Annotated in this window: 400 protein-coding genes, 13 tRNA genes, 1 other RNA gene, 2 pseudogenes and 1 riboswitch (1 of these 417 only partly in view); of the genes and pseudogenes, 233 read left to right on the top strand and 183 right to left on the bottom strand. The window is 57.2% G+C overall.

The genetic code is table 11. The annotated features are described in order from the left end of the window. A protein-coding gene (locus ACS1BR_RS09140; protein ID WP_463561641.1) for a GNAT family N-acetyltransferase crosses the window boundary here: on the top strand, positions 1–231 show its 3' end. 423 nt of this gene lie to the left of the window's left edge; 231 of the gene's 654 nt are visible here — the last part of the coding sequence; the start codon falls outside the window, past its left edge; it ends in the stop codon at positions 229–231. 13 nt (positions 232–244) lie between these two features. Here ACS1BR_RS09140 and ACS1BR_RS09135 read toward each other — a convergent pair whose 3' ends face one another. Then, positions 245–979, bottom strand: coding sequence for an IclR family transcriptional regulator (locus ACS1BR_RS09135; RefSeq protein ID WP_463561640.1), 735 nt, complete (start codon positions 977–979; stop codon positions 245–247). 187 nt (positions 980–1,166) lie between these two features. Between ACS1BR_RS09135 and leuC the strand changes: the two genes are divergently transcribed. From leuC to ACS1BR_RS09105, 6 genes are all read left to right on the top strand, one after another. After that, a complete protein-coding gene (gene leuC / locus ACS1BR_RS09130) occupies positions 1,167–2,594 on the top strand; it encodes a 3-isopropylmalate dehydratase large subunit (RefSeq protein ID WP_463561639.1) in 1,428 nt (475 codons plus the stop codon). Positions 2,595–2,650: 56 nt separating this feature from the next. Further along, a complete protein-coding gene (gene leuD, locus ACS1BR_RS09125) occupies positions 2,651–3,244 on the top strand; it encodes a 3-isopropylmalate dehydratase small subunit (protein WP_463561638.1) in 594 nt (197 codons plus the stop codon). Between the two features lie 127 nt (positions 3,245–3,371). Continuing rightward, the gene (gene murA / locus ACS1BR_RS09120) at positions 3,372–4,694 is read left to right on the top strand and encodes a UDP-N-acetylglucosamine 1-carboxyvinyltransferase (RefSeq protein ID WP_463561637.1); all 1,323 of its coding nucleotides are present in this window, start codon (positions 3,372–3,374) and stop codon (positions 4,692–4,694) included. Next, a complete protein-coding gene (locus ACS1BR_RS09115; RefSeq protein WP_463561636.1) occupies positions 4,695–5,483 on the top strand; it encodes a lysophospholipid acyltransferase family protein in 789 nt (262 codons plus the stop codon). It begins immediately after the preceding gene. Positions 5,484–5,516: 33 nt separating this feature from the next. Further along, positions 5,517–6,578 (top strand): NAD(P)H-dependent glycerol-3-phosphate dehydrogenase, encoded by a 1,062-nt coding sequence (locus ACS1BR_RS09110; RefSeq protein WP_463561635.1) that lies wholly within the window; start codon positions 5,517–5,519, stop codon positions 6,576–6,578. Between the two features lie 56 nt (positions 6,579–6,634). Further along, the gene (locus tag ACS1BR_RS09105) at positions 6,635–7,771 is read left to right on the top strand and encodes a D-alanine--D-alanine ligase family protein (RefSeq protein ID WP_463561634.1); all 1,137 of its coding nucleotides are present in this window, start codon (positions 6,635–6,637) and stop codon (positions 7,769–7,771) included. Between the two features lie 35 nt (positions 7,772–7,806). Here ACS1BR_RS09105 and ACS1BR_RS09100 read toward each other — a convergent pair whose 3' ends face one another. After that, complete coding sequence (locus ACS1BR_RS09100; RefSeq protein WP_463561633.1) at positions 7,807–8,292, bottom strand: DUF3515 family protein; 486 nt, start codon at positions 8,290–8,292, stop codon at positions 7,807–7,809. 178 nt (positions 8,293–8,470) lie between these two features. Between ACS1BR_RS09100 and ACS1BR_RS09095 the strand changes: the two genes are divergently transcribed. The 10 genes from ACS1BR_RS09095 (at position 8,471) to mutM (ending at position 17,771) form a co-directional block, all read left to right on the top strand. Continuing rightward, positions 8,471–9,523 carry a hypothetical protein gene (locus tag ACS1BR_RS09095; protein ID WP_463561632.1) on the top strand — a complete coding sequence of 351 codons (1,053 nt, stop codon included), beginning with the start codon at positions 8,471–8,473 and terminating at the stop codon, positions 9,521–9,523. A gap of 6 nt (positions 9,524–9,529) precedes the next feature. Further along, positions 9,530–10,570 (top strand): thiamine-phosphate kinase, encoded by a 1,041-nt coding sequence (gene thiL / locus ACS1BR_RS09090; RefSeq protein ID WP_463561631.1) that lies wholly within the window; start codon positions 9,530–9,532, stop codon positions 10,568–10,570. A 56-nt stretch (positions 10,571–10,626) separates the two neighbouring features. After that, positions 10,627–11,496, top strand: coding sequence for a DAK2 domain-containing protein (locus ACS1BR_RS09085; protein ID WP_463561630.1), 870 nt, complete (start codon positions 10,627–10,629; stop codon positions 11,494–11,496). A gap of 15 nt (positions 11,497–11,511) precedes the next feature. Next, entirely contained in the window at positions 11,512–14,085 is a 2,574-nt protein-coding gene (locus tag ACS1BR_RS09080) for an ATP-dependent DNA helicase RecG (RefSeq protein ID WP_463561629.1), read from the top strand. Between the two features lie 70 nt (positions 14,086–14,155). Next, entirely contained in the window at positions 14,156–14,746 is a 591-nt protein-coding gene (gene rsmD / locus ACS1BR_RS09075; protein WP_463561628.1) for a 16S rRNA (guanine(966)-N(2))-methyltransferase RsmD, read from the top strand. A 5-nt stretch (positions 14,747–14,751) separates the two neighbouring features. Further along, entirely contained in the window at positions 14,752–15,225 is a 474-nt protein-coding gene (gene coaD / locus ACS1BR_RS09070) for a pantetheine-phosphate adenylyltransferase (protein ID WP_463561627.1), read from the top strand. Positions 15,226–15,410: 185 nt separating this feature from the next. Then, positions 15,411–15,893: a YceD family protein gene (locus ACS1BR_RS09065; protein ID WP_463561626.1), complete on the top strand. Its 483-nt coding sequence runs from the start codon at positions 15,411–15,413 to the stop codon at positions 15,891–15,893. A 32-nt stretch (positions 15,894–15,925) separates the two neighbouring features. After that, positions 15,926–16,129 (top strand): 50S ribosomal protein L32, encoded by a 204-nt coding sequence (gene rpmF / locus ACS1BR_RS09060; RefSeq protein ID WP_463561625.1) that lies wholly within the window; start codon positions 15,926–15,928, stop codon positions 16,127–16,129. A 5-nt stretch (positions 16,130–16,134) separates the two neighbouring features. Next, a complete protein-coding gene (gene rnc, locus ACS1BR_RS09055; RefSeq protein ID WP_463561624.1) occupies positions 16,135–16,815 on the top strand; it encodes a ribonuclease III in 681 nt (226 codons plus the stop codon). Beyond that, positions 16,815–17,771, top strand: a complete 957-nt coding sequence (mutM, locus tag ACS1BR_RS09050) for a bifunctional DNA-formamidopyrimidine glycosylase/DNA-(apurinic or apyrimidinic site) lyase (protein ID WP_463561623.1) — start codon at positions 16,815–16,817, stop codon at positions 17,769–17,771. The genes rnc and mutM overlap by 1 nt, the downstream gene beginning before the upstream one ends. A gap of 7 nt (positions 17,772–17,778) precedes the next feature. On the opposite strand, the gene ACS1BR_RS09045 is transcribed toward mutM, so the two are convergent. Genes ACS1BR_RS09045 through ACS1BR_RS09035 form a run of 3 tightly spaced genes read right to left on the bottom strand, consistent with a single transcriptional unit; the run spans position 17,779 to position 22,606 of the window. Next, positions 17,779–18,849, bottom strand: coding sequence for an NAD-dependent epimerase/dehydratase family protein (locus ACS1BR_RS09045; RefSeq protein WP_463561622.1), 1,071 nt, complete (start codon positions 18,847–18,849; stop codon positions 17,779–17,781). After that, positions 18,846–21,530 carry an alpha/beta fold hydrolase gene (locus ACS1BR_RS09040; protein WP_463561621.1) on the bottom strand — a complete coding sequence of 895 codons (2,685 nt, stop codon included), beginning with the start codon at positions 21,528–21,530 and terminating at the stop codon, positions 18,846–18,848. Before ACS1BR_RS09040 ends, ACS1BR_RS09045 begins: the two co-directional genes overlap by 4 nt. Positions 21,531–21,574: 44 nt before the next feature. Further along, positions 21,575–22,606 carry a 3-oxoacyl-ACP synthase III gene (locus tag ACS1BR_RS09035; protein ID WP_463561620.1) on the bottom strand — a complete coding sequence of 344 codons (1,032 nt, stop codon included), beginning with the start codon at positions 22,604–22,606 and terminating at the stop codon, positions 21,575–21,577. 194 nt (positions 22,607–22,800) lie between these two features. On the opposite strand from ACS1BR_RS09035, the gene smc reads away from it, so the two are divergent. Further along, positions 22,801–26,292 (top strand): chromosome segregation protein SMC, encoded by a 3,492-nt coding sequence (smc, locus tag ACS1BR_RS09030; RefSeq protein ID WP_463561619.1) that lies wholly within the window; start codon positions 22,801–22,803, stop codon positions 26,290–26,292. Between the two features lie 8 nt (positions 26,293–26,300). Here the strand turns inward: smc and ACS1BR_RS09025 are convergent, their stop codons facing one another. After that, the gene (locus ACS1BR_RS09025; protein ID WP_463561618.1) at positions 26,301–27,656 is read right to left on the bottom strand and encodes an MFS transporter; all 1,356 of its coding nucleotides are present in this window, start codon (positions 27,654–27,656) and stop codon (positions 26,301–26,303) included. A 106-nt stretch (positions 27,657–27,762) separates the two neighbouring features. On the opposite strand from ACS1BR_RS09025, the gene ftsY reads away from it, so the two are divergent. After that, on the top strand, positions 27,763–28,878 hold the full coding sequence (gene ftsY / locus ACS1BR_RS09020) for a signal recognition particle-docking protein FtsY (RefSeq protein ID WP_463561617.1): 1,116 nt from the start codon (positions 27,763–27,765) through the stop codon (positions 28,876–28,878). Between the two features lie 106 nt (positions 28,879–28,984). After that, positions 28,985–29,812 carry an exodeoxyribonuclease III gene (locus tag ACS1BR_RS09015; RefSeq protein ID WP_463561616.1) on the top strand — a complete coding sequence of 276 codons (828 nt, stop codon included), beginning with the start codon at positions 28,985–28,987 and terminating at the stop codon, positions 29,810–29,812. A gap of 103 nt (positions 29,813–29,915) precedes the next feature. Here the strand turns inward: ACS1BR_RS09015 and ACS1BR_RS09010 are convergent, their stop codons facing one another. Continuing rightward, the gene (locus ACS1BR_RS09010; RefSeq protein WP_463561615.1) at positions 29,916–31,577 is read right to left on the bottom strand and encodes a glycoside hydrolase family 16 protein; all 1,662 of its coding nucleotides are present in this window, start codon (positions 31,575–31,577) and stop codon (positions 29,916–29,918) included. Between the two features lie 376 nt (positions 31,578–31,953). On the opposite strand from ACS1BR_RS09010, the gene ffh reads away from it, so the two are divergent. From ffh to ACS1BR_RS08930, 16 genes and pseudogenes are all read left to right on the top strand, one after another. Further along, positions 31,954–33,546 (top strand): signal recognition particle protein, encoded by a 1,593-nt coding sequence (ffh, locus tag ACS1BR_RS09005; RefSeq protein ID WP_463561614.1) that lies wholly within the window; start codon positions 31,954–31,956, stop codon positions 33,544–33,546. Beyond that, positions 33,547–34,047 carry an NUDIX domain-containing protein gene (locus ACS1BR_RS09000; protein ID WP_463561613.1) on the top strand — a complete coding sequence of 167 codons (501 nt, stop codon included), beginning with the start codon at positions 33,547–33,549 and terminating at the stop codon, positions 34,045–34,047. It begins immediately after the preceding gene. A gap of 46 nt (positions 34,048–34,093) precedes the next feature. Continuing rightward, a complete protein-coding gene (locus tag ACS1BR_RS08995) occupies positions 34,094–35,935 on the top strand; it encodes a hypothetical protein (RefSeq protein ID WP_463561612.1) in 1,842 nt (613 codons plus the stop codon). 225 nt (positions 35,936–36,160) lie between these two features. Next, positions 36,161–36,568, top strand: a complete 408-nt coding sequence (gene rpsP / locus ACS1BR_RS08990) for a 30S ribosomal protein S16 (protein ID WP_463561611.1) — start codon at positions 36,161–36,163, stop codon at positions 36,566–36,568. A 1-nt stretch (position 36,569) separates the two neighbouring features. After that, the gene (locus tag ACS1BR_RS08985; protein ID WP_463561610.1) at positions 36,570–36,812 is read left to right on the top strand and encodes an RNA-binding protein; all 243 of its coding nucleotides are present in this window, start codon (positions 36,570–36,572) and stop codon (positions 36,810–36,812) included. 99 nt (positions 36,813–36,911) lie between these two features. Beyond that, a complete protein-coding gene (gene rimM / locus ACS1BR_RS08980) occupies positions 36,912–37,493 on the top strand; it encodes a ribosome maturation factor RimM (protein ID WP_463561609.1) in 582 nt (193 codons plus the stop codon). A gap of 3 nt (positions 37,494–37,496) precedes the next feature. Continuing rightward, a complete protein-coding gene (gene trmD, locus ACS1BR_RS08975) occupies positions 37,497–38,291 on the top strand; it encodes a tRNA (guanosine(37)-N1)-methyltransferase TrmD (RefSeq protein ID WP_463561608.1) in 795 nt (264 codons plus the stop codon). 154 nt (positions 38,292–38,445) lie between these two features. Continuing rightward, entirely contained in the window at positions 38,446–38,961 is a 516-nt protein-coding gene (locus tag ACS1BR_RS08970; protein ID WP_463561607.1) for a hypothetical protein, read from the top strand. Between the two features lie 261 nt (positions 38,962–39,222). Next, a complete protein-coding gene (gene rplS / locus ACS1BR_RS08965) occupies positions 39,223–39,576 on the top strand; it encodes a 50S ribosomal protein L19 (protein ID WP_463561606.1) in 354 nt (117 codons plus the stop codon). An 89-nt stretch (positions 39,577–39,665) separates the two neighbouring features. Further along, entirely contained in the window at positions 39,666–40,244 is a 579-nt protein-coding gene (lepB, locus tag ACS1BR_RS08960) for a signal peptidase I (RefSeq protein WP_463561605.1), read from the top strand. A 121-nt stretch (positions 40,245–40,365) separates the two neighbouring features. Continuing rightward, a complete protein-coding gene (gene lepB, locus ACS1BR_RS08955; protein ID WP_463561604.1) occupies positions 40,366–41,166 on the top strand; it encodes a signal peptidase I in 801 nt (266 codons plus the stop codon). A gap of 4 nt (positions 41,167–41,170) precedes the next feature. Continuing rightward, the gene (locus ACS1BR_RS08950; protein WP_463561603.1) at positions 41,171–41,929 is read left to right on the top strand and encodes a ribonuclease HII; all 759 of its coding nucleotides are present in this window, start codon (positions 41,171–41,173) and stop codon (positions 41,927–41,929) included. 177 nt (positions 41,930–42,106) lie between these two features. Beyond that, positions 42,107–42,532: a YraN family protein gene (locus ACS1BR_RS08945; protein WP_463561602.1), complete on the top strand. Its 426-nt coding sequence runs from the start codon at positions 42,107–42,109 to the stop codon at positions 42,530–42,532. Beyond that, positions 42,533–44,078, top strand: a pseudogene (locus ACS1BR_RS08940) (YifB family Mg chelatase-like AAA ATPase). A 14-nt stretch (positions 44,079–44,092) separates the two neighbouring features. Beyond that, on the top strand, positions 44,093–45,382 hold the full coding sequence (locus ACS1BR_RS08935; protein WP_463561601.1) for a DNA-processing protein DprA: 1,290 nt from the start codon (positions 44,093–44,095) through the stop codon (positions 45,380–45,382). Positions 45,383–45,445: 63 nt separating this feature from the next. Continuing rightward, on the top strand, positions 45,446–46,438 hold the full coding sequence (locus tag ACS1BR_RS08930; RefSeq protein ID WP_463561600.1) for a tyrosine recombinase XerC: 993 nt from the start codon (positions 45,446–45,448) through the stop codon (positions 46,436–46,438). 5 nt (positions 46,439–46,443) lie between these two features. Here the strand turns inward: ACS1BR_RS08930 and ACS1BR_RS08925 are convergent, their stop codons facing one another. From ACS1BR_RS08925 to aceE, 5 genes are all read right to left on the bottom strand, one after another. Continuing rightward, positions 46,444–47,715 carry a beta-ketoacyl-[acyl-carrier-protein] synthase family protein gene (locus ACS1BR_RS08925; protein WP_463561599.1) on the bottom strand — a complete coding sequence of 424 codons (1,272 nt, stop codon included), beginning with the start codon at positions 47,713–47,715 and terminating at the stop codon, positions 46,444–46,446. Between the two features lie 90 nt (positions 47,716–47,805). Next, positions 47,806–48,048, bottom strand: coding sequence for an acyl carrier protein (locus tag ACS1BR_RS08920; RefSeq protein ID WP_463561598.1), 243 nt, complete (start codon positions 48,046–48,048; stop codon positions 47,806–47,808). Positions 48,049–48,250: 202 nt separating this feature from the next. Beyond that, the gene (locus ACS1BR_RS08915) at positions 48,251–49,276 is read right to left on the bottom strand and encodes a beta-ketoacyl-ACP synthase III (protein ID WP_463561597.1); all 1,026 of its coding nucleotides are present in this window, start codon (positions 49,274–49,276) and stop codon (positions 48,251–48,253) included. Between the two features lie 38 nt (positions 49,277–49,314). Continuing rightward, positions 49,315–50,232, bottom strand: a complete 918-nt coding sequence (locus ACS1BR_RS08910; RefSeq protein ID WP_463561596.1) for an ACP S-malonyltransferase — start codon at positions 50,230–50,232, stop codon at positions 49,315–49,317. 232 nt (positions 50,233–50,464) lie between these two features. Beyond that, entirely contained in the window at positions 50,465–53,197 is a 2,733-nt protein-coding gene (gene aceE, locus ACS1BR_RS08905) for a pyruvate dehydrogenase (acetyl-transferring), homodimeric type (RefSeq protein WP_463561676.1), read from the bottom strand. Positions 53,198–53,522: 325 nt separating this feature from the next. On the opposite strand from aceE, the gene ACS1BR_RS08900 reads away from it, so the two are divergent. The 3 genes from ACS1BR_RS08900 (at position 53,523) to gndA (ending at position 55,812) form a co-directional block, all read left to right on the top strand. Beyond that, a complete protein-coding gene (locus tag ACS1BR_RS08900; RefSeq protein ID WP_463561595.1) occupies positions 53,523–53,939 on the top strand; it encodes a DUF3052 domain-containing protein in 417 nt (138 codons plus the stop codon). A gap of 178 nt (positions 53,940–54,117) precedes the next feature. Further along, positions 54,118–54,190, top strand: a tRNA-Val gene (locus ACS1BR_RS08895). A gap of 137 nt (positions 54,191–54,327) precedes the next feature. Continuing rightward, entirely contained in the window at positions 54,328–55,812 is a 1,485-nt protein-coding gene (gene gndA / locus ACS1BR_RS08890; RefSeq protein WP_463561594.1) for an NADP-dependent phosphogluconate dehydrogenase, read from the top strand. A gap of 68 nt (positions 55,813–55,880) precedes the next feature. On the opposite strand, the gene epsC is transcribed toward gndA, so the two are convergent. The 3 genes from epsC to msrA form a co-directional block, all read right to left on the bottom strand. Beyond that, entirely contained in the window at positions 55,881–56,465 is a 585-nt protein-coding gene (gene epsC, locus ACS1BR_RS08885) for a serine O-acetyltransferase EpsC (RefSeq protein WP_463561593.1), read from the bottom strand. Between the two features lie 141 nt (positions 56,466–56,606). After that, the gene (gene cysK / locus ACS1BR_RS08880) at positions 56,607–57,539 is read right to left on the bottom strand and encodes a cysteine synthase A (RefSeq protein ID WP_463561592.1); all 933 of its coding nucleotides are present in this window, start codon (positions 57,537–57,539) and stop codon (positions 56,607–56,609) included. Between the two features lie 112 nt (positions 57,540–57,651). After that, the gene (gene msrA, locus ACS1BR_RS08875; protein WP_463561591.1) at positions 57,652–58,176 is read right to left on the bottom strand and encodes a peptide-methionine (S)-S-oxide reductase MsrA; all 525 of its coding nucleotides are present in this window, start codon (positions 58,174–58,176) and stop codon (positions 57,652–57,654) included. Between the two features lie 122 nt (positions 58,177–58,298). On the opposite strand from msrA, the gene ACS1BR_RS08870 reads away from it, so the two are divergent. Then, on the top strand, positions 58,299–59,228 hold the full coding sequence (locus ACS1BR_RS08870; RefSeq protein ID WP_463561590.1) for a Nif3-like dinuclear metal center hexameric protein: 930 nt from the start codon (positions 58,299–58,301) through the stop codon (positions 59,226–59,228). 4 nt (positions 59,229–59,232) lie between these two features. Here the strand turns inward: ACS1BR_RS08870 and ACS1BR_RS08865 are convergent, their stop codons facing one another. Then, entirely contained in the window at positions 59,233–59,763 is a 531-nt protein-coding gene (locus ACS1BR_RS08865; RefSeq protein WP_463561589.1) for a single-stranded DNA-binding protein, read from the bottom strand. Between the two features lie 295 nt (positions 59,764–60,058). On the opposite strand from ACS1BR_RS08865, the gene ACS1BR_RS08860 reads away from it, so the two are divergent. Continuing rightward, positions 60,059–60,583: a DNA-3-methyladenine glycosylase I gene (locus tag ACS1BR_RS08860; protein WP_463561588.1), complete on the top strand. Its 525-nt coding sequence runs from the start codon at positions 60,059–60,061 to the stop codon at positions 60,581–60,583. A 10-nt stretch (positions 60,584–60,593) separates the two neighbouring features. After that, positions 60,594–61,856 carry a glutaminase gene (locus ACS1BR_RS08855; RefSeq protein ID WP_463561587.1) on the top strand — a complete coding sequence of 421 codons (1,263 nt, stop codon included), beginning with the start codon at positions 60,594–60,596 and terminating at the stop codon, positions 61,854–61,856. A 109-nt stretch (positions 61,857–61,965) separates the two neighbouring features. On the opposite strand, the gene ACS1BR_RS08850 is transcribed toward ACS1BR_RS08855, so the two are convergent. Both ACS1BR_RS08850 and mptB read right to left on the bottom strand, forming a co-directional pair. After that, a tRNA-Arg gene (locus tag ACS1BR_RS08850) sits at positions 61,966–62,038 on the bottom strand. A gap of 150 nt (positions 62,039–62,188) precedes the next feature. After that, on the bottom strand, positions 62,189–63,754 hold the full coding sequence (gene mptB, locus ACS1BR_RS08845) for a polyprenol phosphomannose-dependent alpha 1,6 mannosyltransferase MptB (RefSeq protein WP_463561586.1): 1,566 nt from the start codon (positions 63,752–63,754) through the stop codon (positions 62,189–62,191). A gap of 102 nt (positions 63,755–63,856) precedes the next feature. On the opposite strand from mptB, the gene orn reads away from it, so the two are divergent. The 3 genes from orn to def (ACS1BR_RS08830) all read left to right on the top strand — a co-directional run bounded on the left by orn (position 63,857) and on the right by def (ACS1BR_RS08830) (position 65,394). After that, a complete protein-coding gene (orn, locus tag ACS1BR_RS08840; RefSeq protein WP_463561584.1) occupies positions 63,857–64,465 on the top strand; it encodes an oligoribonuclease in 609 nt (202 codons plus the stop codon). Between the two features lie 138 nt (positions 64,466–64,603). Continuing rightward, positions 64,604–64,676 (top strand) — tRNA-His (locus ACS1BR_RS08835). Positions 64,677–64,803: 127 nt separating this feature from the next. After that, positions 64,804–65,394 (top strand): peptide deformylase, encoded by a 591-nt coding sequence (def, locus tag ACS1BR_RS08830; protein WP_463561583.1) that lies wholly within the window; start codon positions 64,804–64,806, stop codon positions 65,392–65,394. On the opposite strand, the gene rnpB is transcribed toward def (ACS1BR_RS08830), so the two are convergent. Beyond that, an RNA gene (rnpB, locus tag ACS1BR_RS08825) (RNase P RNA component class A) lies at positions 65,392–65,745 on the bottom strand. The genes def (ACS1BR_RS08830) and rnpB overlap by 3 nt on opposite strands. Before the next feature lie 42 nt (positions 65,746–65,787). Between rnpB and ACS1BR_RS08820 the strand changes: the two genes are divergently transcribed. The 3 genes from ACS1BR_RS08820 to ACS1BR_RS08810 all read left to right on the top strand — a co-directional run bounded on the left by ACS1BR_RS08820 (position 65,788) and on the right by ACS1BR_RS08810 (position 69,220). Then, positions 65,788–66,555 (top strand): YaaA family protein, encoded by a 768-nt coding sequence (locus ACS1BR_RS08820; protein WP_463561582.1) that lies wholly within the window; start codon positions 65,788–65,790, stop codon positions 66,553–66,555. Positions 66,556–66,644: 89 nt separating this feature from the next. After that, positions 66,645–68,324, top strand: coding sequence for an energy-dependent translational throttle protein EttA (ettA, locus tag ACS1BR_RS08815; protein ID WP_463561581.1), 1,680 nt, complete (start codon positions 66,645–66,647; stop codon positions 68,322–68,324). 164 nt (positions 68,325–68,488) lie between these two features. Continuing rightward, a complete protein-coding gene (locus ACS1BR_RS08810) occupies positions 68,489–69,220 on the top strand; it encodes a transcriptional regulator (protein WP_463561580.1) in 732 nt (243 codons plus the stop codon). Here ACS1BR_RS08810 and pepN (ACS1BR_RS08805) read toward each other — a convergent pair. Continuing rightward, the gene (gene pepN / locus ACS1BR_RS08805) at positions 69,217–71,757 is read right to left on the bottom strand and encodes an aminopeptidase N (RefSeq protein ID WP_463561579.1); all 2,541 of its coding nucleotides are present in this window, start codon (positions 71,755–71,757) and stop codon (positions 69,217–69,219) included. The two genes, ACS1BR_RS08810 and pepN (ACS1BR_RS08805), sit on opposite strands and share 4 nt — an antisense overlap. A gap of 213 nt (positions 71,758–71,970) precedes the next feature. Between pepN (ACS1BR_RS08805) and ACS1BR_RS08800 the strand changes: the two genes are divergently transcribed. The 5 genes from ACS1BR_RS08800 (at position 71,971) to ACS1BR_RS08780 (ending at position 78,320) form a co-directional block, all read left to right on the top strand. Next, positions 71,971–72,471, top strand: a complete 501-nt coding sequence (locus tag ACS1BR_RS08800) for a ribose-5-phosphate isomerase (protein ID WP_463561578.1) — start codon at positions 71,971–71,973, stop codon at positions 72,469–72,471. After that, on the top strand, positions 72,464–73,345 hold the full coding sequence (locus ACS1BR_RS08795; RefSeq protein ID WP_463561577.1) for an Fpg/Nei family DNA glycosylase: 882 nt from the start codon (positions 72,464–72,466) through the stop codon (positions 73,343–73,345). The genes ACS1BR_RS08800 and ACS1BR_RS08795 overlap by 8 nt, the downstream gene beginning before the upstream one ends. A gap of 80 nt (positions 73,346–73,425) precedes the next feature. Further along, positions 73,426–73,499: transfer RNA gene (locus ACS1BR_RS08790), tRNA-Gly, on the top strand. Between the two features lie 375 nt (positions 73,500–73,874). Beyond that, entirely contained in the window at positions 73,875–75,731 is a 1,857-nt protein-coding gene (locus tag ACS1BR_RS08785; protein WP_463561576.1) for a site-specific DNA-methyltransferase, read from the top strand. Between the two features lie 3 nt (positions 75,732–75,734). Continuing rightward, a complete protein-coding gene (locus tag ACS1BR_RS08780) occupies positions 75,735–78,320 on the top strand; it encodes a DEAD/DEAH box helicase (protein WP_463561575.1) in 2,586 nt (861 codons plus the stop codon). A 192-nt stretch (positions 78,321–78,512) separates the two neighbouring features. Here the strand turns inward: ACS1BR_RS08780 and ACS1BR_RS08775 are convergent, their stop codons facing one another. Further along, positions 78,513–79,244 carry an ABC transporter permease gene (locus ACS1BR_RS08775; RefSeq protein ID WP_463561574.1) on the bottom strand — a complete coding sequence of 244 codons (732 nt, stop codon included), beginning with the start codon at positions 79,242–79,244 and terminating at the stop codon, positions 78,513–78,515. Beyond that, on the bottom strand, positions 79,241–80,149 hold the full coding sequence (locus ACS1BR_RS08770) for an ABC transporter ATP-binding protein (protein WP_463561573.1): 909 nt from the start codon (positions 80,147–80,149) through the stop codon (positions 79,241–79,243). Before ACS1BR_RS08770 ends, ACS1BR_RS08775 begins: the two co-directional genes overlap by 4 nt. A 391-nt stretch (positions 80,150–80,540) precedes the next feature. Between ACS1BR_RS08770 and ACS1BR_RS08765 the strand changes: the two genes are divergently transcribed. The 18 genes from ACS1BR_RS08765 to ACS1BR_RS08680 all read left to right on the top strand — a co-directional run bounded on the left by ACS1BR_RS08765 (position 80,541) and on the right by ACS1BR_RS08680 (position 96,115). Then, complete coding sequence (locus ACS1BR_RS08765; protein WP_463561572.1) at positions 80,541–81,107, top strand: DapH/DapD/GlmU-related protein; 567 nt, start codon at positions 80,541–80,543, stop codon at positions 81,105–81,107. Positions 81,108–81,633: 526 nt separating this feature from the next. Then, the gene (locus ACS1BR_RS08760; RefSeq protein WP_463561571.1) at positions 81,634–82,521 is read left to right on the top strand and encodes an ABC transporter ATP-binding protein; all 888 of its coding nucleotides are present in this window, start codon (positions 81,634–81,636) and stop codon (positions 82,519–82,521) included. A gap of 3 nt (positions 82,522–82,524) precedes the next feature. After that, complete coding sequence (locus ACS1BR_RS08755) at positions 82,525–83,259, top strand: ABC transporter permease (protein WP_463561570.1); 735 nt, start codon at positions 82,525–82,527, stop codon at positions 83,257–83,259. Positions 83,260–83,267: 8 nt separating this feature from the next. Further along, a complete protein-coding gene (locus ACS1BR_RS08750; RefSeq protein WP_463561675.1) occupies positions 83,268–84,014 on the top strand; it encodes an ABC transporter permease in 747 nt (248 codons plus the stop codon). Between the two features lie 115 nt (positions 84,015–84,129). Further along, positions 84,130–84,867 (top strand): ABC transporter ATP-binding protein, encoded by a 738-nt coding sequence (locus ACS1BR_RS08745; RefSeq protein WP_463561569.1) that lies wholly within the window; start codon positions 84,130–84,132, stop codon positions 84,865–84,867. Continuing rightward, a complete protein-coding gene (locus tag ACS1BR_RS08740; RefSeq protein WP_463561568.1) occupies positions 84,867–85,649 on the top strand; it encodes a hypothetical protein in 783 nt (260 codons plus the stop codon). Before ACS1BR_RS08745 ends, ACS1BR_RS08740 begins: the two co-directional genes overlap by 1 nt. 197 nt (positions 85,650–85,846) lie before the next feature. Next, positions 85,847–86,326 (top strand): hypothetical protein, encoded by a 480-nt coding sequence (locus tag ACS1BR_RS08735; protein ID WP_463561567.1) that lies wholly within the window; start codon positions 85,847–85,849, stop codon positions 86,324–86,326. Positions 86,327–86,493: 167 nt separating this feature from the next. Beyond that, a tRNA-Pro gene (locus ACS1BR_RS08730) sits at positions 86,494–86,568 on the top strand. 119 nt (positions 86,569–86,687) lie between these two features. Beyond that, positions 86,688–87,992 (top strand): trigger factor, encoded by a 1,305-nt coding sequence (gene tig / locus ACS1BR_RS08725; RefSeq protein WP_463561566.1) that lies wholly within the window; start codon positions 86,688–86,690, stop codon positions 87,990–87,992. Between the two features lie 293 nt (positions 87,993–88,285). After that, positions 88,286–89,290, top strand: coding sequence for a siderophore ABC transporter substrate-binding protein (locus ACS1BR_RS08720; protein WP_463561565.1), 1,005 nt, complete (start codon positions 88,286–88,288; stop codon positions 89,288–89,290). Positions 89,291–89,443: 153 nt separating this feature from the next. Continuing rightward, the gene (locus ACS1BR_RS08715) at positions 89,444–90,373 is read left to right on the top strand and encodes an ABC transporter permease (protein WP_463561564.1); all 930 of its coding nucleotides are present in this window, start codon (positions 89,444–89,446) and stop codon (positions 90,371–90,373) included. Then, the gene (locus ACS1BR_RS08710) at positions 90,360–91,415 is read left to right on the top strand and encodes an iron chelate uptake ABC transporter family permease subunit (RefSeq protein WP_463561563.1); all 1,056 of its coding nucleotides are present in this window, start codon (positions 90,360–90,362) and stop codon (positions 91,413–91,415) included. Before ACS1BR_RS08715 ends, ACS1BR_RS08710 begins: the two co-directional genes overlap by 14 nt. Next, positions 91,412–92,167, top strand: a complete 756-nt coding sequence (locus ACS1BR_RS08705; protein WP_463561562.1) for an iron ABC transporter ATP-binding protein — start codon at positions 91,412–91,414, stop codon at positions 92,165–92,167. The genes ACS1BR_RS08710 and ACS1BR_RS08705 overlap by 4 nt, the downstream gene beginning before the upstream one ends. Before the next feature lie 127 nt (positions 92,168–92,294). Further along, entirely contained in the window at positions 92,295–92,915 is a 621-nt protein-coding gene (locus ACS1BR_RS08700; RefSeq protein WP_463561561.1) for an ATP-dependent Clp protease proteolytic subunit, read from the top strand. A gap of 34 nt (positions 92,916–92,949) precedes the next feature. Continuing rightward, the gene (locus ACS1BR_RS08695) at positions 92,950–93,627 is read left to right on the top strand and encodes an ATP-dependent Clp protease proteolytic subunit (protein WP_463561560.1); all 678 of its coding nucleotides are present in this window, start codon (positions 92,950–92,952) and stop codon (positions 93,625–93,627) included. A gap of 215 nt (positions 93,628–93,842) precedes the next feature. Further along, a complete protein-coding gene (gene clpX, locus ACS1BR_RS08690; protein WP_463561559.1) occupies positions 93,843–95,132 on the top strand; it encodes an ATP-dependent Clp protease ATP-binding subunit ClpX in 1,290 nt (429 codons plus the stop codon). A gap of 46 nt (positions 95,133–95,178) precedes the next feature. Continuing rightward, on the top strand, positions 95,179–95,811 hold the full coding sequence (locus ACS1BR_RS08685) for a mycothiol-dependent nitroreductase Rv2466c family protein (RefSeq protein ID WP_463561558.1): 633 nt from the start codon (positions 95,179–95,181) through the stop codon (positions 95,809–95,811). Further along, the gene (locus ACS1BR_RS08680; protein WP_463561557.1) at positions 95,804–96,115 is read left to right on the top strand and encodes a hypothetical protein; all 312 of its coding nucleotides are present in this window, start codon (positions 95,804–95,806) and stop codon (positions 96,113–96,115) included. The genes ACS1BR_RS08685 and ACS1BR_RS08680 overlap by 8 nt, the downstream gene beginning before the upstream one ends. A gap of 28 nt (positions 96,116–96,143) precedes the next feature. On the opposite strand, the gene ACS1BR_RS08675 is transcribed toward ACS1BR_RS08680, so the two are convergent. Next, the gene (locus ACS1BR_RS08675; RefSeq protein ID WP_463561556.1) at positions 96,144–97,562 is read right to left on the bottom strand and encodes an LssY C-terminal domain-containing protein; all 1,419 of its coding nucleotides are present in this window, start codon (positions 97,560–97,562) and stop codon (positions 96,144–96,146) included. Positions 97,563–97,665: 103 nt separating this feature from the next. After that, the gene (gene valS / locus ACS1BR_RS08670; RefSeq protein ID WP_463561555.1) at positions 97,666–100,290 is read right to left on the bottom strand and encodes a valine--tRNA ligase; all 2,625 of its coding nucleotides are present in this window, start codon (positions 100,288–100,290) and stop codon (positions 97,666–97,668) included. A gap of 73 nt (positions 100,291–100,363) precedes the next feature. Here valS and ACS1BR_RS08665 point away from each other — a divergent pair, with 73 nt between their 5' ends. Then, on the top strand, positions 100,364–101,155 hold the full coding sequence (locus ACS1BR_RS08665) for an SDR family oxidoreductase (protein ID WP_463561554.1): 792 nt from the start codon (positions 100,364–100,366) through the stop codon (positions 101,153–101,155). A gap of 2 nt (positions 101,156–101,157) precedes the next feature. Continuing rightward, entirely contained in the window at positions 101,158–101,853 is a 696-nt protein-coding gene (locus tag ACS1BR_RS08660) for a sirohydrochlorin chelatase (RefSeq protein WP_463561553.1), read from the top strand. On the opposite strand, the gene pdxY is transcribed toward ACS1BR_RS08660, so the two are convergent. The 3 genes from pdxY to nirB are packed head-to-tail and all read right to left on the bottom strand — an operon-like array spanning position 101,850 to position 106,433. Next, complete coding sequence (gene pdxY, locus ACS1BR_RS08655; protein ID WP_463561552.1) at positions 101,850–102,701, bottom strand: pyridoxal kinase PdxY; 852 nt, start codon at positions 102,699–102,701, stop codon at positions 101,850–101,852. The two genes, ACS1BR_RS08660 and pdxY, sit on opposite strands and share 4 nt — an antisense overlap. A 39-nt stretch (positions 102,702–102,740) precedes the next feature. After that, positions 102,741–103,778 (bottom strand): uroporphyrinogen-III C-methyltransferase, encoded by a 1,038-nt coding sequence (cobA, locus tag ACS1BR_RS08650; RefSeq protein WP_463561551.1) that lies wholly within the window; start codon positions 103,776–103,778, stop codon positions 102,741–102,743. A gap of 24 nt (positions 103,779–103,802) precedes the next feature. Then, complete coding sequence (gene nirB, locus ACS1BR_RS08645; RefSeq protein WP_463561550.1) at positions 103,803–106,433, bottom strand: nitrite reductase large subunit NirB; 2,631 nt, start codon at positions 106,431–106,433, stop codon at positions 103,803–103,805. A gap of 148 nt (positions 106,434–106,581) precedes the next feature. Here nirB and nirD point away from each other — a divergent pair, with 148 nt between their 5' ends. From nirD to ndk, 6 genes are all read left to right on the top strand, one after another. Further along, entirely contained in the window at positions 106,582–106,917 is a 336-nt protein-coding gene (gene nirD, locus ACS1BR_RS08640; protein ID WP_463561549.1) for a nitrite reductase small subunit NirD, read from the top strand. Between the two features lie 41 nt (positions 106,918–106,958). After that, the gene (locus ACS1BR_RS08635; RefSeq protein WP_463561548.1) at positions 106,959–107,426 is read left to right on the top strand and encodes a precorrin-2 dehydrogenase/sirohydrochlorin ferrochelatase family protein; all 468 of its coding nucleotides are present in this window, start codon (positions 106,959–106,961) and stop codon (positions 107,424–107,426) included. A gap of 579 nt (positions 107,427–108,005) precedes the next feature. Beyond that, positions 108,006–111,305, top strand: a complete 3,300-nt coding sequence (gene ileS / locus ACS1BR_RS08630) for an isoleucine--tRNA ligase (RefSeq protein ID WP_463561547.1) — start codon at positions 108,006–108,008, stop codon at positions 111,303–111,305. Positions 111,306–111,321: 16 nt separating this feature from the next. Next, entirely contained in the window at positions 111,322–112,725 is a 1,404-nt protein-coding gene (locus ACS1BR_RS08625) for a bifunctional folylpolyglutamate synthase/dihydrofolate synthase (protein WP_463561546.1), read from the top strand. 18 nt (positions 112,726–112,743) lie between these two features. Continuing rightward, positions 112,744–113,172: a DUF4233 domain-containing protein gene (locus ACS1BR_RS08620; protein ID WP_463561545.1), complete on the top strand. Its 429-nt coding sequence runs from the start codon at positions 112,744–112,746 to the stop codon at positions 113,170–113,172. Positions 113,173–113,222: 50 nt separating this feature from the next. Then, a complete protein-coding gene (gene ndk, locus ACS1BR_RS08615; RefSeq protein ID WP_463561544.1) occupies positions 113,223–113,636 on the top strand; it encodes a nucleoside-diphosphate kinase in 414 nt (137 codons plus the stop codon). Between the two features lie 72 nt (positions 113,637–113,708). On the opposite strand, the gene ACS1BR_RS08610 is transcribed toward ndk, so the two are convergent. Then, a complete protein-coding gene (locus ACS1BR_RS08610; protein ID WP_463561543.1) occupies positions 113,709–114,335 on the bottom strand; it encodes a vitamin K epoxide reductase family protein in 627 nt (208 codons plus the stop codon). A 298-nt stretch (positions 114,336–114,633) separates the two neighbouring features. Here ACS1BR_RS08610 and ACS1BR_RS08605 point away from each other — a divergent pair, with 298 nt between their 5' ends. The 18 genes from ACS1BR_RS08605 to ACS1BR_RS08520 all read left to right on the top strand — a co-directional run bounded on the left by ACS1BR_RS08605 (position 114,634) and on the right by ACS1BR_RS08520 (position 133,015). Then, positions 114,634–117,633, top strand: coding sequence for an Rne/Rng family ribonuclease (locus ACS1BR_RS08605; protein WP_463561542.1), 3,000 nt, complete (start codon positions 114,634–114,636; stop codon positions 117,631–117,633). A gap of 268 nt (positions 117,634–117,901) precedes the next feature. Beyond that, positions 117,902–118,213 carry a 50S ribosomal protein L21 gene (gene rplU / locus ACS1BR_RS08600; RefSeq protein ID WP_463561674.1) on the top strand — a complete coding sequence of 104 codons (312 nt, stop codon included), beginning with the start codon at positions 117,902–117,904 and terminating at the stop codon, positions 118,211–118,213. Positions 118,214–118,266: 53 nt separating this feature from the next. After that, positions 118,267–118,524, top strand: a complete 258-nt coding sequence (gene rpmA, locus ACS1BR_RS08595; RefSeq protein ID WP_463561541.1) for a 50S ribosomal protein L27 — start codon at positions 118,267–118,269, stop codon at positions 118,522–118,524. A 164-nt stretch (positions 118,525–118,688) separates the two neighbouring features. Then, the gene (obgE, locus tag ACS1BR_RS08590; protein ID WP_463561540.1) at positions 118,689–120,281 is read left to right on the top strand and encodes a GTPase ObgE; all 1,593 of its coding nucleotides are present in this window, start codon (positions 118,689–118,691) and stop codon (positions 120,279–120,281) included. Between the two features lie 104 nt (positions 120,282–120,385). Then, on the top strand, positions 120,386–120,616 hold the full coding sequence (locus ACS1BR_RS08585) for a hypothetical protein (protein WP_463561539.1): 231 nt from the start codon (positions 120,386–120,388) through the stop codon (positions 120,614–120,616). Between the two features lie 68 nt (positions 120,617–120,684). Beyond that, positions 120,685–121,392, top strand: a complete 708-nt coding sequence (gene nadD, locus ACS1BR_RS08580) for a nicotinate-nucleotide adenylyltransferase (RefSeq protein WP_463561538.1) — start codon at positions 120,685–120,687, stop codon at positions 121,390–121,392. 103 nt (positions 121,393–121,495) lie between these two features. Further along, positions 121,496–122,521 carry a hypothetical protein gene (locus tag ACS1BR_RS08575; protein ID WP_463561537.1) on the top strand — a complete coding sequence of 342 codons (1,026 nt, stop codon included), beginning with the start codon at positions 121,496–121,498 and terminating at the stop codon, positions 122,519–122,521. A gap of 67 nt (positions 122,522–122,588) precedes the next feature. Next, the gene (gene rsfS / locus ACS1BR_RS08570) at positions 122,589–122,987 is read left to right on the top strand and encodes a ribosome silencing factor (protein WP_463561536.1); all 399 of its coding nucleotides are present in this window, start codon (positions 122,589–122,591) and stop codon (positions 122,985–122,987) included. Positions 122,988–123,124: 137 nt separating this feature from the next. After that, positions 123,125–123,197, top strand: a tRNA-Ala gene (locus ACS1BR_RS08565). A gap of 275 nt (positions 123,198–123,472) precedes the next feature. After that, positions 123,473–124,435 carry an L-lactate dehydrogenase gene (locus ACS1BR_RS08560; RefSeq protein ID WP_463561535.1) on the top strand — a complete coding sequence of 321 codons (963 nt, stop codon included), beginning with the start codon at positions 123,473–123,475 and terminating at the stop codon, positions 124,433–124,435. Between the two features lie 154 nt (positions 124,436–124,589). Beyond that, a complete protein-coding gene (locus tag ACS1BR_RS08555; RefSeq protein WP_463561534.1) occupies positions 124,590–125,684 on the top strand; it encodes a 2,3-butanediol dehydrogenase in 1,095 nt (364 codons plus the stop codon). Positions 125,685–125,965: 281 nt separating this feature from the next. Then, the gene (locus tag ACS1BR_RS08550; protein ID WP_463561533.1) at positions 125,966–126,403 is read left to right on the top strand and encodes a hypothetical protein; all 438 of its coding nucleotides are present in this window, start codon (positions 125,966–125,968) and stop codon (positions 126,401–126,403) included. Between the two features lie 98 nt (positions 126,404–126,501). Further along, positions 126,502–127,587 (top strand): App1 family protein, encoded by a 1,086-nt coding sequence (locus ACS1BR_RS08545; protein WP_463561532.1) that lies wholly within the window; start codon positions 126,502–126,504, stop codon positions 127,585–127,587. A 428-nt stretch (positions 127,588–128,015) separates the two neighbouring features. Then, positions 128,016–128,240: a glutaredoxin-like protein NrdH gene (gene nrdH / locus ACS1BR_RS08540; RefSeq protein ID WP_463561531.1), complete on the top strand. Its 225-nt coding sequence runs from the start codon at positions 128,016–128,018 to the stop codon at positions 128,238–128,240. Between the two features lie 108 nt (positions 128,241–128,348). Further along, complete coding sequence (gene nrdI / locus ACS1BR_RS08535; RefSeq protein WP_463561530.1) at positions 128,349–128,810, top strand: class Ib ribonucleoside-diphosphate reductase assembly flavoprotein NrdI; 462 nt, start codon at positions 128,349–128,351, stop codon at positions 128,808–128,810. After that, positions 128,780–130,960: a class 1b ribonucleoside-diphosphate reductase subunit alpha gene (gene nrdE / locus ACS1BR_RS08530; protein WP_463561529.1), complete on the top strand. Its 2,181-nt coding sequence runs from the start codon at positions 128,780–128,782 to the stop codon at positions 130,958–130,960. The genes nrdI and nrdE overlap by 31 nt, the downstream gene beginning before the upstream one ends. 191 nt (positions 130,961–131,151) lie before the next feature. After that, positions 131,152–132,126 (top strand): class 1b ribonucleoside-diphosphate reductase subunit beta, encoded by a 975-nt coding sequence (nrdF, locus tag ACS1BR_RS08525; RefSeq protein ID WP_463561673.1) that lies wholly within the window; start codon positions 131,152–131,154, stop codon positions 132,124–132,126. A gap of 49 nt (positions 132,127–132,175) precedes the next feature. Continuing rightward, entirely contained in the window at positions 132,176–133,015 is an 840-nt protein-coding gene (locus tag ACS1BR_RS08520) for a hypothetical protein (RefSeq protein ID WP_463561528.1), read from the top strand. A gap of 498 nt (positions 133,016–133,513) precedes the next feature. Here ACS1BR_RS08520 and ACS1BR_RS08515 read toward each other — a convergent pair whose 3' ends face one another. Both ACS1BR_RS08515 and ACS1BR_RS08510 read right to left on the bottom strand, forming a co-directional pair. Next, positions 133,514–134,332, bottom strand: coding sequence for a hypothetical protein (locus ACS1BR_RS08515; protein WP_463561527.1), 819 nt, complete (start codon positions 134,330–134,332; stop codon positions 133,514–133,516). Further along, a complete protein-coding gene (locus ACS1BR_RS08510; RefSeq protein ID WP_463561526.1) occupies positions 134,332–134,853 on the bottom strand; it encodes an ImmA/IrrE family metallo-endopeptidase in 522 nt (173 codons plus the stop codon). The genes ACS1BR_RS08515 and ACS1BR_RS08510 overlap by 1 nt, the downstream gene beginning before the upstream one ends. A gap of 732 nt (positions 134,854–135,585) precedes the next feature. Here ACS1BR_RS08510 and ACS1BR_RS08505 point away from each other — a divergent pair. Further along, positions 135,586–136,308, top strand: a complete 723-nt coding sequence (locus ACS1BR_RS08505; RefSeq protein WP_463561525.1) for a lipoyl protein ligase domain-containing protein — start codon at positions 135,586–135,588, stop codon at positions 136,306–136,308. A 17-nt stretch (positions 136,309–136,325) separates the two neighbouring features. Here the strand turns inward: ACS1BR_RS08505 and ACS1BR_RS08500 are convergent, their stop codons facing one another. Continuing rightward, the gene (locus ACS1BR_RS08500; RefSeq protein ID WP_463561672.1) at positions 136,326–136,859 is read right to left on the bottom strand and encodes a GNAT family N-acetyltransferase; all 534 of its coding nucleotides are present in this window, start codon (positions 136,857–136,859) and stop codon (positions 136,326–136,328) included. Between the two features lie 183 nt (positions 136,860–137,042). Between ACS1BR_RS08500 and thrS the strand changes: the two genes are divergently transcribed. The 12 genes from thrS (at position 137,043) to ACS1BR_RS08440 (ending at position 150,903) form a co-directional block, all read left to right on the top strand. Beyond that, positions 137,043–139,049 carry a threonine--tRNA ligase gene (thrS, locus tag ACS1BR_RS08495; protein WP_463561524.1) on the top strand — a complete coding sequence of 669 codons (2,007 nt, stop codon included), beginning with the start codon at positions 137,043–137,045 and terminating at the stop codon, positions 139,047–139,049. Between the two features lie 36 nt (positions 139,050–139,085). Continuing rightward, complete coding sequence (locus tag ACS1BR_RS08490; protein WP_463561523.1) at positions 139,086–139,625, top strand: HIT family protein; 540 nt, start codon at positions 139,086–139,088, stop codon at positions 139,623–139,625. A gap of 40 nt (positions 139,626–139,665) precedes the next feature. Further along, positions 139,666–140,964 (top strand): MurT ligase domain-containing protein, encoded by a 1,299-nt coding sequence (locus ACS1BR_RS08485; RefSeq protein WP_463561671.1) that lies wholly within the window; start codon positions 139,666–139,668, stop codon positions 140,962–140,964. Beyond that, on the top strand, positions 140,961–141,683 hold the full coding sequence (locus ACS1BR_RS08480) for a type 1 glutamine amidotransferase (protein WP_463561522.1): 723 nt from the start codon (positions 140,961–140,963) through the stop codon (positions 141,681–141,683). The genes ACS1BR_RS08485 and ACS1BR_RS08480 overlap by 4 nt, the downstream gene beginning before the upstream one ends. A 113-nt stretch (positions 141,684–141,796) precedes the next feature. Then, positions 141,797–142,555: a YebC/PmpR family DNA-binding transcriptional regulator gene (locus ACS1BR_RS08475; protein WP_463561521.1), complete on the top strand. Its 759-nt coding sequence runs from the start codon at positions 141,797–141,799 to the stop codon at positions 142,553–142,555. Positions 142,556–142,572: 17 nt separating this feature from the next. Further along, complete coding sequence (ruvC, locus tag ACS1BR_RS08470; RefSeq protein ID WP_463561520.1) at positions 142,573–143,265, top strand: crossover junction endodeoxyribonuclease RuvC; 693 nt, start codon at positions 142,573–142,575, stop codon at positions 143,263–143,265. A 27-nt stretch (positions 143,266–143,292) separates the two neighbouring features. Next, positions 143,293–143,919: a Holliday junction branch migration protein RuvA gene (gene ruvA, locus ACS1BR_RS08465; protein ID WP_463561519.1), complete on the top strand. Its 627-nt coding sequence runs from the start codon at positions 143,293–143,295 to the stop codon at positions 143,917–143,919. A gap of 113 nt (positions 143,920–144,032) precedes the next feature. After that, positions 144,033–145,016 (top strand): Holliday junction branch migration DNA helicase RuvB, encoded by a 984-nt coding sequence (ruvB, locus tag ACS1BR_RS08460; RefSeq protein ID WP_463561670.1) that lies wholly within the window; start codon positions 144,033–144,035, stop codon positions 145,014–145,016. A gap of 80 nt (positions 145,017–145,096) precedes the next feature. Continuing rightward, positions 145,097–145,522, top strand: coding sequence for a preprotein translocase subunit YajC (gene yajC, locus ACS1BR_RS08455; protein WP_463561518.1), 426 nt, complete (start codon positions 145,097–145,099; stop codon positions 145,520–145,522). Positions 145,523–145,591: 69 nt separating this feature from the next. Further along, the gene (secD, locus tag ACS1BR_RS08450; RefSeq protein ID WP_463561517.1) at positions 145,592–147,307 is read left to right on the top strand and encodes a protein translocase subunit SecD; all 1,716 of its coding nucleotides are present in this window, start codon (positions 145,592–145,594) and stop codon (positions 147,305–147,307) included. Positions 147,308–147,309: 2 nt separating this feature from the next. Further along, positions 147,310–148,380, top strand: a complete 1,071-nt coding sequence (gene secF, locus ACS1BR_RS08445) for a protein translocase subunit SecF (RefSeq protein WP_463561516.1) — start codon at positions 147,310–147,312, stop codon at positions 148,378–148,380. 171 nt (positions 148,381–148,551) lie between these two features. Beyond that, positions 148,552–150,903 carry a RelA/SpoT family protein gene (locus ACS1BR_RS08440; RefSeq protein ID WP_463561669.1) on the top strand — a complete coding sequence of 784 codons (2,352 nt, stop codon included), beginning with the start codon at positions 148,552–148,554 and terminating at the stop codon, positions 150,901–150,903. 14 nt (positions 150,904–150,917) lie between these two features. Here the strand turns inward: ACS1BR_RS08440 and ACS1BR_RS08435 are convergent, their stop codons facing one another. Together ACS1BR_RS08435 and ACS1BR_RS08430 are read right to left on the bottom strand one after the other, a co-directional pair. Further along, positions 150,918–151,433 (bottom strand): hypothetical protein, encoded by a 516-nt coding sequence (locus ACS1BR_RS08435; protein WP_463561515.1) that lies wholly within the window; start codon positions 151,431–151,433, stop codon positions 150,918–150,920. Between the two features lie 310 nt (positions 151,434–151,743). Beyond that, positions 151,744–153,030 (bottom strand): DUF349 domain-containing protein, encoded by a 1,287-nt coding sequence (locus ACS1BR_RS08430; protein WP_463561514.1) that lies wholly within the window; start codon positions 153,028–153,030, stop codon positions 151,744–151,746. A 337-nt stretch (positions 153,031–153,367) separates the two neighbouring features. On the opposite strand from ACS1BR_RS08430, the gene hisS reads away from it, so the two are divergent. The 29 genes and pseudogenes from hisS (at position 153,368) to ACS1BR_RS08285 (ending at position 185,270) form a co-directional block, all read left to right on the top strand. Further along, positions 153,368–154,720, top strand: coding sequence for a histidine--tRNA ligase (gene hisS / locus ACS1BR_RS08425; protein ID WP_463561513.1), 1,353 nt, complete (start codon positions 153,368–153,370; stop codon positions 154,718–154,720). An 88-nt stretch (positions 154,721–154,808) separates the two neighbouring features. Continuing rightward, entirely contained in the window at positions 154,809–156,578 is a 1,770-nt protein-coding gene (gene aspS / locus ACS1BR_RS08420; protein ID WP_463561512.1) for an aspartate--tRNA ligase, read from the top strand. 11 nt (positions 156,579–156,589) lie between these two features. Beyond that, positions 156,590–157,027 carry a D-aminoacyl-tRNA deacylase gene (dtd, locus tag ACS1BR_RS08415; RefSeq protein WP_463561511.1) on the top strand — a complete coding sequence of 146 codons (438 nt, stop codon included), beginning with the start codon at positions 156,590–156,592 and terminating at the stop codon, positions 157,025–157,027. 29 nt (positions 157,028–157,056) lie between these two features. After that, entirely contained in the window at positions 157,057–158,472 is a 1,416-nt protein-coding gene (locus tag ACS1BR_RS08410; RefSeq protein WP_463561510.1) for a replication-associated recombination protein A, read from the top strand. Positions 158,473–158,779: 307 nt separating this feature from the next. Continuing rightward, positions 158,780–159,412, top strand: coding sequence for a 30S ribosomal protein S4 (gene rpsD, locus ACS1BR_RS08405; RefSeq protein ID WP_463561509.1), 633 nt, complete (start codon positions 158,780–158,782; stop codon positions 159,410–159,412). A 183-nt stretch (positions 159,413–159,595) separates the two neighbouring features. Then, positions 159,596–159,976: a DUF948 domain-containing protein gene (locus ACS1BR_RS08400; protein WP_463561508.1), complete on the top strand. Its 381-nt coding sequence runs from the start codon at positions 159,596–159,598 to the stop codon at positions 159,974–159,976. Further along, positions 159,976–160,425 (top strand): peptide chain release factor 4, encoded by a 450-nt coding sequence (locus tag ACS1BR_RS08395; RefSeq protein WP_463561507.1) that lies wholly within the window; start codon positions 159,976–159,978, stop codon positions 160,423–160,425. The genes ACS1BR_RS08400 and ACS1BR_RS08395 overlap by 1 nt, the downstream gene beginning before the upstream one ends. 74 nt (positions 160,426–160,499) lie before the next feature. Further along, a complete protein-coding gene (gene alaS / locus ACS1BR_RS08390) occupies positions 160,500–163,184 on the top strand; it encodes an alanine--tRNA ligase (RefSeq protein ID WP_463561506.1) in 2,685 nt (894 codons plus the stop codon). A 27-nt stretch (positions 163,185–163,211) separates the two neighbouring features. Then, the gene (gene ruvX / locus ACS1BR_RS08385; protein WP_463561505.1) at positions 163,212–163,730 is read left to right on the top strand and encodes a Holliday junction resolvase RuvX; all 519 of its coding nucleotides are present in this window, start codon (positions 163,212–163,214) and stop codon (positions 163,728–163,730) included. A gap of 62 nt (positions 163,731–163,792) precedes the next feature. Further along, the gene (mltG, locus tag ACS1BR_RS08380; protein WP_463561504.1) at positions 163,793–164,944 is read left to right on the top strand and encodes an endolytic transglycosylase MltG; all 1,152 of its coding nucleotides are present in this window, start codon (positions 163,793–163,795) and stop codon (positions 164,942–164,944) included. Further along, positions 164,945–165,886, top strand: coding sequence for a shikimate dehydrogenase family protein (locus tag ACS1BR_RS08375; protein WP_463561503.1), 942 nt, complete (start codon positions 164,945–164,947; stop codon positions 165,884–165,886). It abuts the gene before it with no gap. Positions 165,887–165,972: 86 nt separating this feature from the next. Beyond that, entirely contained in the window at positions 165,973–167,187 is a 1,215-nt protein-coding gene (gene aroC, locus ACS1BR_RS08370) for a chorismate synthase (protein ID WP_463561502.1), read from the top strand. Between the two features lie 6 nt (positions 167,188–167,193). Next, positions 167,194–167,739: pseudogene (locus tag ACS1BR_RS08365) on the top strand (shikimate kinase); the annotation flags it as partial. A gap of 81 nt (positions 167,740–167,820) precedes the next feature. Then, positions 167,821–168,921 carry a 3-dehydroquinate synthase gene (aroB, locus tag ACS1BR_RS08360; protein WP_463561668.1) on the top strand — a complete coding sequence of 367 codons (1,101 nt, stop codon included), beginning with the start codon at positions 167,821–167,823 and terminating at the stop codon, positions 168,919–168,921. A 126-nt stretch (positions 168,922–169,047) separates the two neighbouring features. After that, complete coding sequence (efp, locus tag ACS1BR_RS08355) at positions 169,048–169,611, top strand: elongation factor P (protein WP_463561501.1); 564 nt, start codon at positions 169,048–169,050, stop codon at positions 169,609–169,611. 11 nt (positions 169,612–169,622) lie between these two features. Beyond that, positions 169,623–170,033, top strand: coding sequence for a transcription antitermination factor NusB (gene nusB, locus ACS1BR_RS08350; protein ID WP_463561500.1), 411 nt, complete (start codon positions 169,623–169,625; stop codon positions 170,031–170,033). A gap of 139 nt (positions 170,034–170,172) precedes the next feature. Beyond that, positions 170,173–170,781 carry a bifunctional pyr operon transcriptional regulator/uracil phosphoribosyltransferase PyrR gene (gene pyrR / locus ACS1BR_RS08345; RefSeq protein ID WP_463561499.1) on the top strand — a complete coding sequence of 203 codons (609 nt, stop codon included), beginning with the start codon at positions 170,173–170,175 and terminating at the stop codon, positions 170,779–170,781. After that, positions 170,765–171,778, top strand: coding sequence for an aspartate carbamoyltransferase catalytic subunit (locus ACS1BR_RS08340; protein ID WP_463561498.1), 1,014 nt, complete (start codon positions 170,765–170,767; stop codon positions 171,776–171,778). The genes pyrR and ACS1BR_RS08340 overlap by 17 nt, the downstream gene beginning before the upstream one ends. Further along, positions 171,775–173,082, top strand: a complete 1,308-nt coding sequence (locus ACS1BR_RS08335; protein WP_463561497.1) for a dihydroorotase — start codon at positions 171,775–171,777, stop codon at positions 173,080–173,082. Before ACS1BR_RS08340 ends, ACS1BR_RS08335 begins: the two co-directional genes overlap by 4 nt. Positions 173,083–173,088: 6 nt before the next feature. Then, on the top strand, positions 173,089–173,646 hold the full coding sequence (locus ACS1BR_RS08330) for a PH-like domain-containing protein (RefSeq protein WP_463561496.1): 558 nt from the start codon (positions 173,089–173,091) through the stop codon (positions 173,644–173,646). Between the two features lie 12 nt (positions 173,647–173,658). Continuing rightward, positions 173,659–174,822 carry a glutamine-hydrolyzing carbamoyl-phosphate synthase small subunit gene (gene carA, locus ACS1BR_RS08325; protein ID WP_463561495.1) on the top strand — a complete coding sequence of 388 codons (1,164 nt, stop codon included), beginning with the start codon at positions 173,659–173,661 and terminating at the stop codon, positions 174,820–174,822. 26 nt (positions 174,823–174,848) lie between these two features. Next, positions 174,849–178,148: a carbamoyl-phosphate synthase large subunit gene (carB, locus tag ACS1BR_RS08320; protein WP_463561494.1), complete on the top strand. Its 3,300-nt coding sequence runs from the start codon at positions 174,849–174,851 to the stop codon at positions 178,146–178,148. After that, positions 178,148–178,984, top strand: coding sequence for an orotidine-5'-phosphate decarboxylase (gene pyrF, locus ACS1BR_RS08315; protein ID WP_463561493.1), 837 nt, complete (start codon positions 178,148–178,150; stop codon positions 178,982–178,984). The genes carB and pyrF overlap by 1 nt, the downstream gene beginning before the upstream one ends. Before the next feature lie 233 nt (positions 178,985–179,217). Further along, positions 179,218–179,532 carry an integration host factor, actinobacterial type gene (gene mihF, locus ACS1BR_RS08310; protein WP_463561492.1) on the top strand — a complete coding sequence of 105 codons (315 nt, stop codon included), beginning with the start codon at positions 179,218–179,220 and terminating at the stop codon, positions 179,530–179,532. 16 nt (positions 179,533–179,548) lie between these two features. After that, positions 179,549–180,118: a guanylate kinase gene (gmk, locus tag ACS1BR_RS08305; protein ID WP_463561491.1), complete on the top strand. Its 570-nt coding sequence runs from the start codon at positions 179,549–179,551 to the stop codon at positions 180,116–180,118. Between the two features lie 173 nt (positions 180,119–180,291). After that, positions 180,292–180,711, top strand: coding sequence for a DNA-directed RNA polymerase subunit omega (gene rpoZ / locus ACS1BR_RS08300; protein ID WP_463561490.1), 420 nt, complete (start codon positions 180,292–180,294; stop codon positions 180,709–180,711). Positions 180,712–180,714: 3 nt separating this feature from the next. Then, positions 180,715–181,962, top strand: coding sequence for a bifunctional phosphopantothenoylcysteine decarboxylase/phosphopantothenate--cysteine ligase CoaBC (coaBC, locus tag ACS1BR_RS08295; RefSeq protein WP_463561489.1), 1,248 nt, complete (start codon positions 180,715–180,717; stop codon positions 181,960–181,962). 39 nt (positions 181,963–182,001) lie between these two features. After that, on the top strand, positions 182,002–183,207 hold the full coding sequence (gene metK, locus ACS1BR_RS08290; RefSeq protein ID WP_463561488.1) for a methionine adenosyltransferase: 1,206 nt from the start codon (positions 182,002–182,004) through the stop codon (positions 183,205–183,207). Between the two features lie 8 nt (positions 183,208–183,215). Beyond that, positions 183,216–185,270 (top strand): primosomal protein N', encoded by a 2,055-nt coding sequence (locus ACS1BR_RS08285; protein WP_463561487.1) that lies wholly within the window; start codon positions 183,216–183,218, stop codon positions 185,268–185,270. Positions 185,271–185,274: 4 nt separating this feature from the next. On the opposite strand, the gene ACS1BR_RS08280 is transcribed toward ACS1BR_RS08285, so the two are convergent. Further along, positions 185,275–186,387 (bottom strand): glycosyltransferase family 4 protein, encoded by a 1,113-nt coding sequence (locus tag ACS1BR_RS08280; protein WP_463561486.1) that lies wholly within the window; start codon positions 186,385–186,387, stop codon positions 185,275–185,277. After that, complete coding sequence (locus ACS1BR_RS08275; RefSeq protein WP_463561485.1) at positions 186,384–187,298, bottom strand: alpha/beta fold hydrolase; 915 nt, start codon at positions 187,296–187,298, stop codon at positions 186,384–186,386. The genes ACS1BR_RS08280 and ACS1BR_RS08275 overlap by 4 nt, the downstream gene beginning before the upstream one ends. Positions 187,299–187,491: 193 nt before the next feature. Here ACS1BR_RS08275 and leuS point away from each other — a divergent pair, with 193 nt between their 5' ends. The 6 genes from leuS to holA all read left to right on the top strand — a co-directional run bounded on the left by leuS (position 187,492) and on the right by holA (position 195,477). Then, positions 187,492–189,987, top strand: a complete 2,496-nt coding sequence (leuS, locus tag ACS1BR_RS08270; RefSeq protein ID WP_463561484.1) for a leucine--tRNA ligase — start codon at positions 187,492–187,494, stop codon at positions 189,985–189,987. 74 nt (positions 189,988–190,061) lie between these two features. Next, positions 190,062–190,946: a DegV family protein gene (locus ACS1BR_RS08265; protein WP_463561483.1), complete on the top strand. Its 885-nt coding sequence runs from the start codon at positions 190,062–190,064 to the stop codon at positions 190,944–190,946. A gap of 130 nt (positions 190,947–191,076) precedes the next feature. Beyond that, the gene (locus tag ACS1BR_RS08260) at positions 191,077–191,922 is read left to right on the top strand and encodes a ComEA family DNA-binding protein (protein WP_463561482.1); all 846 of its coding nucleotides are present in this window, start codon (positions 191,077–191,079) and stop codon (positions 191,920–191,922) included. A gap of 1 nt (position 191,923) precedes the next feature. Beyond that, positions 191,924–193,483 carry a ComEC/Rec2 family competence protein gene (locus tag ACS1BR_RS08255; protein WP_463561481.1) on the top strand — a complete coding sequence of 520 codons (1,560 nt, stop codon included), beginning with the start codon at positions 191,924–191,926 and terminating at the stop codon, positions 193,481–193,483. Then, positions 193,483–194,409, top strand: coding sequence for a ComEC/Rec2 family competence protein (locus ACS1BR_RS08250; RefSeq protein ID WP_463561480.1), 927 nt, complete (start codon positions 193,483–193,485; stop codon positions 194,407–194,409). The genes ACS1BR_RS08255 and ACS1BR_RS08250 overlap by 1 nt, the downstream gene beginning before the upstream one ends. A 45-nt stretch (positions 194,410–194,454) precedes the next feature. Continuing rightward, positions 194,455–195,477, top strand: coding sequence for a DNA polymerase III subunit delta (holA, locus tag ACS1BR_RS08245; RefSeq protein ID WP_463561479.1), 1,023 nt, complete (start codon positions 194,455–194,457; stop codon positions 195,475–195,477). A 95-nt stretch (positions 195,478–195,572) separates the two neighbouring features. On the opposite strand, the gene rpsT is transcribed toward holA, so the two are convergent. Further along, positions 195,573–195,836 (bottom strand): 30S ribosomal protein S20, encoded by a 264-nt coding sequence (rpsT, locus tag ACS1BR_RS08240; RefSeq protein ID WP_463561478.1) that lies wholly within the window; start codon positions 195,834–195,836, stop codon positions 195,573–195,575. A gap of 224 nt (positions 195,837–196,060) precedes the next feature. Further along, positions 196,061–196,624 (bottom strand): type II toxin-antitoxin system PemK/MazF family toxin, encoded by a 564-nt coding sequence (locus tag ACS1BR_RS08235; RefSeq protein ID WP_463561477.1) that lies wholly within the window; start codon positions 196,622–196,624, stop codon positions 196,061–196,063. A gap of 237 nt (positions 196,625–196,861) precedes the next feature. Here ACS1BR_RS08235 and lepA point away from each other — a divergent pair, with 237 nt between their 5' ends. Both lepA and hemW read left to right on the top strand, forming a co-directional pair. After that, positions 196,862–198,718: a translation elongation factor 4 gene (gene lepA, locus ACS1BR_RS08230; RefSeq protein WP_463561476.1), complete on the top strand. Its 1,857-nt coding sequence runs from the start codon at positions 196,862–196,864 to the stop codon at positions 198,716–198,718. Next, entirely contained in the window at positions 198,715–199,965 is a 1,251-nt protein-coding gene (gene hemW / locus ACS1BR_RS08225) for a radical SAM family heme chaperone HemW (protein ID WP_463561475.1), read from the top strand. Before lepA ends, hemW begins: the two co-directional genes overlap by 4 nt. Positions 199,966–199,988: 23 nt before the next feature. On the opposite strand, the gene ACS1BR_RS08220 is transcribed toward hemW, so the two are convergent. Together ACS1BR_RS08220 and ACS1BR_RS08215 are read right to left on the bottom strand one after the other, a co-directional pair. Then, positions 199,989–200,411, bottom strand: a complete 423-nt coding sequence (locus tag ACS1BR_RS08220) for a DUF4870 domain-containing protein (RefSeq protein ID WP_463561474.1) — start codon at positions 200,409–200,411, stop codon at positions 199,989–199,991. A gap of 100 nt (positions 200,412–200,511) precedes the next feature. Then, complete coding sequence (locus tag ACS1BR_RS08215) at positions 200,512–201,405, bottom strand: DUF3097 family protein (protein WP_463561473.1); 894 nt, start codon at positions 201,403–201,405, stop codon at positions 200,512–200,514. A gap of 143 nt (positions 201,406–201,548) precedes the next feature. On the opposite strand from ACS1BR_RS08215, the gene hrcA reads away from it, so the two are divergent. From hrcA to ACS1BR_RS08155, 12 genes are all read left to right on the top strand, one after another. Then, positions 201,549–202,541 carry a heat-inducible transcriptional repressor HrcA gene (hrcA, locus tag ACS1BR_RS08210; protein ID WP_463561472.1) on the top strand — a complete coding sequence of 331 codons (993 nt, stop codon included), beginning with the start codon at positions 201,549–201,551 and terminating at the stop codon, positions 202,539–202,541. A 67-nt stretch (positions 202,542–202,608) separates the two neighbouring features. Next, positions 202,609–203,736, top strand: a complete 1,128-nt coding sequence (gene dnaJ, locus ACS1BR_RS08205) for a molecular chaperone DnaJ (RefSeq protein WP_463561471.1) — start codon at positions 202,609–202,611, stop codon at positions 203,734–203,736. Between the two features lie 21 nt (positions 203,737–203,757). Further along, positions 203,758–204,528, top strand: a complete 771-nt coding sequence (locus ACS1BR_RS08200; RefSeq protein ID WP_463561470.1) for a 16S rRNA (uracil(1498)-N(3))-methyltransferase — start codon at positions 203,758–203,760, stop codon at positions 204,526–204,528. A 164-nt stretch (positions 204,529–204,692) separates the two neighbouring features. Continuing rightward, positions 204,693–205,784, top strand: a complete 1,092-nt coding sequence (locus ACS1BR_RS08195) for a PhoH family protein (RefSeq protein ID WP_463561469.1) — start codon at positions 204,693–204,695, stop codon at positions 205,782–205,784. 62 nt (positions 205,785–205,846) lie between these two features. Then, a complete protein-coding gene (gene ybeY, locus ACS1BR_RS08190) occupies positions 205,847–206,296 on the top strand; it encodes an rRNA maturation RNase YbeY (protein ID WP_463561667.1) in 450 nt (149 codons plus the stop codon). Then, on the top strand, positions 206,296–207,561 hold the full coding sequence (locus ACS1BR_RS08185; RefSeq protein ID WP_463561468.1) for a hemolysin family protein: 1,266 nt from the start codon (positions 206,296–206,298) through the stop codon (positions 207,559–207,561). The genes ybeY and ACS1BR_RS08185 overlap by 1 nt, the downstream gene beginning before the upstream one ends. A gap of 92 nt (positions 207,562–207,653) precedes the next feature. After that, positions 207,654–208,784: a GTPase Era gene (locus ACS1BR_RS08180; protein ID WP_463561467.1), complete on the top strand. Its 1,131-nt coding sequence runs from the start codon at positions 207,654–207,656 to the stop codon at positions 208,782–208,784. A gap of 170 nt (positions 208,785–208,954) precedes the next feature. Next, positions 208,955–210,364, top strand: a complete 1,410-nt coding sequence (locus ACS1BR_RS08175) for an LCP family protein (RefSeq protein ID WP_463561466.1) — start codon at positions 208,955–208,957, stop codon at positions 210,362–210,364. Between the two features lie 196 nt (positions 210,365–210,560). Next, positions 210,561–212,300, top strand: a complete 1,740-nt coding sequence (leuA, locus tag ACS1BR_RS08170) for a 2-isopropylmalate synthase (RefSeq protein WP_463561465.1) — start codon at positions 210,561–210,563, stop codon at positions 212,298–212,300. Between the two features lie 77 nt (positions 212,301–212,377). Then, positions 212,378–213,151: a DNA repair protein RecO gene (recO, locus tag ACS1BR_RS08165; RefSeq protein WP_463561464.1), complete on the top strand. Its 774-nt coding sequence runs from the start codon at positions 212,378–212,380 to the stop codon at positions 213,149–213,151. Beyond that, positions 213,148–213,930: an isoprenyl transferase gene (locus ACS1BR_RS08160; RefSeq protein ID WP_463561463.1), complete on the top strand. Its 783-nt coding sequence runs from the start codon at positions 213,148–213,150 to the stop codon at positions 213,928–213,930. The genes recO and ACS1BR_RS08160 overlap by 4 nt, the downstream gene beginning before the upstream one ends. A 29-nt stretch (positions 213,931–213,959) precedes the next feature. Next, positions 213,960–215,057 (top strand): quinone-dependent dihydroorotate dehydrogenase, encoded by a 1,098-nt coding sequence (locus ACS1BR_RS08155; RefSeq protein WP_463561462.1) that lies wholly within the window; start codon positions 213,960–213,962, stop codon positions 215,055–215,057. A gap of 70 nt (positions 215,058–215,127) precedes the next feature. Here the strand turns inward: ACS1BR_RS08155 and ACS1BR_RS08150 are convergent, their stop codons facing one another. Continuing rightward, positions 215,128–215,736 (bottom strand): DUF3043 domain-containing protein, encoded by a 609-nt coding sequence (locus ACS1BR_RS08150; protein ID WP_463561461.1) that lies wholly within the window; start codon positions 215,734–215,736, stop codon positions 215,128–215,130. A 57-nt stretch (positions 215,737–215,793) separates the two neighbouring features. Between ACS1BR_RS08150 and ACS1BR_RS08145 the strand changes: the two genes are divergently transcribed. The 5 genes from ACS1BR_RS08145 (at position 215,794) to ACS1BR_RS08125 (ending at position 220,930) form a co-directional block, all read left to right on the top strand. Beyond that, the gene (locus ACS1BR_RS08145; RefSeq protein ID WP_463561460.1) at positions 215,794–217,206 is read left to right on the top strand and encodes a M20/M25/M40 family metallo-hydrolase; all 1,413 of its coding nucleotides are present in this window, start codon (positions 215,794–215,796) and stop codon (positions 217,204–217,206) included. Positions 217,207–217,316: 110 nt separating this feature from the next. Then, positions 217,317–217,670 carry a HesB/IscA family protein gene (locus ACS1BR_RS08140; RefSeq protein ID WP_463561459.1) on the top strand — a complete coding sequence of 118 codons (354 nt, stop codon included), beginning with the start codon at positions 217,317–217,319 and terminating at the stop codon, positions 217,668–217,670. Positions 217,671–217,911: 241 nt separating this feature from the next. After that, positions 217,912–218,802, top strand: coding sequence for an aa3-type cytochrome oxidase subunit II (ctaC, locus tag ACS1BR_RS08135; protein ID WP_463561458.1), 891 nt, complete (start codon positions 217,912–217,914; stop codon positions 218,800–218,802). Positions 218,803–218,812: 10 nt separating this feature from the next. After that, on the top strand, positions 218,813–220,513 hold the full coding sequence (gene ctaD, locus ACS1BR_RS08130; protein WP_463561457.1) for an aa3-type cytochrome oxidase subunit I: 1,701 nt from the start codon (positions 218,813–218,815) through the stop codon (positions 220,511–220,513). A gap of 12 nt (positions 220,514–220,525) precedes the next feature. Continuing rightward, entirely contained in the window at positions 220,526–220,930 is a 405-nt protein-coding gene (locus ACS1BR_RS08125) for a cytochrome c oxidase subunit 4 (RefSeq protein WP_463561456.1), read from the top strand. 442 nt (positions 220,931–221,372) lie between these two features. On the opposite strand, the gene qcrB is transcribed toward ACS1BR_RS08125, so the two are convergent. The 4 genes from qcrB to ctaE form a co-directional block, all read right to left on the bottom strand. Beyond that, positions 221,373–223,037 (bottom strand): cytochrome bc1 complex cytochrome b subunit, encoded by a 1,665-nt coding sequence (qcrB, locus tag ACS1BR_RS08120; protein ID WP_463561455.1) that lies wholly within the window; start codon positions 223,035–223,037, stop codon positions 221,373–221,375. 2 nt (positions 223,038–223,039) lie between these two features. After that, positions 223,040–224,131, bottom strand: a complete 1,092-nt coding sequence (qcrA, locus tag ACS1BR_RS08115) for a cytochrome bc1 complex Rieske iron-sulfur subunit (protein ID WP_463561454.1) — start codon at positions 224,129–224,131, stop codon at positions 223,040–223,042. Between the two features lie 44 nt (positions 224,132–224,175). Further along, positions 224,176–224,970, bottom strand: coding sequence for a cytochrome bc1 complex diheme cytochrome c subunit (gene qcrC, locus ACS1BR_RS08110; protein WP_463561453.1), 795 nt, complete (start codon positions 224,968–224,970; stop codon positions 224,176–224,178). Between the two features lie 67 nt (positions 224,971–225,037). Beyond that, positions 225,038–225,676, bottom strand: a complete 639-nt coding sequence (ctaE, locus tag ACS1BR_RS08105) for an aa3-type cytochrome oxidase subunit III (RefSeq protein ID WP_463561452.1) — start codon at positions 225,674–225,676, stop codon at positions 225,038–225,040. A 208-nt stretch (positions 225,677–225,884) separates the two neighbouring features. On the opposite strand from ctaE, the gene trpD reads away from it, so the two are divergent. Beyond that, positions 225,885–226,922: an anthranilate phosphoribosyltransferase gene (trpD, locus tag ACS1BR_RS08100; RefSeq protein ID WP_463561451.1), complete on the top strand. Its 1,038-nt coding sequence runs from the start codon at positions 225,885–225,887 to the stop codon at positions 226,920–226,922. Positions 226,923–226,948: 26 nt separating this feature from the next. Here trpD and ACS1BR_RS08095 read toward each other — a convergent pair whose 3' ends face one another. Continuing rightward, positions 226,949–227,266: a DUF3054 domain-containing protein gene (locus ACS1BR_RS08095; protein WP_463561450.1), complete on the bottom strand. Its 318-nt coding sequence runs from the start codon at positions 227,264–227,266 to the stop codon at positions 226,949–226,951. Between the two features lie 292 nt (positions 227,267–227,558). Between ACS1BR_RS08095 and ACS1BR_RS08090 the strand changes: the two genes are divergently transcribed. The 3 genes from ACS1BR_RS08090 to ACS1BR_RS08080 all read left to right on the top strand — a co-directional run bounded on the left by ACS1BR_RS08090 (position 227,559) and on the right by ACS1BR_RS08080 (position 229,617). After that, positions 227,559–228,011 carry an NfeD family protein gene (locus ACS1BR_RS08090; protein ID WP_463561449.1) on the top strand — a complete coding sequence of 151 codons (453 nt, stop codon included), beginning with the start codon at positions 227,559–227,561 and terminating at the stop codon, positions 228,009–228,011. A gap of 101 nt (positions 228,012–228,112) precedes the next feature. Beyond that, on the top strand, positions 228,113–229,171 hold the full coding sequence (locus ACS1BR_RS08085) for an SPFH domain-containing protein (protein WP_463561666.1): 1,059 nt from the start codon (positions 228,113–228,115) through the stop codon (positions 229,169–229,171). Between the two features lie 107 nt (positions 229,172–229,278). Then, positions 229,279–229,617: an RNA polymerase-binding protein RbpA gene (locus tag ACS1BR_RS08080; protein ID WP_463561448.1), complete on the top strand. Its 339-nt coding sequence runs from the start codon at positions 229,279–229,281 to the stop codon at positions 229,615–229,617. Positions 229,618–229,676: 59 nt separating this feature from the next. On the opposite strand, the gene ACS1BR_RS08075 is transcribed toward ACS1BR_RS08080, so the two are convergent. From ACS1BR_RS08075 to ACS1BR_RS08005, 15 genes are all read right to left on the bottom strand, one after another. Then, on the bottom strand, positions 229,677–230,420 hold the full coding sequence (locus ACS1BR_RS08075) for a polyprenol monophosphomannose synthase (protein WP_463561447.1): 744 nt from the start codon (positions 230,418–230,420) through the stop codon (positions 229,677–229,679). A gap of 108 nt (positions 230,421–230,528) precedes the next feature. Further along, on the bottom strand, positions 230,529–231,587 hold the full coding sequence (locus ACS1BR_RS08070; protein ID WP_463561446.1) for an amidohydrolase family protein: 1,059 nt from the start codon (positions 231,585–231,587) through the stop codon (positions 230,529–230,531). A gap of 1 nt (position 231,588) precedes the next feature. Then, the gene (locus ACS1BR_RS08065; RefSeq protein ID WP_463561445.1) at positions 231,589–234,423 is read right to left on the bottom strand and encodes a DEAD/DEAH box helicase; all 2,835 of its coding nucleotides are present in this window, start codon (positions 234,421–234,423) and stop codon (positions 231,589–231,591) included. 62 nt (positions 234,424–234,485) lie between these two features. Next, positions 234,486–235,358 (bottom strand): twin-arginine translocase subunit TatC, encoded by an 873-nt coding sequence (tatC, locus tag ACS1BR_RS08060; protein ID WP_463561444.1) that lies wholly within the window; start codon positions 235,356–235,358, stop codon positions 234,486–234,488. Positions 235,359–235,444: 86 nt separating this feature from the next. Further along, positions 235,445–235,693, bottom strand: a complete 249-nt coding sequence (gene tatA / locus ACS1BR_RS08055; protein ID WP_463561443.1) for a Sec-independent protein translocase subunit TatA — start codon at positions 235,691–235,693, stop codon at positions 235,445–235,447. Next, complete coding sequence (locus ACS1BR_RS08050) at positions 235,686–236,054, bottom strand: hypothetical protein (protein WP_463561442.1); 369 nt, start codon at positions 236,052–236,054, stop codon at positions 235,686–235,688. Before ACS1BR_RS08050 ends, tatA begins: the two co-directional genes overlap by 8 nt. A 74-nt stretch (positions 236,055–236,128) precedes the next feature. Further along, on the bottom strand, positions 236,129–238,081 hold the full coding sequence (locus ACS1BR_RS08045) for a helix-turn-helix transcriptional regulator (RefSeq protein WP_463561441.1): 1,953 nt from the start codon (positions 238,079–238,081) through the stop codon (positions 236,129–236,131). 51 nt (positions 238,082–238,132) lie between these two features. Beyond that, positions 238,133–238,531, bottom strand: a complete 399-nt coding sequence (locus tag ACS1BR_RS08040) for an FKBP-type peptidyl-prolyl cis-trans isomerase (protein WP_463561440.1) — start codon at positions 238,529–238,531, stop codon at positions 238,133–238,135. A 27-nt stretch (positions 238,532–238,558) separates the two neighbouring features. Further along, the gene (locus ACS1BR_RS08035) at positions 238,559–239,611 is read right to left on the bottom strand and encodes an FKBP-type peptidyl-prolyl cis-trans isomerase (protein ID WP_463561439.1); all 1,053 of its coding nucleotides are present in this window, start codon (positions 239,609–239,611) and stop codon (positions 238,559–238,561) included. An 86-nt stretch (positions 239,612–239,697) separates the two neighbouring features. Continuing rightward, positions 239,698–241,128 (bottom strand): Pup--protein ligase, encoded by a 1,431-nt coding sequence (gene pafA / locus ACS1BR_RS08030; protein ID WP_463561438.1) that lies wholly within the window; start codon positions 241,126–241,128, stop codon positions 239,698–239,700. 23 nt (positions 241,129–241,151) lie between these two features. Continuing rightward, a complete protein-coding gene (locus ACS1BR_RS08025) occupies positions 241,152–241,352 on the bottom strand; it encodes a ubiquitin-like protein Pup (RefSeq protein WP_463561437.1) in 201 nt (66 codons plus the stop codon). A gap of 10 nt (positions 241,353–241,362) precedes the next feature. Beyond that, the gene (gene dop / locus ACS1BR_RS08020; RefSeq protein ID WP_463561436.1) at positions 241,363–242,955 is read right to left on the bottom strand and encodes a depupylase/deamidase Dop; all 1,593 of its coding nucleotides are present in this window, start codon (positions 242,953–242,955) and stop codon (positions 241,363–241,365) included. After that, positions 242,955–244,664 carry a proteasome ATPase gene (gene arc / locus ACS1BR_RS08015; protein WP_463561435.1) on the bottom strand — a complete coding sequence of 570 codons (1,710 nt, stop codon included), beginning with the start codon at positions 244,662–244,664 and terminating at the stop codon, positions 242,955–242,957. The genes dop and arc overlap by 1 nt, the downstream gene beginning before the upstream one ends. Positions 244,665–244,728: 64 nt before the next feature. Then, positions 244,729–245,751 carry a tRNA (adenine-N1)-methyltransferase gene (locus ACS1BR_RS08010; RefSeq protein WP_463561434.1) on the bottom strand — a complete coding sequence of 341 codons (1,023 nt, stop codon included), beginning with the start codon at positions 245,749–245,751 and terminating at the stop codon, positions 244,729–244,731. A gap of 116 nt (positions 245,752–245,867) precedes the next feature. Beyond that, complete coding sequence (locus ACS1BR_RS08005) at positions 245,868–247,010, bottom strand: zinc metalloprotease (protein WP_463561433.1); 1,143 nt, start codon at positions 247,008–247,010, stop codon at positions 245,868–245,870. A 143-nt stretch (positions 247,011–247,153) separates the two neighbouring features. On the opposite strand from ACS1BR_RS08005, the gene ACS1BR_RS08000 reads away from it, so the two are divergent. Then, positions 247,154–248,023: a PAC2 family protein gene (locus ACS1BR_RS08000; RefSeq protein ID WP_463561432.1), complete on the top strand. Its 870-nt coding sequence runs from the start codon at positions 247,154–247,156 to the stop codon at positions 248,021–248,023. 23 nt (positions 248,024–248,046) lie between these two features. On the opposite strand, the gene mshC is transcribed toward ACS1BR_RS08000, so the two are convergent. The 3 genes from mshC to ACS1BR_RS07985 all read right to left on the bottom strand — a co-directional run bounded on the left by mshC (position 248,047) and on the right by ACS1BR_RS07985 (position 250,656). Next, positions 248,047–249,339, bottom strand: a complete 1,293-nt coding sequence (mshC, locus tag ACS1BR_RS07995; protein ID WP_463561431.1) for a cysteine--1-D-myo-inosityl 2-amino-2-deoxy-alpha-D-glucopyranoside ligase — start codon at positions 249,337–249,339, stop codon at positions 248,047–248,049. 81 nt (positions 249,340–249,420) lie between these two features. Further along, positions 249,421–250,257: an undecaprenyl-diphosphate phosphatase gene (locus tag ACS1BR_RS07990; protein WP_463561430.1), complete on the bottom strand. Its 837-nt coding sequence runs from the start codon at positions 250,255–250,257 to the stop codon at positions 249,421–249,423. A gap of 102 nt (positions 250,258–250,359) precedes the next feature. Continuing rightward, complete coding sequence (locus ACS1BR_RS07985; protein ID WP_463561429.1) at positions 250,360–250,656, bottom strand: hypothetical protein; 297 nt, start codon at positions 250,654–250,656, stop codon at positions 250,360–250,362. Between the two features lie 66 nt (positions 250,657–250,722). Between ACS1BR_RS07985 and ACS1BR_RS07980 the strand changes: the two genes are divergently transcribed. After that, on the top strand, positions 250,723–250,956 hold the full coding sequence (locus tag ACS1BR_RS07980) for a DUF5703 family protein (protein ID WP_463561665.1): 234 nt from the start codon (positions 250,723–250,725) through the stop codon (positions 250,954–250,956). Positions 250,957–251,023: 67 nt separating this feature from the next. On the opposite strand, the gene ACS1BR_RS07975 is transcribed toward ACS1BR_RS07980, so the two are convergent. After that, positions 251,024–251,110: transfer RNA gene (locus tag ACS1BR_RS07975), tRNA-Leu, on the bottom strand. 203 nt (positions 251,111–251,313) lie between these two features. On the opposite strand from ACS1BR_RS07975, the gene pepN (ACS1BR_RS07970) reads away from it, so the two are divergent. Then, a complete protein-coding gene (gene pepN / locus ACS1BR_RS07970) occupies positions 251,314–253,950 on the top strand; it encodes an aminopeptidase N (RefSeq protein ID WP_463561428.1) in 2,637 nt (878 codons plus the stop codon). Between the two features lie 132 nt (positions 253,951–254,082). Next, the gene (locus ACS1BR_RS07965) at positions 254,083–255,222 is read left to right on the top strand and encodes a hypothetical protein (protein WP_463561427.1); all 1,140 of its coding nucleotides are present in this window, start codon (positions 254,083–254,085) and stop codon (positions 255,220–255,222) included. Between the two features lie 25 nt (positions 255,223–255,247). Here the strand turns inward: ACS1BR_RS07965 and ACS1BR_RS07960 are convergent, their stop codons facing one another. The 4 genes from ACS1BR_RS07960 to ACS1BR_RS07945 all read right to left on the bottom strand — a co-directional run bounded on the left by ACS1BR_RS07960 (position 255,248) and on the right by ACS1BR_RS07945 (position 258,625). After that, positions 255,248–256,378, bottom strand: coding sequence for an LCP family protein (locus ACS1BR_RS07960; protein WP_463561426.1), 1,131 nt, complete (start codon positions 256,376–256,378; stop codon positions 255,248–255,250). Positions 256,379–256,547: 169 nt separating this feature from the next. Next, entirely contained in the window at positions 256,548–256,805 is a 258-nt protein-coding gene (locus ACS1BR_RS07955) for a type B 50S ribosomal protein L31 (protein WP_463561425.1), read from the bottom strand. Positions 256,806–256,954: 149 nt separating this feature from the next. Then, complete coding sequence (locus ACS1BR_RS07950; RefSeq protein ID WP_463561424.1) at positions 256,955–257,827, bottom strand: TrmH family RNA methyltransferase; 873 nt, start codon at positions 257,825–257,827, stop codon at positions 256,955–256,957. A 12-nt stretch (positions 257,828–257,839) separates the two neighbouring features. After that, on the bottom strand, positions 257,840–258,625 hold the full coding sequence (locus ACS1BR_RS07945; protein ID WP_463561423.1) for an ABC transporter ATP-binding protein: 786 nt from the start codon (positions 258,623–258,625) through the stop codon (positions 257,840–257,842). Positions 258,626–258,724: 99 nt separating this feature from the next. Between ACS1BR_RS07945 and serB the strand changes: the two genes are divergently transcribed. Beyond that, on the top strand, positions 258,725–259,657 hold the full coding sequence (serB, locus tag ACS1BR_RS07940; protein ID WP_463561422.1) for a phosphoserine phosphatase SerB: 933 nt from the start codon (positions 258,725–258,727) through the stop codon (positions 259,655–259,657). Positions 259,658–259,751: 94 nt separating this feature from the next. Here serB and ACS1BR_RS07935 read toward each other — a convergent pair whose 3' ends face one another. Together ACS1BR_RS07935 and ACS1BR_RS07930 are read right to left on the bottom strand one after the other, a co-directional pair. Further along, complete coding sequence (locus ACS1BR_RS07935; RefSeq protein ID WP_463561421.1) at positions 259,752–260,495, bottom strand: SDR family oxidoreductase; 744 nt, start codon at positions 260,493–260,495, stop codon at positions 259,752–259,754. A gap of 53 nt (positions 260,496–260,548) precedes the next feature. Next, positions 260,549–261,265, bottom strand: coding sequence for a beta-ketoacyl-ACP reductase (locus ACS1BR_RS07930; RefSeq protein WP_463561420.1), 717 nt, complete (start codon positions 261,263–261,265; stop codon positions 260,549–260,551). A gap of 144 nt (positions 261,266–261,409) precedes the next feature. On the opposite strand from ACS1BR_RS07930, the gene ACS1BR_RS07925 reads away from it, so the two are divergent. The 4 genes from ACS1BR_RS07925 (at position 261,410) to ACS1BR_RS07910 (ending at position 263,949) form a co-directional block, all read left to right on the top strand. Continuing rightward, the gene (locus ACS1BR_RS07925) at positions 261,410–261,865 is read left to right on the top strand and encodes a DUF3099 domain-containing protein (protein WP_463561419.1); all 456 of its coding nucleotides are present in this window, start codon (positions 261,410–261,412) and stop codon (positions 261,863–261,865) included. Positions 261,866–261,917: 52 nt separating this feature from the next. Beyond that, positions 261,918–262,151, top strand: coding sequence for an acetone carboxylase (locus tag ACS1BR_RS07920; protein ID WP_463561418.1), 234 nt, complete (start codon positions 261,918–261,920; stop codon positions 262,149–262,151). 31 nt (positions 262,152–262,182) lie between these two features. Next, positions 262,183–263,151: an SURF1 family cytochrome oxidase biogenesis protein gene (locus ACS1BR_RS07915; RefSeq protein WP_463561417.1), complete on the top strand. Its 969-nt coding sequence runs from the start codon at positions 262,183–262,185 to the stop codon at positions 263,149–263,151. Positions 263,152–263,244: 93 nt separating this feature from the next. Further along, positions 263,245–263,949, top strand: a complete 705-nt coding sequence (locus ACS1BR_RS07910; protein WP_463561416.1) for a metal-dependent hydrolase — start codon at positions 263,245–263,247, stop codon at positions 263,947–263,949. A gap of 573 nt (positions 263,950–264,522) precedes the next feature. Here the strand turns inward: ACS1BR_RS07910 and ACS1BR_RS07905 are convergent. Beyond that, on the bottom strand, positions 264,523–266,121 hold the full coding sequence (locus tag ACS1BR_RS07905) for an ABC-F family ATP-binding cassette domain-containing protein (RefSeq protein ID WP_463561415.1): 1,599 nt from the start codon (positions 266,119–266,121) through the stop codon (positions 264,523–264,525). 174 nt (positions 266,122–266,295) lie between these two features. Here ACS1BR_RS07905 and ACS1BR_RS07900 point away from each other — a divergent pair, with 174 nt between their 5' ends. The 5 genes from ACS1BR_RS07900 to ACS1BR_RS07880 all read left to right on the top strand — a co-directional run bounded on the left by ACS1BR_RS07900 (position 266,296) and on the right by ACS1BR_RS07880 (position 272,109). After that, positions 266,296–266,880, top strand: a complete 585-nt coding sequence (locus ACS1BR_RS07900; protein WP_463561414.1) for a biotin transporter BioY — start codon at positions 266,296–266,298, stop codon at positions 266,878–266,880. A 3-nt stretch (positions 266,881–266,883) separates the two neighbouring features. After that, on the top strand, positions 266,884–267,681 hold the full coding sequence (locus ACS1BR_RS07895) for an energy-coupling factor ABC transporter ATP-binding protein (protein WP_463561413.1): 798 nt from the start codon (positions 266,884–266,886) through the stop codon (positions 267,679–267,681). Positions 267,682–267,683: 2 nt separating this feature from the next. Further along, a complete protein-coding gene (locus tag ACS1BR_RS07890) occupies positions 267,684–268,304 on the top strand; it encodes a CbiQ family ECF transporter T component (protein ID WP_463561412.1) in 621 nt (206 codons plus the stop codon). A gap of 146 nt (positions 268,305–268,450) precedes the next feature. After that, a complete protein-coding gene (locus tag ACS1BR_RS07885; RefSeq protein ID WP_463561411.1) occupies positions 268,451–270,211 on the top strand; it encodes an ABC transporter ATP-binding protein in 1,761 nt (586 codons plus the stop codon). Then, on the top strand, positions 270,208–272,109 hold the full coding sequence (locus ACS1BR_RS07880; RefSeq protein ID WP_463561410.1) for an ABC transporter ATP-binding protein: 1,902 nt from the start codon (positions 270,208–270,210) through the stop codon (positions 272,107–272,109). Before ACS1BR_RS07885 ends, ACS1BR_RS07880 begins: the two co-directional genes overlap by 4 nt. Before the next feature lie 118 nt (positions 272,110–272,227). On the opposite strand, the gene ACS1BR_RS07875 is transcribed toward ACS1BR_RS07880, so the two are convergent. From ACS1BR_RS07875 to ACS1BR_RS07855, 5 genes are read right to left on the bottom strand one after another with little or no spacing between them, the layout of a single operon-like run. Beyond that, positions 272,228–272,560, bottom strand: coding sequence for a metal-sulfur cluster assembly factor (locus ACS1BR_RS07875; protein WP_463561409.1), 333 nt, complete (start codon positions 272,558–272,560; stop codon positions 272,228–272,230). A 29-nt stretch (positions 272,561–272,589) separates the two neighbouring features. After that, on the bottom strand, positions 272,590–273,345 hold the full coding sequence (gene sufC, locus ACS1BR_RS07870; RefSeq protein WP_463561408.1) for a Fe-S cluster assembly ATPase SufC: 756 nt from the start codon (positions 273,343–273,345) through the stop codon (positions 272,590–272,592). Positions 273,346–273,375: 30 nt separating this feature from the next. Beyond that, entirely contained in the window at positions 273,376–274,620 is a 1,245-nt protein-coding gene (sufD, locus tag ACS1BR_RS07865) for a Fe-S cluster assembly protein SufD (RefSeq protein ID WP_463561407.1), read from the bottom strand. Between the two features lie 2 nt (positions 274,621–274,622). Continuing rightward, positions 274,623–276,080, bottom strand: a complete 1,458-nt coding sequence (sufB, locus tag ACS1BR_RS07860; protein ID WP_463561406.1) for a Fe-S cluster assembly protein SufB — start codon at positions 276,078–276,080, stop codon at positions 274,623–274,625. A gap of 51 nt (positions 276,081–276,131) precedes the next feature. Continuing rightward, complete coding sequence (locus ACS1BR_RS07855) at positions 276,132–276,848, bottom strand: helix-turn-helix transcriptional regulator (protein ID WP_463561405.1); 717 nt, start codon at positions 276,846–276,848, stop codon at positions 276,132–276,134. A gap of 326 nt (positions 276,849–277,174) precedes the next feature. On the opposite strand from ACS1BR_RS07855, the gene ACS1BR_RS07850 reads away from it, so the two are divergent. From ACS1BR_RS07850 to ACS1BR_RS07840, 3 genes are read left to right on the top strand one after another with little or no spacing between them, the layout of a single operon-like run. Continuing rightward, positions 277,175–278,053: an ABC transporter ATP-binding protein gene (locus ACS1BR_RS07850; protein ID WP_463561404.1), complete on the top strand. Its 879-nt coding sequence runs from the start codon at positions 277,175–277,177 to the stop codon at positions 278,051–278,053. Further along, the gene (locus ACS1BR_RS07845) at positions 278,050–278,868 is read left to right on the top strand and encodes an ABC transporter permease (protein WP_463561403.1); all 819 of its coding nucleotides are present in this window, start codon (positions 278,050–278,052) and stop codon (positions 278,866–278,868) included. Before ACS1BR_RS07850 ends, ACS1BR_RS07845 begins: the two co-directional genes overlap by 4 nt. A 31-nt stretch (positions 278,869–278,899) precedes the next feature. Next, positions 278,900–279,991 carry a COX15/CtaA family protein gene (locus tag ACS1BR_RS07840; RefSeq protein ID WP_463561402.1) on the top strand — a complete coding sequence of 364 codons (1,092 nt, stop codon included), beginning with the start codon at positions 278,900–278,902 and terminating at the stop codon, positions 279,989–279,991. Here the strand turns inward: ACS1BR_RS07840 and ACS1BR_RS07835 are convergent. After that, positions 279,971–280,951: a heme o synthase gene (locus tag ACS1BR_RS07835; RefSeq protein ID WP_463561401.1), complete on the bottom strand. Its 981-nt coding sequence runs from the start codon at positions 280,949–280,951 to the stop codon at positions 279,971–279,973. The genes ACS1BR_RS07840 and ACS1BR_RS07835 overlap by 21 nt on opposite strands. 500 nt (positions 280,952–281,451) lie before the next feature. Here ACS1BR_RS07835 and tkt point away from each other — a divergent pair, with 500 nt between their 5' ends. The 5 genes from tkt to pgl all read left to right on the top strand — a co-directional run bounded on the left by tkt (position 281,452) and on the right by pgl (position 288,176). Further along, positions 281,452–283,563: a transketolase gene (gene tkt / locus ACS1BR_RS07830; RefSeq protein ID WP_463561400.1), complete on the top strand. Its 2,112-nt coding sequence runs from the start codon at positions 281,452–281,454 to the stop codon at positions 283,561–283,563. A 95-nt stretch (positions 283,564–283,658) separates the two neighbouring features. Beyond that, positions 283,659–284,762 carry a transaldolase gene (gene tal, locus ACS1BR_RS07825; RefSeq protein WP_463561399.1) on the top strand — a complete coding sequence of 368 codons (1,104 nt, stop codon included), beginning with the start codon at positions 283,659–283,661 and terminating at the stop codon, positions 284,760–284,762. Between the two features lie 159 nt (positions 284,763–284,921). Then, complete coding sequence (zwf, locus tag ACS1BR_RS07820; RefSeq protein WP_463561664.1) at positions 284,922–286,427, top strand: glucose-6-phosphate dehydrogenase; 1,506 nt, start codon at positions 284,922–284,924, stop codon at positions 286,425–286,427. Then, a complete protein-coding gene (locus ACS1BR_RS07815) occupies positions 286,424–287,407 on the top strand; it encodes a glucose-6-phosphate dehydrogenase assembly protein OpcA (protein ID WP_463561398.1) in 984 nt (327 codons plus the stop codon). The genes zwf and ACS1BR_RS07815 overlap by 4 nt, the downstream gene beginning before the upstream one ends. Next, positions 287,400–288,176, top strand: coding sequence for a 6-phosphogluconolactonase (pgl, locus tag ACS1BR_RS07810; RefSeq protein ID WP_463561397.1), 777 nt, complete (start codon positions 287,400–287,402; stop codon positions 288,174–288,176). Before ACS1BR_RS07815 ends, pgl begins: the two co-directional genes overlap by 8 nt. A 74-nt stretch (positions 288,177–288,250) precedes the next feature. Here pgl and secG read toward each other — a convergent pair whose 3' ends face one another. The 10 genes from secG to uvrA all read right to left on the bottom strand — a co-directional run bounded on the left by secG (position 288,251) and on the right by uvrA (position 300,874). Next, positions 288,251–288,478: a preprotein translocase subunit SecG gene (gene secG, locus ACS1BR_RS07805; RefSeq protein ID WP_463561663.1), complete on the bottom strand. Its 228-nt coding sequence runs from the start codon at positions 288,476–288,478 to the stop codon at positions 288,251–288,253. Positions 288,479–288,607: 129 nt separating this feature from the next. Next, complete coding sequence (gene tpiA / locus ACS1BR_RS07800) at positions 288,608–289,384, bottom strand: triose-phosphate isomerase (RefSeq protein WP_463561396.1); 777 nt, start codon at positions 289,382–289,384, stop codon at positions 288,608–288,610. A 128-nt stretch (positions 289,385–289,512) separates the two neighbouring features. Then, a complete protein-coding gene (locus ACS1BR_RS07795; RefSeq protein WP_463561395.1) occupies positions 289,513–290,736 on the bottom strand; it encodes a phosphoglycerate kinase in 1,224 nt (407 codons plus the stop codon). 59 nt (positions 290,737–290,795) lie between these two features. Next, positions 290,796–291,803 (bottom strand): type I glyceraldehyde-3-phosphate dehydrogenase, encoded by a 1,008-nt coding sequence (gap, locus tag ACS1BR_RS07790; protein WP_463561394.1) that lies wholly within the window; start codon positions 291,801–291,803, stop codon positions 290,796–290,798. A 324-nt stretch (positions 291,804–292,127) separates the two neighbouring features. Next, positions 292,128–293,099 carry a DNA-binding protein WhiA gene (gene whiA / locus ACS1BR_RS07785; RefSeq protein ID WP_463561393.1) on the bottom strand — a complete coding sequence of 324 codons (972 nt, stop codon included), beginning with the start codon at positions 293,097–293,099 and terminating at the stop codon, positions 292,128–292,130. 59 nt (positions 293,100–293,158) lie between these two features. Then, positions 293,159–294,127, bottom strand: coding sequence for a gluconeogenesis factor YvcK family protein (locus ACS1BR_RS07780; protein ID WP_463561662.1), 969 nt, complete (start codon positions 294,125–294,127; stop codon positions 293,159–293,161). Position 294,128: 1 nt separating this feature from the next. After that, complete coding sequence (rapZ, locus tag ACS1BR_RS07775) at positions 294,129–295,001, bottom strand: RNase adapter RapZ (protein ID WP_463561661.1); 873 nt, start codon at positions 294,999–295,001, stop codon at positions 294,129–294,131. Between the two features lie 94 nt (positions 295,002–295,095). Beyond that, positions 295,096–297,153 (bottom strand): excinuclease ABC subunit UvrC, encoded by a 2,058-nt coding sequence (gene uvrC, locus ACS1BR_RS07770; RefSeq protein ID WP_463561391.1) that lies wholly within the window; start codon positions 297,151–297,153, stop codon positions 295,096–295,098. Between the two features lie 97 nt (positions 297,154–297,250). Continuing rightward, positions 297,251–297,955: an HAD hydrolase-like protein gene (locus ACS1BR_RS07765; protein ID WP_463561390.1), complete on the bottom strand. Its 705-nt coding sequence runs from the start codon at positions 297,953–297,955 to the stop codon at positions 297,251–297,253. A gap of 36 nt (positions 297,956–297,991) precedes the next feature. Further along, positions 297,992–300,874 (bottom strand): excinuclease ABC subunit UvrA, encoded by a 2,883-nt coding sequence (gene uvrA, locus ACS1BR_RS07760; protein ID WP_463561389.1) that lies wholly within the window; start codon positions 300,872–300,874, stop codon positions 297,992–297,994. Positions 300,875–300,991: 117 nt separating this feature from the next. Between uvrA and ACS1BR_RS07755 the strand changes: the two genes are divergently transcribed. Both ACS1BR_RS07755 and dld read left to right on the top strand, forming a co-directional pair. Further along, positions 300,992–301,678 carry an MBL fold metallo-hydrolase gene (locus ACS1BR_RS07755; protein ID WP_463561388.1) on the top strand — a complete coding sequence of 229 codons (687 nt, stop codon included), beginning with the start codon at positions 300,992–300,994 and terminating at the stop codon, positions 301,676–301,678. A 133-nt stretch (positions 301,679–301,811) separates the two neighbouring features. Beyond that, complete coding sequence (dld, locus tag ACS1BR_RS07750) at positions 301,812–303,527, top strand: D-lactate dehydrogenase (protein ID WP_463561387.1); 1,716 nt, start codon at positions 301,812–301,814, stop codon at positions 303,525–303,527. 81 nt (positions 303,528–303,608) lie between these two features. On the opposite strand, the gene ACS1BR_RS07745 is transcribed toward dld, so the two are convergent. Then, positions 303,609–305,318, bottom strand: coding sequence for a formate--tetrahydrofolate ligase (locus tag ACS1BR_RS07745; protein ID WP_463561386.1), 1,710 nt, complete (start codon positions 305,316–305,318; stop codon positions 303,609–303,611). Positions 305,319–305,447: 129 nt separating this feature from the next. Between ACS1BR_RS07745 and ACS1BR_RS07740 the strand changes: the two genes are divergently transcribed. Beyond that, a complete protein-coding gene (locus tag ACS1BR_RS07740; RefSeq protein ID WP_463561385.1) occupies positions 305,448–308,054 on the top strand; it encodes a DEAD/DEAH box helicase in 2,607 nt (868 codons plus the stop codon). Positions 308,055–308,101: 47 nt separating this feature from the next. Here the strand turns inward: ACS1BR_RS07740 and ACS1BR_RS07735 are convergent, their stop codons facing one another. Both ACS1BR_RS07735 and ACS1BR_RS07730 read right to left on the bottom strand, forming a co-directional pair. Further along, a complete protein-coding gene (locus tag ACS1BR_RS07735) occupies positions 308,102–308,677 on the bottom strand; it encodes a hypothetical protein (protein ID WP_463561384.1) in 576 nt (191 codons plus the stop codon). Position 308,678: 1 nt separating this feature from the next. Next, positions 308,679–309,266 carry a helix-turn-helix domain-containing protein gene (locus ACS1BR_RS07730; RefSeq protein ID WP_463561383.1) on the bottom strand — a complete coding sequence of 196 codons (588 nt, stop codon included), beginning with the start codon at positions 309,264–309,266 and terminating at the stop codon, positions 308,679–308,681. A 204-nt stretch (positions 309,267–309,470) separates the two neighbouring features. Here ACS1BR_RS07730 and ACS1BR_RS07725 point away from each other — a divergent pair, with 204 nt between their 5' ends. Next, entirely contained in the window at positions 309,471–310,868 is a 1,398-nt protein-coding gene (locus ACS1BR_RS07725) for an alpha/beta fold hydrolase (protein WP_463561382.1), read from the top strand. A 29-nt stretch (positions 310,869–310,897) separates the two neighbouring features. Here the strand turns inward: ACS1BR_RS07725 and ACS1BR_RS07720 are convergent, their stop codons facing one another. The 3 genes from ACS1BR_RS07720 to coaE all read right to left on the bottom strand — a co-directional run bounded on the left by ACS1BR_RS07720 (position 310,898) and on the right by coaE (position 315,138). Further along, positions 310,898–312,091: a TerC/Alx family metal homeostasis membrane protein gene (locus ACS1BR_RS07720; protein WP_463561381.1), complete on the bottom strand. Its 1,194-nt coding sequence runs from the start codon at positions 312,089–312,091 to the stop codon at positions 310,898–310,900. A 167-nt stretch (positions 312,092–312,258) separates the two neighbouring features. Then, the gene (uvrB, locus tag ACS1BR_RS07715) at positions 312,259–314,409 is read right to left on the bottom strand and encodes an excinuclease ABC subunit UvrB (RefSeq protein WP_463561660.1); all 2,151 of its coding nucleotides are present in this window, start codon (positions 314,407–314,409) and stop codon (positions 312,259–312,261) included. Between the two features lie 120 nt (positions 314,410–314,529). Continuing rightward, entirely contained in the window at positions 314,530–315,138 is a 609-nt protein-coding gene (coaE, locus tag ACS1BR_RS07710) for a dephospho-CoA kinase (RefSeq protein WP_463561380.1), read from the bottom strand. Positions 315,139–315,271: 133 nt separating this feature from the next. Between coaE and ACS1BR_RS07705 the strand changes: the two genes are divergently transcribed. Next, positions 315,272–315,970, top strand: a complete 699-nt coding sequence (locus tag ACS1BR_RS07705) for an IMPACT family protein (RefSeq protein WP_463561379.1) — start codon at positions 315,272–315,274, stop codon at positions 315,968–315,970. A 226-nt stretch (positions 315,971–316,196) separates the two neighbouring features. Here ACS1BR_RS07705 and rpsA read toward each other — a convergent pair whose 3' ends face one another. From rpsA to polA, 3 genes are all read right to left on the bottom strand, one after another. Then, a complete protein-coding gene (gene rpsA, locus ACS1BR_RS07700) occupies positions 316,197–317,660 on the bottom strand; it encodes a 30S ribosomal protein S1 (protein ID WP_463561378.1) in 1,464 nt (487 codons plus the stop codon). A gap of 336 nt (positions 317,661–317,996) precedes the next feature. Further along, complete coding sequence (locus ACS1BR_RS07695; protein ID WP_463561377.1) at positions 317,997–318,647, bottom strand: GNAT family N-acetyltransferase; 651 nt, start codon at positions 318,645–318,647, stop codon at positions 317,997–317,999. Continuing rightward, on the bottom strand, positions 318,647–321,472 hold the full coding sequence (gene polA, locus ACS1BR_RS07690) for a DNA polymerase I (RefSeq protein WP_463561376.1): 2,826 nt from the start codon (positions 321,470–321,472) through the stop codon (positions 318,647–318,649). The genes ACS1BR_RS07695 and polA overlap by 1 nt, the downstream gene beginning before the upstream one ends. 106 nt (positions 321,473–321,578) lie before the next feature. Here polA and ACS1BR_RS07685 point away from each other — a divergent pair, with 106 nt between their 5' ends. The 3 genes from ACS1BR_RS07685 (at position 321,579) to ACS1BR_RS07675 (ending at position 323,837) form a co-directional block, all read left to right on the top strand. After that, positions 321,579–322,190, top strand: coding sequence for a PaaI family thioesterase (locus ACS1BR_RS07685; RefSeq protein WP_463561375.1), 612 nt, complete (start codon positions 321,579–321,581; stop codon positions 322,188–322,190). A 195-nt stretch (positions 322,191–322,385) separates the two neighbouring features. Continuing rightward, positions 322,386–323,660: a dicarboxylate/amino acid:cation symporter gene (locus tag ACS1BR_RS07680; protein ID WP_463561374.1), complete on the top strand. Its 1,275-nt coding sequence runs from the start codon at positions 322,386–322,388 to the stop codon at positions 323,658–323,660. Between the two features lie 27 nt (positions 323,661–323,687). Beyond that, the gene (locus ACS1BR_RS07675) at positions 323,688–323,837 is read left to right on the top strand and encodes a hypothetical protein (protein ID WP_463561373.1); all 150 of its coding nucleotides are present in this window, start codon (positions 323,688–323,690) and stop codon (positions 323,835–323,837) included. Positions 323,838–323,958: 121 nt separating this feature from the next. Here the strand turns inward: ACS1BR_RS07675 and ACS1BR_RS07670 are convergent, their stop codons facing one another. Beyond that, complete coding sequence (locus ACS1BR_RS07670) at positions 323,959–324,585, bottom strand: ANTAR domain-containing response regulator (protein ID WP_463561372.1); 627 nt, start codon at positions 324,583–324,585, stop codon at positions 323,959–323,961. Between the two features lie 263 nt (positions 324,586–324,848). Between ACS1BR_RS07670 and ACS1BR_RS07665 the strand changes: the two genes are divergently transcribed. Both ACS1BR_RS07665 and ACS1BR_RS07660 read left to right on the top strand, forming a co-directional pair. After that, positions 324,849–324,928, top strand: a tRNA-Leu gene (locus tag ACS1BR_RS07665). Positions 324,929–324,975: 47 nt separating this feature from the next. Beyond that, complete coding sequence (locus ACS1BR_RS07660; protein WP_463561371.1) at positions 324,976–325,122, top strand: hypothetical protein; 147 nt, start codon at positions 324,976–324,978, stop codon at positions 325,120–325,122. A gap of 24 nt (positions 325,123–325,146) precedes the next feature. On the opposite strand, the gene ACS1BR_RS07655 is transcribed toward ACS1BR_RS07660, so the two are convergent. Together ACS1BR_RS07655 and pyk are read right to left on the bottom strand one after the other, a co-directional pair. Next, entirely contained in the window at positions 325,147–326,157 is a 1,011-nt protein-coding gene (locus ACS1BR_RS07655) for an NADP-dependent oxidoreductase (protein WP_463561370.1), read from the bottom strand. Between the two features lie 200 nt (positions 326,158–326,357). Further along, positions 326,358–327,830 (bottom strand): pyruvate kinase, encoded by a 1,473-nt coding sequence (gene pyk, locus ACS1BR_RS07650; RefSeq protein ID WP_463561369.1) that lies wholly within the window; start codon positions 327,828–327,830, stop codon positions 326,358–326,360. A 333-nt stretch (positions 327,831–328,163) separates the two neighbouring features. On the opposite strand from pyk, the gene ACS1BR_RS07645 reads away from it, so the two are divergent. Together ACS1BR_RS07645 and ACS1BR_RS07640 are read left to right on the top strand one after the other, a co-directional pair. Continuing rightward, positions 328,164–328,739 carry a flavodoxin domain-containing protein gene (locus ACS1BR_RS07645; protein ID WP_463561368.1) on the top strand — a complete coding sequence of 192 codons (576 nt, stop codon included), beginning with the start codon at positions 328,164–328,166 and terminating at the stop codon, positions 328,737–328,739. A gap of 9 nt (positions 328,740–328,748) precedes the next feature. Further along, on the top strand, positions 328,749–329,318 hold the full coding sequence (locus tag ACS1BR_RS07640; protein WP_463561367.1) for a flavodoxin domain-containing protein: 570 nt from the start codon (positions 328,749–328,751) through the stop codon (positions 329,316–329,318). 21 nt (positions 329,319–329,339) lie between these two features. Here the strand turns inward: ACS1BR_RS07640 and lgt are convergent, their stop codons facing one another. The 8 genes from lgt to hisI form a co-directional block, all read right to left on the bottom strand. Then, complete coding sequence (gene lgt, locus ACS1BR_RS07635; protein ID WP_463561366.1) at positions 329,340–330,209, bottom strand: prolipoprotein diacylglyceryl transferase; 870 nt, start codon at positions 330,207–330,209, stop codon at positions 329,340–329,342. After that, a complete protein-coding gene (trpA, locus tag ACS1BR_RS07630) occupies positions 330,209–331,072 on the bottom strand; it encodes a tryptophan synthase subunit alpha (protein ID WP_463561365.1) in 864 nt (287 codons plus the stop codon). Before trpA ends, lgt begins: the two co-directional genes overlap by 1 nt. Continuing rightward, positions 331,069–332,406, bottom strand: coding sequence for a tryptophan synthase subunit beta (trpB, locus tag ACS1BR_RS07625; RefSeq protein WP_463561364.1), 1,338 nt, complete (start codon positions 332,404–332,406; stop codon positions 331,069–331,071). Before trpB ends, trpA begins: the two co-directional genes overlap by 4 nt. An 18-nt stretch (positions 332,407–332,424) precedes the next feature. Further along, on the bottom strand, positions 332,425–333,246 hold the full coding sequence (gene trpC, locus ACS1BR_RS07620; RefSeq protein WP_463561363.1) for an indole-3-glycerol phosphate synthase TrpC: 822 nt from the start codon (positions 333,244–333,246) through the stop codon (positions 332,425–332,427). A gap of 93 nt (positions 333,247–333,339) precedes the next feature. Beyond that, positions 333,340–333,591: an HGxxPAAW family protein gene (locus tag ACS1BR_RS07615; protein ID WP_463561362.1), complete on the bottom strand. Its 252-nt coding sequence runs from the start codon at positions 333,589–333,591 to the stop codon at positions 333,340–333,342. A 117-nt stretch (positions 333,592–333,708) separates the two neighbouring features. After that, entirely contained in the window at positions 333,709–334,320 is a 612-nt protein-coding gene (locus ACS1BR_RS07610; RefSeq protein ID WP_463561361.1) for a Trp biosynthesis-associated membrane protein, read from the bottom strand. A 16-nt stretch (positions 334,321–334,336) separates the two neighbouring features. Further along, complete coding sequence (locus ACS1BR_RS07605) at positions 334,337–335,923, bottom strand: anthranilate synthase component I (RefSeq protein ID WP_463561360.1); 1,587 nt, start codon at positions 335,921–335,923, stop codon at positions 334,337–334,339. Between the two features lie 3 nt (positions 335,924–335,926). Then, positions 335,927–336,334 (bottom strand): phosphoribosyl-AMP cyclohydrolase, encoded by a 408-nt coding sequence (hisI, locus tag ACS1BR_RS07600; RefSeq protein WP_463561359.1) that lies wholly within the window; start codon positions 336,332–336,334, stop codon positions 335,927–335,929. Positions 336,335–336,434: 100 nt separating this feature from the next. On the opposite strand from hisI, the gene ACS1BR_RS07595 reads away from it, so the two are divergent. Next, a complete protein-coding gene (locus ACS1BR_RS07595; protein ID WP_463561358.1) occupies positions 336,435–337,079 on the top strand; it encodes a TIGR03085 family metal-binding protein in 645 nt (214 codons plus the stop codon). 109 nt (positions 337,080–337,188) lie between these two features. Continuing rightward, positions 337,189–338,076 (top strand): hypothetical protein, encoded by an 888-nt coding sequence (locus ACS1BR_RS07590; RefSeq protein WP_463561357.1) that lies wholly within the window; start codon positions 337,189–337,191, stop codon positions 338,074–338,076. On the opposite strand, the gene hisF is transcribed toward ACS1BR_RS07590, so the two are convergent. The 17 genes from hisF to ACS1BR_RS07505 form a co-directional block, all read right to left on the bottom strand. Next, the gene (hisF, locus tag ACS1BR_RS07585) at positions 338,048–338,842 is read right to left on the bottom strand and encodes an imidazole glycerol phosphate synthase subunit HisF (RefSeq protein WP_463561356.1); all 795 of its coding nucleotides are present in this window, start codon (positions 338,840–338,842) and stop codon (positions 338,048–338,050) included. The two genes, ACS1BR_RS07590 and hisF, sit on opposite strands and share 29 nt — an antisense overlap. A gap of 33 nt (positions 338,843–338,875) precedes the next feature. Next, a complete protein-coding gene (hisG, locus tag ACS1BR_RS07580) occupies positions 338,876–339,721 on the bottom strand; it encodes an ATP phosphoribosyltransferase (RefSeq protein WP_463561355.1) in 846 nt (281 codons plus the stop codon). A 17-nt stretch (positions 339,722–339,738) separates the two neighbouring features. Then, entirely contained in the window at positions 339,739–340,002 is a 264-nt protein-coding gene (locus ACS1BR_RS07575) for a phosphoribosyl-ATP diphosphatase (protein WP_463561354.1), read from the bottom strand. A gap of 82 nt (positions 340,003–340,084) precedes the next feature. Next, positions 340,085–340,798: a nicotinamide riboside transporter PnuC gene (gene pnuC, locus ACS1BR_RS07570; protein WP_463561353.1), complete on the bottom strand. Its 714-nt coding sequence runs from the start codon at positions 340,796–340,798 to the stop codon at positions 340,085–340,087. 64 nt (positions 340,799–340,862) lie between these two features. Further along, a riboswitch (FMN riboswitch) is annotated at positions 340,863–340,996 on the bottom strand. 101 nt (positions 340,997–341,097) lie between these two features. Further along, on the bottom strand, positions 341,098–341,766 hold the full coding sequence (gene rpe / locus ACS1BR_RS07565) for a ribulose-phosphate 3-epimerase (RefSeq protein ID WP_463561352.1): 669 nt from the start codon (positions 341,764–341,766) through the stop codon (positions 341,098–341,100). Between the two features lie 37 nt (positions 341,767–341,803). After that, on the bottom strand, positions 341,804–343,195 hold the full coding sequence (locus ACS1BR_RS07560; protein ID WP_463561351.1) for an aldehyde dehydrogenase family protein: 1,392 nt from the start codon (positions 343,193–343,195) through the stop codon (positions 341,804–341,806). 86 nt (positions 343,196–343,281) lie between these two features. Next, positions 343,282–344,853, bottom strand: coding sequence for an RsmB/NOP family class I SAM-dependent RNA methyltransferase (locus ACS1BR_RS07555; RefSeq protein WP_463561350.1), 1,572 nt, complete (start codon positions 344,851–344,853; stop codon positions 343,282–343,284). Beyond that, the gene (gene fmt / locus ACS1BR_RS07550; protein WP_463561349.1) at positions 344,850–345,782 is read right to left on the bottom strand and encodes a methionyl-tRNA formyltransferase; all 933 of its coding nucleotides are present in this window, start codon (positions 345,780–345,782) and stop codon (positions 344,850–344,852) included. The genes ACS1BR_RS07555 and fmt overlap by 4 nt, the downstream gene beginning before the upstream one ends. Further along, positions 345,779–346,351: a peptide deformylase gene (gene def, locus ACS1BR_RS07545; RefSeq protein ID WP_463561348.1), complete on the bottom strand. Its 573-nt coding sequence runs from the start codon at positions 346,349–346,351 to the stop codon at positions 345,779–345,781. Before def (ACS1BR_RS07545) ends, fmt begins: the two co-directional genes overlap by 4 nt. A gap of 46 nt (positions 346,352–346,397) precedes the next feature. Next, positions 346,398–347,312, bottom strand: coding sequence for a PD-(D/E)XK nuclease family protein (locus ACS1BR_RS07540; protein WP_463561347.1), 915 nt, complete (start codon positions 347,310–347,312; stop codon positions 346,398–346,400). A 199-nt stretch (positions 347,313–347,511) separates the two neighbouring features. After that, a tRNA-Val gene (locus ACS1BR_RS07535) sits at positions 347,512–347,583 on the bottom strand. Between the two features lie 122 nt (positions 347,584–347,705). Beyond that, positions 347,706–347,778: transfer RNA gene (locus ACS1BR_RS07530), tRNA-Gly, on the bottom strand. Between the two features lie 23 nt (positions 347,779–347,801). Beyond that, positions 347,802–347,873, bottom strand: a tRNA-Val gene (locus ACS1BR_RS07525). Positions 347,874–347,897: 24 nt separating this feature from the next. Further along, a tRNA-Cys gene (locus ACS1BR_RS07520) sits at positions 347,898–347,968 on the bottom strand. A 53-nt stretch (positions 347,969–348,021) separates the two neighbouring features. After that, positions 348,022–348,094, bottom strand: a tRNA-Gly gene (locus ACS1BR_RS07515). A gap of 120 nt (positions 348,095–348,214) precedes the next feature. Beyond that, positions 348,215–349,276 (bottom strand): cell division protein ZapE, encoded by a 1,062-nt coding sequence (gene zapE, locus ACS1BR_RS07510; RefSeq protein WP_463561346.1) that lies wholly within the window; start codon positions 349,274–349,276, stop codon positions 348,215–348,217. A 134-nt stretch (positions 349,277–349,410) separates the two neighbouring features. After that, positions 349,411–350,703: an alpha/beta hydrolase family protein gene (locus tag ACS1BR_RS07505; protein WP_463561345.1), complete on the bottom strand. Its 1,293-nt coding sequence runs from the start codon at positions 350,701–350,703 to the stop codon at positions 349,411–349,413. A gap of 159 nt (positions 350,704–350,862) precedes the next feature. Between ACS1BR_RS07505 and msrB the strand changes: the two genes are divergently transcribed. The 3 genes from msrB to ACS1BR_RS07490 all read left to right on the top strand — a co-directional run bounded on the left by msrB (position 350,863) and on the right by ACS1BR_RS07490 (position 353,152). Further along, the gene (gene msrB, locus ACS1BR_RS07500) at positions 350,863–351,291 is read left to right on the top strand and encodes a peptide-methionine (R)-S-oxide reductase MsrB (RefSeq protein ID WP_463561344.1); all 429 of its coding nucleotides are present in this window, start codon (positions 350,863–350,865) and stop codon (positions 351,289–351,291) included. 110 nt (positions 351,292–351,401) lie between these two features. Continuing rightward, a complete protein-coding gene (locus tag ACS1BR_RS07495) occupies positions 351,402–352,694 on the top strand; it encodes an HRDC domain-containing protein (RefSeq protein WP_463561343.1) in 1,293 nt (430 codons plus the stop codon). Continuing rightward, positions 352,691–353,152, top strand: a complete 462-nt coding sequence (locus ACS1BR_RS07490; protein ID WP_463561342.1) for a Rieske (2Fe-2S) protein — start codon at positions 352,691–352,693, stop codon at positions 353,150–353,152. Before ACS1BR_RS07495 ends, ACS1BR_RS07490 begins: the two co-directional genes overlap by 4 nt. An 8-nt stretch (positions 353,153–353,160) precedes the next feature. On the opposite strand, the gene dxs is transcribed toward ACS1BR_RS07490, so the two are convergent. Both dxs and ACS1BR_RS07480 read right to left on the bottom strand, forming a co-directional pair. Then, the gene (dxs, locus tag ACS1BR_RS07485) at positions 353,161–355,137 is read right to left on the bottom strand and encodes a 1-deoxy-D-xylulose-5-phosphate synthase (RefSeq protein WP_463561341.1); all 1,977 of its coding nucleotides are present in this window, start codon (positions 355,135–355,137) and stop codon (positions 353,161–353,163) included. Between the two features lie 62 nt (positions 355,138–355,199). Then, complete coding sequence (locus ACS1BR_RS07480; protein WP_463561340.1) at positions 355,200–356,168, bottom strand: DNA-methyltransferase; 969 nt, start codon at positions 356,166–356,168, stop codon at positions 355,200–355,202. Positions 356,169–356,250: 82 nt separating this feature from the next. On the opposite strand from ACS1BR_RS07480, the gene ACS1BR_RS07475 reads away from it, so the two are divergent. Beyond that, positions 356,251–356,922 (top strand): mismatch-specific DNA-glycosylase, encoded by a 672-nt coding sequence (locus ACS1BR_RS07475; RefSeq protein ID WP_463561339.1) that lies wholly within the window; start codon positions 356,251–356,253, stop codon positions 356,920–356,922. On the opposite strand, the gene acnA is transcribed toward ACS1BR_RS07475, so the two are convergent. The 3 genes from acnA to ACS1BR_RS07460 all read right to left on the bottom strand — a co-directional run bounded on the left by acnA (position 356,917) and on the right by ACS1BR_RS07460 (position 363,347). Next, positions 356,917–359,655 (bottom strand): aconitate hydratase AcnA, encoded by a 2,739-nt coding sequence (gene acnA / locus ACS1BR_RS07470; RefSeq protein ID WP_463561338.1) that lies wholly within the window; start codon positions 359,653–359,655, stop codon positions 356,917–356,919. The two genes, ACS1BR_RS07475 and acnA, sit on opposite strands and share 6 nt — an antisense overlap. 241 nt (positions 359,656–359,896) lie before the next feature. Next, positions 359,897–361,345, bottom strand: coding sequence for a class I SAM-dependent RNA methyltransferase (locus ACS1BR_RS07465; protein WP_463561337.1), 1,449 nt, complete (start codon positions 361,343–361,345; stop codon positions 359,897–359,899). Continuing rightward, the gene (locus ACS1BR_RS07460; RefSeq protein ID WP_463561336.1) at positions 361,338–363,347 is read right to left on the bottom strand and encodes an APC family permease; all 2,010 of its coding nucleotides are present in this window, start codon (positions 363,345–363,347) and stop codon (positions 361,338–361,340) included. Before ACS1BR_RS07460 ends, ACS1BR_RS07465 begins: the two co-directional genes overlap by 8 nt. A gap of 196 nt (positions 363,348–363,543) precedes the next feature. Between ACS1BR_RS07460 and ACS1BR_RS07455 the strand changes: the two genes are divergently transcribed. Both ACS1BR_RS07455 and ACS1BR_RS07450 read left to right on the top strand, forming a co-directional pair. Continuing rightward, positions 363,544–364,239, top strand: coding sequence for a potassium channel family protein (locus tag ACS1BR_RS07455; protein ID WP_463561335.1), 696 nt, complete (start codon positions 363,544–363,546; stop codon positions 364,237–364,239). A gap of 3 nt (positions 364,240–364,242) precedes the next feature. Next, positions 364,243–364,896, top strand: coding sequence for a potassium channel family protein (locus tag ACS1BR_RS07450; protein ID WP_463561334.1), 654 nt, complete (start codon positions 364,243–364,245; stop codon positions 364,894–364,896). On the opposite strand, the gene ACS1BR_RS07445 is transcribed toward ACS1BR_RS07450, so the two are convergent. From ACS1BR_RS07445 to dut, 4 genes are read right to left on the bottom strand one after another with little or no spacing between them, the layout of a single operon-like run. Beyond that, on the bottom strand, positions 364,889–365,599 hold the full coding sequence (locus ACS1BR_RS07445; protein ID WP_463561333.1) for a DUF3159 domain-containing protein: 711 nt from the start codon (positions 365,597–365,599) through the stop codon (positions 364,889–364,891). The genes ACS1BR_RS07450 and ACS1BR_RS07445 overlap by 8 nt on opposite strands. Before the next feature lie 11 nt (positions 365,600–365,610). Further along, positions 365,611–366,171 carry an asparaginase gene (locus ACS1BR_RS07440; RefSeq protein ID WP_463561332.1) on the bottom strand — a complete coding sequence of 187 codons (561 nt, stop codon included), beginning with the start codon at positions 366,169–366,171 and terminating at the stop codon, positions 365,611–365,613. A gap of 3 nt (positions 366,172–366,174) precedes the next feature. Beyond that, a complete protein-coding gene (locus tag ACS1BR_RS07435) occupies positions 366,175–367,029 on the bottom strand; it encodes a DUF3710 domain-containing protein (RefSeq protein ID WP_463561331.1) in 855 nt (284 codons plus the stop codon). A 38-nt stretch (positions 367,030–367,067) separates the two neighbouring features. Beyond that, entirely contained in the window at positions 367,068–367,502 is a 435-nt protein-coding gene (dut, locus tag ACS1BR_RS07430) for a dUTP diphosphatase (protein WP_463561659.1), read from the bottom strand. Between the two features lie 194 nt (positions 367,503–367,696). Here dut and ACS1BR_RS07425 point away from each other — a divergent pair, with 194 nt between their 5' ends. Continuing rightward, complete coding sequence (locus ACS1BR_RS07425; protein ID WP_463561330.1) at positions 367,697–368,179, top strand: DUF3093 domain-containing protein; 483 nt, start codon at positions 367,697–367,699, stop codon at positions 368,177–368,179. On the opposite strand, the gene ACS1BR_RS07420 is transcribed toward ACS1BR_RS07425, so the two are convergent. Further along, a complete protein-coding gene (locus ACS1BR_RS07420; RefSeq protein WP_463561329.1) occupies positions 368,176–368,475 on the bottom strand; it encodes a DUF4193 domain-containing protein in 300 nt (99 codons plus the stop codon). The two genes, ACS1BR_RS07425 and ACS1BR_RS07420, sit on opposite strands and share 4 nt — an antisense overlap. A 378-nt stretch (positions 368,476–368,853) precedes the next feature. Here ACS1BR_RS07420 and sepH point away from each other — a divergent pair, with 378 nt between their 5' ends. Both sepH and ACS1BR_RS07410 read left to right on the top strand, forming a co-directional pair. Further along, positions 368,854–369,891: a septation protein SepH gene (gene sepH, locus ACS1BR_RS07415; RefSeq protein ID WP_463561328.1), complete on the top strand. Its 1,038-nt coding sequence runs from the start codon at positions 368,854–368,856 to the stop codon at positions 369,889–369,891. A 113-nt stretch (positions 369,892–370,004) separates the two neighbouring features. Continuing rightward, positions 370,005–370,964 carry a hypothetical protein gene (locus ACS1BR_RS07410; RefSeq protein ID WP_463561327.1) on the top strand — a complete coding sequence of 320 codons (960 nt, stop codon included), beginning with the start codon at positions 370,005–370,007 and terminating at the stop codon, positions 370,962–370,964. Here ACS1BR_RS07410 and ACS1BR_RS07405 read toward each other — a convergent pair. From ACS1BR_RS07405 to ACS1BR_RS07395, 3 genes are all read right to left on the bottom strand, one after another. Continuing rightward, entirely contained in the window at positions 370,957–372,186 is a 1,230-nt protein-coding gene (locus tag ACS1BR_RS07405; protein WP_463561326.1) for an alkaline phosphatase family protein, read from the bottom strand. The two genes, ACS1BR_RS07410 and ACS1BR_RS07405, sit on opposite strands and share 8 nt — an antisense overlap. After that, positions 372,183–372,767: a DUF5998 family protein gene (locus ACS1BR_RS07400; RefSeq protein ID WP_463561325.1), complete on the bottom strand. Its 585-nt coding sequence runs from the start codon at positions 372,765–372,767 to the stop codon at positions 372,183–372,185. The genes ACS1BR_RS07405 and ACS1BR_RS07400 overlap by 4 nt, the downstream gene beginning before the upstream one ends. Positions 372,768–372,849: 82 nt before the next feature. After that, positions 372,850–375,618 (bottom strand): GNAT family N-acetyltransferase, encoded by a 2,769-nt coding sequence (locus tag ACS1BR_RS07395; RefSeq protein WP_463561324.1) that lies wholly within the window; start codon positions 375,616–375,618, stop codon positions 372,850–372,852. Positions 375,619–375,809: 191 nt separating this feature from the next. On the opposite strand from ACS1BR_RS07395, the gene ACS1BR_RS07390 reads away from it, so the two are divergent. Then, positions 375,810–378,338, top strand: coding sequence for a DNA gyrase/topoisomerase IV subunit A (locus ACS1BR_RS07390; RefSeq protein WP_463561323.1), 2,529 nt, complete (start codon positions 375,810–375,812; stop codon positions 378,336–378,338). 466 nt (positions 378,339–378,804) lie between these two features. On the opposite strand, the gene ACS1BR_RS07385 is transcribed toward ACS1BR_RS07390, so the two are convergent. The 6 genes from ACS1BR_RS07385 to ACS1BR_RS07360 all read right to left on the bottom strand — a co-directional run bounded on the left by ACS1BR_RS07385 (position 378,805) and on the right by ACS1BR_RS07360 (position 390,078). Continuing rightward, a complete protein-coding gene (locus ACS1BR_RS07385) occupies positions 378,805–379,728 on the bottom strand; it encodes a hypothetical protein (RefSeq protein WP_463561322.1) in 924 nt (307 codons plus the stop codon). Positions 379,729–379,879: 151 nt separating this feature from the next. Continuing rightward, positions 379,880–383,524: a thiol reductant ABC exporter subunit CydC gene (gene cydC / locus ACS1BR_RS07380; RefSeq protein WP_463561321.1), complete on the bottom strand. Its 3,645-nt coding sequence runs from the start codon at positions 383,522–383,524 to the stop codon at positions 379,880–379,882. 202 nt (positions 383,525–383,726) lie between these two features. Beyond that, entirely contained in the window at positions 383,727–384,800 is a 1,074-nt protein-coding gene (gene cydB, locus ACS1BR_RS07375) for a cytochrome d ubiquinol oxidase subunit II (RefSeq protein ID WP_463561320.1), read from the bottom strand. A gap of 21 nt (positions 384,801–384,821) precedes the next feature. Then, positions 384,822–386,390: a cytochrome ubiquinol oxidase subunit I gene (locus ACS1BR_RS07370; RefSeq protein WP_463561319.1), complete on the bottom strand. Its 1,569-nt coding sequence runs from the start codon at positions 386,388–386,390 to the stop codon at positions 384,822–384,824. A 470-nt stretch (positions 386,391–386,860) separates the two neighbouring features. Beyond that, positions 386,861–387,898, bottom strand: coding sequence for a malate dehydrogenase (locus ACS1BR_RS07365; protein WP_463561318.1), 1,038 nt, complete (start codon positions 387,896–387,898; stop codon positions 386,861–386,863). A 74-nt stretch (positions 387,899–387,972) separates the two neighbouring features. Continuing rightward, positions 387,973–390,078 carry a DNA gyrase/topoisomerase IV subunit B gene (locus ACS1BR_RS07360; RefSeq protein ID WP_463561317.1) on the bottom strand — a complete coding sequence of 702 codons (2,106 nt, stop codon included), beginning with the start codon at positions 390,076–390,078 and terminating at the stop codon, positions 387,973–387,975. A gap of 164 nt (positions 390,079–390,242) precedes the next feature. On the opposite strand from ACS1BR_RS07360, the gene ACS1BR_RS07355 reads away from it, so the two are divergent. Next, entirely contained in the window at positions 390,243–390,437 is a 195-nt protein-coding gene (locus tag ACS1BR_RS07355) for a DUF7455 domain-containing protein (RefSeq protein WP_463561316.1), read from the top strand. A 74-nt stretch (positions 390,438–390,511) separates the two neighbouring features. On the opposite strand, the gene ACS1BR_RS07350 is transcribed toward ACS1BR_RS07355, so the two are convergent. The 3 genes from ACS1BR_RS07350 to ACS1BR_RS07340 all read right to left on the bottom strand — a co-directional run bounded on the left by ACS1BR_RS07350 (position 390,512) and on the right by ACS1BR_RS07340 (position 394,670). Further along, the gene (locus ACS1BR_RS07350; protein ID WP_463561315.1) at positions 390,512–391,873 is read right to left on the bottom strand and encodes an RNA polymerase sigma factor; all 1,362 of its coding nucleotides are present in this window, start codon (positions 391,871–391,873) and stop codon (positions 390,512–390,514) included. Positions 391,874–392,126: 253 nt separating this feature from the next. Next, entirely contained in the window at positions 392,127–393,608 is a 1,482-nt protein-coding gene (locus tag ACS1BR_RS07345; RefSeq protein WP_463561314.1) for a hypothetical protein, read from the bottom strand. Between the two features lie 132 nt (positions 393,609–393,740). Further along, a complete protein-coding gene (locus ACS1BR_RS07340; RefSeq protein WP_463561313.1) occupies positions 393,741–394,670 on the bottom strand; it encodes a proteasome assembly chaperone family protein in 930 nt (309 codons plus the stop codon). A 259-nt stretch (positions 394,671–394,929) separates the two neighbouring features. Between ACS1BR_RS07340 and ACS1BR_RS07335 the strand changes: the two genes are divergently transcribed. The 7 genes from ACS1BR_RS07335 (at position 394,930) to ACS1BR_RS07305 (ending at position 403,236) form a co-directional block, all read left to right on the top strand. Further along, positions 394,930–396,453: a leucyl aminopeptidase gene (locus ACS1BR_RS07335; RefSeq protein ID WP_463561312.1), complete on the top strand. Its 1,524-nt coding sequence runs from the start codon at positions 394,930–394,932 to the stop codon at positions 396,451–396,453. Positions 396,454–396,757: 304 nt separating this feature from the next. Continuing rightward, the gene (gene lpdA / locus ACS1BR_RS07330; RefSeq protein WP_463561311.1) at positions 396,758–398,128 is read left to right on the top strand and encodes a dihydrolipoyl dehydrogenase; all 1,371 of its coding nucleotides are present in this window, start codon (positions 396,758–396,760) and stop codon (positions 398,126–398,128) included. Positions 398,129–398,184: 56 nt separating this feature from the next. Beyond that, on the top strand, positions 398,185–399,882 hold the full coding sequence (gene sucB / locus ACS1BR_RS07325; RefSeq protein WP_463561310.1) for a 2-oxoglutarate dehydrogenase, E2 component, dihydrolipoamide succinyltransferase: 1,698 nt from the start codon (positions 398,185–398,187) through the stop codon (positions 399,880–399,882). Positions 399,883–400,026: 144 nt separating this feature from the next. Next, a complete protein-coding gene (locus ACS1BR_RS07320; RefSeq protein WP_463561309.1) occupies positions 400,027–400,416 on the top strand; it encodes a hypothetical protein in 390 nt (129 codons plus the stop codon). Between the two features lie 170 nt (positions 400,417–400,586). Then, positions 400,587–401,261: a lipoyl(octanoyl) transferase LipB gene (lipB, locus tag ACS1BR_RS07315; protein WP_463561308.1), complete on the top strand. Its 675-nt coding sequence runs from the start codon at positions 400,587–400,589 to the stop codon at positions 401,259–401,261. 113 nt (positions 401,262–401,374) lie between these two features. After that, the gene (gene lipA, locus ACS1BR_RS07310; protein ID WP_463561307.1) at positions 401,375–402,382 is read left to right on the top strand and encodes a lipoyl synthase; all 1,008 of its coding nucleotides are present in this window, start codon (positions 401,375–401,377) and stop codon (positions 402,380–402,382) included. A gap of 128 nt (positions 402,383–402,510) precedes the next feature. Then, positions 402,511–403,236, top strand: a complete 726-nt coding sequence (locus tag ACS1BR_RS07305) for a DUF4191 domain-containing protein (protein ID WP_463561306.1) — start codon at positions 402,511–402,513, stop codon at positions 403,234–403,236. A 1-nt stretch (position 403,237) separates the two neighbouring features. Here the strand turns inward: ACS1BR_RS07305 and ACS1BR_RS07300 are convergent, their stop codons facing one another. Further along, positions 403,238–403,687: an RDD family protein gene (locus ACS1BR_RS07300; RefSeq protein WP_463561305.1), complete on the bottom strand. Its 450-nt coding sequence runs from the start codon at positions 403,685–403,687 to the stop codon at positions 403,238–403,240. Positions 403,688–403,884: 197 nt separating this feature from the next. On the opposite strand from ACS1BR_RS07300, the gene glnA (ACS1BR_RS07295) reads away from it, so the two are divergent. Together glnA (ACS1BR_RS07295) and budA are read left to right on the top strand one after the other, a co-directional pair. Beyond that, positions 403,885–405,309: a type I glutamate--ammonia ligase gene (gene glnA, locus ACS1BR_RS07295; protein ID WP_463561658.1), complete on the top strand. Its 1,425-nt coding sequence runs from the start codon at positions 403,885–403,887 to the stop codon at positions 405,307–405,309. Between the two features lie 59 nt (positions 405,310–405,368). After that, positions 405,369–406,130 carry an acetolactate decarboxylase gene (budA, locus tag ACS1BR_RS07290; RefSeq protein WP_463561304.1) on the top strand — a complete coding sequence of 254 codons (762 nt, stop codon included), beginning with the start codon at positions 405,369–405,371 and terminating at the stop codon, positions 406,128–406,130. A gap of 5 nt (positions 406,131–406,135) precedes the next feature. On the opposite strand, the gene ACS1BR_RS07285 is transcribed toward budA, so the two are convergent. After that, a complete protein-coding gene (locus ACS1BR_RS07285) occupies positions 406,136–409,279 on the bottom strand; it encodes a bifunctional [glutamine synthetase] adenylyltransferase/[glutamine synthetase]-adenylyl-L-tyrosine phosphorylase (RefSeq protein ID WP_463561303.1) in 3,144 nt (1,047 codons plus the stop codon). 77 nt (positions 409,280–409,356) lie between these two features. After that, complete coding sequence (glnA, locus tag ACS1BR_RS07280) at positions 409,357–410,697, bottom strand: type I glutamate--ammonia ligase (protein WP_463561302.1); 1,341 nt, start codon at positions 410,695–410,697, stop codon at positions 409,357–409,359. Between the two features lie 198 nt (positions 410,698–410,895). On the opposite strand from glnA (ACS1BR_RS07280), the gene panB reads away from it, so the two are divergent. Beyond that, entirely contained in the window at positions 410,896–411,822 is a 927-nt protein-coding gene (gene panB, locus ACS1BR_RS07275; protein WP_463561301.1) for a 3-methyl-2-oxobutanoate hydroxymethyltransferase, read from the top strand. 60 nt (positions 411,823–411,882) lie between these two features. Here panB and ACS1BR_RS07270 read toward each other — a convergent pair whose 3' ends face one another. After that, positions 411,883–412,086, bottom strand: coding sequence for an SPOR domain-containing protein (locus ACS1BR_RS07270; protein WP_463561300.1), 204 nt, complete (start codon positions 412,084–412,086; stop codon positions 411,883–411,885). Between the two features lie 204 nt (positions 412,087–412,290). On the opposite strand from ACS1BR_RS07270, the gene map reads away from it, so the two are divergent. Both map and ppgK read left to right on the top strand, forming a co-directional pair. Next, complete coding sequence (gene map / locus ACS1BR_RS07265; protein ID WP_463561299.1) at positions 412,291–413,202, top strand: type I methionyl aminopeptidase; 912 nt, start codon at positions 412,291–412,293, stop codon at positions 413,200–413,202. Between the two features lie 10 nt (positions 413,203–413,212). Further along, complete coding sequence (gene ppgK / locus ACS1BR_RS07260) at positions 413,213–414,049, top strand: polyphosphate--glucose phosphotransferase (RefSeq protein ID WP_463561298.1); 837 nt, start codon at positions 413,213–413,215, stop codon at positions 414,047–414,049. 42 nt (positions 414,050–414,091) lie between these two features. On the opposite strand, the gene nrdR is transcribed toward ppgK, so the two are convergent. The 5 genes from nrdR to ACS1BR_RS07235 all read right to left on the bottom strand — a co-directional run bounded on the left by nrdR (position 414,092) and on the right by ACS1BR_RS07235 (position 417,955). Continuing rightward, entirely contained in the window at positions 414,092–414,694 is a 603-nt protein-coding gene (gene nrdR / locus ACS1BR_RS07255; protein ID WP_463561297.1) for a transcriptional regulator NrdR, read from the bottom strand. A gap of 3 nt (positions 414,695–414,697) precedes the next feature. Beyond that, the gene (gene hisD, locus ACS1BR_RS07250) at positions 414,698–416,083 is read right to left on the bottom strand and encodes a histidinol dehydrogenase (protein WP_463561296.1); all 1,386 of its coding nucleotides are present in this window, start codon (positions 416,081–416,083) and stop codon (positions 414,698–414,700) included. A 101-nt stretch (positions 416,084–416,184) separates the two neighbouring features. Further along, on the bottom strand, positions 416,185–416,799 hold the full coding sequence (locus ACS1BR_RS07245) for a GIY-YIG nuclease family protein (protein WP_463561295.1): 615 nt from the start codon (positions 416,797–416,799) through the stop codon (positions 416,185–416,187). A gap of 88 nt (positions 416,800–416,887) precedes the next feature. Next, positions 416,888–417,250: an MmcQ/YjbR family DNA-binding protein gene (locus tag ACS1BR_RS07240; protein WP_463561294.1), complete on the bottom strand. Its 363-nt coding sequence runs from the start codon at positions 417,248–417,250 to the stop codon at positions 416,888–416,890. Between the two features lie 99 nt (positions 417,251–417,349). Continuing rightward, positions 417,350–417,955: an NAD(P)-dependent oxidoreductase gene (locus ACS1BR_RS07235; RefSeq protein ID WP_463561293.1), complete on the bottom strand. Its 606-nt coding sequence runs from the start codon at positions 417,953–417,955 to the stop codon at positions 417,350–417,352. Between the two features lie 114 nt (positions 417,956–418,069). On the opposite strand from ACS1BR_RS07235, the gene ACS1BR_RS07230 reads away from it, so the two are divergent. Then, positions 418,070–418,477: a winged helix-turn-helix transcriptional regulator gene (locus ACS1BR_RS07230; protein ID WP_463561292.1), complete on the top strand. Its 408-nt coding sequence runs from the start codon at positions 418,070–418,072 to the stop codon at positions 418,475–418,477. On the opposite strand, the gene dnaE is transcribed toward ACS1BR_RS07230, so the two are convergent. The 23 genes from dnaE to dinB form a co-directional block, all read right to left on the bottom strand. Continuing rightward, positions 418,474–422,013: a DNA polymerase III subunit alpha gene (dnaE, locus tag ACS1BR_RS07225; RefSeq protein WP_463561291.1), complete on the bottom strand. Its 3,540-nt coding sequence runs from the start codon at positions 422,011–422,013 to the stop codon at positions 418,474–418,476. The two genes, ACS1BR_RS07230 and dnaE, sit on opposite strands and share 4 nt — an antisense overlap. A gap of 56 nt (positions 422,014–422,069) precedes the next feature. Beyond that, entirely contained in the window at positions 422,070–422,972 is a 903-nt protein-coding gene (locus tag ACS1BR_RS07220) for an RluA family pseudouridine synthase (RefSeq protein WP_463561657.1), read from the bottom strand. A gap of 55 nt (positions 422,973–423,027) precedes the next feature. After that, complete coding sequence (lspA, locus tag ACS1BR_RS07215; protein ID WP_463561290.1) at positions 423,028–423,624, bottom strand: signal peptidase II; 597 nt, start codon at positions 423,622–423,624, stop codon at positions 423,028–423,030. 212 nt (positions 423,625–423,836) lie between these two features. Next, positions 423,837–424,511 (bottom strand): DivIVA domain-containing protein, encoded by a 675-nt coding sequence (locus ACS1BR_RS07210; RefSeq protein WP_463561289.1) that lies wholly within the window; start codon positions 424,509–424,511, stop codon positions 423,837–423,839. Between the two features lie 264 nt (positions 424,512–424,775). Continuing rightward, positions 424,776–425,075 carry a YggT family protein gene (locus ACS1BR_RS07205; protein WP_463561288.1) on the bottom strand — a complete coding sequence of 100 codons (300 nt, stop codon included), beginning with the start codon at positions 425,073–425,075 and terminating at the stop codon, positions 424,776–424,778. A gap of 18 nt (positions 425,076–425,093) precedes the next feature. Next, entirely contained in the window at positions 425,094–425,729 is a 636-nt protein-coding gene (locus ACS1BR_RS07200; RefSeq protein ID WP_463561287.1) for a cell division protein SepF, read from the bottom strand. Positions 425,730–425,820: 91 nt separating this feature from the next. Next, positions 425,821–426,609, bottom strand: coding sequence for a YggS family pyridoxal phosphate-dependent enzyme (locus tag ACS1BR_RS07195; protein WP_463561286.1), 789 nt, complete (start codon positions 426,607–426,609; stop codon positions 425,821–425,823). Beyond that, a complete protein-coding gene (locus ACS1BR_RS07190; protein WP_463561285.1) occupies positions 426,606–427,346 on the bottom strand; it encodes a purine nucleoside phosphorylase YfiH/LACC1 family protein in 741 nt (246 codons plus the stop codon). The genes ACS1BR_RS07195 and ACS1BR_RS07190 overlap by 4 nt, the downstream gene beginning before the upstream one ends. A gap of 261 nt (positions 427,347–427,607) precedes the next feature. Further along, entirely contained in the window at positions 427,608–428,792 is a 1,185-nt protein-coding gene (ftsZ, locus tag ACS1BR_RS07185) for a cell division protein FtsZ (RefSeq protein ID WP_463561284.1), read from the bottom strand. A 201-nt stretch (positions 428,793–428,993) separates the two neighbouring features. Then, positions 428,994–429,905: a cell division protein FtsQ/DivIB gene (locus ACS1BR_RS07180; protein WP_463561283.1), complete on the bottom strand. Its 912-nt coding sequence runs from the start codon at positions 429,903–429,905 to the stop codon at positions 428,994–428,996. Between the two features lie 2 nt (positions 429,906–429,907). Then, a complete protein-coding gene (gene murC / locus ACS1BR_RS07175; protein ID WP_463561282.1) occupies positions 429,908–431,383 on the bottom strand; it encodes a UDP-N-acetylmuramate--L-alanine ligase in 1,476 nt (491 codons plus the stop codon). After that, positions 431,380–432,468, bottom strand: a complete 1,089-nt coding sequence (gene murG / locus ACS1BR_RS07170; protein WP_463561281.1) for an undecaprenyldiphospho-muramoylpentapeptide beta-N-acetylglucosaminyltransferase — start codon at positions 432,466–432,468, stop codon at positions 431,380–431,382. The genes murC and murG overlap by 4 nt, the downstream gene beginning before the upstream one ends. Before the next feature lie 80 nt (positions 432,469–432,548). After that, positions 432,549–434,249: an FtsW/RodA/SpoVE family cell cycle protein gene (locus tag ACS1BR_RS07165; protein WP_463561280.1), complete on the bottom strand. Its 1,701-nt coding sequence runs from the start codon at positions 434,247–434,249 to the stop codon at positions 432,549–432,551. Between the two features lie 23 nt (positions 434,250–434,272). Beyond that, positions 434,273–435,805, bottom strand: a complete 1,533-nt coding sequence (gene murD / locus ACS1BR_RS07160; protein ID WP_463561279.1) for a UDP-N-acetylmuramoyl-L-alanine--D-glutamate ligase — start codon at positions 435,803–435,805, stop codon at positions 434,273–434,275. 2 nt (positions 435,806–435,807) lie between these two features. Then, positions 435,808–436,926, bottom strand: coding sequence for a phospho-N-acetylmuramoyl-pentapeptide-transferase (mraY, locus tag ACS1BR_RS07155; RefSeq protein WP_463561278.1), 1,119 nt, complete (start codon positions 436,924–436,926; stop codon positions 435,808–435,810). Continuing rightward, positions 436,923–438,506: a UDP-N-acetylmuramoyl-tripeptide--D-alanyl-D-alanine ligase gene (locus tag ACS1BR_RS07150; RefSeq protein ID WP_463561277.1), complete on the bottom strand. Its 1,584-nt coding sequence runs from the start codon at positions 438,504–438,506 to the stop codon at positions 436,923–436,925. Before ACS1BR_RS07150 ends, mraY begins: the two co-directional genes overlap by 4 nt. A gap of 3 nt (positions 438,507–438,509) precedes the next feature. Continuing rightward, on the bottom strand, positions 438,510–440,195 hold the full coding sequence (locus ACS1BR_RS07145) for a UDP-N-acetylmuramoyl-L-alanyl-D-glutamate--2,6-diaminopimelate ligase (protein ID WP_463561276.1): 1,686 nt from the start codon (positions 440,193–440,195) through the stop codon (positions 438,510–438,512). Between the two features lie 113 nt (positions 440,196–440,308). Continuing rightward, positions 440,309–442,150, bottom strand: a complete 1,842-nt coding sequence (locus tag ACS1BR_RS07140) for a peptidoglycan D,D-transpeptidase FtsI family protein (RefSeq protein WP_463561275.1) — start codon at positions 442,148–442,150, stop codon at positions 440,309–440,311. A 78-nt stretch (positions 442,151–442,228) separates the two neighbouring features. Beyond that, complete coding sequence (gene ftsL / locus ACS1BR_RS07135; RefSeq protein ID WP_463561274.1) at positions 442,229–442,900, bottom strand: cell division protein FtsL; 672 nt, start codon at positions 442,898–442,900, stop codon at positions 442,229–442,231. After that, positions 442,897–443,892, bottom strand: a complete 996-nt coding sequence (gene rsmH, locus ACS1BR_RS07130) for a 16S rRNA (cytosine(1402)-N(4))-methyltransferase RsmH (RefSeq protein ID WP_463561273.1) — start codon at positions 443,890–443,892, stop codon at positions 442,897–442,899. Before rsmH ends, ftsL begins: the two co-directional genes overlap by 4 nt. A gap of 60 nt (positions 443,893–443,952) precedes the next feature. After that, entirely contained in the window at positions 443,953–444,387 is a 435-nt protein-coding gene (mraZ, locus tag ACS1BR_RS07125; protein WP_463561272.1) for a division/cell wall cluster transcriptional repressor MraZ, read from the bottom strand. Between the two features lie 309 nt (positions 444,388–444,696). Further along, positions 444,697–445,074 carry a DUF3040 domain-containing protein gene (locus ACS1BR_RS07120; RefSeq protein WP_463561271.1) on the bottom strand — a complete coding sequence of 126 codons (378 nt, stop codon included), beginning with the start codon at positions 445,072–445,074 and terminating at the stop codon, positions 444,697–444,699. Positions 445,075–445,207: 133 nt separating this feature from the next. After that, complete coding sequence (gene dinB, locus ACS1BR_RS07115) at positions 445,208–446,497, bottom strand: DNA polymerase IV (protein WP_463561270.1); 1,290 nt, start codon at positions 446,495–446,497, stop codon at positions 445,208–445,210. 149 nt (positions 446,498–446,646) lie between these two features. On the opposite strand from dinB, the gene ACS1BR_RS07110 reads away from it, so the two are divergent. Next, the gene (locus ACS1BR_RS07110) at positions 446,647–447,762 is read left to right on the top strand and encodes a polyprenyl synthetase family protein (RefSeq protein ID WP_463561269.1); all 1,116 of its coding nucleotides are present in this window, start codon (positions 446,647–446,649) and stop codon (positions 447,760–447,762) included. Positions 447,763–447,764: 2 nt separating this feature from the next. Here the strand turns inward: ACS1BR_RS07110 and ACS1BR_RS07105 are convergent, their stop codons facing one another. Continuing rightward, positions 447,765–448,142 (bottom strand): Rv2175c family DNA-binding protein, encoded by a 378-nt coding sequence (locus tag ACS1BR_RS07105; RefSeq protein WP_463561268.1) that lies wholly within the window; start codon positions 448,140–448,142, stop codon positions 447,765–447,767. A 98-nt stretch (positions 448,143–448,240) separates the two neighbouring features. Here ACS1BR_RS07105 and ACS1BR_RS07100 point away from each other — a divergent pair, with 98 nt between their 5' ends. Next, positions 448,241–449,683: a serine/threonine protein kinase gene (locus tag ACS1BR_RS07100; RefSeq protein ID WP_463561267.1), complete on the top strand. Its 1,443-nt coding sequence runs from the start codon at positions 448,241–448,243 to the stop codon at positions 449,681–449,683. 67 nt (positions 449,684–449,750) lie between these two features. Here the strand turns inward: ACS1BR_RS07100 and ACS1BR_RS07095 are convergent, their stop codons facing one another. Both ACS1BR_RS07095 and ACS1BR_RS07090 read right to left on the bottom strand, forming a co-directional pair. Then, the gene (locus tag ACS1BR_RS07095) at positions 449,751–451,106 is read right to left on the bottom strand and encodes a class II 3-deoxy-7-phosphoheptulonate synthase (protein WP_463561266.1); all 1,356 of its coding nucleotides are present in this window, start codon (positions 451,104–451,106) and stop codon (positions 449,751–449,753) included. A 130-nt stretch (positions 451,107–451,236) separates the two neighbouring features. Further along, entirely contained in the window at positions 451,237–451,977 is a 741-nt protein-coding gene (locus ACS1BR_RS07090) for a lysophospholipid acyltransferase family protein (protein WP_463561656.1), read from the bottom strand. 182 nt (positions 451,978–452,159) lie between these two features. On the opposite strand from ACS1BR_RS07090, the gene ACS1BR_RS07085 reads away from it, so the two are divergent. Further along, positions 452,160–452,918 carry an alpha/beta hydrolase gene (locus tag ACS1BR_RS07085; protein ID WP_463561265.1) on the top strand — a complete coding sequence of 253 codons (759 nt, stop codon included), beginning with the start codon at positions 452,160–452,162 and terminating at the stop codon, positions 452,916–452,918. Then, positions 452,915–454,936, top strand: coding sequence for an AMP-dependent synthetase/ligase (locus ACS1BR_RS07080; RefSeq protein WP_463561264.1), 2,022 nt, complete (start codon positions 452,915–452,917; stop codon positions 454,934–454,936). The genes ACS1BR_RS07085 and ACS1BR_RS07080 overlap by 4 nt, the downstream gene beginning before the upstream one ends. A 19-nt stretch (positions 454,937–454,955) precedes the next feature. Here the strand turns inward: ACS1BR_RS07080 and ACS1BR_RS07075 are convergent, their stop codons facing one another. Both ACS1BR_RS07075 and ACS1BR_RS07070 read right to left on the bottom strand, forming a co-directional pair. After that, entirely contained in the window at positions 454,956–456,359 is a 1,404-nt protein-coding gene (locus ACS1BR_RS07075) for a mycothione reductase (RefSeq protein ID WP_463561263.1), read from the bottom strand. A 158-nt stretch (positions 456,360–456,517) separates the two neighbouring features. Next, complete coding sequence (locus ACS1BR_RS07070; protein ID WP_463561655.1) at positions 456,518–459,967, bottom strand: pyruvate carboxylase; 3,450 nt, start codon at positions 459,965–459,967, stop codon at positions 456,518–456,520. A gap of 299 nt (positions 459,968–460,266) precedes the next feature. Between ACS1BR_RS07070 and ACS1BR_RS07065 the strand changes: the two genes are divergently transcribed. Further along, the gene (locus ACS1BR_RS07065; protein ID WP_463561262.1) at positions 460,267–461,076 is read left to right on the top strand and encodes a ParA family protein; all 810 of its coding nucleotides are present in this window, start codon (positions 460,267–460,269) and stop codon (positions 461,074–461,076) included. The last annotated feature ends 297 nt before the right edge of the window (positions 461,077–461,373 follow it).

The raw sequence follows: 461,373 nt of genomic DNA, 5'->3' as shown, positions 1-461,373 counted from the left end.
CGCAAACACGGGTTTACACAAAAAGGAGCCCACCTTAACGTCTACGTGCGCGGGGTCATGGGAGAGTACCCGCTCAACCAGCTCTTTTCAGCTACCGACTGGCAGTACGGCCACGTTCGCAGCATCAATTTTGAGGCAGAGCTCTCCCGCCGCGCCGAACTAGAGAAAATCAGTTACCGGCTCCACGAGGTAAGGGTCTATGAGACCCGCCTCATCGACTCCACCGGCTAGACCGCTCGGCGGTCTAGCCACGCAGCGCCTCGGTGAGCTTGGCCCCGGCCCGGCACACCACCTCTGCGTGTAACCTGCCCGGTTGCCTGCCCAAACGCTCAATAGGGCCAGAGATAGAAACCGCCGCAATCACCCTGCCCGAGGAGTCACGAACCGGGGCCGAAACAGAGGCGGTCCCGCGCTCCCGCTCAGCTACCGACTGCGCCCAGCCCCGGCGCCTCACCGCCGCCAGCATGGCAGCGGTAAACCGGGCATTGCGCAGCCCCTCAAGCATCCGAGAATGGTCCTCCCAGGCGGTGAGCACCTGGGCGGCAGAGCCCGCCCGCATAGAAAGCTGCGTGCCCACCGGAATTGTGTCGCGAAGCCCGATCGGGCGTTCAGCCGAGGCAATACAAACCCGCCAGTCACCCTGACGGCGGTAGATCTGAGAAGACTCACCGGTGACGTTGCGCAAACGGTTGAGCACGCCGACCGAGGCGGCAATAAGCCGATCTTCCCCGGCCGCAGACGCCAGCTCTGTGAGACGCGAACCCAAAACAAAACGCCCCTGAGCATCGCGGGCAACAAGACGGTGATGGGTAAGAGCCACAGCTAACCGGTGTACCGTGGGGCGGGAAAGCCCGGTGTACTCAACCATTTGAGAAAGAGAGGCCGGCCCAGCCTCAAGGCAGTCGAGAATCGCGGACGCTTTGTCAAGAACCCCCACGCCAGAGGAGCTTTTCTGAAACTGATGGAGCGACTTACTCACGGGTGCCTCCCGGTGCGTTACGTGGACAACGCCGGCGCAGCCTGCCCGTGGGAATGGCAACCTATCTGTGCCGACACTTGCAGAAAGTATGACATTCTCAATATATGATATGCAAACCCGTTGAATGGAAAGTCAGAAGAAACCCGACCACAATACTAAGAGCATCACAAGAATCCACGGAGGAAAAATGGCAGATAACGGTGTCTCAGCCCCGCGTACCCTGGCAGAAAAAGTCTGGGATGCGCACACGGTCGTATCCGGCGACAGCGGCAAACCCGACCTCCTCTACATTGATCTTCACCTGATCCACGAAGTGACCTCCCCCCAAGCCTTTGAGGGGCTGCGATTGGAAGGAAGACCGCTTCGTCGTCTCGACCTCACCATCGCTACAGAAGACCACAACACCCCCACGGAAAATATTTTCTCAACCATCGCGGATCTCACCTCGCGCACCCAAATCGAAACCCTGCGCAAAAACGCAGCCGAATTCGGTGTGCGCATCCATTCCTTAGGAGACCAAGAACAGGGAATTGTGCACGTGGTCGGCCCCCAGCTGGGTCTCACCATGCCCGGCATGACCGTGGTCTGTGGAGACTCGCACACCTCAACCCATGGCGCATTTGGGGCGCTCGCCTTTGGTATCGGCACATCCGAGGTGGAGCACGTGATGGCCACCCAGACTCTGCCACTGGCACCCTTCAAAACCATGGCGATCAATGTTGAGGGAACCCTCAAACCCGGTGTCACCGCCAAAGACATCATTTTAGCTGTTATCGCGGAGATAGGGACCGGCGGCGGGCAGGGCTACGTGCTCGAGTACCGGGGCTCAGCGATCCGCAGCCTCTCTATGGAGGGGCGCATGACTATCTGTAACATGTCAATTGAGGCCGGGGCCCGGGCCGGCATGGTTGCACCCGATGACACGACCTTTGAATACGTCAGAGGCCGCCCGCACGCCCCAACAGGGAAGCTTTGGGATCAGGCCGTTGACTACTGGAAGACTCTTCCCACCGATGAGGGAGCCCGATTCGACCGGGAGGTGAATATCAACGCCGACGAGCTGGAGCCCTTTGTTACCTGGGGGACCAACCCCGGTCAGGGTATTCCACTGTCCCACCGTGTACCCCACCCCGAAGATTTTGGTGATGACAACGAGAAGGTGGCGGCGGAGAAAGCCCTGGCGTACATGGGACTTGAACCGGGGACACCCATGAAAAAAATTCCCGTCGACGTGGTATTCCTGGGATCCTGCACCAACTCCCGTATTGAAGATTTGCGTGCGGCAGCGAACATTCTCAGGGGGAAAACAATTGCCGATAGCGTGCGCATGATGGTGGTTCCCGGCTCCCAGAAGGTGCGCGCTCAGGCAGAAGAAGAGGGGCTTGACCAGATTTTTCGAGACTTTGGGGCTGACTGGCGGTTTGCCGGATGTTCCATGTGTCTGGGTATGAATCCCGACCAGCTTGCACCGGGGGAGCGCTGCGCCTCGACCTCCAACCGGAACTTTGAGGGTAGGCAGGGTAAAGGCGGGCGCACCCACCTGGTCTCTCCGCTGGTGGCCGCAGCAACCGCGGTACGAGGAACCCTGAGCTCACCGGCTGACCTTGAGAACTAACACCGCCCACCAAAGCAACAACCCGAACACAGCCCACCACGGAAGAAGGCGTTGACATGGAACCGATCATAGAACACACCGGTGTGGGAGTACCCCTGCACGCGTCCAATGTTGATACCGACCAGATTATTCCTGCGGTATACCTCAAACGGGTAACCAAAACAGGATTTGACGATGCCCTGTTCGCTAGCTGGCGCAAAGACAAAGATTTTGTGCTCAACCACCCCGCCTATAGCAAAGGTTCGGTATTGGTTGCCGGCCCCGACTTCGGTACCGGGTCATCGCGCGAGCATGCGGTGTGGGCCCTCAAAGATTACGGTTTTCGCGTGGTCATCTCCTCCCGCTTTGCCGATATTTTCCGCGGAAATGCGGGTAAACAGGGGCTGGTAGCCGCCCGGGTGAACCAGGACGATGTGGAGCTGATCTGGAAGGTGCTCGACAACGTTCCGGGGACCGAGATAACCGTTGACCTCGGTACAAAAACGGTGACGTGCGCCAGCATCACCGTGCCCTTTGATATTGACGACTATGTGCGCTGGCGGCTTATGGAGGGACTCGACGATATCGGCCTCACCCTACAAGAGGAAAATAAAATCGCTGAATTTGAGAAGACCCGGCCCGCCTGGCTACCGCGCACCCGGCAGGTCTAAACCCGGTTCAGCAGTTCCCCCGACTTCGGTGTAAGCTAATTGAGACCCCCGGGGCCATATTCACCTCCCCTCATCCGGTGGGGTGGTGCCTGGCCGGGTTGGACTAACACGAGATGATTGGAAACATATGACTAGCGCGCTGCGAATCGAGGGCGGTAACCCGCTCACCGGTGAAGTAAAAGTACGCGGAGCCAAGAACCTTGTACCCAAGGCTATGGTTGCCGCGCTCTTGGGGTCAACCCCCTCCCTGCTGCGCAATGTTCCCGAAATTAAAGACGTGCAGGTTGTGACCGACCTGGTGGAGCTTCACGGTGTATCGGTGCACAACGACCCGGCAACCGGGGATCTCACCATGGACCCCAGCAACGTATCCCTGGCAAACCACGCCGACATCGATGCCCACGCGGGAGATTCACGGATACCGATCCTCCTCTGCGGGCCGCTACTGCACACTATCGGTGAGGCCTTTATCCCGGACCTGGGCGGCTGCCGGATTGGGGACCGCCCCATTAACTACCATCTGCGGGTACTCGAAGAATTCGGTGCAAAGGTGGAGAAGCTTCCCACCGGAATCTCCATGAAGGCACCTATCGGTGGCCTCAAGGGCGCAAAAATTCATCTGGAATACCCCTCTGTGGGTGCCACCGAACAGGTACTTTTGGCGGCTACCCGGGCAGAAGGGAAAACCGAGCTGACCGGTGCGGCCATCGAACCGGAGATTATCGACCTGATCGCGGTACTGCAAAAAATGGGTGCAATCATCACCGTTGAGACAGACCGCCAAATTATTATCGAGGGTGTTGACGAGCTCAGCGGCTATACTCACCGGGCCCTACCCGACCGCAACGAGGCCGCGTCGTGGGCCTCAGCCGCGCTTGCGACCGGTGGCGATATTTTTGTTGCCGGTGCCGACCAAAAAGATATGAGCACCTACCTGAACGTCTTCCGTAAAATGGGGGGTGGACTGGATATTCAGGACGACGGTATCCGCTTTTTCCACCCCGGCGGGGAGCTCAACCCGCTCTTCGTGGAGACCAACGTGCACCCGGGGTTTATGACGGATTGGCAGCAGCCGCTGGTCGTTGCTATGACTCAGGCAAACGGTGTCTCTGTGGTCCATGAAACCGTCTATGAAAACCGTTTTGGTTTTACCGATGCGCTGGTGCGGATGGGCGCTACCGTGCAGATCCACAAGGACTGCCTGGGACCGACGGTTTGTCGTTTTGGGCATAAGAATTTTAGGCACTCGGCAATTATCTCGGGTAAAACCCAGCTGCGCGGTACCGATATTAACGTTCCAGATTTGCGCGGCGGTTTCTCCCACATTATTGCGGCGCTGACCGCCGAGGACACCTCCAACGTGACCGGGGTTTCGGTAATCTCGCGCGGCTACGAGCATTTTGTGGACAAGCTCAAAGCACTGGGTGCCCAGTTTGAGGCGGTTGACTAAATGGCGGAATCCGGTAAAGCTCAGCGGCCTCTACCCGAACTCAAACCCACCGCCGCGGGGGATGCCATCTACCGTGCCCTGGGTAATGCCGCCCGGCTGGTCTACTGCGGGCTCATGTCGCTGACGATTGAGGGCGAGGAAAAACTGCCCACCGATCGCGGATATATAGTGATCTCAAATCACACCACCGAGGTTGACCCGGTGACCGTCGCCTACCCTGTTTTTATCAGCGGAACCCTGCCCCGTTTTCTGGCTAAAGAATCACTTTTCAGGGCCCCGGTGCTGGGATATGTGCTGCGCAAACTGGCGCATATCCCCGTAGCCCGCGGCTCGGTGGATGCCCGGAAATCCCTGGCTACCGCCCACAATGTGGTAAGCGCCGGCGGGGCCGTTGTGATCTACCCTGAAGGTACCCTCACGAAGGACCCTGACGGCTGGCCCATGCAGGGTCGTACGGGGGCGGCCCGGCTGGCACTGGCAACGGGGGCCCCGGTTTACCCTGTAGCCCACTGGGGCGATCAAGAGTTTTTACCGCCTAAGAGTAAACCCAACTTTTTTCCTCGCAAGAAAGTGAGGGTAAAGGTGGGGGACCCCCTGGATTTCAGCGGCCTCATTGATACCTCCCCCGGTGCCAAACACAGCAGGGCAGAGCTTGCCGCGGTCACCGATTTTATGATGGACTCGGTGACCGGACTTCTCGCCGAGATTCGCGGTGAAGAAGCACCATCCGGACGTTTCAACCCGGCCACCGGTCTTCGCGAGGAAACCGGCACCGATAGAGAACACTAAACACACGCAGCTGGCGGGAGGAAGCTCATATATATGACCGATGCGGTACAGAAAATTGCGGTTTTAGGGGCGGGAAGCTGGGGAACAGCTTTTGCCAAAATCACCGCAGATACAGCCCAGCAAACCGGTAGCGGGGTGCGCACGGTGCTGTGGGGCCGCAACAAACAGGCCATGGCGCAGTGTGCGCGCACCAGAATTAACACAAAATATTTTCCCGACCTTCTTCTGCCCGAGAACCTCGAATTTTCTTGTGACCTCAAGGCCAGCCTCAGCGGGGCAGACGTGGTTGTGCTGGCTATTCCCGCCCAGTCGCTGCGCGCCCAGTTGGAGGCATGTAAAGACTGGATCTCACCGAGGTCGGTGCTGGTCTCCCTGGCCAAGGGCCTGGAGCAGGGCACCGGTATGCGCATGTCGCAAGTGATGGTTGATGTTCTTGGTGGCAGCGATACCAGCCGCCGGGAAGCCGCAGCTCGGCGGGTAACGGTCCTCTCGGGGCCCAACCTTGCCCGAGAGATCGTGGCAGAACAGCCGACCGCATCGGTCATCGCCGCGGCCAGCGAAACAACAGCGCGCCGTATCGCCACAATCTGCGCCTGCTCCTATTTCCGCCCCTATACCGGCGACGACGTGATCGGTGTGGAGATAGGCGGTCTTGTCAAAAATGTGATCGCCCTCTGCGTGGGTATCTGTGAGGGTAGAAACTACGGCGATAACTCCAAGGCGTCGGTGATGACCCGGGGTCTGGCCGAAACCACCCGCCTGGCTCTTGCCCTGGGTGCCAAGCCGGAAACCCTCAGCGGCCTGGCCGGTATGGGGGACCTCATCGCCACCTGTGCTTCGCCGCTGTCGCGCAACCACACCGCCGGCAAACTGTTAGCACGGGGGGTGGACCCGGACCAACTGGCAACCGTGATGACCCAGACCGCAGAATCTGTCAAAACAGCGCCGGTTGTGGCTGAGCTTGCGCGCAAACACGGGGTTGAAATGCCCATCGTTGAGGCGGTGACCGCGGTGCTATCCCATAAGCTTCGGGTTGACGAACTCGCTCCCCAGCTGCTGGGCAGAACCCTCAAAACCGAAAACGACAGATCCTAGAGCAGCCTGTAACCGCCCGCAACAAACCGGCCCACCGCGCACCAGAAAGAGAGCTCATGACCCCTCAGAACACCGTACCGGCACACAAAACAACCGTTGCCCTTCTCACCGGGGGCAGATCCTCCGAACACTCCATCTCCCTCATTACAGCCTGCGGTGTGCTCGGGGCTATCGATACCGACCGCTACGAGGTGGTTCCCATCGGTATTACCACCGATGGCCGCTGGTATCTAACCAGCAGAGAAGAACTGGAAGAACTGACCGCCAGCAGCCCGCTCGCAGTTTTCACCGGAGGCACCCAGCAGGTCTTTCTGCCTCTGGGTGCCGGCGACTCTCGCCTGCGCTATATCAGCGGTGACACTCTGCAGCTGGGGCCGGATATCGACGTGGTTTTCCCCCTCCTCCACGGGCCTTTTGGTGAAGATGGCACGGTGCAGGGTTTACTTGAGATGGCGGATCTCAAGTATGTGGGCTGCGGGGTTGCCTCTTCGGCCCTGGGGATGGATAAACATTTTATGAAGGTGGCCTTTGAAGCCGCAGGGTTGGCTGTGGGTCCTTACACGGTGGTTACTCAACGACGCTGGGAAACGGAACCGCAGGTAGTCAGAGACGATATCGAAAAACTGGGGTTTCCCGTATTCGTCAAGCCCGCGCGGGCAGGCTCCTCCATCGGTATTACCCGCGTAGACTCCCCGGAACAGCTTGAGGCGGCGATCGCCGAGGCGCACAGGTTTGACCCCAAACTGGTGATTGAGGCCGGCATCGAGGGCCGTGAAATTGAGTGCGCGGTGCTTGACTCCGCCAATCAGCTGGCTCCCCGAGCTTCCTACCCCGGTGAAATTGTGGTGCACGGTGACGAAGAGGCGGGGGCTTTCTACGATTTTGAAGCCAAATATATTTCCACAACGGACGCCCACACACGCTGCCCGGCAGATCTGCCCAGCGAGGTAGGAGAGCGTATCCGCCAGCTTGCGGTGGATGCCTTCCTGGCCCTCGACGGCGAGGGCCTATCGCGTGCCGATTTCTTTTATACCCCCGAAGGAAAAATTCTGATCAACGAGGTTAACACCATGCCGGGGTTCACCCCCATCAGCATGTATAAAACCATGTGGGAAAACAGCGGAATAAGCTACTCTGCGCTGATTGATGAACTGATCCAGCTGGCTCTCAAACGGCCGCTGGGACTGCGCTAGGTTCGCACCGACCCAAGGGTGTGAGACCCGGTGTCTCAGGCGATATCCAGACTGCTGCCGACAGCCGAGCACTCCTTGGTCTGCTCAAGTTGCTGTACCGCAGACCCCAGCTCTACTAACAGGGTGGAGCTAGAGATTCTATCTGCCTCAAAAGTCACCTGAAGAGCGGGGGAACGGCCAAAGGTGGTAGCAGTCCAGGTGCCGGTGGCTGTTTGAGCCGACTCCCCGGCCTGCTCGTTGTCTGCGGCGGGCCTAAGAATCCAATCAATACCGTTTACCGACGTGCAGGGGTCGGATACAGGTTCCTGTACCTCCACACCGCACTTGAGAATCGCCACCGCGGGGTCACCCCAGGCGGTAGTAGCCTGGGCGGTAGTTTCACGTTGCCGGTGGGTGTCAAGTTGCTCGGGCATAGCCACCATGGCGTAGGCGCAACCGGGGTCAGTCGCGTTTGGTGCCGGCTGTAGGTTCACCGCTCCGGGGCCGCAGGCGGTCAGCGCGAGAAGACAGAGACCCACCACCGGGGCAGTTCTTGCTGTTCTGCCTCTGCACACCGGCTCCTTGACCGTCGGGGAGAAAAAATTACGCACCCTGCCATTTTAGTCTGCCGGAAGAGGAGAATATCACGGACACTCGGGGCCGCTAGCTGGTAGGCTGAAAAAACATTCTCAGCGGTCCCGAGGTAACCAGGAGCTCAGTGTGGCAAGGCAAATAAAAATAACCGGTGCGCTCGCTTGCGGTTGTCTTTTTGCGATGAGCGCACCGGCTCTGGCCTGGGTGGGCGATGCCTCGGATGGCCCTCTTTCCGCTTTATCCACCGCGGTGGCCTCGGAAACCGAGCAGCCTCACAGTAGTCGGGTGCCTGAATCTGACCCGCAAGCATCATCCGAGTCCGCGGAGTCCTCCGACCGGGAGCGGATGCCCCAGAGCCCGGTACCCAGCCCCGAGCAGAGTCGGGTGGAGTCCCCGGATCCAGCAGAGACCGCCCCACCGGCCGAGACTGACCAGCCCAGCTACACGAACCCGCCCGCGGAACCGGATCAGACGGATGAACCCAGCCAAACACCGCGGACAGCCCAACCGACTGAACCCTCACCTCTACCTGAGCCCAGCCCCTCGGTGAGCTCGGAGACAGACCCGCAGCCTGCCCCCGGTGATAGTAGCGCAACCGTGGAGCCCCCAACACCGCAGGACGGCTCAGGGGACGGCGGCAGCGCTCGAGAAGAACCGATTCCCGTGCCCGACGAAGACCCGTCGCTTCAGGAAAACCCGATGGAGAATCAACCGGATGATAGCCGCCAAGAGCAAAGCGCCCCGGTCCAGGAGAACCGGCAACCGGCTGAGGACGGCGCGGTCAACAGCGCGGACGGGCAGGCAGACCTACCGGCCGAGACACCACCGAGACCCGAAGCCATCTCGGGCTCTTCAGTGAACCGGGAAGCCACCGATAAAAGCACCCCCGAAGAAAAAAGTATAGAAGCTTCAAGCTGGGTCAAAGACTATATCAATAAGGGCGGACACTCCTCTGCCAACGGTGTCTCGGACAGCACCGGCGTTACGGGTATTGGGGCGCAGGGCCAGGGCAGTATCTCATCAGCCGGCAACGGCATTTTAGAGCTGGGAAGGTCGCTGATTTCGGGGCGAAACCCCCTCATGATATTTACTCTTGCGGCAACCGGTGTGATTGGATACGTTGTGCGCCAGTATCGGCGGGATAATACGGTGCAGAAGACCGAGAAAGCCCAGGGGTAGCAGCCGGTGAGAATAGCAGACCTGAGCGAATCCGACATTCTAGCGCGGGTGCTTCCTGTACTAGCAGAGCACAATAAAGAGGTGAACCGGCTCACCACGGAGCCGCGTCTACTGCTGGGTCCCGGTGACGATTGTGCTGTACTTGATCTCACCGAGGGCACAACCGTGATGAGCACCGATACCCTCACCGAGGGGCATGATTTCCGCCGACACTGGGGGAACGGTGAAACCAGCAGCGGATTTGAGGTGGGCTGGAAGGCGGCAGCGCAGAATCTTGCCGACATTGCGGCCATGGGGGCCTCCGCCTGCACGCTTCTGGTAAGCCTGAGCCTGCCACCGCAGCTACCTGTGGACTGGGTGAAAGATTGTGCGCGCGGGATGGTTTCCTGCTGCCAAACCCGGGGAGCGGAGAACTGTAGCATTGCCGGCGGTGATCTGGGACGGGCGGAGCAGATTTCTGTCACCGTTACCGCCGTGGGGGTAACGAGCGGGAGGCCCGTGCTGCGCTCGGGGGCGCAACCGGGCGACTGCCTTGCATACGCGGGTGTTCTCGGACATGCTGCCTGCGGTCTGCAACTGTTGGACAGCGCGGCGGTCACGCCGGAGAATCTGATGCCGTGGGTCCGCGCACAAAAACTACCTCACGGCGCCCTGCACGCCGGGCTAAAAGCCGGGCCACGGGCACACGCCATGATCGATATTTCCGACGGGTTGGTGCGGGATACCCGGCGGATAGCGGAGGCAAGCGGGGTGCAGATTGACCTCGACCTTCAGCGGCTTGAACACTCTAGCCGCCAACTGATACCGGCTGCTCGATACCTGGTTGAGGGAGGTTATGCGGGTACCGCTACAGATGCCGGTGAGCTCGCCCTCGACTGGGTGCTCACCGGTGGGGAGGACCACGCCATGCTGGCGGCGTTCGCACCGGGGGAGGAGCCGGAAGGCTTTGAGGTGATCGGGTACTGTAGCGGCGGTGATACTCCCGCAGTGACACTGAACGGTGCACAGCCGCCCAAGGCGGGCTGGGACCATTTTGGCGCTCGCTAGACTGCGGACCGGTATTCGGTATACAGTGTCGAAAAAGAAGCACCGAGGGGTAATCGATGACTAGTCTTGAGAGCGTTTGGCAACCGTGGATGCTGGCTGCCCACACACTGGTGGAAAGACACCGGGCAGAGCTCGATGCCATGAATCTTTTTCCCGTCCCCGATTCTGATACCGGCTCCAACCTGCTGGTGACGCTGGCTGCAGCAAAGACAGAGACTGACCCTCAGCGGGGGGCCCGCGCCGCTCTCGGTGCTGCGCGGGGTAATTCCGGTATGCTACTCGCCGTGTGGCTCAGGAGCTTTTGCGGTTCACTCGGTTCCTCGGGTACTCTCACCCCCGAGGCACTGCACATGGCGCTGTGGGTAGCGGCGGGGGAGGCGCGTGAGTCTGTGGGAAACCCCGCAGAGGGCACTATTTTGTCGGTGATGGATTCCCTGGCTAAGGCCAAAATTGTCGGTGAGCTAGAAGAACACGTACGTTATCTTGCGCAGACTGCGGCGGGGGCAGCAGCGGAGTCATCCCTGATTCTTGAGGTGGCTCACAAGGCCGGGATTGCGGATGCCGGGGCAGCCGGATTCTTTCTGGTGATAAGAGCCCTGGCCACGACGATCTCCGGCGAGGCTCCGACAGCGGATGCCTATCGAGACCTTTTAAGGCTGCCGGTAGGGTTACCGGAGAGGAACAACCGGGATGAGGCGGGTATTGAACTGGTCTGCACGGTGCACCTTGATGCCGGGGGCATGGCACAGCTGCGCGATGCTTTAGAGAGTGTAGGGGACTCGGTGGTGATCGGGCAGGTAGGGAAGGACTCCTGGTCTATTCACGTGCACGGTGAATCAGAGCAGAAGCTGGTGAAGATTATCGAGAGCTTTGCTCCCGCGCACGGAGTGAGTGTATCGTCGCTGGCAGCTGACAGCGCACTGTGATCCCGGGCGGATAGCATGACCGAAAAGCAGGAAGGTCCGCAGCCGGGGGCCGCGCACAGGGACGAGCAGCCAGTGGGTGAAAGAAAACTTGCTACCTATCTCAATGCCTCGACGGCGCGGGCGCTGAAAACCCATCTGGGGATTGAAACGGTGGGGGATTTTCTCGAATTTTACCCGCGTAAGTATCTCGCGCGGGGTGAACTCACCCCGTTTAGCGAACTGGTGCAGGGGCAGGAGGCCACCCTACTGGCTAAAGTGCTGCGGGTGCGCACCCGCAGCATGCGGGCACGACGGGGCTCGATTACCGAGGTTTTAATCACCGACCGGCTGGACTCTGCCGACCAGCAGCGGGCGCGGGGGCACGGTCAGGGAGGCCGGTCGCAGTCTTATCGAGCTGACTATCGTTATGCCCCGGCAGCTGAGGATCAACCGAATACCGCCCACCCGCGGATAGCGGGTAGCGCTGCCCCCGGCGATCCTGCCGGTAGCGGTTCTTTGCGGGGTCACGACGTCTTTGGACACGGTGCGGGCACTATTTTTGACGGCAGCCTACCCTTGAACGGATCAGCTACCGGGCAGCAGTCGACCATGACACTCTCCTTCTTCAATGCCTGGACAGCAGCCCGTGAGATTCACGAGGGCGACCAGGTCATGTTCTCGGGTAAGGTGGGAGCCTACCGCGGCGAACTGACCCTCACCAACCCGCACTATGCCGTGCTCGCCGAAAACCTTGAACGGTCTGACAACCTCTCGGAACAGGCTATTGCGAGGGCCCGTGCCCGCGCTGGGGCTCCGATTCCCGTGTACAGGGCCAGTGCTAAGCTACCCACCGACCGTATCGCCTCCGCCATGGAAGAGCTACTGCGCAAGGCCCCGCTCCACGACCTTGAGGACCCGGTGCCGGCGGATATCCGTGCCCGGCGGAAAATTCCGGGACTCGCCCAGACCTACCGGGACCTCCACACCCCTGATAGCGAAGAGGCATGGCGGGCTGCCCAGCATTTTTTACGCTACCGCGAGGCATTTGTGTTGCAGGCGGCCCTGGCGAGAATTCGCGCTCACCGGGCGGCCTCTCCGGCTCGAGCCCGCCCACCGGTTGAGGGCGGTTTCGCCCAAAAACTATCCGCTGTATTGCCCTACCGGCTGACGGAGGGCCAGCAGCGGGTGGGGGAACAGATCTCCGGGGACTTAGCGTCCACAACCCCCATGAACCGGCTGCTTCAGGGCGATGTCGGTTCGGGTAAGACCGTGGTGGCCCTGCGCGCTATGCTGCAGGTGGTGGACAACGGGGCTCAGGCCGCCATGCTGGCCCCCACCGAGGTTCTTGCCGAGCAACATTTTCGTTCGGTAACGGATATCCTGGGCGACCTTGCGGCAGAAAGCGGCGGTGCAGAAGTTTTTGCGACCGGTGATGACACCCTGTTTGGGTCAGCCGTCGAACCCGGGGCAAAAAATACGGTGCGGGTGGTTCTGCTGAAAGCGGCTATGCCGGCTCGCGCCAAGAAACGGGTGCTGTTGGAGATCGCCACGGGAGCGGCCGATATTGTGATTGGCACCCACGCCCTGCTGGCAGACACCGTCAGTTTTGCCGACCTGGGTATGGTGGTGGTTGATGAACAGCATCGGTTTGGGGTGGAGCAGCGTGACTCGCTACGCGGACCGGGTGGCATACTGCCGCACCGGTTGGTGATGACCGCAACCCCTATTCCGCGCACGGTTGCCATGACCGTTTTTGGGGACCTTGATATTTCTGTACTGGACCAGCTTCCGCAGGGCAGACAGAAGATTCATACGGTTGTTGTGCCGCTGGCTGAGCACCCCGGCTGGGAGCGGCGCCTGTGGGAGCGGGCCCGGGAAGAAATTGATGCTGGCCACCAGGTTTATGTGGTGGTACCCAAGATCGGCGGTGGGGATGTGCCGGAGTCGGTGGAGGAGGGCACCGAACTGTGGGGTGCTGAACCCGAAGAGCCGGGGGCGCTGAATTCTGTAATCTCGATGATGGATGACCTCACGCACATGCCGGTCTTGGCCGGGGCCAGAATAGCGGCCCTGCACGGGCGGATGGGTACCGAGGAGAAGACCGCCGTGATGCGGCAGTTTGAACAGGGCAGAATTGACCTGCTGGTGTGCACCACCGTGATCGAGGTGGGAGTCAACGTGCCGAATGCCACCCTGATGGTGGTGATGGATGCCGATCGTTTTGGCATATCGGGGCTTCACCAGCTGCGCGGCCGTATCGGACGCGGAAACCTGGCGGCAACCTGTCTGCTGGTCACCGGTCAGGGGGCGGACGGCGTGTCCCGGCAGAGACTCGACGCCGTGGCTGCCACCACCGACGGTTTCGAGCTTTCCCGCGTAGACCTGGTGCAGCGCCGCGAGGGTGATATTTTGGGTGCCGCCCAGTCGGGTAAGAAATCCGCGCTGAAGCTACTGCGGGTGCTCAAGGACGCCCCGCTGATTGAAAAGGCTAGGGACGACGCCCGTCAGCTGGTGGACGGGGATCCCGACCTGGTTCTGCATCCGGTTCTAGCGAACACTATTGATCGGGCGCTGGATGCGGACAGAGAGGCGTTTTTAGGTAGGGGGTAGCGGGTAAGGTTATACGGTGGGCTTCCACCGGAGGGTATTTGCCGGTGCCCGGAGAGGAGACGACAGGTCTATGAGCAGAATTATTGCCGGCGGGGCGGGCGGAATGCGCCTTGCCGGGGTGGCCGGCGATAGGACCCGTCCCACCACCGACCGTGTGAAAGAGGCGCTTTTTTCGCGTCTGGAATCATACGGGGTTCTTGAGGGTGCACGGGTATTGGACCTTTTTGCGGGGTCCGGTGCCCTGGGCTGTGAGGCGCTCAGCCGGGGTGCTGCCCGGGTCGACTTTGTTGAAATCTCCACCGGGGCGCAGAGGGTGATCGAGAAGAATCTGGGGACAGTCCTCACTGCCCTGCGCGGTAGCGGGAATATTACCGGCACCCTTTACCGGGGTGCTGCCCGTGCCTTTCTCGCCGGCTACGACGGTCACGGCTGGGACCTGGTTTTTGTTGATCCGCCCTACACCTGGAACAACGGACAGGTGCAGGGCATACTTGCCCCGCTGACCCGCCATCTGCACGAGGGTTCTGTGCTGGTGGTGGAACGTTCCTCCCGCACCCCGCAGCCCCGGTGGCCCGACGGTCTTGCGGAGTTCGCGCATAAAAAATACGGCGAAACCGTGCTCTACTATGCCGAACCTACCGGCGGTTCACTGTTACCCTAAAAATCATGCAGCTAGTAGTATGCCCCGGATCCTTTGACCCCATCCACAACGGGCACGTCGATATTATTACCCGTGCCGCCAAACTCTACGGGTCGGTGCTGGTGGCGGTAGCCCATAACTCGTCGAAGAAATACAGTTTTTCGCTCAAAGACCGGGTGGCCATGGCAGAAGAAACCTTTGAACTGCTTGACGGCGTGACGGTGGAGCTCATGCCCAACACCCTGGTGGCAGAATACGCCAGGGAAAAAGGCGCCAACATTATTGTGAAAGGGGTGCGTAATTCGCTTGACTGGCAGTATGAGTCGCAGATGGCGGCAATGAACCGGCACCTGACCGGCGTTGAAACAGCCTTCCTCACCAGCGACCCCAAATACTCGCAGCTTTCATCGACACTGGTTCGAGATGTCGCCCGCTATGGCGGTGCCCTCGGGCCCTTTGTGCCGCGACCCGTGCAGCGCAGGCTGGTTCCCTCCGGCTAATGAGGCGTTAAAATCACACCGACCGATCTTGAAGAAAAAATCCTCGGGTGGAATAGTTGAACAGAAGCCAAACCCGCGCATAGAGTTTAGGGTTGGCCATACTGTAGAGGGAGTTCGTTATTTCACGAAAAAATTCATCGCCCCTGACGATCCCGGTGAGGGATATACGTCACCGACCGGGTGCTATGGAGGTCCTCAAGAGAGCGGTGCCGGCGCCACAAGACTTTGGTAACGCTCTCATCGGAGCAGAAGAAGGTTCGGATATTGAGCTTAATCTCCGACTTGAATCCGTTGTAGATGGTATCCTTGTTAGCGGCACCGCAACCGTCGGCGTGAACGGCGAGTGCAGTATGTGTCTTGATCCGGTTGAAGAAACCGTGTCAGCAGATATTCAGGAGCTTTTCGTTTTTGACCCTGTAGGTGAAAGCGCAGAAGAAGACGAAGATGAGCAGTATACCGTTGAAGGCGATTCAATAGACCTTGAACCGGTTCTGCGGAACGCGGTTATTGTGAACCTGCCGTTCCAGCCCCTTTGTAAGGATTCTTGCCAGGGCCTGTGTTCCCAATGCGGAATCCGCCTGGAAGAAGACCCGGGGCACCACCACCAGGTGCTTGACCCGCGTTGGAGTGCCCTAGCGGGCATGTTCGATACGGACAAAGAAACTTAGAAAGTATTCATTTCGAGAGAAGAGAGATAGCTGTGGCTGTTCCCAAGCGGAAAATGTCCCGTGCTAACACCCGTGCGCGCCGTTCCCAGTGGAAGGCGTCTGTACCCCAGTTGGTAAAGACCGTAGAAAACGGTAGAGTAACCTACTCGCTGCCCCACCGGGCAAAGCTGGTGTCCGACTCTGCCGGTAACGCCCTGTTTTACGAGTACAAGGGCCGTAAGGTAGCTGACGCGTAGTTAGCATGAAAAATTCTGAATCATCAGATTTACTGAAACGTCTCGGGGTTGAAATTAACCCCGAGACGTTTCAGCTTGCGCTCACTCACAGCTCCTATTCGTTTGAGCACCCCGGCAGCCCCGATAATGAGCGTTTGGAGTTTTTGGGTGATTCGGTGCTTTCGCTGGCTATTGCTGAGGAGGCATACCGGCGTTTCCCAGACCTGCCCGAGGGCGAGCTGGTCAAGCGTCACCACGTGGTGGTGTCGTCCTGGGCGCTGGCTCGACTGGCCAGGAGTTTGGAGGTTGGCCCCCATATTCGTATGGGGAAGGGCGAGATGAAGACCGGCGGTGCCGATAAGGACAATATTTTGGCCGACACCATGGAAGCGATCTTTGGTGCCTGCTATCTTTCTGCCGGCCGTGAAGAAGCCCGCAAGCTGGTTTTGCGCCTTGTAGCCCCCATGCTTGATGACCGGGAAATACTTGAAGCCGGCCGCGACTGGAAGACCGACCTTCAGGTACTTGTTCAGGGGAGAAAACTCGGTGAGATTAGCTACAGTGTTCACGGTAGCGGCCCCGACCACGAGCGGACCTACCGGGCGGTAGCGACCGTGGGTGAAAAATCTTTCACCTCAGAGACCGCCACCACCAAGAAAGAAGCCGAGCGGATGGCTGCCCGCCGGGCTTTTCTGGACCTCTCCTAATGCCCGAGCTACCGGAAGTCGAGGTGGTGCGCCGTGGGCTCGCTGCGCGGATACTGGGGGCTGATATTGAGTCGGCTCGGGTGCTTGATTCTCGATCGATACGCCGCCATACCGCTGGCACAGAGGATTTTATTGAGCAGATCACCGGGGCCACCGTGATCGACGTTGCGCGGCGGGGAAAATATCTCTGGCTGCTGCTGGGAGACCGCAACGGTGAACCCGCCGACCTGACCGCGGTGATACACCTGGGAATGAGCGGGCAGGTTTTACTGAAAACCGCCGATTTCCCGCCCGAAAAGCACCTCAGAATTGTGATCGACCTGCGGCTTGCCGGCGGCCAAGAAATTCAACTGCGCTTTGTTGACCAGCGAATCTTTGGTGGTATCTATCTTGACAGCCCGGTTCAGGTGCGCGATCAGCGGGGTCTTCTGCTGGCTGCGGCGTCCCGGTCAGAACTGGGTCTGCCGCTTCTACCCCAAACTATCGCCCACATCGGTAGGGATCCCCTCGACCCGCACTTTTCTGCTGAAGATTTCCGCACCCGTATACTCTCCACCGGTTCGGCGATCAAACGGGTCCTCCTCAACCAGTCGGTCATCTCCGGGGTGGGAAACATTTACGCCGATGAAGCCCTGTGGCGGGCCCGGATCCACTACAATAAACCGGCCCGTAAAACTACCGCCTCCCAAACCCGCCAGCTGGTGACAGCCCTCACCGGTGTGCTTGGCGAGGCGCTGGCAGCCGGCGGGACAAGTTTTGACGCACTCTACGTCAACGTCAACGGTGAGTCAGGGTACTTTGATAGGTCACTGAACGTGTACGGACAGGAGGGCAAGCCCTGCCCCCGCTGTCTAGAGCTGGGGAGAAATTCTCTGATTGTCCGCGAGCCGTTTATGAACCGTAGCTCCTACCGATGCCCCCGGTGTCAGCCTGCACCGAGAAAAACCGGACGCTGAGCAACCCCTAGCGTCGGTAGCGTTGACCGTAGTAGTCTGTGAGCCTGCCGTAGCCCTCTTCAATCGACACTGCCGGTTCCCAATCGAGAAGCCTGCGGGTTGTTCGCTGGTCAAACCAGTGGGCGGTTGAAAGCTGTTCGGCAAGAAACCGGCTCATGGGGGGCTGATCATCGCTGCCGCACGCCTGCCACACCTTTTCAATCAGCCCTCCGGCCTGTCGGGCCAGGCCGGCCGGCAGGGTCTTGGCAGGCGGAGAAATCCCCACCGCAGTACACATACCGGCAATAAGCTCACCCACCCGCCGGGGCTGACCGTTGGTGACCACCAGCGGGATACCGTGGATAGTCTCCAGCCGTTGATAGGCAGAAACAATCGCATCGACAGCGTTATCAATATAGGTGGTATCGATAAGGGCCGTCCCCCGGTTGAGGAGGGGGAGCCTACCCCGTGCGCTGCGTTCGAGGACGCGCTCCACCAGCTGCCGATCACCGGGGCCCCACACGATATGCGGGCGGATAACACCCACAAGGAACCGGTGGGTGTCATACCCCAGAGCCAGGTTTTCGGCTATCGCCTTGGACCGGGCGTAGTTGCCGTGAGCCAGATCCGGGGTGGCGGGCCCGGCACCGGCACCCATAAACGACACCCCGGTGTGGGCAACAGAGGGGGAAGAAATAAAAAGGAACCGGGAGATACCGGCCTGTTGAGCCTGATCAAGCAGCAGCCGTGTCCCGTCCACATTGGTTGTCACAAATTCTTGCCAGCTTCCGGTAAACGATACCTTGGCGGCGAGATGGACCACACCGTCGGCATCCGAGAGAGCCCGCTGTAGCGCGGCAGAATCGGTGAGAGACCCGCGAACCTGCCCCGCTCTCTCCCGTACGGATAGGGGCAGAAGCCCTAGCAGCCCTGCATCCGAGCGCTGAAAAACGGTGACATCGTAGCCGGTGCGCAAAAGGTGGAGTGCAACCTCTCGGCCCAGCATACCCGAAGCGCCGGTCACCAGAACACGGTGGCCAAGCCGCGGAGCAAAAACAGACTCATCGAGAGGCCGCAGCGAAAAAATTTTCTGCATCATTTTCTCAGTTTTGCCTTCTTACCGCTAAGAATCTCGTGTGCCCATCGGGCAAGCAGAGGACGATCAATCTTAGAGTTATGACGAATATCGGTAGGCTGCTCACGCACCACCAGCACCGTAGCCACCTCAATACCGGTGTGCTGTTGAACGGCGGCGCGAACCCGCTCGGTCAACTGCGCTGAGGCGGGGCCGTCGGCCCTGGCCAGCGGATCGGTTTCCACCACGGCAACGGGTACCGCCGCGCCGTCGGGTCCCACCGCTACCAGCCCCGCACGGCGTACACCGGCTACCCGCTCAGCGGCCTGCTCAGCTTCAACCGGGGTGATCACACCCTGCGATGTTTTAAGTACATGAGCCAACCTTCCCTCAACCCAGAGACGGCCGGAGGCATCGAAATGCCCCACGTCGCCGGTCCGGTGCCAGCCGGGGTTGGCGGTGGAGATTCGCTCGGTCACCCATAGACCGTCGTAGCGGTCTTTAACGTGGGCTGCGGAAACCACAATCTCACCGGTCACACCGGGTTCCCCCGTGATATCGCGGCTGGGTAGCCCATCGCTATCGAGCGGTGCCACCCGCACGCGGGCACCGGACACCGGCCTACCCACGCAGACCCCTCCGCCGGCACCGAGCATCGCGGGCTCAGCGCGACCGTCCCTGAGGGCATCACAAATCTGGGTGAAAGAAATATCGGTGACCGGTAGCGCCTCGGTCATCCCGTAGGGGGTGTGAATAGACGCGTTGGGCACGGTGGCAGCTACCGCTTCAAGCAGGGGAACCGCCAGGGGGGCACCGGCGGAGAGCACCGTGTCCACCGCGGCAAGGGCAGTCTTCTGCTCCGAGGTGAGACCACCGGCGGTAGCAACGATATTCATCATGGCGGCAGGGGACGCGAAAACCGTGCTTGCCCCAATAGCGGCGGCAGCTGAAGCCAGGGCACCGGCTGTGAGGGTCTTGGGTTTGGTGACATCCATGGTGGGGGTCACCGAGGTGACCCCCAGTGCTGGGCCCAGCAGCGCGAAGGGGGCAAACCCGGCAACAAGACCGGTACCGGCTTGTAACCGGTAGGTATCCCTGATGGTATCGCGCATAGCGGCAAGCTGCCGCTGCGTATAGACCACACCCTTGGCCGGACCCGTGGAGCCCGAGGTGTAGAGCACGGCGGCTTCATCGTCGGGCCGGGGCGTGTAGGCGGTATTTTCACCGATATCGGTGAAATCGGCCATCGAGGCGGATACACCCAGCAGCTTGCGGGTTGTTGGATTGAGAGCCTCCAGGGCGATTGACTGCCCCGGCCAGCCCAGGGCGCGGGCACCGGCTAGGGCGGCGGTGACACCCACAATGTAGTTGGGGCGGGCCCCTTTGAGTGCACGGGTGAGTCCTGCCGTGCCGAGACCGGTATCGGCAACAACAATCACCGCACCGATCGTGAGGCAGGCATAGATGAGCGCGGTGAGCCTCCCACCGGGGGGAACCATCAGGTTGACCCTATCCCCGGGCTTGACCCCGCAGGCTGTGAGGCCGTTAGCCAGCCGGTTGACTTCCCGAGCCAGTTCCGCCCAGGTGCGGGAGGAAGCCACCCTGGTTTCATCACGACTATCCATATCGACTACCGCGGTTGAGCTGTCCTTTGCCCTCCGGGTAAGTTCGGTGGCCAAGGGCACAAAGTCCTTTGTCGAGTCGTCAGCGCGAACCCGCAGGTGTGCCTGTCTGCCGGTTTCCTGCTGTATAAAATGCTCGCGGAGCCAGTCAAAAATCGGGGTTGCGATATCTTCATCTTCGGCGACTAAGTGTGATGCGCCCTCGAACCGGTGCACGTCGGCCTGCGGTAGCCGGTGCTGCAGATCGGCCAGGTAGCGGCGCTGGAATACAGGGTCCTTGGTGCCCCACTGGATAAAGGCCGGAAGCTCAACCTCCCCGAGAGCATCAGCAATTTTTACCATGTCCGCAGAGGAGGAGGCAGCGGGGGAGGCCGGAATATCGGCAACAAAATTCCGAATACCCTGACGCAGACGAGCGCTGGAATAGGGGGCAGTATAGGTGCGGTAGACCTCGGGGGAGAGCCCCCCGTGCTGGGCCAGGTGCAGGGTGACATCGAGGAAAGCCCTGGTTCCCTGTGTTCCCCAGCCGTGTACGGCCGGGTTCAGAGCAAGCCGCAGTGCGGCGGGAATCTTTTCAACGCCGTTGTGGTAGACCGCGGTGTTGGTGAGTAAAATTGCTCGGGCAATCTGCCGGTGCTCCAGCAGCCAGCCCAGCGAAATTAGCCCTCCCCAGTCATGGGCGAGAGTGGCCACCGGCAGCTCGGTGGTATCGAGACCGATAGCGCGGGTGAAATCGCCCAGATCTTTCACGCGGTCGGCAAGCCGGCGGCTCTGCCCGGTACGTTCGGAGTAGCCCATATCAAGCTGGTCGACAGCGATCACCCGCCAGGGGTGATCCGGGCTGATACCGGCTTTCAGCACACTGCGCCACAGGTAAGACCAGGTGGGGTTACCGTGCACGGCAAGAACGGTACCTACCGGTGAAAGCCCAGCTTCTTTGAGCGAGTCGACGTTGTCAAGATAGTGCCAGTGCCGGATGGTACCGGCGTCTACCGGAGCAGACGACACCGCGTCAAGGGTTTTCGACCAGCGCGGGTCAACACCGGGCCAGGTTTCGGGTGAACGAGTCAAAAATGCAGACATGGCCGCTTACTTTCTTGGGAATCGGTGGCGAATACGTGTACCGGCTACCAGGTAATCTCCATGAGCGCGGTATTGAGCCCGGACCCCACACCCATACAAAGAATACGGTCCCCGGCACGATAGCCCGGTGCTTGATGAGCCAGGGTCATGGGGAGGGCAGCCGCGGCAACGTTGCCCCAGAAGGGGAAGGTCATAGGAATCTTTTTCTCGTCGATCCCCACGGCCTCAATGATTGCGTTGGTGTGGGCATTAGAGATCTGGTGAGTGACATAGGAATCCATGTGCTGCCAGTCCCAGCCCTGCTGGTGCGCCTCTTCCCACGCCTCCGCGACGAGCTCAAGCCCGTGCTTGAGCAGGCCGGCGGCATCGGTATTCATCCCCCGGTCTGCTTCACCCCCGATGCAGAGATGGCGGTGCTCGGTACCCGCACGGGAAACCGAGCCGGTGATGACGTGGCCGCTAGGGTGCAGATCGGTGCGACCTATCACCGCAGCCGCTGCCCCCGAACCCAGGGTGAGGGTGGCAAACTGCGCCAACACGTCGTCACGCGTCGTGTCGGGCTGATCGAGAATACGCAGCGCGGTACGGTGCCAGGGAGAGGGGTCTTCCCCGGCAACCACCAGGGCGTAGTCGATAGCTTTTGAGTCGATCATGGTGGCGGCGATCGTCATGGCGTTGACAAAGCCCAGGCAGGCATTGGTCACGTCGAATCCGAGGGTGTGCCGGGGCAGCCCCAGCCTGTCGTGGATATTCACCGCGACGGCCGGCTCAAAGTTGTCACGGGTGACCGAGGCGTTGATCATGAGCCCGATTTTTTCTTTGTCCACCCCCGCGGAAGAGAGCGCTTTTTCGGCGGCGGCCACCGCGCCGTCTTCAAAGGTCAGGGAGTTTCCCCAGCTGCGTCGCTCGGATATACCGGCGAGACGCTCAAGAAGTCCTCTCGGCATCCCCAACCGTTTGTAGGTGTCTGCAAGTTTTTCATCGAAGTATGATGAAGAGACCGTCTCGGGGGGAAGCTCATGCTCAATGGAGAGCAGGGAGACGTTCTTGTGGTGAATATTTGAGTTTGCGGTCAATGAAACACTTGCTTTCAATTACTCGTTATTTAGCAGGCTCGTTAAATTGTAGGTGTGTCCGCTGGGAGTTCGCTACATTTCCTCGCGGGTCATGGTCGCAGAAAAGGTCTGCGATAATGGGGTGGGATGGCCTCGATTCGGAATCATTGTGACCGCTAGCAAGACCCGGCAGGTGCTTGCAGAGAGGAAGGTAAGTGCACCTTAAATCGATAACTCTGCGCGGGTTCAAGTCTTTTGCTTCAACCACCGTATTCGAGTTTTCCCCCGGTATCAACGCTGTGGTTGGGCCAAACGGTTCGGGAAAATCTAACCTGGTTGACGCCCTCAGCTGGGTGATGGGCTTGCAGGGCACCAAATCACTTCGCGGCACAGCCATGAATGATTTCATCTTTGCCGGGGCACACTCCCGCTCAGCCCTGGGCCGGGCCAAAGTCACACTGGTGATCGATAATTCTGACGGGCAGTCCACCCTACCCTACCGTCAGATACACATATCACGCACCGTATTTCGCTCCGGCGGATCGGAGTACGAGCTCAACGGGTCCACCGTACGTTTAGCAGATATTCAGGATTTTTTAGCCGATGCCGGCCTGGGCGAAAACCAGCATACGGTGGTGGGACAGGGGCAGATCGACAGGGTGCTACACGCCACAGCGCACCAGCGCCGTGCCCTCATCGAAGAGGCCGCGGGGATCCTCAAGTATCGGCGGCGTATCGATCAAACCGAACGTAAACTGGAGTCTTTGAAGACCAACCTTGAACGTCTAGAAGATCTGGCTACGGAGCTAAGCGGGCAGCTAGAGCCCCTGGGCACCCAGGCAGAGACAGCTCGCAACGCCCGGGATATCCAGGCGCGGGTGCGCTCGCTGCGAGCAGACCTTTTTGCCCATGACGCGTATCTGCTCGACCGTGAACAGGCTGAACTTCAGGGGGAAGCCGACCTTCTGCGCGCCCGTGAGGTCGAGCTACACAAGCAGCGCGAGAGCGAGCAGCTCCGGGCACGGAACTTGCGGGAAAAGCAGGCGGAGCTGGACACGAAGATCTCACGTTTCCGGGAACGGGCGGAAACGCTGGGGAGGATCCTTGCCCGGCTGGAGGCCACCGTGGCCGTTGCCGCTGAGCGTATGCGCGCCGAGACGGGAGGTATTGCGTCCCGCGGTGAAGAACTTGAGCAAGCCCGTGCCCGGCTGATACGGGAGAAAGAGACAGCTCAGCTGTTCCAGAAGCGCCAGGATGCTGTGGCTAAGAGACTTGAGCGGGCTCGTTCTGCCCGGGAAGAAGACCGCGGTAAGCTTCAGCTGCTTGAACAGGAACACGAGGTGCGCACCCGGGAGCAAACCCATTACCGCCGGCACATTGCCGATCTGACCTCGGAGCTTGCAGCTGCCCGAGTCGGTTATGACCGCGCCCATGACGAGGTGGTTCGCCGTACCGGAGAAATGGTCGAAGCGCGGGACAGGGGTCAGGGGGGTGACCGGAAGAACGAGGAGATAGAGGCAACGCTTGCAAAGATGCAGGGTGAGGTCGACCGGCTGGAAAAAGCTGCCGCCCAGGCGCGGGTTGCCAGAAAAAGGTACGCCCAGGAACTAGCTCACCGGCAGAAAAAACTCGCTGAAACCGGGGTGAGGATTGAGGCCCTTCGCGCGCGTTTGCACACCCTACAGGAGTCATCTGCGGCACAGGAATCTGATACTGATCTTCTGGCAACCGAAAACCTGTATCAGGTACACGAGGCAATCACCGTTACACGGGGCTGGGAACGCGCGGTTTCTATAGCTCTGGAGGATCTTGCCGAGGCATGGGTGACACGGGAGGCTGACAACGGCTCCGGTGGTTTCTCAAGAGTTTTTCCTCCCCGGCAGGATGTCCCGGCTACAGCATTAGATCTGCCCGAGGGGCTATTTTGCGCCCGCCACGCGATTGAGGCAGAACCTGCCCTGGAGGGGGTACTTTCTCTGGCACTGGCCGAGACCGTTCTGGCACCAGCCGGTACCGTGCGCGCGGATTTGGGAAACCTTTTTGACCGCCATCGCGGGCTCCGGGTGATCTGCGCAGACGGTACGGTGTTCACCGGGTACGCAACCCTGCTACCCGCTCCCAAACAGCGCTGCCAGATTGAGGTCTCGGCTCTCATCCAACGGGCCGAGCAGGAGCTTGAGCATCTTGGTGAACATCACGAAGGTCAGCAGCTTGATCAGGACAGTGCCCGGACCCGTTTTGAGACGGCACGAGCACGGGAGAAAACCGTAGCGAAGTCGCTGGGGCGGGCGCGTGAACAGCTCGCCAGGGCCAGAGCAGAGCACGCTCGGCTGAGGACGCTGGGGGAATCAGCAGCCGCCGAGCGCGACCGACTGTCGCGCCGGCTTACGGCAGCCCAGAAAAAGGAGGAGGAAGCGGCTAGGGTGCTGGAGGAATCGACCGGGGCCCTCGACCGCGCGGTGAACGACAAACCGGCCCATGAGAGCACCGGTTTCACGGACCGGCTCGAACAGCAGCGGCAGCGTCTACACCGCGGGCAGCAAGAGTGCGCGGCCCTCGAAGCGCAGCTTGAGGAACTCGGTGCCCAAAACCAAGAATCCGGTGCCAGGGTAGCCGCAGCCAGAGAGGTCTTGAGGAGCATCGAAGAAAAACTGGAGACCGAAAAGGCGGAGCAGAAGAAACTCCGAGACCACAAAAAACGTGCCCGCTCGGTACACCGGCGTGCACTGACCCTGCACCGGAGACTCACCGAGGAACGTAAGGAATACGCCAAAAAAATTCGTGAACTGCAGCGGGCGCACCGGGACATCGAAGAACATATCGCCGCCGCTTCCGACGCACAAAAAAACCTGGCTCACCAGGTAGAGAAAACACGCTTGGCACTGGGCGAAAACAGCCTGGAGCAGACCAAACGCGAAACCAAATACGAAAACCTCGAGAGCAGGGTGACCGAAGTGCTGGGCGAAAACCTCCCCCACATGCTGGAGACCTTTATACGCCGCTACAGCCTCGCCCCCGGCGACCAGCCAGCAGAACTTGCCTTTGATCGCCAGAGCAGGGAAACAGAGCTGATGGACAGCCAGAAAAAACTTGCGGAACTGGGCGAGGTCAACCCGCTTGCCCTTGAAGAATTCAGCGCGCTCGAAGCACGCCACACCTACCTCCACGAACAGATCCAAGACCTCAAAAAATCACGCGCAGACATGCGCGCCCTCATCAAAGAACTCAACAAACACATTCGTCAAGAGTTCAGCGCCGCCTTTGAAGAAACCCGCACCCACTTTGAACGTATCTTTGCCAAGCTCTTCCCGCAGGGAGAGGGAACCCTGATACTCACCGACCCCGGCGACCCCCTGGACTCCGGCATCGACATTCAGGCCCGTCCCGCGGGTAAAAAAATCAGGAGACTCTCTCTCCTCTCAGGCGGCGAACGGGCACTGGCCTCCCTGGCACTGCTCACCGCGATCTTTGCCGCCCGCCCCGCACCCTTCTACGTGCTCGACGAAGCCGAAGCCGCACTAGATGACCGCAACCTGACAAGGGTGCTGGACACCTTCAAAGAACTGGGCGCACAAAGCCAGCTCATCATTATCACCCACAAACCGCGCACCGTAGACATAGCAGACACCCTCTTCTGCGTGGGGATGCAGGCCGGGGTAAGCACCGTTATCAGCCAAGACACCGAGGCTATCCGACAGATGCTCTAGCGACACACCTATTTCCCCGTATACCCTTCCTCCGCAAGCTCCACCGGGAACCCGGGTTTTCGCCCGGGCAACCACCCCAAAGACGACACCAGGAGCAAACAACCCGAGACAGCAAAAGCAGGCCCGTACCCCCAATGGTCAACAATCCAACCGGCAAGAATAGGACCAATAATCTGCCCCAGGTCGGAGGCCATCTGAAAAGTAGCTAACACCTGGCCCCCGGCACGGGAACTACCGATCACATCTGCCACCGCAGCCTGCATCGAGGGGGCGAGAAGACCGGTCCCCACACCGGTCAACCCGCTGAAAACCGAAAACCACACCGGTGAAGCAGAAAAACCCACGGCCACGGTAGAACCCGATGCCACCAGCAGCCCCACAAAAATCAGTAACCGCCGACCGTACCTATCAGAGAGCGCACCAGCAACATTTTGCATTACCGCATTAGACGCCGCATAGGCGGCCATAGCAACACCTGCCAGCACCGTACCTCCGGCCTCCGGATCATAACTCTCACCGGCATGATAGCTAGCTAACAGGGCCACAGCGGCAAGCGGCACCAGCGAAACCCTAATCCCCAGAGCCGCCCAACCCATCGCAAAATTTGTGGTGAGTGCCGACCGATAATTCGAAAATTTCACGGCCTGACCAAACCGCAGCCGAGGCTTATCCCCACCGGTAGCCGAATCCGCACCGGCAACATCCCTCAAAAAGAACAGCACCACGGCAGCAGCCACCACCAGGGCACCTCCGTAAATCACGAAAGGCAACCGCATACCCAAACCGGCCAGCACCGACCCCAAAACCGGCCCCAAAATATTACCCAGCAAAAACGACGTGGCATAGTAACCAGAAATCCTGCCCCGCAAACCCGCAGGGGAGAGCCGCACCAACAGCCCCATCGCCGAAACCGAGAACATAACCGACCCAACACCACCCAGGGCGCGAAAAGCCATGAGCGAAGCATAATCCCACGAAGCTGCCGTCCCAAAAGAACCGAGAGCCACAATGAGCAACCCACACATATAGGTGGTGCGCTCGCCAAACCGGCTTACCGAGGCGCCAGCACCGGGGGCGAAAAGAAGGCGGGTCAGGGCAAACATCGACACCACTGCTGAGGCTGCCATGGCCCCCACATCGTAGCTGGCGGCGTAGCGGGGCAGTACCGGGGCTACAAGCCCGTAACCCAGCGCAATCACAAAGGAGGCAAGAATGAGAACCCACAGTTGGGCGGGCATCTTTGCGCGATGCTGGGTGGGTTCCGGTGATGAGGTGAGATTGCGATACTGCTCTGCCGCTTGCGGAATAGCGGCGGTGACGGGTATAGCCCCGGTGTCCATGTGTCGGGGGGATTTATCGGCCATAGATATTTACTTTACTTGAGAAATAAATTGTTCGCCGAGTGGGTATTTTTGCACTCGGAGTCGCAAGAGGCCGCCGGTATTCTGCTGGCTGTGAGAAGCTAGAGAAGTGAACGATACCCTGACTCTTATTGTGTATATTCTTCTCGGCGTGCTCGTGCTTGCCGGTGTGCTGACGGTTCTGCTGCGGGGGCCTAAAGCCCCGAAGGGAGGATATGATTCCACCCGTGACCCCGATGATTCTGTAGCGGAGGTCGAAGACGGTGCCGACGGTGATAGGGGGGTAACCCTTGACCGTCCCGCCCCCGTAGCCGGAAGGCTTGTGCGCCTACGTGCCCGCCTGTCACGCTCCAATAACCTGCTGGGTAAAGGTCTGCTGGCTCTGCTCTCGCGGGATAAAATTGACCGGGATGTGTGGGACGAGGTTGAAGAGACCCTGCTGATGGCAGATCTTGGCGCGGCTTCTGCACAGCGTCTGGTGGATTCGCTCCAGCAGCGGGTTCGGGTAGAGGGAACCAGCGATCCTGCCGCGGTGAAACAGATGCTTAGCGAAGAGCTGGTTAAGGTGGTGGGCCCCGATACTGATCGCGGCCTTCATCTGGATGGTGAGGATGGAAAACCCGGCGTGGTGCTGGTGGTGGGCGTCAACGGCGTGGGTAAGACCACCACGGTGGGTAAGCTTGCCCGTGTCATGGTTGCCGAAGAAAAGAAGCTCCTTTTGGGTGCGGCTGATACCTTTCGTGCCGCTGCGGCCGATCAGTTGCAAACCTGGGGCAACCGTGTGGGTGTGGAGACCGTGCGCTCTGAGAAAGAGGCCGCAGATCCCGCCTCTGTCGCCTATGAGGCTGTTCGCCGGGGAATAAATCTTGGCGTTGATACCGTGATGATTGATACCGCCGGTCGGCTGCAGAATAAAGCGGGACTCATGGATCAGCTGGGTAAGATTAAACGCGTCGTTGAAAAGGAAGCCCCGGTGACCGAGGTTCTTCTGGTGATCGATGCGACTACCGGGCAAAACGGCATGATTCAGGCAAAAGTCTTTGCCGATGTGGTGAATATTACCGGTATTGTGCTCACCAAGCTCGATGGTTCGGCTAAAGGCGGTATCGTGGTCGCAATTCAGGAAGAACTGGGGGTTCCGGTGAAACTTGTGGGTCTGGGTGAGGGACCCGACGACTTGGCTCCCTTTGACGCCCAAGGTTTTGTGGATGCCCTGCTGGACTAGGGGCAGCCGCTGTTTCTTCTCATCGAGATGAGACAGGCACGTGAGGTTATTGGCCCGCCCGAGCTCTCTCGGGCGGGCCAATAACCTTTTTCGTAGAATGGGGAACATGAAACTTATCTCCTGGAATATTGATTCCCTGAACGCTGCGCTGACCAGCCCCTCGGCGCGTGCCCTGCTATCGCGGGACGTGCTGGCCGACCTTTCACGGCAAGCCCCCGATATTCTGGCGATCCAAGAAACTAAACTCCCGGCTGCGGGGCCCAGCGCAAAGCACCGTCAGGTGCTTGAGGACTATTTTCCGGGTTACAGGCTGGAGTGGACCGTTTCCCAAGAGCCCGCGCGGAAGGGTTATGCGGGAACCATGTTTGTGATCAGTCCGGATCATGACCCGAAGGTGACCTTTCCAAAGATTGGAAGCCCCGGCACCATGGATGCTGAGGGCCGTATTATTACCCTGGAGTTCGATCACTGCTATGTGACCCAGGTGTACACGCCCAACGCCTCTGAGGGGCTCCGCCGTTTGGCGGAAAGGCAGGTCTGGGACAGAAAATACGCGGATTATGTGGCGGATCTTGACCGCTCTAAGCCCGTTCTGGCTACCGGTGATTTCAATGTTGCCCACACCGAGATTGACCTTGCCAACCCGAAAGCTAACACCCGCTCACCGGGGTTTACGGTGGAGGAGAGAGAGGGGTTCACCCATCTTCTTTCCCGGGGGTTTACTGACACTTTCCGTCATCTGCACGGTGACGTGACCGGGGCCTATACCTGGTGGGCGCAGAGGTCTAAGACCTCAAAAATTAACAACACCGGATGGCGTATCGACTACTGGTTGGTTTCTGACAGGGTGGCGGAGAACGTGGAGGCTTCGGAGATGATCAGTTCGGGTCCCAGGCAGGATCACACACCTATTCTTCTGGACATTAGTCTCTAGCGCTGTGTGCGGGCACGCTGTCCCGTGTCCGGGCACATATAAAAGCTGCCGGCGGTCTTGTGGCAAGACCGCCGGCAGCTGGTTATGTCAGCACCTGTGGCGCCTATTTTTTAGTGCCGGGTTTGCGGTGCTTACGGTAGTAGCGTACCGAACTGTGGCGGGGGCCAGAGTGAACCGGCTTGTAGCTGAAGGTCCACATGAGCATGGCGATACCCAGGGCAATGAGTCCCGCTGCCAGGGCGAGTAGCACGGGGGAGGCGCCGGTGTAAGCGAGGGTCTTCTGCCCGTTTGCTACGGGTGAGCTGCTTGCCCGCGACTGAACCGTGGATTCGTCAATGACCTGTACCGAGCTGTCGTTGGTGGTGCCCTCAGCTGAGGTCATAGCCTCGATGTTGCCGGTCAGGGACGCGGAGTCATCGGTGGTATCGGTAGCGGCAGTATCCGGGGATTGCTCCACTGATGGTGAAGAGCCTGTGCTGCTGGTTTCAGTTTCGAGCATAGTCGGTTGTTGAGTGACGGTTTGATCGTCGCTGCTCCCTGTACCCGGGGTTGCGGCGGCGGTGAGAGTCTCTGCCGGTGCGGTGCTACCGATCGAGGAATCTGTTGAAGAATCGCTAGCTTCAGGGGCGGGGCTCTCCTGCGTGCCGGTGGACTCGCTTGCCTGAGCCGTGGGCTCAGCTTGAGCTGTGGGTTCAGCCTGAGCTGTGGGCTCAGCCGGTACCGTTTCAGTAGCCGAAGGTTCGGCGGGTACCGGTTCGGTGGGCTGAGGAACTACCGGACTTTCAACGGATGACGAATCGCTGCTTTCCGTAGCAGTGGGGACGGCATCGGTCGGACTTGTATCGGTGGAACCGGAGTCAGTCGAGTTATCGCTCTGGTCCGGGTTCATATCCCAGTACCGGTAGTAGTCCACCGAAATAGTTTGGCGGTCACCGGTGGCATCGGTGGGCTGGCCCCAGTAGGGACTTCCGGCCTGTGCGGAGAAGATGGTGTACATGGCGGTGCCGTCGGCAAACGACTGCTGGTAGCCGGGGGCTGAGGAATCAACGCTGAGGAAATCAACACCGTCGATGGAGAGGGTGATACCCTGGGGGGTTTTCTCCACCCCGTACACATGCCAGTCGTCGCCCACGGTATTCCATGCGCTCTGCTTTCTCTGGCCGGTGCTGGAGATAAAGTGTACAGAGCTTGAGGACTTGCCGGTGATAGAGAAGTTGGGTTCCTTGGACTGGGAAGCGTTGTTGCTGCCGTAGGATTCAACGATATCGATCTCGCCGCCCTGCTTATCGGTGTTGAGCATCCAGGCCCCGCCCCAGACACCCTGGGCGGTTTCGGCGGTGGTGGGGGTCTTGACCCGCATCTCCCAGTAACCGTATTCCTTAGCGGCGGTGGGCTGCTGCTCAACGCGCGCACTGCCCCAGGTGCGGTGCTTGCCGTCGGATGTGGTGACGTTTGCCTGGTTCCGCACGATAGAGAGATTGAGGGACCCGCCGGAGACATCGACATTCTGACCGAGAATGTACCCTGAGTCGTAGGAGAGCCAGTCTTGGTCAAAAACTTTCCACTGCTGGGTGTCAAGCTGGGAGCCGTTGAACTCGTCGACCACGTCAGCGCAGCCGTATTTTTCGTTGTAGCTGGTTGCGCACTGGGTTGACTGCGAAGCTTCTGTCGATGAATCAACCGCGAACGCTCCGATGGCAGAGGCGGCGCCGGCGCTTATCACGGCGGTGGCAAGAGTAACGGAAGTTATCTTCTTCTTGTTCATAGTTTCCTAGACATATGTTGGTGAGGAAAGTGTGCAAGGAGAGAGCGGTCTTGTGAGGGTGTACCGCGGCCGCTTTCCCGTGTATGGTTTCTAACCTACGCCGAATGAGATGGGTTGTAAGAACTCAAAATGTATATACTTTGGCGAATCCCGTCCTTTAAATCGTTGAAAACTGATGCCTTTTGGGGGACAAGTGTGGGGTTAAGATTTGGGGTTGCCGTGAAAACGGAGGAGATCGCGGGGGACGCCGGAGAGTTTTCTAGTTTCTCAGCGAACAGCCCGGTGGCGGATCGCCGGATACGTTATTCTTAGTGGAGATTTAGAAATTTTCGAGGTTCGCACCTCAACCCCCGATATCGAAAGTGGTTCACGGCCCGTGTTCAATTCGCTCTCTGATCGTCTGACCAACACTTTTAAAAACCTGCGCGGTAAAGGTCGCTTGACCGAATCTGACATTGATTCGACGGTGCGGGAAATACGCCGCGCCCTCCTCGATGCGGACGTTGCCGTGCCCGTGGTTCGTGAGTTTGCGGCTCGGGTGAAGGAGCGGGCTCTGGGGGCCGAGGTCTCTGAGGCTCTAAACCCCGGCCAGCAGATTGTAAAAATTGTCAACGAGGAACTGGTAGAGATCCTCGGTGGTCAAACCCGCCGTATTAATATGGCCAAATCGGGCCCCACCATTATTATGCTGGCGGGTCTGCAGGGGGCCGGTAAAACCACCCTGGCGGGTAAATTGGCCAAGTGGTTAAAGGCCCAGGGTCATACGCCCCTGCTGGTTGCCTCTGACCTACAGCGTCCCAACGCGGTGACCCAGCTGAAGGTGGTGGGCGAGCGCGCCGGGGTGCCTGTTTTTGCGCCGCACCCCGGCGTGACGAGCGAGTTTGATGTTCCCACCGGGGACCCGGTGGAGGTTGCCCGCGAGGGGGTGGCCAGTGCGCGCGCTAAGCTTCACGATGTGGTGATTGTTGATACCGCGGGCAGGCTGGGCGTTGACGCGGAGCTGATGCAGCAGGCTCGAAATATCCGCAACGAGATTGATCCGCATGAGGTACTTTTTGTTATCGACGCGATGATTGGCCAGGATGCTGTTAACACGGCTTTGGCCTTTAACGAGGGTGTCGATTTTACCGGTGTGGTCCTTTCAAAGCTCGATGGTGACGCTCGAGGCGGTGCTGCGCTGTCTGTTGCTTCGGTGACAGGCAAACCCATCATGTTTGCATCGACCGGGGAGAACGTCGATGATTTTGAGCAGTTCCACCCCGACCGCATGGCTAGCCGTATTCTGGATATGGGCGATGTTCTCACCCTGATTGAGCAGGCCGAGGCAAACTGGGACAGGGCTGAAGCCGACCGTATGGCGCAAAAGTTTGCTGATCAGGAAGACTTTACGTTTGAGGATTTTCTTGCGCAGATGCAGCAGATTCGCAAGATGGGCTCGATGAAGAAGCTGCTGATGATGATGCCGGGTGCGGCCCAGATCCGTCAGCAGCTTGATCAGTTTGATGAGAAAGAGATTGACCGGGTTGAGGCGATTGTGCGGTCGATGACCCCGCACGAGCGTGTTGCTCCCAAGATCATTAATGGTTCACGGCGGGCGCGTATTGCCGCGGGTGCGGGTGTAACGGTTTCCGAGGTTAACCAGCTGATGGAGCGGTTCGCGCAGGCTCAGAAGATGATGAAAAAAATGGCGGCGGGTAATATGAGCGGTTTACCCGGCGGTATGCAAATGCCGGGTATGGCCGCGGCGGCCGGTGCGGCTAAGAAGTCGCGTAAAAATAACAAGAAGAACAGTAAAAATAGGAAGGGGCGCTCGGGCAACCCCGCCAAGAGGGAGCAGCAGGCTTTGCAGCAGAAGCAAAAGCAGAAGGCGGCTGCCGGGTCGGCTTTTGGGCAGACTAACCAGGATTTTAAGGCGGATGATCTCAATCTGCCCCGGGGCTTTGAGAAATTTTTGGGCGGAGATAAATAAGTGGCGGATACCTACCTTAATCACGATGAACTGGTCGCCTTCATTGCGACTCTTCCGACCCGCCGTCTGGCAGCAGCAGCGCTCATCCGCGATAGCGGTGGCCGAATCCTGGCCGTTCAACCGAATTATCGGGACGGGTGGTCTTTACCCGGGGGCACCGTTGAGGCGGGGGAGGCACCCAGGGACGGCTGCTTTCGCGAGGTGAGAGAGGAGACCGGCCTTGAGCTGCCCCACGGCCGGGTGCTGGCAATTTTTCACGGCCTACAGATGGGGGTTTGGGGAGATTCCACCTACTATATTTATGACGGTGGAGTGGTTGATCCCCGGACACCGATCGTTCTTCAGGACGAGGAGTTGCTGGATTACGCCTGGGTGGAGCCCCAAGAGTTTTCGCGCTATTTTAGCGAGGGATTTGTCCGTCGTCTGAATGACTGCCTGCTGGCGCTGCGCACCGGAGGGGTCTTTGAGACAAGTTCGAGTGAGAGCCTGCACCGGACATAGGGCCCGGTGTCACACAAGATAATGATCGTGAGGAATTTTGACCAACATGTCTGATCCATCCCCCCGGGGACCTGGGGAAGAGCCTTCAGCTTCAGCCGATCAGCTGACGACGTCGTGGGTACGTGTCAGCCTGGATTATGGGCGTATGGGTTTTGAGACAGAGGGTGCGGAAGACGAGACCGATCAGCGGGGTTCCGATGAGAGAATGCGCGCTGAGATTGAGCGTATTCTCGGTTCCGCGGGGGCATCTGAGGGCGAGAGCCCGACGCAGGAGGGGCCGCAAGCCTCGTTTGAGGGTATTGACCTGTCGGCTCAGGCGCTTGAAGAGATGCTGACCAAGGAGATCATTTCTTTTGAGAGTATCCCGGCTGCCGAGCGCGGCACGGGCAGTGATTCTCCGGCTGAGCGAGAGGATCGGGGTGACATCTCCGGGGAAGAGAATATACCGGTGGGTGGGGTAGAGAGCTCCTCTGAATATGAGCAGAAGGTGAGTGAGGCGACCTCCGACGACGTGGTGAGTGCTCTTCGGGCGGCTAGTATAGATCTTCCCGAGGTCATGGTGTACGAGGCCGATATGAACCACCTTGATATTTTTGTGCTGTGTATGAGTCACCGTGGCCGCCTGCTCACCGCGCGTCCCACCGGTACCGGGGATCTTGAACCCGGAGTCGATTTTTACGATGAGTTTATCTCTGACCTTCTCGATAGGCTACCCGTGCGCGGGGGGCTGTGTGTCGAGGAGGATTCGTATACGGTGAGCGCACCGGTGACCCTTTGGGGGGAGACGGTGCAGCTTGATTCTGATTCCAGGGCTGCAGCACTGGTGGAGCTTGAGGTAGATATGCTACCGGGTATTCTCCGGGAGATGGAGCTTCCGGGGGCGGTGGAGGCTGCACCTTCGGATAATGGCTGGAGTCTTGTGAGCGCAGATCCGGTTTCCCTGCTCATGCTTTTGCGCAGTGCGGGTAGACCTTCCGTGGTGGCTGAGTCAACCGGGGTGAACCACCATCTTTCTTTTATCCTTCCCGGAGGTGCTACCGGTGGAGGTGACGAGCCCGGCAGCTGGGGACAGTGGATGCGCACGGTGGTGGGGGATCCGGTACCCGATGATTCGGGCGATGGTACCGTTATCGACCTGGTGTGGGGGCCGCCCAAGGTGCTTACCCGCCGTGTTGAACAGGATTCTTTAGCTGCCGATGCTCTGTGGGATCTCCCGGGGAACCTACCCGATCCGTTCAACCGGGTGCGTTTAGCTGAACGGGTAGAGAACCTCATCTGGGTGTACGGTCTCGATTCCAGCGAGGCGCGACGACTGCGTAACTATGTTGACGATTCGGTATCGGAGCTGGGTATGGAGTCGGTGCTTCAACTGCTTGAAATCTCCGATGCACTGGCAAAGGTTGTGCTGGAGAGTCTACAGATGGAGAGCCTGGACGGTTACCGGATTTTTGAACCTTCCGTCCCTGAGCCCGGTCAGAAACACGGTGCGGGAGTCTCGCGAAGGGGCATAAAATTCCGATCTGAGCGCCTGCACGGTGGGGTGCGTATTGATTCTGCCGGAAAATTTGTTGCCTCGGGTGCACTCGCATCCCTGGTGGCGGTGCGCCGTATCAGGGGAAAATCTGCGGGGCTGGCCGCTCTAGGATCGGTAACATTTTTTGGGTTAGGTCTGGCTGACGTTGCGGGTCAGCGTTCTGCCGAGGACAGGAAAGAGCTTCGCGGGGAACCACGGCAGGGTGTTCAGACCGGTGAACCTTCGCTCATGGAAGAGCTGCGGTATTCGGCTGAAACAGCAGAAACAGGTGGTACCGTTTTGCCGGCGGTTCGCGGTCGGTTCCAGCGTGCGGTGCATTACCTCAGAAAGCTTGCACAGAAATATCGTGACTAGATGGCTTGCCCGGAAGGGAGAATCATAGCGGAAGACACACCGGCCGAAAGCGGGTGGAATCTGGACTAAACTCCCTCTCTTTGGCATAATCTTTCTGGTACTCGATGCACGCGGCCCCTCTCACCGCGTCGCATAGTGTTCGATCAGAGAGGTAGGGGAAGGCTCGCCCCACGAGCGCTGAACTGACTTCTCGCCCCAATAATAGAAACAGGAGAGTCCACAAAAGTGGCTGTTAAAATTCGTCTGAAGCGTTTCGGTAAGATCCGTGACCCCCGCTACCGTGTTGTGGTGATGGATTCACGCACTAAGCGTGATGGTCGCGCGATCGAGGAGATCGGCATTTACCAGCCGACCGAGAACCCCTCGCTGATCGTGATTGATTCTGAGCGCGCTCAGTACTGGCTTTCTGTTGGTGCGCAACCGACCGACCAGGTCCGTAAACTTCTGAAGTTGACCGGTGATTGGGCAACTTTTAAGGGTGAAAAGGCAGAGAATACCGTTAAGCCGGTTGAGTCAAAGCCCGAGTTTGTTGTTCCCGAGAAGGGCTCGGTTATTCTGCCCGAGGCTATCACGCCCAAGGCAGAAGAAAAGGCTGAAGAGGTAGCAGAAGCTGCTGAGGAAGCGGCTGAGTAAGATGCTAGCTGATGCACTCGAACACCTGGTTCGGGGGATTGTCAATCATCCTGACGATGTGTTGGTTCGGTCTCGAAGTGGCCGACGCGGTGAGACCCTGGAGGTTCGGGTAAACCCTCAGGACCTTGGCCGGGTTATCGGCCGTCAGGGGAGAACCGCCAACAGTATTCGAACGGTGATTGACGCGATTAATGACGGCGACCGTATTCGCGTGGACGTTGTTGATACCGATCGTAAACGCTAGCTCGAACGCGTAGCCGGTGTAAACAGTGAAATGAACCTGAGTGATACCATGTGCTCAGGTTCATTTTTGTGTTGATTGAGAGGATAAAGGGAACTTTTAGTGCAGGTTCTGGTTGCCCGGATTGGTAAGCCCCACGGGATTCGCGGAGAGGTAACGGTTGAGCTGTTTACCGATAGCCCCGAGACGCGGTTTGTGCAGGGGGTAAAGCTTGATATTGAAGATTTTAGTCCCCGGAGTGAGCTGGCTCAGCTTGCGCCCGACGGGCAGCTTACTGTTGTGTCTGCCCGCTGGAATAAGAAGATTCTTGTGGTGGGTTTTGAGGAGGTCTCAGACCGCAATGCCGCTGAGGCCCTGCGGAATACCCGTCTGGTGTTTGAGAGTGAGGAGGCCGGGGACGAGGGCTACTATGAACATGAGCTTGTGGGGCTGAGGGTCTACCTTGCCGGGGAGATGGCCCGGGGAGAGGAGCCGTCGGGTCGGGGTATTGGAAGGGTAACGGGTTTGCGACCTATGCCTGCCCAGGACCTGCTGCTCTTTGAGCTGTCCGACGGAGAAGAAGTCATGATTCCTTTTGTGGATCAGCTGGTGCCCAAGCTCAATATAGAGGAGGGCTATGTACTGGTTAATCCGCCGGAAGGATTGTTCAGTATTGGCCGTGAGACGGGTGGGGGAGAGAACTAGGCTGTGCGGTTGGATATTGTGACGATCTTCCCCGAGTATTTGGCGCCGCTGGAACTTTCCCTCTTGGGCCGGGCCCGGCGGCGCGGAATTATTGATCTTGGTATCCATGATTTGCGCGACTATACCCATGATCGGCACAGGACGGTTGATGACACACCCTACGGTGGGGGTGCGGGGATGGTGATGAAGCCTGAGCCCTGGGCTCTTGCCCTGGAGGAAGTTCTTGAGCGCTCACCCGCGGTATCTGACTCTGAGGTCGGTGAGGAGGGGCGGGCACTACTCATTGTTCCGTCCCCTGCGGGTGAGGTGTTTAGTCAGGAGATGGCCTACGGGCTGTCTGAAGAGCAGCACCTTGTTTTTGCTCCAGCGCGGTATGAGGGGATTGATGAGCGGCTGATTGACTGGGCTGCGGAGTCTTTTCGGGTGTTGCCGGTTTCTCTCGGAGACTATGTGCTCTACGGTGGTGAAGCCGCGGTGATGGTGATGATCGAGGCGATTGTGCGATTGCTACCCGGTGCTGTGGGCAACCCCGACTCCCTTGTCGAGGAGTCTCATACCGGGGGACTTTTGGAGTACCCGGTGTACACGAAGCCGGCGGTATGGCGCGGTCGACAGGTCCCCGATGTTTTGCTATCGGGCAACCATGCCGCGGTAGCCCGCTGGCGCCGGGACAGGCAGATAGAGCGCACTTTTAACAGGCGCTACGATATGATCTCCGCAATACCCGATGAGAGCTGGGACAGCAATGACCGCCGGCTACTGGAGTTTCTGCATGTCAGCGAGACGACGAAGAGATAGATTTCGGACAGCCCGATAAAACAAGGGACACCGTGTCCTCCCATATGTGGACATTTGTACCCCTGAGGGTGTCTGGTACCAAAAAATTATTGAGTCTATTCTAAATACTGTTTCAACACACACTCTATGAAGCGCACTGTTTTGAAAGGCTCCCATGACCACGGAATACATCCCACGACACAGCAAGAAGACCGGGTTCGCCACATCAGCGGAGGAATCTTTGGCGGCCAACGGCCTGGCGCTGGACAGCCCCCCCGAGGTACCTGAAGAGGTGCATCGGGAGGGGGCGACTGAGATGCAGTTCACCGACCGGGATGAAGAAGCGCCCAACCCCGAAATTGTTCTGAAATACAGCAAATGGCCGCTGAAAGATAAGCCGGTTCCCGGAGATGTCGTGCTGATTGATCTCGAACTGCGCAACCCCAACCCCTACGCTATCGATGCTGAACTTCAGCTGGGGGCACAGTTCAACGGGATTTTTAACAACCAAATCTCCGCCACAAAACTGCAACCCTATGCCACTTTTCAAAGTACGGTGCGCGGTAGGATTACCCAGCTTGCTCTCGATATCGGGGTGTTACACCGCGTGGTCAACATCTATGTGCGCCCCTCGGGAAAACACTACTATCAGACCAAAATTTCATATCCGGTAAATATTCGACTGCGTTAGGCCTCACAGCTGTGGACCCCGATACTTTTGTGGCGGTCATCCATAAAAAATGTAATAATTAGTTCTTGTGTCCACTCTGGGTGCGCCCCTGCCGCAGGGGGAAGAGCGACCGTAACAGGGTGACCGTGCAAGCTAAGAACGGGTGAGCACGTAACCGACGTTTATTCGCCGCGGTGTTTTTCGGTGCCCGGTCACCGAATTGCTGTCGACGAACACAAGACGAGAGTATTAGACCTGCGGCTGGTACCTCAGGAGAAGATCATGCAGACTCTTGACTTTATTGACAACAGGTCGCTTCGAGATGACATTCCCAGCTTTGGCCCCGGAGACACCCTCAATGTTCACGTGAACATTGTTGAGGGTAACCGTTCCCGCGTGCAGGTCTTTAAAGGTTTTGTTGTGGGCCGTCAGGGCGGCGGGGTGCGCGAGACTTTTACCGTGCGCAAAGTTTCTTTCGGCGTCGGAGTTGAGAGGACTTTTCCGCTGCACTCACCGATTATTGACAAGATCGAGGTGGTCTCTCGCGGCGATGTCCGGCGCGCAAAACTCTACTATATGCGTGACCGCCACGGTAAGGCTGCTCGTATCCGTGAGAAACGCGATAACAAAGCCTAGGGTTCTTTAGGCTGTCTATGGATGAGACCGAAAGGTCAGTATCAGCAAACAGGCGCCGGCTCCGTTTTCGGGGGTGGCGCCTGTTTGCTGTGGCATTCCTTCTTGCGTGTACCGTGCTACTCATTATTCGCGGTTTCCTTTGTGAGGTGTACGCTATACCCTCGGAGTCGATGCGGCCGCTGCTGGAGCCCGGGGACCGCATTATTGTTGACAGAACAGACCGCGATATTGGGCGCGGTGATGTGGTGGTTTTTGACGGTGAGGGATCGCTGAGCCCCTACCGAGGTGCTTCGCCCTGGCTGAGCAATCCGCTGCAGACCGCCGGCCAGTGGCTGGGAATTGCCGGTAGTGACACCGTATACGTCAAACGGGTAATTGGTCTGGGAGGGGACACCGTTTCCTGCTGCACTAACGGTAAAATCACCGTCAACGGGCAGGAAGTCACCGAAGATTATTTGTATCCCGGTGACTCGGCTTCTGCCAGCGAATTTACGGTCAGTATTCCCGAGGGAAGAATGTGGGTCATGGGGGACCACCGCGCAGCCTCCCGTGATTCGCGTGACCTTCTGGCAGCACCCGGGGGCGGCATGGTCAGGGTTGACAAGGTGATCGGGAAGCCCATTTTTATTGCTTGGCCATTTTCTCGCTGGGGCGAGATAGAACAGTAGGGTGCAGATTTTCTTTGGGCGTGCACAATTGCCCCCTCCACAACCGAGCAGTTAGCCCACCGTTTTCAGCTTGAGCGGTTAAACTGTCTCTTAGCGTGGCATCACATACGGAAAGGTTATTATGGCGGAGGATCAGTCCTATACCGGTGGACCGGTTGAACCCGAGCAGGTTCCCGAGTCAAAAAATCGGTCACGGCGGCGAGGAAAGAAAGGCTCACAGGAACCCACCACCCGCCGTGCCCGCCGCGAGCGCGAGAAAAACAGCTTTCGCGCGCAGGTTAAAGAGCTCTTTTATGTTGTTCTCTACGCGCTGGTGATCGCCTTTTTGCTGAAATCTTTTGTTGTGCGCGGATTCTATATTCCCTCGGGTTCTATGGAGAATACACTCCAGGTCAACGACAGGGTTTTTGTGAATGTTGCCGGTGCAAAGCTGGGTGGAGCTGAGCGGGGGGACATCATCGTTTTTAGAGATACCCAGGGCTGGATAGACACTTCAGCCCAGACGGCGAACCCGATTCGGGACGCGCTGTCTTTTGTGGGCCTTCTTCCCGATGCCTCGAATAACTATCTGGTGAAAAGGGTTATCGGTGTGGGTGGCGATCACGTGGTGTGCTGTTCTGCCGACGGTAAGATCACGGTTAACGGTGAGGAGATCACCGAGGACTATCTTTACCCCGGTTCTCGTCCCTCTGAGATTCAGTTCGATGTGATTGTTCCGGAGAACTCTTATTTTGTCTTGGGTGACCACCGTGATAACTCGGCGGATTCGCGGTACCACATTGAGAACGGTACAGAGTTTATTAGTGATTCCAGTGTGGAGGGCGAGGTGTTTGTGGTTGCCTGGCCGCTGAATCATTTTGGTTTTATTGGGGGGGCCTCCGCGGTCTTTACCCATGTGCCCGGTGCGTCTGAAAACAGCTAGCGGGGTGGGGCCAAAGCGTACGGCAACGCTGGATGTTGAGCGGGATTTCTTTTCGTCGGGTATTCAGTTGGTTGCGGGAATGGACGAGGTGGGCCGCGGGTCCCTTGCCGGACCGGTGGGGGTTGGGGTTGCTTTTGTTCCCGCCGGAAGCACCCTGGCTGTGGACGGTCTTACTGACTCGAAGGCGCTGAGCGAAAAGAAACGCACCGCTATGGTTGCCCTTATTGATCGGTGGTGTGCCACCGCGGTTGGCTACGCTTCTCCGGCAGAGATTGATGCCCTGGGCATGACCTGTGCTCTGCGTCTTGCCGGTCAGCGGGCGCTATGCCGGGCTGTTGCCACCGCGGGGGCTTCCCCCGAGGTGGTGCTGCTCGACGGCAGACACGACTGGCTTTCACCGCCTGTCAGGGACGATGGGTTGGATCTGTATACAGGACTCCTTGCCGAGGCATGGGGAGATAGTACTCCCTGGCGGGGCGCCGTGAAAACTGTCGTTCGCGGCGATTATCGGTGTGCCTCGATTGCGGCGGCATCGGTGGTGGCAAAGGTGGATAGGGACCGGCTGATGGGTGAGCTGGACCACCGGTACTCAGCCTATGGGTGGGCAAAAAATAAGGGTTACGGTTCGGTTTCCCATCGCAGGGCTTTGAGTGAGCTGGGGCCCAGTGTTGAGCATCGGTTGACCTGGAACCTGGGGGTGGATGCTGAGTCGGTGAGGAAAGCGTATGTTCGGCGGGCCGCTGGGGTTGCAGGAGAGGGCTAGGGTTTTTTGGGGTCCTGGGGTCTTTTCGGGGTCCGGAATTATCAGTAGTGTCAGGTTGTTATTACTCTAAAATATGTGCACCGGGGGTCTGTGGATGAGCGGAGTCCGGTGCTTACAGTGTGCTTGGTTATTCACAGATAGCCCCTGCGCTGGTTTTTCGTTCTGTGGTATTGGAATATGTCAGCAAGAGCTGATCACTATTCGAAGGACGATGACACCGTGTACAGTAAACATCTACGGGTAGGACGTTGGGGAGAACATACCGCGGTCTGTGTTCTTGAATCATTGGGGTACACCCTGCTTGAGCGTAACTGGCGTCCTGAAGCCGGTAGTGAGGCATCCGGGTGCGGTGAAATTGATGCGGTGATGGTGGATCCTGACGATAATCTGGTTTTTATTGAGGTCAAAACCCGAACTTCGACAGAGTACGGTCATGCTCTTGAAGCTATTGGTGCTGCTAAGAGTAGAAGGCTGCGGGTACTTGCTTATACCTGGTGTCGTTGCCATCCTAATAACCGGTACCGGACACTTCGTATCGATGCCATCGCAATTACCGGGAACCCAACCTCGTTTGTTTGGGAGCATGTGCAGGCGGTGGTGTAGGTGAGTTTTTCCCGAACCTACTCGGTGGCGCTGGTGGGGGTTGCCGGCCACATTGTTGAGGTTGAGGCTGATATTTCTCAGGGATTGCCGGGGTTTGTGCTCTTGGGGCTTCCCGATGCCGCCCTCAGCGAGGCCAAAGACCGGGTGCGTTCCGCCGCTAAAAATGCGGGTCTACCACTGCCGCAGCGTAAGCTAACTGTCAACCTTACTCCGGCGACCCTACCCAAACGCGGCTCGGGATTTGATCTTGCGCTGGTGGTGGCCGCACTGCAGGCGGATAAACAGCTCCGGGGGAGCGGAAATACTATCTTCTTGGGGGAGCTGGGCCTTGACGGCTCAATACGCTCGATCCCCGGTATTCTCCCCGCGGTACACGCCGCCGTGGAAACTGGATTTCACCGTTTCGTGGTGCCTGAGGGCAATGCTGCAGAAGCAGCTCTTGTCCCCGGGGCGAGTGTGCATGGAGTTGCCTACCTCGCAGATGTTTTGACAGCCCTGGGTGCTGACCCGGAAACGGTGACCTACCCGGCACAGCCCCACACCGTTTCGGGGATTGCCGAGAAACCGCCCACCGAATTTTTCTTTAAAGATATGGCAGATATTGCGGGACAGGCAGAGGGCCGACTGGCCCTGGAAATTGCTGCGGCGGGAGGGCACCACATTCTTTTCAAGGGTCCGCCGGGGTCCGGAAAAACCATGCTAGCCGAACGGCTCAACGGTATTCTTCCTGAGCTGGACGATGCCGCAGCCATGGAGGTTACCGCGGTGCATTCTCTGTGCTCGGCGGGTGTGAAATGTTGCGACCTCATACGAACCCCGCCTTTTGAGGCTCCCCACCACACGGCATCTACCCCGGCTCTTCTGGGTGGAGGTAGCGGAATTCCTCAGCCCGGTAGCATCTCGCGCGCACATCGGGGTGTGCTTTTCCTCGATGAAGCCCCGGAGTTTAAACGCCGTGTACTTGACTCTCTCCGGCAGCCGCTAGAGACGGGGGAGATCAGCATCGATCGATCCGCCGCTTCGGCAGTTTACCCGGCTCGTTTCCAGCTCGTACTCGCAGCTAATCCCTGTCCCTGCGGCAACAATACCGGGCGGGGTCTTGAATGCACCTGCAGTTCACGTGACCGCCGCACCTATTTTGCGAGGCTCTCGGGGCCTCTGCTCGATCGTATTGATATGCGGGTACTTGTCCCCAAGGTGTCTTCGGCTGAGCTTGTTCAAACGAGCCCGGGTGAATCGAGCGGGGTGGTTCGGGCGCGAGTAGAGAAGGCCCGTGCTGCCCAGAAGCAGAGACTTTCCCCCTACGGGATCAGTACCAATGCCGAGGCCGGGGGGCAAAATTTTGCGCGGACAGCTGAGGCTTTCGGCCCGGTTGACCGGGGAGCTTTCTTCCGCTGTCGATCGGGGCAGTTTAACCGCCAGGGGCTATGACCGGGTCCTACGAACAGCCTGGACTCTGGCAGACCTTGACGGTGCGTCCTCTCCCGGGAAGGACCACCTCGATCTCGCGCTCTACTATCGTAATATGACCCATATTTTGGGCTAGTGTCAGGAGTAACAGTGAACAACACGACCGTCGATACTCAAGAAAATAGGAGGGAGCTTGAACAGGTTCGGCTGGCGCGCGCCGAGTTACTTCACCTGAGCGAGCCTGAAGACACCGTGGTGTACGGGGCAGTGGAGGTGCTGGGGGCCCCGGCGGTGGCAAGTATTCTTGGCGGACGCACAAAGCCGCGCTGCTCGGACCTGGTCCGAGCATCGGAGGCCCGCGGTACGGAGCTTGCGCCAGATCTGGCGGAGCAGATGGCCAGGGCACTTGCCGACCGTGCACAACGCTGGCAGCACCGTCGACTGGTACGCCCCGCCGAGCACGAACTCACAGCCGCCAAACATCTTGATGCCTGGCTGTGCATCCCAGAAGACCGTGACTGGCCCCAGCAGCTGGCGGACCTGGGCGCCGCACAGCCCCTGGCCCTCTGGGGCAGGGGAAACCGCAGCCTGCTGGAGCGGCTTACACTGGGGGACTGTATGTCTGTGGTTGGTTCCCGGGACAGTACCGCTTACGGGGTGTCGGCCACAACCCACCTTGCGGGGGACCTTGCTGCCCGCGGAAAAATCATTATTTCCGGTGGGGCGTTTGGGATCGACTCGGTTGCCCACCGCAGTGCCCTGGCAACCTCGACCGCCCAGGTGCCCACCGTGGCATTCATGGCGGCGGGTCCCGACCGCTTCTATCCCAGGAACAATGAACCGCTCCTTCGAGAAATCATGGAAAAAGGGCTCCTGCTCGGGGAGGTAGCACCGGGGTTTTCCCCTACCCGCTGGCGGTTTCTCCAGCGCAATCGCATGATAGCGGCCATCTCTATGCTTACCCTGGTGGTTGAAGCCCGCTGGCGCTCGGGCGCCCTCAATACTGCTCACCACGCGCTGGAACTGGGAAGGGAGCTGAGGGCGGTACCCGGCCAGATTTTTAGCCCCAGCTCCGAGGGCTGCCACCGGCTTATCCGGGATCATCTTGCCGATATTGCCACCGACGCTGAGACACTCATCGACGACTGTCGAACAGAGTTTGAGAGCACCCGCCGTGAGAACAGCTGTTTTATCGAGTCGTCAGAAAAATACAGTGATAAGCCCCACCACCTTACTGAGGCTCAGAAACGACTATGGGATGCGCTACCGCTGAGACAGCACGCAACGGTTGATAAACTCTGCGGAATATCCGGTATAGATTCGCGTACGGTCCTGCTTACTCTCTCACAACTTCAGCAGCTGGGGCTTGCGGAGCAGAAGAGCTCCGCCTGGAGAAAATCAACACAGTATAGGCCTAGGAACGCGGGGGTCAGCGACTAAAATTCAAGGAGAAGAATTTATTTTATAAGGGGAAGACCTAAGGCATATGCGAGGAGTCCGAACATGAGTAGAACAGCACCTCAGCGCGGCCTTGCCCCCACCCTGCCGCTGGGGTCCCGGCCTCCGGGTGATAACGCGGTTTTTGCCGGCACGCTTGAAAACTATTGGCGTTATCTCACCTATGAAAAATTTCGTTCCCCGCAAACTATTCGGGCCTATCAGTCCGATCTCTCCGCTCTTTTCACATACGCGCAGCAGGCCGGTGCCACCCAGCTTGCAGAGGTAGATGTGGCCCTGATTCGTTCGTGGCTGGCCAGCATTCACCAAAGCAGCGCGGCTAAGTCATCGATTGCGCGAAGAATCTCCGCCGTCCGTACTTTCTTTGCGTGGGCTGAAGACGAGGGTCTCATCGATACTAACCCGGCGATTCCGCTCGCTTCTCCCCGGAAGGACCGGTACCTACCGGCGGTGCTCACCCGCCAACAGATAGATTTTCTGATCTCCTCTATTGAGAAAGAACTCAAAGAGGACCCCACCAATATTCATTTGCTACGCGCGGCCGCGGTGGTTGAGCTTCTCTACTCTAGCGGTCTGCGCATATCAGAGCTGTGCAACCTCAACCTGTCGAGTGTCGATAGGGAGAACTACACTGTGCGGGTGGTTGGTAAAGGGGATAAAGAACGGGTGGTGCCCTGCGGAAAACCGGCGATGCGGGCACTCGACCGATGGGTCAACCGGGGCAGGCAGGTCTGGTTTCGAGCTGGGAGAGGGCAGGTTGAAGATGCCCTTTTTATCGGCCCCCGCGGGGGCCGAGCAAATCCTCGACAGATCCGCCAAGAACTCAGCGGGGTACTGGCTCAGGTGCCAGATACCGAGGCGAGCGGGGCCCACATTTTTCGCCATACGGCGGCAACCCATATGGTTGACGGCGGGGCCGATATACGGTCTGTCCAGGAGATGCTGGGGCACAGTTCGCTGGCAACAACTCAGATCTACACCCATGTGTCGGTGGAGAGACTGGCTAGCACCTATGCGAAGGCGCACCCCCGGGCATAGAGGATCTAAGAATCAACGCTACGGAAAGCCACCACAGCATTGTGCCCGCCGAATCCAAAAGAGTTAGAAATGGCTACAATCTCCCCCTCGGGAAGATCACGGGCATCGGTAACAATATCGAGGTCAATCTGGGGATCTTGATTCTCAAGGTTAATGGTGCAGGGCGCCCTGCGCTCATGTACCGCCTTGACCGTCAACACGGCCTCAAGGGCACCTGCCCCGCCCAGAAGGTGGCCTGTCATCGACTTGGTAGCAGAAACAGCAATATTTTCGGTGTGCTCCCCAAAAACCCGGTGTAAAGCAAGGGATTCGGGAATATCGCCCACCGGAGTTGATGTCGCATGGGCATTCACGTGCACCACGGTCTTCGGAGTAATATTGCCGCCCTCTAGAGCCTCCCGAAGCGCCCGGCTAGCCCCCAGCGCGTCCGGGTCGGGAGAAGTAATGTGGAAAGAATCAGCTGACACACCGGTGGAGGCAAGCTCGGCATAGATACGGGCACCGCGTGCACGAGCATGTTCCTCTGACTCCAGCACCAGCGCAGCAGCCCCCTCACCCATCACAAAACCGTCACGATCAACGTCGTAGGGCCGTGAAGCAGCCTGAGGGTCATCATTGCGCGAAGACAGTGCCTGCATTTTGGCAAAAGCAGCCAGAGGTAGCGGGTGAATAGCCGCCTCAGCACCACCGGCCAGCACAACATCGGCTTTTCCCGACCGGATCATGTCTGCCCCAAGCTCCATAGCCTCGGTTGATGATGCACAGGCAGAAACCACGGTTTGAGCAGCTGCACGAGCTCTCAGCGTCATAGAGACAGCAGCGGCACAGCTATTAGGCATCAGCATGGGGACCGTCAACGGTAAAACGCGGCGTGGCCCCCGCTCACGCAGAGTATCCCAGGATTCTAGCAGGGTCCACACACCGCCGATACCGGTGCCAAAAGCAACACCGGTGCGCTCGGGCACGGTTTCCTCGGCCTCTTCGGCATTCTCCGCAGAGAAACCAGCGTCTGCCCAAGCCTCGCGGGCAGCCACGAGCGCCAGTTGGCCGGAAGGATCCTGACGTTTGGCCTCCACCTTGGTCAACCGCCCAGAATCAAGGGGCGCAACCGCTACTCTGCCGGCAATATAGACGGGTAAATCGTATTCTTCAACCCAGGGGTCATCGAGCTTACTAATACCGGAAACACCTTTGAGAGCATTACTCCAGGTGCTCTCGACGTCGCCGCCGATCGGTGTGGTTGCGCCCAGGCCGGTCACTACGACTTTTTGAGACATCTTCACGCTTTCTTCAGTGATAGGAGATCTAAAATAATTATGGGCGCGGCCAACAGATGATGTACCGCGCCCAATACAGGCAGCTAGTCTTTAGCTAGCGTTTTCGATGAAGGACACCGCATCGCCGACAGTCTTCAGGTTCTTCACTTCTTCGTCGGGGATGGTGACATCGAACTTCTCCTCAGCATTGACAACGATGGTCATCATAGAGATGGAGTCGATGTCAAGATCTTCGGTGAAAGACTTCTCAAGCTGAACATCTTCAACTTCTACACCGGTTTCCTCGTTGACAATCTCTGCCAAGCCTGCGAGGATTTCTTCTTTGCTGGCCATTAATGGCTCCTTTACATTTTAGTAGAGCGTATAGCTCGCCGGTAGACGGCCTCCCGCGGGAGACCTGCTTCTTGAGTTTCAACAGTTTTGAAACAAAAGACTTCCGTAAAATAGTATCGTCTTTTCAGCTGGTACCGGGAGCCCGCGACAGTGAAATGAGAAAATAGTGGACGAGTTTTCACGTTACCCTGCGGTAGCTAGATCAGGGGAGGGTGACCACCTGCGCGGCGTAGGCGAGGCCCGCCCCAAAACCAATCTGCAAAGCAAAAGTCCCCGAGAGGTCAGGGTTCTCCGCTAAAAGACGGTGGGCCGCCAGGGGAACAGAGGCTGCCGAGGTGTTACCGGCTTCTACAATGTCGCGTCCCACCTTGACCGTAGAGGGAAGCTTGAGGGTTTTGACCATCTGATCAATAATGCGCTCGTTAGCCTGGTGAGGGATTAATGCTCCCAGCTGGTCTGCGCTGATACCGGCCTGATCGAGGGCCTGCTGAGCAACCTTGGCCATCTCCCACACCGCCCAGCGGAAAACAGAGGGACCGTCCTGCCTGAGCGTGGGCCATACCTTCTCGCCCGGCCGAACGGGGTTGGCGACAAAATCACGGTTACGTATATCGAGAAGTGAATGAGTCATTCCCACGGTGCCCCAGCGGGACCCGTCAGATCCCCAGACAGTGGGTGCAATACCCGGTGTGTCAGAGATACCAACAACGGCAGCGCCCGCACCGTCACCCAGCAAAAACGAGATGGTCCGCTCGGTGTTATCAATAAAATCGCTGAGTTTCTCAACACCGATAACCACCACAGCGCGAGCTGCCCCCGCACGTACCAGGGAATCTGCCTGCGCAATGCCGTAGCAGAAGCCGGCGCAGGCGGCAGAAATATCGTAGGCGGGGCAGGTGGAGCCCAGGGCATCGGCAACGAGAGTAGCCAGGGAGGGCGTAGCGTAGGGGTGTGAGATAGTTGAGACAATCACCGCATCGATCTCATCGGGAGCTAGACCGGCGGTAGCTACCGCCTCCCGAGCTGCCTCTACCGCCATATCGGTGACAGAAATATTTTCGCTAGCCCGCTGACGGGTGGCGATACCGGTGCGCTGTCTAATCCACTCGTCGGAAGAGTTAATGGGCCCGGCAACGTCGTCATTGGTCACCGTCAGGTCGGGGCGTGAGGCCCCGTAGCTGAGTATGCGGGAGTACCGCTGAGGGAGGGATTGCTTAAGCGAGGTCATAGGTTTCCTTTGACTCGAAAATAGGTTACTAGAAAATATTAGGCGCCCAGGGCAGAGTAGGCGGTGTCAAGGTCTCTGGGGGAGTTCAGGGGAATACCCGGAACCCCGCGCATGGCTCGCTTGGCCAGACCCACCAGGGTTCCTGCCGGTGCGAGTTCAAGAAGCGAGGTGACCTCCTGCTGTACCAGTGTTTGCATACAGAGGTCCCAGCGTACCGGGCGGGTCAGCTGGGAGACCAGCGAGTCAATAACCGCCTGCCCATCGGTAAGCTGGCCGCCGTCGCGGTTGGATAAAAGTATTCCCTGCGGGTCCCGGGGCGAGAGGGTCTGCGCAAAATTGGCCAGTGGCTCTACCGCGGGCTGCATCCAAACCGTGTGAAAAGCACCGGCAACCTTCAGCGGGATAACACGGGTTTTTGCCGGCGGATTTTGGGCAAAAGATGCGAGATCATCGAGAGTACCTGCCGCCACGATCTGGCCGGCACCGTTAATATTTGCCGTACTGAGGCCGGCGGATTCGATAGCCGCACGAACCTCATTTTCTACACCGCCCAGCACGGCCGCCATACCGGTTTTTTCAGCGGCAGCTGCCTCAGCCATTCCGCGGGAGCGCACCCGAATAAACCGCATGGCATCCTCCTCGCTGACCACCCCGCTCAGTGCGGCAGCGGTGATCTCACCCACCGAATGTCCGGCAAAAACCACCCGGGAAGAATCATAGGCGGGTGAATTTTTAAGTGCTGAACCGGCGAGTAGACCCGCGGCAACAATCAGGGGCTGAGCAATAGCCGTGTCCCTGATCGTTTCTTCATCGGCTTCTGTCCCATAGTGCACTAAATCGAGATCGGCAGCAGCGGAGAGCCTATCGAGGCGATCGCGAGCCTTTTCATCATCCAACCAGGGAGCGAGAAAACCCGGTTTCTGGGACCCCTGGCCGGGGCAAACTATAGCAATCATAAGAATCCTTACCTCAAACTGTGGAGACTGCTCCACGGGGCACCCCGTGTCCGCTACAGAAAATCCTACCCAGCACAGCAGAATCCACGCGACATTTGCGAGGTTCACCCCGCAGATAGGCACAATACACCCGCACCCGTGAAGAGACGATACACTCCGGGACTATACCGGTGATCATCGGCAACTAAAAAGAGGTGGACCCGAGAGGGGCCCACCTCTTAGACTGAGACCGCTACTCTTCGCCGTTTGGCAGGGTTGCGGGCTTATTTTCATCAATCCGGTAGCGAGCAAAAGCCTCCGCCGGGGCCTTAGCATCTACTTCGCCCCGCCGGGCCAGCATCTGCAGGGCCCGAACAGTAATCGACTCCGCATCGATATTGAAGAAACGTCGGGCACCTGCCCGGGTATCCGAGAAGCCCCAACCGTCGGTACCGAGGGTGGCGAACTCATGGGGCACGTACTGCCGAATACCGTCCATGAGATCCGAGGTGTAGTCAGAGACCGCCACAATGGGCCCCGTTGCTCCCTCAAGCTGTTTGGTCACAAAGGGAGTACGCGGTTTTTCGCCGGTCAAGAAAGCCTCACGCTCTGCGGCAATGCCGTCACGGCGGAGTTTGGTCCAGGAGGTTACCGACCACACGTCGGCGGAAACACCCCAGTCCTCTGCCAGCAGCTGTGCAGCCTTCTCTGCCCAGACCACGCCCACACCCGATGCGAGAAGCTGGACCCTGGGGCCATCAAGCTGGGACTGGTACACGCGGTGAATACCGTTGATAATCCCCTCAACATCTACGTTTTCGGGTTCTGCCGGTTGCACAATGGGCTCGTTGTACACGGTGAGATAGTACATCACATCGTGGTCTTCGTCCTTCTGCCCGTACATCTGCTCCAGACCGCGCTCGACAATGTGAGCAATCTCGTAACCGTAGGCGGGGTCATAGTGGATAACTGCGGGGTTGGTCGATGCCAGGACCGGGGAGTGTCCGTCCATGTGCTGCAGGCCCTCGCCGGTGAGCGTGGTGCGTCCGGCAGTTCCACCCACAATAAAGCCGCGGGTGAGCATGTCGCCGGCAGCCCAGAAGGCATCTCCGGTGCGCTGAAAACCGAACATTGAATAGTAGATATAGACGGGAACCATGGGTAGGCCGTGGGTTTCATAGGAGGTTCCCGCGGCGGTGAAGGCTGCGGTACCACCGGCTTCGTTAATACCAACATGCTGGATCTGGCCCACCGGGGATTCTTTATAGGCAAGCATGAGTTCCCGGTCCACAGCCAGATAATTCTGCCCGTTGGGGTTGTAGATTTTTGCGTTGGGGAAGAAAGAATCCATGCCGAAGGTGCGCGCCTCATCGGGAACAATAGGAACGATCCGTTGGCCAAAATCTTTCTCACGCATGAGATCTTTCATGAGCCGCACAAAGGCCATGGTCGATGCCGCCAGCTGCTTACCCGACCCCTTTTTAGCGCCCCGGTATGCTTTCTCGCCGGGAAGCTCAATCTCGGGCTGGGTATTCTTGCGGGCGGGAGTGAAGCCTCCCAGCTCCCTGCGACGCTCAAGCATGTACTTGATCTCGGGGGCATCAAAGCCGGGGTGGTAGTAGGGCGGGTTGTAAAGGTCCTTCTCCAGCTCTTCATCGGAGATAGGAATACGCAGGTGGTCACGGAAGGTTTTAAGGTCTTCCATGGTCAGCTTCTTCATCTGGTGGGTGGCGTTACGGCCCTCAAAATGGGTGCCCAAACCGTAGCCTTTAATACCCTGGGCAAGAATAACGGTGGGTTGGCCCTTGTGTTCGAGAGCTGCCTTATAGGCGGCATACACCTTGTGGTAGTCGTGTGCCCCGCGTTTGAGAGCCCAAATCTCGTCGTCGGTCATATCGGCCACGAGCTCTTTGGTTTCGGGGGACCTACCAAAGAAGTGCTCCCGGATAAACCCGCCGTCTTCTGCCTTGTAGGTCTGATAGTCGCCGTCGAGGGTTTCGTTCATGATGCGCACGAGCTCGCCCGACTTATCTTTCTGAAGAAGGGAATCCCACTCACGGCCCCAGATAACCTTAATCACGTGCCAGCCGGCACCGCGGAAGAAGGACTCGAGTTCCTGGATAATTTTGCCATTACCGCGCACCGGGCCATCGAGCCGCTGAAGGTTGCAGTTAACCACGAATGTAAGGTTATCCAGCTTGTCGTTTGCCGCAAGCTGGAGGGCACCGCGTGACTCAACCTCGTCAAGCTCACCGTCACCCAGAAACGCCCACACGTGCTGCTCGGAGGTGTCTTTAATATCGCGGTTGTGGAGGTAGCGGTTGAACTGTGCCTGGTAAATGGCGTTGATGGGACCAATTCCCAAAGACACGGTGGGGAACTGCCAGAACTCGGGCATGCAGCGTGGGTGAGGGTAGGAGGGCATACCGTGTTCACCCTTGGTTTTTTCCTGGCGGAAGCCATCAAGGTCTTCCTCGCTCAGGCGGCCTTCAAGGTAGGCCCTGGCATAGTTGCCGGGGGAGGAATGGCCCTGCCAGAAAATCTGGTCCCCGCCACCGGGGTGATCTGTACCGCGGAAGAAATTATTGAGACCGACTTCGTAGAGGGTCGCAATACCCGCATAGGAGGATATATGACCGCCCACACCGATGGTTGACTTTTGTGCACGCTGAACCATCACAGCCGCATTCCAGCGCAGGTAGGCGCGGTAGCGGCGCTCCATCTGCTCGTCGCCTGGATATTCGGGTTCCTGGTCAACGGGGATAGTGTTGACATAGTCGGTGGTGGTCACCATAGGAACTTCAACGCTGCGGCTGCCGGCACGCTGGAGCAGGGATCGCACAATAAACTGTGCCCGCTCGGTGCCCTGGGAGTCCACCAGTTCGTCGAAAGATTCAAGCCACTCGGTTGTTTCCTCAGCATCGGTGTCTTTAAAGCTATGGGTGAGGGCGCTCAAAATATGGTCATTGGTCTCGGAGGGTCCCACTGCCAACCTCTCTTTGTTGATGATTTGAAGATGTTCCGGGCCGCCACTGTGCGATCCCGGAAACCGGCGTTAGGGGCAAGGGTGACCGTAACGCTATCTCTTACTATGGTGTCACAAACCGAGGAATTTGACCTGTCGGGAGAATCATCTGTGAGCGGAATATATTTCGTTTTTTGAATCACAAGCGGAGCCCGACGTCAAGAAACATGGCTCCGTTCGGTCGTGTTCAGTTGCGCTCAGCGGCTTGTGCGTGTTCAGTTGTCTTTAGAGGAGTCGCGTACAGCGGCTTTTCTCCCACGAAAATTTTGAACTCAGGAGGATATCAGTGAGCGAGACCAAGACCGCTGCGGATATAGCGGCAGTCCAATTTGGTTTCAAGGATGGGGATCTCATCCAGGAATTCGGGTATGACGACGATGTCGACTTTGATCTACGGGATGCGCTTGAAGACCTGATAGGTTCCGAGCTGTTCGACGAAGATGACCAGGAAGTGGTCGACGGCGTACTGCTGTGGTGGCGTGAAGACGACGGAGACCTTGTAGACGGTTTGATGGACGTGCTGTCCAGCCTCGACGACGGTGGGGTAATTTGGTTGCTTACCCCTAAATCTGGCCGCGAGGGGTATGTATCACCGCGCGATATTCAGGAGGCTGCCCCCGTGGCGGGATTACATGTCATCACTAGTGAGGGTGCCGGTAAAGACTGGTCCGCAACCCGCCTGGTGATGAAGCAGGTCCGCTAGAGCCGAAAACGTTTCCCCTCAAAGGCCGCGGGAATGTGCGGTTTTTTGAGGGGATTGCGGGGTGTGAGGCGGGCAGGGAGAAAATTTTTTCGAACATCAACTTGCACACTCACAAATACCTGCGTATAGTGTTTACCTGTCGCTGTAAGCCGGTAATGTCCGGTGCGCAGCGTGAGACGGGTCTTTAGCTCAGCTGGTAGAGCGCCACGTTTACACCGTGGATGTCATCGGTTCGATCCCGGTAGGACCCACCGCCACAACAGTATGACCCCCGCATCGGGGGTCATACTGTTTTTTCACACGGTGTAACGGTCAACAGGCGTTCACGCTCTGCAAAATCTGTTGCCGCCTGCGTCCAGCCCGAAAAGCTGGCGCGTACAGTTGAGCTATGGCTGAAAACAAAGTAGAACACAAAGCACATATCGGTGTCACCGGGCTAGCCGTTATGGGCGCTAATCTGGCGCGTAACCTGGCTCGAAACGGCTACACCGTGGCTCTTCATAACCGGTCTGTTGAAAAAACCGATGCCCTCCTTACCGAACACGGCTCTGAGGGTGATTTTATTCGTACCGAGACCCTGCAAGAGCTTGTCGATTCCCTCGAATCCCCCCGCCGTATTTTGATTATGGTCAAGGCCGGGGCGCCCGTGGATGCGGTGATCGACCAGCTGGTTCCTTTACTTGATCACGATGACATTATTATCGACGGCGGTAACTCACATTTTCCCGACACCATCCGCCGGGAGAAGAATCTTTCTGAAAAAGGAATTCACTTTGTGGGTGTTGGCGTCTCCGGCGGCGAAGAGGGTGCACTCTGGGGCCCCTCCATTATGCCCGGTGGCTCCGCTAAATCCTACGAATCGGTGGGCCCCATGCTCGAAACCATCGCGGCTAAAGCACCGCAAGACGGCAAGCCCTGCTGTGCCTGGTTATCGACTGATGGTGCCGGACATTTTGTGAAAATGGTTCACAACGGTATCGAATACGCCGACATGCAGGTGATCGGTGAGGCCTACGATATCTTGCGTTCTGTGGCCGGCATTGAGCCCGCGGAACAGGCAGAGATTTTCCGCCGCTGGAATGAGACCGACCTGTCGTCATACCTCATCGAAATTACCGCCGAGGTGCTTTCTCAGGTTGACCAGAAAACCGGTAAACCGCTCGTAGATGTGATCCGCGATCAGGCCGGCCAGAAGGGTACCGGCGGGTGGACGGTACAGGCTGCCATCGATCTGGCATCGCCGATCACCGGTATTGCGGAATCCGTTTTTGCGCGCGGACTGTCATCGTCTAACCTTGAAGCACGCGAGCTGGCGCAGGAAGAGCTACCGGCCGGGTTGATCGCAAGTACCGGTGTTGGTCGCGGAGACGAAGAGTTCATTGAAGATGTACGTAAAGCACTTTTCGCTTCCAAACTGGTTGCCTACGCCCAGGGTCTCGATATGCTCAAGACCGCTTCCGGCGAATACGGCTGGACCTACAAACTCGATGTCGTAGCTTCGCTCTGGCGGGCAGGCTGCATTATTCGCGCCGAACTTTTGGGCAAAATTATGGAGGCGTACGCGGGCGATACGGTACCGGCGAACATGCTTCTCGCCCCCGGCTTCAAAGAGCTGATGGAAGATCTGCTGCCGTCATGGCGGCGCGTGGTTGCCAAGGCAACGGCCCTGGGTGTCCCGGTCCCCGTGTTCGCGTCATCGTTGAGCTACTATGATGGTCTGCGGCGTAAACGTCTTCCCGCCGCTCTCATTCAGGGCCAGCGCGATTTCTTTGGTGCCCACACCTATCAGCGTATTGACGCAGAGGGTGATTATCATACCCTGTGGAGCGGTGACCGCAGCGAGGTCAATGCCGCCGACGTGCACGTGCACTAGATCTGCACTGGCACCGTGAAACATCGGCTGTGGCGGTGTGGTTAGTCTACACCACCACAGCCGATGTCCTATATCCACATAGCGGGATCAATATAGGCCACAGCATCGACCAGAGGCTCGTGCTTTTCGGGGGTGCGGGGCTTGGACCTGGCAGGAATACCCGTGATAATCGAATCTGCCGGGTGATCATGGACAACAACAGCGTTTCCACCCACCGCAGAATCAGAGCCGATGACCACGGGCCCAAGCACCTTTGCACCGGCCCCGATGGTTACGCGGTCACCGATAGTGGGGTGCCGCTTAGTTTTTTCTAGGGAGCGACCGCCCAGGGTGACCTGGTGGTAGAGCATCACGTCATCGCCAACCTGCGCCGTTTCCCCGATCACAATACCCATACCGTGATCGATAAAAAAACGACGACCGATGTGGGCACCGGGGTGAATCTCCACACCGGTGAGAAAACGTGAGAACTGCGAGAGGGTGCGAGCTAAAAGCTTGGTGGAGTCCTTCTGCCACAGGCGATGTGAGACCCGGTGTATCCAAATGGCGTGCATACCGGAATAGTTCAACAGAATCTCAAGGTCGCTACGGGCGGCGGGATCGTGGGCTCGCACTGTTTCAAGGTCTTCTCGGAGTCGTGTAAAGAAACCCATATTTTTCCTTAGATTGTTAGGTCTGCGCGAGAGAACGTGCGCTTATTTAACTGTACAAAAAGAACCGCTATCCTGTGACCGCCTTCATCGTTGGAAACACACATGGCGTGCAGGTCAACTGTAACCTGCACGCCACCGGGGCTAGCGGATATCTTCGTAGAGAAGGGTTGATATGTAGCGCTCCCCAAAATCGGGGATAACGGCCACAATCAGCTTGTCTTTGTTCTCTGATTTCTTTGCCTCTTCGAGGGCAGCCCACACCGCTGCCCCGGAAGAAATACCACCCAAGATCCCTTCCTGGACTCCCAGAGCACGGGCGGTGCTGACCGCGTTATCGGTGGTTGCGGTAGCCACGGCATCGTAGATGTCGCGGTTGAGGGTATCCGGAATAAAGTTTGCCCCCAGACCCTGAATCTTATGCGGGCCAGCCACGCCTCCGGAAAGGATGGCTGAGTCGTAGGGTTCAACGGCAACCACCTTAATACCGGGCTTGCGTTCTTTGAGGTACTTACCGGCACCCGAGAGGGTGCCACCGGTGCCAACGCCCGCCACAAAAATATCTACTTGACCGTCGGTGTCCTCCCAGATCTCGGGGCCGGTTGTGCCGTAGTGAATCTCGGGGTTGGCTCTGTTTGAAAACTGCGAGGCCAGCACGGCGTTTTCGGTGCTGCTCACAATTTCATGCGCCTTTGCAACAGCACCGCGCATACCTTCGGTACCGGGGGTCAACACGATTTCGGCACCGTACGCGCGCAGAATGACCCGGCGCTCATGGGACATGGTTTCGGGCATAGTGAGAATGACCCGGTAACCGCGGGCAGCACCAACCATAGCCAGAGCAATACCGGTATTACCGGAGGTTCCCTCAACGATAGTGCCGCCGGGTTTGAGGCTGCCCGACTGTTCGGCGGCATCGATTATTGCTTTACCGATACGGTCTTTAACAGAGTTGGCGGGGCTGTAAAACTCCAGCTTGACCGCAACGTTTCCGGGGAGGCCGGAGTCAAGACGGTTGAGACGAACCAGGGGGGTTCCCCCCACTGTCTCGGTGATATCGCTATAGATTTTTGCCACGGTATTTCCTTTCGTGCGCGGGCAAACAGGGGTGGTTTAAACTTTACGAGAAAAAATTTGGGAATGCTCACCGAATGAAACATAAGGTAACATTCTCTTCCCCCAGCGCTGTTTAGTGCGTCAGGTAAGCTGAGTAGTTCTTACGGGCGCGGGAAATTTTAGGGTTAATAATTGCCTGGCAGTAGCCCTGGAAGGGGTTATTGGCGTAGTAGTTCTGATGGTAGTCTTCCGCTTTCCAGAACTTCTCTAGCGGTTCAATAACCGTTACGACGGGCGCACCCCAGAGTTTCTCCGCGCGCGCTGCGGCCTCTTCAAAGAGTTTTTTCTGTTCGTCGTTTTCGTAGTAGAGGGCGGACCGGTACTGGGGGCCAACGTCGGCCCCTTGCCTATCCCAGCTGGTGGGGTCGTGCGAGGTGAAAAAGATATCGAGCACAGTTTCTGCGGGGATGACTTTCTCGTCGAAGGTCACGCGATCGACCTCCACATGCCCGGTTGATCCGGCGCAGACGCTACGGTAGTCCGGGTTTTCGGTGTGCCCACCGGTGTAGCCGCACACGCTTGATTCGACCCCCTTGAAATTGCGAAACACCGCGTCTATACACCAGAAGCAGCCTCCACCCATCACAAAATTTTGCACCTGTTTTCCCTTTCGGTCGTTCGAATTTTTGGTGTGCAGTACCAGCTATAACGCGGCAGTGGGGAAGCGTATTCCATCCCGTGCGGATACTGTACTGAAATTAATCGTGGCACAATGAACCTATGGCAGAAAAGAAAGTACCCTCTCTTAAAGATGTGGTGAGTGTCTTCCACGAAATTTTTCCGCCCGAGCTTGCCGAGGCGTGGGACAGCAGCGGCCTGGTGGTGGGCCGGAAAGAAGCACCGGTGGCACGGGTGGGTTTTGCTGTAGACGCCACGGTGGCTACAGCGCGCGAGGCCGTGGAGAAAGAGGCCGGGCTTCTTATTACCCACCACCCTCTCCTTTTGAGGGGGGCATCTTTCCTTCCCGACACAGACTATAAGGGTGAAATTATCCATACCCTGATTGAGTCTTCCTGCGCTCTTCTCGGTGCACACACCAATGTTGATTCGGCTCCGTACGGCACCAACGAGACCTTTATGAACTTTCTCGGAGTGAGGCAACAGCAGCGTATTCTGGCCGAGGAGAAACTCACCCTCATTGATGGTAGAGAAATAGAAGTGGGGATCGGTAGGGTGGGGGAGCTGCCCCGGCCCGTATCGTTGCGGCAACTGGCTGAGAAAATAGCGACTTTTCTCCCCGCTACCGCGGGAGGATTACAGGTGGCCGGGGATGAGAACGCCGCGGTGCAGCGGGTGGCCCTCTGTACCGGTTCCGGGGATTCTCTTTTTGCTAGGGCCCGTGCTGTCCACGCCGATGTGTATATCACCGCCGACCTGCGGCACCATCCCGCCTCAGAATTCAGAGAACAAACATTTATCGGTGACGGTAGACCCTATCTCATTAACTGCTCACATTTTGCCAGTGAATGGGTATGGATGCGGGGGGCAGCCCGGCTGCTGACCACGGCCCTGGCCCACCGCGGCTTTGCTATAAGCACCTACGTCTCAGAGCTGAACACCGACCCCTGGGACTTTAACGTACCTACCGGAAGCACTGAGGGATCTGCCAGTACACGGTCTTCATTGAACGCCGCAGAGGGTGGCTTGTAGACACCTAAAAGGGATCCGGGGCGGGTTCGGTAGAATTTGCGTGCTCTTCGATCTGCTGAATCTGACCGGTGTCGGCGGTATTTTCTGTTTCGGCAGGAGGCCGGGCGTCTGCACCGGATATAAAGGAGGGGGCATTCTGCCCTTCTGCCTCGTTTTGGGCCGGTGAACTATCGGGTTTAATGGCCCTGCTGAAGGAGGAAACCCCCATGTTGAGATCATGCCCAACCGCTGAGGCATCTATCTCAACGGCGGTCCCCCGTCGTCCGCTATCGGTCTCCCACTGTTTGATATGTAGTCTGCCGGTCACAATGACGGGCTGACCCACAAAAATACTGCGTGCGGTGTGCTGAGCGAGTGCCCTAAAAGTGTTTACCGTGTACCAGTTAGTTGTGCCTTCGCGCCATATCTGCCGGTTGGAGTCATACCACCGCGGTGTTGAGGCTACTCGAAAATTTGATACCGGTATTCCCGAGGGCAGAGTATTGCTGCTGGGAGAAGTGGCCACAAAGCCACGGATGGTTACGATATCGGTCATGACATGCTCCTTGAAAGTGGTGTGATCGGTTGTTTTTAGGATGAGGCAGAAGGCACCGACCGGAAAACCGGGGAACAGAAAACTGTGGATATTACCCGCAGAAAATCGATAAAAAAGACCGGTGTGTACAGCAACTTGGTGTATCCACAGGGTGCGGTATCCACACAGCACGCGCTACTAGCTATTTATCTATAACCGGTCATATCCTGCCTGCATGAACACTTCATCACACGAATATCCGTCGGCAACTCGGATACGCCAGACACCCGGTACCCGGCCGCATCAATACCGCGGAATGGAGAGCCCTGGCTGGGTCCGCGATGCAAACACCAAAGAATACTTTATTCACGAATGGGGAAAAATCCCCCGCACCCAGAGAAACCTGTTTGAGCACCTGTGCCTCATGACCTTTCAGCTGGGGCTGCTCTGGAGTACGGTTCTGGGAAAAAGACAGGCATTTGCAGATTTCTTCTGCGACTACAGCTTAGATGCGGTAGCCGACATAAGCGATCAGGAACTCGAAGCGGCAGCACGTTCACCGGAGCTTATCCGCAATATCTACAAGTTGAAAGCCTGCCGTAATAACGCGCGTGCCCTGATCGATCACGGGGTCGATCTGCCCGACCTTTTTGAGCTAAATTTTCCTCATCCGGTGAGTTATCCAAGCTACACAGAGTTACCGCGGACCCACGAGGCATCGGATGCCGTATGCTCTGTTTTACGCGGATACGGACTCAGATATATTGGGCCGGTAGGGGTCTGCTCAATCGCCCAGGCTTTCGGATTTATTGGGGTTGAGAGAAAAAAATCGGTGCTGTAATCTTTTTCAGATGAAGAGCCCCGTTTCCGAATACCTTAAGCAGATCCTAGATACTACCCGCCCAGAAGACAGCGGTTCGGTGGCAGACTATATACCCGAGCTCGCTAAAGCCGATACCTCGAAGTTCGGTATTGCACTCACCACCGTTGACGGGCGCACCTATTCTGTGGGGGACCGCGACTTTGAGTTCACTCTCCAATCAGTGTCTAAACCTTTCGCCTACGCAGCGGCCCTGGCCGATCGCGGAGTAGATTTGGTCACCTCAAAGATCGGTGTGGAGCCCTCGGGGGAGGCATTCTACGAGCTATCCCTCGAAGAGGGGAGCCACCGCCCCGACAACCCCATGATCAATGTGGGAGCCATTGCGACACACAGTCTTTTGGTCAGTGATACCGCCGGCCAACGGCAGCGGGTCGAGTATGCACTTGATTTTTTCTCCCGTCTTGCCGGTAGGGAACTGGCCATTGATCAGACCGTCTACCAGTCTGAAATGGAGACCGCGCAGCGTAATCTTGCGATGGGGCATATGCTCAAAAGCTTTGGAATGTTCGAGGACGACCCCCACGAAGTGGTCTCGGGCTATATCGCTCAGTGCGCTATTACGGTGAACGTTGAAGACCTCGCGGCGATGGGGGCCACTTTTGCCAACGGTGGTGTGCAACCTATTACCGGTGAGAGAGTTATAGACCGGGCCGTGGCCCGCCAGGTGTTATCGGTCATGGCATCTGCCGGCATGTATGACGCCTCGGGAACCTGGTTCTCTCGCGTCGGTATTCCGGCCAAATCCGGAGTGTCCGGCGGTATTCTGGGTACTCTGCCGGGCCAGCTGGGGATCGGGGTTTTTTCGCCCAGGCTTGACGCCAAAGGAAATAGCGTGCGCAGTGTGAAGGTGTTTGAAAAACTGTCAGCGGATATTGGTTTGCACATGATGAACGCTGACGCCTACAGCTATAACGCGGTGCGGCTGGTTCGTGATATTGGTTCGGAAACGGTGGTTGAGTTACAGGGGCGGATAGATTTCACCAATGCCGAAGAGGTGCTCTACCAGCTAGAAAATATGGATCTTTCCCGGGTTAAAGATCTGGTGTTTGATCTCACCCGCGTCTCTGACTTTAATACTGTGGGCCGGAGGATGCTGACCGAAGGTTTCCGGCGGATTCAACAAGAAGGTGTGCAGGTTTCCCTTCTTGACCCCGATAACGTGTGCATGGTGGAAAGGGATAAAAACGCCGGGGAGATCAACCTGCTTTTAGCTTCTGAGGGCGGTAGGTAAGCACCGTACAGATTGGTGAAGAAACGTTGACCACCGCAGCGCCTGCTGATACCGCTACACTATAGTCTGACGCAAATTCCCCCACCGGTACCGGCGGGGGAATTTTCTGCGCCCCAGGAGGGAGTCGAACCCCCGACCAAGAGATTAGAAGTCTCCTGCTCTATCCACTGAGCTACTGGGGCAAGCATCCACCGGGATACTACGAAATTTTCCGGTGAAATCCTCACACAGTCTACTCCGCCAGCTCGCGCGGGGCAAAATGCGCGGGGCAACCGCACCGGGTTGCCGGCCAACCCGAAGTGTGCAAGAGCACTGACCGATCCATAAAGATTCTAGATAACAATTTGAACCGCGGTGGAACGCCGTCCGCGACGCAGTACCCGCCGGGTTGCCGGGTCCACAAAAACCAGGTAGCTGGCGTACCCCAGCGACACCACCACCGCTATCAGCCGTGCCATATTCGTATCAAAATCCTGAAGGTAGGGGGAAACATCGAGCTGGTCTGAGATCGCGTAAATCATAAAGAAAAGCGTAGTAACAAAATACAGATCTAGCTGCCAGTCTGTGCGGATACCCGATACCGCCAGGAAAGGAATAATCCACAGCAGATACCAGGACTGAATCATGGGGGATAGCAGCACCACACAGGCGAGAGCGTAACCAATCCGGCGAATAAGTTTCTGGTCGCGACCCACAAACATGACCAGCACCGCCCCCAGCATTCCGACGAGCCTGCCCACGGAACCCACAAAATCGCGGATACTGCTCTCCACTCCGCCTCCAAAAATTGAGGCCGCAACAATACCGATTGCCCACGAAATAAAACCCGTGGGAGCATACCAAATATACTGGCCGCCGGTTGTTGATAGAGCACTGATCCAGTCAAATCCAAAGCCGTTTATCAACCCCAGAACACCCAGCTCCGCCGCGGTGACCAGCAGGGTGAGCGCCCAGAAACAAAATTTTCGCGGCCACGAAGCATCGCGGCCGGCCCACAGCAGGCCAATAAATGGCAGGGCCACCAGTGCGATAGGTTTAATAGCGATTGCCGCGGTCATGAGCGTGGTGCCGACTAGCCCACCCTTCCAGTTACGGTGGGCTGCCGCATAGTAGGTGCCGGCAACGGCAAACCCGGTCATGAGCGCATCGTTGTGGCCGGCAGTCACAAACTGGGCGATAAAAAGCGGGTTGGCAACCACCAGCCAGAGGGCGCGGGTACCGTTAATATTGTGGAGCGCTGCCAGCTTGGGAACGTAATAGGCAATCAGCCCCACGCCCACCACGGCGACAGCTCGAAACATATAGATACCGGCGTCAATATTGTTCCCCGCCAGCCAGGCAACACCCTCTTCGATCCAGAGAAAAATGGGGCCGTAGGGTGGCGGCGACTGCGCCCACAGCGGATCCGCACCAAACTGGAAGAAGTTGTTCACCGATGACACCCCCACCTCGTAGGGATTGAGTCCGGCAAGCATAACCCTACCCTGGGCGAAATAGGAGAAAATATCGCGGCTAAAGAGAGGGAAAGCAAAGAGCTGGGGAAGGGTCCAGCAGATAATGGCTAGCCAGGTCCACCGTTTGGCGGTTCCCCGCCACACCACCAGTTTTTGCGAGAGTCTGAGCCATTCGCGGCACATCATCATGCCACCCACCGCAAGCAGAACAATACTGAACACCAGGCCGCCAACGTTGTATCGAAGCTGAATAATGAGATTGACCCGGTTGAGATAGGAGGCATCAGCCAACCAGCCCACGCCAAAAGAACCAAACATCATGCACAGAGAACCAACGGTGCCGAATACGATGGTTCGCAGCGGGCTACCATAGATATACCTGCCGCGCTTTTTACTCTTGTCCCTGTTACCGGGTGGGGAAGCTGCCGCGGATGTTGCGCTCATAAAGCTCCTGAAGCGGGATTGTGCTAAACGTTTTAGATTTTACCCGCGATGTGTCCGGTGCGGTGTAGGTGCTGCCGGTCTATGGCGAGTAGATTTTAACCCGTGTCTATTTCAAATGAACGAATTGTGTGGATTGACTGCGAGATGACGGGCCTGTCCCCGGTGAGCGACGCTCTGATTGAGGTTGCTGTGCTGGTGACCGATGGAGAGCTGAACATACTGGGTGAGGGTGTTGATGTGGTTATTAAGCCCGAGCAGGTGGCGCTTGATCAGATGAATGATTTTGTTACCGCTATGCACAGAGAATCCGGTCTGCTGGGGCAGCTGGACTCCGGTGTCAGCCTGGATGAGGCCCAGCGGCAGGTACTTGACTATGTCCGCCAGCATGTCCCCGAGGCGGGGACGGCACAGCTGGGCGGAAATTCTATCGGTACCGATAAGACTTTTTTGGTGCGCGATATGCCGCAGCTTATCGAATATTTGCACTATCGGGTGATTGACGTGTCCACCATTAAAGAACTTGCCCGCCGCTGGTATCCGCAGGTCTTGGCGGGGGCACCCCCAAAAACGGGTAACCACCGTGCCCTGGGAGATATCCGTGACTCTATCACCGAGCTGCGGTACTATCGTCGGGCAATCTTTGTGCCGGCTCCGGGCCCCGATACTGCCCGGGTACAGGATATTGCCCGGAGTGTGGAGGACAAAAGCTAGACAACGCGAACAACTTTTTCGGTGAGAACTATCACGCGTTGGTGGGTTCGTTTTAACTTTGTATTTGGCTAGAAACTCTTATAGAGTGTTCTCTGTTGCCAAGCGCAGGGAGATTTTCCCACGGTGTAGAAGCACATGGTGGTCGTAGCTCAGTTGGCAGAGCGCCTGGTTGTGGTCCAGGAGGTCGCGGGTTCAACCCCCGTCGATCACCCCGACAAAGGGTCGTTATGGCAGAGCCATAGCGGCCCTTTACTGTACACTTCTCAGCCGGTTCATCGGGTTGATGAGATCGCAGGTCGATCAACCGTGTAGGCAGAGGAAATACGTCAGGAGTTTTCATGGCAATCAGACCGATTGTTATTCACGGTAACCCCGTGCTTCACACCCCGGCGGCACCGGTTACCCGTTTTGATAGCGAACTTGCCAGCCTTATTGCCGATATGGAGGAGACTCTGGATGCCTCCAACGGTGTAGGTTTGGCGGCACCGCAGGTGGGCGTGAGTCTTCGCCTGTTCAACTACGCGTTTGATAATGAGGACGGCGTGCCGGCCCGCGGCGTAATCATTAATCCCGTGCTCACCCTGGGAAAAATTTCGACGGCGGAGCCCGATCGTGAGAGCGAAGAAGAGGGGTGCCTCTCTTTCCCCGGGTACGGTTTTCCGCTTAAGCGCGCCGACTGGGTGACCGTCAACGCTCTCAACGAGAAAGGGGAACCGGTGCGGTTTGAGGCAACCGGTTGGTTTGCCAGGGTGATGCAGCACGAGACGGACCATCTCGACGGTAAGCTCTATGTTAACCGGCTCAACAAAAAATGGTCGGCCCGGGCTAAAAAAGTGGTGAAGGCCGAGGGGTGGAAAGCTGATGGTAATTCTTGGCTACCGGGTACCGACCCCGACCCCTTTGGGCACGGAATGAAAGATGCTGGGTGAACAGGGTGCCCTGTAAGCCGGGTTCTGTGCTCATGCGAGCGGCAATCATCTATCTAGGCACTCCATCACTGGGTGCTCAAGCGGCCTACCCGAACGCATGGGGCGCACTACCCTCGATGGCGCGTTCTGTTTGACCTTGCTCCGAATGGGGTTTACCGAGCTACCCCAATCACTTGAGGTACTGGTGGTCTCTTACACCACCTTTTCACCCTTACCCGGTGGGAATCCGGGCGGTAGTTTTCTGTGGCACTTTCCCGCACGTTGCCGTGGGTAGATGTTATCTACCATTCTGTGCTGTGGAGCCCGGACTTTCCTCGAAAATTTGATTCTCGCGATTGCCCGGGCACCCCGTTCAGTTACCTACTGTACACCAGAAAATTTATGGAGGTTTTTATGCTGATTCTGCTTCCACCGTCGGAGTCTAAACGGGCAGGGGAACTGGGGGCACCGGTTAATTTTGCGGAGCTTTCCTTCCCGGAGCTCACCGAAGCCAGGGAGCGGGTGGGGCAGGTGCTCGCGGAAATTTCTGCCGGGGAGGACGCCCTCGATATTTTGGGGGTGGGGAGGTCTCTTGCCGACGAGGTGCAGCGCAATACCCGTATCTTTGAGCAACCGGCACACCCGGCATGGCAGGTGTACAGCGGCGTACTGTTTGAGGCACTGGATTATGCGAGTTTTGTGCGGGAGGCACGGGCACAAGCTAACACCCATCTGCTGGTTTTTTCGGCCCTGTGGGGTGCGGTTTCTCTGGCCGATAATATTCCGGCCTACCGGCTGTCCATGGGAGTGAGTCTTGGCCGGTGCGGTAATTTAGCCCGCTTTTGGCGCGGTGAGCTTACCGCGCCGTTGGACGCATGGGCGGGCCGCCAGCTGATTCTTGACTGCCGCTCGGCTGCTTATTCCCGTGCCTGGGTGCCGGCTCCGGAGCAAACCTATACGGTGAGGGTAGAAAAAGAAGCCGGCACCGGTGAGCGCAAGGTGGTCTCGCACATGGCCAAACACTATCGCGGTCTGCTAACCCGGTTTATTTTTGAGCGGGGACTTAGCCATATCAACGATAGTGATGAGCTGGTCTCTGAGCTTGCTGACCGGTTTCGGGTGGAAAAATCCGAGGCTGAGGGCAAGAGGGCGGGAACTATTACCCTGGTCGTTTCGTCCTAGGCTGGAGTAGAGGAGCGCCGCGTAAATCACCGAGTGCGCACGGTGAAATCGTCTCAGAGCATTTGACTTTACCGGGTAGCCTAGTGTTTATGGCTGAATTTATATACACCATGACCAAAGCCCGCAAGACCGTGGGCGATAAGGTTATTCTCAACGATGTTTCAATGTCGTTTTTTCCCGGTGCAAAGATCGGTATGGTTGGCCCCAACGGTGCCGGTAAATCCACGATCCTCAAAATTATGGCGGGACTCGACACCCCCTCTAACGGTGAGGCGCGTCTTTCTGAGGGCTACACCGTGGGTATCCTTTTGCAGGAGCCCCCGCTCAACGAAGAAAAGACCGTGCTCGGTAACGTGCAAGAAGGTGTGGGGGAGATCTACCAAAAGATTGTTCGCTATAACGAGATCTCCGAGGAGATGGCGAACCCGGATGCTGATTTTGATGCGCTCATGGAAGAAATGGGGAAACTCCAGGAGGCTATTGATGCCGCTAATGCCTGGGATATTGATTCCCAGCTGGAGCAGGCCATGGAGGCCCTGCGATGCCCGCCCGGGGATTCACCGGTGACCCATCTTTCCGGTGGTGAGCGCCGCCGTGTGGCCCTCTGTAAGCTGCTGCTTGAGAAGCCCGACCTTCTTTTGCTTGATGAGCCCACTAACCATCTGGATGCTGAGTCGGTGCTCTGGCTGGAGCAGCACCTCCAGTCCTACGAGGGCGCGGTAATCGCTATTACCCACGACCGCTATTTTCTTGACCACGTTGCTCAGTGGATTGCCGAGGTTGACCGCGGTAACCTCTACCCCTACGAGGGTAACTACTCTACCTATTTGGACAAGAAGCGTGCCCGCCTTGAGGTGCAGGGTAAAAGGGATGCCAAGCTGGCTAAACGGCTTGAAGATGAGCTGGAATGGGTGCGCTCTAACGCCAAGGGCCGGCAGGCAAAGTCAAAGGCCCGTCTGGCCCGCTACGAGGAGATGGCGGCAGAGGCTGAGAAGACCCGTAAACTTGACTTTGAAGAGATTCAGATTCCGCCGGGGCCTCGCCTGGGTAATGTGGTGATTGAGGCCGAGAATCTGAGCAAGGGTTTTGAGGGTAGATCCCTGATCAACGGTCTGTCTTTCTCGCTACCGCGCAACGGAATTGTGGGTGTGATCGGCCCCAATGGCGTGGGTAAATCGACCCTCTTCAAAACTATTGTTGGTTTGGAGGAGCTTGACGGCGGCACCCTTAAGGTGGGGGAGACCGTGAAAATCTCCTATGTTGACCAGAACCGGGAAAATATTGACGCGGAGAAGTCTCTGTGGGAGGTTGTCTCTGATGGCCTGGATTATATACAGGTGGGGCAGGTCGAGATGCCTTCACGCGCTTATGTGTCGGCTTTTGGTTTTAAGGGTCCTGACCAGCAGAAGAAGGCAGGAGTACTCTCCGGTGGTGAGCGTAACCGGCTGAATCTGGCGCTTACCCTCAAACAGGGTGGTAACCTACTCCTCCTTGACGAGCCCACCAACGATCTCGATGTGGAGACCCTCACCTCGCTGGAGAATGCGCTGCTAGAGTTCCCCGGCTGCGCGGTCGTGGTTTCCCATGACCGCTGGTTCCTGGATAGGGTGGCTACCCATATTCTTGCCTGGGAGGGCACCGATGAGGAACCCGACCGCTGGTACTGGTACGAGGGGAACTTTGAGTCCTACGAGAAGAACAAGGTGGAGCGGCTGGGGCCTGAGGCGGCCAAACCTCACCGTGTTGTTCACCGTAAATTGACTCGCTGACCTTTCCACGACCGGAAAGGAACAAACGGAATGAAGGCTGCGGTGGTAGGCGAGAACTCTTCTGCGCCATCGTAGCCTTCTACCCCCCCCGATCCCGGTGGTTGGATTGTGTAAAAGGTGATGCGGGAGCATGGACCCGGTAGTAGCAAGAAAACGAGATGATTATGCCGGATAGTTTCTCTCAGGAAGACGGCGGTGCGGCAATCGACGCCGTCAGTCGAGCTATCGATCTCGGTGACCGACAGACCGCCCACAACCTGACAACCCTGATCCATAGGATCCGGGCGGTAGAGAAAAAAGCTGCGGTGCGCCTGGTTGCCCGTGAAAACACTCTCGCGGTCTACGTTGCCACCCTGGCTCCTGAATCCCTGCTGGACCCCACCCCCACCATCCTGGGAATGAGGGCGATACACATAGCTCGCCCCCTTCACCTGGATACGGTGGTTGAAAGCTCAGCCCTGCTGGATCGCCTCGCACGTATCGAACGATCCGGTTTCGTTGTGCACCTGCCGCCGGTAACCGTAACAGCGCGCTGGGCGGGTACACTAGCGCCGCGGCAAAACTGGATAGAAAGAGCACCGGTGGCTGCCGCTGACCTCTACCGGGTAGCGGAGGAAGGCATGGCAGCCGTCGATAGGGCTCTACCGCAGAATCCCGGACACGCGGTGGTCAATACGGTGCGTTCCCGTATCTGGTCCTCACCGATGACCGGTGTGCAGCCGGACGGCATCGTTCTCCCCAGCGGTGTGGCCTTTAGTGCCGTTGTGCTGGGCTTCCTTCCCGCAAATTACAGCGGTAGTCTACGGTGCTTCAGCACCGGTGACTGGGTCCGCATCAACGCCCCGGCAGGGTTCATCCTGGTCAAAAATGGGCGGAACCCTGCTTTATCCCTCTAGTCTCGGTCTGCTTCCTGAATTTTGAGGGCCCGCATCAGGTTATCGCGGCACTCGGCAACCTGCCGGTAAAGTGCTGCAGCATCGGAGGGGAGAGCTGCCAAAAACTCCTGGGTGCGCTCCAAAAGCTCCGTCGAATAGTTGTGGGGGAAGAGCCCGGAAATAATATTCTGAGAAATCTCATGGCTACGCTCGCGCCAGATTCTTTCTACCGATTCAAAATAGCGCTCGGTGTAGGGTGAGGTTACGTCGGTGCTGTTGCCGGCAAAGAAACCGCTAATAATACTGCGCTGAATAATGTTGGAGAGCTTATTCTCCACCACAACCTGGTGCCAGGCTTTTTCCTTGGCCTCTCGGGTGGGTATAGATGCCTTGGCGGTAGCCGCGGCCTGGGCACCGATAGAAGTGTTATCGGCTGCAAGGGCCTTATCAATGTCGCCGGCACTGCGGCGGCCACCGGCAGCCAGGGCAGTGAGCAGGCTCCACCGCAGGTCGGTATCGATCTCGAGGCCGTCAAGCACAGGCTCACCGCTGTAGAGAGCCTCAACCCGGTTGAGCTGCTCATCGGTCTCTGCGATTCTGCTCATGCAGCGAACAAACTGTAGCTGGTTATCAGACCCCGGGGCGGCCTCTGCGGTAATCTCCCACATGCGCTCAGCGGCTTCACGTCTTATCCGGGGGGCATCGTCGGGGGCAAGGTAAGAGCGCAAAGCGAGTTCAAAATGTGCAAGCTGAACACGCACGGCGGTTGAGTTGGTCTCTTGCCCAATGTTGTTGAGTACCAGCTCAACAAATTGCCGGGCCGGCAGTTGAGCATCGCGCACGCTATCCCAGATCGAGCCCCAGACCACACCGCGGGCCAGAGAAGAGTCAATATCCCCCAGGTGCGCGATGGCTACCTGCCGTGATTTTTTATCGAGACGGATCTTTGCGTAGGTAAGATCTTCGTCGTTGACCAGGATCAGGTCGGGGCGTGCCTTACCGGCAGCCTCGGGAACCTCGGTTACTTCGCCGTCAACATCGAGTTCAAACCTGTCGGTGCGGCTGAGCTTTCCCTCGGTGAGAGAGTAAAACCCAACCACCAGCCGATGCGGACGCAGAGTTTCAAACCCCTCGGCAAAACTCTGGCGGATCTTCAGCGACGAAATAAGCCCGTCGGCTTCTTCAACCTCGGTGGTTAACGTGTTGACCCCGGCGGTTTCAAGCCAGAGTTTAGACCATGCCTTAACGTCGCGCCCGGAGGCTTCTTTAAGCTCTACCAGCAGGTCGTCAAGCACGGTGTTACCAAAGGAGTGCTTGGCAAAGTAGCGGGTCAGCGCGGCCATAAAATTTTTCTGTCCCACCCAGGCGACCATCTGCCGTAGCACCGAGGCTCCCTTAGCGTAGGTGATACCGTCGAAGTTGACCTGGACGTCATTGAGGTCGCGGATAGGGGCGACAATCGGGTGGGTGGTGGAGAGCTGGTCTTGGCGGTAGGCCCAGGTTTTTTCTGAGGCCGAGAAGGTGGCCCAGGCTTGGGCCGCAAAACGGGTGCTCTCTGCGGCGGCAAGGGTGGACATAAATTCTGCAAAGGATTCGTTGAGCCAGAGGTCGTTCCACCACTTCATGGTCACCAGGTCACCAAACCACATGTGGGCGAGTTCGTGCAGCACGGTGATTGCGCGGCGCTCAATCATTGCCTCGGTGGTTTTCGACCTAAAAATGTAGTCTTCCAGGAAGGTGACAGCGCCGGCGTTCTCCATAGCGCCGGCATTGAACTCGGGTACAAAAAGCTGGTCGTATTTTTCAAAGGGGTAGGGGGTTTGAAACTGTTCCTCATAGAAGGCGAAACCCTGGCGGGTGAGTGTAAAAATATCCTCGGCGTCGAGATAGGGCATGAGGGATTTTCGCGCAAAAACACCCAGGGGGATTGTTCTGCCCTCGGAGTTCACTAGGGAGGATTCCACCTTCTGGTAGGGGCCCGCAATGATAGCGGTAATATATGAGGAAATACGGGCAGTGGGTTTAAAGACCCAGGTACCGGTTTCGCCCTGTCTGCGCACTGTAGTTTCGGGCTGGTTAGAGACCACCAGCCAGTGGGCGGGGGCCGAAACGATAAACTCAAACTCTGCCTTGAGGTCGGGCTGCTCAAATACCGGAAAAACCCGGCGAGAATCGGGTACCTCAAACTGCGAATAGAGGTAAACTTCACCATCGACCGGGTCTACGAAGCGGTGCAGGCCTTCGCCGGTATTGGTGTAGCAGAAGTCTGCTGTGACCTTGAGTATGTTGCGGTCTTTGAGATGGGGCAGTTGGATACGCTGTCCGTCTGCCAGGTCAAGCGGGAGAAGCTGACCGTTGAGTTCAAGGGATAAGACCCTGTCTGTCACAGCATCGATAAAAGTGGACTGGCCCTCTTGGGCCTCAAAAACGATTTCGGCTTCGACCCCGAACACCCGGTCATCGCCGGTCAAATCAAGGTGCACCCGGGAGGAGATAACCCGGGAGACTATCTCGGCGCGCCGTTGCGCCTCGTCGCGGGTAAGATTTAAACCTGGCATGAGCCTTCCTTTCTACCGTGAAAATAACACCGTATAACCCTGAGACTACACAGACACCAACCACCTGGCATAGGATAAAAATGCGGATGGAAGATGCTTACAGGTGATACTTTAGTTGCGCGGACGACGAATAAGAAATAACCGCAGTCTCTGCCCCCTTGTGCGTTTCTCTCACCCGGCGAAAACAACCAGATCTATCGCGAGGAGATTCTTGTGCGAGTGCATATTGCAACCGATCACGCTGGCCTGGAGATGAGCAGGTTTTTCATTGAAAAACTTGGCCAGGAGGGCTACGAGATGATTGACCACGGCCCCGCCGACTACGATCCTCTTGACGACTACCCCAGCTTTTGCATTAATGCGGCACTGGCCGTGAGAGCGGATCGTCAGAGAGGCCTCGATTCTCTGGGGATTGTGCTGGGGGGGTCGGGCAACGGTGAACAGATTGCCGCTAACAAGGTGGAGGGGATTCGTGCCGCCCTGGCCTGGAATCGTGACACTGCCTCGCTCGCCCGCCAGCACAACGATGCCCAGGTGGTTGCTGTGGGCGGGCGCCAGCACTCGCTCGATGAGGCTCTGGACATTATCCGGGTTTTTTTGAAAACCCCTTTCTCGGAGGAAGACAGGCATAGCCGCCGTATCAGCCAGATTCGTGAGTATGAGAGTACCGGGGAGATCGCCGGTCGGCAGATTGACGGTCTAGATCATGCCTGAGGGTCACTCTATACACCGTTTAGCCAGGCAGCTGACCGATGTGTTTGCCGGCGAGAGGGTTGAGGTGTCCAGCCCCCAGGGGAGGTTTCGGGACGGTGCAGCCCTACTTACCGGCAGAGGTGTTGACGAGTCTTTTGCTCACGGAAAGCATCTTTTTGTGGGGTTCGATAACGGTCTTTACCTTAACGTGCATCTGGGCATATACGGTGCTTTCACCTTTGGTGGTGACAGCTATTTCAGGGCCGCCTCCTCTATCGGTGCTCCCCGTAAGATCGGCGAGCAGGAACTTGCCGCGGAGCCTTCGGGCTATAACGGTGTACCCGACCCCAAGCCAACGGTGCGTGCGCGGATAGTGAGTGACCACGGTTGGGCAGATTTGATTGGACCCACTGTCTGCCGGGTTCTTACCGAAGAAGAGGTGGGGGGAGTACGAGCCAAGCTGGGACCGGACCCGCTTAACACCGATGCAGATCCCGAACAGTTTTATACCGCAGCGGCAAAGACGGCTCGCCCCATCGGGGTGGTGCTGATGGACCAAAAAATTATTTCGGGAATTGGCAATATTTTTCGTGCCGAGTCGCTGTTTAGACAGAAGGTTGACCCGCTACGTCGAGCCAAAGACCTGAGTAGAGAGGAACTTGAGTCCCTCTGGGAGGACAACCGTTTACTGCTGCAACGAGGTGTGAGAGTGGGACGGATTATCACCACGGAGCCGGAAGACCGCCCCGGTATTGATGAGAATCAGGCTTGGCCGGATCATGCCAACTATGTTTACCACAGACAGGGAAGCCCGTGCCCACGGTGCAAGACCACCATTGCGATGCGTGAGGTAGCAGGGAGAAAACTTTACTGGTGCCCCGGCTGCCAACACTAGCCCCGGCGAAGGCCGTGGGTCGCAAGATTTGACAGGGAGCCGGTATATTGTGTTTACTGTAAAGGTCCTATTCAGGATACGGGGATGTAGCTTAATGGTAAAGCCTCAGTCTTCCAAACTGATGACGCGGGTTCGATTCCCGTCATCCCCTCCAGCCGAGCCCCGGATATGCTAAATTCGGGGCCTTTTGTTTTCGGGTGTTTGATGTGCGTTTGGGATAATGTTCAATTTTTGAGGTGTAGACGGTACTGCTTCATCTCTCCGACACTCGTAAGATGAATAATGAAGGGAAGGAGGTCTCCTCAGGGCCGCTGTGGCCCGCGGGCTGAGACACCTGATGTGGGACGTGATAACTCCGAGCTGGAGTAGGGGCAAAAAGGAGATTGATGACCAAGCAGCGCCTGGAGCTCACCTGGTTCAACAAGGATATGGCATTGATTCCCACCGAATCCGGTAAGTACGGTTATACGTGGGTGGATCCGTCCGATCCTCGTTACTGCGAAACCCGTACTCTTGTTTACGACGATTATTGGGGGGGGGGCAATCTCCTCGGAGTGACAAGTTTGAGTATTCCGAGCGAGCTGGCCTCGAACCGCAGGAGAATAATCTTCTGATTCTCGGCGAGTCCGGTGACGTACTCGAAGCGCTGACGCGCGTTCCGGATCTGGCTGACAAATATATTGGCAAAGTCAAGCTGATCTATATTGATCCGCCGTTTAATACGGCCCAGGCCTTCGCCTCCTATGAGGACAATCTTGAGCACTCCATCTGGCTCACGATGATGCGCGACCGTCTGCTCCACATGCGCAAACTCCTCAGTGACGACGGCTCCATCTGGGTCCACCTTGACCATGTGGAAAATCACCGGATGCGGGTACTGCTCGACCAAGTCTTTGGCAGCTCTCGATTTCTAGCTGAGGTCGTATGGCAGAAAGCTGATTCAGCGCGTAACGATGCGCAGGGCTTCTCCTCGGACCATGACGTGATCTTAGTATATGCTAAAGGCGGTTTCCCCAGTCTTAACCGCATGCTGCGCACAGCGGCTGACAATGCACGGTTCTGTAATCCAGATCATGACCATCGAGGTATCTGGTTTTCTGCCGATCGCTCTGCTCCAGGAAATTTGTCTGGTTCAAGGCAGGTTCCTGCCGTCTACGGAATTGAGCACCCGATTACTGGTGAAATCCTTTATCCTGCAAAGGGCAGACAGTGGGCTTTCAGAGCCGAACGCATCTTTGCCTCCCTAAGTGAATACGCTGATTACAAGCTCACGGCTCCTGATCTTGATCTTCGAAGCGAACGATCGGGGCTTGAGCTGTCTCAGCTTCGAGAAGATGTCTGCGACCTGAGAATACGCGGTGGGGCGGACACAGACAGTGTTCAGCGGGCGCACGAACGGATTGAACAAGGTGCTTGGCCAGAATTCTTTGTTACCGAGAAGAGCTTCGGTCGTAAAGCATATCCGCCGAACCAGGGGCAGCCACCAAGAACTTGGTGGACAAACGAGCAAGTCGGACATAACCGTTCAGCAAAGAGCGAGCTCAAGGCACTTTTTCCTGGTGAAGTCCCATTTTCAACCCCCAAACCCGAGCGTCTGCTGGAGCGGATCATTCATATTGGTACCAATCCTGGTGACATTGTCCTTGACGTTTTTGCCGGTTCAGGGTCCACGGCCGCCGTCGCACATAAGATGGGGCGCCGCTGGGTGACATGTGAACTGCTTGAGTCTACTTTTAACAGGTTTACTCGGCCTCGCTTGGAAAAAGTCATTAACGACCAGGATCCAGGTGGTATCACGCGCACAAAGAGAGAGCGTGTGCCTGCTGACGATGTAAGACTTCCTGAGGGAGTGAGCCCGGATGATGCTGCGAAGTTCACCTCGGTACTCAACAAATTGATTGCCGATGATTCTGAAGCGAAGAAGGATCCCCGAATTAAAGCTCTGAAGGCGGCGGTGAAGACCAAGCGCACGAAGGAAGTTATTAACTGGCGTGGTGGCGGCGGATTCCAGGTGGCTCACCTATCACCTGCATGCTTTGACGTTGATGAAGAGCTTGGCAAGATGGTGCTTACCGAGGCCGCTACCGGGCAGACCTTGATCGAGTCGGTGGCTGCCAACCTCGGTTTCTATCTGTTGCACCCGAATGATGATGCGGTGTTTGAGGGTCGCAGAGGTCGCACCTTCCTGAAGGTGTACGAGGGCATTGTTGATGAAGCGAATGCTGTTGCATGGCTGGGCGAACTCCAGGGTGGAGAGTCGCTGGTGATCGCCGCTTTCGGCGTGGCCGATGGTGTTAATCGTGCGCTGCGCCGATATGGCAAAGGCTGCCGGGCAATCGTGATCCCGGATGATATTTTCCGCTTTGACTTCGGTGAGGAGGAATAAGTCATGGAAAAGCACCTGAGAATTTTCTTTGACCAATCCGATATTGATTCCATCGCCGCAGACTTTGACCTGCGATCTCCGAATAAGCGCGCACTGCATCAGCTGATTCTGGCACTCACGGATGATGATTTTGATCGCCGAGTACCCCAGGTTATGAACCTAGCTACCGGTGTGGGCAAGACCTACTTAATGGCGGCGTTCATGGAATATTTGCGTTGTCAGGGAGTTTACAACGTAATGATCGTCACTCCATCGCTGACAGTGCAATCCAAGACGGTTCAGAACTTCACTGCGGGCTCCAAGCGCTACATTGGCGGTGCTAGTATACCCCCGGAAGTGGTGACCCCACAGGATTACGGGTCCTGGCGCGTATCTCACTCGAGTCCAGAACTCATCCGTTCAGGCGGTAACAACCCGTCGATGGCGTTCATCTTCAACATCCAGCAACTCATCGCCCCCAAAAGCTTGGAAGGGGAAACGAAGAAAAATACGGATTCGGCAGCCGCAACCCGAATTCGTCGTTTTGTTGAGGACTCCGGCTCCCTGTTTGAGTACTTACAGGATCTCCCTGATTTGGTGGTCATCGCTGACGAATCGCACTTGTATGGGTCGAGCGCGAGAAAGTTCAATGCTACTTTGAAGGAATTGGATCCGGCCGCGATCGTCGGCCTAACCGCCTCCGCTCAGCGCGGTGATCATGTGGTGTTCAAGTACCCGTTGTACGAGGCAATTAGCGACCGGTTTGTGAAGACCCCGGTCCTGGCATTTCGAAAGAAGGGATATGGGTCTGACGAGGCGAGCGAGGAGCAGCAGCTACGTGACGCAGTTTCCTTGTTGAAGATCAAGCAGAAAGCATACGATGACTACATCACCAAACAAGGCTTGAACCCGCTAAATGCGGTGCTGTTCGTGGTATGTGCGGACGTCAACCACGCAACCCAAGTCACCGAACTGTTACGCTCGAGCGAATACTTCTCCTCCCAGACCGCAGTGCTGCAGGTGGATAACGAACACAACGATGTCACCACTCAGCGAATGCTTGACGACCTAGACGCCCCTGATTCGCCTGTGCGCGCAGTGGTGAGCGTGAATAAGCTCAAGGAAGGCTGGGATGTCAAAAACATCGCGGTCGTCGTCACGTTGCGGGCGATGGTCTCCGAGGTGCTCACACAGCAGACCATGGGGCGTGGTCTGCGCCTACCGTTTGGTAAGTACACGGGTGTGTTCCACATCGATCAACTCGACATTATCAGTCACCACTCTTTCGTCGAACTCCTTGAAAACGAAGAGGTACTCCACCAGTTTGGTCTGGATGAGGCTGTCAGCCCCGAGCAGGCAGACGGGTTGCGCCAAGCAATCCAAAAGATCGTTGCCCCGACAGGACCAGCAGGTGTGAACACTGCCGCCGCCTCAGGTCAAAGCTGGGCGAGCACTGCTGGATCTGCTGCGCCTACAGCGACTACCCTGGTTGCTGTATCTACAGTCGGGAATGCCTCCGATTTGGTTATGCCTGTTGCTCAGCCGACAGTGTTGATGACCGCTTACGATACCGATATCGCTCAGGCATACGGGCAAACGCCACTGAACAGTGCGACTCCGATTAAGCGCACCAACAGGCTAGAGCGTGTATCTTTCCAGTTTCCGAGGGTGTTCCTTGAACCAGTGGACGCACCATTTGAGCTCCACAAGATCCCCACCGAATTGATACAGGATGCCGCTCGGCGCGTCACCGATGCCAAGGATGTGCTCCGTCGTCGCGAGGTTAAGATGGCCAAGGTTCGCAGGCTTACCTCTGTTGATGTGGAGTCCGCGGAAGTAGATGCTCTGCCGATTGAACCTGACAAGGTCCGCTCCGAACTTGTCAGGTTCATTATGAACCAGCGCGTTGTCCCAGCGACGGCAGAATCAAAGCGCTCTGCTGAACGTAGCCTGGTGCCGGAGTTCATGCGTGAAACTCGCATCACTAGTTGGACGGTTAAGGCATATGAGGGTGCTGAGCAGGAATTCGGAGAATTGGTGCGTGCTTACTCCAAAGAACTAGCCCGCCAGCGTACGGCGAAGATCGTGCTTCAACCATTGACATTGCCAACAGACGAATCACGTCATCTACCACTGGGAGCACAGGTTCAAGATCGCATCGAGAGCAGTGCCCAGTTCCAACGTGGTGCCTACTACGGAGACTGGCACAAGAGTTTGTTCCAAGTGGAATCCTTCGATTCCTTTAGCGGTGAATATGAGCTTGCGCGTCTCCTAGACACTTCACCGCAGATTTCGTGGTGGCTGCGTTTACACACCATGATGGGGGCATCTATCAAGTACAACCTTCAAGATTCCTACTATCCGGATTTTGTTGCTCGCGACACCGACGGGGTGTACTGGATTATCGAAGGTAAGGATGTACGGGGACGCGGTGACGACACGGTTCAGGCCAAGCGCAAAGCTGCTGAGGAAGTTGTGCGCTACCTTGTTACCCGCGACGAATACGCAGACCAAGCCTGGGGCTACCTCATCGCCTATGAAGACGACGTGGCATCTTCAGGGAGTTGGGCAGATCTGAAAGCCAAAGCTCAACCAGTTACTAGCGGCTAAGAGTCGACCGTGTTTCGATGACCTGACAACTGGCGATATTCTGTGATTCCCGGAGAAGTGTGTTGCACATGCTAAGACTGGGGTACTGAGCAGGATGATCTTCATTTCCTACAAAACCTTCGCGCCGATTAATTTCTCTGGCGCATTCTCCGAGGGCGAAGTTTATGCATGCCGAGATGAAATCACGTTGGTTTATTTGAACTTCATGAAACGCTGGGCAAGCAAGCCAAACAATGTACCCACGCTGATCAGGTAGGCCATGCCCAAGCCGAAATCTTTCCAGGTTCCAAAATTGATGAGCGTCATCGAAATAGCTTCACGCATGTGGTAAATCGGTGTATATGGGGCGATGATCTGTGCCCACTCCGGTAGCATTTCCAGCGGCATCATCGCGCCTCCAACCGTGCCGAGCGGGATGATGATGCAAGTCGCTGCCATGGAGACACCCGCCATTGAGGGGATGAGGACACCTAGAATGACACCGACAAAGAAGAACAGCAAGTACCCAAACACGATAGGAACGACTGCGACGGGCATGGTTGCGGCTGGTGATACGCCGAGAACCAATGCAATCACAAACAGCAACAGCATCTGCGCTAGGAGCAACAGGGAGCCAGCCGATGCCTGCGCGGCAAGCACAGTGTGTGAAGACAACGGGAAATTTCTCAGCACATTGAACATGCCGTTTTCGCGCCAGAGCGTCAGGTGGGTGGCTCCCGCGTAGATTCCCACGAACGCAGCACCAAACGCCATCATGTTTGCGCTGATATTACCTGTGGGGTCCATATCCGGAATCGACTTTTTTAAGGTGATAGCAAAAACGATCAACAGACCGGTGGGAAAAGCGAAAGTAAAAAACAGAGTGGACCAATCGCGTAGATCATACCTCAGCATAGTTTTTGATAGCGACTTATACGATCTCATGCCTCGTAGTCCTTTCCGGTGATTGCTAGGTAAACATCTTCAAGCTTTCCATTCGATACGTGGGCGCCACCGGTGTCGATTCCAAGGTGTTTTAGGTCGATGAAAAGTTTCGCCGTGTCATTAGTTCGGATAGCGATGCCGTCCTTGGTCACTTGCACGTGGTTTTCGCCGAAGCTGGCAGAAATCATGTCTGCCTGGTGAAGTGCATGAGGAAGTAGCACCGTGGAGCCTAGATCAGCGTCTTCAATTAACCTGCGCGGGCTTTCGGTTATGAGAATTTTACCGGTATCCAAGATTGACACCATATCGCAGAGGCGTTCAGCCTCATCGAGGAAGTGTGTGGTGTAGAGCGTGGTCATGCCACGTAAATCAGTGCTTTGGAGCAGCGAAACGAGGCTGCGTCTGGTTTCGGGATCTAGTCCGGCAGTTGGCTCATCTAAGAACAGTACTTTTGGCCGATGGATGATTGCGGTTGCAACGGCTAGACGCTGACGCTCACCACCTGAGAGTGCCTCAACTTTGGTTTTGGCGACGTACCCAAGATTAAGCTCTTCGATGAGCTGCGACACTCTGTTTCGCGGCGCTCCTTGGAGGTCTGCAACAACGGTGAGATGTTCTAAAAGAGTAGTTTTCGGAAAGAACGATGAGCGCTGCGGTTGGATCCCTATCTGATCTAGGAGACCGATATTTCGTGGATAGGGGTTTTGCCCAAGAAGACGGACAGTACCGTGGGTTGGTGCACGAAATCCCTGAATAGTCGTAAAGAGTGTGGTTTTTCCCGCTCCGTTAGGGCCGATAACGCCGTGAAAAGACCCGGGCTCAACCTCCAGGTTGATGTTCTTAAGAATCGTTTTCTCTTTGATCCTAACGGCCATGCCTTTGATATCCACGATTGGGTCTGTCATTCGCAACTTCTTTCAGTATGAAAGTGTGGGATACGCAGTATGATATCGCGTATCCCACGTTTTTCTTTGAGGCGCCCCGGAAACGAATGTCTCTGGCAACTTTCCGGTACCGCTTCGACGGTATTCACAATCAGTTCCACGACCTGAGAGATCAGCTGCGCGGTGGGGTTCGAGGTCACCGCACCGAGTCTTGCTGGCTTAGCCGGTAGGCGTGGCGGATTTTTTCTGGCATGTTATGGGGGATCAAGGAGGTCATCCTCGTTGCCCTGCTGGCTAGCTTGCTGGTAGTACCAAAGCTTGAATGTGATCATGGCAAACGCGCGTTCTTTTTCTCTGAGCTCTGCAGCAAGTACCCGAGCTCGATCTTTGAAAATTTCTAGACGTTTGCCATATGTACCCGGTCCGTCTGGCTCAGGGCACACCGCTTTATCCGGGGGATGAAGCCATGGAATTTATGCGTAAGCGTGCGGATCGAGCCCGTAGAATCTGTCAAGAAATCAATTCTAGCCCCTACGATGAGGTCAGTATTCGTGACCGCCTGGGCGCACTTACCGGTGACATCATTGACCAGAGCGTCACAGTCTTGCCACCGGTCACGATTGATAGCGGGGTCAACCTCCACTGTGGGCGAGACATCTTCGTGAACGCTGGCTGCGCCTTTCAAGACCAAGGCGGAATAAGGATTGGTGATGGCGCGCTTATTGGCCATCACGTCGTTTTTGCCACGCTCAATCACGATGAAGATCCGCGGAAGCGAGGTATTTTACGCCCGGCAGCAATTAATATTGAGCCCAATGTATGGATCGGTTCGAACGCCACAATCCTGGCGGGAGTCACTATTGGTGAGGGCGCTATTGTTGCCGCAGGTGCTGTTGTGAATCGCACTGTAGCTCCCCGGACTGTGGTGGCTGGAGTACCGGCTAAATATATTCGGGAAGTTGTGTCTGAGAACGCATAGCACTCTGCAGAACCACACCGTCACCCGCACCAACAGGTATCTATCCCATGTCCGGGTCTGAAGACGAACCGGATGCGCCCTGACGTCACAACTAAGTGGGCTGGTGAGGGCACCTAGCTGATGTGACCCGAAATACCCCACGGATAGTCAGCAGGTTTTCGCGGGCAATCCGGATCGTTGTGCGGCGTGGAGAGCGTATAGGCTACTTCTGCTTCTACATCACCCGCTGTGGTACGTTTGCATACTTGAGCCTGGACATATATCCATTCTAGTTCTAAAATCCTAGCTAGTAAGCAGCGTCAGCATGTTGTGTAAATGGCCGACCAGGTATGTAATGTGTGCCTATACCAGCTAACGGACACTTCTTCCAAAATTTGTAATGTGTGATACACTGAGCAAGACGGGGATATTCCTCCTGTCTTGGGAAAGGAGACTGAGGGATACACATACAGCCCTTAGCTTCCGTTAGTTGAAAGGAGCTCAATGATGGGCGCTTACGAATGGAAGGGGAAGGCAAAGCAAGCACATGAATATCATAGCTTTAGATAACTTAACAAAGACTTATGGAAAGACAGAAGTCGTAAAAAATTTATCGCTTGAGATACCTCAGGGCTCTGTGTATGGTTTTATTGGACCGAATGGAGCGGGTAAATCAACGACTATGAAAATGATTCTCGGTTTGATAGAGCCCTCATCTGGTTCAGTTAATCTCTTTGGGGAGCGTCTTTCACGGCGAAATAAAGGAAAATTTATCGCGTCCATTGGCGGGATGATCGAGGAACCTTCGGGCTACGGACATCTAACCGCTCTTGAAAATCTCCGAGTAGTTCAATCACTGCTTAAATTTCCTGCTGAGAACATCGAGTGGGCTCTAGATATCGTTGGTCTTCAAGAAGCTAAAAATAAGAGAGTTAAAGCATTCTCTTTAGGAATGAAACAGCGACTCGGAATCGCGCTTGCCATTTGTCGACGGCCTTCGTTACTCATCCTAGACGAGCCAACAAATGGTCTTGACCCATACGGTATAGATGAAATGCGACAGTTAATCGTTAGATTAGCGACTCAAGAATCAGTCACCGTAATGGTATCCTCGCATGTCCTGGCTGAGCTCGAAAAAATTGCCTCACATTTTGCGATCATTAACAAGGGTGATCTCGTTTTCCAAGGGCAGCGCAGTGAATTAATTGCACAACATTCGCCGTCGATATTTTTTCGAACCGAAAATAGCGACCGAGCACTTGAAGTGTTACCACATGCCTCCCGAACATACGGAGGTATTGAAATATCACATGTTCCTGACAGCGAGATTCCCGCAATCTGTCGACAACTATTAGACTCTGGAGTTGTTTTTTATGAAATATCAAGACCCCACCAGAGCCTGGAATCAATATTCATGGAAATGACAAAGAGGTGAATAATGTTCCGGAGTCAATTTCTTTTTGAATGGAATAAAGCGCATGCTCTTAGAATACCATATATTACATTCTCTGGAGCAATCGCAATTTCTATCCTATCTACATTTTCATTGTGGGCTGGAAATGCTTCACAAGAATTCAAAATATTACCTGCTGTTTTAGTTTCATCAGGATTCTTTTCTGCACTGGTCTGGCCAATAATCATTGCTGTTATGGCCTCACGACTCACGGATATTGAATATTCAGATCGCGGCTGGATTTTTCTAGCAACCTCAGGTTGCACTATCAACAGTATAATTTGGATTAAAGGTTTAGTGGGGTGCATCTTACTGGCAGTAAGCTGTCTCGCTCAGTTTTTTCTTACTCTCGGAATATGTATTCTTTTAAATTTACCTGGTTCTATCTATCCGCAGTGGATACTATATTTTATTTTACTGTGGATAATTAATTTAATTTTCTTCCTGTTTTTTGTTGTTGCTGCCAGTGCGGTAGAATCTCAGGTTATTGTCCTGTTGGCTGGGATTACTAGTGCCTTTATCTCAACCTTCTGCTTTTTATCACCGTCCATTCTCTCGTATATTTCACCGTGGGGTTACTATTCACAAATAGTACCATATAAACAAGATGGAGATATGGTTGTTATGAATAACTTAAATAGTTTTGCTATCCTTTGCTTCTGTATCGTAAGTGTAATCTTTCTAGTCTTAGCCTCGCGGCAGATCCGTATCTGGAGGTGAGAAAAATTATGCTATCGAGTGAGTTGCTTAAACTGAAGCGTTCTTATGTGTGGCTAGTCTGTATCCTGGTTCCGGTACTATCGGTAGGTTTAGGTACTCTCAATTTTTCCCGAAATCGAGAAGATCTCAGCAGCGGATGGGAATCTTTGAGCGCGCAAACTGGATTGTTCTATGCCTTAATCTTTTTCAATGTAGGCTCAGCGGTAGTTGTTTCGTCGATCTGGAATGATGACTTGAAAAAGAACAATTGGTTTGCGATACAGAGCTATTATAAAAAACCAGAGATAATCTTTATTATCAAAGCCCTCGTTGGGGTATTGCTCATCCTCATTATGCACCTTATTTTTTCCATTCTTGCGATATCGGTAGGTATCTTGATGGGGATAGAGGATCTTTCCATTAGTGAGGTGGCAAGGAACTTTCTGTCTGTTACTGTAGTTTCCTTCCCACTCTCTGTATTTCAAGGTTTGATCGCGTACTTGACAAGAAGTTTTGCCTGGCCAATAGGTATTTGTCTCTTGCTATGCGTTTCCGGCTTTGCGATAACGAGCAGTGACTCTCTAGGTATATTGAGAGATATATTACCTCAAGCGCTGTCTACGTATGCGATTGCCACATCTTCAGAAGCGTTCCATGTTGGTGGGTCAAGTTTCGGATCCGAGCTTGCAACTTGCATAGTGGCAGCAGCCCTTCAAACAGTGCTTTATATTGGGTTTACGTTTATTCTATTGAGGAGAAGGCAAAAGACAATTTAGAGGCGTTCAATAATGAACGTTTACACATGGAAGGTGGGGGCCTCTGAGTTGTATCGTCGTATGGCTCAGGAACAGTATTTATTGGATACTTCCCCGGTTCTACAGAAGGAGGATCATGCCTGAATCAGGTATTTTTCATCACCATGAAAAGGGTCATATCCGTGTTGAGGGCTTAAGTAAGTCGCATCGCGGTGTCGAAATTTTGCACGAGGTCAATTTTGCGGCAAAACCTGGGCAGGTAACGGCATTTCTAGGGCCGAATGGTGCCGGCAAGAGTTCCACGCTGCGCATTCTTTTAGGCCTGGATCACGCGAATGCGGGGCGCGCCGAATTCGACGGTCTCGCCTACCAGGCTTTAGAGCGGCCGCTCACTCATGCGGGGGCTCTACTGGACGGGCTAGCGGGGGCGAAGAGCCGGAAAGTTGGCACGCAGCTTTCGATTGTTGCTGAAAGTAACGGGATCGCCCGCAGCCGGGTTGGCGAGGTATTGGAAGCTGTCGACATGACTGCTAAGCGTTCTGCCCGTCTGGGCACACTCTCGCTCGGGGAGTCACAACGTGTAGGGCTGGCCCAGGCATTGCTCGGAGACCCGCAGTTTCTGATCCTGGATGAGCCAACGAACGGGCTGGATCCGGCGGGAATACGCTGGTTTCGTCGGTTTTCCGCAGCCCAAGCACGTGCAGGTAAGACGGTGCTGCTGTCCAGTCACATGCTGTCGGAGGTACAAGAAATCGCCGACACAATCGTGGTGATTGCTCAAGGCCGGATTGTGCTGACCGGAACAATGCCGGAGGTTCTACAACACATGGAATCGTTGGAGGATTTGTTCTTCGAACTCACGGAGAGTGCGTAATGATCGCCTTTGTTCGCGCAGGCGTGTTCGATGTCCGCAAGATCGTCTCGAGCCGGTCTTTCTGGGTCGTGGTATTCCTGATTGTGCTGGCCCAGCCCCTGTTTGCACTCTTAGAGGCCAGTCAGATTGCGGATATTGGGGTGAACGCAACGCCCGAAACCCATCCTGACTTGGCAGAGCCGCTGCAGCCGGTAGCATTCATGGGTTTCGATGTCATGGCTTTCGGTGATGCAGTCATTGTTGTGTTCGGGGCACTACTGGGGGCCAGCGAATACCAGAGCCGCGAGCTGCGCACTACATTTCTGGTCACGGGTCGCCGCCCGGTAGCGCTTATTGGCAAGATCGCGGCTACCGTGGGTTTGCTGGTGCTGCTGGCAGCGGTCGGTAACTATTTGACCCTGGTGCTGACTCATATGAGGCTCGGTGAACAAGGCCTGAACCCGTTCACATTAGCCAGCGAAACATGGGGCGTACTTGGGCTTGTCGTGCTCACATGGACTGCGTTCGCGCTGATTTCTTGGGCAATCGCGGTGATCACGAAACGTTGGCTAGTGGCCATGCTGCTCATGGTCCCGCAAGCAGTCGGCCTCGGCGATGCCCTCGCTGCGTCGTGGACTCCGGCTCGTTACCTGCCTGTAGCGTCAGGGCACTGTCTGGCGGATGTTCCTGCAGGCGCTTGCGCGTGGCAGCCCTCGGCAAGCCTAGCTTTGATCATGGCGACCGTGGTCTTGCTGTTGATCGCTGGAGTTTTGTTTGTGCGGCGGGATGTGGGTAACCGATGATCATGGTTATAAGAGCCGAACTGCGAAAATTGCTGACAAATAGTTTAGGGACGGCAGCTGTGGCCGCGCCACTGGTGGCTGTTCCGCTCTTGGCATGGCTGATCAATCGCTCGCCGACAGGCACTGCCGATGCGCACAGCGCTGTCCTGAGAGCGCTGCAGCTAACGCAAATATTCGCCGTGATCGTGGGTGCCAGCGTGAGCGGGCAGGAATACACCGAGTCCGCCCTGAGATCCTCATTGCTGGCAGTGCCCCGACGACCGCTTTTATTCTGGGGTAAAACCGCTGTTGTCATCGCTGCTGTCAGTGTCTCCTACCTTGCGAGCGTAGGCGTTGCACTGCTGGTTGTGAGTCCGAATCTAGCGGCCGACACTGTGATCGCGGCGGGTGCATCTTGGGTGGGTTTGGCGCTCCTTGCGGCATTTCTAGCCACGGCATGCCGTTCGCTAGTGGTGCCGCTGGCAACGCTGGTGCCACTCATCTTAGGGCTGAGCATGGTCATTCACGCCTTCACACCCCTGGCCCGCTTTCTGCCCGACCTGGCTACGATCACCATCTTTATCGGGCACGACCCGCAGCTGCTCTCACCCGAACACGGTGGCATCGTCTTGGCGGCATGGGTGGCAGCGGCTGGGGTCACCGCCTTCACGGTCCTCACGCGCAGCGACGTCCGTTAAAAACACGAATACTTCCTGTTCCTTTCACCCCGCACACACTAACCGTGCCGGTCACCGGTTCCCGCTGGTATCTCTCTAGAGACCCCGGCGCGCCGAAGACCGCCAAAACGCTTGAGAATGGGAATTTTGGGAAATTACCGCTAGACTTTTAGTGCTTGCGGTAAGAGCGGGGTGTGGCGTAGCTTGGCTAACGCGCCTGCTTTGGGAGCAGGAGATCGCAGGTTCGAATCCTGTCACCCCGACATGAGCTAGCGAAACCCGCCGCGAAAACCGGCGGGTTTCACTTTTCATAAGCATCACAAGAAAATACTTCGCGCACCACTGCCGGAGTACCCAACTATGTATCAGGAGATCAACGGACGTGAAGACTGCCGTCGAGAAGCTCAAACCGACCCTCGCAAAGATTGAGGTCGAGGTACCTTTCGCCGAGTTCAAGACTCACCTTGACCGCACCTACAAATCTCTATCACAGCAGATCCAGGTTCCCGGCTTCCGCAAGGGCAAAACCCCGCGCGCCCTCATTGAACAGCGCACCGGCTTCGACTATATCGTTGAAAACGCCCTCAACGAAGGACTCAACGACTACTACCAGCAGGCCCTGGCAGAAAACGATCTCACTCCGCTGGCCCAGCCCGAACTCGATGTCGTCTCCAAACCGGAAGAAGATGCCCGCGAAAACGACATCAAACTGACCATCGAGGTTGTTGTACGCCCCGATATAGAGCTGCCCGACTACTCCGGCATTGAGGTAGAAGTAGATGCCACCGAAGTCACCGAGGACGATGAGCAGAAAGCACTCGACGCACTCCGTTCACGCTTTGGCACCCTCAACACCGTAGACCGCCCAGCCGCAGACGGTGACTTTGTGACCATCAATCTCAAAGCGAGTATCGATGGCGAAGAAGTAGACACAGCCAAAGACCTCTCCTACCAGGTGGGGGCAGGCACTATGCTCGAAGGTCTCGACGAGGCTCTCACCGGCCTGTCCGCCGGCGAAGACGCAACCTTTGAAACCAAGCTTGCCGGTGGCGAGCACTCCGGCGAAGAGGCGACCGTCAACGTTGAGCTCACCGCGGTCAAAGAGCGCGAACTCCCCGAAGCCGACGACGACTTTGCCCAGCTGGCATCAGAATTTGACACCATCGACGAGCTCAAGGAAGACCTGAAAAAGCAGGCCGCCGAATCTAAGATCGCCGAACAGGGAGCCCAGGCCCGTGACCGGCTACTCGAAAAACTGGTGGATATGGTGGAAGTCGATGTCCCCGACAAGGTGATTGAAGAGCAAATAAGTCAGCACTTCAACGCCCCCGGTGCTGAAGAAGGCCACGATACCGACGAACACCGCCAAGAGGTACGCGATAACGCCGTTACCGCCTTCAAAAACGAAATGGTGCTCGACGCCGTTGCCCAGCAAGAAGAAATCGGCGTCGAACAGTCCGAGATTATCAACTACATTGTGAGCATGTCATCACAGTACGGTATGGATCCCAACCAGTTCGCGCAGATGCTTGACGGCTCTGGTCAGGCCGGCCTCATTGTTGGTGAGGTGCGCCGCTCTAAAGCTCTGGCGTCGGTACTGGCCTCAGCAAAGGTGAAAGACACTGACGGCAAAGACGTTGATCTCTCCTCCTTCCTCAAAGACGAGACACCATCCGCTGATCAGTAAAAGGCTCCCATGCTCGCACCGGTGAACACCTTTCACCCGGTGGAGTGGGTCTTACGCGCTACCCTGGGCCCCTCTCTCAGATCGAGAGGGGCCCAGGGTCTATTTAAACGGGCGGGGACTTGAGCCACCCCCCCCGGGACGACGCAAAGAAAAATAAGGATAGAAAAAAGTGCGGTAATTGGGTCCCAGGCTTGTTCTGTATCCTGTGAGCCTAGTAGCATGAGATAGGTCAACCCTTAAGACTGACTAAGGGTAACCATACACATGCTACCCAGAGAAACAGGACCCATTCCGTGAAAACCAACCGTCTATCCTTAATCGCGGTCGCCTCTGTAGTTGCCATCGCTCTGGCGGCCTGCGGCGATGGAGCCGCAAACTCCTCCTCCGAATCTTCCGTCTCAGCCTCCGCCAGCCAGAGCTCGGGAACGGTCACCGTGACCGATAACTTCGGTGAGGTAACCGTAACCGTACCCCCTCAAAAGGTGGCCTCCACCGATAACCGCACCTTCGAGGTTCTCTCCGAATGGGGCGTTAACCTGGTGGCCGCACCCAAAGGGCTGATTCCCAGCACTCTCCAGTCCTACACCAACGATGACTCCATCACCGATATCGGTACCCACCGTGAACCCAACCTGGAGCTGCTAGCCGCAGAAGAACCCGATCTGATCGTCAACGGGCAGCGCTTCACCCAGCACTACGAGACCATCAAAGACCTCAACCCGCAGGCTGCTGTCCTAGAACTTGAACCCCGCGAGGGCGAACCCCTGGATTCCGAGCTAAAACGGCAGGTGACCGTTCTTGGCGAAGTCTTTGGTAAACAGGCAGAGGCCCAAGAGCTGGTCAATAATTTTGATGCCGCCCTCAACCGGGCCAAGGAGGCGTACGACGGCAACTCTACGGTCATGGCCGTGAACGTTTCCGGTGGGGAGATCGGCTATATTGCCCCCACCATCGGCCGTACCTACGGACCCGTCTTTGACATGCTGGGGCTCAAACCCGCTTTGACCGTCTCTGACGCCTCCGACAATCACCAGGGCGATGACATCTCGGTTGAGGCTATCGCCGAAGCCAACCCCGACTGGCTTTTTGTGCTGGACCGTGATGCCGCTGTTCAGGAGTCTTCTGAGGCAACCCCGGCTGCCGACGTGATCAGCGGTAACGCAGCTCTCGCCAATGTAACCGCCATCACCCAAGGCCAGGTGGAATACGCTCCGGCAGACACCTACGTTAACGAATCTATTATCACCTACACCGAGATTCTTAACGATATTGCCGACAAGTTTGAAGCGGCCAAATAGTCTGGATTGCCGGAATCGATCCCTAGAGAGCGAAAAGGACACAGGGGCCCACCCAATCCCGGGATTGCGGTGGGCTCCTGTCAGATGATGAGAGACACAAAGCAAACGCCAGACCACCGTCATAGACGGGGGCAGCTGGTTAACGGGAAGTTTATGCTCGCTCTTGCGGGTGTTATAACCTTACTGGTTATCTCCCTGTCCATAGGGGAGTACAGTATCTTCACCCGCACCGACGGCGCCAATATTTTTGCCATCACCCGGATCCCGCGGACCGCGGCCCTGATACTGGCTGGCGCATCTATGGCCATGGCCGGGCTGGTCATGCAGCTTCTCACCCAGAATAAATTCGTAGAACCCACCACCACCGGTACCACCGAATGGGCGGGACTGGGCCTACTCTTTATGCTCTATTTTTTCCCGGCAGCGACGGTGCTCGAACAGATGGCTGTTGCTGTCCTTTTCGCCTTTATCGGATCCTTGGTCTTTTTCGCCTTCCTGCGAAGGGTCTCTCTTAAATCCTCCCTGATCGTCCCGATCGTGGGAATCATGCTGGGAGCGGTGATCAGCTCCATCTCTACCTTTTTTGCCCTGCACACTAACCTGCTACAAAACCTGGGAGTCTGGTTTGCGGGAAGTTTTACCTCGGTTATCCGTGGCCAGTATGAGGTGCTCTGGCTGGTACTCATCGTGCTCATCGCGGTCTTCTGGTACGCAGACCGGCTCACCCTGGCCGGCCTGGGAGAAGAATTTACCACTAACCTCGGGCTCAACTATAACCGGATCCTCCTCATTGGCACCTCCCTTATTGCCCTAGCCACCGGGGTGGTGACCGTGGTTGTGGGGTCCCTACCCTTTATCGGGCTCATCGTTCCCAACCTGGTGAGCATCTTCCGGGGAGATGACCTGCGCTCCAACCTGCCCTGGGTTGCCCTCACGGGGATTGCCCTGGTGACTGCCTGCGATCTTATCGGGCGAACCATCATCGCCCCCTTTGAAATACCTGTCTCGGTTATTCTGGGTGTTGTGGGAGCGGCTGTCTTTATTTTTCTTATCCTCAGGGGGAGGACCCGTGTCTCAGCCTAGACCTGTCGCACCCGTACCCCGGCGGCGGTCTACCGCAGACGACCGCCATACAGGAGCCTTCACAACCGCCTCATCAGCACGCACATACTGGATAGTTGTACTGGCGGTAGCTGCTTTAGCCGCATTGGCCACCTTCGGTCTTCTCGCCTACAAAAATCCCTTTGACACCGGAACCCCCAAATGGTGGCTGATCGCTGAACGACGCAGTAACGCGGTGATCGCGATGGGGGTGGCCGCCCTGTGCCAGGCTGTTGCCACCGTAGCATTCCAAACTGTAGTCAACAACCGTATTATTACCCCCGGTATTCTGGGGTTTCAGGCTCTTTATACCGCAATCCACACGGCCACTGTTTATTTTGCCGGTGCCTCCGGGCTGATCATGGCAAGAACCCTTGAGACCTTCGTTTTTCAGATTGTCATGATGGTGGCAATGAGCCTGCTACTCTACTCCTGGCTCCTTACCGGTAAACGGGCCAACATGCACGTGATGCTGCTGGTGGGGGTTGTCCTCGGCGGAGGGTTGGGATCGGTGTCAACTTTCATGCAAAGAATGATGACACCCAGTGAATTTGATGTGCTGACCGCCCGCCTTTTCGCCTCCGTGAACAATGCCGACCCGGCCTATTACCCGGTGGCCATCCCAATAGTCCTGACGGGAGCACTGATACTCCATCTCAGAGCCCGCACCCTTAACGTCCTTTCGTTGGGCCCGGCAGCCAGCAACAACCTGGGAGTCAACCACCGGCGCGAATCCCTGTTCGTGCTGGTGGTGGTAGCCGTGCTCATGGCCGTCTCGACAGCCCTGGTGGGGCCCATGACATTCCTCGGATTCCTGGTAGCCACTCTCACCTACCAGTTTGTCGATACCTATGACCACCGCTACCTCTTTCCGCTAGCCAGTCTTCTTGCCTTTGCCGTGCTCACCACCGCCTACTTCATCATGAACCATATTTTTGCCGCCCAGGGGGTTGTGGGAATCATTATCGAACTGGTTGGTGGCCTGCTCTTTCTGGTTATCATCATGCGAAAGGGGACCCTGTGATTGAACTGAACCAGGTTGTTAAAAGCTACTCCGGCGGAACCCACATCGGCCCTATCACCCTCTCCATCCCGGCGGGAGGTATCACAGCCCTGGTGGGCCCCAACGGCGCCGGCAAATCAACCCTGCTGACCATGGTAGGGCGGCTGCTAGCTGCAGAAGCAGGGTCGATTAGCGTGGGGGGCCACGATGTACATAACACGCCATCCAAAGAACTGGCCCGGGTGGTTTCTATCCTGAGACAGGAAAACCACTATGTCACCAAACTGACCGTGCGCCAGCTGGTGGGTTTTGGCCGCTTCCCCTACAGCAGGGGGCGACTCACCACCGCGGACGAAGAAACTATCTCCCGGTACATTGATTTTCTTCATCTGCGCCAGCTCGAGAACCGTTACCTGGACGAGCTGTCTGGTGGCCAGCGCCAGCGCGCGTACGTGGCGATGGTGCTCTGCCAGGAAACCGACTACGTGCTACTGGATGAGCCACTCAACAACCTGGATATAGCCCACTCGGTGCAGATGATGCAGTACCTACACGAGGCAGCCAGCAGCCTGGGCAGAACCATTCTGGTGGTGCTTCACGATATTAACTTTGCTGCCCGCTATGCCGACCATATCTGCGCTATTAAAGACGGTCAGCTGGCTGCCTTTGGCCCGGTGCAAGAGATGATGCGGGAGGACCTGCTCACCGATATCTTCAATACTCCCGTGCAGGTACTCGAGGGTCCACACGGTCCCATCGCCTACTACCATTAGGGTCGAGCGAGTCAATGCCAAGAGCGAAACAGGGGGCGAGGGTAGGAGACAGCCGGTAGGCTAGGAGCGTTAGAGACAGGTGGCGCCCTCATGCAGAGGCCCACCCCAATGAATTAAGGAGCGGAATATGACATTCACCCTTCCAAACTCCCAGCAGGCTCCCACCATGGAAACTTCTGCCGGTGGGCAGGATGACTACGTATATAATCGTCTACTCAAAGAGCGCATTATTTGGTTGGGCTCAGAGGTGCGCGACTCCAACGCAAACCTGATTTGCTCGCAGATGCTGCTCCTTTCTGCTGAGGATCCCGAGGCGGATATTTACCTCTATATCAATTCGCCGGGCGGCTCGGTGACCGCGGGCATGGCCATCTACGACACCATGCAGCTTATCCCTAACGACGTGGTGACCGTGGTGACCGGTATGGCGGCATCGATGGGGCAGTTCCTGCTGACTGCCGGTACCAAAGGCAAGCGGTTTGCAACCCCCAACGCCCGTATTCTCATGCACCAGCCGTCGGGTGGTATCGGTGGTACGGCCTCAGACATTCGTACCCAGGCGGAGCTTATTCTTGATATGAAGAAACGCCTATCCGAGATCACCGCAGAACGCACCGGTCAGACTCTAGAAACCATTCTGAAAGATAATGACCGCGATAACTGGTTTACCGCGGAAGAGGGCCTAGAATACGGCTTCTTTGACCATATCGCCACCACCGCAGGTGTCAGGGTTGCCAACAGCAAATAACGAGCGGAAGCAGATACGAGGAGAAAAATTTTTAATGAACATTAACCCTTCATCAACGGCACCTGCGGGTATGCCCGCTGACCGCTATGTTCTTCCTAGCTTTGAGGAACGCACCCCGTACGGTTACAAGCGCCAGGATCCCTACGCCAAACTTTTTGAAGACCGCATTATTTTCTTGGGTACCCAGGTCGATGATGCCTCGGCGGACGATATTATGGCGCAGCTTCTGGTGCTAGAATCCCAGGATCCGGACCGTGATATTACTCTCTACATCAATTCGCCCGGTGGATCCTTTACCGCTATGACGGCGATCTACGACACCATGCAGTATATTCGTCCCGAAATTCAGACCGTGTGCCTGGGCCAGGCCGCGTCGGCGGCGGCAGTATTGCTGGCAGCGGGCACTCCCGGCAAACGGTTGGCGCTACCCAATGCCCGCGTGCTTATTCACCAGCCAGCGCTTGCCGGCCAGCAGGGTGGGCAGGCCTCCGATATTGAGATCCACGCCAACGAGGTGATGCGTATGCGCGAGTGGACAGCTCAAACCCTGGCTCTGCACTCGGGTAAGACCTATGAGGAAGTGGACAAGGTGATCGAGCGTGATAGGATTTTGACCGCCGAGGCCGCCCAAGAGTTTGGTCTTGTTGACCAGGTGCTTGAGTCTCGCAAGGCAAATAAGCCCAAGATCAATAGGGCGGATAATCACAGCTAGGTTCTGCTCGCCCGTATCAGGTGTGTATAGGTGCCCGTGCAGGTGAGTCTGTGCGGGCACCCGATTTTTACCCCCTGTTACCCGGTGGAGCCGGGTAATGTAACACGGCGTCATATGTGAAGATTTTCGATAGCGGGTGTGTCCGCATGTTGGTTGGCGCCGGTATTGGGAGTAGCCTAGGTGGTGGAGTCTGAGCAAAAGAAAGGATCAACTGCATGGCAAGGACCGGTGAGTCTGCAGATCTTCTGAAGTGTTCTTTCTGCGGTAAGAACCAGAAACAGGTGCGTAAACTTATCGCCGGACCCAATATCTACATCTGTGACGAGTGCATTGAGCTCTGTAACGAGATTCTCGATGAAGAGCTGGCCGAGGTCAAAGATCTGGGCACAAGCGAGGAGCTTCCCACCCCGCACGATATTTTTGATCACCTCCAGAAATACGTGATCGGTCAGGAGGATGCACAGCGCGTGTTATCGGTGGCGGTCTATAACCACTACAAACGGATTCGCGCTATGGAAAACCCGGTGACAGATGCCAATCAGCTTGTGGCGGGTGAAGGCGAAGAGGTGGAGATCGCTAAATCAAATATTCTTCTGGTGGGGCCCACGGGGTCGGGTAAAACCTATTTGGCGCAGACCCTGGCCAAAAAACTCAACGTCCCTTTTGCGGTAGCTGATGCGACGTCGCTGACCGAGGCGGGGTATGTGGGTGAAGACGTAGAAAATATTTTGCTGAAACTTATCCAGGCAGCCGATGGCGATGTCAAGAAGGCCCAGAAGGGTATTATCTATATCGACGAGATTGATAAGATTTCCCGCAAGGCAGATAACCCCTCGATCACTCGAGATGTCTCGGGCGAGGGGGTGCAGCAGGCCCTATTGAAAATCCTGGAAGGAACGGTCGCGGCGGTCCCACCCCAGGGCGGACGTAAACACCCGCAACAGGATTTTATTCATATCGATACCTCACACGTGCTCTTTATTGTTGCCGGAGCATTTGCCGGTCTTGAAGATATCGTGAGTTCTCGCGTGGGTCGCACAGGCATTGGGTTCGGGGCGATGATTGAAGATACGGCCCGGGATCAGGACATGATGCAGCGGGCGATGCCCGAGGACCTGCTTAAATTCGGTCTAATTCCTGAGTTCATAGGTCGTTTACCGGTGCTGGCCACCCTGGGTAAACTGGGGGAGACGGAACTGGCGAGGGTGCTCACCGAGCCTAAAAATGCGCTCGTTAAACAGTACAAGCGCATGTTTTTGCTCGACGGTGTAGAGCTGGTCTTTGACGATAAGGCTGCTCGTGCCGTCGCCCGGTTGGCCCTTGAGCGAGGCACAGGTGCCCGCGGCCTGCGTTCAATCATGGAGGAGCTGCTGCAGCCGGTCATGTTTGATATTCCCTCGCGCAGCGAAATCTCAATGGTTGTTGTTGACGAAGATGTGGTAGTCGGTGATAAAGACCCGGTGCTTGTTCTTGAGTCGTCGGCAAACACCCAGAAACTGGCATAGTAACTGTACAGAACACGTTTCCCCCTGTCACCGTGAAGGAGAACTCATGGCCCGCGATAGAGTTGATTTCTGGTTTGATCCGGTCTGCCCCTGGTGCTGGATAACTTCCCGCTGGATCAAAGATGTTGAGAAGGTGCGCGATATTGAGGTGGTGTGGCACCCCTTCTCGCTCTCAGTTCTCAACGAGGGGCGTGATCTGCCCGCCGACTACCTCCGCCACATGGAATCCGCTTGGGGCCCGGCCCGGGTGATGACGGCGGTTGCGCAAAAGTATTCGTTGGCGGAAGTCGATGCGCTCTACACGGCCCTGGGAGAACAGATTCATCACCGTAAAAACACCGCCGGAGAGCTCTACAGTATGGCAATCACGGCGGCTTTAGAGGAATCCCGTCTGCCGGTAGAGTTAGCTGAGGCCGCTTTATCCACCGACCACGACGATGCCATGCGGGTCTCAACCCGGCAGGGTCTTGAGGCTGCCGGTGGAGACGATATCGGTGTTCCTCTCATGTCTATCAACGGTGTTACTTTCTTTGGCCCGGTGATGAGTCCGGCGCCCACCGGGGAAGAGGCAGGAAAAGTTTTTGATGCCGCGGTCACGCTAGCAGGTCACCCCGGATTTTTTGAACTCAAAAGGCCGCGTACCGTGGGCCCAATTTTCAATACCGGCAAAAATGAATAATATCGAAATAATTGTAAAAACTCACTGGATTAATGGATGGTTTCTGCGCCTGTTGAGTGAACCTTTTGTTTTGGTTGATGGTGTTGAACACAAGGTAGGTTTTTCCATATTGACTCATATCAAAACAGAGCAGAATCGTGTAGAGATTGGTGTGGGAGTTCGATATAAACGATACGGTTCTCTACTGGGATACCAGCCTGAAAAGCTTACCTTCAACACTTCTAAACAAACAGTTCGATGCATTTTTAAAAATGGTCCGTGGAATCATTCTCCATTTCGTATGGTTTCCCGGAAGACCATATAAACCAAGAAATATGGTTACAGCTGGTGCGTTACTGGCCGGTTGTTTTCTTGGTGGTCCGGTAGTGGGTGTAGTTGATGGCCGCGTCCGAGGTGAACTCTAGTAGAGCGAAGACGTGTGAGGCCATGAGAATAAAAACCGCGTAGGGGGCACCGCCGTAGATATTTCCCACCTCAAGGCGGATAGCGGTCGCAAGGAAGGAAATGCTGAGGAGGGCAAGAATCAGCCTACGAGCCCGGTTTCGTCCGCGCATGGCGCCGATAGCCAGCCACACCTGCACCAGAGAGATACACATGAGTCCCAACAGAATAAGCCAGTTAAGGTGAACAAGCAGACCGCGATCCACAAAATCGAGCAGCTCGTAGTCCCGGGCAAAATCCAGTACCTTCTGCGCGTAGTTATCCTGCCCCAGATGCGAGATAGAGATAACGGTTTGTAGTACAGCCACCAGACAGACGAAGAACCCGGCTACCCACAGTGAACGCGGAGCCGTCTCCACCAATTCCCAGGGACGCCGATGATGAGAATACCGCGACTGCGGTGAGTTATCGGGTATAGCCAGCTCTTCTTTAACCACGCCGTGCACATCGAGAATGGGTAGATCCCCGTCGGTAACAATGGCGTCACCGCCGCCGTTCCGCGAGTGATAGCCGGTAGAGAAATCCTTGATAACATCAAGTTCCGCCTCGGGGTTACAAAAACGGACGGTCTCCACCACATAGTCACGCTCCGCATCGGTTTCAGCATCAATTTTATGGGTGACCTGAAAAGTGAAAAGGGAGAGCCCCACCGCGCGGTCAAAGGTAGCGGCGGCCAGCCAGTCAACTTCTCCGCCGCCGGGCAGCTTCCACCCCTCGGGGGTTTTCCAGAACCGTACATGATGGCGTTTCTCGGGTGAACCGTCAACCTCCTGCTGGTAGGCAAAATCTTCGGAGCGGCCAAAAAGATAGAGAGGGGATACCGGGGCGGTAGGGTAGGGGCGCCGCCTGAGCGTATTGACAATAATACGCCAGGAACTGGCCAGGGTAACCGGCTCGGCCCGGTGCCAGCCGGCCTTTTCCATGGCGGTGTGAACATCCACAGATTCGGCCTGTAAAGCAAGGTTAATGGGGTCCCCCAGAAGACCATCTGAGGTTTGTGTGCGGCCAATAAAATAGTTAGGCACATAGAGAGTGGTCATAATCCTGTGAAGCCGCGGCAGCGTGAGATAGGCAAAAAACGCCCACACCACAAGAATCAACAAAAGAGCCCACCACGAGGACGAGGCGGCAACCAGAAGCGCATCGATAGCTAACCAGAGGGAAGCAAGCCCGGCAAAAACAAAATAAAATTTATCCATCAGACTGCTGAAGGCCCGTCTACCGCCCAGCTGCTGTATATAGCCGATGGTTTCGGCCCGTTGACCGGTTTCACCCCGGTACTGCGGGTATCCTGGTTTTTCATGGGGCATAGGAAAACAACCCTCTCTTTCTGGAGCGAGCAGATCACTAAAGAAAACTATGAGCGGGCCGGGTTCTTCGAAAGAAACCGACCCGCTGACAGTGGGCTAGAAATTAGTCAGCGTCGGTGACAAGCTCAACATCGGAGACGGAGAGCTCACCCTCCGTCACGCTTAGATTAAGCTCGCGTACGTTGCCCGCTGCCTTCAAATCTGCTATTCCTGCTCTAATCCGCTGAAGAGAAACATCGGGAGCGCAGATAGTGGCGGAGGCGACCTCGGTGCGCTGTTTAACCTTGGCCTCAGACTTAGACTTGCGCAGACCTCCCAGAGCTAGACCCACCGTGGGTAGAACCTGCGGATCAGCCGCACGGGCAAGCTCCGCATAACCGCCGGTAGTTGGCCAGCTAGCCCGATGCACCGAACCGGTACGCCACCAGCTCCACACCTCGTCGGTAACAAAGGGAAGGAAAGGCGCAAAAAGCCGCAGTAGAGTATCAAGTGTTGTTGCCAGCGCAGTGAGAACCGACTCCTGTTCCTGCCCGCCGCGTGAACCGTAGGCGCGGTCTTTGACCAGCTCCACATAGTCGTCTGTAAATGACCAGAAGAAACTCTCGCACAGTTGCAGGGCGCGGGCGTACTCATATTTTTCGAAGCTTGCACTCGCCTCATCGACCAGGCCGGCTAGCCGAGCCAGCAGCGACCTATCGAGCTCATTGGTCACCGTATCGACCTGGACTGACCGGGTAAGTACCGAGTTGGCGGTTACCCCCAGGTTGAGCACAAATTTAGAGGCGTTGAGAAGCTTAATGGCCAGCCGGCGGCCAATCTTCATCTGTCCCTCGTCGTAGGCGGTATCAGCTCCCAGCCGTGCCGAGGCCGCCCAATACCTCACAGCATCTGAACCGTATGTATCGAGTACATCAGTGGGTACCACCACGTTACCCTTTGATTTCGACATCTTTTTACGGTCGGGGTCAAGGATCCAGCCGGATAGCGCAGTATGCCGCCAGGGCACAGAATCCTCAAGCGAATGGGAGCGAACCACCGAGGAGAACAGCCAGGTACGGATAATGTCGTGACCCTGGGGCCGCAAATCCATGGGGTAGGTGAGCGCGTGTAGACTCTCATCGGTCGCCCAACCGGTGGCAATCTGCGGGGTCAGCGACGAGGTCGCCCAGGTATCAAGCACATCGGGGTCGGCAATAAAACCGCCGGGAACACCGCGCTGATCCTCGCTGTATCCGGTGGGAGGTTCAGCTGCCGGATCCACGGGGAGTAACTCTTCACCGGGCACAATAGGATGATCGTAGTCGGGTTCCCCCCGATCATCGAGCCGGTACCAGAGGGGGAAGGGCACCCCAAAGAAACGCTGACGGGAAATCAGCCAGTCGCCGTTAAGACCCTCCACCCAGTTTTCGTAGCGGGAACGCATAAAGGAGGGGTGCCAGTCAATCTCACGGCCCCGCTCCAGCAGGGTGGTTTGCCGCTGTGGATCCCGGCCGCCGTTGCGAATATACCACTGTCGTGAAGCAACAATCTCGAGGGGCTTATCACCCTTCTCATAGAACTTCACAGGGTGCTTAATCTTGGTGGGTTCACCCTCCATCTCGCCGGCTTCAACCAGCATAGCCACCGTGTTTTTCTGGGCGGTAAACACGGTGGTGCCGGCGATCTTTTCGGCGTAATACGCCCTGCCTCGCTGCGAGGTAATCCAGGCCGGGGTTTCGCGGGTAAAACGGCCATCACGCCCAATCAGCGCGCGGGTTTCAAGCTGTAGCTCACGCCACCAGGTGACATCGGTGGTGTCACCGAAGGTGCACACCATAGCGATTCCGGCCCCCTTATCGGGCTGGGCAAGCGGATGCGCCATAATCTCAACCTCGACACCAAACAGGGGAGAAGTCACTCTGGTGCCAAAAAGGTTCTTGTAGCGCTCATCGTCGGGGTGGGCCACCAGTGCCACGCAGGAGGGCAAAAGTTCGGGGCGGGTGGTCTCGATCCACACCTTTTCCCCGTTATCTCGGTGGAAAGAAATACGGTGATAGGCCCCGTCGCGCTCCCTATCTTCCAGCTCGGCCTGGGCCACGGCGGTGCGGAAAGTAATATCCCACATGGTTGGCGCCTCGGCCATGTAGGCGTTCCCGCTTTCCAAATCGCGCAGGAACCCCAGCTGGGAAATCTTACGGGACTGTGCATCGATGGTGCGGTAGGTGTGGGACCAGTCAACGGACAGGCCCAGGCGGGTAAAGAGCTGCTCAAACACTTTTTCGTCATCGGTGGCCAGATGCTCGCAGAGTTCAATAAAATTACCCCGGGAAATTCGGGGCCAGTCACGCTGATTTTTTGTGGGCTTTTCGGGAGGGACAAAGTTGGGGTCGTAGGGGACAGCGGGATCGCATATCACCCCGTAGTAGTTCTGCACGCGACGCTCGGTGGGCAGGCCGTTATCGTCCCACCCCAGAGGGTAGAAGACGTTCTTGCCCTTCATACGCTGGTAGCGGGCAATCACGTCGGTTTGGGTGTAGGAGAACATGTGCCCCACATGGAGCGAACCCGATGCTGTCGGTGGGGGAGTATCTATAGAATAGACGGCTTCGCGGGTGGTGTCGCGAGTGAAAGCGTAGGTTTTTTCGGCCTCCCAGCGAGCAGAAAATTTTTCTTCTAAACCCTCGAGTCCGGGACGGTTCGGTACATTGATTTCTTTGGGCGTGTCTATGCCCTGCTTATTTTCGGCCATGCCTTCGATTGTCTCATGAAACGCGGTAAAGTACCGGCCACCCGGACTCGGCCCCCTGTGTAGAGTGGTAACCATGACAGAACCTGTACCCGCTGATCCCTTTGGCCCCCGGGCCGCTGCCGGAAAAATCGCCGTTGTGACCGGAGCCTCGTCCGGTATCGGTCGCGCCACTGTTGAGCAGCTCACCGCCACCGGTTGGCGGGTGTTCGCTGTAGCCCGCCGAGCCGAGCGCCTGGAGAACCTGGCGGCGGCCACCGGTGCAGTAGCCCTACCGCTGGATATTACCGACCAGAAGGCTGTGCAGGCCTCTGCCCGCACCGTGCTCGACCAGGCCGACGGTCAACTTCACGCCCTGGTCAATATTGCCGGCGGTGCCCACGGGGCTGATTCGGTGCTCGAGGGCCGGGTGGAGGACTGGCGGTGGATGTACACCACCAACGTGCTGGGCACTCTCAATATGATTCAGGTTTTCCTCCCCGCACTGCGCGCAAGCGGTGAAGGCACGGTACTTAACCTTACGTCTACCGCGGCCGAGGCTGGTTACGAGGGCGGCGCCGGCTATAACGCTGCCAAATTTGGTGAGCGGGGGATGACCGAGGCGCTGCGTCTTGAGGAGGCCGAGCACAATGTTCGGGTGATCGAGGTGTGTCCGGGCATGGTATACACCGAAGAATTCTCGCGGGTACGTTTGGGAAGCGAAGAGGCGGCCCAAAAAGTCTATGCCGGGGTCGAGAAACCGCTGACCGCCCGAGATGTCGCCCAAACCGTAACCTTTGCACTCAATGTGCCGCACCACGTCAACCTTGACCGCATCACCCTGCGTCCTGTGGCACAGGCCGCACAGTATAAAGTTATTCGAAAGTAGCTATGATTCATCTGATTGCTTGTGCCCACGGCACCCACAGCGCTGACTCTCGTACCGTCATCGACACCGTCCGTTACCGTATGCAGCAGCTTCTGGAGGTCCGCGAACCCGGTGGTTACCGCGTACACGAAGCCTATGTTGATGTTCAGGATCCGCGCGTTGGTGATGTGATGGCAGAGTGTGCTGGGGAGCGGGCCGTGATCGTTCCGCTTCTACTCTCTACGGGATACCACACCCAGGTCGACCTGTACCGAGCGGCAAAAATATCGCGGACGGAGATGGCCCCGGTGGCGGATGCCCTGGGCCCCTCACCGGTGCTCGCTAGACTGCTGCGTAGCCGCCTTGAGGAGGCTGGCTGGCGGGACGGTCAACCGGTGGTGCTAGCCGGGGCAGGATCCTCGCGCGCCGACGGGCAGGCCGCGGTCGCCAGCCAGACCCGGTTGCTGTCTGATGAGTTGGGCCAGCCCGTTGACTACGGTTTTATTGCCGACATCGAGCCAAGGATTGAGCATAAGGCTGCCCCCGGTGTTTTTGTGGCCAACTACCTTATGGGTCCCGGTTTCTTTCATAGCCGCCTCAGCGAGTCTGTGTCTGCGGCCGGAGGGGTGCTCGCGCAGCCTCTGGGGGTTGCCGGGGACTCTCACGCAGCGGATGTGTTGGCCCGGTGCGCTTTGGATTCGATGATGAGGGCTATCTAGGCGATCCTTTCCGCGGCAAACCGCTCAACCGGGTTAACGTAGGCCTGCTGAGACTCAACCAATTGTAGTTCCCTCTGCCCCGACTGCAGCGTATTTTTCAGCAGCTCGTATACGCTGGCGGTGGTGAGCTCCAGTGCCTCGTGCAGGGGTCTGGCTGCGGCGATGTGGGAGGCGAAGAGCGCCTGGGTGACATCGCCGGAACCGTTTGCTTTCAGCGGCAGCCGGGGAGTGGTAACGAGCCAGGCTTGACCGCCCGAGACAGCCAACATTTGAATGGTTCCCTCCGGGGTGGTGGGGGTCAAAACACTGGTGACCAGTACCGTTGCGGGTCCGATCTGTTGGGCGGCCTCAACCGAGCTGAGCACATCATCGAGAGTGACCGGAGAGGTATCAGTCACAAAGCCCAACTCAAACTGGTTGGGCGTAATAATGTCGGCATGCTGGACAACGCGGTCACGAATCAGCTCTTGCACCTCTGCCGAAACGAAACAACCGGAGGTGGCATTACCCAGTACGGGGTCGCAGGAGTAGAGCACTGTCGGGTTCTTGGTGCGGGTTTTTGCGACAGCCTCCAGAATAGCGTCGCCGATAGAGGCCCCACCCTGGTAGCCCGAAATGACCAGCGCGGTGTCATCGAGCCCGCCGCGTTCGTCAATACCGGTGACAATGTCGCGGATATCGCTGCCGGGGATGAGGGGGCCGCGCCAGGAGCCGTAGCCGGTATGGTTAGAGAACAGCACGGTGTTGATGGGCATCACCTCGTGGCCCATCCGCTGGAGAGGAAACACCGCTGCCGAGTTGCCGACGTGGCCGTAGGAGACCGCTGACTGGATAGACATAATACGCATGTCTCCATTGTGGCACAGGAGAGCTGAAGCCCACAGACCCTAGTGGGTTTTGAATGCCTCGGACATGAGCTCTTCGCGGCGGCCGCCCACCGCGGCAACAACCTCACCGATCGTGGTCACTGCCGGCGGTTGAACGTCCGCCAGATCCGTGAGGCAGGAGCCCAGCGAAGAAAAAATTTCCCTTTGGTTCTGCCTGAAACCGTTTTCTACCGTGACCAGGGGCATCGTGGCGGGAACACCGCGAGCGCGCAGACCGGCCACCGTATGGGATAGGGTTTTGACACCCATCAGGATGGATACCGTTCCGCCGTCGTGTAAAAGCCCGGCGAGCTGGTCCAGCTCAGAGTCAGCCAGCGGTAGATGCCCGGAAACCACCGTAAACATATGCGAGACACCGCGGAGGGTGAGCGGAACCCCGGCCATGGCCGGCAGCGCGATTGAGGAGGTCACCCCGGAAAAAACTTGCACGGGCACCCCGTGTTTCTCGCACACGTAGAGCTCTTCGGCGCCGCGACCAAAAACGTAGGGGTCTCCGCCCTTGAGACGGGCAACATTTTTTCCCTGTCGGGCATAGTGCACCATCATGGTGTCGATCTCGTGCTGGGGCACCCGATGTTTACCCGGTATTTTGCCCACGTCGATCACCCGGGCACGCGGTGCCCACCGGGCTAGGTCGCTGTGCGGGGCCAGGTGGTCGAGGAGGACAAGGTCAGATGCTGCTAAAGCTTCCAGGCTGTGACGGGTCATCAGCCCAGGGTCTCCGGGGCCGGCACCGATCAAAAAGACCGTTCCTGTGCGCGAGGGCGGCTGTTCCTGATCCACATAAACGGGGGCGGATACTCCGGCAGCTTTCAGGGCGGACTTCCAATCAGCCACAGTAGCCGTGTCAGCCGGCATGCAGAGGGCAACCAGAGAAACCCCGCCGGTTATTTCTGCCACCGTATCCGCAAGGTCGTCAACGGTGGACACCTGTATGAGCGCGCCCGCCTCCACAAATTTTTGTCCCACGCGGGTGGTACGGGCGGTTTCTCCGCACAGGAGCACGGTGGAACCGTCCAGGTCGAGGTCAACAAACACGGGCTTCCTTACGTTACAGCCGGGTTAGCGGCTACCGCCGGCTACGGGGATTCTGGCCCCGGAGATAAGCACCGGCCCCTCACCGCGCTCGTGGGAGGCAATCTCCTCGGCTGTTGCTGGCCGTATCTGTTCGCGTTCGAGCACATACATGCGGGCCCGGTCGTCGGGGGTGTCCGGCTCGTTGATGAACGAGCGGAAACGTTTCAGACGTTCGGGGTCTTTGAGGGTTGCTGCCCATTCGTCTTCGTAGGCGTCAACGTGTCGCTGCATGGCGGCATCGAGGTCGGCGGCAATACCCAGTGTGTCGTCGACAATGATTTCCCGTAGATGCTCGATAGCGTCACCGTACTTTTCGTCCAGGTCTTCGGCCCAGCGGGCGGTGCGCTGGAGTTTGTCGGCTGTACGCACGTAGTAGATCAGAAAGCGGTCGATATAGCGGATCAGGGTTTCTTCGTCCAGATCTTTGGCGAAGAGTCTACCGTGGGCGGGATTGGCACCACCGTTACCGGCAAAGTAGAGGTTCCAGCCGTTTGATGTTGCAATCACGCCCACATCCTTGCCCTGTGACTCGGCGCAGGAGCGGTTACAACCGGAAACACCCATCTTGAATTTGTGCGGTGAGCGCAGACCCTTGTAACGGTGTTCGAGGCGCACCCCCAGGGTGGAGGAGTCGCCCACACCGAAACGGCACCAGTTGGTGCCCAGGCAGGTTTTTACGTTGCGCAAAGATTTACCGTAGGCTGTGCCGGACTCGAACCCGGCGTCCACAAATTTCTGCCAGATTTCGGGTAGCTGTTCTAGGCGGGCCCCGTAGAGGCCGATGCGCTGGGCACCGTTGATCTTGGTGTACAGCCCGTACTCTTGACCCACCTGCGCGATAACGGCAAGTTTTTCGGGCGTGATCTCACCGCCGGGGATGCGGGGGATCACACCGTAGGTGCCGTCTTTTTGCATGTTGGCCAGGTTGCGGTCGTTGGTTTCTTGCAGGCCGCCGCGGCCGCCGTCGAGGAGATAGGAATCTCGCAGTGAGGCGAGGATAGAAGCGACGGTTGGTTTACAAATGGCGCAGCCGTCTTCACCCTGCCCAAACCTGGCCAGGATGGAGGGGAAGTCGTCGTAGTCGGTCGCTGAGACGGCGGTGAAAAGCTCGGCGCGTGAGAGCTTAAAATGCTCGCACAGTGACTTATCAAGGCTGAGCCCCAGTTTCTTCATCTGCTGCTCTAGAGTTTTTTGGATCATGGGTACACAGGAACCGCACTGGGTACCGGCAGAGGTTGCAGCTTTCAGCGAGGGCACATCGCGGTTACCGTCAAGAACCGACTGCCGTACCTCACCAAAACTGATGTTGTTGCAGGAGCACAGGATGGCGTCGTCGGGGAGTTCGGTGTCGGGGGCACCTTCACCGGCCGCGGAGAGGAATGCGGCAGGTTCGGCCGGTAGCTCTCTGCCCAGCAGGGGCTTGAGCGCGTCAAAGGGGGACGCGTCTCCCACGAATACGCCACCCAGGAGGGTTTTAGCGTCGGGTGAGGTCACAATCTTCTGGTAGATTTTTTGCACCGGATCGATATAGAGAACCTCAAGGGCATCCTTGGTGCTTGCTCGGCGGTCACCAAAACCACCGACCTCAAGACCGGAGAATTTCAGTTTGGTGGCAATATCGAACTCTTCGACAAAGGCATCTTGGCCATTGAGGTTTTTAGCCACGGCATCTGCCATCTGGTTGGCGGGGGCCACCAGGCCCCAGGTGCGGCCCAGCACACAGGCGACCTCACCGATAGCCCAGATATGTTCGTCTTCGGAGCGGCAACGGTCGTCGACCACCAGCCCGCCGCGGTCACCGACGGTCATACCGGCATCTCTGACCAGCTGATCGTTGGGGCGGATACCCGCTGCCATGCAGACCAGGTCGGCGTCGATGCTGTGAAGGGCCGCTTCGTCCCCCATGCCGTCGGCCACCGAGACCGATACGACATCGCCGGCGGTATTGCGGTTGATCGAGGAGATAAAGGCACCGGTCTCAATGTTGATGGAGGCATCACGGATCAGACTGTTGACCAGGTGGCCGCCACCCTCGTCAACTTCAATGGAAAGAAGCCAGGGAGCAACATCTAAAATGGTTGGTGCGGCGCCGAGGTCTCTGAGTCCCTCTGCGGCTTCAAGCCCCAGCAGGCCGCCGCCCACAACTATCGCTTTGGGGGGCCGGGAAAGTTCCCGCTGCAGGCGGGATACCTCGGCAACCATGTTCTGCACATCTTCAACGGTGCGGAAGGTATGGGCGACCTCTGATCCGGGAATCGGAATTTTGACAGCGCTTGAACCGGTGGCCAGCACCAGTTCGTCGTAGGGGTAGCTTTTGCCGTCGCTTGCTGCGACGGTTTTATTTTTACGATCGAGCGCCGTGGCGCGTACACCGCGTACAAGGTTGACGGTCGGGGCCCGCCATATTTCGGGATTGGCCAGGGTCAGGTCTTTTTCCGGATCCTTGAAAAGCTTTTCCAGGGCAACTCGATCATAGGGCAGGTGGTCTTCTTCGGAGATGACGGTAACGGTGTCTGTTGTGTTCTCGCTGAGGAAGGCGCGAACAAATCGCCATGCAGCTGGACCACCTCCAACCACAAGAATATTCCTGGAATCCTGTGCGCGGGTTTCAGTCATGAAGTTCACCATTTTTCACGGTTGCTACGGGCCTGTGGGAAGCCCAAAAATATTCGGAATCAGTAATGCTAATATAGCACTGAAATTATTCTCGTCTTTCCCGTCGAGCTATATTTGAGACTCACACTATAGAATTGAGGTTATGGGTATGAGCGACAAAAAGTGGCACAAGGTCTGCAAGGTGATAGATCTTGAACCAAATTGGGGCGAGGTGGCCCTCATCGACAATCACCAATACGCAATTTTCAGGCTTCTTGACGACCGTATTTTTGCCGTAGACCACCGGGACCCCGGCAGCGGTGCCCTGGTGATAGCCCGCGGAATCACGGGAAACAAGAAGGGGGTGCCCACTATTGCGTCACCGCTCTACAAAGAAGAGTACAGCTTAGAGAGCGGGGAGCAGCTCAACGGGAATGACTACCGGCTCAACGTTTATCCCACCAGGGTGGAAAACGGTGAAGTATTTATTCAGCTCTCAATTTAGGTGAGATATATATTCGCTAATTGGTCTAACAATTATTCGTCATGAAAAATAGCCCCGTGCTACCCCTTGCCCTGCATCTCAACAATAAAAAAGTTCTGGTGGTCGGTGCCGGCCCCGTGGCCCAACGGCGGATCAACTCGCTTCTGGCAGCCGGCGCCCACGTGCACGTGGTGAGTCCGCACGTCCCAGAACCGATTCAGCTTCTGGCTGACAGCGGAACACTCACCCTAGCTCGACGAAAATTCACAGAAGAAGATCTCAACGGCACCTGGTTAGTCTTTGCCCACACCGGTGACCCGCACACCAACCGGTACATAGCGGAGACAAGCCGACACCAACAGACATGGTGCCTCATGGGCGGTAACGCAGACGAATCCGATATCTGGATGATGGCGCACGCCACCGTCAACCGCGATCTCACGCTCGCCATGAGCGCCAACGCCAACCCGGCAAGGGCACAAAAAGCCCTGGCAGAACTGGCAGCCCACGCGCGCAGTCACGCCCTCTAAGGGGAGGGCGCTCAACTTCTCACCACCAAGACCAACACCCCTCCCAAGCCGACACGCAGAAACCAACTTGCAGACCTGTAATTTGCGTGAGCCTACTCGCCCACAAGCACAAACACCCCGGCCTATCTTGGGGAGAAAACCCGCACCAGGCACAACATCTTGTGGTACCCACCTATCCGCCGTGCACCCCACACACAATCGAACATATATTTGAACACCCCAACCGTTAGACAGTGCCCAAGAAACTGCCTAGACTTGAACCAGTTGCAAAGACCCGGCTATCACCGGCGAGCAATCTGGAAGAACAGACCGTACCTGCAACACCTCACATGTTTCGTTGCGACGAGAGGTGAAGCGGAATAGATACAGTCCCAGTAGAACCAGACGGGTAAGCCCGTAACAGCAGTCATGAAGCGACTGATAACGCTCGAGACTGTGCCGCTCTCCTTCTGGGACCCTCACAATCCCCGAGGGAGTCGGCACAGCCGAGCAATATCAGTAAGCAAGGTGGTACCGCGCCAACAACACGGCGTCCTTGCCAGTCCTGTTGTCACCACGGATTCTTATAAGGGCGTCACCATGAACAAACCCGTATACCCCAAAGCAAGCGCCAGCGGAACAAAAACCGTTGCCGTATCACCGTCTTTCGCCGCACTCGAAGAAAAAACACTGGCCTACTGGGCACAGGACGGCACCTTCCAAGCATCTATTGACAACCGCCCAGCAGGAGAATCCGGCTCCAACGAATTCGTCTTCTACGATGGCCCCCCCTTCGCCAATGGGCTACCCCACTACGGACACCTACTCACCGGCTACGTCAAAGACCTCGTCGCCCGCTACCAAACCCAGCGAGGGCACCGGGTCGAGCGACGCTTTGGCTGGGACACCCACGGCCTGCCCGCCGAACTCGAAGCCATGAAACAGCTGGGCATCACCGAAAAAAAAGAGATCATCGACATGGGCATCGATAAATTCAATACCGCGGCCCGCACCTCCGTCCTCAAATACACCCGCGAATGGCAAGACTACGTCAACCGTCAAGCCCGCTGGGTAGATTTCAACAACGACTACAAAACCCTCAACACCTCCTACATGGAATCGGTCATCTGGGCCTTCAAACAGCTCCACGACAAAGGACTCACCTACCGGGGATTCCGCGTACTACCGTACTGCTGGCGAGATGAAACACCGCTGTCAAACCACGAACTACGCATGGACGACGACGTCTATCAAGACCGCCAAGACCCCTCGGTAACGGTCGCTTTCACCATCACTGACGACCGATCACTGGCTACCTACCCCGACACCGTTGACGCGCTTGCCGGTGTCGAGGCCCTCGCCTGGACCACCACCCCCTGGACCCTGCCCACAAACCAGGCGCTCGCCGTGGGGCCCGAGGTGGAGTATGTGGTGGTTGATGCTGTCGGTGATTTTTCCGGGCGCAGGTTCCTGATCGCCCGCGATCTTCTGGGATCTTACGCGACCGTACTGGGGTTCGACGACGCCGCCGCGGCCGAAGATGCAATCACCGAGAGTTTGACCGGGGAGCGGCTGGCGGGAGTGCGTTACGCGCCGCTCTGGGATTATTTCACCGACACCGAAAAATTTGGTACCGAGAAGGCCTGGCAGATTCTTGTAGCCGACTATGTGAGCGCTACCGATGGTACAGGTCTGGTGCACCAGGCACCGGCCTACGGTGAAGATGACCAAAAAGTGTGCGAGGCTCACGGTATTCCCGTGGTTCTCTCTGTTGACGAGGGCGCCAAATTTTTGCCGCTCTTTGCCGACGAAAGCACCTACCCGGTCGTCCCTCTAGCAGATATTGCCGGGGTGCATGTTTTTGAGGCTAATCGGACCATCATCAACCGTTTGAGACAAGATTCTGCGCTGGTGCAGGAGAAATCCTATGTGCACTCTTACCCGCACTGCTGGCGCTGCCGTAACCCGCTTATCTATAGGGCTGTTACCTCCTGGTATGTGCGGGTGACAGAGTTTAAAGAGCGGATGATCCGGCTGAACCAGAAAATTAACTGGATTCCGGACAACGTGAAGGACGGCCAGTTTGGTAAGTGGCTGGACAATGCTCGCGACTGGTCGATTTCCCGTAACCGCTTCTGGGGTTCACCCATTCCCGTATGGGTCTCGGACAACCCCGCCTATCCGCGCGTTGATGTCTACGGTTCGTTGGCTGAGCTTGAGGATGCTTTTGGTCGGCTACCGCTCAACGGGCAGGGTGAGGTTGACCTGCACCGACCCTATATCGATGAGCTGACCCGGCCGAACCCCGACGACCCCAGCGGAAAATCGACTATGCGCCGTGTTGAGGACGTACTCGATGTGTGGTTTGATTCGGGATCTATGCCCTTCGCCCAGGTACACTACCCCTTTGAGAATAAAGAGTGGTTCGAAACCCACAACCCGGCAGATTTTATTGTTGAGTATATTGGGCAGACCCGCGGCTGGTTCTATATGCTGCATATTCTTTCGACCGCGCTCTTTGACCGCCCCGCCTTCACCAACGTGATCTCTCACGGTATTGTGCTCGGATCAGACGGGCAGAAGATGTCCAAATCTTTGCGCAACTACCCCGATGTGCACGAGGTGCTTGACCGTGATGGTTCGGATGCCATGCGATGGTTCCTGATGTCATCACCTATCCTGCGCGGAGGGAACCTGGTGGTGACCGAGCGGGGAATCCGGGAGGGGGTACGACAGGTCATGCTCCCACTGTGGAATGTGTACCATTTCTTCACCCTCTACACCAATGCCGCCAACGAGGGCCGCGGCTACGATGCGCAACTGCGCTATACCTCTGACCACGTGATGGACCGTTTTATCCTGGGCAAAACCCGCCAGCTTATACAGAAGGTCACAGTCCACATGGATCACTACGACGTGTGGGCTGCCACCGAAGAACTACGGAGGTTCACCGACACTCTCACCAACTGGTATGTGCGCCGGTCACGGGAGCGGTTTTTTGCTGAAGACCCGGTTGCTTTTGACGTGCTGTACACCGCTTTATCCACGGCGATGAAGGTGGCAGCCCCCCTGTTGCCCCTGATGAGCGAGGAGATATATCGGGGGCTGACCGGTGAACGCTCCGTACACCTTACCGACTGGCCCCGGGAGGATCTTTTCAGCGACGAGAGCCAACTTATCCGCCGAATGGAGCTGACCCGTATGATCTGCTCGGCAGGATCAGCCCTGCGCAAGGCAGAGAACCTGCGGGTGCGCCAACCGTTGCGGCTGCTCACCGTCGCTGTACCGAACGGGCAAGAGCTCGACGGAGTATTCGCGGATATCATTGCCTCAGAACTCAACCTCAAACGGGTTAAGCTGCTTGACTCTGCCACGGTGAGTCCGGCTGATTTCGGTATCTCACAACAGCTGAAAGTCAACGCGCGTCAGGCCGGCCCCCGCCTGGGGCAGCAGGTACAGGTGGCAATTAGGGCCTCCAAATCGGGAGACTGGAGAATCGACGAGTCCGGCACCGTGCTCGTGGGCCTGAACACAGTTGAGGGCGGCTTGGCACTTGAGCCAGAAGAATACGAGCTTGAGACCGTGGTGGTAGAGTCCAACACAACCGCAGAACAGGCGGTCTCGGTTCTCACCGGAGGCGGCTTCTTGGTACTGGATACCCATCTCACCCCCGAGCTTCACGCAGAAGGGGTTGCCCGTGACACTATCCGCGCTATACAGAACACCCGCAAAGAGGTAGGACTCCATGTGTCCGACCGCATCATACTCGGCCTTGCAGCACCGCTAGACACCCTCGACGCTGTGCGGGCTAACGAAGCACTGGTGGCCGCCGAAACACTGGCAAAAGCAGTCTCCTACAGCGAAGCCGACGAACTAACAATCACGGTGGAGAAAATATAGGTTGGTGAACAGCACTATGGAACACAACAATTTTTCGGCGGCCGGGACCACCGGCGGCCCGCAATCGAACACACGGGTTGACGAGGTCTATCAAACCCTATTAGACCGCGCCCCAGAAAACACCATGCAACCGCGGCTGGAGGCGGTACGCCGCGCCGTTGAAATCCTCGGATCTATCGAGAAAACAGCACCGGTTATTCACATCACCGGAACCAACGGAAAAACATCCACCGCCCGCATGATCGAGCGCCTCCTCATGGCCCACGACCTACGCACCGGCCGCTACACCAGCCCCCACCTCACCCGGGTAACCGAGCGAATCAGCATAGACGGTGAACCGGTTCCCGACCACACCTTTGTAAGGATCTGGGAAGAGATAGAACCCTATATACAGATAGTTGACCGGGAACTTAACGACCGCAACCAACCCCGACTCACCTATTTCGAAACACTCACGGTACTGGCTTTCGCGATCTTTGCCGACACCCCGGTCGACGTCATGATCCTGGAAGTGGGCATCGGCGGAACCTGGGACGCCACCAACATTGCAGAAGCCCAGGTATCCGTCATCACCCCCATCGGGCTCGACCACACCGATATGCTAGGCACAACCCTGTCCGATATCGCAGCAGAAAAACAGGGAATTATCAAGGACAACGGCTTCCTGGTCTCCGCCGCCCAAGCCCCCGAAGCAGCCCAGGTACTGCTGGACTCCGCCAGAGAACACCGGGCACGCTTCTGTTTTGAGGGAATAGAATTTGGGGTAACAGACCGACACCCCGGAGTGGGCGGCCAACTCATATCCATCCGCGGACTCGCCGACACCTACAACGATATACCCCTTCCCCTCTTCGGAGCCCACCAAGCACAGAATGCCGCGGTGGCGCTCGCGGCGGTTGAGGCATTTATGGGCGGGGGCGAGCAGCCCCTCAATATTGAGCTGGTGCGCGCTGGCTGGCAGGAACTCGTGTCCCCGGGTCGTCTGGAAGTCGTGAGGAACTCGCCCACGATAGTCGTTGATGCCGCCCATAACCCGCACGGGACCGCGGCCGCAGCCCGGGCTTTTAAAGAGTCTTTTACCCCGGATAAACTCACCGTGGTGATCGGCGTGCTCGAGGATAAAGATGTCCGCGGTATTTTTGAGGTGATTCGTCAAGAGTACATTGACTCCACCGACTATGACACCACAATTTTTTTGACAGAGTCGACCTCACCGCGGGCAATTCCCGCAGAAGAACTACGCGATCTCGCCCTTGATGCCGGCCTTGATGAGGGGCGGCTTGAGACCTTCCCCCATCTGCATGATGCCCTGACCGCAGCTATTGCGGCGGCAAAGAGCCGGCCGGAGGAAACGGATGCGGTGTTGGTGACAGGCTCCATCACCGTGGTGGGGCAGGCCCGGGAGCTTTTAGGACTGTAGGGGGAGCAGATGATAAGGATGACCCGATCCCAGCGACAGTGGCGGCCGGGGCAGACCAAGAAGCCGTCATCGGTCAAAATCATGCTCGCTTCGACGGTGCTCAGCCTTGAAGCCCTGGTTGCTTTCTTTGCAACTCTGGCGACCTTCGGCATGAATTTTACCGCCGGTACGGGGATAAAGACGGCAATTTGGGTGCTGGGTATCGGGCTGGCTGTAGCCTTCGCGATCACCCCGGCTTTCCTCAAAAGACCCTGGGGCTATAGGGTGGGGTGGGCCCTGCAAATCCTACTGATCTGCGGTGGTTTTGCTCTTACCCCCGTATTTTTTATCGGTGCCTGCTTTGCCTGCGCCTACCGATATGCGCTGGTTACCGGCGAGAGACTTGACAGGGAGAACGCGCAGCGAGCGGTGGAGCAGCGGGAATGGGAACAGAACAATCCCATCTAGCTCACACCGCGCGGTGTTGCCGGCAGAAAGTACAAACAAAAGGAAAGAAAATGACAGAGCGTAGTCTTATTTTGGTCAAACCCGACGGCGTTGAGCGCGGGCTTACCGGAGAGATCATCGCCCGTATTGAGCGTAAAGGATACCGGCTGGTTGAACTCAAAAAAGTACGGGCAACAGAGGAGATTCTTCACAGCCACTATGCTGAGCACGCCGGTAAACCCTTTTTTGAGCCCCTGGTTGATTTTATGCTCTCTGGCGCTGTGGTAGCCGCAATTTTTGAGGGTGAACGTGTGGTGGAGGGAATCCGCACCATCATGGGTCCCTCGGACCCCACGGTGGCCCCCGCCGGTACCATCAGAGGAGACTACGGACGCTCGTGGGGATCGGGAGTGCAGAAAAATCTGGTCCACGGCTCGGATTCCCCCGTATCGGCAGAGCGCGAGATCGGAATCTGGTTCGCCTAGTATCTCCGGTATAGAAAATTTAACGGTGCAATAGTGCGCGAGTAAACCGGGGTAGCGGCGATGTTCTAGACCCTAGAACATCGCCGCTATGACATCAAAGAACCTGATAAATATGATTCCGAAGACCAGGAGCAAGATCAGCGCGATCATGAACCAGGACCAGCCCCCGGCAGATTCTCGCAGATGCTCGGGAGCGGCAATAACACCGCTGCTGATATTACGGGCGGTTACCCGCACCAGCAAGACAATCTGCATCACCCACACGACCATGCAAAAAATACACAGGGCGTTGATATTGAAGGTGGTGTTGTACCAGAGATAAACAACAAAGATGAAAGCCAGAAGGTGCCCGATATTCATGCAGATCCAGAACCATCGGGAGAAACGGGCCCCGGCCAGAAGACTCATCGCAATGGTCAGCACAATTGCGTAACCCACTAACCCAATAAAAGGATTGGGGAAACCGAAGACCTCGGCGTAGGGTGTGCGCATCACCGTGCCGCAGTTGAGCAGCCCGTTGACATCGCAGATAGATACGTGGGAGGCATCCATATAGATGCGCAGCCGCTCAGCCACGAGTATGCACGACGATACGAAAGCCAGAACTCCGGTGACCAGCGATAGAATCGCAAACGATCTATCACCATGGTCTAGCTGCTGGACGTCCTCACGGCTGCCTGCCGCGGTTTCTGCTGACATGTTTCCCTCCAAAGATTAAAACCTTAGCCCATAATACTGATATAGAGGCAATAAATCTTTGTGCAGTGTGAGACAATAGCAGCGGCTGCTTTTTTGTCCGCACACAAGAGGGCGGCCCGGTACGAGGATTCCGATCTGCCAGTGAGCCGCGGTAACCGCGAAGACTGCACACCAAAGTTCGGTGCGAGATGCGCCGACTCGGAAAGAAACACTTACCGCCCCTGTCGCTGTGAGCGGCCGATCGAAGCGCGATCAACTCACAGTAAATCGCCAGACACGGCTTGAGAGACAGCGGGGAATGCAAGACTTTTGGGTTGCGCTCATCGACCCAGACCGTATGTGCTCTCACCGGTGCGGCAGGGAGGGCGCAGGAGTATATCACATGAACGAATCAACCGAGTTTTCACGGCAGACCGCGCAGAGTGAGTCAGCCGCCGCGGCCGAAATGCCAGAAACTGATAGTGCCGAAACACCCCGCGGGGAGGGTGCATCCCCGGAAACTGAGGCGGCTACAGAAGGTACCAATCAGCCCCCTCACAGGTCCCAGCGGGAACTCATGGCCGAAGAACTACAAAGTATTACCGCAGCCGCGGCAGCAAACAGCTTGCTTTTCTTTTCCCCCAACCTCGATGAGATCGGGGAGAAGGTCCGGGCCGAGCAACAGGCTAGGAAAGAAGCTCAAGAGGCTGAGCGGCGCCAGCGGAGGCTAGCCGAACTCACCCACGACGAAGACGAGGTGACATCGCGTCGCCGCAGGCGCCGTCGCCGCGGTGATGTCGATATTGAAATTGACGGTGGGGCAGAGGATGACCCCGAGAACACCGTCACCAAGGTGCGCACACCGCGTTTGGCGGACTCCCACACCGGCAACCGGGTAGCGGGGGTGCGCGGATCAACCCGCCTGGAGGCGAAGAAAATGCGCCGCCGAGAATCTCGCCAGACCGGCCGCCGCCCCCGGGGTCTCTCCGAGGCGGAGTTTTTGGCCCGTCGCGAATCGGTGGACCGGCAGATGCTGGTGCGACAAAAAGATGACCGTATTCAGATTGGAGTTCTCGAAGACGGTATTCTGGCGGAGCATTTTGTTTCAAAGACACAGCAGGATTCCCTGATTGGAAACGTATACCTGGGTAAGGTACAAAACGTACTGCCGTCGATGGAGGCAGCCTTTGTCGATATCGGCAGGGGACGAAATGCCGTGCTGTACGCGGGCGAAGTCAACTGGGATGTTTCGGGCCTGGACGGCACACCCCGCAAGATTGAGAATGCACTGAAGCCGGGAAATTCTGTTCTGGTGCAGGTGACCAAGGATCCGGTGGGTCATAAAGGTGCCCGGCTCACCAGTCAGGTGTCCCTCCCGGGCCGTTTTTTGGTCTACGTGCCGGGGGGATCCATGACCGGTATCTCTCGTAAACTCCCCGATACCGAGCGGGCTCGACTGAAGAAAATTCTCAAAGATAAGCTGCCCGATGGTGCGGGTGTAATTGTGCGTACCGCTGCGGAAGGCGCGTCTGAAGACGAGCTGACCCACGATATTAACCGTTTGCGCGCCCAGTGGGAAGAGATTCAGGAGCGGGCAGAAGCACCGCGCACCCTGGCTCCCGAGATGCTCTACCAGGAACCCGATCTCACCATTAAAACGGTGCGCGATGTTTTCAATGAAGATTTCACATCAATGACCGTGCAGGGGCAGGAAGCCTGGGATTCTATCGAGGCCTATGTGACCTATATGGCCCCCGATCTGGTTGATCGCCTGAAGAAATGGGAGGGCGAAGAAGACCTTTTTGACCATTTCCGTCTTGAGGAACAGCTGCACAAGGCCCTCGAACGTAAGGTCTATCTTCCCTCCGGTGGTTCACTGGTGATCGACCGTACCGAGGCAATGACCGTGGTCGATGTGAACACCGGGAAGTTCACCGGTTCCGGCGGCAACCTTGAAGAAACCGTGACCAAGAATAATCTTGAGGCAGCCGAGGAGATTGTGCGTCAGCTGCGTCTGCGCGATATTGGCGGGATTATTGTGATCGATTTTATCGATATGGTGCTGGAATCTAACCGGGAGTTGGTTCTGCGTCGTTTGGTAGAGTGCCTGGGCCGTGACCGCACCAAACATCAGGTGGCTGAGGTCACCTCACTGGGGCTGGTGCAGATGACGCGTAAGCGCATGGGGACCGGTCTGCTCGAAGTATTTTCAGAACTCTGCGAAGCCTGCGCTGGCCGGGGTGTTGTCGTACATGACCAGCCGCTCAAAGGTCAGGCCGGTGGACTGTCTGATTTCATGCACCGCCAGGACCAGGAAGATCGCCGTAAGGCGCGTAAACAGCAGCGGATTCGTGAGTCACGCGCTGAAGAGAAGAAAGAAGTTGACTCTGAGCAGGAGCAGAGAAATGAGGCGCGGCGGGCGGCGCTGGCCACTATTGCTGCCGCCACCCAGAACGACTCCTCCAATGACGAGGCTCAGCCGGAGTCAAAGAATGCCCGTAAGCGTAAGCGCCGGAAGAAGAACCGTCGAGAGGCCGCAGCGATCTCGGCGCAGCACCACGGAGATCAGCAGGCACCATCCCAGGAGCCCGATCTGGTGCTCACCATCGGTGATGAGGTTATTGAGCTTCCCCACCACAGGCGGGAAGAAACTACCGACGCCCCTGCATTGACTGCCGGTGAGCAGGGATCTTTGACCCTGGAGTCGCTGGTAGAGGTTTTCGATCAGAAGACCGAACAGCGGGGAACTAACCCCCGCAAAAATAGACGTCAGCGGGTGAAGGGCGAGGAACCTGTTAAGAATACTGACGCTGGCCGGCCTGTAGACGGTGATATTGATTCTCGATTTACCCAGAATTCATCGCGCTACGATGCTATCCGTGCCGGTGAAGCACGGGCGAGAGCATCGCAGAAGGCGGGCAGGGATCTTTCAGCCCGTGAGACGGGAAATCTTACGCAGGTTGTCGAGCAGTCTCGGCACGAGCAGAAGGTTGCAGAGAAGCCTCTGCTGACCGGTAGGGCTCGACCGGGTAGCGTCAATGCTGCACCACCGGAGGCTGGGCCCGCTGTCAGCAAGCAGGAGAAAGCAGAGCAGTCGGTGCCTCCGAAGAAGCGCCGTTCTCGTCGTGCGGCTAGCAGCGGGACCGGCGGTACTGTCACAACCCGGCAGGAAAGCGCTGCGGTTGCGGCCGGTACAGCGGTTTCTTCGACCGCGGTACCGCGGCGGGCCGAGGAGAGCACAGCCCCGGTTATGCTGGGCGTGGGAGTATCGGCATCAGATATTAAGCGGGAGGGTAAAGCGGACACCCAAGACACCTAGGGCGCCCTCACCGCACTACCGGGGTAAGTGTCTCAGCCAGCCTGGCGTGTCACTTGCCCCGGTTGCTTATATGCCGTAACCTTTTTAGCTGGTGCTGTTTTCACAAGCAAACGTTAGCGTGAGATCAGCGGAATACCGCACGGTATTCAACCACGATCGAGAACGCCCCTGTTCATCATCGAACGGAAATGTGACGACCGGTGAACGGATAGGATTTTTACGCGTTCTTCACAGAGTTAAAATGACGTCAAGAGAAGTGAGTTCCCAAGTGGCATACGCAATTGTTCGTGCTGGCGGCCGCCAGGAAAAGGTCTCCGTGGGAGACCGTATTACCCTTGACCGCGTCGCTGGCGAGCCCGGAAGCACCTTCGAGCTTCCCGTGCTGCTGCTGGTTGACGGGGATAAGGTCACTACCGATGCAAAGGCCCTGGCTCAGGCCACGGTCACCGCTGAAAAAATTGAAGATCTTCGCGGTCCCAAGATTGTTATTCAGAAGTATAAGAACAAGACCGGTTACAAGAAGCGTCAGGGCTTCCGCGCTGAGCTTACCAACGCTAAAATTACCGCAATCCAAGCGTAAGCTCCGTAAAAACCGATCATTAACAGAAATTCTTTTACCTAAGGTAGGCAGCAATGGCACATAAGAAGGGCGCAAGCTCCACCCGCAACGGCCGTGATTCGAACCCCCAGTACCTCGGTGTTAAGCGCTACGGCGGTCAGACCGTCAATGCCGGCGAGATTCTCGTTCGCCAGCGTGGCACCCACTTCCACCCCGGCAACAACGTGGGCCGCGGCGGAGATGACACCCTGTTCGCTCTGGCGGCAGGCAGGGTTGAGTTCGGTACCCGCAGGGGCCGCAAGGTTGTCAACATTCTGACAGCGGCAGAATAAGCCGATCGACAAAACCGCGAAGAGGGCAAACACGGGTAGACGTGTTTGCCCTCTTCTGCACCGTATAGAGTTCAAGTACCATGTGCTGACATGTGGGGGATGCTACCCCTGTGGCACAATGAGACATAGTCTCTCAACCTTTCTAACCCCGAGGAGAAGCTTTCGTGGCAGACTTTATTGACCGCGTCGTCCTGCACGTATCCGGTGGTAACGGCGGAAACGGGTGTGTTTCGGTACGTCGTGAGAAGTTTAAGCCTCTGGGTGGGCCCAACGGCGGTAACGGCGGAAACGGCGGTGATGTGGTGTTGCGTGTCGATGGGCAGTCGACCACCCTGCTGGAATTTCACCACAGTCCTCATCAGCACGCACCCAACGGTGATATTGGCCGGGGAGATATGTCGCACGGCTACAACGGTAATTCGCTGGTTCTTTCTGTGCCTCAGGGCACCGTGGTCAAAGATACGCAGGGTAAGGTGCTTGCCGATCTTGTGCGGGAAGGCGATGAGTTTGTTGCCGCCCGCGGTGGTGCTGGCGGCCTGGGGAATGCGGCGCTTGCCTCGCCCCGGCGGAAAGCCCCGGGGTTTGCTCTGCTGGGGATCCCGGGGGAGAGCAAAGATATTATCCTCGAGCTTAAATCAATCGCGGATGTGGCCCTGGTGGGGTATCCCAGCGCCGGTAAATCATCGCTCATTGCGGCTATATCCGCTGCTCGACCTAAGATTGCTGATTATCCATTTACCACCCTGATCCCGAATCTGGGAGTGGTAGAGGCGGGGAAGACCCGTTATACGGTTGCCGATGTTCCGGGTCTGATTGAGGGAGCCTCGCAGGGTCGGGGACTTGGCCACCAGTTCCTGCGTCATGTTGAAAGGTCATCGGCGATTGTGCACGTGATCGATTGTGCGACCCTGGAGCCGGGGCGGGACCCGGTCTCGGATTTTGAGGTTATTCGCGGCGAGATGGAGAACTATCGGGTTGATCCTACCGCAGGTCTCGCGGTGCCGCTGAATAAGCGCCCCCAGCTGGTGGTTCTCAACAAAATCGACGTGGCCGAGGCGAGGGAACTTGCAGATTTTGTTCGCCCCCACTTTGAGGAGCTGGGTTTTCGTGTTTTTGAGGTCTCAACCGCATCGCACGAGGGGCTGCACTCCCTGATCTTTGCGATGGCACAGATCGTTGAAGAAAATAGGGAGAAAAGGAAGTCGATCGAGTCTTCTGAGGCGCAGGTACCCGCCGTTATCCGCCCCCGAGGGTTCCGCAACCGTAAGCAGCAGGAGTTTAGTATCCGCAGGGAGGAGCGTAACCTGGAACCCCTTTACCGGGTGCTGGGGGAGAAGCCCGAGAGGTGGGTGATGCAGACCGATTTTAACAACGATGAAGCGGTGGGATACCTTGCCGATCGTTTTGCAAAGCTGGGGATAGAAGACGAACTCTTTAAGCAGGGAGCGCGAGCGGGGGATGCCGTGGTGATTGGCCGGGAAAAAGACTCGGTAATTTTTGACTGGGAACCCACTATGGTGGGGGGCGCTGAGGTGCTGTCATCGCCACGAGGCACCGATTCGAGGCTCGAAGAGATTATTCGTCCCACCCGTGCGGAGCGTAAGGCACACTACCATGAGCGCATGGATGCGAAAGCGCAGGCCCGTGCTGAGCTTGAGGCTGAGCGCGTTGCAGGAGTGTGGACAGAGTCTGTGGACGCGAAGAAGAAACGTAAAGCAGGTGCTGCCGACGATAAGGGCGGGTCCACCCGCGGATAGAAACGTGCCGCTAGGGGTGAAATGAGCACTGAATCTATGCTCCAACCGGTAGCATGTAGGTAGTATTTTATCTACCGCGCATAGCTTCTGGAGAGGATTTAACGATGGACTCGGCACTGATTCTTGCCGCTGAGGAACACGCCGAACGTGTGTTGCTTGGTATACCCACTTACTGGTTTGCTGTTATTGCTGCGGCGGTTTTTTTACTGGCTTTCACTATCACCGTTTCTTTTAGCGGACGCGGTGTGGTGCGCCCGGATCGGGTGCCCGGCAATTTAGGGGACGATGAGCAGCAGATGCTCAGCAAGTACCGTTCTAAGCGTGACGCCGAGTAATAGCGGTGGGTTGCTGCGAACACCACCGCGGTGTCCGCACCGATCTGCCTCTGTTGGCGGGAGAATTGTTGACTACAGATACACCCCATATTTTTGATACCTCCAAAATTCCACCCCGCAGAGAGGGTCGTACCCGGCTGGGCGTTATGGGGGGAACTTTTGACCCCATTCATCATGGACACCTGGTGGCCGCAAGCGAGGTGGGTGCTCTTTTTGATCTTGACGAAGTGGTTTTTGTCCCTACGGGGCAGCCCTGGCAGAAGTCTGCTCAGCAGCGGGTTTCGGATCCCGAACACCGCTACCTGATGACGGTTATTGCAACGGCGTCAAACCCCAGTTTTACGGTGAGCCGGGTCGATATTGATCGGGGAGGAGCGACCTATACTTTTGATACGTTGACCGATCTTAAACGGTTGCGGCCCTGTTCAGATCTTTTCTTTATTACCGGTGCCGATGCCATGAACCAGCTTGTAACCTGGAAAAATGCGGATAAGCTGTGGGAGCTTGCCTATTTTGTGGGGGTTACCAGGCCCGGTCATCAGTTGAAAACCCCCGATGCGGACCCTAGCTACTATTCGCTGGTTGAGGTGCCTGCGCTGGCGATCTCTTCAACGGATGTGCGGCGCCGGGCCGCCGCACATATGCCGGTGTGGTACCTGGTTCCCGATGGTGTCGTGCAGTATATCAACAAATACAGTTTGTATTCCGGTGGTGACAGGGCACTACAAGAGCTCCACCCGCATTCAGATGGTTTGCCGCAGCAGGGGGTGCAGTAGTTACCGGTAAAGAGCACAATCTGCGGGGAGCCCCATGTTCTTCCCGGCGATTGTTAAGATGGTAGAGGACGGAAGACCGATTGGGTGTAAGGTTTTATAGCATATGACTGACAAAGATGATGGTGCTAAGGACGATGCGTCGTCGTACCTCAACGAAACATTTGTGACCGATGACGGCATTGAGGTCCCACCGCCGTCGCGCCCTATGGGCCCGAGGCGTCTGGCACGCTACCGCGATGATGCTGCCGCCTACCTGCGTGCGCTTCGCGACGGTGATACTCTTCCTGCCGAGACGGTGCCCTATCTGGTGCTTCCCGAAGAAGACGGTGGGGAGCCCCGTGCCGATACGCGGGCTATTCAGCAGCGTTTTAACACTCTGGCCCAGCAGGGCGGTATTGACACCGATACCCAGACATCCGACGATCTTTTTAGCGGTGGGGGAAAAGACACCCGAGATGATGTGGCTGTGCCCGATGCCGCACAGCCTTCTGCTCCTCCCGGTATTGGGCCGGATGCGGAGCCGGCAACGGTCGAGCAGATTATTGCCGGTTCTTCTGGGGCGTCCGATCTCACTCCGCAGGAGCAGGTGATTAGCGCCAGCGATATTGGTGTGGGTGGCGACCTGGTCTTTGAGGAAGATGAGCTGGGCGATTTTACCGGACTTGAGGATGAACTAAAGGCTGAGTCCGGCGATATCGATGGTGCCGAAAACGTCGATGACTATGTCGGGCCCGGTATTGATGATGATACCGAACACGGTTTGGTTGATACGGACCTGGGCCCAGACGAGGGTTTTATCAGCGGTGAGTTTATCGACGGTGAAGAAAACGACTGGGCTGAATCCGATGATGTAGCAGATACGCTGGACCTTCCAGATCCGGTGCGTGCGCTGGATGCACGAGGACTCGACCTCGACCGTATCGAAACCTCGATTGACGATGACCCCGACGAAGATTTTGATCCGGCGGCTTCCGGTGACGTTATCGAGGGGCAGCGCGATGTACTACAGCCCACTGTTGAGTCTCTTGGGGTGGATGAGGAGAAAACATCGCGGGGCAAAATATGGTTTCTGATTTTTCTTCTGCTGGTGATCCTTGCCGTGGTGGCGGCATGGTTCTTCTTTCAGTGAGCTTGTATTTTTTGATGTATAGGGCGGGTGGGCAGGCGCAGGAGTCTGCACCCGGTGAAAGGATATAATGACCGCATCTGACGAGTCGATTGAAGCCCTCAAAATTGCTGCCCGGGCAGCTGAGGCTAAACAGGGTACCAACCTTTTTGCCGTTGATGTCTCGGAGACTATGGGGCTTATTGATGGGTTTCTGGTGGTTTCTGCTCACAATGAGCGTTTGGTAAACGCGATTGTTGACGCGGTTGAGGAGGACATGCAGCAGCGAGCCGGCCTGAAACCGGTGCGTCGCGAAGGCCGGGCGACCGGCCGCTGGGTACTGCTGGATTTTGAGGATATTGTGGTGCACGTGCAGCACGAGGAAGACCGAGCTTTTTATGCCCTGGAGAGGTTGTGGGCGGAAGCACCGCGAGTCGAGCTGGGGGTTGAGCACGAAGTACCGGTTGATGATGCTGGTCAGGCTCGGTGAATTACTGTAGACGATGAAAAGCGGTTGGACTGGTTCGCCTCTATCGGTGCATGAGGCCGCTGATGAGGGGGACTTGCATTTTTTCTTTGCGGCCGTGTACACTAAAGGAGTGCTTACGGCACAGTAAAAAATAATATGGGGATATGGCGCAGCTGGTAGCGCATTTGCATGGCATGCAAAGGGTCAGGGGTTCGAGTCCCCTTATCTCCACGGTTGCCCGTTGGTGTTGATATAGTTTCACGCCGACGGGCTTTTGTTTACCCTTTTAAGGCGGGTGTCGCTAGCGCATAGGGCTCCGGGGTTGGAACACGTAACGGCAAAATGTGAGAATCATTTGGTTTTAATGGAGCGATGATCGTCTCTTGGTGAGATAATTCGATAAATACCACACAAACCCACAGAAATGCATGTATTACCAGAAGATCCGTGGGATACTTGGAGAGGACACTTTCTACCCACATACTCATCGAAGGGAAGCCGAGACTATGGCTATACAGGAGAAAAAAGGCACAAAACTGGGTGTTATCGGCGCCGGCGGAGTCGGCTCAGCAACCGCATACGCGGCCACCCTGCGCGGGTCTGCCGACGAGGTGGTCATCTACGATATCGCCGGTCAGCTTGCTGAAGCGGAAGGGCTAGATATTGCTCACGGAACCATGTTTGCCCACGAAACCGCAGTTTCAGGTGGCAGCGACGTAGAAATTTTGCGAGACTGCGACATGATTATCGTGACCGCAGGTGCCCGCCAAAAACCCGGCCAGCCCCGTCTAGAACTTGTCGATGCAAACGTCAAAATCTTCCAGTCCATGCTGCCACAGGTAATGGAGGTTGCCCCTCGCGCAATCCTCATGATTGTGACCAATCCCTGCGATGTGCTCGCGGTTGTCGCCCAGAAAATTACCGGGCTGTCCAACGACCGCTGTTTCGCCTCGGGCACGGTACTTGACTCTTCTCGCCTGCGCTGGCTCATTGCGGAAAAGGCCGGTGTGTCTATTCGCTCGGTCCACGCCAATATTGTGGGTGAGCACGGCGATTCGGAATTTCCCGTATGGTCGGCAGCAAACATCGGTATGGTCCCCATCGAGCAGTGGACCCGCGATGGAAAACAGGTTTTCACTGACCGGGTTAAAGAGGAACTAGCGGAAGATGTGATGAGAGCAGCCTACAAGGTGATCGAGGGCAAGGGGTCAACCAACTATGCTATCGGTGTTTCTGCCTCCCGTATCGCCGAGGCTGTCTTGAATGGCGAACAGGCTGTGCTCCCGGTATCGACCCAGCTTAAAGGTCGCTACGGTATTGAGGGCGAGGCAGCGGTTTCGCTCCCATCGGTGGTATCTTACCGCGGGGTGGAGCGCGTGCTCGATGTCCCCATGAGCGATGGTGAGCTCGATCGGCTACGGAAGTCGGCACAGGCAATCGATGAGGTTATTCAGGGTATCACCTGGTAGAGCAGCGCTGATACGGGGCGGGCAAGCTTTCCGGTTTGCCCGCCCTTTGTGCTTAAAAAACCGTAACCGTAGTGGCCGAGACAAAAAACGGCTAGGCTAAAAATAGGGTCCCGCGGGGATCAAAAAAGATATAGGTCTTGGAGTGTGACTGATCATGAAAGCAGCTCGATTTTACGATCGCGGAGATATCCGTATAGAAGATATCGAAGAGCCGAAAGCCCGGGCAGATGAGGTTTTGGTAAAGGTGGCCTGGTGCGGCATCTGTGGAACTGACCTACACGAATACCTCGACGGTCCCATCTTTTGCCCCACCCGCAACACGCCGCACCCTATTTCGGGTGAGACTGCCCCGGTCACTATGGGGCACGAATTCTCCGGTGTGGTCGAGGCGCTGGGGGAGAGCATCGACGATCTTGAGGTAGGCGACCACGTGGTTGTTGAGCCCTACATTATTCGCGACGATGTCAATACCGGCCCCGACTCCCGCGACTACCATCTTTCCCCGGACATGAACTTTATTGGTCTGGGCGGCCGCGGTGGCGGACTTTCCGAGAAGGTAGCGGTTAAGCGTCGCTGGGTTCATAAAATTTCTAAAAATATTCCCCTCGACCAGGCCGCACTGATCGAGCCGCTGACCGTGGGCTACCATGCGGTTGATCGTGCCGGTGGCGTGAGGGAAGGCCAGGTTGCACTGGTGACAGGTGCCGGACCCATAGGTCTGCTGACAGGTGCCGTGCTCAAGGCACAGGGGGCGACCGTTGTTGTCTCAGAGATTTCTGAGCTGCGCCGCCATAAAGCGATCGAAGCGGGTGCGGCAGACTATGCTTTCTCACCCGCTGAGGTAGACATTGTTGAGGAGGTCCGGAAACTCTCTGCAGACGGCTCGGGTGCAGACCTGGCATTCGAATGCACCTCTGTTCAGGCTGCCCTCGACACCCTCCTTGACGCGGTGAGGCCCACCGGTAGAATCGTGGTCGTTTCAATTTGGGGTCAACCCGCCACCGTTGACATGCACAAAATAGTGATGAAAGAAATCGATATGCGCGGCACTATCGCCTATGTCAACAACCATCCCGCCACCATTAAACTGGTGGAGTCGGGCAAGCTCGACCTTGCCCCTTTTATCACCGGGAAGATTCTTGTGGACGACCTTGTTGATCAGGGTTTTGACACTCTGATCAACCACAACGAGACCGCGGTGAAGATCCTGGCCACCACAGACCGGAACCTTCTAGAGTCCGAAAAATAAATTTGCTGGCGGGAGGCTCCGGGCCCGGAGCCTCCCGCCGAGCTTTTCTTGCCGATAGGATCCGACCGCCACAGAATGTTGGAAATGAAGAGTCGGTAAATTATCGTGTGTGGAAACGGGTGCACAGCGGGCCTATCGGCTAACCTAGATATAGACACTGTGTCTGCATACGGTTCTACCGAACCCGCCGGATAGGTGAAGGCTTTGCAGGCAGCCACATAGAGGCCCGGCTACGGTTTATCCGGGTGCACACATTTATTTTCACCAGTGAGGTATTGCGTATGGCTAAGAAGAAGGTTCTCGTGGCACTAGCGATTGCTACCGGTGCTTTACTCAGCGGTTGTGCAACCCCCCTTGTACCGGGTCTAGCTATCGAGCAGACCACCAATTTTGAGGATAATCGCGACTCCGTGGTGGTTGAAGCCTATGTGACCGACTCTGAGACCGGTGAACTGAAACCCGGCAGCGTGCGCTTCTACCAGGACCAGATGCCCTTTGACGGTAACCAGGCTGAATTTGGGGAAAGCGAAACCTTTTTCAAAATTATTGCGGACAATACTGACGAACTTGCCGGACACCGTCTCACCTTAACAGTTTCAAGCAGTAATCCTGACGACAGGGTCTTTTGCGCGATCAAAGATACCAGCATCTTTGAACCGGTGCATTCGGCCGAGGCCGACGGTGAAGGAAGCGCCACCTGCCAGGTTGAAATGCACTAGTTTTACGGTGAGTACAGGAACGGGCTAGAATCCATGAGCGGTGGGTTCTAGCCCACTCTTATATATTTTCTCTTCTGGTACTACGAAAGATTAAAACTATGAGTACATTGGGGCCCAGCGAGATCCGCACCTTTGTTACCGAGGTAGCAGATGAAGCGGCGAATATGGGCTACCGCGTTGCGGATCGGGTACACAGCTGGCGAGAAAGACGTGCACAGCACAGGAGAGAAGAGCCGGTTATCCTTCCCTCAGTGGGGTACGGTGCACCGGGCTGGGTGCGGGTAATAGGCCGGGCCCTCTATAAGACCCAGCTCTTTGAAACTCTGGCTAATGCCATTATCGCCGAAACCGACCCGCAGGAGCCAATACGCGGTTGGCGTTCTTTCACATCCATCGCTATCTCCGATGCGGATGTTACGGTGACCATCGACGGTCAAACATTTGAGGTGCGCACCGACCGCGGCGGTGTACTCGATGTGCGGATCAATGTCGATCTTGAGCCCGGAGTCCACGATGTCTATATGCAGATCCCGGGGAGTGACAGAGCAAAAACCAGTGTCTATATTGTGCCACCCGAGCAAAGAATTGGGGTGATCTCCGACGTGGATGACACCGTCATGGTGACGGCTTTACCCCGCCCGCTCCTCGCCGCCTGGAATTCGTTTGTGCTCAACGAGCATGCGCGCACCCCCACGCCGGGCATGGCCGTGCTCATGGATAGAATACACCGGGCTCATCCGCAGGCCCCCTTCATGTATGTATCCACCGGTGCCTGGAACGTTGCCCCCACGCTGAGACGGTTTTTAAGCCGTAATGCTTTTCCCAAGGGAACCTTTTTGCTGACTGACTGGGGGCCAACCCCTGACCGGTGGTTTAGGTCGGGGACACAGCATAAAGTGAACTCGATGAGGCGACTGGCTGCCGAATTTCCGCAGATAAAGTGGATACTGATTGGTGATGATGGCCAGCGTGACCCCGATATTTATAACGGTTTTGCCGTGCGTTATCCCGAGAAGGTGGCGGCTATTCTTATTCGGAACCTGACCCTGGGGGAGTCGGTGTTGGCCTCCGGCCGTGTCTGGGGCGATAAACGCGCCCAGCAGATTGTTAGCGGTAACCTGTGGATGGAAGCCAACGACGGCGCCAGCCTTATCGACTCCCTGAAAAAAGCGGGTCTGCTCTAGCCGCAGCTGGAAAGAAAATCAACCTCGGTTTCCGACATGCCGGGGGCAGAAAAAATTATACAAAATTATGGGAAGCCCCTCCGAACCTTCAAGACTCATGTGAGACTTGAAATGCACGGGGCGGAAATTCGCGGGATAAAGATTCGGGCAGTAGGCACCCTCCACAGGTGCCCGGCTGCGGAGACCCTACCCCAAAAATGTGGATAACCCACCCGCCTCCGCACAAATAGGCCAAAGTATCTGTGGATTAAAAAAATATACAAAAACTTGGGATAACCCACACTATCTTGGGGTGTGGACTGCGGATAGCCACTAGATGTAGTATTGATTCCTGTTGGAGGGGCACTAGCCGATCTACCATCAATCAGCTGGCCGTAGCCCATCCCGCAGTATTTTCAAACCACATATTTTCCAAGGAGACCAGACCAATGTCAGTTACGGTGTACACCAAGCCCTCGTGCGTTCAGTGCAACATGACCTACCGTGCGCTCGATAAAAAAGGCATCGAATACAGCACCGTTGACGTGACCGAAGACGCTGCGGCTCTGGCCCGCATCAAAGAGCTGGGTTATATGCAGGCTCCTGTGGTCATTGCCGGCGAAGAGCACTGGTCAGGTTTTCAGCCGGACCGCATCAACGAATTGGCAGCCTAAAGAGGCTTCTGCCAGGATCCCGAGCGTGGCGGCCCTCTTGAACCGCCGGGATATGCGCGGGAAGCAGGGCAAACCCAAGCGTTGTAGGGAAAGATAGTTTCGGTAGGTATGGACACAACAGCTGCACAGGCAAACCCCGCTCAGACTGTCGAAGAGGGCGGCCCCCTGGTTGTATATTTCTCATCGGTTTCAGAAAACACCCACAAGTTCATTCAAAAACTGAGGGCCAGAAGCATTCGGCTACCCCTGAGAACTCAAGATACCCCCCCGACCGTCAACGAACCCTATGTTCTCTGCGTGCCCAGCTACGGACGTCCGGGAGGAGCCGGGTCTGTTCCCCCGCAGGCGGTTAAATTTCTCAACCGCAACCGGGCCAACCTCAGGGGCGTTATCGGGGCGGGGAACACAAACTTTGGGGCCCTCTACTGCGTGGCGGCAGACAAGGTAGCGGCCAAGTGCGGGGTCCCGGTGCTCTATAAGTTTGAACTCATGGGCACCCCAGAAGATGTCAACAAAGTCAACGAAGGATTGGAAGAATTTTGGATTCAAAACTCCCTGTACCGGGGCTAAGCCAGGAACCGGGGCACGAAGACCCCACCGTGGCCGAAAAATTTAGGGGACTAGGTTACCACGAGCTCAACGCCCTGCTCAACCTCTACGATGAAAACGGCCGCATTCAGTTTGACGCAGACCGGCAGGCAGCACGCCAGTATTTTTTGCAGCACGTCAACAACAATACGGTTTTCTTCCACGACCTTGAAGAGAAGATAGACTACCTCATCAAGCACCAGTACTACGAACAAGAAATTTTTGACAGGTACAGCTTTGAGTTTGTCAAATCACTCTCCAAGCTGGCCTACTCCAAAAAATTCAGGTTCCCCACCTTTTTGGGGGCTTTCAAGTTCTACACCTCCTATGCGCTCAAAACCTTTGACGGTCAGCGCTACCTGGAACGTTTTGAAGACCGCGTGGTGATGGTTGCCCTGCTTTTAGCCGAGGGAAACCAGGAACTGGCGCAGCAGATCGTTGAAGAGATTATCTCCGGCAGGTTCCAGCCGGCAACCCCCACTTTCCTCAATGCCGGTAAAAAGCAGCGGGGTGAGCTGGTCTCCTGTTTTCTGCTCCGTATCGAAGACAATATGGAGTCGATCGGGCGGTCCATTAACTCCGCCCTTCAGCTTTCCAAACGCGGTGGCGGGGTCGCCTTTGCGCTGACCAACCTGCGTGAGTCCGGGGCGCCCATTAAAAAAATTGAAAACCAGTCGTCGGGTGTCATCCCCGTGATGAAACTGCTGGAAGACTCGTTCTCCTATGCCAATCAGCTGGGGGCCCGCCAGGGCGCAGGGGCAGTTTATCTGCACGCTCACCACCCCGATATCTACGCCTTTCTTGACACCAAGCGGGAGAACGCCGATGAGAAGGTTCGCATTAAGACGCTCTCGCTCGGTGTGGTGATCCCCGACATCACCTTTGAGCTGGCAAAGCGCAACGAAGACATGTACCTCTTCTCTCCCTACGATGTGGAGCGTATCTACGGTGTACCCTTCTCCGATATCAATGTTTCCGAGAAATATTACGAGATGGTGGATAATGCGCAGATCCGCAAGCAGAAGATTAACGCCCGCGAGTTCTTCCAGACCCTTGCCGAGGTCCAGTTCGAGTCTGGCTACCCCTACGTGATGTTTGAGGACACGGTCAACCGGGCAAACCCAATCGAGGGTAAGGTCATTATGTCTAACCTCTGTTCGGAGATTCTGCAGGTGTCTCAGCCGTCGACCTATAACCCGGATTTGAGCTACGAGACCGTGGGCAAAGATATTTCCTGCAACCTTGGCTCACTCAATATTGCGCTGACCATGGATGGAAAGAATATCGGTGACACCGTTGAGGCTGCGATTCGTGCGCTCACCTCGGTGTCTGACCAGTCAGATATCGCCTCTGTTCCCTCGATTGAACGCGGCAATAACATGAGCCATGCCGTGGGGCTGGGACAGATGAACCTGCACGGCTTCTTGGGGCGCGAACGTATCTACTACGGTTCCGAGGAGGCCCTGGACTTCACCAACATCTATTTTTATACGGTGACCTACCACGCGATTCGCACCTCTATGCTTATCGCCAAAGAACGGAAAGAAACCTTTGCCGGTTTTGAGAATTCCGACTACGCAAACGGTAGCTACTTTGCCAAGTACACGGAGAACACCTGGGTGCCCCAGACCGAGCGGGTAGCAGAGCTCTTTGAAGGCCACCATATCCCAACCAGGGAAGACTGGGTGAAGCTGGCAGCAGATGTCGCCGAGTTCGGCATGTATAACCAGAACCTTCAGGCCGTTCCGCCCACCGGTTCCATCTCCTATATCAACGGGTCAACGTCGTCGATTCACCCTATCGCGTCGAAGATTGAGATCCGAAAAGAGGGTAAGCTCGGCCGTGTATACTACCCGGCTCCCTATCTCACGAACGAGAACCTGGACTACTACCAGGACGCCTACGAGATTGGTTACGAGAAGATCATCGACACCTACGCCGTGGCAACCCAGCACGTTGACCAGGGCCTGTCTCTCACCCTCTTCTTCAAAGATACCGCCACCACCCGCGACGTGAACAAGGCACAGATCTACGCTTGGCGTAAGGGGATCAAGACCATCTACTATTCGCGTATCCGCCAGATGGCGCTGGAGGGCACCGAGGTTGAGGGTTGCGTTTCCTGTATGCTCTAGGAAATTGGGGTTGTGGCGGTTACAAGTTGACCGCCACAACCTCACCGTTGGGCTGCTGCCCTTTTCAGTAGCCGTGACACAATAGAACCAAATGTACTTCTGCCCGCTCTGTACCGTATCGCGCCGAACCGGCGGTGCGAGTGTAGGAGTCAAAAAGCTAACCCCGTGAGAGGAAGTCTGCCGCAATCATGATGAGTGAAAAAGTGAAGCTGGTTCACCATGTTGAGGCTATCAACTGGAACCGTATTGAAGACGAGAAAGATCTTGAGGTGTGGGATCGTCTCACCGCTAATTTCTGGCTTCCCGAGAAGGTTCCGCTGTCTAACGACGTGCAGTCCTGGAAAACCCTCACCGAGGAAGAGCAGCAGCTCACTATGCGCGTGTTCACCGGGCTGACCCTTCTCGACACTATTCAGGGGACCGTGGGAGCTGTCTCTCTACTTCCCGACGCGATTACATCCCACGAGGAGGCGGTCTACACCAATATCGCTTTTATGGAGTCCGTGCACGCTAAATCCTATTCCTCAATTTTTTCGACACTTGCCTCAACCAAGCAGATCGATGCCTCTTTCCGCTGGGCCGCCGAGAATGAGCACCTGCAGAAAAAGGCGAATATCGTGATGGACTACTACACCGGCGATGATCCGCTCAAGAAAAAGGTGGCTTCAACCCTGTTGGAGTCCTTCCTTTTTTATTCGGGATTCTATTTGCCCATGTACTGGTCTTCACACGCCAAGCTGACCAATACCGCGGACCTCATTCGGCTGATTATTCGTGACGAAGCGGTACACGGCTACTATATCGGCTACAAGTTTCAGCGCGGACTGGAAAAAGAAACAGCACAGCGGCAGCAGGAGCTCAAAGACTACACTTTTGACCTGCTCTATGAGCTCTACGAGAACGAAGTGGCTTACACCCACTCGCTCTATGATTCGGTGGGACTCTCCGAAGACGTAAAAAAATTCTTGCACTATAACGCCAATAAGGCCCTGATGAACCTGGGCTATGAGGCCATGTTCCCCGCATCGGTCACCGATGTGTCACCGGCAATTCTTTCTGCACTCTCTCCCAATGCCGATGAGAACCACGATTTCTTCTCGGGCTCCGGATCCTCCTACGTGATCGGCAAAGCGGTCAACACCGAGGATGAAGATTGGGACTTCTAAGAGGTTGAGTGTATCTGAAATTTAAATTCCGTTGAATTTTGGAGGTAGTGTGACAGAGCAGTGGACTCCACTAGGAGTCAGGCTGGGTATGCAGGAACCAATCCGACTAAAAAATGATTTCTCTGAGGATGAGATTACAGCTAAAGGAATACTTGATTGGCTGAAATATGCTGTTTCTTCATTCGTTCTTCATGAATTTCATCCGCTTATTGGTAGTTGTAATATTCCTGTTTATGTAGATGATTGGGGTTTCCCGATGTCTAATGAAGAACGTGTGCTTGAATATGCTGCAAGCGGTGAAATACCCTTGCTTAACTCGGTGGAATACGTGGCAGCTAAGACAGAATCTAGCGAGACCGTAGAAAGATTGAATTCTTTGTGTCTAAACTACAATGTCAACTGGCGTTTTGATACTGACTCCATGAGACTTGTGCGGCGCATTCTCCCGAAGTCCCAAGAGCATTACCTGAATCTAGTTCAAAGCACCGAGGATCCTTGCTCCGAGTATCTGCAGCAAGCATTCATAAACGCCTACGGACATAACGGTAATGCCGGTGAAGCCTGGGTAGCATCACGGAAGGCTGTCGAGTTTCTTTTGCATCCCATCGTGATTCCAAAGGATGAACGCGCGACTATCACCAAGATGCTTAAAGCTATAAAGGATGCTCCGCATAAGTGGGCCTCGGATATACCTATCAATCCTGATGATAATGCCGAACAATCGGTCCTAAAATTCGTTGAATTATTGAAGATGATGCCGTATGAACCTGGACACCATGGGCAAAAACCGGGAGTAGCAACGTTGGAGCAGGCGCGTACTCAGTTTAATCTTGCCCTTTTAGTCTGTCAGATCATCATGGATGGTGGTTTTCGCCTGGCTGATAGCTGATTCCAGTGCAAAGAAGCAAGCGATTCTTTAAATATAAGTGATCTGCTTTTTAATGATGTGCTCTCTGAGTATTGAATATATTCAACTGCTAGGGACGGGGTGGAGAGGGTATATTAGGCATTCCTAAGAGCAGAAGGAAATATTCTCCATTCGGGCTGAGATTGTCAATCAGGACCAAGATTTGTTGAATATTAAGTTCTTGATGCGCGCAGAACGTGCGCTTTTGGCTGCTGAGCGTCGTTCTAACCTGGATGTCTAAGACGGCTACATACTCGCAACCAGAAAAGCTAGATCTCTGAGCCTCTGAGGAAGAAAGAGGAAGAATACTATGACTAACCTGCGCTCTCCACCCTAGACCACGAACTGGGCGACCAGGAATACGGGAAGAACATATCCCTAACCAGCTCTCTTATCGCCAGCAAGTTGAATGTCAGCTTCTACGCCGCCGAGATATTGGTCGACGACCGCTAGAGGCGTCTACCTACGAGAGGACGTGGCCTAAAAGGATTTATTCTCGTTTTCTTTGAGGTGAGCAACAATGATTGCGTGAACGTCCTTCACAAAACTTTCGGCTGCTTCATAAGGATGTTCATATTCATGAGCCGATCGCCTCACCTCTGCTTCTCTAAGCATTCTCTTAGACTGAGCAGAAAGCTCTCTCCCCGAGTCCTCAATCACTGTCTGTAGCTCAGTCTCTACTTCTGTGATGTTATACTGAAGAACCCGTTCTCGTTTTTCACGTTTCTGCTTAATATCGCTCGACTGGGATAATGCCTTCTGCACAAAGAGCTTGTCCTCTATGGACATCCAATCATCGTCTGCCTTGTTGCCAAAGCTTCGCATCACTGCTGAAGCGTATTCAGAAATTAGCTGGTTCTCGTGGTCGGAGTGCTCCACGGCCCATCGCATTCGGTCGCGAAAATCTGATTTCTCTGCTTCATTAGAACGCGACTTATTGGTTTTCCAGGCGATCCATGCACCTGCGACCACAATAACTCCACTGAGGTTGCGGATGCTGTCACCAGCTACAGCCCAAACGTGGTCCTTGTTTTCTGCGAGCAACAGCACACAGACAAAGATGATGAGGACCAGAAGACCAAGGATGCACAGCCCTGCGTGTAGCCAAGTAAATTTTCTAGACTTCAGTTGATCATTATCATCGCTGTAATCTTTCCCAAGGCTTTCCAAGTCAACAGATGTTGTAACACCGTCACCCTGCTTGGTCCGAGGCTCGGAGGTAGCTACTTGTGACTGTGCTAGAAATTCTTCAGCCTGACGGGCCTCAGAAGCTCTCCTAGGTGAAAATAAGCTATCCATTAAGCCACGTAACTTAGCCCGAGCGTATTAAGACGAATTCCCATAGCTTCGAGTGAAACTCCAAATCCAGAGGCCATCTCTTCCCTGGTTTTACCCTCATAGTTCCACAGCCGCACTACTGATTCAGGCATTAAGAGGCTGGCTGCAAAGGTGTTTGCATCGATTTCACGCTCATCTGTACCGCGGCTGGCAACCTCATCTCTATACTCCACGAGGCCCAGTCCGTTCAGTTTCTCGGGCTCATTCTCCTTTATATAGGTAAAGTGGCCAATCTCGTGGGCTAGCGTAAATCTCTGCCGGTTCGGGTGTCGGCCATCATTGATGACCGCTAGAACAGGTGATTCAGAGTCTTCTTTAATAAGAAGTCCGTCAACATCAGCAGGGAGACCCGTCCGGTGTTCGACCTTGAGACCCAATCGTGCAGCTACATCATAGGGGTCTATGGGGAACTGAATAAATCCAGCTTCATTGGCACAATGATTACTGATTGTCGTGATAGCTCTACGTTCAGCAGGTCGCATGTTTTTCCCGCCTCCCTAGTTCTCTAAATGTATCTACATCTTGTCTTTGAGACTCAATTCTACAGGATCTTCTGTATGTAAGCCGGGTGATTTGCTAGCGAAGGGGTAAGACAATCGAGACATCGGTGTAATGGGAGGCGGCAGGTGTTCCATGGGAGGCCTCTGCTAAAAAGAGCTGAAGGGGGATCTATACAGGGTATGGGCAGGTTGTTTTAGCGGACCATTGACTGGGATGCCGGTAGCATTAGCGAGTACTTGGAGATTCTTTGCGGAGATGTGGCTTCTGCTTCCTCAGAGTTCTAGGGTCTGACAGGTCGTATTGAATATTTGCATCAGCTCTGACTATGAAACATATTATGGAATGTTCCCAGGTGGTCATTCTTCCCTTACGCTTCTTGAAACCTGCCCCAAATGAAGATTATTCCAAAAATGAATTTGAGCATTTTCCGCATTCAGAGAACAAGAACAGGTATAGTAGCAATCAACATCAAGGTCTTGATGCACTCAAGCTGATTGGAACAATGCCATGTCTGTAATGTACATGTACGAAAAGTCAAATCTCCGGGATTTCGATTGCTCATAGGCTCAGCAGAGAAAGTAGAAGAAATGGTCTGGTCCATGAGTGGCGATCACAAATGGCATCCGATGCACAGAAAGGTCAGAAAGAACAGCGGTTACCAACTCAGCCCAGATAAACCTATTCATTTTTAAGATGTTGAGCTGGCAATATTTATGAACATACACGTTATCCGCGACCTCCACCGCCCCGGAGACCATATGTATTCATTTCAGGAGTCGGTGAGCCTGCTGCGGGCGGTGGGTCGCGGGGAGCAGCCTTCGGTGCTTCGCCTCTATCGGCCGGCAAAAAATATGGCTTTTGGCCGTAGGGATGAGCTGAACCCAAAATTTGAGAATGCGCGGGCAACAGCCGTGGCGCACGGCTACCGGCCCCTGGTACGCCCCGTGGGTGGCCACGCCGCCGGCTACCACCCCGGCTGCCTGATCGTCGATCATTTTCAGGCCGATCACGATGCGGTCAGCGGAACCGTGGATCGCTTCAATGCCTTTGGGCAGCTATTTCAGCGGGCTCTCACCGCGCTGGGAGTTGAAGCCGGTGTGGGTGAAATAGCGGGGGAGTACTGCCCCGGTCAGCATTCGGTACACGCCTACCTTTCCTCGGGTAGGCCCATAAAAATTGTGGGCACAGCCCAGCGGGTGGCCGCAGGAGCCTGGTGGCTGAGCGCCGGAATCGTGGTTGACGGTAGCGATGAGCTGCGTGCTGTCACCCAAGACGTCTATAGGGCCTTGGGGTTGGACCTTGACCCTCAGACGGTGGGAGCTCTCACTGATATCGACCCCGAATTGACCGTCGCCGATGTTGAAGACGCTGTGGTTGAAGCCTACGCGGACCCGGGGTGGGGAAGAGGCCCCGGTTGGAGTGTCGGTGACAGCTAGGGTGCGGTTTCACTCTGCTAGTAGATGTCATCGCTGTCCTCTGGATTCTGCCAGCGTCTAAAACCCAGGGTCAGGTAAAGAGCCAGCGCGGCAGCATTTGACTCGGGGATACGCACGGTGACTTCGCCTATTCCTGCCCTGTGCATGGTGTCAAGGCTGAGCCGAATAAGCTGTTCAGCCAGCCCCTCCCTACGGCGAGAAGCCGCGGTTACCAGTTCGTAGATGGTGGCAATACTGGCTGGTTCCACGCTGTCTTTGCGGTTATACAGACAGAGCGCTGCGGCAACGACTCTGCCGTTGGGGTCAACAACCATGGGGGAAGCCTCGGGATAGAAGTCTCCGTGGCTACCGTCAAGTATGGAATACACGTCTTGGAGTGCCCGGTCCTGCGAGGTGAGACTGCCGTCATCGTAGGCGTTAAAAAGTAGGCGGGCGAGTGCCCGAGCATCCTGAGGCCGAACGGGGCGGGTTTCAACAGATACTGCCCGCGGGTTTTTGGCGGTGTTCGTAATAAGGGTAATCATCCTCCGGTCCATGAGAGCCTCCTGCATCGTGATCAAGCTATACCTCTAAGAGTAACGGTTATCACCTCACCGTGGGGAAAAATATTTAAAATCTCACCGAAGTCGGAGCTGTCTGCAGTAGACTTAAGACGATTTGTGCCCGCTGTACCGCACAGAGAAAAATCGAGCGTGCCCCCTGTACGGGTGCGCACACAACGCAGAGGAGACCCATTGTCTGCCGAGAATATTAGGGTGAACGTTGCTGGCGAGTCGCGGTCTGTAGCTGCTGGAACCACTGCCGCCGACCTTTTTGCTCACCAGCGCGAAATCGTTGTTGCCAGAGTAAACAATGTGCTGGTTGACCTCACTCAGCGGTTACAGGATGGCGACACGGTTGTACCTGTCTCGATCCATGAGGAAGAGGGGCTTAACGTGCTGCGTCATTCCGCCGCACACGTGATGGCGCAGGCGGTACAGGATTATCGCCCAGACGCCAAGCTCGGCATTGGCCCCTATATTACCGACGGTTTTTATTTCGACTTTGATGTGAGAGACCCCTTCACCCCCGAAGATCTGAAAAAGATCGAGAAATCAATGGTGAAGATTATTAAATCCGGCCAGAAATTTAGGCGTAGAAGCGTGACCCAGGCTCAGGCCCAGGCTGAGATGGCAGACGAACCCTACAAGCTGGAACTCCTATCTTTAGCACAGGGGCCCGGTTCCGGGGCCGAGGAAGCAGAAGGAGCCTCGGTCGAGGTGGGCGGGGATGAAATCACCATCTACGATAACGTGCACCCTAAGACCGGTGAAGTGGTCTGGAAGGATCTTTGCCGCGGACCCCACCTGCCGGACACCAAGCTGATTGCTCACGGCTATGCGCTGATGCGCGCCGGCGGTGCATACTGGCGAGGCTCGGAAAAGAACCCTATGCTACAGCGGATCTACGGTACCGCCTGGCCCAGCAAGGATGAGCTTGCCGCCTACAAGGAACGTATCGCCGAGGCTGAGCGCCGAGACCACCGTCGTTTAGGCGAGGAGCTTGACCTTTTTTCTTTTCCCAAGACTATTGGCCCCGGTCTGCCGGTTTTCCACCCCAAGGGGGGCATTATTTTGCGGGAGATGGAAAACTATGTTCGCGAGCGTCATATTGCCGAGGGTTTTCAGTATGTGAAGACCCCGCATATTGCTAAAGAAGAGCTGTACTATACCTCCGGCCACCTGCCCTACTACGCCGATGGCATGTTTCCGCCCATGGATGCTGAGGGTCAGGCTTACCGCCTCAAGGCCATGAACTGTCCCATGCACAACGAAATTTTTCGCTCCCGCGGCCGCTCCTACCGGGAGCTTCCGCTGCGTCTGTTTGAGTTTGGTACGGTCTACCGCGATGAGAAGTCGGGGGTTTTGCAGGGGCTGACCAGGGTGCGTATGATCACCCAGGACGACTCGCACAGCTACGTGACCAAGGAACAGGCTCCCGATGAGGTGCGGCACCTACTGCGGTTTATGCTGGATTTGCTGAAAGATTTCGGCCTGTCTGATTTTTATCTTGAACTTTCTACCCGGGACACCGAGGGGGATAAGAAGGACAAATTTATTGGTACCGACCGACAGTGGGAGGAGGCAACCGCGATCCTCGAGCAGGTTGCGGTAGAGACGGGGCTTGACCTGGTTGCCGACCCCGGTGGTGCGGCTTTCTACGGGCCCAAAATTTCGGTGCAGGCCAAAGATGCGCTGGGACGCACCTGGCAGATGTCAACGGTACAGTATGATTTCAACCAGCCCACTCGGTTTGGTCTGGAGTACCAGGCATCTGACGGGAGCAGGCAGGAGCCCGTGATGATCCACTCGGCAAAATTTGGTTCTCTGGAACGTTTTTTTGGTGTACTCACCGAGCACTACGCCGGTGCCTTCCCCGCCTGGCTTGCCCCGGTGCAGGTGGTGGGTGTACCGGTTGCCGAGGCCTTTAACGATTACATGGGGCAGGTAGCTGCCCGGTTAGCGGCCGAGGGGGTGCGCGTAGAAGTCGACTACGGGACCGACCGGTTCCCCAAGAAGATCCGTACCGCCTCTAAAGAGAAGGTGCCGTTTATTTTGATCGCCGGCGGTGAAGACGCCGAGAACGGTGCTGTATCTTTCCGGTTCCGCGATGGTAGCCAGCATAACGGTGTGCCTCTTGATGAGGCCGTGGCACGAATTGTTGCCCATGTGCGCGGTCGTATCAATGAGGATCCCAGGTAGGGGGCGGTCTTTTGTTTCTCGACCCGATAGATAGCAATGACTGAAAACGACTATACTACCGACACCTATGAGCTGCCCGGGGTTCCCGATGCCTTTCAGCGGCTATGGACACCTCACCGTAGAGCCTACGTTGCCGGAGGTCAGCTGGAGCATAGCGAAAATACCTGCCCCTTCTGCACCGCACCCCGGCGCACCGACCGTCAGGCATTTATCGTCTACCGGGGTGCCCAGGCTTACGCGGTGCTCAACCTCTACCCCTACAATCCCGGTCACCTGCTGGTCTGCCCCTACCGGCACATTCCCCACTACGATGACGCCACCGAAGAGGAAACCGCCGAAATCTCCGCTATCACCCAGCAAGCGATGGGTGTGCTGCGGCAGGTGAGCCACGCGCACGGGTTCAATATCGGTATGAATCAGGGAAAGGTGGGAGGGGCCGGTATAGCCGACCATCTCCATCAGCATATTGTGCCCCGGTGGAGCGGAGACACCAATTTTCTACCGCTTATTGCGGGGGCCAAAACGGTGTCCCAAACACTCGATGAGATCCGCACCCTCCTGGTGGATGCCTGGTAGCGCAGGTACCGGGACTTACCACCGCTCAGGGACTGTTAGAATATTTCCCATGTCTAGACCTCTCACCCGACTTATTGGGCAGGGCGTACGATACGCCACCACGCTACGCGGCGGCGGTTCGGCTTTTCCCGGCCTCGTGATGGAAAAACTTCACCCCAACTTTGTGCCGGAAGAACTTGCTAAACTTCCCCGGGGTGTAGTGGTTATCTCGGGTACCAACGGTAAAACAACCACCACCAAAATGGTGGTGCAGCTTCTCCGGTCCCAGGGCCTTAAAGTGTTCACTAACCGCACCGGATCCAATTTTGTGCGCGGTGTTGCCGCAGCCCTTCTGGGCGATATGAGCCTGAGCGGAAAACTTGATGCCGATATAGCCGTACTCGAACTGGATGAAGCCCACGCGGTACACTTTGTCAAAAAAGTTAAACCGAACTACGCCCTACTGCTCAATGTGCTCCGGGATCAACTAGACCGGTTCGGGGAGATTGACACTACCCGTCGGATGCTCGCTACCGTAGCGGGAGCAACCACCGGTAGCCTGGTCCTCAACAGAGAAGACCCCCGTATACTTTCCCTGGCAGAATCTGCGTCCCCCGAAACCCGTATCAGCTACTTTGGGCTCTCCGATAAACTGCGCACCCTGTTTCCTTCCGACGACGACATGCGCGCTACCGGCAGTGCAAGCTCTGTACAGACTAGCTCCCCGCTACCCTCAGCTGAGGTTGTACTCCAAGACTTCACCGGCACAGAAGCTATCTTCGGTATCCGGGGAGAAGAAAAAACAGGAACCATCAACCTGTACGGTGTCTATAACATCTATAACGCCGCTGCCGCGATGGCCCTCACCCTCGAGGTGATGGGCGACCAGGCCAACCTCACGGTGCTCCTAGACGAACTAGCCACCATTACCCCGGCCTTTGGCCGCGGAGAAACACTGACCATCGGTGGGCAGACCCTACAGTTACTCCTGGTCAAAAACCCCTCGGGGTTCAGACTCTCTCTGGCCTCGGCAGATGCTGCCGACTACGCCACCATGATCACAATTAACGACGCCTACGCCGACGGCCGCGACGTATCCTGGCTCTGGGACGTAGATTTTCACTCCCTCCAACAAAACGGGGTGAGCACGGTCTCCGGTACCCGGGCATACGACATGGCGCTGCGCCTCGATCACGATGACGTACCCACGGGTGCGGTGAACGAAAACCTGGGGGAGGCCCTCACCCATTTCATCAATACATCGGAGGGTAAACCCATGCAGATCTTCTGTACCTACACCGCCATGCTCGCTATCCGCAAAGAACTCGCCAAAATTACCGATGTAGAAGAAATCTCATGACCTCAAAAAATCTCACCATCGTACAGCTCTACCCCAAGGATATGAATATCTACGGGGACTGGGGAAACACCCTTTCCCTCTCCCGCCGCGCACAGGCCCACGGCTATACCACCGATATCATTGACTATAATCCCGGTGATTCGTTCCCGAAAGAAGCCGATATCATCATCGGTGGGGGCGGGCAGGATTCGGGTCAATCTGTTATCCACGACGACCTTCACGCGAACGCCGATACCCTGCATGCGCTGGCAGAGGAAAACACCCCCATGCTGCTGATCTGTGGTCTGTATCAGCTCTTCGGTAAAGAGTTCCGCACTATCGGCGGTGAAACCCTCACCGGAATCGGTATTTTTGACGCTGTGACTACCGGTGGCGATGAACGGCTCATCGGCAATATTGTCGAAGAGTCTGAAGAGTTCGGGACCATCATCGGCTACGAAAACCATTCGGGGCTCACCGTCCTTTCCGGGGATACCCGCCCGCTGGCGCGGGTCACTAAAGGCGCAGGTAATAACACCCACGACAACTTTGAGGGTGCCCGCGTGCACAAGGTGATCGGGACCTACCTGCATGGATCTCTCCTGCCCAAAAATCCGCGGATCGCAGATTTTCTCGTCGAGGCGGCAGCCCGCAAAAAATACGGCAGCTTTCAACCCAACCCTATCGATGACGGTCTGGTGGAAAAAGCGCGGGCTTCGGCAGCGGCCCGTCCTCGCTAGCCTCTCATCTATGCCCCAGCGGGGCCACAAAAAGCTACAATTTAGAGAGTGATCCCTCATCTCTCGCGTGCCCGAAAACCGGGTGCGTACAGACCTAGCAACAAGGAGATACCGTGTCGGGCCATTCCAAATGGGCAACAACCAAACACAAAAAAGCGGCTATTGACGCCAAGCGCGCCAAGGCATTTGCAAAATACATTAAGGCAATCGAGGTGGCGGCCCGGATGGGAGGCGCCGACACCGCCGGTAACCCGGCGCTGGATCTTGCGGTTTCTAAAGCCAAGAAAAATTCTGTCCCCAATGACAACATCGACCGCGCTATTAAACGCGGTGCCGGCCTCACCGGCGAGGTGGTTGATTACACAGAGATTATCTATGAGGTACGTGGGCCGGCGGGTACCGCGCTCTACGTAGAATGTCTCACCGACAACCGCAACAGGGCAGCGGCGGAAGTGCGTACCGCGGTGACCCGTAATGGTGGTACCCTCGCGGATTCCGGGTCGGTGGCCTTCCTTTTTGAGCGTAAAGGTGTAGCTGAAGTAGCCAAAACCGATTCCCTGACCGAAGACGATGTGCTCATGGCTGTTCTTGAGGCCGGGGCCGAAGAGGTGATCGACGACGGCGATGTTTTCACCGTGATCTCTGAGGCCACAGATCTACCCGAAATCCGTCAAGCGCTAGAAAACGCCGAACTTGACTACAACAACGATGATCCGGTGTTCAGGCCCACCATGACAGTTGATCTCGATGCGGAGAACGCCAAAAAGTTCCTGCGCTTAGCAGATGCCATCGAAGAACTCGACGATGTGCAAAACGTTTACTCCAACGCCAATATTTCAGCGGAGACGCTGGAAAAGCTCGCCTCAGAATAGGGCGCGCCTCAGAAGAGATGTCTCAGTACAAGACCGCGCAGCAGCATCCGGGGCTTAAACCTCTACCGCGAGTCACCGGTGCTGCCCGTATCCTCGGGGTAGACCCCGGGCTCACTCGCTGCGGGTTTGGGATGGTTGATATGACCGCCGACCGCAAAGCCCACCTGGTTGACGTGGATGTTGCCGGAACCCGCGCATCTCAACCACTGGATTCGCGGATCCTCACAATTTTTCGTGCGGCTGAGCAGTGGCTCGATACCTACACTCCCGACGCCCTGGCCATCGAGAGGGTTTTCTCCCAGGAGCAGGTGAATACCGTCATCGGTACCGCTCACGCGTCGGGTGTAGTGATTGCGGCGGCGGCTTCCCGCGGTGTGCCGGTGTATTTCCACACGCCCTCGGAGGTCAAAGCCGCGGTCACCGGTTCGGGGCGTGCCGATAAGGGCTCGGTGGGTAGGATGGTGACCCGAATTCTGGGATTGGATACTATGCCCAAACCCGCCGATGCCGCAGACTCTCTGGCTATTGCCATCTGTCACGGCTGGCGCGGGGGGACAGCCGGTAACAGGATTAACCTGGGCGCCGGTGTACAGACCCACCAGGGTTCCCTGCCCGTCAGCCGGAAAGCCGGAGGCATGACAGCCGCGCAGAGGGCCTGGGCAGAGGCGGAGGCGAAAAGTTTGCGGAAAAGCCCAAACGGCTGGAACTAGTACATATATTCGAATAGGATTGTCTCTATGATTAGTTCCCTCACCGGTAGAGTTGCCCAGATTACTGCTGGCAGTTTGGTTATCGATGTCAGCGGTTTCGGCATGCTCGTGTATGCTCCGGCACGGACCCTGGCGGAACTCACGCCGGGGGAACAGGCCACGGTGCTCACCTCCATGATCGTGCGCGAAGATTCCATGACCCTCTATGGTTTCTCTAATTCTGCTGAGCGGGAGGTTTTTGACATGATGCTCTCGGTCTCCGGTATCGGTCCCCGCATCGCCCTAGCTGTCTTGGGTGTCTATACGGCTGCCGAGGTGGAAAAAGCCGTGGCCGGTGGTGACGACAAAGCCTTCACCAAAGTTCCCGGTATCGGCCCCAAGGGTGCCCGTCGTATTGTGTTGGAACTGGCGGGGAAGCTTATCGTGACAGATGAGCAAAGTGATCAGCCCGCACCCTCCTCAGCTACTGGACCGGACTGGAAACCACGGGTACTTGAGGCCCTTATTGGTTTGGGCTGGAGTGAAAAAGACTCCCTGGCGGTGATCGAATCGTACCTCAGAGCAGATCCCGAGGCAGAAACCCACAGCGTTGCCAGCGCGCTCAAGGCGATTCTGGCAGGTCTGGGATCGCAGCATTCCACCGTCCGCCACTAAATCGCCCCCGCCCCGAAACTCAAGGACTTACTCCCATGACCTCAACCCCGCCACCTGGTAACCCCGTAGCGCCCGGCTCATCAGCACAGGTGCAGAGACAGCGGCTGGTTGCCATGGAAGAAGAACCCGAAGAAAAAATGATTGAGGCGGCGTTGCGCCCCAAAGCCCTCGATGATTTTGTGGGGCAGAAACGGGTGCGACAGCAGCTTTCCCTCCTGCTTGAAGCCTCCAAACTGCGCGGACGCAGTGCTGACCACGTGCTGCTCTCCGGGCCCCCGGGCCTGGGTAAAACCACCCTATCGATGATTATTGCCGCAGAAATGGACGCCCCGCTTCGGATTACCTCCGGGCCGGCTATCCAGCATTCGGGTGACTTGGCCGCTATCCTCTCATCCCTCACCCCAGGCGAAGTGCTTTTTCTCGATGAGATCCACCGGATGAGTAGGCCCGCCGAAGAAATGCTGTACATGGCCATGGAGGATTTCCGGGTCGATATTGTGGTGGGTAAGGGTGCTGGTGCGACATCGATCCCGCTGGAGCTTCCCCCCTTTACCCTGGTGGGGGCCACCACCAGGGCGGGGCTTCTCCCCGGCCCCCTCAGGGACCGATTCGGGTTCACCGGTCACCTGGAGTTTTATTCGACCGACGAATTAGAACTGGTACTGCGCCGTTCAGCCGGACTCATGGAGATGAAAATCAGTGGCGAGGGGTACACCGAAATTGCCGGCAGATCACGCGGCACCCCCCGCATCGCTAACCGGCTTCTACGACGGGTGAGAGACTGGGCGCTGGTGAACACCGTTGACCGTATAGGTGCTGCCGAAGCCGCGGCGGCTCTCAACATGTATGAGGTCGACGAGCGCGGTCTCGATCGCCTTGACCGGGCTGTACTCGAAGCCCTCATCCACAAGTTTGGTGGGGGACCCGTGGGGCTTTCCACCCTGGCGATTGCGGTGGGTGAAGAAGTGGAAACCGTTGAAACGGTGGCCGAACCCTACCTGGTGCGGGAGGGGCTAGTGGGAAGGACACCGCGCGGCCGGATTGCTCTGCCGGCGGCCTGGGAACATCTGGGACTGGAACCGCCCGAACTAGTCTAAATTCACCCGACAGTTGCGGGCCTAACCGTCAAGCTATCAACTACTATGGGTGGTGAACTGTTTCCCCGATAAAGGTATATATGCTGAACATATCCGCTCAAACGCTCACCGCCGCCAGCTCTTCCGGGGGCTCCGGCAACAACCTCATCTTCCTGGTGCTGATGGTTGTGGCGATCATTTTTCTTTTTATCATGCCGGCTCGCAGGCAGAAAAAAATGCAGGCGCAGCTTAAAGAGCGCCAAGATTCAATGGTTCCCGGTACCGAGGTGATGACCAATTTTGGGCTTTTCGGTACCGTGGTTGAGGTTAATAATGATGAAAATTTTGTGATTCTTGAGGTTTCGCCCGGTAGCCGGGTGAAAGTTCACCTGCAAACCGTCACCACCGTGCTCAACGAGGAAAAGCAGGCTGAAGAGTCTGAGGGTCAGCCCGATACGACGAGCGAAGAAGTAGCCGAGGAATCTGGCGACGACTATAGGTACCGTCACCAGGGTAAAGAAGACTAGGATCCTCACATCCCATACGGTGTATCGCTCGGGCGGTACACCGTAGCCGCTGTTATACGAAGGGATAGCATGGCCAAGCGTAGCCAACTAGCTAAATCAAGGGGTGCTCTCATCACCATGGTCCTGCTGATCATGGGGCTTTGCGGAGGGGTTTTTGCAACAACTTTTGCCGGTGGGAGCTGGGGGGCAAAACTTGCACTGGATCTTTCCGGGGGCACACAGATGATTCTTTCCCCCAGAGTCAACGGGTCGGACTCCGATAGGGTGAGTGAAGACCAGCTCAATCAGGCGGTGGAGATTATTCGCCAGCGCGTGGACGGCTCCGGTGTCACCGAAGCTGAAGTGAGCACTCAGTCGGGGTCGAACGTGGTGGTATCTGTTCCCGGAACACTCGATGATACGACCAGGGAACTCATTCAGGCTTCAGCACAGATGGATTTCCGGGCTGTTATTACCGCCGGTAGCCCCGCACCGGTGACCGGTGAACAGGCCCTGCCGCAGGACCGGCTTCCCGCCCCCTCAGCAGAACCGACGAACGGTTCTGACCCTAACTGGTTGACCGCAGAGCTGTGGAGAGAGTACGAGGCGAGAGACTGCACCGCCGGCGAATCTGAGCAGGCCGAGCACGAAGACCCGAATTCCGCTATTGTCGCCTGCGCAACCGATGGCTCTGAAAAATATATTCTGGGACCGGTAGAGCTTGCCGGTAGCGATATTGCCGACGCCAGCTACTCGCAGGTGACAAATAGCACCGGGGTCTCCACCGGACAGTGGGGGGTCAACATTAGTTTTACCGAACCGGCAAAAGAAACTTTTCAGGAGATTACCACCCGTCTCTACGCGGTGTACGGACAGAACCCCAATGACCCCCGTGCCCGGTTCGCCATCATGCTCGATGGCAATGTGCTGTCATCACCGGTGACCCAGGCCGTGATCTCCGACGGTAACCCGCAGATTACCGGAAATTTTGATGAGCAGAGCGCCAAGGCGCTATCGGAACAACTCAAATACGGTGCGCTACCGATTAGCTTCACGATTCAGTCTGAGCAACAGATTTCTGCGACCTTGGGATCAAGCCAATTGCAGATGGGGCTCATCGCGGGTGCGATCGGTTTGCTGCTGGTCTTTATCTACTCTCTCTTCCAGTACCGTCTACTGGGGCTTGTCACCATTGCTTCGCTGGTCATTGCCGGTATCGTCTCCTACCTGGCGATTGTGCTTCTGGGGTGGAGCATGAACTACCGTCTATCTCTGGCAGGTATAGCCGGCCTCATTGTGGCGGTGGGGCAGACCGCTGACTCCTTTATTGTCTATTTTGAGCGTATTCGAGACGAGATTCGTCTGGGCCGATCCATTCCCGCTGCGGTAGACCACGGTTGGGTGAGTGCCAGAAAAACCATCTTGGCGTCCAAAGCGGTTAACCTCTTGGCGTCGGCGGTGCTCTATGTGGTGTCGGTGGGGTCGGTGCGCGGGTTTGCCTTTACCCTGGGGTTGACGGCTATAGCCGATTTAATTGTTGTTTTCCTCTTCACCCACCCCGTACTCACCCTGCTTGCCCGCACCGACTATTTTGGTGGCGGTGGAAAACATTCCGGCCTCGATCCCGTGGCACTAGGCGCTGTACCCCTCTACCGGGGTGCCGGCAGATTACGTCAACCGCGGGAAACAGACGGTCTGAGTATCGCTGAACGGCGTCGAGCCCAGCGGGGTAAGCAGCAGGATCCGGATGCAGACACCGCCGAGACAGCTGAGAACAGGCGTGAAGATCAAGAAGGGAGGGTTTAGCTGTGGCTAATGCTCTGGCACGTTTTGGTAATGATCTTCACTCGGGTGAACGATCCTATGGTTTTATCCCGCGGCGTAGGCTGTGGCTGAGTATCGCCCTGGTGCTGGTGGTACTGTCGATACTTGTACCGGTGATCAAGGGTGGCTTTAACCTGGGTATTGATTTCCGCGGTGGTTCGGAATTTACGGTATCGGCAACGGAGAACACCGATGTTTCTCTGGGGGAAAAGGCTATCGCCGATTCTGTCCCTGCAGCCGGTGACGTGCGGGTCACCAATATTTCGGCAAACACTGTTCAGGCACAGATGAGTCAGCTAACCGATGATGAGACTCTGGTGGTCAAACAGGCCCTACAGGACGCTTACGGTGTGGGGGAAAGCGATGTGACCTCGTCCTTTGTTGGTCCCACGTGGGGGGCGGACGTCACCCGACAGGCGCTCTACGGTCTGGTTGCTTTTGTGGTGCTTGCTCTCATCGGTATGGCACTGTATTTTCGTACCTGGAAGATGTCGCTGGCCGCGATCGCGGGTCTCGCCTTTACCGTGGTGATTACGGTGGGTATTTACGCGCTGGTTGATTTTGAGATTACTCCCAGCGCGATTATTGGTTTTCTCACCATTTTGAGCTATTCACTCTATGATTCGGTGGTTGTTTTCGACAAGATTCGGGAAAATACTGCCGGTATTGAATCCCGCAGGGATACCACCTATGGGGAGCAGGTTAACCTGGCCGTCAACCAAACACTGGTCCGGTCCATCAATACCTCTGTGGTGGGGGCTCTTCCGGTGGGGGCAATCCTCTTTATCGGTGTCTTTATCCTGGGGGCCGGAACACTGCGTGATCTTTCGCTTGCGCTTTTTGTGGGGATCATCGTGGGAACGGTGGGAACGCTCTTTGTATCTGCCCCGCTTTACGGTGCTTTGCGCCTGGGGGAGAAAGGGATTGTTGCCCATACCCGTCTGGTTGAAGATCTACGATCGGGAAAGGTATCTGCCGAGTCTGAGACCGATGATGACGCTGATCTTTCACCTACCGTGCAGGTCACCCTGCATACGGTGTCTTCGGGGGACTAGCGTTAATCCTTTGACTCGGGCGGGTAAGCGGCTACTGTTGAGGCCACTTACCCGCCCGCTTTTTTGGTAGTACTATGAGCGATACAATATAAGCCCATTCATGCAGGGAAGGAACACCGACCAATGACTGATTCAGGGCGAGGAGTCGATAAAAATATTATTTCCCCCACGATGTTAGGAAATAATCCGCAAAAAAGCCTGGGGAGCTCGCACCGTGTGATGGCTGCCTCTGAACGTGTTCCTAACCGGCTGGTTTTTGGGAGAAAAATGGCCGGGGCAGAAGTGCAGCCGCTACGCTTCTCACCGGTTCTTGCCCCGGTGGTGCGAACCGTACGAAAATACCATCCCGAAGAAAATCTTGAGGTGCTCCAGCGGGCATTTCAGGTAGCCAACAAATACCACCAGGGGCAGAAAAGAAAAAGCGGTGACCCCTATATCACCCACCCCGTTGCGGTAACCGCTATCCTTGCAGAGATGGGTGCCTCCGGCACGGTACTCGTAGCCGGTCTGCTGCACGATACCGTTGAAGACACCGATTACACGCGTGAGCAGCTCGCCGAAGATTTTGGGGAGGAGGTCGCCTACCTGGTTGATGGGGTGACCAAGCTTGACAAGATGGAATACGGTGAAAATGCTCCTATTGAGACGATCCGCAAACTGGTGCTTTCCATGAGCAAGGATATCCGGGTGCTACTCATCAAGCTTGCCGACCGGCTGCACAACGCGAGAACCTGGAGGTTTGTGCCGGCAGCGTCAGCGGCGAAAAAAGCCGAAGAGACCCTGAAGATTTATGCCCCACTTGCCCACCGCCTGGGGCTCAACACCATCAAGTGGGAGCTTGAAGACCTCTCGTTTGCCGCCATGTCGCCGGATATTTACCGTGAGATCGTGCGTATGGTGGGGGAGAGGACCCCCAAACTAGAGAAATACCTGGACGAGGCAAAGAGCGGCATTGAAGACCGGCTGCAGAAGGTCGGTATCAGCGCTACGGTAACCGGCCGCCCCAAACACTACTACTCAATCCACCAGAAAATGAAGTCAAAGAACAAGAGCTTTGACGAAATCAATGATATTCTCGCCGTGCGAATCATGGTGGAGGAAGAAGACAGCTGTTACGCTGTGCTAGGGCACGTGATGAGCCTGTGGAGCGCGGTCCCCGGCCGCTTCAAAGACTACATAAAATCGCCCAAGAACAACCATTACCAGTCCCTGCACCTCACCGTTGACGGCCCCGGAAACCTCCCCCTAGAAATCCAGATTCGCACCTATGAAATGCACGAGGAAGCCGAATACGGTGTTGCTGCGCACTGGCGCTATAAAGCGGCATCGCGAGGAGAGTCCCTGGACCGTGCAAAGAGCCACCAATCGGGCGCCCAGACCGCGGCCATCAATATCGGGGTGCTACAAAATATTACCGAGATTTCTAGTTCCAACCCGGAGTCCGAAAAATTCTACGAGCTTCTTGCAGATACCCTTGAGGGCGATGAGGTCGTGGTTCTCACTCCGCAGGGTAAACCCATTACCCTGCCCGCCGATTCCACCCCGGTAGATTTTGCCTACTCTATCCACACGGAGGTAGGGGATAAAACTATCGGCGCCAAGGTCAACGGCAGACTGGTACCTCTTCACTCGATTCTCAATTCCGGTGATGTGGTCGAAATCCTCACCACCCGTGACGAAAACCAGGGTCCCAGCGAAGACTGGCTAAAATTTGTGCGCTCATCACGGGCAAAAACCAAGATACGCCAGCACTTTGCCAAGGGTCGCCGTCTTGAAGCTATCGATAAGGGCCGCGATACCCTCACCAGGGCAATGCGCAACCACGAGCTCCCACTCACCAAAATGCTCACCCCCAACCTGCTCATGCAGGTTGCCCACGAATTCCACAAAAATGACGGGGCCTCCCTCTACCACGCAATCGGTGAGAACGAGATCAAAGCGCAGGATGCGATCGATGCCTTCGTTAAAATCTACTACGGTGAAGAAGACGACGCCGTAGACGAGGTGGTCACCGAATTCGATGAAGATATGTTTTCCTCGCACCGCACGGTCAGTGACAACGGCATTGTTGTGCCCGGCGCCGAGGGAGTGCTGACGCACATTGCCAAATGCTGCAACCCGGTTCCGCCCGATGAGATCGTGGGGGTGGTGACACGCACCCGCGGTATTTCGGTCCATCGCACCGACTGCCCCAATATGCGGCATATCGATGAAGAGCCGCGGGCAACCGAGGTACACTGGGCCCGGACCTCAAACGCGCTCTACCGCGTGATTGTGCAGGTCGAGGGCCTGGATCGCAAGTCCTTGCTGATGGACCTTGTAAAGGTGATTGCCGAAAATCAGACCAATATCGTCGATGCCCGTGTTTTGACCAATGCCGATCGTTTTGCCATCAATCGGTTTACGCTGGAGCTGAGAGACCGCTATATGCTCGATCACCTTCTCAACGTACTGAAAAATGTTGAGGGGGTTTATAAGGTCTACCGGCTCACCGGGGCAAAGCCGCTGGACAGCCAGGACTAGGATACCGGGCTGGCCTACCCACAAACGATCCTGTCTAGACGATCAAGGGCACGCGCCTTGTGACGCACGTAGGTCATCATATCCATGATCTCGTGTACCCGGTCCGCAGAGCAGCTATGCCGTGGATCATCTAGCATCGCACCGATCAGTCGGTCAGCCTCTTGTCCCTGGTCGTAGAGAAGCAGGTCAATGACGGTGCGAAGCGGTGTGGTGACACGAAGCAGACCTAGCTGGATGTAGTCGTAGGCAATCACACGTACCTGGTGGGTTTCAATATGATGTTGCCGGGCACGGGTGACGTTGAGCCGCAGTGTTCGATCAAAATCAATGTGGAGGACGGACGGTAGCGAGGGGAGGTAGCCCCAGATCCAGGCGGCACTCTGTCGCGAGACCCTGCCACGGCCCGTATAGGTTTTCCCCAGACACTCGTAGAGAGCGGCGGCCCGAAGCAGGGGAGTAGATTCACGGTGGGCGGGATAATACATGTTAAAACACAGGTGGGCTAGTCCGTGCTCCCTGGCGAAAATCATAGCTTCCCCGGGATGAGAGCTAAAATCACTGGCCGGAATCAGGTGCTCGCGGCACTGTTGATAAGATTCCTCAAAGCTATCTTGAGGCTGCCGCCTCGCAGGCGTGGCGGGGTTTCGAAAGCTTCCAAAGAAACCGGTGCGTTGTGGGGGCAGCAGCGGACAGGGCAGGAGCGCGAGCACCGATAGACGAGAACGTGAAGTAACCATACTCATATCTTGTCACTGAAAAGGCCGCAAAAACGGGGTGCACCCCAATCTGTGGATAAGGTGCACCCCGCCCAGCTACACTGCACCTGCGCTGAGGATAGGGTTAGGACTTCAAATCGGCAGATGAAGCACGGAGAGTGTCGAGCCACTGTCGCCGGGTATCAAGGGCCTCACGGGCCTTCTTCACCCGCCGGCTATCTCCGCTGGCCTCAGCCTCTTTGAGATCCGCCTCAAGCCCGGTAATGGTCTCTTCGAGCTGGGCCAGCATCGAGTGTGCGCGGGCTTGCTTCTCGGGGTCGGTCTTAGCCCACCGGGCATTTTCAGCATGGTGGATCGCATCCTGAACCTTCTTCAGCTCGCCCTCAACCCGGCGCAGGTCACGGCGAGGAACCTTCCCCGCCCGATCCCAGCGGTCAAGGATACCGTCAAAGGCTGCTTTAGCCTCCTTGATATTCTTGACCGGTATAAGAGCGCGGGCCTCATCCAGCAGCTTCTCTTTAACCGCCAGATTGGCCTCGTACTCTTTATCGAGCTCGGCGTTCATCGCGTTGCGGGCATCAAAAAACTTATCCTGGGCTGCACGGAAACGGGCCCACAGCGCGTCATCTTCCCTGCGGGAAGCCCGCGGAGCAGCCTTCCAGCGGTCCATCAGCCCGCGGTATTTAGCGGCTGTTGCCGCCCAATCCGTGGACTGAGAAAGCTCTTCAGCCTCAGCGATAAGAGCCTCTTTAGCGCGTTTCGCTTTGGCGTTAGCCTCGTCAAGAGAAGAAAAATGCGCCCGACGGTGCCGGTCAAACGTAGTTCGTGCAGCGCGGAAACGCTTCCACAGGTCGTCTTCAACAGACTTGGGAAGGTGGTGCTCCCGCTGGGTCGCCTTCCACCGCTCAAACAGCTTGTTCATGGTTGAGTGAGAATTCTTCCAGTGTGTCTTAGCGGGGTCCTGGCCGGCAATGGACTCGGCCTCAGAAACAATGGCCTCACGCGCTTCGAGAGCGGCCTGGCGTGCAGCCGCCTGCCTCTCTTTCTCGGTCTCTGCAAGCTCGGCAATTTTGCCGGTAATCACCGTGAGCCTCTCCTGCAGGTTTGCGTAGTCACCCACCATATTTCTGGTGGCGACCTGGGCACCGAGCTGCTCCACAGATTTCTGCAGATCAGCGGCCGGGGCAGCCCGTTCCACACGGGACTCAAGAAGGGTTACCTGCGCTTCAACATTTTCAAACTTACGGGCAAAATAGGCAAGCGCCTCGTCGGCGTCGGCATCGGGAAGCTGACCAACCGCGTACTCTTCGCCCTCGACGATTACGAACACGTGGCCGTCATCTGACACCCTGCCAAACTTACGGGCCTTCTCAAGGTCCACGGGGTTTACGTCGTCGGATTGTGTAGTCACCGCTAAAACTCTTTCACCTTGGGCGCATATGCGCGTTTAAACAAAGAAAATCGCTTCCCACAACCTGTACCCCTGCGTATCAAGGGTCGCAAAAAATAATAATGAGAGCGTGATTAAAGGATAGCTTTAGACACCTGGTGCGGGCAACCGTATTCCGCCCCACCCGAAGGTTACTACACCGATAAAAACCTACCCACATCACCCATGTTCTTTGGGTAATCACTTCTCAGCGGAGTACCCTTGATAGCAGACCCAAAACACCGTAGGGCACTCGGCGGTCAACCCCACCGTTAGAGTAAAGCCGATCACGGATACCCAAGTTCTTCAAGGAGAGTACATGGCTCGCAAGGCATCACTGTCAGGTTTTCCAGAACTCCTACCCGAGGAAAGACTCATTGAAAACCATGTTCTGGACACCCTACGTGAAACCTTTGAGCTCCACGGCTTCTCACCCATTGAAACGCGCTCGGTTGAGACCGTCGCGCAGCTGCTCCGCAAAGGCGAAATAGACAAAGAGGTGTACAGTGTCTCCCGTCTTTTAGATAACCCCGCCTCGGGTGCCCGTGACAAAGAAAAACTCGCCCTGCATTTTGACCTCACCGTACCTTTTGCCCGCTATGTGGTTGAAAATGCGGGTTACCTCAACTTCCCTTTTAAGCGGTACCAAATGCAGAAAGTATGGCGCGGCGAACGACCGCAGGACGGCAGGTTCCGCGAATTTACCCAGGCAGATATTGACGTGGTGGGGGACGGCTCACTGCCTTTTCGCTACGATGTGGAGCTGGCCCTGGTGATGGTTGACGCGCTCACCAGACTCGGGATAGGCGATTTCAGGGTTCGGGTCAACAACCGAAAACTATCCGAGGGCTTTTACCGGGGGATAGGTCTGACCGATACCGCCGGTGTGCTGCGCAATATCGACAGGTTAGAGAAAATTGGGGCAGAGGCGGTTGCCCAGCTGCTCAAAGAGGAGCTGGGAGCTACGGACGATCAGGCGCAGTCGGCCCTGGCACTGGCGCAAATTCGGGCTGAGGATACCTCTTTCGTCGATCGGGTGCGGGCACTGGGTGCAGAACACCGCCTCCTGGACGAGGGACTGGATGAACTCGCCGAAGTGGTGGGGCAGGCAGCCCAGCGGGCACCGGGAAAGGTTATCGCAGACCTCTCGATCGCCCGCGGCCTAGACTACTACACCGGCACCGTCTACGAGACACTGCTGGTAGGTCATGAAAAGCTCGGTTCCATCTGCTCGGGTGGCCGCTATGAATCTCTGGCCGCACACGGTAAACGCGTTTTTCCCGGGGTGGGCCTGTCTATCGGTGTTACCCGTCTTGTGTCCCGGATTATCGCCGAGAACATGGCGGTGGCATCCCGCAAAGTGCCTTCCGCTGTGCTTATAGCGCTGACCAACGATCTGATGTGGAACCAGGCCCAAGACGTTGCCCAGGCACTGCGGGCACGCGGTATCCCCTGCGAGGTGTCAGCAACCGCTGCCAAATTTGGTAAGCAGATCAGATACGCTGAAAAACGGGGTATCCCCTTCGTCTGGTTCACCCACATCAACGATTCTGGCCAACCGGTGCACGAGGTCAAAGATATTCGATCCGGGGAGCAGGTAGAGGCGCAGCCTCAGACCTGGGCCCCTCCGCTTGAAGACCTGCACGTCACGGTAACCGGCAGCGACCGCTAAAGACCGCTAGACTTAGCAACAGCCCAACCTACACACGATCTGTTTGTTCTACCGACAGTCACCGGCTAGAACCGTAGAAAGGAAAAGAATGCTACGCACGCACACCCTCGGCGAACTCACCGCCGAAAACATTGGAGAGACCGTGACTCTCACCGGGTGGGTTGCCCGCCGCCGCGATCACGGCGGGGTCGCCTTTGTTGATCTGCGTGACCGCGAAGGTGTCACCCAGTGCGTGTTCCACAACGAAGAAGACTTTGAACACCTGCGCAACGAGTATGTCCTGAAGGTGATAGGTCGGGTGACTCGTCGGCCCGCCGGTAACGAGAACCCCCAGTTGAAAACCGGTGACATTGAGGTTGAGGTTCAATCAACGGAAGTGCTCAACACCGCCGCAGCCCTCCCCTTTCAAATCGACCAGCATGTTGAAGTGGGCGAAGAGGCCCGGCTCAAATACCGTTACCTTGACCTGAGACGGCCCGAGCCTGCCCGCCTGATACGGTTGCGCTCGGAGGCAAACCGCCGTGCCCGTGCCGTGCTGGAGGAAGACGGCTACACCGAGGTGGAAACCCCCACCCTAACCCGGTCAACCCCCGAGGGCGCACGTGACTTTCTGGTACCGGCACGACTGGCACCCGGAAGCTGGTATGCGCTGCCGCAGTCCCCGCAGCTCTTCAAACAGCTCCTCCAGGTGGGCGGTGTTGAAAAGTACTATCAGCTTGCCCGCTGTTACCGCGATGAAGATTTCCGTGCTGACCGCCAGCCCGAATTCACCCAGCTGGATATTGAGGCTTCATTTGTAGATCAGGAAGATATTATCGACCTGGGTGAGCGTATTGTTGAGGCGGTGTGGTCCCTCATCGATGTGCGGGTTCCGCGCCCCATCGAGCGCATCACTTTTGCCGAGGCGATGCGCAAATACGGCACCGACAAGCCCGACCTTCGTTTCGGTCTGGAACTCACCGAACTCACCGACTATTTTAAAGACACTACGTTTAGAGTTTTTAAGGCACCCTATGTGGGAGCGGTTGTGATGCCCGGTGGCGCTTCACAGCCTCGCCGCACCCTCGATGCCTGGCAGGAATGGGCAAAGCAGCGCGGCGCCCGCGGTCTCGCCTACGTCCTGGTACAGGACGACGGCGAGCTCACCGGTCCGGTTGCCAAAAACATTACCGATGCCGAGCGTGAGGGTCTGGCTGCGGCGGCCGGGGCTCAGCCGGGCGACTGCATATTCTTTGCCGCCGGCCAGGCACAGCCCTCCCGCGCTCTGTTAGGTGCAGCCCGGGTGGAGATAGCCCATCGCACCGGGCTTATTACGGAGGGGGACTGGTCTTTTGTGTGGGTTGTTGACGCGCCCATGTTTGAGCCGACCGATCAAGCCACAGCCGCGGGCGACGTGGCGCTGGGTCATTCGTCCTGGACCGCTGTGCATCACGCTTTCACATCCCCCCAAGATGACTACCTCGATACCTTCGATAAGGACCCCGGCCGGGCACTGGCCTATGCTTACGATCTCGTGTGTAACGGCAATGAAATTGGGGGAGGCTCCATTCGTGTGCATCGCCGCGATATTCAGGAGCGTATCTTTGCCGTCATGGGTATCGGTCAAGAAGAGGCAGAAGAGAAGTTCGGTTTTCTGCTGGAAGCCTTCTCCTACGGTGCCCCCCCTATGGGCGGTATAGCCTTTGGCTGGGATCGTGTGCTGCAGCTTCTGGGTGGAACCGATTCTATCCGCGATGTTATTGCCTTCCCCAAAACCGGAAACGGTTTTGACCCGCTGACCTCCGCCCCCGCCCCCATCACCGCCCAGCAGCGTCAAGAGGCGGGTGTGGATTTCAAACCCAGAAAGAATACACCCTAGGCGGGTATCGGATGAGAGTAATCTTACAGCGGGTAACATCGGCCGCCGTCACGGTGAAGGGGAAGACCGTGGGTGAGATCACCGAACCCGGCCTGCTCGCGCTGGTGGGTATCACCCACGACGATAGTGAGCGGACCGCTTACAAGCTTGCCGAAAAAACGTGGAAGGTGCGGTTGCTGAGAGGGGAGAAAAGCTGCTCGGACCTGGGGGCGCCTCTCCTTGTCATCTCCCAGTTCACCCTCTACGGTGATGCCCGGCGGGGCCGCCGCCCCTCGTGGTCCGCGGCAGCGCCGGGCAGTGTCTCCGGAGATCTCTTTGATCGCTACGTGGGGTATCTGCGAGCATTCGGTGCCAGGGTGGAGACCGGAGAGTTCGGTGCGGATATGAGGGTGAGCCTGGTGAACGATGGACCGGTTACCCTGATTCTTGACAGCGAACAGCTGGGCTAGGCTACCGGATAAGACGCTAAAGTAAGAGGGTGACCGATTCACTCTTTGACGTTTCTGAGTCCCACGACGATAGTAGTCGACCAACACGGCCCCACAATCCGCTGGCCGTTCGTATGCGTCCGCGCACCCTGGATGAGGTGGTGGGGCAAAAGCATCTGCTCACGACCGGATCGCCCCTGCGCATACTGGCGGGGGAGTCAACCACCCTGACCGGCCCGCAGTCGGTGATCCTCTGGGGGCCTCCGGGTACCGGTAAAACCACGCTAGCCCACGTGATTGCCCGCGGCGGGCACCGGAAATTTGTGGAACTTTCGGCGGTGACCGCCGGTGTTAAGGATGTTCGGGCGGTGATGGAGGCGGCGCTGACCGACCGCGATCTTCACGGCACCACCACCGTTCTCTTTCTCGACGAGATCCACCGCTTCACAAAGGCGCAGCAAGATGCCCTGCTGCCCGGTGTTGAAAACCGGTGGGTGGTTTTGGTGGCGGCAACCACGGAGAACCCCTCGTTTTCTGTGATCTCCCCGCTCCTTTCCCGCTCTATCCTGCTGACCCTGAGAGGTCTTGACGATTCGGATATTGCCGACCTGCTCGACCGCGCGGTAGCTGATCCCCGAGGGTTTGGCGGATCGGTCACGCTCCTGAGCAGCGCCAGAGACCACCTGGTGCAGCTTGCAAACGGTGATGCCCGCAAGGCACTGACCAGCCTTGAAGCCGCGGTGGCCCTGGCCGCCGGTGGTGGGGGCGGTGAGGGGGAGAAAACACGGGTCACACGCCAGCATGCCGAAGAAGCTCTCAACCAGGCGGCTCTGCGCTACGACCGTCAGGGGGACCAGCATTACGACGTCACCAGCGCTTTAATCAAATCTATTCGCGGTTCAGACGTAGATGCGGCCCTGCACTATTTGGCGCGTATGATTGTGGCGGGAGAAGACCCCCGATACATAGCGCGGCGGCTGATCGTTCACGCTAGCGAAGATATTGGCATGGCAGATCCCACGGCGCTGACCGCGGCTGTCGATGCGGCTCAGGCCGTGCAACTTATAGGTCTGCCCGAGGCTCGTATTAACCTTGCGCAGGCGGTGATCCACCTGGCGACAGCGCCCAAATCAAACTCTGTGATTAGCGCAATCGATGCGGCGATGGCCGACGTGCAAAAAGGTAATTCCGGCACCGTGCCCATGCACCTGCGGGACGGGCACTACGGTGGTGCTGCCCAGTATGGTCACGGAGTAGGGTATATCTACCCTCACGATGAGCCTTTCTCTGTTGCGCGCCAGCAGTACCTACCGGATTCGCTACTCGGTAGACGCTACTACTATCCCAGCCGGAACGGACACGAAAAAGAGCTGGAGGAACGGCTCAAAAGGATCAGCTCCCTGCTGGGCGGTGAGAATATACCGGTGCGTCTTCGGGGAAAGACTGATTACGGTGATGAAAGATAGTGCCCCGCGCACACGTTCTATTCGCTGAAGTGGCTAAAAACATAGTGGAAGCCCGCCGCAGCATTTTTCTCCAGCTATTGCGGTGAAGTAGACTGGTGCGAGTCTGGCAGGCTACCCAAAATACCTCATGATGAATACGGAGATACCCGTTTTATTCTGATCACCGGGATAGCCGTAGTGCGGAAGTGCGGCTGCTCCAAACTCTCCGCCACCTCAGTTACGGGTGGAACGGAGGCCAAGACAACAGACAAATGGCAGTAGGTTCCACGCAGAGCCCTGCCAACCGCTATTGAAAGGTTATACAGCTGTGGCAAACCACAACCGTACCCGCCGTACCGTGCGTCAGTCACGTGCCCTGGGCATTGCACTGACCCCGAAGGCAGAAAAATATTTTGAACGTCGCCCCTACGGTCCCGGCCAGCACGGTCGCGCCCGGAAGAAGGCAGATTCTAACTACGCGGTGCAGCTGCGGGAGAAGCAGCGTCTGCGCGCCCAGTACAATATTCGCGAAGCCCAGATGCGCCGCGCCTACCTCGAGGCAAAGCGTACCGAAGGTCAGACCGGTAAAAACCTGGTGGAGATCCTTGAGACCCGCCTCGATGCGCTGGTGCTCCGTGCAGGTTTTGCGCGCACTATCGCCCAGGCCCGTCAGCTTGTTGTGCACCGGCATATTATGGTCGACGGTGTTCGTGTTGATCGCCCCTCTTTCCGTGTTAAGCCCGGTCAGCTGATCCATGTGCACCCCAAGTCTGAGAAGATGACCCCCTTCCAGGTGGCTGCGGCCGGTGAGCAGCAGGCAGTTCTGCCAGACACCCCGCCCTACCTGAATGTGGAGATCGAGAAGCTGCACGCAAAACTTGAACGTGCCCCCAAGCGTGAAGAAATCCCCGTGACCTGCGAAGAGCAGCTGGTGGTTGAATACTACTCACGCCTGGCATAGGCGGGTTTGTGGAGGGTTCGCATCAGAACTGATGCGAACCCTTTCTGCTTTAGATTCTGCTGTATAGCTTGTGCACCGGTCACGGAATGGTCGATACCTCATCAACTGGGATAGCCTCCCCGGCGTGCAGTAGACTTGTTATCGGCATCGTGTCCGAATTGTTATCGTCGACGGGAGAGAACTGTGAGCGGAGCAGATATTGCCGGACTCATAGCGGCGGGTGTATTTACAATCCTTGTTATCCTGCTTGCGCTACCCATTATCAAGCTGGGAAAAGTCTTTGACGAGCTCACGAAAACCATTCGTTCGCTCAACGACGGCGCTACTCCACTGATTGAAGAAGTCACCAAGACGGTGACCAGCACCAATTCGCAGTTAGCCAAGGTCGATGACATTACCAGCAATGTTTCCGACGCCTCAGCCAATGTTTCGGCCCTTTCATCGTTGGTTACCTCAACCGTGGGCCAGCCGCTGATCAAGGTTGCATCTTTCTCACACGGGCTGCGCAAGGCTATGCGCGGCGAAAGCGGTGATGGGAGCGCAGATGACGGAGATAAAATCTAATGGGTTTGTGGAAAAATACCGCCCTGTTAGCGGCCGGTGCTCTCGCCGGTTACCTGGCCAGCCGCCGACAGTCGTCCGGGCCCGGTGACCGGATAGAGGTCAGTAGAGAGGGCGCTCTTGACTCCGCGACGAGGGAGGAGACCGCGATGGCAAAATTCTTTGACTCGGCCGTTGGTAGGCCGCTTCAGCCCTACGCTGTGAGGGCTATTCGGTTTGCTGCCCGCGTCAAACGCGGTATGGACGAAAAAGAGAATGAGCTGCATCAGCGTTTTGAACAGCAGAAGCGGGATATCCGCCCCGGTTCTATTGACACCTGGGGAACTAGCAACCGCCCAGACGCTCGGCAGGCCGAGAGGGAAAACGGTAGTGTGGAGGGTAGTTCTGTTGCCGGTAGCCTTCAGCAGAGGATTGATCGCGACCGGACGCTTGGCAGTGATTTCTTCGCCTAGCTAGTCAACCGCAACGCAAGCCACACATCATCATTGTAGACGTATCACTGAGCACGAAAAGGTAAGGCACTTTAATGCTTTCACAGGAAATTTCTAAGCGCTGGCTTGACTTCTTCGAGAAGCGCGGTCACACCCTGGTGCCCAGCGCATCGCTCGTGTCCAACGAACCCGGTGCTATGTTTACCATAGCAGGCATGGTCCCTTTTATCCCCTATTTCCTGGGGAGGGAGACCGCCCCCTATAGCAGGGCCGTTTCTGTGCAGAAATGTATTCGCACCCTCGACATTGACGAGGTGGGTAAAACTGCCCGTCACGGTACTTTTTTCCAAATGGCAGGTAATTTCTCCTTCGGTGATTACTTTAAAAAAGAAGTAATCCCTTGGGCGTGGGAGCTGTTGACCAGCGCCACCGATGACGGCGGCTACGGCCTTGATCCCGACCGTATCTGGGTGACCATCTACGAGGGCGACGACGAAGCCCACGATATTTGGACCCGCGTCGTCGGTCTACCCGAAGAGCGTGTACAGCGTATGGGCATGGCGGAGAACTACTGGTCAACTGGCCAACCGGGGCCGGCCGGACCCGACTCCGAGATCTTCTACGACCGCGGCCCCGCCTACGGTAAAGAGGGCGGGCCGGCAGCCGACGACGACCGCTACATCGAAATCTGGAACCTGGTGTTTATGCAGTACCAGCGTGGCGAGGGGACCGGTAAAGATAGTTTTAAAATCCTGGGGGATCTTCCCACGAAGAATATTGATACCGGCCTGGGTGTTGAGCGTTTGGCCATGCTCTTGCAGGGGGTTGAAAACTTCTACGAGACCGACCAGGTGCGGCCCGTACTCGATGCCGCCTCCCGACTGTCCGGCAAAACCTATCATGGTTCGGAGTCAGCCGATGACGAGGGCTACGACGACGATGTTCGTATGCGTGTGGTGGCTGATCATATACGTTCCTCACTTATGCTTATCGCCGACGGTGTTACCCCCTCCAACGAGGGCCGCGGCTATATTCTACGTAGGCTGCTGAGGCGCGCTATTCGGGCTATGCGGCTGCTGGGTGTCACCGACCCCTGCCTGCCCGTGCTCCTTCCCGCTTCCCGCGATGCTATGGGTGGAGCTTTCCCGGAGGTGGTTGAAGACTTTGACCGCATTAGCCGTATAGCCTATGCGGAGGAAAAAGCTTTTCTGCGCACCATTGAGTCGGGTACCGAGCGCCTGGAAGAGGCTGTTAAGCATGCCCGGCAAAACGGGAAGTCGGTGGTGTCCGGTGAAGAGGCATTTGCCCTGCACGACACCTTTGGTTTTCCCATTGACCTCACCCTGGAAATGGCAGAAGAGGCCGGGGTCAAGGTCGATGAACAGGCGTTCAGGGAGCTGATGAATGAGCAGCGCCACCGTGCCCAGGCAGACGCTCAGGCGAAGAAAGGCTCTTTTGCAGACCTCTCGGCTCTGCGGGCACTCGCCGACGAACGAGGGTCGGTCTTTACCGGATATACGGAGCTCACCACCGAAACGACCGTGCGAGCTCTTTTGGTTGACGGTGTCTCCGTACCGGCTGCCCGTGCCGGTGATCGGGTGGAAATTGTACTCGATGAGACTCCTTTCTACGCCGAGTCCGGTGGGCAAGCAGCCGATACCGGTGTGATCTACGGTCACGGGTTCGCCCTCGATGTCAGCGATGTCCAGCAGCCGGTTAAAGGTCTCTCTGTACACCGTGCCAGGGTGCGCGAGGGGGAGGTCGCCACCGGCGCAACCGTCACCGCCCGTGTTGATGAGCAGCGTCGTCACGACGGCGAAAAGGCCCACTCGGGTACCCATATTGTGCACGCAGCCCTGCGCACGGTTTTAGGTAAAGAGGCCACCCAGCGCGGTTCCTTTAACAAAGAGGGCTACCTGAGGTTTGATTTTGCCTGGAATGAGAGTCTTTCGCCCGCGGTTCAGCAGGAGGTTGAAGAGGTCGCCAACACCGCTATCCGTGATAATTTTGAGACCTATGCCCGCGAAATGTCTCTGGACGAGGCTAAAAAGCTGGGCGCGATGAGTCTCTTCGGTGAAAAGTATGGCAACGTGGTCCGTGTGGTTGATATTGGGGGGGATTTCTCCCGCGAGCTCTGCGGAGGCACCCACGTGAAATCTTCTGCCGAGATCGGTTCGCTGACCCTGCTTTCTGAGCAATCGGTGGGGTCGGGTAACCGCCGCGTGGAGGCGCTGGTTGGTCTTGATTCCTTCAAACACCTGGCCGCTGAGCGCACCCTGGTCAACCAGCTCACCGGTATGCTGAGGGTCCAGCACAGCGCAGATTTGCCCGAGAAACTTTCTGAAACCCTCAACCGGCTCAAAACCGCTGAAAAAGAGATCGAGAAACTGCGAAAAGAGAAGCTGCAGTCTGAGGCTGCGCGTCTTCTTGAGACGACCGAGACTCTCGGCGGTGTGCGCCTACTCCTTCATCACGCCGGGACGCTGACAGCAAACGAGGTGCGCGACCTGGCCCTTGATCTGCGGAATCGCCTGGGCCAGGAGGCAGCGGTGGTCGCTGTTACCGGTATCCACAACGGGAGGCCCCTGGTGCTGGTTGCCACAAATCAGGCCGCCCGTGAAACCGGTATGCGTGCGGGTGCGCTGGTAAAAGTTGCCGCCGGCGTGCTCGGTGGTGGCGGTGGCGGCAAAGACGATGTCGCCCAGGGCGGCGGCCAGGATTCTTCAAAGATTGAAGAGGCTTTTGCCGCTTTACGGGAAGCTATTGTGGAGGCCCGGTAGGTATTGGGGTCGAGGCGAGGTGTACGGATGGGCATCGATGTGGGCCGGGCCCGCGTCGGTGTCTCGCTGTCCGATCCGGACGGTATTTTGGCAACCCCTCTGCGAACCCTGCGACGGGATTCTAAAAAGAACTCCGATATCAGGGTTCTGGGAAAGCTTGTGCAGTTGCACGGGGTTGTCGAAATTTTTGTGGGTCTTCCCAAGACCATGCGCGGCGGTGATAGCGACTCAACAGCAATGGCAAGAACCTACGCCTCAGCTGTGAGGGTAGAATTGCTTGCTCAGCAGAGCGAGGTGCCCGTATGGTTGGTGGATGAGAGACTCACTACGGTCAGCGCCAGGCGGTCCCTCCACGACGCCGGTGTTTCGTCGCGAGACTTTAAAAAGATGGTGGATCAGGTAGCTGCGGTCAATATTTTGCAGTACGCTCTCGACTCCCTCTCCGGGGGTCGTGAGACGGTGGGCATACCCGTGTATCCCGGCCATGAATCGACCGGTTCTGCTGTAGCGGAATCGACCAAGAAAGAGACGGAGAGCCCCGAGTGAGTCGTAAGAATTCTTATCAGCCACGCAGGTCACGCCGCCGAGAAGAGCCCGAAAATCTCAGGATGCTTCTGAACGACGCAGACGATACCCGTGATAGTGTGCTCGGCGGGATCACCGTGGAGCACGAAGTTATGACCGCCGATCAGAGGCGGCGTATTAGGGTCCGTCGTCGGAACACTCTGATTACCGCCGTGCTTGTTTTTAGTGTGGCTGTGGTGATGGTTGTTGCTATCATTGCTCCCCAGACCGGCTGGTTTAAGCGTAAAGATTATCGGGGGGACGGTAATGGGACAGCTGTCTCCTACACCGTTGAGTCGGGGACGTCGCTGTCGCAAATTGCCGCTGATCTCGAAGCGAGGGGTGTAATCGCCGATGCATCTCGGTTTTTGAAGACCTACCAGGATATTAGTAGCGACCTTTATGTGCAGCCCGGTGAGTACGAGTTGCAAGAACGGATGAGTAGCGAGGCGGCCCTTAACGTGCTTCTCGATCTTAACAGTGCTGACCAGGTGTATGTTGCGATCAACCAGACCCTGCGTATGGACGAAACGCTACAGAATCTTGCGACAACCACCGGTATTTCTTACGCGGAGTTTAACGCGCTCAATGACGATATTGGCCAGTTCGGTATTCCCTCAAACTTTCCTAACCTTGAAGGCTGGCTGCACCCGGGAGAGTATCATTTTGATAAAGATGCCACCGCTCGGGAGATTGTGCAGACACTGGTTGACCGCACCAAGCAGGATTTAGCTGAGGCAAACGTTGAGGGCGATGACCGTATTTTTCACGTGATTACCGAGGCATCTATCCTGGAGTTTGAGGGTCTACCCAAGGACTATTCGACCATTGCCGGAGCCATTGAAAACCGCATGAACAATCCCGAGGGTGAGACCGGAGGCTACCTACAGTCAGATGCTACCGTAGCCTACGGTCTGGGAGAGAAGACCTACCAGATTACCGACGCCCAGAAGCGGGATGCCAACAACAGGTACAACACCTTCTACCACAAGGGCTTGCCCGTGGGTCCGATCGGTTCACCCGATCTGGCAGCGGTGAGAGCTGCCGCTAACCCCGATAAGAATAACTACTATTTCTGGGTAACGGTTAACCTCGATACGGGTGAAACCAAGTTCGCTACCACCTATGAAGAGCACCTCAGAAACGTTGAAGAATACGATGACTGGTGCGAGAAGAACAAGGGGAAGTGCTCATAGTTGGCTCCCCCAAAGACGCGGCGCAGGGCCTTTGTGCTGGGCCACCCGGTGGCGCATTCCCTGTCGCCGGTGCTCCACCGGGTTGCCTATGACTTTCTGGGCCGGCAGATCAGCTATAGCAGCCTCGATACCCGCAAAGATCAGCTGGCAGACAGGTTTGCTTATGCCGCCAGACTGGGGAATGTGTGCGGCTTTTCCTGCACGATGCCCCTAAAAACCGCTGTTAAAGATTTTCTTGATCGGCAAACAGACCTGGCACAGGTGGTGGGTACGGTCAACACGGTTTTTTGGGAGCGATCTGCGAATGGTGACAGGTTGCAGGCTGTCGGGCATAACACCGATGTCTCGGGGGTCGTCAACTCTCTCAATTGGGCGGCTGCGGGCGAGGTGGATACCGGCTCGTGCGCAATCGTCGGAGGCGGAGGGACGGCCGCCGCCGCGCTTGCGGCTATGACATATCTGGGCGCAGAAACAGTCGATGTGTTTGTGCGTTCAGCTACTAGAGCTCACGGGGTGAAGACAGTGGCTCAGCGACTGGGGATCAGGCTCCGGCTGAAAGAATTCTCCTCTTTTGCGGATTCCGCAAAGAACTACTCGCTGACGGTGTCAACCCTGCCAGCCGGTGCCGCCGATAGCCTCTGCCCGCGGCTCGCCGGGAAGCTCTCCGGTATCCTTCTCGATGTATCCTACGACCCCTGGCCCTCGGCACTGGCCCACCGGTTTCATGAGTTGGGTGGGGTCGCTGTATCCGGGAAAGAAATGCTGATGTATCAGGCTGTGGATCAGGTAAAACTCTTTACCGGGTATCAACTTACCGATAGGCTTGACGGGGAGCTTGCCATGGTGAATGCCATGTGTCGGTCGATCGGGCTTAACCCGCGTACGGTTCTGCCGCAGAACGTGTACTCTGCACGGCAGTTGAGCCCCCGGGATAACCGTTAAACTTAGAGGGTGGGCCCGCGCTCATCCGTAGATAACCGGCAAGTGCCGGGGCACTTCGAGTGTATGTGAAAGGGAAACAAAAACCTATGCTGCGTTGGTTAACCTCGGGCGAATCGCACGGTGAAGCACTGGTAGGAATTATTGAGGGCGTTCCTGCCGGTGTGGATGTGACTTCCGATATGGTGGCTCGGGCATTGGCCCGGCGCCGGCTAGGCTACGGCCGGGGTGCACGCATGAAGTTTGAGGAAGACAGGGTGCGTATTCTCGGTGGTGTGCGCCACGGTAAAACCCAGGGTGGGCCCATAGCGATTGAAATCGCCAACACCGAGTGGCCCAAGTGGGTGGATGTCATGAGTTCTGACCCCGTTGACCCTCAAAAAATTGAGGGCAGGGCCAGGAATGCTGCGCTGACCAGGCCGCGCCCCGGTCACGCAGATTTTACCGGTATGCAGAAATACGGTTTCGATGAGGCCCGTCCGGTACTTGAGCGCGCCTCGGCCCGCGAGACCGCAACCCGGGTGGCTCTGGGCGTGGTGGCCGCCCAGGTGCTGAAAGCGCTTGACGTTGAGCTGGTGAGTCACACCACCGCGATTGCCGCCGTTGCCGTGCCGTCCGATGCAGCACGCCCACAACCGTCCGATATTAATGACCTGGATTCTGACCCCCTGCGCTGTTTTGACCGTCAGACTAGTCAGGCAATGGTGGAGCGTATCGACAGGGCACACAAGGACGGTGAAACGCTGGGCGGTGTTGTTGAGGTTCTTGCCTATGGGCTACCTCCGGGGCTTGGCTCCTACGTGCACTGGGACCGCCGTCTCGACGCCCGGCTGGCCGCAGCGCTGATGGGTATCCAGGCCATTAAAGGGGTTGAGGTGGGGGACGGTTTCATGACGGCCACCCGGGACGGGACTCTGGCCCATGATGAGATTTCGGTGGGACGCCAGGGTGTCCACCGCGACACCAATCGTGCCGGCGGTATTGAGGGCGGCATGAGCATCGGTGATCTTTTGCGCGTGCGGGCTGCTATGAAACCTATCGCCACCGTACCCAGGGCCTTGAAAACTATTGATACCTCCACCGGGGAGCAGACGCGCGCCCACCACCAGCGATCCGATGTGTGCGCTGTTCCCGCTGCCGGGGTGGTCGCAGAGGCCATGGTGGCCCTGGTGCTGGCAGAAGCCTCTCTCGAAAAGTTCGGTGGCGACTCCATTGCTGAGACCCGCCGTAATCTGGACAGCTACCTGGCCGCTATACCCAGCTCACTTGCCTGGGAGCCCAGGGTCTCGGGCTGGGGCAGCTAAAGTTCAATGGACGCAGACTCAGGGGGAAAAGATGAAAACCCCCATCTGGCACCGGACCCGCAGCAGGTGCGGCAGCTTCAAGAGGACTACCTTTCACGGCGCCGTCCCATTATTTTGATCGGGCCGATGGCCGCCGGAAAATCGTATATCGGTACCCACCTGGCAAAATTTTACGGCTACCGTTTTGTTGATGCCGATGAGTATTTTGTGCAGAGGTACGGCCCCATTTCAGATTTTTTTGATGAGCACGGTGAGCGCGAGTTTCGGCGGCTTGAAGCCCAGATTGTTCGTGAGATCCTGGAATCACCTGCCCACCGGAACACGGTGCTATCTTTGGGCGGGGGTGCCCCCATGACTGATGCGGTGGCCCAGCTGCTACGCGGAGAGTGCGTTATTTATATTAGGGTTGATGCCGAGACCGTAAGGCCCCGTATCGAGGGTAATAGGAGCAGGCCCCTGTTGCAGCCGGATCCGATGAGCCGCTGGCTGGAAGTGACCGCACCCCGGCTGAGCCGGTACCGTGAACTGGCAAGCTATACGCTTGATGCCCGCGGGGGCCGCAGCCTGACCCAGATGACCTCGGAGCTCCAACAGTTTATTCTTTCTACCCGAAAGGCGAGCACAGTGAATTCGATGTCAACCGATGCAATCTCTATTGCGGTGCGCGGAGAACGTCCTTCCGAAAACTACGATGTGGTGGTTGGCCACCACCTGCTGGGTTTACTTCCCGACATACTTGGGGGAGCCACCCGTAAAGTTCTGGTTATCCACCCCCGTGCCCTTCGCTCCACCGGGGAGCTGGTCATGGACGACCTGCGAAAGGCCGGCTACGAGTCCCTGAGCGCGGAAATCCCCGATGCCGAGGAGGGGAAACATCTGCAGGTTGCCGGTTTCTGCTGGCAGGTTCTGGGGCAGAATAATTTTACCCGCACCGATGCGGTGGTTTCGGTGGGGGGCGGAGCGGTCAGTGACCTCGCCGGTTTTGTTGCTTCGACCTGGTTGCGCGGGGTAAAAGTGGTGCACATGCCCACCACCCTGCTGGGCATGGTGGATGCTGCTGTGGGCGGTAAAACCGCCATCAATACCGCCGAGGGGAAAAATCTGGTGGGAACTTTTTATCCGCCGGCCGCTGTGCTGTGCGAGATCGGCACCCTGCGCACCCTGCCCCGGTATGAGCTACTGACCGGTATGGCAGAAGTGATCAAATGCGGTTTTATCGCCGATCCCGAGATTCTGAGGATCATCGAGGGGAACCTCGAAAAAATTCGTGATTCCCAGTCCGATCTGGTCCGCGAGCTGATTGAGCGTTCCGTGCGGGTGAAAGCTGACATAGTTTCGGATGATTTGAGGGAGTCCGGCCGCCGGGAATTTTTGAATTACGGGCACACACTTGCCCACGCTATTGAGCGCCTTGAACGCTACCGGTGGCGGCACGGAGCCGCGGTAGCTGTGGGCATGGTCTACGCTGCGGAGCTCTCTCTGGCTGCGGGCTACCTCGACGAAGAGACGGTGGACCGTACCAGGGCTATCTGTGAGTCGGTTGGCCTGCCCACCACCTATCCCGCCCACCGCTGGGGACAGCTTCTTGAAACGATGCGTCGCGATAAGAAGGCACGGGGGAACCAGCTCCGTTTTGTTATCCTGGACAGGCTGGCTCAGCCCCGTATCTACGAGGTCCCCGATGAGGCTATTCTGTTCTCCACCTACCTGAGTATTGCGGATCCGGCAGAATAAGACTGTGATACCGGAGTCCTTTTTACCTCCGCTGACGGGGCCTGCGGTGTCTGCGGCAAAGACACGCTACAATTGCAAAGAATCTTTTAGTGATCCTTGAAAATTACACATGTAAAGGAGAGTCGGATGGCAACAACCAACGACATCAAAAACGGTACAGTTCTCAAACTTGACGGCAATCTCTGGTCGGTGATCGAGTTTCAACACGTGAAGCCGGGTAAAGGCGGTGCTTTTGTGCGCACCAAGCTACGCAATGTGACGTCGGGCAAGGTTGTCGATAAAACTTTTAACGCCGGTGCCAAGGTGGAGACCGCGACCGTTGACCGCTCCGACTACCAGTACCTTTACCAGGACGGCGACGACTACGTGTTCATGGATACCCAGACCTATGATCAGATCAATGTGGCGGCCGTCGTGGTGGGGGACGCTGCCAACTATCTGCTGGAATCACAGGTGGCGACTATTGCCATGTATGAGGGGTCGCCGCTCTACATTGAGCTACCCGCCTCGGTGGTTCTTGAAATCACCTACACCGAACCCGGTTTGCAGGGTGATCGGTCGACCGGCGGGACCAAACCTGCCACCCTTGAGACAGGCGCACAAATTCAGGTCCCGCTTTTTCTTGAGCAGGGGACCCGGGTGAAGGTTGATACCCGTACCGGCGACTACCTTGGCCGGGTCAACGACTAGCTGAGGATACAGTGAACTCACGAACAAGAGCCCGCCTCAGAGCTCTCGAGGTTCTTTTTGAGGCGGAACAGCGCAAGGACGACATTATCGATACGCTCGAACGCCGTAGACTGCACGCTACCACCCAGATCTCTCCCTATGCGGAGACGATTGTGCGCGGGGTCCGCGACCACGATGAAGAAATTCGCGAGTATATTGAAACCTATTCCCAGGGCTGGTCGATGGATCGTATGCCGAGCGTGGATAGGGTAGCCCTGCGCCTTGGGGCCTGGGAGCTACTTTTTAACGACGATGTCCCCGACCCGGTGGCAATTTCTGAGGCGACGGGTTTGGTGCGTCTGCTGTCAACCGATGATTCACCCAAGTTTGTGAACGGGCTGCTGGATCGTCTGCGCCGGCTCAAACCCACTCTGCTTGCCTAGACCGCGGGAGGGGTAGCGTTTTGAGGAAACGCTACCCCTCTTTTTGTGTGACGCGGCAGATTTGGTTGGTGGCTGTGGTAAGTTATGACAGAAAGCAACCTTTAAATTCCGTCCTGTGAGGCGGGGAAGGAGGCCGGTTATGGCGGAGCTGGATTCTCGTTCGGGGCGTACTATTCTTGCTGCTGCGGATATTGATCGGGTGTTGACACGGATCGCCCACGAAATTCTTGAAGCAAACAAGGGCTCTGACGGCTTGGTTTTGCTGGGTATTCCTCGCAAGGGTGCCCCGTTGGCGCAGCGTTTGGCAGGCAAAATTGAGCAGGCCGATGCTGGGTTTTCTGCCCGTGATTCTTTGGGACAGCTCGATATCACCATGTATCGCGACGATCTGCGGAACATCCCGGGGAGGTCGCCGCAGCCGAGCCGGCTTCCCGCTGTCGGTATCGACGGTAAAAATGTTGTACTTGTCGACGATGTGCTCTATTCCGGGCGTACCATCCGTGCCGCGCTCGATGCTCTCAAAGACTACGGACGCCCCTCCTGTGTTCGTCTTGCTGTGCTGGTTGATCGCGGACACCGGCAGCTACCCATTCGAGCAGACCATGTGGGTAAAAATCTGCCCACCTCTGAGGAAGAGTCTGTGCGGGTCTTTCTTCACGAAATTGATTCTGAAGCCGGTCCCGACCGTGTAGAAATTCTGTACCCAGCCAAAACTGCCGAAGAGGGGAACCATGAAACATCTTCTTGATACCCGCGATCTCACCCGCGAAGAAGCTATCACTATTCTCGATACTGCCGACTATATGAGTGAGGTGGGTAAGCGCGAGGTCAAAAAACTTCCCGCCCTTCAGGGGCGCACCGTGGTTAACCTCTTTTTTGAGGATTCAACCCGTACCCGTCTATCTTTTGAGACCGCTGAGAAAAGGCTTTCGGCCGATGTGATCAATTTTTCTGCCAAGGGTTCCTCGGTTTCTAAGGGAGAGTCTCTGAAAGATACGGCTCAGACTCTCGCCGCTATTGATGCCGATGCTATTGTGATCCGTCATTCTGCCTCGGGTGCACCTCAGCGGTTGGCCGAGGCCGGCTGGATTGACGCGTCCATTCTCAATGCCGGCGACGGCACTCACGCCCATCCCACCCAGGCCCTGCTCGATGCCATGACTTTGCGCCAGTTTCGCGCTGCCGCCACCGGTGAGACCACGCGCGGTACCGATCTTTCGGGGATGCGGATAGCTATTGTGGGTGACATTTTGCATTCACGGGTTGCCCGCTCTAACCTCTGGTTGCTCACCTCGCTGGGTGCCACGGTAGTTTTTGTTGCCCCGCCCACCCTGCTGCCGGTGGATATTGAGGACTGGCCCTGCCAAGTGTATTTCAGTTTAGACCGGGCGCTACAGACCCGTCTTGACGCGGTGATGCTCTTGCGTATCCAAAAGGAACGTATGCACGCGGCTTTCTTCCCCAGCGGAGAGGAATATACCCGCCTGTGGGGGCTGACTCCTGAGCGTTTTTCCCTGCTTGACAGTGCCGAGCACGAAACCGCGATACTGCACCCCGGACCCATGAACCGCGGCTTGGAGATTAGTACGGTAGCGGCCGACTCAGACCGCTCCTGGGTGCTGCGGCAGGTCAATAACGGTGTTTCGGTGCGTATGGCGGTGCTTTACCTGCTGATGACCGGTGGCAGCCCCCGCGATTTCGATGCGCACCCAACTTCTGCAGCACACAAGAAAGTACGAGCATGACTGAGAAATATCTCCTTAAAGAAGTATCTCTTCTGGGTGAGAAAACCGCCGATATTCTTATTGACCGGGGCATTATTGCTGAGATAGGGGAGAACCTTCACCGCGACGATGCCGAGGTCATCTCAGCCTCCGGGCTCATTGCTCTTCCTGGCCTGGTAGATTTGCACACCCACCTGCGGGAACCCGGTCAGGAAGATGCCGAGACCGTTGAAACCGGTAGCCGTGCGGCTGCTGCCGGCGGCTATACCGCGGTGTTTGCTATGGCGAACTCTAACCCGGTGGCGGATACCGCCGGTGTGGTGGAACAGGTGTATGAACTGGGCCGGGCAGCGGGTTGGGTGCAGGTACAGCCTATTGGTTCCGTCACCGTGGGGCTTGCCGGTAAGCAGCTCGCCGAAATTGGTGCTATGGCTGATTCGCGGGCTCGGGTTCGGGTTTTTTCCGATGACGGCATGTGCGTGTGGGATCCGGCTATGATGCGCCGGGCTCTTGAGTATGTAAAAACTTTTAACGGCGTTATTGCTCAGCACGCCCAGGAGCCGCGGCTCACCGAGGGCGCTCAGATGAATGAGGGACGGGTGTCGGCCGACCTGGGTCTTACCGGCTGGCCGGCTGTTGCCGAGGAGTCCATTATTGCCCGAGATGTTTTGCTCGCCCACCATGTGGGATCCCGTTTGCACATCTGCCACCTGTCCACCAGGGGTGCTGTGGAGATTGTGCGGTGGGCAAAAGAGCGCGGAATACAGGTGAGTGCTGAGGTTACCCCCCACCACCTGCTTTTAACCGATGAGCTGGTGCGCACCTATGACCCCGTATACAAGGTCAATCCACCGCTACGCACCGATGAGGACGTGATGGCGTTGCGCGCCGCGGTAGCCGACGGCACGATCGATATTATTGGCACCGATCATGCCCCGCACCCGGATGAATCCAAAGATTGTGAGTGGGACTGCGCGGCAAACGGCATGACAGGTTTGGAACAGGCACTCTCGATTGCGCAGAAAACCCTGGTAGACACCGGGATGATAGGTTGGGCGGATCTTGCCCGTATCATGAGCACCAAGCCCGCCGAGATTGGGATGCTCGCCGATCAGGGTCGCCCCCTTGCGGTGGGGGAACCCGCCAATATTGTGGTGCTGGATCCTCGGGCGCAGCGCACCATTGTTCCCCGGGATCAGCAGACCAAGGGCAAAAACAACCCCTACCGGGGTATGCAGCTGCCCGGTAGCGTACGGGCCACTTTCTACCGGGGTCACCCCACCGTGCTTGAGGGTAAAATAAACAGCCCCTTGAAAACCCGGTAGGTGGGCATGGATGCCAAACTGATCACAGCGTGTGTGAGCCTCGGCCTTGCTGTAACTGCCCTGGTGCTGATGGCCTCCGGTTGGCATTCCCGACGTAAAAGACAGATTGAGCTGGGACATCTTGCAGAAGTCCCGGAACGGTATGACCGGCAGGTTCCGCTGACGGCTTTCACCGGGACCTACGTTTCCACCACGCTCACCGGTGATCTACTGAACCGGCTAACCGTAGATTCTCTGGGGTATAAGGCCGCCGCAACCGTCTTTATCTTTGATGATTCTGTGGTAATTTCTCGCCGCGGTGCCCGCGATCTGTGGATTCCGGGCAAAGATATACTCGCCGTGGGCACTGTAGCGGGTATGGCGGGAAAATTTGTGGAAAGAAATGGCCTGGTTCTGCTGACCTGGTCTTTCAACGGCACCTCCGTGGATACCGGGCTGAGGCTACAGTACGCCCGTGAGAAGAAACATCTCCTGACCGCTCTAGAGAACCTTATGGATTCGGTAACACCCTGCTCCATGCAAACCTCCGGCAGAACTCACTCCTCTGCGCAATCTCAACTTTAAGGAAGTGCGTGAATGACCACTCTGACCCATCAAAATATTCCCGCGGTACTGGTCCTCGAAGACGGAACTGTTTTTCGCGGTGCCGCCTACGGCGCCATCGGTAAAACTCTGGGAGAGGCTGTCTTTTCGACCGGTATGACCGGCTACCAGGAAACCCTGACCGACCCTTCCTACGCGGGACAGATCGTGGTGCACACCGCACCCCATATCGGTAACACCGGTGTCAATACTGAAGACGCAGAATCCTGCCGTATCTGGGTGGCCGGCTACGCGGTGCGCGAGGCCGCTCGCCGTTTTTCAAATTGGCGGTCAGAGGGGTCTCTCGGCGAGCAGCTGAAAGAACAGTCTATTGTGGGTATCCAAGGAATCGATACCAGGGCGTTAACCCGTCGTCTGCGTGAATCGGGCGCTATGCGGGCCGGTATCTTCTCCGGCGTTGAAGCAGACCGATCTGAGACAGAACTCCTCGATGAGGTCAAAAGCTCCCACCGGATGGCCGGGCAGCAGCTGGCGGATTCGGTCTCTACCGCTTCTGCCTACGTGATTGAACCGGGTAACTACGGTTGGAAGGGCGAGGAACGCGGTGTTCTGGCAGCTCTTGACCTGGGGATCAAGTCGATGACTCCGGTTCGGTTTGCTCAGCGAGGCGTGCGTGTACACGTGCTTCCCTCTGATACGAGCCTGGAAGACATCGAGGCACTTACCCCCGACGGGGTCTTCTTCTCCAATGGTCCGGGCGACCCCGCCACCGCTGAAAAGCAGGTGCAGCTGCTCCGGCAGGTGCTGCGGCGGCGGATCCCCTTCTTCGGTATCTGTTTTGGGCACCAGTTACTGGGGAGGGCCCTGGGGTTTGGCACCTACAAGCTCAAATTTGGCCACCGCGGAATTAACCAGCCGGTCTTAGACCGCGGCACGGGCAGGGTCGAAATCACCGCGCACAACCACGGGTTTGCCGTTGATGCTCCGCTGGAGGGGGTTACCGTCGCGCCCCTCGAGGAGTTCGGCAGGGTAGAGGTCTCCCATATCGGTCTCAACGATCAGATGGTGGAGGGACTGTACTGCCTGGATATTCCAGCGTTTTCGGTGCAGTACCACCCCGAGGCAGCAGCCGGCCCCCACGATGCCGACTACCTGTTTGACCGTTTTATTGATCTCATGAGCCAGAAAACCAACTAGTTACTAGTGTAAGGAAACATAGCGATATGCCACGCAGAGAAGACCTCAACTCCGTTCTGGTAATTGGTTCGGGGCCCATCGTGATCGGTCAGGCAGCAGAATTTGACTACTCGGGCACCCAGGCGCTGCGGGTTCTCAGGGAAGAGGGCGTGCGGGTGATCTTGGTGAACTCTAACCCGGCGACCATCATGACCGACCCGGAGTTTGCCGATGCCACCTACATCGAACCTATCACCCCCGAAGTGATCGAAAAGATTATAGCTAAGGAAAGCCCCGACGCTATCCTGCCGACCCTGGGTGGGCAAACAGCCCTCAACGCGGCCATCGCTCTTGACCAGCGCGGCATCCTGGCTAAGTACGGGGTGGAGCTGATCGGTGCCAATATAGAGGCCATCAATCTGGGTGAGGACCGCGAAGCCTTTAAAGGCGTGGTGGAACGGGCCGGCGGCGAATCTGCCCGGTCGGAGATCGTGCACTCGATGGAGGAAGCCCTATCCGCAGCCGAACGTCTGGGCTACCCCATGGTGGTGCGCCCCTCGTTTACTATGGGCGGGCTGGGCTCAGGTATGGCCTACACGGAGGAAGACCTCTACCGTATTGCCGGCGCCGGTATCCAGTACAGCCCCACCAGCGAAGTGCTGCTGGAGGAGTCCATCCTGGGGTGGAAAGAATACGAGCTGGAAATGATGCGGGACAAAAATGACAACGTAGTGGTGGTGTGCTCCATCGAAAATTTTGATCCCGTGGGTGTGCACACCGGAGACTCGATCACCGTGGCCCCGGCGCTCACCCTGACCGACCGGGAGTTCCAAAAGCTGCGTGACATCGCCATGAACGTGATCCGTGAGGTGGGGGTTGATACCGGGGGCTGTAATATTCAGTTTGCCGTGGATCCGACGAGTGGGCGAGTAGTTGTTATCGAAATGAACCCCAGGGTCTCCCGGTCCTCAGCCCTGGCATCAAAAGCGACCGGTTTTCCGATCGCCAAAATTGCCACCAAACTGTCCTTGGGCTACACCCTTGATGAGATTCCCAACGACATCACTCAAAAAACCCCGGCGTCCTTTGAGCCGACCCTCGACTACATTGTGGTCAAGGTCCCCCGCTTTGCCTTTGAGAAATTCCCGGCAGCGGATCCTACGCTCACCACCACCATGAAATCGGTGGGGGAGGCGATGGCCCTGGGCAGAAACTTTACCGAGGCCCTGCAGAAAGCTATGCGATCTTTGGAACAGAAAGGAGCTTCCTTCTGCTTTGCTGAATCCCGGCTCTCGGACATTGAGCTGGACCGGCTTATCGAAGAAACTAAAATCCCGAGTGCGGAACGAATCCACAGGGTGCAGCGCGCTATGCTTGCCGGTGCCACCGTGGAGCAGATATATGAGGCAACCAAGATTGACCCCTGGTTCCTCGACCAAATTGCACTGCTCAACGAGGTAGCCGCCGAAGTCAGAAGGAAAAAGACTCTGGACGCGGATACTCTGACTCTTGCCAAACGCCACGGTTTCTCTGACGCGCAGATTGGCGAAATTGTGGGCTACAGGGAGGAGGTTGTGCGCGGTATCCGCCACGCACTCGGTATTCGCCCGGTTTTCAAGACCGTTGATACCTGTGCGGCCGAGTTTGAAGCTTTCACCCCCTACCACTATTCGTCATACGATACCGAGGACGAGGTGGGCCGGCACGAGAAACCGTCCATTATGATCTTGGGCTCGGGGCCCAACCGGATTGGGCAGGGCATTGAGTTTGATTACTCCTGCGTACACGCTTCCCTGGTTTTGCGCGAGGCCGGTTATGAGACCGTGATGGTCAACTGTAACCCCGAGACGGTCTCCACCGACTACGATATTTCAACCCGCCTGTATTTTGAGCCGCTGACCCTTGAAGATGTGCTTGAGGTCGTGGAGGCAGAGCGGCGTACCGGCGGCCTGCTGGGGGTTTTTGTGCAGCTGGGTGGGCAGACCCCGCTGAAGCTGGCCCAGCATCTCAAGGATGCGGGTATTCCGATACTCGGGACCACGCCCGAGTCGATTGACCTTGCCGAAGACCGGGGGGAGTTCTCGCGGGTACTTGAGCAGGCGGGGCTTGTATCCCCGAAAAACGGCACCGCTTTCACCTTTGAGAATGCTCAACAGATTGCCGATGATATCGGCTATCCCGTGCTGGTTCGTCCCTCCTATGTTCTGGGTGGTCGCGGTATGGAGATTGTCTACGACGAGGCTAACCTTGCCCGCTACCTTGACAATGCCACAGAGGTATCTGTCTCCCAGCCGGCTCTGATCGATAAGTTCCTTGAGGATGCCGTGGAGATCGATGTTGATGCGCTCTACGATGGTCGGCAACTGTACCTGGGCGGGGTGATGGAGCATATCGAGGAGGCCGGTATTCACTCGGGGGACTCGGCCTGTACACTGCCGCCCATTACTCTTGCCCCAGATATTATTGAGAGGGTTAAAGAGGCAACCGCTAAAATTGCGGCCGGTATAGGTGTGCGCGGTCTTATTAATATTCAGTTTGCTGTGGCCTCAGATATTCTCTACGTGATTGAGGCTAACCCTAGAGCTTCCCGTACGGTACCCTTTGTGTCCAAGGCGACCGGGGTGCAGATGGCAAAAGCTGCGGCTCTTATCGGTGCCGGCAAAAGTATTGCCGAGCTTAGGGAAGCAGGAGTTTTGCCCGCGACCATGGATGGTGCGTCTCTCCCCACCGATACGGCGATCGCCGTGAAAGCAGCAGTTTTGCCGTTTAGTAGGTTCCGCACCCGCAACGGCCGTGTGGTGGATTCTCTGCTGGGCCCCGAGATGCGCTCTACCGGTGAGGTCATGGGTCTCGACACCTATTTTGATACCGCATTTGCTAAGGCTGAAACGGCGGCGGGTAACAGGCTGCCCACCGGGGGTAAGGTTTTTGTTTCGGTTGCCCATCGTGACAAGCGCAGCGTCATTATTTACGTGAAGATGCTACAGCAGCTGGGTTTTGAGATTGTTTCTACCGGTGGTACCGCACAGGTTTTGCAGCGTAACGGGGTGAGCTCGCAGGTGGTACCCAAGATCGCTGATGTCCGGGACGGTGAACGCTCTATCGTCGATATGGTGATCGATGGTGAAATCAGTCTTATCTTGAACACTCCTTCGGGGGGCAGGGCGCGCGGAGACGGATATGAAATTCGTGCCGCAGCTACCTCGGTGGGCTGTCCCGTGATGACAACCGCCTCCGAGTTTGGCGCGGTGGTGCAGGCTATCAACGCGCTGCGGGAGTACAGCTGGAGCGTGATGAGCGTGCAGGAACATCACGCCAGGTTTCACCGGGACGGGCAGGCAGAGTAATGGCCGAAGTTTTAGGGTTTGGGGACCGACTGATACAGGCTATGGAGGAGAGGGGGCCCCTCTGCGTGGGGGTTGATCCCCATCCGGACCTACTGACCACCTGGGGGCTGGGCGATAGCCCCGCGGGGTTAGCCGAATTTTCATCGCGTGTGGTTGCGGCAGCAGCTGGGCGGGTTGCAGCGCTGAAGCCCCAGGTAGCATTTTTTGAGCGTCACGGGTCCGCAGGTTTTGCTGTTCTTGAGGATCTTCTGGCTGAGGCAAGGGCTCAGGGTCTACCGGTGATCGCCGACGCTAAGCGCGGCGATATCGGTTCAACCATGGCCGCCTATGCCCGGGCCTGGCTGGGGGAAGATTCTGCGCTGGTCAGCGATGCGGTAACGCTGAGCCCCTACCTGGGCTTTGAGTCTCTACGGCCGGCGCTGGATCTTGCCCGCAAGAATTCTCGCGGCAGTTTTGTGCTTGCGCTGACCTCTAACCCCGAAGGGAAGACTGTTCAGCACGCCGGTGACTCCGTTGCCCGGAAGATCATCGATGCGGCGCAGGCTGAGAATACTCGCGAGGGTTATGCGCGGATGGGATCATGCGGTTTAGTAATTGGCGCCACTGTCGGAGAAACCCTGCAAAAATTAAAAATAGATATTTCAATTTTTAACGGCCCCATTCTTTCCCCCGGATACGGCGCTCAGGGAGCTAGAGCCGAAGACCTCTACCGGGTGTTTAGGGGCGCCGAAGATAGGGTTTTGATAAATTCTAGCCGCGGAATCCTGAGACATGGCCCGTCTATACAGGCTCTAGTGCACGGTATCGGTGAAACCCTGGAAGACCTGAAACGGTAGGTAAAAACGTCACTACTTTCAACCTGTAATTTAAATTACTTCATCAGTGAGAGAAAAAACATGAATTAAAGGCCCCGTTTCACACAATTCGCGAGTGAAACTGGTAGATTATTAGCAACCAAGTGTTTGGTGTGTAGACCGTGTAAGACCTACCAATCTACACACCATTCCTGGGTTAACGGTTCGCACCAAAAAATCCTAATCACTAACCATATCTACATAGGGGAACACAGATGGCACTACGACCATTGACGGAAGAAGAACGTGTATTCGCTCGCGCAAAAGCAAGGCAGGCACGGACGGTTCGCGCAGAGGTCAAGAAAGCTTTACGCACCAGGGAAACAACCGTATCCGAAGTTCTACACCGCTCAGATGCCGAAGAGGCTGTTAGCAGAATAAAAGTAACAGATCTGCTGATGGCTATACCGAGTATCGGAGAGGTTCGCGCACAGGCTATCCTTAAAGAACTCAGTATCGCTCCCTCACGCCGGCTGCGTGGTCTTGGTATCCACCAGCGTCGTGCACTGATCGATTATCTCGAACGATAGTAAAGGCGTTTTTCCCGTGACCGATAGCAAAGGCTCAACCCTGACAGTACTGGCCGGACCCACCGCCGTGGGAAAGGGCACCGTCTCGCAATACATCCGAGAGCACTACCCGCAGGTGTGGTTTTCGGTTTCGGCAACAACCCGCGACCCCCGCCCGGGCGAAGAAGAGGGAGTTCACTACTATTTTGTGTCGGATGAAGAATTCGACTCGATGGTAGAAAACCGCCAGCTTATCGAATGGGCTGTTGTCCACCGCACCCACCGCTACGGGACCATGCGATCCATGGTTGAGCAGGCACTGGAGCAGGGGAAAAACGTTTTACTCGAAATCGATCTACAGGGCGCCCGCCAGATCCGCAACAGTATGCCGGAAGCAAGGCTGATCTTTCTCGCCCCACCGAGCTGGGAGGATTTAGTGAACCGCCTCACCGGTCGAGGAACCGAGGCCGACGAAGAACAGCAGCAACGCCTTGAAACAGCAAAGGACGAGCTGGGGGCAGAACCTGAATTCGACCACACCGTGATCAACGATTCGGTTGCCCGTGCAGCAGAAGAAATTATCGAGCTGATGGGTATAACAAAATAGCCCCACACGGATTCCCCGCCGGTAGCTTATGACCGTAAAAGCTGCCACCGGCGGGGCTTTGCTGCCCCAGGCGTGCTTTCTGAACAAATTTTGGCTATAGTAAAGATTTGTCTTGTGCAATCTGTGGGGAAGCACCCCGGTTGCGACTGAATTATTAATCTACGGGAGTATTCGTGGCAAACGCACAGAATGAAGAAGGAATCATCAACCCCAGCGCGGACACCTTGGTTCAGAAGGCTGAGTCCAAGTACGGTCTGGTGATTTTTGGCGCTCGTCGTGCCCGCCAGATTAACGCCTACTACTCGCAGCTGCACGAAAATCTCTTTGACCACATTGGCCCCCTGGTCGATAGCGAGCCCAACGAAAAATCTCTTTCGGTGGCTATGCGTGAAATCAATGACGGTCTGCTCGAGGCCCGACACATCAAAGACGGCACCTTTGACGAAAACGGCGATCTCGTGCACGAAGAAGACACCTCGGCTTTCCTCACCGGCGATTTCTACACCGACGGGTTCGGCAGCGATGCGCCCGTGGTGGAGTTTGTTGATGCCGAAGAAGTAGAAGACACCGCAGAGGATACACAGCACGACTAGGACATGCGTATTCTTATAGGTGTTGGAGGGGGTATCGCAGCCTACAAGGCCGCGGTACTTCTTCGTCTTTTCTCGAAAGCCGGACACAGTGTTGTTGCCCTGCCCACCGAAGCCGCTCTTGAGTTTGTGGGCAAAGCTACCTTTGAGGCGCTCAGCGGCAACCCGGTATCCACCTCGGTGTTTGACCGTGTCCCCGAGGTTAACCACGTGCGTCAGGCAGAAGAGGCTGACGCCCTGCTGATTGCTCCGGCGACAGCCGACCTCATCTCACGTCTGGCTCACGGGCGCGCCAATGATCTGCTCACGGCAACGGCACTGACCGCGCGTGTACCGGTTGTTCTTGCTCCGGCTATGCATACTCAAATGTGGGAGCACCCGGCAACCCAGCACAACCTTGATACGCTTCGCTCCTACGGCTACCGGATTATTAACCCGGCCGTAGGAAGGCTTACCGGGCCCGATTCAGGAATGGGGCGGTTGCCCGAGCCCGAGGATATTTTTACCCGTACTCTGGAGATTCTTGCGGAAGATCCGGGGCAAAAACCTACCAAAGATCTGCCCCTGGCCGGCCAGCGTGTGGTGGTCACGGCCGGCGGTACCCGCGAAGCACTTGACCCGGTGCGCTACCTGAGCAACCGCTCTTCGGGCAAGCAGGGGATAGCCCTTGCGATGGAAGCGCACACGCTGGGGGCTGAAGTCACCCTGATCCACGCCCATGTGGAGGCCCGCCTTCCCGCCCCGGATAGCGGTATCAGGGTGCAGTCTGTATCGAGTGCCCGACAGCTGCGGGAGGCCCTGTTTGCTGCTCTTCCGGACTGCGATCTGCTTGTCATGGCAGCGGCGGTCGCTGATTTTAGGCCCAAACACTACCGCACCTTTAAAATCAAAAAAACCGGTCGCGACGACACCTCCCGTATCGACTTGGTTCCCAACCCCGATATCCTCAAAGACACGGTGCAGCTACGGCGGCAGGACCCCGGCCGTTATCCCCGACTCATCGTGGGGTTCGCGGCAGAAACCGGCTCGGAAACCGCATCGGTGCTGGAGCTGGGGCAAGCTAAACTTGAGCGCAAAGGCTGCGACTATCTCGCGGTTAACGAGGTGGGAGAAAACCTGGGGTTCGGCACAGACCACAACACCATCCATCTGCTCAGCGCCCTGGGCGAAGAGCCGCTGACTATCAGCGGCTCCAAACACGATATATCCCGGCAACTGCTCACCCACATAGCGCAGCACCTTGAGACAAAATGACCTCTCCAATACCCAAGTATCAACCAGTAAAGTAGTTACGTGACCTCAACAAATTCTTCTCATCTACGACTGTTTACCAGCGAATCCGTGACCGAGGGGCACCCGGACAAGATCTGTGACCAGATATCAGATGCGATCCTCGACGCTCTTATCGAAAAAGACCCCGACTCGAACGTCGCCGTTGAGACCATGGTGACCACCGGGCAGGTGCACGTTGCCGGTGAAGTCACCACCAGCGCCTATGTCGAGATACCCTCTATCGTGCGCCAGACTATTCTCGATATTGGCTATAACTCCTCCACCCACGGATTCGACGGTGAATTCTGCGGGGTATCCGTATCCATCGGTGAACAGTCACCAGACATTAATGCCGGTGTCTATAACTCGTTGGAAACCCGCACCGGGTCACGGGACGAGCTGGACCGTCAGGGAGCGGGGGACCAGGGCATCATGTTTGGCTATGCCTCACGTGAGACCGATGTGCTGATGCCCGCACCCATATGGATCGCCCACCGGCTTTCGGAAAGACTCACCAGCGTGCGCAAAACGGGCCTGCTTCCCGATCTGCGCCCCGACGGTAAAACACAGGTCACCCTGGGCTATGACGGGGATCAGCCGGTATCGGTCGACACCGTGGTGGTCTCCACCCAGCATGTACGCGGCTACGATATTCAGCGGTTGGAAGAAGAGATTGGTACCCACGTTATTTCGCCGGTGCTGTCGGGAATCAGTTTGGACACCTCGAAGACCAGGTTCATTGTTAACCCCGCCGGCCAGTTTGTGCAGGGTGGGCCTGTCGGCGACGCCGGCCTTACCGGCCGCAAGATTATCGTCGACACCTACGGTGGTTTCTCCCGCCACGGCGGCGGCGCTTTTTCGGGTAAAGATCCCTCCAAAGTTGACCGCTCAGCAGCCTACGCCATGCGCTGGGTTGCCAAAAATGTGGTGGCCGCGGGCCTTGCCGACCGTGTAGAGGTGCAGGTCGCCTATGCCATTGGGAAGGCGGCACCGGTAGGGCTCTACGTGGAGACCTTTGGGACCGAGACCGTTGATCCCGCAAAAATTGAAAGAGCGATCCGTGAGGTCTTTGACCTGCGCCCGCTTGCCATTATTCGCGATCTTGACCTGCGGCGTCCCATCTATTCCAAAACTGCCGCCAATGGTCATTTTGGCCGTACAGACCCGGATTTCACCTGGGAACGCACCGACCGCACGGATGCACTTCTAGACGCTATCGGTGCATAATGTAGGCTATGACAGCTTTCGACGCAGAGTTTTCCCAAACAGACCTGTTCGGGGAAACCTCAGGGGTGAATCTTCCTCGGTCCGGCCCCCAACCTGCCGACCGACTGCCGGTTGCACGGGTGATACTCGAGTCTGATCTGCCCCATCTGGACCGGCTGTTTGACTACCTGGTTCCGAGGGACATGGATGCCGCTGCACAAGAGGGTACCCGGGTTCGGGTTCGCTTCAAAGACCGGATGCTGAGCGCCTACATTCGCGAGCGCGTCGAGGTAAGTACCTATTCGGGCAGTCTACGTTTTCTTGACCAGGTGATTTCGGCTGTTCCGGTGGTGACACGGGAAATTTTTGAGTTGGCTGAGCAGGTAGCTGACCGTTACGCTTCTGTGGCTGCTAACGTGCTCCGTTTGGCGGTTGTTCCGAGGACTATCGGGGTGGAAAAGCCCTATCTCGACGCAGACTATGTGCCGCGGAAGCCGGTCGATATAGGCCCCCCCGATCTGTCCGTCTTTGACCCCTACACGGGGGCCCGCGATTTTTTTGCCGATGTCACAGAAACTGCCGCTGCACGGGCGGTGATGACTCTGCTTCCCTCCACCACCCACACCTGGGAGGATTTACTGGCGAAGGCCCTGCTTGCCTGTGCCTCAAGCGGGCAGGGAGCTATAGCCGTGGTGCCCAACCGCAAAGACCTCGACCGTCTGATTACCGCCCTGGGCACGCTCACCGACACCTCAAACTTTGCGGTGCTCTCGGGGGAACAAAAAGCCTCAGAACGATATAGCGCATATCTACGGGTGCTCTTTGGAGAGGTAAGGATAGTGGTGGGTACCCGCTCAGCTGCCTATGCCCCGGTGAGAAACCCGGGCTTACTCGTGTGCTGGGATGACGGCGACTCCAACCATATTGAGCCCAGATCACCCTACTGCCACACCCGAGATGTACTGCTTCTGAGAGCGGTACAGAATAACTGTGCGGTCCTCTTCGCCGGCTACTCTATGAGCAGTGAAGCGGCACGGTTAGTGCGCACCCGTTGGGCGAGCTACCTGGGTGTCGACCGGCGGGTTCTGCGCGAACACACCCCTCATGTGGTCAGCACCGGTGATCATTTTCAGCTAGCACGTGACCCTCTGGCCGCACTTGCCCGGATCCCGCACCTCGCCTTCCAGCAGGCGCGCATAGCGCTAAGGCAGGGGCCGGTGCTGGTGCAGGTATCACGTGCCGGGTACGTTCCCGCGCTGTCCTGCCAACGCTGCCGGATGCCGGCCCGGTGTATCCGATGTCGCGGGCCGCTGAGTGTGGCAAACACAAACAGTGCTCCCGGTTGCGGCTGGTGCGGGAGGATGGCGCATCATTGGCGCTGCAGTGAGTGCGGTAACGGAAGTTGGCGGATCACTGCTGCCGGAGCCCTGCGCACCGCCGAAGAATTGGGCCGGGCTTTCACCAATGTTCCGGTGATCTCTTCTAGCGGCGACCATATTCTCACCGAGGTCTCCGCTGAACCTGCCCTGGTGGTGGCGACCCCCGGTGCGGAGCCGGTTGCCGCCTCGGGCTATGCTGCCGCCCTCCTCCTCGACGCTGACTCGATGCTGCGCAGGGATTCCCTGCGGGCCCCCGAATCTGCGCTGCGCGCCTGGCTCAATGCCGCCGCCCTGGTCCGGGACCGCAGTGCCGGAGGGACCGTGGTCACCACGGCCGGGGAGTCGGTGCCCCTTCAGGCGCTTATCCGCTGGGACCCGGTCCGTTTTGCCCTGCGAGAGCTGGAGGAGAGAGCCGAGCTTTCCTTACCGCCGGCTGTTCGTACCGCCTCCATCACCGGTAGTGAGCCGGCGGTTAACCGTTTTGTCGACTCGCTCGACCTTCCGGAGCAGGTAACCGTGCGCGGCCCGGTAGAACTAGAAGAATTGCGTGCGGAAGAAAACGGTGGCAGATTTCGAACCATCCTCTTTTTCAGCTATGCTCTAGCCCCCCACATTACCAGGCGGTTGCGTCTGGCGCGGGCGTCAAGTGCCGCCCTCAAACTTGAGATCCTGGATATTCGTTGCGACGGTCTGGATATTCTCTAGGGCGCTATACGCCGGGTTTCTGCACCAGGTCTTTGAGAAGACCGAGGAGACTGCGTGCCGAATCCTGCCAGCTGTAGGCGGCCGCGTCATCTAGCCCTGCGAGGATAACGTGTTTCTGCCGGGCGGGATTTTCAAGTGAGCGCACCGCGGCTACAAAATCAGCGGGGGAATCTACCCGGCAGTGTAGGGCACCGGGGGCAATTTCATGAAAAATATCAATGTCACTCACTATAGCTGGACACCCTGCGGCCTGTGCCTCAACGACGGGCAAACCGTAGCCCTCATCTCGTGACGCGGTGAGTAGCGCCGCCGAACTCGCGAGGAGCTTCCGGTAGGTGTGGTCGCTCACACCGTTTTTGAACACCACGTTGGGTGGTGCCAGCCGTTGCAGCTGAGCCTGCCGTGCCGGGGTAATTTTTGAGAGCAGAAAAAGCCGGTAGTCGGGTAGGTTTTTCATGGCTTCTAGCAGGGTCTCGACGTTTTTATAGGGCACGAAAGAGCCCATATAGATGAGGTCTTGTGTCCGATGTGTGGCTTCCTGTAGAGCGGTTTCGGCACTCATCAGGCTGCCGGTGTGCGGAGCATTGGGTACCACGCGCAGGGGTTTTCGGGTCAGACGGTGTGCGCGGATAAGGTCCGCGGTGGTTTCGGAGACCGTCACTACCGCGTCGGCGCGATTGAGCAGTAGCCTCTGGGGTAGGTAAGAGGTGTGGAAGAGTCGCCATCCCAGGCGTATCGGGGCGGGGAGGAGATCCGGCGGGGTGGGGTGGGAGTAGTAGATGAGATCGTGCAGGGTGAGTACCAGTTTATATTTTCTTCCCCAGCTACCGATAGTCTGCATGGGGGAGAAAACGATGTCTGGCTGAAACCGGTTGAGCTGAAGGGCAGCCACGGGTTCGAGCGGGCCGGTGGGTGAGCAGATAGTGATATGGGGTAGCCGAGGCAGCATAGATAGCTGACGCTTATCGCTGATGGCCATCACCACCTGCAGGTTCTCTGCCTCCGGTGCCCGACGGTCCATAAGTTCTTTGAGGGCGGCCAACAGTGAGGCCGTGTAGCGGCTGATGCCGTCGTGGTAGCCGATACGGGTGTAGCGAGCATCGACAATAAGTTTCATGAGCGATTCTCCCGGTGAAAGTCTGTGATGAGGCGGGCGGCATAGAGCGGGGTTTCGTAGTGGATCAGGTGGCCAACCTGCGGAATAAGATCGTAGCGGCCCCGGCTGATACGACGATACATGGCCTGCTGGGTCTGGGCTGTTCCGAGGTCGTCTTTGTCGGCAACAATCATTTGTACGGGCTCGAGCACGCCACCGATATACTCGGCTGCCGTGGATGAGGTGGAGGCACGGTATGCTTCAAGAACCGCCTGGCGGGAGGCGAAGGCCCCAAAGTAGGCGCGATGCTGACCGTTGATAAAGCGGCGTAGAAGGGGGTCTGAGTTTTTCATCATGAATTCGCTTGAAACGCGGGTAATCGCTGCCGAGCGGAGCAGGCTAAAGCCCAGGGGCTCGGGGAGGCGGGCGCCGGCCCTGTAGTACAGTTCGGCAAGTTTGGTGACCAGCTTTTGGGGTCCCTCGAGGGCAAGCTGACTAATAGGGTTAATCAGGCTGACCTCATGGACCAGGCCCGGCACCGCGTTTGCGGTGTAGCTACAGATGATGGAGCCAAAGCTGTGCCCCACCAGGTGCACCTGCCCAGGTTGACCGGGTATCAGGTTAAGGAAATCAACCAGCCACGATGCGTAGGTGCATAGGCTGTGTTCGGCCTGCGGGAGGGGCTCAGATTTACCGAATCCCGGAAGGTCGGGGATAATCACGCGGAAATTTTGTAGGCCGTGCGCGATGAGTTCAAGCCCGTGGTGGTCTCCCCGGAAGCCGTGTATCAGTACCAGGGGGTCACCGGCCGGGTCTCCGTATTCCCAGTAGCGGGTGACTGCCCCCTGGATGTCGGTTTGCCGGCAGTTACCGGCGGAGTATCCCGATGGTGCCGGCTCAAAGACCGGGTCTGCAGCTTCATATTTGTTCACGCCGGATTGTTCCCCTTACCTAGTGTTTTATTACTTTCTACCACCGGCAGCCTGTGAAAGAGGGGTAGCTGACACCTTTGTTCGGGTTTTCCCGGTAGACTGGTGGGAAATCGTGGTTTATCACGCTGTTTTGCCGTGCCCACACCGCTGCGGCGCTCAAGCCCCTACAAGAGATTAAGAGGAAAATACCACTGTGTCAGCTGAGGTAGAACCTACCGTATCATCCGAGAAATCGTATGATTTCCGTGAACTTGAGGCCACATGGCAACCTTACTGGGATGAGACCGAGGTCTTTAAACCCGATCCCGGGAGCACTCAAGAGCGGCGCTACGTGCTCGATATGTTTCCCTATCCTTCCGGTGACCTTCACATGGGTCATGCTGAGGCCTTTGCTATTGGCGATGTGATCGCGCGCTTTTGGAAGCAGCGCGGCTACAACGTGCTGCACCCTATTGGGTGGGACTCTTTTGGTTTACCGGCAGAAAACGCGGCCATTAAAAACGATACCCATCCTCAGGAGTGGACCTATAAAAATATTGAGACCCAGGCTGCTTCTTTTAAGCGCTACGGCATTATGGTCGATTGGTCCCGCCGTCTTCATACCTCGGATCCAGAGTACTACCGCTGGACCCAGTGGCTCTTTCAGCAGTTCTATAAAAAGGGCCTGGCCTACCGTAAATACTCGATGGTTAACTGGTGCCCCAAAGACCAAACCGTGCTGGCCAATGAGCAGGTGGTTGACGGTCGGTGCGAGCGCTGCCATTCTGTGGTGACCAAGAAAGCACTCAATCAGTGGTATTTCAAAATTACCGATTACGCCCAGCAGCTTCTTGACGATATGGAGCAGCTTGAGGGTAAATGGCCCGAGCGGGTGCTTGCCATGCAAAAAAACTGGATCGGTAAATCCGAGGGTGCCGAGATCACCTTTGAGATTGAGGCCGATGGCACGAAACCCGCCACCTCCGTTGACGTGTTCACCACCCGGCCCGATACGCTCTACGGTGCAACATTTTTTATTGTGGCCGCTGATTCTGATCTTGCTCTGGAGCTGGTAGCTGACGAGCAGAAGGCTGTGCTTGATTCTTACCGCGAAGAGATTAAAGTTTTTTCCGATATTGATCGGCAGGCAAGCGACCGTGAAAAAACCGGTGTTTTCTTGGGTCGCTACGCCCGCAACCCGCTGACCGGTGCCCGAATCCCCGTGTGGGCCTCCGACTATGCTCTTGCTGATTACGGGACCGGTGCTCTAATGGCGGTCCCCGCCCACGACCAGCGCGACCTCGATTTTGCACAAAAATTTGGTATTCCTGTGATCAAGGTGGTGGACACCGATGGTGGGGACCCGGCCGAAACCGGTGTGGCCACATCCGGTGACGGTGCCCATATTAATTCTGGTCCCCTCAACGGGCTCAGGAATGCGGAGGCGATCGATCGGGCTATCAGGCTTCTTGAGGAGGCCGGGGTGGGGAGCGCCACAACTAATTTCCGTCTGCGGGACTGGTTGCTTTCCCGCCAGCGTTTTTGGGGGACCCCTATCCCGGTGATCCACTGCGACAGCTGCGGCGAGGTGCTTGTACCCGAAGACCAGCTGCCCGTGCGTCTTCCCGATAATCTTCGCGGTGAAGACCTGGCTCCCCGGGGGCAGTCCCCGCTGGCGGCGGCAACAGCCTGGAGCACCGTTGACTGTCCGCAGTGTGGCGGGGCTGCAACCCGGGATTCTGACACCATGGATACCTTTGTTGACTCTTCCTGGTATTTTATGCGCTACGTATCCCCGCACTATCCTCTCGCTCCTTTTGACCCCGAGGCCATGAAGCAGTGGGGGACGGTCAACATGTATGTGGGCGGTGTTGAGCATGCCATTCTCCACCTGCTCTACGCCCGCTTCTTCACCAAAGTGGTGCGCGACCTTGGTCTCATCGAACACGCGGAGCCTTTTGAGGCGCTCATGAATCAGGGGCAGGTGCTCAACCAGGGGAAGGCCATGTCCAAGTCTCTGGGTAACGGGGTTGATTTGGGGGAGCAGCTCGACCGGTTCGGTGTTGACGCCGTGCGAACCACCATGGTGTTCGCTTCACCGCCCGAGGACGATGTGGACTGGGCCGATGTCTCTCCCGGTGGTGCCCAGAAATTTCTGGCCCGCGCCTGGAGGATCGGCCACGATGTTGCTTCCCCGGTCGGGGTAGACCCGACCACGGGTGATGCTCGGCTGCACCGCGCGGTTCACCGCACCATGCACGAGGTGATTTCCCTGGTGGAAAGCGGGAAATTCAACGTGGTGGTGGCTAAAACCATGGAGCTGGTCAACGCCACACGTAAGACCATTGATTCCGGTGCCGGAGCCGCTGATCCCGCTGTGCGGGAGGCGGCCGAAGCTATTGCGGTACTGCTGTCGCTGTATGCGCCCTATACCGCCGAAGACATCTGGCACATGCTGGGCCACGATAGCCCGGTCTTGACCGCCGGCTGGCCGCATATCGATAAGTCTCAACTGGTCGATGATACGGTCACCGCCATCGTGCAGATCAAGGGCAAGGTCAAGGACCGGCTGGAGGTCCCGCACGACATCGGTGAGGATGACCTGGAAAAATTGGCGCTCGAGTCGGAAACCGTGCGCCGGGCACTGGGCGACGCGCACATCCGTAAAGTGATCGTGCGCGCCCCCAAACTCGTCAATATTGTTATCTAACTCAAAATAAATTACGGTGAGAGTCGGGGACGCGGGATCCTTGCTCCCCGATTCTCACCGACGAAAGAGCCTCTATGCCCCGCCTTGCCGTGGTCACCGATTCGGGGGCAGCCCTGGCCCCTCAGGTACGCGCCCACCGTGAATCCCTCGGTGGTTTTGCCATCGTCGATATGCCGGTATCCGTTGCCGGGGGCGACCCCGCACCGGGGACCTCGGTGAATGAAGCCATTGTGGTTGCCCACGCTGTGGGGGAGCGGGTACAAACCTCCAGCCCCAGCCCCGGTACTTTTGAGGACGTCTACCGCGGCCTTGCCCGTCAGGGATACGAGGAGATTGTTTCGATTCACCTGGCCACCGAGCTGTCGGGAACCGCCGACTCCGCCCGTATTGCCGCCGCACAGGTAGACCTACCCGTATTCGTGGTGGATTCCCGCACCGTTGCAATGGCGTACGGTTTTGCCGCCGTCTACGCCCACAAACTCGCCCAGCAGGGGCACAGCGCCAGAGAGGTGGCTTCCGTCGCTCTAGAGATCTGTGAAAATTCCGAAATCTATTTTATGATTCCCACCCTCGACGCTATCCGCCGCGGTGGCCGGGTACACCCTGCGCTGGCACGGGTGGGACAGCTACTACAGATTCGACCGGTGGGTACGGTGATCAATGGCAGACTCACATACCTCGAACGTCCCCGCAGCCTGGAGGCAGCCCGCGCCTCTCTTCTCCGGTTCGCAGCCGAAGAAACAACCCGCCGCAGTGACCACCGCCCCGACATGGAACACCCGCTAACTCCCCGGCCAGCGGGAAAAATTCTCGCCGCACAGTACTGCGGTAACGAGCAGGATGCCCGGCAGCTTCTGGCCCAGCTGAACACCGATACCTCTCGCACACCGGTCACACCGCTACCACCGGTGCTTGCCGCCCACACCGGGGTAGGAGCACTTGCCCTGGTCATCTACTAGGCTTCTACCGGACACCACCGGACCCAACCGCCCACCGCACCCCTGTGGAATACAACGATAAGCAGCAAAATTATCCACAAATCCTACCTTTACCACCCACCACCTCACCGCACTCCCTACATTAGGTGGCATGAACGATGAAACCCCGGCAGACGAAACAGACCCCGCCCTTCTCGCCCTCGAGAACCGCCGACTCAACCGTCGACGCCGCCGCATCGAGCCCAGCGACATCGACACCCCAGAAACTACCACCAACGACCACCCCCGCCTCGCCCGCCAGCTATCGGAGACACCCCAGCCACGCGAAGACCTCAACGAACACCCCTCACGCACCATACGCTGGAGACTGCCCGGAAAACTCCTCACCATCCTCACCCTCCTGCTACTACTCACCACGGCCTACCAGCTCTTCACAAGCAAAAACTCCACCACCCTCGATACCGTAGAAACCGGCAACGAAACAAGCAGCACCCCGCTCACCCAAGAAAATACAGAAACCACCAACCCCCCTCACCAAAAAACCGCAACAGTCTGGGTCCATGTGGCCGGAGCAGTGGTATCCCCGGGAATCTACGAACTCTCCTCCACCGCCCGCATCGCCGACGCCGTCACCGCAGCCGGCGGAGCTCGCGACGACGCTGACCTCAACCACGTCAACCTTGCCGCCCACATCACCGACGGCAGCCAAATCTACATCCCCGCCACCGGAGAACAACCTCCCACCGCAACACCACCACCCACCGCACAAGGAACCGCAAAACCCAACCCACAGACCCCCGGACAACAACTCATCAACCTCAACACCGCAGACCGAACAGAACTGGAAACCCTACCCCGCGTTGGACCGGTCCTCGCCCAAAAAATTATGGAGTGGCGAGAAGCAAACGGAGGATTCACCTCGGTCGCGGAACTCGATGCAGTACCGGGAATCGGCCCGGCCATGATGGAAACACTCACACCCCTGGTAACGGTCTAACATGCCCCTCCACCAGCAACTAGCAGCCACACTGCACCGGCACCACACCAAAAACAAAGAAAACCAGACCCACCGCCTCAACTTCACCCCCCACCATGACATCCGACTCACCACCCTAGCCACCCTCCTCTGGGGAACAACCCTGGCAGGCTTCCACTACCAGTGGCACCACACCTTCACCACCGCAGTCACCGCAGCACTATGCCTCACACTACTCTCAAGCTATATCGCAGCCCTCCACACAAAACTACACACACTCGCCCCCACCCTAGCCGTCACAGCCGCAACCCTTCTCCTCCAACTCTGCCTCATCCACACCACCGGCATCGCAGAATCCTCCCAAACCTACGCCGCACTCAACGACCACCCCGTACGCATCACCGGCACCGTCACCCGCACCAAACGCATCTCAAACAAAAAATTCCTCGTCGAAATCTCAGCAGATACCGTATCCGCCCGCGGACAAACATACCCCGGAAAACGAAAAATCACCGCCTTCCTCCACCAAACACCGGCCCACGGCCACCCCATCAAACTCCTGGGCACCATCACAACACACGGAGCAACAATCACACTCAACCACGCCCACCTCAGCCCAGAAACACCACCCCGCACCACAACCCCACAACACTTCAAAGACACCCTTGCCACCCACCTCAGCGCACTCATCGGAAAAAACCCCGCCGGCCTCACCCTAGGAATGAGCTACGGCGACGACTCACCGCTCACCCCACAGGCACGCCAAGACTTCAAAATATCCGGCCTCACCCACCTCACCGCAGTATCAGGCACAAACATCTCCCTCATCTTCCTCCTAACCTACAGACTAGGCCAACACCTACACATACCGCGCACCCCACTCATTATTCTAGGATTCAGCGCAACCACCCTCTACGCAACCTTCGTGGGCTGGGAAGGATCCGTCACACGATCATGGGCCATGGGAAGCATCGGCGCGCTCGCCCTCATACTGGGCCACGGAAAACATATCGCAGCGTTCTTATCCTCGTGTCTCTTACCGCTCCTCTTTCTTCACCCCGATCTCTCCCATAACCTGGGTTTTGCCCTCTCCGCGTTGGCGACAGCCAGCCTTATCTTTCTGGCACCGGCTATATCCAGGCTGCTCTCACCTTTTCTTCCGCTCCTGATCGCCGAGGCACTGGCTGTTCCCGCCGCAGCCGCACTCTGGTGTGCCCCCGTGCTGGCCCTCCTACAAGATCAGCTTGGTAGCTATACCGTTCCGGCGAATCTCCTGGTGGCACCGCTAGTACCGGCTATCACCGTTCTGGGGCTGCTCATCGCGCTCTGCCATCTCATCGGTCTATCTGCTCTGCTTGTTTTTTTGGCTCAGCCCGCGGGGTTGCTGGCACAGTGCGTGATCGCCGTATCCTCTTTCTTTGCGGACGCACCCGGTAGCACCATACATCTTGCGTATCTGCCCGCCGGCACTCTGCCGATCCTGGCCATAGCTATCTGTTTATCACTCCTTATCTTTGCCGCCGATGCGCTGGTCTTTGGCAAAGACAAACGGCACCCCCACGCGAGAAAGGTGAGTTTTTAATGCCCAAGCATGCGGCTCTCTCCCTCCACCTGCCGCGCAGAGGGAGAACAAGAACACTTATCGTTCTTCTCTGCATCCTGATCGCACTCTATACGGCCTACCGGTTCACAGGCCCTTTCGTCTCTGCCGCCCCGGCTCCCTGGCAGGCGATTATCTGTGACGTGGGGCAGGGCTCAGCTGCGCTTATTCGCACGGAGGCTCACCGAGCGATCCTCGTCGATACCGGGTCACGGGGAGAGAACCTCACCGGATGCCTGGACTGGGCGCAGGTTGACGAGATAGAAGCCGTTATTATCTCCCACGCTCACGAAGACCACATGGGGAACATCGCTGCAACCTATCCACTCCTGGCACAGGGAAAAGAAACGGCAATTTTTTGCTCTTCCCTCATGAACCAAGACTGTGATCTCACCGCGGTCGCCCCTCCACCGGTCCCATCAACCCAGATTGATGCCCGGCACAATCTCACCCGCGGAGACGGACAGCTAAGCTTCCTCTGGCCGATCTCCGATCTTCCCCCGGCGGTAGATTCATCCCAGATCAATAATCAGTCGGTGATCGTCCATGCCCGCGCCGGGTATCCCTCCGGCAGCTCCCCGCTGGTGTTGCTTCTCCCCGGGGACGCCGAGGAAGATGCTCTCATGGCAGCATTGGGCCCTTACACCCCAGAACATCCTCTTACACTGGACCTTCTGGTGCTACCCCACCACGGTTCCCGGACCTCCGGGGAAGCATACCTCCACCGGATAGACACCAGCTACGCGGCCGTATCCGTCGCTGAACAGAACAGTTACGGGCACCCGCATCCGGAGGTAATGCGGCAGGTGAACAATACCGGTGTCACGACCGTATCGACAGCCGACCACGGACACCTTGCCTTCTGGAAGGAACAGACCCGGCTAGAGGTTGCCGCTGAAAGAAACTAAAAGCCGATCGGGCAAACATGAGAGACTAGAAGGGAAAAGGACCCCGTGAAAGGTAGTATTCCCGCCATGCCGCGTAAAACCCCCACCGCTACCGGCGGCCGCCAGCAGTGGAGAAATGTTCAGCTTGCACCCGCCACCGTGCTCTATGGAAGCAACGAATACTTTGTGCAGCGTGCACAGCAGCGACTGAGGGCACAGTTTCGCGAGCACCACCCCGATGCGGAGCTGTCCCATATCTCTGCCAGGGACTACCGCCGCGGAGAGATTGCGCTCCTCAGCAGCCCCTCACTTTTTGGGTCAGCAAAAATTATTGAGGTATCGCAGCTGGCACAGATGAACGAAGATTTTTTACAGGATGCCCTGGCCTACCTGGGGGAACCGGACAGCTCAACCATGTTGATCGCCCACCATTCCGGCGGCAATAGAGGCAAGAAACTTCTCGATCTTTTTCGGTCGTCAAAAAAATTTAATTTTGTTGAATGCCAGGAGCTCAACCGCGATCAAGACAAGCTCAATTTTGTGCTCGACGAATTCCGGGAGTATGACAGAAAAATTGAGCCGCGGGCAGCGCAGGTGCTGGTGGCGGCAGCGGGTAAAGACACCAGCGAACTCGCCTCAGCCTGTCACCAGCTTGTTGAAGACATCTCGGGCACTATTACCGAGGAGGCGGTGAATAGGTATTACGGTGGCCGTACAGAGGTGACAGCCTTTCGGGTTGCTGATGAGGCTGTACGCGGCAACAGCAAAGCGGCGCTCAAGCTGCTTCGCCATGCCATCGATACCGGGGTGGAGCCCATTCCGTTGATGGGCGCCCTAGCGCTACGGGTCCGTCACATCGCCAGGGTTCACGGTAGTTCTGGTTCCGCTCGTTCTTTAGCGTCTCAGCTCAAGCTTGCCCCCTGGCAGGTGGAGCAGGCACAGCGGGATTCCCGCAGGTTCTCCCGGGACGACTTAGCGACTATCCTGAAAACCCTTGCCGATGCCGATGCCCGGCTCAAGGGCGAAGCTCACGACCCACTGTACGCGCTAGAAAAAGCGGTTCTGACCATCTCCACAGCTGCAGGCTAACACCCCCGGCCGCTCACGCAGTGGTGCCCCCAAGGAATTCCTTGGGGGCACCACTGTCACTTCGCTATAAGACCTCTACCGGATGGAGCAGAGATTTAGGAAAGTTTGTTGACACGCGCTGCGAGGCCAGATTTTTTGTTTGCGGCGTTCTTCTTGTGAAGCACACCCTTGGAAACAGCCTTATCTAGCTTGCGGCTTGCATAACGCAAAGCGGCGGTTGCCTCTTCAACGTTCTGATCCTCAACAGCTTTGTTGACCTTGCGGATAGCGGTCTTCAGCTCTGACTTGTAGGTGTTGTTACGCAGACGAGCTTTCTCGTTGGTGAGGATACGCTTTTTCTGGGACTTGATGTTAGCCACGGTTAAAACTTTCTTTTGTCTTATTGGTCGGTGAGGGCTATGCTGGGCGGTTATTGACTGAGCGGCGTGGGGATGCCTATGGCAACCGACCAGCAGTGCCCGATTGACCATCGGACACACAGTAGGGAACTTTACCAGATGTTGGCAGGTTTGTCCGGAAGATGTGCCTGACGAGGCTACCTTGGGAAGGGTGTTCCCTCCCTCATAGTAATCGGTGGCTCTGTCTAGCGGTTGCGGCGGGCGCGGAAAGCTCGCTCAATGGTAGCGAAGGTATCCCTGTCGAGAATTGCACCTTCACGGCGCATATCGGTGGCTTTGACCCGGATCACCCGGTTGAGCTTTACCTCGGAGGGTCTGCCCTCTTTATCCCAGGTGCCGGTACCGATATCCAGGTAGTTGTTGTTTCTGCGTTCCGTGTTGTTGCGATCTTTGCTGGTGAGCATGAGACCGAGCAGGTAGGTACCGTCTCTGCCCACCAGGATAACGGGGCGGTCTTTCCCCCGGCTATAGTCTTCTTCGTAGGGCACCCAGGTCCAAACGATTTCGCCGGGGTCGGGGTCTCCGTCAATATTGGGGCAGTAGAGAAAGTCGACCCGGCCGCGGTAGTCACCGGGATAGTTGCCGGTCTCTTTCGGCGACGGAGAGGAATGCCGGGATTGCCCGGAAGCCGTGGGATGTGAGGGAGCAGACGAAATTTTTGTGCCCCGCTGCGAGCTTTCATTCCAGCGACGGTAGACACGAATACCCCGCTGAAGTAACCCGGTGATAGTTTCTATATTAATGTTCATGCTATCCAGAATAGACGGCATAGCCTCCGGAGGTTCTTCTGTGCGTCTGCTTCTTGAACCACCGTGCTTGCCGTGTACGGGAAGACGCAAAGGTGCATTCTGCCCCCGACTGTGGGAGACTGGTTAACTGATTTCTCTCTACAGGATAGGATTACCGCCGTCTTATCAATGATGCGGGCAATCTGGATCATCCGAAGGCATATATCCCGGTACCGTGCGTCGTGAAAGGAACAACGCTTGTCACCCCTGGCAACCCATCCGCCGCAACCGGCGTCAACAAGTCCGGACATTATTCGCAACTTCTGCATTATCGCGCATATCGATCACGGCAAGTCGACGCTGGCTGACCGCATGCTACAGGCTACCGGGGTGGTTACGCCGCGCCAAATGAAGGCTCAGTACCTTGACCGGATGGATATTGAGCGTGAGCGCGGTATCACCATTAAGTCTCAGGCGGTTCGTATGCCCTGGGAGGTGTCCGGGGTCAGCTACGCACTCAATATGATTGATACACCCGGTCACGTCGATTTCACCTATGAGGTTTCCCGCTCACTCGCTGCCTGCGAGGGCGCCCTCTTACTGGTTGATGCGGCCCAGGGGATTGAGGCCCAGACCCTGGCCAACCTGTACCTGGCTATGGAAAATGATCTCACCATTATTCCTGTGCTGAATAAGATTGATCTTCCCGCAGCTAACCCCGATAAATATGCCGAGGAACTTGCCCACCTTATCGGGGTGGAACCCGAAGATGTTTTGCGGGTCTCGGGTAAAACCGGTGAGGGGGTTGAGGAACTCCTTGACCGGATTGTTGAGACGATCCCCGCCCCGCAAGGGGAGCCCGATTCCCCGGCGCGTGCCATGATCTTTGATTCGGTCTACGACTCCTATCGCGGGGTTGTCACCTATGTTCGCGTGGTTGACGGTAGATTACAGCCGCGGCAAAAAATTAAGATGATGTCCACGGGTGCCGAGCACGACCTCCTGGAGATAGGCATTATCTCGCCCGAACCGCAACCCAGCGACGGCCTGGGAACGGGTGAGGTGGGGTATCTGATTACCGGGGTGAAAGATGTGCGCCAGTCGCGTGTAGGCGATACGGTCACCGGTGCGCGTCAGCCTGCAACCGAGTCGCTGGGAGGCTATGAGGACCCCAAGCCCATGGTTTTCTCGGGTCTTTTCCCCATCGACGGTTCTGACTACCCGGCCCTGCGTGATGCCCTGGACAAGCTCAAGCTCAACGATGCCGCTCTCATCTACGAGCCTGAAACCTCGGCTGCCCTCGGTTTTGGTTTCCGCTGCGGTTTTCTGGGACTCTTGCACCTGGAGATCGTGCGGGAGCGGCTGGAACGAGAATTTGGGCTCGACCTTATTTCTACGGCCCCCAATGTTATCTACGATGTGGTCGATGAGTCCGGGCACCCCCGACGGGTCACCAATCCCAGTGAGTTTCCCGAGGGCAAGGTTGCCACCATCCGCGAGCCAATGGTGGCGTGCACGGTGATTGCGCCCAGCGAGTTTATCGGTGCGATCATGGAACTGTGCCAGCAGCGTCGCGGCATATTGGGTGGTATGGATTATCTCTCACCTGACCGCGTGGAGATTCGGTATCGTCTTCCCCTGGCCGAGATCGTTTTTGATTTCTTTGATCAGCTAAAGTCACGCACTAAAGGCTATGCTTCTCTGGATTGGAAGTTTGATGGCGAAGAAGAGGCAGATCTGGTGAAGGTCGACATCCTGCTGCAGGGTGAGAAAGTCGACGCTTTTTCTGCGATTACGCACCGGGAGAAGGCGTACTCTTACGGTGTCATGATGACGGGTAAACTGCGCGAGCTAATTCCGCGCCAGCAGTTTGAGGTGCCGATTCAGGCGGCAATTGGTTCCCGTATTATTGCCCGCGAAAATATTCGCGCTATACGTAAAGATGTGCTGTCCAAGTGCTACGGCGGCGATATTTCGCGGAAGCGTAAACTTTTAGAGAAGCAGAAAGAAGGCAAGAAGCGCATGAAGATGGTGGGCCGGGTGGAGGTCCCGCAGGAAGCCTTTATTGCCGCGCTGTCTGCCGGCGACCAAACCAAAGATAAATCTAAAAAGTGAGCCCGGCTCAACCGGTGGGGGAGCCCGCTCCACTGGACGGTAGGATCCCCGCCCTTTCCGCTTCAGCGGGTAGGGGCCGCGGTTTTAGTCTCTACGTGCACGTGCCGTTTTGCTCGGTACGCTGCGGCTACTGCGATTTTAATACCTATGCGACCGAGGATTTTGGTGGGGGAGTCTCCCTGGAGAATTATGCTGCCGATGCTATCTCCGAGTTGGAGTTTGCCGCGGATGCTCTTTACCGCTCGGGTCTTGATCCCTCCCCTCTGAATACGGTCTTTTTTGGTGGGGGGACCCCCACCAAACTACCGGCGGATGACCTGGTGAAGATCCTGCACCGAGCAGCCGACATTTTTGGTCTTGCGTCCGGTGCGGAGGTCACAACCGAAGCCAATCCCGATTCGGTGACGGCAGATGATATGCGGATCCTAGCGGCGGGCGGGTTTAGCAGAGTATCTTTCGGTATGCAGTCTGTGGTCCCGCAAACTCTTGCGGTTCTTGACCGCACCCATAGTCCGGCAAACGTACCATACGTGGTTGAGCAGGCTCGGAAGGCAGGCCTTCAGGTTTCCCTGGATCTTATCTACGGAACACCGGGGGAAACACTCGAACAGTGGCAGCAGTCGGTGGAGGCAGCCGTGAGCTACCGGCCGGACCATATTTCTGCCTACTCGCTCATCGTTGAGGAGGGCACCAAGCTCTGGGCACAGATCAGGCGGGGTGACTATCAGATGCCCGATGACGACCTGATGGCCGACATGTACCTTGCCGCCGAACGCACGCTGGCCGAACACGGCTACCGCTGGTACGAGGTTTCTAACTATTCGCTCTCTCCCACCAGCCGGAGCCGCCATAATCTTGCCTACTGGCAGAACCATAATTGGTGGGGGATTGGCCCCGGCGCCCACTCGCACGTCAACGGTACCCGCTGGTGGAATCTCAAGCACCCGCTGGCGTACGCTCACCGGGTGCGTTCCGGGCAGTCACCGGCGGCAGCTCGGGAGGTTCTGAGCGAAAGCACCCAAGCTTTTGAGACCGTTATGCTGCGCTTGCGCACGGCCGACGGTTTACCAATTTCTGTGCTGGAAAATATCCATGGGAGGGGAGCCACCGCGAATAAGCTCGACTGGCTACGGGGGCAGGGTCTTCTTGAGGAGGAGGCTCTGGAGGATGGGCGGGTAGTGCTCACCCTCCGGGGAAGGCTATTGGGGGATGCGGTAACCCGTGAGTTGCTCCCCGAACTCGAATAGACCCAGAGGCCGCCCGGGTCCACCTATTTTTTGGTGGTGCGGCTGGCCAAAAACCGGTCGTAGAGCTCGGTGTTATAGCGGTACTGGTAGGGGTTTCCTCGGTTGACCTTGATCCCCGCAACCAGGGACATGAAGGCGAGGTATATCCACAGGAGGGCGGCCAGTAGTCCAAAGAACCAGCCAATCACAGGGATTGCGGAAAGAAACATGCAGGCGATAATCACCAGGCTGGGCAGGAGGGTGAAGTTAAAGGCTTCTCGCGATTCTTGCTCGGTGAAGGGGCCTCGGCCGCGATAGAGGTAGAGGATAATACCCGAGGGTAGGCAGCCCATAAATCCGCCAAAGTGTGCGAGCGTGGCGATGTTGCGATCTTCGTGCACGGTAAGTTTTTTAGCCTGGGCGGGGGAACCCTCAAATGCGGACTCTCGTGAGGTAGCGGTCTTCAAAAAATACTCGCTCTTCTGTGGTGGTAGGGTACGGATACGATGATTAGCTAGGTCCTATTCTAGGGGAGGAAGGTGCGGATTGGGGGTAGCAGCTGTCAGGTTATCTATCTTTTATCGAGATCCCCGGCACATGCTCCTGGGTAGTCAGGAAATCGATAAGCTGTTCGACCGGACCGAGAATGTGCGGTTCTAAATCCGCGTAAGAATCTACTGCGGCAAGCATACGTTTCCATCCGGCAGCTATATCTTCCCGGTCTCGGTGGGGCCAACCGAGTCTTTTCAGCACACCTTTTTTCCATTCTTCACTGCGGGGAACCCGAGGCCAGGCCGGGATACCGAGGACACCGGGCTTGATTGCCTGCCACACATCAACGTAGGGGTGGCCGAGAATAAGCACGTTTCCGGCGGCACCCGGCACCTGCATGGCCTCAGCCACCAGGGAGGTCTCTTTGCTGCCGGTCACCAGGTGGTCGACCAGGATACCCAGCCGGCGCCGGGGCGAGGGGGTAAACTGTCGTACTGCCCGGGCAAGGTCGTCTAATCCGTGGAGGGGTTCTACCGCTATGGCCTCTACCCGCAGATCATGACCCCACACTTTTTCTACGAGTTCGGCATCGTGGATACCCTCAACCCATAAACGACTGGAGCTGGCAACCCGGGCAGGAGCATTGTCGACCACCCGTGACCCGGAGCGAGAGATACGTGCGGTCCCGGGAGTAGAGACCGGTGCGGGTGCGAGCACCTTGACCGGTTCCCCCTCGTAGAGGAAACCAAATCCCAGCGGAAAAGATTTTACTCTCCCCCGGGAATCTTCGAGACCAATCACCCGTATACCGCCAATGGTTTCGAGGGAGATGACGGCCCCCACCCAGCCGGTTTCAGCGTCTTCAAGGACGATACCCGGCTGGACTCTGAGGGCGCGAATTTTCTTCTCCCGCCTGTGTTCTCCGATTGAGGTGAGATCTTGCGACCCCCAAGAATAGTAGTCATTCACGGTTTGTTCTCCAGCCTCGACGTGATAGCCTCTCTCAACCTTAGCCCACAGCGTACCCGCTTCAAGACAGCGTAGCCCGGGTACTACAGTTGTATTAGCACTTACACTGAAGGAGTGCTAATTTCTTTTTGCCAAGGAGATAGGTGAGACCAAGGCTTCAACGCAAAGACAGGGTATTGCAAGCGATTGTCGAAGACTATGTTTCTTCGCACGAGCCGGTGGGGTCTAAAGCGCTGATCGCACGGCACGGACTTAACGTATCGAGCGCAACCGTTCGCAATGATATGGCGGTACTCGAAGAGGAGGGCATGATTACTGCCCCGCATTCCAGTGCTGGGCGTATACCCACGGAGAAGGGGTACCGGTATTTCGTTGATAAAATTACCGTCCCGCAGCCTCTTTCGTCCGGAGAAAAACAGGCTATTCTCCGCCTGCTGGACAGTTCGGATAGCGTCGAGGAACTGTATGTGCGCACCGTTAAAATCCTTTCACGGTTGACTCAGCAGGCCGCAGTGTTGCAGTATCCTGCGCCCACCCTCACTACTGTGCGTCACCTTGAGCTTGTCCCTCTTGCAGAACATCACATAAGTATAATTCTGATCAGCAATTCGGGGCAGGTATTGCAGAAAACAGCAACGGTCTCTCCCTACACTGAACAGGACCTTGCGGAGGCCCGGAGCGAGCTTTTACAGAAACTAGTAGGGGAGCCCATCGGGGATATAGGTTCCGGCCAGAAATTTCTCTCCGAGCTCTGTCGGCAGTTGGGGCAGAGCCTGACGCTTTTTGCGCGCGATGACGGGTCCTCACGGCTGCTGTTTGCCGGAACTTTCTACCTGGCGCAGTCCACCTCGGACTTTTCCTCGAGTATAGCCCCCATCCTGAACGCTCTCGAAGAACAGGTAACCATGGTTCGTTTGCTCAATGAGATGTCCGAGGATTCCCGCGGATTTAGTGTGCGGATTGGTGCCGAGACCGCGTCGGTGCCGCTTACCGAAACATCGGTTGTTGCCAGCGTCTACGGGAGACAGGATCTTTCGAGGGTCGGGGTCATTGGTCCCACCCGCATGGACTATCTCAGTATCGTATCGGCAGTCCGGGGTGTTGCTAGCTATCTCACAAAAATTTTGGGTATCTAGTATCCGGCATTAGAATTTCAACGCTAACATAAAACCTTGAGGTTTATTCACGGAAAGAAGTTATTGAGTGAGCGATCATTACCAAACACTGGGTGTATCACGTGATGCAAGTCCCGAAGAGATCAAGAAAGCCTACCGCCAAAAGGCACGTAAGCTACACCCCGATATTAATCCCTCCGCGGAAGCAGCCGAGGAGTTTAAGAGGGTCTCCCACGCCCACGATGTGCTCTCCGATCCGGAAAAACGCCGTATCTACGATCAAACCGGAAACGAGAACGGGCAATCCCAGGGTGGGTTCGGCGGGGCCGGCGGCTTTAGTGGGTTTGGTAGTTTTGGGGATATTTTTGAGAGTTTCTTCAACCAGGCACCGAGTGGGCCGGCGAGCCGCACCCGGCAGGGCCAGGATGCTCTGATCAATGTTCGGATTGATCTCAAGGACGCGGTGTTTGGTGTTGATAAACCCATTACGGTAGACACCGCGGTTACCTGTGAGCTCTGCCATGGTGAGGGTACCGCGCAGGGAACCCACCCCGAGACCTGCCAGGTCTGTCAGGGGCAGGGGTACACGGCGCGGCAGGTGCAGTCGATTCTGGGGACCGTGGTTCAGCAGGTTGAATGCGCTGCTTGCCACGGCTACGGCACCGTTATTAAAAATCCCTGTCCCGAGTGTTATGGGGAGGGTCGGGTACGCGAGCGTAAATCGCTGACCATTAAGATTCCGGCGGGTGTTTCCAGCGGGGCACGTATCCGTTTGGCCGGCCAGGGTGAAGCCGGTACTCACGGGGGGCCCAACGGAGATCTTTATGTAGAGTTACGGGTCAATAACGATCCGACTTTTAGTCGGGAGGGGGATGACCTTCACGCCACCGTTGGTATTTCGATGGCCGCGGCCGCCCTGGGGACAGTGGTGAAGATAGATACTTTTGACGGTACTCAGGAAATTGAGGTGAAGGCGGGAACCCAGTCGGGCGATGTGGTGACCCTCAAGAATCTCGGTGTCACCCGTCTACGGGGGAGCGGTCGAGGGGATCTGCGGGTACACATCGAGGTTCGAACACCCACCGATCTCACCGGTGAGCAGCGTGAGCTCCTTCGCCAGTTTGTGGCCAGTCGCAATGAGGACCTCAATGTGAGCGAAACGGTGTCGGAAAAACACGGTTTCTTCTCCCGCTTCAAAGAGCGCTTTGAGAAGTAGAAAAATCGGTTTCTTAGTTTCATGACTTCCCCCGTTTTTTACTGCGATACCGCGACCCTTGAGAATCTGGGGGTCGCCGATACCCTGGTGTTGGATGGCGATGAGGGACACCACGCAAAAAACGTGAAGCGGCTCAATGTTGGTGAACCTGTCGATGTCTCGGATGGGCGGGGTAGGCGGGTCCGCGGTGAGGTGCGCGCACTCCTGCCGCAGGGATTAGAGGTGACCGTGCGGGAGCTGGTTACCGAGGTAGCGGGCCCCACCGTATACCTGGTACAGGCGCTTGCTAAGTCTGACCGTGATCTGCTGGGTATCGAATTAGCTACCGAGCTGGGAGTCAACGGTGTTATCCCGTGGGCGGCTGAGCGCTGCGTGGTGCGCTGGAAACAGGATCGGGTAGCCAAGTCTCATGCCAAATGGGAGAAGACGGTTGCTGCTGCTGCCAAGCAGGCTCGCCGTGCCTGGATTCCGCCGGTGGACGATTTGCATACCTCGGCCCAGCTTGCCGAGTACATGCGCGCGCAGGGGCCGGGGTCCGCTATTTTTGTGTTGCATGAAAATGCGGATACGCGGTTGACCGGGGCTTTCGCTGACTTGCTCGGGGAGCGGGGGCTTCCGCAGAAGATTTTTGTGGTGGTGGGTCCCGAAGGCGGTATCAGCGAACACGAGCTGCAGCTGTTTACCTCGGCAGGAGCTTTGCCGGTGCGTCTGGGGAAGGAGGTCTTGCGATCATCGACCGCCGGGTCCGCTGCGTTATCGACCATTAATACGCTTGCGGGGACCTGGTCATAGGTGAGGTGAGGTCTGTCCTTTTCAAGGGTTCACTCTGAGCATGAGTGCCTGTCTTCTACTCGGAGGATTGTCCCCATAGAGACTAACCTTGTAAGAGGAAAACATAATTTTTATCCTGTAGCACTACCGTGAGGAGCTCTGATTTCGGCCTAGGCCGGTTATTTATGGCAACCACCGCTTCGGGCGCAAACCGCCCACTGTCTACCGCCCGAACTTTTTCTTTCGACAGCCGCGCCGAGATGGTGGCGGTTCTGGGCCCCTCGGACTCCAGTATCTCGCTGATCGAGTCAAGTTTCCCGGCTGTGTCTGTCCGCCCTAAAAATCTTGACGTGGTGGTATCCGGGCCCGCCGAAGAGGTCACCACCATTATTCGTCTGCTGTCTGAGCTGCGGCAGCTAGCACTGCACGATACGCTCATCACCCCGGACACGGTTTCGCGGATTATTACCATGTTGGCCGCAGAATTGTCCCCATCGGTTTCGGGTACGGGCCAAAATATTCTTAGTTCCCGCGGTAGAAATATACGCCCCAAGACGGTCAATCAGAAGGAATACGTGGATGCGATTGACCGTCACACAGTTGTTTTTGGTATAGGCCCCGCCGGTACCGGCAAAACCTATCTTGCTATGGCAAAGGCCGTGCAGGCTTTGCAGGCTCAGGAAGTAAACAGGATTATCCTGACCCGCCCGGCTGTTGAGGCTGGAGAACGCCTGGGATTCTTGCCCGGCTCACTCAGCGACAAGATAGACCCCTATCTACGACCGCTCTATGATGCCCTCCACGACATGATAGACCCCGGGTCCATACCCGGGTTGATGGAGGCCGGCACCATCGAGGTCGCCCCGCTTGCCTACATGCGTGGACGCACCCTCAACGACGCCTTCATTATTCTTGACGAAGCGCAGAATACTACCGCCGAGCAGATGAAAATGTTCCTCACCCGCCTAGGTTTTGGGTCGAAAATGGTGGTCACCGGTGACGTCACCCAGGTTGATTTACCATCGGGACAGTCTTCGGGTCTTCGGCAAATCCGGCAGGTTCTGGACGATATCGATGAGGTTTGTTTCTCAACTCTTGATGCTCAAGATGTGGTTCGGCATTCATTGGTCTCAGATATTGTTTCCGCCTATGATCGGTGGGACCGGGATAAAGCTGCTATGGAAAGAAAGCGGATGCGCAAGGGGAAAAGGCAGGCCCGTGAGGTGGCTGCGGAGCGGCTTCTTGAGAAGAACGAGATTGATACGGCAGGGGAGTAGGGCTAGTGACCATAGATTTTGACCTTGGGGAAGTGGCTGAGACTGACGATGCTTTTACCCGTTTGGCCTTCTCCGCTTTTGACGAGGTTGTCGTGCGCAACCTGATCAGCCACGCATTTTCTCGGCTAGGGGTCTCTGACGAAACAGAACTCTCGGTTGCCCTGGTGGGAGAGAAACAGATGGATCGGCTTCACCGTACCTGGATGGGGCTTGCCGGTTCCACCGACGTCATGTCTTTCCCCATGGATGAGCTCACTCCTGGGACCCCCGAAGAGCCAGCACTCGGTGTGCTCGGAGACATCGTGCTCTGCCCCCCGGTCGCCGCTCGGCAGGCTCAGCTTGCCGGCCACAGTACACTTGATGAGTTCTGCCTTCTCACCGTACACGGTATCCTCCACTGCCTGGGGTACGATCACGGTACTCGAGAAGAGGAGACCGAGATGTTCGGTGTTCAGCGTCAAATTCTGGAAGAGTTTTTGGGCAGACCGGCACCGGTGGAGACCCGCCACTGATGGTATATGTTCTACTCTGCCTGGGTCTGGCCTTCTTTCTCTCGGCAACCCTGTGTTACATTCTTACCGCCGTAGAAGCGGCACTCACCTACCTGCCACATAGCGATGCCGAGGAGCTGACCGATCACCGTGCCCGTCCGCAACTCAGCGCGATTCTTGATCAGCAGGAAGCCCACATGTTTTCTGTTCGACTGTGGCGGGTTGCTTTTGAAATGGTATCTGTGGTGCTGCTGTTTGCCGCGGTGCAAAATATAGCCCACAATCTCTGGGTCAGCTCGATGATCACCGCCCTGGTTATGACCCTGATAGGGTTTGTGCTGTTTGGGTTCTCGCCGCGCAGTCGGGGCAGGGCAAAACCTGACCGGTTTGTCAAACGTTTTTATCGGCTGGTTTTCTGGCTGACCAAAATTTTGGGGCCGCTACCGTTGGCGGCTAGCGGTCGTCAGCATGAGCGTACACGAGAAAACGATTCGGGAGGTTACTTCACCGAGGATGAGCTGCGGGAGTTCGTCGACCGGGCGAACACTTCGGCTGCTATTGAGGATGCTGAAGCGCAGATGGTGCACTCCATCTTTGATCTCGATGAAACCCGGATTCGTTCGGTGATGGTACCTCGCACCGATATGGTTACCATATCCATTGATGACCCCTTTGAGGAGACTCTTCACCTTTTTCTGCGTTCGGGCTATTCCCGTATCCCGGTCCTGGGTGAAGATTTTGATGACGTACGGGGTTTCCTCTATCTCAAAGACCTGGTGGAGGCTCATATTGCTCGCCGCGAAGGAACCGCAACGGGTATTGCAGAGCTGCTACGCCCCGCCCGTTACGAGCCCGAATCGAAGAGGGTCCTAGACCTGCTCAAAGAGATGCAGCGGGAGGCGACCCACGTTGCGATCGTTGTTGACGAGTACGGTGGTACCGCAGGGTTGGTCACCCTCGAAGACTTAATAGAGGAGCTCGTGGGTGATATATCCGACGAGTTCGATAACGAAAAACCCGAAATTTCCATGCAGGATAGCGGCCGCTTTAAGGTCAGTAGTCGTCTGAGCCTGGGGGAACTCGGTGAGCTTTTTGGTAAAGATCTTGAGGAAGACGGCGTAGAGACAGTGGGTGGTCTCATGTCGAAGCGGCTGGGCCGGGTTCCCATTGTCGGTAGCGAAATTGTGGTGGACGGTATCCACTTGCGTGCCGTGGGTGTGAGGGGGCGGCGTAACCGAATAGGTACAGTACTTGCCTGGTCGGATGCCGCGGTAGACGGTGTCTAGTCTCGCTGCCGGCAGACAGTTGTCTCGGGTGACCAAAGTTTCGCTGCGTAGATGAGGCTGTTCCGGCTCTTCCCCAAAGCTAACAGGGTAGAATGGGCATCTCTGCATACATCCCCGTTCCAGGAGCTAGCTTGAATTTTTCCCCATTCCCCGATGACTTTTCGGCAGGGTTCGCGGTCCTTGTGGGCCGCCCCAACGCGGGTAAGTCCACGCTCACCAATGCTCTTGTAGGGCACAAGGTTGCCATCACCTCAAACAGGCCCCAGACCACCCGCCACACTATCCGCGGAATGGTTCACCGTGAAAATTTTCAGCTTGTTCTTGTCGATACACCGGGCATCCACCGGCCGCGAACCCTCCTGGGGGAGAGACTCAACGACTTAGTGGCGCAAACCCTATCCGAGGTTGACGTGGTGGGGTTCTGTGTACCGGCTAACGAGGATATTGGAACCGGAGACCGCTATATCGCCTCGCAGATTGCTGCTGCAAGCCGCCAGCCCGTTGTCGCTATTGTCACCAAGGCGGATACCGTGTCATCGGAGCGCCTTGCCGAACAGCTGCTGGCTGTTTCCGCGCTGGGGGAGGAAGTGATGACCGCCGAGCGAGCCGCTACCGAGGTACGTCACAGGCGCCGAGGCCAGTCCAGTACCAACCTTCCCTTTCGCCGGGGTAGCGGCCCGGCAGCTCAGCGGGAAAAAGCTAAGAAAGCCGGGCAGTCTCCCGAGACAGCCGTAACCAACGACGGTATGGGAGGCTGGGCCGATATCATCCCGGTCTCAGCGGTACAGGGCTTTCAGGTGGAGCAGGTCGCCCGCCTCCTTGCCTCTTTCCTGCCCTCCTCACCGCCGCTGTATCCTGAGGGGGAGCTCACCGATGAGCCAGAAGAGACCCTGGTGGCGGAGCTGGTTCGTGAGGCTGCCCTTGAGGGGGTCCGTGATGAGCTTCCCCATTCTCTTGCGGTTACGGTTGAAGAGATGGGGCTCCGTGAGGGCCGCCCCGAGGATAAGCCGCTTCTCGATATACACGTTAACCTCTACGTTGAGCGTGATTCCCAGAAGGCAATTATTATTGGGCGCGGTGGGGAGCGGCTGCGCGCCATCGGTGCTAGGGCCCGCAAAAATATTGAGGCGATGCTGGCTACCAGGGTTTATCTTGATATTCATGTGAAGGTGGCCAAAGACTGGCAGCGTGACCCCAAAGCCCTGGGACGGTTGGGTTTTTAGCGGTACCGTTTTTTGGGTGTCTTCAGCGAGTGTATAGAATCTAGCAAGCTCTACCCACTAGTTTTAAAATCTTCTATATCATTTTGTAATCTTCCATGATTGGAGCCGGTGTGTCCACATCTGCAAACAGTGGGTCTTCGGAGAATAATTTGGTAGGCATGGGGCGGCATATGCGTCAGCAGCCTGTCAAGTCCAAACGCTACCGGTGGCTTGCCCTCTCCTGCGTTTTCCTGCTGCTCTTTGTGATTTCGGTGGCCGGTGTGAGTCTTTTACGGCTACGCTCTAATGTGCACACTGCTTCTTTGGATATTGGGCAGTACGCAGATGGGAATTTGAGCGACGGTGCTCTCGATATTTTGGTGGTGGGATCCGATACCCGCACGGGTAGTAATGCCCAGTACGGTGATTCTGAGGATGCTCTGTCAGGTGCCCGAGCCGATGTGATCATGCTGGTACAGGTGAGTGCAGATAAACAAAACGTTTCGGTGCTTTCTTTTCCCCGTGATCTCATGGTTGATATTCCGCAGTGTACCGATCCCGAAACCAACCAGGTTTATCCGGCTAGCGAGGACACCCAGATTAATGAGTCCCTCTCGCACGGTGGGCCCGGCTGTACCGTTGCCACGGTAAGTTCTATCACCGGGGTGAAGATTGATCACTTTATGCTGGCAGATTTTAACGCGGTGAAGTCGCTGAGTAGCGTGGTGGGGGGCGTACAGGTGTGTGTCACCCAGCCCATCGATGACTCCTACAGTGGTTTAAAGCTACCTGCCGGTGAGTCGACGGTAGAGGGGGAGCAGGCTCTCGCTTTCCTTCGTTCCCGGCACGGATACGGGGATGGCAGTGATACTAGCCGTATTGCCGCACAGCAGAGTTTTTTGGCGTCTCTGCTGCGAAAGGTCAATGAGGAGGGAACTCTCTCCAACCCCTCGCAGTTGATGAATATTGCTGAGGCTATTACCCAAAATGTAACGGTTGATAGCGGACTGACTAACCCCGCAACACTGGTCAATATCGGTGCCATGGTTGCCGGGGTGGATCTCAATAAGGTTGTTTTTGCTACCGTGCCCTATGAACCCTATGTGTACGACGATAATAAGCTGCAGATTTCTGATTCTGCCGATGAGGTGTTTGAGCGGCTTCGCCAAGACCGCGGTCTGACCGATGAGGCCGATAGCAGTGCGGAGTCTACCGATACGGCCTCGCCCGATGTGTCTCTGTCCTATGCTGCCCCGGTCACCGTGCTCAACGCCTCGGGCCAGGAGGGGCGCGGGGATGAGATCCGTCGTCTGGTTGAAAACGCCGGGTATACCCAGGTTGATGCCGAGGATTCAGTGACCCAGTACAGTTCCTCCGCCATCTATTACCCCACCGGCTATCAGGCGGAGGCGGAGGATATCGCGCACAAACTGGGAATCACCCAGGTGGAGCTTTCTGCCTCCTATCCGGCTATCTACATCGTGGCCGGTAGTGATTTTAGCGAGGGTGACACTCTCAACCAGCAGCCCAGCAATATCGCGGGCAACGCTTCGGGGCAGACCGCCGATCAGGTAACCTGTCAGCAGTCATACGAATACTAGTATTTCAGTACCGATAACCGTGGGCCGGTGGGTGTGGTTGCTATCCCACCGGTCCACATTCTAAGAAAAGATCTTTTCGCTGGGTCCCTTAGGTAGATTTTCGTGATACTTTCAAAATCCGGATGAGATTCGGCGCCCGCCCAGTAGGCTGTGCTCCGGTCCTGTTTTTGTACATCAACCCAGAGGCTACAATACCGTGAAAAATCTTCAGACTCCCGTATCGATGCCGGTTCACAAGTACCGCCCTTTTTCAGAAGAAATAGAGGTGAGTCTGCCCGATCGAACCTGGCCTGACCGGCACATGGTGAAGGCACCCCGCTGGTGTGCGGTGGATCTTCGAGATGGTAACCAGGCGCTGGTTGACCCCATGGATACCGAGAGAAAACTCGCCATGTTTAAGCTGCTCACGGGGATGGGGTATAAGGAGATTGAGGTGGGCTTTCCCGCAGCCTCACAAACAGACTTCAATTTTGTGCGCACCCTGATTGAGGACGGCCATATTCCCAACGATGTTACTATCCAGGTGCTTGTACAGTGTCGTGAACATCTTATCGAACGCACCTTTGAGGCGATCGAGGGAGCTCAACAGGCTATTGTTCATTTCTATAATTCAACTTCTGTTTTGCAGCGCAAAGTTGTGTTTGGCAAGGATCAAGACGGCATTTTGGATATAGCGCTCACCGGTGCCCGTCTGTGCAAGAAGTACGAAGAACAGCTAGCCGGCAGCACCGCTATCACCTACGAGTATTCACCGGAGTCTTTTACCGGTACAGAACTCGACTATGCGGTAAGAGTGTGTAACGCGGTAACCGATGAGCTTCAGATAGGCCCCGACCGCGAGGTTATTATCAACCTGCCGGCAACGGTTGAAATGGCCACCCCCAATGTCTATGCTGATGCGGTTGAATGGATGCACCGGCACCTCACCAATCGTCAGCATGTGGTGCTATCGCTGCACCCCCACAATGATCGCGGCACCGGAATCGCCGCGGCTGAGCTGGGTTACCTGGCCGGTGCCGATCGTATTGAGGGCTGCCTCTTTGGCAACGGGGAACGTACAGGTAACGTCGATTTGGTGACCCTGGGGTTGAATCTTTACACCCAGGGGATCAACCCGGAGATTGATTTTTCGCGCATTGACGATATCCGGCGCACCGTGGAGTACTGTAACCAGCTGCCCGTCCACGATCGTTCACCGTACGGGGGAGACCTGGTGTTTACCGCGTTCTCGGGTTCTCACCAGGACGCTATCAAAAAGGGTTTTGAGGCGATGAACCGCAGCGCCCAGGAACAGGGTAAGAGTATTGACGATCTGGTGTGGGAGGTTCCCTACCTTCCCATCGATCCCCGGGATGTGGGGCGCACCTATGAGGCTGTTATCCGTGTTAACTCGCAGTCGGGTAAGGGCGGGGTGGCCTACCTGCTCAAGAAGGAATACGGGCTCGATCTTCCGCGCCGGGCCCAGATTGAGTTCTCGTCTGTTGTGCAGGCACACACCGATGCGCAGGGCGGTGAGGTAACCAGCGAGAATCTTTGGCAGGTTTTTGCCAACGAGTATCTTCCCGCATCGAACGAGGGGGAACGCTGGGGCAGGTTCCGCATTGAATCGGTGAGAGCCGACTCGCGGGAGGGAGGTAAGACCACCCTGACGGTTGTTTTAAACGTTGAGGGACGCAGTTTTGAGCGCAGCTCAACCGGCAACGGCCCCATCGATGCCATGCAGTCTATCTTCCACCGGGAGGGCGTTGATGTTCGGCTACTCGACTATTCGGAGCACACCTTGTCCTCTACCTCTGACGCGAAAGCGGCAAGCTATATCGAAGCAGCCGTGGGAAACCGGGTGCTCTGGGGTGTCGGTATCGATTCTTCCACCACCTGGGCGTCTTTGAAGGCTATGACCTCGGCTGTTAACCGGGCTCTCCGCCAGAATTTCTAGCCTCTGTGCCCGGTGTGATTTTGTGGGTCTAGAATTTTGGGCCTGGACCGTTGCGCGGGTGTGAGAGAATGATTCCCGTGAGTTCTGAGTCGTCTAATCCGCGTTCCTACCGGCAGAACGCTCTCGTTTTACGGAACCAGCAGCTGGGCGAGACCGACCGTATTATCGTTCTCCTCACCCAAAACCGGGGAGTTGTGCACGCCGTTGCACGGGGTATTAGAAAAAGCGGATCCAAGTTCGGTGCCCGTCTCGAGCCTTTTATGCACGTGGATGTTGCGCTGGTTTCGGGGAGAAACCTCCACACGGTGTCGCAGGTTCACACCAGGCATGCCTACACCGCAGCAATTATGCGGGACTATGACTCCTACACGGTGGCTTCAACCATTTCGGAGCTCACCGAGGCGCTGGCGCGCTTTGATTCAGATGATTCGTCGCAGGGGTTCTATCGTCTTCTGCTCGGAGCCCTTGCGTCGCTGGCTGGGCAAGAACACCGCCGGAACGATATTTTTGTTGCCTTTTGCTTGCGCGCCATGCAGCTAGCGGGATGGGGCATATCGTGGGATACCTGCCCCCTGTGTTCCCGCCCGCTGGAAGAAAGCTGGTTTTCCAGCGAATACGGTCTCGTGTGCGACCGGTGTGCAAGAGAGTCTCGGGTTCAGGTTTCCACACGGGTTTCTTCTGCTTTAAAAAAATATCTTGAAGCGGTTTATGCTGGACGCTGGACGGACATAGACTCGGTTGACCACTCCACCCTCACGGCGCGGGGGTTTGATCTGGTGACCCGCTATGTGCAGTGGCATCTTGAAAAGCCCCTCAAAACCCTGACGATGATAGATAAGGACACTCCATGACCCCCGTTCCGCCTACCCCGCACCCTTCCGGCGCTCGACCTCCGGCGATCCCTTCCCGTTTTGTGCCCAGGCATGTGGCTGTGGTGATGGACGGTAACGGGCGCTGGGCTAACGAGCGGGGGCTCCCGCGCAACGAGGGGCATATGGCGGGGGAGCGGTCCCTCGTTGAGGTGGTTGCCGGTGCTATTGAGATGGGTATCCCCTATGTTTCCGCATACGCTTTTTCTACCGAAAACTGGAAACGCAGCCTTGATGAGGTCAGCTTTATTATGCGTTTTACCAGTGAGGTGCTAACCCGGCAGCTTCCCACCCTCCAAGCTTGGGGGGTGCGTGTGCTGTGGGCGGGGCGCCGCCCCAAACTCTGGAAATCTGTTATCCGTTCGCTTGAGGAAGTTCAGGAGCAAACCAGACACAACACGGTCTGCACCCTGGTGATGTGCGTCAATTATGGTGGGCGTGCGGAGATAGCTGACGCGGCGGTAAAAATTGCCCAAGAAGCTGCAGCGGGCACCATTAAACCGGGTTCAATCAGTGAAAAAACTTTTTCCCGCTACCTCTATAACCCGTCGGTTCCCGATGTTGATCTTTTTCTACGGTCTTCGGGGGAACTGCGCACCTCTAATTTTCTGCTGTGGGAAAGTGCCTATGCAGAGCTGGTTTTTCTGGATGTTCTCTGGCCCGATGTGGACAGGCGTACCCTGTGGGCTGCCGTAGAAGAATACGCTAGCCGCGACCGTCGCTACGGTGGAGCTATTGACAGGGTTCCCAAGAGGTCCTAATTTACTGTTACCCCCGAGAAAGGTAGATTGTGCGCATATACCGGGCACTGTTTAAGTGTGTTTTTGTTCCGATGGACGCCGAGCGCGCCCACCGGATAGGCTACCGGGGTATCCAGTTTTTTCGAGCCGCAAAGCTCTCCGGGCTGGCCAGAAAATTTTTCAGCCCACACCCCGATCTTGCCACCGAGGTAATGGGGCTACGTTTCCCTTCGCCCTTTGGTTTAGCGGCCGGTTTTGATAAAGAGGGCGGTGCTGTTAACGCTCTGACCGATATAGGTTTTGGGCATGTGGAGGTTGGCACGGTCACCGGGCAAAAACAGGCCGGAAACCCGCGACCGCGGCTCTTTCGTCTGGTGGATGATCGCGCTGTTATCAACCGTATGGGTTTCAATAACGACGGGGCGGCCACGGTTGCCCCCAGGCTGGCAGCCGCCCAGGCTGCCCTACAAAATGACTACGACGGGAAAAGTATTCGTCCTCTGATCGGTGTCAATATCGGTAAGACCAAGGTGGTTGAGCTGGAACATGCTATTGATGACTATCGAATATCAACCCGTATCCTGGCTCCGCAAGCGGACTACCTGGCGGTCAACGTAAGTTCCCCCAATACTCCCGGGCTACGCAGTTTACAGGCAGTACATAGCCTGAAGCCCCTCCTCGAGGCGGTGAGGGAAGAGGCCGATAGAGCTGTGAGCGGCAGGAGAGTACCGCTGCTGGTTAAAATAGCCCCCGATGCGGCAGACGAAGATATTGTTGATATTGCTCGCCTAGCCCTGGAGCTTAAACTCGACGGCATTATTGCCACCAACACCACCGTTGCCCGTGACGACCTGAATTTGAGGGTGGATCGACACCGCCTTGACCGTATTGGTGCCGGCGGCCTTTCCGGTCAGCCGTTGCGGTCACGCTCGCTGGAGGTCACCCGACTCATCAAAGATACCGTGGGGGACAGGCTCGCTATCATCTCGGTGGGCGGTGTTTCTTGCGCCCGTGATGTGCAGCAGAGGCTAGATGCCGGGGCTGACCTGGTACAGGGCTACACCGCCTTTATCTATGAGGGCCCCCTATGGGCCTACCGGGTCAACCGCGAACTTCTCCGCATAAAAAGAAGCGGGAGCCGACCCTAAATTCTCCGGGTAAATTGTGCAGGGGTGACGGTAGGTATGCTACCGTCACCCCTGCACTGCCGCTGTATTACTAGCGGGGAAACTGCCCGCGTTTGACCTGCGGCTTGGGTAGGCGAAACCGGCGAATCATCATCACCCGGTTAACGGTGTACATGGTAGAGCCGGGTTCCACCGAATCAAACTTGGCAATAATCTTCTTTTTGAGCTTGCGCCACATGAACCAGGTGTCAATAACCCAGATCAGGATGAACGACCACATAATAAGTGTCGATATCACCTGCAGGTTCTGTGAGAAGAGCCCCAGTATAAAGACCAGGAGCAAGACCGGAATAATGTAGTCGCCGATATTGAATCGTGCATCGATGTAGTCGCGGATATAGCGACGCTGAGGCCCCTTATCTCGGGCAGGTAGATAGCGTTCGTCGCCGGTCTGCATGGCTGTTTGCTCACGCAGACGCTGCTGGCGGATCGCCTGCTTATCCGCCTCTTTTGCAGCCTTGCGGTCGGTGGGTACCAGGGGCTGCCGTCGCGCGGCTTCTTGCTGCCTGCGGGAGGGGGTGGGGCGCCCTTTGGGAGCAGTGTAGCCTGTTGGCTCGTGACTCTTTGTGTCCGGGGTACTCTGCTCGGTTTCTTCTGCCCCGGTAGATACTTCAGTGGATTTTTTCTTGCGACCAAACACCCCCTAAGGATATACGAGAAACGGGTGTAAAGCTAAGAAAGGCGTAGGGTTATAAGCATGAATGGTGCAGAGAATTTTAATTTTGAAGATCGGAAGCAGCTGGCTGCCGTCATTGAGGACCGGTTTGAAGAAACCCTGCGTAGACTCACCGAACTTGTAGCTATTCCATCGGTCTCATGGGAGGCTTTTGATCTTGACCAGGTGAGAAGGAGTGCAGAAAAAGTTCGCGATCTCGCTCTGGAGGTGGGGTTTGATACTGCCGATATTCTGACGAGCCGATACGGTTCACCGGAACGCGAGGGTATGCCGGCTGTTATTGCCCGCCGGGCTGCGCAGCCCGGTTTTCCCACCGTGGTGCTCTACGCCCATCACGATGTACAGCCTGCCGGTGATCCTGATCTGTGGGATACTGAGCCTTTCACCGCTTCACAGAAAGGGGACCGGCTTTTTGGGCGGGGAACCGCCGACGACAAGGCTGGGGTCCTCGCGCATCTTGCCGCTTTTGAGGCGGTGCGCAAGACACTGGGCGAGGATTTCCGTGTGGGGGTCACCCTTTTTGTTGAGGGGGAGGAGGAGTCCGGGTCACCGAGTTTCTCTGCTTTTCTTGCCGATCATCGCCACCTTCTCGCCGGGGATATTATTGTAGTTGCCGATTCAGCAAACTGGCGGGCAGGTGTCCCCGCGCTGACGAGCTCACTCCGAGGAGTTGCCAGCGCAACTGTCAGTCTGCGCATCGGTGCCCACGCCGTGCACTCGGGAATGTACGGCGGTCCCATGCTTGATGCGAATACCGCCATGGTGCATCTGCTATCCTCTCTGCATCAACCTAACGGTGCGGTTGCGGTTAAAGGTTTAAAAACTGCACCTCAGCCAGAACTTGAATATTCTGAGGAGGATTTTCGAAACGACTCCGGGATTCTTGACTCCGTGTCCCTGGCGGGGGAGGGAAGCATAGCTTCGCGGCTCTGGGCGCAGCCCGCTATTTCTATCATCGGTATGGATGTCACACCGGTGTCAGAAGCAGCCAACACAATAGCGGTGACCGCTCGGGCTAAAATCAGCGTGCGGCTGGCCCCGGGACAAGATCCGGCAGAGGCTCACGCCCTACTTGAGAAGCACCTACTCGAGTATGCCCCCTGGGGCGCTCGGGTTACCTACGAGGAGAATGACTCGGGGCAGCCCTACGCGGCAGATTCCTCCGATGCCGGTGTTCAGTTAGCCCTGGCAGCACTGAGCTCGGCCTGGGGAGTTGAGGCCGTACAAACCGGTATGGGCGGATCTATCCCCTTTATTGCAGACCTCAAGCGAGTCTTTCCCCGGGCGCACATTCTGATCACCGGAGTTGAAGACCCGGATACCCGCGCGCACAGCGCCAACGAATCCCTCTATCTTCCAGACTTCAAAAAGGCTATTCTTGCCGAATCGCTCATGTTGAGCAATCTCAGCCGGCGCAACGGGGTGCACCTGTGAGATCTGGAATATTGCCACCGACCGGTTTTGTTCTAAACTAAGACAGAAACAGATTATAGTTTCATCGGCGGCTCCGGCTGCCGCTGAAAGATCGAAAGGGTAAATCCAATATGACCGAGACCCTAGCTGAGCTCCCCACCCACGGTGTTGAACTCACCGGTGTCGCCGCAGACAAGGTGAAGACTCTTCTGGAGCAGGAGGGCCGCACAGATTTACGGCTACGCGTTGCTGTTCAACCCGGTGGCTGTTCGGGACTCATTTATCAGCTTTATTTCGACGAACGAGTACTCGACGGCGATGCCGTTCGAGATTTTGACGGTGTACAGGTGATCGTTGACCGCATGAGTGTTCCTTATCTTGACGGTTCGACAATCGATTTTGAGGACACCATCGAAAAACAGGGGTTCTCGATTGATAACCCCAACGCCCAGGGTTCATGCGCCTGCGGCGATTCCTTCCACTAGAATCGAACGGCTAGACTGTTTCGCGGAGGCACTTCACTTTCCAGTGGGGTGCCTCTTCGCTTGAGATCCCTCAATATTCATAAAATAGTTAAGAAATAACCGCACTTCAGTGACACAGTGTCACCGGAAATTGCCGAATAAGGGTAAGCTCGTATAGAAAGAATATTGAGGCACTGTACGTCCATACATAAACACAGCACCTCAATACACTGCACGCACATCGCTATAGGAAGGGCCGTCTGTGAGTTCGCAGCATCGAACCGACAGTCGAAGACTGAAGGGGATTACCACCGCCGGTATCACCCTGGCTTCCGCACTGCTCATCACCGGTTGTTCAGATAATGCCAAGGTAGGCTTTCTGCCCACTAAAAGGGGGGTCACCGACAACGCTGACACCATCATGGACCTCTGGATTGGTTCGTGGGTTGCAGCCCTAGTTATCGGTCTGATTACCTGGGGCTTGATGCTCTGGTGCATCATCGCCTACAGGCGGCGCAAGAACGAAACCGGTTACCCCCGTCAGCTGAGTTACCATGCTCCTCTTGAGGTTTTTTACACCATTATCCCGATCATCATGATCGTAAGCCTTTTCAGCTTCTCCGATCGCGCCGAACGGCAGATTACCGCGCCCAAGTCGGAGACAGCAGACGTTACCGTTGAGGTCTATGGCAAGCAATGGGCCTGGGATTTCAACTACCTCGCCGCCTACAATGACGGCAGCGGTGAGCGGCAAGACGTTTATTTCAGCGGTGTCCAGGCCCAGCTGACAGGTGAAGAGGGTGTTGAAGAAACCCTCCCCACCCTTTACCTGCCCGTTAACTCAACCGTGGATATTCAGCTGAAATCCCGCGATGTTATCCATTCTTTCTGGGTTCCGGCCTTCCTCGAAAAACGCGACACCATTCCCGGCCAAACCAATCATATCTACCTCACCACCGGCTCTGAGCCCGATACCTACGCGGGTAAATGCGCCGAGCTCTGCGGCGAGTACCACTCCGAGATGCTTTTTAATGTCAGGGTGGTCCCCCAGGATGAATACAATGCCTACATTCAGCAGCTGGGTGAGTCAGGTAATACCGGCCGGCTCGGCGACGAATACAACCGTAACCCCAACCAGAACGACATCAACTAAGAGGTGACCCGTGACTACTCTTGAGTATTCGCCGGATTCAGCAACCCAGGTTGCTCCGCGGGTGGTTCCCAAGTCAAAGGGACGCATTATCGTCAGTTGGCTGACCTCCACCGACCACAAAACAATCGGGTACATGTATCTGATTGCGTCCTTCATCTTTTTCTGTATCGCCGGTATCATGGCCCTGCTCATGCGTATGGAGCTCTTTGAACCCGGTATGCAGATTCTTCAAACCAAGGAACAGTTCAACCAGCTGTTTACCATGCACGGCACCCTCATGCTGCTGATGTTTGGCACCCCGGCTTTTACCGGTTTCGCCAACATTCTGGTGCCCCTACAGATAGGTGCTCCAGACGTCGCATTCCCGCGCCTTAACGCGCTGGCTTTCTGGTTCTTCCTCTTTGGCTCGCTGGTTGCGATGGCCGGCTTCCTCACCCCGCAGGGTGCCGCCTCCTTCGGCTGGTTCGCCTATGCCCCCCTGAACAGCACCACCTACAGTCCCAGTGTCGGCGGCGACCTCTGGGTGTTTGGTCTGGCGCTACAGGGTTTCGGCACCATTATGGGCGGTGTCAACTTTATTGCCACCATCCTGTGTATGCGTGCCCCCGGTATGACCATGTGGCGTATGTCAGTCTTTACCTGGACAACCCTGATCACCGGCATCCTGATTATCATGATCTTCCCGCCGCTGGCATCCGCTCTGTTTGCCCTGGGTATGGATCGCCAACTGGGCGGGCATATCTTTGACCCCGAGAACGGTGGCGCCATTCTCTGGCAGCACCTCTTCTGGTTCTTTGGCCACCCCGAGGTCTATGTTTTAGCCCTGCCCTTCTTCGGTATCGTCTCCGAAATTATTCCGGTGTTCTCCCGTAAACCGATTTTCGGCTACAAGGGACTGGTCTTTGCGACCATTGCGATCGCCGCCCTATCGGTGACCGTCTGGGCACACCATATGTATGTGACCGGCGCAGTCATGTTGCCCTTCTTCTCCTTTATGACCATGATGATCGGTGTACCAACCGGTATGAAATTCTTTAACTGGATAGGTACCATGTGGCAGGGGTCCATTACTTTTGAGACCCCCATTATCTGGGTGATGGGCTTCCTTGTGACCTTCCTCTTCGGTGGGCTCACCGGTGTTATTCTTGCGACTCCGCCGCTTGACTTCCACATCTCGGATACATATTTTGTGGTTGCCCATTTCCACTACGTCATTTTCGGCACTATCGTGTTCGCGATGTTTGGCGGATTTTACTTCTGGTGGCCCAAGTGGACCGGAAAAATGCTTAACGAGCGCCTGGGTAAAATCCACTTCTGGTTGCTCTTTATCGGCTTCCACATGACCTTCCTTATCCAGCACTGGCTGGGTGTGGACGGCATGCCACGACGCTACGCAGACTATCTTCCCGAGGATAACTTCACCTGGATGAACCAGCTGTCAACCGTCGGGTCAATGATTCTTGCGGTGTCCTTGATTCCTTTCTTCTGGAACGTCTACATCACCGCCCGCTACGGGAAGAAAATTGAGGTGGATGACCCCTGGGGCTTTGGCGGTTCACTGGAGTGGGCTACGTCCTGCCCGCCTCCGCGTCACAACTTCACCGCTCTACCCCGAATCCGTTCGGAGCGTCCGGCACTGGATCTTCACCACCCCGAGCTCTCCACCAACCTCGATATTGCTACCGCAGCACGGCAAGCAAGCAGCCGTTAGGAGGCCAGAGATATGAAAGCTCTTGCATGGCTATTTACGATTATCGGTGTTTTTCTTATTCCGGTGGGGGTAGTCTACGGATTCATGACAGATTTTGGTGAGTGGGCCGGGTTCCCGGCACTCCTCGCTACCGCGGTTATGTGCTTCTTTCTAGGGTTCTTCCTCTTCTTCACCGATAAGAAGCACCCCGATCAGCCTAACGATAACCTTGACGGAGAAATTGCTGACGCGTCCGGTGACTACGGCTTTTACTCGCCCTGGTCCTGGTGGCCGCTGGCAATTGGTATTGTCTGCGCGGTGCTGGTCGTGGGCGTTGCTATTGGCCAGTGGTGGGTGGCAATTATTGCTGTCGTCCTGGCGATTCTTGCCTGTGTTGGCTGGGTATATGAGTATAGTCGCGGTGATCACGCGCACTAGCGCAAAATTTATTAGGAGGGTGGGGTCTCAGCCGGTAAGGCTGAGACCCCATTTCTTTATTGAGTAGAAATCATCACGCTGAGATCGATAAGAGGAGCTACGCGAGATCCTTCTAAGGGCCCCTTATCCCGGCTTTATCCATCTGAGCACTGACTAGGTACTTTACGGGTATTTGGGCTGGTCCGAACCGGGCTTGCCCCTGCCGCAAAGGATGATCGAGACGCTATGGGAAAAAACCCACCGGTGCCCACGAATAATCCCACGGTGGGGGGCGATAATAGTTCTGTGAATAATGTGAGGGGGAGAGCGAGCCCTCTTCTTCCTTTCTAGATACACACCATCGCTTCCCAAGAAAAAATAGCGGCTTCCAGAGAGCTCAAAAGGCTGTTGCCCCGGTAAGATTACCGGGGCAACAGCCTACTTTATTTTTCCCTCTATTGTATTACTTGTCCAGCTCTTCCTGAGATGAGCCTTCAACAGCGTCCTGTTCATGATCGTGATGGGAAGCCTCAAGCTCTGCCGGAGTAACCGGAAGCACCCGATCCTGGAACCAAATCTTCGATAGACTGCCGCGGGTTTTCTCCAAGAGAGAGATTTTGCCCTTAGTGTTCGGTTGAGCGGGTATCGGAGCCGGAGACTCAAAAGAAACCAGCTTGTAACGGCGGTACTCGCTCACCGGTTTATGGACCTCGATAAACTCGCCGTGCGGTAGCTGAACCACCTGTCCCGATTCAACACCGTGCAGCACTAACTCGCGGTCTTTACGTTGTAGAGATAGGCAAATACGGTAGGTGATCAGGTATCCGATCAGGGGGCCAAAGATAAACATCACCCGCAAAACGTAGGCAACATCGTTCAGCGACACATGGAAGTGGGTTGCAATCAGGTCGGAGCTGGCCGCAATCATGATGGTCCCGTAGCCGATAATACCGGCAACACCGACACCGGTGCGGAAAGGGGCGTTTCGGGGACGGTCAAGAATATGGTGTTCACGGTTATCTTTGGTGACCCACCGCTCAATCCAGGGCCAAAACATCATGGCCATCATGACGGACCCCGCCATAAGTGCAAAAGGTAGAAGCACACTCAATACCCATGTTCCGCCCAAGAAATCAAACTCCCAGGGGAAGGGCCATACACCGGGCCACAGACGCAGAGCACCATCTCCAAAACCTACATACCAGTCAGGCTGCGTTCCCGCCTGCACGGGAGAAGGGTCATAGGGACCGTAGTTCCAGACGGCGTTGATGGTGAAGGTTGAGGCCAGGAAAGCAATAATACCGAAGACAATAAAGAAGAAACCGCCTGCTTTTGCCGCGTACACGGGGCCAACGGGGAAACCAACCACATTATCTTCACGACGGCCGGGACCGGGGTATTGGGTGTGTTTGTGCAGCACAACCATGAACATGTGTATGGCCACCAGCAAGAGCAGCATAGCCGGAATAATCATGATGTGCATCGAATACAGGCGCGGGATCAGTTGGGTTCCGGGGAACTCACCACCGAAGAAGAAGAGCGAGAGGTAGGTGCCCACCAGCGGGATAGCCTTCATAATGCCGTCGATAATGCGCAAACCGTTACCGGAGAGCACATCGTCAGGCAGCGAATAGCCGGTGAAACCGGCAAGAATACCCAGGATCAGAAGGGCACAACCCACCAGCCAGTTAAGCTCGCGCGGGCGCCGGAAAGCACCGGTAAAAAATACGCGCAGCATATGGACGGTCAAAGCCAGCATAAAGAGCAGGGCCGCCCAGTGGTGGATCTGGCGAAGTAGCAGACCTCCACGGATATCAAAAGAGATATGCAGGGTCGATGCGTAGGCCACCGACATCTCCGTACCCTTCATGGGCACGTAGGAGCCATCATAGGCGACGGGGGCTTGGGAAGGGTTAAACCACAGGGTCAAAAATGTTCCCGAAAGAATCAGGATCACGAGGCTGTAAAGAGCAACCTCGCCAAACATGAATGACCAGTGATCGGGAAAAATCTTTCGACCGAATTCTTTGATAATACCGGAGAGGCCAACCCGGGAATCCAGGTAGTTGGCTATTTTTCCGGTGTTGGTTTTCGGCTGATACTCTTTTTCGACTGAAGTCTGGGACATGATTAGGCCTCACTCTTCATTTCTTCAATCTGCTTTCCACGTTCCCAGTAGCCGGGACCAACCGGCTCCCGGAAGTCGCTTTGAGCAACCAGGTACCCTTCATCATCCACGGCGATGGGAAGCTGGGGCAGGGCATGACCGGCAGGGCCAAAAATAACCTTGCACTCGTTTGCTGCGTCAAAAGTGGACTGGTGACAGGGGCAGAGCAGGTGGTGGGTACGCTGCTCGTAGAGGGCAACGGGGCAGCCAACGTGGGTGCAGACTTTGGAGTATGCGGCGATACCGTCCACACTCCAGTTTTCGCGCCCCTCAGATATGTTCATCTCTGAAGGATCCATACGAATAAGCAGCACGACAGCCTTTGCTTTTTCTTCAATATAACCGTTTTCATGGCTCAGTGAAGACAGGGACTCAGGAAGTACATGGTAGGCGGAACCAACGGTGACATCTGCGGCTTTAATGGGGGTTCCGGAGGGGTCGCGAACCAGGCGTACCCCCTGATCCCACAGGGTGTACTTGAGGACCGAGGGGTCCGCGGGGCCGAGGTCGCGGAGCAGGGTGACAAAGGTCAGCGGGGCAAGAACTATAGCCCCGATCAGCGTGTTGCGGAGGAGCGGACGACGTTTAACACCGGATTCATCGATGATGGTCTCCACAATTTCCTGAGCATCGGCGCGGTCCTCTTCTGTGCGCACAGGGTGACGACTCTCAACCATCTCGTGGTCGGGCATCAGGGTTCGCGCCCACTGCACGATACCGATACCGATACCGAACATAGAGAAAGCAATTCCCAGGCCCAGCAGGAGGTTTTGCAAACGTAGATTATCGGTTGCCTCGGGGTTGAGAACATCGTAGTAGTCCCCGCCTATCTTGACACCAAAATAGGCTACCCAAAACAGCAGAGCCCCCAGCATAGAGAGAGCAAACAGCAGTACTGACTGCCGCTCTGCCGACTTAGCTTTTTTAGGGTCCACGTCGGTAAGGCGCGGAGCGTGGGGAGGAAGTCCGGGGTCCCGAAACTTCTCCTTGCTTTCCTCTTGAGAGGTAACTACGGCTGAGGAGTTCTCCTGTACACCGTCACTATGGTTTCCCATGTGTTGCCTCAATCTTCCTTGGTATGAATTCTAATGTGTGGGTGTTATGCAGAGCGTGAGGTGAGCCAGACGGTGAAGACCAAAACAACGCCCAGACCAAGGGTCCAAATCAGCAAACCTTCGGCAACGGGGCCGAGTGAGCCGAGGGCAAAGCCGCCGGGGGAGTTGTTGGTCTCCAGCGCTTTCAGGTAGGTGATAACGTCGCGTTTCTCTTCGGGGGTAATGTTGGCGTCGTTGAAGACCGGCATGTTCTGCGGCCCGGTTTCCATGGCCTCGTATATGTGCTGTTCCGAAACGTTCATGAGGGAGGGGGCCCACTTACCACGGGTGAGTGCGCCACCGGATCCCGCCGCGTTGTGGCACATAGCGCAGTTGGCGAGAAATACTTTCGCACCGTTAGCGGCATCGCCCCGAGCTACATCGAGATACTCGGCTTCGGGAACGGTAGGGCCGGCACCGAGTGAGGCGACGTAGGCGGATAGCTGCATGGTCTGTTCATCGTTGAACTGCTGGGGCTTGACCTGCGCCTGAGGCCCCTGCATTTGCATGGGCATACGGCCGGTACCCACCTGAAAGTCAACCGCTGCGGCGCCAACACCGATGAGAGAGGGGCCGTCTTCGGTGCCCTCAGCATTTGTGCCGTGACAGGTTGCGCAGTTTGAGACGAAAAGCTTCTGCCCGGCGTCAATATCATCTTGCGAGTAGGAGGTGGATGTATCTGCTTTTGCCTCATTGGTCGCGGTGGCAACAGCATAGAAGCCACCGGTGAAAAGTAGTGCAAGAGCAAGCAACAGGACGGCTGCTAGCGGATGCCGCCGCTTCTGAGAAAGTGCCTTCACGTTGGATGTCCTTATGGTGTGTGAGCTAGTTTGTTGGTTATCTGGTGTTCTGCATCAGCTTCGATCCCTACTTGAGGAAGTAGACGACAGCGAAGAGTACAATCCAAATGACGTCCACAAAATGCCAGTAGTAGGAAACAACGATCGCGCTGGTGGCCTCGTAGTGTCCAAAACGCTTAGCGACGTAGGCTCGACCGATAATGAAGAGGAAAGCAACCAGGCCCGCGGTGACGTGGAGGGCATGAAAACCTGTGGTGATGTAGAAAGCCGAACCGTATGCGCTTGAAGCGATCGTCATCCCGTCCGTGATGAGGTTCGCGTACTCAAACACCTGCACAGAGACGAAGAAGGCCCCCATCAGGAAGGTGAGGAGGAACCATTCGATCATGCCCCACTCTTTTACATTAAAGAGTGAGCCGGTGCGGCGGGGTTTAAGCTGCTCTGCTTTGAAGACACCGAACTGGCAGGTAACCGAGCTGAGCACCAAGATGATGGTGTTGACGGTTGCCAGGGGTACCTCAAGATGGCCTACATTCTCGGCCCAAATGTCCGGCCGGGAGGCGCGGAGGGTGAAGTACATTGCGAACAGACCGGCAAAGAACATCAACTCTGATGCGAGCCAAACTATCGTGCCGACCGCCACGGCGTTGGGTCGATTCAGAGTCGGATGAGCCGACTTACTTGGAGTATGGGTTGCAGTTGTCACATAGACATTATGTCTGTAAAAGTACTCATCCTCCAACTACCCAGGCCCATAAAGCGGGGGCGTGTTGAAAATTACCTCCCAATTCCTCGCGCTGTCGGGCCTCCGTCTACAGATAGCGACACGGTGTTTCACGAATTTTTTGCGTCGCCCGCTCGGGAATTGGACGTTGTGCGGCCGGGAGAAGCGGAGAAGCTCTACAATCGGGTCTATGGCTACAAAGAACTGGAAAGCAATCCTGAGTTCACTTCAGGACCAGCAGGACATTGACCGGGACAGGCTCCTATGGGCCATGAACGAGATGATGACGGGGCAAGCACCCGATACCGTGGTCGCTGCTTTTCTGATGGGGCTTCACACCAAGGGGGAGAGCGTCCACGAGCTTTCGGCACTTGCCGATGGGATGGCCTCAAAATCACGGCCCATCAATATTGACCGGGAAGCAGTAGATATTGTTGGCACCGGAGGTGACCGACATAATACGGTGAATATTTCGACCATGAGTGCACTGGTTATTGCCGGTGCCGGAATCCCCGTCATCAAGCACGGCAATCGTGCATCAACATCTTTGAGCGGTACCGCGGACACCCTGGAAGCTCTGGGTATCAATCTCACCATGGATGTGGCGAGAGTTGAAAAAGTTTTTCGGGAAACCGGCATTGGTTTCCTGTTTGCGCAGACTTTTCACCCGGCTATGCGCTTTGTGGCACCGGTGCGTAAGCAGCTGGGGGTACCCACCGTTTTTAACTATCTGGGGCCGCTCACCAATCCTGCCCGAGTCCGCCACTCTGCTATCGGGGTGTCCAGCTCAACAATGGCAGAAAAGATTGCGGGTGTCTTCCGCGACCGCGGTGGTCAACACGCCCTCATCTTTCGCGGTGACGATGGGCTGGATGAACTCACCGTGACTGCAGGTAGCCAGATCTGGGAGGTTGAGGGAGAGAAAATGATGCACCGCAGCTTTGATCCCCGCGAGTTTGGCTTCCCCCGGGCCAACCTTGACCAATTGCGCGGGGGAGACGCGCGTAAAAATGCGGAGACCCTTATCAGGGTTCTCGACGGTAGAGCGGAGGGACCCGTCACGGATATCGTGCTGATCAATGCCGCGGCGGGGATCGTGTCTTCACGGCCGAGCGAAAACCAAACATTTGATGAAAGGTTTAGGTGGGCTTTGGCAGAGGCCCGGGAGTCTCTCACCGAAGGTAAGGCTAAAGCAAAACTTGAAGAATGGGTGCAAGCGGGGAGGTAGGAACCGCCCGGTGCGCAGGCATCAAACTAGCGCAGTACGAGTCGGGCAACCAATCGCCATCCCAGAAAGAAGACCGCTAAGACGCAGAGGGTCACCATCACAAAACTCAGTGCGGATCCACCGCCAAAAGCGGTTCTCAGAAGGTGACCCAGCAACGCGGTAGAAAGCCAAACAGTGAGCCCTGCCGGAAAAACCGTCAGAGGCTTTCTGTGTACCGGGGGTACCAGCCAGGCCAGAGACAGGGCCAGCACAAAAGGGATCGCGGTAACCGGTGTTTCAGTGAGAGTCTCACCGTGAGAGATTCTACCGATCAGAACAAAGAGCACCGTCAGTAAAAGATCCACAAGGTAAGCCCGCCAGGGTCTAGCGGATTTGTGAGAGCCGAGCATCAAGAAAACCGTGCCTTTCGGTGGTGTAAGGAAAACTGAAGATGTTTGTTTCTTCCATTATCCACGGCCTCCACCGATCGGTGCGTACGCCGGGGAGGGCCATCCTCAACTTTACTTTACATAATGTAGATTATCGGCTATCTATTCAGGGTGGTTATCGCAAAAAATACCCGTCCGTTCATCGATACCCTCGCAATTCTCCCACCGATCAGGCATCATAAGCTGTAGGTACATAAAGGAGAATCCCTTGATCGAATGGTTCACTCACAACCTATGGGCCATGTGGCTCCTCGCGGCTCTTATCCTGGGCATCATTGAGATGTTTTCCCTGGACTTCTTCTGCCTCATGCTCGCCAGCTCATCGGCGATTACCGCACTGAGTACCACTCTTACCGATTCGTTTGCTCTCCAAGTGGTTATCTTTGCTGTATTCAGTGTTCTTCTGCTTTTTACCCTGCGGCCTCAACTCGTCAACCGCCTGCATAAAAATTCACCGCGGATCGAAACCAACGTGCAAGCTCTCATTGGACAACGGGTCGAGATCGTGGAAACCATCACCGAGAGCTCGGGCCTGGTACGCCTTGCCGGCGATATCTGGACCGCACGCACAGAAGATGAAACCGTACAGCTCCCACCCGAATCTCGCGCAACAGTAGAGAGCATTCGGGGCGCAACGGTCTACGTCAGACCCGACCGCTAAGAGCCCTATCCACCCCACCGCACTACCAGAAAGTAATACCCGTGTCACCCTCAACCGCACTGTTGATCCTGCTACTAGCAATCATCATTTTTGTGATTATCATGCTCTTTCGAGCAATCCGAATTATCCCCCAGGCGCGCGCCGGAATCGTCGAGCGTCTGGGGAAATATCAGACGACCCTCACCCCCGGGTTCCACGTGACCGTTCCCTTTATCGATCGGGTGCTTCCGCTAATCGACCTGCGCGAGCAGGTTGTTTCCTTCCCCGCCCAATCTGTTATCACCGAAGATAACCTGGTGGTCGGGATTGATACCGTGGTCTATTTTCAGGTGACCGACCCCAAATCTGCCACCTACGAAATTACCAACTATATTCAGGCCGTCGACGAGCTCACCTCCGCCACCCTGCGCAATGTTGTGGGCGGTCTCAACCTCGAAGAAACACTAACCTCTCGCGACCAGATCAATGCCCAGCTACGCGGCGTTCTCGATAGCACCACGGGGCGCTGGGGTATCCGAGTCTCCCGCGTTGATATTAAAGAGATCCAGCCTCCCGTCTCCATCCAAGACTCTATGGAAAAGCAGATGCGAGCGGAACGAGATCGTCGAGCCGCAATCCTCACAGCCGAGGGACAGAAACAGGCACAAATTCTTACTGCCGAAGGCGACTCTCGCGCGGCTATTCTACGCGCCGAAGGAGAAAAACAGTCCCAAATCCTCACCGCTGAAGGTGATGCCAAGTCCGCTATTCTACGTGCCGACGGTGAGGCCCAGGCCGTACGCAAGGTCTTTGCGGCTATCCACCGCGCTAACCCGTCGCAGAAACTTCTCACCTACCAGTATCTGCAAACCCTGCCCAAGCTTGCCGAGGGGCAAGCCAATAAGCTCTGGTTTATCCCCACGGAACTTGGTGACGCACTCCGAGGACTGGGCAACGCCTTCGATCCCAATTCGCTACTCCCCCAACCGTCAAATGATGCATCTCACACGCAGGACTCCCCCGGTGACCGGGAGGTCTCCCCGGAGGCGGACAGCGCTGTCCAAGAAAAAATTGTTGAGGTAACCCCCGACGACCTGAGCCCCAACCTCAACCGCCTCGATACCGGTATCGAGGTCTCCTCAGCGGAAGGCAAGTCGTTCCCGTCACCGGAGTCGCAATAGCGTCGCACCGTATATAATAGTGGTTTGATATTTCTACACTGCGGGAATAAGTGTTCAGCCCCATCTGTTTCTCACAGAGGTTCACCAAAACTATTGGAGGATAAGTCATGAGCGATCGCAGCCTACGCGGCATGCGTCTTGGTTCTCAGTCGATGGAAACTGAAGCGGGTGTTGAGCCGGCCCCCCGTCAGCGGGTTGAATACCGCACCGACGACGGCGAAAAAGTGTTTGTCACCTTTGCACAGGAAGCCGAGATACCCCAAACCTGGACAGCTAAATCAGGTAAGGAAGCTCGCCTGGTTAACGGCGAAGAATCCCCGGAAGAATCGGCCGAGAAACCGGTGCGCACCCACTGGGACATGCTTCTTGAACGTCGCACGACCGAAGAGCTTGAAGAAACCCTGCAGCAACGAATCAACTATTATCGGGAACGCCACGCGCTGTAGAACATATCTCGATGGGGTGACACCGGTTCAGACTCCGGTGTCACCCACTAACCGCAGCACTAGCTGCGGATCCTTGCCAGATATTTTTTAGCATCGGCCAACCGCGCGGTGAGACCCCAGCGGGTTACCTTGGTCATAGAATCAAAGATAATGGTGCCGTCCATTTTTGAATCGCCAATTTCCCGCTCAACAAACGTAATAGGAACCTCGGTTATTTTGAGTCCGGCCCGTTCAGAACGCCAGGCAAGGTCAACCTGAAACACGTAACCTTTGGAATCAATACCCTCAAGGTCCAGTCTTTGCAGAGCCTCTCTACGGTAAGCGCGGTAGCCCGCAGTAATGTCGTGGATCTTGGTGCCCAGAATAGCCCGGGTGTATAGGTTAGCGCCCCTGGAGAGAATCTGCCGGTGCACCGGCCAATTCTTGGTTTTACCTCCGGGTACATAGCGGGAACCAATCGCCAGATCTGCGCCGTCTTCAATCGCGCCGATAAGCAACGGAAGCTGTTCTGGCTGGTGGGAGCAGTCAGCGTCCATCTCAACCAGCACCTCGTAGCCGGCTTCAAGCCCCCAATCAAAACCGGCAAGATATGCCCCGCCCAGACCGTCTTTGACGGTTCGGTGCAGCACATGAATCTTGGGGTCCTGTTCGGACATCCTGGTGGCGATTTGTCCGGTTCCGTCGGGGCTATTGTCATCGACCACAAGGATGTCGCACTCTGGAACAGCCGCACGCAGACGCTCCACCACCACCGGTAAGTTTTCTTTTTCGTTATAGGTGGGGATCACGGTCAAAACGCGCATAAGTACTCCTGACATGCCTGCTTCTGGCACACTAATGAAAACAGGTTTCCAGTATATATTTTTGACGTTTCGGCCCCTACCTTTGGGGCCACTTATCCCCTTGATTTTTTATGTTCTTTTACTGGTGATGAGCTGACCGCTGCGGTAGGTGGCTGTCCAGCTCGGCAGATCGTCCTCCCCGAGCACCGGAAGAAGGGGAATCCTCGCCCTGGGATCCGTACTCCACGCGGTAATACGCGAATCGGGTGTCTGCACCGCAAACCTCTTGGCCTCCCACAACACAAAATCTGCGGGGGAACCCGCCACCAGCTGACCATAAACAGGGTCAGAAGCCCCCAGAGCCCGGTGCGCACCCCTGGTCATAGCGTTAAAAGCGGCGCGTGCAGATATACTGTCCCGATCACGGTGACGCGTGATGGTACTGCGCAGAAGATCCCAGCCTAAACGCACGGGATTATTGAGCGGGTCGGAGCCCAGCAGGACGGTGACACCGGCGGCAACAGCTTTCCTCAACGAATCATCCGCAACACCGTAGTCCGATGAAAATCCTACTGCTACTGCGCTGCCTGCCAGCAGATTAATATGCTGGTCAGTGAGTGCGGTAACACCGTCAATACGGAAACCCGCGCGATCCCCGGATATACCGCGTACCGACAACATCAGTTCAAGGGCCCTATCCACCTCGGCTAAGGATGCTCCCCGAAAAGAAACTTTGAGGCCGGTCTCCAGGGCCTGATCGAGTAACAGGGACGCATTGTCTGCTCGTGGATCGATCACAACACCGTGTACCGGCGCCCAATCCTGCACCTGACCGTCAACGTAGATGAAGGCGCTAAGACCGCCCGCCTCCACTACCTCGTGTATCCGAGAAACCTGTGTGGGGGGTGTAAAAGCGGTGAGGGCAACATAGCCCAGCCTCGGAAGATCAACGGCAAGCTGACGTGCCTGGTCAACAGTGTCAAGACGGGTAGCTCCCAATACAAAACCGGGAGTGACCAGCCTGCCCTCTGCATCCAGTTTTCTCATGGAGGGATCAAAAATTGACCGGGCACCGGCATCTGATCCGACCCAGCTCACGGTTGGCCCCTGGATCAGCATGGCCGTCGCAGAGGGATCTTCCGGGCTATAAACCACACCGTCGACAAGCATCAGTGCCTGCTGGCTCATGCTATATCTTCTCCTCTATCTGTGTTGCTACCACACCGCGGCGCAACAGATTGATGGCTGCCTCGCACTGGGTCCGCAGCTGAGGATCTACCCCACCTAAATGTGCAATCTGATCCAGTGTATCGATGACCTGCTTGATCCAGCGAACAAAATCACCGGCCGCCAGGTCAGTTCCCTCTAATACCCGGGTCAGCGACTCTCCTCTGGCCCACCTGTAGGTGGGCCAGACCATCCCAAAATCCGGGGACGGTGTGCGGGGCAAATAATGTTTTTCCTCGGCAGCGTTAAGACGCTCCCAGGAATGAAGAAGAACCCCCGCGGCTTTCTCAATTGAAGAACGCGGGTATCGGGTGAGCAGACCAGCCTCATCGCGTTTAGCCTCAAAAACCAGGGCGGACATCACGGATGCTGTAGCCGCAGGATCAAGCCCGTCCACCAGCCCCTTCTCCAGACAGATAGCTGTTAAAAGGTCTTTCTCGCCGTAGACCCCGCGAAGATTTCCGCCGCGAGCAGTGAGCACGGTTTTTCCTTCTCCGTTGACCTCCAGGTATCCGTAGTCGGTCAGTAGGTCACAGATTCTGTCAAACACCTGCGCAATAGTGGTGGTACGGTGGCCAATCTTACGGCGTAACCCCTCGGTTTCCCGCTCAAGTATCCACCACCGCTGTCCCCAGCGTGCATGATTTTCGCGCTCCGAACACCCGTGGCAGGGGTGGTTTTTGAGCCGGTTTCTCAGCTGCTCAATCTCATGTGCGTGCTTATTCTCCCGGTGATCAAAAACAAAAGCACGCGTTTCCTGACGGGGCGAAACCCCGTCATGGATTGCCTGCCTCATGCGTGCCGCCATATCGCGGCGCTGTTTGGGCGTTTTCCCCGTAAAATTTTTGGGGACCCTGGCACGAGATATCGGCTCAAGCGCACCGGCAAGGTCACCCGAGTCGAGATGCCTCAGCTGTGCCTGCTCCGTGATAATCGCCGGCCGCGGATTAAACTCCCGATCGGAACGACCGATCACCACCGCGTACCCTCTGTACCTCCCGTACGGAATATCAACGATATCTCCCGGTAGCAACCGGTGAATTGACGCCGCAGCCTGCGAAAGCTCAAACTTTTGACGGTCTTTTTCTGCCTTCTTCTCAAGGTCTTTGAGTTGCCGTTGTATCGCCGCGTACTCGGTAAAATCGCCCAGGTGGCAGCGCATAGACTCCGCGTAGCCCTCGAGTGCTCTTTCATTTTTCCGTACCCGTTGGGCAAGGCCCACCACCGACCTATCCGCCTGAAACTGGGCAAATGATGACTCAAGAATCTTCGTGGTTCTTTCCCGACCAAACTGTGCCACCAGGTTGGCACTCATGTTGTAGGTGGGACGAAAAGAGGAATTGAGAGGGTAGGTCCGTTTAGAGGCGAGAGCGGCAACCTGTTCCGGCTGCAGGCCCGGCTTCCAGAGAACTACCGCATAGCCCTCAAGATCTATACCGCGGCGGCCGGCCCTCCCCGTAAGCTGCGTGTACTCTCCCGGAGTAATATCGCGGTGGGTTTCGCCATTGAACTTGGTGAGTTTCTCCAACACCACAGACCGCGCCGGCATATTAATTCCCAGAGCCAGGGTCTCGGTGGCAAAGACCACCTTGATAAGACCCTCCGCAAAAAGTGCCTCAACCACCTCTTTAAAAACCGGCAACAGTCCCGCATGGTGAGCGGCAATACCGCGCTCAAGCCCCTCACGCCACTCATAAAAACCCAGAACATTGAGGTCTTTCACCTCAAGAGACGCGGTAGCTTCGGATACATAGGCGCGGATGGTCTGCGCCTCGGTTCCCGTTGTGAGTCGAAGATCGGCGTCAATGCACTGCCTGACCGCAGCATCGCAACCGGCGCGCGAGAAAACAAAACAGATCGAGGGCAGTAGCCCCGCACGGTCAAGGGCCAGCACCGTTGCGGCCCGCGATACACGATTCCCCGGTCTCTGCCCGCGAAAATTTTTATCTCCGCTCTTCGGCTGTCTGCGTTGCCGCAATCCGTTCCTACCCCCGCGGGATCTCTCCCGTGCCCGAGGCGGTCGATCCCTGTCAGTCACACGCAGCAGTTCGCGGTTGATCTCCGGCACCCTCGATTCTTTGGACTCACGTAACTCGGCAGCTTCCTCAACCGTGGTATCACTCATAAAAAGGTCACATAACCGGTTCCCCACCATAACCTGCTGCCCCAGAGGAACCGGGCGGTGTTCCGAGACCACCACGTCCGTAGCCCCCCGCACGGTATCGAGCCAGGCACCAAACTCTTCAGCATTAGAGATGGTGGCAGAAAGTGAAATAAGGCTAATGTGCTCGGGAAGATGGATAATAACCTCTTCCCAAACCGCCCCTCGAAAACGATCAGCAAGGTAATGGACCTCGTCCATCACCACATACCCCAGATTATCCAGCGTCGCAGAGTCAGCGTACAGCATGTTACGCAACACCTCGGTGGTCATCACCACAACCGGTGCCTCGGAATTGAGCGAAGTGTCACCGGTGAGCAGACCCACGCTTTCAGCACCGTAAACCTCTACCAGGTCGCGGTACTTCTGGTTGCTGAGAGCTTTAATGGGTGTGGTATAAAAGGCCTTTTTCTGCTGGGCTAACGCCAGATAAATGGCGAACTCCCCCACCAGCGTTTTACCGGCACCCGTCGGAGCCGCCACAAGAACGGCACGCTGCGCTTCCACAGATTCGCAGGCCTGCCGCTGAAAATCATCTATGGGAAAATCGAGGGTTCGTTCAAAATCAGCTAGCCGGGTATTCTGCTGCAGCGAACGGATTTTTGCTGCCCGATACTGGTCTGCGAAGTTTGGCATAGCCCCATACTAAGGGTAGCCGGTGCCGTCTCCTGCGGTGCTCATCTCTCAGCGTAGTTGAGCTAGCTTGATCTTACGTTATCTTCCACATACCCCAGTTGGTCAAGCTCTTCGGCACTGGTACTCCGGTTGATTTCCCGATCGGTAAGGCCTGCAGCTAGCTTAGCCATGCGCTTCTCTTTACGCTTGTCGTGGATAAGGCAAATAGCAATCGCCACAAAAAAGAAGATCAGAAGCGGTGCCGCCAGGTAGAACATGGTCATCACATCGGTACCGGGGGCGGTCATGGCCGCGATAACCGCCACAAAAACAACCACCCAGCGCCAGGCTTTCAGAATAGTCTTACCGGGCAGAACGCCCATAAAATTCAGCCCCACCAGAACTACCGGGATCACAAAGGCTAGAGCAAAGGAGACCATAAATTTCACCACAAATGAAATATAGACCTCAGCAGAAATAATATTCGAGGTACCTGTAGGGTTGAAGGCGGTCAGCGCATAAACCACCGCGGGCAAACAAATCCAGGCGGTAACCAGGCCAAAGAAAAACATGGGTACGGCGCTGAAGATAAACCCCAGTGCATAGCGGCGTTCCTTTTTATACAGGGCCGGAGTAATAAAAGCCCACAGCTGGTATAGCCACACCGGTGAAGAAATGGTCAACCCGATGTATAGTGAAACCGACACCAAGATGCTAAACGAAGAATCAACGGTGGAGTAGTTAAGAATCGCCTCACGCCCCTCCCGAGCATTAAGCTGATCCAGCGGCTGCTTGATCACCTCGATAAACGGCTTATAGAGGAAAAATCCGCCCACAGCGGCAATTACCGTTGCAACCGCAGATTTTATGACACGATTTTTGAGCTCCCGCACGTGCTCTTTCAGCGCCATATTGGCCTGAGGGTTATTTTTCCGGCTGTTCGCCTTGGCCATCATCTCTCAACCTTCACCCGGGTAGCCGATACTGCCCCCTGAGCACATTCAATACAATAAATGCTCGCAAGGAGCGGTTCAGCAACACACTATTTAGCTTCGTTTGAAGAGTCCGAGCTCTTATTGTCAACAACCTCGCCGGTCACTACATCGTCCGTAGATGCCGTGTTCGTGCTCTTTTTCTTGTCATCTTTCATGCCGTCAACCTCAGACTTGAAGATGCGCATCGACTGCCCCAGGCTACGGGCCATCGCGGGGAGCTTGGGAGCACCAAAAAGAAGAATAATAATCAGCAGAAGAACCAGCAGCATAACCGGATTATCAAATAATCTACCCATGAGTTGCACCTTTCCGTGCCTTGTATTTCAGATCCCCCACGCGCTGGGGCTGTCCCAGGGAATCTCTCTTTTGTATTCTACGCGAGATTCTCTCTTGTAAACGTTTTTCTTTGCCTCGTTCGTAGTCGGCGTAGGCTCGCGATACGGGAACAAATATTCCGGGATCGGGAGTGTCCCTCATGATCTGTGCCTGCGCCACCATCGCGGCATCCCAAGAATCGGCAAAACTGTTGTTAAGCACCAGAAACTGGTCGTAAGCCCGAGCACCCTTGCGGATCAGATGATAGATATGCCAAGCAAGCCAGGCGACCGACAGCACAACTATCGCGCCCCACAAGACAATCCAGAACCACCAAGGCATAGAGTCAAGTATATAAGTTTTCCCGCTCTTCAAAGCTGTAGACCAGCACACTATATACTGAGAAATTTGTCAATTTAGGCAGCGCTCTTCTGCAAATCGCTATACCGCTGTTCTATCTCACCACGCAACCAGGCAGGTTCTACAAGCTCCACCTCTCCCCCGTACCGAGCCACGATCTCCACCACCCAGTCACCGTGAGCAACCGGTAACCGATAGTAGACGTCCTCACCAGCACGTGCACTCTCGAGTGCCAAAGACGAAATATAGTGATCATCCCCTGTGGTACGAGCCAAACGAACCACAGCATTTTCCTGTACCTGACGTGCCCAGTCCTGAGGCAGAAGAGGTTTCCCCCTACTTCCCTCATCACCGACCATCGCCCCCAGCACCCCACCGGAAGAAGAATCACCGGATGGCGGTGTTCGGCTTTCGGGAACACTGTTTAGCTCATCGAGCAGCTCGATCCTGTCTACCCTAAAATTCCTCGTCTGCTGCCTCATACAACAGAAAGCACGCACATAGACCGTACCCAGGTCGGTAAAAACCTCAAGCGGGACAATGGTGCGCTCAGTTTCGCCGTTCCTTCCCCGATAACGAATACGCAAAGCCACCCGATCTTCAACCGCCTCACGAACAAACGCCGTCACAGAACCTTCCTCCGAATAGACCTTTACCCGCTGCACAATATCCCCGTCTCCGGAAGCGAGCACACCCAGGGTGAAGATAGCATCGTCAAGCGCAGCTGTCTGCGAACTTCCCTCGTACAGCACGGTCAGGGTCACAAAGAGCAAAAAAATCTCGAGCCTACTCAGCTGCACCGCCTGTTGAAGACGTGCGCCGGTACGCACGTGCACGCCGTCATCATCCTCATAAAACCCGTAGTTGGATTCGCCCAGGGCGAGGTTGAGAAAATTAAGCTGATCCCGCATAGCACTCGCACCCATACCAAAGTACTGTGCTAATTCTTTGATCGATATCCCTGAATATAGCTGCGCGTAGTGGGCGATGGACAGCAATTTAAGCGTGGTATCTTCTGCGCTGAGCCGACGCCTCTGCTGTATACCGGTTGTCCACTTCAGATCAGCGGGTACAACCGCGCGACCGCTATGGACCAGGCAGAGACGGTTGAGCCGATCGAGATAGAGATCCCGAGCCCGTTGCTGATAGTCCGCTCCTTGGCTATCATCCTCGTGGCTAACGGCAAGAACCCGGCCGGTATAAACCAGAGCATCGGCAACCGTCTCCTCGAGAGAATAAGATTTGACCCTGCTCCTGCGCCCGCGCGAGTCTTCAACGAGTACTCTAGCCGGCTGTGATCGCGAGATATCTGCCAGAGCCCGGTCCATATCTATAACTTGCTGCCGGTACGTATGGGTATCACCCAGTTTAATATTCCTCATACGGTCAAGCCGATAGGCTTTGACCGGTGCACCGGCAGCTGAGCTGTCCTGCCCAAATACATACCAGCGGCCAAACCTTCGGCCCAGACCCAGCACCTGCACGAGGCGCGCGGTATCGCTACCGGTCTTATCCGTGCGGTAGCCAAAAGACAGGGCTCGGTTCTCCACCAGAGCTCGGGCAGTGGGAAGTAGGCCCGCGGGCTCAACAAGGCTGGTAGAGAAAACGGTTCCGACCTCGGCAGCCTGCTGCGGAACCAGCCAGCCAAGTTTAGTGAGGGCACGGTGTAGTATCTTAGAGATACCGCCGCTGTTCCAGGCACGGGCCGCCATCAGAAGGGTCACAACACCCCGCTCCGACCGCGGTAGTACAGCAAATTGTTGCCGGTTGACAGCCACAGCCCGGTAACGGTAATCATCACCGTCTGTGTTTTCCGTAGCTTCTTCAAGCAGACCAACCTCGCGAAGTACCGCCTTATCACGCTCAAATTTTCGGGCGAAAGATGCCTCAATAGCGGTATCGCGGTAGTCGGGGATCAGCTGTTTAAGCTGACCTCGAGTCAATCCCCGTGTACTCTCCGACAGCAGATTAAAGAGCATGAGATAACGCTCAACAGTTTGCCTACTCATACATATAAAATAACCCCCGAAGCAGTTTTCGGGGGTTATTTGCCGTCCACTTTACCTGCGGACTTCTAGCAGGTCGACCACAAAAATCAGTGACTCGTTGGGGCCGATTGCCGCTCCGGCACCGCGCTCACCGTAGGCAAGATCGGCAGGGATTTCAAGACGGCGGCGACCACCGACTTTCATGCCCAGAAGCCCCTGATCCCAACCACGGATCACCTGCCCCACACCCACCCGGAAGGTCAAGGGTTCATTACGGTTCCAGGAAGCATCAAATTCTTCACCCGTGGAGAAGGCAACACCCACATAGTGGCAGGATACGTAGTCGCCGGCCACGACCTCCGCTCCGACACCTTCTATGTCATCGATGATACGTAGCTGCTGGGGAGGCCCAGATTCGGGAAAATCGATCTCGGGTTTGGTGCGGTCCAGCCTGCGCTGTCCAAAAGACATGTGTAACTCCTTAGTAAAAACGGAATTTTATTCTGATCCTGTATCGGTTTCGGCACCGCTACTAGAACCCGTGCTCTCGCCGGTGGGCTCAGTACTTGCCGTATCTGTGGCCTCCGAGCTGGCTGATGCGTTACCCGCCCCGGCAGCGGCATCAATAATATCGACGACAAAAACCAGGGAACCGGCGGGTGCTCCCTCCTGCTCGGGGGTCTCGCCGTAGGCAAGGTCCGCGGGGATGATCAGGAGCACGCGGGAACCAACGGTCTTACCGACAAGTCCCTGCTTCCATCCCTCGATGGTCTGCTGGCTCAGTGCAAATGTGGCTGCGTATCTATTGTTCCCGTAGTTGCCGTCTATAGGCTCCCCGCTATTCCAGTTCACTCCCTGGTAACGGACATAGACGGTGTCTGTTTCTTCTATTGTTTTACCATCGCCGGTAATCAGGTCCTGGGAAACCAGCTCGGTGGGCGAGTCTCCTCTGTCCTCGGCCAGGCTCAGGTTTGCGGTGCCGTCTTCAGGCGAGAGGCTGAAGGACTCTACCGCCGGATTAATCTCGTCCTGGGGGATCTGGGTGCCGGAGACCGTCTTGGGTAGCTTCTTCTGCACCGTATAGATTTCGACGTTGGTGGGGGTCCCCTGCGACGCTTGCACCGGGCTAGAGGTTGCAGATGTCTGGGTGAGATTGGTGGCGTAGGAGAAGGACATGCCCACCTTGTTGCTGGTCAGAATCTCGTAGATCTCGGGGGCACTGTTTTTAAGGTTCTCGGTAATGGGGACAACTATATCCGGGGTATCTGCCGTGTAGGTTGACCCTTGCGAGCTACCGTCCGTACCGCTGAAAATAGACGCAGAGAGCATAACTTCATCGCCCTCAGCGATATCAGCCCCCGTGCCCTCCTCGATAAGGTGGGTCTGGGTACCGTCAGCGGTGAACGGTGTTTCGAAGGCTACCGAGGGTTCAGCAGTGGCGTCGTTGAGAGCATATTCAACATCGCCGAGCGACGATGTTCCTGATACGCATGCCGAAAGCAGGAGGGCGCATACTGCCCCCGATACGGCTAGGGATATTTTCTTAGACACGTAGGGATACTCTTTTCTCTCACGGGTGCGAGGATATAACTCGCTGTCATACTAGCGGGGGAAACTGTGTTTTGTGTGTGAAATCCTTATATGAAAGGTGGCGTCCAGGGTTCGGCACTGGGCGAGCGCATAGTGTTGAGTAGCATCTGCACCTCATCGCTGTGGCTGGCGAAGGGGTCCTGGCATACCAGGTTGAACTGTGGCTTATTGTTGAGGCGCAGGTGTACCCAGTCTACAGTGAATTGTTCGCCCGCTGATCTGGCGGCGGAAATAAATTGGCCTCTTATCCGTGCCCTGGTGTTTGGTGGGGTCATGGTTGCTCGTTCGATGTCGGCCGGGTCTAGTAGGTTCTTGACTCGGCCTGCCTGTGAGAGGACGTTGAAGATTCCTCGGTCCGGGTCGATGTCGTGGTAGGCGAGGTCGAGTTGTTGGATTCGGGGGTGGTCGTATCCGATGGAGTCCCGTGCTCTGTAGGTGTCGAGTAGTTTCTTTTTGATGGCCCAGTCGATTTCGGTATCGATTGTTGAGTGGTCTCCGGTTTCTACCGCGGTGAGAGTTCTTTCCCAGAGGTCGAGGATGTAGGGGGTGTCGCGGTGGCTCTCTTCCTGTTCGCTGTAGGTTCGGGCGGATTCCAGGTAGTGTCTTTGTAGTTCTAGGGCGTTTTTGTGGCTGCCGTCTGCTAGCGTGAATCGCTGTTGTCCGCTGAGGTCGTGTGAAACTATTCTCAGTGCGGTGGCCGTGTCTTTTATTTCAAAATTTTTAAGGGGGTAGTGGTCCTCGAGCATTCTTAGTACGAGGTCTGTGGCGCCTACTTTGAGCAGTGTGGTTGTTTGCGACATGTTGGAGTCGCCGTTAATGACGTGCAGGCGACGGTATCGTGTGGGGTCGGCGTGGGGTTCGTCGCGGGTGTTGATGAGGGGGCGGGATCGGGTTGTTGCGGTTGATGAGCCCTCCCAGATGTGGTCTGCTCTCTGGGAGAAGGAGAAGCTGGGTTCGCCGGGGTTGCCGACGGGGGCTGTTCCCCACTGTTGGGGGCCTTGTGGGTGGGTTTTGCCCGCTCCCACCGCTATTTGGCGGGTGATGAGGAAGGGGACCAGTGAGCGTGCCAGCTTCGCGAATTCTACTTTTCGGGAGATCATGTAGTTTTCGTGGGATCCGAAAGAGTTCCCGGCTGAGTCCACGTTATTTTTGAAGAGGTAGAGGCGGCCTTTGTGATTGGTTTCTTCAAGGTGGTCTTGGGCTTGGTTGAGGAGGTCGGCAAAAAGTAGCTCGCCGGCTTTGTCTTGGGCGATGAGGTCTCTGAGTGTGGCTGATTCCGCGGTGGCGTATTCGGGGTGGGATCCTACGTCAAGGTAGAGGCGGGAGCCGTTGGGGAGGAATACGTTGGTGGAACGCCAAGAATCTACAACGGGTTTAAAGAGTATCCGGGCGGCTTCCTCCGGCCCTATGGGGCCTAGCGTTGTGGGTTGGTAGCTGATACCGTATTCGGTTTCTATTCCGTAGATTCTTTGTTTCATGATGTTTTCTGCCGATACGGCTGTTATTCTCCGCCTTTTTGGACGAAACCTTTGACAAAGTCTTCGGCGTTTTCTTCGAGGAGGCCGTCGATTTCTGCGAGGAGGTTATCTGTTTCTGAGACAAGCTCTTGGTCGACCGGAGCGGTGCGCTGTTGGATGTGCACCTCTGCCTGTTCTTCCGGTGTCTGGGTCCTGTTGTGGGTTTGGGCGTGTTTGCGTTCCACGGTTTTCTCCTTATATTTCTTTTGCTGTGAGACGGTCGATCAGTGTGCCTGCGTGGTCGAGCTGAAGCAGATGTTCGATATCTTTTCTGGTGTATTGTTCGGGTTCGGGGAGGGTAAGCCGGTGGAGGTCGGTGGCCAACGGGTTTCTGGTGACGATGGTGTCCCAGTTGATGCTGACGATTTCTTCGGGCCAGGTGCTGATCATTTTTCCGCGGAGGTAGGCGCGTGTGTCGTCCGGGGGGTTGTCAGCGGCGTGGCGGATTTGTTGGTGGGTGAAGAGTGTTTTCATCCTGCCCAGTTGTACCAGTTTAAAGTAGAGACCTTTATGCGGTCTGATATCTGCGTACTGGAGGTCGATGGCGGCAAGCTTGGGATTGTCCCAGGCGAGGCCCCGGTCAACATATTGGCTGAGGAGGCTGTACTTGGCCACCCAGTCGAGGCGGTTTGCAAGGCTAAACAGGTCGTTTGCTAGCAGATGGAGAGTTTCTTCCCAAAGGTCAAGAATATAACGGGTTTTGGGGTCGGGGTTGGTCTCGTGGGCACGGGCTGCAGCCAGGTAGGTCTGTTGGATTTCCAGGGCTGTGGAGCTTTGTCCCGTTGAAAGTCGCAGCGGGGCACCGAGGCTGAGATCGTGGCTTACGGTATGCATGGCTTCGACGGGGTCGCTCAGGCTTATATTGGGGGCCTTGTCCGCCTCGATGAGATTGAGCACCAGTGCCATGGTGCCAAATTTAAGGAGGTTCGAGGTGTGTGCGAGGTTGGCATCGCCGCTAATCACGTGCAGGCGACGGTACGCCGTATGGTTGGCATGGGGTTCGTCGCGGGTATTGACGAGGGGGCGGCGGATCGTGGTTTCCAGCCCCACCTCCCGTTCAAAGAAATCTGCGCGCTGGGAAATCTGAAATCCCGGTATTTCACTCTGTGTTCCGATTCCGACTCTGCCGGCCCCAACCATAATCTGCCGGGTAGCGAAAAAGGGAAGTAGGGCCGCTATCACGTTCTCAAAAGGAGTGTCGCGGGGCAGCAGGTAATTCTCGTGGGAGCCGTAAGACTGTCCTTTAGAGTCCGAGTTATTTTTGTAGAGGTTGATACGGGGTAGCCCGTGGTCTGCTGCGTGGGCCTCGATAGCCGCAACGGTTTGGGCGGCAATGTGATCTCCGGCAGCGTCCCAGAGGACCGCGTCAAACGGGTCGGTGACCTCGGGGCTAGAGTATTCCGGGTGGGCGTGATCAACATAGAGCCGGGCGCCGTTGGGCAGAATTGAGTTCATGGTTGCGGTGTCCCAGTCAAGGCGCTCAGCGTACATCCCTGATTCGTGAAGCGCCTCGGCCGCAATCTCTTCGCTGGTCAGTACCGGAGCCTGATGGGTGAGCTGGGAGGGGTGCGCCCGCTGCGGATCCATGTCCGTACCGCGGCTATCTGCAAGCGGGTTCTCCGAGCTGTATTCCCAGCGAGAGCTGGACTGTGCGCGAAGCTCCCGGTGAAACAGGGTGTTATAGGTGTTGACCACATGGGCAGAGAGAATGGTGGGATGAGTGGTGGGGTCCTCGGGGGCAAAGACACCGTATTCGGTCTCAGCTCCCATCACGCGGTGAACAGACACTAGCGAGCACTCCTCACTGTTGGTTCGGGTAAGAGAGGAGAAACCTTGGCGGGGGAAACCGAGATAACTTTTTGGCGAATGCTACGGCCCGTAAGCACATCCTCGATCTCTGCCGGTTGCGGGGTCTCCACCTGGTCTTCAAATTCGGCGCGGACAGCCTCAACAACATGCGCTGTCCGCACACCCCGGCTACCGGTGGTGAGCTGATCTTTGATAGCAAGTTTTTTTGCGGTATCAACAATGTTACGGATGACCGCGCCGGAAAGAAATTCACCGCGTTTAAGCCAGACGAAAGAGCCGTCGGCCAGCCCCACCCGCACGTACCTATTGCTCTGGCTATCGGCAAAAAGATTGTCCAGGGCGGTCTCGATAAGCGCAAAGCCTGCGTCCTTGGCACTGCCGTGCCGGCTGACTTCTTCCGGTGCCAGGGGAAGATCCTCATTCAAATAGAGCCTAAAAATTTCGCGGGCACCCTGCTCGTCGGGCCTGTTAATACGAATTTTGATATCGAGTCGCCCCGGCCGTAGCACTGCGGGATCGATCATGTCTTCTCGATTGGTGGCCCCAATAACAATCACATTATCCAGTGACTCTACACCATCTATTTCTGAGAGGAGCTGGGGGACAATGGTCGTTTCGACATCTGAACTTCTACCTGTCCCGCGGGTACGAAAAAGGGATTCCATTTCATCGAAGAAAACCACCACGGGGTTCCCCTCTTCAGCTTTTTCTCTGGCGGCGGTGAAGATATCACGAATTTGGCGTTCGGTTTCACCCACATATTTGTCGAGTAGCTCGGGGCCCTTGATATTGAGGAAGTATCCGGTGCGCTTACTCCCCGGGTGGAGTGCTTCCACACGGGATGCAAGTGAGTTGGCTACAGCCTTGGCGATAAGTGTTTTACCGTTTCCCGGAGGACCGTAGAGCAGGATACCCTTGGGCGGGGTTAGCCGGTATTCGCGGAAGGTCTCCGGGTGTAAGAAGGGTAATTCAACGGCGTCGTGGATCTGCTCGATCTGCGAGGAAAGACCACCGATATGCTCGTAGGTGATGTTGGGTACTTCTTCAAGAACCAGTTCTTGTGCGTCGGTATGCGGTACCCGATCCAAGATCATATTAAGTCGCGGATCGTAGGTGACGGTATCCCCCAGCGCCAGTTCCCGGGCGGTGATTGCACCGGATATCCGTGCCACTGTCTTTGCCTGGTTGGGCATATCGACAACTACCCGTTGGTTATCGAGTATCTCGCGCACGGTGACAACCTCGCCCAGCGACTCGAACCCCAGGGAGGCTACGGCCTGAGATTGGTCGTTGAGTAGCACGGTCATACCCGGTGCCAACTCGGTGTAGTTCAGCAGCGGAGAGCAGCTGATGCGCACCCGCCTGCCCGAGAGCAGAACGTCAAGATACTGCTCGGCCTCTGCGGGGGTTTTGCCCTCGGCGAGGTCCCGGTAACTCATGGTCCCGGTGCCGATTTCAAGAACCTGGGCAGAGTTCAGTGGCGGGGTTACCTCTTGGGAGAGAGCAAGACGTAGGCGCTCGATTTCTACCTTGGTCTTCTGTAGGGCCAGCACGAGCTTTTGATTTTTATCCGATGCGGCCCGTAGCTGCCGATCAAGGTTTCTGCGATTGTCATTAGCTATGTTGAGCTGACGGAGGATTCTCTCGTAATCTCTGGGGGAAACAGCTTCTTCTTTTGATTCACTCATTCTTGAAATTTTTTCTCTGGCTTTTCTACTGCCTGTCTAAGAGCTCTGCGGGAAGGTGACGAGGCTAGCGGGATTGTGCCCGTGCTGTCTCGGTGGAGGTGGCTGATTTTCGCGCAAGCTCTTGGGCGTCGCGGGCAGCCCGGCGCAGTTTGCGGTCTGACACGTTTCTCTCCCCCAGGGAAAGCGGGGTCCAGGCGTTGAGGTCTTCGTCGCTAAAGTCGGTTTTTGAGGCCCTTCTCTTGGGCGCAAGGCGCGGTGCACCGTCTGCGAGCCTGCGGGAAGTGATCAGGAAGCCGGTGTGGGCGACCATCCGGTGATCTGGGCGGACCGCTAGCCCCTCAACATGCCATCCTCGAACCATGGTCTCGTGGGATTCCGGTTCGGTGAAACGGCCGTCAGCACGTAGAGCTTCGGCGAGACGGGAAAGCTGGGTTACGGTAGCAACATAGCAGATCACCACCCCTCCTGGCGCCAGGGCGAGAGCGACAGCATCAAGACATTCCCAGGGGGCTAACATGTCGAGCACCGCGCGGTCTACGCTGGCCGGTTTTTCGACCTCCCCCAGCGTCTGCGCAAGGTCTCCCAGAGTGATGGACCAGGCAGGGTGGGGGCCACCAAACATGGTTTCAACATTTCCCCGGGCGATATCGGCAAATTCTTGGCGACGCTCAAAGGACCGCAGGTGACCGGTATCTCCCACAGCCCGCAGCAGTGCGATAGAGAGTGCACCCGAGCCCACACCCGCCTCAATCACCCGGGCACCGGGAAAAATATCGGCCATGGTGATAATCTGTCCGGCATCTTTGGGATAGACCACCGCGGCCCCGCGCGGCATGGAAAGCACAAAATCTTTGTAGAGCGGGCGTAAGGTTTGGATTTTGATTCCCGCGGAGTTCTCAATAACGGTGCCTTCCGGGGAGCCGATGAGGGTATCGTGCCTAAAATACCCCTTATGGGAGTGGTATTCGCCGCCTTCTGCCAGGGTAATGGTGGTGATCTTTCCGCTCTCGTCGGTCAGCTGCACCCGCTCGCCCGGGCGAAAGGGGCCGCGCCTATTGACGCTGCCGGTGGGCATATCCTGTGTCATCGGCTGGGGAATCTCCTTGAAAAGGTTGACGTTGTCTTAGGTTTATTGTCTCAAAAATACTGCCGGCTTGCCCACAGGGTGAGCCTAGGCTCACCTTATAATGGCTTGAACCTGAACTAATTGTTCTGCTCCGCCGCCAGTGCCCGGTCTATCGCCCGGTGGGTAATAATTCCGCGGTAGTTCTCTGCCTCCCCCACCACCCAGGCTATGGGAGTGTACCCGGTCCGCATAGCCTGCGGTAACTGCTGATAGCGGTAGCCGTTGAAGTAGTCCATGAGGTCTATCCGCAGCAGATGAACCGGTAGCTCGGTGGGGGCTAGCGGATACAGGTAGCGGGAAAGCGGGGTGCTGTCGGGCTCGTGGTCCTGAAGGTACCGAAGAGTCTCGCGGGAGACCCAGCCCAGAGCTTTACCGTCTCTGGTGAGGACAACCGGCGTGGCTGCTGCCGGCAACTCGGCGTTCCAATACTGCCTGTACTCTGCCAGGGTCGCGGTCTCATCGAGAAAAACCGCCGGTGACATTAGATTGGCAGCGGCAAGGGGATCCCCACCGCTTCTCTGGTTTTTGAGCGCTTTAATCACCGGGTAGGAGGCGGCAAAAATGTAATAGCACATCAGAAAGATAGCGGCCAGCCCGGTAACAGTCAGGCGTCCGGCATAGTAGAAAGCTGCGATGAGCATAAGGGGAATAAGGCTCAGCCCCACGAAGGCTGTCACGAGAGCACCGAAAAAACGGCGCTTACTGACCACCGTAACAACCGCTTCGAGGCTGTGGCCACCATCCAGCGGGTAAGAGGGCAGCATATTGAAAATAGAGATAAGAAGATTTGCCCCGGCCGCAAGCCGGACACCGAACTGCGCCGGTGAATCGTCAAACATCCCCGCAACAAAACCTAGACCGACCGCATAGAGCGCATTAGCAACCGGGCCCGCCAAGGATACCAGTAGAGAGGTCACCGGTGTTCCGGGGCTGAGCTTGGTGAGTCCTCCCCACAGTGTCATCGAAATATATTCGACGCTGAGGCCCCGGGCAATACCGCACACAGCGTGGGCTACTTCGTGGATAAAAACACCCAGGGCAATGAGGAAGGCAACCGTGGTGGAGACGGTGAAGGCTGATACGTAGGTAACCCCCGGGAGCCGCCCCAAATAGATACCGTAGCCACCGATAATGACCGCCATGAGCACAAACCAGGAGGGCTGAAGATAGATGGGTACCGAACCAAGTTTCACAACGCGGACACCGGGCCTCTGTGTCATATTCACCTCACGGATTTGTGTGATCGATAACGGCGACGTTTTACGGCCTCCCGAGAACATATCAAGCCTACCGGTTGTTTGTCTTTGAACGCATTCGGCGAACACTGTATTCGAAATACCCCGTCAATGTTTAAGATAAACAGGTGAACACAGCAAATAACTCCCCCAAGAATGTCTACGGGTCCGCCGCGGACAGAGACGTAACAACCGTCATGGTATGTGCCTTTGAAGGCTGGAACGACGCCGCCTCGGCAGCGACCGAGGCGGTTTCTTTCATGGAGAACACCCTGGGGGCAGAGGGAATACCCGGTTTTGATACCGAAGATTTTTACGATCTCACTCAGACCCGTCCGCTGCTTCTCTCCCACGATGACGGCAGCGGCGAGCTGCGATGGCCTCGTATCGTGGTCACCGAGGCCCGGGATACCTCCGCGGCTCTGAGGTTCCTATTTGTCACCGGGCCCGAACCCAATTTTCGGTGGCGCACTTTTATGCAAGAACTGTTTGCTTTTGCCCGCCAGCAGGGCGTGAGCCATCTATTTCTTTTGGGCGCTCTTTTGGCGGAGACTCCGCACACCCGTGATTTTCCTGTGTCGGTGACCAGCTATAACGACCAGCTTCGCGGTATCGCCGGTATCGAGTCGCAGTCCTATACCGGGCCCACCGGGATAACCGGCGCTCTCGCCCATAGTGCGTCTGCCCACGGGCTGACCGATGTGAGCGCCTGGGTCTCGGTTCCGCACTATGTTGGCCACCCACCGCACCCTAAAGCCACCTACGCTCTGCTTCTTCTCCTCGAATCAGCCCTGGATATCTCTCTTCCGCTTCAGTCTCTTGAAGAAGAGGCCCGGGCCTGGGAACGCGGTGCCGGTGAACTTATGCAGGAAGAACCCGAGCTTGCCGAGTACGTTTCCCAGCTTGAAGCTGAAACGGATAGCCCGTCTCTCGATAGGATTTCGGGAGACGAGCTTGCCGAAGAGCTGGAGCGTTTTCTGCGCCGTCGCGACCGGTAAACTGTGACCTCTCAGGTAACAGGCTAGAGCTTGACGCCCAACCGCGTGCTGAGAATATCGTTAATCAGTTGACCGCCACCGGGCTTCTGCCCCGCTTCTAGCCGGGCAAGAGCGGAGTTTGCCCAGTTGTCGAGTGTTTCAAGTGCTGCCGGCGCATCGAGATCATCGGCCAGCTGCCGCCTCACCCGGTCAAGGACAGCATAGGCGGCGGGGTCTGCATCTGCCGTGGCTTGTTCTATTGCCCGGGTGTAGTCCCGCTGCCTCTGCTGCGCCCTGGCAAGCAACTGCGATGTCCAGAACCAATCTTCACGGTAGTGGTGAGCCATGATAGCAAGGCGGATCGCTGCCGGATCCACGCCCTCGGCCCTCAACCTCGATACCAGCACCAGATTCCCCAGCGATTTACTCATTTTCTTTCCGTCAAGACCCACCATCCCGGTATGCGCATAATGGCGGGCCATAGGTTTACCGGTGAGAGCGTAGGCGTGGCCTGCCCCCATCTCGTGGTGAGGGAATTGGAGGTCAGCACCGCCGCCCTGCACCGAAAACGGGGCCGGTAGAAGTTTCTGGGAAATCGCGGTGCACTCAATATGCCAACCGGGACGGCCGTCCCCCAGCTTCCCACCGGGCCAGCTGGGCTCCCCCTCACGGGCAGCTCTCCATAGCAGCGGGTCCAGAGCGTGACGTTTACCGGTCCGCTGCGGGTCCCCACCGCGTTCGGCAAAAAGGGGCAGCATCTGTTCCCGGCTCAAATGGGAAACCTGCCCCAGGAACCAGTGCGCAGGATCCTGGGGATCGAGTCCTGCCGCTTTCCGCACATCAAAATATATATCGCTCACACCGGTCTCGTCCCCCACCTCAACCGGGTAGGCCACACCGCGGGACAGCAAATCCTCAACGGCCTCAACCACCCAGGGAATCGACTCCACGGCACCCACATAGTGGTCGGGCGGTATCACCTGCAATGCTTCCATATCGGTGCGGAAAAGCTCTGTTTGTTCCTCCGCCAGCTGCCGCCAATCACGGCCGTCTCGCTGGGCTCTCTCCAGCAGAGGATCATCAACATCCGTTACATTCTGTACATAGGTAACAGCGACCCCCGAATCACCCCATGCACGATGAAGCAGATCAAAAGCGACATAGGTGGACGCATGCCCCATATGGGTGGCGTCGTAGGGAGTTATACCGCACACGTACATGCTCGCGGTATCCTCCGCTTCCAGCTGCACCTTCTGGGAAGCAGCGGTATCAAAAATTCTGGGAAGTGGCGCGCGACCGGGTAGCTCCGCACAAACAGGAGCCTGCCATGCCTTCATAAACATCCCTCGCTTGGACAACTTATTAATTTTCCGTGGCTACGATACCCGCCCACCGACCGGTGGGCGGACACCCCAAATTTAGCTGTAGGGGGTCAGGATCCCCATGCCCAACAAGACAAAAATCAGTAAGCCGAGAGCAATCCGGTACCACACAAAAATCGTGAAATTATTATGTGAAATGTACTTGAGCAGCCAGCCAATCACCAGGTAGCCAACCACAAAAGCAATCGCGGTGGCCAGCATTGTTGGCCCAAACCCGTAGTAGCCGGTAAAGCCCTCTTCCACACTTCCCGCAAGCTTGTAGAGGCCCGATGCAAACACCGCCGGCACCGCCAGCAGAAAAGAATAGCGAGTTGCAGCCTCACGGGTATACCCCATGAGCAGACCCGTCATAATAGTACCGCCCGAACGCGACACACCGGGAATGAGCGCCAGCGCCTGCCCCAGACCATACACCATGCCGTGTTTGACGTTGAGGTCTTCAAGACTCCTCTGCTCCTTACCGATACGGTCCGCAATAGCAAGAAAAATGGCAAACACAATCAGCATGGTGGCAACAATCCACAGCGAACGGAAACTGCTGTCGATATAGTCCTCAAGCCAGACACCCAGAATAGCGATGGGCAGCGAACCAATGATAATAAACCAGCCCATCCGCGCATCGGGATCGCGACGATCCACCCTACCCACCAGGGAGCCGCACCACTTACCGATAATACGCACAATATCTCGCCAGAAGAAGACCAGCACCGCGGTCTCTGTACCCAGCTGCGTGATAGCCGTAAAAGCCGCACCGGGGTCGGTGCTGTTGGGAAGAAACTGGCTCACGATACGAATATGGCCAGACGACGAAATCGGTAAGAATTCAGTGAGCCCCTGAACCAGGCCCAAAATAACTGCTTGTATCCATTCCACGTAGGGAACTTTACCCGTAAAACACGAAACACAGCGTGTATTTTGCGCACGCTGTGTCCGTTTTAACAGTAAATTTATTTCGGCCCACCCGCTGGGACCGGGCTAGCTATCCCCGTCGGATTCCTCGTCAAGGTCTTCGTATTCAATATCTTCTTCCTCGTCAAACGGCTCATCAAAGTCGTCGGGGTCATCTTCTCCGTCAATGTACACCTCTAGCGGAGTAACCTCTTCGTAGGTGTCGAACAGAGCCTCTTCATATCGCTCGAAAGCGTTGGCGATAGCCACGTAGGCGTGATCAACCGCCGGATCGTTTTCACCGCGTCGGTGGACGATAGCGGTAAGATGCTCTTCGAGAGCATTCGTTAGGATTGCCAGTGCGGCACGAGGGTCATTACTCATGTAATAGACCCTATCGGCAAATGGCTCTCTCGGGAACTATATTGGAGGAAAATTTTGCGAGAGCACATGACCGGCTACGGACACCGCCGGTACGGTACCGGTGACGATCAACGCTTTGAATACCTCACGGTCACCGCAGATCCCCGGGATAGTATCAAAGATGTGCGTTCCCGGTTGAGTGAGCATTCCGAATACGGACGCTGGGAGCTGGCCCGGTCCGTTATCCTCTACGGTGGCCGCCGCCGGTTCCTACTGCGGCGCCGCGTGATAAAGGTGGAAAAGACGGTATACATTGCCTAAAGAGGACTACCGGTAAACAGGTAACGGGGGAGCAGTATACTGCTCCCCCGTTACCTGTTTATTTATGTGCGCGGAGGGGGACTTGAACCCCCACCCTCGTTATATGAGGACTAGCACCTCAAGCTAGCGCGTCTGCCTATTCCGCCACCCGCGCGGGTGCGTTCACGATCAGGGCTTTTCTCAACCCTCTCGCGGCAACAGATAATAATCTACACGGAGGCCACCGGCAGCGCAAATCAAAGAACTATTTTTTTATATGAGGCCGCGCACAATAATTTTTGGTAGCCGCACGGTGGGACCACCGGGAACCGCCGCAACAAACAGCGGTTCCTTATCAGACTGTTGTTAAATAGGATTATGAGGAATGAAAATCTTACCCGCGATGAAGCAGCCACTCGTTCAAAACTACTCAAGGTCGAATCCTACGATGTACACGTAGACCTCACCCACGCGGCAAACCAAGATTTCATCTCCTACCCCACCGTCACCACGGTGCGGTTTTCCGCCCGCCGCAAAGAGAGCACGTTCATCGACTACATTCACCATTCGATTGATGAGGTCAAGCTCAACGGCACCCACCTTGACACCGCGCAGGTGGTGAGGGGATCCCGCATTATCCTCCCCCACCTTGACGACTCGAATGTGCTGACTATTCGAGGTCGCTCCTATTTTTCTCGTTCCGGAGAAGGTCTGCACCGCTACATCGACCCCGGCGACGGCAGGGTCTACCTCTATACCCAGTATGAGCCTGCCGACTGTCGCCGGGTGTTTCCCAACTTTGAACAACCCGACCTTAAAGCGGTTTTCAATTTTCGCGTAACCGCACCCAAACACTGGGTGGTAGCTTCGAACAGCGAGCTCACGCGTGAGCTTGAAGATCCAGCGGATTCCAGCATCACCAAACGCGTTTTCAAGGCGACTCCACCCATCTCCACCTACATCACGACCATACTAGCCGGCGACTATTTTGTGGCGCACGATATCTACACCCCGTCCTCATCGGTCAACTCGGGCAAGATCCCTCTCACCGCCTACTGCCGAAAATCGCTTGTCTCTCACTTCGACCACGAGAATATTTTCTCCACCACCAAAAAAGGTCTCGATTTCTTCCAGGACCTTTTCGACTACCCTTACCCCTACCCCGCATACAAGCAGGCTTTTGTCCCCGAATACAACCTGGGCGCCATGGAAAACCCCGGCCTGGTCACCTTTTCCGAGCACTATCTCTTTGATTCCGGGACCACCGAAGCCCAGATGGAGGGACGAGCCAACGTCATCTACCACGAGATGAGCCACATGTGGTTCGGGGACCTGGTTACCATGAAATGGTGGGATGACCTCTGGCTCAAAGAATCTTTTGCCGAGTTCATGGGGACACTTGCTGCCCGAGAAGCCGGTGGCTTTGATCAGGCATGGGTAACTTTCGCCAACCGCCGTAAAGAGTGGGCCTACGCCCAGGATCAGCTACCCACCGCTCACCCCATTGTGGCCGAGGTCCCCAACCTTGAGGCAGCCAAGCTGAATTTTGACGGAATAACCTATGCCAAAGGATCATCGGTCCTCAAACAGCTGGTTGCCTACCTGGGGTTTGATACTTTTACGGATGCTATCCGCACCTACTTCAAACGATTTGCCTGGGGAAATACCGAGCTCACCGATTTTCTCTCGGTGCTTGATGAGGTCACCGATCAAGACATGTTCACCTGGGCTCGAGCCTGGTTACAGACCAGCGGCCTCTCAGAAATTTCCATGGTCAGGAGCACAGACAAGAGCACCGCACCCTTCGTTCTACAGCAGCGACTGCCGGTGCAGGTCCCACCATCCCTGGGGAGGCCGCACCGTCTCAAGTATGAAACCTTTGTTGTGAACAAAGACCGTCTCGTCTCGACAGGCAGGAGGCCGGTGAATATTGAGGCGGGCCCCGGCCGTCTCACTCCCCTGCGGTTGACGGCCGCACAGCGCAATGAGCTCGAACGCGCCGACCTGCTGGTGCTCAATGCCGAAGACCTCACCTACGCCAAAGCGCGTCTGGGCCAAGACGACGGCCGTGACACCGCCCTCAAGCTGGTATCTACGGTAGAGGACCCGCTCACCAGGGGCCTTATCTGGGGTAGTCTCTGGAACCAGGTGCGCGATGCCGAACTCTCCAGTTCCCGCTTTGTACACGCTGTCGAACGCAGCCTCTCTGATGAGCGTTCCGCCACCCTACTCGCACACCTCCTGGAACAAGCTCAGGCGGCAATCTTTACCTATTCACCGCCCTGGAAGCGTCAGGGTCTCAGCGACTCCCTCTATCGAGCTGTTGAGAAAGCCCTGGACGGCACAGAAGCCGGAAGCGATACCCAGCTCATCATGGTCCGCTCGCTGCTCTCCCTCGCCGCACACACCCCGCTCGGTAACGATTTTGCCCGCGCGGTAGCCGCAGGTGCCGGGCAGCACGATGAAGAAACTCCCGTACTCCCCGGAGTCCCTCACAGTCAGGCCCTGGGCTGGTCAGCCCTCGGCGCCCTTGCCTCCCGGGGAGAAACCACCGTGGCTCAGCTTGAACGGGTCAAAAACAGCGCGGTATCCACCGTGGCCGAGCGAGGATTCGCCTTCGCTGCCGCAGCTCTACCCACCGGTACAGCAAAAACTGCCGCCTACCGGTCCGTCGTCACACAAACCGACCTTTCGAACGAGATTCTCACCTCGACGGCCCGGGGTTTCCAGCAGGGATCGGAAGAGTTACACCGGGAATTCATTACGCCCTACTTCTCCGACATTCTCACCGTGTGGGAAACCCGTTCCATTGTGATGGCTACCCGAACGGTCAACGGCCTCTTTCCTCGGGCAACCCTGGGGCGGGGACAGGACCCCCAAGAAAATGGCGTTGTTACCGCCGCCCATGCCTGGCTTAACGACAATCCCCGGGCCTCTACGGCCCTGTCACGGCTTATCATCGAGAATCTTGACAGGGCTCAGCGGTCTTTGCTGGCCCAAAAATTCAACGGCTAAATATCTTTTATCTGCCCGTCCATCTATCTGCATAAAACTGCTCCCGGTTTGATCCCGTTATTTCCGGTATCAAACCGGGTTTTCATGAGAAGCTATAACTTGAAGATTTTGCCACTATTCAAGGAGAACGCATTGACCGATTACGTATTGGGTGACCGTGGCACAGTCGAAATCATCACCGACGACTTCTACGATGCAGAAATCCTTCAGGTCTTTGAAGAACTCCACGTTGACCGCGAACGAATCTGGAACGGGGAAGCCCGCCTGGTACCCGAACCGGATAACCCCTATGAGCCTCACAGTATTGCCGTTTACATCGACGAGCTGAAAATCGGCCGTCTCAACCCCGCAGACTCCGCCCACTACTGGCAGCCTATTACCCGCGTCGTTGCCTCGGGCTACGACGCCATAGCCCAGCTGCAGCTCTCCGCCGTGTTACGGCATATCGGCGGTGAGAACACCATCGAAAGTCAGGGACTTCTCTCTCTGAGTGCGCCCGGTTCCCTCTTTCCCCTCAACCAGACTCCGGCTCAGGCCGCGCTTCTTCCCCAGGGGCCCTCCATGAAGGTTCTTGACGAAAAAGACTATGCCGATTATCTACGCGGTATCCTTCCCCCCAGCGGTGAGGGCAGGGTTATCCTCACCCTCGAAGCAAACCGGGTCAGGCACGCCGACGGTAGCTTTGTTGACACCGTGGAGGTTTATCACGACCGCAAACAGGTGGGGCGGCTCAGTACTCAGATGGCGGAGCAGCTTGCCCCGGTGATTCGTTATGTTTTTGAGCATAATAAACTGACCAGCGCCTGGGGAACCATCCGCGGGAACACCTTTGAAATATCTCTCACCGTGCAGGCCTTACGCTCTGCCGATATACCCCGTGACTGGTTTGATGAATTACCCAACAATGTGCCCGAGCTGCTGCCGGCAGCTGAGACCTACCGGGTAGAACCGGCCTATGTGCCCACCGAGGGCGAACAAAACCGGCAGTCGCACAGAAAGAAACGCCCCTCAGCTACTGCCCCCGCACATACTAGCCACCAGATCACCGGTGCCGGTGACACCGTCGGTGCCCCGGCCTCCCACCAGCGGCTGGCCCTGCTCCTCGGCCTGGCCGGGGCTATCATCCTGTGCCTGGGTATCGTGCTTGTCTTTTGGAAGGCTCTTGTGGGTGTGATCGGTATTGTACTCGGTAGCTCGGTGGTTTTCCTGGGGCTGTTTATGGGCAGGACCGGGACAGAAGACTACGGAGATAACCCCGACAGCTCCTTCTAACCCGCCCCCCCTTTCGAGCGCGAGACTAGTCTTCGCCGTAGACTGCGGTGTAGCTACCCATTGTCTCCTGCCGTAAAGAATCCTTGAGGGCGGCAGTGGCCGTACTGTCGAGCACCACAATCGACTGGCCATCCATGGACCACCCGGTACCGGCGTTAGGTAGGGTGAGCATATGCACGTTAGCCCCTCCCCCGGTCATATAGGGGCCCGCAATACCCACAATTTCACCGGCGGTAAGCCCGCTATCGACGGTCACGTAGGGGGCAATAGACTCCACCACGTTTCTAAAATTGGTGACATTTCTGAAAGCTCCCTGGCTCTGGACGGTGGATAGAAACCCCTGCATGTAGGCCCGCTGGTTACGCACCCGCTGATAGTCACCATCGCTAAAGGCGTAGCGCTGACGCACAAACTCGAGCGCCTGGCCACCGTCAAGATGCATGGGGCCCTGGGTGTAGGTATAACTATCGCTTGAAAAAGAAACCGGCACGTTGACGTCAACGCCGCCCACCGCATCGGTCATGCTTTTAAAGCCCTCAAAATCAATCTCTGCGGTGTGATCAATTTTGATTCCCACCAGCTGCTCAATAGTTTCCACCTGCAAGTCAACGCCCCCGTAGTTGAGGCCCGCGTTCACCTTGGCAGAGCCGTAGCCGGGAATATTCACCCAGGTGTCACGCATGATGGAGATCAGATAGGGGTCGCTGCCGTCTTGGGGAATGTGCAGGAGCATAATGGTGTCTGCCCGCTGACCAGAAACAGTCGCCGCCTCGGCGGTTCCCGCACGGGAGTCAGAACCCAGCAGAAGAATATCGGTGGAACCGGTCTCCTGCGGTGCGTCTGTCACTTTTCCGCCCTCAACGTCGTCGGGGATACCGTTTCCGTTCCGATCGATATCGCTGGTATTATCGATTCCCTCCCCGTTGTCGAGGTTGCCCGAGGGGCTGTTCTCCTGCTCGTAGCGGGAACGAAAATCATCGATATTTGTGGTGGAACTATCAAATTTTTTGGTGTTGTCATCCCAGACTTTTCCGATGCTCACCAGATAGGCAAAGCTTCCGATGCCCAGAAGAAGTACCGTACCCAAGATAATTCCGATAACGATCCTTCTCTTCTTCTTTTTCTTGGGCTTAGTCTCCACAGATTCACCGGTCATTGTAGTTCTCCTCATCCAAAAATAAGTTTTGGGGCCGGCGTCGCACCGGGGATAGATTCTCTGCCATTGTACTCGCTTGTCCCCTCAATGACCCACACATCAAAAACGCCCCGCCGGTGGTTGAAGAAAACCACCGGCGGGGCCTTGTCTGGCAACCAGCTTAACTAACCTAGGAGGTCTTACCGAAGTTCTTGAAGCGTGCGTTGAAGCGCTCCACACGGCCAGCGGAGTCCATGATGCGCTGTTTACCGGTGTAGAAGGGGTGCGATGCTGAGGAAATCTCAACCTCCACGAGCGGATACTCGTTACCGTCTTCCCATGTCTCGGTCTTATCTGAAGTCATAGTTGACCTGGTCAAAAAGGTCTCCCCCGATGCCAGATCACGGAAAAGTACGTAGTTGTACGCGGGATGAATACTCGTCTTCATAGTTATACCTTCTTCTGCCCTGGATTTTGCCAGTGCCCTAGGATTTGGAATAGGGTGTGCGCCTTCACAGCACACGGTGGTTTTTGTTAACCAGCTACCAACAATAGCACTGACCACAATTTTTTGCGCGGGACGCAGCCGCGGGCAGATCAGCGTGTGGGCCGTGTCTCCCAGAAGGACACCGCTGCGGCGGCGGCAACGTTGAGTGAATCCACACCGGCAGACATGGGGATTGTTACCGTATGGTCGCTTTCGGCGAGGGTGGCTTTCCCCAGACCGTGACCCTCCGAACCCACGATGATGGCAAGTTTTTCATAGTCGAGGTCCGCAAGTTCAGTGAGGCTGAGCGAATCTTTTGCCAGGGCCATAGCGGCGGTAACAAAACCGTGCTGTCTCAGAAGGTCAAGGTCAGAAGGCCAGCAGTCAAGCCTTCCCCAGGGTACCTGAAAGACAGCCCCCATGGACACTCGAATCGAGCGCCGGTAGAGCGGGTCCACACAGCGCGGTGTCACCAGTATAGCCCCGACACCAAGGGCTGCTGCCGAGCGAAAAATTGCTCCCACATTGGTGTGATCAACAATGTCTTCCAGTACCGCTACCCGCTGCGTGAGACCAAGCAGGTGGTCGAGGGGAAGCGGAGCCGGGCGGCGCACAGCGGCAAGCGCCCCTCGGTGTAGATGGAAACCCGCGATCGTTTCGAGTTCCTCCTCGCTCCCCACATAGGCGGGTATATCAGGGTGGGTAGCAAGGATATCAGCGAGGTCATCCGCCCATTTTTCGCTCATGATAAAGCACAGCGGCAGGTGTCCGGCGGCTATTGCCCGGCGAATCACTTTGGAGGATTCTGCGATGTATATCCCCCAATCTGTTTCACGGAGAGTGCGTAGTCGGGTGTCGGTGAGGCTGGTGAAATAGCGTACGTGTTTTTGTGGTGCCTGTGAAAGCGGTATGACGGAGGCAAGGGCCTGAACCCGCTGTGCGCGGGCTGTGAGGTCTGCGCGGTCTAGCTGTTTCTTGTGCACGTCGGGATCAATCTAGCCGGCTACGGCGCTGTAGCGGCCGTTGGGGTTGACCGTAACACTGAGGTCCATATCGTAGGTAGCTCTGAGGTTTTCGCTGGTGATAGTGGTGTGTAGGGGACCCGAGGCCGTTATTTTTCCGTCACGAACAAGGAGCGCGTGAGTGAAGCCGCCGGGTATCTCTTCGAGGTGGTGGGTGACCATGACCGTGGCCGGAGCGAAGCTGTCTTGAGTGAGCTGGGTGAGCCGGGCGAGGAGATCTTCTCTGCCTGCGATATCCATTCCTGCGGCGGGTTCGTCAAGGAGGAGGAGCTCGGGGTCTGTCATGAGGGCCCGCGCGATGAGGGTGCGCTTTTTTTCGCCGTCGGAAAGGGTTCCAAAGCGGCGGTCGGCGAGATGGGCAACCCCCCAGTCTGCGAGAAGTTCGGTGGCTCGCAGGGTGTCCTGTGTGTCGTATTCTTCTGTCCAGCGGCCCGAGACAGCATAGGCTGCGGTCATGACAACATCGAGAACTTTTTCGTGCTCGGGTACGGTGTGCGCCAGGGCTGCCGAGGACACTCCGATACGGGGGCGTAATTCAAAAACATCCACTGCACCGAGGATTTCGTCGAGGATATCGACGGTACCGGAAGTGGGATGGAGACGGGCCGCGGCGACGGCGAGTAGCGTCGATTTGCCGGCACCGTTGGGGCCTAGAACAATCCATTTTTCGCCGTCCTTCACCTGCCAGTCGAGAGAGTCGAGGAGTTTTTTGTTACCGCGGGTTACGGTTACCCGGTGGAGGTCTAATACTGCGCTCATAGAAGACACTTTATCGGGTCTGTACATGGGTTCTAAAATTGTGTGCTCCAGCAGGAAAGCGGGACGGTGCGATACCGGTTTTTCTGTACGATGGGTGCCATGGCTATTTCGGTGAATATAGTTGCTCTCGGCCCGGCATCGGAGATGCTGCGGGATCAAAACCGGGTTGATGAGCTTTTGAGGAGGATCCCTGCACTGGAGTGTGAAGCGGGGACTGCGCACTCTGTCCCTGCCAGCTTTAGTGGGCGTGAAGTGGCGGGGAACGCCTACTATGTCTACCGTGTACCCGGCCGTTACCGGGGCCGGCTAGCCGATGCGAGACGGCAGGTGAAGGAGCTGGGCGGGATCGTCGAGGTTACCGGCGCCACTGTCAGTGTGGTGCCGGCAGAGCTAGCTTCTCGCGAGAAAAAGCTGGTGGTCACGGATGTTGATTCGACTCTCATCGCTCAGGAGGTTGTCGATGAGATTGCCGCTCGATCCGGGTGCGGTGATCGGGTTGCCGATATTACCGAACGCGCCATGGCTGGTGAGCTGGATTTTGAGCGGTCTTTGCGCGCCCGCGTTGCCCTGCTGAGAGGTGTTCCTGAAAGAGTCTTGGGTGAGGTTGCTGATTCGGTTCTTTTAAACCCCGGGGCCGGAGAGCTGGTGCGGGTCTTGACGGAGGCTGGGCACCCGGTGGGCGCGGTTTCAGGGGGTTTTATTCAGGTTCTGGAGCCGCTGGCACAGCGTCTGGGCCTGTCCTATGCTTGTGCTAACCGTCTGGGTGTTGAATCCGGTGTACTCACCGGTGAGGTAGTTGGCGAGATTGTTACTCCCCGTATGAAGAGGCACCTTCTCACGCAGTGGGCCGAGGCTGAGGGGGTTTCGGCCGGGCAGGTGCTTGCTCTTGGTGATGGTGCTAACGATATGTTGATGGTGGAACGGGCTGCCCTGGGGATTGCTTTTATGGCAAAAATCGGGCTGAGAGAGGCCGCGGATGCGCAAATTAACATAGGTCGTCTGGATGCTGTGCGACATTTTATTGGCCTCTAACACCCAGCCGCTGTGACACGGGAACACCTACGAAGAGGGGTGGGGCAGCCTAGATAGTGCTGCCCCACCCCTCTGTCATTCTCAGGTGCGCCGCCTAGTCGATGAAGCCCCGTGCCCCGCCAACCAGTTCGACATGGCCGCTATCGACATCTGCGGTTACCATTGCGGCTACTTCTGTAGCAAACTCATGAACGGTATAGAGCTTGCCCGCTTCCCTGCGGCGCTCCTCGATAGCGCCGGGATACATGCGGTTGAGCAGCGAAGCGGTAACGGTCCCCTCAATCATGTCCGCCGAAACCACCACCAGCGAGATTCCGCGTTCGGCTAACGCCGGAACCTCGGCCAGGAGGGCATCTTCACCGGCGCGTTTCGAGAGAGCAACCGGGGTGTACTGGTCGAGTGTTTCCACCCGATGAATAAAATGTGCCTGGTGGCTGGTCACAAACACAATGCGGGACCCAGCACCCATTTTCTCGGCGGCGAGGCGCGCAAGACGCAGCTGGGAGTCCCGGTTGAGCACCATGGCGTAGTCGTCGGCCATTCCGGTCTCCATGCCACCGGAGGCGTTGAGCACCAGATAATCGATGCCGCCAAAGGTAGCCACCGCGCTATCAATAAGTGACCGGGCTTCATCTTCTTTGGTGATATCTGCGCCCACGGCGATAGCCCGCCCGCCGGCCTCTTCAATAGCGGCAACCACCTTGTGAGCACGGGGTGCCTTAGAGCGGTAATTAATAACGAGGTTAGCGCCGGCCTCTGCCAAAATTTGAGCGGTGTCCGCACCCACCCCGCGCGATGATCCGGTCACAAGAACGGTTTTGCCTGCAAGCTGTTTCACTGTTATTTAATCTTTCTCGGTTCGGTTGTAGCTATAGATGAATTGCCGGCTGATCAGTGCCCCATACCCAGTCCACCGTCCACCGGGATCAGGGCGCCGGAAATGTAGCTAGCCCCGTCACCGGCAAGCCACGATACCACTCCGGCGATTTCTTGGGGCTCGGCAAAACGTCCAGCAGGAATAGACTCCCTGTACTTTTCGCGGGTTTCCTGCGGCAGTACCGCGGTCATTTCGGTGTTGATAAAGCCCGGGGCCACCACGTTGGCGGTGATATTACGGGAACCCAGCTCACGGGTGATGGATCGGGCCATACCCACCAGGGCCGCCTTAGACGCAGAGTAGTTAACCTGGCCGGCGCTACCGTAGAGCCCCACCACCGAGGAGATAAGAATAATCCGGCCCCGCTTGAGCTTCAGCATCCCTTTAGCTGCCCGCCGTACCACCCGGAACGCCCCGGTGAGGTTGGTATCAACAACTTCGGTAAAATCCTCTTCTTTCATGCGCATCAGCAGCATGTCCCTGGTAATCCCGGCATTCGCAACTAGGATTTCTACCGGCCCAAATTTCGCCTCGATCTCCGTGAAAGCGGCGTCAATGGAAGCAGCATCACGCACATCCGCCCTCACCGCAAAAAATTCCGGAGGGGCCTCACCGCTACGGTAGGTCACACAAACATTGTGCCCCGCGGCTTTAAACTCCCGGGCAATAGCGTATCCAATACCGCGGTTACCACCGGTGACTAAAACGGTCTTCGACGTAGTTTCGCTCATGTTTTATCCTCGATTCACGTACATTCTCTAGGCAATCTTACGCGGTGAGGAGCACCCGAGCGCACCCGCAACGTCGCAAAGATACCGGGAAAGTTTTAGACTGTAGGTAGATTTTTTCACATCACGAGCGAAAGCGGGTGAACGATGGCCGGTAAGGTATGGACCGCCGAAGACCTGAAAGCCTACGGTTTTTCCACCGGCCAGGAGCCGGAGGTACACTCCATTACCAGTGCCGAAAACCGGCGCTCAGAAAGTATTGACTACCGGTTTCGCAGTTACGCTCTCAAAATGCTCCTGCGGATTATCTGCATTGTCTGCGCCCTTTTTTCGAGTGGCTGGCTCATGTGGGTCTTCATTATCGCTGCCGGAATTCTTCCCTGGGTCGCCGTTGTTTTTGCCAACGGCACAGACCGCGCTCGCAACGGCGATTTTTCCGCCTACCTTCCCCCTCACCAGCAGAAACAGCTAGAAGATGCCCGCCCAGACCGTGCTGGGAGAACGGAGAACGCGATGGGGCCGCACAGCCGCGACGGGTCCACCGGATTTTTTACTCGCCCAGACCCGTCTACCGTTATTGAGGGCGAGGTTATAGCCCGGTGACCGATGTGATCGGCCCTCGAGTACCCCCGCCATCTGATGAAAGTACTGACCCATGGATCTTCTCAGCTCCCTCGCCCAGCACGACCGGCAGCCCCACAACACGTGTTCCCGCCGGGGCTGCCAGCAGGCTGCGCGCTGGCAGATAGTATGGAACAACCCCAAAATACACGCCCCGGACCGACAAAAAATCTGGTTGGCCTGCCACGATCACCGAGACTACCTGCAAGATTTTTTGGGTGCGCGAAAGTTTTGGAAAGAGACACGACCCTTCAGCTACGACCAGTAGTTTTAATCGATGAGTAAGAGAGATCTATCCCGTGAAACGCTACCGTTTTCTTCTCAGCGGCCAGTGGGTCGCCGGTTTCGTTCTCGCCGTAATTTTTTCTCTCCTCTGCCTCTACCTCGGAAACTGGCAGATGGGGCGTAAAGAAGACCTTGACTACCGTAACTCTCTCATTACCGAGAACTATCATGCGGCACCTCTGAGCTTTGCCGAGCACACCTCCATATTCTCGGATTTTCAGATGGACAATCAGTGGAAACCCGTATCCCTCACGGGTCACTACCTCCCCGACCACCAGCTGCTGGTGCGCAACCGCCCCTACGAGGGCCTCAACGGTTTTGAGATACTTGTGCCTTTTCTCACCGACCAGGGGGAGACGGTTGTGATTAACCGGGGGTGGGTCGCCGCCGAATCTCTGGATGCGTCACAGCCGGCGCACGACGTGCCCTCTCCCCCGTCAGGGAGGGTTGACCTGGTTGCTCGGGTTCATAGCGGTGAGGCAGACACCGGCAAATCCGCACCCACCGGGCAGATTTCCTCTATCGACCTTGCGGGGGTGGCTCAGCTGACGGGTCTTGATACCGCTGAAGGGGCGTACGGCCGGTTAGCCAGCGAAATTCCCGCTGCCGCCAACACACCCCAGTTAGCCCAGGAGCCGGAGCTTGATACCGGACCCAATCTCTCCTACTCGGTTCAATGGTATGTCTTTGCCCTGATGTGCTACGTGGCCTACATCTGGCTTGCCCGGCAAAAAGTACGCAACGACGAGCTTGACTCGCAGGTCGCCGCCGCGCTCGAAGAATATTACGGTCAGTTCTATGACGAGTCCGGCAACTACCGCGGTACCGGCGACGAAAGTGTGCTCCTTCGCAGGATGGAGATGATCGATGACATGCCCGCCCATATGAAAGCTATCGTGCGACCCAAGATTACAAAAAAACGCGCGTTTGCCTCCGATGAGGAGATTGAAGACGCGATACTTGATGCCCGCGACGGCCGGTGAGGGTTTGGCTGTCTACCGCAGAGCAGAGAGGAACACGTGTTCGAATCGTGGTAGTTTAGAAGACGTTTTACCGTGAAAGGATAGGCTTCTACCATGATGGGTTACTCTCACTCTGTCAGTGCCGCCGCCACCTGGCTGGTGCTTCAACAGCTGGGGGTTACCCGAGAGCTTGCCCCGCTCCCACTGGCCGTGACAACTTTAGCCTGCGCCGGTGCCGGTATGCTACCGGATATTGACCATCGCAGCGGTACTGTGGCTCGCTCGCTACCGCCGGTATCCGGCTGGGTGTCAACGGCGGTGGCTAAGCTCAGCGGCGGACACCGCAGAGGAACCCATTCGCTGGTGGGGATCTTGACTTTCTGGGCTGTAGCGGCCGGTGCCGCCAAGCTCAACTACGGGGGCATCCCCTGGGCTTCTGTTGTTCTTGCCGCCTACGCTGGAGGCTTAGCACTGCGGGTATGTGGCGCCCCGGGCGGCTGGATCGGAGCGGTAGCTCTGGGTTACCTGTCCTGGGCAACCGGCTCTCTCGATGTTCTCCCCTGGGCCATCGGCGTTGGTGCCACCGTCCATATCATGGGTGACCTTCTCACCACCCGGGGGATAAACCTTCTCTGGCCTTTTCGGCTCAAACCCGCATTCGCTAGCCGACTGTGGCGGACATCCGGTTATATGGCGCTGCCCGTGCTCGGTGATGCCGGTTCACGCCGGGAACACGTCCTGAGCAGCCTGTTCACCGTCTATATCATCTGGTACTCGCTTGCCCTGTTTACTCGAATATCCTACCCCCTGGATTTTTGACGGCCTACCGTATAAAAATAACCGCCGCAGCGGGTACACCAACGGGTTCTTCCTGCTGCGGCGGCTGGCGCAAGAGCTGTCCTCTAGGGTTTAGGATTCGCTGTCCTCGACCCAGAAAACGTCAACCTCTGCGTCGCCTTCAACCGAGTCGGGGTACATTGCAAAAGGTGAATCAACCATTTCACCTGCTCCTTTTCTCTCATGAATTTTTCCGCAAGTAGACTTCTTTGTTCACTGCGGGTGGCTTGATGCGCCAGCGTTTTACCGATCGACGAGCCTGCCACCGGCGGGTCTCTTCGTCGCGTGAGCGACTACCGGCACGTGCACCAGTCTAGGCAGACATGCGGTGAACCTTCAATACCCGCCCCCAAAGTTATCAAATCGTGACTTTTGGTGATCCCCACTATTTCAGTCTCGACCACTTCCAAAAATTATGTAGATCACATGGTAAGTGCGTCATTTTTCGGACTCTGGGGACTTTGGTTCGTATCTATCTTGGGGGCAACGGGACAGGCACCTGACTCATCATGTGCTACCGCTTCACATACCGGTGATCGCACCCGTGCGATAGCGCTAAGCCAGGGTAATAAGGTCCCGGTAATCCTTGCTCCACAAGTCTTCGACGGCATCCGGCAAAAGCAGAACCCTCTCGGGGTTCAGAGCCTCCACCGCGCCCTCATCATGAGAAACCATCACGATAGCGCCCTCATAGCGGGCGAGGGCACTCAAAATCTCACCGCGCGATGCCGGGTCAAGATTGTTGGTTGGCTCATCAAGCAGCAAAACATTGGCCCCGGAAGCCACCAGTGTTGCCAGCGAGAGACGGGTCTTCTCGCCACCGGAGAGTACGGAGGCAGGTTTCTCCACATCGTCACCGGTAAACAGGAAAGACCCCAGGATAGTGCGGCATCGGGTGGCGCCCAGGTCGGGGGCCGCCGACTGCATATTCTCTAAAACTGTGCGCTGCCCGTCCAGGATCTCGTGTTCCTGGGCGAAATAACCGATTCTGGCACCGTGCCCATATACAACCTCACCGGTGTCGGGCGAGGTGGCATCGGCAAGTATCCGCAGAAGGGTGGTTTTCCCGGCACCGTTGAGTCCGAGCACCACCACGCGGGAGCCCCGGTCAATAGCCAGATCAACATCGGTAAAAATTTCAAGAGAGCCATACGACTTTGACAGCCCCCGAGCGGTTAGGGGAGTTTTACCGCAGGGGGCGGGTTCGGGAAAGCGAATGCGGGCCACCCTATCCTGTACCCTTTCCTCCTCCAGCCCGCGCATCAGCCTCTCAGCGCGCTTAATCATCTGCTGGGCGGCAACAGCCTTAGTCGCCTTGGCCCGCATTTTTTCGGCCTGCTGCATAAGCGCCGACGCTTTCTTTTCAGCATTCGCGCGCTCACGTTTACGCCGCGCCTCATCCTGCTCCCGCTGTGCAAGATAGTTCTTCCAGCTCATGTTGTACACATCGATCAGGCAGCGGTTAGCGTCCAGGTAGAGCACCCGGTTCACCACCAGCTCCATCAGCTCAACATCGTGGCTAATCACCAAGAGCCCGCCCGAAAAGTTTTTGAGAAAATCACGAAGCCAGGAGACCGAGTCGGCATCGAGGTGGTTGGTGGGTTCGTCCAGCAGCAGAGTATCGGCATCCGAAAAGAGAATTCTCGCCAGCTCAACACGGCGACGTTGCCCTCCCGAAAGCGTGGACAGGGGCTGGTCGAGTACCCGATCGGGAAGGTCCAGGTTGTGGGTGATGGTTGCCGCCTCCGACTCCGCAGCATACCCACCGCCGGCAATAAATTCCGCCTCCAACCGATCGTAGCGGCGCATACCTTTGGCCCGTGTCGCGTCGTGGTCACTGGCCATCTGCTCCTGAGCCTGGCGCATTTTACGGGCAATACCGTCGAGGTTGCGGGCAGAAAGGATACGGTCTCTGGCAATCAGAGACATGTCATCGACGGCGGGGTCTTGGGGTAGATAGCCAATTTTTCCACCGCGGTGCACGGTTCCACCGGCGGGAAGGGCACTGCCAGCTAACACCTTGGTCATGGTGGTTTTTCCCGCACCGTTTCTGCCCACCAGGCCAATCTTGTCTCCCCGGTCGACCCGAAAGCTAACATCTTCCATGAGCAGGCGGGCACCGGCACGTAGTTCAAGGTTTTCTACTGTAATCACGGTGTGCCTTTCATTGAGGTATACATAACGCAGTGTTTTATTCTAGTGCCCCGCCTGCGTGACACCGCGATACGGGTGGGGAGCATGGTAAAGCTCATAGCCAGAAAGCTGTTTTGGCCGGGTCTCACCCACCCACTTTTGAACACTGTTCAAAAGTGGTTTATATTTGTGCCCATGACTACCTCTGCTACCGCACAGACCTTCCGGGGGCGCGATACCGCCCTCATTGCCGTCTTTGCCGCCTTTATCGCTGTCTGCGCCTTACTTCCGGCTTTCCCCGTGGGTCCCGCGGGTGTACCCATCACCTTTCAAACTCTGGGGGTCTACCTCACCGCCCTGGTGCTGGGGGGTCGACGGGGTAGCCTGGCTACCCTGCTCTATCTGGTGGTTGGCCTCATCGGCCTGCCCGTCTTTGCCGGCGGCAGTGGCGGACCCGCCGCCCTGGCGTCCCCCTCAGCCGGCTACCTGATCGGCTTCCCCCTCGGTGCCTGGGTTGCGGGCGCTCTAGGCTACCTGTTGCTCGCAAAATCAACCGAGCCGGCGGCACAAATCTTTCTCCAAGCCCTGGCCGTGATGGCCGGGTCATCGGTAATCACCGCAGCCGGTATCGTGGGGATGATCGTCAATGCCCAGCTCAGTTTTACCGCCGCCCTGGCCGCCTCGGCTATATATCTACCCGGAGACCTCATCAAATGCGCTATCGCTGTTTTTGTGTCTCTGGCAGTGCACCGCGCCTTCCCCTCCCTAGCGCGGGGCTAACAGGTGTTCTTCAAAAAAAGGTCTGATCCCGCTCAACCAGAAGCGATGTTTGACCCCACCGCAGGATTTACTCTTGACGCTGTCAAGGTCACAGGTTTAGCTGGATCGCAGAAGATCACCATCCTCCACCGGGTGTCGGTGCAGATGAGATCCCCCAGAATAGCGGTGCTGGGCCTCAACGGCAGCGGCAAATCAACCTTTCTCAAACTCTTCAACGGCCTGGTAAAACCGGCTTCCGGACGGGTAGAGGTGGGGGGTATCGAGGTACAAAACCACCTCGAGACGGTGCGGCAACTGGTGGGTTTCCTTTTTGCCGATCCACAGACCCAGCTGATCATGCCCACCCCGGTCGAAGACGTAGAGCTTTCCCTTCAACGCACCCTAGCGCACCCGGCAGAACGCCGGAAACAAGCTATAGAACTACTCACCCGGCAAGGTCTTGCAGACCGGGCAGAAAGCAGTGTCTACGATCTTTCCGGCGGTGAGAGACAGCTGACAGCGCTCACCTCCCTACTCGCCGTCAAACCGCAGATCCTCCTTCTCGACGAACCGACAACCCTGCTTGACCTGCGCAATAAGCTACGGCTCATGAATCTGCTTGATAGCCTGCCCCAGCAACTGGTCATCAGTACCCACGACCTCGAACTAGCGGCTACCTGCAGCGAAGCGGTGGTAATTCACCGGGGTCGGATATTTGCCCACGGTCCGGCACCCGCGGTGATCGAGCGCTACCGGCACTGGTGTGCCACCCGGTTCCCCCCGTCACCTCAGCTCTCAGGCGGAGACGGGGGCGAGATATAACCGTGCTCAACCATCTTTTTAGCGCCTACCGCAGCGCCGACACCCCCGCGCACAGGGCACCCCTGTGGGTAAAATGGCTGACTCTTCTCGTTATCGCAGCGCTGTCGGCTACCACCCAAACCTGGCTGGTACCGGCAGCACTATTAATACTCGTACTGTCGCTGGGACTGCTCACCGGCATTACCGTCCGCGAATGGCTCGCAACCCTCGCCTCCCTCAAATGGCTACTGTGCGCCATGGGTCTTTACTACATTGCGTCGCACAAAATCGACCGCGGCGCAGACATTCTACTCGCCCTCATCGCGCTTCTCTGTGCCTCAAAAATCCTACTCCGCTCCACCCCCATGACCGTAATCATTGACGGCTTTGTGCGCTTCTGTTCACCGCTTTCAGCACTGGGTCTCTCCCCCTACCTGCTGGGGCTTGCCATTGCACTGATGATCCGCTCTATTCCCGTTATCATGGACCGCTGGCTGCTCATACAAACCGCCGTAGCAGCTCGCGGACTCAGAGTGAGCCCGGCGAGGCTGTTCACCCCCCTGGTGATCACCAGCGTAGCCTACGCACAAGAGACCGGCGATGCCCTGATAGCCCGCGGCCTTGATACCGCACCGGCACCGTAACCGGGCAGGACACACCCGCTCCGGATAACACACCTTCACGTTCCCGAGCAACAAACAACCACCGCATCCGGTGGTCTCAGGCACATTTAGATAAAAAATTTTGGCCTCAGCCCCACAAGCACCCAAAAAAGCGTCAAGATAGTCCTATGTCTTCGTCTTCTACCAAGCTTCTGAGCCCGCGCGAGTGGACTCTTATGGCCCTGGCCCTGGTCACGATTGTGGGGCAGGTCTACCTAGACCTTAAAGTGCCCGACTTCATGCAGACCATTTCAACAGAAATCGCCTCCCCCGACAGCGACATCGCCGAAGTCCTAGAGCAGGGAGCCTGGATGCTGGCCTGCGCACTCGGCTCGATGGCCTGCGCAGTGGTCACCGGCTACTGTACCGCGGTCATCGGCACCACATTTGCCCGCAACCTACGCTCCACAATCTTTCAGAAAACCCTGGTACTGTCAACGGCCGAAGTCAACAGCATCGGAACAAATTCCCTCATCACCCGCTCCACCAACGACGTCGTCCAGGTACAGACCTTCCTGGTCATCGGTATGCAGATGCTCGTCAAGTCCCCCATCATGGCTATCTGGGCCAGCTCAAAGATCGCCAGCCAGTCGTGGGAATGGACGGTCCCCACCGCACTCGCTGTGGTAGCGGTGCTGACGATTCTGGGGGCCACCGTAGCTATTATGTTCCCCCGTATGATGCGCATGCAGAAGATTACCGACAGTCTCAACCGGGTTACCCGCGAACACCTCACCGGTCTCAGGGTCATACGCGCCTATCGGTCACAGAAATTCCACGCCGACCGTTTTGAAAAAGTCAACGCCGACCTGCGCAATAACACTCTCTTTGTCGACACCGGTTTTTCCCTCATGATGCCCATGCTCACCGCGGTCATGAGCGGTCTTTCCCTGTCAATCTATGTGATCGGCGCCTACCTTATTAACGAAGCCGCCAACGGGCAAGAGCGTATCGTGCTCTTCGGGCAGATGATCGCTTTCAGCACCTACGCTCTGCAGGTGGTGAGCGCCTTCATGATGCTTGCCGCTGTCTTTATTTTTGATGCCAGGGCTCTGGTATCTTGGCGTCGTATCCGCGAAGTGCTCCGGACTCAACCGAGGGTGAGAGACGGCGCGCAGCGGGAGGGGGTTGCCGGTAGCACAGGCACGGTAGAGTTCCGCAACGTCAGTTTCCGCTACCCCGATGCAGACGGGGACGCCCTGCACCAGATCTCGTTTTCGGTTGACCCCGGTGAGACACTTGCCATTATTGGTTCCACGGGTTCGGGCAAGTCTTCGCTGGTTAACCTTATCCCCCGTTTCACCGACGTGCGCGAGGGGTCCGTGCTGGTAAACGGTCTCGATGTTCGAGACTGGGTGCAGTCTGACCTGCATAACCAGATTTCCTTTGTGCCGCAAAAGGCGACCCTGTTTTCGGGTACTATCGCCTCCAATATTGCTTTGGGTGAGGCGGCGCAGCCTCTCACCGCCGAAGACATCGTGTCTGCGGCACATATTGCCCAGGCATCGGAGTTTATTGCTGCCAAAGAAGACGGTTATGCCTCCGCCGTCGCCCAGGGCGGTACCAATTTTTCGGGGGGACAAAAACAGCGGCTGGCTATCGCTCGTGCTCTTGCCCGGCGGGGAAACATTATGATTTTTGACGATTCTTTTTCCGCCCTTGACTACAGGACCGACCATGCTATCCGCCAGGCTCTGCGCACCTACGCCGAGCAGAGCACCCTTATTATTGTTGCTCAGCGTATTGGAACTGTTCGGCAGGCGGATAAAATTTTGGTGCTTGAACAGGGAAGAATCGTGGGAATGGGGAAGCATGATGAGCTCATGGCCCACAATTCCGTCTACCAAGAGATAGCGCTTTCACAGCTGAGCGAGGAGGAACTTGCATGAGCAGGTTGCATTATTCGGCCGGGGAGATCGAGTCGGTCCAGCGCGGTCTGGAGCGTGCAGACGATGCCCGCGATAGAGAACTATCTTCTGTTGACCGGGGCGAAAGCGACCCCGGAGGAATGCCGGCCGCCCTCTTTACCTCGGAGGGTGCATCGGTGTCCGCAGTTTTTCGTAAACTCCTATCCTATTCGAGACCCGTCATACCGCTGATGGTTATAGCCCTGATCTTTGCTGTTCTCTCCGTGGTGACGACCGTGGTTTTCCCCGAATTCCTGTCCCGGATTACCAATGAAATCGAACGGGGGCTGAGCGGGCCCCTGAATACGGACGAGGTGCAGCGGCTGACTATGATCTCCGCGACCCTCATTGCTGTAGCCTTCGTGTGCAACGCTATCGAGGGTGTTCTCATGACACGGGCGATCGTATGGATGTCCCGCAGTATGCGAACCGACCTTGACCGCAAGATCGATAGGCTACCGCTGTCCTATTTCGATAAAACCAGCACCGGCGATAACCTATCGCGGGTCACCAACGATGTCGATACCCTACAGCAGACGCTGAGCAACTCCATTGCCACCATGATTACGGGCATTATCACCCTGGTGGGAGCTACTTTCATGATGTTTGCCACCAGCTGGCAGCTGGCGTGTGCCGCCATCCTCTCTTCCCTCCTGGGCATTGCCGGGTCAGCCCTGATCGTGGGAAGAAGCCAGAAATTTTTTATCGCCCAGCAGCAACAGCTGGGCAGGCTGAACGGACATATCGAGGAGTCTTTTTCGGGGCACCCCATCATCCGTACTTTTAATGCTGAAAACAGCACTCTAGAAGAGTTCGACAGTCGCAACCATTCACTTTTTACCAGCGCCTGGAAAGCCCAGTTTCTCTCGGGTCTCATGATGCCGCTGATGACTTTTATCAGCAATCTGGGCTATGTGGTGGTGTGTATTGTGGGTGCGGTACTGGTACTCAATAACACGATTAGTATCGGTGTGATTGTTGCCTTCATCGTTTATATTCGTATTTTTACTAATCCTCTGAGCCATATCGCCGAATCCGCCACCAGTTTTCAAAGTGCCGCTGCCGCCGGCCAACGGGTCTTTGAGCTGCTAGACGCCGAGGAGATGGAAGAAGAACCCGCAGCCCAGACGCCTCTGGACCGTCCCCGAGGTAGGGTAGAGTTCTCGCACGTCAAATTTGGCTATCTACCGGAGCTGGAGGTTATCCATGATTTCTCAGCGACGGTGCAGCCCGGACAGAAGGTTGCTATTGTGGGCCCCACCGGTGCCGGCAAAACAACCCTGGTGAACCTTCTCATGCGTTTCTATGAGCTGTGGTCGGGCAAGATCTTGATCGACCACCGGGATATTGCCGGTATGACGCGTGAAGATGTTGACTCACTTTTTGCCATGGTGCTGCAAGAAACCTGGCTTTTTGAGGGGAGCCTCAGGGAGAACCTGATCTACCGCGCCGAGGGCGTCAGTGAAGAACGTTTGCGCACAACCGTGGAGCAAGTAGGCCTAAGCGAGCTGGTGAACCAACTACCGCAGGGGCTTGACACCGTGCTCTCAGACGACAGTGCTCTCTCAGCCGGGCAGAAACAGCTGGTTACTATTGCCCGGGCCATGCTGGCTGACCGTCCCCTGCTCATTTTGGATGAGGCGACCAGCTCGGTTGATACCCGCACAGAGCTGCTGATACAGCGGGCACTGGATTCTCTGGCAGCCGGCCGCACCTCTTTTGTGATCGCTCACCGGCTGTCGACCATTCGCAATGCGGACGTCATTTTTGTGATGAAAGACGGCGATGTCATTGAGACCGGAACCCACGAACAGCTCCTCCAGCAGGGTGGATTCTACGCCGAGCTCTACAATAGCCAGTTTGCCGACTCCACCAGCTAAAAAATCTGAGTACATCGGAACCCGTATCCAAAAACAATGATGCCGTTTCCTTGCTCACTGGCAAGGAAACGGCATCATGGGTGAGAGGACACGAATACACGATGTCTCGGTCGGCTACCTAAATATTGAAGCCAAGGGCTCTCATCATGTCGCGGCCATCATCGGTAATCCGCTCGGGGCCCCAGGGCGGCATCCACACCCAATTTACCTGCCAGTCATCAATGATAATTTCCAGGTTCTGCTTCACCTGCTCCTCAATGACCTCCTGCAGAGGGCAGGCGGCCGTGGTGAGAGTCATATCAAGGATAAGGGTCCCCTCGTCGCTCCACCGCATTCCGTAGAGCAGACCCAGGTCAACAATATTGACGCCCAGCTCGGGGTCAATCACGTTCTTGAGGGCATCCTCAATCTCTTCCTGCGGAGGGCGCACTGCCTCACCTATCCCGGTCATCTTTACTCCTTAGAACTTGCCCGTAAAAACTATTTACCCTCGTAGGAGATATAGCCTTCTTCTTCAAGACGATCGGCAAGCTCGGGACCGCCCTGGTCAACCATACGTCCGTCAACAAACACATGCACAAACTGAGGCTTGATATAGCGCAAAATACGCGTGTAATGGGTAATGAGCATTACACCCATCTCGTTGGTCTGGTGGGCGCGGTTAACACCCTCAGAAACAATCTTCAGGGCATCAACGTCAAGACCCGAGTCGGTCTCGTCCAGCACAGCAAATTTGGGTTTGAGCAGCTCCAGCTGCAAAATCTCGTGACGCTTCTTCTCGCCGCCCGAGAACCCCTCATTCACGTTACGGGCCACAAAGTCGGGGTCAATTTTGAGCTTCTCCATAGCGGTTTTCACGTCTTTGGTCCAGGTGCGCAGCGCCGGGGCCTGCCCATCGACGGCGGTTTTAGCCGACCGCAGGAAGTTGGACATGGTGACACCGGGAATCTCCACCGGGTACTGCATGGCAAGAAAAAGGCCCGCCCGAGCACGCTCATCCACCGACATCTCGGTGACATCCTCACCGTCGAGCAGAATCTCGCCGGAGTCCACGCGATACTTGGGATGGCCCGCGACAGTGGCGGCCAGGGTCGACTTACCCGAACCGTTGGGGCCCATGATGGCGTGGATTTCTCCGGATTTAATCGTGATATTTACGCCCTTGAGAATGGGCTTAGAGTTCTCGTCATCCAAAATCACGGAGACGTGAAGATCTTTAATTTCAAGAGTTGACATTGTTCTCCTTCTAGTGTGCTGGGTGTTTAGCTAGTTGTTGCTCAGTGCCAGTTCGGCTTCAAGAGCTGCGGTCAGCTCTTCTTCCAGCTCGGGGATTCGCACCTGCTGAATAATTTCGTTGAGGAAGCCGCGCACCACCAGCCGGCGGGCTTCAGGCTCGGGGATCCCGCGCGCCTGCAAATACCACAGGTGCTGCTCATCAAGCTGGCCGGTGGTTGAGGCGTGGCCGGCGCCCGCGATGAGCCCGGTTTCGATCTCCAGGTTGGGTACCGAGTCGGCCCGGGGACCGTCTTCAAGAATAAGGTTACGGTTGAGCTCGTAGGTGTCCGTCCCCTCGGCTTCTTTTCCAATCAGCACGTCGCCAACCCACACCGAGTGGGCGCCCCGGCCTTGGAGGGCACCCTTATAGGTCACCCGCGAACGGCAGTGAGGTACCGAGTGGTCGACAAAGAGACGTGACTCCAGGTGCTGGCCCGCATCGACAAAATAAAGTCCGTACATTTCGGTATTGGCACCGGGAGCGGTGAACTTGGTGGTGGGAGTAACCCTTACTGTTTCGCCACCCAGCGAGATATTGACATGTTTGAAGAAAGAGTCTCTTCCCAGCTTGGCGTAGTGGGCTGAAGCATGAGTGGAATCATCGTTCCACTGCTGCACGGTAATAACGCTGAGATCAGCAGAGTCTCCCACAATAAATTCAACATTTTGACCGAGTACAGCTGAACCGGTGTGGCGCAGTACCACCACGGCCTTCGAGAAAGGCTTGGCCTCGACCACGATGTGCTGGGCAGCGGGGTCAAGAGACACACCGTTAATATCTATTTCCACGCGCTGCTCCAGCTCGGCATCCTGTGGAATAGTAACCACGGTCGCCTGACTAAAACTACTCCAGGCATTTGCCGCCACCCGATCTTCGGGTATGCCCGCCCGCCCGATCCTGGGGTCATCTCTATCCGCGGTTTCAATCAGAACCTGATCGGGCGCATTCAGCCCCACTTCGGGGGGAACACCGTTGAGGACCTCGGTGTGCAGTCCCCGTAAACGTTTGAGCGGGGTAAACCGCCAGTCTTCTTCGCGACCGGTCAGCGGCGCAAAATCCTCCACCCTGTAGGAGGTGGGGCGGCCCGCACGGGAAGAGTCAAAGCTCTCCTGCCGGTGCACATTTTTTACCCGCAGAGTATCATCGCCAGAATGCTCAGAACCCAGCTTCTCCCCCTCCTCGGTCATACCGGGAATAGCCGGGGCAGCGTGATCCAGTTTTTCAGTGTTAGACATATTTAGCCCACAGATCCTTCCATCTGGAGTTCAATCAGGCGGTTGAGTTCGAGAGCGTACTCCATGGGTAGCTCGCGTGCGATGGGCTCGACAAAGCCGCGCACGATCATTGCCATCGCTTCTTCTTCGGTGAGACCTCGCTGCATCAGGTAGAAAAGCTGCTCTTCTGACACCCGGGAAACGGTGGCCTCGTGCCCCATCGTCACGTCGTCTTCACGCACGTCAACATAGGGATAGGTATCCGATCGCGAGATGGTATCAACCAGCAGAGCATCACAGACCACATTAGATTTTGCGTGTGAAGCACCCTCCCTCACCTGCACCAACCCCCGGTAGGCTGAGCGCCCACCGTTGCGGGCAATCGACTTGGAAACAATCGACGACGAGGTGTTGGGGGCAATATGGACCATCTTTGAGCCCGTATCCTGGTGCTGGCCCTCCCCGGCAAAAGCGATGGAGAGGGTCTCTCCCTTGGCGTGCTCACCCACCATGTACACCGCCGGGTATTTTTGGGTGACCTTGGAACCGATATTGCCATCGACCCACTCCATGGTCGCGCCTTCTTCACAGATGGTTCGCTTGGTGACCAGGTTGTAGACGTTATTAGACCAGTTCTGGATAGTGGTGTATCGGACACGTGCGTTCTTTTTAACCACGATTTCAACCACAGCCGAGTGCAGCGAATCCGATTTGTAAATGGGCGCGGTGCAGCCCTCAATATAGTGCACGTAGGAGCCCTCATCGGCAATAATGAGGGTACGCTCAAACTGGCCCATATTTTCGGTATTAATACGGAAGTAGGCCTGTAGCGGGATCTCCACATGCACCCCCGGAGGCACGTAGACAAACGAGCCACCCGACCACACGGCGGTGTTGAGCGCGGCAAACTTATTGTCACCGGCGGGAATAACGGTGCCAAAATATTCGCGGAAAATATCCTCATACTCGCGCAGGGCGGTATCGGTGTCGACAAAGATGACCCCCTGCTTTTCGAGGTCTTCGCGAATCTGGTGGTAGACCACCTCGGATTCATACTGGGCCGCAACACCCGCTACCAGGCGCTCACGCTCGGCCTCCGGGATACCCAGTTTCTCGTAGGTATTACGGATATCCTCGGGGAGGTCCTCCCAGGTTTTAGCCTGCCCCTCGGTGGAGCGAACAAAATATTTGATGTTGTCGAAATCAATCTCGGATAGATCTGCACCCCAGGTGGGCATGGGTTTGCGGTCAAAAAATTTAAGGGCCTTCAGACGCATATTCAGCATCCATTCGGGCTCGTCCTTTTTGGCCGAAATATCACGCACGACGTCTTCGCTCAGACCTCGGCGCGCAGCTTTACCCGCTTCGTCGGAGTCGTACCAGCCGTACTCGTAGGTACCGATACCTTCGAGTTCGGGGTTTGCCTCCAGAATTTCTGAAATGACGGTGTCGTTGGCCTGACGCTCAACCTGTTCAGTCATTTTAACCTTTCTTCTGTGGGGATCTTTTAGCCATCGGGCCAAAAGAAGTATTTATTCCTGTGTTTCTGCCACCGGCGCATCGGTGGGGCGTTCCAGCGGAACATGGGTGGTACATACGTGCGCGCCGTCAGCCATAGTTGACAATCTACGAACATCCACACCGAGAAGGTCGGCGATCACCCTGGTTTCCTGGTCACAGAAAATGTGGAAATCCTCGGCAAGGTCGCGTACCGGACAGTGTCCCTGACACAGCTGAATACTTGCAAGAATGTGGCGGGCCACTGCGGTATCTGCCTGCGGCTCCATAACGTTTGCCGATGCCACAAAGCCATCCTTGGTCATGGCAGCCGCCAGTGCCGCCGCCCTCTCCGCGATATTTTCTCCCGCCGCATCGACGACGGGCCGATATTTCTTTTCCATCTCCGCCGCTCGCGCTGAGGCGAAAGCTCTCAGGGCATCATCGCCAACGGTCTGCTGCAGCATGATGAGTGCATCGCGGGCTATATCCAGATAGTCATTACCGATCTGCGAGTGCCCCTGCGGAGCAATCACGTAGCGACGCGCGGGCCTGCCCGCGCCCGCCCCGTACTGCTTCAGGGGGGCGACAATAATAAGATTATCCGCCTCAAGAGCGTCAAGATGCCGTCGCACCGCTGCGGGAGTGAGGTTGAGCTCCTCGCCGAGACTGGCCGCAGAAACGGGGCCGTGGTTGAGAACTCCGCGAAGAACCCGATCTCGGGTTCGCTCCTCTGTTTCCGCGTTGCGCACACCGGGACCGGGATGGTTTTGAGCTTGTCTTACGGAATACACAACTAAAGTATGTCCTAATTATTGTGCACTGGCTAGTAAGGCTCCCCTTTCTTCACTATCGGCGCAGAAAGACTGGAAGCGGTCGAACCGCAGTTCCCCGCCACGCGAAAAGTGTACGGGGCAGAAGAACAACGTAGAATGAAACAGTGCCGCACACAGAAGATTCCAGATCCACGGAGAGAACCAGTGCCCCCGCGCTGGAGATACAGTCTCTCGTTAAAGAGTTTCGGCCCTCCAAAAATTTTAGAAACAGGCATCCCGAAGCCCTGACAGACCGAGGCACCGTGCGAGCCGTCAACAATATTTCCCTGCGCGCCTATCCCGGCCAGGTCACCGTACTGCTGGGGGCCAACGGTGCCGGCAAGAGCACAGCTTTAGCCTGTGCCCAGGGGCTGATCAACTGCGACGGCGGCAGCATTTCCCTGCTGGGCCAAGATCCTTGGGGCGCCGGCCCAGATCTGCGCGCCAGGGTGGGTGTCATGCTCCAGGACGGCGGACTCCCCCAGTCTGTACGACCAATAGCCCTTCTTGAACACGTGGCAAAAATGTATTCTGCACCGCTCAGTGTTACCGACCTCGCCCGGCGTCTGGGTATCGATTCGTTCAACGGAACCTCCATACGCCACCTGTCGGGCGGGCAAAAACAGCGGGTTGCACTAGCCGCCGCGCTGGTGGGCCAACCGGATCTTCTCTTTCTCGATGAGCCCTCCGCCGGTCTTGACCCGCAGTCGCGGCAGGTGGTGTTCACCATCATTGAAGAACAAAAAGAACGGGGAACCGCCATTATTCTCACCACCCACCTTCTTGATGATGCCCAGCGGCTAGCCGACCACGTGTACATTATTGAGCGCGGGGAAAACCTGGTTGACGGCACGGTGGCCGACCTTCTTGAAAAATCCGCGGGTGACACCAAAACCGTTAGTATCACGCTCCCGCAAGAAAACCTTGTGACAGCGGACCTGCTGCCCCGCAGCCACCGGAGTTTCTCGCTGACTCACCGGGGCCACGGTCGCTACCTGCTCACCGGCCCGCTCACCAATGAGGTTCTCATTGAGTTCACTACAGCACTGGGGCATCACCGGCTGATGCCCACCGCCATAGAGCTTGCTCCCCGAACCCTTGAAGACGTATTTTTAGACCTCGCAGGGCGTGATATTCGATGACTTCCCCCCGAATTTCACGCACAGAGCGCAGCATAAAACTATCTTCCGTAGCGGCCCAGCGTCGCGCAGGCACGGTCCCCCATAGGCTCTTAGCCCAGGGGAAATACGAGCTGCTAGCCATGCTCAAAAACGGTGAACAGCTCATGCTCAACATCGCCTTCCCCCTGATGGCTCTTTGCGCCATGAGCTGGACAAGCTTTCTCGATCCTTTCGCCCGGGAGTTTGGTACCAGCAGAATCGATGTCGCCGTTCCCGGTGTGCTCGCACTCTGCGTTATTTCCACCTCCCTCTCTGGGCAGGGTATCGCAACCGGGTTTGATCGGCGCTACGGTGTGCTTCGCTTTCTCTCCACCACTCCGCTGGGCAGAAACGGATTGATTGCGGGAAAAATCCTAGCTGTACTCGGTGTGCTGACGGTACAGTTTTTTCTGGTGGCCGCTGTATCGCTGACCATGGGGTGGAAACCCAGTTTTACCGCTGTCCTCATGTCACTTCCCACCCTGTTTCTGGGGGCGGCTGCCTTTACTTCGCTAGGTTTACTCATTGCCGGCACCGTTCGGGCAGAGGCTACCCTGGCCATCGTCAACATGGCATGGGTAATCCTTGCCGCCGCCGGCGGAACCCTTATTCCCGCTAGCACCCTACCGGGTCCCCTGAGTTTCCTCGTGAACCTTCTACCGTCGGGCGCACTGGGCGAGGCGCTGCGCGGAGAATACCTCAGCCACCAGGTCCTGCTGGCCCCGCACCTCTTACTCATTGTATGGACGGGGATATGCGGGGGCCTCGCCACCAAATTTTTTAAATGGTCTGCTTAGTCCGCCTCCAAGAGAAATAGGTTACCCTGTGATGTCTACCGACACCGCCCCCAACACCCGGGCGCCCCTTTCCCGTTTGAACGCCCGCATACTGCCCACCGTCTATACTCCCTGGGTGAGATCAATGGCTTACGCCCTGGTCCTTGCCAACATCGTCCTTATTATTTCGGGAGGTGTTGTGCGACTTACCGGATCGGGGTTAGGCTGCGATACCTGGCCCAGGTGCACCTCCACCGGATCGTGGACGACCACCCCCGAGATGGGGATTCACGGCATAGTCGAGTTCGGAAACCGCCTACTGACCTTTGTCCTCATGGTGGTCACTGTTCTGGCTTTCCTGTCCATTCTGCGCATTGCCCTCCCCCGACTCACGGGCCCCAGGCAGCTTTTTCCCAAACTTTTTATCGGGGTAAGGCCGGAGGAATCGCGCTACTATGACCTTTTTAATCTCACCCTACTCCTTCTCTGGGGTATCCCCCTCCAGGCAGTTGTGGGTGGTATCTCGGTATGGATGAAACTCAACCCCTGGATGATCACAGCCCACTTCTGTCTGAGCGCCATCATGATTGCTCTGGCCGCTATCTATCTCAACAGAATATTGCGTTATTTCAACAGGCCCACCCAGCAGGCAGAAGACATTACCGCAGAACAGCTTCCCCCAAGGGCCACCGCCATGCGTGTGCTGGGCTGGGTAGCCGCCCTCCTGGTGATCTTCCTGGTATTGATGGGAACCATTACCACCGGCACCGGCCCCCACGCCGGAGACCCTCAGGCCCACCGTCACGCCTTCGATCCCTGGCTGGTCACCCGCCTACACTCGTTCTCGGTGTGGGGTTTCTGCCTCGTCGCCCTCACCCTTTATATCCTGGCCAAAAAATACGCCTGGCCGGCCACGTTCACCACACTTCTCCGGTACATTTTTGCGCTGCTGACCTACCAGGCAATCGTCGGATACACGCAGTTTTTCAACGGCCTCCCCATCTGGCTGGTGGAGCTGCATCTCATCGGTTCGGGCTTCTTTATCTGGGCGGCCAGCTCTCTCATCGAAAAACAGCTAACGCTCAGCCACAGCGGTGCGCGAGCTCGAGCCCGTGGACTCTCGCTAGAGGGGCATGAGAGCTGATCCCACAAACGGGTCGATCGCCAGCGCAACAAACAGCACCGTAAGGTAGGTGATCGACCCGTGGAAAACCGTCATTGCGGTGCGGCTGGTTGCTTCCTCTGCCAGCGCCAGACGGTGGAGCTTGTGGCAGTGGTAAAGGAACCACGCCCCAATTGCGACAGCGGTCAGGGTATAGACCCAGCCTGCACCACCCAGCGGCACCAACAGCAACGAGCAGATAACCATAGCCCAGGCGTAGAGAACCACCTGCACAGAAACACTCTTGGCGCTGGCAATCGCACCGAGCATGGGTATCCCAGCCCGCTGGTAGTCTTCGGCATATTTCATCGACAGAGGCCAATAGTGCGGTGGTGTCCAGAGAAAAATAACGGTAAAAAGTACCACCGCCGCCCACGAGATAGTGCCCTGTACCGCGGCCCAGGCGATGAAAACAGGCATACACCCCGCTAAGCCGCCCCACACGATATTCTGCGCTGTGCGCCGCTTGAGGAAAAGAGAGTAGAACACAACGTAAAGCAGAATCGCGACCAGACCGAGAACACCGGCTAGAGGGTTGACCAGAGTCCAGAGATAGACGATGGAGATACAGGCTAGGACCCAGGCAAAAATGAGGGCTTCGCGGTCGCTCAGTTCCCCCGTGACCAGGGGACGCTTCTCGGTACGCCGCATCTGCCTGTCTGACTCCCGGTCAATGTAGCAGTTGAAGGCACCCGCGGATCCTGCCGCCAGTGTACCGCCAATCATGGTGTTGAGAACCAACCAGAGGTCAGGCATACCACCGGCAGCAAATATCATTGTTGGGGCGGTGGTCACCAGAAGCAGCTCAATGACCTGGGGCTTGGTGAGGTGGATATAGGCTCTCACCCTGCGCCAAAAAACCACCCTAGCCGGACCGGTTTGGGCAGAAGTTTTCTCTACATGCGCTGAAGACTGAGCTTCTAGCACGCTGTTGGTGTTCAAACCCTTCACTGTAGCTGGGCTCCTACCGAGTGTGTTGGTGGGTAATTGTCTTGGTAAGACACCTGTGCCTGGCGACCTGCGGTTCTCCTGCGTGTATCTGACGGTGACACACGAGAGGTCTCCTCAGCACCAATATCGCACATCTGTTCATCGGACCCCGGTTAACCTCCGTGAGAAAACAAGCATCCCGCCGGCACCGGCCATTGAGAGCGCGGCAAAAGAACAGATAGTCAAGTACATGCTATACCGTTTATTTCTCGAACGCTAATATTTCCCTGATCAAGAACACCGGAGCAAAAATACGGCGATAAACATATTTTCATCCTCTACTTTGAACTATTCTTGTGAAGAAACACCTATCAATTCCGCAAAGATATAACTACCGTTGTTAGTGGGCTCTGCAAGCCGCAGCCGTACACCGATGAGCCTGAGCTGAGTTCGGGGTGCGGGCCGGCGTACGAGACCACCAGGGTATATCAGCTAGAGAAAGAGACATTGACGTGCCAAATCTTGGGAACAAGCTGGAGTGGACGGAACTGGACCGCCGGGCGGTGGATACCGCGCGCGTTTTGGCCGCTGACGCGGTTGAGAAAGTTGGGTCCGGCCACCCCGGAACCGCGATGAGCCTGGCCCCGGTAGCTCACCTGCTCTACCAGAAGATTATGCGCCACGACCCCGCCGATGACCGCTGGGCCGGCCGCGACCGTTTTATCCTTTCCCCCGGACACACCTCCCTCACCGCCTATATTCAGCTTTTCCTCAACGGGTACGGGCTTGAAATGGAAGACCTTGAATCTCTGCGTACCTGGGGTTCCCTCACCCCCGGACACCCCGAATACGGTCATACCAGGGGGATTGAAATCACTACCGGGCCGCTGGGCCAGGGGCTGGCCTCCGCCGTAGGTTTCGCCTATGCTCAGCGACGCATGCGCGGACTCTTTGACCCCGAGGCACCCGCGGGGACCTCACCCTTTGACCACACTATTTACACGATTGCTTCCGAAGGTGACCTTCAGGAGGGTGTCACCGCCGAGGCATCCTCTCTTGCCGGCCACCAGCAGCTGGGTAATCTCATCGTCATCTTTGACCGCAACCATATCTCTATCGAAGATGACACCGATGTGGCTTTCACCGAAGACGTGCTCAAACGCTACGAGGCATACGGCTGGGATACCGCCCGTGTTGACTGGACGAAAACCGGCAACTACGAGGAAGATATCGATGAGCTCTACCGGGCTATTATCGCTGCCCGATCGGTCACCGACAAACCCTCTATTATTGAGCTGCGCACCGTTATTGGCTGGCCGGCCCCCACCAAGCAGAACACCGGAGCCATCCACGGCGCTAAGCTGGGTGCCGACGAGGTGGCCGCCACCAAAGAAGTTTTGGGGTTTGACCCCGCGCAGTCCTTCGCGATTGACCCCGAGGTACTTGCCTACACCCGCGAGGCTGCCACCCGCGGTGCCTCCGAGCACCGGCGGTGGAACGAGGCGTTTGAACAGTGGAAAACAGCCAACAGCGAGAGGGCTGCCCTCTACGAGCGTCTTGAATCCGGTGAACTACCGGAGGGCTACCGCGATGCCTTTCCCGTATTTGAGGCGGGGACCTCGATAGCCACCCGTGCCGCCTCCGGCAAGGTGATCAATGCCATCGCTGGCACCTTCCCTGAGCTATGGGGCGGGTCTGCCGATCTTGCCGGTTCAAACAATACCACCATCGATGATGCGGCCTCCTTTAATCCCGTTGAGTTCTCCACCGACACCTGGACCTCCAGCCCCTACGGTCGGGTACTGCATTTTGGTATCCGTGAGCACGCGGCGGCGGCAATCACCAACGGTATTGCGCTGTCTTCGCCCACTCGGCCTTTCTCGGGAACCTTCTTTGTGTTCACCGATTACCAGCGTCCGGCGGTTCGGCTGGCAGCACTGATGGGTGTGCCCAATATCTTTGTGTGGACCCACGATTCCATCGGTCTGGGTGAAGACGGCCCCACCCACCAGCCGATCGAGCACCTGTCAGCTATGCGGGCTATCCCCAATCTCAACCTCGTGCGGCCGGCAGACGCTAATGAAACCTCCGTCGCCTGGCGCAGGATCATGGAAACTCGGGACCGCCCCACCGGCCTGGTTCTCTCCCGTCAGAATCTTTCCGTCATTGCCAGGGAGGATATCCACGCCGACGCTGAAGGCGAAAAGTTTGCCTCCGCAGAGGGAGCGGCGCGCGGGGGCTACATCGTGGCCGATACCCCGGAACGTCCCGACGTCGTGATTATTGCAACCGGATCCGAAGTGGAGATCGCCCTGGAAGCCCGCAAGCTTTTGGCAGACAGAGGTGTGCGGGCAAGGGTGGTTTCTATGCCCTCACGGGAGTGGTTCGACCAAGAGTCCACCGACTACCGCGAGTCCGTGATCCCCGCAGATGTTCGGGCCCGCGTGGTGGTTGAGGCGGGCTCGGCTATGAGCTGGTATGACCTCCTTGGAGACCACGGCCGTGCTGTCTCGCTGGAGCATTTCGGCGCCTCGGCTGCAGCCGATGTACTCTACCGCGAGTTCGGGATCACACCCGAGGCAGTGGTGGCAGCCGCCGAAGAGTCGATTGCCGCAGCTGACTAAAACTCATCTGACCGGGCCCGCAAACCCGCGGAAGGCTGGCAGCGGGCCCGGGTCAGAGAATTCTGTTCACCCTATCGTAATAAGGACCAAACTCAATGACAGCTTCAACCCAAAAAATCAGTGATGCCGGTGTCTCCCTCTGGTTTGATGACCTTTCCCGAGAGCGGATTACCTCCGGTAAGCTGCAGAAAGTCATCGATACCCAAAACGTTGTTGGTGTGACCACCAACCCCACTATCTTTGCCGGCGCACTGTCCGACGGTAAATCGTATGCTCAGCAGGTGGCTCAGCTGGCAGAAGCCGGTACCGAGCTCGAAGAAGCCGTTTTTGAGATCATGACCGATGACGTACGCAATGCCTGCGATATTTTTGCCCCCATCTATGAGGCCACCCAGGGCCGTGACGGTCGTGTATCTATCGAGGTTGACCCTCGTCTGGCCCGTAAGCCGGCGGAAACAGCGGCTATGGCTAAAAAGCTTGCTGCCCAGGTTGACCGCGACAATGTCATGATCAAAATCCCGGCAACTGTGGAGGGTCTTGAGCCCATCGCCAAGACCCTTGCCGAGGGAATCTCGGTCAACGTTACGCTGATTTTCTCTCTGGAACGCTACCGTGCGGTGATCAATGCCTTTATGCTGGGGCTCGAAGAGGCTCTGGAGAACGGTAAGGATCTCTCCAAGATTCACTCGGTGGCGTCCTTCTTCATCTCCCGCGTGGATTCCGAGGTCGATGGAAGGCTTGATAGTATCGGGACCGATCAGGCGCTAGCGCTCAAAAGTAAGGCGGGACTGGCTAATGCTCGTCTTGCCTACCAGGTGTTTGAAGAGGAATTTTCCTCTCAGAGGTGGGAGCGTCTGGCGGCTGCCGGTGCACATATTCAGCGTCCGCTCTGGGCCTCAACCGGCACCAAGGACCCGTCGCTGCCGGACGACCTCTATGTCTCCCAGCTGGTTGCACCCAACACTGTCAACACCGTCCCCGAAAAAACTCTGGCAGCTTTTGCCGAACACGGGACCGTCGCGGGGAACACCGTTGAGGGTACCTATGACGAATCAGAAAAGATCCTCAACGATATTGAGGCCCTGGGGATCCCCTACCGGGATGTTGTTGCCAAACTTGAAGAGGAAGGTCTTCAGAAATTTGATACTTCCTGGGAAGAACTGCTGGAGACTGTGCGCGCTGCCCTGGCCGCGGCATAATAGATCACGTAGTTGACGATAGTTTTTACTACCGTTGCAGGTGTATAAATTATTGGCGGCGGCAACCACCGGTATCGACGGTGGTTGCCGCCGGAACCGTATACATAAGAAATATTTTTCTAAGGATCAACCGTGCCAAATAGTCACGAAAAAAACCCCCTGAGAGATCCACGCGACCGCCGACTCACCCGTGTTGCTGGGCCCAGCACACTGGTTTTCTTTGGTGTAACCGGAGATCTCGCCCGGAAGAAACTCCTGCCCGCCGTTTATGATTTGGTGAACCGAGGGTTGTTACCTCCCAGCTTTGGACTGGTTGGTTTTGGCCGCCGTGATTGGAGCAATGACGATTTTCGGGACCGTGTGCACGAGTCGGTCGAAGCGCATTCTCGCACCACCTTCCGCGAAGACGTGTGGAACCAGTTTGCGCGCGGTATTCGCTTTGTACAGGGTGCTTTTGACGACGATGCCGCTTATGAGCGTCTCAAGCAGACTCTGAAGGAACTGGAGGAAACCCGCGGTACCCAGGGTAATCACGCTTTCTACCTGTCAATCCCCCCCAAAGCCTTTGAGCAGGTACTCAAGCAGCTTGCCCGGCACAAGCTGGCTCAGCGGGGCGAGGGGGACGGCTGGCGCAGGGTCATTATCGAAAAGCCTTTTGGCCACGATCTCGACTCTGCCCGCGAGCTCAACTCTATTGTCGAAGATGTTTTCCCGGCCGATTCGGTTTTCCGTATCGACCACTATCTGGGCAAAGAAACCGTGCAGAATCTGCTGGCTCTGCGCTTTGCTAACCAGATGTTTGAGCCGCTGTGGAATGCCAACTATATCGACCATGTACAGATCACGATGGCTGAGCCCTTTGGGATAGGCTCCCGTGCCGGCTACTATGACGGCGTGGGTGCTGCCCGCGATGTTATTCAGAACCACCTGTTACAGCTTTTGGCACTGACCGCCATGGAGGAGCCCATTAGCTTTAAGGCCGGTCACCTGCGGGCGGAGAAAGAGAAGGTGCTTGAGGCTGTTGAGCTGCCCGAAGATCTTTCCCGGTCTTTTGCTGTAGGCCAGTATTCTTCTGGCTACCAGGGGGGCGAGGAAGTGGCTGGTTTCTTTGGGGAAAAGGATATTCCCGCAGACTCACGCACGGAAACTTTTGCCGCTATTAAGGTGGGGATCAATACGCGCCGCTGGGCCGGGGTTCCCTTCTATCTGCGTACCGGTAAGCGTCTGGGGCGCAGGGTAACCGAGATCGCTCTCATCTTTAAAAAATCTCCCAACCGCCTTTTTGAGCAGAATGAAGATTCCGGGCAGAATGCGATTGTGGTGAGGGTGCAACCCAATGAGGGTATGACCATCCGCTTTGCCGCTAAGGTTCCCGGAACGCAGAGCGAGATTCGCGATGTCAACATGGACTTTGGCTACACCCACTCCTTCACCGAGGAATCGCCCGAAGCCTACGAGCGGCTGATTCTCGATGTGCTTCTGGGCGAGCCTCCGCTGTTTCCCCGCCACCAAGAGGTTGAGCTTTCCTGGAAGATTCTTGATCCCTTTGAAAAGTACTGGGAGGAGCACAGGGTTCAGCCCGAACCGTACGAGCCCGGTTCGTGGGGGCCCGAGTCGTCATATCAGTTGTTGGCTCGTGATCACCGTGTTTGGAGGCGCCCGTGATACACACACTAGAGCACACCGATGCCATTGAGATAGAGAAGGAAATTTCGCGCCTGCGCGAAGAAACCGGTAGTACCACGTCCGGGAGCGTGCTGACCCTGGTTATTCTTGCCGATTCCGGGCATTCATCGGCTGCCCGTGAGGCTGCCCAGCGAGCATCTCACGAGCATCCATGCCGTATTATTGTGCACGTCGCAGAAGATTCCGGGGCCGAAGATCGCCTCGATGCCGAATTGGAGATCGGCGGGGAATCCGGGGCGTCCGAGCTGATTGTGTTGCGCGGCTGGGGCCGGGCAGGGCAGGCGACAGAGTCTCTGATTTCCGGTCTGCTGCTTCCCGACTCCCCGATTGTCGCCTGGTGGCCGCACTCGGTCCCCGGAAATCCTTCCGAGCATTCTATTGGGAAAATTGCCCAGCGTCGTATTACCGATTCGGCCCGTGCCGATGACCCCATGGTTATTCTCAGCCAGCTGGCTGAGAACTATGCTGCCGGTGACACCGATCTAGCCTGGATCAGGCTGACGCTCTGGCGGATTCAGCTCGCCGCCGTGCTTGATCAGGTGCCCTATTCACCGGTGAAGCGGGTTGTTGTTGCCGGTTCGTCAAAGTCGCCCTCGGTGGTTTTGCTGGGGGCCTGGCTGGGGGATAAATTCGATGCCCAGGTGCACCTGTCAACCACCAATACCGAGCGCGGCCTCTACCGGGTGGTGCTTGAACGTGAGGACGGCGATATTGTGATTGACCGTCCCGGACGTAACATTGCGCTGCTCTCCTACCCCGGTGCACCCGACCAACAAATCGCTCTTCCGGTGCGTACCCTTGCCGAGTGTTTGGCTGAGGAGCTGCGCAGGCTTGACCCCGATGAGGTCTACGGTGAGGTGCTCACCCGGGCCCTACAAAAGGGCAATATTGTGGTGGATCTCAGTGAAACCGAAGAATTTGATCCCGGTATCGAGCCCACCGAGGTTTTCGATGCCTAAACCACGGTTTGTGTCTTACCCCACCAGGCAGCGGCTGGGTAGTGCAGCGGCCCGCAGTATTCTTACGGTGATCACCGATGCGCTTGAGCGGAAGGGCATCGCCCATCTATCGCTCACCGGCGGCGGTATGGGCACCGCTGTGCTCGCGGAGCTGGCTACCCTACCCGAGTTTATTTCGCTGGATTTTTCCCGCGTTCACTTCTGGTGGTCGGACGAACGCTTTGTGCCCACCGGTGACCAAGACCGCAACGAGCAGCAGGCCCGTGAGACTCTGCTGGATAAAATCGATATCCCTAGAGAAAATATTCACGTGATGGGGGCCTCCGACAGGTTTGATTCGCCAGAAGAAGCCGCTGCCGCCTATGAGGCTGAGCTGGCGGGCTTTGCCGGGGAGGGCCGGCTCGGTCCGATCTTTGACCTGGTGCTACTGGGTATGGGACCCGACGGACATATTGCTTCGCTCTTTCCGCATCGCGGGGAAATTCAGCTGGGCCAGGGGGCGGCTGTGGCGGTGCACGACTCCCCCAAGCCGCCGCCCACCCGGGTTTCGCTCACGCTACCGGTGATACGGAGCTCTCGACGTATCTGGTTTCTGATTTCCGGTGCCGATAAGGCGGAGGCAACAGCTCGGTTACGGGTAGCCGCTGACCTTGAGGACTCGGAGCTGGGGCCGGACACACTCGATGAGACACCGGCCGCCGGGGCCCGCGCCGGGCACGGGGAGGCAGAGACCCTGGTGCTCGCTACCGCCGATTCCCTCGCCGGCTAGATTTTCCCGTTTCTCTACGCAAAAGGTTCCCGCTGAAAAATTTTTTCAGCGGGAACCTTTGACTATGCAAGTTTTTAGACGGTGACGTCGAAACGCAGTACCAGCCCGTAGGCGATAATTGCCAGCACCCATAGGATCGTAACGGTCACGGTGAGCCGGATGAGATTCTTTGAGGCTGATCCCGACGAGTTCAGTGAGGTAGTCATACCGCCACCAAACATATCAGAGAGCCCGCCACCCTTGCCGCGGTTCAACAGAACCAGAAGAATGGCGAGAATGCTGGTCACGGCGATAACAACCATAATGCTGATTTTCAGAGTCTCCACGAGAACCTTTCAATGTTGAGGAAAGTGCCGGTCTCCTAGCACTTTCACACTATACGCCACCGTCCCTGTTTCTGCCCAATACCGGGCCGGAAACAGGCTGACTTCTTAACGGTTGAAGCGGGCGATACTGGCAAATTCTGTGGCATCGAGAGATGCACCGCCCACGAGCACACCGTCGACGTCCTGCTCAGCCAGGATCTGCGGAGCCGAGGCAGCCTTCACCGAGCCGCCGTAGAGAACACGGACCTTTTCGGCAATATCCGCCGAAAATAGCTGGGCGATTTCGGCACGAATCGCGGCAGACATTTCTTGCGCGTCCGCGCTTGTAGCCACCTTACCGGTGCCGATTGCCCATACGGGTTCGTAGGCAATAACCAGCGTTTCGGCCTGCTCGGACGTGAGACCCTCCAGGGATTGGCGGGTCTGCTCCAGGGTAAAGTTCACGTGGTCCCCGGCTTCACGCACCTCAAGCCCCTCACCGACACAAAGTACGGGAACGAGGTTGTGCCGGTATGCTGCCTGGACCTTTGCCGCGCAGAGTTGGTTGCTTTCACCGTGAATGGTGCGGCGCTCTGAGTGGCCAACCAGCACATAGGTGGCCCCCAGTTTGTTCAGAAATTCACCCGAGATATCGCCGGTATAGGCACCGGAGTCTTGGTCAGAGAGGTCCTGTCCGCCGTAGGTGATCTGCAGTTTGTCACCGTCAACCAGGGTCTGTACCGACCGAAGATCGGTAAAGGGAGGGAACACGGTCACCTCTGCCTGATCATAGTCAAAGCCGGTGTCCGCTAAAGTCCACGCCAATTTTTGGAGCAGGGTCACCCCCTGGGCGTGGTCCAGGTTCATTTTCCAGTTACCTGCAATAAGAGGCTTACGAGCCATGATTGTCCTATCCCCCGCTGCAGCGCGGGTTATCGTAAGAGGTCGATATAGGGTTGTGGGCTTGGTGCCCCTGTAACAAAGATAGCGGGTTACCCCGCAAAGAAGTAACCCGCCACCTATAGATTCAACTATGCGCCCAGTGCGTCAAGCCCGGGCAGAGTCTTGCCCTCGATGTACTCCAGCGATGCACCGCCACCGGTGGAGATATGACCAAACTGCTCATCCGCGTAACCAAAATTACGGACAGCCGCAGCAGAATCACCGCCGCCGATAATCGAGAAGGCATCGGATTCGATAACCGCCTCCGCAACAGCCTTGGTACCGGCAGCAAAATTTGAGAACTCTGCCACCCCTACCGGGCCGTTCCAGAAAACGGTCTTGGCCGCCCTGATCTTCTCAGCGAAAAGCTGAGCGGTCCGGGGGCCGATATCCAGCCCCTCACCGTCTGCACCCAGCTTGCCGCCCTCGAGATCCTCAATCGGGCGAATCTCCCTCTCGGCGTCGTTGGAGAAATCAGATGCGTACACGACATCGACACCGGTGATAATCTCGGTACCTTGTGCGGCAGCTTCTTCCATGTAGCGCTTAACCGTGGGAATCTGGTCGGCCTCAAGAAGCGACTTGCCCACCTTGTACCCCTGCGCGGCCGCAAAAGTATAGCCCATGCCGCCACCGATGAGCAGGGTGTCCGCCTTACCGATGAGGTTTTCAATCACGGCCAGCTTATCCGATACCTTGGCCCCACCCATGATCACTACAAAGGGACGCTCGGGGTCGTTGAGGGTCTTGGCAAGAACATCAACTTCCTTTTTAACCAGGTCCCCCAGGTAGGCGGGCAGCCTCTTGGCGACATCGTAAACCGAGGCGTGCTTGCGGTGCACCGCACCGAAAGCGTCGTCCACATAGGCACCGTTGTCGCCGGTGAGAGCAACCAGTTCATCGGCAAAGATACCGCGCTCCGCGTCATCCTTCGAGGTTTCTCTCGGATCGTAGCGCACGTTTTCAACAACCAGTACTTCACCGTCCTGAAGACTGCCCGCTTTAGCCCGGGCATCTTCACCAACAACGTCGGTTGCAACAACCACGCTGAAATCGGCGAGCTCTGCCAGACGCTTTGCTGCCGGAGCAATGGAATACTTGGGATCAACCTGCCCCTTGGGGCGACCAAGGTGGGCGGTTACGATAACTCGCGCACCGGCCTCGGTCAGCTTTTTGAGAACCGGTAGCGAGGCCCGGATACGGCCGTCGTCGGTCACCGTGGTGCCGTCCAGGGGCACATTCAAATCTGAACGAACCAGAACCCGGCGGCCGGACACGCCTTCAGCGATGAGCTCGTCAAGAGCTTTAGCCATGGTGCTTCATCTCCAATATCTAGCGGGATGGTTTCTGAATATCTCTCGACCCGGTCGGGTTAGAGTTCCGATACAACCTTGTTGGTGAACATCACCAGGCGTGCAGTGTACCCGTATTCGTTGTCGTACCAGGCGATCACCTTCACCTCGTTACCGATCACCTTGGTCAGCGGTGCATCAAACACGGTAGAAACGGGCTCACCCTCGATATCTTTGGAGACGATGGGGTCTTCGCTGTAGGTGATAATTCCCTTGAGGTCGCCCTCAGCTGCTGCCTTCAGAGCCGCGTTGACTTCTTCAACGGTGGTCTCCTTGGAAGCCTGGAAGGTGAGATCAACGATGGAGCCGGTGGGGGTGGGGACGCGGACCGCGAAACCGTCCAGTTTACCCTTGAGCTCGGGGAGAACCAGGCCCACAGCTGCCGCCGCACCGGTGGAGGTGGGGACCAGATTGAGGGCTGCGGCGCGTGCACGGCGGAGGTCACCGTGGGGGGCGTCCTGCAAACGCTGGTCTGCGGTGTAGGCGTGGATGGTGGTCATGAGACCGCGCTCAATACCGACGGAGTCATTGAGTACCTTGGCCAGCGGTGCCAGGCAGTTGGTGGTGCAGGAAGCATTGGAAACGATGTTCATGGTGGCGGAGTCATACTGGTCATCGTTGACGCCCATCACGAAGGTGCCGTCAATGTTCTTGCCGGGTGCGGAGAGAATAACCTTCTTCGCCCCCGCTTCAAGGTGAGCTTTGGCCTTCTCACCGTCGGTAAAGAAACCGGTGGACTCGAGAACGATATCGACGCCCAGGTCTTTCCAGGGCAGGTTAGCGGGGTCGCGCTCGGCCAGGACCCTGATCTCCTGACCGTTAACGATCATGTCGTTCTCGTCGGAGACAGCGACTTCGCCCTTGAAACGGCCCATAATAGAGTCGTACTTGAGCAGGTGGGCAAGGGTTTTCACGTCTGTCAGGTCGTTGATGGCGACGATCTCGAATCCCTGACCGTGCTCCTGGGCTGCGCGGAAGAAGGTGCGGCCGATGCGGCCAAAGCCGTTGATTGCTACGCGTACAGTCACTGTAGATCAAACTCCTCAGTTAGTATCAGTGAATTTCCTGGACGATTGTGGGTTTCACACCCGCTCAAGAACCCTATCCCTCTCGGGTCAATCCTCGTTTGGTGCGGGCTTCCGTCCGGTTCCACAACTATCTTACGACAGATTATGTGAGTTTGGGTGTGATTTTGTGTTTTTTGTTGGCGAAATTTTGCCCAAAACCCGCTTTTTCCCTCACATATGCGTGGTTTTATCCGTTTTTCATTGCGTTTGAGCTTGTTTTCACCGTGACTTTTACCCGCGCAGAAAATCCCACGCAGCCCGATAGCTCTACCCGGTGAATATTTTTTAGTACTCCGTGCCGCTGCCCAGATCGGTTCCGGGAATGCCCAGCTCCTGCGCCCGCTTATCCGCCATCGCCAGAAGACGGCGGATCCTACCGGCAATAGCGTCTTTCGTCAGAGGCGGGTCAGCCAGCCTACCCAGCTCATCCAGCGATGCCTGCTTATGGGCTACCCGAAGCTCACCCGCATAGCGTAAATGTCCCGGCACCTGCTCACCCAAAATCTCCAGGGCACGCTCCACCCTGGCACCGGCGGCCACAGCTGCCTGTGCAGAACGCCGCAGATTAGCGTCATCAAAATTAGCCAGCCGGTTTGCCGTGGCCCGCACCTCTTTGCGGGCGCGTCGTTCCCGCCAGCTCGCCAGGGCATCGGTTGCACCCATCCGCTCCAAGAGCACACCGATGGTTTCACCGTCACGCACCACCACGCGGTCAACGCCGCGCACCTCGCGCGCCTTAGCAATAACATTCAGGCGCCGGGCCGCCCCCACCAGTGCCAGGGCAGCTTCTGGACAGGGACAGGTGAACTCCAGCGCCGAGGATCTACCGGGCTCAGTCAGCGAACCGTGGGCAAGAAAGGCACCGCGTATCACCGCCTCCGCATCGGCAACAGAGCCGTTCACCACGGCGGGGGGCAGCCCCCGCACCGGTCGACCCCTACCGTCAAGAAGACCCGTCTGCCGGGCAAGAGCCTCTCCCCCCTCAATCACCCGCAAAATATAGCGGCCACCGCGACGCGGCCCACCGCTTGAAATAACCGTAACCTCCGACTCGTGGCCGTACATTTCAAAAATATTGTGCTGAAGCCGGCGCACGGTTGGCTCCAGGTCAACCTCAGACTCGATCACAATACGACCGGACATCAGGTGAAGTCCGCCGGTAAAACGCAGGATCGCTGCAATTTCTGCTTTACGCACCGAAGATTTTGTGGTCTCCTGGCGCGCGAGTTCTTCTTTAACCGATAGTGTGAGAGCCATACGGTGATTCCTCCAAATACCTTGAATCCGCTGAGTACCCGTTGCCGCCAGGTAAAACCTCAGACGTGCTGGCGAAAGACCTCTTCATAGGCTGCGCCAAGCTTGAGGGGGTGGTGCACATTCTGATCGTTGCTGCTTCTCACATGCGCCCAGGTAACCTGTGCCCCCATGCTCAGGGCTGCCTGCTCAAGCTCAAAGCGGTCCCCCATGCCATTGTGGTCAGCGATAACTGCGTTAAGCCTAAATTCTGGAACGTATTTCTGCAAAATCCGAAGATGCTCGGCAGCTGACATACCGCTGGTCTCTTTCCCCTCCAGCTGCAGATTCATGACCACACAGATCCTGGCAGAGGTCTCAAGAAGTGCATCCCGGATACCGGGCAGCAGCAAATGGGGCAGGACAGAGGTGTACCAGGAGCCCGGTCCTAAAATCACCCAGTCCGCATCGAGAATAGACTGCACAGCCTCGTCAGAGGCCCGCGCATCCTGCGGGGTCAGGGTGAGGTTTTCAACGCGCGCAGCCCTGGCAAGGTGGCACTGCCCCACTAGATGTTCACGTTCTATCTCACCGCTTTCACCGATACCCACCGAGTCCCCCTCGATAACCAGCGGTGTACACGACATGGGCAACACCCTACCTCTCGCATTGAGCAGGGACCCCACCCAGTCCAGGCCTCCCACGGTATCACCGAGCAGCTGCCAGAGAGTCACGATCAGCAGATTACCCAGGGCGTGGTCATCCAGGGCGCCGCTGGAATCGTCTTTGAGCGATACGAAACGGTGCTGTAGTGCGTCCCGCCAGGTGCGCCCCCAGTCAGAATCATCGCAGAGTGCTGAAAGCGCCATGCGGAGATCCCCCGGCGGCAACACATCAAAATCCTGGCGCAACCGGCCCGACGACCCGCCGTCATCTGCAACGGTCACCACCGCCGTAATATTGGTGGTGATATGCCGCAGCGCGGACAGCGACCCGTACAGGCCGTGCCCACCACCGAGCGCGGTCACCCTCACTGCCGGCCTCAGCCCCATACTATTCACGCCCCATATCTCGATGCTGCACACTCACATGGACATCGGGTAACTCCTGCACACGGCGAGCAATTTCTTGGGCCACAGCAACCGAACGATGCTTACCACCGGTGCAACCGATCGCAAGGGTGGCATAGTGTTTACCCTCGGTACGGTACCCCTCAAGCACCGGAACCAAAGCCTTCACGTAGCTATCAACAAAAGCCTCCGTACCCGGATGGGCAAAGACGTAGTCACGCACCGGCTCATCAAGCCCGGTGTGCGGGCGCAACTCGGGTATCCAGTGAGGGTTGGGAATAAAACGCATATCAGCCATAAAATTGGCGTCGTGGGGCGCACCGTATTTGAACCCAAAACTCATCACGGTCAGGTTCAAAAGCTTAGGCCCGGTAGACGAATACATTTCCCGAATAGTTTTCGTCAACTGGTGCACGTTAAGACCCGACGTATCAATCACCGTATCAGCGGTTTCTTTCAACTCCGAAAAAAGCTTACGCTCACGGTTGATGCCGTCGAGCACCCGCCCACTGCCCTGTAAAGGATGCGGACGGCGCTGCGCCTCATAGCGGGCAATAATGTCTTTGTCCTTGGCATCGAGAAAAAGCATAGAAAACTCAACGTTTGACTTACGCAGCGTATCTATTGCCGCCGGTAAATCGTTAAAGAGGGCCCGCGAACGAATATCTATCCCCACCGCAAATTTGGGCATCGATTCGGGGGCGCGGGTAATGAGATCAGCCAGGGCCTGAAGCATCTGCGGGGGAATATTATCCACCACATACCAGCCCTCGTCTTCGAGCGTGTTGGCCGCCGTACTTCTTCCCGCACCCGATATACCGGTGATCACCAGAATTTCCGGTTTGACTTCCTTCATTGGTTCTAAACGCTGGCTCTCGCTCACAGCCCTGTCCCTCCACTCATTGTTTTCAACTACCAGACTAGTATGTACTGTCGCCATACCGGTAGCCCTATTCCCCCAGTATTTCCCCGGTTGCGGGGTTAAAACCTCCCGGCGGGATCTCGTCAAGACCTTCGTCTTGTTCCGGTGCCTCTTCGTCTGTCCCAGGATCGGACGGGCTATCAAAATGCTCAACAATCCTGCGTGCCATTGCCGGCCCAATACCGCTGACTTCTTGCAGCCGCTCCTCACCCGCGGCGATAATCCCCTTCAGAGAACCAAAATGCTTAATCAGCGCCTCGCGTTTAGCCGGCCCCAGACCCTCCACACCGTCAAGAGCAGACTTCACCATAGCCTGCCCACGCTTAGACCTGTGAAAACTGATAGCGAAACGGTGGGCCTCATCCCTGAGCCGCTGCACCAGAAACAGTGCCTCGGATGAGCGCGGAAGAATCACAGGAAAATCGTCGTTGGGCAGCCAGAGCTCTTCAAGACGTTTGGCTATTCCCACCACATGAACATCGGTGATCCCCAGGTCGGCCAGGGCAGTAGAGGCAGCGGCCACCTGGGGTGGGCCACCGTCGACAAGAACCAGGTTAGGAGGGTAGGCGAACCTGACAACTTCCTTCTCTGCCGCCTGTTGAGCCGATATTTCTCCGCTACGCGGCGGAGCTTCTGTCCTCTTCTGAAGGTCGGCCAGATAGCGGCGGAAACGACGCGAAATCACATCGTACATGCTCGCGGTGTCATCGCGAGCGGCCTCCCCCGAGATAGAGAATTTTCGGTAGTCACTTTTCTTGGGCAGACCGTCCTCAAAAACCACCATGGAGGCGACCACATTGGTGCCCTGCACATGCGAAATGTCATAGCATTCTATCCGCAGAAGAGGGTCGGCAATCTCCAGGGCCTCCTGCAACTGCACCAGGGAAGCCGAACGGGTGGTGAGATCGGTGGCCCGCCGTGATTTATGCAGGTTTAAGGACTGCCTCGCATTCTCCCCAACCGTTTCGAGCAGGGCCCGCTTATCACCGCGCTGGGCCAGAGTAATCCGGGCTTTCGACCCCCGCACACCGCTCAGCCATTCCTCTAATTTCTCCCGATTGTCAGGGAGGTGAGACACAATGATCTGGCGGGGAATATCGTGCTGGGCCTGCTCCAGCTCAAGCCCGGAGGAAGCGGCAGCGACTTCCGCCACCTCACCGTAAACCTGCATGAGCAGCTGTTCAACCAGGGCCGAGTCCGTGGTGTCCTCGACCTTTTCAACAATCCAGCCACGCTGCCCCCGAATTCTTCCGCCACGCACGTAAAACACCTGCACAGCGGTCTCCAACTCATCGCTGGCAAAAGCGAAAAGATCGGCATCGACCCGGTCGGAGAGAACCACCGCGTTTCGCTCAAAAGCTTTTTTCAGGGCGGCGATATCATCGCGCAGTACCGCCGCTTTTTCAAAGTCAAAATCTGCCGCCGCGCTCTTCATGTCACGGGTGAGGTCGCCCATCAACTTTTCTGCCCCGCCCCCCATAAAACGGCAGAGATCCTCGGCAAGTTTAAGGTGGTCCTCACGCGAGATTCTACCCACGCACGGTGCCGAACACTTATCGATATAGCCCAGCAGACAGGGACGCCCTGTCTGCTGGGCTCTGCGTAGAACCCCCGCCGTGCAGGTGCGCACAGGAAAAACCCTCAACAGAGCATCAAGGGTTTCACGGATAGCCCATGCCTGCGAAAAAGGCCCGAAATAACGCACACCCTTCTTTTTCTCGCCCCGCATCACCTGGGCGCATGGAATCGGCTCGTTCAGGGTCACCGCAAGATAGGGGTATGATTTATCGTCGCGGAAAGCAATATTAAAACGCGGTGTAAACTCTTTAATCCAGGTGTATTCAAGCTGTAACGATTCGAGTTCGCTCGAAACCACCGTCCACTCCACCGAGGCTCCGGTGTGCACCATGGCATAGGTTTTGGGGGAAAGGGACCCCGGGTGGGCAAAGTAAGAGTTTAGCCGATTCCTCAGATTTTTGGCTTTGCCCACATAGATAACCCTGCCGTATTCGTCGCGAAACCGGTAAACACCGGGCAGGGTGGGCACCTCCCCCGCCGCAGGCCGGTAACTTGCAGGATCAGCCACTACACTCCTCGAATATTTTCTCTACACGCTCACTATCTTGCCCGGTATCTTTGGACAGCGGACAGTCCGCAACACCGTTATATACCCACCGGGAAAACTAACCTGCCCGGCTTTTACCGGAAAGACACCGGCGAATTTCTATCTCAAGTTCTTGGGGGCTGCCGACAACGTCATCAAATTCTGCACTGAGTTCATCTGCCCCACCGAACCCCCAGCCCACACCGATACTCGCGATACCGTTGAGAGCCGCGCCGCGGCCGTCATAGAGCCTGTCCCCCACCATGACACTTCTACCCCTGTCCAGCTGCTGACCTGTTTTTTCTTCGAGATTGTCCACCGCATAGGCGATAATTCCCGGTTTATCGGCTGGCAGGCTCTGGTCCCCGGATCCCAGCTCATCGGGGGCACCGGCAAGAACCGTAAAAAATTGGGTGAGACCAAAATGATCCAGTACCTCATGGACCAGGTAAAGGGGCTTTTGGGAGGCCACCGCCATAGCGATACCTTCTCCATGCAGCCCCTCCAGCAGCGACCGCAGACCGGGATAGAGCCGAGAACGAGCGATACCCTGGCCGCGGTAAAAATCCCGGTAGGTGCTAATCACCTCACCAAAACGCTCGTGAGGGACCTCGGTGAAATGGGCCAGACTAAAATTCACCGGGGGCCCCACAAACTTCTGCATCTCAGCCTCACTGGGCCGCCGATAGCCATGGGCCTCCAGGGCGTCGGCCATCCCGCCCGTGATAGCCGACGCCGGGTCGACCAGGGTACCGTCCACATCCCACAGGACCGCAGAAATCATACCGTTCCTCTCCCTCACGCTGGTCAGATTATCAGTTTACCGGGAGGCTAAAATCTCCCTCAAAAAAGCCCCGGTGTATGACTTCTGGACACCGGCAACCTGCTCGGGCGTACCCTGGGCGATGACCGTGCCGCCCCCGTCGCCGCCCTCGGGCCCCATATCAATAATCCAGTCGGCCGACTTAATAACATCGAGGTTATGCTCGATAGTGAGCACCGTATTTCCCTTATCAACCAGCCCCTGCAAGACCTTGAGCAGCTTACGAATATCCTCGAAGTGCAGGCCGGTAGTGGGCTCGTCGAGCACGTAGATGGACCTGCCGTTGGAGCGTTTCTGAAGCTCGGAGGCAAGTTTCACCCGCTGGGCTTCACCCCCCGACAGGGTGGTGGCCGGCTGCCCCAGCCGGATATACCCCAGGCCAACATCGACCAGAGTGTTGAGGTGGCGGGAGATAGGGGTAAAGGCCGCAAAAAAATCGGCGGCTTCTTCAACCGGCATTTCTAGCACATCGGCGATCGATTTACCCTTGTATTTGACCTCCAGGGTTTCACGGTTATAGCGCTTACCGTGGCAGGTTTCGCAGGGCACGTAGACATCGGGCAAAAAATTCATCTCAATTTTCAGCGTGCCGTCACCGGAGCATGCCTCACATCTGCCGCCCTTGACGTTAAAAGAAAACCTGCCGGGCTGATAACCGCGCATTTTTGCCTCAGCGGTCTCGGCAAAAAGCTTACGAATATGGTCAAAAACCCCCGTGTAGGTTGCCGGGTTCGAGCGAGGAGTCCGCCCAATAGGCGACTGATCAACGTGGATGATCTTATCAAGGTGTTCAAGCCCCTCAATGCTCTTGTGTCTTCCGGGCACCTGCTGGGCACCGTTGAGCTTGTTGGCCAACGCGGTGTAGAGGATCTCGTTGACCAGGGTTGATTTACCCGAACCCGACACCCCGGTTACCGCGGTAAAGACTCCCAGAGGGAACGCGACACTTATATTTTTAAGGTTGTTTTCTTTAGCGCCCACCACTTTCACCCGCCGCTTTTTATCGACAGTGCGGCGTCGAGAAGGAATCTCTATGCTGCGGCGACCGGCCATATAGTCACCGGTAATAGAGTTTTCGTTGTTCAACAGCTCGGCATAAGTACCCGAGTGAACCACCTGACCACCGTGTTCACCGGCACCTGGCCCCACATCAACAATCCAGTCCGCCTCTTTCATGGTGTCCTCATCGTGCTCAACCACGATGAGGGTGTTACCCATATTCCGCAGCTTCGTGAGGGTTTCGATCAGCCGGCGGTTATCGCGCTGGTGCAGACCGATGGAGGGCTCATCCAGCACATAGAGCACACCCACCAGGCCCGAACCGATCTGGGTGGCGAGCCTGATTCTCTGAGCCTCGCCGCCGGAGAGAGTGGCTGCCGGTCGCGACAGGGTAAGGTAGTCCAACCCCACATCAAGAAGGAACTGCAAACGAGCGTCTATTTCTTTGAGCACCAGCTCAGCGATCTGCGCTTCGCGGTCGGTGAGCTGAAGAGACCTCATAAACCGTAAAGATTCACGCATGGGCATCTCGGTGACCTCCGCAATGGAGGAGCCTCCCACTTTAACCGCCAAAATGGTGGGGTTGAGCCGGGCACCGTGACAGGCAGAGCAGGCAACATTGCGCATGTACTGCTCATAGCGGTCCTTCGACCAGTCCGATTCGGTTTCTTCGTGTTTACGCTTAATGTACGCGTAGACTCCCTCAAACCCCGAGGTATAACGGCGCTCTCTGCCAAAGCGGTTGCGGTAGGAGACGGTCACCTTAAAATCTTTACCCCGCAAAATAGCCTTCTTGGCTTTCGCCGGAAGATTTTTCCAGGGAGTGTCCAGGCTAAAACCTAGTTCCTCGGCCAGGCCCTGAAGCAGCCGCAACCAGTATTCGCTAGTTGCTTTGCCCAGCGACCAGGGAGCTATTGCCCCCTGCCCCAGAGACAGATCCGGGTTAGGTATCACAAGGTCTTCATCAACCTGCAATTTTGAGCCGATACCGTCGCATTCGGGGCAGGCCCCAAAAGGCGAGTTGAAGGAGAAGGCACGGGGCTCAATCTCATCGATCTGTAGCGGGTGATTGTTGGGACAGGCAAGATGTTCGCTAAAGCTGCGGGTGCGCTCGGGCGAATCAGCCGGCCGGTCAACAAAGTCAATGAGCACCCTGCCCTCGGCCAAATTCAGCGCCGTCTCAATAGAATCAGTCAGACGCTGCTGCACCGACTCCTTAATAACAATACGGTCAACAATCACGTCAATGGTGTGCTTGTACTGTTTGGCGAGTGTGGGGGGGTCGGCAAGCTGCACCTGTTCGCCGTCCACACGGGCGCGCGAAAAACCCTGTGTGGTGAGGTCTTTAAAGAGGTCTGTAAATTCTCCCTTCCGTGCCGAGACCACAGGAGCTAGCACCTGTAGACGGGTACGCTCGGGAAGGCCCATGAGCTGGTCAACGATCTGCTGGGGTGTTTGCCGAGAAATTTTTTGGCCGCAGACCGGGCAGTGCGGGCGACCCACCCTGGCCCAGAGCAAACGCATATAATCGTAGATCTCGGTGATGGTACCCACGGTGGATCGCGGGTTTTTTGAGGTGGATTTCTGGTCGATCGAGACCGCCGGTGAAAGGCCCTCAATAAAATCAACGTCGGGTTTATCCACCTGTCCTAAAAACATGCGGGCATAGGAAGACAGCGACTCCACGTAGCGACGCTGTCCCTCAGCAAAGATGGTGTCAAAGGCAAGCGACGATTTACCCGACCCCGAAAGACCCGTGAAAACCACCATTGCGTCTCGGGGGATAGTGAGATCAACGTTTTTGAGGTTGTTTTCGCGGGCACCCTGTACCCGCACCTGGGCGAGGTCTCGAGAGCCGGTTGCAGCAAAGTTGTGGGACATCGTCTTCCTTCGCATCGGGTATGTTCGAAAATATATTCTATGCCCGCAGACCACCTGTGCACCTACGCTCTGCCGTGGTGTTGGCTACGGGCACAATTGCCCCCTAAACTGTGAAAGATGAGCAGCCTTTCAGATCAGCTATTTTTAAATAATCGGCAGCTAACGGTGCGGTCTATCTCCGTCTCCGAGATGGAAAACAATGTTTATCTTCTCACCGGCAAATCCAGTGGACAGCAGGTAATTATTGATGCCGCCGATTCCTTTACCGAACTTCAAAGGTTTATCAGCGCCACCCTGGAACATGATTTTTCGGGAAACGGAGAGCCGGAAGGGCCGGTTGCGGTACTGACCACGCACGGGCACTGGGACCATATCAGGGCGCTGAGACAGGTGGCGCACCACTACGGTGTGCGCACCGTGGCGGGGCGGGCAGACTTCAAGCTCATCAGGTCTCAGGAAAATGTAGAGGTTTCCACGCCTATAGACGGCGGTGAGGTTTTTGACTTTAAAGATTTTTCCCTGGAGGCTGTCGCGCTGGTGGGCCATACGGCGGGCTCTATGGCCTACGTGCTTCGGGGCCTTGACGCAACACCCACCGTGATTTTCTCGGGCGATTCGCTGTTTCCCGGTGGCGTGGGTAAGACCGATTCGCTACGGGACTTTAGGCGGCTATTCGCCGATGTATCCGATCGGCTTTTTGACCGTTTTGACGACAACACCCTCGTGCTGCCCGGCCACGGCAGCCCAACAACCCTGGGTATCGAGCGCCCCCACCTGCCCACGTGGAAGGAGCGGGGCTGGTAAACCCCTCCGGCCTGCGCCCCGTCCGTTTGACAGCTCGTATTCGGCGTCAGAAGATGACTAGTGAACCCATCCTCCACGCAGTGGCCTTACCGCTTGGCCGAGGCGAAAGCAACTACTGATAGGAAGATTTGAGATGACTTCTCCCCACAAAACAACGGGCGCAGAACACCGGGTACTCGAAGTTTTCAAGAATATTGTTGGTGCAGAAAACGTGCTCACATCAGAGCGGGCAACCATGCCCTACAGCAGGGGCTACCGTTTTGGTGGGGGCCCCGTCTTAGCCGTGTTGCGTCCTTCCACACTGGTTCAGATGTGGAAGTCTTTGCAGGTCTGTGTTGACAGCGATGTCATGGTGATTATCCAGGCCTCAAACACCGGTTTAACCGGCGGTTCTGGGCCGGGCTTTCAACCCTATGACCGCCCCGTCGTGGTGATCTCAACCCACCGCATCAACCGGGTGTACCTCATCAATGATGCCCGCGAAGCCATCTCGCTCGCCGGTACCACGCTGACGCACCTCACCGAAGAACTCGCCCCGTACCGGCGTGAGCCGCACTCGGTTATTGGATCAACCTCTATCGGCGCATCAGTGATCGGCGGTATTGCCAACAGCTCCGGCGGCAGTCAGATCCGCAAGGGCCCGGCTTTCACCCGCGAAGCCATATACGCCCGTGTCACCGACCGGGGTGGGGTAGAACTCGTCAACCACCTGGGTATCGAGCTCGGGGATGACCCCGAAGTTGCCCTCGACCGCCTACAACGCGGCGACTGGTCACCTGCCGATGTGACCCCGGCTCCCGCCGACAGCAGCGAGACCGAATATGCTGAGCACCTGCGCAAGCTGGAACCGACCCCGGCACGCTACAACGCCAACCCCGACTACCTGTTCGAGGCATCAGGTTCAGCCGGGAAAATCATGGTTTTTGCCGTGCGTACACGCACCTTCCCGATGGAGCAGAACCCCACTACGTTTTACATCGGCACTCGCAGCCCGCGGGAGCTTGAAGAAATTCGTCGCGCATTCCTGACAGCTGATATGCCGCTACCGATTTCGGGCGAGTACATGGGCCGCAGCGCCTTCGATTTGGCCGAGAAATACGGTAAAGACACCTATGTTTTTCTGAAGTATATGAGCCCCGGTTTACAGGCCCGCATGTTCGCTTTCAAAACCTGGGCCAACGGTGTTTTCAGTAAGATTCCGGGTATCGGCCCGACCTTTGCCGATACGGTCTCGCAGACCGTGTTTAACCTGGTACCCAACCAGCTGCCCCAGAGACTGAGAGAGTATCGCAACCGCTTTGAGCATCACCTGCTCCTCACCGTCAGCGCCGCTCAGGCAGGTGAGAGCGAAAAAATACTCGGGGATTTCTTTGCCGACCCCGAGCACGAGGGTGATTTCTTTGTGTGCACGAAAGACGAAGAAAAAAGTGCGTCGTTAAACCGTTTCGGTGCCGCCAGCGCCGCAACCCGCTACGCCAGCATGAAACGCAAGCGCATCTCCGGGCTGATTCCGATTGATGTGGCGCTACGCCGCGATGACTGGGACTGGCTCGAGGTACTCCCCCGGGAACTCGCCGACCAGCTGGATGTGACCGCCTACTACGGTCATTTCTTCTGCCACGTCATGCACCAGGACTACGTCGCTAAAAAGGGTGTTGACCCGGAGAAACTGCACGATCGGATTCAGGAGCTGCTTGAAGCGCGCGGCGCGAAGCTGCCGGCAGAGCACAACTACGGGCGTCTCTACCGTATGCCCGAGGACATGGTCGAGCACTTCAAAGAGCTCGATCCGACCAACACCTTCAATGCCGGTATCGGTGGCACCTCGCCCCGAAAGAACTGGGCGTAGCGGGATCGAACCCGCCTACCGTTCCCCGCGGTGAAAGGGGGTCCTCGCCCAGGAGGGCCCCCTTCACCGCACGCAGTAGGGCTAGAAGAGTCCCACCATTTTACCGTCGTCGTCAAAGCCAATACGCTCTGCCGCCGGCGATTTAGCCAGCCCCGGCATGGTCCGCATAGTACCGCAGATAGCGTAGACGTAGCCCGCCCCCGCAGCCAAGCGTACCTCCCGCACCGGCAGAGTCCAGCCGGTGGGTGCCCCTTTAAGGGCCGGGTCAGAAGAAATCGAAAGATGGGTTTTAGCGATCACCACCGGCAGTTTGCCATAACCCAGCTCCTCAAAACGGGAGAGCTGTTTACGGGCAACCGGTGCGATCTCAATACCGTCCGCACCGTACACTCCGGTAGCGACTTTCTCAATTTTGGTCTCCAGCGAATCATCGTCGCTGTAGGTGTATACCAGCTCGCTCTTATCCTCACAGGCTTCGGCAACAGCATCAGCTAACTCGGTGGTACCGGCACCGCCTTCAGCAACACCTCGATGAATCGCCACGCGGGCACCGGCCTGCTCGGCAATCTCGCGAATCACCGCATGTTCAGAATCAAAGTCGGTGGGGAAAGCATTGATGGCCACCACAGGTTGCACCCCAAAACCGCGCACGATCTCAATATGTTTCTTGAGGTTGGCTGCACCGGCCATCACGTCTTCGGGTGATTCCCGGAGCATCTGCTCGGGTAGGGGTTTGCCCGGGACAATCTTGTAAAGCCCCGAATGAGACTTGAGTGAGCGCACGGTGACCACCAGTACTGCGGCATCGGGTTTCAGTCCCGATACACGGCATTTGACATTGAAGAACCGTTCGGCTCCCATATCTGCCCCAAAGCCTGCCTCCGTGATGACGTAGTCGGAGTATTCTAGCCCCACGTAGTCGGCGACGACGGAAGAGTTTCCGGTGGCAATGTTGCCGAAGGGACCGGCGTGAATGAGTGCGGGGGTGTGCTCGAGGGTTTGAAGCAGATTGGGGTTGATGGCGTCGGCGAGAATGACCGCGAGTGAGCCATCGGCTTTGAGGTCTTTGGCGGTAACGGGCTTACCCGACGTGTTGTAGCCGATCACGATTTTACCCAGGCGGGTACGGAGGTCATCGAAGCTGGTTGCTAGGGAGAGAATCACCATGATTTCGGAGGCACTGGTGATGTCGAACCCCGTTTCGCGCGGCACACCGTCCATGCGTTCGCCCAGTCCGATAATGACGTTGCGCAGGGATCGGTCATTGATATCGAGCACTCGACGCCAGGATATGTTGCGGGTATCGATGTTGAGTTCGTTGCCGTGGTGGAGGTGATTATCAATCATGGCGGCAAGGAGGTTGTGTGCTGCGGTGACCGCGTGGAAGTCGCCGGTGAGATGGAGGTTGAGTTTTTCCATGGGGACAATTTGTGAGTATCCGCCGCCGGCGGCTCCTCCTTTGATACCGAAGGTGGGTCCCATGGACGGTTGGCGCAGGGTCAGCATTGCTTTACGCCCGGTGTGCGCCATACCCTGGGCTAGAGAGACCGAGGTGGCTGTTTTGCCCTCACCGAGCGGGGTGGGGGTGACGGCGGTGACCACCACGTATTTGCTGCCTTTTGCTAGGGCGGTTTCTGCCGTGGTGGTTTCGTCGAGGAGTACCTTAGCCACGTATGTGCCGTAGGGTTCTAGTCGGTTTTCTGGGATATCTGCCTCGGCGGCGATCCGACTGATGGGTTCTAGCTCGGTGGCCTGCGCTATTTCGAGGTCGGTGGGGAAGGTTTTTCCCATGATGTGCTCCTTTGGACTGTGGAGTGGTTGTTATCTCCGTTACCTACTCTAGCAATTGGGGGTGGCTGATCTCTTCTTTTCTCTGTCTCCTGACACGCACGGTGTGGCGGCCGGTAGACTGGTGGCACCATGAAAAATATTCTTGAGTTTCTTGATCCGGGGTTTGCTGATCCTTCTCGCCGCTATTTTCGCGGTGATTTTGCCTCTAATCCGCTGACAGGCGAGGAGATTTACGAGGCTTTTCTGGCCTGGGTTGCCTCACAAGGCATGGAGCTCTACCCTGCCCAGGATGAGGCTGTTATGGAGATTGCGTCGGGGGGTAACGTTGTGCTGGCCACCCCGACGGGTTCGGGTAAATCTATCGTGGCTGTCGCCGCTCATTGTGCGGGGTTGGCTACCGGACAGCGTTCCTACTATACGGCCCCCATTAAGGCGCTGGTGAGCGAGAAGTTTTTTGACCTGGTGGAGATTTTTGGTGCCGAGAATGTTGGTATGGTGACCGGTGACTCTTCCATTAACTCTACTGCCCCCATTGTCTGCTGTACGGCCGAGATCCTGGCCAATATTGTGCTGCGTGAAGGGGAGAACGCCGATCTGAGGCAGGTGGTCATGGATGAGTTTCATTTCTATTCTGATCCCCAGCGTGGCTGGGCTTGGCAGGTTCCTCTGCTTGACCTACCGCAGGCACAGTTTCTGCTGATGAGCGCGACCCTGGGTGATACCACCCGCTTTGAACGCGAGCTGACCGAGCTAACCGGGCGGCAGACCTCTCTGGTAGCCAGCGAAACCCGCCCTATTCCGCTTAACTACGCTTATTCCCGTGAGCCCCTGGTGGAGAAGGTAGATGAGCTGGTCTCGACCCACCAGGCCCCGGTCTATATTGTGCATTTTTCCCAGTTGCAAGCCATCAATACCGCCGCATCGCTGATGAGTTTGGCCATTGCGTCCAAGGAAGAGCGGGAACGCATCAACGAGCTGACCGCCGGATTCCGCTATTCGGCGGGCTTTGGCAAGGTTTTACAAAAATACATCAAAAACGGTATCGGTATCCACCATGCCGGTATGCTCCCCAAGTATCGCCGTCTGGTCGAGCAACTGGCCCAGGCCGGCCTGCTCAAAGTGATATGCGGTACCGACACCCTGGGGGTGGGTATCAATGTGCCCATTCGTACCGTACTCATGACCGCTCTTTCTAAATTTGACGGGCGGCGTACCCGCCGTCTCAAGTCCCGCGAATTTCACCAGGTTGCCGGCCGCGCCGGCCGCGCCGGATTTGATACAGCCGGTTATGTGGTGGTTCAGGCCCCCGAGCACGATATTGAAAACGACCGTCTTGAGGCTAGGGCTCGCGAGAAATTTAACGGCGACGAGAAGAAGATGGCCCAGTCGCTGCGCGGTAAAAAGAAGAAACCTCCGCAGGGGTTTGTGGCGTGGAGTGAGAAGACATTTGAGCAGATGATCTCTGCTGAGCCCGAGCCGCTCACCTCCTCCTTCCAGATAACCCACTCCATGATTCTCAATATGCTCCAGCGTGAAGCCGATCCCTTTGAGACTGTCATGCTCTTTTTAACCGCTAACCATGAGTCGCCCGTCAAGCAGCGGGCTCTGAAACGCAAAGCTATCGGTATCTACCGGGAACTGCTCAATGCAGGTGTGGTGGAGCGCCTGAGCACCCCCGACGAGTTCGGTCGAACGGTGCGCCTGACCGTTACCCTGCAGGAGAACTTTGCGCTTAATCAGCCGCTCTCCCCTTTTGCCCTGGCCTCTCTCTCCCTGCTAGATACGGGCTCTGAGACCTACGCACTCGATGCGGTATCGGTGATCGAGTCGACCCTGGAGAACCCCCGTCAGGTGCTCACGCTGCAGGAGAGGAAAATAAAATCTGAGGCCCTGGCCGAGATGAAGGCCGACGGGCTTGACTATAACGAGCGTATGGCGGAGCTCGACAAAATTACCTATCCCCGGCCTCTAGCAGACCTGCTGGAACATGCCTTTGAAACCTACTCGGCAGGTGCCCCCTTCATGAGGGAGTTCGAGGTGGAGCCCAAGAGCGTGGTACGCGATATGTACGAGCGCGCTATGGGCTTTAGTGACTACGTCCAGTTCTACGGGCTCGAACGCTCCGAGGGTATCCTGCTGCGCTATCTGTCGGACGCCTACAGGGCCCTGCGCCAGACTGTCCCCCTCTCAGCGCTGACGGAGGACCTCACCGATATGATCGAATGGCTAGGCGAAGTTATCCGACAAACCGACTCTTCTCTCGTCGACGAGTGGGAACGTATGGCCGCCGGCGAAGAAGATACCCCGGTGCAAGACTCCCTTGAAGAACTCCTTGCCGACTCAGCCCCCAAGGTGACCGATAATGTCCGCGCCTTCAAGGTCATGGTGCGCAACGCCCTTTTCCGCCGCGTAGAGCTCTTTGCCGATGAGCGTGACCGCACTTTAGGTGAATTGGACGGCGAGCGCTCCGGTTGGGATGCTGACCGCTGGTCTCGTGCCATGGACGACTATTTTGATGAGTACGAGGATCTCTACACCGACGCTGAGGCCCGGTCCCCTCATCTTGTTCTGATCGATGATAACCAGCGGGAGCACCCCGGGCTGTGGAGGGTGCGCCAGATTTTCTCTGACCCCGACGATAACCACGATTTTGGTATCGCCGCCGAGGTTGACCTGGTGGCCTCGGATGAGGAGGGTGCTCCGGTTGTGATCGTGAAGTCGGTGGGAACCGTCTAGCGGGGCGGGTATATTTGTGGCCTTCGTTTCCGCCTGTGCTGTGGGTTTTACCGCAGGTTTATCGCAATCATTGTGCAACCGGTTGCCCACAGCAGTGAGGCAAAGGTGCCCACAATAAATTTTTCGGAGGCTAGCTGGCCGGCTTTGATTTCTGGGTACCGGGCTAAACCTTTGACCGCAACGATTACTGCCAGTGTGCTCGTCTGAGAGGCGGCCAAGCTCAGGGATAGGGCTAGGCGTTCGAAGATGCCGATAAGTCGGCCTCCGCCGGCCACTTCTGTTTTTGTGTGGGGTTTTGTCAGGTGTGCATTCACTGCCAGAGAACCGAGTTGTCCCGTGAGTTGTTGCCCCGCTGGTTCTTCGTTGGCCGGGTGGGCTTTGAGGAGTCCCACAAAGTATGATGCGGGGGTGGATCCTCCCAGCGCGCCGAGAAGTATGGACGAGGCTGTAACTATTTCTGAGGCGGGAGATTGCACGCTCGGTGTGATGGATGATGTGAGCACTGTCGTGCAGAGCAGGAGAATCAGGGTCCATGCTTTGAAAGCGGTGATTTTTGGCGTTGTGAGCCAGAAAGTTGATAGTAGTAGCAGTATACCTAGCATGACATACGTGGTGGCGAGCATGCTATACCTCTTCTTCCAGCAGTAGATGAAGTTCTTTCATGATCTGGCGTGTCTCGTGCCACCGTCCCTGTTTGAGGGCACGGCTGATGGACGGTTGATGGGTTCCCAGCTGTTCCGCGATGGCTCTCTGTGTCATACCTCGGTCGTGGAGTTGTCCTATTTCTTGCCAGAAATTGTTACGGTCTTCTTCAATCCCCATGACGAGCTGTAGGGTTGCCTGGATCAGCGGGGCAAATTTTCCCGGCCCCTCGTAGGCGATGTGTCCGGATGCCTTTTTGGCGCGTTCAACCGCTATTCGGGCATTTTTATATGCCTCTCCGCTGCCCTCTCGGGCATTTTTCGGTAGCGGTGGGTTGATCTTTCCTTTTCCAATGCCAATGTGCCATGATCCTGTGCGCGATAGAAGTATGGCTGTGGCTAGTAGACTGTGGGGGTTGTCAAAGATGGCCTGCGCTTCGTCTCCGGCGGTCCGCTGGAATGTTCTGAGCGGAGCGGTGATATTGGGGTTGTTGACCGTATCATGCTGTAGCTGCGGTATGAGGTCTTTCCCGTTTGATGAGTTTCGCTGGTCAACGGTCATCACGTACATAGTTATAACTGTATAGCATTATAAATCGTTTTATAGCATTATATTGTTATATTTTTCGACACTGGGTACCGAGGCTTGGGGTTCCGGCCGCTATCCTCTGTCAAGAGCAAGCTCGCTGAGGTAGCCTAGAAAACAGTTGGTCTGCCACGCCTAGCTTCCGTCATCAACCCCAACACCTCCCTGTCAGCCCAGAAAGGATAACCCGTGACCGGTCACCTCACACTTCCCCGGCCGACCCACCGAGTCGGCGCTACACACACCATTGACTCGCTCAAGCTGATCGATCACTGGTTTACTGTCCCGCTCACCCACGGTCTGGTGTACGGCAAGAGTAAATCGGCCGCGCTCGAATCCCGATTTGCGGATGAAAGTATCACCGTTTTTGCCCGGGAAGTCATCGATACCTCAGACGCATTGACCACCCCCGTCGACAGGCGCCCCTACATGGTCTATCTTCAGGGCGGCCCCGGCGGTAAAAGCCCCCGCCCCGTCTCCGAAGGCGACTGGGTACACGAGCTTACCAAAACACACCGCCTGGTTCTGCTTGACCAGCGCGGTACCGGAAACTCCACTCCCCTGTCCGCCCGAGTCATCACTAGCCGGGGGACCCCCGAGATACAGGCCGAATTCTGCGAACTCTTCCGTGCCGATTCCATCATCGCCGACGCCGAGGTTATCCGCGAATTCCTGCTCGCTGACCGCACCGATAAGCGCTGGTCAACCATGGGCCAGAGCTTTGGCGGCTTTCTCACCCTCAGCTACCTCTCCTTCGCCCCCGACTCCCTCCAGGATGCCCGCGTAACCGCCGGCCTGGCGCCCATCCGCTCCCACATCGATGATGTTTACCGCTCCACCCTGGAGCGCATGAGAGAACGCACCGAAGAATACTACGGCTGGTACCCCGAAGACAGGGAGTTAGCCGTCCGTATCACTGAGCACCTCGCCACGAATAAAGAGTACCTACCCACCGGTGAGCGTCTCACCGGCCACCGTCTTCAAATGCTGGGCAATATTTTGGGCGGCAACAGCCGCGCTCGCGGTCTGCACTATGTACTGGAATCTGCTTTCGCCGAGTCGGAAAAATGGCTATCAGACCAGTTTCTCGCCGCGGTGGGTACCCAGGTAAGCTTTCAGCCCAACCCTCTCTACGGCCTGCTCCACGAAACAATTTACGCAGACGGTGCTGAGGATTCACCGTCATCTTCTCCCACCCAATGGTCCGCTGCCCGCATGTACGCCGACCGCCCGGATTACGCTGAGGACGCCACACCTCTACTCTGGACAGGTGAACATATTTTCCCCTGGTACTACGAGGAAGACCCAGCCCTGCTTCCCCTGGCCGAGCTAGCTCACCTACTAGCCGAGAAAAAGGACTGGGGCCGCCTCTACAACCACAAACAGCTGTCCCGAAACGAAGTCCCCCTGGTTGCGGCAGCTTACCTCCCCGATGTGTACGTGGACTACGCCCACTCCATGAAAACCGCCGAGTTCGTGGCCAACACCCGCGTATGGACTTCCCAGACCCACCATCATGACGGGCTGGGCACCGACGGCCCCAAAATTCTGGGACACCTCAAGAATCTACTCGCCGATATGCGCTAGCACGTCCTCTGATACCCCGGCACTTTGGTTTAGGAGTGCCCCGTGTGGGCAGAGCGCGCCCGATTCACCAGATCACGGTAGTCATTCTCGGATTCGATAAGTTCATCGCGGTATTTTTGCTTAATCCGCTGCGACTTCTCCATTTCTTCATCAAGCTGCCGCTGAATCTCCTCACGCTCCTGCTGCGGGGTGTCCTCGGGAAGGTTCAGGTACTTTTCGGAAAGACCGCGCACCCTCTGGATGGTGGCCAGCGCCCTGCCCTTGGGACTGTAGAGGGAAGCCAGCACGGTAATAACCAGTACACCGATAATCACCGTCAGAGACATACCGATGGTTACCTCAACCACGTGCACCGGCTGCCCATCGTTAATGAAGAAGAGGTTGTTTTCATGCAGGGCATGCAGCAGCAGTTTCACGCCGATAAAAGCGAGAATAATGGATAGCCCCCAGGAGAGGTAGATAAGGCGGTCCAGCAGACCGTCGATCAAAAAATAGAGCTGACGCAGACCCATCAGCGAAAAAGCTGTTGCGGTAAAAACAATATAGGGTGACTGTGTGAGCCCAAAGATGGCCGGAATGGAATCGAGGGCGAAGAGAATATCGGTACCACCAATAGCAACCATCACCAGCAGCATAGGAGTCATTACCCTCCTACCGTTTTCAACGGTAAACAGCTTATCGCCATCATAGTGGTCGGTGGTGTGAAAAACCTTCTTGGCAAGGCGGATCACGATGTTGTTCGCCTGGTCTTCCTCATCCCGATCGGTCACCTCATCTTTGATGAGGTTACCCGCGGTATAGATGAGAATAAGACCGAAAAGATAAAAAACCCAGCTCCAGCGCTCGATGGCGGCCGCTCCCGCAAAGATGAATACGGCGCGGGCAATCATGGCAAAGATAATACCGAACAACAGCACCTTCTGCTGATCTTCCCGCGGCACCTTGAAAGAGGCCATAATAATCAGGAAGACAAAGAGGTTATCCACGCTCAGCGCCTTCTCGGTGATATAGCCACCATAGTATTCTGCGGCATACACCGGCCCGTCCACCGCCAGAATATAAAGGCCAAAAAGCAGCGCAAGAGCTATATAGATAGCGGACCATACCGCCGCTTCTTTCATGGTGGGCTCGTGTGCCTTACGCACATGAAAAATAAAATCATAGGCCAGCATCGCCAGGATCAGAACCAGCGTGACAGTCCACTGAAGAGCAGAAATTTCCACGGAGGAAGCCTTTCTTGTGGTCGGGTACACAAATAACCACAAGTCTCTCCCGCCCGGTGGGCACGCTCTTCCGGATCGGCTACGCTGGCTCTCGTGTTGACGAAAAAACGGTTTGGGGATACTCCCTTGCTCGGACCCAGTTTACAGTATCAGCGCCTATACCAGAACTAGGCGTGGCCAGCCTGTCTCATCTGCCGCAGCTCCTTCTTGAGATCTGCAACCTCGTCACGCAGACGCGCCGCCAGCTCAAACTGTAAATCCTCGGCCGCCTTCATCATCTGCGCGCTCATCTCCTCGATCAGGTCCATGAGGTCCTCGGCCGGGGCCGCGGCAAGACCGTCTTCACGCACCCTCGCCTGTGCCCGCGCCAGCACCTCGTCAGCCTCCGGGCTGGAGGCAGATACCTTCCGCCCCTTTTTCTGGGCCGGCGGCGCTGTCTTACCACTTGCCTGTTTGCGCAGCTGAAGAATCTCTTTGGTGTCCTCTTCTTCACGAGCCAGCTGATCGGTAATATCGGCAATCCGTTTACGTAGCGGCTGCGGATCAATACCGTGTTCGGTATTGTAGGCCTGCTGGATACGGCGGCGGCGGTTGGTCTCGTCGATCGCAGTCCGCATAGAATCGGTGATCTTATCGGCGTACATGTGCACCTGCCCCGAGACGTTTCGTGCCGCCCGCCCAATAGTCTGGATCAGGGAGGTGGTGGACCGCAGAAAACCCTCTTTGTCAGCATCAAGAATAGCCACCAGGGACACCTCGGGAAGGTCAAGACCCTCACGCAGCAGGTTAATACCCACCAGCACATCAAAAGAACCCAACCGTAGTTCCCGCAGCAGTTCCACACGCTTGAGCGTATCCACATCGGAGTGCAGATACTGCACCCGCACCCCGTGCTGCGAAAGGTACTCGGTGAGGTCCTCGGCCATACGCTTGGTCAGTGTGGTCACAAGTACCCGCTCGTCGCGGTCTACCCGCAACCGAATCTCCTCCAGCAGATCGTCAATCTGCCCCCGAGTGGGCTTCACCACAACTTCGGGGTCAATAAGTCCGGTCGGCCTAATAATCTGCTCCACATACCCGTCTGACCGGGTCAACTCGTACTGACCCGGTGTTGCCGAAAGGTAAACGGTCTGACCAATACGCTCCAAAAATTCATCCCATTTAAGCGGCCGGTTATCCATGGCCGAGGGCAGACGAAAACCGAAATCCACCAGGGTGCGTTTCCGACTCATATCCCCCTCATACATACCACCGATCTGCGGCACGGTCACATGCGATTCGTCGATGATGAGCAAAAAATCATCGGGAAAATAGTCAAGCAGACAGTGCGGTGCCGACCCCGCCGCACGGCCGTCGATATGCCGCGAATAGTTCTCGATGCCGTTACAGAATCCCATCTGCTCCATCATCTCGAGATCGTACTGGGTGCGCATGCGTAGCCGCTGCGCCTCAAGCAGCTTATTCTGCGACTCCAGCACGCTCAACCGCTCAGCCAGTTCATCTTCGATAGAAGCGATTGCCTGAGCCATCCGCTCGGCACCGGCAACATAGTGCGATGCGGGAAAAACGTACATCTCCGTCTCCTGCCGAATAATCTCGCCGGTCAGCGGATGCAGCGTATAGATCGCCTCAATCTCATCACCAAAAAACTCGATACGGACAGCATGCTCCTCGTACATGGGAATGATCTCCACGGTGTCACCGCGCACCCGAAAGGTGCCCCGGTGAAAATCCATATCGTTACGGGTGTACTGCATGTTCACAAACTGCCGCAGAAGGTCATCGCGGTCGACCTCTTCCCCCTGTCTGAGGGTCACCATCTGCTCGATATATTCCTCGGGTGTACCCAGACCATAGATACAGGAGACCGTAGAAACCACAACGACATCGCGGCGGGTGAGCAGAGAGTTAGTGGCACTGTGCCGCAACCGCTCAACTTCGTCGTTAATGGATGAGTCTTTTTCAATAAAGGTGTCTGTTTGCGGCACATAGGCCTCGGGTTGGTAGTAGTCGTAGTAGGAAACAAAATATTCCACCGCGTTGTTGGGCAGCAGCTCGCGCAGCTCGTTTGCCAGCTGCGCGGCAAGAGTTTTGTTTTGCACCATAATGAGGGTGGGCCGCTGAACCGACTCAATAAGCCAGGCGGCTGTCGCCGACTTACCGGTGCCGGTAGCACCCATGAGCACAATATCTTTTTCTCCCGCTTCTACCCGCCGAGTAAGCTCAGCGATAGCTTTGGGCTGGTCTCCGGCGGGCTTATAATCAGAGATCACTTCAAAGGGGGCGACGACGCGCTGAATATCCTGGGCAAGACTCATGCACACCAGCCTACCCGTAACAGGCTTCCTGCGGGCAGTCACGGCCGCAATTTTCTCTTCAGGCTAGTTTTTCCGCACTGCCCTGTGGGCGTTGACCGCATGGGCTGAGGAAAGATATCTTTACCCTACCGACCCCTGTATCTCTGCCCACACCGTAGCGGCTTGGGCCTCGGTCTGCTCAAGGCCCCCCGAATTATCAATTATCCAGGTGGCAATAGCCGCCCTCTGCTCATCGGTCGCCTGGGCTTCAATCCGGGCAAGGGCCTCAGACTCGGTCATTTTCCGCCGGTCCACCAAACGCTGTATCCGGCTGCTCCGGTCAGCGTAGACCACCACCACGGCGTCAAACCTCCCCTCCTGCCCTGTCTCCGTCAGCAGGGGAATATCCTCCACCACCACACCCGAAAAGTCTGGGTTTCTTTGAGCCTCGCGCACCAGCATAGCCGAACGGTAGCGCACCGCGGGATGCACGATCGCGTTCAGTTTCTCCCTCGCCTTCCGGTCAGCAAAGATGATCTCGGCCAACCTCGCGCGTTCCAGGTGGCCGTCGGTGGTGAGAATCTCATCTCCAAAGGTATCGGCAACCTTGGCGAGGGTTTCCGACCCCGGGCCCATCACTTCACGCGCCACAGTGTCAGCGTCAATAACCGTGGCACCGAATCCGGCAAAAATGTTGGCCACTGTCGACTTACCAGCGCCAATACCTCCGGTCAGACCAATATGTTTCATAACCCTCCCAGGCCGAAAACAACCGCGTACACCACCCATCATAGGCTCCCCCGGTGGTAAGCGGTATTCTGGATTCTTACCCCGCCGGTGCAATATATTTGGGGTAGTCCACCGTCAAGGAAAACCTCTCCCTATGATCTCTCAACCCGATAAGGCCCGCTACAGCGTATTAGCTGCCCCCACCCCGGTGACATCGAGGATAGATATTAAGCGAAGCGAATTCATCTGCTTCCTGTACCGGGTGGAGACCGAGCAGGAGGCTCGCTCCCATATTGCTAGCCTACGCGCAGAGTACCACGACGCCCGCCATGTGTGCAGCGCTTTTGTGCTGGGACCTAACCGGCAGATCCAGCGTTCCTCTGACGACGGTGAACCGGCCGGTACCGCCGGTATCCCCATCCTCCAGACGCTACTGACGCGCCGGATAGCAGACGGTAGCGGCCAGGAAAAAGTCGATCTGTCAGATATCTGTGCCGTGGTGGTGCGGTATTTTGGCGGTGTTAAGCTCGGTGCCGGTGGTCTGGTGCGCGCCTATACCGATGCGGTGGTTCACGCTCTTGACGCCGCTAATTTTACAACCCGACGCAGGTTGCGGTCGGGGGTCGTATCCGTTTCTTTTGCCGAGGCCGGAAGATTAGAAAACGATGTACGAGCCCTGGGACTGCGGGTGATGGACACCAACTATACTGACCGGTGCGCGCATCTCAGGCTGGGGGTGTGTGACTCTGCCGCCGACATGAGCGAGGCGCAGGGAAGGCTGGATGAGGTTACCGCCGGCCGGCTAGGTATATCTTGGGGGGAGACGTTCTGGGCCGATTCAGCCCGGACTTAGGTGTGTCCGGGGCGAGGGCCCGCCGTCCCCGGCGGAGAAAAACGGGGGGCTACCCAAGGAAAAACTCTTGGGTAGCCCCCCCGTTGTCGTCGGGTCGGGCGGTTAGCCCGGTTAGCTGCCGGTTTTCTAGTTACCGGTCAGTTTCTTGCGAAGATGGAAGCGAGAATTCCGAGCAAGCGAGGGCTAAAATTCTCGCTGGAATCGGAACTTCGCCACCAATCCTCTTCTAGTTACCGGTCAGTTTCTTGCGAAGTTCCGCAAGAGCCTCATCGGATGCCAGGGTGCCGGATTCTGCGGCCTGGTTATCTGAGGAGTAGGAAGCCGGTGCCGGCTCTGTCTCGGTACCTGCTGCTGCGGTAGCTGCCGCTTCGGCGTCGGCTTCCAAAGCCTTTGCAACCTGCACCTTGTGGGCTTCCCAGCGTGCCTGGGCGTCGGCGTACTGCTGCTCCCATGCCGCGCGCTGGGCTTCGAATCCTTCAAGCCATTCGTTGGTTTCGGGGTCGAATCCTTCGGGGTACTTGTAGTTGCCGTCTTCGTCGTACTCTGCGGCCATGCCGTAGAGTGCGGGGTCAAATTCGGTTCCCTCGGGGTCGACTCCCTCATTCGCCTGTTTCAGGGACAGGGAGATACGCCGGCGGTCAAGGTCGATATCGATTACCTTCACGAATAGCTCATCCCCCACGGAAACAACCTGCTCTGCAAGGTCGACGTGGCGCACTGCCAGCTCGGAGATGTGCACGAGACCCTCGATACCGTCTTCGACACGCACGAAAGCACCAAAGGGTACAAGCTTGGTCACCTTGCCGGGCACTACCTGACCCAGCGCGTGGGTGCGGGCGAATGCCTGCCAGGGGTCTTCCTGGGTTGCTTTCAGCGAGAGGGAAACACGCTCGCGATCGAGGTCGACTTCGAGCACCTCCACGGTGACCTCCTGGCCAACCTCCACAACCTCCGAGGGGTGGTCAATGTGCTTCCACGACAGCTCGGAGACATGCACCAGCCCGTCGACACCACCAAGATCCACGAAGGCACCGAAGTTGACGATGGAGGAGACCACGCCGGTGCGCACCTGGCCCTTTTCGAGCTGATTGAGGAAGGTCGAGCGGACCTCAGACTGGGTCTGTTCAAGCCACGCGCGGCGGGAAAGAACAACGTTGTTGCGGTTCTTATCAAGCTCAATGATTTTAGCTTCAATCTGCTGGCCGATGTAGGGGGCCAGGTCTCGCACACGGCGCATCTCGACGAGGGAAGCGGGCAAGAATCCGCGCAGACCAATGTCAAGAATAAGGCCGCCCTTGACCACCTCAATAACGGTTCCGGTAACAACACCGTCGTTTTCTTTGATCTGTTCGATGTCGCCCCAGGCACGCTCGTACTGTGCGCGCTTCTTCGAGAGGATAAGACGCCCCTCTTTGTCTTCCTTGGTGAGAACGAGGGCCTCGATCTCATCGCCAACGGTGACGACCTCACCGGGGTCTACGTCGTGCTTGATGGAGAGTTCGCGGGAGGGAATGACACCTTCGGTCTTGTACCCGATGTCAAGTAGAACTTCGTCGCGGTCAACCTTAACAACTTCGCCTGAAACCAGGTCACCGTCGTTGAAGTATTTGATGGTTGAGTCAACCGCCGCCAGGAACTCTTCTTCTGTTCCGATGTCGTTGACTGCAACCTGAGGAGTGTTGGTGCTCATGTAGTAAAGGGCTCCAATATGGATAGATGTTGTAGGTCGATACAGCCGCACTTGACCCACCTATCTCTCATACGGTGATGATTGATAGAGGTGTTTCCCGCGTGTGGTTCCCCTGTACCGAGCATTTATTCGGACAATTTTTATGCGTATATAACATACGCACCACTAAAGTTTATGGGTGTATGCTGGCCGGGTCAACGATTTATGCTTCCGTTTCTCCGATTTTTCTAGTGCGCGAGGAAAATTTTCTTGTTCGGGTACGCACGCGCCTTTTCGGGTGTGTCGTGTCGCGGGTGACCGTGATACGTTCTCCCACTCACCTATTCTGCCTGATCTTTAGCGAGCAAACATGGATTCCCAGGAACTCAGCGGCTGTTTGAGTACCACCTCACGGTGAGTATCCCGTCGGAAAATGTTCATGCCCCTCCCCAGATAGTTAGCCAGCGCATGGGGCCCATCAAGATCGCAGGTATGCACCCAGACTCTACCCACCGGCGGTAAAGGGTGCCTCTCATGGAGTGTCCAGGCGCGGTCGATCACGGTTTCAAGAAAGAATCTGCCGATCCCCCTACCCTGCGCCCAATCTATCAGCCCAAAATAGAGGATTTCGGTGTCGGTACTACCCCCACTGTCTGTTGTCGTATCGGTGACCGCGGCGTGAAGCTGACAGTATCCTGCGGGCGTGCCCCGCACATGGACAAGCCATATTTCACTACCCACTTCATCGAGTTCCTCCTGCCACGTCTCTCGTGCCCACCCCAGCCGCTCATACCAGCGGTAGGGGCCACCCACCACAGCGTAGAGCCAGCGGGCAAGCTCCGCGGTAGGGTGGGCAGCACGCTCAACCCGGACCCCGTCGGGAGCCTGGCGAACGGGGGTAGCTGGTCGGGCAAGCATCTGAAGGTAAGTGATGGTGACATCGCGCGGAGCCGCGTCACTTCCCCATTCCGCGTCGTCCTCATACGCATCGTGTAGCGGGGTAGACACTAGTGTCCGGCTTTCTGCCAGGAGGTTCCCCACCCCACCTGCACGTCCAGGGGAACAAGAAGCTCTACCGCCCTCGACATTTCTTCGGTCAGTAGAGTTTGCGCCGCCGTTTCCTCTCCGGGGGCAACTTCAAGGATGAGTTCGTCGTGGACCTGTAAAAGCATACGGCTCGCCAGTCCCTCCCGCTCTATCCGTTTCTGCACGTTGATCATGGCTATTTTGATGATATCGGCAGCTGTGCCCTGAATAGGTGCGTTAAGAGCTGCGCGTTCTGCCGCTTCGCGTCGCTGCCGATTAGAGCTGTTGAGATCGCTCAGTATCCGGCGGCGGCCAAACATGGTCGCGGTGTACCCGTCCCTGTGCGCCTGCTTAACCGTTCCACGCAAGAAACGACCCACATCGCCAAAACGCTTGAAATAGTTCACGGTCAGCTCGGCAGCTTCCTCCACCGGTATACCCAGCTGCTTAGAGAGACCAAACCGTGAAAGCCCGTAGGCCAGCCCGTACGACATGGCCTTGACCCTCGCACGCATATCGGCGGTGACCTCGTCCGGTGCTACCCCAAAAACCTCGGAGCCCACAAAGCGGTGCAAATCTTCGCCATCCTGATAGGCCTGTATCAGTTTCTCGTCCCGGGCCAGGTGCACCATAATGCGCATTTCAATCTGCGAGTAGTCAGCGGTGAGCAGGGTGGTGTACCGAACCCCGTCTACCGGCCCGGGATCGACCACAAAAGCATCACGAATTTTGCGACCCTGTGCGGTACGGATGGGAATATTCTGCAGATTAGGGTCGGTTGACGACAGACGGCCGGTGGCAGCCACATTCTGCTGGAAGGTGGTATGCACGCGGCCGTCCTCAGCTATTGCTTTTTGTAGGCCTTCAACAGTTTGTTTAAGCTTTGTATAGTCACGATACATCTGCAGAGCTAGAAGAAACTGGGCGCCCCTGCTCTCGGGGCTGATCCTGGTGAGAAGGTCAGCCATCGACTCGGCATCAGTGGAGTATCCCGACTTAAGTTTGCGGGTGGTGGGTAGACCCAGTTCCTCAAAGAGCACACCCTGAAGCTGTTTGGGTGAGCCCAGGTTAACCTCGTGATCAATAATCCGGTAGGCCTCCTCGGTAGCCTGATCAATAAATGAGGAATAGTGATCTTTAAGTTTTTGGAGCACATCGGAGTCGACCGCAATACCCGCTCTTTCCATGGAAGCCAACACGGTGACCATGGGTAATTCGATAGTGCGGTAGAGCTCAAGCTGGTCTTGGGCCACCAGGTCAGCGTGCAGAGCATAAGCCAGTTCCTGAATATACCGGGCCACCAGAGACCGGTAGCTGAGATCCACTGCCGGTTCCACCGAGAAAAGCTCACCCTGGGCAATCTCGTTCTCGGGTTCGGCAGGAAAGTCGGTGTGCAGATAAATCTCGGTGAGATCCTGCATCATTGCCGCAAAACCCCGCCGCCGTGCAGCGGGTATATGGCCGCAAACGTAAGAGCTTACCAGTGGGTCCTCCACCAGACCGGCCAGGCTAAAGCCACGGGCTGCCAGTGATTTAATCTGCTGTTTAGCGTCAAACACAATCTTGGCTTCAGCCTCATTAGCCAGCCAACCGGCTAGAGCCTGTTCGGCCGCAGGTTCCAGCAGGGAGAAATCTACCCAGCCGGCAATCTCGCCCCCCACAACCATCAAACCCAGAAGGTTTTGCTCGTGGGCCACCCCCGCCTCCGGCGCTACCTCGTCAACAACCGGGTAAAGGGTGAGTGCACCGGCGAGCCTGTCGGGAACGGGCGAGGGACGCTCCAGTGCCCCGACAGACTTTTGGGCAGCGGAGAGAAAATCGGTCAGCTCCCGTTCGGTAGAGAGGCTCAGGGTCTCCTCCACCGAAATATCGACCTTCACCGCTGCCACCTGCGCACGATCGGCAAAAAGTTCCGCGGTACGCTTGCGGATAGCGTTGAACTCGAGCTCATCAAAAAGCGCGTCAAGGTTGGCGGGATCTACCGGACCATAGTCATCAGCGTCATCAAGATCAACCGGCAGTTCAAGATCATCAACCAGTCGGTTGAGGCGCCGGTTGCGCAGTACGTCGTCAAGGTGCTCCCTCAGCGCCTGCCCTTTTTTACCCTTGATCTCCTCCCTGTGCTCGATCACAGCGTCTAGGCTCCCGTACTCGTTGATCCACTTGGCGGCAAATCCGGGACCCACACCGGGTACGCCGGGGAGGTTATCGGCCTGCTCACCGGTGAGCGCGGCCAAATCGGGGTAAAGGTGCGGGGGAACCTTATATTTTTCTTCAATCGCCCGGGCATCCATAACGCGCAGCCCCTTGGACGGACCGGTTGTCACCGGGTAGAGCACGGTGACCCCATCGTGGACCAGCTGGAAAGCATCACGGTCTCCGGAGACGATCCGCACCTGCATACCGGTGTCTCGCCCTATTTTTGCCAGCGTTGCAATGATGTCATCTGCCTCGTAATTTTCCAGGCTCACCGCCGGAATATTCAGTTCGGCCAGCAAACGCTGAATCAGCTCTACCTGACCAAAAAACTCCGGGGGCGTTTCGGAGCGTCCCGCTTTATACTCATCGTATTCTTGCGTACGAAAAGTTCCACCGGCTAGATCGAATGCCGCCACAATATGGCTGGGTTCTTCGGTTTTGATCAGGCTAAGCAGGGTGGAGAGAAACCCGTGAACGGCGTTGGTGTGCTGCCCAGTACCGGTCACAAACACCTCTGCGGGGGTACCGTAAAAAGAGCGGAAGGCCAACGAATGCCCGTCAATTAAAAGTAGCTTCTGCGGGTTGGTTGCTGCGTCTGAAGTAGTCACATCTTCCATCCTAAACGCTGTACGATGAGGCTACTACTTTCTGTTCTGCCTGGTGTTTTTTTGCCCAATGCTAGATAATGATTCTGTTTCGTAGGAAAGGTACCCCATGTCTGAGTCTCCGCACACGCCCATAAGTCCCGCCCAGCAGCTTCGCGATCACGGCGTACCGGAGCACGCCCTCTACCTGTTTGATGGGTCAGCCCAGGGCCTGGGGGAACTCATCCCCAAGCTCGGTATACACTTCCTTGAACTCACCCCCCAGCAAGCAGTTGCCACCATGCCGGTGGCCGGTAATACCCAGCCGGTAGGGCTCCTGCACGGTGGTGCTAGCGCCGCGCTGGCAGAGACCCTGGGGTCCCTGGCTGCCGGTCTTGCAGCCGAGTCGGGAAAGATCGCGGTGGGTACCGAACTCAATATCAGCCACCTGCGCCCAGCCGTATCGGGGCTGGTGACCGCCACGGCCCGGGCCGCAAGAATCGGGCGCACCCAGTGCGTGCACACCGTTGAAATTGTTGACCCCCAGGGCAAGCTCATCAGTATAGGGCGGATAACCAATGCGATCATAGACCGCCCCTCACCCGGACCGGTACCCGGCCACCACGACAGCGGAAAGAACACCGCTGCCGAAGAAAAGACTCCCACCCTCTCGCCGGTACACGGTTCACGGGCGGAGGCCCGACGGGCAGCAACACGAAACATCGATACCTTCCGGCAATAAGAATCGCTAACACACTCAACCGAGGCACCTAAAACTGTGTGGGATTTCCCACGAGTTACCGCATTTGTTTCAAACGGGTCACACCTCGGCACGCCTCCACGTAGTATGGAAACCATGCCCTAGCCGCCCACTCGGCACACGCGAGCTCAGGGCGCTATCATCCGCATTCATGTTCCTCGTTCAAAGGTTTCTACCGTGAAGAAGATACCTCTTCTTGTATGGATCATCGCCGCTATCGCGGCCGGTGTCCTGATCGGCTCGTTCACGCCGGGAATGATAGACAGCGTCAACAGATCCTTTGGCTGGTCTGTACCCACCGATCTCATCGTTCAAATTTTTGTGTCCTTCTCAACGATCTTCAGCGCTTTCCTCAGTTTCGCTATCCCGCTGATTATTCTCGGATTTATTGTTCCCGGAATTGGTTCGCTGGCAAGCGGGGCCGGCAAACTTCTGGGTACCGCTGTGGGCCTCTCCTATTTCTCCAGCGTCTGCGCGGGGTTCTTGGCTCTTTCTACAGCTTTCTTTCTCTACCCTACTCTTCTGCGCGGCCAGCAACTCACGGCATTCGATAATCCCGAGGAAGCCCTGTCTTCCGGGTACGTCGATTTCACCCTTGACCCGCCCTTCACGGTCATGACAGCCCTGGTGCTCTCTTTTGTATTGGGCCTGGGGCTAACCGCGCTCAAGACCAAGACCATGCTGAACCTTTTCATCGATTTTCAGGTGATTATTGAAAAGCTCCTCTCCGCCGTAATCATTCCTCTACTGCCGATTCATATTGTGGGTGTCTTTGCCAACATGACCCTGGCCGGTGAGGTCGCCATGATTCTGGCCGTCTTTGGCAAAGTCTTTGTGATGGTGCTGATTCTGCACTGGCTGATGCTTCTCATCCAGTACACCGTTGCCGGGTTGCTCACCCAGCGCAACCCCTTTACCATGCTCAAAACCATGCTGCCCGCCTACTTCACCGCCCTGGGCACCCAGTCCTCGGCGGCAACTATCCCGGTAACCCTGAGATCAACCAAAAAAACGGGCATCTCAGCAAAAATCGCTGACTTCGCCATACCGCTGTGCGCAAACATCCATCTATCAGGATCGATGATCACCATCACCTCCTGCGCTATCGCCGTGGTCTTTATCACTAGTGGAGATATCGCCTATATGGATATGGTTCCGCTGGTACTCATGCTCGGTATCATGATGGTAGCCGCCCCCGGAGTACCCGGTGGCGGAGTCATGACGGCTATCGGCCTCCTCCAGTCCCTGCTGGGCTTTGACGACTCCATGATCGCCCTCATGATCGCCCTCTACATGGCACAGGACTCATTCGGTACCGCAACCAACGTCACCGGTGACGCCACCATCGCGGCGGTCACCGAAAAAATCGGGGGCCGGATCAGCCGCAAAGACCTGGAGCGCTCGCGGGATTCAGCTGCCGTATTTGAGGAAGAAAATAGCGCACCGGCCTAACATAGGATGGGCGACAGGAAGGCAGTGATGAAACGAAAAATCGGCATGGTTTTTCTGGTTTTTACTCTTCTACTCATAGTTGTTGCCCAGCAGCAGGGCGGCTGGTGGTGGCCGGTGGTGGCGATCAGTATAGCTATCACCCTGTGGGGCATCGGCTTTACTTCACCCAGAAAATAGCTTTCCTTCCTCGTCGAGAACCCCGGTGTTGGTGTATCAGAGTCTGATACGCCAACACCGGGGTTCATCGTGCATACCGGACCTGTTCTTATATTTATTTTCCCGGTTTTACGGAACTATTTTAGGAGACCTGCTTGACAATGGTCTCTGCAACCTCGCGCATCGAGAGCCTGCGGTCCATAGATGTTTTCTGAATCCAGCGGAAGGCTTCCGGTTCGCTGAGACCCATCTTGGTGATCAGCAGGGATTTTGCCCGGTCAACCAGCTTGCGGGTTTCAAACTGTTCCTTGATGGAAGAGACCTCCGCTTGCAGAGCTATAATCTGCTCGTAGCGGCTGATAGCGATCTCGATGGCAGGCATAATATCGTTGGGGGTGAAGGGCTTGACCACGTATGCCATAGCACCCGCCTCGGTTGCCCGGTCAACCAGTTCTTTCTGGCTGAAAGCGGTGAGGAGCACCACCGGTGCCAGCTGCTGTTTGGTAATTTCTTCGGCTGCCGTAATTCCGTCCATAACCGGCATTTTGACATCCATAAGCACCAGGTCTGGTCGATGTTTTTCGGTGAGCTCCAGTGCAGTCTTACCGTTATCGGTCTCAGCGACTACCTCAAACCCCTGATCTTTGAGGGTTTCAACGATATCCAGGCGGATAAGTGCCTCATCTTCCGCAACAATAACGGTTCGTGCAGTTCTTTCTTCAGTAGCTGCTTCTTCAGGATCGGAATCTGTTACTGTCGGCTCTGACATTCTTGACTCCTCGGGTCAACATCGACTGTGTGCGCTTGCTTTATATATTTCTTCCGGATAAACAGGTCTGCCGGCTCAATGCTGCAAGGGGCGTGTACCTGTACATTATTAAACACCACTTGTATGGACAGTTCAAAGCATTTCAACCCCCGCCCCGTGTGATCCTGTGCAGAGACGGTGCACTAACCTTAGCGGACCGCAACCCGGAAGATTTCATTTTTGCGCGATTGCCGGTGTAGTATTTAAAGGCGCTTATTGCGTATGCCCAAGTGGCGGAATTGGCAGACGCGCCGCACTCAAAATGCGGTTCTACGGAGTGTGGGTTCGAGTCCCACCTTGGGCACAAACGGCCTCTGACATGGGAAAGCACCCCGTGCAGAGGCTTTTCTTATGGCCTACAGAAAAACCCTTGACCACCATTGTGACGACCAAGCAGATGAGCATGCCTATGCGCTGAATCTCATCATCTGTTCGGCGATTTTTCTCGGCTTCCCGGTAGAGAATCTTCTATCCGTCAACGGTCAGATAGATATATGAGGGTGAAATATATGGGCATAGCCGTCACTTGTTTCCTGCTATGGTCAGGACGGTCTTGCCCCGTGATTTGCCGGAAGCCACTTTGTGAAGCGCTTTATTAACCTGTTCAAAGGGGTACACGGTGTCGACAGAGGGCTTCAGCTGAAGCTCGGTCAAGAGGTCTGCCACCTGGATCAGCTGCGGGCCGCTGGATTCAACAAAGATGAAATCGTAGGTAACCCGGTGGCGTTTAGCCATACGGTCGAGCCTGCGCCCGGCAAGACCAAAAAGTAGCTGCTTGAGCTTTGAGAACCCCATTCGTTTGGCGAAGGCTCTATTTGGTATGGCTCGCAGGGAAACCAGGTGACCACCGGGTTTGAGAATACCCATCTGCTTTTCAGTTTCTGCACCGCCGAGGGTGTCTAGAGCGTAGTCAATGGTAGATAAGACAGCGGTATAGTCCTCGGTTTTATAGTCCAAAAACTGATCCGCTCCGAGGGTCATGACTCGTTCCCTATTGGGAGCTGAACCGTTGGTAATAACGGTTAGTCCTTTGGCTTTGGCGATGGGGATAGCCATGGCTCCCACCCCGCCGGTGCCGCCGGAGATAAAGATGGATTCACCCGGTTGCGGCTGCATCAAGTCCAAGGACTGCACGATGGTCAGCGCGGTCAACGGTACGGCTGCGGCTTCAACATCGCTCAGATATGCGGGAACTGGCGCTAGAGCATCGGCATCTACCGCAACATATTCGGCAAAAGCGCCAATACTGTCAAGCGGTAGGCGAGCAAAAACGCGGTCTCCCGGGGCAAAAGCGGTACCGGTTACATTCAGGTCTTCGATGACTCCAACAACTTCATTTCCGGCGATAAGCGGCACCCGGTAGGGGACGATAAGTTTAACCTCGCCCCGGGTAATCATATTGTCTAGCGGGTTTACTCCGGCGGTAAGGACGCGAAGGAGGGCCTGCCCCGGCCGAGGTTTTGGTTTCGAAGCGTCACGGATCTCTAGCTCAATGTTATTCCTAGCGTAGGAGCGGACCTGGGCGGTTTTCATCTCAATCCTTACATTTTCTGGCTATATAGCATGGGTCGGTAGAACTCACCACAGATGAGTCATCTAAAATCTGGTTATTCAGCACATAGGTGAGCCATTGGATGCTCAAAATATCCATACTACCTCCACAAAAGAAGGGAGTTGTTCCCGTCTCTGACGGGAACAACTCCCCTCATATTCAAGCAGGGGCCCGCATATTTTTACTCTACGCCCCAGGGGCCCAATTTCTCACGTTCCTCGGGAAGCACCGCGCCCGCATCGTCAAGATCACCAATACGATGAACCTTCAGCAGGTTGGTCGACCCGGCGACACCGGGGGGTGAGCCCGCTGCCATAACAATCAGGTCATTGGGCTCAGCAACCCCGTGTGCCAGCAAGAATTTGTCGACCAGCCCCGTCATATCATCGGTGGTACCCACAAACTCACTCTGCACCGCTTGCACTCCCCACAGGAGAGCCAAAAAGGCACGCACCTTGGGATCAGGGGTAAAGGCAATCACCGGCTTCGACGGACGCAAGCGGGCAAGCCGGCGAGCGGTATCACCGGACTGGGTAAAGGCAGTAATAAAATCGACGTTGAGCTGATCAGAAACGGTGACCGCGGCCCGCGTGATCGCTCCCCCGCGGGTCTTGGGGTCGGTCCCCAGCTCGGGCACCCGGTAGAGTCCGCGTTCCTCGGTCGAAGAAATAATGCGGGCCATCGTCTGAATGGTAATAATCGGGTATTTACCCACAGAGGTTTCACCCGAAAGCATGACAGCATCAGCACCGTCGAGAATAGCGTTAGCGCAGTCCGAGGCCTCCGCGCGGGTGGGTGCCGGGTTCTGAATCATCGACTCCAGCACCTGGGTTGCCACAATCACCGGTTTTGCCCAGCGGCGGGCCAGCTCGATAGCGCGCTTCTGCACCAGGGGCACCTCTTCGAGCGGGTACTCGACGCCCAGATCACCGCGGGCGACCATAATACCGTCGAACTTATCAACAATATCCTGAAGGTTGTCTATGGCCTGAGGTTTCTCGACCTTGGCAATCACGGGAAGGCGAATACCCTCTTCGTCCATGATCTCGTGCACCCTCAGAATGTCATCCCCCGAGCGCACAAACGACAGGGCAATAATATCCACCCCCAGATTGAGGGCAAACCGCAGGTCACGCTCGTCTTTTTCGGTCAACGCCGGAATAGAAACGGCGACACCGGGAAGATTGATACCCTTGTGATCTGAGACCGGGCCACCAACGATCACCCTGGTGGTCACGGTGGTGTCGCTGACCTTGACAGCTTCAAGACGGATCTTGCCGTCATCAATCAGCAGAGTATCTCCGGGATTCACGTCGGCGGGCAAGCCCTTAAAGGTGGTCCCGCAGATATCTTTGGTTCCCTCAACATCTTCAATGGTGATCTGAAAGGTAGCGCCAGGTTCCAGAATTTCCGAACCGTTTTTGAAAGTTTCCAGGCGAATCTTGGGCCCCTGGAGATCGGCGAGAATCGCAACGTTTTTCCCCAGTTTCTGGCTCTGATCACGGATGGTGGTGAACGACTCCGTGTGAACCGTATGGTCTCCGTGACTCATATTGAGGCGGGCAACATTCAATCCCGCCTCAATAGCAGCCGCAATTTTCTCCGGGGAAGAAATTGCCGGGCCGATAGTACAAACAATCTTTGCGCGTCTCATGCATCTCACCTTAATAAGTTTGGGGTTGCTACACCGGGGTTTGTCTACCGTTCTTTTGCGAAAGTGCCCGAAGGGCAGGATGACGCGGTCAAATCCCCACGCATTCACAACAAGTCAGTAAAAACCCAACGTGTACGTATCCCAGTATATGCGAAAACCTGCTGCTTTGGACCAGAAGCCGGCAAGTCGTCACGATATTAACGTATAGCTTCCAACAAAAACACACATCTGCGGCTCCCGGTATCAATCCGCAGATTCTTGTTCTATCCTTATGGTGGTACCGCGTAGCGGATACAGTTACGCCCCCAACACAGCGAATATAAGAGGTACATAGTGAGCAACAAACACGTTGTGATTCTTTTCGGCTCCAACTACGGTTTCACCGAGCGTTACTCCACCTGGATCGCCGAGGATCTTGGTCGTATTCCGGACGCCCCACAGGTCACACTCTCATCCATTGCGGAGGCAACCGATGAACTCATAAAATCAGCAGATGTACTCGTTGTGGGGGCAAGCTATCTGGGTGGTTTCCTCACCGGCGCACCCACCCTGCGTAAACGCCGCGAAGCTATGCTCACAGTAGCCCACCGTGTTTTCTTTACCGTCTGTTTCAACGGTCTAGCGGTCTATCCCCGTGACTACCTCGATAAGCGCGTGATGAAATCCTACAAAGAGGATGTTGCCGGAGGCCGCCCCACCTTCCACTTCAGGGGCGGACTTGACCTCTCGCAGATGACCCGCACCCATAAAACCGTGCTCGCCGGCGTCCGCACCGCCTACAAACTCAAACCACACGCCAACGAATATGACAGGCAGATGGTGGAGTCTTTCGATAACGGTGGTGGCGACTACAGCAACCGCGAAGACATCAACCCCCTGGTTGAGACCGTTACCGGCTACCTGAGTTAAGGTAACGGCATGAGCAGGATTCTTATTCTTTTTGCGAGCCAGTACGGCTACACCGAAACCTATGCGCGCTGGATAGCTCAGGACCTGGGCAACTCCGCCACCGATCGTCGGGTACAGGTTCAGCCTATCGCCGAGACAACCGCCGCAGAGATTACCGCCGCCGATCTTCTGATAGTAGGAGCCAGCGACTACGGTGGATCCCTCACCGGAGCCGCCGACCTCAAAAAACTCTCCCCGGCCTGCGAAGAAAAGACCCGGATTTTCTTCACCGTATCTTTTAGCGGCCTCGACGGTGCCTCCCGGGAAAAACTCGACGGAATCGTGACCAAGAATTTTGGCGACCTCGCCCGCGGAGCAGAAATGTTTCATTTCCGCGGCGGCCTCGACCACAGTCGGCTTTCCCTCAAACACAAAGCTGTAATGATGGGTATCCGCACCGCCATTGCTGCCCTCCCCCACAAAAATACCGCAAACCAGCAGATGCTCGATAGCTTTGACCAGAAAACGGTTGACTACAGCGACCGGCAGGCAATCGCTCCCCTCATAGAGGCAGCCCTCGCCCGTCTGGGCAAGGGCTAGACTGGGGCGAGCGACGATGAGTTAGCTTTCCAGCCGATCGGTGATGGCGTTTTCACCGGCCGTCTCTTTTTTTCTCGCGCGTACCCCGGCGGCAAGGAAACCCAGCAGCCCCAGGATAATCAGCAACCCCGACGTCCACACGTGAACACGCATACCCCAGAGCATATCTGCGGTGTCGATTCTAAGGAAAATCTCAATCGCGCAGCGCCCCACACCGTACCACAACACGTAGAGCCAGAAAGTCTGCCCCAGCTTAAGCACCGATTTTCGGCCCAGGTAGATCAGCAGTAGGGCACCGAGTAGGTTCCACACCGACTCGTAGAGAAAGGTGGGATGAAAGAGCGTTCCCTCAGCGTACTCCCGAGGAAAATTAGCCGACCCGTAGTCAATCTCCACCCCCCAGGGCAGGGTTGTCGGTCTGCCAAAAAGTTCCTGGTTAAACCAGTTACCCCACCGCCCGCACGCCTGTGCTACAAGGATTCCCGGTGCGGCGGCATCGGCAAACTTCGCTAACGAAATACCGTAGCGTCGGCAGGCGATAAAGGCCCCCAGGGCACCCACCGAAATTGCTCCCATAATACCAATGCCGCCCTCCCAAATTTTGATCCAGCCCCAGGGATCAGCCCCGGCACCAAAATAGGACCCCGGATCGGTGACGAGCACATGGTAGGCTCGAGCCCCCACGAGGCCGAAGGGGATGGCCCACACAGCCACATCCCACACCCGCTCGGGGTCCTCCCCCCAGGCTTTCCAGCGGGTCGATGTCAGCCAGAGACAGAGGGCTATACCGGCGAGAATACACAGGGCATAAATATGTATGGTGAACGGCCCCACCGAAAAAGAACTGATCGACGGCGACGGTATAGACGCAATAATCCCCGCAGATAACACTATTCTCTCCCCCGTTCCCATCCCGCCAGCTGCCGGGCAAGAGCACCAACAGCCCGAGGGCCGCCCTCGCCCAGAGCCTGCACCAGAGCTGTTCCCACAATCACGCCGTCCGCATATCTACCGATCTCTTCAACGTGCTCACGCCGTGACACCCCCAGGCCCACGCACACGCTCGGGGCACCGGCAGTACGCAGATCTTCCACCAGCGTCTCAGCGGCAGAATTCACCGATCCTCTCGCGCCGGTAACACCCATCACCGATACTGCATAGACAAAACCGGACGAAGCCCGAGAAATAAGATTGATCCTCTCGGTTGAGCTGGACATAGCCGCCAAAAAAATACGGTCAAGTCCGTAGCGCTCGGACACCTCAAACCATTCAGAAGCCTCGTCGGGCACCAAATCAGGGGTGATGATACCGGCGCCCTTGGCCTCGGCAAGATCACGGGCAAACCGCTCGACCCCGTAGCTGAGCACAGGATTCCAGTAGGTCATCACGACCACCACGGCATCGGTGGCCTCGCTGATCTCGCGCACCGCCCGAAAAATATCCCGCAGGCGGAAGCCACGAGTCAGAGCTTGCTCGGTTGCCCGCTGAATCACGGGGCCATCCATCACCGGATCCGAATAGGGCACACCCAGTTCGATCACGTCCGCCCCCTGCCCACCTAGCTCAATACCGGCGGCGATCGATTCCTCAAGGCTGGGGTAGCCCACCGGGAGATACCCAATCAGCGCGGGCCTCCCCTCTTTTTTACAGGCTGCAAGCTTGGCCGCCAGCGGGGAATCAGGATTGGGAGACGGAAGCCTCTTCTCAAGAGCCGAATACCGTGCGGTTGCGGAAATTGTGTGATGAAAAGTCATTGCGCCCCCTCGCCTTCTGCGGCATGACGCTCAGCAGCCGCCTCGGTATTTCCTGTCAGTAACGTCGATGACGGGATGGCCTTCCCCAGACCAAACCATTTCAGAGCAGTCTCCATATCCTTATCCCCTCTGCCCGAGAGACACACAATCATGGATTTCTCCCCCGCCGCCGCGGGATCCTTCTCGGACCAGTCACGGCAGACCCGGAGAGCACCAGCTAAAGCGTGAGCCGACTCCAGGGCGGGAATGATACCCTCGGTTCGGCACAGCAGCCGCAAGGCATCCATAGCCTCGGTATCGGTCACCGGCTGATAGCTCACCCGCCCAAGGTCAGCGAGGTGAGAGTGCTCGGGCCCCACACCGGGGTAGTCCAAACCGGCAGAAATAGAGTGAGACTCAATAATCTGCCCGTCATCATCCTGCATCAGGTAGGTCATTGCCCCGTGTAACACCCCCGGTTTACCCAGGGTGATAGTGGCCGCATGGCGACCTGTTTCCACGCCGTCACCAGCGGCCTCAAAGCCGTAAATCTGCACCGCGGAGTCATCGAGAAAAGCGTGGAAAAGCCCGATAGCGTTTGATCCACCCCCCACGCAGGCGGCGATACCGGTGGGAAGCCGGCCCGTTACCTCAAGAATCTGCTCACGGGCCTCGTCACCAATAGCCTGATGAAAGAAACGTACCATAGCCGGAAAAGGGTGGGCACCGGCGGCAGTCCCCAGTAAATAATGGGTGGTCCCCACGTTCGCCACCCAGTCGCGTAGGGCCTCGTTAATGGCGTCTTTAAGGGTGCGTGAGCCCGTCTGCACCGCAACAACCCTGGCACCCAAAAGCTGCATTCGAGCAACGTTAAGCGCCTGCCGCTCGGTGTCCTCCTCCCCCATATAAATCACGCACTCCATACCGAACAGTGCTGCCGCGGTTGCTGTGGCAACACCGTGCTGACCCGCACCGGTCTCTGCAATGAGCCGGGTTTTTCCCATGCGCCGGGCTAAAAGAGCCTGACCAATCACATTGTTAATCTTGTGGGACCCGGTGTGATTGAGATCCTCACGCTTCAAGAAAACGCGCACTCCGCCCGCATGTTCAGAAAAACGCGGCACCTCCGTCAGCAGCGAAGGTCTGTTCGAGTACTCGCGAGAAAGCCTGCGAAAATCTTCCATGAAATCGCGGTCTTCCCTGGCCTTATGAAAGGTCTCCTCCAGCTCCTCCATGGCCGCCATGAGGGACTCGGGCATCCACCTCCCACCGTAACGGCCAAAATACGGACCCGGCGCGTTCCTCAGCGATTCAGGGCCACCGTCTAAAAATGTATCCGCCAAATTATCTGCCATAACCTATCTCTTCCTTCCCTAGCTACCAAGGTACCGTTCTCGAGCCCTCATACCCGCCCGCCGAAAATCTGCTACCGCCCGAGAAGGATCACCAGACTTCACCAGGGTCTCCCCCACCAGTACCGCCTGGGCACCGTGGGAGGCGTAGGCGGCAACATCGTCGGCCGACTCCACACCGGACTCGGCCACAAGAACCGTATCCTGGGGTAGGTAAGAGGCAAGACGGGCGTAGTGGGATCGGTTGACCTCTAAAGTTTTAAGGTTGCGCACGTTAACTCCCACAATTTTTGCACCGGCCTTCTCCGCGCGCACCACCTCGTCGGGGGTGTGCACTTCTACCAGCGCGTTCATGCCCAGACAGTGCGTAAGATCGAGAAAAGAGCGCAGGGACTCATCATCCAGGGCTGCAACAATGAGTAGCACCAGGTCAGCACCCCAGGCACGCGCCTCCCAAATCTGATATTCATCAACAATAAAATCTTTACGCAACACCGGGATAGTGACCCGCTGCCGCACTGCCGCCAGGTCATCGAGTGCGCCACCAAAACGACGCTGTTCGGTCAGCACCGAGACAGCGGCCGCCCCACCGGCCTCGTAGGATGCCGCTAACTCGGCGGGATCGGCAATATCGGCAAGCGTCCCGCGAGAGGGAGATGACCTTTTCACCTCGGAAATAATGCCAAAAGATCCGGGGGATTTTCCTCTCAACGCAGCCAGCGCGTCTAACGCCGGTAGCTGTTTCTCAGCCCGGTCCCTCAGCTGGTGTAAGGAAACCTCGGCCTGGCGCACCCGCATATCCCGGCGGACACCGTCAATAATGCTCTCAAGAACAGTTGCCATACTCTTTGGCCCCTCCCTGGCTCACACCGCAAACTTTTAAGAGAAGCGCCCCGCATCGGTGCGGGGCGCTTACCCTGGTCACGTGTCGGTAGGCTAGTGCTTCCTGTACCTGGTCTTGGAGCCACCCTGGCCGTAACCCATAGCCCTCAAAACAAGCCCGGCCGCAATACCCAAAACCATAATGACGGCACCCACGACCACCACGGGCCAGTGAAAAGTATCAAAACCAACGGCGGCAATGATTGCGCCCACCACCATAACAATGACCATGGTCCAGGAAGCCACGGTGTTGCCGTGGTTGGGGTAGGCTAGCGGGGTTTCAATGGCAATCTGCTTTTCCGCCATATTTTCTCCTCCTGCAAGATAACGCCCGAAAGATCTCGGGCAGTAGGTCTTCCTTTTGATTGTATGCTAAAGCCGGACTCACACCACTATTTGTGCGCAATGTTGCCCGATTAAAGGCTACCGGGTTGGATCTATCCCGGCTGTCAGCGAATCCCAGGTATCGATACTATCTATCTCGGTTGTATCGGCGGGCCGCGCATTACGCTCATACTTGCGTCCAACCGGCCAGGACACACTTACCCAGGCAGCCCTGAGAGATACAACAAAAACCACCAGGGCGCACAGAGCCGCAACCCAGGGCCAGAAGCTGAGACTGTAGTCGGCATCAGCACCCTCCATCCCCGTGGCTTGAGCCACCTCTGTCAGCGATGCCGCCGCCGGGTCAGCTACCGCAGACAGGATTGAAAGACCCATACCCACCGCTGCTATCAGCATCATGGCGCACACCACCCAGCGGATTTTTGGTCCCGCTATCCGCAGCGCAACCGCTGCAGCCATCACCACCAGCGCTAAAGAGGTCACCGCCGGAGCAGCGTTCGCCCCGGCAATCTCGATATTTGCCCGGTTCAGCGATGTGTGTGTGTGCACGGTGATCCACGGGAGGAGACTACTCCCAAAGGCAGCTGCGGCGGCCAGCAGCAAAGCCCCCACGGTCCACCCCGGAGATAAACCTCTTTTCCCGGTCTGGACCCCGTCACTGCCGGATACTCTCGCGATCTCTTCGCTCATTCTCCCCCACCATTATTTACCATTCTCCCCCACCATTATCTACACCGTGATCGAGTGGTGTCAGCCCCGAGGCCAGCACGACCGCACGCAGCGGTGCAGCAGACTTATTCACCGTCTCCGCTAGCTCCGATTCGGCAACAGAATCCATGACAATACCCGCTCCCGCCTGCACATAGGCCCGTCCCTCCCTGAGGACCGCCGTACGAATTGCAATGGCCATATCCATATTCCCGGCAAAATCAAAGTACCCGCACACCCCGCCGTAAACCCCTCGAGCAGTGGGTTCATAGTCATCAAGAAGCTGCATAGCGCGCGGTTTAGGCGCGCCCGAGAGGGTGCCGGCGGGGAAGGTGGCCCGCAGTACATCGTAGGCGGTCATACCCTGTCCCAGCTGTGCGGTAACCGTCGAAGAAATATGCATAATATGGCTAAACCGCTCCACCTCCATAAACTGGGTGACATCTACCGTGCCGGGAACCGCAATACGCGACATATCGTTCCGGGCAAGGTCTACCAGCATCAGATGCTCGGCACGCTCTTTCTCATCGGCAAGCAGCTGCTGTTCCAGTTCACGATCCCTCTGAGGGCTCTCCCCGCGAGGCCGCGAACCGGCTATCGGGTGCGTGCTCACCCGCCCATTTTTAAGCGTGACCAGCGCCTCGGGAGACGAGCCCACAATCTGGTAGGGCTCGCCCTGCGGGGTCTCAAAATTATAGAGATACATGTAGGGTGAAGGATTCGACTGACGCAACATACGGTAAACATCCAGTGCTTTTGCCCGGTTTTCAATCTCGAAACGGCGGGAAATAACTATCTGAAACACATCACCGTCACGAATATTTTTCTTGGCCTTCTCAATCGCGTCGAGAAAACCCTGCTCCGCCCAGGTATGCACCGTATCCTCATGTATCCGACGCTCAACCCGATCGGTTCCGGTCAGGGTTGAGACCGCCATATCTGCCGGCGGGCTAGCCAATTTCTCAAGCATCGCCCTCACCCTGTCCGCCGCGTCACGGTAAGCGGCATCAACGTTGTCGGTGCTGCCGTTAAAGTTGATCGCGTTAGCCACCAGCATCACCGTGCCGTCAACATTATCGTGAATCGCCATGTCCGATACCAGGTTCAGGGCAAAATCAGGAATGTTGACATCATCGTGGGGCCTGCGGGGCAGCTTCTCCCAGTGACGCACCACGTCCCACCCCATGTAGCCCACCAGTCCGCTGGTCAACGGTGGCAGCCCCTCAAAGGTCTCGGTGTGCAGCAGGGCCAGTGTCTCCCTCACGGCCTCTACCGGGTCTCCACCGCGCGGGGCGCCCGCCGGCGTGTCTCCCTGCCACAGAGCCTCACCGTCGTGGCAGGTCAGTGTCGCCCTGGAATTGGCCCCAATAAACGAATAGCGGGACCACTGCCCGCCCTCGGCTGCCGACTCCAACAAAAAGGTCCCCTTCCGCGCCTCCCCGTCCGGAGCCGCAAGAGACCGGTATATGCCGATAGGACTCAGCGAATCGGCGAGCACCTTCACCCGCACAGGGATCACGCGGTTGTACCGGGCGAGCTCTCGAAACTCCTCCAGGCTCGGTTCAATGGTGCCAAGATCGTGCATTCTTCACTCCTGAATATTACCGGCTACTCCGGCGACTGTGAGTTTTCCACCGGCCTCAAAACAGGTGGCTGCGCCGGTATGGCAGGCTGCACCGACCTGGTCGACACGCACCAGTAGAGCGTCACCGTCGCAGTCAATACGGACCTCTTTCACCAGCTGTAGGTGCCCCGAAGTATCGCCTTTACGCCAGTACTCCTGGCGCGAACGCGACCAGAAAGTCACCCGGCCCTCGGCGAGTGTGCGGTAGAGCGCCTCGTCATCCATCCAGCCCAGCATCAGTACCTCACCGGTATCGTGCTGCTGAATAATAGCGGCAACAAGCCCGCACGAATCGCGCTTGAGTCGGGAGGCCAGAGCCCGATCAAGATGTCCGGGAACAGCCCTGTCTCTGTGCTGGTCAACTTCTTTCATCGCTATCTATAGTAGCGGCTGTCGTGTTTTCCACCTTAATGTCGGCAACTTATCACCGACAATCCACCGCAATACAAGCAGACTGTGTCACATTAGAACTATGACCTCTTCTACCGATCTGTCCCTACCCGCCAACCTGGTGGGTACCGAACGTTCCGAACTCATCAACACCCTGCACTTTGCCTCACCCACCGACCCCACCCTGTGCGAGGGCTGGGAGTGCCGGCACATGGTAGCCCATCTTCTGCTGCGAGAGACCTCGATACTTACCGCGGCAGGGGTTGTGGGTGGACCGCTAGCCCACCGGACAGAACGGGCAACCAACGAACTTGCCGATACGCTTCGTGACCGCCTCGCCTACGATAACGCGCTACACCGCTTTGCCTCACTCTCCGGGCATCTGGGAATGCGCCACCGTTTTCCCTCACTCGACTGCACGCTCAACCTCATCGAATATTTTGTGCACACCGAGGATATCCGCCGGGCCCAAGACCCCTGGGAGCCACGCGAGCTCGCACCCGAGATTCAGCGTAAAATTTGGCATGACCTCGGTGGCAGGGCCCGACTTATGGCAGGTTCGAACTACCCCGGTGGCCTGGTCCTCGAAGCCCCCGGGCACTCCCCCAGAACACGCACGGTGATTGCCCCGCCCAGAGGCGGTACAGCACAGGTGCTCAGCGGTGAACCCGGTGAGCTGGTGCTCTACCTGTTCGGCCGCACCCGGGCACAAGTTACCGTGAGCTAAACCAGTCACCGCACCCCGATCCCCAGGGTAATCAGAAACACGGTACTAGCCCGTCATAAGATCGTGCATGTGTGATCCGCCGATACCCCCAGATAAAGAGCCCCCACCCATGAATGAAAAACTGGTCGTCGCCGCCAAATCTGCCAAGCATCTGGCCTACATCAAAACCAAGAGAATTCCTTCACTCACCAACACTGCTTTCCACGGCGGCCTAGACCTTTATTTTCATACCGCCGAAAAACTCCACACCTACACCTATCAGCCCGAAAAGTACCGCAGGTCATTTCTTTTGCGCAGAGACTCCGCTGGATTGGCACGCCCGGCGGGGCTCCCTGAGCAGGTACCCGCCGTAGTCTATGCCTTCTGGACCGGAACAAACCCCCTCACCAGAAACAGGAAAAACAGCCTCAGCCAGATTGAAGATACAATCGGTATCCCGCTCAAACTCATTACCCCGGATAACCTCGACACCTTTGTGGTTGAAGGCTTCCCACTCCATCCCCTCTACGAAAAATTATCCCTCACCCACCGGGCAGACTACCTGCGCGCCTACCTGGCCGCCTACAAAGGCGGAGGATACACAGACATTAAAGTCCCCCGCGGAAACTGGAATAAGCAGCTCAACCGCTTAAACACCGATATTGATCTCTGGTATATCGGCGGTCACCACCGCAGATCTCTCGATGTGGCACACATGAGCGGAAACCTGGGCTGGGACCTCAAAAAATTCCACACCCGCATACCCGGAAACGGAGGGTTTATCGCCCGCGCAGGCACACCCCTTGCCCTCGAATGGCTCAGGGAGGTCAACCGTCTGCTCGACTACCATGCTCCCCAGCTAGAAGATTTTCCCGGCGCTATTGTGGGCGAGCGCGTAGGCTACCCGCTGTCCTGGAACAGGATCCTCAACCAGGTGCACCACCCGCTCTGTCTCAAATATATGAGCCATGTGGGTACCGACCCTGTTTTTACTTTTTCGAGGCAGGATTACCGCTAGGGTGTGAGCGCACCTCATAGCCTGCACGGCTCAGTGCTGTTTTTACCTGTGCGATGGAGACGGTACCGAAATGAAAGATTGATGCGGCCAACACGGCGTTGGCACCGGCGGCAACGGCCGGAGGAAAGTGCTCGGGGGAACCGGCGCCACCGGAGGCTATGATGGGTAGGCCGGTGATCGTGCGTACCGCCTCGATCATTTCAAGGTCAAAGCCTGTTCCGGTGCCATCGGTGTCTATCGAGTTCAGGAGGATTTCGCCAGCCCCGCGCTCCTCTGCCTCCCTGACCCAGGTGAGGGCGTCAATTCCGGTGTTTCTTCTGCCGCCGTGGGTGGTTACCTCGAAGCCCGAGGCTGTTGCGGTGGAGCGTTTGGCGTCCACCGACAGCACCAGCACCTGCGCACCAAAACGCCCAGCAATCTCACTGATCACCGGTGGGCTGCTCATCGCTGCGGTATTGATCGACACTTTATCGGCGCCGACGCGTAGGAGCCGGTCTACATCGTCGACACCCCGTACACCGCCGCCCACCGTGAGCGGGATAAAAACTGTCTCTGCGGTTTTTCCCACAATCTCCAGGGTTGTTTCACGCTGGCTTGAGGAGGCGGTGACATCGAGAAAGGTCAGTTCGTCCGCGCCCTCTCTGTTATAGCGAAGACCCAGTTCTACCGGGTCCCCGGCATCGCGTAGACCCTCAAAATTGATACCTTTGACCACGCGGCCGGCGTCCACGTCAAGGCAGGGAATAACCCGTACCGCCACACCCACAGGGGTCTCCTTTCTGCCGATAATACAATGCGGTTACAGGCGTGCTGCCTGAATCGGTGACACCAGGATAGCGCGGGCACCGATATCGTAGAGGGTATCCATGATCCTGTTCACCGAGCTGCGCGGGACCATTGAGCGTACAGCAACCCAGCCTTCCCGGTCCAGCGGTGAGATGGTTGGTGCTTCAAGACCCGGGGTGATCTCGGTGGCAATCGGAAGCAGGTGCCGCTGAATATCGTAGTCAACCATGGCATACTGCCGGGCGATGAGCACTCCCTCAAGTCTGCGCTGTAACCGCTCCAGCCGATGGGTATCGGCGACGTCGGCGCGCTTAATGAGCAGGGCCTCACTGCGCATGAGCGGTTCACCGAAAGGTTCGAGGCCGGCAGTGCGCATAGTGTTTCCAGTCTCCACCACATCGGCGATCGCGTCGGCAACACCCAGCCGGATAGAGGACTCTATGGCGCCATCGAGCCTGATCACACTTGCCCCGATCCCCCGCCGACGAAGATAGGTCCCCACCAGGCTGGGGTAGGAGGTGGCGACCCGTTTGCCCTCGAGCTCGCCAGCGGTACTGAAGGTGTCTGCGGGGCCGGCAAACCGGAAGGTGGACCGGGCAAAGTCCAGACCCAGCACTTCCTGTGCCGGGGCCTGCGAATCCATGAGCAGGTCTCTGCCGGTGATCCCCACGTCGAGTGTCCCCTGCCCCACGTACACCGCTATATCTCGCGGGCGCAGGTAGAAGAACTCCACCTCGTTTTCCTCGTCAACCAGTACCAGCTCACGCGAATCGCGGCGCTGAAGGTAACCGGCTTCTTTGAGCATCCGGCTCGCCGCTTCAGAGAGTGCGCCCTTATTGGGAACCGCTAAACGCAGCATACAACAATCCTCACCAACTAGAGATAACGGTAGATATCCCGGGGGTCCAGGCCCCGGGCGATCATCATAACCTGCACATGATAGATCAGCTGGGAGATCTCCTGAGCACACTCTTCGACCGACTCGTATTCGGCCGCCATCCACACCTCGGCGGCTTCCTCGACAATTTTTTTACCGATACCGTGCACACCCCGGTCAAGTTCGGCAACGGTCGCGGAGCCGGCCGGGCGAATCTGCGCTTTTTTAGAAAGTTCAGTAAACAGTGACTCAAATGTTTTCACGGTCTCCACTCTAGATCATGGTCTCTGCCCCGGCTGAAACGAGTACCCCTGTATTTCACAGGGTGGACGCGCGGCAGCGGCACTATCTGGGATCATCGCGCACCACATCGATAGAGGGGTCGAGGTGGCGGGTCTGCACCTGCACCCGCCCCATCTCACGGTTACGGGTAGCCCACCACACAAAGAAACCGGTCAGCGTAAAGGCACCGTAGAAAACGTACATGAGCGCGGTAGCGTAGTAGCCGGCCGACCACAGCAGCGGAGTACCCACCACATCAACCGCCACCCACACCAGCCAGAACTCAACCCAGCCCCGGGCCATACCGTAGGTTGCAAGTAGAGAGCCCGTAAAAATCCAGGCGTCGGACCACACCGGCTCGTAGGATCCCAGGGCCCGGAAAAGAGGGGTGAGCACACCCGTACCCACCAGCATAAAAGCCACCATCAATGCGCGTTGCCGCCAGCTTGCCCACTCGGGGACAACGGCCGCACCGACCTCGTCTCTGGAGGTCTTCCAGCGATACCACCCCCAGGCTGAGACCGCAATAAACATGACCTGCCTACCCGCCTGTCCCAGCATATTGGCCGCGTGTGCCTGCCCGCCGAAAAGTGTACCCATAAAGACGGTGAAGAGAAGAAGGTTGCCGCAGATACCAACCGGCCAGGCCCACACTTTACGGCGCATACCGCCCAACGCACTGGCTAAACCAAAAAGATTACCGAGGACTTCGCGCACAAGCACTGACGAACCGCCAATATGCCACTGGGCGTCGAAGAGCCACCGCAGAAATTCCATGATGTTTCCCTTTCGCGGAGGCTCCGGGATGAACACATGGGTACCCGCACGGGTACGGCAAATGTTCGTGCTACCTTCCATCCAGACTGTAACTGTCTGCCAAGGAATTTCACCTTGCAGGTATCGGGCCTCATCAAGGCCGTCAATTAGCGGGCTATCACCGCAGGTTCGGATTTTCACCGGGTCCCGGAGCACGATGAACATTTTTGATTATGACACACATGCCGGGTGAGCGCTAAAGAGGCAAGCCGCCTACACCGGTAAAGAACCTGCGGGACAGGTTGTCCCCGCCCACGGCGCTACGCCCCAGAGCATCTACCGGCCGTCTGCCGCAGCCCCCTGATGGCCGCCGCCACATCCTCACTTCCGTACACCGAGCTGCCGGCCACAAAGGTGTCTGCCCCGGCCTCAGCCGCACGAACGATAGTCTCTTCGGTAATACCGCCGTCAACCTGTAAGCGTAGCTGCGCTCCCGAGCCCCGTATAGCCTCAGCGGCCCTGCGAATCTTGGGCAGAGTGACGTCAAGAAATTTTTGCCCGCCAAACCCGGGTTCTACAGTCATGATCAGCAGCATGTCCAGCTCCTCGAGCATATCCAGGTAAGGCTCAACGGCCGTCGCCGGCCGAAGAGCCATACCCGCTCCGGCACCGCTCTCTCTCAAGGTGCGGGCCAGTTTAATCGGGGCTACCGCAGCCTCGGCGTGGAAGGTGACGGACTCGCACCCGGCCTCAGCGTAAGCCGGTGCCCAGCGGTCAGGGTCCTCAATCATCAGGTGCACGTCGAAGGGAACCGGTGACACCTCCCGCAACCGAGTAACCACGGGCAAACCCCAGGTGAGGTTAGGCACAAAATGGTTATCCATGACATCGATATGGGCGGCATCGGCAGTGCTGATTGCGGCCAGATCACCGCCGAGATCCGCAAAATCCGCGCTTAAAATCGATGGGTGAATACGGGAATCTGCCATGATGCCTCCTCGTGTTATATCCCGGGGTGCGCCCGGTTTAGAAACTGCCGTCGATATCAGCCACTGCAATGACCTTTTCGTTCACAAATTCTTTAATGCCCAGATCAATCAGTTCATGCCCGTAGCCGGAAAGCTTCACTCCGCCAAATGGTATATCCGCTTTCACGCCGGTGGGCTGGTTAATGAAAACCATACCGGTATCTATCTCACGCGCCAGCTTCTCTGCCCGGGCAATATCGGTGGAGAAGATCGAACCACCCAAGCCGTAGGGCGTATTGTTTGCCAGGCGAATAGCGTCCGCCTCATCTTTGGCCCGGTATACGGAGGAAACGGGACCGAAAAATTCCATCTGACTGGTCCGGGAATCATCGGGAATATCGGTGAGGATCAACGGCCTGTGGAAGGCGCCCTGCTCGGGAAGATCAACCTCTACCTCGTCGATAGTGATCCCCTCCGAGCGGGCAATCTCAACCTGATCTTTGAGCACATCAAGTGCCACCTGAGAGGAAAGCGGTGCTAACGTGGTGTCCGGGTCCATGGGATCCCCCAGCCTAAACTCGGCGAGGATCCTCCGGTACTCGGCGAGGAATCGCTCATAGACTTCATCGACCACGATAATCCTCTTGGACGACACACACACCTGACCGCCGTTCCAGTGCCGCCCAAAGGCTGCCCAGCGAGCCGCCTTGTCTACCTCGGCATCGGCGAGCACCACAAAAGCATCCGCCCCACCGAGCTCAAGGGTTGATTTTTTGAGATTTTTTGCGGCAAGCGATGCGATGGCCGCACCGGCTTTTTCGGAACCTGTCAGAGCGGCACCGCGCACGCGCGGATCGGCAAGAATCTGTTCCGAGGCCTCGTGGGAGGCAAAAATATTCACCAGCAACCCCCGGGGTGCCCCCGCCTTCACCAGCAGCTCCTCCATGGCGAGAGCAGACTGGGGCACGTTTGAGGCATGTTTGAGCACCAGGGTGTTACCGGCCATGATTTGCGGTGCAGAAATACGTATCACCTGGTAGAAGGGAAAATTCCAGGGCTCAACCGCGTAGAGTACCCCCAGGGGCTCGTTGACGATCTTCACATCTGTATCGCCAAAACCGCGGGCACGAATATAGCGGGGAGCAAGGATTTCGGCACCAAATTTTACATAGTAGTCGAGCATCTGGGCACAGAGCTCCACCTCCAACTCGGCTTCCCCGATCAGCTTACCCATTTCGAGGGTGAGGATTTCGGCGTACTCACGTTTATTGTCGCGTAGAAGGCGGGCGGCTTCCGCCAGTATGTCTTCACGCTCCGGAAAGCTGCTGGTCTTCCACCGGTGAAACGCTGTATCTGCTCGTTCGATAGCGGCAGAAACATCTTCCCTACTGGCGGTAGGAAATTCTCTAACGGTTTCACCGGTGTAAGGATTAGTTGTTGCGTATGCCATGATAATACCTCTTTGTTTTGTCCTGGCACCCCGGGCACTACGATGTGCCCTGAGGCAGCTTGTTGTCTATAGTACAACTTCAGTTTTTAGCCGGCTACTTTTTTACGAAAGAGCGCAAAAAACATGGCATCTGTACCGTGTACGTGCGGCCACAGCTGGGCGGTGGTTGCCCGCGGGTTTGAGCCATCGGGGGTGTAGGTGGGGTCTAGGTCACCGCTGAGTATGCTGTTTCCGCGTTCGTCGGTGAGCGCCGCGGCAGCCAGCGCGGCCGCTGAGTCAAGCAGCTCGACCCCACCGGTGCGCGCAATATCGTGCACCATGTTTTGGGTTTCCGCCGCGTGGGGGGAGCAGGTGACGTAGGCGATCAGTCCGCCGGGCCGGGTTACCTCGGCGGCGGCGTCGAAGAGCTCCTTCTGCAGGGCCAATAACCGGGCAACGTCGCGGGGAGTCTTACGCCACCGCGCCTCGGGGCGTCGCCGCAGTGCCCCCAGCCCCGAGCAGGGTACATCAACCATGACCCTGTCAAAGGTGGAGGGAATAGAAGACCCCGATTTTGCCAGTTCTTGCAAGGTTTTCGAAATCTTGCGACCGTCGCCGGTATGCACCCGGTATGAACTGGCGGGGAGGGGTTTCAACGATGACTCCACCAACTTTGCTCGGTGCGGTGCCGATTCGTTGGCAAGCAGCCATGCGCCACGGGAGCCGGCAAGGGCCGCAAGCAGTGCCGCCTTACCTCCGGGGCCGGCACAGAGATCTAGCCACGCGGAATCTTCCCCCTCCAGCGGTGCCCGAGCCAGGGCGCGGGCAACCAGCTGAGAACCCACATCTTGGGCGCGGACCACCCCCTGCGCCACCGATTTTAACCGGCCCGGATCCCCACCAGAGTAGTGGGCGGAGCCGGTAACAAGTCTCCCGGGTTCTGCCCCCTCCCCCTCTGCCTCCCGGAGGCTACCCAGGCCGGGCAGAGCAACCAGGTCGACGGGCGGGGCCGCATTATCGGCAGCAAGCAGCTCAGAAATTTCACCGGGGTCTCGCCCGTGAGCGGCCAGCGCCTGTCTCAAGGCCCTCACCACCCAGGCGGGATGCGATGAGGCCAAGCCAAGGCGGTGCACCTCGTCCTGCGCATCTTCGTCAAGCACCTGCCGCCACTGCTGCTCACTGCGTTCGGATACACGGCGAAGCACCGCGTTGATAAAAGAGGACGGACCCGACCCTATTTCAGAGCGTGCGAGAGCCACCGTGGAGTTGAGCGCCGCGTGGGCGGGAACCCTCATGGACAGCAGCTGGTGCACCCCCATACGCAGGGCCACCAGAATTTTGGCTCCCGTCTTGTCCAGGGGCCGGTCGAGGCAGTGGGCCAAAATAGCGTCATAGGTTCCCATATGGCGCAGGGTCCCGTAGGTGAGTTCGGTTGCAAAAGCGGCATCGCGATGGTTGAGCCGGTGCCTTCTAATCGCCGCGGGAAGCAGCAGGTTAGCGTAGGAGTCGTCAAGCATGACCGCGCTCATCACCTCAAAGGCGGTGAGGCGGGCGGGATCACCGGTACGGCGACGCTGCCCCGGGGCTAGGACCGATTTTTTGCGCTCGTCCAGTGGGCGGCGGTTACGCTCGCGTCCCCTGCTGTTTCTGCGATTTTTTCCCCGGTAGTTTTCGCTCATACCAGTACCACTTTCTCTTGGTTCGGGGAATTCTCTACACCGCGCAACCAGTCTGCGGCCTTCATCATTTTTTTACCGGCCGGCTGCACCAGAAGTAGTTCCAGGCAGCCATCGGCGCAGGTGACCACCGGTTTCTTGGCAACGGTGTGCACGGCCCCGGGCTCACCCTGCGGCGTGGCATCGCTGGGGCGGACCGCACCCACTTTAAAACGGGCTCCCCGAAAATAGCACCAGGCTCCCGGTTCGGGCGTGACGCCGCGAAAATGCGCCAGCAGCTCCTGGCGGGGCCGGTTCCAGTCCACCCTCCCGTCGGCCAGGGACATTTTAGGAGCGTAGCTTGGCTGACCTTTCTGCACGCTACCGGACTGCCCCGATGCGATGGCGTCAAAGGTTGCCGCCAGCAGAGCCCCGCCACCCAGCGCTAGTTTTTCGAGCACAGTGGCGGCGTTGTCGTTCTCTGCTACCGGTACCGACTCCCGTAAAAACACGGGGCCGGTGTCCAGGCCCTGATCGATACGGAAGGTAGTCGAGAATATTTCTCTCTCCCCCGCCATCAGCGCCCGCTGCACCGGGGCTGCACCCCGCCAGGCAGGAAGCGATGAAAAGTGCAGGTTAATCCACCCCTGCGGAAGCAGGGTTAGCGCAGAGTTCGGCAGCAAAACACCGAAGGCAACCACCGCGGCGATATCTGCCCCCGTGGCGGCTACGCGGGTAGCCGTCTCCTCGCCCCACCTATTTGCCTTGATAACCGGCAGTCCGAGCTGTTCGGCATAGCTGGCTACCGGCGACGGTGCCAGTCGGCGCTGACGCCCTACCGGGGCATCCTCGCGGGTGAGCACACCCACCACCTCGTAGTCGGTATCCATTATTCCGGCCAGTACCGTGACAGCGACTTCCGGTGTACCCGCAAAAAGAACCCGGTATGTCATCTGTCACCTGCCTCGTGTGCGGCACCAAAAGCAGAGCCCACAGCCCCGGAGCGCTCCCGGTTGACGGTGCGAGTTCGGTTTTCAAACTCTGACCCGCGCAGGGCGCGCATGACACTTTTTTTCTGCTCACCGGCAAGCCTGTCTATGAAAAGGCGCCCGGAGAGATGATCGGTTTCGTGCTGTAGCATGCGGGCAAAGAGCCCCTGCCCCTCGATCTCAAGCGGCCTGTTCTCGGTATCAACACCGGTCACTTTCGCCCAGTTTTTACGGGGGGTCTCCGACGAAATACCGGGTACAGACAGGCAGCCCTCACCGCCGTCCTGGTTCTCATGCCCAACTTCGATAGCGGGGTTAATAATGTACCCTTCACGCCCGTCGATATTGCCGTAGGTGAAAATACGCTTGCTGACCCCCACCTGCGGCCCGGCCAGGCCCACGCCCCCCACCCGGTACATGGTCTCCAGCATGTCGTTCACCAGTTTTTTGAGGTCATCGTCAAAAACAGTTACGCTGTCGCATACCGTACGCAGCACGGGATCTCCGAGGGTGCGAACCGTCAGTATGGTCATTATTTTTCCTTTGTCCAAAAACTATATGTACCGGCTACGGTAGCAGCTAGGCGGTTTTCTCTTGCGATCGCGGGCCCGGTTCTGCCCGCGTGACCCGTTCTCCCCGTATTGCTGTGGCGGCCGGAGGTGGTACCACGGGCATGAGGGGGTCCCCGGTTTGCTCACCCAGCGCCCGGTTATACTCCCACACCCTTTTGAGAGCACAGAACTTGTACCAGCTCGTTTCAAGCAGGTCCGGATTTGCTTGCTGGGGCACCACCTGTGTTTCTCCCAGGGCCACCCCCATGAGAATGGGCGCCTTACCGTGCTGCCAGGGCTCCCACTGTCCCCGCTGCGGGTCCACCAGAGACTCTTCGGCTTTCACCCCAGCAACCAGCTGCATCACCACTTTGGGGTCAAGTGCCTTGACCCGTCCCGCCCGGTCTGTACCTTTGGTCTTGTAGTCGATAATGCAGGTCCGCCCGGCGATCTCTGCCACCAAATCCAGGGTACCCGCGTAACCTACCGTGGTATTCCACACGGTAATCTCGGTGGCTAGCGGCCTCGGCCGGTAGAGCTCCCACCATTCATCAAAACGGTCGGCAAAAGCCTGCTCGCCCTGGCTCAGCAGAATCTCGCGGCACTCCTCTACCCGGTGCGGAAGACCCATCGCGCGTAGAGCAATATTTTCGGCATAGTTGTGCACCCGGTCCCCGCGCGCTGCCGCATGATCCCGATAACGCTCCGACGCACTGGCTGCATCGCGAATAATCGCAAATTTGAGCCCCGATGAGCCCGAAGCACGGTGGGCCCGCTGATCTTCCAGGGCGGCCTTGGCCGCCATGTACCCGTGCCAGCCGCCAAGGTCTACCGCCTGCTGCCCGATCACGGTGGTGATAGAGGGAACCATCAGTTCGCCTCCGGTCTCACGCGCGTACATACGACCGTGCTCGGTGGCGGAGGCCAGCATAGGTGAGGTCAAAGGCAGTGTCCTGACGTCAAGAAGAACGAATAGTAAAAATGCTCTCTTGATTATACGCGTTCCACAAAAACTCACATTCCCCGAAGCCGGGTTAGCTACACTACTTCCCCCGGCAGCCCGCCAGAATACGGGCGGGCAAAACAACTCCACACACAGGCAAAAAAGCTTCCCCGAATCTGATTCGGGGAAGCTTTCCACGTGCGCGATACTGGGTTCGAACCAGTGACCTCTTCGGTGTGAACGAAGCGCGCTACCACTGCGCTAATCGCGCTCAACACCCGTAAAATTCTACCCCTCCCACTCTGCCCGGTCAAATTACCGGTAAGCTGGCACCGAAGCGGGGAAGGCTATACGAAGAGAGGGCCCCTGTTCTTAGGGGCCCTCTACCTATAGAGCGGTTGACGAGACTTGAACTCGCGACATCCACCTTGGCAAGGTGGTGCTCTACCAGCTGAGCTACAACCGCATACTTCTTAATACAAGAAGTAGTGCGCGATACTGGGATCGAACCAGTGACCTCTTCCGTGTCAGGGAAACGCGCTACCGCTGCGCTAATCGCGCTCAACAATTATTCAATTGTTTGCGAGGTGAGGACGGGATTTGAACCCGCGTACACGGCTTTGCAGGCCGCTGCCTAACCACTCGACCACCTCACCGTATCCTTGCGTGAAGGCTAGGGCTTGCACTTGGAAATTCCAAGCAGCACGCGAGCGGTTGACGAGACTTGAACTCGCGACATCCACCTTGGCAAGGTGGTGCTCTACCAGCTGAGCTACAACCGCATCATCGGTTATCCCTTACAAGCTATCCTCTCAAGCTTGCCGGCTAACAGGTAAACACTCTACACATTTTTTAGCCACCTGCCAAATCGCTCCTATCCTTTACCATGCCGCGGCGCCGAGTCAGCCTTTGCCCGAGGAGAGCCCTTCCCGTGCCAGGGCGGTAAGGCGCGATACCGCCCTTAAATATTTCTTTTGGTAGCCGCCGGTCATCATCTCTTCTGTAAACACCCGGTCGAAGGGGACCCCCGATGCGATGATGGGCAGGTCAAGGTCGTAGAGCCGGTCAGCAAGCACCACAAACCGGAGGGCGACCGCCTGCTGAGTAATAGTTTGCACATCTTTGAGGCAGATACCGTCAAGACCCTCAACAAGCTGCCTGTAACGGGAGGGGTGCACGCGGGAAAGATGTTCTACCAGGTCAGAAAAATGATCAATAGCGATACGCGCACCGTCGGTGAATCTCCCCTCAACAGCGGCTTCTTCCCCACCGGATTCAACGGGTTCCGGCGCCGACGGCAGATCTCGGTGCCTGAAATCGTCGCCCTCAATGCGCAGAACGGTGAACCGATTCGCCAGCACCTGAATTTCCCGCTGAAAGTCAGCGGCAGCAAACCTACCCTCGCCCAGGGCTCCGGGGAGAGTGTTAGATGTTGCCGCAATACTGACCCCCGAGTCGGAGAGCTCTCGCATGAGCCGGGACATCAGCACCGTATCACCGGGGTCATCAAGCTCAAACTCATCAATGCAAATCAGCCGGTAGCCGCTCAGAGCCTCCACCGCTCCGCGGAAGGTGAGGGCACCCACCAGGTTGGTATACTCCACAAAAGTACCGAAGGCCTTGGGGCCTTCAACCGCGTGCCAGAGGGAGGCCAGCAGGTGGGTTTTTCCCACCCCAAACCCGCCATCAAGATACACCCCACCGTATTTTTTAGGGGTTTTTCTGGATTGAGATACCCCCAAAAATTTGGAGAGAAAGCCACCCGCCGACCCGGTGATCGCACCGGTTTTCCCCGCAAATTTTTTGAGCGCCTCAACCGCTTCAGCCTGGGAGGGCTGATGCGGGTCTGGGCGGTAGTTTTCAAACGAAACCTCGCCAAACCTCTCCGACGGTTTAAACCCGTCAAGAAGCTCCTCTGAGGACACTCGGGGAAGGCGGCTGGTGAGATGCTGGTAGTAAACCACTGATCTTCTTTCGTGTACCGTTTACGCAAACCTGCCGCAGCATAGGCGCTACAGCAGAACTGTTCTCTAGCCAGTGTAGTTCACCGGTCTCCCGGTACCGACCGGAGGGTCGCTGAAACCGGGGTTACGGCCCTCTAAAGTATCTTTTCACGCAGCCAGCACGTGACCGAGTCGGTCCACAGCCGGGGGTCAACATTCCACTCCCTGGTATGCCCGGCCCCGTGAAAGGGAACAAAATCGACCAGAGGCGACTCTTCGGCCAGTTTCTCGCTACTGGCCGCGGGAACATAGGTGTCATCGAGCGAGTGCAGAATGAGTGTGGGAACGATAATATCCTGTGGGCGGCGGGTCCAGGATAGGCTGGCCAAATCAATGGGTTTTTCCAGTCCTGTAAAGATATTGAGGGCGGGCTTAGAGATCATCGAAACCCCGAGCTCCCCCAGGCGCAGGGGAATCCTGTTGAGCTTGGTTTGATAGTGGATCAGTTCCAGCCAGTCAACCACCGGACCGTCCAGCACCAGTGCCGCAATAGCGCTGCGGTGACGTGCACGATCGGCAGCCTGAAGGGCGATTGCCCCTCCCATGGACCAACCAAAGATCACCACCTGCCGTGCACCGCTGTTGAGGGCGAACTCGATGGCGGTATCGACATCTTCCCATTCGGTAAAGCCCAGGCCATAGCGGCCATCGTCGGCCGGCGGTGCCTCGCGATCGGTTCGGTAGGAGATGTGAAGCGAGGTCATACCCAGTGCCTGAACCGCGTCGAGAGCCCGCAGTGTTTCGGCTCGAGTAGCCCCCATACCGTGCACCATGATCGCCCACGTATCGGAGGGCTGAGAGCTAGTTTGCGGAGAAATCAACCAGGCGGGGGCACTCCCTACTGACAGTTCCAGCGACACGTCGGCGGCCTCAAACCCGGCCCGAGACGGAGTGGTTGCTACCATACCGCTCAGTCTCCCCCGTGTCGCCCGGGCAAGGTCTCCGCTGTCCACCGACAGAACCTGCCGGGTCAGTGAGCCGTCAACGGGTGAATACGAGCTCACCGGCCCGAGCAGGGCAAAGCCCTCACCGCCGTTGAAATAGAAACCGTAGTTTCCGCGGGCGGCGGTGGCGCCTGTAGCGGGAAGACGGATACCAGTAGGTGCTTGTCCCTCGACTGGATTGGGGGCGTCAAACTCCACCGAGAGCACCCTCAAATTTTCGCTGGGACGCTTAGGCGGCACCACCACCTGCCGGGCAAAATACGCGGACACCCCCGCAGCCGTGATCAGACCCATCGTGGCTATGCCCGCTCCCACCACCGCACCGGCCGTCGCCGATATCCACTGTGTAGCGCTGCCGCTACGATTTATCTGAACTTCTTCCTGCCCGTGCCCGCCCATGTTGTACCTCCCTCTGGCCACCTGTACCGCGGTCCGTATCTCCACTCACCTTAATTAAACCTAGCATTTCACCCCGCTACCCCTGCGTCTGCGGCAATATGAGCTATCCTTTTTCTCAACTGACGGAATAGCCGGTGTCCACGCGTTGTTTACCGTAGGCGGGGTTTACCCGACACAGCCATATTTCTTATATCAGGAGTACACATGAACGATGCTAAGCCCGGTGTAGGCAGGATTGTTAAAGACTGGAAGCAGGTGCTTAACCCTGAAGAATACGCTGTTTTGCGGGAATCGGGCACCGAGCGTCCTTTCACCGGTGAGTACTGGAACAGCACAGCAGAGGGAGTATATTCCTGCCGGGCCTGCGGTAGCGAGCTATTTCGTTCGAGCGAGAAATTTGATTCGCACTGTGGCTGGCCCTCTTTCTTTGAACCGATGGCAGAGGATCGGGTGCGCTATATTGAGGATCTTTCGATGGGTATGAAGCGGGTTGAGGTGCGCTGCTCGGCTTGCGATTCACACCTGGGACACGTGTTCGAGGGTGAGGGCTACGACACCCCCACCGACCTGCGCTACTGTATCAACTCTATTTCGCTCACCTTTGATGAAAATCCCGTGGGCGAGCAACGCTAGGTAGGCGCCAAGTTACCGTTTCGCGGCCCCCACCCGTAGAATGGTGGGGGCCGCACAAGTTTTGTGGGTCTTTTAGCGGACAACATATGTGTGAAACGGTGAAAGGGTTCATGGGTAAAGCTGCTCAAGGAAAGTCTCTCACGTGTGAACAGCTTGGCCTTGAAGGGCTCACCATTCCCCGTGTGGTAACCCTCGACCAGCCAGCAGACGGCGTGCCCGCGGTGGTCTCCACCCAGCGCGGTCTAGAGAACGCGGCAAAACTTTTGGGCAGCGCCACAGGGCCCGTGGCGATCGACACCGAGAGAGCCTCGGGAATCAGATACGGACAACGCGCCTTTTTGGTGCAGCTCAAACGCGGCGACTCCGGCATTATCCTCATTGACCCCGAGGCCTTCGACAATCTGGCCCCCATTAACAACGCCCTACGCGGCTGCGAATGGGTGATCCACGCGGCAGGCCAGGATCTTCCCTCCCTCCGTGAACTGGGCATGAGCCCCGACCTGCTTTTTGACACCGAACTCGCTTCCCGTCTCGCCGGTTTTGAGCGGGTTGCCCTGGGGACAGTGGTCGAGCAACTGCTGGGGTTCCGGCTGGCAAAGCAGCATTCGGCTGAGGACTGGTCAAAACGTCCGCTCCCCCAAGAATGGCTCACCTACGCCGCACTTGATGTTGAAATCCTCGTTGATCTACGCGACTGTCTCGAAGAAATTCTCGACCTACAAAAGAAACTCGACTATGCTCATCAGGAATTTGCTTATCTTGCAGCCACCGCACAAAAGGTAGAGCCGCAGGACCCCTGGCGGAAAACCAAGGGTATAGGTCAGATCAAGAACCGTCGACAGCTAACCGCCCTGCGCAACCTCTGGTATGAGCGGGAAAATCTAGCCCGGGCAAAAGATATTGCCCCCAAAAGACTCCTCCCCGACCTGTCCCTTATTCAGGCGGCCCACCGTATGCCTCCCTCTGTGCCCGCGGTCCTCAACATTCCCGGTTTTCAGACCCGGGCGCTGAGGCGTGAGGCACCGCGCTGGGTACGCGCCATTGCACAGGCACGGTCCACACCAACACCGGTTCCTTTCACCACCCCGGCCACGGGTCCGCCTCCCCTCAAAGCCTGGGAAACCAAAAGGCCTGAGTCCTACATTCTCTTGCAAAAATCGAAAGAAGTCCTCAACCGGCTAGCGGAACAGGTCGCTATCCCCCAGGAGAATATACTCCTGCCCGATTCTCTGAGAAGATTGTGCTGGGAGCCTCCCGGCATACCCAGCGAGCAGAATATTGCCGCTAGACTCTACGAGCTGCAAGCCCGGCAGTGGCAGGTTGATCTGGTATTACCGGTGCTTCTACCCGTTTTTGAGTCTTCCATGTCAACATCATCACCGCAAGAAAAGGATAACCCGTGACACAGGACAGTAACCGCTCAACCACCGTCGGGCGGCCAAGCCGCCGAACCGCGATCAGCGGTGCCGGACTCGGCGCCGCAGCTATCGGCCTCACCGCCTGTGGAGCGGATTCTTCGACGGAAAACACCGAACAGGGTGGGCCCATTGACTCCCAAGGGCCCAGCCAGCCCACCGATGTAGCCGCCTCAAGCGACGTTCCCCTGGGAGGAGCCTACAAGGCAACCAGCGGGGACCTGACCGTGATGCTCACCCAGCCCACCGAGGGCGAGTACAGGGCTTTTAGCTCAATCTGCACCCACCAGGGATGCGTGCTCAACGTTCAGAATAAAGCCCTTGCCTGCCCCTGTCACGCCTCCCAATTCTCCATCGACAACGGGGAGGTTATGGGCGGGCCCGCACCCTCCGCCCTGCCCGAATTTACGGTGGAAGAAAAAGATGGCAGGCTCATCGTCTCCTAGCTTTGTGTCTAGGCGGCGTGGTTGGGCAGCTCTCCTTTACCGCGGGCGTAGGGAACCTTTTCCCCCTTCAGCTGCGCCAGAATATCACCGGTGATCTTCTGGGCAGTCAGCCCAACCTCCTCAAAAATTTCGCTGCGGCTTGCATGTTTGATGAAATCCGCGGGTAGGCCCACCTCGTTGAGCGCGGTGTCAACTCCCCGCGATCGCATCTCCTGGCGGATACGCGATCCTACCCCGCCGGCGCGTACGCCGTCTTCGAGAACCACCACAATACGGTGTTGGCGGGCCGCAGCGATCACCGAGTCGGGTACGGGCATCACCCAGCGGGGGTCAATCACCGTGCCGGTCACCCCGGCGCTCTCGAGGGTGGAGGAAACCTCAAGGGCCAGTGCCGCCATGGCGCCCACCGCTACCAGAAGAACATCGCGCTGACCAGTATTGGGTTCCGCTTCACCGGTGACGGCCAGCAGGTCTGTGCCGTCTTGAAAACGCTCCAGCGCGGGGATGTCTGCGCCCACATTCCCCTTGGGGTAGCGGATAACCGTGGGGGCATCGCTGATCGCCACCGCCTCACGCAGCTCTTCGCGCAGGGTGACGGCATCGCGCGGTGCCGCCATAAAAAGGCCGGGAATAAACTGAAGCATGGCTAAATCCCACATGCCGTGGTGGCTGGGACCGTCGGGGCCGGTGATACCGGAGCGATCAAGCACCAGGGTGACACCTGCCCGGTGCAGGGCAACATCCATGAGCAACTGGTCAAACCCGCGGTTGAGAAAGGTGGCATAGAGGGCGACCACCGGGTGCTGGCCACCGTAGGCGAGGCCGGCGCTCATGGCAACGGCGTGCTGTTCGGCTATACCCACGTCGATGACCCGGTCAGGGTGTGCCTCCTGCATGGGTTTGAGCCCTACGGGGATCGTCATGGCACCGGTGACACCCACAATATCGGGGCGTTCGTCAGCGATCTGTTTTATCTCATCGGCGAAGACGCCCGTCCATGAAAGCCCGGTGCTGGCGCTGAGCGGTTTGCCGGTGAGGGGGTCGATTTTGCCTACGGCGTGGAACTGGTCGTCGGTGTTGGCCCGCGCCGGAGCGTATCCGCGGCCTTTCTCGGTGATGGCGTGGACAATGACCGGGCCGGCAAATTTCTTGGCCGCACGCAGAGCCTGCTCAATGGTTTCCTGGTCGTGTCCGTCGATGGGCCCCACATATTTCATGCCCAGGTCCTCAAAGAGGCCGTTGGGCACCACTATATCTTTAATACCGGCTTTCATGCCGTGGAGGCCGCGGTAGACGGTGTTACCCAGAGGCCCAGACCGTTGAAGGGTACGCCGCATACGGTCCAGGGTGCGATCATAGCGGCGGTCTAGACGAACCTCGTCCAGTTTTTTCTGGAGTTCTAGCTGGAGTTCTGCCATGTGGTTGGCGAAGCCGCCCACGGTAGGGGCATAGGATCTGCCGTTGTCGTTGACCACGATGACCACCCGGCGGTTTTTATCGGCGGCAATATTGTTGACGGCCTCCCACGCCATGCCGCCGGTCAGGGCACCGTCGCCGATAACCGCCACCGTGTAGCGGTCTGGCTCGCCGTTGAGCTGGTGGGCGCGGGATATACCGTCGGCCCAGCTCAGCGACGATGATGCGTGGGATGATTCCACAATATCGTGCGCCGATTCCGCTCGCTCTGGGTAGCCGGCGAGCCCGCCCTTCTGTCTCAGGGTCTCAAAGTTCTTGCGCCCGGTTACAATCTTGTGCACGTATGATTGGTGGCCGGTATCAAAAATAATGGAGTCACGCGGTGAATCAAAGACCCTGTGGATACCCAGGGTAAGTTCCACCACACCCAGGTTGGGGCCCAGGTGGCCGCCGGTCTGCGCAACGTGTTCGATAAGGAATTCACGGATTTCTTGGGCGAGAGCTTTCGTCTGCTGTCCCGAGAGGGATCGCACATCTTTGGGCTCCGAGATATTCTCAAGAAATCCCACAGTAGTCTCCTTATCATCTGCCGATATGAGGCACTGTCAGTGCCCCTTCAACTTTACCCGCTTTAGCTAGTGGACACAGAATTGTCTTTGTCTGTTCCCCGCTCGTCTGACGGGTCCTCAAACACCAGGCGGGTGGGCCTTGTCCGAAACTGTGCAAATGTGACCGGAGCGGTGCCCTCGGTTTCTTGGCTGATGCGTCTGAACCGGTTTTTCATGGTCTCGTAGGCGGGCTTATTTTTATCGATGACCACGAACCTGCGCCCAAGCTGTAGGGCCGCTTCACCGGTGGTTCCGCTACCCCCAAAAAAATCGAGGACCCAGTCGCCCGGAGCGGAGCTCGCCTGCACTATCCGGCGCAGAATACCCAGAGGTTTTTGGGTGGGGTATCCGGTTTTTTCCCTACCCGAGGGACTCACAATAGTGTGCCACCACACATCTGTGGGGAGCTTGCCCAAAGCCGCTTTCTCGGGGGTCACCAGGCCGGGGGCCATGTAGGGTTCACGGTCAACTTCACCGCTGTTAAAGTAGTAGCCGGCGGGATCTTTAACATAGACCAGGATATTATCGTGTTTGGTTGGCCAGCGTTTCTTGGCGCGGGCACCGTAGTCGTATGCCCAAATGATTTCGTTGAGAAAGCATTCCCGCCCAAAGAGAGAGTCAAGAAGCACTTTGGCGTAGTGCACTTCCCGGTAGTCAAGGTGCAGGTAGAGGGTTCCGCTGGGCTTGAGTAAGCGCCAGGCTTCCTGGAGTCGGGGCTCTAAAAACTCCCAAAAGTTCTCAAAAGAATCACTGTAGCTGGTGATGTCACCCTTCACCGTCTCATAGGTTTTTCCCTGGTAGCCGATCCGGCTGCCCCGCTCAGAACGCACCGTGGTGAGGCTCTGTCGCCGCTGTATTTTTCCGGTGTTGAAGGGAGGATCCAGGTAGATGAGCTGAAAGGAATTATCCGGTAGCTCACGGATAAGTCTGAGATTATCCCCCCGCACCACAAGATTGGGTGAATGGGGAGTCCAGATAGGGTCTTGGGGCATGAAAAATATTTTAACAGGCTTGGGAGAATCCACCGGCCGCCGGCCGTGAACATCCCAACTAAAAATAGGGCATGATAAAAATATGAGCACTCTACACCCTTCGCCGCTGGGCGGCCGCCGACCTCGCAAAGACGAACTCCCCCACTTCGAAAACGCCCGGATCAGCGATAGGCTCCCCAGCCCCGAGAACCCCTATCCGGTGCGGCTACTCATCGTGGGAATCAACCCGGGGCTGTGGACCGCCGCAGTCAACGCCCCCTTCTCTCACCCCGGTAACCGTTTCTGGCCATCCTTAGACAGGGCATCCATCGTAACCCCTGCGGTCGATGCGAGCGCCGGTATGAGCGACAGCGACGAAGAGCGGCTTCAAAAACTGGGTATAGCTATCACCAACCTGGTGCCGAGAGCCACCGCCCGAGCCGACCAGCTCAGCAGAGATGAACTCCGGTCCTCGCTGCCGCGACTCATAAGAGTAGTAGCCGAAACCGCCCCGGAGGCCGTTGCTGTGGTAGGGATTACCGCCTACCGTATCGCTTTTGACAGGGGCCGTGCACAGCTGGGTAAGCAGGACACCGATCAGATCCCGGGCTGGCCGCACGAAAGCAGCCTCTGGGTTCTTCCCCAGCCCAGCGGGCTCAACGCCCACGAAACCATCGACAGTCTCGCTGACAAATGGCGCACCCTGTGGGCAGATATGAACACGTACGGCTCGCCGGAATCCTCCGAATCCGGCGAGCCGCCTCACGACCTATGATCCGCGTACCAGGCTGCGCAGCACATACTGTAGGATACCGCCGTGACGGTAATAGTCAGCTTCGCCCGGTGTGTCAATTCGCACCGTGGCATCAAAGACGGTACGTGTGCCGTCCTCAGCGACCGCGGTTACTTTCACCGTCTTGGGTGTGGTACCCCGGTTGAGCTCGGTCAGCCCCTCGATGGAGTAGGTCTCGGTCCCGGTCAGGCCCAGGGACTCGTGGGATTCACCGGCGGGAAACTGTAGCGGTACCACCCCCATACCGATGAGATTGGAGCGGTGGATACGCTCGAAAAATTCGGCGATGACCGCCCTCACCCCCAGAAGCGTGGTTCCTTTCGCCGCCCAGTCTCGGGAGGAGCCGGTGCCGTATTCTTTCCCACCGAGAACCACCAGCGGGATGCCGGCGGCCCGATAGTTCTGTGCGGCATCGTAGACGGTGGCTTGCTCCCCGGAGCGGGTGAAGTCGCGGGTGAAACCGCCCTCCACCCCGTCGAGGAGCTGGTTTTTGATGCGGATATTAGCAAAAGTACCGCGAATCATAACCTCGTGGTTGCCTCGACGGGATCCGTAGGAGTTGAAATCTTTACGCTCTACTCCGTTTTCAATCAGATACTGACCCGCCGGGGTAGTCGAGGCGAAGGAGCCGGCAGGCGAAATGTGGTCGGTGGTCACCGAATCTCCCAGTTTGAGCAGAACCCGGGCGCCGATGATATCTTCCACCGGGTCCGGCTGCATGGTCATACCCTCAAAATAGGGGGGCTTACGCACATAGGTTGATGATTCATCCCACTCAAAAGTGTCTCCGGTGGGGGTCTCCAGAGCCTGCCAACGCTCATCGCCGTCGAAGATGGTGCCGTACTCGCGCGAATACATGTCAGTTTCCACCGCCGAGGCGATGAGCGCATCGACCTCGCCGGGGTCTGGCCAAATATCTCTCAGGTAGACATCCCTGCCCTCGGGGTCTTGGCCCAGAGGATCCCGGTCAAAATCAAAGTCCATGCTGCCGGCCAGTGCGTAGGCGATCACCAGCGGCGGTGAAGCCAGGTAGTTCATCTTCACGTCGGCAGAGATACGCCCCTCAAAATTCCGGTTCCCCGAAAGGACCGCGGTAACCGCCAGATCGTTGTTCTGGATACTCTCCGAAATCTCGGGTTCCAGGGGCCCGGAGTTGCCGATACAGGTTGTGCAACCGTAACCCACCACGTAGAAACCCAGCGCCTCAAGGTCGGGCAGTAAACCGGCTTTCTCGTAGTAGTCGGTCACCACTTTTGAGCCCGGGGCGATAGACGTTTTTACCCAGGGTTGAGCGCTGAGACCGCGAGCGGAGGCATTGCGGGCCAGTAACCCGGCCGCCATCATCACCGAGGGGTTGGATGTGTTGGTGCAGGAGGTGATAGAGGCGATAGCTACCGCCCCGTGGTCCAGCTCAAAGGCGCGTCCATCAGCCATCTCCACGGGAGAGGGGCGAGAAGGCCGGTCGGTTTCAGCCACCGCCGAATCGGTCACCCCCGATCTTTCTGCACCGCGGTCGATTCCAGCCACGTAAGCCGGCAGGTCTTCCCGGAACTGTTCTTTGGCGTGGTTGAGCTCAATACGGTCCTGGGGCCGCTTGGGGCCTGCGATGGAGGGGACCACGGTGGACAGGTCGAGTTCCAGGTATTCCGAGTACTCGACCTCCGCCGAAGGATCGTGCCAGAGGCCCTGCTCCTTGGTGTATGCCTCTACCAGGGCCACCTGTTCCGGGGAACGACCGGTCAGACGCAGGTAATCCAGGGTGATGTCATCAATGGGGAATATAGCGGCGGTCGAGCCGAACTCGGGGCTCATATTACCAATAGTTGCCCGGTTGGCCAGCGGCACCTGGCCCACGCCCTCGCCGTAAAATTCCACAAACTTGCCCACCACGCCGAGCTCGCGAAGCATCTCTGTGATGGTCAGCACCACATCGGTTGCGGTGGCTCCCGATGGGATAGAGCCGGTGAGCTTGAACCCCACCACCCGGGGGATCAGCATAGAAACCGGCTGGCCAAGCATGGCTGCCTCGGCCTCAATACCGCCAACCCCCCAGCCCAGCACACCCAGGCCGTTAACCATGGTGGTGTGGGAGTCTGTTCCCACCAGAGTGTCGGGGTAGGCCCGCAGCGAGCCACCGGTTTCGCGGGCCATTACAACCCGCGCCAGGTATTCAATATTGACCTGGTGCACGATACCCATACCCGGGGGGACAACCTTGAAATCGTTGAAGGCACCCTGGCCCCAGCGCAGGAACCTATAGCGCTCGCCGTTGCGCCGGTACTCGATGTCCATGTTGCGGGTCAGCGAGTCCGCGGTGCCAAAAGCGTCAATCTGCACCGAGTGATCGATCACGAGCTCAGCCGGTGCAAGGGGGTTGATCTTGGAGGGGTCCCCGCCCAGGTCTTTGACCGCCTCGCGCATGGTCGCTAGATCCACCACGCAGGGCACCCCGGTGAAATCCTGCATAATCACACGTGCGGGGGTGAACTGAATTTCGGTGCCGGGTTCCGCTTTCGGGTCCCAGTTAACCAGAGCCCTTATATGATCGGCGGTAATATTGGCGCCGTCTTCGGTGCGCAGCAGATTCTCTAAAAGGATCTTGAGCGAGTACGGGAGCTTCTGCGAACCCTTCACTGACCTCAGGCGATAGATTTCGTATTCGGTGCCGTTGACGTCTAGCACGCCCTTTGAACCGAAGCTGTCTACAGTGCTCATGTGGGACTCCTCTCGACACTGTCTGTTAGCAATGCTGGTCGCACTGTCGATACTTCATACAAAGATGTCGAAGACCAAAGCGGTGTGATGCTCTTTTATTAGAGACAGATTGACACTAAGCATGTTCAATACTTCAGTGTACTACCCTTGAGCGCATCTTTAATTTGTACAAGAAAAATATGACCTAATACGGGCTTGCCTCCTGCCGGTAGCTCGTTGCGGTCGTTCCATTTTTGCCCCGCTAGCGCCTAAAAACCGCCAGCGTCTCCACATGGTGGGTATTGGGAAACATGTCATAAGCTTCAAGATGCACCGGACGCCACCCCAGGTTTCTCAGGTAGCCGGTATCGCGGCCCAGGGCTGCCGGATCACAGGCAACATAGACAAGGGTCTGCGGAGCCAGCTCAGAAACCCGCCCGAGTACCGACCTGCCGCAGCCTTCACGGGAAGGATCAAGGATTACCAGGTCGGGGCGGGGGTAGCGCCCGTCAGCCACCTCACGGCCCATACGTCCAAGCACCCTACCCACATCGCCCTTTTCCACCCGTACCGCGGTACGCTCCGACCGGTGGGTGCGAGAGACTCCGGTATCCGAAAAATTGTGGGCGGCGTTAGCGCTGGTCACCGCAGACCCCTCAACCGCCAGCACCCGCCCTCGCGGGCCCACGGCATCGGCGGCCAGGGCTGTGAAAAATCCCGCGCCCGAGTAGAGGTCATAGACGGTCTGGCCCCGGCCTATACGCGCGGCTTTCAACACGGCATTACCCAGTACTTCCGGGGCAGCTCGGTGTACCTGCCAAAAACCGGTGGGGTCCACCTCCCAGTAGAAATCTTGGGCGTAGACGGTGGCGGTCTCAAGCAGCTGACGCTGGCCGGCACCGCACACAATATCGGCGGGTTTGGTGCCGCGGCAGCGTCCTCCCCTTTTCTCTGCGGTAAAAATGAGGGTGATAAGACGGTCCTCCAGGGACCCCCATGCTTTTCGCGCTTCTGCCTCAAGAGCCGGGGCAACTTCGGCCGGAGTCGTCCCGGCGGTGACGGTAAAGACCAGAGTGACCATATCGGTGGCCGATACCGCAGCATCCAGGCGGTTTATACGATCCAGGTTCAGTTGTTCTAAGCGCAGCTCTGCCAGCCGCCGGTCGGCAAGGGGAAAGGTGGAGACCGGCACCGGTGTTGTGCTGCCGTGGGGAAACATGGCCGCACGGTGGCTGGACGGGTCAACGGCGTAGTGTATTCGGGTACGCCAGTTGAGGTCGCTGTCCGTGGTCAGCGGCTCCACTGTCAGCTGCTGTAGCAGGCAGTGAGTGCGGGAAATCCCACCCAGGCGGGTCAACTGCTCAACGACCACCTGGCGCTTGTAGTCTCGCTGGGTTTCGGGTGTCAGATGGCCGTACTCCATACCGCCCACACTTGGTTCACGGGTCAGCGAGTCGGCGGCTGCCCAGGGGTGGGGCCGCCTGTTCTCCGAGGGTTCAGTCACGGAGACTACGTCGGCAAAGAAGAACCTTCCGCGGGGGTCCCTGCCGGTAATTTTGGCCGTGGCAGGCTCCCCCAGCACCCCGTGGCGCACAAAGATTACCCGGTTATTCAGGCGGGCGACCAGGGCACCGCCGTGAGCCACCCGCTCGGGAGTGAGCTCCACCTGCTCCCCTGTTTCCAGCTCCGCGGGGATTTCTATCCTAGCCACGGTTGTCCTTTCGTCGCGATCGCACTGTGTCATACCCAAAAACTATGTCCTCTTCTTCGCCGACCCTCCAGGGTACTGTGGCAACGATTAGGCCGCGCTCGTGCTTGAGCGCCCGTGCCAACCGGGCCGCCGTACGGCGGTGGATCAGACGCTCCCACCAGTGCTTCACCAGATAGTCGGGAAGATAGACCACCAGAAGGCTGCGCGGCGACCGGGCTGCGAGGCCGCGAACATAGTCCACAACCGGCTGCACATAGTCCCGGTAAGGGGAATCAATCACGGTGAGCGGCACGGGGATACCGAGTTCCTCCCACTGCTGCACCGTTTTCCGAGTATGTTCTTCAACCACGTTGAGGGTGACCGCCTCGATTGTTGTCGGGCGGGCAGCACGGGCGTAGGCGACTGCCCGTACTGCCGGTTTACGCACGCGGGGCACATAGACGATGGCGTGGGTACGGGAGGGAAGCCGACGTGCCTTGGCCAGAGCCTCTTGATCGCTGTCCAGGGCGAGATCGCTGTCTATTCGGGTGTAGTGTTTTCGGACCACGAGCATGATTCCTGCGGTTGTGAGAATAAGAAGAACGGTCGCCCAGGCCCCCTGGGTGAGTTTGGTGAGGAGCACAGCCAACAGGGAAACCGCGGTAGCCGCCAGCCCCAGCCCGGTGATGAAAACCCCGCGAATAATGGTGCGGCGTTTAAACCGGTCAAGGGTGAGGCGCAGCTGCTGGGTGCGGTGCCTTGTCACGGCGGTTTGGGTGAGCACCATGGATGTTAGCACACCCACGATATAGAGCTGGATCAGCGAGTTGACATCGGCGCCGAAGATGACCACCAGCACTATGGCGGTTGCGGCTAAAAGTATCACCGAATAACCGTAGAGGTTTGCCGAGGTTCTGGCGTTCATCTGCATGGGAAGGTAGCGGAACTCGGCGATACGGGAGGTGAGCACGGGGAAGCCGAGAAAGGCTGTAGCTGCCGCCATGAGCAGGATTCCCACGGTGGCGAAAGAGAGCAGCACCGGCATGAGTGACCCGGCGAAAACAGCATCTGCCACCTGGTAAAGCAGAGGTTTTTGCCGAAAGCTTTCTCCCGCAAGTTCCCCGTTGACCATGAGGTACCTGTGGGGTTCTTGCACAATTTTTGCCCCGGTTTCACGCACCAGGTAGAGCAGGCTGACCAGAATGAGGGCTGACAGCAGCCCCGTCAGCATGAGCGTCTGGGCGGCGTTGTGTTTTTTGGGGCGGGCAAAGAATTTAACCGAGTTGTTAACGGTTGCTACCCCGGACATGGCAATGGCTCCCGACGAGAAGGCGCGCGCCAGGAGCACGGTGAGTCCAAACCCGGTGAGGAGGGAGTCGGTGGCTGTGCGGGGAATGATGTAGTAGGCGCTGCTCTCCGCCGCCGGGAGGGTCCCCGCCATGTTCTCGACCAGGCCTACCCCTATGACCGCGGCGAGGAGGGCAAGAAAGGTATAGGTGAGGACCTGGGCGATTCGCCCCATAAAGTGCCAGCCGCGTAGGCAGAGGAACATCACCACGAGCACCAGTGCCGCTGCAACCCAGCGGGTGTGGGCGGACAGCTGGGGAAACACCGCCGCGATGTAGCCCGACCCGGCGGCAGCTGAGACTGCCACGGTGAGCAAAAAATCGACCATGGAGGATGCACCCAGCACGGTGGCCGGGATCGGGCCCAGCCTCCGGTAGACCAGCAGGTAGTCTCCCTGCTCTGCAATCTGAGAGATATTATAGCGGTAGGTTCCCACGACGATGAGCAGCATAGCGGCAATGCCCAGCGCCACCCAGGGAGAATAGATCAGGCCGGCTGTTCCGGCAAAGGCCAGCATGAGCACAATTTCATCGGGGGCGTAGGCGGCGGAGGAGAGGCCGTCGGCCCCTAGCAGCGGCAGAGCCCGCCGCGTGGGCAGGGCCAGGCCGGTCAGGGTTGACCTATGCCGGGGGGAGCCCACCACGGTGCGCTCGATCCTGCCCAAAATTTTCTTCACAGCTCATTACGGTAGTACCTGCCGGCCGGAAACGATAGTTACCCCGCCTAGGGATGTAAACTTTTTGTTGGTCCGCTTCCGGATAGGCTTTCCCGCACCCGCTCTCTTGGCTTTTAGTCTGCGGGCGGTAGTCTTGTATCGGTACTGTTATGGGTACAGTACGTGAGGTTGGTTGAGTATGCCGTGGAGGGTTTGAGTGCCTCATTTTGTGATTATGGGTGCGGGCCGTGTGGGCGTTATGCTCGCCCACACCCTTGAGGATTCTGGTCATAGTGTTGCCGTGATTGACCATGATGAGCAATCTTTTCGTCGGCTTCGCAAAGATTTTTCGGGGAAGAAGGTCACCGGTATCGGTTTTGACCGTGACACCCTCAAACGGGCCGGTATTGAAGACGCCTACGCTTTTGCCGCTGTTTCCTCCGGTGATAATTCAAACATTATTGCCTCCAGGGTGGCGAGGGAAACCTTCAGGGTGCCGCACGTCGTGGCCAGGATCTACGACCCCAACCGGGCCGAGTTTTACCAGCGGCTGGGTATTCCCACCGTTGCCGCCGTGCGCTGGTCAACCGACCAGGTGTTGCGCAGGATCCTGCCCGAGCAGGCAATGGCCGGAGATTTTCGGGAAGCCTCCGGCCGTCTTATCCTTGCCGAGCTTCAACTCAACGACGAGTGGGCAGGCAGGGCGCTCAGCGACATTGAAGAGGCCGCCAATGTGCGGATCGCCTACCTGACCCGGTTTGGTGAGGGAATTCTTCCTCCGGCGGATGCCAGCTACCAGCAGGGGGATATTGTTCACGCCATGATGCGCACGGTTGATATGGGAGAGATCTCCCGGATCCTAGCGGCTCCCCCGCTTGATCCCGATGACAGCGAGATAGTGAGGGAGAGGTAAACGGTGATTGTTCTTATTGTTGGTGCCGGGTCTGTGGGTTCTTCGATTGCCCGCGAGCTTATCGCCCACGGGCACCGCATTAATATTATTGACAAGAAACCCGAGGCTATCGGACGCACCGATCTTCAGGGAGCCCAGTGGTTTATCGGTGACAGCTGCGAGCTGTCGGTGCTGGGTCGGGCCAAACCCGAAAACTGCGATGTGATTGTTGCCGCTACCGGTGACGACAAGGCCAACCTGGTGGTTTCCCTCCTCGCCCGGTCCGAGTTTGGGGTTCCCCGTACCGTGGCCAGGGTGAACAACCCCAAGAACGAGTGGCTTTTTAATGATTCCTGGGGCGTGGATGTGGCGGTTTCCACCCCGCGGCTGATGACCGCCCTGGTGGAAGAGGCGGTAGAGGTGGGTGATGTGGTGCGGCTTCTCCAGCTGCAGGCCGGAGGCGCCATGCTGGTTGAGTACACGGTGCCCAGCGAACACCCCATTATTGGTCAGACCGTCGATACAATCCAGTGGCCCGAGCAGGCCACTCTCACCGCGATCTTACGCGATGGTACACCGATTGTTCCGACCGGTGATGAGTCGATCGAGGGTGAGGACGAGCTCTTCTTTATCACCACTGCCGAGGGGGAGGAGGACGTGAGAGCGCTCTTTAGCTAGCGTCTGCCGTGTTCTGTGCATCCGCGGTACCCGACTGTTTGCGGGTCATCATCCAGGTGAGCCACAGCACCGCCGCGTAGAGGGGGGTTCCCATGAGTAGCCGGGCCGTGCCCAGAGCGGCCACGTTGTCAGAGAAGTAGAGGGGAAGCTGCACGGTCAGGCGCAGAGCAAACATGCCGCACAGCACCCAGGTGGCTGCCCGGTAGGCCCGGTACCGCTGCGAGTTTCCCCGCCAACTGCCGGTTTCATCGCGGATAAAACCGTAGACGAGGCCCAGCACCGGCCAGCGGACAATGATCGTGGCGAGCACCGCGATACCGTAGCCCAGGTTAATCCAGAGGCCGGGAACGTAGTAGTCGGAGGCTTCACCGGTTCTGAGCGCCACCACCGCGCAGATGATCACGCCGATACAGCCCGATAGCGACTGGAGTAGCGATGATCTTTGAACCAATCGTACCAGCGCAAACACCAGGGAGACGGCCGCGGCTACCGCCAGAGCAAGGTAGAGACTGTTTGCCACCAGAAAGACAACTAAAAAGAGGAAACCCGGCACAAGGGCCTCCGCGATACCGCGTACACCGCCTACCGCGTGCATAATATCAACATCACCGGATTCGGTGCGACGAAACTGCGAGCCCAGAGGGAGGGGTCTCTCTGAGAGCGACCCCGGCTCGCGGGGTGAGGGTGTGGGCGAGTCAGTCACTGACGGTCAACCTATTTCTTTACTCGTGGAAGGGGCACAATCTCGTATCTGGGGTTGTAGATTCTTGCCTGCTGGCTGTTGTAGGCGAGCATACCCGAACAGCGCAGGTAGGTTCCGGTGACCACACCGGGCACCGACCGCTGTCCGTGCCAGATCAGCACTACTGTGCTGCCCGCGGCCACCGGTGGGTAGTCGGGGTAGAGCGGGGCCGGTTTTGAGCGGTGGCGGTGTACCCGGTAGCGGGGAAAATTCTGTGACTCCTCGGCCAGGCTATCGTCGATATCCGGCTCGTCGGTGTCGGAGGCGACCTCTGGGCTACCGTCAAGATCGTCACCGATCACCTCAACGACGGGGATACCGCTGAGGGCGTGCACGCTGATTGGCGGTAGCGGCCGCGATCTCTCCACCTCCAGCACCGCTTCATAGAGGCTGGGTTCACCCGGTGGATAAATTTTGATGCGCACTACCCTACCCGCTACGCGCACTCTGAGACGCTGCGGATAATGCTCTAACCGGTCCCGGACGGCGGTGTTGTCCGACCCGGTACCGCAGGGATGGGCTAGATCGGGCATGGGTTAGCGAATCTCGGCGATCTCGGGGCCTCGACGGGGCATCTCGAGTTTCCTGCCCTCGGTCCGTGAGGTCTGGGGGTCCTGAGCTTGCTGGCCCGAAGGGTTTCCCGCTGAGTCTCTTGCCTCTGCGGAGCCGGTATCCTCCCGCTGAGATGCCGGGGTGTCTTTTGCCGCCTCCTGTTCCTGGGCTTGGCGGATCGAAGCGGGAACCTTCATAGGTAGCAGGTCACGCGGCGGAAGGGGCTCCTCACCGCGTACCACCACGATGCCGCGAAAAATCTTCTCCATCTCGGCAGCCGCCTCAGGCTTCATCGCAGCTTCACCCGAAAATACGCCCCGCAAAAACCAGCGGGGCCCGTCAACACCCACAAACCGGGCCACCCGGTAGCCTTTGCGTCCGTCGGCTGTTTTTGCCGGCAGACGAGAATACATCTCACGGCCCAGGCTGCCGTTTCGCACATCGACACTACCGCCCTGTCTACGCACAGAGTCGCTGATCTCTGTGCGGATATCGTCCCAGATGCCGGTGCTCTTGGGCGCGGCAAAAGCCTGGACCTGTAGAGAGCTCTTCCCCGAGGTAATGGTTACCGCAATCATCTGCTGAGTCTTATTTTCAAGATCCAGGCGCATATTGAGGCCGTCCTCCATGCGGATACGCATGGATCCGAAATCCAAGTAGTCCCTACTCGTATCCACCTCGTCAACGTCCCAGGGCCCCTCCGCACGTGAAAAGTCAGCGGAGGAGATGACCGGGTTCGCGTCATCGGCGTCGTCCTCGGTCTCGGCTTCCTCGTCCATGATGGGAGCGGTCTCGTCAAGATCGTCCCGTTTCTTTTTCTTTTTCCCAAGCCCAAACATATTACCTCCCGGCTTTCTCTAGATTCACTCAGACGATTCTAGCTGACACCCGTTGACCCGTAGCCCCCGGTGCCGCGCTGGGAATCGGGTAGTTCGTCGGTGAGCACAAAATGCGCTGTCTCAAACCTCTGGATCACCAGCTGCGCAATACGGTCCCCCCTGCTCACCCTGAATATCTCCCGGTGATCGGTGTTGAGCAGGCACACCTTAATCTCGCCGCGGTAGCCCGAATCGATGGTTCCTGGAGAGTTAACAACGGTGATACCGTGTTTGACCGCGAGACCTGATCGCGGGTGCACCAGGGCCACATGGCCGGGGGGTAACGCTATGGCCACTCCCGTAGGGACAAGTAGACGCTCCCCGGGGGCAAGCTCAGCATCGACCGTCGAGCGAAGATCGGCACCGGCATCTCCCGGGTGCGCATACCGGGGAGGCTCCAGGCCGGCATCAAGCATTTTAATCTGCACACTCATCTGTTCAGTCACAGTGCCCACTGTACTAGAAACCTCTACCAATACCGGCGAGGCCCGTCGGGTAAGAAGCTGGTAGGCCCCAATACCATTCCATGCCGGTCAGACCGCCCTCACCCACTAAGATGGGTGGAGGTGCCTCTGAAGCACCACCCCATACATCTGGTCACGTCTGTCCCATCCGGAGGGTTTTATCCATGTCTGCTGAGAGTACCGACTCAACCACCATCTACCGCGAACGGCTCTCACCCGGTATCGGCATGTGGCTCATCGCACTCGGTGCGGCAACCGCGTCCTTTTTTGTTGCGGCCCCCATCAACATCGGCGCAGGTTACGCGGTGGCGGTGGTGGTGTTCTTTCTGGTGGGAATCATTCTTTTCTCCACCTCTCCCATTATCGAGATCACACCCGTCCTTCTGCGCGTGGGCAGGGCCCAGATTGAACGCACCTACCTGGGTGAAACCGAGGCGTTCCGGGGAGAAGCAGCCCGTATCGCCGCAGGCCCCGCCCTTGACGGCCGAGCCTTCATGTGCTTTCGCGGCTGGATTGACCCCAAAGTGCGGATAGAGATAGCCGATCCCGCGGACCCTACACCCTACTGGATAGCCTCAACCCGGCATCCAGAAAAAATTGCCCGGATCCTCAATGAAGACAAAGACCCGGGCAAGATAACTCGTTAACCCTCACACTCTAGACAGTAGAGTAGGCCGTCCTCTTCGCGGGCAATCTGGGAGCGGTGCCGCACGAGAAAGCACGAAGCGCAGGTAAACTCATCGTCCTGAGCGGGAAGAACCACCACGTTGAGTTCTTCGTTGGACAGGTCCGCACCGGGCAGCTCAAAACTTTCCGCCGCGGCGTTTTCGTCTTCGTCAACGGCACCTGACTGCATTTCAGAGCGGTGGGCGTTGAGCTCTTCAATAGATTGTTCACTGTTTTCTTCATCTTGTTTACGAGGTGCGTCGTAATCGGTTGCCATAGTACTCTCACGCTCCGTGTGTCATGTGTAGTGTCCGTGAAAAACACGGGCATCTTGCAGCTTGTGGGACTGGTTCGCCACCGTGCAGCCCCTGCGCTTGCGCCTGAGTCGTAACGGTAACGCGTAGCATTTTTCACTAAAAATTCATTTCGTGCAAGTGCCGGAGGAAAAAATATCGCTGTGGGCCTCATTCGCGGGGATGATCGAGGCGGATAGACGGTCAACAGCAGGCAAACATTCAACTTTAAGTTGAGATTATTTTTTAAATATTTGGCGTTTTAGAGCGGTTATGGGTTTTCTCTTCACCGCAGGTTGAAGATCCGCGGTAGTCTTTTCTTGAACTTTCCAACATACCCATTTTGTGAAGCAGGAGTTTCCATGCTTGAACTGCGCCTGGCCGGTGTGCACGACGACGGCGAGCACCTCGTTCTCGAATCGGCAGACGGCTCTCAGTTCCGTTTGCCGATTGACCAAAATTTACGAACCAGTATCGCCAAGGCCCGCCGAATTCAGCCGGCTCGTAGCCGATCCGGTTCCGGGGCATTTGGGCCCCGCGATATTCAGGCGCGTTTCCGGCAGGGCGCAACCGTCGAGGAGATTGTGACCGAGTCGGGGTGGGATGCTGAGCGGGTGCGCCGCTATGAGTGGCCCATTATTGCCGAGCGGGCCAACATTATTAGCGTCGCTCGCAGGGTGCTAATCTCGCACCCTGATTCTTCCCGCCAGAGCGAGAACGTTGCGCTCTCTCTCGATGAGCATATTCACCGGGTCGCCGAGCACTTTGGTTTTTCAGACATTGCCGGTGACTGGAACACCTACCAGCAGGAATCCGGGCAGTGGACTGTCAGCGTTGATTACGATTTTTCCGCAGAGAGCAAGAAATCGATGCCGGCAGGTCTGCTTTTCCCGGCACGGTGGACCTATAATCCCGCCAATCAGAGTATCTACGCCTCCAATGAGGCCGCCTACTTTTTGATGGGTCGAACCAACACCGCTGATGCACCGCTACCGGGTATCGGGTCTCACGAGCCCACCGAGGACGTCGGTAAGTCGGTTACCTCAGACTCTCAGACAGTAGCCGCCGACCTCGGTGATTCCCGCAGGTCCGCACATCGCAAGCGCAAGCTAGCCGATCTGTTGGAGCGGGCACAGCCCTCGTCTGAGCCGCTGAGCCTTGTCAGTCGCGCCGAGGATCTGCCGGCGAACAGGCAGCAGTCAGCCGGTGGGGCTGAGGTGGTGCCCGATGAGGGTAAGGATCTGGAAGGCAAGGAGTCTACAGCGGACCAGAAGGCCGACGGACAAAACGGCCCCAACCGCGGCACCGCCGAGGTTTCGAGGGCTCGGACTGGGCACCGGGCCAAACGTACTTCGGTGCCCAGCTGGGATGACATTATTTTTGGCAATCAACGCAAATAACCGGGCCGGGCTTCTTCAAAAAATATAGTTGACGCGTAAAATAATTTGTGAGAGCTTTTCGCAGAGCTCTTATTCATTCATGTATCGCAGCACTGCTCTTTTGAGGATTTTTGATGCCAGACAAACAGGACCCCCTGCACTCTGACTCCGTGACCGATCAGATTTCCGCTCCGTGGGGGAAAAATTCAGGGATTGACAATCAGACCGGGGAATCTGATCGTTCACCCCTCGACGAGGGGTACGTTTATGTCAGTGACTCGGATTCTAGCGGTGACACGGGGGTGCTGACCGAACAGCTGCCCCTGGGTGGAGGGCCCGCAGAACAACCCGTACCCCATACTGATCCCGGGGCTTTCCCCGACACCGCAGCGGGAGGAGGACGTCTCGGTGATAGCGAAAGCCACCGGGCCGAGCTGATCGCCGGTGTTGAGGCAGTGCGTACCGAGCAGACCCGCGCTGTTGAGTTGGATACGCGGGGCTTTCCCCTGCTCGATGACAGTTCTTTTGATGATGAGGATCGGGGGTCACGGCTCCCCCTGCTCATTGGTGGCGTGAGTCTGCTGGGACTGGTCATTGCCGGCGGTGCATTGGCTCTCTCCTCCCTGGGTGGTTCCGGGAGTGAGGATACCGCTGATTCTTCAACGGTTCCTCTGGGTACCGTGGAAACGGTTGCCCCCACCCCCTCGTTTGTGACGGGTTCGCCATCGGTCACCTACACAGACACAAAGACTTCTCCGGCTCCCGGCAGTGTCGACTATGTCCCCACCCCGGCGGCTCCGGTCCAGGATATTCAGGAGGAGCAGCAGGATTGGGTGCAGCCGCAACCGTCGCCGTCTCGGCCGCAGGTCCAGCAGCCTTCGCAGCAGGTCGGCGATGCCGGTCAGTGGGGCGAAGAAGATGCTCGCGACAGCGGTAGCTCGGGCTCTCAGGAGATAGAGGTTCCCTCCGGTGTGCACACTGATCAGCCAAACACCGTTCCCGAACCTCCCCAGACGGAGGGCCCGGATACCGGTCATACCGCCGGGACCGATCAGAATCCGGTGGGTGATCTCGAGGCCAGCCCCGCTAGCTAGTGGATAGCATCAGCAGAGGCACAGAGGTCTCTTCCGCTGTCAGGGACCCGTGTTGGCCCACCATCTTGAGCGAGTGGGGCTTGTAGTGTCGCATATCGTAGAGAGCTATATCGCTGCGGCAGGCAATAATGATATCGCCGATCCGCTCTCTTGCCTGCTCGGTGACGGGGCGGCCAAAATAGCCCGCATCGTAGAGGGTTTCGGTGTCAAGAATCCAGGCGTGCTGGCCCCAGGCCTCCGCCCAATTCTCCAGGGTGATACGTCGGGCGGCGGCGGTTTTATCTCGCAGGTGAAGCTGCACCATCCTCGGCTCACCGGCTACGAGGTCGAGGTTCTCCACCAGCTTGGCGGTCTGTGAATAATCGATCCGGTTGTCTGCGGGGATATCTACCATGCCGTGATCTGCGGTGAGCAGGAGAAGCACATCGGGGGGAAGCCGCTCCGCCATCCGCCGCATCGCAAGGTTGAGCTCTTCAAGCTGATTGAGCCACTGCCGGGAATCCACACCGTGGCGGTGGCCTGCCTGATCAAGCTCTCCCCAGTACATATACACCAGGGAGGGTTGTCGGGAGGACAGGATTGAGGTGGCCATGGTTACCCGGGCCGCCGGTGACTGGGCGTGAATAAAACGTCCGCCGCGAAGACCCGATTCGCTCAGTCCGCTCCCCCGGTATTTGCCCAGGGACACTGTGGCAACGTCGCAGTGGTTTTCGTAGCGTTCAAAAACGGTGGGGTAGGGCTGCCAACTGCGCGGGTTAACCTGCCTGTCCCAGCCCGATAGCTGGTTCATCACAGCCCCGGTCTGCGGATTTTTTACCTCGTAGCCGGCCACCCCGTGGGTGCCGGGGGCAAGCGCGGTGCCGAAGGAGGTGAGCGAGGCTGCGGTGGTTGAGGGAACCGCCGAGTGTAGCGGACCCAGCGAGGTGACCTTCTTCAGGTAGGGGGCGTAGGAGCCCCAGCGGCGGAGCAGCTTCTCCCCCAGCCCGTCCACCATCACCACGCACACGCTGCGGTAGCCGGCGGGATCGTAGCCGGCTTCTTCAACCCGACGCCGAAGACCTAGCAGGTCGTGGCCGCCCTCCCCTCGTAGCGGGTGCCGGTCAGGGGCTATACCGCCCCGGTCAACCAGTGTCCCTGCCGACTCAAAAATATCGGCAACGTTTCCTCCACCGTAGCCGGGCGTTGCCGGCAACTCCGAACCGCAAAAGTCTACCGTGCTCACCACCTATCAACCCCGAGCTGGGCGGCGCGCAGGGCACGGGCAAACTCTCGGGCCTGTTCCACCAGTTCCGGCCCGTCGGCGGTGGCGCTGATACGCAGCACAAGATCTTCGCTGGGGGCTACACCGGAGTACCCGTGGTCGGCGGTGCATGTGGGGTCCGGGCAGTCTGCCGGCTGTAGATCGATCCGCTGCCCACCGGTCCACGAAATCATGAGAGAGATTTCTGCTGCTGTGCTTGCGGGTGTGTAATCTTGCGGGTCCGGGTAGGAGGAGCTGAGCGCCATGGTACCGATCGCCGAAACCGGAAGGGTCTCCACGCTCACCTGGGCAAGTGCCCTCTGTCCAGACTCGTCTACCTGGGCATCGTCGAGGTGGGCAACCACTAAAAACCTGCCGGTAAGCGCCAACACCGTGATGTGGCGGTGAACTTCTCCCCGGTCAAAATGTGTTTCCAGCTGCACCAGGTGAGCTTTCGGTGTGAGACCCATGAGACCGTCTGCCACAGCATCCTTTACCAGATCCGGATAGAAACTATGTCGGGTAATAGATTCTTCGAGGGTCTGCGGAGTCTCATGGGGCATGGGTGGTTACCTCTTTCATGGCTTGCTGTGCACACTCCATTCTAATTGATGTCCCTCCCCGGTTTGCGGTGCCCCGGCTAGCCTAGTTCATGTTCATGGTGCGCCGGGCAGAATCGGCGCGCTGCTGCGGGTTTCCCAGCTTCATGCGGGCCATGGCAACGGTAAGGTCCTGCCCGGTAACAATAATGGGGGCCAGTTGGAGGTAGCCGATCTCGGGGTGGTTATCCTTCAACAGGGCAATCCGAGTAGTGAGGTCTTCAAGCAGATCAACACGCACTGCCGGTAGCTCGTTCTCACCAAAAAGCCGGGCAGCTGCTTTGGGTTCGCGAATGAGCTGGTGAACATCGTGAGCGGTCAGCGGTGGGATACGGTGCGCCCAGTCCCCCAAAAGAGCCGTGGGGTCCCCGCTCATACCGAAGGAGATGACCGGGCCTAGCAGCGGGTCTTCAATGGCCTCAAGCACCGCCGCCTGCCCCGCCGGCACCTGTTTTTGGAGTGCTATCTCGGTGGCAGATCCGCCACCGTACCTGGCTACGGTGTCTTTCAAGGCCACCAGCTCGTGCGCCAGTTGGGTGTCGTTGGCAATATTGAGTCGGATTCCGCCCAGATCGATCCGGCGGGCAAGAAACTCATCCGTTGATTTCAGCACCACGGGGTAGCCTCCAGCCCTATCTACTGCCGCCAGTGCCTCGTCCGTATCGGATACCAGCGTAAAGGGAAGAAGGTGAACCCCGTAGAGGCTCAAAATATGGGAGATTTCGCCCTGGTTGAGGCTGTGCAGCGTCTCCCCCTGCACCCGAGGCATCAGGGTGCCAATAAAGTCCGCGGTGTCCTTGGGCTTTACCCCGGAGGGGGCAGAAAAAACACCTTTTTCCCTGCTCCGCCATTCCGTATAGTTCATCACACTGGCCAGGGACTCAATGGCGGGTGCCGGTGAGGTGTAACAGGGTAAACCGCTGATGTGTTGGTCAGGGTCCTCGGGCCCATCCCCGCTTTCCCCTGCGGGAATGAAGATGCCCCGCATCACCTGCGCCCGGTCAACAATGCCCGGGAACACCCCCACAGCGAGTTTACCGGTGGCCCGTGCAGCGCCCAAAAGTAGGGAGGAAACCCGGTGCGGATCGCACACCCCCTCGGTGAGGAAAATCCCCACCAAAACATCAATATCCGAGGATTCCAGGGCGGCGGTAAAAACCTCAGCGAAAGCCTCGTAGTCGGCTTCACTGCCGACGGTGACGGTCTCAGACAGCCTAACCTCAATACCGCAACCGGCGGCACGGTCTGCCACCATCTGCCCCAGAGACACCGCGTTAGAAACCACCGCCAACCGGCGCCCGGCCGGTAGCGGCATAGACACCACGAGCTGGGCAATATCGAGCACCTGCTCACTGGATTCAGCGCTGATCACCCCCGACTGGTGAAACATGGAGTCCAGTGCCCCGGTGGGGGCTATAGAGGTTCTACCCGCGTGCCCCGGCGGCAGGTGCAGTCCGGTGAAGGTGTTCTTTGAAACGATCAGCGGCTTGGTCCGAGAAAGTCTTCGGGCAATACGACTAAACTTACGCGGGTTACCGATCGATTCCAGGTAGAGAGCACACACCGCCGTGCGGGGGTCATCTTCCCAGTACTGCATCAGGTCGTTGCCGGAAACATCGGCTCGGTGTCCGGCAGATACCAGCGATGACACCCCGATATTTTTGCGCACAGCGGTGTGTGAGAGCACCGAACCAATCGCCGGTGACTGGCTGAAAATACCGAGCGTACCCGGCCGAGGGACGTGAGGGGTCAGGGTGGCATCGAGTTTCACCGCCGGATCGTTATTGAGTATCCCCCACGATGTTGGCCCAATAATGCGCATACCGTGTTTCCGCGCCAAACGCACTAGTGATCTCTGACGGGCACGGTCACCGGCACCGAATTCGGTATAGATCAGGCACCCCCGCACCCCGGCGGCCCCGGCCGCAGCCACCGTCTGCGACACTTTCTCCACGGATACAGCTATCAGGGCAAGATCAACCTGTTCCGGTATCTCGTCCAGCGCGCCCACCAGCCGTGCCCCCTCGCATATTTGCCCGTTTTCGTGGCCGGGGCAGACCCCGTAGACAACGCCACGAAACCCGCCCGAGACAAGGCTGTGCAGCACCGGCAACCCCGTCTCTTTCCAGCTCGGCTTATCACCGATAACCGCTACAGTACGAGGGGTGAGAAGCCCAGCAATCGACTGTGATTCGGCACGGTGCTCCCGCGTCTCCATCACCTGCCGGGAGCGGTCGGTGGGGTCGATATCGAACCCGACCGTCACCACCCCGTCGTCAAACTCGCGGCTTATCTCGTAGCCCGTATCTGAGAAGACATTGAGCATGGCGCGGTTCTCGGGTAGCACCTCTGCCGTGAACCGCTGAATACCTCGCTCTTTGGCAGCAGCCGCCAGATGCTCCAGAAGAATGGAACCGATACCGCGGCCCTGGTGCCGGTCAGAGATCATAAAAGCGACCTCCGCTTCGGTAGTCCGGTGCGTGCGGTCGTAGCGGCCAATTCCTATGAGTTCTTCTCCCAGGTAGATCACCAGGGCAACCCGGTCTAGATGGTCAACCGTGGTAAACCGGGTGAGTTCTTTATCGCTGAGCGTGGGTTTGGGCGCAAAGAAGCGCAGGTATATGGTTCTCTCGCTCTGCCCCGCATACATGGTTTCCAGAGCCCGTTTATCGGTGGGAAGCACCGGGCGAAGATGGGCTGTAGCACCGTCACGCAGGACAACGTCTGCCTCCCAGTGCGCGGGATAAATAAAGGGGATTTCTGCTGTGGTGGGGCCTGAAGAAGCACCGGGTTTCTGCTGCCGGTTATCTACCACGGGGGTTTCCTCCTTTAGACGTTGTGAGCTCCGTTTCTCTAAGCCTAGTTGAAACCCGATGGAGAACATACCCCTGTACTCTTGCTACGGGCGCGGTTGGATAGGCAAAGACTCTTCTCTGTGGGCAAAGACGCTAGAATGGTGGCACTGTGCCCTGAAATATTTTGTGCTAGAAGACTGTTGAGGTACCTATGGCGCGCCGCTCCAAGACCGTACACGATGATTTCCCCACCGATGTCGTTGAGAACATTGTCGATATTGATGTCTCGTCCGAGATGGAAACAAGCTTTCTCGAATACTCCTACTCGGTCATCTATTCGCGTGCTTTACCCGATGCCCGGGACGGTCTCAAACCGGTACAGCGCCGCATCCTCTATATGATGCAGCAGATGGGGTTACGCCCGGATCGCGGACACGTAAAATCTGCCCGCGTGGTGGGTGAGGTCATGGGCAAGCTGCACCCTCACGGAGATTCGGCTATCTACGATGCTATGGTGCGCCTGGCGCAGCCCTTTGCCATGCGTATGCCCCTGGTGGACGGGCACGGCAACTTTGGTTCCCTGGACGACGGCCCGGCAGCATCGCGCTACACGGAGGCGCGCATGGATTCGGCGGCGCTGGCTCTCACCGCTGATCTTGATGAAGATGTGGTGGATTTTGTTCCCAACTATGACAACCAGTTCACTCAGCCTTCGGTGTTGCCCGCAGCTTTTCCTAACCTTCTGGTGAACGGGTCTTCGGGTATCGCGGTGGGTATGGCGACCAATATGCCCCCGCACAATCTTCGGGAGGTGGTGGCCGGTGCCAGGTATCTTCTTGACCATCCGGAAGCCGGGCTTCGGGAGATCATGAAATTTATTCCGGGCCCCGATTTGCCCTCGGGCGGGACCATTGTGGGATTGAAGGGTGTCAGGGATGCCTATGAGTCGGGGCGGGGTATTTTTAAGACTCGTGCTCGGGCTTCGATTGAGCAGGTGTCTGCGCGTAGGCAGGGGATTATTTTTACCGAGCTGCCCTATATGGTCGGTCCCGAGAAGGTGATTGAGAAGATTAAAGATGGGGTGGCTAAAAAGAAGCTGGTGGGTATATCCGATGTGCAGGATCTTACCGATCGCAGGAACGGTTTGCGCCTGGTGGTTGAGGTTAAGAACGGTTTTAACCCGCAGGCTGTTTTAGCGTCCCTCTATAAGTTCACTCCTCTTGAGGATTCTTTCGGTATTAATAATGTTGCCCTGGTGGATGGTCAGCCCAATACTCTTGGCCTGCTTGATCTTTTGCGGGTGTATGTCGGTCACCGGGTTGAGGTGGTGCGGCGGCGTACTTCTTACCGGCTGGCTAAGCGCCGTGACCGGCTGCATCTGGTGGAGGGTTTGCTGGTTGCAGTCGTTGATATTGACGAGGTTATTCAGATTATCCGTTCTTCGGATGAGACAGCTCAGGCTCGGCAGCGACTTATGGGGGTTTTTGATCTTACCGAGGTTCAGGCTAACCATATTCTTGAGTTGCGGCTGCGGCAGCTCACCAAGTATTCACGTCTTGAGCTGGAGCGGGAGAAAGCTGAGCTGGAGCGGGAGATCGGTGAGCTTGAGGGTGTTCTTGCCGATGAGGTGAGGCTGCGGGCGCTGGTTTCTGCGGAGTTGCAGGAGGTTGCAGACCGCTACGGTAGCGACCGTCGTACCCGGCTGACGGAGAAGGATGATCTTGAGGTAATCGCCGTATCCGATGAGCGGAAGGGTAAGAAGGGGCTTGGTTTGGCCCTTGAAATTGCCGATGACCCCTGCTGGGTACTGCTGTCGACATCCGGGCAGATTGGGCGCACGGTTCCGGCGACCGAAGGTTTGGTGCCTTTGGCGGAGCCGGGAAAGAGGATTAAGCATGATGCTTTACTTTCGGCGGTGGAGACAACCGCCCGCGGCGAGATTGGGGCCGTGACTTCTCTGGGGCGGATGATTCGCCTGGGCGTGATGGATTTGGTGGTGCTCGACGATTCGCGGGGTACTCCCCTGCTCGGCTCGGGTGTGAGGGCAAGCGAGGTGCTGTCGCTTGCCCGCGGTGAGACCCTGGTGGGTTTGGCACCGATTAATAGTGTGCTGGCGCTTGCTACGTCCGGTGGTGTGGTGAAAAGGGTGAACCCGGATTATCCTCTCAATGCCGATGACTGGGAGATTATTAAGCTCAAGGATGGGGACAGGGTGGTTTCTGTTGCGCCCTGTCCCGGTGATGATTTGAGTCTGACTTTTGTAACCGAGCAGGCGAAGGTGTTGACTTTTAGTTCCGGTAGTGTGCGCCCGCAGGGTAGGGCCGGTGGCGGGGTTGCCGGGATTAAGCTTGCGCCCGGCGATTCGGTGCTAGCTTTTGGGGTAACGGTGCCGGGGTCTGCGGCTGTGGTGGTGACGGTAACCGACGGTGCTGCCGGTGAGCTGGGTTCGGTGAAAGTGTCCGAGTTAGCGGAGTTTCCGGTGAGGGGACGCGCTACGTCGGGGGTACGTGGTCATCGTTTTCTCACCGGAGAGAGTAAGCTTGTGCTGGCTTTTGTGGGGGTTGGCCCGGCTAAGGCGGTATCTGCTGCCGGGGTGGCCAGAGCTTTGCCTACCGAGTTTTCTGCCCGCGACGGGTCGGGGGTACCTCTGGCTCAGGCGATCGCTGCGGTAGGTCCAGCCTATGCGGTGAACGAGAGACTACCGGTGGTAAAGGAGAACAGCCCCGAGGCACTGTTCTAGTGTGATTTTCATTGTGAAAGGTCATGGTTTCCGAACTCACCTTCCGTACCCCTCATAAAGTTTGTGAGCACTGTTTACCTATGCGAGAATCTGCCAGTATGTAGAGATTTAACAATCATTTTTGTCGCATTGAAGAGGACGCTCATCAATTTTAGTGAATTTAATATAGTATCTCATGCTATAAAGTAATGCGAACAGGCCTACGATAAAATATATTTTTTGTGAATCTATCAGCAAAAGTTTACTTTCATAAAATATAGCATCTGTGCTCGATAATAATATTCCAGATACAATTATATTAAGTTGTACAGCTCCAGAGGAGATAATATCTAAGGTATTATAAAATGGCAACTGAACTTTCTCTTCTACACTTTCCATAACTATATCGCTGACCGAGATGCTTAGCGCATTTTTTAATATAAAGAAAGAAATAGAAATAATTAACCATACTGTAGCTGCATAAAAATTACCTCCGCGCGGAGCAAGTATGGAGATAAAGTATATCTATCAAAAATACAGGAAAAATTTTTGATAAAAATGACTGATTCCCGATTCTTTGTAGGATATTTCCATTGATAGGAGAAACTAGAATAATTGACAGCACTCTTGTAGTGGCGATAAATAGTATAAATCTATCGCTGAAATCAAGGTTATGAAAATATACAGGAAGTAAAGGTATAGCCACAAACGGCATAAGGCAATTAGTTAATATAAAATTAGCCCTGTCTCTAGATCTAAATACTTCAATATAATCTGAGATTTTAAAGGCTACATTTCTGTCTTCGATACTGTCTACACTGTGGATTATTTTTCTTATCGAGATTGATGCAAGTATCGCCAGTGCCATAGCTATAGAGTTTATTACTACAAAGAGAAATGAATTTAGCTCAGCATTCCTTTGAAAATTAATTATCAAAAATGACAGCAACATTGTTGCTTGACTCAGCGATTTCTGCCATCCTAATGCAACCGGTCTGCTTTCTGTTGTAGATGCTTGTGCGAATATAGGTCCCCAGCATGTTCCATACGTTAGCGATATACCAGCTTCTGCGGTAAAACAGAGGAAAACTATTATAGTTATGGTTGTCGCAGAATTATCCCCAAAAATTGCGATTAATATGTTTAAAGATAGTGCTAATTGAATTAATATTAAACCAAAAGATGCAGACCTATGGTAGCCGAATTTACCAACTATGTATGGAAAATAAATCTGCAACGGCACGCTTGCTAGCATCAACAAGGAAGCTATTGATATAACTGATGGTGACAAACCTCTATAGTTTATGTAATATAATTGGAAAAGTTCAGCAGACATGCCGCCCGTGAGTGAACTTACTAAAATAACTGGAACTGCTGGTATAATTAGTAATGTTAAATCTTTATTTACCATAACACTTTAATAAACATCTGAATCCCAGGCTTGCTCGGGCGATATCCCTGCATGTCAATACCTCCGCCTGCATTACCACCGAGAAAGCCAAAACCTACCGAGCCTCACAGGGTGAGGAAATAATCTCACACCCAAAAAACCCGCACATCCGCTACAGTGTCACCGTCATATCGCAGGCTTCAATATCCTCGGCACGGTGTGACACCAGTACCACCGCGGGTGGAACCTGCACGCCCGATCCCGGCTGAGCCATCCGCTCCACCAGCTCCTGGCTCACCTTAGTTCCCCGAGCCACCTCGGCAATCAGCGCTTTAGCCGCAGGTGCGTCAAGATGAGCGGTCGGCTCATCCATCAGTAGCAGAGAAGACTCCGTGAGCAGGGTACGCGCAATAGCGATACGCTGACGCTGCCCACCGGAAACATAGGAGCCACCCGCCCCCACCTGGGTGTTCAACCCCTGCGGCAGTGAACGCACAAAACGGCCCAGCCCCACCCGGTCAAGCACAGAAAACATCTCCTCCTCGCTGGGCCTCCGGTCACCGGGAGCGGCCAACGCCAGGTTATTCGCGATTGACGACTCAAAAATATAGGCAGACTGCGGACACCATGCAGCATAGCCGCGCAAATCAGACTGGGAAAGTACTCTACCGTTGACGGTCACCGTGCCGGTCTCAGCGGGAAGAAAACCCAGCAGCGTCGCCAAGGCAGTGGTTTTACCCGAACCAGAAGGGCCGGTAATACCCAGCCACTGCCCTGACTTCACCGAGGCGCTCAAGCCCGCAAAAGCCGGCTCCTTCATACCCGGCCAGCGGGTTGAAACACCGTCAATATCCAGAGTAATCGCGGCACCCGGCTCCACCCCCTGCAAAACGGTATCCCCATCACGGCTCTCCCCAGCATCGACCTTCTGAGAATCAGCCAACGGCTCAATACGCGCCACCAGCCGAGAAAAAGCGGGCCACAACCGCACCGCCTCAACATGCGCAGAAGTAGTCTCAAACAGGGCAGTGCACATGAGCACCACAACCGCCACGGCAGTAGCGGTCACATCCCCCTGCCGCACCGAAGTCCAGCTCATCCCAACAACACCTAGCGCTGCCCCCCACCAGGTGAGCGCCGTGAGCCCGTGCCCAAACCCCGTTGACCGTGACCCCGCAAGAACAGACTCCACATTACGGCGATCCTTCTCAGCAAAAGCAGTCACCATCAGATCGTTAAGACCGTTCGCACGCAGATCCGGGGCAGCATTGAGAGTCGATACGCCCAACCGCAGCAGCTCCGACGTCGACTCACGCGCCGAAGAATCCGCACGGTGGTCGGTATAACGAACCAGCATCGGAATGAGGAAAGTCGATATCAGCACCCCCAGCAAAACCGCAGGCAACACCCCCGGCACAGCATAGGCGGTCACCGCCACGGCCAGCACCATCACGCACAGGTGCGTCGCCACCGGTAACACCAGGCGTGGCAGGGTATCGCGCAGCTCGTCAATATCCCCCACCAGGCGGTCAAGAATCTTATCACCGCGCAAAAGCGAACGAATGGAAAGGACCGTGTGCCCCGCCGAATCCCAGGCCCGCACCCGCAGCGTATTAGCTGCACGCAACACCACGTCGTGGGTGCGAAGCCTCTCAGCGTAACGCATGGTGGCCCGCCCCAAACCAAAGAAACGAACCCCCACCACCGCAACCAGCAGGTACATCATGGCCGGCTGCTCGGCCGCACGCACGATCAACCAACCCGAAAGCGCGGTGAGTGAGATAGCAAACGAAGCGGTAAGCACCGAAAAAAGTACCGGAAGAATAGCCTGACGAGCTCGAATACCGGTCAGTGTACTCACCGTGCGCAGGGTTCTGCCCAGGGGCATCCGGGTCTCAGCCGCACCTCTCACGGCCTTCTTCTTGGGCTCCGGCGCAGGAGACTCCCGCACCGACTTCTTAAAGGCTTCAAGATCCCAGCCTTTCCTACCGGCCGGGGTCAAAGTCCAGGTGGTTGCTGTACCGCGCTTATCCACGGCGGCGTTAAGCAGATAGTCGGTGCGCTCAGCCAGGGAAAGATCGTGGGTTACGATCAGCAGTGTGGCCCCCGTGGCCGCCAGCGCAGCCAAAGACGCGTTAACCCGCTGAGAAGCGGCTTGATCGAGGTGGGCGGTAGGCTCATCGACCAGCACGGTCACATGCCTGCCCACTTTCTCTAGCGCATCAACCCTGGCCAGTGTGCGAGCGATAGCGAGCCGCCGCATTTGCCCAGCGCTCAGCGACTCGGGGGCCAGGTCCGCAAACTCCTCAAGCCCCACCACTTTAAGGTAGCCCATATAGCGGCGGCGCCCCTTCTCCGACAGCGACATGGGGCCGCTATCACTGACCAAGGTCAGCACCGCATCAAGATCTTCCTCATACTCAACATAGGCAGGAAACCCGTAGAAAGCTACCTCATTGAGCACAGAGTTAGCAATAAAAGCCGGTGACTGGCTCACCCAGACGGTCTCACCGGTACCGCTCACACTGCCGCTCACCTTCACCGGCTCCTGAGATCCGGTGGGTATCAGGCCATCCAGCACAGACCCGCTCAGCACCCCCAGCAGGGTCGACTTGCCGCAGCCGGAAGGGCCTGTAATCGCTGTGGTTGTGCCGCGTTTTATCCGAAAGTTGACGTCGTTGAGTACTCGGCCACGGTCAGGGTAGAAGACACTCACATGCTGGGCGAGTAGGTCCTCGCCCTCGGGGTCGACGCCCTTGGTGGGCAGAGGCCTCTCAACCATCTCCCGCGCACGGCGAAGTGCGGCAACACCGTCCTCGGACTGATGATAGGCGGTACCCACCTCACGCAGGGGTTGATAGCACTCGGGGGCCAGGATAAGGGCAAGCAGGGCGACATCAAGCCCCATCTCACCGTTGACCAGTCGCACGCCGATCAATACCGCCACCACCGCTATCGAAATAGTGGTGATCAGCTCCAGCCAGAAAGAAGACATGAAGGCAGAACGCAACGTGACCATGGTTGTTTTACGGTAGCGCTCCCCCAGGTCTGTAAGTGCCTTAGACTGGGCGCGGGCACGGCCCAAACCGATCAGCACCGGCAGCCCCTTGACCAGCTCAACAATGTGGTCGGACAGGCGTAAAAGCTCTTTTTGCGAGCGGGCTGTATCGGTGCGGGTGGTTTTACCGATGAGCACCATGAACAGCGGAATAAGAGGCAGGGTCACCAGGATGACCAGTGCCGAAATAATGTCATGAAAAGCGATATAGGCCAGCAGAATAACCGGAATAATGATCGAACTCACCATAGAGGTGAGGGTTTTGGTGTAGTAGCTATCGAGAGAATCGAGCCCGCGTGAAATGAGCACTGCGGTGGCGCCGGTACCATCGGGAGTATCAACGCCCCCGGTTGCTAGCACCCTATCAACCAGCTGCAACCGAATCTGCGACTTAGCCCCGGTTGCCGCACGCTGGGCAAAATAGTTAAGGGCCCAGTCACTTGCGGTTCGAAGCACAGCAGCCAGCAGCCCCACGGCCAGCAGAACGCTAACACCGGGTTCGAATCCCAGGGTCGAAAGCCAGATACCGCTGACCTGTGCCTGGGCATTACCCGAAAAAATAGCGAGCTGTTCTGTCTGCGCTGAGGTGTACGTTTGGTTCTCGTGTAGCGCCCTAAAGGTTAACCTCGCCATATAGGTGAGAGTTGTACCGATCACGCTTGCAAACATGATAAGGGCCAGTGACTTGAGCGCAGTCAGAACCGCAAAGATACCAAGGTTAAATGTTGCTCGGGGACCAAGAGGCGGTCGCTTTTCCATAGTGTAACGGTTAACTTTCGGTGCGAATTGTGCCTAGGGTGTGTCTCTAAAATTCTATCGAGAATATCTGCATAAACCGTGAAGATTTAACGGAACACATGGTGCTAGCCCGAACCATCTCAGCAGTACCACCGAGTAAGGTCTTGCAGTCTCTTGAAGTCTCACTCTACCGTTAGGCACAGTGAGACTTCAAGAATTTCAGCTAGCGGGGCGCGGGTTGAGAGAGCTTGGCTAAATCGGTGACATCGTGAGCGTCGGGGATATGCTCAACCCTCATGCGCTTGCGGAACTGGTAGTAGCTCCATCCCTGGTAGAGCATGATCAGCGGTAGCATAAATACGCCCAGCCAGGTCATGATCATGAGAGTGTACTCCGAGCTTGAAGCATTGGCTATCGTCAGGCTGTAGGCCGGATCAGTGGTCGAGGGAAAAAGGTTGGGATAGAGCGCCAGAAAGATGGCTAGAAAACCGAAGGCCATAAAGAGCGAAGAGCCCAGAAAAGCCCACCCTTCTCGTCCGGTGCACGCTGAAAGATAGGCTAAGGCGGCCCCGCAGACAGCCAACACCAGAGCAGTCCAGGAAAGGATCCCGGCGCTGGAACCATTGAACTGAAGATGCAGCGCCCATCCGATGGCCGGGAGAACACCCAACGGCAGAAAACGAACCAGCTGTTTCCGTGCCCGGTAGCGAATATCACCATCCGTTTTAAGCGCCACGAAGGCAAGCCCCTGCAGGTAGCTGAAGAAAACGATCCCCAGTCCGCCCACATAGGTGAAGGGGTTGGATACCCAGGCAAAGGAATGAACAACGTCACCGTTGGCGTTGATGGGTAGGCCCGTTGAGGTAATACCCAACAGGGCACCCACCAGGAAAGCAATAAAGAACGATGAGACAGAAATAGCCGCATTCCAGCACACGGTCCATCGTCTACTCACTTTTTTACCGCGGTAGTCGATAGCCACCACCCTCAGGATCAGGAAGACCAGGGCGAGTGTGAGCGGAATGTAGAGGGCCGAAAACAGTGAGGCGTACCAGAAGGGAAAGGCGGCAAAAATTGCTGCCCCGCCGGTGACCAACCATACCTCGTTGCCGTCCCAGACCGGACCAATGGTGTTGAGAAGCAGACGGCGTTCCTTCTCATTTTTCGAGAAGATCCTGGACATCATCATGCCCACGCCCAGGTCAAAGCCGTCAAGAATCAGGTACCCAATCCAGAAGATTCCGATAATAATAAACCAGACCGTGGGCAGCAGCGGCTGATCCGCAAAGATATTCATGGTGTATTCCCTCCCCCTTACTTAGTAGGCAAACGCGAGGACATCGCGGTCGTTGTCTGTTTTTTCTTCCGGTTCAACCACCAGCTCGGGCATAGCGGCAACAATACCGCTTCGCACGTATTTGGTGAGCAGGTATATCTCAACCACAGCCAGTCCACCGTATAGCAGGGCAAAGGTGATCAGTGAGAAGAGATAGGTGCCCACCGAGACTTCCGGAGATACGCCGGCGGCCGTAAAGAGCATAACGGCCGTATTATCGGCGAAGTTGGGGGCTACCACAAAGGGCTGTCTTCCCAGCTCGGTAAAGATCCAGCCCGCAGAGTTTCCCAGGAAGGGAAACCAAATTGCCGCAAGGTGCCCATTCTTGAGCAGCCGCGATTCCGGTACAGTACCCACACCTTTTTTACGGGTTGCCCAGAGGGCGTAGACAGCCACCGCCGCCGACAGGCCGCCCAGGGTGAACATACCGCGGAAACCGTAGTAGGTCACCTCAAAAACCGGGGTGTAGTCAATTTCTTTCCCAGCAAGCTCGCCGTAAGTTGCCGGGTCGTCCGGGTAGGTGGTGCCCAGCTCTTGGCGGTACTGTTCCAGTAGCGTTTCAACGCCGGGGACCGGTTGACTAAAATTTTCGTAGGCGAGGAAGGATAGCAGCCCGGGGACCGCAAGCACGGTTTCCAGGTGATCACAGCTCTGCGATGAGGGGTCAAAGCTAACAGAGAAAAGCGAAAACTCGGTGCCATCTTCACAGGCAGCCTCTGCCGCGGCCATCTTCATGGGCTGCTGCTCAATCATAAGCTGCGCCTGGGCGTGGCCGGTGAAAGCGGTACCCACAAACCCGAGAATGGCAATCACCGCACCGAACCGCAGCGAATACCGCCAGGCGTAAAAATCTTCACGGTCACGCACCCCCTCGGCCCGCTCCCCAACGACGACCTTACCATCGACCACGGTATCAATACCGTCGTGCCGGCGCTTCCACAGGTGCCACCAGCCCAGCCCAACCATGAATGCTCCACCGACCAGGAGGGCACCGGTGAGTACGTGGGGCACGGTGACCAGGGCGGTACTGTTGAAGAGCACGGCAAAAACATCGGTCATCACGGGGCGGCCATTGACCATTTCCACGCCCACCGGATGCTGCATCCAGGAGTTGGCTACCAGGATGAAATAGGCAGATACCCAGGATCCGGCGACAGCGATGGTGATCGTCCAGGCATGAACGGTGGGCTTAAGCTTGCCCCAGCCAAAAATCCACAGGCCAATAAAAGTCGATTCAAAGAAGAAGGCAAAGAGGCCCTCCATGGCCAGGGGAGCACCAAAAACGTCTCCCACAAAACGAGAGTATTCACTCCAGGCCATACCGAATTGAAACTCCTGAACCAGCCCGGTCGCCACACCCATGGCAAAGTTGATCAGGTAGAGTTTTCCCCAGAATTTGGTGAGCCTCTTAAAACGCTCCTGCCCGGTGCGCACATAGCGCCAGTGAAAATATGCTACGAGCGGGCCCAGACCCAGGGTAAGGGGGACCATGAAAAAGTGGTATACGGTGGTGACGCCAAACTGCCACCGCGCAATAGTTAAGGGATCCACGGCTATTCCTCTTGAGGTGCTTGCAATGACTCTAGCTCCCTTTCCGCGCCCCGTACTATTGCGGAAAAGAAACCGGTGATAGGAATAGAGTAACCGTGTCCGACGGGTCGTGATATTAGGGTAGACACAATCTGTCACTATGTTGTCGGCAGTAATTTGACAGATCACTAAAGGTGAACAGCACAATAATTTTTGAAGGGACTACACAGTGTGTCGTCATCCGCACCGCTTGCACCCCTGACGCCGAAAAGTTTTAGCCTATCAAACCCATATATCGGTAGAGTGTTCTCTCTTCCCTCACATCGGACAGGTGCCCCACCGTCACGGCATCTCCGCTGACTCGTCGATCCACCCGCTATACCGCCCTGCGCGTTCGGGTACTGCGGATATGAAAATATTCATAGAAATTCTTTGACCGTAAGACCCGGTGATACAGCCAGTGCCGGGTAGGGGCTACGGCACCGGTACCCCTAACAGCACGGACCCAGCAGGCCCAAAGCCGCCACCGCCTCTTTCTCCCGGCGCAACTCGTCCACTGACTTCTCTATCCGGTCACGGGAAAAATCATCCAGAAACTGTGTTTCATCGATCCGGTAATCAGCATCTTGGCAGATTACCGGGAAAGAGCAAATAAGCCCTTCCTCAATCCCGTAGGCCCCGGTGGTGGGGACAGCCATAGACGTCTGAACACTCTGCCCCGGTTCACGGGAGACACCCATCCACAGCTGAATATGCTCAATCGCCGCGTGTGCCGCAGAACCCACCGACGAGGCTCCCCGAACATCGATAATCTCCGCACCCCGGTGAGCGATACGGGGAATAAAATCCTCAGCAAGCCACTCGTGCCCGAGCCCCCTCTCCGCCAGAACCTCCGCGGCGTTCCGCCCCGCCAAGCGAGCCTGGGTGACCGAGGGATACTGGCTGGCCGAGTGATTACCCCAAATAGCCACCCCGCTCACATCGCGGGTGTGCACGCCCGCCACCTGTGCCAGTTGAGCCACGGCACGGTTATGATCCAACCGGGTTAGGGCGGTAAAGCGTTCTCGGGGAATATCGGGAGCGTGTGAAGCCGCAATCAAGGCATTGGTGTTGGCCGGGTTACCCACCACAACCACCCGCACACTATCGGCTGCCCCGTCGTTGAGAGCCCGCCCCTGCTCCGAAAAGATTGCGCCGTTGACCTGCAGAAGGTCTGACCTCTCCATGCCCTTGGTACGGGGACGGGCGCCCACCAGCATCGCCACTTCTGCACCTTCAAAAGCCAGGCGTGGATCGGTAAAAGTATTCACCTCTTCCAGCAGGTCAAAAGAACAGTCCACCAGTTCCATGGCTGTACCCTCCAGCGCCCGCTGCGCCTGCGGCACTTCAAGGAGGTTGAGCCGCACCCGCACGTTGGGGCCCAGCATACGACCGGAAGCAATGCGGAACACAGTCGCGTAGCCAATGTGGCCGGCTGCGCCGGTAAGGGTCACTGTCACCAGGGGAAGCTGCGATAGATTTTCAACCATACCCCCAGCCTAGTGTCTCTTACCACAAATTTCTCGTATAGCGCTTGTTGTCGCCCCTCAAACATGTACCGGTATCACATATCAATCTGATTTTCATCGAGCTTGTGGGCACCGCTGACAATAAACTCTTTACGGGGGGCAACCTCGCTCCCCATCAACAGCGAAAAAGCGCGTTCGGCCGCCTCAGCATCTTCGACTCTCACCCTCCGCAACAGCCGGTGTCGGGGGTCCATGGTGGTTTCCGCTAGCTGGTCCGCGTCCATCTCACCCAAACCCTTATACCGCTGGATCGGTTCCCTGTAGTGTCTGCCCGATGCCTCCAACCCGGCCAGCACATCGGTGAGCTCTCTCTCCGAATAGGTGTACACCATTTCGTTAGGTTTACCCCTGTGCACCACCTCCACCCGGTGCAGGGGTGGAACCGCCGCGTAAACATGGCCCGCCTCAACCAGCGGGCGCATATAGCGGTAGAAGAGGGTGAGCAGCAGTGTACGAATATGGGCACCGTCGACATCGGCATCGGTCATCATAATAACCTTGTTATAGCGGATATCCTCTAGCGAGAAAGTTCGCCCCGACCCCGCACCGATCACCTGAATAATTGCAGCGCACTCGGCGTTAGCCAACATATCCGTGAGAGTAGCCTTCTGCACATTGAGGATCTTGCCGCGAATGGGGAGAAGCGCCTGATAGGTTGACGACCGAGCTAACCGGGCCGTACCCAAAGCCGAATCACCCTCCACAATAAATAGCTCAGAGTGCTCGACGTTATCGGAGCGGCAATCGACAAGCTTGGCCGGCATAGAACTCGTCTCCAGGGCGGTTTTCCGCCGCTGGGTTTCTTTGTGCACCCTGGCCGAGATACGCGACTTCATCTCGGCCACCACCTTCTCTGTAAGGGTCACCGCCTGCTGCTTCTCGGCCCGAGTCGTCGACTTTAACCGCTCACCAAGCTCTTTAGCCACGATCTTTGAAACAATCTGCCGGGCGGCTGAAGTACCAAGAACCTCTTTAGTCTGCCCCTCAAACTGGGGCTCGGCAAGACGCACTGTAAGAACCGCGGTCAGCCCGGCCAGCACATCGTCCTTCTCAATTTTTTCGTTATCTTTGACCTTGTACTTGCGGGCATTAGCCGCAATATGTTGACGGAAGGTTTTCAGCAGCCCCTGCTCAAAACCACTCACGTGGGTACCGCCCTTGGGGGTGGCAATAATATTGACAAAGGACCGCACGGTCGTTTCATACCCAATTCCCCAACGCAGAGCAATATCAACTTCGCATTCCCGCTCCACCTCCTGAAGCTGCGAATGGCCCTGCTCATCGAGCACCGGCACAGTCTCCGTGAAAGTCTGCCGCCCCTGAAAACGCCAGGTATCGGTCACCGACGAGTCGTGGGCGAGATAGTCCACAAACTCCGAAATACCCCCGTCATGCTGGAAAACCTCCTCGTGGGTCCCAAACTCACCCGGGGTGCCCGGCAGTCGTCGTTCATCCCGAATAGCTATACGCAGCCCCGGAATCAGAAAGGATGTCTGGCGTGCCCGCTGGGTAAGGTTCTCGTAGCTGAACCGCGCATCGGGGGTAAAAATCTGAGGATCCGCCCAGTAGCGCACCCTGGTTCCGGTTACCCCCCGTTTTGCTTTCCCCACCTGCACGAGCGAATCGTTAGGTTCCTGCGACTCTTGAAAGCTGGCGTCGGGATGGGGGGTGCGAGAATCACTAAACCTACCCGGGATACCGTGTTTGAAACTCATCTGGTAGGTTTTGCCGCCGCGATCAACCTGCACGTCAAGACGAGATGACAGCGCATTAACCACGGAGGCCCCCACCCCGTGCAAACCGCCCGATGCCGAGTACGAACCGCCACCAAATTTACCACCGGCATGCAGTTTGGTGTACACCACCTCAACACCGGTGAGCCCGGTGCGCGGCTCGATATCGGTGGGTACCCCGCGGCCGTCATCACGCACCTCTACCGAGCCGTCACGGTAGAGAATAATCTCGATTGACTGTCCAAACCCAGCCAGGGCCTCATCCACCGAGTTATCAATGATCTCCCAGAGACAATGCATGAGGCCCCTGGAATCGGTGGAGCCGATATACATGCCGGGGCGTTTACGGACTGCCTCGAGACCTTCCAAGACAGAAAGGTTGCGGGCTGTGTAGTTACTGGCTGCCACGGGCTCTCCTGTGAGGTGGGTTGGTTTGCCTATCTAGTGTAGTACAGGTTCCCCAAGAACAAGGGGTGGCCGGCCTGGCTAGCCGAGAGCGAAAGAACGGGCAGTCTGTACTTTTTGGTGGTTATATGGGTAGGGAAAATAGACCTCGAAACAAGGAGAACAGCATGGAGACCACTCTTGAAACCCGTCCGCTAGTCACCGCAGACCGCTGCGATGCCTGCGGGGCACAGGCCTATGTGCGCGTCACCCTAGCCTCCGGCAACGAGCTCATCTTCTGCGGCCATCACGCCCGCGAAAACGAAGCTAAACTCCGCGACATTGCCATCGGCTGGGACGACCAAACAGATCGCCTGCGCTAAAAACCCACCTTCCGAATAGATAACACTCGGGCCCCAAGTACACATCTTGGGGCCCGAATTTTATCTGCGGTGATCTAGTCGAGATAGTCGCGCAAAACCTGCGACCGCGAGGGGTGGCGCAGCTTTGACATGGTTTTCGACTCAATCTGACGGATACGCTCCCGGGTTACCCCGTACACTTTTCCGATCTCGTCTAAAGTCTTGGGCTGACCATCTGTCATCCCAAACCGCATGGCAACCACACCGGCCTCACGCTCAGAGAGCGTATCCAGCACCGAGTGAAGCTGTTCCTGAAGCAGGGTGAATGACACAGCATCGGCGGGAACAATGGCCTCAGAATCTTCGATCAGGTCACCAAACTCGGAATCACCGTCTTCGCCCAGCGGAGTGTGCAAAGAGATGGGCTCCCTACCGTATTTCTGAACCTCAATAACCTTCTCCGGAGTCATGTCCAGCTCTTTCGCCAGCTCCTCGGGGGCAGGCTCTCGCCCAAGATCCTGAAGCATCTGCCGCTGCACCCTGGCAAGCTTGTTAATAACCTCAACCATGTGCACAGGAATACGGATAGTGCGTGCCTGGTCAGCCATAGCGCGCGTAATCGCCTGACGAATCCACCAGGTCGCATAGGTAGAGAACTTAAAACCCTTGGAATAATCAAATTTCTCCACCGCGCGAATTAGCCCCAGGTTACCCTCCTGGATCAAATCGAGAAAGAGCATACCCCGGCCCGTGTAACGCTTAGCCAGCGAAACAACCAGACGCAGGTTAGCCTCCAACAGATGATTCTTAGCACGGCGGCCGTCATGAATCACCCAGCGAAGCTCTTTCTTCCGTTCACGATCCATCTGAGGATTTTCCATCAGCTTGTGCTCGGCATAAAGACCCGCCTCAATACGCATCGCAAGGTCAACCTCCTGCTCAGCATTCAGCAGGGACACCTTACCAATCTGCTTGAGGTAATCCTTCACCGGGTCTGCCGTAGCACCGGGGGTGACCACGCGAACCGCCGGAGCATCGTCATCGTCATTCGAGGTCAGCACAAAACCGTTATGTTTTGCCGCTACCTCTTCGCTTTGCTTCTTCTCCTCTTTTTTGGCGGTTTCCTCTTCGCTGTCTTCCTCATCCTCAGAGTCTTCGACTCCTTCACTGCCCACCGCGGTAGCGTCAATGTCAAGCTCGTCGTCTTTAGGCCCCTTGGCGGCTTTCTTGCGAGTTGAAGATTTGGTGTGCTTCTTGGGCTTAGCAGCGGTTTTGCGCGCCGTAGTCTTCTTTGTCGTTTTGGTTTCTTCGTTTACTTCCAGATCAGCGGTCTCGTCAGATGCCTTAACCGCTGCGGTGTTTGCCTTTGAGCGGGTTGAAGGCTTCTTTTTGACCCTAGTAGTCTTCGTCTCGGTAGCTTCGCTATCCGTTGCCTTCTTGCGTGTAGCAGGTGACACAGAGTACCTTTCCTCATTTGAAATATTGGCTGCTTCTCCCTGAAAACAGCCAAAACACCTCAGACCCTGTCAAGTCTGGGTGCTATTAGAATCTCCAAACCCTACCGGGTGCACCCCTGTCAACGTGCTGTTGATGGGTTTTATTCCGGGTCAGTGGAAGCTTCTTAATATCAGACAAAACCGGGCCAGTAAACTAGTATGACAGATTTTTTCTTTAACCCGCAGCAGGCACCGGCGCCTGTGTCGGATCATCTCACACCGTACCTTTCGTCCACCGGTCACTGCGCCAACACTGCTCGGGCTCCCCCACCCAGAGAGGAAGCAGGGAATTATCTAGCACCACAGATAGCGGTGATTCCTCAAAGGGAAGGTGCTCTTTTGCTCGGAGAAGAAGATGGTGTGAGCGGCTGCCGTTTCCCTTGAACCAGGACATCCAGGCTTGGATCTGAAAGAGCCGGCCCAACTGCTCGCTGTCCGCGAATATGGACAGCACCGAGACCATACAGTCCACGGCAAAGAGCCGCCCCCAGTGCGGCGCCTTTCTCGACCGACCGGTGAGCATTTGAGCAAACCGCCGGGGCGGCTCCTTCTCCACCCCCGGTTTTTGACCGGTGAAAAACCGGGGGTGTTGTATAAGCTCCGTTAGACAGTCCACAAAAATACCGTCGCCAGAAAGTGCCGCAGGCAGATAGAGCACCGGCAGTTCTTGGGGAGCGGCTTCAGCACAGGCTGACTCCGAGGCCGCCCCCTCTCCGAGCGCCTCCATCAGGCTGGCTAACGCTTCCAAAGATTCACCCGCGGTAAAAAGCACAAACTGGGCACTGGCCTGGGAGGTCAGGGTAGCGGCAAGAAAACCCGCCACCTGGGCTGGGACAGTATCACGCACGCAGTCTGCATAATCGGCATCGCCCACCCTGTCCCCGACCCCGCCGTGTATGCTCTCCAACTGTTTTTGCACGGATTCGAGGGCCGTATTCCATAGCGTAGCCTCTGCATATTTTTGACTCAGAAAATCGGAGCAGTAATCACCGTCTCGATCTACAGCTCGCCTATACTGCTCAAACCACATCCGGGATTCCCGCCCCCACGCAGTCGCCTCCGCCACCTTTCGACTGGCAAGGGCGTCGAAAGAGTGCACCTCAAAAGCATCTTTTTCACGCCGGGTCACCACCGAGCCCCGGGCCAACAGATCCAGGTAGAGAGAGCTTTTCAACACGTCATCGACGAAGCCGCTGAACATAAACCTCCGGCCATCCTCCCCCATACCGTAGCGACTCACCCCGCCCACATAAAACACGTCAACCAGTCTTTTCTGCCCGTGCTGTGCCGCTAACGCACTCCCCCGAATCCAGCCGGTAAGTTTCCCAGCCTCTCTCGCATCCCGCTCTATCTCCTGCAGACTGGGCTGGATAAAGGTGCGCGGATTGAGCTGACGAGCCCGCAGGTTTCCCCCACCAAAGATGAGGGTAAAAAAATTCCCCAGAGGTTCCCCCTCCAACCGATCCGGCATAACCGAAAGGTACCGAGAAAGTACCTGCTCTATCCGGGTATCAGGCACCCTCAACGAGTCGACGCTTATTCTGATGACGGGGCCCGTATGTTTATCCCCCATCGCCACCAAGACCACTGATTTCTCGGGCCAAAAACCCAGAGTGTGGACCGCATAGGCAATAACATCTATATCCGAGCGGACGGGACTTACACTGCCGTGGAGACCGGAATATGTTTCTGACATAGTTCTAGCCTGCCCGACCACGGGGGTTCATGGATGAGAACAGAAAATCTGTGGATAACTGCGGCGGGTCTCTCCCGTCCTTTCACGATATCCACAGATTTTTTGTATGGGAAATTTCATATGTACCGGGGGTTAGTCCTCCTGCTGCTCATCATCTATACGCGCCAAGTAAGCCTCAATGGTTGCCCCCAGCTCATCTCGGTCCGGGATCTTCCCCTCCTCGCGTTCAGCCAGCGAGAGCGTTTGCGCACCGATATCCAGCATGGCCAGATCGTAGTTCTCCTCCAGCCGAGAAATCATAGCGGCAATCTCGGGATTTGAGCTAAGATGCTCCCTCAGCTGAGCCTGCGCGGTATCAGAATCATCAATGAGCTGATCCGTGGGTAGAGAAAGTTTTGCAGCCATAGAAATATGCTCCATCGCCAGTAACGAAGCCTGCGGCAGCCCGCCCTCGGCAAGGTACTGCGGAACATTAATGGCAAAACCCGCCGTGCCGATCCCGCTCCGGGTCAGCTCCACCTCAAGCAAACTTGACACCGAAGCCTGCACTTCCCCCACCGGCTTTATCCCCGAAATACCCCTGGTGAGATCCTTACGGCTACCGTGAGCGGTAACCGGTAAAGGTCTGGTGTGCGGCACCGGCATAGGGTAGCCAGAAGCGATCAAGCCCAGGGAGACCTCAAGTTTCTCCGCTATCCCCACTACCGCGCGCACAAAACGCTGCCACTGCAAATCAGGCTCGGTACCGGCCAATAGAAGAAAAGGCTTACCCAGCCGATCTTCCACAGCATAGAGTTTCAGCTCGGGCAGCACCGGACTCTCGTAGTGATCCCTGATATAGCGGATACGGGGTTTACGGCTTCGGTAGTCGTGAAGCTGATCGGAGTCAAACTCAACAATGGGAACGTTCTTGAGTTCTTTCACCAGGGTCTCGGCAAGATGGGTCGCGGTCGCCCCGGCATCGTGCGGGTGGGTGAGAGAAATAACCAGGGGGAGGCCGCGCAACCTTTCATTATTCAGGGCACCCGCCTGGGCCAGGTAAAGACTTTCAGGTTCAAGCACTGTTCTACTCCCCTTTATATACTTCTTTTTACTATTGCTGACCACTCTATTACAGGTGACAAAAAATTTTTAGGTCTCCTACCACACCGGGTCAGGCCCAAGCACATATACCCCGTATTTTCCGGCAGGTGTTCGCGGTGGGCTAGCCCATACAGCGGTAGAGCACACTGCTGAGCTACTCTTATGGTGTCGCCCCACTCGTGCAGAGCGGGTATCGGCAAAGAAGCTCCGATAGCAACCGTGAATCAAAGGAGAATCCGTGTCAGACTCAGCAGACCTTACCTTTTCAGTAGCCTCCCCCGATGATGGTGCCCTCGATGTTGAAGTCCTGGTACTGGGGGTTTATTCCACGCCATCGGGCCCGCAACTTGCCCCCGCCCATCTCCCCCAAGAATCCATTCGGAGCATCGAGGCCCTCCTTGAACCGGTGGGGGTTAGCGGAGCTATCGACCAACTGCACCGCCTCCCCGGCATCGAGAGTACAGGTGCAAAAACCATCGCTCTCATCGGTCTGGGCGATCAACCCGGCACTGAATCTGGGCATCTTAGGGCCCTGCGCTACGCCGCAGGCTCGGCGGTCCGCCAGCTTGCCGGCCTTACAGAAGTAGCTATTTCCCTGGAAGCTAATTCGCCGGAGTCTTTAACCGCAATTGCCGAGGGAGCTGCTCTAGGATCTTTCACCGACTCCCGTTTTAAGAACATATCGGCTGACTCCGTAAAATCCGCGGTCAAAAACCTCACATTTGTTACCGAGATCAGCCCCGAGCAAGCAACCGGGCCCCTGAGCCGGGCGCTGGTACTGGGGGAAGCGGTGGCCTCCACCCGCCGCCTGGTCAATACCCCACCCAACCATCTCTACCCCCAAACCTTTGCTCACCATGCCAGCAAACGCACCGAACACCTGCCCAGCGTTGAGGTGACGATCCTTGACCAGCAACAGCTACGTGACGGGGGCTTTGGCGGTATCGCAGGAGTGGGCCAAGGCTCGACCCGACCGCCCAGGCTGGCCGTGGTGAAATACTCCCCCGAGCAGTCCCGAGCCCACATAGCCCTCGTGGGTAAAGGCATCACCTTTGACTCCGGAGGCAACTCACTCAAACCCGCAGCATCAATGATGACCATGAAATCTGATATGGCCGGCGCCGCCACCGTACTCAACGCCCTGGTCGCCGCAGCCGAGCTGGAGCTACCTGTTTCTGTTACAGCCTACCTCTGCCTCGCCGAAAATATGCCCGGCGGTTCAGCGCTGCGCCCCGAAGACGTGATCACCACACGCGACGGGCAAACCGTCGAGGTACTCAACACCGATGCCGAAGGGCGGCTGGTTATGGCCGACGGACTCGCCTACGCGTCGGAGTCTGCCCCCGATCTGATACTCGATGTTGCGACCCTGACCGGAGCTCAGATGGTGGCGTTGGGGACCCGTTATGCTGCGGTGATGGGGGACGAGCCGGTGAGAGACCGCCTCGTCGAGGCTGCTCTGGCGGCCGGCGAGGATTTCTGGCCCATGCCGCTGCCGCATTACCTGCGGGCCGATCTGGCATCGCCGGTAGCAGACCTCAAAAATATTGGAGCGAACTCCTGGGGAGGTATGCTCACGGCCGGACTGTTCTTACAGGAGTTTGTGGGTGAGGTAGAGGGACAACGAATCCCCTGGGCCCACCTCGATATAGCGGGGCCCTCCTTTAACGAAGGCTCCGCTTACGGGTTTACCCCCAAGGAGGGCACCGGTATGTCGGTGGCCACCCTTCTCACCTTCCTGGAGTCATATGCCGGCGACTAGGTAGCCACTTGCCAGCGGCTACCGGCAAATATTTTTGCGCCCGCCTGTACACACCGAAATTTTCGGCCAATACGCTATCCGATACCTCACATAAATTGTGTTATGGGTGAAACCTACAGCGTATAGTGCCGCGAAGCTGTGTGAGGCCGGGGCGGTTGCGGTACCGTTGATAGGGACTAGGGCTTGTGTGCTCTGTTTCAAAGCGCCGTGATGGGGGCTTAGGGTTGCAGACACGATAAGCTTAGAAACACAACCCGCAATTTATAGGGACTTCATCCAAACCTACGCAAGGGAGCGTCTAACCTTGGCAACAGCTCAAGACTTTGACATTCTGATCCTTGGCGGCGGTAGCGCCGGCTACTCTGCCGCTCTTCGCGCAGTACAGCTTGGCTTTACTGTCGGTCTCATTGAGAAGGGGAAGCTCGGCGGCACCTGCCTGCACACCGGTTGTATTCCCACCAAAGCTTACCTTCATGCGGCCGAGATTGCCGAAGAGGCAAAAGAATCCGAAAAATACGGTGTGAACGTGAACTTCGAGTCCGTTGATATGGGTAAGGTTCGGGACTATAAAAACAATATTGTCACCGGAAAATTCAAGGGCCTCACCGGTCTACTGAAGATGAGAAAAGTGACCATCATTGAGGGTGAAGGTAAGCTCACCGGCCCCGATACTGTTACCGTGGGCGGCACCGATTACAGGGGCAAGCACATTATCTTGGCCACCGGTTCCGTATCAAAAACCTTTGGCTTGGAGATCCGCGACCGCGTGATTACCTCCACCGAGGCCCTGGAGATGGACTACCTGCCCAAGAGCGCTATCGTGCTCGGTGGAGGCGTGATTGGCTCAGAGTTTGCCTCACTGTGGAACTCTATGGGTGTTGAGGTGACCATTATTGAGGGTCTGCCCCACCTGGTTCCCAACGAGGACCCCGAGATCATCAAGGTGGTTGAACGCGAGTTCAAAAAACGCGGCATTAAGTACAATCTGGGCACTTTCTTTGAGAAGGTTGAGCAGGATTCCAACGGCGCTAAAGTCACCCTCTCTGACGGCAAGGTTTTTGAGGCGGACCTGGTGCTGGTTGCCGTGGGCCGCGGCCCCAACACCGCCGGTTTTGGCTATGAAGAGCAGGGTATTCCCATGGACCGCGGTTTTGTGCTGACCAACGAACGGCTCCACACCGGTGTGGGTAACATCTACGCTATCGGCGACATCGTACCGGGTGTACAGCTTGCCCACCGCGGCTACCAGCAGGGGCGCTTCGTAGCGGAAGAAATTGCCGGCCTGTCACCGGTGGTCGTTGAGGATATCAACATTCCCAAGGTCACCTTCTGCAACCCCGAAATTGCCTCCATCGGGTACAACGAACCGAAAGCAATCGAGAAGTTCGGCAAAGAAAACGTTGAGACCACCACCTATAACCTGGCCGGTAACGGTAAGTCATCTATCCTTGGTACCGGCGGTTTGGTCAAGGTAGTCCGTGAGAAAGACGGCCCCATCCTGGGTGTGCACATGGTAGGCAAGCGCATGGGAGAACAGATCGGTGAGGCGCAAATGTGGGTTGTGTGGGAGGCCTTCCCCGAAGACGTTGCACGGTTTATCCACGCCCACCCCACACAGAACGAGTCTCTGGGTGAGGCGGCAATGGCTCTCGCCGGTGCCCCCCTGCACGGCTAGTTTTTACCCACCCCACAAAGTTTAGAATCCTAGCATCGAGGAGATACTGGAAGATCATGTCTACCACCGTAGAACTACCCGCTCTGGGTGAATCCGTAACCGAAGGTACCGTAACCCGCTGGCTGGTTGAGGTCGGCGATACTGTCGCCGTGGACGACCCCCTGCTGGAAGTGTCCACCGACAAGGTGGATACCGAGGTTCCCTCGCCCGTGGCCGGTACCGTTGAAAAAATTCTTGTTGAGGAAGATGAGGACGTTGAGGTGGGCGGTGCCCTGCTCATTATTGGCGACGGCTCCGGCGTCTCGAACGCGGCGCCCGCTTCTGTTAGCGACAACTCCGCTCAAAAAACTGACGCAGCTCCCGCCCCAGAGGAGCAGCAGAACACCGCCCCGGCCTCCGGCGCTGGCAAGGCCGCCTCGGGTGAGAGCCTAGAGGTAACCCTGCCCGCCCTGGGCGAGTCGGTTACCGAGGGCACTGTGACCCGTTGGCTGGTTGAGGTGGGCGAGACCGTTGAGGTGGACCAGCCCCTGCTGGAGGTGTCCACCGACAAGGTGGATACCGAGGTTCCTTCACCCGTGGCCGGTACCCTGCTCGAGATTCGGGTGAACGAAGATGAGGAGGCCGAGGTCGGCCAGGTTCTCGCTCTTGTCGGGGACAGCTCCGCTGCTGCCGCTAGCGCCCCGGCGCCATCGGACGAAAAAGAAGCAGAGCGTCCCGCGCAGGAGCCTGCAGTCTCGGCAGAACAGAAGCAAGAAACTGCAGCTGCTTCCGAGAGCAAGCCAGCAGAAGCGGCTTCCGGTGGTGAAGTTTATGTGACCCCGCTGGTGCGTAAACTCGCCAAGCAGGAAGGCATTGACCTTTCGACCGTCAAAGGCACCGGTGTCGGCGGCCGTATTCGTAAACAGGACGTGCAGGCAGCGGTTGAGGCGAAGAAGGCCGCCGCGGAAACACCCGCTTCCCCGGTAGCACCCGCTGCTCCCGCGGCACAGGCACAGGCTGAAAACCGGGCCCCCGAGGTTGAGGTTTCTTCTAAGAGGGGCACCACCGAGAAGGCTCCGCGTATCCGCCAAACCATCGCTAAGCGTATGGTGGAGTCCCTACAGACCGCCGCCCAGCTAACCCAGGTTGCCGAAATTGATATTACCCGCCTGGTCGCTCTGCGTACCCGCGCCAAGGATAGCTTCCAGGCACGGGAGGGCGCTAAACTCACCTACCTGCCCTTCTACACCAAGGCGGTTACCGAGGCGCTTCAGCAGTTCCCGCAGTTCAACGCCTCCATGTCCGAGGACCTCAAAGAAATCACCTACCACGACTCCGAGAACATTGGTATCGCGGTGGATACTCCCAAGGGTCTTCTGGTTCCCGTTGTTCACGGTGCCGGCGATCTCAATATTGCCGGGCTGGCAAAGAAGATTGCCGATGTTGCGGGGCGCACCCGCAAGGGGCAGATTGGGCCCGAGGAGCTCTCCGGTTCAACCTTTACCATTTCCAGTATTGGTCAGACCGGTGGCGTGTTCTTCACCCCGATTATCAATCAGCCCAACACGGCAATTCTGGGTATCGGTGCCACCGTTAAGCGGCCGGCGGTTATTCAGGATGCCGAGGGCAACGATGTCATTGCCATCCGCAGCATGGCCTACCTCTCTCTCACCTACGATCACCGCGTGATTGACGGTGCCGATGCGGGTCGTTTCCTGCACTTCTTGCAAACCCGACTCGAGGGTGCGGCTTTTGACGCAGAGGTCGGCCTCTAAACGGTCCGGGTTTCTCGACGAGAAAGGGCGGGGCAGCGGTTGTGTTAGCCGCTGCCCCGCCTCTTTACTGGACGGTGGGCACAGACACATATTTTTACTGGCATAGTGTCTGCAAACTGTCGATGTTTTCCGTAGACTGATTACATGATTATCGCAACGAACATTCTCACCTTCTTGCACGTGCTCGGAGCCGTGATTGTGGTTGGTGTCTGGATTGCCAACTTCAAAAAGGGTATTACCGTGCCCAGCCAGTTTTACGCCGCACTGCTGCAGGTGATCACCGGGTTTGCGCTCTACTTCATCAAAATATCGCAGATGGGTGGAACCTCCAACACCGCTTTTCACATGGAGGCCGGTATTAAAATTGTGCTGGGCCTGATAGTCATGGTTGCCGCCTACTTTGGACAGAAAAAATATCGGGCTGCCCTGGTCTCCGGTCACCCGGAAGAAGGCCGAAATGTTGCGTTTGCGCACACCGTTGGAGGATTTGGTCTTATCAATATCGCCATTGCAACCCTGCTCATGGGCGCATAGAACCGCACAGCACCCAGAAGGCAGAAGACAGGTGTCGCGGTCTTAAAAAGACCGCGACACCTGTCTTCTGCATATCCGCCAGCTCTGTTTGGCTACGGTCGGCCTTCACCCGCAGAGAAGACGGGCCACCCTATTTTTCTTTGTGCCCGCGGGAAGACTAGGCTAGGAGCATGACCGTGAATATTGAGAGAGTCGGCTTTGCCCCCGACTACGTTGACTATCGTGAGGCGCTGAAAAAACAGCAGGCTATTCACGCACGGGTGGCCGACGAGGCCCAGCAAAATACGGTCCTCCTCCTTGAACACACACCCGTTATTACGGCCGGTAAACGCACCGAAGACCACGAATACCCGGTGAACGGTGCTGTTCCCGTGGTCACGATAGACCGGGGCGGTAAGCTCACCTGGCACGGCCCCGGGCAGCTAGTTGGCTACCCGATCGTGCGGCTGCCCGAGCCTGTCGATGTTGTGCGCTACGTGCGCGTCTGCGAAGATATTATGATTGCCGTGCTCGCCGAGCTGGGGTTGACCGGCCAGCGGGTTGAGGGGCGTAGCGGTGTGTGGATTCTGACCGAGGGACAGCCAGACCGAAAGATCGCCCAGATCGGAATTAGAGTGGCACGAAACACCACCATGCACGGTTTCGCTATCAACTGTAGTAACACGCTTGACCCCTTTAACGATTTTATTCCCTGCGGGATCAGCGATGCGGGTGTCACCTCGATTAGCGAGGAGCTGGGGCACACGGTGCATCCGGCCGATATTGTTGAGCTCGTGGAAAAGCAGCTACTCGCCCATGCTGGAGAACTCGCCAAAGAATTCACACCGGTGACAGCCGGGAAATAAAATCTCGACCGATAATGTTAGAAAGATTCGGAACCCTAATACCGCACACAGCTTTAGGATAAGATTCTGACTCGGGATGCACCCCCGAACAAAACTCATAAGGAGCACACAATATGACCGTCGCTGCTGAGGGTCGCAAACTACTTCGCGTTGAGGCCCGCAACGCTGAAGTGCCCATTGAAAAGAAACCTCACTGGATCAAGACCAAAGCAAAGGTCGGCCCCAACTATCGGGAGATGATTGACCTCTCAACCGGCTCGGGTCTGCACACCGTGTGTGAAGAAGCCGGTTGCCCCAATATCTATGAGTGCTGGGAAGACCGTGAAGCCACCTACCTCATCGGTGGCGACGAGTGCACCCGCCGCTGCGATTTCTGCCAGATCGCCACCGGAAAGCCTCAGATACTCGATAAAACCGAGCCCGTTAAAGTTGCCCTCAACGTCAAAAAGATGGGCCTGCGCTACACTACCGTAACGGGTGTTGCCCGCGACGACCTCGACGACGGCGGAGCCTGGCTTTATGCCGAAACCATTCGGCAGATTCACAAAGTTTCTCCCGGTACCGGTGTAGAAATTCTTATCCCCGATTTCAAGGGTAAACAGCAGGATGTTGAGCAGGTGATCGAGGCCCGGCCCGAGGTCTTTGCCCACAACCTTGAAACGGTTCCACGCATTTTTCGAAAAATTCGCCCGGCTTTCCGTTACGAACGCTCTCTTGAGGTGATCCAGCAGGGTAAAGAGGCAAATCTGGTTACCAAGTCCAACCTCATCCTGGGTATGGGTGAGACCGACGACGAAATCTACGAGGCGCTGTGCGACCTTCACGACTACGGCTGCGATACCATCACGCTCACCCAGTACCTGCGTCCGGGCCCCCTCTTTCACCCTATCGATCGCTGGGTCAAGCCCCAGGAGTTCCTCGCTTACTCGCAGATGGCTGAGGAGATCGGTTTTGCCGGTGTCATGGCCGGGCCCATGGTGCGATCCTCCTATCGGGCCGGGCGCCTGTGGGCGCGGGCGATGAAGCATAACGGCTATCCCATCCCCCCCGAGCTATCGCATATCGATGATGACGGTGCGGCCCTTCAGGAAGCTTCGTCGCTGGTTGCTGCCGGCTACTAGATCGTAGGGCTACCGCTCCCCCTGCGGTAGCCCGGTCGTATAGAATTGGTTGTTGCAGCTTTTTGGTTACCGGTTTTTGTTTGCCGAGAAGTTCATGTATTTCACCGTCGTTTTGTAAAGGATTCATCGTGGCTTCAACTCGTCAAGAAAGGCGCGCGGAGAAAGAGAAGAAGAAAAAGGCTAGGGGTCCGGGTACTTTTGCCCAGATGAAGCAGGTCTTTCAGATGACCAAAAAGTCTGATCCCAATATTGTGTGGATTATGCTTCTCGCGGCTCTGGCCACCCTGCTGGTTTTCATGCTGCTCGGCCTTCTGCTGAATAACTGGATCACCTGGACCATTATTGGTTTTCCTTTTGCCGTGCTGGTTGCGGTTCTGGTTCTTTCCCGCCGTGCAGAGCGGGCGGCTTTCGCCCAGATTGAGGGGCAAACCGGGGCGGCGGGTGCGGCTCTTGGTTCTCTGCGTCGCGGCTGGATTGTGGAGCAGCAGCCGGTTCAAATGCATCCCCGTAGTCAGGCCCTGGTCTTTCGAGCTCTGGGCAGACCCGGTGTTGTTTTGGTGACCGAGGGCAGCCACCACCAGGTGGGGGCTCTGGTAGCTCAGGAGAAGAAGCGCCTGCACCGTGTGGTACCCGGTGTTCCGGTACACGTGGTGAAGGCCGGTAACGGTGAGGGGCAGACACCTCTCAAACAGATTACCAAGACCATGAAAAAGCTGCCCAAGACGCTCACCCAGGCGGAGGTTCACCAGGTGAACAACCGGCTGACCACCCTGGGAAACAATATGGTGGGTATCCCCAAGGGTGTCGATCCCTACCGGATGCGCCCCGACCGTAAGGCCATGCGCGGCCGCTAGCCTAGCGGATTGTCACGATGAGGGTGCCGGCGGCGCGGTCGTGGATACCGCGCTGGTCCGCATCTGTCACAACCACGGGTATCACAAGCATGGTGAGGGTTGAGCGGATGAGGGCCCGCCGCCAGCCCGCCGGCCGGCCGCTGAGTGTCTGCACCTGCATACCGAAGATCAGCTGCCCAACAGTGTGGCCTGTAAGGGCTATACAGAGAACCTGGTAGACCCAGACCAGCGCTAAGAGGGCCGCCTGGTCGACGATAGCTGTACCTGCCATCCCGATGAGAGCCATGAGCCCCCAGCAGAGGTACCAGTCCAGGGCGAAAGCGACGAATCGCCGTCCTAACCGGGCAATGGCCCCCGGGCCCCGGGGCGGCCTACCCATGTGCTGGCCCGGATATTCTTGGTCGGTGGGTGGGGCGCTGAGCCAGGATCCGGCGTCATCTCGATTAATCACGCTTCAAGATTACCGGTTGCAACAGCTCACAGAGCAAAGCACCCTCCCCCACTATGATGTTAATCTCTGAACCCCGTTACAGACATGAAACATCTGTGACACCTGGTAGCAAAGAGCAGCCCATAAGCTTGAAACTATCGGTGCGGCCCGGGGCCGTGTCCGGTCGTAGAAAACTTGACGCAGAGAGGCACCCGTCCATGTTCACCTCAGCCCAGGAAGTACTCGACTTCATCAAAGATGAAGAGATCGTGTTTGTTGATATCCGGTTCACCGATATGCCCGGTGTACAGCAGCACTTTAATCTACCCGCCAAAACAATCGACGACGATTTCTTCGTGAACGGCCAGCTGTTTGACGGCTCCTCGATTCGCGGCTTCCAGGGTATTGCCGAGTCAGATATGCAGCTGATCCCCGATATTGCCTCAGCCTATGTTGACCCTTTTCGGGACGAAAAAACCCTGATCATCGTCTGCTCCATTGTCAATCCTCGCACCGGCGACCCCTACCATCGCGATCCCCGCGGTGTTGCCGAACGTGCCGAAGAGTATCTTCGGTCGACAGGTATTGCCGATACCGCCAATTTTGCGTCCGAAGCAGAGTTCTTTGTGTTTGAAGATGTGCGCTATAGGGTGAGTCCCGAATCAACCTTCTACGCTGTTGACTCCGATGAGGCTCCCTGGAACTCGGGTCGCACAGAAGAAGGCGGCAACCTGGGAAACAAGACACCCACCAAGGGCGGTTACTTCCCGGTCTCCCCCGTGGATAAGCAAGCAGATTTACGTGATGCCATGTGTGTGGCACTGGATAAGGTTGGCCTGGAGGTGGAACGCTCCCACCACGAGGTGGGTGCACCGGGGCAGGCGGAGATCAACTATAAGTTTTCCACCCTCACCCAGGCCGCCGATGACCTGCTCAAGTTCAAATACGTTATCAAAAATACCGCCGATACCTACGGTAAATCGGTGACCTTCATGCCCAAGCCCATCTACGGTGATAACGGTTCGGGTATGCACTGCCACCAGTCCCTCTGGAGGGACGGTGAGCCCCTCTTCTACGATGAGCGCGGCTACGCCAACCTCTCCGATACCGCCCGATGGTATATTGGCGGACTGATCGAGCACTCATCGGCGGTGCTGGCTTTTACCAACCCCACCGTCAACTCCTATAAGCGGCTTGTCCCCGGTTTTGAGGCACCGATCAACATGGTGTATTCGCAGGGGAACCGGTCTGCGGGTATCCGTATCCCGATTACCGGCACCAACCCCAAGGCTAAGCGGCTGGAGTTCCGTGCCCCGGACCCCTCCGCTAACCCCTATTTCGCTTTTGCGGCGCAACTGATGGCGGGCCTTGACGGTATCCGCAACCGTATTGAGCCGCCGGCCCCCATTGATAAGGATCTCTACGAGCTACCCGCCGAGGAGGCTGCCGATATTAAAAAGTCTCCCGCCAACCTGGAAGAGGCCCTGGCTGCCCTGGAGGCCGACCACGATTTCCTCCTTCAGGGCGATGTTTTCACCGAGGACCTTATTCGGGCCTGGATCGACTACAAGCGGGTCAACGAGCTGCAACCCCTGCTGCTAGTCCCCCACCCGCTCGAGTTTGAGATGTACTACGGGGTCTAGCCTGTCGGGCTAGTATAGTGCCCAATACACCCGCGCTGCCGGGTAGAAGGAGTTTTCTTGTGTCCAGAGAGTCGGAATCTCACAGTATTCTTGGCGGTGAGACCACCATCTACCCCCATGAGGTTTTTCAAACCGGACTCATGTCCCAGCTCCTCGACGGTGTCTACGACGGTGAGATGACCATGGGTGAGTTGCTCGGCCACGGCAATTTTGGGTTGGGCACCTTTGACGGTCTTGACGGTGAGCTGATTGTGCTCGATGGCCGCGGTTTTCAGATGCGCCACAACGGGTCTGTCACCCCGATCTCCCTGGACCAGAAGACACCTTTTGCGGTGATCACTAATTTTGTTCCGGCCATTAAACGGGATCTTCCCAACAATATTCTGCGCTCATCCACCTCCCAGATCCTCGATCATTTCACGGTCTCCAAAAACTACATGTACGCCATCAAGATTGTGGGCGACTTTGAGTGGATCCGAACCCGAACCGTGAAGAAACAGGCTAAGCCCTACCCCAAGATGGTCGATGCCACCGAGAACGAAGACACTGTTCAGTTTGATCATCTTCGCGGCACAATCGTGGGTTTCCGCACCCCTATCTATGAGCAGGGTATCGGGGTGCCCGGCTGCCACGCACACTTTATTGACACCGACGAAACCCGCGGTGGACACGTGATTGATTTTAAACTGCGGTCAGCGCACGTGGAGATTTGCCCCGGTACCGGTTTGCGGCTGCATCTGCCGCTCACCGCAGCCTTCTCCAACGCCGACCTCTCCCCCGAGGACCTGGCCGAACAGATTTCAAGGGCCGAGAAACACTAGCTGATCTATCTCCCCTTCTTCTGTCCCGGGTGCTCTGCCGCCGGTGTGAGCGCCAGCAGGTCGGTGTCAAAGAAGAGTCTCTCGTAGACCGAGCGGGCCTGCCGGGTTATACGCAGATAGTCCTCTTCCAGGTCACGGGCAGACCCCGGCGCGTAGCCGCACCAGCGGGCGATCGCCTCAAGGTCAGCCCGGTTCTGGGTGAGCACGTCGGAGGCGCGGCCGGTGCGCAGCACATTGCAGCCGCGAATTTTGGTGGCCAACTCCCAGGCGGTGCGCAGAACCCGGGCGTCATCGGCGGCAATGAGCCCGGTATCGGCGGCAGCGTCCAGAGCCTGCACGGTTCCCGTCACTTTCAGAGCGGGTACCCGGTGAGCGTGGCAGAGCTGAATCAGCTGAATCACCCACTCAACGTCGGTGAGTCCCCCGCGACCCAGCTTAAGCTGCCTATTGCGGTCGGCGCCGCGGGGCATCCGCTCGTTTTCCACCCGCGCTTTCATCCGCCGGATCTCCACCACCTGTTCCTGCCCAAAATCTACCGGGTAACGGTAACCATCCAGCATGTTCACAAAGTCAGCGGCAAGTTCATCAGACCCAGCGATAGGCCGCGCCCTCAGGAGGGCCTGAAACTCCCAGGTATCGGCCCACCGCCGATAGTACTCCCGGTAGGAATCCAGCGAGCGCACCAGGGGCCCGGATCTGCCTTCCGGTCGCAGGTCGGCGTCGATTTCAAGGACTTTTTCGGCGCGTATGGCCGGGGTGCAGGGCTGTTTGAGGAGCTGGACCGTCCGCTGAACGAGCTGGGTTGCCTCTGCCGCTGCCTGCTGTTCGTCGACACCGTGACGGGCCCGGTGAACATAGATGAGGTCGGCGTCGGAACCGTAGCCTATTTCAGCGCTGCCCTGCCGGCCCATAGCGATCACGGCAATGTCGACGAGCGGTTCGGTTTCGCCTGTATAGTGTTCCCGCCGGGCGATGTCCAGGGCGGACGCGATGGTGGTGTGGTCCACTGCGGAGAGCCCCCGGTACACCTCCGCAGTCCCTAAAAGTCCGGCGGCTTCTCCCATGGCGATGCGCAGTATTTCGCGCCGCCTGATCATGCGTATATTGCGAATGGCCTCTTCGCTTGCGGGGTGGCGGGTCAGCTGGTTGCGGATCAGTGTGGTGAGCTCATCAAAGGTGCGGGGTTTGAGCTCGGTATCGCGGTCGAGCCAGGATATTGATTCGGGGGCGTATTCGAGGAGGTCGGTGATAAAGCGGGAAGACGAGAGGATCTGGCAGAGCCGTTCGGCTGCTGCCGGCGAGTCACGTAGCATCCGCAGGTACCAGGACGTGGCCCCCAGAGCTTCAGAGATTCTGCGGAAACCCAGCAGACCGGCGTCAGGGTCAACTCCGCGGGCCAGCCAGCCCAGTAGCACGGGCATGATGGTGCGCTGGATTTCTGCTGCACGGTGGATACCACGGGTCAGTGCCTCGATATGGCGCATGGCGGCGCGGGAGTCCTTGTACCCCAGGGCCGCTAACCTGTCTTTTGCTGCCTCTTCGGAGAGGGCCAGCTGGTCTTTGGACAGATGTGATACCGCGGCGAGGAGGGGCCTGAAGAAGAGCCGTTCGTGCAGGGAACGAACATTGCGTTTGAGCTTATTCCAGGCTTTCATGAGTTCGTCGTGAGTGAGTGTGCCAACCCGCCCCGTGTCCGTAACCGAGCGGGCGAGTATTCTGCGCTCTGACTCTTTGTCGGGCATGAGGTGGGTGCGGCGCATACGGTACAGCTGGATACGGTGTTCGAGCAGCCGCAGATAGGTGTAATCGCTGTGAAACTGTGCCGCGTCTGCCCGGCCAATATAGCTGGCACGGGTGAGAGCTTCCAGCGAGTCGGTGGTGGATTGAGTGCGTACCGTTTCGTCGGTGCGTCCGTGTACCAGCTGAAGCAGCTGTACTGTAAATTCGATATCGCGCAGCCCGCCCGGCCCCAGTTTGATTTGGCGGTCTACCTCTGTGGCCGGGATATGGTCGGTTACCCGCGCGCGCATAGCCTGCACCGACTCCACAAATCCTTCTCGCCCCGATGATTCCCAGACAAAGCTGTTGACTGCGCGCATCCACCGCTCTCCCAGCCGGGGTGTGCCGGCCACGGGGCGGGCTTTGAGCAGGGCCTGAAATTCCCAGTTCTCTGCCCAGCGTGTGTAATAGGTGACGTATGAGTCTATAGTGCGTACCAGTGCACCGTCTTTGCCTTCGGGCCGCAGGTTGGCATCGACCTCCCAGAGCGCGGGTTCCGGGGCCGGTGCCGTGATTGCGCGGACCAACCCCTGAACCAGTTCGACACCGATACCGGATGCGGTGTTCTCGCTCAGAGTCTGCCCGGTCTCACTGGGTTGACGGTCTATAACGTAGACCAGGTCAACATCGGAGATATAGTTGAGCTCCCGGGCCCCGCATTTGCCCATGCCGATAACCGATAGCTCAACCTGTGCCACCTGTTCTGCCGGCCGGCTCAGCGATAGTTCTGCCCGCGAGATAGCCAGTGCTCCCTCCAAGGCTGCGGCGGCGAGATCGGCGAGCCTTTGGCCCACGGTAGGAATGAACTCGTGGGGGGATTCTGCCAGGAGGTCTCGGATGGCCAGCTCTGTTTGTAGGCGACGGTAGACGGTGCGTAGGGTCGCGTATGCTTCTTTACCGGTGACGTTTGCCACCGGGTCCACCGTATCTGGGTCTGCCCCCAGGGCACTGAGGATATGGCAGCGGTAGGCGGTGTCGAGCGGGGCAAACGGGGTGAGATGTTCGCTGTCGATATCCGGCAGGAGCGAGGGCGGGCACGTGTCGCTGAGAGGCACAGAAAAGTCAAGGTCAAAAACATCGACGTGCTCGGGGTGGCGGATGAGAAAATCACCCAGCGCCTCGGAAGCACCCAGAAGCCGGTAGAGGGGCAAGTAGCGATCCCCCCGGTTAATCTTTGGTGCGAGGTCCGGGCGTTTTTCGAGCAGCCGCACGATAGCCGGTAGTGCCGTATCGGGTGACGCCGAGTAGCGCAGCCCGGAAAAAAGTGCCCGACGGTCGATTGCATCCAGCTCGCGGGCCTCTAGCCATCGGGCACTCTTTTTGGCGTCGTAGAAGCCGATACTCACCATCTGCGCAAGAAGTTTAAGCATATCCCGGTCCGCTTTCTCTGTCGCGCCTACCGTTTCCGCGCTCCCGTGGCCTTCCATCCGGTCTTCCCCCTGCTCCGTTAGAGCACACCCAAGCTGTTCTTGAGTTCGTAGGGGGTGACCTCAGCCCGGTAGGCGTCCCAGTCATTGCGTTTATTTCGCAAGAACTGCTCAAAGACCTGCTCCCCCAGCACCTGCGCCATAAACTCTGATTCTTCGGTGGTGCGAATAGCGTCGTAGAGCGATGACGGCAGCGAGCGGTAACCCATGGCGCGGCGCTCCGAGGAGCTCATAGCCTGAAGGTCTTCGGTCACCGCCGGACCCAGCTGGTATTCGTTCTCTATACCGCGCAGGCCGGCCCCCAGCACCACAGCGTAGGCAAGGTAGGGGTTGGTTGCCGAATCTAGCCCCCGGTATTCGATGCGGGCCGACTGCATTTTGGTGGGTTTATAGAGCGGAACTCTCACCAGCGCCGAGCGGTTGTTGTGTCCCCAGGAGACATAGGAGGGGGCCTCACCGCCGCCCCAGAGCCTTTTGTAGGAGTTGACAAACTGGTTGGTTACGCTGGTGAATTCCGGGGCGTGTTTGAGTACTCCGGCGATAAAGTGGCGGGCGGTGCGCGAGAGCTGAAATTCTGCTCCGGCCTCAAAGAAGGCGTTGGTGTCTCCCTCAAAGAGGGAGAAGTGGGTGTGCATACCCGAGCCGGGGTACTCGGTGAAGGGCTTGGGCATAAAGGTTGCATAGATTCCCTGGGCCAGGGCCACCTCTTTGATGACGGTACGGAAGCTCATCACGTTATCGGCGGTTTGCAGTGCGTCGGCGTGACGCAGGTCTATCTCATTTTGGCCCGGTCCGGCCTCGTGGTGGGAGAACTCCACCGAGATACCCACTTCTTCGAGCATACTCACCGCGCGGCGGCGAAAATCTTGCACAATACCGCCGGGGGTGTGGTCAAAGTAGGACTCGGAATCGACGGGGACAGGTTTACCCTGTTTGCCCAGTTCTTTGGATTCCAGCAGGTAAAACTCGATTTCTGGTGAGGTGTAGCAGGTGAACCCCATGCTGGCAGCTTTTTCCAGGGTTCGTTTGAGCACGCCGCGGGTATCGGCGGCGCTGGGTTGGCCGTCGGGGGTGAGGATGTCACAGAACATGCGGCTGGTTGGTTCTTCTTCACCGCGCCAGGGCAGAATCTGAAAGGTGGAGGGGTCCGGTTGCAGCAGCATGTCTGACTCGTAGATGCGGGAGAGTCCCTCGATAGCTGAGCCGTCGAACCCCACCCCTTCGGCAAAAGCGGATTCGATTTCGGCCGGGGCCAGGGCCACCGATTTGAGGGTACCTACCACGTCGGTAAACCACATACGCACAAACTGCACGTCGCGTTCTTCGATCGTGCGCAGTACAAATTCTTGCTGGCGGTCCATGGTGCTCCTTTGGTCGTGCACAAGATATCTTCACGCAAAATTGCCAAGGTTTTTCTCTCCTCATACTCTATAAGGTTGGAGCCGTTGCGGTCTCGTTTCTCGGTGTTTCTGAGAGTTAGCTTTCTGTAACGCCCCTGTAAAATTTTGTGCCGGATCGACTGTTCACGGCCCGGAGAAGCGCAGGGTAAAGTGTCTTCTATGGATTCGCAGACGGAGTCTTCACGGTTATTGTCAGCAGAAGAGACCTCGCCCTACCCCGTGTCTGCCCGGAACGGTGTGCGGGCAGAGGGTCAAGGGGTATCGACAGCGAGTTTTCTTGACGGTGTCAAAAAGGTGCGCACTCTGCATCTGGCAGAAGCTAAGGTGAGGGGAGAAAAATTCTCCATGCTTACCTGTTACGACTATCTCACCGCCGGCATCTTTGATTCTGCCGGCATCGAGGTGTTGCTGGTGGGTGATTCTGCCGCTCACACCGTCTACGGCCAGAAGTCCACGCTTGCGGTAACCGTTGACCAGCTTCTCCCGCTGGTTGCTGCGGTTTCTGCAGCTAGCAGCCGGGCCCTGGTCCTTGCCGATCTGCCCTTCGGGTCTTATCAACGCTCCCCCGAGCAGGCTGTTGCAACCGCTACCCGTTTTATGAAGGAGGGGGCCGCGCACGCGGTGAAAATGGAGGTGTCTGCCCACCGGGCTGAGCATGTTCGCGCCGTGGTGGAGGCGGGTATTCCGGTGATGGCACACATTGGTTTCACTCCGCAGTCGGAGCATACCCTGGGCGGATTTAGGGTGCAGGGCCGCGGCGAGAACGCTCAGAAAGTGATGGATGATGCGCTGGCGCTTGAGCGGGCGGGAGCTTTTAGCCTGCTGTTAGAAATGACGGTGTCCCGGGTGGCCACAGCTGTTGACGCGGCGGTGAAGATCCCCACTGTGGGGATCGGGGCCGGTGCCGGAACCACCGGACAGGTACTGGTCTGGCAGGATGCCTTTGGGATGCACCGGGGTAAGATGGCACGGTTTGTCAAACAGTATGCGGACGTGCACACGGTGCTGCGGGACGCGGCGGCGGCCTACCGGGCCGATGTGCTCTCGGGCGCATACCCGACACCGGAGCACGGCTTTGATTCCTAGCCCCTACGGTACCCGCGGGTAGGGAGCCTGGATTCTGACAGCTAAACGTTCAGAACCACACTAGAACCAGCTGTCGCGGTTGGCGTCGTATTCTTCGTTGCGCTTGCGGGCGGTTTCCATGGCTGAGGCAGCCTCTTCACGTGTTTTGAAGGGGCCCCACAGGTGGGTAGAGATGTCTTGGGCGCCTTCCTCTACCTGACCGGTTTTGAGGTTGTACCAGAACTGGGGGTCATGGGGCCCGGGGGTGTATTCTTTGATACTCACGAGGAATTCCTCTCTACAATTTTCCTAGTCCATCACTCATACTACAGCCTAGCCCGAGCGGGTGAGCGCCGCTCATATTTTTATCTAACTCGGCCGCGGATACCACATCGCGGTGGTATCCGGTTGCCCTCACCGGCAAAAGATTCACGAGCTGACACCGGGGCGGGCGGGCGAGATTTTTTCTTTGCTACTACCATGGAAGGCATGGCCCATAGCAATATCTCCCATAATTTGCCTGCCCAAGACGGCAGAGCGCCGGAGGGTAGTCTCACCCCCGGTTTTGTTTCCCCCCTGCGCAAGGTACCGGCAGGTATCGACCGCCCCGAATACGTGGGCCGGTTAGAGGCCAACGAGGGGAACGACTCCAACATGTACACCGCCGAAGAGATCGAGCGGGTACGCGAAGCCGGTGAAATTGCCGCCAACGCCATTGCTGAGGCAGCGAAAATTGCGGTGCCGGGAACCACCACCAACGACATTGACGTGCTCGTGCACGAGTATATCTGCGACCATGGCGCCTACCCCTCCACCCTCGAATACCGGGGCTTCAGCAAGTCCGTGTGCACCTCTCTTAACGAGGTGATCTGCCACGGCATCCCCGACAGCACAGTGCTCGAGGACGGCGATATTCTTAATCTGGATGTCACCGCCTACAAGCGGGGTATGCACGGCGACACCAATGCGACCCTGTTGGTGGGCGATGTTGATCAGGAGTCCCGCCAGCTGGTTGAGCGCACCGAGGAGTCTCTGCGCCGGGCTATTAAGGCGGTGAAACCCGGCCGGGAAATCAACGTGATTGGCCGGGTGATCGAGCGGTATGCTGCACGCTTTGGCTACGGTGTGGTGCGCGATTTTACCGGCCACGGGGTGGGCCGCGAATTCCACTCGGGGCTGATTATTCCCCACTACGATACCGCTCCCGCCTATTCGACGCTCATGGAGGCGGGCATGATTTTTACCATCGAGCCCATGCTCACGCTGGGCAGTATCGAATGGGATATGTGGGATGACGGCTGGACCGTCGTGACCCGCGACCGTAAACGTACCGCCCAGTTTGAGCACACCCTGGTGGTGACCGAAACCGGTGCGGAAATTCTGACCCTTCCCACCATCTAGAGGTATAGCTATGGAAACCATCACTGAATCAGCAGCACCCTCCCCAAAGCTGGCCCCGGCGAGCCCGCAGGACCTTGCTATCGGTATCGATATTGGTGGTACCGGTATGAAGGGCGGGATTGTGGATGTGCGCACCGGTAGCCTGGTCTCAGACCGCTACCGGATTCCCACCCCGCAGCCGGCTACACCTCAGGCGTGTGCCGCGGTGATTGTGCAGATCGTTGAAGAGTTGCAGGGCCGTGACCTGGCCCCGCTGCCGAACTCCGCTATCGGTATTGATTTCCCGGCCGTTGTCAAAAACGGTACGGTGCTTTCGGCAGCTAATGTCGATGGGTCCTGGGTCGGTACCGATATTGAGGCGCTGATGTCCGAGGCTCTGGGGGGTCGGACCGTGCACGCCCTCAACGATGCCGACGCCGCGGGCCTGGCCGAGGCCCGCTACGGTCAAGGACGCGGCAGAAACGGGCTGATTGCCGTGATTACCCTGGGTACCGGTATTGGTTCTGCCCTGATTATCGATGGGCACCTGGTTCCCAATACCGAGCTGGGGCACCTGGAAATTGACGGCCACGATGCGGAGACCAAGGCCTCCGCCCGGGCCCGTGAGATTGATGATATTTCCTGGAAGAAATACGGTAAGAGGCTGCGACGCTATTTTACCCACGTGGAGCGGCTTTTCTCCCCCGATCTCTTTGTGATCGGGGGCGGAATATCAAAGAACCCTGATAAGTTTATGCCCTATTTTGAATCCGATGTGCGGACCCCCATGGTGATGGCGGACCTGCGCAATAATGCCGGGATTGCCGGTGCCGCCCTGTGGGCCTCCGAGCGGAGTGGGGCCGAGTAAGACCGATAATTTTATCTTTACCGCTAGCGGACCCAGCTGTTCCTATAGGAGGGTTGGCTGCTGCGGTTCTTCGCCCCTTCCCGCCCCGGGTTTTTGTGTCCCGGTTTTCTCGGTGTCCTCTTTCCTGCCACCGGTCCCGCCCAGCCGGGGCCGGTGCTGCGGGTCCGTGTCTTCCACTCGGCGCTCTTCTCGATCATCTGATCGTAGTTTTCGTAAATCACCAATGGCGTTTTCAAAGTCTTCGAGATTTTCAAAGGCCTGATAGACGCTGGCGAACCGAAGGTAGGCTACCGAATCTAGGCGGGAGAGCGGGCTGAGAATAGTCAGCCCTACCTCGTGGGCATCGATTTCGGCCAGGCCGCGAGCGCGAATAGTTTCTTCGACCTCCTGGGCCAGTTTAGCCAGATCGTCCTGGGTGACAGGCCTACCCTGGCATGCCTTGCGAACACCGGAGATAATTTTCTGCCGGTTAAAGGGCTCGGTAACCCCCGAGCGTTTGATGACGGCCACGGAGGTCGTCTCGACGGTGGAGAAGCGTTTCCCGCATTCGGTGCATTGGCGGCGGCGGCGGATGGCGGCGCCGTCGTCTGTGGTGCGGGAGTCAACCACTCGCGAGTCGGGGTGGCGGCAATAGGGACATATCATGGGCTAGTTTCCTTGCGTGCGCGCGGTGATGGCTTCACCGTGGGCGGGTAGGTCTTCAATATCGGCGACGGCCACGATGGGGCCGGCAATAGCGCTCAGGGCTTCCGCACTGTAGTCGATGAGTTGCACCGCTTTCATGAAGGCTGTGGTGCACAGGCCCGAAGCATAGGCAGCTGATCCGCCGGTGGGTAGCACATGGTTGGACCCGGCCGCGTAGTCCCCCAGGGGTACCGGCGAGTGGGGGCCGATAAAAATTGCTCCGGCGTTGCGGATTCGGGCGGCCACTTTTCCCGCATCTTCGGTGTGGATCTCGAGGTGTTCGGCGGCGTAAGCGTCGGCTACGGTGATAGAGCTCTCCAGGGAGTCTGTCAGGATTACCCCGGACTGGGGGCCGGTGAGAGCATCGGCTACGCGGGTAGCGTGTTTGGTGGTAGCGGCACGGGCGTTGATTGCAGCCTGGGCTGCGGCAGCGGTTTCGGGGCTGTGGGTAATGAGGACGGACCCGGCGTGGGGGTCGTGTTCGGCCTGGCTGATGAGGTCTGCCGCCAGGTAGTCCGGGTTAGCTGTATCGTCGGCGATAATGGCGATTTCTGTGGTTCCGGCCTCCCCGTCCACACCCACGAGGCCCTGCAGGGCACGTTTGGCCATGGCGACATAGATGTTTCCGGGGCCGGTGACGGTGTCGACGGGGTTCAGCTGATCATCACCGTCGGCTATCCCGTAGGCCATGGCACCGAGAGCGCCGGCACCGCCAATAGCCCAGATCTCGGTAATACCCAGAAGCCCGGCAGCCCCCAGGATGGTGGGGTGAGGCAGACCCCCGTGCTCTTTTTGCGGCGGGGTACACAGGGCGATGGAGTCAACACCGGCGGCCTGGGCGGGAACAACGTTCATAATGACTGAAGAGGGGTAGACGGCCAGCCCACCGGGCACATAGATTCCGGCCCGGCGCACCGGGGTCCAGCGGTGGGTGAGCCTAGCCCCGGGGGCAACCTCAACGGTACGGTCTGCCGGGCGCTGGGCGGCGGCAAAGGCCCGGGTGCGCTCGATGGCGATCTCCAGGCCCTCCCGCACCCGCGCATCAAGCCGATCAACGGCGGTATCTATAGCGGACCGGGGAACACACAGATTGGTTTGTCTCACACCGTCGAAGGTGCACGCCAACTCCCGCAGATAGTCCGCCCCACCTGCTCGCACGTTTGTCAGGATATCCTGAACCACAGCCTGCGCCCGCTCCACCAGCTCGGGAGTCTGACGGGGAACAAGACCGCGCAGCTCAGCATAGGAATAGTCAGTACCGCGCAGATCAACAGTGCGCAGAGTAAAATCGGTGGCACTACCCCCACCGACACCGGTATCCGATACCCGGGTATTCTCTGAAATGCTCATCTACACATTTTAACGTGTAGCGTCAAGGGCCGACCCGCCGACGGGGACAGGAATCAAAGAGTTACAGTCTGAGTTTCCTCTTCCAGTTCTTCACGTTCGATTTAAAAGCCATCGGTGGTTTGTCGTCCGCTTGCGGATGCACCAACAGAGTTGAGGAAGAATAGAGGCTCCACGGCAGAAGGTGCCGCAAGCTGTTCCCGGGAGATCGTTTTAGCATCGTCGACAGCATCGAAGACTCGATAGCCAAGCGAACCGATAAGGATCTTCGCATTGGTGGTGAACTCATCGAGCGCGGCCTGTTTCTCCTCGGTGACGTTACCCGGTGACGGGTCGTTACCGTTAACGGCTCGAACGCGATCAGCGGCCAGGGCTTGCCGGTAGAAGGCGTTTTCCAGATAGGAAATCTCGGTTGGCCCGAAGGAGTTATCTGAATCGATGATTAAGATGGCGTGTGTGAAGTAGTCAAGCCTCTCATCGCCTATATGTTCGGCAACACGGGCGAGCACTCCTCTCCCATTTTTACGCTCACGAGCCTGCCCGACGTAGAGTAGTTCGTCACCCGTTTCTGTGTCGGTGCCAAACAACAGGTAGACACCGGTTTGGTTTAACTCAGGGCGGTCCTGTGATCGGCTGATCTCGGTGCGCGGTATAAGGTAGACTTTTCCCACCCAGTTACCCAGGGAACATTTGATCCGTCCCTGGGGTGAACCGTCCATTAAGAACAGCTGCATGGTCCTGGAGATGCCATGAAAATCCTCCATCTATCTCATTGAGCCTCAAAAATATTGAGGTTCAGACTGATTTTTATGCTTTCGCTCCCCGCATTTTTTCTAGAACGATCGCATAGGATTCGCTGATGAGTTCTTTGAGGAGGGTTTCGGTCAGGTCCCGACCGGGTACGAGGCTGTACCAGTGTCGCTTGTTCATGTGCCAGGCCGGTGCGGTGAAATCCGGGTAGGTGTGCAGTATTGCGGCCACGTCGGCGGGGTCCGCTTTGAGGTTGATGTGCTGTATTCCGCCCGGTGCCGCCAGTACCGCAAACCACTTGCCGCCCACCCGGGCAGCCTCCGCCTCGCTGCGGGCACTAAAGCGGTAGATCTCGGCCCCAGGAAGTGCCAGTATTGCCCGGCAGGCGGAGTCATACAGGTTCTCAGAAGAAGATAACAATTGCCTCACCCGCTCTCAACATATCGGTGACCCCAGCATATACTCAAGTGCCCCTCATCTATTCAGATGAGGGGCACCTTTATTTTCTCAGATACGGTGTTAGCCCTTCGCTGTCACTTCGTCTTCCGATGCCACGGTGAAGCGTTCCCCGGCGTGGGCCGGATGTTCGATTTCGTCAAGGATTGCTACCGCAAAGTCCTGGGTGGAGACAAAATTCCCGGCCGGTGTGTCTTTCTGCTGCAGGTACTTGCCGGTGCGCACTCCGGGGGCGATACCGGGTGAGGGCGCAACCACGGTCCAGTTCAGGTCCTTAGCGCCGCGGTAGTCGTCCAGTATCTGCGCAAATGTTTTGGCCTCGGGCAGGTATTCCTCTGGGAAGCCGGGGCTTTCCAGCAGCAGGCCCTCCCCCGCTTTCAGGGCACCGGCACCACCAACAACCAGCAGGCGGCCCGTGGGGGCGGCAGCAATCAGGTCTCGGTGGGCCTTGAGAGCAGCGGAGTAGTCATCGCGGCTGGCGACGGCTATCACGGTGACGTCACTGGAATTGACCACCTCTACCAGGGCGCCGGTATCGGCCAACCCCAGGGCCCTATTTTCCCCGGAACCGCTACGGGTATAACCGGTTACCTCATGGCCGCGGTTCTTCGCTTCGGCAACAATCTCACGGCCTACCATACCGGCCGCACCAATCACAGAAATATGCATGGGTTTCTCCTTATAAGAAACGGTTTTGCGATCCAACACCCCAATACTATAAATTAGTAACCAATTACCTCAAGGTAACTAGAAGAAGTTTTAAAAAAATTACGGACAACCGCCATGCCCCCAAAACCCCAGGCCCCGCCGGCAGAAGAACTGCCCGCCAACGTTCTTGACCAGCACTGCCCCTCCCGCACCGTGCTACGCCACCTCACCGACCGCTGGACACCGCTCATCGTCACCGTGCTCGCCAGCGGTGACCCCGTGCGCTTCACAGATCTTAAAACCACCATTCAGGGAATCTCTCCCAAAGTCCTCACCGAAACACTGCGCTCCATGGAGCGCGACGGCCTACTCACCCGCCAGGTAACGGCCAGCGTGCCCCCGCGAGTAGACTACCGGCTCACCGAGCTAGGGCTCACCACGGTCGCCCCGCTCACCGCCCTACGCCGCTGGGCCGAAGAACACCTGGCAGAAGTGCAGGCCCACCGCGAGCGCTACGACGCCGAGCACACACCGGAGAGCTAGATATCTAGGCAGGACGGGCCCAACAGTACCTTAAGGTCACCGTACAGTGCCGGGTTCGGTTGCACCCGTAGCTCTGCCCCCAGCTTCATCAGCAGTTTTTTGGTGCGCGTATTCATCAGGATCCGCACCTCCGACTCCCCCCGGTGATTCCGCAGGATAGTGCGTAGCTCCCCCAGGTTCTCCTCGGTCGCCTTAAACTCCGGGATAGCTATGGTGACTGGCCCGGTCACCCCCTCAGCTGAGATTTCAGGAACGTTGAGCTCCTGGGCGCTGATCGTCACCGCGCCGTCGTCGCGTCTCTGCAGCCTACCCTTGATTGTGCAGATCAAATCTTCGGACAGTACCGGCGCAATTGGCTCGTATGCCCTGCCAAAAAACATCACCTCAATAGACCCGGTGCGGTCCTCAAGTTCTACCCTCGCATAGGGGTTACCTGAAGACTTAGCGATCCGCCGTGACACCGAGGTAATCATGCCCGCCACGGTTACTGTAGCGCCATCGGGTTTCAGCGAATCCTCAGCGATCAGAGACTGCACCGAAGAGTCGGAGAGCGCATCCAGCTGATCTTCGATACCCCGCAGCGGGTGGTCAGACACGTAAAGCCCCAGCATTTCCCGCTCAAAATTGAGCTTATCCCGCTTCTCCCACTCGGGTACATCGGGGATTGTCACCATCAGATCTCCCGACGGGTCGTCGTCGTCGAGGCCCATGCCCCCAAAAAGATCAAACTGGCCGGCTGCCTCCTGGCGTTTAACCGCCACGGTGGCGTCAACCGCTTCCTCGTGAACCATGGACAGGGCCCGCCGGATATGCCCCAAATCATCAAAGGTCCCCGCCTTGATCAGCGAATCAACGGTGCGTTTATTGCAGACTACCGCCGGAACTTTTTTCAGGAAATCGTGGAAAGACTCAAACTTTCCCTTCTCCTCGCGGGCGGCCACCATGGATGTCACCACGTTGGTGCCCACGTTGCGGATAGCCCCCATGCCAAACCGGATATCCTCCCCTACGGGGGTAAAGTTCAGCTCGGATTCGTTGACGTCGGGGGGAAGCACAGTAATGTTCATGTGCCGGCACTCATTCAGGTAAAGCGCCAGCTTATCCTTATCATCACCCACACTGGTCAGCAGCGCCGCCATATACTCCTGCGGGTAGTGGGCTTTCAGGTAGGCGGTCCAGTAGGACACCAAGCCGTAAGCCGCCGTATGAGCCTTGTTGAACGCATAGTCGGAGAAGGGGAGCAGGATATCCCACAGCGCCTTCACCGCACCCTCAGAGTAGCCGTTATCCAGCATTCCCTGACGGAACGTCTCGTACTGTTTATCCAGTTCTGCCTTCTTCTTCTTGCCCATAGCCCGGCGCAGAATATCCGCCTCGCCCAGCGAGTAGTTGGCTACCTTCTGCGCGATCGCCATCACCTGCTCCTGGTAGACAATCAGCCCGTAGGTGGTGTCAAGAATATCTGCCAGCGGCTCATCCAGCTCGGGATGAATCGGGGTCACCTCCTGCGCCCCGTTTTTGCGCAGCGCATAGTTGGTGTGCGAGTTCGCACCCATCGGCCCCGGGCGGTAGAGGGCCAGCACCGCCGAAATGTGCTCAAAATGATCGGGCTGCATCAGCTTCAGCAGCGAGCGCATGGGCCCGCCGTCCAGCTGGAACACTCCCAGGGTGTCCCCGCGTGCCAGCAGCTTATAGGATTCCTCGTCATCGAGTTCTAGCTCTTCCAGTTTGAGGTCAAAATCCCGGTTGAGCTTAATGTTCTCCAGGGCATCAGAGATGATGGTGAGGTTACGCAGGCCCAGAAAATCCATTTTGATGAGCCCCAGCCCCTCGCAGGTGGGGTAGTCGAACTGGGTGATAACCTGCCCATCCTGTTCGCGGCGCATCACCGGTATCACGTCCAGAAGGTTGTGGCTGGACATGATAACGCCCGCAGCGTGAACCCCCCACTGACGCTTGAGGCCCTCAATACCCTTGGCGGTTTCGAAAACTTTGGAGGCGTCGGTGTCTGACTCTAGGAGGTCGCGTAGCTCCTGAGCGTCCCTGTAGCGTTTGTCGTCCTGGTTGTAGACGTTGGCCAGCGCAATGTTTTTGCCCATGATATCTTCGGGCATTGCCTTGGTGAGACGTTCGCCGGTGGAAAAGGGATAACCCAGCACACGGGAAGAGTCTTTGAGCGCCTGCTTGGCCTTAATGGTCCCATAGGTCACGATCATGGCAACCTTGTCTTCGCCGTATTTTTCGGTCACGTAGTGAATCACTTCGGACCGGCGGCGATCGTCAAAATCGACGTCGAAATCGGGCATCGAGACGCGGTCGGGGTTGAGAAAACGCTCAAAGATGAGGTCGTGGTTAAGCGGGTTCAGTTCGGTGATACGCATGGCGTAGGCGACCATTGACCCGGCGCCCGAACCGCGGCCTGGCCCCACCCGGATCCCTTTATTTTTTGCCCAGTTGATAAAGTCGGCAACCACCAGAAAATATCCGGGGAAACCCATCTGGGTGATAACCCCAACCTCGTAGTCGGCCTGTTTACGCACCCGATCAGGGATACCCTGCGGGAAACGGAAGTGCAGGCCCCGCTCGACCTCTTTCACAAACCAGGATTCCTCGCTTTCCCCCTCGGGCGTGGGAAAGTTCGGCATGTAGTTGGCGTTGAGGTTGAATTCCGCCCGGCAGCGTTCGGCAATTTCTAGCGTGTTATCGCAGGCTTCGGGGTAGTCGCGAAAAAGATTGCGCATCTCCTCGGGAGATTTCAGGTAGAACTCATCGGCGTCGAATTTGAACCGCTTGGGATCCTGCATGGTCGAACCCGACTGTACACAGAGCAGAGCCGCGTGCGCCTTATGGTCATCATAGTGGGTATAGTGCAGATCATTGGTGGCCACCAGCGGTAGTTTGAGCTGGCCGGCCAACCTGTGCAGATCCGCCATCACATTCTTCTCGATCCCCAGGCCGTGATCCATGATCTCGCAATAGTAGTTTTCTCGACCGAAAATATCCCGGTAGTCGGAGGCCGCCTGAAGGGCCTGCTCATACTGGCCCAAACGCAACCTGGTCTGTATCTCCCCGGAGGGGCAGCCCGTGGTAGCAATCAGCCCCCTGTGGTAGGTCTCTAAAATCTCCCGGTCCATGCGCGGCTTATAGAAATGCCCCTCCAACGAGGCCAGGCTAGAAGCTCGAAAAAGATTGTGCATGCCCTCGGTGGTTTCCGCCCACATGGTCATGTGCGTGTAGGCGCCACCGCCGGACACGTCGTCACGTCCGGCGTTCTCACCCCAGCGCACGCGCGTCCTATCGCTGCGGTGGGTCCCCGGGGTCACATATGCCTCCACCCCGATAATAGGTTTAATGTCGTATTGGCGGGCCTTGTTCCAGAAATCAAAAGCACCAAAAAGAAAACCGTGATCGGTGGTGGCCACCGAGTCCATGCCCAACTCCTTGGCGTGTTCAAAGAGATCACCGATACGCGCAGCCCCGTCAAGCATGGAGTACTCGGTGTGTACGTGCAGGTGGGCAAATCCCTTGTTAGCCACGATAAGGTCTCTTTCTTTTCTCGCCTGTCAGTTACCGGAGGTTTACACGGCAGAACCTAGAACCCTCCCCCGCGCAAAGATTCCAGGGCAAATTCTAAATCGTGCGGGTAATCGCTCACAAACTCCACCCGCTCCCCCGTGCCCGGGTGGTCAAACCCCAGCCGGTGGGCGTGCAACCACTGACGTGTTAGCCCAAGATTAGCACCCAGGCCGGGGTCGGCACCGTAGGTGAGATCACCGGCGCAGGGATGGTGGAGCGCCGAAAAGTGCACGCGAATCTGGTGGGTGCGCCCGGTCTCAAGGTGCACTTCAACCAGGGAGGCGGGCCCAAATGCCTCAAGCACCCGGTAGTGGGTGACCGAATCCCTGCCACCCTCGACCACCGCGAACTTCCACTCATAGCCGGGGTGCCTGCCAATTGGAGCATCGATGGTCCCCTGAAGCGGATCCGGGATACCCTGCACCAGTGCGTGGTAGACCTTGGTAACGGTACGCTCTTTGAAAGCGCGCTTGAGCAAACTGTAAGAGTGCTCGTTTTTGGCAAGCACCATCAGCCCCGACGTTCCCACATCCAATCGATGCACAATGCCCTGCCGTTCGGCAGCGCCCGAGGTGGAAATACCAATCCCCTCAGCCAGAAGAGCGCCCACGACGGTGGGTCCGTGCCAACCCGGTGAGGGGTGGGCGGCCACTCCGGCAGGCTTATCAACCACCACAATATCCCGGTCCCGATGAACCACCCTGAAACCATCTGCCTGTTGAGGCTTTACCTCCATCGGATCAGGTGGGGCCGGGGCATCCACACTCACCAGATCCCCGGTAGCCAGCCGATAGCTTTTGGCCACCTTCACTGTTCGCCCCGCTGGTTCTTCCACCCGCACCAGGCCCTCTTTTACCCAGGCCGCGACCAGGCTCCGCGGAAGCCCAAAGTGGGCCGAGACCGCGGCATCGAGCCGCATACCCGACTCAGCAGCCCCCGCAGTAAAACTACCCTGAATTCTCCGATCCACGCGGCTACCTCCCCGAGTCCCCGGCACCGGTCTCATGCCCGTCTCCGCCTGCTCTACCGGAATGATCCCGGCTGCCGTCAAGATTAACACCCCTGAACACCAGCACCACGAGTAAACCCATGGCCAGACATATGCAGGTATCGGCAAGGTTAAAGACCGCAAAACTACCGACCGAAATAAAATCAACCACGTGCCCCACACCAAAACCCGGTGGACGTACCAACCGGTCAGTCAGATTACCCAACACCCCACCCAGCAGAAGGCTCAGCGTAAAAACCCAGGCGGCAGAATGAGCTCGCACAAGATAAAACAGGCTAACCGCCACGGCCGCCACCATCACCAGGGTAAACACCCAGGTGTAGCCGGTCCCAATTGAAAAAGCGGCCCCGGGATTAAGAATATAGTGCCACCGGGCTACACCCTCAATGACAGTGATTTTCTGCCCCACCGTCATAGTGGTTTCAACCAGATGTTTGGTCCACTGATCCGCACCGTAGGCCAGCACCAGCACAGACAGGGCAAGAAACACCCTGGGGCCCCGCCGCAGAACCCCGGCAGGGCGGCTATCCCGGTCGGAACGGACATGAGACGTAGATGTCACGGGGCAAATCCTTCCTGTACGGTGTGCGGGTCTGAGCCCCTACAGTCATGCTCTCTACGGCAGTTCGCTGAGGTAGCACAGTGACAAGATCGACAGCAAAGGACGGCGGGTAACCGTCCGGGAAATCCCCGAACAGACCACCCACCGTCCCAGCATGCGTGGTGAAGCACAAAGCCCACGGCCCCTTTTACCCCATCACCCACGCTGTTTATTTATTGTTGCGTCGACTTTGAACCCGTGTTCGGCTTAGCCGGCATGTTGGGCATCTTGTCAATAACATAGGAACCTGACTTCAGGTCAGAGAGCTGCTCTTCAATGTACTTCTGGATACCGGTACGATACTGCTGCTCAAAACCGCGCAGCTGCTCAATAGTGCCTTCAAGATCTGTTCTGGTGCTGTCGAGATCACCAAGCACCTTCACGCGCTCATCCTCAGCCGCGGCCACGATAGTGTCCGCCTCCTCACGACTCTGCGCGATAAGACGGGCTTTCTCGCGCTGCCCCTCAAGCACGTAGTCATCGTGTACCCTCTGAGCCATAGCCAACAGCGAAGCTGCGGTGGAGGGATCATTGGCGTTACCGGCCACGGGAGCGGCAGTATCGGAAGGCGCTGAGCCCCCCTCGGGAACAACAATCGCTGTTGTGGGTGCCTCGGCAACATCGCCCTCAACAACCGTCACGCTCTCATCCGCTTGTACAACAGCCTCAGCAGCGCGACTCTCAGCCTCCTCAAGCTGCCGTTTGAGACTGGAGTTTTCGGCGTTAAGACGCCGCAGCTCGATCACAATCTCGTCAAGAAAATCATCAACCTCTTCCGGGTTGTAACCTTCTTTAAATTTGGTTGCCTGGAACCGTTTGTTAATAACTTCTTCTGGTGTCAGGGCCACTAAAATTTTCACCTCTAAAATTCAAGCTATCTGCACGACGATGCTACAAATCCCTAAGCACCGCCGAGTAATAGAAATTTTACCTAGTTTCTACACCTGCCGGTATGAATACATGTGTGTCTTCTTCGAAAACCACGGTTCTTCTTCCGTGAAGTCTACACCGCCTAACCGCACTTCAACAGATAGGTTGAAGCCAGATTGCGGCCAATACTTGGTAAGTTCTTCCCCACCCTCTCTCTCGGTCACTGTATAAAGCTTATCTGGCTAGGAAACTCGAACGGTGATCAGCTGCAGCTGCCCGTAGAGGATACCGACCAAAATCACAAGAATAAGAAAACCCAAATCCAGCGACATGCCGCCAATCCTCAGCGGGGGTACCTTACGCCGCAAAAAATTCATGGGAGGATCAGTCACCGCGTTAACGGCAGAGGCCAAGATCAGCGCCGCCCCCCTGGGCCTCCAGTAGCGGGCAAACTGCTGAATCCAGTCAAAGATAAGCCTGAGAATCAGCGCAAAATAGAACAGGTAGGCCGCAATGGCCAGCACAGCAAAAATGTAACCCATAGACCGGTCCCCGTTTCTTTAGCCCTGGTTAAACAGGTCCGAAGAATCACTGTCCAACGCCACCGGCACCTCTGCACCCTCGGCACCGAGCACCTCAAGGTTGGCCGGGGTCAGCAAAAACACCTTATCGGTTACCCGCTCAATAGAGCCGTGAAGGGCAAACACCAGCCCGGCCGAGAAATCAACCAGCCGCTTGGCCTCTGTCTCCCCCATATCGGTGACATTCATAATCACCGGGATACTCTCCCGGAAAGATTCACCAATAATCTTCGCGTCATTGTAGGAACGCGGGTGGATGGTAGTGATACGGCTCAATTCTTCTTCGCTTTCGTTATGATCGGGATACGTGCGGTGGTAGCCGGCCTCGTAGCCTCTACCGGCTAAAGAGGCACCTGCCGGTCCAGAACCCGCTACCGCATAGCCGGATTCGTCGTAGGACTCATACTCCGAGCCATCATAGCGAATTTCCTCACCGTCCCGGTACCGGTCACCGTCGTGATAGTCTGCCAGAGGCTCACCACCGTCACCGTGAAAATCCTCAAAATGCTCATCCCGGTGGGCCCCAGACCCGGCCTGCTTTTCTGCGCGTGAAGGCTCGTCGTGTTCGGCCAAGCCCAGGTACACCATCGCCTGTTGAAGTGTGCGTCCGGCCATTGTTTCACTCCCAATCAGCAGGGTTTATCGATCCAGTATTGCGCGCCCCTCACCCGGTGTCTGCGGCGGGGCAGAAGGTAGAGTCCGCGCCCTAGTCTACCAGCGAACGGCTTCCCATGATTTGTGAGCCAACCCGCACCGTGGTCGACCCCCATCGAATCGCCGCCGCCATATCTGCACTCATTCCCGCCGATATTTCATCTGCCCGCGGATACCGGTGGCGTAGCTGCTGAGCAAACCCATACAAGCGCTCAAAGACCCGATCGGGGTCAGCACCCAGCGGAGCCACCGCCATCAGCCCCCTACAGCGCAACCCCTCCTCAGACTCAATCTGCTCTGCCAAAGCCAGCATATCGTCAGGGTCAGCGCCGCCGCGCGGCCCACCGGCCGCCACTGCCTCGTCGAGATTTAGCTGAATCAGACAGTCCAGCCCACCGTCCCTGTAGGCACGAGGGGCGGCAATCTCGCCATTTTCAAAACGCGCCACCTGGCCCCTATAAGCTTTACCCAGAGCCCTCACCAGCGAGGGCCGATCAACAGACTGCACATCAGAGGCGTAACGCACCACCGATTTCGCCTTATTCGTCTGCAGCTGCCCGATATAGGACCACCGCAGGGTCTCAGCCCCGTAGTCCCCTAGCTGCTCCGCCTTAGCAGCCGCCTCCCGATCACGGTTCTCCCCTACCCGGCGCACGCCCAAATCGTAGAGAGCAGCAACATCGGCGGCGGGAAAAAATTTGGTTACCACCGTCAGCTGCGGCACCGGCGAGTCCGGGGTACGCACCCCGCTATAGTCCTCAGCCGCCCGCACGATCTCCTGCCGCACCCGTAGCAGACTCTGCTCAAGCTGCCGATACCGCTGCATACTGTACTCCGTCATCTCTCCTCCCGATCTATCCATACCAGCCCGGCAAAGCGCCCCGGCTCATCACCGCGCCGGTGCGAATAGAGGTCCGGCGTCTGCAGAGTACAGGCAGCCAGACCGGTATGAACCTTCCGCACCTCGGGTAAGGAATCCAGTAACTCGCAGGCGGCGGCCCCCAGATCAAGTGCCGGGGTCCCCCATGACGTCCTTGAAGCTATCCGGCCAAACATCTGCTGAGAACTTTCTCGCATATCTTCCGGAACCTCGTAGCAGCTCCCGCAAATCGAGGGCCCCAGCCACACCTGGATATGTCCGGCACCGCGAGCCACCATCGCCTCCACGGTGCGCTGAATAACGCCGGCAAGTAGCCCCCTCCGCCCCGCGTGAGCAACGGCAAGAACGGGAAGGCGAGACGGATCCCCCTCAACCTCGCCCACCAAAACCAGCGGAATACAGTCGGCCACCATCACCGCCAGAGGCCGGCCCCGACGTGTCACCGCCGCATCTGCCACCGGCGCTGCCTCAAGCACCCGAGTCCCCTGTTCCCGGTCCAACGGAGAAACCGCAGCGATAACCCCGCCAGCGTCAGCGTCAAAAACCTCCGTGCCGTGTACCTGGTTGAGATAAACAAAGTGACTGCCCGGATCCAGCGTGTCTTCCAGCGCTGCACGGTTGACCAGCACACGCCCGGGGTCATCCCCCACGTGCAAACCAAGGTTTCCCGCCCCCTTTCCGGTAAAACCCACGTGCACGGTAGCCCCCGATAAATACATCGCTTCATGGGAAAAAAGTGTGTTCCCCCAAGAATGTCCGCCCAAAACCTATAGCCTCCATCATTCTGTACCGACTCGCACCGCCCAGCCATCGGCGGAAACCCTCGCCGATGACTCTCTTCACCGGCCCACACCCGAACGCACACAATGCCCCACCGTAGCTTCTTCGAATCTACCGGACAGGGCATTGTCGTGTGCTCAGTACTAAGCGGCGGTTACAGCACGCCTAGACCTCATGACCTACTTGAGAAAATCGGGAACATCCAGGGTTTCGCGCCGCTGCGAAGCGGCAGGATCCTCCACCACGGGGGGAAGGTCGACATCGAATCCGCCGCTTGCCGGCACATCGGTGCCGGACTGCCAAGCCTCACCCGACTGCCGGGCCGGGGCCGCAGTGTCACTGCCGAAAGACTGCTGGGTTCGGGTCGCCTGCTGGCTAGCCCCGGTGCTGTCGTTGGCATTGGTTTCGGGATTCACCGAGTCAAAACCGGCGGCGATAACGGTTACCCGAGCCTCGTCTCCCAGGGCGTCATCAATCACCGCGCCAAAGATAATGTTGGCATCGGGATGAGCGACTTCCTGGACCAGGCGGGCCGCCTCATTAATTTCAAAGAGGCCCAAATCCGAACCACCCTGAATAGAGAGCAGCACCCCGTGAGCGCCATCAATTGAGGCTTCAAGCAGCGGGGAGGCAATAGCGAGCTCGGCCGCCTTCACCGCACGATCCTCACCCGATGCCGAACCGATACCCATCAGGGCGGAACCCGCCCCCTGCATCACCGATTTAACATCGGCAAAGTCAAGGTTGATCAGGCCCGGGGTGGTAATGAGATCGGTAATTCCCTGCACACCCGAGAGAAGCACCTGGTCCGCTGATTTGAACGCATCAAGCATCGACACATTGCGGTCCGAGATCGACAGCAAACGATCGTTGGGGATAACGATCAGCGTGTCAACCTCGTCGCGCAGGGAGGCTATACCGGTCTCGGCCTGGTTGGACCGACGCCGCCCCTCAAACGTGAAGGGACGGGTGACCACGCCGATCGTCAAAGCTCCCAGCGACCGCGCAATGCGGGCCACCACGGGTGCGCCACCGGTGCCGGTACCACCGCCCTCACCGGCGGTCACAAAAACCATATCTGCGCCTTTGAGGACCTCTTCGATTTCCTGTTCGTGGTCTTCGGCAGCCTGACGGCCAACCTCGGGGTTAGCGCCCGCACCGAGACCGCGGGTGAGCTCGCGGCCGACATCAAGCTTAACGTCGGCATCGGACATCAGTAGCGCCTGGGCATCGGTGTTAATAGCGATGAACTCAACGCCGCGCAGACCTACCTCAATCATGCGGTTGACCGCGTTTACGCCACCGCCGCCGATGCCGACGACTTTAATAACTGCCAGGTAGTTCTGGGGGGTTGCAGTGTCCATAGATTCCCTCAATTGTCTTGGATTTGTGGTTGAATCGACTTCTAAACTCTATATTGAAGGTTTATTTTTTCGTTTCAAACTGGTTATGTTTCAGAAAAAGCGTATCAATAGAGGTCAGGGCGTGTCTCATGATTTTCGACCAAGTTCACCGATTTTCCCCGAAAACAGAAGATTACACCAAAACCTCAAGTATAGGTTGAATTATTTTGTTGTGGGTACCGTGGGGCTGGAGACATCATAGGTCGATACCGACCCGTCGCCCCCCACCGAGGCCATTAACTCAGTAAGAACTTTAGCTTTAAGCTCGTTATCAGAGGAAGACCCCCACACCACCTGCACCCCGTCGCTCATCACCAGCGAGATGGTTGAGGCAGAATCAGCCTTGGCCTCCTTCACCCGTGAGAGCAAACCGGCAGGCAGTGACTCCAGCACACTGGACACGGTGGCATATACCTCGGACGACAGAATATCCGTGCCACCGTCAACCAGCGGAACCCCGGCGGCCTCAGCAGAATCGAGGCTCCCCAGCTGTACACCTTCGGCATCAACCAGCTCATAGCCCCCACCGTTTTTCACCACCGCAACCGGCACCCGCTCCTGCACCGTAACCACCAGTTCGTGCGGTGGTCTGGCTTCAATCGACACCGTGCGCACCAGGTGCGACTCCCCGATGAGCTCGGCTACCTCCTGCTGGGTCACCCGGGTCAGCGGCCTACCGTGTAAAGGCTGCAAACTCTGTTCAACCTCCGACCTCTGCAACAAAGAGGTGCCCTCCACTGTAATAGTTCTGGTGGCCAGCAGAGAGGAATAAAAAACGAGACCAATAAAAAGTGCCGCCAAAACCAGGCCGGTAAGTAGCAGGTAGCCCCACCGTTTCATCCGCCGCAGCTTGCGCCCCTGCACGGACTGAGGCGGGGTAAGAGTGTTGTCCTCGGCCGGACTAACGCTAGCGGCCTCCGCCCTCCTGGCCCGCCACTGTGAAAACTTACTCTGCTCTACCGCCTCCACCCACGAGTCGTCGCTCAGCGGAGTGACCTTAGCAGAATTGACCCGAACCCGACTCTGCCGCCCTTTTGCCGAACCGGGTTGACCGCTATCTTTCTCGGAAGCCACGGCTAATTTTCCGCCCGCATCGAAAGCGCCCGAACAATCCGCGGCCCGTAGTTCGTGACATTACCGGCGCCCACAGTCATCACCACATCACCCGGCCGAACCTGCCGGGCGATAAGCTCAACAGCGGTATCGCCGGACTCAGCATAGTGAATCTCGGAGTAGCCGGCATCGGTGATCAGACGGCTGGTCACACCCTCAATCGGCAGCTCCCTGGCCGGGTATATATCGAGCACATAGGCCCGGTCTGCCAGCGAGAGGGCCCGCGCAAAATCGGAAGAGAACTCGCGGGTACGCGAAAAAAGATGGGGCTGAAAAAGCACGTACAGGTTATGTCCGGCCGCCACGATGCGCCCGGCCTCCAGAGCCCGATCCACCTCGGTGGGGTGGTGGGCGTAGTCATCAAAAACCTTAACCCCCTCAACCTCACCGCGCAGTGTAAACCGACGGTCAGCACCCCGAAAATGCGTCAACGCCTCCAACACAGCGGGTGCGGGCGCACCGGTGAGCAGACCGCAGATAAAGGAAGCAGCAGCATTGAGCTGATTGTGTCGACCCGGCAGGTGCAGTACCAAAGTGCCAGATCCGCTATAGCTCTCCCCCGCCAGGCTAAAATTCCAGTCAATAGACGACGAACAGGTGACCCCCTCACCGGTAATATTGCTGAGTCGGAGATCTGCGGCAGCAGATTCCCCGTAGGTCACCACATCTATACCCGCCTCGCGGCAACGCTGTGCCAGTGCTGCGGCACCGGGATCATCCAGGCAGGTCACCAGCACACCGCCGGGCTCAATCGAGGCGGCAAACCGGTTAAAAGCCTCCACAACACGATCGGCACTACCGTAAAAATCAAGATGGTCAGGTTCAGCGTTCGTCACCACCGCAATCTGCGGCCGGTAGCGCACAAAAGACCCGTCCGATTCATCGGCCTCAGCGATAAACCAGGACCGGTCGGAGCCGAGCCGAGCATTGGTCTCAAGACCGCCGATGATCGAACCCACCGCGAAAGAGGGTTCAAAACCCAGGGCGTCGATCATGAGAACGATCATGGAACCGGTAGTTGTTTTTCCGTGGGTTCCTGCGACCGCAATCACACGACGCTCCCCCATGGCGGCCGCCAGCGCCTGGGAACGGTGGAGCACCCGCAGATTCTTGGCTACCGCCTCGGCCAGTTCAGGGTTATCAGCCCTAATAGCCGTAGAGATCACGACCGTGTCGGCCTCCGAGACATTCCCTGCTGCCTGGGGCACACATATGCGTGCACCCAGCTCACGCAGCTGTTCCAGCACCGGGCTCTCGGACCGGTCAGACCCCGAAACCTGCATACCCGCCTGTAGCAGGAGTCGGGCAAGGGCAGACATGCCGGCCCCTCCTATCCCAATAAAATGCACCCTGCCCAGCTCACTGAGCTGAGGCCGCGGGGCGAAAGGTGGATTCAGCGGATCGGGCAGGTCAATATCAAGGTTCATGACAGATTTCATGAGCGCGCCACCTTCAATACTTCTTGAGCCATCACGGAGGCTGCATTACGGATACCGTGACTATACGATTGTTCAGCCATGCGGTTAAGCCGCTGAGGGTCATTCATAAGAGCCGGAACGTTCTCCACAAACCACTCGGGCACAAAATCGGAATCATGAACCAGAATACCGGCCCCGGCATCCACCAGGGATCTAGCATTGAGGGCCTGCTCACCGTTCCCGATAGGCAGCGGCACAAAAATAGCCGGAAGCCCCACCGCCGCGACCTCGCAGACCGTTGCCGCACCCGAGCGCACGATCAGCAGATCCGCGGCAGCATAGACATCCTCCATGCCGGTGATGAACTCAACCTGGCGGTAGGAGTCAGCGGTGAGCAACCGCCCCCCGTCATCGGTCAGGGCTTTACCCCTACCGGTAATGTGCAGGAGCTGAAAACCCCACTCGTTCAGCCTACCGTATACCTCACGAACGGTCTGGTTGAGGCTGGCAGCACCCAGCGAACCGCCGGTAACCACCAGAGTCGGTTTCTCGGGCTCAAGGCCAAGCCGCAGGCGCGCCGATTCCCGGGCTGCGGACCGGTCCAGAGTTTCAATATTTTTCCGCATGGGCATACCCACACGTTTGGCACCGGCCAAAGGGGTATGGGCAAATGCCGTGGCCACCACCGCCGCCTTGCGGGCACCTACCCGGTTAGCCAGCCCAGGTTTGGCGTTTGCCTCGTGGATAACCACCGGGATACCCAACCGGTTGGCCGCAAGGTAGATGGGGGTGCACACATAGCCACCCACACCCACCACAGCGTCGGCGGAAAAATCGCTCAGGATCCCGCGAGCAATCTTCACCGAGGATAAAAAGTCGGTGGGAAATTTGAGGGCCGACAGCTCGGGTCGGCGCGGGAAAGGCACACGCGGTACGAAAGCGATATCGTAGCCGGCTTGGGGAATGAGACGGGCCTCCATACCGTTTTCTGTGCCAACTGTAAGGATCTTCGCCTCGGGTGCAAGCTCACCCAGTTCGCGCGCAATAGCGAGCATGGGGTTAATGTGCCCAGCTGTTCCGCCGCCGGCTAGAACAATTGATGTCATGCCACCCTCTCCAGAATATTTTTTCGTGCGGTTCAATTTTACGGGTTGAGCCTGCTCTGCCCTAACCGCAGCCGCACCGTTTAGTCAGGGCGGTTTTTCTTGCGGTCACGGCTCTGCCGGATCGGAACCAGCCCGGGGGGCAGATCCCTAGATTTTTTCTTACCCGCGGTTTTACCCGCTGCCGGGTCCTGTCGGTACCCAGCCCGCTGGCTTTCTGGCCGAGACGACGCCGCGCTTCCGCTCGCTTTCCGAGGTCGGCCGCCCCCGGTGGCGGTACCTGTCTGCTTTGGGCCTCCGCGGGAGGCTGAGGTGGACGACTTGGGAGGTACTTGCTTCTTGACCGATACCGGCCCCCGCCCTCTGCCCGGCCTGCCCGCCCCGGGGCGGGACCGCCCTGTCCCCACCCCCAGATACCGCAACCAGTTCATGATGTCGAAGCCTACGTTCGGTTCCTCTGCCGCAATACGAGCGTTTTCGTGCGCCACAACCCTACCCAGAGCCGCACGGCGAGCACGTTCCTTGCGGGTTCCCCCGGAATAGTAGGTGTCATCCCCTCCGGCAACAATAGGACGCAGAGGTGTCTGCCGGGCAAAACCGATGAGCACACCCACCGCAGCCAGCGAAGAGACCAGGGAGGTACCCCCGTAGGAGATAAAAGGTAGCGGTATACCAATCACCGGTAGCATTCCGGTGACCATGGCGATATTGATGATGGCCTGCCCCGAAATCCAGGCCAGGATAATACCCGATGCCAGAGCCACAAAGCGGTCTGCCGAGCGCAGCATAATGCGCACCACACAGTAGATGAGCCCCAGGTAGAGGGCAATAACCAGCAGGGTGCCCAGAAGCCCCAGCTCCTCACCGATGACCGCAAAAATATAGTCGTTGTGGGCCTCGGGGAGATAGTTGTATTTCTGGCGGGAACGCCCCAGACCGACACCCCAAAACCCTCCCGTGGCCAGGGCGGCAAGACCGGAATTAGACTGGTCGCAGGTTGACCCCTCGCAATGCCCAAAGACTCCAAGCACGCGGGCAAGACGGTTAGGGCTGGTCACCACCATGGCACCCACCCCCAGCGCCGCCACAACTGCGCCGATCAGGAAACCTCGGATATTCATACCCGCCAGCCACAGGGCCGCCAGCACCATGATGCCGTAGACCAGCACTGTGCCCACGTCGTGGCCCAGCAGAATCAGCCCCATAAGCGGTAGCACCCCAAAAGCCAGGGGGAAAATTGCTTTGCGGTAACCGGTGGTGATAGTGCCCTGCTGGGTGAGCACCCAGGCCATCCAGAGGGAGGCAAAGAGCTTTGAGATTTCTGAAGGTTGCACACTGATACCGCCGCCGATGGACAGCCAGTTGCGGTTTCCGTTGACGGTCTCACCGACCAGCACCACACCCAGCTGTAGACCCAGCGCGAAAATTATGAGAAAGTGCATCACCCAGGCACGACGGTACCAGGTCACGGGAATGAAGGCCAGCACGATCATGAGGGCGATACCCAAGAGAGCGAAGACCATCTGCCGTGTCACCTGGCCAAACGGTGAGGAACCGGCGGCTATCTGCTCAACACTGGAGGCCGAAAGCACCATAATCAGGCCGAAGGCTGTAAGCCCCAGGGCTATCACGCTCAGCAGTGCCGGCACCCCGGCCAGCGAAGACATGGTTGTTCTGCGGAATTCGCGCCGAACAAACGAATAGAGGCCGCGCCACAGGCGGCGGGGCACGCTCTGCCTATGCTCCCCCGACGATACGGTGCCGCCGGTGGTTCCTGTAGTCACCCTACCCGCTCCCTTCCTCGGGGTCATTCGGCATTGAGCGTTGTTATCAGTTCTTCTACCGCCGCGATAAAGGTGTTTCCGCGGTCTGCGTAGGAGACGAACTGGTCCATTGATGCCGCTGCCGGTGCCATAAGTACCGTGTCCTCGGCTACCGCCTGCCTGTGGGCCTCAGCCACCGCCTGCTTCATGGCCGCCGCCCCGTCGGTGGGGTCTTCCAGCCGGTCGGTGATGTTGGTGACCGGCACGTCGGGGGCCAGATCGGCCAGTGCTTCTGCGAGGGCGGCAGTGTCGGTACCGATGAGGATAACCGCTTTAAGGCGGTCGCGGTGCTGGCTCACCAAGGGGCGGTAGTCCACTCCCTTGGAGAGTCCACCGGCCAGCCAGATGACCGGTGTGAAAGAGGCTAGGGATGCCTGCGCCGCGTGCGGGTTGGTGGCCTTGGAATCGTTGATCCAAAGTACACCTTCGGTGGTGGCAACCGGCTGAATACGGTGGGGGGCAGGCTGAAAGTCTCGTAGCCCCAGCCGCACGTTGTGAGGTTCAACCCCGGCGGCGCGGGCCAGGGAGGCGGCGGCGGCGGCATTTTCCACGGTGTGCTGGGTGGGTAGTGCGGAGATCTCGGATATATCTGCTAGTTCCAGGGCTTCCGTGCGACGCTTGTCGGTGAAGGCGCGGTCGACCAGAAGGTTCTCAACCACACCCACCATGGAGAGACCCGGGGTGTTAGCCCAGAAACCGATCGCTCGGGCTCCCTCAACCACCTCTGCCTCCTCGACCATGGTCACGGTCTCCGGCTGGTTAGCGTTGAAGATGCAGGCAACCTGTGTGTTCTCAAAAATACGGGCCTTGTCCGCCAGATAGTTCCGGTAGCTGCCGTGCCAGTCGATATGGTCTTCGGCAACATTGAGCACCACCGCCGCCAGCGGTGACATTGAGTGGGTCCAGTGCAGCTGAAAACTCGAGAGTTCAACCACAAAATAGTCGTATTCGACAGGGTCGCGCAGTGCGTCAAGAATGGGGGTTCCCACATTACCCACGGCAGCGACCTGCAAGCCGGCTGCCCGCAGGATTGAGGTGGTCATCCCCACTGTGGTGGTCTTTCCGTTAGTTCCGGTGACGCACAGCCAGCGAGGGGTTTTTCTCCCCCGACGGCTGTTGAGCCGCCAGGCAAGCTCAACGTCACCCCAGATCTGGATCCGCCGCTGTTCCGCCTCAGCCAGGATACCCAGCCTCGGAGACAGCCCGGGGCTGGTGATCACCAGCTCGGGTTCCCGCCCCTCTACCGGGGGCAGGGCTGCCATGGCGTCCTCACCCAGCAGTACTTCGGTGGCACCGACAATCATAAGGGTGTCTGCCTTAGCCCGGTTTTCTTCGCTGTCTGTGCCATCAACCACCACCACGCGGGCACCCAGCTCGATCAGGGTATCGGCGGCCGAAAAACCCGAAACACCCAGACCTGCCACCACCACGGCTAGCCCCTGCCAGGGGGAGTCCCAGCTGGTGAGCGCGTCAAGCTTCTCACTGTCATAGATAGGGTTCTCGTTTGTTGCGCGCATAGCTATACTGCCACCCCTCCGTGACTCAGCAGCCAGTCACCGTAGAAAATACCCAGGGCTACCATGACGCACAGCCCCGCCAGAATCCAAAAGCGAACCACCACGGTCACCTCTTGCCAGCCCTTCAGCTCAAAGTGGTGCTGAAGCGGGGCCATCAGAAAAACCCTTTTACCGCCGGACATTTTAAAGTAGCCCACCTGGATAATCACTGACAGCGCGATGGCCACAAAAAGACCCGCGATGATGATCAGCAACAGTTCGGTGCGGGTAAGAATCGCAAAGGCGGCCAGGGCGCCACCGATACCCAGTGATCCGGTGTCCCCCATAAAAATGGTGGCCGGTGAGGTATTCCACCAGAGGAAACCGATGAGGGCACCGATCAGGGCCGCAGACAGAATCGCCATCTGCCCCGGGTCACGCACCTCGTAGCATACGGGGTCCGTCGATCCGGGGGCGCACAGGTGGGTGGTCTGCCACATCGAGATCAGCAGATAACCCGAGAAAACCAGGATAGCGGTACCGGTGGCCAAACCGTCGAGGCCATCGGTGAGATTCACCGCGTTGGTGGTGGCGGTGGCAATCAGGTTTGCCCAAATCACGAAAAGAATGATGCCGATCACGGGCCCGGCGAAAGCCAGATCAACGGCCGTGTCTCTGGTGAAAGATATCCGGGTTGAACCCGGGGTCCAGCCGTGCTCATTGGGCAGTAGCAGAGCCAGAACCCCAAAGATTACGCCCACGGCACCCTGAAGCACTATCTTCCCGCCGGGGGTCAGCCCCTCAGACTGCTTCTTTGAAATCTTCTTGTAGTCATCGATATAGCCGACCCCGGCCATACCCAGCATCAGAAACAGTGCCAGCAGCACCGAGGCCGAAGGCACCCAGGTGGTCCGAAAGAAAAGCGCCGTCGTCCACAGGGCAAGAAAAAAACCGGCAACCGTGGCACCCATGATCATCACGCCGCCCATGGTGGGGGTACCGCGTTTGGTCTGGTGGCTGGTCGGACCATCCTCACGAATAAACTGCCCGTAATGTTGGCGCACCAAATACTTGGTAAAGAGGGGTGTGCCAATCATCGAAATCAGCAACCCAAAACCTGCTGCTAGAAGAATGGGAATCATGCTTTCAGAGTGCCCTTCCCGGTGTGTAGGTCAGTTTCGGTTGTGGGCAACTGATCGCTGCCAGAATCAGAGTTTACCGCGCCGGCCTGATCTCCCGCGCTCAACCAGTGTGCGTTGCTCGTCTCATCAGCATCCAGAAGAAAGTCTGCACGCGCAACTTTTTCGCCCAGTTCTCCCAGCCCGGCACCGTGCGATGATTTGAAAAGAACGATATCGCCGGGGGCCAGTTCGGCACGGAGCAGGGTCAAGGCATCTTCCCTCCCCGTCACCCAGGTGGCCTCCTCCCCCCAAGACCCCTCAAGATGGGCCGCATTGTAGATGGGCTTAGCGGTGGCTCCGACCACCACCAGTTTTTCAATGTTCATGCGCACGGCAAGCCGCCCCAGCCGGTCGTGCTCGTCCAGCGAAGCATCTCCCAACTCGTACATGGCACCGAGCACCGCCCAGGTTCTGCGCCCCGAAGAACGCCCCAGATGGGCCAGGGTGCGCAGTGCCGCTGCCATCGATTCGGGGTTAGCATTATATGCATCGTTAATAACGGTCACCCCGTCAGCCCTGTCCGTGCGCTCCATACGCCAGCGTGATACCGCGCCCGAAATATTCAGCTGCCGGGCAATAGTACCGGGGTCGATATCGGCCTGATAGGCGACCGCGGCGGCGGCCAGCAGGTTATACACGTGGTGCTCACCCATGAGTTTGGAGGCCACCTCAAAGGCAGAACCATCGGGGAAAACAAGGGTGAAACGGGGGCAACCATCCGCCCCGGTTGCCAGATCCCGAGCATAGATACGCGGCTGAGCACCACCGTCATGGTTCTTCTCCCCCAACCCAAAGTAGAGAGTGGGAACCCGGGACCGGGATATCATGCGCCGCACCCGGTAGTCATCATCGTTGAGGGCCAGGCTGACCCGGCAGCCTTCGGCAAGCTCACCCTTGGTTTTCTCGATATTGTCCACACCGCCAAACCCACCGGCGTGGGCGGTACCCACCTTCAAAATCACGCCGTGGTCGGGGCGAACAATATCCGCCAGGTAGTCGATGTTGCCCACACGGTCAGCACCCATCTCAATCACCAGGTAACGGGTCGACTCATCGGCCCGAAAAACGGTAAGGGGCACACCGACCTCACCGTTGTAGGAACCCACCGGAGCCACCGTCTGACCGGCGGTAGAAAAAATATCTTTGAGGAGGTCTTTAGTGGTGGTTTTCCCGGCAGAACCCGTAATAGCCACCACCGTGATCTCCCCCAGTTCGCGCAACCTGGCCAGGCAGTAGCGGGCCAGCGCCCCCATGGCCAGTACCACATCGGCAACGAGCACCTGCGGATAGGGTTGCCCCGATTCGTTGTTGATCTGACGCTCGGTGAGGGCCAGTGTGGCTCCCGCCTCAAACGCCTGCGGCAGAAAACGGTGTCCGTCGGTCACTTCTCCGGGCTTGGCTACAAAGAGAGTTCCCGGCTGAGCCTCGCGTGAATCGGTGTCTGCGGCATTCACCAGAATCTGGTCAATCGCGGCGGCATCTATCCCCGTTATCCGGCCACCGGTGGCTTCTGCAACCTCTCCGGCAGTGAGAGCAATCATTCTTTACGCATCCCCTTCAAGCATAAAACGGTAGGCAGGAAGCACCTCAAAGCCCCGACTGTTCAGGCTACGCGCAACCTCAACCCTGTCGTCAAGATTAAAGTTCACCCCGGCGACCTCCTGGGCGGTCTCGTGTCCGCGGCCGGCGATCAGCACCGAGTCCTCGACGGTTGCCAGCTCAAACGCCCTGGCAATAGCTGTGGCTCGTGGAGCAATTTTCAGTACCTGCCGGGCCCTAGCCCCTCTTTCAAGAGCAGCAAGCGCACCGGCCTCAACAGCATCGCGGATAGGTTCTGGGTCTTCGTTGTGCGGATCGTCATCGGTGATGATCACAGTGTCCGCATACCGGGCGGCTACCTCCCCCATCACGGGACGCTTGAGCTGGTCACGCTGACCCGTTGCCCCAAAGACCACGATCACCCGGCCCTCTCCCTCTGCCGGTCTGATCGCTTCAAGTGCCCGCTGGAGGGCATCGGGGTTGTGGGCAAAATCCACGATGGCCGTGGGCCGGTTGCCGATAATCTGCATTCGACCGGGAACGACGGGGGTTAGCGTGTTCGGATCCCGCAGCACCTGCTGAAGTGCTGAGGGATCCACGCCAGATTCGTATACCATTGCCACGGCAAGAGCCGCGTTTGATACGTTGAAGTCAGCAGGCAGCTGTGTTTGGGCTTCACAGCGGGTACCGTCTCCTCTGACCAGGGTAAAGCTGTGGCCGATCCCGCGGCCTTTCACCTCGGTCAGCACCCAGTGGCCCGGTGCGAGAGCCTCCGGTATTCGACTGTAGCCTGCCCCGTGGTTGGTGTAGAGGGCGACGGTATTTTTCTCTCCCAGCTCTTCCTGCGCCCGGGCCAGCATAGTCTGGCCCCAGGTATCATCGGCGGTGATGACCGCTGTTCGGGTATGGGCCGAGGTGAAAAGCTCAGCCTTAGATGCACGGTAGTTTTCCATGCTTCCGTGCAGATCAAGGTGGTCCTGGGTGAGATTGGTAAAGCCGGCGATGTCATAGCGCACCCCGTCTACCCTGAGATAGTCCAGGGCGTGGGAGGATACTTCCATCGCCATCGACGAGATACCGCGCTGGCGCATAAGGGTGAGCAAGGAGTGTACCTGGGGGGATTCGGGGGTGGTCAGCCGCGAGGGGATGGGTTCTCCCCCGGCAAGAATTTCAATGGTTCCAATCAGCCCGGTAGTCTCACCCAGCGCCTCCATGATGGAGTTCACCATGTAGGTGGTGGTGGTCTTTCCGTTGGTCCCGGTCACCGCAAAGAGGGTGGGGGCTGAGCCGTCCTGCGGCTGCGAGTTGTAGATGTGCGCCGACAGGGGGCCCACGACGGCACGAAGCTCCTCAGCCACGATCAGGCCGGTGTCAGGAGGTAGCTCCCCCACGAGCGCAGCTCCGGCCCTGTCGGTCAGGAGAACGGTGGCGCCGGCCTCTACCGCCTGCCCGGCAAACCGTGCACCGTGCACCGTGGCTCCGGGAAGAGCGACATAGAGGTCACCGGCTTGAACCTCCCGTGAGTCCATGGTTATCCCCGTAACAGGCCGGCTACCTTCGTGCACCTGCGCGGCGGTGAACCCCTGACCGGTGAGCCAGCTGGCTATAGCAGCGGTGGAACCGCCGGAAATACCCCGCGGGCGCAGCGTCTGTGCGGTTTCCTGCCCCTTAGCTGTTTCGTCCGTGCTCATCGTCCTTCAGTCTCTCGTGCTTTCATCACAAAAATTGATTTTATCGGGTGAGCGGTACTTCCGTGTATTCGGTCCGTATCTCCCCATCCCGTCTAGGTGCCGGATTCCCGCCCCTAGCCCGCGGATTCTTCCTCGGGAAATTTTGGAATCTCAACCGGCTCCGTGGTGGAGAAGGGGACCTTGTAGGTGTGTAAAACTTTCTCCATAATCTGCGAGAACTGTGCACTGGTTCCCACCTGTCCCACGTTTGCCGCTGTGGTCTGGGGCCGGTAGAGGGACACAGCCACAAGAAATTGGGGGTCTTCGGTGGGGGCTACCCCCACAAAGGACGTGGTGTAGCCGTCGTAGCCGGCTTGGGTTTCACTGGCGGTTTCCGCGGTACCTGTCTTCCCGGCAATACGGTAGCCCTCAACCTTTGCCCCGGTGGCATTGTGCAGTACCACATTTTCCATCAAACTCAGCACGGCGCGGGAGGTCTCTTCGGTGAGGATCCGGGTCTCTTCCTCTACCGGCTGTACCTGCTCGGTACCGTCGGGGTTGATGACCGCGTCAATAATTCTCGGCTTAAGCTTGACCCCCATATTGCCCACGGTCTGATAGATCATGCTGGTTTGTAGCACGGTCTGCGTGATGCCCTGCCCAAAAAGCACCGTGTATTTCTGGCGCACATCCCAGTCGCTGTAGTCGGCAACCAGTCCCGGACTTTCACCGGTGAGATCGATACCCGTGGGATCTCCCATGCCAAATTTTTTGAGCCAGTTATAGCGCTGTTCCACGTCTAGCCGCTGGCCAGCCAAAACCGTGCCCGTGTTCATCGAGTCCGTGATAATCCCCGAAAAGGTTCTCCTCTGGGCCGGGTGTGTAAAAGCGTCGGTGATGGTCTGACCATCAATCTCAAGTTGAGCTGGAACATCGAATACCGTGTAGGGATCAACTTTCCCCTCCTCGATCAGAGCAGCTGCGGTTAAAATCTTCTCGGTCGATCCGGGCTCAAATGCCTGCGAGATAGCCCGCGAAGTCATATCCTCAAGCTCAAATTTTTCCGCCCCCGGGTCCATGGTTGAGGAGTCGGCCAGCGCCAGCACAGACCCATCTTTGATCCCCATCACCACCACGGTGCCCCAGCGCGCCTTGGTTTCCTCAACCCGTGCTTTGATGATTTGCTGGGCAAAGTACTGGATGTCCTGGTTAATGGTCAAGCGCACATTCTGACCGTTGACCGCAGCCTTCACCTGCTCGTCCCCCACAGGAATACGCACGCCATCGGCAGAAATCTCGTAGATCCGCTCACCGTCCTGGCCCGCAAGCTGCCGGTCCATCGAACGCTCAACACCCACCGAATAGTCGGTCAGCTGGGTGGTGTTCTCGCCCTCGACCGCCTCCTCGACCTTGCTCAGCCTGCCCACCACGGAACCGGCCACCTCGCCGTTGGGGTAGAGCCTGTCGGAGACAATCTCTCCGTACACAAAAGTTGCCCCCAAACCTGAGATAGAATCGTGAACCTCGGGCGTTACGTTTTCTTTAATCACCTTATAGCGACTATCACCGTCAAGGGCAGCTTTAACGTCGCTGTCTTTCATATCAAGAATATCGGCAAGCTCATAGACCAGCTGTACGGGTGTTACCGTCTCTATGTCACTGCTGTTAGGCCTGTAACGGTCATAGGAGGTAACCGCGGTCTGGTCAACAGTAATGTTGTAACGCTGCACCGATCGGGCAAGAACGTTCCCGTTGACATCAAGAATCTGCCCGCGGAGGGCAGGAACCACCTGGGTCCTCGTGCGTTGCGCTTTAGCCTGCTCAGCATAGCCGCCCGGATCAAGCCCCTGAAGGTACAGAAGGCGGGTGCCCAGAATACCCAGACCGGCAGCGGCAACACCGCTGGCGATGAATCCGCGACGCCCCAGCTGCCGCTGCCTATCCGGCCCAGATCCACGCGAACCTGAAACAGTCACACGTACCCTTCCCTCACAAAAATTTCATCCAACGGCCCCAGCCACGATACGGAGCGGACATGCCGTCACGCCAAACCCCTACCGGTTCTCCGCGCCCGCACCGGTCTGGCTAGCAGAACTAGCCGTGCTCGGGGCGCTGGGCTGAGCGCTTGAATCCGCCCGATTATCCGATGAAGCTGCTGAGGCAGAAGCGCTAGCACTCGCCCGGGCCTCGGCCTCTTTCTTGGTCTGTTCAGCGGCGCGGTCGCTAGCACGTGCCGAAGCCTCAGTGTCGCTCAGAGAGGGGGGACTGATCAGGTTCTTCTGATCTTTATCGCCCTTGGTGACCGCCGAGGGAGTTCCCGCTATTTCCCCCGTTTGGAGATTCAAGGTGGCCGGCACAGAGGTCGAGACCAGGCCCAGCTGCGACGCCCGGATCGCCAAATCCTGGGGCGCCTGGTGGTATTCAATCTCCTGAGACAGCGCCTCATTCTGCTGGGTGAGGGTCTCCTCCCGTGTTCGCAAATCAACCAGATCGTACTGCCGCGAGGCGGTCACAATGTTTACCAGCAGGATCAGAACCAGAATCAGCGGAACCATCGCGAAAACCGTGATGAGAAGTTTTCTGCTGTTTCGCGGAGTCGCCTCCGGAACGAGCGCTCGGGGCGCACGGACCCCGGGGCCGTGTTCGTCGGCTGTAGTGTGCACCAGCGAGAGGTGCCTACCCCGGGTCTCGGGCTCTCTATCGGGAAAGTGTGGTTCAGCACTCATACGATTGTCCTTGTTGTTGTCTTAATTTTTTCTGCAGCGCGCAGTTTGGCGCTGGCAGCGCGAGAGTTTTCTGTTATTTCTTCTTCGGTAGGCGGTTCCGCACCGCGAGTAATCACCCTGAGCTCGGGCTGGTGCTCCTCAAGTTCTACGGGAAACCCCCGGGGAGCTGAGGACCGCGCCCGCTCGGCAATAGCTCGCTTCACGAGTTTGTCTTCGAGACTGTGGTAGCTCATCACAACTAGCCGCCCACCCACCGTGAGCGCATCAATAGCGGCGGGGACTGCCCGCTCCAGGGCCTCAAGCTCGCGGTTGACCTCGATACGCAGGGCCTGGAAGGTTCTTTTTGCGGGATGTCCGCCCTTTCTCTGAGCGGCGGCCGGAACAGCATCCTGAATAACTTTAACCAGTTCTCCGGTGGTCTCAAACTGTTTCCGGCTGCGCGCCCGCACCATTGCCGCGGCAATACGGGCAGCAAATTTTTCTTCCCCCCAGTCGCGGATAATCTGACGCAGCCTCGCTTCATCGTAGCTATTGACCACCAGGGCCGCCGTCAACTCATCGTCGGTGTTCATACGCATATCGAGCGGAGCATCATAGGAGTAGGCGAAACCCCTCTGACGCTCATCAAGCTGCATCGATGAGACACCGAGATCAAAAAGTACACCGTCGACCCCTGATCCACCGGCACTCTGCACAATAGATGGAATATCGTCGTAGACGGCGTGAACCGGTCTAAACCGTTGACCAAAGCGAGCCAGTCTTGAAGCAGCCAGCTCGTGCGCCTCACGGTCGCGGTCGATACCGATAACGGTAAGCTGTGGAAACCGTTCAAGCATGGCTTCGGTGTGCCCTCCCATGCCCAAGGTCGCATCAATTGCCACGGCGCGCGGACGCCCAATAGCCGGGCCTAGAAGCTCGAGACAGCGGTCAAGCATAACGGGCAGATGCCTATCGCTAGCCTCTGTGGCCTCGAGATTTTCTCTCTCGGTCATTTTTCTGTTCCTCCGGGCCCTGGGTACAAATCGGTGTTAGTGCATGGTGTAAAAAAATTTTTAGAGCATAAACTTTTGAATCGGATCTTCGTCTGTCTCAGAAAATTCATTTTCTTTTTCTGCCAGATAGCTGTCCCAGGTGTGAGCATCCCATATTTCGGCCCTGGTTCCAGCACCGATCACGGCAAGCTCTTTACCTAGCCCGGCATACCGGCGCAGAGCAGGGGGGATGGTGATCCTCCCCTGTTTATCGGGGACCTCATCTGAAGCACCCGAGAGAAAAACACGAATGTAATCGCGAGACTGCTTGGACGAGATGGGGGCGCTACGCAGCTGCTCATGCACCCGCTGAAACTCGGCCAAACTGAACACGTAGAGGCAGCGTTCCTGTCCCCGGGTAAGCACCAGTCCGTCCCCTAATTCGTCGCGGAATTTAGCGGGCAAAATAAGTCTCCCCTTGTCATCCAGGCGCGGCGAATGAGTCCCCAAGAACATAGACACTCACCTCGACCGGAATTGACGCTGTTGGCAGCAGCAAACTACATGCCTGTTTTTCTACTTTGCTCCACTTTACTCCACCGCGCTCCACATTCCTTACATATGCTTCATTTCGTCCCCATTTTGAGTGTTTTCACACGGCATTCACCGTTACCCTCAACCGGGTGTACCGGGCAGTTGAACCGCACATGAGCCTGGGGAGGAGGTACAGGTGCAGTTTCACCCCAGATAACACGGGCCGAAACATAGCAGTGCGGGGTGCGCTCCATTGAGCGCACCCCGCACACACAGGTTTTAAGAATGGGTTTATATTCCCTGGCCTCGTCGTTCGTCCCACCGGTCTTCCAGGTTCCTCATAAACCCGGATCGTTTTCGCGGTGTTTTGACGCCGGAATCGGTGGTTTTACCGTTCTGCTGCTGTTGCAAAGTTGCCAAATAAACACCCGCTGCCGCCACAATAAAGCCGCCGACTCCCAGCAGAATAATTTTGCTGGCGACACCGGCAATAATAATGCCCAGGCCAACCAGCACCACAAGAATACCCACAACGATGTTGCGCACAGCAAAAGTAGTTTGGGGGGACTCAGGCTCGGTTGCCATCGAGCTGGCAAAATTGGGATCATCGGCATTGAGCTGCTGCTCAAGTTGATCCAGCAGCTTCTGTTCATGTTCTGACAGCGGCATGAGACCCTCCTAGAGAATAGTGATTCGTCCGTGGCCCACGAACTATGTCAACGCCTCTAATGATACATTTTTCAGCCCGAGCTAACCATTCCTGACCGGGAAGAAATCTATTTTTTATGGGTGGACCTCCCCTCTACTGCTCGCCGGCCCGTCCCCACCCAGAGGAGTTTTTCTTCCCGGCTACAAGACGGCGTGCATCCGGTGCCGAGGGATCCGGGGCGAGAAAATTCGCCGGTATGAGTCCGTGCGCACCATATTTTTGCTGGATCAGGTCCATAACGGTCTCGGCCCGGCGCCAGCTTCCGTGAAAATCTGTTTCAACGGGTTCTAGCCCCTCCCCCAGCAGGACCTGCTGTACCCCCCTCGAACGATTTTCCAGCTTCTCCGCACGAACACCGATAAGCCGCAGAGGGCGCGGCGCGGCACCCCCCGCCACGATCTCAAGCTCTCTCAGGCGGCCCATGACTGCCCGGTGAATGTCCCTCCCCGAGTCTGTGGGTGCCGCGAGCTGACAGGATCGGCTGATCGTTTCAAAAGTGTCAAACCGGATTTTGAGGCTGAGAGCGGCAGCCTGCTTTCCTGTTTTCCGCAGCCGCCGCCCCACGGTGAGTGCCAGCCTGTAGACCTGGCGCCCGATCTCTTCGGCGCGGGTGCTGTCCCGATCAAAGGTGTGCTCAGCACCGATAGATTTTTCGATTCGGTTGGTCACCACGGGCCGGGGATCAACCCCGCGGGCCACCTGATAGAGGTGGGCGCCTGCGGCCTTACCCAGTCTTCCCATAAGATAGTCAGCACTGTATTCGCGCAGCTGTGCCACCGTGTGTATGCCCAGCCGCTCTAGTGCTCCGGCGGTTTTGGGGCCCACCCCCCACAGTTGCGCCACCGGCAGAGGGTTCAGGAATTCCTCTACCCTGTGCGGGGGTATTACCCACAGACCGTTGGGTTTGCTGGCCGACGAAGCCATTTTGGCTACATACTTTGTGCTAGAAATTCCCACGGAGCAGGGCAGCCCCAGGTCTGCGGAAATTCTCTGACGCAACCGCTGTGCGGTAGCCACCGGGTCCCCCAGCCTCTTGAGAGTGGGAGTCAGGTCGACATAGGCCTCATCGATGCTCGCCTGCTCAACCCGGTCGGTGAGCTCGTGTAAAATCCCCATGACTTTTCGCGAATAGTCACGGTATCGGGTACCGGGCTCCACCACCACGGCATCGGGGCACAGCTGCCGTGCCCTGGCGAGCGGCATGGCTGAACGCACCCCGAATGCCCGCGCCTCGTAGGATGCGGAGACCACCACCGACCGCCCGGTCTCGCGGGCAACAATAATTTTCTGCCCGGCAAGTTCGGGGTGAGTAAGCAGCTCCACATTGACAAAAAATGCATCCATGTCAAGGTGCATGATCACCGGGGATAAGAGTTCAGCCACGCCATGTCCCTCCAAAAGTTTATCGAACATATATTCTATACCCGGTGGGGGTGCGGCCGATAACACCCGTCTTCTCTGCACGGTAACGCGGCACCAGAATGCTCTGGCTACACTGGTAGGTGACCCTTTGTGCACAGAGTAGGATCCTCATGAGTCCCCACAACACTATCGCCGAACAGGTTGCCGCCGAGACACAGGACTATCTTGCGGCGCTTGAAGCCGAGATGGCAATTTTTTGGTCGGAACAGCGCCGTCTGCTGCGCCGTATATCCGCAGAATCCCTCCCGCTTCTCGAGTCAATTGAGCAGCTCTCCCGCGGGGGTAAACGACTGCGGGCCCTTCTCTCCTACTGGGGCTTCCGCGGAGCGGGCGGTAGCGCCGGTAGCACGGCAATTGTGAAGGCAGGGCTGGCGCTCGAACTCTTTCAGTCAGCAGCGCTGATCCACGACGACATTATTGACGCATCCGATACCCGCCGTGGCGCCCCGAGCGTACACCGGCGCTTTGAGGGAATGCACCGGGAATCAGGCTATAAAACATCGGCAGAAAATTTTGGGGTTTCCAGCGCTATTCTTGCCGGGGATCTGTGTCTTTCCTGGTCCGAGATGGTTTTTTCGTCGATAGGTCAGACGGCGGTAGCGGGTGAGGCCCGGAAAATTTTTGATCTGATGCGCACCGAGGTGATGGCGGGCCAATACCTTGACATCGTGGGCGAGGTGGTTCAAGCCGAGGAACCCGAGGTGGCGCTAGAGCGGGCACTACACGTGATTCGGTTTAAGTCGGCCAAATATTCCTGCGAACATCCGGTCATGCTCGGCGGCGCCCTGGCACATAAACTTACCCCGGCTCAAACCTCCGAACTCTTAGACGGCTACAGTGCTTTCGCCCTCCCCCTGGGAGAAGGTTTTCAGTTGCGCGATGATGTGCTGGGCGTTTTTGGTCGGCCACAGACCACCGGCAAGCCCGCCGGCGACGACCTGCGCGAAGGCAAACGCACGGTGCTCACCGCCTACACCGCCATGTACTCTCACGCCCAAGACCGCACCTTTCTGGAAGAGTCACTGGGAAACACCGAACTAGGCAGCAAAGATATTGACAGGTTACAGGAGCTCATCCGCAGCTCGGGCGCCCTCGACTCGGTGGAGGACATGATCACCCGCAAAAGTGACCTTGCCCTGACCGCCCTAGCCGAGCTACCGGTCAGCGAGGTTGTCCGAGCCGGGCTGCACGGTATTGCGGTCGGAGCCCTCAAAAGGGAGGCATAGACCTACCAGGCCATGGCCGCCGCGCGGCGGCGAATCTCGGTCTTCCGCCCGTCAATCAGAGCGTCGATGGGCCGGCCCGGCAGCGAATCATCGTTGGTGTAGAGCCACAGCACCGCCTCTTCGTCCCCAAAACCGGCATCCGCCAAAACGGTCAGCGTACCCTTCAGCGATTCGAGGGGCCGGCCGGCAGCAATAAACTCGGCCGGCACCTTACGCACGCCATCCCGCGGATCACGCAGGGCAAGAATGGTACGATCGGCAACCATATTGTGCACCCTGGTCACCTTAATATCCAGAGCCTCGGCAATGTCGGGGAGAGTGATCCAGCTATCCACCAGCGCAAACACACGCGCGGTCACATCAGTATTTTCTTCAGTCACACAATAGAGTGTGCCAGAGTTAGCGGTATTTTGCAGAATTATCGTTTACGGTGTTTACACAACTTTTTATCAGTTTTCTCACCTACTATCGAACAGATATGAGCTCTACACCTTCACCCACCGCCTGGCTAGAGGGGACAATTTTTTCCGGCCATTTTGAGGTGGGCCACCTGATCGCCCGCGGAGGCATGGCCGAGGTCTACCACGGTGTCGACCTTTGGTCCAACAACCCCGTGGCCATTAAAGTCCTCTTTCCACAGTTCTCCGCCGACCCCTCGCAGCAGCAAAAATTTTTTCGCGAAGAACGCTCACTCCGCCAGATCAACCACTCCCACGTGGTAGGGGTACTCGGCTCCGGCACAGAGGAGATCCGCGGATATAAGCTCATGTTCATTGTGCTGGACTATGTGCACGGGGCAACCCTGCAGCAGCTACTGGCGCTCAGGCCGGTACTGTCGGTGAAAGAAACCTTAGAGATCATGCTGCCCGCCATCGAGGGCCTCTCCGAAGTTCATGCCCACCGGCTCATCCACCGCGACATTAAGCCCAGCAACGTGCTGCTATCAGCCACCGAGCACAGCGTGAAACTCACCGATTTTGGTCTTACCCGGCGCACCGACCAAACCTGGACCGGTGAACTTATGGGAACCCCCGCCTATGTTGCACCCGAAATCGTTGACCCGCAGGCCACCGTGGGCCCCGGTGTCGATATCTTTGCCAGCGGAATCATGATGTTCCGCATGCTCACGGGTAGGCTCCCCTTCCCGGGGCTGGGCGACGACCAGCAGGTGATCTACCACAACGTCAATACCGAAATACCCACCGTGACCCAGTATGCGCCGGGGGTCAGCCCGGACCTGGCCGGAATTATTCGCTGGTGCACCCGTAAGCAAACAGCCGCACGCCCAGAAAACGGCACAGAACTTTTTGAGGTACTCACCGACCTCACACACTCCCTGACCCGGCAGGAACTGGACTACCGCGCGGACGTCTGGCCGGTGCCGCACAACACCATCTGGGAGGCTGTCGAAGAGATAGCAGAAAAAACCGGTGCATCGCGGGCTCTTGGCCGCACCTCCATCACGGGCTTCGGCAACACAGGCTACGATGATGTTTATGATCCAGGGGCAGAAGAGTACGAACCCACGGCCATCTCCGGTGTCGGTCCCGAACCCAAACCCGCAACCACACCGCTTGCAGCAACCGATACCGACCACACGATGATCGACAATACCGATATCTTCACCGACGACTCACCGGCAAGCTACCCACCCATCTCGGCAGAGTATCGTCGGGAAAAAAGCCGGCAGGAGTACCCCCGCACAGAACAGGCAGAAAACCAAGCCACCGCCCCGCCCGACAGCGGTAACCCGCGGTACCCGCAAATTCAGTGGCGGGAAAGACCCACCGCGGTCTCCCTGCTCCTCCTCGCCCTACTCCTACTGTTCGGCTTTGTTGCCGCCGGCTTTATAGGCTGGCAACTAGCAAACTCGCTCATCACCTCGGGCTGGTTCAATACCTGGACAAACTGGTTCGGCTAAACAGCCAGACCGTGTAACCAAACACATCTTTGCCCCCAATTTTTGAACCGGTTTCAACCGACGATCTCTATCTCCGGGCCAGGTACTCCGCCACCAAAAAAGCGATCTCCAGTGACTGGCGGTGGTTCAGCCGCGGGTCGCAGAGAGACTCATAGCGGTCAGCGAAAGCCTCCTCGTTGATGGGGTCAGAGCCACCCAGGCACTCGGCAACGTCGTCACCGGTCATCTCCACGTGAATACCACCGGGGAAAGAGCCCAGAGCCTCGTGCACCTCAAAGAAACCGCGCACCTCATCGACCACGTCATCAAACCTGCGGGTCTTATAGCCTGACGGCACCGAGATGGTATTGCCGTGCATGGGATCGGTGACCCAAACCACCTGCGCCCCCGATGCCTGTACCCCCTCAACCAGTTTGGGCAGCCGGGCACGAATCTGCGATGCTCCCATGCGGGTGATAAAGGTTAGCCGGCCCGGTTCCCGCTCGGGGTCAAGTTTGTCAATAAGAGCCAGGGTCTGATCCACGGTGGTGGTCGGGCCCAGCTTCACCCCGAGAGGGTTACGCACCCGTGAGAAGAAATCGACGTGGGCATCGTCAATGCCGCGGGTGCGTTCACCGATCCAGATAAAATGCCCCGAGGTGTCGTAGGGTAGACCCGTGCGGGAGTCGGTGCGGGTGAGAGCGCGTTCGTAGTCGAGAAGCAGCCCCTCGTGGCCAATGTAGAGTTCGGTTGCTTTCATGGCATCGAAGTCTGCCCCGCAGGCCTCCATGAACTTGAGCGCCCGGTCGATCTCTTGCGAGAGAGACTCATAGCGGGTGTGGGCCGGATTGGCGGTGAAGCCCCTATTCCACTGGTTGACCAGGCGAAGGTCAGCGAAACCGCCCGTGGTGAAGGACCGCACCAGGTTGAGGGTCGAAGCCGAGGTATGGTAGCCCTGCACCATGCGCCTGGGGTCTGGCAGGCGAGATTCCTCTGTGAAGTCGTAGCCGTTGACCATCTCGCCGCGGAAGGAAGGCAGGGTCACACCGTTTCTTGTTTCCCGATCCGAGGAACGCGGCTTAGAAAACTGCCCGGCCATACGCCCCATTTTGACCACCGGCATAGATGCGCCGTAGGTAAGCACCACGGCCATCTGGAGCAGGGTCTTAATCCTTCCCGAGATTTTGTCGGCGGTTGCACCGGCAAAGGTTTCGGCACAGTCTCCACCCTGAAGAAGAAAAGCTTTCCCGCGGGCAACCTCCGCAAGTTTTCTGCGCATCCGGTCCACCTCACCGGCAAAAACCAGCGGCGGTACAGCCTCCAGTTCGGCGATAGAGGACTCAAAATCTGGGTGGTCTCCCCAGCTGGGCTGCTGGTCTGCTTTCAGCTGCCGCCACCGGTCAAGTTCCGAGGTGAGCCGGTGGCGGGCTGTCGATTCGCTCATTAATACTGCTGCTTCCTTAGTCGAGAGTTATTTGATAATTGGGATTACCGCAGGCGGGTAACAAATACCCTTGAAGACTAAGTGTATGTGCACGGGCGCCCTTTTTCACCCGTGGTCCAGCCTGTGAGAGCTAGGACTCTCTTCTATCGGTGAGCCGGTCGACTGCCTGCCTGGCATCCAGTCCGTCTTCCTGCATGAGATTTTTAACATCGCTGGCGTAGAGGGGCACATAGTCCTGGTGCGAAAGTTCTCTGATCGCCTCACCGATAGTGTCGGCAACAAGCCGCTGCACCCTGTGCTTTCCCGCAAGGTCGTAGTATTCCGAGAAATCAAGCGGTTTACCGATCACCGTGCGCACGGTGATCTTCTTGCCGTTTTTACGCAGCTTCACGGAGTTTGTTCCGCTAGGTTGCACATCGTCTGTTCCAATCTGCCCCACCGGGATCACCGGAACCCTGGCTGTCAAGGCCAGACGGGCGACGCCGAGCTTGATGCGGTAGGCGCGGCCGTCGGGGCTACGGGTGCCCTCCGGGTAGATGCCCAGCAGTTCTCCCTCTGCCAGTTTTTGGGCACCTGCGTTGAGGGAAGCCTGGCTTTTTGCCCCGCCCGAGCGGTCTATGGGTAGCTGGCCAACCAGGTTGAAGAACCAGCGAACAACACGCCCCCTCACCCCGGTACCGGTAAAATAGTCGGATTTTGCCAGGAAAAAAACCTGCCGGGGTATAGCCAGCGGAATAAAGACCGAATCACAGAAAGCCAGGTGGTTGCTGGCGATAATAGCACCACCGTCGGGTAGGTTCTCCAGCCCCTCCACCCTATGGCGGTACAGCCTGCTGAGAATCGGCCCTACCACCGCTTTCTTTAGCACCATATAGACCACTGGGACTCCCCTCACCGCGAGCGCACTTTTATGCAGGTTTACTAATACTCGCTCTAGTTTACGCCCGGACGGTGCGGCGGGCCCGTATTTTGGTTGCCCGTCTTGCGTGACGGGTAAACTTTGGGGTGGAGGGGCCGACGGGTTCTTTCTGCCGGTGGGAGAGGACCGAAAGTTTGTCTCAATATTTTAACCATGAGCCGCTGTCGGGTGCTGGCCGCTACCGTTGCGGTGTTCTGGTGATCCACGGTTTTACGGGGTCGCCTCACAGTGTGCGCCCGGTAGCGGAGTTTCTCTCTGATGCCGGTTTTGCGGTGGAGATGCCGCGTCTACCGGGGCACGGTGGCCGCTGGGAGGACCTGTTGACGGTGACCCGTCATGATTGGTTGGCGGAGGTGGATCGGGCTTATTGGCGGTTGCGGGAAGCTCACCACGAGGTGGTGGTGCTGGGCCTTTCGATGGGCGGCATGTTAGCTGTTCGTGAATCTGTCCGCCGCAAGACCGCAGGCTGTGTGCTCATTAATCCTTTTATGACCGACCCCAATCCCGCCATGCGTTTTGCCGGCCTGGGGTCGCGGTGGGCGGTAGCGACTTCGGGTATCTCTTCCGACATTGCTGCTGTCGGGGTTCAGGAGGGCGCCTATGATCGGGTTCCGCTGGTTGCCGCTGACCAGCTCCACCGACTGGGACGGGAGACCCGCCCCATGCTTGCCGCCCTGCCGGTGCCGGTGCTCTATTTTCGGTCCCGCCGTGACCATGTGGTTTCTGATTCTTCGCACCGGTATTTTCTGAAAAATGTTCACGCACCGGTAACATTTATATGGCTTGAGAGAAGCTATCATGTGGCTACTCTTGACCATGATGCACCGGTTATTTTTGAACAATCGCTTAGCTTTATCCAACGGATTGAGCTGGGTCTGGAGGGCCAAGTATGAATCGTGTTTCCGTGCCTCAGGCAGTGGTTTCTGATACTCAGCAAAATATTACCGATATTCTTGAGCGCAGGCTGACCGACAGTAATGACCCCGTGCTTTACCGGGTACAGAAATCCAGCGGGAACTGGGTTCCGGTGCGCGTGAGTGAATTTCGTGAGCAGGTGGTAGCGCTGTCTAAGGGGATCATCGCTGCGGGGATTGGCCCCGGTGATGTGGTGGGGATTATGAGCCGCACCCGCTATGAGTGGACCCTCATCGATTTTGCTATCTGGTATGCCGGGGCTATCTCGGTTCCCGTCTACGAGACGTCTTCCCCGGCCCAGGCCGGGTGGGCGCTCTCGCATTCGGGGGCGAAGGCGGTGTTTGTTGAGACCGATGATTTGGCCGAGGTTGTTGCCGCCGGGCACGAGTATAGTCCGCTGGTGCTTGAGCATACCTGGGTGATAGATAATAAGGATCTTGATCGGCTCGTGGATTCCGGGACCGGGGTTGAGGATTGTGAGGTGGAGCGGCGGCGTTCTGCCGCCGATCTTGATACGGTCGCGTCGATTATCTATACGTCGGGCACCACGGGTAAACCGAAAGGGTGTATGCTCACTCACGGTAATTTTGTGCGTCTTTCGGCGCAGGTGCGCGTTGCCGAACCCAATGTTGCCTGTGAGGGTAACTCGACCATTATTTTTCTGCCGCTGGCACACGTGCTGGCCCGCGAGATACAAATCCTGGCAATCGACGCAGGGCTTGTGGTGGGGCACTCCCCCGACATTAAAAATTTGACTGCCGATCTCGATTCTTTTAAACCATCTATGCTTCTGGTGGTACCCCGTGTCTTTGAGAAGGTGTTTGAGGCTTCAGTGCGTAAGGCTGAGCAGGGGGGCAAGCTCAACGCTAAAATTTTCCACCGGGCGGTTGAAGTTGCTCTAGCCTGGTCTGAGGCTAAGATCGCGGGAAAGATTCCCGCCCGTTTACGGGCACAGTACCTGTTTTATGACAGGCTGGTGTACTCCAAGTTACGGGCGGCCCTGGGGGGTAATCTTCGCTACGCGGTCTCTGGTGGAGGTGTTTTGGCGCCGCGGCTGGGGCACTTCTTTCATGCGGTGGGTGTGCAGGTTATTGAGGGGTACGGTATGACAGAGACCACCGGTTCTCTGTCGGTGGGGCGCACCCGCGCTTTTGATATTGGCAATGTTGGGCCTCTTCTGCCGGGCACCGAGTGCCGGGTTACCGGTGACGGTGAGCTTGAGGTGCGCGGTGTGGGCGTGATGAAGGGCTATTTGGATAACCCCGAGGAGAATAAGCTAGCTTTTACCGATGACGGCTGGCTGCGCACCGGCGATCTTGCCCGGTTTGACGAGCGCGGCTATCTCAAAATTGTGGGCCGAAAGAAAGAAATCATTGTGACCTCCGGCGGTAAGAACGTGGTTCCTGCCGGGGCGGAAGATCGCCTACGCACCAGCCCTATGGTTTCTCACGCCATGCTGGTCGGTGATGAGAAACCCTTTATTGCGGCCCTGGTAACCCTCGACCCCGACACCCTGCCCGATGAGCTGGAACATCTGGGGCTGCCGCGGGATATGTCTGTTTCTGATGCTTCGGTGAACCCTAAGGTGCGGGAAGCTATCCAGAAATTTATTGATGAGGCGAACACCTTTGTCTCCCGTGCCGAGTCAATTCGTGAGTTTCGGATCACCCACCGTGACTGGACGGAGGAGGACGGGCACCTCACCCCCTCACAGAAGGTGCGGCGGTCTGTGGTGATGCAGGAGTTCTCCAGCTATATCGATGATATTTATAATCGCACCAAAGAAACGGTGAAGGATTCTGTGCAGGAGCGGATGAAAAAACTGGAGGAGTACAGCGCTAAACGTGCAGAACGCGTCGAGGCTAAGCGGGCTGAGCGCGCCGAAAAGATGGGTGAGATCCGGCATGAAACCGGCAGTAGACTCATCGAGCTGGGTGAGCAGCTGCGCGATTATCGGCCCAAGAAAAACAGTGAGGGCACCGACGAGGAGTCCTAGCCGGCGCCCCCCACTCTCACTACTGGTCGAGGTCCAGACCCAGGAGGGCGTTTTCAACAACCTCGGTCAGGGCCGGGTGAATCCAGAATTGACCCCGTGCCATGTCGTGGGCTCCCAGACCGAAGCTCATTGCCTGGACCAACGGCTGGATGAGTATTGAGGCTTCCTCGCCGATCAGGTGGGCGCCCAGAAGCTGGCCGGTGTCTTTGCGGGCGATCAGCTTGCACAGGCCCACGGTGTCTTCCATGGCCCAGCCGTAGGCCACATCCGCATAGTTCTGTACCTTGACCGCGATCTCAAAACCTTCACGTTCGGCTACTTCACGCGCCTTCTCCTCGGTCAGTCCCACCGAGGCAATCTGGGGGTGGGTGAAGACCGCTGCGGGCACAAATCTCTCATCGGTGGTGCGCATTGAGTCGGGGTGGGTAAGGTTGTACTGAACCGTGCGCATTTCCGCGTTGGCCACGTGCTTGAGCATGTGGGCGGAGCTGGCATCCCCCAGCGAGAAGATTCCCTCGACGGGACGGCCGTCAGAGAGCACCCGGTGGAACCTATCAACCGCTATCGTACCGTTTGGGCGTATATCGAAGAATTTTTCGGCGTCGAGGGTATCCGAGTTGGGTACCCGGCCGGCGGCGATCAGCACCATATCAGCGGGGATCTCAACGATCTCTCCCTCATGGGCGAAGATCGCAATCACCTCACCCTCCTCGCCCTCGCGGATCTCTTTGAGCTCGTAGTTCAGCCGCAAATCCCACTGCCGGGCTGCTTGCTCTTTGAATCTTTCGGTGATTTCCCTGTCGTTACCCCGCAGAAGAACATCTGTCCGGTTAGCCTGGGTGACCTCCGATCCCAGACTGCTCAGGACATGGGCGAACTCGGCGGCAATAAAACCTCCGCCAACAATAACCGTACGCCGGGGCAGACTATCCATGCGCATCACCGTGTCGGAGGTCTGGACCTGGGGCAGGTCAACACCGGGGACTTTCGGCAACCTGGTGCGGGAACCGGTGGCGATCACGATCTGTGGCGCGGTGAGCCGGGCACCCGACTCTGTTTCCAGGGTGTGCCGGTCAACAAATTTCGCGTACTCGCTAAAAACGGTCACGTTGTCCAGACCTTCACGGTAGGCCAGTCCCCCGGCAGAGATGGAGTCAATCCGTGTAAAGATCCTGTCCCGTATGGCGGGCCAGTCAACCCCGGTAACCTCCATCTCGACCCCCAGGCGCCCCAGGTGGCTGGCCGTATTGGCCACCGTTGCCGGGTAAACATACTGCTTAGTGGGGATGCAGCCAAAGTTGAGGCAGGTTCCACCAAAGACCCCGCCGTCGATAAGAGCAACTTTTTTATCATTCCACTCGTCGTTGATAATGGAGTTCCCGGAACCGGAGCCAATAATAATCAAATCAAAGTACTGGGTCATGAGAGCTTCTTTTCTCCTTTTCACGCTCAAATACACCTACCCCAACGTTTACCGGTTGAGGCTTATTCCATCCAGTATCGCGGCAGTCTATAGGGGCGGGCTGCCTTCTCTCCGCAAAAACAGCCCGCCCCTTTTCCTATCCGGTATTTTATCCGCGCCTAGTCGGTATCCAGCACGATCAGCAGATCACCACCCTGTACCTGGGCAACGTCGCTATAGACAATCCGCTCAACCTTGCCACCAACCGGTGAAGTGATAGAGGCTTCCATCTTCATTGCCTCAATGGTTGCCACGGTGTCACCGGCTTTGACGGTATCGCCCGGTGCCACGGTAATAGAAACACCTCCGGCGAAGGGGGCAGCAATGTGGCCTCGGTTCGCCGAATCCGCCTTCTCCGCCTCTGTCACCTGGGACTCAACAGAGAAATCGCGCACTTCAACCGTGCGGGACTGCCCGTTGAGGGTGCAGATCACGTGCCGGATCCCCTTGGAATCGGGCTCCGAGATAGCCTGCAGGGTAGCGATCAGGCGCACACCCTTACCCAGCGAAATCACGTGCTCACGATTTTCAAGCATCCCGTAGAAGAAGTCCCGAGTATGCAAAATGGAGACATCACCGTATTCGCTACGAACACGCTCAAACTCTTGGGTCGGTGCCGGGAAAAGCAGCCTGTTCAGGGTTTGTCTGCGGGTCTGTGAGTCAGCGGTGAGGGCCTGCCTGTCCGCATCGGATATGTCGCGGACAGCGGGCTTGGCCAGCTTGCGCCCTTCCAGGGCCCGGCTACGAAACGGCTCGGGCCATCCCGCCGGAGGTGTACCCAGTTCACCGTTGAGGAATCCGATCACCGAATCGGGGATATCAAAATCCTGCGGGTTTTTCTCAAACTCTGCCGGATCAACACCCATACCCACCAGCTGAAGGGCAAGATCACCCACCACCTTCGAGGAGGGAGTAACCTTCACGATATGGCCCAGCATCTTGTCTGCGGCCGCGTACATGTCTTCAATATCTTCAAACCTATCGGCAAGTCCGAGAGCTACCGCCTGCGCACGCAGATTGGAAAGCTGGCCTCCGGGAATCTCGTGGGTATAGACCCGCCCGGTTGGTGAACTCAGCCCGTTTTCAAAGGGCTGGTAGATCGCGCGCACGCTCTCCCAGTAGGGTTCAAGGGAGAGCACCGAGTCAAGGTCAATCTCGGGGGCGCGGCTGTTGCCATCCATGGCAGCCACAAAGGCGGAGAACGATGGCTGTGATGTGGTGCCCGCCATGGTTGCTGTTGCCACATCAACAGCGTCTACACCGGCTTCGACGGCTGCTAACAGGGTACCTACCTGCCCACCCGCGGTATCGTGAGTGTGCAGGTGCACCGGTAGATCAAACCGGTCGCGCAGGGCGGTAATCAGGGTGCGTGCCGCCTCGGGCCGCAGCAGCCCGGCCATGTCTTTGATGGCGATGATATGGGCCCCAGCATCAACAATCTGCTGGGCAAGACCCATATAGTAGTCAAGGGTATAGACCTTTTCCTGCGGATCAAGCAGGTTACCGGCGTAGCACAGGGCTACCTCGGCAACAGCTGTTCCGGTTTTCCGTACCGCCTCAATTGCCGGTGCCATCTGTGAAACATCGTTGAGCGCATCAAAGATGCGGAAAATATCCACACCGGTTTCGGCGGCCTCCTTCACAAAGGCATCGGTTACCTCGGTGGGGTAGGGGGTGTAGCCCACGGTGTTGCGTCCGCGTAGCAGCATCTGAATCGGAATATTGGGTAGAGCCTCCCGCAGATGGGCAAGTCGCTCCCAGGGGTCTTCAGACAGGAAACGCAGAGCAACATCGTAGGTGGCACCGCCCCAGGCTTCAACAGAGAAAAGATTGGGGATAACGTTTGCCACCGCGGGGGCGGCTGCCAGCAGGTCGCGGGTACGGATCCGGGTTGAGAGAAGCGACTGGTGGGCGTCACGGAAGGTGGTGTCTGTCACCGCTACCGGTTTATAGTCGCGCAGGTGACGAGCAAACCCCTCGGGCCCGAGCTCCTGCAGCTTCTGTCGCCAGCCGGCGGGGGGTTCGTGGGTGCTCCTATCGAAGGGTGAGCGGAAGGGCTCATCAATCTTATCGCCAGGGAAACGCGGAAGTTTCTTGCGCGGGTCGGGGCCCTCAATCCTCGGACCGTGTGGCTGGTTCACCGTGACATCTGCAAGGTACTGCAGCGCCTTGGTGCCTCGGTCTCCCAGGGGTTTTTTGGTGAGCAGGTCAGGGTGTTCGTCGATAAAGGGGGTGGAAACGTCTCCGCTGCGGAAGGTCGGGTCTTCCAGAACAGCCTGGAGGAAGGGGATGTTGGTGGCCACACCGCGAATACGGAACTCTGCCAGGGCCCGCTGGGCACGCTGCACGGCGGAGAGGAAGGTGCGGCCGCGGCAGGTGAGTTTCACCAGCATGGAGTCAAAGTGCGGTGAGATCTGTGCACCGGAGTACACGGTGCCGCCGTCGAGGCGGATACCGGAGCCACCAGCCGAACGATAGTAGGTCACTTTACCAACATCGGGCCTGAACCCGTTGGCCGGGTCCTCGGTGGTAATGCGGCACTGTAGGGCGGAGCCGCGCAGGTGCACGTTATCCTGCTCTATTCCCAGATCTGTGAGAGATTCACCGGCGGCAATACGCATCTGTGACTGCACAATATCAACATCGGTCACTTCTTCGGTGACCGTGTGCTCCACCTGCACGCGCGGGTTCATCTCGATAAAGACGTGCTGGCCGGCCCGTTCACCCGCGGTATCGACAAGGAACTCTACGGTTCCCGCATTCTGGTAGCCGAGTTCTCGGGCAAATTTCACCGCGTCTCGAAAGAGTGCCCGACGAATCTCTTCATCGAGCTGCGGTGCCGGGGCGATTTCGACAACTTTCTGGTGGCGGCGTTGTAGGGAGCAGTCGCGCTCAAACAGGTGCACGATATTTCCCTGGGAGTCGGCGAGGATCTGCACCTCGATGTGGCGTGGGCGCAGTACTGCCTGTTCGAGAAAAACGGTGGGGTCGCCAAAGGCTGTATCTGCCTCTCGCATAGCTGAGGCGAGAGCGTCGGGGAGGGCTTCTTTGCTCTCTACGCGGCGCATTCCGCGTCCGCCACCGCCGGCTACTGCCTTAACGAATATGGGAAAGCCAATTTTGTCTGCTTGGGCAAGCAGATAGTCGGTATCTTTTGAGGGTTCGGAGGAGGCCAGCACGGGAATTCCGGCTTTGCGGGCGGCCTTGAGGGCTTCGACTTTGTTGCCGGCGAGTTCAAGGACTTCCGGGGGTGGGCCGATAAAGGTGATTCCGTTTGCTGCTGCCGCCCGCGCCAGTTCAGGGTTTTCTGAGAGGAACCCGTAGCCGGGGTAGATGGCGTCTGCGCCGGCTTCTTGGGCTACCCGAATGATTTCGTCAATATCCAGGTAGGCGCGTACCGGGTGTCCCTCTTCACCGATGGGGTAGGCCTCGTCTGCCTGCTGACGGTGAATTGAGTGGCGATCTTCGTAGGGGAAGACTCCCACTGTTTTTGCGCCGAGCTCGTAGGCGGCCCGGTAGGCACGAATAGCAATCTCGCCGCGGTTGGCAACAAGAACTTTCTCAAACATTTTTGTCCATTCCGCCTTGCCAATGGTGTTCGGCAAAGACTTTGTCACGGTGCGTGAACAGAACCCAATATAGTCGTATTGGGGCTTACACATGTTTATTTATCGCATATGAACCGTGATTTTGCGGAATTGTTGGCCGGCGCCGGGGGCTGTTTCCCTGCCTTTTGTGAAGGCCGGTTACCTGTTATAGTGCGTGTTCGTGCAATGAAGGTTGTCGCTATCTTGACGGCCCTTTATCGGTACAATAGGTTGAAGCATCGTAAATATTCATAATCTGCTTCTGGTTGGGAGTCTGGCTCGTGCCCCTTGTTGTTAGTATCAGTAGCCTCAAAGGCGGAGTTGGTAAAACTTCCACGACCCTCGGGTTGGCTTCTGCTGCCCTCAATGAAAACCTGGGTGTGCTCGTTATTGATATGGATCCTCACAGCGATGCCAGTACCGGCCTTGCTGTGACCGGCAACGGTACGGATATTGGTACCATGTTGGCGTCGCCGCGGCGTTACCGGTTTATTGATGAGCTACTTCCTTCCTCCTGGAACCAGCTGGTGCGGGATAGCGGCGTGCTAGACGATGGTGCGGCGGCGGTTTCCGGGTCTATCCAGGTGGCGGTGGGTTCGGCGGCACTGTCTTCTCTTGAGGGACTACCTATGGGTAAGGCTCTACCCCGGTTGAAGAAGCTGGTGGGAGATCAGTTTGATAATTTTGATCTGGTGCTTATTGATTGTCCGCCCACTTTGGGTCGGCTGACCTCTATGGCGTGGGCCGTGTCGGATCGGGTACTTTCTGTGGCTGAGCCCTCACTGTTTTCGGTGGCGGGGACCGAGCGTACTTTGCGCGCTATCGCCCGGTTTGAGCAGAACACTGAGTATTCGGTGGATTCTGCTTCTGTGGTGATTAATAAGGTGTGCGAGGGTAAACCGGAGCATACTTACCGGGTTGAAGAGATGAAAACTATGTTTGGTGATTTGGTTGCCGAGCCGATTCTGCCCGAACTTGAGAACTTTCAGCGTATTCAGGGGTCCGCCTACCCCATACATTTTTGGCCCACCGATTCTGCCGCGGGTTTTGCGGCTTCTTTGACCACGCTGTTGCGGGGTTTGCTAGCTTAGGTTTCGTGTGCTCGTGTTTGTCTCATAGTGTGGGATGCTGGATGGGCTTTTGACCCGGTTTTTGTCCCCTTTTAGACCTACATATGCCCGGTTAATACTGTGTGTTCTCGACAGGCCGGGATAGTCCTTCAAGAATAAGATCCCAAGAGCATCGGTTTAGCAGGGCTAGGCTATGGAAATAGCCGGAGTCTTAGCTTCTGGGAAGGTCTTGATAGTTTATGTTTTATGGTGATCGGTTGTATCGGCCTTCTGATTGGTATCCTTTGACCGGTGGGGATCCCTGTCCGGGGAACCCGG

It is taken from the genome of Rothia sp. 18CD1-1 (assembly GCF_055285355.1).
The sequence above is the reverse complement of the archived record's forward strand: the minus strand, read 5'-3'. Positions and strand labels throughout refer to the sequence as shown.

Bases quoted from the DNA above. Each gene is read 5' to 3' on its own strand.
- ACS1BR_RS07955 (WP_463561425.1), bottom strand. From the start codon at position 256,805: ATGAAGACGAGTATTCATCCCGCGTACAACTACGTACTTTTCCGTGAT.
- pgl (WP_463561397.1), top strand. From the start codon at position 287,400: ATGCCTAAACCACGGTTTGTGTCTTACCCCACCAGGCAGCGGCTGGGT.
- ruvC (WP_463561520.1), top strand. From the start codon at position 142,573: ATGTCTCAGTACAAGACCGCGCAGCAGCATCCGGGGCTTAAACCTCTA.
- ACS1BR_RS08795 (WP_463561577.1), top strand. From the start codon at position 72,464: ATGCCTGAGGGTCACTCTATACACCGTTTAGCCAGGCAGCTGACCGAT.
- trpA (WP_463561365.1), bottom strand. From the start codon at position 331,072: ATGACTTTTCATCACACAATTTCCGCAACCGCACGGTATTCGGCTCTT.
- ACS1BR_RS07400 (WP_463561325.1), bottom strand. From the start codon at position 372,767: ATGCCCCATGAGACTCCGCAGACCCTCGAAGAATCTATTACCCGACAT.
- coaE (WP_463561380.1), bottom strand. From the start codon at position 315,138: ATGAAACATATTGGTCTGACCGGAGGTATTGGCGCTGGTAAGTCGACA.
- ACS1BR_RS08740 (WP_463561568.1), top strand. From the start codon at position 84,867: ATGATCGCCTTTGTTCGCGCAGGCGTGTTCGATGTCCGCAAGATCGTC.
- pyrR (WP_463561499.1), top strand. From the start codon at position 170,173: ATGGCGGAGCTGGATTCTCGTTCGGGGCGTACTATTCTTGCTGCTGCG.
- ACS1BR_RS08820 (WP_463561582.1), top strand. From the start codon at position 65,788: ATGCTGATTCTGCTTCCACCGTCGGAGTCTAAACGGGCAGGGGAACTG.
- ACS1BR_RS07205 (WP_463561288.1), bottom strand. From the start codon at position 425,075: ATGGGTTACATTTTTGCTGTGCTGGCCATTGCGGCCTACCTGTTCTAT.
- sepH (WP_463561328.1), top strand. From the start codon at position 368,854: ATGCTTGAACTGCGCCTGGCCGGTGTGCACGACGACGGCGAGCACCTC.
- sucB (WP_463561310.1), top strand. From the start codon at position 398,185: ATGTCTACCACCGTAGAACTACCCGCTCTGGGTGAATCCGTAACCGAA.
- cydC (WP_463561321.1), bottom strand. From the start codon at position 383,524: ATGGAAAAGCGACCGCCTCTTGGTCCCCGAGCAACATTTAACCTTGGT.
- ACS1BR_RS08870 (WP_463561590.1), top strand. From the start codon at position 58,299: ATGGCAGAAAAGAAAGTACCCTCTCTTAAAGATGTGGTGAGTGTCTTC.
- nirB (WP_463561550.1), bottom strand. From the start codon at position 106,433: ATGACTGAAACCCGCGCACAGGATTCCAGGAATATTCTTGTGGTTGGA.
- nrdI (WP_463561530.1), top strand. From the start codon at position 128,349: ATGGACACAACAGCTGCACAGGCAAACCCCGCTCAGACTGTCGAAGAG.
- ACS1BR_RS07320 (WP_463561309.1), top strand. From the start codon at position 400,027: ATGATTATCGCAACGAACATTCTCACCTTCTTGCACGTGCTCGGAGCC.
- carB (WP_463561494.1), top strand. From the start codon at position 174,849: ATGCCACGCAGAGAAGACCTCAACTCCGTTCTGGTAATTGGTTCGGGG.
- ACS1BR_RS08185 (WP_463561468.1), top strand. From the start codon at position 206,296: ATGGTATATGTTCTACTCTGCCTGGGTCTGGCCTTCTTTCTCTCGGCA.
- ACS1BR_RS07200 (WP_463561287.1), bottom strand. From the start codon at position 425,729: ATGGCCGGACGCACACTTCAACAGGCGATGGTGTACCTGGGCTTGGCC.
- ACS1BR_RS08750 (WP_463561675.1), top strand. From the start codon at position 83,268: ATGCTATCGAGTGAGTTGCTTAAACTGAAGCGTTCTTATGTGTGGCTA.
- alaS (WP_463561506.1), top strand. From the start codon at position 160,500: ATGCTTTCACAGGAAATTTCTAAGCGCTGGCTTGACTTCTTCGAGAAG.
- ACS1BR_RS08340 (WP_463561498.1), top strand. From the start codon at position 170,765: ATGAAACATCTTCTTGATACCCGCGATCTCACCCGCGAAGAAGCTATC.
- tal (WP_463561399.1), top strand. From the start codon at position 283,659: ATGACAGCTTCAACCCAAAAAATCAGTGATGCCGGTGTCTCCCTCTGG.
- trpB (WP_463561364.1), bottom strand. From the start codon at position 332,406: ATGGCAGATAATTTGGCGGATACATTTTTAGACGGTGGCCCTGAATCG.
- ACS1BR_RS08050 (WP_463561442.1), bottom strand. From the start codon at position 236,054: ATGCCTTGGTGGTTCTGGATTGTCTTGTGGGGCGCGATAGTTGTGCTG.
- ACS1BR_RS07930 (WP_463561420.1), bottom strand. From the start codon at position 261,265: ATGAGCGAAACTACGTCGAAGACCGTTTTAGTCACCGGTGGTAACCGC.
- ACS1BR_RS08865 (WP_463561589.1), bottom strand. From the start codon at position 59,763: ATGACCGATATCGTAACCATCCGTGGCTTTGTGGCCACTTCTCCCAGC.
- ppgK (WP_463561298.1), top strand. From the start codon at position 413,213: ATGGAAACCATCACTGAATCAGCAGCACCCTCCCCAAAGCTGGCCCCG.
- ACS1BR_RS08125 (WP_463561456.1), top strand. From the start codon at position 220,526: ATGAAAGCTCTTGCATGGCTATTTACGATTATCGGTGTTTTTCTTATT.
- ftsL (WP_463561274.1), bottom strand. From the start codon at position 442,900: ATGAGTGCTGAACCACACTTTCCCGATAGAGAGCCCGAGACCCGGGGT.
- ACS1BR_RS07745 (WP_463561386.1), bottom strand. From the start codon at position 305,318: ATGGGAAAAACCTTCCCCACCGACCTCGAAATAGCGCAGGCCACCGAG.
- ndk (WP_463561544.1), top strand. From the start codon at position 113,223: ATGACAGAGCGTAGTCTTATTTTGGTCAAACCCGACGGCGTTGAGCGC.
- ACS1BR_RS07875 (WP_463561409.1), bottom strand. From the start codon at position 272,560: ATGACCGGGATAGGTGAGGCAGTGCGCCCTCCGCAGGAAGAGATTGAG.
- ACS1BR_RS08585 (WP_463561539.1), top strand. From the start codon at position 120,386: ATGGACTCGGCACTGATTCTTGCCGCTGAGGAACACGCCGAACGTGTG.
- fmt (WP_463561349.1), bottom strand. From the start codon at position 345,782: ATGACATACCGGGTTCTTTTTGCGGGTACACCGGAAGTCGCTGTCACG.
- ACS1BR_RS08860 (WP_463561588.1), top strand. From the start codon at position 60,059: ATGGAGAGCCCTGGCTGGGTCCGCGATGCAAACACCAAAGAATACTTT.
- ACS1BR_RS08085 (WP_463561666.1), top strand. From the start codon at position 228,113: ATGCTCTTTCGAGCAATCCGAATTATCCCCCAGGCGCGCGCCGGAATC.
- ACS1BR_RS08610 (WP_463561543.1), bottom strand. From the start codon at position 114,335: ATGTCAGCAGAAACCGCGGCAGGCAGCCGTGAGGACGTCCAGCAGCTA.
- ACS1BR_RS08685 (WP_463561558.1), top strand. From the start codon at position 95,179: ATGGCCCGCGATAGAGTTGATTTCTGGTTTGATCCGGTCTGCCCCTGG.
- ACS1BR_RS07245 (WP_463561295.1), bottom strand. From the start codon at position 416,799: ATGGACGGTTCACCCCAGGGACGGATCAAATGTTCCCTGGGTAACTGG.
- mptB (WP_463561586.1), bottom strand. From the start codon at position 63,754: ATGAGCGCAACATCCGCGGCAGCTTCCCCACCCGGTAACAGGGACAAG.
- cydB (WP_463561320.1), bottom strand. From the start codon at position 384,800: ATGAATATCTTTGCGGATCAGCCGCTGCTGCCCACGGTCTGGTTTATT.
- aroC (WP_463561502.1), top strand. From the start codon at position 165,973: ATGCTGCGTTGGTTAACCTCGGGCGAATCGCACGGTGAAGCACTGGTA.
- ACS1BR_RS07670 (WP_463561372.1), bottom strand. From the start codon at position 324,585: ATGTCAGAGCCGACAGTAACAGATTCCGATCCTGAAGAAGCAGCTACT.
- msrB (WP_463561344.1), top strand. From the start codon at position 350,863: ATGAACGATGCTAAGCCCGGTGTAGGCAGGATTGTTAAAGACTGGAAG.
- ACS1BR_RS08010 (WP_463561434.1), bottom strand. From the start codon at position 245,751: ATGACACAGGATATGCCCACCGGCAGCGTCAATAGGCGCGGCCCCTTT.
- ACS1BR_RS09110 (WP_463561635.1), top strand. From the start codon at position 5,517: ATGACCGATGCGGTACAGAAAATTGCGGTTTTAGGGGCGGGAAGCTGG.
- murD (WP_463561279.1), bottom strand. From the start codon at position 435,805: ATGCGCGCAACAAACGAGAACCCTATCTATGACAGTGAGAAGCTTGAC.
- ACS1BR_RS08660 (WP_463561553.1), top strand. From the start codon at position 101,158: ATGATTCATCTGATTGCTTGTGCCCACGGCACCCACAGCGCTGACTCT.
- ACS1BR_RS08280 (WP_463561486.1), bottom strand. From the start codon at position 186,387: ATGAAACTTATTGTCGATGCTCGCTACACCCGTATCGGCTACCACGAC.
- ACS1BR_RS07640 (WP_463561367.1), top strand. From the start codon at position 328,749: ATGAGCAGGATTCTTATTCTTTTTGCGAGCCAGTACGGCTACACCGAA.
- carA (WP_463561495.1), top strand. From the start codon at position 173,659: ATGACCACTCTGACCCATCAAAATATTCCCGCGGTACTGGTCCTCGAA.
- ACS1BR_RS07385 (WP_463561322.1), bottom strand. From the start codon at position 379,728: ATGGTAAATAAAGATTTAACATTACTAATTATACCAGCAGTTCCAGTT.
- ACS1BR_RS08065 (WP_463561445.1), bottom strand. From the start codon at position 234,423: ATGCCAAACTTCGCAGACCAGTATCGGGCAGCAAAAATCCGTTCGCTG.
- ACS1BR_RS07555 (WP_463561350.1), bottom strand. From the start codon at position 344,853: ATGAGCGAAAACTACCGGGGAAAAAATCGCAGAAACAGCAGGGGACGC.
- mraY (WP_463561278.1), bottom strand. From the start codon at position 436,926: ATGATTCCCATTCTTCTAGCAGCAGGTTTTGGGTTGCTGATTTCGATG.
- ACS1BR_RS07795 (WP_463561395.1), bottom strand. From the start codon at position 290,736: ATGGCTAAAGCTCTTGACGAGCTCATCGCTGAAGGCGTGTCCGGCCGC.
- ACS1BR_RS08045 (WP_463561441.1), bottom strand. From the start codon at position 238,081: ATGAGTAGGCAAACTGTTGAGCGTTATCTCATGCTCTTTAATCTGCTG.
- ACS1BR_RS07220 (WP_463561657.1), bottom strand. From the start codon at position 422,972: ATGCGGCTCGATGCCGCGGTCTCGGCCCACTTTGGGCTTCCGCGGAGC.
- ACS1BR_RS08780 (WP_463561575.1), top strand. From the start codon at position 75,735: ATGGAAAAGCACCTGAGAATTTTCTTTGACCAATCCGATATTGATTCC.
- ACS1BR_RS08335 (WP_463561497.1), top strand. From the start codon at position 171,775: ATGACTGAGAAATATCTCCTTAAAGAAGTATCTCTTCTGGGTGAGAAA.
- ACS1BR_RS08175 (WP_463561466.1), top strand. From the start codon at position 208,955: ATGCGTCAGCAGCCTGTCAAGTCCAAACGCTACCGGTGGCTTGCCCTC.
- efp (WP_463561501.1), top strand. From the start codon at position 169,048: ATGGCAACAACCAACGACATCAAAAACGGTACAGTTCTCAAACTTGAC.
- secD (WP_463561517.1), top strand. From the start codon at position 145,592: ATGGCCAAGCGTAGCCAACTAGCTAAATCAAGGGGTGCTCTCATCACC.
- ACS1BR_RS07425 (WP_463561330.1), top strand. From the start codon at position 367,697: ATGTCTGCTGAGAGTACCGACTCAACCACCATCTACCGCGAACGGCTC.
- tatC (WP_463561444.1), bottom strand. From the start codon at position 235,358: ATGATGGCCAAGGCGAACAGCCGGAAAAATAACCCTCAGGCCAATATG.
- murA (WP_463561637.1), top strand. From the start codon at position 3,372: ATGACTAGCGCGCTGCGAATCGAGGGCGGTAACCCGCTCACCGGTGAA.
- gndA (WP_463561594.1), top strand. From the start codon at position 54,328: ATGGCTGAAAACAAAGTAGAACACAAAGCACATATCGGTGTCACCGGG.
- ACS1BR_RS07610 (WP_463561361.1), bottom strand. From the start codon at position 334,320: ATGAGCGAAGAGATCGCGAGAGTATCCGGCAGTGACGGGGTCCAGACC.
- sufC (WP_463561408.1), bottom strand. From the start codon at position 273,345: ATGTCAACTCTTGAAATTAAAGATCTTCACGTCTCCGTGATTTTGGAT.
- ACS1BR_RS08260 (WP_463561482.1), top strand. From the start codon at position 191,077: ATGAACGATGAAACCCCGGCAGACGAAACAGACCCCGCCCTTCTCGCC.
- ruvX (WP_463561505.1), top strand. From the start codon at position 163,212: ATGGGCATCGATGTGGGCCGGGCCCGCGTCGGTGTCTCGCTGTCCGAT.
- hisI (WP_463561359.1), bottom strand. From the start codon at position 336,334: ATGAAAGAAGTTGACCAGCACAGAGACAGGGCTGTTCCCGGACATCTT.
- ACS1BR_RS07410 (WP_463561327.1), top strand. From the start codon at position 370,005: ATGCCAGACAAACAGGACCCCCTGCACTCTGACTCCGTGACCGATCAG.
- ACS1BR_RS09025 (WP_463561618.1), bottom strand. From the start codon at position 27,656: ATGGCCGATAAATCCCCCCGACACATGGACACCGGGGCTATACCCGTC.
- ACS1BR_RS09105 (WP_463561634.1), top strand. From the start codon at position 6,635: ATGACCCCTCAGAACACCGTACCGGCACACAAAACAACCGTTGCCCTT.
- ACS1BR_RS07590 (WP_463561357.1), top strand. From the start codon at position 337,189: ATGAATGAAAAACTGGTCGTCGCCGCCAAATCTGCCAAGCATCTGGCC.
- ACS1BR_RS08145 (WP_463561460.1), top strand. From the start codon at position 215,794: ATGAATGGTGCAGAGAATTTTAATTTTGAAGATCGGAAGCAGCTGGCT.
- lipB (WP_463561308.1), top strand. From the start codon at position 400,587: ATGACCGTGAATATTGAGAGAGTCGGCTTTGCCCCCGACTACGTTGAC.
- ACS1BR_RS08755 (WP_463561570.1), top strand. From the start codon at position 82,525: ATGTTCCGGAGTCAATTTCTTTTTGAATGGAATAAAGCGCATGCTCTT.
- hisD (WP_463561296.1), bottom strand. From the start codon at position 416,083: ATGAGCATTTCAGAGAATACCCGGGTATCGGATACCGGTGTCGGTGGG.
- ACS1BR_RS08855 (WP_463561587.1), top strand. From the start codon at position 60,594: ATGAAGAGCCCCGTTTCCGAATACCTTAAGCAGATCCTAGATACTACC.
- ACS1BR_RS07885 (WP_463561411.1), top strand. From the start codon at position 268,451: ATGTCTTCGTCTTCTACCAAGCTTCTGAGCCCGCGCGAGTGGACTCTT.
- leuD (WP_463561638.1), top strand. From the start codon at position 2,651: ATGGAACCGATCATAGAACACACCGGTGTGGGAGTACCCCTGCACGCG.
- ACS1BR_RS08550 (WP_463561533.1), top strand. From the start codon at position 125,966: ATGGCTAAGAAGAAGGTTCTCGTGGCACTAGCGATTGCTACCGGTGCT.
- qcrA (WP_463561454.1), bottom strand. From the start codon at position 224,131: ATGGGAAACCATAGTGACGGTGTACAGGAGAACTCCTCAGCCGTAGTT.
- nrdR (WP_463561297.1), bottom strand. From the start codon at position 414,694: ATGATATGTCCCTATTGCCGCCACCCCGACTCGCGAGTGGTTGACTCC.
- ACS1BR_RS07070 (WP_463561655.1), bottom strand. From the start codon at position 459,967: ATGTTTGAGAAAGTTCTTGTTGCCAACCGCGGCGAGATTGCTATTCGT.
- lipA (WP_463561307.1), top strand. From the start codon at position 401,375: ATGACCGTCGCTGCTGAGGGTCGCAAACTACTTCGCGTTGAGGCCCGC.
- serB (WP_463561422.1), top strand. From the start codon at position 258,725: ATGGCTATTTCGGTGAATATAGTTGCTCTCGGCCCGGCATCGGAGATG.
- yajC (WP_463561518.1), top strand. From the start codon at position 145,097: ATGCTGAACATATCCGCTCAAACGCTCACCGCCGCCAGCTCTTCCGGG.
- mshC (WP_463561431.1), bottom strand. From the start codon at position 249,339: ATGAAGGCATGGCAGGCTCCTGTTTGTGCGGAGCTACCCGGTCGCGCG.
- ACS1BR_RS08330 (WP_463561496.1), top strand. From the start codon at position 173,089: ATGGATGCCAAACTGATCACAGCGTGTGTGAGCCTCGGCCTTGCTGTA.
- sufB (WP_463561406.1), bottom strand. From the start codon at position 276,080: ATGACTGAACAGGTTGAGCGTCAGGCCAACGACACCGTCATTTCAGAA.
- ACS1BR_RS08200 (WP_463561470.1), top strand. From the start codon at position 203,758: ATGACTTCCCCCGTTTTTTACTGCGATACCGCGACCCTTGAGAATCTG.
- ACS1BR_RS07685 (WP_463561375.1), top strand. From the start codon at position 321,579: ATGTCTGAGTCTCCGCACACGCCCATAAGTCCCGCCCAGCAGCTTCGC.
- uvrB (WP_463561660.1), bottom strand. From the start codon at position 314,409: ATGAGTCTTGCCCAGGATATTCAGCGCGTCGTCGCCCCCTTTGAAGTG.
- ACS1BR_RS08075 (WP_463561447.1), bottom strand. From the start codon at position 230,420: ATGCGCGTTTTGACCGTGATCCCCACCTATAACGAAAAAGAAAACTTA.
- ACS1BR_RS08985 (WP_463561610.1), top strand. From the start codon at position 36,570: ATGCTAGCTGATGCACTCGAACACCTGGTTCGGGGGATTGTCAATCAT.
- ACS1BR_RS07960 (WP_463561426.1), bottom strand. From the start codon at position 256,378: ATGACCGGTGAATCTGTGGAGACTAAGCCCAAGAAAAAGAAGAAGAGA.
- ACS1BR_RS07840 (WP_463561402.1), top strand. From the start codon at position 278,900: ATGTCTACCGACACCGCCCCCAACACCCGGGCGCCCCTTTCCCGTTTG.
- ACS1BR_RS07475 (WP_463561339.1), top strand. From the start codon at position 356,251: ATGAGCACTCTACACCCTTCGCCGCTGGGCGGCCGCCGACCTCGCAAA.
- ACS1BR_RS08005 (WP_463561433.1), bottom strand. From the start codon at position 247,010: ATGACACAGAGGCCCGGTGTCCGCGTTGTGAAACTTGGTTCGGTACCC.
- ACS1BR_RS07660 (WP_463561371.1), top strand. From the start codon at position 324,976: ATGGCCTACAGAAAAACCCTTGACCACCATTGTGACGACCAAGCAGAT.
- tpiA (WP_463561396.1), bottom strand. From the start codon at position 289,384: ATGGCTCGTAAGCCTCTTATTGCAGGTAACTGGAAAATGAACCTGGAC.
- ACS1BR_RS07110 (WP_463561269.1), top strand. From the start codon at position 446,647: ATGAGTCCCCACAACACTATCGCCGAACAGGTTGCCGCCGAGACACAG.
- hisG (WP_463561355.1), bottom strand. From the start codon at position 339,721: ATGCTGCGTTTAGCGGTTCCCAATAAGGGCGCACTCTCTGAAGCGGCG.
- ACS1BR_RS07925 (WP_463561419.1), top strand. From the start codon at position 261,410: ATGGCCGGTAAGGTATGGACCGCCGAAGACCTGAAAGCCTACGGTTTT.
- ACS1BR_RS08080 (WP_463561448.1), top strand. From the start codon at position 229,279: ATGAGCGATCGCAGCCTACGCGGCATGCGTCTTGGTTCTCAGTCGATG.
- ACS1BR_RS08920 (WP_463561598.1), bottom strand. From the start codon at position 48,048: ATGGCCAGCAAAGAAGAAATCCTCGCAGGCTTGGCAGAGATTGTCAAC.
- rsmH (WP_463561273.1), bottom strand. From the start codon at position 443,892: ATGACCGAGAGAGAAAATCTCGAGGCCACAGAGGCTAGCGATAGGCAT.
- ACS1BR_RS08235 (WP_463561477.1), bottom strand. From the start codon at position 196,624: ATGAACATTAATATAGAAACTATCACCGGGTTACTTCAGCGGGGTATT.
- trpD (WP_463561451.1), top strand. From the start codon at position 225,885: ATGGCTACAAAGAACTGGAAAGCAATCCTGAGTTCACTTCAGGACCAG.
- ACS1BR_RS08770 (WP_463561573.1), bottom strand. From the start codon at position 80,149: ATGACAGACCCAATCGTGGATATCAAAGGCATGGCCGTTAGGATCAAA.
- nirD (WP_463561549.1), top strand. From the start codon at position 106,582: ATGAGCGACAAAAAGTGGCACAAGGTCTGCAAGGTGATAGATCTTGAA.
- ACS1BR_RS08605 (WP_463561542.1), top strand. From the start codon at position 114,634: ATGCAAGACTTTTGGGTTGCGCTCATCGACCCAGACCGTATGTGCTCT.
- ACS1BR_RS08810 (WP_463561580.1), top strand. From the start codon at position 68,489: ATGCCGGATAGTTTCTCTCAGGAAGACGGCGGTGCGGCAATCGACGCC.
- ACS1BR_RS08490 (WP_463561523.1), top strand. From the start codon at position 139,086: ATGACTGAAAACGACTATACTACCGACACCTATGAGCTGCCCGGGGTT.
- ACS1BR_RS07605 (WP_463561360.1), bottom strand. From the start codon at position 335,923: ATGCACGATCTTGGCACCATTGAACCGAGCCTGGAGGAGTTTCGAGAG.
- aspS (WP_463561512.1), top strand. From the start codon at position 154,809: ATGCTACGCACGCACACCCTCGGCGAACTCACCGCCGAAAACATTGGA.
- glnA (WP_463561302.1), bottom strand. From the start codon at position 410,697: ATGGACCGCCAGCAAGAATTTGTACTGCGCACGATCGAAGAACGCGAC.
- ACS1BR_RS09115 (WP_463561636.1), top strand. From the start codon at position 4,695: ATGGCGGAATCCGGTAAAGCTCAGCGGCCTCTACCCGAACTCAAACCC.
- ACS1BR_RS07985 (WP_463561429.1), bottom strand. From the start codon at position 250,656: ATGAGTAATGACCCTCGTGCCGCACTGGCAATCCTAACGAATGCTCTC.
- arc (WP_463561435.1), bottom strand. From the start codon at position 244,664: ATGAGTGAATCAAAAGAAGAAGCTGTTTCCCCCAGAGATTACGAGAGA.
- ACS1BR_RS08040 (WP_463561440.1), bottom strand. From the start codon at position 238,531: ATGTCTTTTGGACAGCGCAGGCTGGACCGCACCAAACCCGAGATCGAT.
- ACS1BR_RS09015 (WP_463561616.1), top strand. From the start codon at position 28,985: ATGAAACTTATCTCCTGGAATATTGATTCCCTGAACGCTGCGCTGACC.
- ACS1BR_RS07100 (WP_463561267.1), top strand. From the start codon at position 448,241: ATGAGCTCTACACCTTCACCCACCGCCTGGCTAGAGGGGACAATTTTT.
- ACS1BR_RS08140 (WP_463561459.1), top strand. From the start codon at position 217,317: ATGACCGAGACCCTAGCTGAGCTCCCCACCCACGGTGTTGAACTCACC.
- ACS1BR_RS08945 (WP_463561602.1), top strand. From the start codon at position 42,107: ATGTCAGCAAGAGCTGATCACTATTCGAAGGACGATGACACCGTGTAC.
- ACS1BR_RS08760 (WP_463561571.1), top strand. From the start codon at position 81,634: ATGAATATCATAGCTTTAGATAACTTAACAAAGACTTATGGAAAGACA.
- pepN (WP_463561428.1), top strand. From the start codon at position 251,314: ATGAGGAATGAAAATCTTACCCGCGATGAAGCAGCCACTCGTTCAAAA.
- ACS1BR_RS07780 (WP_463561662.1), bottom strand. From the start codon at position 294,127: ATGGGGCTGAGGCCGGCAGTGAGGGTGACCGCGCTCGGTGGTGGGCAC.
- ACS1BR_RS07440 (WP_463561332.1), bottom strand. From the start codon at position 366,171: ATGCCCGATCTAGCCCATCCCTGCGGTACCGGGTCGGACAACACCGCC.
- glnA (WP_463561658.1), top strand. From the start codon at position 403,885: ATGTTCACCTCAGCCCAGGAAGTACTCGACTTCATCAAAGATGAAGAG.
- whiA (WP_463561393.1), bottom strand. From the start codon at position 293,099: ATGGCTCTCACACTATCGGTTAAAGAAGAACTCGCGCGCCAGGAGACC.
- ACS1BR_RS07655 (WP_463561370.1), bottom strand. From the start codon at position 326,157: ATGAAAACCGCCCAGGTCCGCTCCTACGCTAGGAATAACATTGAGCTA.
- ACS1BR_RS08635 (WP_463561548.1), top strand. From the start codon at position 106,959: ATGAAAAATAGCCCCGTGCTACCCCTTGCCCTGCATCTCAACAATAAA.
- ileS (WP_463561547.1), top strand. From the start codon at position 108,006: ATGAACAAACCCGTATACCCCAAAGCAAGCGCCAGCGGAACAAAAACC.
- mraZ (WP_463561272.1), bottom strand. From the start codon at position 444,387: ATGTTCTTGGGGACTCATTCGCCGCGCCTGGATGACAAGGGGAGACTT.
- ACS1BR_RS08555 (WP_463561534.1), top strand. From the start codon at position 124,590: ATGAAAGCAGCTCGATTTTACGATCGCGGAGATATCCGTATAGAAGAT.
- ACS1BR_RS09045 (WP_463561622.1), bottom strand. From the start codon at position 18,849: ATGATGCAGAAAATTTTTTCGCTGCGGCCTCTCGATGAGTCTGTTTTT.
- def (WP_463561348.1), bottom strand. From the start codon at position 346,351: ATGACCATACTGACGGTTCGCACCCTCGGAGATCCCGTGCTGCGTACG.
- ACS1BR_RS08195 (WP_463561469.1), top strand. From the start codon at position 204,693: ATGGCAACCACCGCTTCGGGCGCAAACCGCCCACTGTCTACCGCCCGA.
- ACS1BR_RS09010 (WP_463561615.1), bottom strand. From the start codon at position 31,577: ATGAACAAGAAGAAGATAACTTCCGTTACTCTTGCCACCGCCGTGATA.
- ACS1BR_RS07090 (WP_463561656.1), bottom strand. From the start codon at position 451,977: ATGGTGCTAAAGAAAGCGGTGGTAGGGCCGATTCTCAGCAGGCTGTAC.
- ACS1BR_RS08910 (WP_463561596.1), bottom strand. From the start codon at position 50,232: ATGATTGCTATAGTTTGCCCCGGCCAGGGGTCCCAGAAACCGGGTTTT.
- ACS1BR_RS07150 (WP_463561277.1), bottom strand. From the start codon at position 438,506: ATGATTGCTCTCACTGCCGGAGAGGTTGCAGAAGCCACCGGTGGCCGG.
- map (WP_463561299.1), top strand. From the start codon at position 412,291: ATGGCCCATAGCAATATCTCCCATAATTTGCCTGCCCAAGACGGCAGA.
- ACS1BR_RS09065 (WP_463561626.1), top strand. From the start codon at position 15,411: ATGGAGGTCCTCAAGAGAGCGGTGCCGGCGCCACAAGACTTTGGTAAC.
- ACS1BR_RS08435 (WP_463561515.1), bottom strand. From the start codon at position 151,433: ATGATTTTCGCCAGGGAGCACGGACTAGCCCACCTGTGTTTTAACATG.
- clpX (WP_463561559.1), top strand. From the start codon at position 93,843: ATGGCAAGGACCGGTGAGTCTGCAGATCTTCTGAAGTGTTCTTTCTGC.
- murC (WP_463561282.1), bottom strand. From the start codon at position 431,383: ATGAAATCTGTCATGAACCTTGATATTGACCTGCCCGATCCGCTGAAT.
- ACS1BR_RS08575 (WP_463561537.1), top strand. From the start codon at position 121,496: ATGACTGACAAAGATGATGGTGCTAAGGACGATGCGTCGTCGTACCTC.
- ACS1BR_RS08930 (WP_463561600.1), top strand. From the start codon at position 45,446: ATGAGTAGAACAGCACCTCAGCGCGGCCTTGCCCCCACCCTGCCGCTG.
- panB (WP_463561301.1), top strand. From the start codon at position 410,896: ATGGATTCGCAGACGGAGTCTTCACGGTTATTGTCAGCAGAAGAGACC.
- ACS1BR_RS07560 (WP_463561351.1), bottom strand. From the start codon at position 343,195: ATGGCATACGCAACAACTAATCCTTACACCGGTGAAACCGTTAGAGAA.
- ACS1BR_RS07900 (WP_463561414.1), top strand. From the start codon at position 266,296: ATGACTACCTCTGCTACCGCACAGACCTTCCGGGGGCGCGATACCGCC.
- mihF (WP_463561492.1), top strand. From the start codon at position 179,218: ATGGCACTACGACCATTGACGGAAGAAGAACGTGTATTCGCTCGCGCA.
- leuC (WP_463561639.1), top strand. From the start codon at position 1,167: ATGGCAGATAACGGTGTCTCAGCCCCGCGTACCCTGGCAGAAAAAGTC.
- ACS1BR_RS08255 (WP_463561481.1), top strand. From the start codon at position 191,924: ATGCCCCTCCACCAGCAACTAGCAGCCACACTGCACCGGCACCACACC.
- def (WP_463561583.1), top strand. From the start codon at position 64,804: ATGGCAATCAGACCGATTGTTATTCACGGTAACCCCGTGCTTCACACC.
- uvrA (WP_463561389.1), bottom strand. From the start codon at position 300,874: ATGTCCCACAACTTTGCTGCAACCGGCTCTCGAGACCTCGCCCAGGTG.
- valS (WP_463561555.1), bottom strand. From the start codon at position 100,290: ATGGCCGAAAATAAGCAGGGCATAGACACGCCCAAAGAAATCAATGTA.
- ACS1BR_RS08480 (WP_463561522.1), top strand. From the start codon at position 140,961: ATGACCTCAAAAAATCTCACCATCGTACAGCTCTACCCCAAGGATATG.
- ACS1BR_RS07595 (WP_463561358.1), top strand. From the start codon at position 336,435: ATGACCTCTTCTACCGATCTGTCCCTACCCGCCAACCTGGTGGGTACC.
- ACS1BR_RS08665 (WP_463561554.1), top strand. From the start codon at position 100,364: ATGACAGAACCTGTACCCGCTGATCCCTTTGGCCCCCGGGCCGCTGCC.
- rnc (WP_463561624.1), top strand. From the start codon at position 16,135: ATGAAAAATTCTGAATCATCAGATTTACTGAAACGTCTCGGGGTTGAA.
- ACS1BR_RS08995 (WP_463561612.1), top strand. From the start codon at position 34,094: ATGTCTGATCCATCCCCCCGGGGACCTGGGGAAGAGCCTTCAGCTTCA.
- tatA (WP_463561443.1), bottom strand. From the start codon at position 235,693: ATGGGTAGATTATTTGATAATCCGGTTATGCTGCTGGTTCTTCTGCTG.
- ACS1BR_RS07235 (WP_463561293.1), bottom strand. From the start codon at position 417,955: ATGCATATTTCTGTGATTGGTGCGGCCGGTATGGTAGGCCGTGAGATT.
- ACS1BR_RS08440 (WP_463561669.1), top strand. From the start codon at position 148,552: ATGTTAGGAAATAATCCGCAAAAAAGCCTGGGGAGCTCGCACCGTGTG.
- ACS1BR_RS08675 (WP_463561556.1), bottom strand. From the start codon at position 97,562: ATGCCCCATGAAAAACCAGGATACCCGCAGTACCGGGGTGAAACCGGT.
- ACS1BR_RS08250 (WP_463561480.1), top strand. From the start codon at position 193,483: ATGCCCAAGCATGCGGCTCTCTCCCTCCACCTGCCGCGCAGAGGGAGA.
- ACS1BR_RS08180 (WP_463561467.1), top strand. From the start codon at position 207,654: ATGGGCATCTCTGCATACATCCCCGTTCCAGGAGCTAGCTTGAATTTT.
- ACS1BR_RS08775 (WP_463561574.1), bottom strand. From the start codon at position 79,244: ATGAGATCGTATAAGTCGCTATCAAAAACTATGCTGAGGTATGATCTA.
- mutM (WP_463561623.1), top strand. From the start codon at position 16,815: ATGCCCGAGCTACCGGAAGTCGAGGTGGTGCGCCGTGGGCTCGCTGCG.
- ruvB (WP_463561670.1), top strand. From the start codon at position 144,033: ATGGAAGAAGAACCCGAAGAAAAAATGATTGAGGCGGCGTTGCGCCCC.
- pyrF (WP_463561493.1), top strand. From the start codon at position 178,148: ATGGCCGAAGTTTTAGGGTTTGGGGACCGACTGATACAGGCTATGGAG.
- nrdH (WP_463561531.1), top strand. From the start codon at position 128,016: ATGTCAGTTACGGTGTACACCAAGCCCTCGTGCGTTCAGTGCAACATG.
- ACS1BR_RS08560 (WP_463561535.1), top strand. From the start codon at position 123,473: ATGGCTATACAGGAGAAAAAAGGCACAAAACTGGGTGTTATCGGCGCC.
- ACS1BR_RS08695 (WP_463561560.1), top strand. From the start codon at position 92,950: ATGAACATTAACCCTTCATCAACGGCACCTGCGGGTATGCCCGCTGAC.
- rpsA (WP_463561378.1), bottom strand. From the start codon at position 317,660: ATGAGCACCAACACTCCTCAGGTTGCAGTCAACGACATCGGAACAGAA.
- pepN (WP_463561579.1), bottom strand. From the start codon at position 71,757: ATGCCAGGTTTAAATCTTACCCGCGACGAGGCGCAACGGCGCGCCGAG.
- ACS1BR_RS08620 (WP_463561545.1), top strand. From the start codon at position 112,744: ATGACCCGATCCCAGCGACAGTGGCGGCCGGGGCAGACCAAGAAGCCG.
- ACS1BR_RS07345 (WP_463561314.1), bottom strand. From the start codon at position 393,608: ATGTCAGAAACATATTCCGGTCTCCACGGCAGTGTAAGTCCCGTCCGC.
- ACS1BR_RS07420 (WP_463561329.1), bottom strand. From the start codon at position 368,475: ATGGCAACCGATTACGACGCACCTCGTAAACAAGATGAAGAAAACAGT.
- dut (WP_463561659.1), bottom strand. From the start codon at position 367,502: ATGAGTGTGCAGATTAAAATGCTTGATGCCGGCCTGGAGCCTCCCCGG.
- ACS1BR_RS07675 (WP_463561373.1), top strand. From the start codon at position 323,688: ATGAAACGAAAAATCGGCATGGTTTTTCTGGTTTTTACTCTTCTACTC.
- rplS (WP_463561606.1), top strand. From the start codon at position 39,223: ATGCAGACTCTTGACTTTATTGACAACAGGTCGCTTCGAGATGACATT.
- ACS1BR_RS09080 (WP_463561629.1), top strand. From the start codon at position 11,512: ATGACCGAAAAGCAGGAAGGTCCGCAGCCGGGGGCCGCGCACAGGGAC.
- ACS1BR_RS08925 (WP_463561599.1), bottom strand. From the start codon at position 47,715: ATGTCTCAAAAAGTCGTAGTGACCGGCCTGGGCGCAACCACACCGATC.
- hisS (WP_463561513.1), top strand. From the start codon at position 153,368: ATGGCTCGCAAGGCATCACTGTCAGGTTTTCCAGAACTCCTACCCGAG.
- ACS1BR_RS08070 (WP_463561446.1), bottom strand. From the start codon at position 231,587: ATGAGCCAGCAGGCACTGATGCTTGTCGACGGTGTGGTTTATAGCCCG.
- ACS1BR_RS07075 (WP_463561263.1), bottom strand. From the start codon at position 456,359: ATGACCCAGTACTTTGATTTGATTATTATTGGCTCCGGTTCCGGGAAC.
- ACS1BR_RS07980 (WP_463561665.1), top strand. From the start codon at position 250,723: ATGACCGGCTACGGACACCGCCGGTACGGTACCGGTGACGATCAACGC.
- lepB (WP_463561604.1), top strand. From the start codon at position 40,366: ATGGCGGAGGATCAGTCCTATACCGGTGGACCGGTTGAACCCGAGCAG.
- ACS1BR_RS08265 (WP_463561483.1), top strand. From the start codon at position 190,062: ATGCCCCGCCTTGCCGTGGTCACCGATTCGGGGGCAGCCCTGGCCCCT.
- sufD (WP_463561407.1), bottom strand. From the start codon at position 274,620: ATGTCTAACACTGAAAAACTGGATCACGCTGCCCCGGCTATTCCCGGT.
- ACS1BR_RS08160 (WP_463561463.1), top strand. From the start codon at position 213,148: ATGACCCCCGTTCCGCCTACCCCGCACCCTTCCGGCGCTCGACCTCCG.
- ACS1BR_RS08970 (WP_463561607.1), top strand. From the start codon at position 38,446: ATGACCACGGAATACATCCCACGACACAGCAAGAAGACCGGGTTCGCC.
- ACS1BR_RS08765 (WP_463561572.1), top strand. From the start codon at position 80,541: ATGTACCCGGTCCGTCTGGCTCAGGGCACACCGCTTTATCCGGGGGAT.
- ACS1BR_RS07730 (WP_463561383.1), bottom strand. From the start codon at position 309,266: ATGTACGTGATGACCGTTGACCAGCGAAACTCATCAAACGGGAAAGAC.
- rsfS (WP_463561536.1), top strand. From the start codon at position 122,589: ATGACCGCATCTGACGAGTCGATTGAAGCCCTCAAAATTGCTGCCCGG.
- ACS1BR_RS07355 (WP_463561316.1), top strand. From the start codon at position 390,243: ATGGAGACCACTCTTGAAACCCGTCCGCTAGTCACCGCAGACCGCTGC.
- qcrB (WP_463561455.1), bottom strand. From the start codon at position 223,037: ATGTCCCAGACTTCAGTCGAAAAAGAGTATCAGCCGAAAACCAACACC.
- ACS1BR_RS07920 (WP_463561418.1), top strand. From the start codon at position 261,918: ATGGATCTTCTCAGCTCCCTCGCCCAGCACGACCGGCAGCCCCACAAC.
- rapZ (WP_463561661.1), bottom strand. From the start codon at position 295,001: ATGAAGGAAGTCAAACCGGAAATTCTGGTGATCACCGGTATATCGGGT.
- ACS1BR_RS07755 (WP_463561388.1), top strand. From the start codon at position 300,992: ATGAGCAGCCTTTCAGATCAGCTATTTTTAAATAATCGGCAGCTAACG.
- ACS1BR_RS09040 (WP_463561621.1), bottom strand. From the start codon at position 21,530: ATGTCTGCATTTTTGACTCGTTCACCCGAAACCTGGCCCGGTGTTGAC.
- ACS1BR_RS07365 (WP_463561318.1), bottom strand. From the start codon at position 387,898: ATGGTTGAAAATCTATCGCAGCTTCCCCTGGTGACAGTGACCCTTACC.
- dtd (WP_463561511.1), top strand. From the start codon at position 156,590: ATGAGAGTAATCTTACAGCGGGTAACATCGGCCGCCGTCACGGTGAAG.
- rpe (WP_463561352.1), bottom strand. From the start codon at position 341,766: ATGGCAGATTCCCGTATTCACCCATCGATTTTAAGCGCGGATTTTGCG.
- ACS1BR_RS08745 (WP_463561569.1), top strand. From the start codon at position 84,130: ATGCCTGAATCAGGTATTTTTCATCACCATGAAAAGGGTCATATCCGT.
- ACS1BR_RS07765 (WP_463561390.1), bottom strand. From the start codon at position 297,955: ATGATTTCTGCGGTCCTGTGGGATGTGGACGGTACCCTGGTCGACCCG.
- ACS1BR_RS07145 (WP_463561276.1), bottom strand. From the start codon at position 440,195: ATGAGCACGGACGAAACAGCTAAGGGGCAGGAAACCGCACAGACGCTG.
- ACS1BR_RS07480 (WP_463561340.1), bottom strand. From the start codon at position 356,168: ATGCCCCAAGACCCTATCTGGACTCCCCATTCACCCAATCTTGTGGTG.
- ACS1BR_RS08715 (WP_463561564.1), top strand. From the start codon at position 89,444: ATGCTCGCTCTTGCGGGTGTTATAACCTTACTGGTTATCTCCCTGTCC.
- ACS1BR_RS09085 (WP_463561630.1), top strand. From the start codon at position 10,627: ATGACTAGTCTTGAGAGCGTTTGGCAACCGTGGATGCTGGCTGCCCAC.
- ACS1BR_RS07435 (WP_463561331.1), bottom strand. From the start codon at position 367,029: ATGTTTGGGCTTGGGAAAAAGAAAAAGAAACGGGACGATCTTGACGAG.
- coaBC (WP_463561489.1), top strand. From the start codon at position 180,715: ATGCGTATTCTTATAGGTGTTGGAGGGGGTATCGCAGCCTACAAGGCC.
- ACS1BR_RS08285 (WP_463561487.1), top strand. From the start codon at position 183,216: ATGACAGCTTTCGACGCAGAGTTTTCCCAAACAGACCTGTTCGGGGAA.
- ACS1BR_RS07845 (WP_463561403.1), top strand. From the start codon at position 278,050: ATGACTTCCCCCCGAATTTCACGCACAGAGCGCAGCATAAAACTATCT.
- ACS1BR_RS07390 (WP_463561323.1), top strand. From the start codon at position 375,810: ATGGCGCGCCGCTCCAAGACCGTACACGATGATTTCCCCACCGATGTC.
- ACS1BR_RS07285 (WP_463561303.1), bottom strand. From the start codon at position 409,279: ATGCTTAAACTTCTTGCGCAGATGGTGAGTATCGGCTTCTACGACGCC.
- ACS1BR_RS08915 (WP_463561597.1), bottom strand. From the start codon at position 49,276: ATGACCTCGCTTAAGCAATCCCTCCCTCAGCGGTACTCCCGCATACTC.
- ACS1BR_RS07230 (WP_463561292.1), top strand. From the start codon at position 418,070: ATGCCCCCAAAACCCCAGGCCCCGCCGGCAGAAGAACTGCCCGCCAAC.
- ACS1BR_RS08680 (WP_463561557.1), top strand. From the start codon at position 95,804: ATGAATAATATCGAAATAATTGTAAAAACTCACTGGATTAATGGATGG.
- ACS1BR_RS07880 (WP_463561410.1), top strand. From the start codon at position 270,208: ATGAGCAGGTTGCATTATTCGGCCGGGGAGATCGAGTCGGTCCAGCGC.
- ACS1BR_RS08510 (WP_463561526.1), bottom strand. From the start codon at position 134,853: ATGCGACCTGCTGAACGTAGAGCTATCACGACAATCAGTAATCATTGT.
- ACS1BR_RS07095 (WP_463561266.1), bottom strand. From the start codon at position 451,106: ATGAGCGAATCGACAGCCCGCCACCGGCTCACCTCGGAACTTGACCGG.
- ftsZ (WP_463561284.1), bottom strand. From the start codon at position 428,792: ATGGACACTGCAACCCCCCAGAACTACCTGGCAGTTATTAAAGTCGTC.
- ruvA (WP_463561519.1), top strand. From the start codon at position 143,293: ATGATTAGTTCCCTCACCGGTAGAGTTGCCCAGATTACTGCTGGCAGT.
- ACS1BR_RS08505 (WP_463561525.1), top strand. From the start codon at position 135,586: ATGAACATACACGTTATCCGCGACCTCCACCGCCCCGGAGACCATATG.
- acnA (WP_463561338.1), bottom strand. From the start codon at position 359,655: ATGAGCACTGTAGACAGCTTCGGTTCAAAGGGCGTGCTAGACGTCAAC.
- ACS1BR_RS07735 (WP_463561384.1), bottom strand. From the start codon at position 308,677: ATGCTCGCCACCACGTATGTCATGCTAGGTATACTGCTACTACTATCA.
- rpmA (WP_463561541.1), top strand. From the start codon at position 118,267: ATGGCACATAAGAAGGGCGCAAGCTCCACCCGCAACGGCCGTGATTCG.
- ACS1BR_RS08700 (WP_463561561.1), top strand. From the start codon at position 92,295: ATGACATTCACCCTTCCAAACTCCCAGCAGGCTCCCACCATGGAAACT.
- ACS1BR_RS07615 (WP_463561362.1), bottom strand. From the start codon at position 333,591: ATGGCGGAAAAGCAGATTGCCATTGAAACCCCGCTAGCCTACCCCAAC.
- ACS1BR_RS07080 (WP_463561264.1), top strand. From the start codon at position 452,915: ATGAATCGTGTTTCCGTGCCTCAGGCAGTGGTTTCTGATACTCAGCAA.
- pyk (WP_463561369.1), bottom strand. From the start codon at position 327,830: ATGAGACGCGCAAAGATTGTTTGTACTATCGGCCCGGCAATTTCTTCC.
- epsC (WP_463561593.1), bottom strand. From the start codon at position 56,465: ATGGGTTTCTTTACACGACTCCGAGAAGACCTTGAAACAGTGCGAGCC.
- pnuC (WP_463561353.1), bottom strand. From the start codon at position 340,798: ATGGAATTTCTGCGGTGGCTCTTCGACGCCCAGTGGCATATTGGCGGT.
- pafA (WP_463561438.1), bottom strand. From the start codon at position 241,128: ATGAAACAAAGAATCTACGGAATAGAAACCGAATACGGTATCAGCTAC.
- ACS1BR_RS08545 (WP_463561532.1), top strand. From the start codon at position 126,502: ATGAGTACATTGGGGCCCAGCGAGATCCGCACCTTTGTTACCGAGGTA.
- coaD (WP_463561627.1), top strand. From the start codon at position 14,752: ATGCAGCTAGTAGTATGCCCCGGATCCTTTGACCCCATCCACAACGGG.
- pdxY (WP_463561552.1), bottom strand. From the start codon at position 102,701: ATGCGTATTATGTCTATCCAGTCAGCGGTCTCCTACGGCCACGTCGGC.
- ACS1BR_RS08625 (WP_463561546.1), top strand. From the start codon at position 111,322: ATGGAACACAACAATTTTTCGGCGGCCGGGACCACCGGCGGCCCGCAA.
- ACS1BR_RS08500 (WP_463561672.1), bottom strand. From the start codon at position 136,859: ATGCAGGAGGCTCTCATGGACCGGAGGATGATTACCCTTATTACGAAC.
- ACS1BR_RS08515 (WP_463561527.1), bottom strand. From the start codon at position 134,332: ATGGATAGCTTATTTTCACCTAGGAGAGCTTCTGAGGCCCGTCAGGCT.
- ettA (WP_463561581.1), top strand. From the start codon at position 66,645: ATGGCTGAATTTATATACACCATGACCAAAGCCCGCAAGACCGTGGGC.
- mltG (WP_463561504.1), top strand. From the start codon at position 163,793: ATGCTTCTGAACGACGCAGACGATACCCGTGATAGTGTGCTCGGCGGG.
- secG (WP_463561663.1), bottom strand. From the start codon at position 288,478: ATGGTTGTTATCGCCGTGACCAGCATTCTCGCCATTCTTCTGGTTCTG.
- ACS1BR_RS07495 (WP_463561343.1), top strand. From the start codon at position 351,402: ATGGGTAAAGCTGCTCAAGGAAAGTCTCTCACGTGTGAACAGCTTGGC.
- ACS1BR_RS07945 (WP_463561423.1), bottom strand. From the start codon at position 258,625: ATGAGCGCAGTATTAGACCTCCACCGGGTAACCGTAACCCGCGGTAAC.
- rsmD (WP_463561628.1), top strand. From the start codon at position 14,156: ATGAGCAGAATTATTGCCGGCGGGGCGGGCGGAATGCGCCTTGCCGGG.
- ACS1BR_RS07740 (WP_463561385.1), top strand. From the start codon at position 305,448: ATGAAAAATATTCTTGAGTTTCTTGATCCGGGGTTTGCTGATCCTTCT.
- dld (WP_463561387.1), top strand. From the start codon at position 301,812: ATGACTTCTCCCCACAAAACAACGGGCGCAGAACACCGGGTACTCGAA.
- trpC (WP_463561363.1), bottom strand. From the start codon at position 333,246: ATGGCAACTGTTCTTGAGAGCATTATTGACGGTGTCCGCCGGGATATG.
- murG (WP_463561281.1), bottom strand. From the start codon at position 432,468: ATGACATCAATTGTTCTAGCCGGCGGCGGAACAGCTGGGCACATTAAC.
- ACS1BR_RS07705 (WP_463561379.1), top strand. From the start codon at position 315,272: ATGATCTCTCAACCCGATAAGGCCCGCTACAGCGTATTAGCTGCCCCC.
- ACS1BR_RS07120 (WP_463561271.1), bottom strand. From the start codon at position 445,074: ATGCCGCTGTCAGAACATGAACAGAAGCTGCTGGATCAACTTGAGCAG.
- aroB (WP_463561668.1), top strand. From the start codon at position 167,821: ATGTCAACCGATGCAATCTCTATTGCGGTGCGCGGAGAACGTCCTTCC.
- ACS1BR_RS07910 (WP_463561416.1), top strand. From the start codon at position 263,245: ATGATGGGTTACTCTCACTCTGTCAGTGCCGCCGCCACCTGGCTGGTG.
- ACS1BR_RS08395 (WP_463561507.1), top strand. From the start codon at position 159,976: ATGGGTTTGTGGAAAAATACCGCCCTGTTAGCGGCCGGTGCTCTCGCC.
- ACS1BR_RS07195 (WP_463561286.1), bottom strand. From the start codon at position 426,609: ATGACGGAGTACAGTATGCAGCGGTATCGGCAGCTTGAGCAGAGTCTG.
- nrdF (WP_463561673.1), top strand. From the start codon at position 131,152: ATGAGTGAAAAAGTGAAGCTGGTTCACCATGTTGAGGCTATCAACTGG.